Below are 461,373 nucleotides of genomic sequence, written 5' to 3'. Positions count from 1 at the left end.
GACGCCCGCCCACATCGGCGACGACGCCGACAGCGCCAACAGATGCGGATACCGCTGCAACAAAGCATTGATGATGGGGAACACACGATCCGCCGAGGACACACCGACATGGACGTGGACACCCCAGATCAACATCTGACGGCCCCACCACTGGGTGCGCTCGATCAGTTCGTCGTAATCGGGGGTGCGGGTGACCAACTGCGTCGACCACTGGGCGAAGGGATGCGTTCCGGCGCAGATCAGCTCGACGCCCAACGGATGGGCGGCCCGACGAAGAAGGTGCAGCGAACTGTCGAGATCGCTCATCGCCTCGCCGACTGTGCCGTGAATACCCGTCACCAACTCGACAGTGTTGCGCAGTAGCTCCTTGGTGATATGCGGCGTCTCGGAGCCTGCAAGCTCCTCGACAGCCGAGAACACCTCAGCTGCTGTATTGGAGAGATCTCTGGTCACACGATCGACCAGCGCGATCTCCCACTCCACGCCCAGTGTCGGACGCGGCGAACCCGGAAATGGAACTACCACGCAGAGAATCCAATCACAGTGTCCGTGAGAACACCCTGCTGGCTACTGCGTGGTAGTTGCCGAAGTGATGCAGAACTCAGAAGTGGAGTCAGCTCTTGCTGATGACACCGCAGGCAACGCGTCCACCGGCGTCACCGGTGTCGAGGGTCTGCTGATCCGGCGCCGCCGCGTAACGCGTCGGGATGTTGCCGAAATTGTCCGGGCCTGCGTGGATCATGACGGACGTACCTCCATTGGCCACCAGCTCCTCGACGGTGAACGCATCGGTGGTCGTGACGAGGGTTGCCGTGCCGTCCTCGAGAACCTGCACCGACGTCAAGTCGCCGCTGGCCGGATGGCCGGTGTGGCCGGCTGCCTGGAAGTGTCCGCCGGCCGAGAGGAAGTTACCCGGCTCGCCGCCACTGGGAGCAACCGAATTGGTCTCGCACTTGGCGATCTGGTGAACGTGGAAGCCGTGGAAGCCCGGGGTCAGACCCTTGGCATCCAGCGAAACCTTGACGTCACTACCGTCCTGAGTGAACGTGACCGTGCCGACCTTGGCACCGTCGGTTCCGTTCAGGCTGGCGGTGACCGTTTCCACGGAAGTACCGGCGTGGGCGGTCGACGTCGGAGTACCGTGACCGGCGCTCTCGTGCGCACTGGGATCAGCGGCACCCGTCCACACAGGAGGAGTCGTGCCGGGGACGCTGCTGGGCTCTTCGTTGTTGCTGCAGGCAGTCAAGCCGAAAGCGGCGAGTGCGACTACGGGGGCAACGACGCGCCAAGACATACGCCGGGTGCTGCTGGGGGCCATCGAACCGCTCCTTTGAGGTGGCGAGGAAGTGCATCTGATCATAACGGCGTGAGTAGTACACGAACCCGATGGGTCGCGCAGCGGCGCTTGTGTCGCCGGCGGCGCCTTCCGACGAGTCAGTTTGTCGTCACGATGACGATCACGCCGGGGGACGCATTGGCGATACCCGCGAATCGCGGCTCAGCCGTGACACCCAGCTCAGCGGCGATCTGCTGCGCAGCTGCCTTCTCCGTTGCGGAAGTCCCGTAGAACACCGTGGTGGTGCTCACCGTGCCTTCGCTGTAGTTACCCGTCTCCTCGACGTTCCAACCAGCGGCAGTCAGTTCTTCGGCAGTCCCGGCGGCCAGACCGGATACGGTGCTGTTGTTGAGTACCCGAACATTCACGGTCGACGGATCGATGCTCGTCGACGCGCTTGCCGACGTGCTTGTCGCGGTAGCGGACGGGCGTGTAGTGGTGGTTTTCTCGGAGTCCGTGTCGGTTGCTGCGGCCGGAGCCGTGGTCACGGGGGCAGCTGTGGTTGTCTTCACTGCGGCAGTGGACGTCTCGGTCTGCTCGGTCGCGGTGGTCTCGTCGGAATCGGATCCGCCGAGTGAAGCAGCACCGAGCCCGACGAACACGATCGCCAGAGCGATCAACACCATGGCAATAGCGCGTAGTGGTGGTCCGGACGGCTGCTCTTTCGGGGTACTCACGATGTCGACCCTATCGCCAGTGCGAGGTTAGACGGTTCAGGTGACGTCGAAACCGAGTCGACGAGCCGCCCGAGCCTTCTGCCGACTGGCCCTGAGCCTGCGCAAACGCTTGACCAGCATCGGATCGGCTGCCAATGATTCGGGGCGATCAACGAGCGCGTTCAGGACCTGGTAATACCGAGTTGCCGACATGTCGAACAACTCCTTGATGGCCTCTTCCTTCGCGCCGGCGTACTTCCACCATTGGCGCTCGAAGGAGAGGATGTCGTGTTCCCGCCGGGTCAGACCGTCGTTGCCGATCTCGTGAATCCCCGCTGCAGTGTCAGCACTGTCGACTCCAGCGCCTTCGGACTGGTCCCGACTACGCGCAATTGCGCCGTCCATGTCACTCCTCGACTTCTGTCCTCGCTTGGTGTTCCAACGCTCGGTGTTCAAACCGACGGCGAGACGAGCAAGTCCCCCCGGTAACCACTTTTCCCCTGGGCCGCAAGGGCCCGTCGACCAACGAATCACACCGTTGTTCTTCACCGACCATTGAACCATGACCTACAGGACGGGCCGCGAAAACCGCGAAGGCGCGCCGCACTATCCTTGTACCCATGGCTATCCTCCCCATCCGAATCGTCGGCGACCCTGTACTGCACGAGCCGACCAAACCTGTCACTCAATCTCCGGCGGAAATCGCCGAACTGATTGCGGACATGTACGAAACGATGGACGTCGCTAACGGTGTCGGCCTGGCAGCGAATCAGGTCGGTGTTTCGCTTCGCATATTCGTCTACGACTGCCCCGGTGATGATCGTACCGACACCCGCCGACGCGGAGTTGTCGTCAACCCGGTGCTCGAAACATCGGAAATTCCGCAGACGATGCCAGATCCGGAGGAAGATTTCGAAGGTTGCCTCTCCGTCCCGGGTGAGCAGTTCCCGACGGGCCGCGCCGACTGGGCCAAGGTCACGGGCACCGATGCCGACGGCAATCCCATCGAAATCGAAGGCACCGGCTTCTTTGCCCGCATGCTTCAGCATGAGGTCGGTCACCTCGACGGGTTCCTCTACACCGACGTCCTGATCGGCCGAAACGCGCGCGCCGCCAAGAAAGCCATCAAGCAGTCCGGCTGGGGCAAGCCCGGTCAGACCTGGACTCCGGGCAGCGTCGACGACCCGTTCGGTCACGACGATGACGACGAGTACGAAGACTAGAGATTGACCATTTCGATCGGTAGCCGGGTGGTGCTGCGATACAAGCTCCCACCCGGCTATTCGCATCCGATGACGGATGTGATCGGCGTGCTCGAATCGACCGACCCGATCACCGTGCGCCGCAGCGACGGGCGCGTCGTCACTGTTTCAGCCGATCAGGTGATTGCGCTCAAAGTGCTTGCTGCGCGCCCCATTCGAATCGGTGACATCCGCAACCTCGAAGTCGCCGCAGCCGCCGGTTCGCGGGGCGTCGAGCAGGCCCGAATCGACGGCTGGTTGCTGCGGGTGGGGCACTCCCCCGGTTCCACGGACTCGGCGATTCCACTCGGCGATCCTGGTAACACCGCATCGAGAACCGTCGAGACACTCACAAGTATTCGCACCTGGTTCGCCGATCGAGGACGTCCGACAACACTGCTGCTACCCGACCGCCTCGGAACTGCTCCCCCCACTTGGCTTTCCGGCGGCGAAGGCATCATGTTCGCTGCGGACCTCGACAATCTGGCGCCGACGCCGGGTTCTCCGACGACCACCCTCGACGTGACATCTGATCCGATAGCCGCCGTCGCCCACGGGGTTGTCGGAAGCGTCGACACGATGGTTCTGGCAACGGGGCGAGCGGCGGTCACCGATGCGCCGGACAACCGTCGCTGGGTCGGACTGACTGACATCGACGTAGCCGGCCAGCACCGCCGCCACGGAATCGGCGCTCTGATCTGCACGGATCTGATCGCGTGGGGACGCACGCTGGGCGCGACCCACGCGTATGTCGCGGTTCCGGAGAACAACGTCGCCGCCCTTGCGACGGCCCACGCCCTCGGCTTCGTCGAACATCATCGCTACCGGTACGCCACAGCGTCGGTCGGTGCCTGAAGAAAAGTCGGTGGCTGACGCTAGGCTTGCCGCGTGCGCATAGCTACCTGGAACGTCAACTCCGTCCGTGCCCGTACCGACCGGATCATCGATTGGCTCGAACGATCCGACGTCGATGTCCTGGCAATGCAGGAAACCAAGTGCAAGGACGCACAGTTTCCGTTCGAGCGTTTCAAGGAAATCGGTTACGAGGTCGCCCACGTCGGACTCAGTCAGTGGAACGGCGTCGCGATCGCGTCACGCGTCGGCCTCGAAGACGTGCAGATCGGCTTCGAAGATCAGCCGGGCTTCACCAAGGACCCCGAGGCGGAGCAGATACGCGAGGCTCGCGCTATCGGCGCGACGTGCGGCGGAGTTCGGGTGTGGAGCCTGTACGTCCCCAACGGACGTGAACTCGATGATCCGCACTACGAGTACAAGTTGAATTGGCTCGCGAAACTTCGTGACGACGCCGAAGGCTGGCTGAAGAAGAACCCGGACCAGCAGATCGCTCTCGTCGGCGACTGGAACGTCGCGCCCACCGACGAGGACATCTGGGATCCCGCCGTCTTCGAAGGCAAGACGCACACGTCGCCGGCCGAACGTGCGGCGTTCGACGCATTCATCACGTCCGGTTTCGCCGACGTCGTCCGACCCCACACACCGGGTCCCGGCGTGTACACGTACTGGGACTACACGCAGCTCCGCTTCCCCAAGAAGCAGGGAATGCGTATCGATTTCATTCTCGGTTCGCCGGCCTTCGCAGCGCGAGTCGAATCGGCTGAGATTGATCGAGAAGAGCGAAAAGGCAAGGGCGCCAGCGATCACGCTCCCGTGATCGTCACCCTCGGAGCTTAAGCAGCTCAGTCCTCGGCGAGCAGATCCAAATATTCGGGATGCTCGCCGAGGTACCGCTGCACGTAGGTGCAGACGGGACGCACCGACCACTCACGTTCACGGGCGCAGTCCATCGCGAACTGAACCAGTACCCCGGCCATGCCCTGGCCGCCGTATTCTTCCTTGACGACGGTGTGCATGTACGCAACCACGTCACCCGCGGCAGCGCCGCAACCCATGATCTCGTCTTCGTCGCGGTAACCGAGGATGCCGACGAGTTCGTCGCCCACGAGCAGTTCGAACCGTTCGTGTGAATCGTTGTCGACCAGCGTGAAGGCGGACGCCTGCTCGGTGCTGTTGTTCTGCACGGTGTCGTTCATGGCGGGAACCTCCACTGCGCTGCAAATGGTACTCAAACTGTGATCCATGCCACTCATAGAAACAGTTACCGACGACGCTGTCCTGGCTTCACCCAATTTTTGCACCGACAGAGACACGACCGCAATCGGAGCGAGACCTGATCGGTAGGCTCAGCACTGTGAAACTGCTGCCTCTGACACCCTCCGGACAGACTCCGATTCGTGCCCTCACCATTGCCGGAACCGATTCCGGCGGAGGCGCAGGAATTCAAGCCGACTCCCGGACCATGGCAATGTGCGGAGTTCACGCCTGCGTCGCCGTCGCGGCCGTCACCGTGCAGAATTCGGTGGGTGTGAGCGGATTCCACGAGATCCCCCCGCAGATCGTCGCCGACCAGGTTCGGACCGTCGTATCCGACATCGGTATCGGCGCCGCCAAGACCGGCATGCTGGCATCCACGGCAATCATCGAAGCCGTCGCCGCCGTCGCCGCCGAGGTCGGAATCGGGCGAGATCGGGCCATTCCCCTGGTTGTCGACCCGGTCTGCGCGTCGATGCACGGCGATCCACTCCTCCACGAGGAAGCACTGGATGCCGTCCGCAACATCCTCATTCCGGCGGCAACGGTCGTGACACCGAACCTCGACGAAATCCGCCTGATCACAGGAATCGAAGTGATCGACGACGCGACAGCCCGCCGCGCAGCCGAAGCCCTTCACGCCTTGGGCGCCCAGTGGTCAATCGTCAAGGGTGGACATCTGCGTACCTCCGAAGCCAGTACCGACTTGCTGTTCGACGGAGACACCTTCCTCGAATTCAGCAGCGCACGCATCAAGACCGGCAACGATCACGGTGGCGGCGACACCCTCGCGGCAGCCATCACTTGTGCACTGGCACATGGCTATTCGGTTCCCGACGCCGTCGCCTTCGGCAAGGAGTGGGTCACCAAATGCCTCGAAGCTTCCTACGATCTCGGAGCCGGACACGGCCCCGTGTCACCGCTGTGGAGACTTCAGGTCTAGTCGCGCCACACTCGCCAGATCCCCAGATCCTGGGGAACACCGTTGGGCGTCGTCGCAAAGAACCCACGGCGCCACGGCCGGATCGCCAGATCCAGTTCGTCGAGAGTTCCCGGTTCGAGTTCTTCGAGGGTGGCGGCGGACATCATGACATTGCCGTCGCCTCCCAGACCCATCATCCGGGCGGCGATGGTCACGTCCACTCCTAGCCAGTCGTCGCCCATCTGCCGCGGTGTGCCGGTGTGCAGGCCGACGCGCATGCGCGGCCGGTAACCGTTGAGGTTGACCTCGGCAAGAGCGTCCTGCGCTGCGAACACGGCAGCCAGAGCCGCATCGGGCCGGTTGAACACTGCCATCAACCCGTCGCCCATTCGTTTGACGACCTGACCGTAATTCTCGACGATCGGGGTTTCGACGGCCTTCGCAACGGTTCGCAGAAGGACGAGGGTCGCTTCGTCGCCCGCCTCGAGCGACCAGGTGGAGAAGCCGACGAGGTCTGTGAAGACGATGGTCAATTCCTGATCGCCACGTCCGCGGCCCATCTTTTCGAGGGCGGCCTGCCAAACCTGCAGGGCTCCCAAGCTCACTTCCCGGGTGGCGGCCGGTTTGTGATCGAGAAATCGGTCTGCGACGCGGGCGACCGCCCGTGCACCGCCGGGGCCGGACAACGAGAGTGGATCACCGAAGCCCGGGTCGCCCGGGAGCGCCCGCCGCAACCGTCGTAAGGCCTCGATGAGCTGCTGATGCCCGTTCAGATCCGACGCCGTGGCCAGCATCGTTCCGATCACCGAACTGACGCCGGGAGAAGCGGTATTCACCACTTCGCCTGGGGCCTCACTCGGGTTTCGGTCACTCATTACTCGAGAGTAACCCAGAGTTACAGGCAGCGCGTTGCAGCAAAGTGAACATCACTCGACGCTAGTTCGCACTGTTCTGCGCATACGTCGCCGTTCCGAACGCGACTGCTGAGGAGTTCACGGCGAGGGCGTCCCGATCGATATTGCCGAGCGTATCGAGGGCGGTGTGATAGTTCGGGTCGAACATCGCCTCGGCGTCCCCTCCCCATTGCTGTGCTTGCGCAACGGTTTTCCGTTCTTCTGCACCACTGAACACACCACCGGCCGGTATTCCGGCGTCGATGAACGGTCCGTAGTCGGACCGGCCGTCGAAGTCGGTTCCCTCGGCTGCAATTCCTCGGCTGGAAAAAAATTCAGCGAAGGTACGTTCGATACCGGCCGAACCTTCCGGACCGGGACCTTCGCCCACGTTGTCGGAGTTGTCACCGTCGTAAACCAGGTATCCGGGATTGGGTGAGCCGATCATGTCGAAGTTCAGATACAACGCGATGGCTGCGCGTTCCTGATCACTGAGACCCTCGACGTAGTCGGTCGATCCGACAAGTCCGAGTTCCTCGGCGCCCCAGAACGTGAACCGTACCGCGTTGGCAACATTCGGTGAACTACCCAGTTGCAGAGCAGTTTCCAGGACAGCAGCACTGCCACTTCCGTTGTCGTTGATTCCGGGCCCTTCCGGAACGCTGTCGAGATGCGCTCCGACCACCACGACGTTGTCGGCGGAACCGGTGGACGTTTGCGCAACGATGTTGCGCGAGGTGACCGTTGACATGAACGTATCGAGAGTCAGATTCACGATGCCGGCGATCGCCGCCAGCGCGTCGCCGGAGGATTTACTGATACCCGCCGTCGGAATCCGTGCAGTTTCCGGATCTCCCAGAGTCCCGCCCCCCAGCATGCCGTCCTCGTTGTTGACGATCAACAGGGCAGCGGCACCGCGATCCGCGGCCACATTCTGCTTCTCTCCGAATTGGCAGACTCCGCGAGCAACAAGCACGATAGCGCCGGCGACATCGAGTCCGTCGTAGTCGGAGGGATCACAACCCGGGGTCTCGTCGGCCGGAATATTCACTACCCGCGACGCAATCCCGGTTGGTCCGGTCGAGGCGGAATACGTCAGCGCTCGGACATCGATACTGCCTCCACCGGGAAGTGTCAGTGACTCCAACCCGGGATCGAACGAGGTGTATTCGAACTCCGGGGTCTCCACCTCGAAACCCTTTCCCTCGAGCAGGTTGACCACATAATCGACGCTGGCGTCGTATCCGGACGTGCCGGCGGCCCGGTTTCCGTTGTTGGTGGCCGCGATCTTCTCGAGTTGTTCGAGGTGCCCGGTCACGGCGTCGACGGTGACGGCTTCCGAGAACGCCGCTGGGTCGATCGGTGGAGTCTGCGCGCCGCCGGACGAGCATCCGCTGAGCATCAAGATCCCGGTCAGACCGATGGTCAACGCGGCGCGGTGTCTCATGCTCGGAGGATAGCCGCGAGGAAGCGACCGGAAACAAGTTCGAGCCCGGTGCAAGAAATTCGCACCGGGCTCGAACTTGTTTTTCAGACTCAGGCGTCGCGCTTGTTTACCAGGACAACGCTGACACCGAAGACCACCAGAGTGAAAGCTGCGAAGTAGAGCAGGCTTCCCCACGGTCCCCAGTGGAAGTCGATACTCGACGATCCGGAACTCATGAAGTGGTTCGCATTCACGAACGGCAGGAACGGGGTGATCTTTTCGCCGACACTGCCGAACAGACCGAACAGGCTCTCGATGAGCAGGGGCCACAGCAGGAGCAGGGCGATCGCGCCGGCCGACTGGCGAATGATCGCTCCGACTGCCACCGACAGAACCACACTGAAGAACGAGATGATCGCGAGGCCGTAAATGGCACGCCAGTCGTCACCGCTCGACAGGGTCAGTGCGGCGCCGGCGTCCGGTCCCGCGAGGACCTTGGCCATTGCGTAAGCGCCGAACGACAGGACGAAGGTCAGGAGAGCACCGAAGACACCGATCAAACCGGCTTTGGCAATGAGCACGGAAGCCCGGTTCGGAACCGCTTGGAATGTGGTGCGGATGGTCCCGAAACGGTACTCACTGGTGATCGCGAGGGCGGCCATGATCATCAGAACCATCATGCCGAAACCCGAGATGCCGGCGGTTGCGAGAGAGATGTCGAGGTCGGGCGGCCCCTGCATTTCCGTCGAGTTCAGAGCCGACTTCGACACCGTGCCCATGATGGCCGCAAATCCGAGGCCGAGGATGATGATGATGATCGTGCACCACAGGGGCGATTTGGTCGTGGTGATCTTGATTCGTTCAGCACTGAGAACAGCCATTACAGTGCACCTCCCATAACCTTCTGAGCGCCGTCGGCAACGGTCGCGTGATATTGGACATCGTCACCGGTCAACTTCATGAACGCTTCCTCCAACGATCCGCGCTGAGCAGCCAACTCGTGCAACACAATTCCCTGTGCACCGGCCAAGCTGCCCACGATTTCGGTGGTGGAATCGACAACGACCAACGCCGGAACAACACTCGAACCGTCTTCGCGCACAGTCAAACCCTGCGACGTCAGCACGCTGCGCAACGCATCGAGCTGAGGACTGCGCACGCGCACTGTCGACTCGGACGAGCGGTCCACGAACTCCGCGACAGTCGAATCCGAAATCAACCGGCCACGGCCGATGACAACCAATTGTTCTGCGGTCAAAGCCATTTCCGACAGAAGGTGGCTCGATACCAGAACCGTACGTCCCTCGGCAGCCAAACTCTGCATGAACTTACGGATCCAGACGATGCCCTCCGGATCGAGACCGTTGACCGGCTCGTCGAACAACAGCACCTTCGGGTCACCCAGCAACGCACCGGCCAGGCCGAGTCGCTGAGACATACCGAGCGAGAATCCGCCGGCCTTCTTTCCCGCTACCTCGGACAGTCCCACCAGGGCGAGAACCTCGTCGACGCGGGACATCGGGATCCCGTTCGACGCTGCCATCCACTGCAAGTGCGCACGGGCACTGCGATTGGGATGAACCCACTTCGCATCGAGCAAAGCCCCGACGGTACGCAGCGGATCCTTCAGATCGCGGTACTTCTTGCCGTCGATCAGAGCCTGCCCCGACGTCGGCTGATCCAATCCCAGGATCATCCGCATCGTGGTGGACTTGCCGGCACCGTTGGGTCCGAGGAACCCCGTGACGATGCCGGGACGGACGGTGAACGTCAGATCGTCCACCGCTTTTGTCGGACCGTAAACCTTGGTCAATCCCCTCAGTTCAATCATGGGGTGAACTATGCCCGATCCGATGCCGTCCGCGCATCGTCCACAGGTCTAGTCCGCAGTGGTACCCAGGTACGACACCGACCCTGGGGACCACCCTGACAAAACCCTCAGGAAGATGCCTGCGCCCAGAACCGTTTCGGGATACGCCCAGCGTGTCGGGCCTCGAAGCCGGCCACAACCGCGTGCCGCATCGCCGACGCCATCAGCGCGGGATTCTTGGCGCGGGTGACGGCGGTTGCCAGCAATACGGCGTCGCAACCCAGTTCCATCGCGAGTGTGGCGTCGCTGGCCGTTCCGATTCCGGCGTCGAGAATGACGGGTACACCGGCAGCTTCGACGATCATCTCGATGTTGTGGGGATTTGCGATACCGAGTCCGGTGCCGATGGGTGAGCCCAGGGGCATGACGGCCGCACACCCGATGTCTTCGAGCCTACGAGCCAACACCGGATCATCCGTGGTGTACGGCAGCACGATGAATCCGTCGTCCACCAATTGCTCTGCGGCAGAGACCAGTTCGATCGCGTCGGGGAGCAACGTGCGCTCGTCGGCGATGACTTCGAGTTTCACCCAGTTGGTCTCGAGCGCTTCACGCGCCAACTGCGCTGTCAGCACTGCTTCTGCCGCTCCGCGACATCCGGCAGTATTCGGTAGCGGTTCGATCCCGAGCTTGCGCAAAAGATCCAGAACACCGGTACCGCCGGCGGCATCAACGCGCCGCATCGCAACGGTTGTCAGTTCGGTACCGGAAGCAACCAAGGCTTCTTCGAGAACCGCAAGGTTGGCCGCGCCACCCGTGCCGGTGATGAGCCGCGAACCGAAGGTTCGGCCGGCGATTGTGAGAAGTTCCTGTTCAGCCACCCTGCACCGCCGTGAGGATTTCGATTTCCCAACCGCGCTCGACGGATTCGTCCCAGCGACCACGCGGGAACAGCGCACCATCGACGGCGACAGCGATTCCCTTGCTCGGCAACCCTCGATGCGTCAGAAGTTCGGTCACCGTGACGGCTCGATCGAACTCGAGATCTTCGCCGTTGACGGTGATCCCGATCGGGACCTGCTCACTCATGAAATTTCCTTACCGGTTCCGAACCGTTGAGGTTCGGTTCCTTTTACCTCGACCAAAGATGTGCCGTTCAGTAATGCGAGTGTTGCGTCTGCCGTGACCGGCGTCAGGAGTATTCCGTTGCGGCCGTGTCCGGTGGAGACGACGACACGCTCGGATACGCGTCCGATCAACGGCAGGTTGTCCGGCGTCATGGGACGCAAGCCTGCAGCACATTCGTACAGTTCGTATTCACCGATCGCCGGCATCAGCGCTTCGGCGTCGTTGATCAGATCGCGCACGCCCGCCATCGTCACCTGCGTGTCGTCGCCGGATTCGTATTGTGTTGCGCCGACCACGATTCCGTCGCCGCGGGGCACCAGGTACGCGGGCCGCCCGTGGACGCTTCCGCGGATGGTCCGGCTTGGCGCCGGCGTCACTCCGGGCCTACCGCGTAGACGCAGAATTTCGCCTTTGACCGGCCGAACCGGCAGTCCGGGCCAGAGCTTGGGTGAGGCGATCCCCGCCGTCAGGACAATCTGATCTGTGTCGAGTTCGGCAAGGTCGTGCACTTCACGTTCGATGAGTTCGACGCCGGATGCGATACAGGCCGCCTGCAATGCCGTCAGCAGTGCTCGGTTGTCGACGGCGGATTCACCGACAGCCATGAGTCCCGATCTGATTCCCCGGCCGAGCATGGGTTCGAGTTCGCGGATCTGGCTGCGGCTGAGGACCTGGAGTTCGTGCCCTTGTGCGCTTACCCATTCGGCGATGGTGTTCAAGTCCTGGGCGTCGGCGCTGTCCAACGCGACAGTGAGTGAAGTGTCGCCGGTGAACACCGACGGTCCGAACTTCTCGAGCCTCGCGCCGAACTCCGGCCACCGTGCAAGCGAAGCCGCCCCGATAGTCAGCGCTGTCTCTTCTCCGGGCCACCCTTCGGACAAAGGTGCCAGCATTCCACCAGCTACCCAGGAGGCGCCGGTTCCGACGGCGGGGTCGTACAGCTGCACTGCCCATCCGTCGCGCGCCGCGTGCCAGGCAATGGATAGTCCGATGACTCCCCCGCCGACCACCGCGACCGAGCGTGTCTGTGTGCTCATGTAACTCCACCTCCGCTTCCTGCGCCGGCATGATCCGGGTCAGGTCTGACGGTCGGGATCTACCGCGATCCCCTCTCAACCCCACGAACTTCGCCTGTCGCACCAAATGCGACAGCGCAGTTTCGGGACTCCCGTGTCGAACCTTGCTCCCTAGAGGCTACCGTTTGCTCCGTGCACCCCACACATCCCAGTAACGTCACCGACCGGCGCGAACGCCTGGCAGCAGCACGGCTGTACCTGTGCACCGATGCGCGTCGCGACAAAGGCGACCTCGCGCAGTTCGCGGAGGCCGCCCTGTCGGGTGGTGTCGACATCATTCAACTTCGGGACAAAGGTTCCGCGGGCGAGCGCGAATTCGGCCCGCTCGAGGCCAAGGACGAGCTGGTAGCGCTGGGGATTCTTGCTGCTGCCGCGAAGCGTCACGGGGCACTCCTGGCCGTCAACGACCGTGCTGACCTGGCTTTGGCCTCCGGCGCCGACGTCTTGCACCTCGGCCAGAACGATATCCCCGTCCCCTATGCGCGCACCGTTGTCGGCGACGACGTGATCATCGGCCGCTCCACCAGCTCGCGCGCGCAAGCCAGCTTGGCCGCGATCGAAGAGGGCGTCGACTATTTCTGTACGGGTCCGGTGTGGGCGACACCGACCAAGCCGAATCGCAGCGCGGCCGGGCTGGACCTGGTTCGATCCACTGCCGACGCGAACCCGTCACGTCCGTGGTTCGCGATCGGCGGCATCGACGAAGAGCGAGTCTCCGAGGTTCTGGCTGCTGGGGCGAGAAAGATCGTTGTTGTTCGGGCAATCACGGACGCGGCCGATCCACAGGCTGCTGCGCGTCGACTCTCCGACATGATGTCGATCTAGTTACCTTTCAGCTCTCAAACCGTTACCACCTGTTCATCTTGTAGCCAATTACAAGGAAACAACCGTTCATTTGTCCGATTCACGGTCCAAATAGTCCAAATATGTGATTTTTGCCACAGAATTGTCATTCGTGTCACGGTCGAATAACATCCTGATGTAGCTTATTCCTAGCTAACCATCTACCAAGGAGTTTCCATGGGATCCGAATCCTTCACCGGCTCACTCGGCTCGATCGACCCCCTCGACATCAAGACCCTCAACGATCTCTTCAAGCTCGGCGTCACCGCGATTTCCTTCATCACGGCGGCCAGCGCGCTCAGCTGAGCAACGTTTTGGCTCCCCAGCCAGAACTGTCACAGGAAAGGGTCGGACTCCACGAGTCCGACCCTTCTTGTCTGTGTCGGGCAATTGCGCCCTCGCCTGTGTCACGCAAGTGCACCCTCGCCTGTGTCAGGCAAGTGTGCCCCCGGAGAACTCCTAAGCCGGTGACACCCTCTGCTCACCGGTGCCCCAGCCGAACCCACCGTCCGGCAACAAGACAGTGCAGCCAGCGCCTTCACCCGCTTCCGGTGAAACGGCCGTAGTACGCAGCGCAGGCCAGGCCGACTGGAAGCCCGGATGCAGCGGCAACAAATCGACGTCTTCCTCTCGCACCCACCGCAACTCGGTGCTCTCACCATTCGCAACCGTGTCCAGCGGACGTTCGACGTCGGCGACCACCGTCGTATAGGTCCAGCCGCTCTCGGCGCGCATGGTCACGACCTCACCGCGCACCCGGACAGCAGCCTCGTCGATTCCAGCTTCTTCATGGGCCTCACGAACAGCGGCATGGGTAGTGCTCTCGTGTGAATCGCGTGCCCCACCGGGCAACGCCCACGTTCCGCCCTGATGACTCCACGCCGCGCGGTGCTGAAGCAGCACCATCGGTGTTCCGTCTAGATCAGGGGCACGCAACAACAAACCGGCGGCGCCGTGACGCCCCCAATGCCGAGTACCGTCCGCTCCGATCGACCAACCGTCACCGTCACCGTGCATCGACTGCCCTCGCCCTACCTACTCGGATAACTCTGCCTTCGACCCACACTAACCGGTTCAATCAGCCGCAGGTGTGGACCATACTTATATGCTCGCGAAGACGCCGAAATTCGCCGGTCCTTCACCAGTGAGCGCAGAGATAGAGAGGTGTTCGATGGTCAACCGAGTGACCCCGTCCCTCGAGCCTCGAACCACCGGCCCGACGCCCGACGTCGACGCGTCTGATCCCCGCACCTCACGACCGGTGTTGCGACACGAAATTCGTGAGTTCATGGCGTCGACGCCCGGACGCCTCACATCGCTGGGTGTGCTCCTGATCCTCCTCACCCTGGCTGCGGGATTGTTGGCCGCCGCCACCGTCGGGAACCGCCAAACGCACCTCGGCAACGTGCTGGAAGAAACCGAACCCCTCGCCAACTCGGCACAGAACCTGTACAGCGCACTCTCGCTGGCCGACGCCGCGGCATCTACCGCCTTCATCTGGGGAGGAATCGAGCCGTCAGCGGTCCGCAACCGGTACACCCAGTCGATCGGTGAAGCGTCAGCTGAGATCGTGACCGCAGCAGCCGGACTCGACAGTGCTGACGAGGTCGGCCACAACACCCTCACCACCATCTCCGCCGATCTGAGCGTCTACACCGGGTTGGTGGAAACAGCCCGCGCCAACAATCGGGTGGGCAATCCGGTGGGAGCCGCTTATCTCAGCGAAGCGTCACATCTGATGCAGACGTCGCTCCTTCCGATGGCTCAGCAGCTGCACTCGGCCCAGGAATCACAGGTAACCGGGGTCCAGAACGACTTTGCACGGCCACCCTGGTGGCCTGTCGCAGCATTTGCGCTCGCACTGTCCGCGTTGATCGCCACGCAGATTCGGCTTGCACAACACAGCCGACGACGGTTCAATCTCGGGTTGATCCTTGCCTCACTGTCCGTGGCTGCGGCTCTGATCTGGGTCCTCACCGTCGGGCTGATTTCGGCGTCGACCACGGCCCGGGCACTCGATGCCGGCGCCGGACCGTTGCATGAATTGACCGGGGCGCGCATTATGGCGCAACAGGCTCGGACCGTCGAAACACTGAGTCTGGCTCGGCGCGATTCCACCGAAGCCGACAACACCGTATTCATCGAGAAGGTGAACAACGTCGACACCATCCTTCGCAACTTGCAGAGTGACGAACGCTCCGAAGTCGACGCCGACGTACTTGCCACGGCACTCGATGCGCGCGATCAGTGGGTGTCAGCGCATCAGCGGATGACCGACAGTCTCGCCGTCGGCGATTTCACCGGCGCGGCGGGCATCACGGTCGGTGACGGAGAACAAGATTCCGCCGCCGAATACGGAGTGCTCGACAATGCTCTCTGGCAGGCAATTGTCGACGCCCGCGAGAACCTCCGCACCGACATCTCCCATGCTTCACGCGTCCTCTCGGCCTCGGCTCCGGGAGTGATGGCACTGGCCGCAGTTGCCGTCGCCGGCATCTGTATCGGTTTCTGGCCCAGATTGCGGGAGTACCAGTGAGCCCCCGTCCCCTGATGCACCGCCCCCTGGTCGCAGCATTGTGCGCCGTGGCAATTCTGCTCACCTCCTGCGGCGTCGACCGCGCCCCGGACGTCACTGCGCAGCCGACAAACGGGTACACGGAACCTCCACTTCCGGCCGAGGTGACCATCGCGCCCAGTCCCTCGCCCACAACCCCGCCCAATTGCGGCGACCCCACGGCCAGCCTTCGACCGGTACCCGCAAACGCCGATCCGCGGCCTCCGACGCCCAGCGTCGACGCGATCCGCGAACGTGGCCGACTGATCGTCGGACTCGACACCGGCAGCAATCTCATGAGCTTCCGAGATCCCGCAACGGGACAACTCGAAGGCTTCGACGTCGACATCGCCCGTGAAGTGGCCCGCGACATCTTCGGCGACCCCGACAAGATCGAGTACCGGATCCTGACGGCCGACGAACGAATTACGGCGCTACAGGAGTCCACCGTGGACATCGTCGTCAAAACATTGACCATCAACTGTGAGCGCCGCGAGAAAATCGAGTTCTCGAGTAAGTATTTCGAAGCACTCCAGCGGATACAGGTTCTGAAAGGTTCGCCGATTCACAGCCTCGACGACCTTGCCGGCAAACGAGTGTGTGCCGCACGCGGAACTACCTCGTTGATGCGTCTGCAACAAGTTCAGCCAGCCGCAACGGTCGTCACCGTCCCGATGTGGTCGGACTGCCTCGTAGTCCTGCAACAAGGTCAGGTGGACGCAATCAGCACGGACGATACGATCCTTGCCGGGCTCGCCACTCAGGATCCGTATCTCGACATCGTGGGAACTCCATTGGGCAGTGAACCGTACGGAATCGGTATCAACCTCGCCAACACCGATCTGGTGCGTTTCGTGAACGGGACCCTCGATCGCATCCGCACTGACGGTACGTGGAACGCCATTTACGATCGCTGGCTCTCCACTCTCGGACCGACGACCGGTCCCCCACCCTCCGTGTATCGAGATTGAGACGACGATGACGGACAAAGACGAACCGGAATACGAGTCGACACAAGCTGCGTCCCGCGTCGAACCCGATTTCACACAGGCCTCGCAGCGCCCCGAGCAGACGTCCGCGCAGATTCGGGAATCGACCCCAAGTACCGTATCCACCCCGACGGGTCGGTCCAATCGTTCGCGTCGTTCCCGTTCGACTCGCAAACTCCGTTTGGGCGGCGGACTGGTCGAGGTTCCGCCCGTTCCGCCGGTAGATCCGGCCTCGGCGGTCATGAGCGACCCGATGGTTCCCGAACGAAAACGGTTCTGTTGGAAATGCGGAGAACCTGTGGGCCGCAAAGCCGCTGGAACTTCCGCCCGGCAGAGCGGCGTGTGTCCCAAGTGTGGTTCGACCTTCGATTTCCGGCCGGTATTGGAAGTCGGCGACCTCGTTTCGGCCCAGTACGAAGTGCAGGGGCCGATAGCCTACGGCGGCCTCGGATGGATCTACCTTGCAATCGACCGCAATGTCAGCGATCGGTGGGTAGTTCTCAAGGGCCTCTTGCATTTCGGTGACTCCGAAGCACAAGCTGTTGCGGTGGCCGAGCGGCAGTTCCTGGCCGAGGTGGCACACCCGAGCATCGTCAAGATCTTCAACTTCGTTGAACATCCGCGCCCCGACGGTACCCTCATGGGCTACATCGTCATGGAGTACGTCGGCGGCCGATCATTGCGAGAGGTACTGGCCACCTTCCCGAATGCCAGTCACATGCCGATCGAGCAGGCAATCGGGTACGTGCTGGAAATTCTTCCCGCACTGAGCTATCTGCATTCCATCGGATTGGCGTACAACGATCTCAAACCTGAAAACGTCATGGTGACCGAAGATCAGTTGAAGCTGATCGACCTGGGCGCCGTCTCGGGGATCGAGGATTACGGATACCTTTACGGCACAGCCGGTTACCAGGCTCCCGAGATCATCGAAACCGGTCCGACCGTGGCATCCGACATCTTCACGGTGGGTCGCACCTTGGCCGTACTTACCCTTGAGATGCCCTCCAAGCACGGCCGCTACCTGGACGGCATCCCTTATCCCACCGACGAACCCGTGCTCCGCGAATTCGAGTTCTTTCATCGTTTGCTCCTGCGCGCAACCGATCCTGATCCTAAGAAGCGTTTCCAGTCCGCGGAGGAGATCAGTGGCCAATTGATCGGCGTTCTCCGTGAAGTCCTCGCCCAGCGGAGCGGCCAAGAAAATCCCGGGCTCTCGAACGTATTCAGCAGACAGAGAACATCTTTCGGAACCGATAACCTCGTGGCGCAAACGGATGTGTACGTCGACGGCATTCCTCGCGAGAGCAGTCTCGATCCACTCGAAGTTGCGCACGCGCTGCCCATCCCGTTGGTCGACCCAGCTGATCCGAGCGCACTGCTGCTTGCCGCCGCCGTGCACAGTGAACCCTTGCAAACCCTTGACGCCCTCCGGCGTGCCCGCGAAGACGGAATCGATCGGGTTGTCGGAACCTCCGACGTCGCGTTTTCCGGTGAATTCCGGTTGGCCGAAGCCAAAGCTCATTTGGACTTGGGTGATCCCGTCTCTGCGCAGGCAATCTTGGACGAACTACTCGCTGCGATCGGAGACCACTGGAAGATCGAGTGGTATCGCGGGCTTGCGGCGTTGCAACAGGGCGAGTTCGAATCCGCCTTCAGCAACTTCGAGTCGGTCCTGAACGCCCTCCCCGGCGAAATTGCACCCAAGCTCGCCCTAGCCGCAACAGCCGAATTGATACTGCAACAGTGGGATTCCGAAGATCCCGACCAATGGCGCCGCTATGCCGAAAAGTACTACCTCACCGTCTGGCGGACCGACCGCAACTACGTCAGCGCCGCATTTGGATTGGCACGCCAACTCGCCGACCTCGGCAACAAGACCGCTGCCATCACCGCACTCGACGAAGTTCCCACCAGCTCACGCCATTACAACGTTGCCCGCATGTCCAGCGTGCTGACCATGCTGTCCTGCGCGCCCATCGCAGAGCTCGACGAAGCAACCCTGCGCGAAGCTGCCCGACGCGTCCAAGCCTTACCAACCGACGAGAGCCGGAGCCTTCAGCTGCGAACTCTGGTGCTGGGCACCGCCCTCGATTGGATCAAAGCCGGTAACCGCGCGCACGACCCCAGCGAACCTATCCTCGATCGGCACTTCACCCAGCGAGGACTGCGCACGGGCGCCGAAGCCTGCCTACGGGCTCTGGCTCGCACAACGACGTCACGAACGCACCGCTACGCCTTGGTCGACCTCGCGAACAACTTCAGGCCGTACAGCACCTTTTAGGGGCCTTAGCCAAACACCAGGGCTTGTGCTGCGCGCGCTATCGCCAACTCCTCGTTGGTCGGAACAACCAGTACTGCGGTGGCCGACGACGCCGCCGAGATCCGTCGCTCGTCGCGACTCTTCGTCGTATTGAGAGCGTCGTCGACCTCGATGCCCAGACGCCCCAAGCCCGCGAGGCTGTCACGTCGCACGTCGATGTTGTTCTCCCCGACCCCGCCGGTGAAGGTGATGACGTCGACGCCGCCCAACGCAACAATGTAGGCGCCGGTGTACTTTCGCAGCCTGTGCACGTAGACGTCGTAGGCCAGCTTCGCGTCCTGATCCCCAGCTTCCACCAACTCGAGAAGCGCCCGGAAGTCGTTGACGCCGGACAGCCCTTTGAGCCCGGACCGGCGATTGAGCAGGTCGTCGATCTGGTCGACCTTCATTCCGGCGTTTCGATTGAGATGCAAAATGATGCCGGGGTCGATATCACCACTGCGGGTTCCCATGACCAGACCTTCGAGCGGTGTGAGGCCCATCGACGTATCGATTGCCTTACCGCCCTTGATCGCCGAGGCCGAAGCACCGTTTCCGAGGTGGAGAACGATCTGGTTCAGTTCGGCCGGATCCTTGCCGAGAAAGGCAGCGGCGCGTCCGGACACGTATTCGTGTGACGTGCCGTGAAATCCGTAGCGCCGAATCTGGTTAGCTTTCGCTACATCCCGGTCGATCGCGTACGTCGACGCGGCAGCCGGCAAAGTGTGGAAGAACGCGGTGTCGAACACAGCGACGTGGGGAACGTCGGGCAGTTCTTCGCGTGCCACCTCGATGCCAATCACGTTGGCCGGATTGTGAAGCGGCGCAAGGGTGGACAGATCTGCAATTGCCGCGACTACGGAGTCGTCGATCAACGTCGGTGCCGAGAAGACATTTCCGCCGTGCACAACCCGGTGGCCGACGGCGATCACGCCGGCTTCGCGCAGCGGTCGTCCCACCTCGGCGACTATGTCGAGAACCAACTTCAGGCCGTCGCGGTGATCGGCAATGGGAAGGTTGCGGTCCACTACCCCGGTGCTGTGGTTGTAGACGATGTGCCCGTCCGGTTCACCGATACGTTCAATGAGCCCGTGTGCCACCAGTTCCGCTGTATCCGGATGTACCAGTTGAAATTTGATGGATGACGATCCGGAATTGATGACCAGTACGGTGCCGCTCACGCCTGCGCTCCTTGTGCCTGAATAGCCGTGATGGCCACGGTGTTGACGATGTCCTGGACCAGCGCGCCACGCGAAAGGTCATTGACCGGCTTGTTCAATCCCTGCAGCACCGGGCCCACGGCCACGGCGCCGGCACTGCGTTGCACAGCCTTGTACGTGTTGTTACCGGTGTTGAGGTCGGGGAAGACGAACACGGTCGCTTTGCCGGCGACCAGAGAATCGGGCAGTTTCTTGTCCGCCACGCTCTGCTCGACAGCGGCGTCGTACTGAATCGGTCCTTCTACCAACAGATCCGGTCGACGCTCACGCACCAGTGCGGTTGCCGCACGGACCTTGTCCACGTCTGCACCGGTCCCTGAATCCCCGGTGGAGTACGACAACATTGCTATCAGCGGTTCGATCCCGAACTGACCCGCCGTCTGCGCGGACGAAATGGCGATGTCCGCCAACTGCTCCGCCGTCGGGTCGGGGACCACAGCGCAGTCTCCGTAGGCCAGCACCCGGTCGGCCAAGCACATCAGGAAGATGCTCGACACCGTCGACACACCCGGCGCGGTCTTGATGATCTCGAACGACGGCCGGATTGTGTGCGCGGTGGTGTGGGCGGCACCGGAGACCATACCGTCGGCAATTCCCAAGTGCACCATCATGGTTCCGAAATACGAGATGTCGGCGATTACTTCGCGGGCACGTTCGATCGTCATGCCCTTGTGCGCACGAATCGCGGTGTACTCCTGCGCAAATCGCTCCGTGTACTCGGACTGCGCGGGTGCCAGGATTCGAGCATCGCTGATGTCGACGCCCAATTCTGCGGCACGGCGTCGAATGCTCGCCTCGTCTCCGAGAATTGTCAGATCCGCAACCTGACGCTGCAGTACTCGGCCGGCAGCGCGCAGGATGCGGTCGTCCTCGCCTTCGGGCAAAACGATGTGCTTACGATCGCGCCGTGCGCGGTCGATCAACTTGTACTCGAACATCTGCGGTGTCATCACCGACGGAATCGGTAGCGCCATGCGGCCCAAAAGTGCCTCCGCGTCGACGTGTTGCTCCATCAAGCTCAACGCGGTATCGACCTTGCGCTGAGAGCCGACTCCCACTCGTCCGCGTGTTTGTGCTGCGGCACTAGCGGTGTCGAAGGTTCCGAGCGCCGTCGTCAGGATGGGAAGGCGCTGTTTGAGTCCGGCCATCAGCGCGGCGATCGCGGGATGCGGGATGATCCCACCGTTCATGATGATCCCGGCCAGCGACGGAAACCCTTCTGCTTCATGTGCATTCATCAACGCCAGCAGAACGTCCGAGCGATCACCCGGAGCGATGACAACCATTCCTTCGGTGAGTCGCTCGAGAATGTGTTCGGCTGTCATTCCGCCGACCATGACCTTCAGCGCTTCACGGTGCAGCAATTCCGCATCACCCGAATAGAATTCACCGTCCGTCGCTTCCATCAACTCGGCCATGGTCGGCGAGATGAGCAGCGGAATCTCGGGCAGGCTCCACGTCGGGACACCCAGCCCGGACAAAGCTTCGGTGACCTCGTCGAGCTTGTCCGGATCACAACGGTTGGCAACTACGGCAAAGAGGTGTGCGTGGTTGGCCGCGAGCTCACCGGCACACAACTGAGCAAGCTGAGCCAATTCGTCGACACTACGTCGTGCCCCGCGGACAGCCAGCAATACCGGGGAGCCCAGGTTGGCTGCGATACGGGCGTTGAAACTCAACTCACTCGGACTGGCGACGTCCGTGTAGTCGCTGCCCACGATCACAACGGCATCACACTGCTCGGCCACATTGTGATATTTCGCGACGATATCTGCCAGAGCCGCTTCGGGATCCGCGTGCACCTGCTCGTAGGTGACACCGAGAGCGTCGCTGTAGGAGAGATCGGCTGTGGTGTGGTCGAGCAGCAACTCGAGGATGTAGTCGGGGGTCTCGGTGGACCGGGCGATGGGACGGAAGACGCCGACACGGGCGACGCTCGCGCACAGCATCTGCATGACACCCAATGCAATGGTGGACTTCCCGGTATCACCTTCGGGGGAAGCGATGTAGACACTCGACACGGCTGCGGGCGCTGACGACATGCCCCACAGCCTAGTGGTGGCGCCCGTTCGATCCTGTCAGGGACGGATGGCACACCGACGGGAAAAGACGAACGGCGTCTGCCACGCGGTCAGTGGCAGACGCCGTTACGAGTCTTCGGCCTTCGGAGTGAATCAGCCCAACGCGCGCAACCGCGGAGCCAGGTCGCGCTCGAACAGATCGAGGAACCGTCGCTGATCGTGGCCCGGCGCATGGAACACCAGGTGATTCAATCCCGCGTCGACGTACGCCTTGACCTGCGCGACGGCGTCGTCCGGATCGGATGCCACGATCCAGCGCTTCGCGACCTGCTCGATGGGCAACGCGTCGGCTGCAGCTTCCATCTCGATGGGGTCTTCGATGCTGTGCTTTTGCTCCGGGGTGAGTGAAAGCGGGGCCCAGAAGCGGGTGTTCTCGAGAGCTGCTGCGGGATCGGTGTCGTAGCTGATCTTGATCTCGATCATCTTGTCGATCTCCGCGACATCGCGCTCCGCCTTCGCGGCGCCTTCGGCAACTGCCGGCAGCAACTTCTCGGTGTAGAGATCCATGCCCTTGCCGGAGGTGCAGATGAAGCCGTCACCGGCGCGGCCGGCGTAACGAGCGACAACCGGTCCACCGGCCGCGATGTACACGGGGATACCGCCCTCGGGAACGTCGTAGATCGACGCTCCGCGAGTGGTGAAGTATTCGCCCTCGAAATCGACGCGATCTCCGAGCCACAGCTCGCGCATCAACCGAACCGACTCACGCAACCGCGCAAAGCGCTCCTTGAACTCGGGCCATTCGCCCTGGAAGCCCGTCGCAATCTCGTTGAGCGCCTCACCGCTGCCGACGCCGAGCATGATGCGTCCCGGGTACAGGCAGCCCATGGTCGCGAACGCCTGCGCGATAACCGCCGGGTTGTACCGGAACGTCGGTGTCATCACGGAGGTGCCGATCTGCACGCGCTCGGTGCGCTCGCCCACCGCCGTCATCCACGCAAGTGAGAACGGTGCGTGGCCACCATTGTGGCGCCACGGCTGGAAATGGTCACTGACCGCAACCGAATCCATGCCGTGCTGTTCTGCGAGAACCGCCAGCTCCACCAGTTCCCGAGGCCCGAACTGCTCGGCCGAGGCCTTGTATCCGAGCTTGAGTTCCTGCGCCACTATCTGCTCCTCATCGTCGTTGCGTCGTTCATGACCGCGTCTGTGCATTTCCGGGACCGCGTCCCGTATCCGCCTACGCAGACCCTTCTTTGCAGACTAACCAGCGGGCCCGCGGACTTCTACGCGGATCTCACCGCGCGAGGCTCGTGACAACCGTCGCCACGCCGGCGGCGACGGCAACCCCGGCCAGTACCAGGGCAAACAGCCACAGCGCGTGGGGTTCCGGCATCGGGGCACCGTCTTCGAGAGCCTTCTTCACCTGCAACCACCGACGCATACCCACCAACGCCGACGCGGCCGCCATTGTGATCAGAATCAGTCCGAGGGTGGTGCGCACCCAACCCGTACTCCACTCCGGGACCAACTGAACTACCGCGATCCCACCGGCCAACAGTGCCAACGAACTTCGCATCCATGCCAGGAACGTGCGTTCGCTGGCAAGGGTGAATCGTTCGTCGGGGCGATTGGGCTCGGTCACGATTCCTCGACTCCGTGGGTGACGACAATGTCAGGATCCTGACTCCAGTCGTACACCACCGCCGTCCGAAGCACTATGTCCTGCAACGATCGTCGACGCTTGTCTACCGCCGCCCACAAAAGCCCGAAGGCGAACAGAGTGCACAGAACTGCGCGAATCAAAGCCAGCGGCCACCGAATCAGACGATGGCGGGACTTGACGACGCGTAATCCCATCACCAATGCGCCGACCGTCCGCCCGGTGGTGGCCCAGCACACCGTCAGATACGCGACCGATACCACAAGAAAAGCTGTGGTGGACAAGAAGATTCCCGGCTGGGTGAAAGTGAAGGTCTGCGGCGAGAACAGCAGCCTCACAAACGCAACCCCGGCATAACCTGAGCCCATCAGAATCAGTACGACGCCCAGGTCGATCGACCCGGCGATGCCGCGGGTGACAATTCCGGCGGGGCCGGAGTTCTGACTCGCCACCTACTTCCCGCTTTCTTCGGACGTGGAGTTATCGTCGGACTTGGCATTGTCTCGGTCGCTGTCTCGCCCGAACAACCGGCCGACAAACCCGGCGACGGCGTCGTCGGCCTGCATGCCTTGAACGCGCGCGCCCCGAACAGCTTCGGTGGACAGCGAACCGGTGGATTCGCGAATGATCTGCGGCAAGTCCACATCTTCGATGATCTCGTCGGCAAGCTTCACCAGATCGATGCGACTGATCTGCCGTTCCAGATCCACCGAATCCACGATGCCGTCGAGGTCGAGACGTTTGATCACAGCTTCGATGTCCAGGCGTCCGGCAATGTCGTCCACGTCGATACGGTCGATGATCGGTTCCAGAGAAACTCGTTCGGCAATCTTGTCGACGTCGATGGTTTGGGCAATCGTGTCGAGGTCGACGTTGTCGATGACGATCTTGGTGATGTCGACTTCAGCCAAGGCCGCTGCCACCACTGCCTTGATCACCGCACGCAGTGCGGTGTCCGCAAACTCGGCGGTCGACGCAATCGCATCGCTACCCAGTGCGCTCACCGACGCAATTGCGTGATCCAACGGTTCACCGATGATCGGGATTCGCGCCACCGATCCCAACGCGGCATCCGCAGTTCTGCGCGCCATGCCCAGCGTGATCGATGCCAGACCGAAGCCCAGACGGACCAGATCGGTCTCGGGTCGATCCGACTGCCCACTCATCAGTCCGCCTCCATCACTCACCCAACCACTTGTCGGACATTCACCGCTCTGATTCGCATTGTGCCACTGTTGGTATACACAATTCACCGAGACGAGTACCTGCTGCAGGGAGATACGCCAGTGAGAAGACGTGGGAAACAATTCGGTATCCATCTGACGATGGCAGTGGTCATGGTTGCGGGATTCCTCAGTCTGACCGCGCCGGCAGCATCTGCGCAGTCCACGGTCAGTCGATTCGACGTCTATTCGCCGTCGATGGACCGCTGGATCAGCAACGACGTCATCTCCCCAGCCGGCGGCGGACCCGCTCCGACCTTCTACCTGTTGACCGGAGTCGGCGGCGGCGAAGACGGAATCTCGTGGTTCAACAACACCGGTGTACGCGACTTCTTCGACGACAAACACGTCAATGTGGTGATGCCGGTCGGCGGCAAGTTCAGCATGTACACCGATTGGAATGCCGACGATCCTGCACTAGGCCGCAACAAATGGCAGACATATCTAACGAAGGAACTACCGGCCGCAGTGAACTCTCGGTACAACACCACCGGTGTGAATGCGCTCGGTGGGGTATCGATGGCGGGCGGACCGGTATTGGATCTTGCCATCCAAGCGCCAGGGGTCTATCGCGCGGTCGGTTCATACAGTGGCTGTGCCCGAACCGTCGATCTGATGGGTCAGGCCGCCGTGCGATCCATGGTCGAAGTTCTCGGACGCGGAAACGTCGCCAATATGTGGGGACCTCCGGGCAGCCCGCAATGGGCGGCTCACGATCCGATGATCAACGCCGAAAAACTCCGCGGCACAGCACTGTTCATTGCCACGGGCAACGGAATCCCGGGGCCGGTAGACGGAATCAATTCTCTAGTCAGTGCACTCGGAGTAATTCCGGGAAGCGCACTCGAATCCATCACGCAGATGTGTACCGCCGGATTGCAAGGGCGGTTCAATGAGCTCGGCATCCCGGCGACGTTCAACTTCCGCCCCGAAGGCACCCACACCTGGGGGCTCTTCGAAGCAGACATGCGCGCGTCCTGGCCGATGATTGCGGGCGCTATCGGAGCATGAAGGCCGGTGGGGAGCCGGCACCGCTTCTGCATAGTGAGCACCCCTTTCAGCGTGCAGAAAGGGGTGCTCACTTCACCGAGGGGGTGCTCACTCGACCGATCACGCGGCAAGCAATGCCGTCAGCCCCCACTCCCGGGCCAGCAACTCGTACGAGCGCACACGATCTTCGTGCCGATGGGTCACACCGGAGATCACCAATTCGTCAGCACCGGTCAGTTTCTGCAGACTGTCGAGCCGATCAGCAACAGTGCTGGGCGAGCCGACGAACTGGGTGATCAACCGGTCCTCGACTACCGCATGCTGCTGCGGAGTCAACGGCAGCGCCGTCGCCGGGTCCGGATACGGGATCGCCCCGTGCCCACTGCGAATACTGTGCGCCCAATGCCCGAAGGTGGACGCCAATTCCCGCGCAGTGGCGTCGTCCTCCGCCGCAACTACATCAGCCGAGACCACCACATAGGGCTTCGACAACGTCGACGACGGACGGAATGCGCCGCGGTATGCCTCCACCGCCTCGACGGTGCTGGATGGGGCGACGTGGTAGTTCGCGCCGAAGGGCAGGCCGAGCCTCCCGGCGAGTTCCGCACTGGGCCCGGCACTGCTTCCGAACACCCACAACTCGAGGTCTGCGCCTTCGCCCGGGCTCGCGTGCAGTTCGACGCCGTCACGACTGCGGAAAGTACCGCTGAGCAGCGACAGGATGTCATCGACTTGCTCGTCGAAATCAGGAACCTGAGCACCCGAAAATGCAAGAGCTTCGAACGACGCCTGCAGAAGCGGTGATGTCAGCAGCCCCGTCGGATCAAAGGGTGCCGGAATGACGACGCCCTCACGCACCACCGTATCCCGACGCACTCTTTCCGATGCGACCTTCTCGGATGCAACAGCTTTCAGCGCCTCGACGCGACGCTGCCCCGAGCGTCCAATTCCCAAATCGATACGTCCGGGATACAACGCTTCCACGGTCCCGAATGCCTCCACTACCTCGGCAGCGGTGTTGTTGCCCAGCAGCACCGCAGCCGATCCGACACGAATTGTGTTGGTAGCAGCGGCGATAAGCCCCACCAGAACAGCCGGCGACGAACTTGCCACACCGGCGAAGTGATGCTCGGCCACCCAGTACCGCCGGTAACCCCAGGCTTCGGCAGAGCGGGCAAGGTCCAACGAATTCCGCAGCGCTTGGCGGGCTGTGCCGCCCTCACTGATCGGTGCCAGGTCCAGAATTGACAGCGGAATGGTCATGACAGTGCCCTTCCTGCGCGGCCTTCCGGGGTCTTCTCGCCGGAATCCACCGCGAACGGCAGACGATTCTCGGCCGGCGCTACGGGGCAGGTTGCGTAGTCGGTGAAGGCGCAGGGCAGATTCGACGCCCGATTGAAATCGAGTACCACGCAGCCTCCCGGAGCCGGTGTGCTGACGTGCAACGAGCGAGAAGCCGGGTAGGTGGAAACACCACTGGTCGCATCCGTGAACAAGACGTGAAAACCATCGTCTCGACCCGCAAAAGCGATCAGTTCATGAGTTGAGCCGTCGTGCTCGAAGCTGATGATTCCCCGAGCGTCGTGGTGATGCTCGAGTCCGGGCACCACGGCACCTGTCGTCACTGTTCGGGTCTGCGGGAAGGCAGTGAAAACGCCCTCGACAACCCAATCAGGCCGCGGAGCGAAAGTCGGGATGCCGCTGAACTGCGCCAAGGCCGGCGCCGACGAATCATGAATCCGCAGAGCAACATCGCCCGTGCGACGGATGACTTCGACCAAACGTGGTCCGTGCTTCACGATGAGGCCCGGCGCGCCTTCGACCGGTGCGAGCTTCACTGAACCATCCACCGCGACCCCGTCGACCGAAAGGTCGTCCGACAGTTCGGCCGTGATGATCACGGCATCCTGGTCCGCTCGCCAGGCCCCCGGTAGGTCCGGAAACGTCGAATCAACATCTACCAGCCAGTGCAGCGCGGTCAGACTCAGCCAGCCCAGCGGTTCATTGAATGTTGTATCGCGCAACGCATGCCATGCATTCCAGTCGCTGACAAAGATGTCGGAGGGAATGTCGGTGTCGGTAACAGTCATGATGCGCGGACTCCTTCAGCCTGCTCGTGGGGATGGCGCAAACCCAGGTGGCTGCGCAGTGTGGTTCCGGCGTATTCGGTGCGGAAACTGCCGCGGTCCTGCAGTTCCGGCACCACGGTGTCGATGAACTCGTCGAGGCCTGCCGGCGTGAGGTGGGGAACGAGGATGAAGCCGTCACTGGCATCGCCCTGAACGTAGCTGTCGATCTCGGCTGCCACCTCGGCAGCACTGCCTACAAACTGTTGGCGGGCAGTCACTTCGATGATGAGTTCGCGAATGCTCAGGTTCTCTGCCTCCGCTTTTGCGCGCCACTGATCCGCCACAGCACGGGGGTCCTTGACGTGGCGGACGCGTCCACGCGTGATGTTGACGTCGTCCGTCGGATCTTCCTTCGGAAGCGGACCGTCGGCGTCGTACTGCGAAAGGTCTCTGCCCCAGACCTGCTCGAGGAAGGCGATGGCGGTCTGGGGACCGACCTGCTGCCTCCGGATCTCATACGCCTTCTCCTGTGCGTCGGCCGCGTTGTCACCGAGGACGAAGGTGGCGGCGGGGAGAATTTTGAGGTCGGCGTGCGTACGTCCGTACTTGGCGAGACGCCCCTTCACATCTGCGTAGAAGGCTTTGCCCGCGTCGAGGGTTCCGTGACCGGTGAAGATGGCGTCGGCCTTGGCGGCACCGAACTCTCGACCTTCGTCGGAATCGCCCGCCTGCAACAGAACTGGATGCCCTTGCGGACTGCGCGGCAGTTCGAAGCGCCCCGAGATGTCGAATTGCTCTCCGGTATGCGAGAACTGGCCGACCTGCTGATCTGTTGCGAAAATTCCGCGTTCACGATCGACCAGCGGTCGATCGGTACTCCAACTGTCCCACAGTGTCCGTACCGCATCTACCAATTCATTGGCACGGGCATAACGTTGGGAATGTTCCAAATACCCACCACGACGGAAGTTTTCACCGGTGAAGGCATCCGAGGATGTGACCAGGTTCCAGGCGGCACGACCGCCGGAGAGGTGGTCGAGTGTGGAGAACTGTTTGGCCAGCTCGTACGGTTCGTTGAAGGTGGTGTTGATCGTTCCGGCCACACCGAGGTGTGTGGTCACACCAGCTACTGCGTTGAGAATGCTGAAGGTATCGGGTCGACCGACAACATCGAGGTCATGGATCTTCCCCTGATGTTCGCGTAGTCGCAGCCCTTCTGCAAGGAAGAAGAAGTCGAATAATCCACGTTCGGCACTGCGCGCAAGGTGCTCGAACGAACTGAAGTCGATTTGACTCTTCGATGCCGGGTCGGTCCACACCGTGGTGTTGTTTACACCGGGAAAGTGTGCGCCTAGGTGAACTTGCTTACGAATCCTGTTCTGTATCATCAATTTTCCTTATTCTTTGCTCTCGCTACACAAACTGATTGGCGGGTAGATCAAAGCCCAGCCGCTCACGCAGGGTCGGGCCGGTTTTCGGTCGCGGGTTCAGTTCCGCCAACACGTCGGCGACAATCTTCTCCACTCCGGACGCCAAGGCCAGCGGTCGCAGGACCACACCGTCGAGCCCCGAATTTCCACGAATCTCACGAAGTAGAGCGGTGAGCCCGGCGGTATCACCGCGGTAGAACAGGGATTTCGGTACATAGGGCGCGGCGGCCCATTCTTCAAGTTCGGCCAACGCGTCGTCCGCCGCTCCCCGATCGGCGCCGAGCAGGACATCGACGTCGAGCAGAACTCGCACGCTCCGGTCGATCTTCGCAGCATGGTCGTGGACCAGCCGAGCGATAGCACTGGCCTCGTTGACGTCGGAGGCAGAGATTCGGATGAGATCGCCGCGCTGTACCGCCAACTCGCGTGTCTCGAGGCGGCTCGCGTCCACGGCGATCAGCGGCTGTCCCTGCGGCGAACGAGGGGTAATGGACGGCCCCTTGACCGAGAAGTTCTTTCCTTCGAAGTCGATGTAATGGAGCTTGTCCCGATCGACGAATCGACCGGTCGCGGCATCTCGGATCTCGGCATCGTCCTCCCAGCTGTCCCACAGCCGGCTGACCACCTCAATAGCTTCTGACGCTTCCTCCCACAGAGATTCGTTGCTCTGCCGAGCCTTCCGGCCGAACAGGGACACCTCCACGTCGGTGTCCGACACTTCGACCTGCCACCCGGCCCTACCGGAGGAAGAGAAGTCGATACTCGCAATCGCCTTGGAAATATGGAACGGCTCGGTGTGTGTGACAGTTGCGGTGGGAATCAATCCGATCCGCGATGTCACTGCGCTCAGCCGGGCCGCGGTCGCGACCGCTTCGAGCCGTCCACGCGTCGCCTGTCGGCCCTCTGCCTGCAGGGCAAACGAATCCGGGAAGAAGGCCAGATCTACTCCGCCGCGATCAGCGGCCGTCACAAGGTCTACCCAGTACGACGGCGTGAAGAGTTCTTCGGCCCGCGAATCCTCACGGCGCCATGAGTGGGGATGCACTCCGGTGCCCTCGAATTCGAGGCCGACCAGAAATGCTTCGGAATTACGCTCGAACATGTTCAGCCTTTCGTGTTGAATGATTCCGTCCAGGGATTGCTTCGAGCAGTGTTCGGGTGTACTCATGGCGGGGATTGTCGAATATTTCAGCAGTAGAGCCGATTTCAACCAGACGCCCAGACTGCATGACTCCGACGACGTCGCTGATTTCCCGAACCACGGCCAGGTCGTGGGAGATGAAGAGGTAGGTCAGTCCGAATTCTTGCTGCAACTGGTCGAGGAGCACCAGAATCTGCGCTTGCACCGAAACATCCAGCGCAGACACCGGTTCGTCGAGCACCAGGAGATCCGGTTTCAAAGCGAGGGCCCGCGCGATAGCCACACGTTGACGCTGCCCGCCCGATAACTCGGCCGGCTTGCGGTTCAAGAACTGCTCGGGCAGGGCTACCTGATCCAAGAGTTCTACTGCGCGGATCCCTTGTTCGTGTCGACTCCCAACTTTGAAAGCCCGCAACGGTTCCGCGACAATATCTTGCACGGACAACTTGGGATCGAGAGATGCAAACGGGTTCTGATAGACAAGTTGAACTCGTCGTCGCAGTTCGCGCAATTCCCCGCCCTTGGCCCCGGTGATGTCCTGACCGTCGAAAGTAATTGCACCCGCATCCGCCTGCTCCAACCTCACTGCAATGCGAGCGGTAGTCGATTTACCGGAGCCCGACTCTCCGACCAGTGAAACCGTCTGTCCGCGTGGAACTGTCAATGAGAGTTCGTCCACCGCAGTGATCGCACTCCCGCGGCCGACGTGGAAGCGTTTGGTGATTCCGGCCAAAGTCAACAGCGGAGTTGCGGTCGGACGGACCGGCCGGACTACCCGGCCCGACGACAGACTGGGTGCCGCTCCCAACAGTTTCTTGGTGTACTCGTGACGAGGGTTGTCCAGAATATCTGCAGCACTGCCGGATTCGACAATACGCCCACCCCGCATCACGAGGATTCGATCCGCGCAATCCGCAGCGACACCCAGATCGTGAGTGATCAGGAGAACTGCGGTACCGGATTCTGCGATCCGTTCGTCCAAGTGGTCGAGAATACGCCGCTGCACGGTGACATCCAGAGCACTGGTCGGTTCGTCCGCGATAACGAGCGCCGGATTGGCAACCAATGCAATGCCGATCAAGACTCGTTGCCGCATACCGCCGGAAAGCTCATGCGGGTACTGCCGTGCTCTGACCTCCGGTCGATCGATTCCGGCACGTTCGAGAACATCGACGGCATCCAGCCGCGCCGTCCTCTTATCAGCCAAGCCGTGAATGCGCAGAACCTCCGCAACCTGATCACCGATCCGCGTTACCGGATTCAGCGATGTCGTCGGGTCCTGCGGCACCAAACCGATTCGGGCACCTCGGATTCGCTGCCAAGCCCGATCCGAATAGGAGTCGATACGTTCACCCTCGAATTCAACGGTTCCGCCGGTGACGTGGCCGCTGCCGGAGAGCAGTCCCAGTACAGCGTGAGCGGTGGTGGATTTTCCGGAGCCGGATTCGCCCACCACCGCAACAACCTCACCCCGGCCGACTGTGAAACTCACGCCCCTGACCGCCGGACTGTCTCCGTACGCGATGTGCAGGTCGGTGACTTCGAGCAATGGATCAGTGCTCATCGCCGGTTGCTCCTTTCGATCTCATGGCCGATACGATGCGCGGAGATGACCACTGCCACGATCGCCAGACCGGGAAGTGTTGTCATCCACCAGGCATTCGCAAGAAAGTTTCGTCCCTCGGATACCAGCGATCCCCACTCCGGGGTCGGTGGAACCGCTCCGAAGCCCAGGAAGCTCAGCGCAGACACTGCGAGTACCGCTTGACCGAATTCGACTGCAGACAGAGCGATTACGGGAGCGTATGCATTGGGAAGGACATGTCGGCGCAAAACTCCGAGCCACTGCACACCCGAACCGAACGCGGCCTCCACGTACTGCGCACCCCGCACCCGCATCACCTCGGCGCGCATTACTCTGGCGAAGTTCGCGACCATCGCCACACCCACTGCAATAGCAACGTTGATGGTGCCGAATCCAAGCGCTGTGACCAGTGTCAGCGACAACAACAGCGCTGGAATCGACAGCAACACATCGACAATGCGCATCAGCACAGCGTCGACAGCGCCGCCGACGAACCCTGCGATCAAGCCGATCAACGATCCGACGAGCAGCGCTATACCCACCGCAACCAGCGTCGCGGTCAGCGACAACCCAGCGCCGTGCACAAATCGTGTGTAGAGGTCGCGCCCGAGGTTGTCGGTACCGAACCAGTGAGCCAGGCTGGGCCCTTGCAGTTTGTCCGCAGGCACGCCGGACAAAGGGTCGCCGCCGGCAAATACTCCCGGTGCCACGGCAAAACCTACGACCAGCGCCACGATCACGGCCGGAATCACAAGACCTGGCTTGGCGATCAACCTCTTCGCCAGGGACTTTCGACTACCCGCGACCGGCGCTTGGTCTTCGAGTGTGGGGTCGAGCAACAGCGGTTCGATCAGCGTGTCAGACATGCGCCGGCTCCAGATCGGTCGGGTTTTCGGAGTGTGACTTCGCTCGACTGCGCAGCGAGTCACCGTCGTAGTGCGACTGGATGATTCGCGGATCAATCAGGGGGTAGAAGAGGTCAACCGCAAGGTTGACCAGCACGAAGACCAAGGAGGCAAAGACGACAACGCCCTGAACCACCGGGATGTCCTGTGCCATAACCGAGGTCTGCGTCAGACGTCCGACGCCGGCCCGCGAGAACACGGTCTCGACGACTACGGAACCAGCCAGCAACGTTCCCACCAATACGCCCGCGATGGTGAACGCCGGAATGCTGGCGAGCCGCAACGCATGCCGCGTCTGCACACGCCAACGGCTTGCTCCCTTGGCGTACGCGGTCTCGACGTGCGGCGAACGGAGTGTGGCCTGCAAACTGGTGGTCAAAACCTGAGCGATCACTGCGCCGGTCGGAATGGCCAGAGTAATCGCCGGGAGAATGACCGTCGCAAATCCCCGATCGCCGAATGCCGGAAAGATGTGCAGCCGGAACGAGAAAAGTTGCAGAAGAATCAATCCTACCCAGAAGGTCGGTACCGCCACCCCGAGCGGAGGCAACGAGAACAGGAGATTCGCGAGCCAGCGCCTGCGGGTGTACGTCGCAAGGAATGCGATGGCCACCCCGAACAGTACTGCCAATACCAATCCCGTAATCGCAAGTGTCAACGTGCTCGGGAGCGCCGAGAAGATCGCATCCGTCACCGGTTGCCCGGTGGAGATCGACGTACCGAAATCGCCACGAAGTGCATTCGTCAGAGAAGTCCAGTACTGCACCCACACCGACTGGTCCAAGCCGTATCGTGCCCGAAGCTGTTCAAGTGCAGCTTGATCCAAGGCCACACCTTGCCCTGACGATTCTGCCGCCATGCTGACCGGATCGCTGGGTAGCAGAAACAGAATCACAAATGAGATGGTGAAGGCCGCCCAGAGGACCAGTGCGGCTTGGCCCAGTCGGGTGAGTACGTATCGAGTCATGACTACTTACCCGACAACCATGCGTCGTAGAACTGCAGACGCGAAGACGCTTCGAAGTTCAGATCCTGCACCGACGATCCGGCCCCCACGGCCTGCGATAGTTCGATGGTCGGAATCGAAAGTCCACGGTCGACGATCAGCTCCTGTGCTTCGCTGACCAATTCACCACGAGCGGCGCTGTCGATCGTTGCCAACTGCTCGGTCAGAACCTTGTCGAGTTCTGGATCTGCGGCCCGCTTGTTGAGATTTCGACCGTCGAGGCCGAAGCTTGCCCGGAGGATATCCGCATCCGCTCGAGTGGCGTTGTAGTAGACGGCATCGTAATCACCCGACGTCTGCTTCTCGGTCAGTTCCCCGTTGGACAGCAAGTTGAGCTTCAGATCGACACCCACCTTCCGCAACTGCTGCTGGACCAACTCGAGGATGGCTTGGTTGCCGGCGAACACCGGGCTGAAAGAAACCGCGAAAGTCAGCTTCTGGCCGTCTTTCTCACGAATCCCGTCGGCCGAGGTCTTCCAACCCGCTGCGTCGAGGAGGTTCCCGGCCTTGTCCGCGTCGTAGGTCACGACACCGGACTGATCTGCATAGAGCGGTGTGGTGTGGGCCAGCGGACTCGTCGCCGGGAAGAAGCTCGGATCCAGCACGGTGTCGACGAGTTCCTGCCGGTTGATAGCGGGAATGATCGCCTGACGTACCGCCTGATCAGCGAGAACACCACGGCTCACGTTGGGCTGGAAGAAGAACACGATTCCGGGGTTCGGACGAGTCAAGATCCGTCCACCCGCACCTTCGATCTGAGGAGCGTCCTGCGTCAACGCGTCACTGACCGCGTCGAGCTGACCGGAAGCAACGCTGCCCGCCCGAACTCCGGACTCCGGGACAACGATGAAGTCGACGCCGTCGAGATACGCCTCCCCCTGGTGCGCCACCGCATCCGAAGCCCAGTTGTACCCGGCTCGTTTCTTGATCGACACCGAACGATCCTGCTGCCAATCGGAGTAGACAAACGGGCCGGAACCGATCACGGAAGCACCGGCGCAACGCTGTTCCGTCGGCAGTGCCGTGGTCGAATCTGCCAAGATTCCGAGCTGTGGTGTCGAAGTTGCCTGCAGGAACTGAACGTTGGGTCCCGAGAAGCTCACCTTCGCGGTGTGCTCGTCGATGACCTCGGTGCCGGTATACGTGGACAGATAACTCTTTGCCAATGCGGCGTTCGGGCCGAGGTTCTTGACGACGTCGAAGTTCTTCTTGATCGACTCCGCGGTTACCCGCGTGCCGTCACTGAAGGTGGCGTCGTCACGCAGAGTGAACGTGAAGCTGGCGGCGTCCGGACTGATCTCCCAACTCTTGGCGAGCCACGGCGTGATCTCGCCGGTCTCCGGGCTCTGGTCCGTCAACGAGTCGACCACGCTGCGAGTGACATACACCGTCTGATTCGTGCCGGCCTGGGCTGGGTCTGCACAGGTTGGCGCCGTCGAGAGTCCGTAGCGAAGGATTCCGCCGGACTGGGCGGGACCTGCATCTGCACTGGTGTCGCCGCTACTGGTGCTGCAACCGGCAAGTACGGTGCCGAGGACCGAGATCGCGCCGATACCGGCGACGACGGTGACGCGTGAGCGTGCACCGATTGAGCGTGAAGACACCGAAAACTCCTAATGGGGCATGCGGAAGAGCGCGCTCGTCACCCGTGTAACGGGACAGAAGAGCACGAATCAGCTACGAAGAGAATGGAAAACAGGCTTGCCCAACTATGGGAGCCTCGAGATACTGACCAGGGTCGAACCGCGATGCGAACATCGCTGCCGCGGTCAGTATGTACAGACGAATCCTGCTGTGCGACACAGGTCTACGTGACGGCACGACCAGGCGGTATCGAAACCGCCGTCAACTAACTTCATTCCGTGTTCCTCCATCGATCCTGGCGGTAGCACCCTCACCCGATTACTCGGAGGGTTGCTGCGACTTCATAGAGCCAGGTCTCTCGGTCGCTCGAGATGGTATTTCGCAAGTCTACGAGATGCCGGGGCTTTGTCAACCTAGTCGGTAGGAATTGCAGTTCAGGCCATATTTTCCACTGCAGAACTGGCGTCATGCCGACACCCTTCTGTCGTAGTCGTGCCGGATCCGCAGTTCCTTCTCAAACGGGTGAATCCCCACGTCGAGGGGTGACAGCGTGGCGTCGTACAACGGCGTGTATCCGCAGGACAGATACAGCGCCACCGCTTCGGGTTGCCGAGGACCTGTCGTCAGGTACACCTTGCGGTAGCCACGACGCGCGATCTCCAATTCCAGTTCTCGGACGACAATCTTTCCGAGGCCTCGCCTCCGATAGTCCGACGACGTCCAGATCCTCTTCAATTCTGCAGTAACGGAGTCGAATTGACGAAATGCTCCACCGGCGATCGACCGACCATCGTGAACCAGAACCAACAATGCTCCGCGCGGCGACGCAAATTCTTCCGCCGGGTACGTCGTCAGATCCTCGAACACGGCTTCACGAGTTCCGCCGTATCTCGAACTGTATTCATCGGCGAGTTCCGCGATGAGCGGCGCAGCCAACGGGTCCTCTTGAGATACCGAACGGACCTCGACACCGCCGATTCCCGCGATTTCCAGAGTCACGGCGTTTCCTCCACTCCTCGAATCAAGCCTTTCGGTCATTTTCCTCGCTCCCCCAGTCGAAACAGGTCCGGAGGCAATGCTTTTCCGTCTACCAAATCCGATACGAGTTCGCCCAGCGCCGGCCCGAATTTGAATCCGTGTCCCGAGAACCCTGCGGCGACGGTGACCGCCCCGACGCGGTCGATCACGAAATTACTGTCCGGAGTGCTGGTGTACAGGCAGGTGACCGACTCCACCGATGTCGAATCCACACCTGGCAACCATGATTCGGCGTACTCCACCAACCGCTGCTCGCCAGCAGCATCGGCAATGTAGTTTCGCCTGTCCGGTGTCACGACCGGCCCCGTCGCATGCTCGCCGATCTTGATGCCATCATCGGATCCAAGTCCGTAGATCCCGGCAGTGGTCAACTCAGCCCCGGCGTGATGAACGAAGCTAGGCCAATGACCACCCGGATCGAGAGGAGCAAAATGTGCCGGCTGTTCCTGCGTCGTAACCAATGTCGGCAACTCGATCGCCGAACGGAACCCGCTCCGATCGATCAACTCTGCAGTCCACGCACCGGCCGCAATCACGACATGCCGAGCCCGCAGCGCCTCGCCGTCAGTGATGACGTCGACACCGTACGACGCTTCCACGACCGACAGCACGCGCGTGTTGTGGCGAACCTCGGCTCCCGCGAATGCCGCTCCCGCTTTCAGTGCAGTCACCGCCCGGTCGGCGTGCAGGCGTCCCGCATCGGGGTGATGCAGCACGGTGGTGTCGAATCGCAGTCCCGGCCAACGAGCGGATGCCTCGGCCGGAGTCAGGATCTCACCCTTGATCCCCGCCTCCACCAAAATCCGCGCCTTACTCAGAATCGCTTCGGGCAATCCATGGTCGACGGCCCCGGTCAGCTCGAGGAAACCGATATCAGTTGTGGTCTCCAGTTCCCGCCACAGCGGTAATGCCGCAGCAGCCAAGCCTGTGTACAGGTGATTGTCGTAGGCCTGCCGGTAGATGCGCGAGGTGCCGTGCGATGCACCATGTTTGTGCTTCGGACCGTACTGCTCCAGCTGAACGACGCTACGGTCTCGCTTGGCGAGTTGCCAGGCGGCGGAGGACCCGACGAGCCCTCCACCGATGACAATCACATCGACGATGTCACTCATTTCGTCGGCTCACTTGGTCTTCGGGAGACCGGGCGGATTGATCAGCGAGGTGTCCACAGCTTCGCTGGTGATATTCCAGCGTTCGAGGATCTGCTGGTACGTGCCGTTCTCGATCGTGTGGTTGATGGCGTCGTTGATTGCCTTGATCAGTCCGTTGTCCTTCTTCACCAACACTGCAATCTGACCTTGCAGAGTGTCACCGGCGCCGGAGAACTCCCCCACCACCTCGGTTTCACCCGACTGCTTGGCATGGAACTGTGAAGACGGGTTCGGACCGAAGTACGCGTCAATACGACCGGACTGCAAAGGCAGGTAGTAGTCAGTGGTGTTCTGGTAGTAGGAAATGTCGGTGGGCGCCAAGCCGGCCGCGACGTTCTGCTCACTCCATTTGACCAGCAGCGCCTCCTGATTGGTTCCGGATCCGACGGCTATCTCGAGTCCCGCGACATCCTTGGGGTCCTTGATGGAGATTCCCGATCCTTTCTTCGCTTCGAAGGCCAATGTGTCGAGACGATAGGTCGCGAAGTCGTACTTTTCCTTACGTTCTTCTGTGACAGTCACATTGGAGAGGAATGCGTCCGCCTCACCGGAATCGACGCGGACAAAATTCTGCGCCCAGTCGGCTGTCTGCAGGTCTACCTTCAACCCGAGAACATCACCGATCAGGTAGGCGAAGTCGGTTTCGGATCCGATCAGCGTCTTGTCGTCGTCGGCGTAGAACCGAAGCGGCGGAGCAGATCCGGCGCTACCGGTGACACGCAGCGTGCCGCGGTCACGAATATCTCGAGGTACCTCGGCTGCAATCGTATCCACTTTTTCGGTGGCAATGCGGTTCTGGTCTGCGGTGAGGTTGTAACCCGCTGCGGCATTGACGTTTCCGCCGTCGGGTTCGGCATCTGCACTGCTGCATGCAGCACTCAACAATCCGACGGTGGCGAGAGCCGAAATGAGGAAGGTGGCACGACGGGATGGGGAGAACATCAAGTTTTCCTTTCAGGAAACGGCTATGAGTACGTCAGAGGACGCGAGAGAGAAATGCTTGGGTGCGTTCGTGAATCGGATTGTCGATGACCTGCGGTGGAGGGCCCTGCTCGACGATCACCCCGCCGTCCATGAACACGACCGTATCGGCGACTTCGCGGGCAAACCCGACCTCGTGTGTGACGATGACCAGAGTGGCACCGTCACGGGCCAATTGGGCCAGTACCTCGAGAACTTCGCCGACCAGTTCGGGGTCGAGCGCCGACGTCGGTTCGTCGAAGAGAATCACTGCGGGCCGCAGTGCCAACGCTCGGGCGATAGCAACACGCTGTTGCTGGCCACCGGAAAGCTGCCGCGGATACTGGTCGGCTTTGTCGGCTACGCCCACCCTTTCGAGCAAAGCCCGCGCCTCTCGGTACACCTCGTCACGGTCGCGCTTCTGTGCCGACAGTGGCGCTTCCACGACGTTCTCGAGTGCGGTCAGATGTGGGAACAAGTTGAAGTTCTGGAACACGAACCCGATGTGCGAGCGCTGCTTCAGGATTTCACGGTCGCGGAGTTCGTGGAGCCGATTTCCCTTGCGCCGGTATCCGATCAGTTCTCCGTCGATCCGCACGGTGCCACGATCGACCTTCTCGAGATGATTGAGAGTGCGCAGCAGTGTGGACTTGCCGGAACCGGACGGCCCGAGGATGACCGTCACCTCGCCCTTGCGGACCAGGAGGTCGACTCCGGCAAGCACTTCCAAGGCACCGAACGATTTATGGATCCCACGCGCTTCAACGGCATACGCCGTATTGTCGATCAGTTCTGCAGTCATCGAGTCGCACCTCTCGGAATGTCGAGACGCGCATCGCGAATCTCTTCCAACTTGTTGCGCACCTTCTGCAAAGGCGTCAACGGGAGAGCACGAGCCGACCCGCGGGCGTAGTGCCGCTCGACGTAGTACTGGCCGATAGACAGCAGTGTGGTGAGAATGATGTACCAGATGGTCGCGACCATCAACAACGGCACCACGCGCCCGTTGCGCCCGAAGATGACCTGCACCTGATAGAACAGTTCGGCGATCGCCATGGTCGAGACGATGGATGTGCCCTTGAACAGTCCGATCACTTCGTTGGCGGCGTTGGGAAGTATCGCCCGCATCGCCTGCGGGAGAATGATTTTGAAGAACTGTCGACTACGAGGAATGCCGAGAGAATGGGCCGCTTCGATCTGTCCGTGATCTACCGAGATGATGCCGGATCGGATGATCTCCGCCGAGTACGCAGCCTGGTGTAGTGCCAAACCTATTACTGCTGCGGTGAATCCGCCGATCACACCACTGACCTGGAACGTGAAGAATTCCGGGCCGAACGGTATTCCGAGAGAAAGCGTCTGGTAGAGGTACGTGATGTTGAACCAGAAGAGCAACTGCACGATCAGGGGAATCGAGCGGAACGCCCAGATGTAGGTCCAGGCGATCACCTGCAGTACCGGATTCTTCGACAGCCGGCCGAGCGCCAGGAAGACACCGAGGCCGAACCCGAGGAACGTTCCCCACAATGTCAGCTTGATCGTCATCCACAGCGCAGCCAGCACCGATTTCGCGGTGAAGTACTGAGCGAATGTCGGCCAGTCCCAGCCCGGATTGACAACAAGTCCGTGAATGAACTGGGCAAGAAGAACGAGCACGATCGCGCTGATCATCCACCGAAACGGATGCCAGGTTCGAGCAACGACAAGTTCCGAATCCGGGAGTTTCTGCTCGGCCACCGACGCTTCGGGGCGGACATCGGTGGGTGCACTCACGGCGCACCACCTGACGGTGTGGACATCACAAATAGACCTTTCGGGAAGGGCGGGAACGCAACTGCGCGGGGGCGGAAAGTGAGCCGGAGTCAGCGACAGTGACACGAAGCCGTGCGGCACAGGTCGATGTGACGCCGACTGTGGGACGCGTGCGAAGTGGAACCCATGTGATGCCTTCCATCGGTCCTGGCGGTAGCACCCGCTCCCGAAGGTTCGGTGGGTTGCTGCGACGTCGACGAGCCAGGTCTCTCGGTCGCTCTGGATGGTGAGCAAAGACTAGACGCAGAATTCTCTGTCGTCAAATGTCGTATTTCCCTGCGTTGCAAGGGAAATGCTGTCGATCAGGGGTTGAATTCGCGCTGATTTCAACACTGTCCGAAGATCAAAACACGGTGTTGAATGGAAGAGCCGAAACTGCGGTACCGAGCCACCGAACGGTCCTCGATCAGCCCTGCCGTACCGTCTGCAACGTGAGTGGACTCGACGCATTTATCATTCTGCTGGCCGGCGTAGGCGCGGGCGCAATCAACGCCGTCGTGGGCAGCGGAACCCTGATCACCTTCCCGACGCTCGTCGCGTTCGGCATGCCTCCGGTGACGGCGACGATGTCCAATGCCGTCGGACTTGTTGCCGGCGGGGTGTCGGGAACCTGGGGGTATCGACGCGAACTCTCCGGGCAGTGGGATCGGCTTCGCTGGCAGATCCCGGCGTCGTTCGCGGGTGCTGTTCTGGGATCGTGGCTGCTTCTGCATCTCCCCGAGAAGCTGTTCGAAACAATTGTGCCGATCTTGCTCATTCTTGCCCTGGCGCTCGTGGTGCTTCAGCCTCGCATCCAGGCGTGGGCGAAGAAGCGCTCCACCACCGAAATGGAACTGTCTCCCACACGGTTGATGCTTCTGACCGGCGGAACGTTTGCGGTCGGTATCTACGGCGGCTATTTCACCGCCGCGCAGGGCATTCTGTTGATCGGGGTGATGGGTGCCATCCTCCCCGAAACCCTGCAGCGAATGAACGGCGCCAAAAACCTACTCGCACTGATCGTCAATATTGTCGCAGCCGTCATGTACACAACCCTGCGGTTCGATCAAATCAACTGGGCCGCTGCAGGATTGATTGCCGTGGGCTCGCTCGTCGGAGGTGTGCTCGGAGCCCGCTACGGTCGTCGACTCTCACCGACCGCGTTGCGCGGCACCATCGTCGTCGTCGGCTTGATCGGTCTGTGGCGTTTGCTCGCTTAACTGCCCACTTCGGTCGCCGTTCCCACATACTGGAGATATGACCAAGACCGCGGATCAAACCCAGTGGACTTACCTGATGGACATGGACGGAGTTCTTGTTCACGAAGAGCACTTGGTGCCCGGTGCGGATGTCTTCCTCGCGGAGTTGGCGTCAAACGAGATTCCGTACATGGTGCTCACCAACAATTCCATCCGGACACCGCGAGACCTGCGCGCCCGCTTGCTCAATTCCGGCCTCGACATCCCCGAGAAGTCGATCTGGACATCGGCACTTGCGACGGCCACATTCCTCGGCAACCAGCGACCTCACGGCAGTGCGTATGTCGTCGGCGAATCCGGTTTGACGACAGCCCTCCACGACATCGGATATGTCCTGACCGACAGCGATCCCGATTACGTCGTGCTGGGTGAGACGCGTACCTATTCGTTCGAGGCGATCACCACTGCCATCAGGCTGGTCGAGCGAGGTTCACGATTTATCGCCACCAATCCCGACGCCACCGGACCCTCACGCGACGGTTCCCTCCCGGCCACAGGTTCCGTCGCAGCCCTCATCACCAAGGCCACGGGACGCGAACCGTACTACGTCGGTAAGCCGAACGCCCTCATGATGCGGTCCGCACTGCGGGCAATCGGTGCCCATTCCGCCAATACCCTGATGATCGGCGACCGGATGGACACCGACATCGTGTGCGGTCTGGAAGCCGGACTGCAGACGATTCTTGTGATGACCGGGATTTCCACGCGAGCTTCCGTGGAACTTTTTCCGTACCGGCCCACCATCGTGCTGGAATCTGTGGCCGACCTCGTCGGAACTACGACGGATCCGTTCCGCGAGGCCACGAACAATTCCTGATCCTGGGGATCTTTGCCACCTCAGTTAGATGAACATTTGTCCAACAAATCGGATTTCAGCGTCTAGGGTCTTGAATGTCAATCCCCTACGCATCCGAGGTGGCTCGTGTCAGTTCCTCCCCGCAATGTCTCCCGTCGCGCCGTCCTGGCCGGCCTAGCCGCACTCGGTAGCGCCAGCTTGCTGCCCGCCACCGCGCACGCCACCCCCGTTCTGCGCCAGGCGCCGGACACTGTAGCGGGGTTGATCCGCAACCCTGAATTCGGCAACGGCGTCATGGCCGGCGTGCCCCGTACCGATGGCGCGACACTCTGGACGCGGGTCGGCGGTGCTTCCGGCACCGGCAGCGTGGGGAGCAGTTCCGGCAGCCTGGGAAGTAGTTCCGGCAGCTTGGGCAGTAGTTCCGGCAGCTTGGGCAGTAGTTCCGGCAGCTTGGGCAGCTTAGGCAGCAGCACCGGCAGCTTAGGCAGTGCCGGCAGTAGCGCAGCCGGCGGCGAACTTGCATTGATCGTGTCCACCCGTGAGGACCTGTCCAGCCCGGTACTCGCCGAGCGCGTGCAGGTTCGCGAAGATGCCGACGGCACAGTGCATTTCGACGCCAACGGGCTGACCCCGGGCGAGACCTACTACTACCAGTTCCGCGGCGACGGAAACGAGTCGCCGGTCGGTCGCTTCCGGACGCTGCGGCCCGCCGATTCCAACGAGCCGGTCCGCATCGGCTGGTTCACCTGCCAGGGCTATGAGACGGGTTACTACAGCGCGCACCGGCACCTCGCCGCGGAGGACCTCGACTTCGTCGTATGCCTCGGCGACTACGTGTACGAGTTCACCGGGGCGGGTGTTCGTGGCCTTGACACCAACCCGTTCCCGCAGAACCTCGAGGGTATGCGCGAGAAGTACCGCATGTACCGCACGGACTCGGACCTGCAGCTGATGCACAGCCAGCATGCCTTCATCCCGATCTGGGACGACCACGAGTTCCGCAATAACTACAGCCAGGACGGCTGGACCTTCCCGGTGATCGCACCGATCGATACCGCGCTCGGCTTCCAGCAGAAGAAGCAGTGGGCGTGGCAGTCGTGGTTCGAGCACATGCCGGTGCCGCGCTTCTCCGACGACCCACTGCGGACGTACCGCTCGCTGCGGGTAGGCAAGACGGTGGAACTGTTCGCGCCGGACAGTCGGCAGTACCGCGACGTGCAACCGGATGGCGACGTGGACCACACCGTCTCCCCGCACGCCGACGCTCCGGGCCGGACCATGTTGGGCGCGACGCAGAAGAGTTGGCTGATCAATGGCCTGGCCCAGTCCGACGCGCAGTGGAAGGTCATTGCGAACGCCAGCATGATGATGGGCATGGTGACCCAGGACGACGGCGCCCGCGGCTACTACGACACCTGGGACGGGTACGGCGCCGAGCGAACCGAGATCCTGTCTGCCGCCGCCCAGTCGGTCGAGAATCTGGTGCTGGTCACCGGCGACGACCATGACGGGTGGGCCGGCGAGCTCTGGGACACCGGGTTCGCGCCGGGCACGCTCAGCGGCGACCAGGGGAACCCGCCGGGGACCCAGCGTGCGGGCGTCGAGTTCGTCGTTCCGTCAGTCACTTCCCCGAATACCGGGGACGGCGGCGCGACCGGCAGTAGCAGCGGCGGCAACATCCCGGGTGCGCGTGCCGAGGAGATCAGCCGGCGGGCCAAGAACCCGCATGTCAAGCATGTCGACATGGTCAGCCACGGCTACGGCGTCCTCTCGTGTGACCAGAACGAGGCGCGAATGCAGTTCCGATCTGTCGACAAGTCGGACCCCAATGCGGGCGTGACGACGTCGAAGACAGTGCGGACGCCGACTGGTCAGTCAGTGATCGAAGACGTGTAATCGAAGCCGTGCAATCCGAAAAACTCCGCCCGCCCGAGAGAACTTCCCGGGCGGGCGAAGTTGTGAAATCTGGAAACTTATCCCAGAGCACGCTTCAGATCGGCAAGCAAATCCACCGTATCTTCGAGGCCCACGGACAGTCGTACAACACCGTCGGTAATACCCACTGCTGCACGGCCTTCCGGGCCCATAGCCCGGTGAGTGGTGGTGGCGGGGTGAGTGATCAGCGACTTGGAGTCACCCAGGTTGTTGGAGATGTCGATGACCCGTAGACCGTTGAGCACCTCGAACGCGCGCTTCTTGCCGTCACCGCCGGGAGCGTTGAGCTCGAACGTGACAACCGTTCCGCCGCCGCTCATTTGAGACTGCGCGAGCTCGTACTGCGGATGCGACTTCAAGTACGGGTACTTGACCCACTTGACGCCGGGGTGCGCTTCAAGCATTTCTGCGATCTCGAGGGCCGAGGCCACGGAGTGCCGCAAACGTACCGGCATGGTCTCGAGGCCCTTGAGCAACGTCCAGGCATTGAACGGACTGAGCGCAGGACCGGTGTGCCGCATCAATTCTCGGACAGGACCGCTGATGTATTCCTCGGTACCGAGAATCGCGCCACCGAGCACGCGGCCCTGACCGTCGATGTGCTTGGTGCCGGAGTACACAACGACGTCGGCACCCAATTCGAGGCTGCGCTGCAGGAGCGGCGTCGCGAAGACGTTGTCCAGCACCACCTTTGCACCGGCTGCATGCGCAAGTTCGGATACGCGTCGTACGTCCACCAAAGACTGCATGGGGTTGGACGGCGTTTCGAAGAACACCGCGGTAGTGGGCACGGACAGCGCTTCTTCCCACTGCGCGTTGTCTTCACCGTCGACAAAAACGACGTCGACGCCCCAACGCGGGAGGATTTCGTTGCACACCACGAAGCACGAGCCGAAGAGGCTGCGCGCGGCAACCAAACGGTCGCCGTTGGCCAGCAACGCGCCCAAAGCCGTGAATACGGCGGACATTCCGCTGGCTGTCGCAAAGCACGCTTCTGCACCTTCGATGAGACGCAAACGCTCTTCGAACATCTTGACCGTCGGATTGCCGTAGCGGGAGTAGACAAAATGGTCTACCTCACCGGTGAAGGCTTGTTCGGCGGCTTCTGCACTCTCGTAGACGAATCCGGAGTTGAGGAACAACGCTTCGGAGGTTTCCTCGAAGCCCGTTCGCATCAGTCCGCCGCGAACACCGAGCGTGCCGAGGCCTACATCGTCCGGCAACGCCCGCTGAAATGCGCCGCCCTGAGGAATTCCGCTCACTGCTGCCTCCACGGCAAGCCGAGGGCCCGCCAACCTACAACTCCGCGGTGTCCGTCGGCATCCAAGGCGCCTTCGAATCCGTCGAGCACGTTGTACGACGGACCGATGCCCGCCGCTGTCGCGATTTCTGCTGCGCCGATGGACCGCTGTCCGGATCGGCAGAGGAATATCACGGGATTGTCGGAACCGGAAACGATGCCGGATTCCTTCAACTGGTCGACAAAATTGTCGTTGCGTGTGCCGTTCGGGTAGCTCACCCATTCGATCATCACAGCCGACTTGCCGAGGGACGTGACATCGGGGATACCGACATACTTCCACTCCGCGTCGGTCCGCACGTCGACCAGCACTGCGTCGGGGTTTTCGCGGAGCAGCGCCCAGGCTTGCTCCGGCGTCAGATCGCCTGCGTAACTCACGTCGTCCATGTTTTCACAGCATCGCCATTTTCACCGCACCGCCCCGAGCACCACCGTGGACGGTCAGCTGCAGACGTCCCAACCTTCACCGTCGCGCGTGAATGTCCAGGCCTCGACCTTGTTTCCCAGCCCGCCGCCGGAGAGCCTGACATCGGCTTGGGCGCGGTCACCGGTCACTACGGGATTGTCGACGCCGGCCAGCTCGACCTCGCCGTTCGCAGCTGCGAGCGCGTCGCTCTGCTTGTCGAAGTTCGCGCAGGTCAGACTCTGCAGAGTCTTGGTGTCGTTCTTGTTGTGCGCGGCAACGTAGTCCGCGACGGTACGGGAGATCCGATCGGTTTCGGTGACGTTGTCCTCGGCCGGTGACATCGCGGACGCAACGAAGATGCCTCCGAGGATCAGCGCAACGATTGCCACTGCCAGGAGAAACGGTCCGGCTGAGGCTGTCTTGTTTTCGGAGTTGTCGGAATCGCGTAGCTGGTCACTCATGGAACCAATACTCCCCCACAACCACAGCTTGTGGCCTGCCAAGGAGCGGCCCCCTACCCTTCTGCTCCCTCACCGCGGAAGAATGGGAAGAAAGAAAAGGTTTACCCACGCCGCTTCGAGTGGGAGTGTGAACCGGTCGAGCCGCAATCACGACACTGCGCTTAGGTTCGGCTAAATTGATTTATTGTCGATACGTTGTCCGAACTTCGAAGAAGGTAGCTGTCTACAGATGACTGACTCCAATCGCCCACTCCGGGTCGCGATCGTCGGCGCCGGCCCCGCCGGCATCTACGCAGCCGACGCACTCATGAAGTCCGACACCGCAGTCTCCGGCCGCGGCGTCAGCATCGACCTCTTCGAGCGCATGCCCGCGCCCTTCGGACTCATCCGCTACGGCGTCGCCCCGGACCACCCGCGTATCAAGGGCATCATCACCGCCCTGCACAAGGTCCTCGACAAGCCGCAGGTCCGCCTCCTCGGCAACATCGACTACGGCACCGACATCACCCTCGATGACCTGCAGTCGTTCTACGACGCCGTCATCTTCTCCACCGGCGCCAACGCCGACCGCGCGCTCGGCATCCCCGGCATCGACCTCGACGGTAGCTACGGCGCCGCCGACTTCGTCTCCTGGTACGACGGCCACCCCGACGTCCCGCGTGAATGGCCGCTCGACGCCGAGAAGGTCGCAGTCCTCGGCGTCGGCAACGTCGCCCTCGACATCGCCCGAGTCCTCGCGAAGACCGGCGACGAACTTCTCCCCACCGAGATCCCCGCCAACGTCTACGAGGGCCTCAAGAACAACAAGGCCATCGAGGTCCACGTCTTCGGACGACGCGGCCCCGCCCAGGCGAAGTTCACACCCCTCGAACTGCGTGAACTCGATCATTCCCCCACCATCGAGGTCATCGTCGACCCCGAGGACATCGACTACGACGAGGGTTCCGAGCAGGCTCGCCGTAACTCCAAGCAGGTCGACATGGTTTCGAACACCTTGCAGGACTGGGCAATTCGTGACGTCGGAAACCGCCCGCACAAACTGTTCCTGCACTTCTTCGAATCTCCCACCGAGATTCTGGGCGAAGACGGCAAGGTCGTCGGCCTTCGCACCGAGCGCACCGCGCTCGACGGCACCGGAAACGTCAAGGGCACCGGCACCTACAAGGACTGGGATGTCCAGGCCGTCTACCGCGCTGTCGGTTACCTCTCGCAGAACGTCACGCAACTGCCGTTCGACGACCAGGCCGGCACCGTCCCCAATGACGCCGGACGCGTTGTTGCCGACGAAACCGCTGAGGGCGAGGCCCGGTTCATGCCGGCCACCTACGTCACCGGTTGGATCAAGCGCGGCCCCGTCGGCCTCATCGGCCACACCAAGGGTGACGCCAACGAGACCGTCGCCAACCTCCTCGAGGATTCGGCCAACTTCACCCCCGCCGCAAACCCCGACGAGAATGCCGTTGTCGAATTCCTCGAAGGCAAGCAGGTTCCGTACACGACGTGGCAGGGCTGGTACCGCCTCGACGCGCACGAGCGCAGCCTCGGCGAGCCCGAAGGCCGTGAGCGCATCAAGGTCGTCGAGCGTCACGACATGCTGAAAGCATCCGAGCCCGACAGGGCCTAATTGCCGGACCCCGACACCGCATAACAGCAGGTCAAACAGACCGATCGGCCCGATATGACGAAAATTCGCTCCAGAGCGACTCACGTCACATCGGGCCGATCTTCTGTGCAAGGTCATATCGGCAGCGTGCAAAATGGATGGTGTGTTTGATGCCCACGTTCACATCATCGATCCGCGCTTCCCGCTGGTCGAGAATCACGGGTACCTACCCCAACCCTTCACCGTCGCCGATTACCGGTCCAAAGTCGCTTCTCTCGACGGTCTCCGAGTAGACGGCGGAGCAGTCGTCACCGCGTCCTATCAGGGCACCGATCAGGAGTATCTGAAGGCCGCACTCGCCGAACTCGGCCCGGGATGGGTGGGCGTCACCGCACTCGGACACGACGCCACCGACGAGGAGATCGTTGCGCTCGACGCTGTCGGCGTTCGCGCAGTCCGATTCAATCTTCGGCGCGGAGCAACAGACCTGAGGGAACTCTCGGACCTGGCCAACCGAGCCTTCGATCTGGTCGGCTGGCACGCCGAGTTCTACGTCGACGCCACCCTCCTACTCTCTCTCGAACCGGTCTTCGGGAAACTGCCCGCCGTCGCCATCGACCACCTGGGCATGTCGACGCGGGGGCTCCCCTATCTACTCAACCTGGTCGACCGCGGTGTGAAGGTCAAAGCCACCGGCTTCGGCCGCACTACCATCTCCGATGTCGGCGACGTGCTCCGTCAGATCCACCGGGTCAATCCGCAAGCCTTGATGTTCGGGACGGATCTACCGGGAACCCGGGCCCGCCGCGCCTTCGAGAGCCACGACCTCGATGTGATTGCCGAGGCCGTCGGCGACGACCTCCCGGCAGTGATGGGTGGCAATGCCCGGGCCTGGTACCGGTGCGACTCCCGAGCCGACGCTCAGACCACAACGACTGCGCCCAGCCAGAGTCCGGCCGCAACCAACGCGCCGAACAGTTCCACCACCATGGACAACCCGACGGCCTTCACTGCGTGAAGCGTCGACGCCCACGCAATGTTGAAATTGCGTAGTCGTATCCATTCCGCGACATAAGTTCCCAGGACAAATCCGAGGAACAACCCCACGACGGGTACCACGAAGAATCCGATGATCCCGACAACACCGCCGATCATCACGGACAGGTTGGGAACTCCCCCGTCGCGCATCCGCTGGCCCGGCCACGTGTACTTCACGACGCCGGTGACCACCAAGGCGAGAGCCGCCAGTACGAAGACCGTCCACGCGGTAGCACCTCCGGTCATCAAGGCCCACAACAGTATTGCTGCCAAGATCAGCAGGGTTCCCGGAATGATCGGCACGACAACGCCGACCAGTCCGACCAGAATGACTAGTCCTACAACAACTTCGGCCGCTGAACTCATCCGACGGGACGAACCTTCGACGCGGCCTCCCGGGCGCGCGCACGGGCGGTCTCGACATCAACGGCCGTCGACACAGCGACACCCATCCGTCGACGCAGGAAGCTTTCCGGCTTTCCGAAGAGCCGGAGTTCGGTTTCGGGAACCGCGAGAGCCTCGGCTACACCGTCGAATCCGATGCCCTTCGCCTCGATACCGCCGTAGATGACGGCCGACGCACCCGGTGATGTGAGCGTTGTGTCGACCGGCAATCCGAGGATCGCACGCGCATGTAGTTCGAATTCCGAGAATCGCTGGGTACGCAGCGTCACCAGGCCGGTGTCATGTGGGCGCGGGCTGACTTCGGAGAAGTACACGTCGTCGCCCTTGACAAACAATTCGACGCCGAAGATTCCCCGACCGCCGAGCGCCGTGGTGACCTTTTCGGAAACCGCACGAGCCGCAGCGAGCGCAGCGTCGGACATACGCTGGGGCTGCCAGGACTCGATGTAGTCACCGGCCTGCTGCAGGTGCCCGATCGGTTCGCAGAACGACGTGACCACACTGCCGTCGGCGGATACGGACCGCACCGTCAATTGTGTTATCTCGTAATCGAAATCAACGAAACCCTCGACGATGACGCGACCGTGATTGACACGGCCGCCGGCCATCGCGTAATCCCACGCGGCACCGAGCTCGTCGGCGGAACGTACCGTCGACTGCCCCTTTCCCGAGGACGACATAACAGGTTTGATGACGCACGGAAATCCGATGCGCTCCGTCGCGATCTGTACTTCTTCGAGTGAATCCGCGAAGGCGTAGGGCGACGTGGGCAGCCCCAGTTCTTCGGCGGCGAGGCGCCGGATGCCTTCACGATTCATAGTCAACTGTGTTGCCCGCGCCGTGGGGATCACCACGGTCTCACCGCGTTCTTCGACGACGGCCAGCGCATCGGTGGCGATGGCCTCGATCTCGGGAACCACAAAATGCGGCTTTTCCAGTTCGATCACGGCAAGCAACGCCTCGGGATCACTCATGTCGACGGTGTGCGCCCGATGCGCAACCTGGTGACCCGGAGCGTCGGAGTATCGATCTACCGCAATCACTTCGACGCCCAACCGCTGCAACGCGATGATGACTTCCTTGCCCAGTTCACCGGAGCCCAGCATCATCACTCGAATCGCATTCTCGGTGAGTGGTGTACCGAAACGTAGGGGCAGAACGGACTGATGTGTGGGTGTCGAATCAAGCTGCATGGGTGCGACTATATGCCAATCCCGATGCAGGTCAGAGCTAGTGCGGATCAGCCAGGTGACAGGTTCAGGTCTACCCGGAGATATGACGCTTCGGCACCATACCGCTGACATCTCGCGCTTTGACGAGGTTTCGGCCACTCTCCTTGGCGTCGTACATCGCCTCGTCGGCCGCGATCATCAACGCAGCCAATCGCGGCGTCGGGTGATCTGCCCATGCAAGTCCGATACTGACGGTGCTTGCAACTCCGGAGGCTGTCGATTCCTCGACCTGCGCTGACCGGATCGCCTCCGCGACTTCCGAGGCACGGGCGAAACTGGAACCGGTGAGCAGGACTGCGAATTCCTCGCCGCCCAGTCTTCCGACCAGATCGGCGTCCGATACCCGATCGGCCGCGCGGGCAGCGAAGTCCGAGAGCACCGTATCGCCGGCCATGTGCCCGTGGGTGTCGTTGATGTTCTTGAAGTGGTCGAGATCGAGCATCAGCAAGCCGACGGGCAATTGTGTTTCCGATTCACGCCGAAGTTGTTCCTCGGCTTGCCGGAGGAAGGCTCCCCGCGAGAGAACTCCCGTGAGGTTGTCGTATTCGACGGCTCGAAACAGCTCACGCTCAGCTGCTCGACGCTCCTGCGTGGCACACGCCACCGCAATCGGCCCCAGCGCGATCAGCGTGACTGCAATCGACGTGATGACATCCTCCGACCAGTTTATGTGGCCCTGTTCGCCGACATCCAGACGCCCGGTGTCGGCCATCATGAGCGACCACACCGACCAGACCACTGAGACAAAGGCTGTGCTCGGAACCGAAATACGGGTGGCGCACCACAGCAACGCCGGAATGGGGAGGACAAGTGCGATCGGCCCCTCGATCCTGAGCGCGATCGGAACGCAGGCTGCGGTCGCGAGCAGCGGAACCAACATCGTTCCTATGGTCTGCAATGTCAGTTTTCTGCGAAGGTCCGCAAATCCGGAGGGAATAGTCACGGACAGAATCAGCGGCAGCACCAAGAGGTACGCCATGAACTCTGTGCTACCCCAGTGAACGAGTGTGTCGGTGAACGATTCCTCTCGAATCACCCGATCCAGTAGTCCTGCGGTCGAAGCAGTTGCGATGGCGCTTGCCGCGCCGATAATGACCATCCACATCAACGCATTCGAATCGACAAGCCGAAACGGTATGCGCTTCGTGCAGCGGAGCAAGAGCACACCGAATGTGACACCGACCAGATTTGCACCGTTCAGTTGCACTGCCATCGACAGGGCGCTGCCTGTCAGCAGATCAGCGCTCAAATAGCCGGCCATCGCAGCCATCCAGGTGGGCCATTCGATCAAGACGGGCCACCGCATCATCATTCCCAGCAACAGCGCATTTGCGCACCAGAAGGTTGCCAGGAGCCCGGGTGCCCGGGTGAGGATTCCGACGAGGGCTGCGGCCAGGACAACAACGAAGACAGTGAGTAACCGCATTGTGCGACTCATCCTTGCCATCGTTCACCTCACCCCGGATTTAGTACCTAGGCGCAGCGGAGGGGAGCCTCGAACTGTCCGATCGACCAATCCAGCTACATAACAGTTAACAGCCACTGGTCCATCGTACGCAACCAGGTCGACCGGACAACAGGCAAAGCGTAAAAACGAATTGCCCCCCACCCGAATAGACGGACAGGGGGCAATACGAAGCGATCAAACTACCGCAGTACCGAGCGCTCGGTGCGTGGGCCGCAGCTTAGCCGGATGAGCCGAGAAGTCCAGCGAGAGAGCCGGCTCCACCGGTTTCACTGGATCCGTCGGCCAACGAAGAGGTGTCGACAGACTTGAGGAAAACACCGAGTGCAGCGAGCAGAGGTCCGAGTGTGCTGAGCGATCCGAACATAGGAATTTCTCCTGTTATGTGAGGTGGTGTGAATGTTCAGCGCCGCTTCGGTCGCAGGCGGTGACCGAAGCAGCCCGGGAACCCCTGACACAGAGGGGCAGAAATTCTGTCGCCCCCTGCGACATCCCGAGCTGTGATGCAGCGCACGAAACTGCGCTGATTGCATTTATAGACGGCCCGATCTCGATTGTCTAGCTACCTGACCGCTAATTAGCGTTACTAGACCTAACATTTTTCGATAAATCTGCAGCTAGAGCCGATTATTTTAAGTAACGGAACAATAACAATGTGTTGTAGATCACGTCTATTTGTGGGCAAAATGGATTACTAGACAACTTTCAGACACATTTTGCCACATTCCGGTCGTAACCCCACATCTGCCGTCGCGACTCCACGTTCAATTCGGAATAACCTCAGCAATCGCACGAGTCGGTGCCCGCAAGGATGTGCATCTGTCATACCGTGTGCATGTGATCAATCCGGAACGCGTGGCAGCCCGAACGGGATCGCCGTGCTAGCAAAGCTGCTCAAGGCATACCTGCCTCCGTACCGTTGGCTCCTCGCAGGAGTGCTGGCACTACAACTGTTCGGCGCAATCGCGGCGCTCATCCTGCCCACCTTGAATGCCCGAATCATCGACGACGGCGTCGCTCGTGGTGACACCGGATTCATCATGTCGACCGGCGGAATCATGCTGCTGGTCTCCTTGGCGACGATCCTTGCCTCGGTCGCATCCACGTTCCTCGCCGCCAAGTCCTCGATGGGCTTCGGTCACGACGTCCGAGCAGCGGTCTACAAGGCCGTCGGCAGCTTCTCTGATCGCGAGTTCTCCGGTTTCGGGGCGCCCACATTGATCACCAGAAATACCAACGACGTACTGCAGATCCAAACCCTCGTGATGCTGACTGCGTCGATGCTCGTCAGTGCCCCGCTCATGTGCATCGGCGGAATCGTCATGGCGCTGCGGGAGAACCTGCAGATGTCGTGGCTCTTGACTATCTCGGTGCCGCTTCTGGGTATTACCGTCGCTGTAGTCATCGCCCGACTGATCCCGCACTTCCGCACCATGCAGACCCGGATCGACAACATCAACCGCTCACTTCGTGAGCAACTCACGGGTATGCGCGTCATCCGCGCGTTCGTCCGCGAACCCGACGAAACGATGCGTTTCGACAAAGCCAACAAGGAACTGACCGACACGGCCATGCTCATCGGCCGGTATCAAGCTGTACTCATGCCGACGATCATGCTGATCGCCAACATGTCCAGCGTCGCAGTCCTGTGGTTCGGTGCGCACCTCGTCGACACCGGCGACATGCAGATCGGACAGATCAGCGCATTCCTCGCCTACGTCATGCAGATCCTGATGTCCGTCCTGATGGCAACGATGCTGGCCGTCGTCATTCCGCGCGCCGCTGTCTGCGCCGACCGCATCACCGAAGTGATCGACACCGAGCCGTCGGTGCCGGCACCGACGCAGCCTCTACGCCCGACAAACCCGTACGGCGTCGTCGAGTTCGGTGGAGCCGGGTTCAGCTACCCCGGTGCCGAAACTCCCGTCCTGAGCGGTGTGTCGATGCGTTGCCTCCCCGGAACGTTCACAGCCATCGTCGGCAGTACCGGCAGCGGGAAGTCCACCCTCGTTTCACTCATCCCACGCCTCGTCGACGTCACAGCAGGAGCCGTCCTGATCGACGGCCTGGACGTCCGCGGCTGGGATCAGGACGAACTGTTCACCAACTTCGGTTACGTGCCGCAGAAGGCCTATCTGTTCGCCGGGACCATAGCCACCAACATCAGATACGGAAACCCGGCCGCGACCGACGCGGAAATCTGGGATGCGCTCACCATCGCGCAAGCCGACGGCTTCGTCGGTGAGCTTTCGCAAGGCCTGGACTCACCGATCTCCCAAGGCGGAACGAACCTCTCCGGTGGTCAGCGTCAACGACTGGCCATCGCCCGCGCCGTCGTCCGCAAGCCGCGGATCCTCGTGTTCGACGATTCTTTCTCGGCACTCGACATGCACACCGATGTAGCCGTCCGCGCCGCACTACGCGCAGTCACGACCTCGACAACAGTCATCGTCGTCGCGCAACGTATTTCTTCCATCGTCGACGCCGACCAGATCATGGTCCTCGACGACGGGTCGCCCGTCGGACTCGGTGACCACAACTTCCTCCTGGCCAACTGCCCCACGTACCAAGAGATCGTGGCGTCCCAGATTCCCGCGGAGCTGAGCGCATGACCAATCCGCAGGATCCCACCTTCGGCGCGGCACATCGCCAGTATTTCGACGACACCCCGACCGTCGTCTTCGCAAAGATCCCGGCAGAACCTGACGCCTCCGACAATGCCCCGTCCCCGGCCGATCCCCCACCGACCGGTCCCCCGCCAGGCGACGCTCCCAAGCCCGCGGGCGACGCCGAACCCAAACCGCCCCAGGCGTCGACCACGCCGGCCACAAAACCCAAGCAGTTCAAAGCCACGATGAAACGGCTTCTGGCACTGCTGAAGCCGCACAAGCTTGCCGTGTTCGTCGTACTTGTTGCGACGATCACCAGTATCGCGCTCTCGGTTGCGGTTCCCAAGATCCTGGGCCACGTCACCGACCTCATCTTCGCCGGATTCATCGGCAAGAGCCTGCCTGCTGGTCTCACTCGCGAACAGGCCGCGGAAGTCATTCGCGCATCGGGTAATTCGACGTTCGCGGATCTCGTCGCCAACTCGTCCGACGTCGTTCCGGGCGTCGGACTGGACTTCGACGCCATCGGCAAGGTCATCATGCTCGCCATCGGCGTGTACGTACTGGCATCGTTGCTGGCCTGGGTCGAAGCGTTCCTGCTCAACATCATCGTGCAGCGAACGATCTACAAGTTGCGTGCCGAAGTCGAAGCAAAAATTCACCGACTTCCGTTGCCCTACTTCGACAGAACACCACGCGGCGAAGTCCTCAGCCGTGTCACCAACGACATCGACAACGTGGCGTCTACCTTGTCTCAGACGTTGACCTCGCTGCTGACATCCGTGTTGACCGTCGTCGGCGTCCTCGTGATGATGTTCGTCATTTCGCCGATGCTCTCGCTGATCGCACTGATTGCCGTGCCCGTATCGGTACTGCTGGTAGCCCGCGTCGCAAAGCGAGCCCAGGTTCTCTTCAAAGCGCAGTGGGAAGAAACCGGCAAGATCAACGCGCAGATCGAGGAAACCTACAGTGGCCGCGATCTCGTTCGTGTCTACGGACACCAGGCCGAGGCCGAGCGCGAGTTCGCGGTACAGAACAAGAAACTGCTCGACGCATCGTTCGGTGCCCAGTTCCTGTCCAGCTTGATCATGCCGGTGATGAACTTCGTCGGAAACATCACTTACGTGCTGCTCGCAGTAGTGGGCGCGCTCAAAGTTGCCAGCGGCAACATGTCACTTGGCGACGTCCAGGCCTTCATCGTCTACTCGCGCCAGTTCAGCTCACCGCTCACCCAGATCGCATCGATGTCGTCCAGCCTGCAGTCCGGGGCGGCGTCGGCGGAACGCGTCTTCGAACTGCTCGACGAGCCCGAACAGTCCCCCGACATCGACGTTCCGCTCCTGCCCGAGCAGGCCGGCCGCCATCGCAGCGTCGGCACTGTCGTTTTCGACAACGTCTCGTTCCGTTACGACAAGGACAAGCCGCTCATCGAGAACGTCAGCCTCACTGCCGGATCCGGTCAGACCGTCGCCATCGTCGGACCCACCGGCGCCGGCAAGACAACCCTCGTCAACCTCCTCATGCGGTTCTACGAAGTTGATTCCGGCCGAATCACCATCGACGACATCGACATCGCGCACATGCGTCGCGCGGACCTCCGCAAGCATGTCGGCATGGTCCTGCAGGACACCTGGCTGTTCGGCGGCACCATTCGCGAGAACATCGCCTACGGCCGCATCGGTGCCAGCGAACACGACATCCAAGAAGCCGCCCGAGCAGCGTTCGTGGACCGTTTCATCCACACCTTGCCCGACGGCTACGACACCATGCTCGACGAGGAAGCGTCCAACATCAGTTCGGGCGAGAAGCAGCTCATCACGATCGCTCGAGCATTCCTCTCCGAGCCTTCGCTTCTGATCCTCGACGAGGCAACCAGCTCCGTCGACACCCGCACGGAGCAGCTTGTGCAGCACGCCATGTCCGCTCTGCGGACCGGGCGCACCAGCTTCATCATCGCGCACCGACTCTCCACCATCCGTAGTGCAGATCTGATCGTGGTGATGGAAGCCGGTCAAATCGTCGAACAAGGCACACACGATCAACTGATCGCCCACGGCGGCGCGTACTTCCGCCTCTACAACGCACAATTCGAGGGCGCCGCGGTCTGATTCACCGACCCCGGCGTGTGATCGCAGACTCCTGATACCGACATAGTGCCCCGGGGCACACCCTTCTGGCCCGACAGGTTACCGTCGGGCCAGAAGCAAATTCACCGTCGGAAATGGAGTTCGTGTGTCTGCAGAAACCGTGGAGAAAAAGGGCCCGCTCGCGGGTATTCGGATCGTCGAATTCGCCGGACTGGGACCAGGTCCGCACGCGGCAACACTGCTGGCCGACATGGGTGCCGACATCGTCATCGTGCAGCGCGCCGCCCCGATCCCGCAGGACGCCGGATCAACCGATCAGATCAAGCGCGGACGCCGCATCGTCGAAGCCAACCTCAAGGATCCGGCCGACGTCGCAAAGGTCCTGGACCTGATCGAGCGCGCCGACGTCGTCATCGAGGGCTTCCGTCCCGGCGTAATGGAACGCATGGGCCTGGGCCCCGACGTTGCCCTCGAGCGCAATCCTCGTCTGGTCTACGGCCGTATGACGGGCTGGGGCCAGGAAGGCCCGCTGGCCAGCGCAGCCGGTCACGACATCAACTACATCTCCCTCACCGGTGTCCTCAACGCCATCGGTCGCAAGGGTGAACGCCCCGTTCCGCCGCTCAACATGGTCGGCGATTTCGGCGGCGGTTCCATGTTCCTGATCTTCGGCATCCTGTCCGCCCTCGTCGAACGCTCCGTCTCCGGCAAGGGGCAGGTCGTCGACGCTGCCATGGTCGACGGCACCCTCGCGCTCTCACACATGATGTGGGCGTTCCGTGGCCGTGGCGTCTGGTCCGACGAGCGTGGCGTCAACCTCCTCGACACGGGCGCACCGTTCTACGACACCTACGAGACCTCCGACGGCAAGTACATGGCCGTCGGATCCATCGAACCGCAGTTCTACGCACTGCTTCTCGAGGGCCTCGAGATCGATCCCGCGTCGCTCCCCCACCAGATGGATTCGAGCAAGTGGGACGACACAAAGGTGCTCTTCACCGAGAAGTTCCTCTCGAAGACCCGCGACGAATGGGCCAAGATCTTCCTCGGCACCGACGCGTGCGTCTCGCCGGTCCTGACCTTCGCCGAAGCACCGTCCAACGAGCACATCGCCGCCCGCGGTTCGCTCATCGAAATCGACGGCGTCACCCAGCACGCTCCGGCCCCGCGCTTCTCGCGCACACCGGCTGCAGTCCCGTCCGCGCCGGCTCGTGAGGCGACGGATATCGAGACGGTCTGGAAGTAGTCCTTGCTGTGCGCCTTTATTAACCGCCGGCGGTTAATAAAGGCGCACAGGGCGCTAGCCCAATCGGTAGAACCGCAGGAACTCGTGCTCGATCGGCAGCACATCAACCCTCTCGAAACCTGCTGCCAAAGCGTAACTTTCGAGAGTCGACTTCCGCATCACCGTTCCCGTTCCGACGCTCCCCGGATGCGCGAGACTGTCCGGCAGGCAGCACGTCAACGAAAATCCGTAGAGCAGTTGCTCCACCTTCCCGGCCTCAGGATCAAAAGTATCCGCAGTCCGCTCGTCGACGACGATCACCGGTGCACCCGGCTGTCCAATCGACCGGGCGGTCGAGAGGAAACCCACCGGATCCGGCACGTCGTGCACACACTCGAAAGCAAAAACGGCGTCGTAGGTGCCCGTGTCCGCACGCCCCGGTTCATGCGCCTGGCCCGCGACGTCAACCAACGAGAAATGAACGCGGTCGTCGACGCCGTTGTCCCGGGCGTGACGCCGCGCCGCTGCCACCGAGGCCGCGTCCACGTCGAAGCCGTGAACCTCGACGTTCGGGTAGCCGAGCGCAAGCGCCACTGACGACCAGCCCTCGCCCATGCCGAGATCGGCGACCTTGGCGCCGCCGGTCAACGTCGCATGCAAATCCGCAATGGTCGGCAGAAATTCCTGACACAACTGCCGTAGATACATCGGCCGATTCATCAACGCCTGGCCTTCACGGGCGTCCGGACCCATCGATTCCCACGTGACCCCGCCGCCGTGGCGATACACGTCGAGCAACCGCGGCATCGACGTCGTCGTCGCAACGAACATGCGCGCCAACGGCGTCAGATACAGCAGGCTGTCACAATCGAGCAGCACGGCGGCATGCTCGACAGAGAGGCTGTATCGACGGTCGGAATCGGCATTGACGTCGAGATACCCCGACACAGCCTGATGCTCCAACCATTCGCGGGCATACCGCTCGACCGTTGCAGTCCGGTCGGCTAGTTCCGTCGACGTGAGCGGGCCATGATCGGCGAGTGCCCGGTACCAGCCGAGCCGATCACCGAGATACACCGCTTGGAGTTCGGCAGCACCGAGCGTGGCCTCGAACAGTCGTTCCGCCAAAGTCTCCGATGCGTTGTTTGCCTCAGTCGCTGTCATCGATGTCTCCTCAGGTCACCCCTCATTGCCAGTGTGTACCCATATAACCGATCAAAGCGAAGAACCGAGAAATATCAGACGACAACCATCCGCTGGTCGGCAGCGTCCCGATCGGTGGCAAGTGTGTCGTAGGCAGCGGCGATGGAAGCAACTCCGCGAACAAGGTCATCCGACGATCGTGCATACGGCACCCGGATGAACCGCTCGAAAGCACCTTCGACGCCAAATCTGGGGCCGGCTGCGAGCAGTACCCCGAAGTTGGGTGCCACCGCCGCCAACGCCGTGGACACGGGGGCAGACATGCGCATCCACACCGACATTCCGCCCGAGCCGATGGTGGGGGTCCAGTCCGGAAGTCGCTCGGCTACCGCGTCGAGCAGCACGGCTCGCTGCTGACGAAGTACTTCGCGACGCTCTTCGAGTATCAGTCTGTCATCGGCCAGGAGGTACGCTGCGGCAAGCTGATCCATGATCGGCGTACCGAGGTCGACGGCCGCTCGCGCTCCCACCAACTGCGTGATCAGTGCAGAATCCGCTCGAATCCAGCCCACGCGCAGCCCGCCCCACAGCGATTTCGCGGTGGATCCGAGTGTCACCACATCCGTTTTCGCAGATCCGCGACAGTGAGCGGCCACCGGCGCCGGCGGCGGACCGTCCAGCCACAGATCCACCATCGTCTCGTCGACAACAAGCGTCATTCGGGTTTCGTGGGCGATCTTCGCGAGTTCCGCGCGTCCGGCGGCATCCATGCACAGGCCCGTCGGGTTGTGAAAATCAGGAATGAGATAAGCCATGCGAGCTGCGGTTTGCCTTGCCGCACTACGAATTCCGTCAAGATCCCACGCTCCCGCCGCAGCAAACTCGGGACGAACCGGAACCGGAACCGGGCGTGCACCGTTTCGCCGAATCGCTTCCAGCGCATTGGGATACGTCGGGTGATCCACCAGCACTCGCTCGCCGGGCGAGGTAAGCACGGACAACAACAGTCGCAGGGCGTGCTGCGCGCCGGACGTCACCATGATCTGTTCGGGAGTGGTGGGCAACCCTCGGGCGGTGTAGCGCCGAGCGATGACGTCACGCAGATCACCGATACCGATCGGCTCCATACCGTGAGTGGGCAGAAACTCCGGAAGTGCCGCCAGCGCAGACGCATACGCGAGTTCTACTTGCGCCGCAGGAGCCGCCATCGCGGCGTAACTGAGGTCTACGACGGGACCGCTGGGGCCCGGTTGGTGCGAGCGGAACATCAACCCGTTGGGCCGCGCACCGGCCGGCAATGCGACAGTACTGCGCGAGCCTTGCTTGCTGATCAGATAGCCCTCGTCCCGCAGAACCGAGTACGACGACGTGATCGTGGTCCGGCTGAGTTCGAGCACCGTTGCCAGTTCACGCTCACTCGGCAGCGCCACTCCCAGCGGGATGCGGCCGTCGTGCACCAGCAGGCGGATACCGTCGGCCAATGCACGATAGGCGGGGCGTCGACCCGACTCTTCCTGCCACGACCCAAGATCACGGGCAAGTGAGCGGGCACCGAGAACTCGAGTCATCATGCGGTCCAGTATCGACAACTTGGCTATATATTTCAATACCAGTCGGCTCGATCATGAGTGCATGACTACCTTCGCGACCCTCATTGGCTTCGGAATCTTCGTGGCTGCCGTGTACTTTTTTGCACCCGCCGACGGCGAGGGAGCATTCATCCGCACGGAACAGTTTCGCCTGGCTGCACCCCTTGGCGGGGCCTTCCACACCAGGCCGGAAGCCGGCGCTGACAAACGTGTCGGTGCCCTGTGCGATTGTGATGAAGGGGAAGAAATCATCAATCTCAGTCCAGTTCCATAAAACTGGACTCTTTCTGCTTGACGAAAGGCTCCAATGCCCGATTCTAAGAAGATTCTCTACATCGACCTCGACAACACACTCGTCAACTTCCAGTCCGGTATCGATCGTCTCACCGACAACGTTCGCGAAAAGTTCAAAGACGACCTCGACGAAGCGCCGCACATCTTCTCACGGATGGACCCCGTCGACGGCGCCATCGAGGCGTACCACCAGCTCGCAGAGCAGTTCGACACCTACATCCTGTCGACAGCACCCTGGAAAAACGCAACAGCGTGGCACGACAAAGTTCTATGGGTTCAGGAATACCTCGGAATGGAGGAGGGCAGCGTCGCGTACAAGCGGTTGATTCTCTCGCACCACAAACATCTCAACCGCGGCGATTTCCTGGTCGACGACCGCGGCGCCAACGGAGCCGACAAGTTCGACGGCGACTGGATCAAGTTCGGCACCACCAAGTTTCCCAACTGGAAGACAGTCACCGACTACCTCGCGAAGCGCGCCTGAAACACGAAATCCCCGCTCCTGCAGCAGGAACGGGGATTTCGAAACACAAACTCTAGCGAATGATCTCGCGTCGGACGATGGTCTCGTCACGGCCCGGACCGACACCGATGCAGGACATGAATGCACCCGACAGTTCTTCGAGTCGAAGTACGTAGTTCTGCGCAGCCTGCGGAAGCTCCTCGAACGTACGAGCTGCCGTGATGTCCTCGGACCAACCCGGCATCTCTTCGTAGATCGGCTTGGCATGGTGAATGTCGCTCTGCGACATCGGCATTTCCTCGTGACGCACACCGTCGACGTCGTAAGCGACGCAAATCGGGATGGTCTCGAGGCTGCTGAGCACATCGAGCTTGGTCAGGAAGTAATCGGTGATGCCGTTGACGCGCGTTGCGTAGCGGGCGATCACGGCATCGAACCAGCCGGTACGACGGCCGCGACCGGTGGTGACACCGACCTCGCCGCCCTTGTCTGCCAGGTAAACACCGAACTCGTCGAACAGTTCCGTCGGGAACGGGCCCGAGCCGACACGCGTGGTGTAGGCCTTCAGGATGCCGAGCACCGTGGTGATCTTGGTGGGGCCGATGCCCGAACCAACCGCTGCGCCACCGGAAGTGGGGTTGGACGACGTCACGTACGGGTACGTTCCGTGGTCTACGTCGAGAAGCGTTCCCTGCGAGCCTTCGAGGAGAACGGTCTCGCCGCGCTCGAGTGCCCGGTTGAGTTCCAGGCGGGTGTCGGCGATGCGGTGCTTGAAGCCTTCAGCCTGCTCCAGAACCTCGTCGACAACCTGCTGCGGATCCAGCGCCTTGCGGTTGTAGATCTTGACCAGCACCTGGTTCTTGAATTCCAGTGCAGCCTCGACCTTCTGAGTGAGGATCTTCTCGTCCAGGACATCAGCGGCGCGGACGCCGACACGTGCGATCTTGTCCTGGTAGCACGGGCCGATACCGCGACCCGTGGTGCCAATCTTCTTGGCACCGAGGAAACGCTCGGTGACCTTGTCGATGGCCACGTGGTACGGCATGATCAGGTGCGCATCAGCCGAGAGCAACAACCGAGTGGTATCCACTCCGCGCGCTTCCAAGCCTGCAAGTTCTGTCAGCAACACTCCCGGATCAACCACGACACCGTTACCGATGACATTGGTGACGGCCGGAGTAAGGATTCCGGACGGGATGAGGTGCAGTGCGAATTTTTCACCGTTGGGCAGAACCACGGTGTGTCCGGCATTGTTGCCGCCCTGGTATCGCACGACCCACTGAAGCTGCTCGCCCAGTAGATCTGTAGCTTTGCCCTTACCTTCGTCGCCCCATTGGGCGCCGATCAGGACGATTGCCGGCATGACGTTGTCTCCTACGGTCGACGTGCAGCAGGTGTCCCGCCGCATTGGTACTGCAGGATTCCGCGCACATTGTGTGCAGCCGAGTTGTTGCAGTGACCGATGGAGAAGTCTAGCCCAGAGCGCGAGACCAGACCTTTCGGTACAGAACTAGGCTGGTCAGCATCTCGATTGACAGCCTCCGAGGGCTCCCGCACTAGCTCCATCGACTGCGTCCGCGGGCTCCCGCACTAGCTCCATCGACTGCGTCCGCGGGCTCCCGCACTAGGATCGTGGGCGGCGATTCCGACCGCTTGTTCCCAGGCCGTTTCGCTGGGTAGGTGGCGGATTCCCACTTTCCGAGAAGTCTTGTTCGAGCTAGGAGCGGCGTTGACCCCAGTGGTACTCAGATGTGGCGATTCACCGGTGCCTCTCCCGTTGGGTGAAGTCATGTCGTTCACGCTCCCGGATATTCCGGAGAAGAACGACTTCAACGACCTCATGTCGCAGCTGCAAGTCGTCTCCGATCCTCGTCTGATCGTCGTCGGGACGGACGCGGCGTTTGCTGCGACGCTGACACGATTGATGCGCCTCGAGCGGTTGGACATCGAACTCGCCTACGTCACCGAGAACCGATCGGACGCGACCGAGGCATACAGACTGTCCACCGGCGCAAAAGCTGCCCGTGCTGCGCTCAAGGGCGCCGTCCACGTGGTGCCGCTGATCCGCGACGACGCTGGAATCGCACTCGTCGGCGCTGTCACTATGACGGGGCCCGGCGGAACAGAGGAACTGGTCGGCGAAGCCTACGTCGACGACAACAAGTTGTTCTCCGGAACCGTGCCGGGCATCCGTATCGTTCCCAGCCCCAAGCTGCCTGGCATCAGGGCTTCTGTCGATCGTCGTAGCCGCTGGGGTGGCCGTCGATGGTTGGAAGGGCGAGCGATCCAATTGGGAGCGCCGGCAGCGCACCTGGTGCGGGACGGTGTCCCGAATCCTCGAGACCTCAAGCGCTCGACGTTCTATCGCCACGACCAGACTTGGCTGTTGGTCCGATGAGAACCAGCGCAGCCCGGTCGGCGGTGCGGCCAAGCCCGGTCTTCATCGGGGTTGTGGCCATCGCTGTTCTCGGCGGCGCGCTGGCGTGGCGATCCGAGTGGGGTTCGGTCTCGGGCCGTATCGGTGTCTTCGTTCTCGTCGTCGCAGGTTGGGTAGTCACCCTTTGTCTGCACGAGTTCGCGCACGCCTACTTGGCGTGGCGTCACGGCGATACGGATGTCGCTGCCCGCGGGTACTTGACGCTCAATCCTGTGAAGTACAGCCATCCGCTGCTCTCGATCGGGCTGCCCGTTCTGTTCATCGCACTAGGCGGCATCGGTTTACCCGGCGGCGCGGTGTACTTGCGCACGGGAATGTTCTCCCCCAAAGTTCAAGCCCGGATCTCCCTCGCCGGTCCACTGACAAACGCACTGGTCGCGGTAATCCTCCTGGTCGCCATACGTCTGTATGGAGTTGGGAGCGGCCACGAAACCTTCTGGACCGGTCTGAGCTTCCTGGCGTTTCTGCAGGTAATGGCGACCGTACTCAATCTGCTCCCAGTCCCCGGACTGGACGGGTACGGCGCTCTCGAGCCGTACCTGAAACCTACGACGCGTGCGCAACTCGACCAGTTCAAGCCCTATGGATTACTACTCCTGGTCGCGCTTCTCTTTGTCCCTCAGATCAACGTCGTGTTCTTCGACGCGATCTATTGGATCTTCCAACTCAGCGGCGTGCCCGAGACCTACGCGATGTACGGCAATGCCCTCATGCGTTTCTGGACGTGACCATTTCGCCCCCTTCCTATGAATGCCGAGCCCAGACGTGAGAACCTGACATTTCGGCTATTTAACTCTTTCCAGGAGTACCACTGATGATTTCGGCGTCGATTGACTGCGGCAACTCGGTTTACAGCATCCGAAGGGCAGAGCCTCGCGACGTCGGCATTCTGGTCGATCTCCTCGCCGACGACCCGATCGGTTCCACTCGGGAGACCACCAACCCCGATGCCCGGACGATCTACGACAACGCTTTCGCGAAAATCGACGCCGACGAGGCACAACTACTCGTAGTTGTCACTACTACCGAAGACGACGTGATCGGCACGATGCAACTCACTTTCATCCCGGGACTGAGCCGGATGGGCGCAACACGGATGCAAATCGAAGCGGTCCGGGTGCACGAGGACTTTCGGAGCAAAGGCATCGGCAGCGCAGTGCTTCGATGGGCATGCGAAGAAGGCGCCCGACGCGGAGCCTTTCTCGCGCAACTAACCTCGGATCAGACTCGGACCGAGGCCCACGAGTTCTACGAGCGGCTCGGATTTGTCGCGTCCCACATCGGATTCAAAAAGTCGCTGAGCTAGCGTCAATCCCATGGACAAGGTTCCCGGATTGACCGTCATCGACGGACTGAACTCCGCCAACTATCAAGAGGGGGAAACACCGAGGATCGAAAAGCTCACCGCTGCCACCGGATCCACCGTCATCCGAATCAGCTTCACTGCAGGCCAAGAGATGAAGGATCACCGGTCTCCGTTCCCGATCCTCGTTCACGGGGCCGTCGGTGAAGTCGACTTCACTGTCGACGACCACACCGTCTCACTGGTTCCCGGGACAGCTGTGCACGTCGAAGGCGGAGTGACACATCGACTATGTGCGAAGCAAGACTCCGTTGTCACACTGGTGGTTCTGCGCTGAACTGGTGAACGCCGCACGCACACCGAGGCATCGTTCTTCCCCGGTGTGCACGTCGCGTATTCGGTTGTTCAAGCTGCTGTCGGCGGACTGTTCCCCGGTATCGGAACCTGATACGGATCCACCGACATCGGCGGATAGAACCGGGTTTTCCGATCGTCCCCGATCTCGACACTCACTCGGCATGAGGCTGCCGAAATCTGTTGGGCCACAGCCTAAATCGCAGGCCAGCATGCGGGCACTGTCGAGGCTGACGGGGCCGGCCCAGTTGGTGATCGCATACCCCAACTCCTCCGTGGATGGGAGGAGACCTTTCAATGCCTGCAGGTCCGTGAGGTCTTTCGCGGTGGCCGTGATCGTCAGGTGCGGTTTGACGCCACCTTCAACGGGTCCGAGGCCGGCCATCTCAAAGCGGCGCAACATCTCACAGAAGCCGTCGGCCCGTCGAAGGGCCGGGGTGCGAGCATCTTTCACGCCGTCAATTTCGGGAGTCGGCTTCGCGAGTCCGGACAGTAGGGCGATCAACCGGGCACCGTTGACGGCCTCGAGATCACCTTTGACGCTGACACGGCCGTACAAACCTTTGGACGCGTAGAACTCGTTGCGCTCGGAATCCTCTCCAATGGGGATGCCATCGTCGCGGTTGCCGTATTTCTTTTCGATCCGCCGGATGGCCGCTCGGACTTCCGTCGCAGTCGGAAACTTTTTGCGAGGCCAGGTCCAGAAGGATGTCGCGGGCCTTCTCGATGTCCGCGATCTGCATGTTCTTGGGTGGACGCTGGCAGAACTGCGCCACCTGACGGGCTTTGAGGGCGTCGATGTGACCGTCGTGAAAGGACTGTGCGACTACAGGTTCGAGCATGAACAACCGCGCAAGTGAGACCAGTTGGCTGCATTCGCCGATCTCGAGGTTGGTGGATCGGTGCAACCATTGTGCGATAGCCCGGAAGCCGGTGTCGGGGAGTGTGTCACGGGTGAACATTTCGACAACGAGGTGGATCGTGCGCGATTGCATGTCATGGCGGGCGCGAACGAGGTCGAGGACCTCTGTTTTGAGCCCTTCGCCGTCCAGCTGCCATGCTTCCCGATTCCCCATGCGCCAATTCTAATCGAACAGAATTTCGATTCCTAGGGACATTTCGGACAGGATTTCGCGAATATTTGCTCGAGAGTCATTGACAAACAGCACATTAGACTTATCGGGCAATACACCACTAGGCGCGCGAACGCGCGCCGTTCACCGACACTCGCAACTCCCCCAGCGGAACTTCGCGCCCCGATTCGCTTCGCACCTCAACGTGCACCGGCTCACCCGTGGCATCATCTGCCACTGTCAGCGGGCCACCCCTTCCGTCGTGCAGATACTTGTCACCCCATTGCATGAGCGCGAGAACCGCCGGCAGTAGATCCCGCCCCATCTCGGTCAACACATACTCGTGCCGAGTCCGCTTCCCTGGTTCTTTGTAGGGCTGGCGCTCGAAGATGCCGGCCTCGGTCAGTTCTTTCAATCGCGCCGACGCCACCGCCTCGGTAATGCCGACGCGCGCCGCAAAATCATCGAAACGAGTTGTGCCGTAGTAGGCCTCACGAAGTATGAGCATCGCAGATCGAGTGCCGACTACTTCCATCGCCCGGCCGATCGAGCAGTGCGTGGCCTTCCACGCATCCCGATCTTCGAGCACTCCGGTCAGTCGCACTGCATCCATGCACCCAAGAATACGCCCTGACTTGCCATAGCCATAGTCAGGGTTTAGATTGCTGACTATGGTACTTAATAGTCAGCCCGTGCGAACAGGCCCACTTCTCGCGATACTGTCGGGTGCACCGTTTGTCGCCAGCCTGGATCTTTTTGTGGTCAACGTGGCTTTCGGAGACATCGCGAAGAGCTTTCCGGGACATTCACTCGGTGAATTCAGTTGGATTCTCAACGGCTACGCCATCGTGTACGCCGCATTGCTAATCCCCCTCGGACGCTGGGCCGATCGAATCGGCCCCAAACGCGCCTTCATCGCCGGTCTCGCACTGTTCACGTTGGCCAGTGCCGCCTGCGCATTCAGTCCGTCGCTCTGGATGCTCGTGGCATTTCGAATCGTCCAGGCAATCGGTGCCGCAGCCTTGACGCCGGCCAGTCTCGGACTCCTGATCAACGCCCTCCCATCAGCCAAACGCCAATCCGGTGTTCGCATCTGGGCTGCAGCCGGTGCTGCCGCAGCGGCATTCGGCCCTGTTGTCGGCGGCATCCTCGTCGAGGCATCGTGGCATTGGGTGTTTCTGATCAACCTCCCCATCGGAATTGTCTTGCTCTACTTCGCTGTTCGACTGGTTCCTGACACGACAGAAAAGGACCCGAATGCCGGCATCGACCTGGTCGGCGCCGCATTGCTCACCGTCGGCATCGGCGCTCTCGCTTTGTCTCTTGTCCAAGGACCGGACTGGGGATGGACGGATCCGCGCATCGTCGTCGCGTTCACTCTCGCCGCAATCACCCTGATTGCGTTCTGGTGGAGCAACTCCCGGCACTCCACACCCCTGATTGCCCCGGACCTGCTGAAGGTTCGCTCGTTCACCTGGTCCAATATCACCGCAATTCTGTTCAGCGCCACATTCGCCGCCGGACTGCTCGCGAATATTATGTGGTTACAAGAAGTTTGGGGCTATTCAGCCCTGCGAACCGGATTCGCCGTTGCCCCCGGGCCGATGATGGTCCCGTTGTTCGCCATTGCGGGTGGAGCACTGACTCGCAAGTACTCAGCCGGACGTGTCGCTGCACTCGGCAGCATGTTCTGGGCTGCTGGCACACTTCTCGTATTACTCTCTGTCGGAACAACTCCGAATTACGCCGTCGAACTTCTTCCCGGATGGATCATCTCCGGCATCGGAGTCGGCCTGGCACTACCCACCATCCTGTCGCAGGCAACCGCTGACCTACCTGTTGCTCGATCGGCTACCGGTAGCGCGGTTATCAGCATGAGCCGTCAGATCGGAACCGTGCTCGGCGTCAGTGTTTTGATCGCCGTTCTGGGCGCAGCAGTCGATTACGAGACATTCCGCCAGGCCTGGTGGATCATCTTCGCGATAGCGCTCGTCTCCTCAGTCGCATCGCTTGGAATGACACCTGCCCAGCCCAGCTTGACGCCCGGCGATACTCCGTCCGGCGTGATCGTGTCCGAAAAGCGCTAGTGACCTAGAGCTGTCCATTCGGGATCCGGTTTACGTGCGACTACGCGAAATACGACCCCGCCCCGTCCACTGCGGCGTACCTCGTCGATCAAAAAGCCCTCGTCCTCGAGGTATCCCACGGGATCGCGAGTGAGATGGTCGGCGCCGAAACGCACGAATAACGGTTCGACAATCTTCATCACGGCACGCGCAACGACATTGGTACTCGGCCCATGTTCGGCGAGGACAAATCGCCCACCGGGTACCAAGACCCGGAAGGCCTCGGCCGCAGCTCGGCCGGGGTCCGGGATCGTGCAGAACGAATAGGTGGACACGAGCGTATCGACACATTCGTCCGGAAGGTCTAGTTCCTGCGCGTCACCGTGACGAAGATCGACACTGATGTTCACACCCTCGGCAACCTTGATTCGAGCACGCTCGAGCATCGCATTCGAGATATCGACGCCGATGACGTAGTCGACGTCTTTCCCGTAGAGCGGCAAGTTCAGCCCAGTGCCCACCGCAATCTCGACAACGCGTCCACTCGCCTTGTCGACTGCCCATCTACGTGCGTCACCGAGCACAAAACGTTCGAAGCGCCCGATCTGCCTGTCGTAATGAGTCGCCATTGCGTCGAAGCTCTTGGCGACCTGCGCTGTGTCTGGTTCGCGCATGATGCCCCGTTCGGTCGGTCCCGTATGCAGTCTTTCACGCAAGAAGCGGGCCGGGAAGGTTTTGCGGTAACGATCCTCAGCGAACGTGGTCGGGTGTCCACTACTCGCGGGAACGGCACGCCGGTATCGTTCGAGGTGGCTTACTGCCACCTTCGACGTTCAGGGGACAGCAACTTCGTGCGATCACGCAACTGTGTTACCGGATCCATCCGGCCATACCTTTCCACTGATTCCACCGGAGGTTTGTGATGGCCGGCGGATTATTTGCATTGTTCGACGACGTCGCAGCGCTGGCTCGGATGGCCGCTGCGTCGATCGACGATATTGCTGCCGCAACAGGCAAGGCGACGGCCAAAGCAGCCGGCGTGGTCATCGACGATGCCGCGGTGACGCCGCAATACGTCCGTGGGCTGGCGGCCGAACGCGAACTCCCCATCATCAAGCGCATCGCCATCGGGTCGCTGCGCAACAAGATGCTGATCATTCTGCCGATCGCTCTGTTGCTCAGTCAGTTCCTCCCGGGACTGTTGACGCCCCTACTGATGGTGGGTGGCTGTTACCTCAGTTACGAGGCAGTGCACAAAATCTGGGGCGCAATTTTCGGCCACGGTGACCACCACGACACTGGTGACGAGAATCTTCGCGACGAGGAGGAAGTCGTCTCCGGCGCCGTGCGTACCGATCTGATTCTGTCGGCCGAGATCATGGTGATCGCACTCAACACCGTCGCCGACGAAAGTTTCTGGAATCGACTGATAATTCTTTCCGTCGTGGCTGTGGTCATCACTGTCATCGTCTACGGCGTCGTCGGACTGATCGTGAAGATGGACGACATCGGTTTGCGGATCGCGGAGTCTTCGTCAGGCCTTGCCAAGACCGTCGGTACCGGACTCGTTCGCGGCATGCCGCACGTGATGTCGGTGCTCTCCGTAGTCGGCACTGCCGCGATGTTGTGGGTGGGTGGCCACATCCTTCTGGTCGGCATCGACGAATTGGGCTTGCACCCCCTCTACGACGCCGTTCACCACGGCGAAGAAGCTGTCAAGGACATCGCCGGCGTCGGCGGGATACTGGCATGGATCGTCAACACTCTCGCGTCCGCTGCGCTGGGTTTGGTGGTAGGCGTCGTGATCGTCGCTGGGCAGTTGGGTATCACCCGTCTGCTGGCGAAGCGATCAGCCACCGCCTGACACCTGTTGCCTGTGGCGGAGCATTATCTGTTCCGCCACACCGCGCATGGCGCCGCGCAACAACAACGGTTCGAGGACTTCGACATCTGAACCCAGACCGATCATCTGCGAGAGCGCTACGTCGAAACTTTCCAACCTCAAATCGACGTCCATCCAACCGTCGGCATCGGCCTGGCCGGGCTCGATTCGAGACGCTTCGATGCCCACGACGTCGGGAAGCCTGCGCCAGCCCTCTGCTGACAATCGCACCCGGCAACCGAATCGCAGCAGCGATCGATCGAACTCCGCCATCGACGACGCCCACCACGTCGACAACTCGAATCTGTCAGGCCTGGTGAACGAATCTTCCAGTACCACGGGATCTTCGACGCGCCCCACTCGGAACGACAGCGTTCGATCATTCACGTTTGCGACCAGATACCAAACACCAGCCTTGATCACCAGTCCGAGTGGATCGACGGTACGTTCGCGGTCGCGATACACGAACTGCAGTCTCCGCGAATCCAATACAGCCGACGCGATGACCGGCAATCCCGAAATGTCGTCGCTGCCACCGAACCATCCGGGCACGTCTACCAGAATGCGGTCCTGCCACAGCCGTGCGCCCTCTCGAAGCGGCGCGGGCATCGTGTTCAGCAGCTTGGCGGCCGCGGATTCGGCAAAGTCCGTGCGGCCCAGATCGGCTGCGATGGACGGCACTCCCAACAGCATGAGCGCCGACGTCTCGTCGTCGGTCATGCCCGACAGCTTGGACTGCCAACCGTCGAGCAACCTGATGCCGCCACCCGGGCCGCTTTCCGTCCAGATTGGCACGCCCGTACCGGACAGCGAGGCCACATCGCGATAGACGGTGCGCACGGAAACTCCGAACTCGTCGGCCAGCTGCTGAGCGGTGGCACCGCGGCTGCCTTGTAGTCGGAGCATCAGTTGGAGAAGCCGTCCGGAACGCACATCGGAAACTCTATCCCGTATCACTGACAGAAGTTGTCAGGGTTACGGGTGCAGAATGACTGGCATGGTTACTTGGAAGCAGTTCTCCGAAGAAGCACCCACCCTCGCCGAAGCTGTCGAAGCACGCTTGAAGGCCCACAAGCATCACGTTCTCGCGACGCTACGCAAGGACGGATCACCTCGGGTCAGCGGAACCGAGGTCGAGTTGTTGAACGGACTGATGGTGCTCGGCTCAATGGTCGGGGCCCTCAAAGCCAAGGACCTGCAGCGCGACGGACGGTACGCGCTGCACAGCAATCCGGGGCATCACACGATGGAGGGTGGCGACGCAAAAATCGCGGGATCGGCGCGCGAGGTCTTCGACGAAGAAATGGACGCGATACTGGCGAGCTATTCGTATGAGGTGCCAAAACCCTTGCACCTCTTTGTTCTCGATATCAACGAGGTGGTTCACACAACCATCGACGGCGACCACATGCATGTCGATCTGTGGAAGCCGGGCAAGGAGATAGTCCGCTTCACCAAGTGACGTTCTTCTCGCAGTGCTCGCCGTTGGCGGACGTTTCGACCTGCACTGTCGCGTGCGACAGACCGTGACTTTCGAGTACGGTTCGTGCTGATTCGAGAACGTGTGAAGAATCTGCGTCACTGGTCAGATGCACTGTCGCAACATCCATTCCGGTGGTCAAGGTCCAGATATGGAGGTCGTGCACGCCTACCACGTTGGGCAGTGCGGCAAGATCCGCCTGGACAGCCTCGACGTCGACGTCTGCCGGAGATGCCTGGGTCAGAATGCGCAACGACGCGGCCGCCAACTTGAGTGCACGCGGCACCACCCACAGGGAGATGAGCACACCGACCACAACGTCAGCCCAGGTCCAATTGAACAGGAGGACAACACCACCCGCGATGAGGACGCCGACGCTACCGACCGCGTCGGCAAGCACTTCGAGGTAGGCCCCGCGCACCGCGAGGCTGTCCTTGGAATCCCCCCGCAGCATCAGCATGACAACGATGTTTGCCACGAGACCTGCTGCCGCAGTGATGATAAGTGCGCCACCGGGAATTTCGGGTTCGTCGCCGATCCGGCCGATCGCCTCGTACATCACCCAGGCGGCAACGGCCAAGAGCATGGCCGCATTGGCCATCGCGGTCAAGACCTCGGCGCGGTGCCAACCGAAAGTCCTTGCAGCAGTAGTACTCCCCTTTTTAGCGAGCAGGAGTGCCGTCAATCCCATAGCCATGCCGACGACATCGGTGAGCATATGACCGGCGTCGGCAAGCAGCGCGAGCGATCCGATAAGGAAGCCGACAGTCGCTTCCAAAACAAGGAACGCAACCAGGATCGCGAGGGCGATCACCATCTTCTTGATGCGTTTCGGTGAGGGGCCTACCCCGACCGAGCCTGCTGCCGAATGACCATGCGAATGACCGTGCCCTGAAGCCATGATACCGCTTACCTCCTGAGTTCAACCGATCATATGCATACATTCGCATATATGCAATTGGTTCGATCCGCATCAGGACGAAAGTCTGTGACTCAGTGCTCTGGTTCGTACGCGGGGTGCGGGACCGTCGGCGGCAACGTCGCGATCGCCGAGATCCTCTTCAGGCCTGCCACCTGCAGCAAATCGACCACAAGCGACCTGATCTGGGCAAACACGACCGTCGACGAAATTCCGGCATTCTCCACGATCGACGGCTTCAATTCCTTGGCCACCGACCGCAGCACTCGCGCCGCTTCAGCCTGGTCCGGCTGCTCCCCCGGCTCCGCCAGAATCATTTCTTTCAGGACGTCGACGGCCTTCCCCAACCGTTCCACCTGAGTCACCAACCGTGGGTCAAGAATTTCGTCGTCCCGCACCAAGGTCAGGGATCGACGCGAGAGAACCCGGATATTTCGCATCGCATTGTCGATGGGATCGGCAGTGGCCATCAACCGTTCGAGCCGCGGCCGACTGTTCCAGTACAGCGGCGAGATCCGACTGATCTCTTGCCCACCTTGAAGATTGGTACGCATACCGTCGATGGCTGCCTGGGTGGCGCGCGCTTTGCGCAGCGCTTTCACGATCGGCTCCGGATCGTTGGCGATCAGTCCGTCGGCAACCAACTCAAGCACGTCCGACGCTGTCGCAAGAATTGCGCCCGCATCCTTGCGGGCCCGACGCACCGGATGCGTCGGAATGATCGCGACCACGGCGATACCCACCAGACCACCGACAAGGGCGTCGATCATCCGATCAGGACCACCATTGCCGCCCGGTGGAATCAACGTCGCGACCAGCACCGCAGAACTGCCGGCCTGCATCGAGAAGATCGGGCCGCTGTTCAGAAGCACCGCCACCGACATTGCCAACGCTACGACCAGGGTTATCTGCCACGGTCCACTGCCGATGCCGGAAATGATCATATCCCCGATACCGATTCCGACCGTGACGCCCGCAACCAACTCGAACGAGCGTCGCAACCGTGCACCCAGAGACAATCCGAGTGACACCACTGCGGCAATCGGCGCAAAAAACGGCGCTTGGTGCCCGATCAGCGTGGTGGCAACCCACCACGCCAACCCGGCAGCCAGTGCGCATTGAAGAATCGGAAGCGCCGACGTTTGCAGTCGTCGAACCGACTTACGAACGCGGTCCTTGATGCTGGACGCGCTCGGACGGAAACTGCTAACCGACGCCAAGCGCTTCGGCAGCGTTGGGATCGCAGTCCTCGAGCAGATCAAGGCAGCGTGCGTACTCGTCGGCCTCGCCGATCGCCTTGGCGGACTTGGCCAAAACCGCTACACAACGAAGGAAACCGCGGTTGGGCTCATGGCTGTACGGCACGGGTCCGAAGCCCTTCCAGCCGTTGCGACGAAGCTGATCGAGCCCGCGGTGGTAGCCGGTACGGGCATAGGCATAGGCCGTGATGGTCTCGCCCTTGTCGAAAGAAGCCTCGGCGAGGTACGCCCACGCGATGGACGCGGTCGGATGATCCGCCGCTACCTGGGCCGGATCAGCGTGATTGAGCAGTGCCGATTCCGCGTCGTCGTCACCGGGAAGCAAAGTGGGTTTGGGTCCGAGCAGGTCACCGAATTGGGTCATGAGGCTATTGTGCCCGCTTCGATCCTCCAGCACCCGGCCGCCTCACCCGTGGTCGCGGTTACGTCCGAAATACGTCGGTCGCTACGCTGGCTGAGACCAACGATATTGCCTCAGACTGAAGGATTCCCGGTGCCGGACCCGAAAGACGACAACTCGAACAAGATTGAACAGGGTAAGAACTCGATCCCGACAGAACCGGCAACAGTCGTCATCCCCACAGTTGCTCCCTCTCTCCCCAAGCCCGCGCTCGCCAAACCTGAGCGCGCGAAGCCGCAACGAGTGGGTGCCGCTGCCGCAATCCCGTCGATGCAGCCCGGTCCCACCAGGATCGAACCGGCCAAAATTGAACCGGCCAGGGTTGGACCGACTGCACCCGAGCCGACCAAGCGCAGCGGGAAGGCCTGGTACATTGCTGCCGCGACGGCCACTGTTGCCATCGTCGCTGCAGTCGGTGTGGCGATCTATGTCTCGTCAGGAGACAACGCGGGCGGCAGTTCACCGCAAGCGCAGGTCCAAACCGCTATCAGCACATACGTCGACGCACTCAACTCCGGCGATCTGGCGACTCTGCGTACCGCAACCTGCGGATCCCTCGCCGACTACTACCGCACCATTCCGGACGACGCATTTGCGCAGGTCCATCTGAACGCGGTCGCCCAGAAGTCGATTCCCCAGGTCAGCGCCGTCGACGCCGTCCGAATCACCGACAACACTGCAATCGCGCAGGTACAGGCCAGCATTCCGGCGACGGGCGAACAGTCCTGGCGAACGTTCGACCTCGAACGCGCGGACGGAACCTGGAAGGTCTGCGACCCGAGCCAGACCACCGGGTAAGAACCCGAGAAAACGAAACAGTGCGCTTGCGGAGTCCTTCAGACTCTGCAAGCGCACTGTCGATCGAGCGATTAGCTTCCGGACACCGAGCGGCCGGCCGACTTCAGATCGTTGCACGCCTCGATGACACGAGCAGTCATGCCTGCTTCGGCCTTCTTGAGGTAGCTACGCGGGTCGTAGGCCTTCTTGTTTCCGACCTCGCCGTCGACCTTCAGGACGCCGTCGTAGTTGGTGAAGAAGTGACCGGCGATCGGACGCGAGAATGCGTACTGAGTGTCGGTGTCGACGTTCATCTTGATGACGCCGTACCGCAGCGACTCTTCGATGTCTTCGACCGAAGAACCCGAACCGCCGTGGAAGACGAAGTCGAACGGGTTCGATCCATCAGCCAAACCGAGCTTCTTTTCCGCAATGCGCTGGCCCTCGGCGAGGACGGCCGGCTTGAGCGTGACATTGCCCGGCTTGTAGACGCCGTGGACATTGCCGAAGGTGGCAGCAAGAAGGTACTTGCCCTGCTCGCCGAGGCCCAGAGCGTCGACCGTCTTCTCGAAGTCCTCAGCACTGGTGTAGAGCTTGTCGTTGATTTCGGCTTCGACGCCGTCTTCTTCGCCGCCGACAACACCGATCTCGACCTCGAGGATGATGCGCGCGGCCTTCGACAGTGCGAGCAGTTCCTTCGCAATGATCAGGTTCTCGTCGATCGGCACAGCCGAGCCGTCCCACATGTGCGACTGGAACAGCGGGTTCTGACCGTTGTTCACGCGCTCCTGCGAGATTGCGAGCAGCGGCCGAACGAAGGTGTCCAGCTTGTCCTTGGGGCAGTGGTCGGTATGCAGTGCGACGGTGATGTCGTACTTGGCAGCGATCACGTGAGCGAACTCGGCGAGTGCCACCGCACCGGTGACCATGTCCTTGACACCCAGGCCGGAACCGAACTCGGCGCCACCGGTCGAAAACTGGATGATGCCGTCACTGCCGGCGTCGGCGAAGCCCTTGATGGCTGCGTTGATGGATTCGGAGCCGACACAGTTGATGGCGGGAAAGGCAAAGGAATGCTCCTTGGCCCGACCAAGCATCTCGGCATAGACCTCGGGAGTTGCGATAGGCACGGCGGGAGTCCTCCATTTACGTGTCGTTCGGAGCGCTCGGTGATGTGAAAGCGCTTCGTGTGGTCTTAGCAGTATGGCAAGTCCTGATCGCCGCGTCTCTTTGCGGTCTCAGCGCACGCTGCCAACACTGCACCGACCTGCGTTGGAGACGCTGCACCTACAAGCGTCGGCGACGCTGCATCAACATGCGTCGGCGACGCTGCATCAACATGCGTCGGCGACGCGGTGACCTGCGATGGTGGGAAACACTCAGTTATGGCCGGTACTCTGGCCTCCGTGAATGTGCAGGCAGCAACTGAATCCGTGACGAACCTGGCCTTGCTGCCTGGCTTCCTCGATCCCGTAAACCTCTTGAATTCCTTCGGGACATGGGTCCTGGTGGGACTGCTTCTGGTGGTGTTCATCGAATCCGGCCTGCTGTTCCCCCTCCTGCCCGGTGATTCACTGCTCTTCACGGCAGGGTTGATCGCGGCCTCGAAGTCGACCGAGATCGAGCCGTTCGCCCCGTTGTGGGTGTTGTTGGTGACTATTCCGATTGCCGCGATCCTGGGTGATCAGGTTGGCTTCTTCATCGGCACCAAGGGCGGAACTGCCCTGTTCAAGAGCAACGACTCCAAGTTCTTCAAGAAGAAGTACATCGACGAATCGCATGCGTTCTTCGAAAAGCACGGCCCGATCACCATCATCTTGGCCCGCTTCGTGCCGATCGTCCGCACCTTCGCGCCGGTTGTTGCCGGTGCCTCGAAGATGAAGTACTCGCTCTTCCTCACGTACAACATCGTCGGCGGCATTCTCTGGGGTGCAGGCGTCACGTTGCTCGGCTACCTTCTGGGGCAAATCCAGTTCATCCGCGACAACGTCGACTACATCTTCATCGGCATCGTCCTGGTATCCGTCCTGCCGATCGTCTTCGAAATCGGCAAGCGCCTTCTGGCCTCACGACGCGGCGGAACGGCGGATACTTCGATTACGGACAACTCCGTGCCTGTGACCGAGGAACCCAAGCTCTGATCACCAGAACTGAGGCGAGAAACTGACCACCATGACGACCGCGTCCGGCAGTTTCTCGGCACTCGAAACTGCCGGTCCCCTGCTGGTCTGGATCATCGTCATCACGTTCGTCTTCGTCGAATGTGCCATCATCCTGGGTTTGTTCCTTCCCGGCGATTCCCTGCTGATCACGGCGGGAATCGTGCTGGCGGGCCACGAATCCGGCGCGGGTCACGTGTGGGCGCTGTCAGTGGGCGCGATGATCGCTGCGATCGCCGGGAACCAGGTCGGTTACGCCATCGGCCACCGCACCGGCAACCACATCAAAGCCCGCAAGGGCGGCAAGTACTTCACCGAGAAGAACTTGCACCGCGTCAACATCCTCTTGGAGAGGCACGGGTTCTGGGCTGTCCTCATCGCCCGCTGGATCCCGTGGGTGCGCACACTGTGCCCGATGGTCGCGGGCGCAGCGAAGATGAACCACACTCGATACACGATCGCGAGCACCATCGGCGCAATCATCTGGGCACCGGTGCTGCTGCTCATCGGGTTCTACGGCGGCTCATTTCTCGAACGAGTGCCGTGGCTCTTGCCTGGTGTCCTGATCGTGATGACCATCAGCTTGGTGGTCGGCACCGGTCTCGGAATCTGGCAGTACCGCAAGGAGATGGCACGTCCCGCCGAGGACGTGGAGGTCGAGGAAGTTCTCGACTGATGTCAGGAATTCTTGCGCGGATACCCGGCTGCCGAGACGACGTAGGCCGCCTCCATCAGCATCCAACCGCCCACCTGAACCGATAGATCCCGCTCGGGGACGCTCGACGAGCGAACGGTACCGCCGGCAAATGTGGCCAGTGAACCGGAGAGACTGGGCAAGGTCGCATCCGTAGTCCAGTCGTGACCGAACAGCGGCAATCCCTCGACCTGCAGGCGGTTCTTCCACGCTGCTTCCGCCGACGCCAAAACGATCTGCGCCGCGATCTCCTTCGCCCGAATATCCTCGTTGGTCTCCCATGACAGGTTGACCACGACGAAGGCCAGATACCGCGCCAGGATCGCGTTGAACAAACCACCGTCACCGCCTCCGCCGCCGGTGATCACGCCGCGATCGGTCATACCGTCGTACACGGCGTCGATCAGCGCATGAACACGCTCCCGATGCCGCGGCTCACCGAGCCTCGTCGACAATTCGGTTTCGAGGCCGAGGGTCACGCCTTGGCAGTACGAGTAGACGGCACGCTCGAGGGTGCCGTCGCGCCGGATACCGTCGAAGATCAGACCGGACTCGGGATCACGCAGAGTTTCGTCGATCCAATCGGCAGTTGCCTGTGCTCGCCACAGCTTTCCGGTGCGCGCAAGCATGATCCCGGCCGGGCCGTTGGCGGGTGTGTTGTAGAAATCGGAACCCTTGCACCACGGAATCCCGCCGCCGTCTTCCGGCGCCCAGGAATCGAAGAGTTGAGATTCGAGTGCCTGAACAGCGGTGCGGTGGTCAACCGAGAAGAGTCGTTGAGCGCGTTCGAGCGACAAGCCGAGCCACGCCATGTCGTCGTAGTAGTTGTTGGTCCACGCGCTGATATTCCGGACCCGGACGGCGCGCGCAACCTTCGCAACGCGGCGCCGACGCCGAGGCGTCGGATCGCGTTCGAGTGCGTCGACGGCAGTGTCGAGCAAGTGTGCCTGCCACCAGTAATGCCACGGCCGGAACATGCGCTCACGCCGCACAGCAGGCCAGGCGACGACGCCCAATGCTGTTCTGGGCATCCCCCACAACCGCCGCAGATGCCGACTGACTATTGCCCCTTCGGCCGCGTCTGCGCGCTCCGCCCACACTTCCTGCATAGGACACATCCTGGCCTGTCGGAGCCGCGTGCGCTAGCCGGTAACTGCTGCGGCGATGCTCAGGTCAACGAGAGTCGCGAAGGTCCGCGTGCTCGCGCACCCAGGCGTGCATCGCGATACCCGCTGCCACACCGGCATTGATGCTGCGCGTCGAGCCGAACTGCGCGATCGATACCGTCATGGACGCAACCTCTTTCGCGAGTTCCGTCACTCCGGGGCCTTCCTGCCCGAACAACAGGATGCAGTCTTTCGGAAGGCTTGCTGTTTCCAGCGGAACGGATCCGGGGGTGTTGTCGACGGCAACGATCGTGAGCGAATTCTCACGCGCGTATTCGACGAGTTCACCGATATCGGCATGGTGCACGATGTGCTGGTACCGGTCGGTGACCATCGCTCCACGGCGGTTCCACCGACGTCGGCCCACGATGTGTACTGCTGCCGCGGCAAAGGCGTTGGCAGTACGCACCACGGTGCCGATGTTGGCGTCGTGCGCAAAGTTTTCGATCGCGACATGCATGGGATGCCGCCGGGAATCGATGTCGGCGACTATCGCTTCTCGTGTCCAATACCGATACTCGTCCAACACATTTCGCCGGTCACCCTCCGCCAGGAGTTCCCGGTCGTACCGCTTGTCCGACGGGAGTTCCGTTCCGTGAAACACGGCCCACGGTCCGACACCGTTGGGGTTCTCGCCCCATTCGGTCGGGCCGACCTCGTCGGCCGGATCAACGCTCACGTCGGACATCAGAACACCTCGTTGGAATCGGCAGCCACGGTGAAGCCGTGGGTTGTCTGCTCATTGACACACGAGACATCCGTCGCCGTGGTAGTACATTGGAAACCCAGCTTAGCCAGTGGCGTTCCGGCCGGAAGCACCGGATCGGCGGCGGGTCCGCCAGAGGTGTACAGCTGGCCACCGGAGCACATGAATGCGCCCTCACCCTCATTTTCGACGCGAATTCCATTGCCCCAGTTGACCATACAATTTTCGGGACGAGGCGGAATCGGAGTGGTCGATCCCTCGCAACCCGCCTCGGTGCGCGTGGGCAGTTTGATGATGCCGCACTGGAAATTTCCGTCCGGACTGGTGAAGTAGTACGACTCGTTGCGCTCGAAGTGCACGTCGGTGAGCGTTGTCGTCGGGGCCACTGTGGTGGTAACGGGCACCGTCGTGGTGGTTGTTGTCGTGATAATCGGAACCGTCGTTGTCGTCGGGGCGACTGTCGGGACTGTTGAACTGGGCAGCGCCGCCACAGTCGGTTCCGATTCCGCCTCTCCGCCGCACCCGGTCAGCACCAGCACCGAACTCACGCCGACACACAGCAATCCCCAGCGAACACGAACCACTCGAACAACCTCCACGCACGTCTTTTTCTCGACCGACAGGTCGAAAGTGAACTATATCGCGAGACCTACTACGTGCTGGTCACACGCTTGTTGGTCAATCTCGACAGCCAGGCCGGCGAGAATCGAGACACCGCAAGAAACAGTTTTGCCTGCGCACCCACTGGATAGTGAACCTTGGGGATACGCCCGACGCCGCGGGTGGCGTCCCACAATTCCGCAGCGACATCGGTCGCAGTGAGCTTGATCCCGAGCGAACGAGTGGCGCCGGTATCCATTCCGGTGACCATCGCTGTTTGAACGAACAAGGGCCACAATGCAATTACCCGAATATCATGCGAAGCCCATTCAAGGTCGAGCGCCTCCGTGAGCCCTCTGATTGCAAACTTAGTGGCACCGTAGGTTGCAAGTTCCGGCTGTCCGTAGATGGCCGATGCCGAGCACAGGTTCACTACCTGAGCGCCCTCGGTGTCACGCAGATACGGAAACGCCGAATACGTGCCGTTGAGGGTTCCGGTGACATTGATGTCCACCATTCTCCGATGCGCGGCAAGGGAAATATCCTCGAACCGTCCGGAAGACAGAACGCCCGCATTGTTGACCAGGATGTCGAGACGACCCGATGCACCCGTGAAATCGGCCAACTGTTTCGCCCACTGATCCGAGTCGGTCACATCCAGCGCGCCGGTCACGACCGTGCCACCGAATCCTCCGATCTCGGCAGCCAACGTCGCCAGGCCGACCTCGTCGATGTCGTACGCACCCACGCGATACCCGTTGCGTGCGAACAACAACGCACTCTCACGTCCGATTCCCGCTGCCGCGCCGGTAATGAAGACACTCCGCTCGGCCATCCGTCAGACCTTCTTACGCCCGAGTGCGAGCATGCCCTCGACCAGCATCAACTGCGCGGCCGCATACGACGCCAAAATTACGCCCTCGGCGGCTGCTCGGCCTGCATTGCCGCGAATGAACAAGCGTCGGACCACGATCAGTCCGTCGGAAGCGGTGAACAGCACACCACCCAGACCGAGCCACGATCGCCGATCGCCGTTCGGCACCACCACGTCGAGCACCGACTTCGATTGCGGTGACAACCCGGGATCCGCCGACAGTGTCGAGGTTGTACCCAACATCAACCCGTATCCGGTCAACGGCGTCGACACCGACGGCGCCTTCGCGCGCAGCAGTCCAGAAGCCGTGGACCATCCACTGATTCGCGGTTTGAGCGCAGCCTTTGTCGGCCTCGCGCCCCGACGCAGCAACAGCGTCGAATAGCTCGCCTGCATCACCGCAAACGACGATGCGCCCTTCACCAGTCGGCCGTCATTGTCGGGGTCGATCATGAACACATCGCCGATGGTTGCCGCAGCAAGGCCGGCCAGAAGCAGAGCGGTGTCCGCAGTTTCCGTCTCGGATCGCTTGCGCAACACCCGCGCTGCGAGCGACGGCGCGATCAGCGGCTTGGCGATCTGCTGAACACGCTCGTTGCCGAGCACTGCTCCCGCTACGGTTGCCGCCGTCGCTGCCGCGAAAACTGCGTGCTCGATGCCCCATTTACCTGCCATGCCAAGTCCTCCTCGCTTTGCGGCACCAGAGTGAAAGACCGTCCGAGACGGAGGTGGTACCGCGTCCGAGTCGACCGTACTGGGTATTTCAGGCAGCATCGCGGGATTTGACGTCCGCGCCGTATTCGTCGACGTAGTCCTGACCGGAGAGGTCGCACAGAATTGCCATCAGTTCGTCTGTCGCGGCGCGCACCACGGCCTGATTGGCCCGCAGTTCGCGGTACCGCGAAAAATCGATAGGTTCCCCCACAACGATTCGAACCTTGCTGAATCGCCACATCTTGGTTCCGGGCGGATTCACAGCGTCACCACCGTGAACAACAACGGGAATGACCGGGACTCCGGTTTCCAGTGCAACGCGTACGACGCCCGTCTTACCCTTGTGCAAGCGTCCATCCGGCGAACGTGTCCCCTCGGGATAAATCCCCCACACCCCACCCGTGTCGAGGATTCCGATCGCGGTGTCGAGCGCAGCACGCGACGCGTCGGCCCCCGTGCGATCGATCGGAACCTGACCAGCTCCGCCGAAGAACCAACGTTGCAACGCACCCTTGATGCCGCTGCCCGTGAAGTACTCACTCTTGGCGACAAACGTAATCCGCCGACGCACCATCAGCACAAGAAAAAACGAGTCCACGACGGCTCGATGGTTGCCCGCGAGAATCACCGGGCCATGTTTCGGAATGTTGCTGCGGCCTTCTATCGTCGGCCGCCCGAACACCCAGAGAACCGGCCCGATCAATACATACTTGAATAGCCGATAGAGCACGCCGACATCCCCGTCCAGTTGCACAGCATCTACCTCACCGATAGTAGACACTGGGCGCCCGGCGTCATCGACGAGAAGTTTTACACACTCATTACCCTATGAAATGATACGGGCGTGCCAGACCAAGAACAGCGACTGCACGACCTACTGGTCGAGCTGGTGAGCAACACTCACCGCTTCACAAAAATGGCGACTTCGCTTGCCCCGGAACGCTATCCCCGAACGTGGCTGCGCGCACTGGCTCTGCTCGAAGAACACGGCGAAATGCGTGTCAGCGACTTCGCCCGTCTCGACCATTCATCACAACCGTCGGCGACCGCTGTCCTACGCACCCTCAGCGAACGCGGACTCGTCGAACGCAGCTCCGACCCTGACGATGCCCGAGCAGTCAGAGTCGCAATGACCGACGTCGGACAGAAGACTCTCGCCGACGGGCGAAACGCAATCGCCGACGCTCTGGTCCCACACTTCAGCCATCTCGAACCCGAGCAGATCGAGAGGCTGACGCAAGGACTCGCCGAACTGCGATCCATGATCAACGGGCGTTCCGCCCCGTGAGCCTTTTGGTAGCGCCCACTACCAAAAGGCGCACAAGCGTCAGCCTAGGTTGAGGTCTTCCAAGCCCAGCAATGAGCGGTACTCGACGCCTTCGGCTCCGATGACGGCGTCTGCGCCCGTCGCCCGGTCCACCACCGTTGCCACACCGACCACGATGGCGCCGGCGTCGCGAAGGGCTTTGACCGCCGTCAGCGGAGAATTGCCGGTCGTCGTGGTGTCCTCGACAACAAGAACGCGCTTGCCGACCACATCAGGACCCTCGATCTGGCGCTGCATTCCGTGAGCCTTGGCAGCCTTACGAACGACAAACGCGTCGATCGGACGACCGGGAGCGTGCATGATCGCCATCGCGACGGGGTCTGCGCCCATCGTCAAACCACCGACGGCGTCAAAATCCCAATCTGCAACCAGGTCACGCAGCAACGAGCCGATCAACGGCGCGGCCTTGTGGTGAAGCGTCGCGCGACGAAGATCTACGTAGTAGTCGGCTTCCTTGCCCGAGGACAACGTCACTTTTCCGTGTACAACAGCCAACTCGCGCACCAGCGCTGCCAAATCATCACGATCGCTCATGAGTGCTCAGCCTACCGACCGCGGCGCCGTGGCAATAATCATTGGACTCGACATTTACGTGCGACCCTGACCTCGGGCGACAAGTTTGGTCATCTTGCGAATCAGCCACTTGGGAATGAGACGACCGGCAGTAGTGAGCACCTTGTACTGGATTCCGGGAATGCTGATGACCTTGTTGTCTGCCAAGTCTTTCATCGATGCCGCGACCACCTGATCGACGCTCAACCACATCGCCTTCGGCATCGCGGACATCTCGAGCCCGGCCCGCTCGTGGAACTCGGTATGAATGAAACCTGGGCACAGAGCCTGGACCTGAACACCCGTTCCGGCTAATCCTCCGGACAACCCTTCGGTGAACGAGATCACGTAAGCCTTGCTGGCCGAGTACGCCGAACTGGTCCCGGGCAGCAACCCAGCCACACTCGCGACGTTGAGGATCGTTCCGTGCGCGGACGCGATCATGCTGGGCAATACGGCGCGGGTCAGACGCATCACGGCAGTGACATTGACATCGAGTTGAGATTGCAGGAGCGCAGGATCGGCAGTCCAGAATTCACCCGACGTACCGAACCCGGCGTTGTTGACCAGAACTTCGACGCCTTTGGCCAAGCGATCAGCGACGGCTTCTCGCCCCGGTTCCGTCGCAAGGTCGGCAACAAGAATTTCGGATTCGGTACTGAACATGGTGGACAGTTCCGACGCAAGATCGTGCAGTCTCACTTCATCGCGAGCAACAAGTACCAGGTCGTAACCGAGCGATGCATATTTTTTGGCGAATCCAGCACCGAGTCCTGAAGTGGGACCGGTGACCAGGGCTACAGGACGCACAGGGCGATCCGAGTTCGATGACGACATACGGGCCACGCTAGTGCGTCACGCCGCGAAAAGTGCGACTTAACCCTGTCTCAATCGACGGGGCGGACGGTTCCCGAACGTTGTGGTCCGGAACCTGGTTTCGGCGTGTCCGAGGGGGCTGGTGCGGGCGCGTTGCGACGCTGCGACTCCGGAGCCTCTCGACGCTGCGACTCCGGAGCCTCTCGACGCTGCGACTCCGGAGCCTCTCGGCGGGGTGCGTCTCGACGGGGTGCTTCGGGAGCCTCGCGGCGTGGCACATCCCGAACCGCTGACGGTAGGTCGCGCGCTACGGGCACATCGGAATCACTGACGGCCGGTGCACCGGAAACGTCTGGGCGGGGGCGCGGACGCGTCGGGTCGTGATCAACTTCGAGTTCGCTCGGATCGGTGACCGGAGGAAGTACATGCAGGATGCCGGACAACCGGGCAACAGCTTCGATAGCGGCGTCCCAATCGCGGCCGCTGCTCGATACCGGCAATGAACCCAGAGTCCAACGACCCTCACTCCACAGCATGCTCAGGGCCGGCGGTACTGATTCGGTGAACGCGACCATCCGCTGGTCACAGACTCGTCGGGCGATCTCGAGGTCCGTGGCAAATACAACACGCGGACCGATCGCACCCAGCAGATTGAGGTCGCCGTCCTTGGGCGGTGCCGTCGACTTCAAACGGAGATCGATATCGACGTCGGATCCGATCTCGCGTCGAACAGCCACGATAGTTGCGGTTTCTTCGAGGTCGAAGAGTACGAACTGCTCACCTCGACGAGTACCACGCACGACGTCCGTCGCAGTCAGGTAATCCTGATTGGCCATCGCTGCGCGATGCCATTCGCCTGCAAGCTGATCGTCACTGCCCGTGTACGTGTAGCCCTGCGCTTTTGCCCAGATCTGACGCACTCGGCCGGATTGATCGCGCCTCGTTCTGTCGACGTACAGAAGCGCACCCGCGCCGGCGAGTGCTATTACTGCGAGTCCGAACCACATTCCAGTCATCACTGCTCAGAGTAGCGACTTAAGACGACAACCTCCCGCGACACCCTGACGAATGTCCGGTGTGTCCTTGCCGACGTCGGCACGCTCTAGTTGCCGAACGACGGCAACGAGGCGTCGAGAATTGTTTTGGCAGTCATCGTGCCGTTTTCCAGCGGAGTGCCGTCGACGACGATGTTGTCCCCCGGTTGCAGATCTGCGACGGACGAGCGGTTGAAAGCGATCAACGTAGTTTCCGGCGTGGTGAGGATGGTGGTCTGAGATCCACCGATCGAGTTGATGACCAGGGTGGTGCCGTCGTTGGAGACGACTGTGCCGACGGCTCCGCCGGCTTTCCCGATCACGTCGCCGAGTCCGCCGGGCAGCTTGTCGAGGGGAGATGTCGTCGTGGGCGACGGCGCCGGTGTGGTGGTCTTGGGTTTTGGCGTTGTGGGCGCCGGCGCCGTGGTCGTCGGCGGAACAAATGCCGTCTGAGTTCCGGAATCATTCGACGAGCCGAACACCGACAGGCCGATGATCGCGATGACGGCAACAAGAACTCCGACGACGCCGGCTGCGATCCAGGTTCCGAATTTGCGGCGTTTTCCGCCGTCCGGCGATCCGTTGTCGATGAACGGTTGTTCGGGCGGAACGCTGCCACCGGCTCCCCCACCGGCCGCCGGATATTGGTCCGAGTACGGCGGGTAAGCCTGCGTCGCGCCTGGTGGCGGCGCCCCCGGATCGAGCTGCGGGTTGTAGGCCGGAAATGCCTGCGTCGGATTCGGCTGGTTCGGTGGGTATTGCTGACCCAGGTACTCGGTGTTCTGATCCGGCCCACCGTAGGGGTACTGCTGTTGCCCCGACTGCTGTTGACCTGGGTACTGCTGCTGCCCCTGATACTGCTGCGGAATCTCGAAGTGCTCGGTCGGCTGATCCGGGTTCGGGTTGCCGCCGGGGTTTCGCGGATCGTTCTGATCAGTCATGGCTAGCCCACCTTCAGTTCGGACATGCGAGTGCGGACGTACCTCCGCCGGTCGAGCATTCAGCCATCCAGCGTAGAACAAAATGCGAAAGCCCCGCCGATCCGAAGTGGATCGGCGGGGCAATCACGTTCACTGCATCAGGACAGAACCAACTGATCTGCATCCTCGCTGACACCGACGTGCACGGTGTCGCCGTCCTGGACCTTGCCGGCCAGGAGCAGCTTGGCGAGCTGGTCACCAATGGCCTGTTGGACCAACCGGCGCAGTGGCCGAGCGCCGTACAGCGGGTCGTAACCGCGTACCGCAAGCCACATCCGGGCGCTGCCGTTGACGTCGAGGGTGAGTCGACGCATCGCCAGACGCTTCTGCAACTGCTCGAGCTGGATGTCGACGATGTGCTCCAACTGCTCTTCGGACAGGGCATCGAAGATGACCACGTCGTCGAGACGGTTGATGAACTCGGGCTTGAACGCGCGTCGTACTGCGTCCATGACCTGTTCCTTGTTGCCACCCGATCCCAAGTTCGAGGTCAGGATCAAGATGGTGTTGCGGAAGTCCACCGTGCGGCCTTGACCGTCGGTGAGCCGTCCTTCGTCGAGCACTGCGAGCAGTACGTCGAAGACGTCGGGGTGAGCCTTCTCGACCTCGTCGAAGAGAACCACTGAGTACGGGCGTCGACGGACTGCTTCGGTGAGCTGACCGCCGGATTCGTAGCCGACGTATCCCGGAGGGGCACCGACGAGTCGGGCCACCGAGTGCTTCTCGCCGTATTCGCTCATGTCGATGCGAATCATTGCGCGCTCGTCGTCGAAGAGGAAGTCCGCCAAGCCTTTGGCGAGCTCCGTCTTACCGACGCCGGTCGGGCCGAGGAACAGGAACGAACCGGTGGGCCGATTGGGGTCGGCGACACCTGCACGTGCGCGTCGAACCGCGTCGGACACAGCTGTGACTGCATCCACCTGGCCGACTACACGCTTGGCGAGTTCGGATTCCATGCGAAGCAGCTTCTCTGTTTCGCCTTCCATCATCCGGCCGGCCGGAATACCGGTCCAGGCTGCGACTACGTCTGCGACGTCGTCGGGCCCGACCTCTTCCTTGAGCATGACATCACCGTCGGAAGCTGCGCCGGAAATCCGGGCTGCCTCTTCCAGTTCCTTCTCCAAAGCCGGGATGCGGCCGTATCGGAGTTCTGCTGCCTTGCCCAGATCGCCGTCACGCTCAGCGCGTTCGGACTCGCCTCGCAAGGTTTCGAGCTGTTCCTTGAGCCCACGCACCGAGTCGATGGCCTGCTTCTCGTTCTGCCAGCGAGTGCTGAGCTGATTGAGCTTTTCACGGTCGTCGGCAAGTTCCTGACGCAGCTTGTCCAGCCGCGCCTTGGATGCGTCGTCGGTTTCCTTCTCGAGTGCGACCTCTTCGATCTCGAGACGTCGAACAATGCGTTCGACCTCGTCGATCTCGACGGGGCGCGAGTCGATCTCCATGCGCAGACGCGACGCGGCCTCGTCGACGAGGTCGATGGCCTTGTCCGGAAGGAAGCGCGAGGTGATGTAGCGATCCGACAGTGAAGCCGCTGCTACCAGTGCGGAGTCCGTGATCCGGACACCGTGGTGCACCTCGTACCGTTCCTTGAGCCCACGCAGGATGCCGACGGTGTCCTCGACCGAGGGTTCACCGACGAGTACCTGCTGGAAACGACGCTCGAGTGCTGCGTCCTTCTCGATGTACTTGCGGTATTCCTCGAGTGTGGTGGCACCGACCAACCGCAGCTCACCGCGGGCGAGCATCGGCTTGATCATGTTGCCGGCGTCCATGGCCGATTCACCGGTGGCACCCGCGCCGACGATGGTGTGGAGTTCGTCGATGAAGGTGATGACCTGTCCGGCACTGTTCTTGATGTCGTCGAGGACAGCCTTGAGGCGTTCCTCGAATTCACCGCGGAACTTGGCGCCGGCGATCATGGACCCGAGGTCCAGGGATACGACGGTCTTGCCGCGCAGTGATTCGGGGACGTCGCCCGCGATGATGCGTTGGGCCAGGCCCTCCACGATCGCGGTCTTGCCGACGCCCGGCTCACCGATGAGTACCGGGTTGTTCTTGGTACGACGCGACAGCACCTGCACGACACGACGAATCTCGGTGTCGCGGCCGATCACCGGGTCGAGCTTGCCGCTGCGGGCGAGTTCGGTGAGATCGGTGGAGTACTTCTCCAGCGCTTGGTAGGTGCCTTCCGGCTCCGGGCTGGTCACTCGTGCGCTTCCGCGAACGGTGGCGAAGGCATCGCGCAGTGCAACGGGTGTCGCACCGTGATTCTTCAGCAATGTCGCGACATCGGAATCGCCATCAGCGAGGCCGTACAGAACGTGTTCGGTGGAGACGTACTCGTCGTCCATCTCGGTGGCGAGGTGCTGAGCAGACGTCAGCGCTGCGAGAGCTTCACGTCCCAGTTGTGGGGTGGAGCTTGCGCCGGTGGTCTTGGGCAGACGATCCACCAGGTTCTGAGCTTCGCGATGTACGACGGTGGGATCGACACCGACTGCCTTGAGCAGCGGGGCGGCGATGCCGTCGGTTTGGTCGAGGAGTGCGACCAGCAGGTGTGCCGGTCGAATGTCGGGGTTACCGGCCGACGACGCCGACTGCAGTGCAGCCGTCATCGCAGCCTGGGTCTTGGTTGTTGGTGTGAACGAGTCCACTTGTCACCTTTCTGGCCGGGCTCCGGTCGCCTCAAGCGCGTCGAAGTCAAAGTTTTTTCAGCCGCTCCGGGTTGGCACTGCGGCTGTGTCACTATCGTCAACGCGTACAAAATTGAGTCTATTCCGCTCAAGTTTGTTTTCGCTAGGCGCCCTCGTGCTGATTCGTCACTTTCCGCGCCGTACTAGAATTGAAACGAGTGTTGCTGCTGGGACGAAAGGGGTGCGGATTGGATCCGAAGGTGATCGCCCGCCTGCAATCCAGCCTCGATGCACTGACCGACGACGACGAGTCTCGCGCGCATTTTTCGGCACTGTTCTATACGGCTCTCTTTGCTGAACATCCTCTGTACCGCTCATTGTTCCCGGCAGCAATGGAATCACAAGGTCACAGGTTCTTCACCGCGATCCAATTCACGGTCAACAATCTCGCCCAGCATCGGCGTATTCGAAAATTTTTGACGCAGCTGGGCCTCGACCACCGTCGCTACGGCGTCGAGCGTGAGCACTACGAGGCTGCCGGTACGGCGCTGAAGCGGGCCGTGCGTTCCCTGTACGGGACCAGTTCGCACAGTCGCTACAAGTGGACGCCCGAACTCGACGAGGCTTGGACTGCGTTCGCCGATTTTGTCGTACAGACGATGTCCGAAGGCTCCGAGTCCGACACGACGCCGGCACTGTGGGGCGGCACAGTCGTCAGCCATGAGCGGGTGCTCGACGATCTGGCGATAGTGCGTCTCGAAACCGACCCACCCATTCCGTACGGCGCCGGTCAATACGTCGGAGTTCAGATTCCGCAGCGCCCTCGGATGTGGCGGTACTACTCCCCCGCCATCCCGGCCAATCCGTTCGGCCAACTCGAATTCCACATCCGCAAGGTGTCGGGCGGTTGGGTGAGTCCGGCGATCGTCAACGAGACACATGTCGGTGATCGTTGGGTCATGTCCACTCCACTCGGCGGTCTTGAGGTCGACTTCACCTCCGACCACGACGTTTTGATGATCGGCAGTGGGACGGGCATAGCACCCTTGCGCGCCCAGGTGATGGAAATGGCGCAGCGCTCGAACAATCCCCGGGTCCACCTCTTTGTCGGTGGCCGCTATCCGTGTGACCTCTACGATCTCGAGACGCTGTGGCACATTTCGCTCAGCAATCCGTGGCTGACTGTGGTTCCGGTGTCGGAGGAACCCGAAAATCCGTGGTGGCACAACGGCCCGGTACTCGAACCACCGTTCGGAATGCACTCTCGATTGACGGGACCCATCGGCAGGGTCGTGGCACAGTTCGGGTCGTGGGCGGACCGCCAGATCCAGATCTCGGGTTCACCGTCCATGATCAAGACCACCATCTATGCACTACGCGCCGGCGGCACCCCCCTCGACCAGATCCGGCACGATCCGCTCTACTGACAATCAGGAGAACACCCTCATGGCCCAGCGAACCTGGTCGAGCACCGTCGTCGAACATCACCGTCTCCGTGAGGATTTGGCTGTCGTTCGACTGATCGGCGATGTCGTACCGTTCCAGCCGGGCCAATATGTCGACGTCAGTGTGCCGCAGAATTCGCGACTGCTTCGCCGGCTGTCCCCAGCACTGCCGCCGTCACAGGACGGGAAGATGGAATTCCACGTCAAAACCGTCCCCGGTGGTTGGGTGAGCGGCAAGATCGTCAAAGACACCCAACCCGGTGACACGTGGCAGATTCTCGACCCCCGCGGAGATCTGTCGGTCGACGTGAACGGCCCTCCGGTCGTGATGATCGCGGGTGGAACAGGTTTGGCACCGATGCGCTCGATCATCCTCGATCTTGCACAGTCCCCGAACCCGCCCCTGGTGTACCTGTTCTTCGGTGGCCGAACCCTTCGCGACCTGTACGCCGCAGACATGCTGTGGTTGCTCGCTCACCAATTTCCTTGGCTCCAAACGATTCCCGTCGTCGAAGATCTCACCGACGCCGGCCCACCCGACGAGTGGTTCGAAAGACTCGGCGTAGACATCGGTTTCGGCGAGGACCATCTGGTGGAAGGGACCCTGGCCGACGTCGCCGCGTCGTACGGGGCTTTCACCGAGCATCAGGTGTTGCTATGCGGATCGGCCGCAATGGTGCGTTCGACGCGCGATCGTCTGATTGCGACGGGAACCCCCGCCGAGATCATCGCCTTCGATCCCTACTGAACTCCGTAGGTCGGGTCACTGCGCACAGTTGCCACGTCGATCCCGGCCGCCCGAAGTCGAAACTTGGTGCTGTTCACCATCGATTCGTTCCCGACCAGCTGAATGTCGTGACCCGGCCACGTGCCGTAGGACGTGACGACCTTGCCGACCTTGCCGGTGATGCGTTCGGGAAATCCCAGTGGCGGTAACGGTTCGGGATTGGTATGCCACCATGGGTTGGAGCCTTCTTCCGACACGGGAATGACAGTGAGCCAGGAATGCTTTTCGGCGAGCGTCCACAGAAACGGAAGGTCGTACAGGTCGCACGGGTACTGACCCGAGTAGAAAAGGTGAACTCTCCGGGTGTTTCCGCGACGGATCAGTTCGAGGATCTGCGCACGAAACGGCGCCAGACCCGTGCCGGACGCAATCATCAGCAGGTCGCGGATGTTATCCGGCAGACCGAGCGCACCGATCGGCGACCCGATCACCCAGGTGTCGCCGACGGCGGTCTGATTGACCATTGGCGGGCTCACCCAACCGCCGGACACCTGGCGAATATGAAATTCGACGATCCCCGACCCATCGACAGGGTTGGCTGGCGAGAGATACCGCCACATCCGCGGCCTTGCCGCTACCTGGACGCTGACGTACTGGCCTGGCCGATAGTCCATCGGCTGATCGAGTTGGAGGCGCACTATCGCAACTCCCTTGATGACGGCTCGACTTTCGACCACCGTGGCCGTCCACGCGCGTGGTCCGTCCGCAGCATTGGCCGCGCCCGTCATGGCGGCCGAGATCACGGACAGAGTGTTGCGCCAGGCACTGTCGACTTCATCGGTCCACATCTCGGCGCCGCCGAACATCTCGAATGCCTCGATCATCGAGTTTGCGACGTCGTTGTAGTGCTCGTCGGTCACACCGTATTTGCGATGATCCCGGCCCAACTGTGCGAGATACTCGAGCATCTCGTCTGACTCGTCGAGACTGTCGACGACGTAGCCGATGGCCGTGAACAGACGATCGCGCTGCACATCCATTGCGGCCGGAAAGAACTCTCGAGTTTCGGGCGATCGGGCGAAGAGAAGCGAGTAGAAGGTCCGGGCAAGCTGCTCCGGGCCGCCCTCTTCGGCGACGATGGATTTGAAGCTCGACCGGACCAGAGAAATTGCTTGCGAATCCACAGCTCGTCCTCGTCCCGATTTTTCGCGGCAGACCAGCCGCAAATATTTCGAATGCAGCTTATGTCACAACTGTCCAACTCGTAAATGAATGGCCGGATATGTCACACGTCACTATCAATTTTTCGGTACGACCGTCCCTTTTTCGATCAGGCGTGCAAAATAGGCATGGGATTCGCCACGCTCGACCGTTGAGCTACCGTCCAGCGAAATCCCAACCAGCCAAACAGGAGTCGTGCCGTGGATTTTGTTCGACAGGACGAGTTGCCAATAGGTAACGCGCCCGCTTCGTCACTCGTTTCATCTCCACCGGTACTGACCGACCTGCAACGACGAGAGCTCGAATGTGTGGAGTTCTTCGATTCACCGGAACTGAGTCACCTGCCGACATCTCGTCGGCGTGACGTGCTACGCGAGCTACACCGAACCGGCACGTACCGACACACCGCGGAGGAAATACTTGTCGGCGCAAAACTTGCGTGGCGGAATCATGCGCGATGCGTCGGACGCGCACATTGGCGCACTCTCAAACTGCTCGACGCCCGGGACGCTGTCACGGCAGCTGCTCTGGCCGAAGCATGTTGGGAGCACCTTCGGGTCTCGACAAACGGGGGCGCTCTGCAGTCGGTGGTCACTGTCGGCCCCCTGCCGCGCGAAGACGGCCAGGAATACCGCATCCTCAGTCCGCAACTGATCCGCTACGCCGGATACCTCCTTGACGACGGCACAATTCTGGGCGATCCGTGGCATGTCGACCTGACTGCTCAGGTCACCGCCATGGGATGGAAGGGTGCCGGAACACCGTTCGACGTTCTCCCCGTTCTGATTTCGGTCCCCGACGAGCCACTCCAGTACTTCGACGTACCCACTGACCTGGTTCTCGAAGTAGATATCGAGCATCCCGATTATCCGTGGTTCGCTGATCTGGGCCTGAAATGGCACGCCGTTCCCGCTGTAGCGGACATGGATCTCGACATCGGCGGAATCCGCTATCCGTGTACCCCCTTCAGCGGCTGGTACGTCAGTACCGAAGTGGGCGCCCGCAACTTCAGCGACACCGATCGCTACAACATGCTTCCTGCCGTCGCGAAGCATTTGGGGCTCGATATGAGCACGGACCGCACCCTGTGGAAGGACCGTGCGCTGGTCGAATTGAACCGCGCAGTTATTCACAGTTACCGCAAGGCCGGCGTCATCATGGTCGACCATCACACTGTCGCAAAACAATTCATCGATCACATCGCCCGCGAGAACAAAGCCGGCCGCACCTGCCCGACGGACTGGTCGTGGGTCAACCCACCGATGTCCAGCTCACTCACTCCGACGTTCCATCGGCTGTACGACGAGCCCGATCTCGACATCCGGCCCAACTTCGTGACCAAAGCGAAGAAGGGCGTGTGCCCGATCACCGGCTGAAGTGAGCACCCCTTCTATACAGTGAGCACCCCTTGCAGCAGGCTGCAAGGGGTGCTCACTTTCAGGAATGGGTGCTAGCTCGAACCCTTAGACGGCGCGGGCCTGGGCCTCCCAGTAATGCGCACGCAGTGCCTTCTTGTCGAGCTTGCCCAGCGGAGTGAGCGGCAGGCTGTCCACGAAGTCGATGCTCTTGGGTGCGTGAACGGAACCCTTCGCCGCCTTGACCCGTTCCACCAACTCTTCGGTCTCCACGGTCAGACCAGCGCGAAGCACGACGCACGCCTTGACCGCTTCGCCCCACTTCTCGTCGGGCACGCCGACTACGGCCACGGAGGCGACGGACGGGTGCGCCGAGATGACGTCTTCGATCTCGCGGGGGAAGACGTTGAATCCGCCGGTGACGATCATGTCCTTCTTGCGATCGACGATGGACATGAAGCCGTCCTTGTCCTTGCGCGCAATGTCACCCGTGTGCAGCCAACCGCCACGGAAAGCTTCGGCGGTCTCGGCGGGCTTCTTCCAGTACCCCTTCATGACGAGAGGACCACGAACGCAGATCTCACCGAGTTCACCCTGCGGCACCTCGTTGAGGTCGTCGTCGAGCAGTCGCACGTCGAGCCACGGCACCGCACGGCCACAGGTGGCCAGGCGCTCCGGATCGTCGACGAGGTGCTCTTCCTTGCGCAGCACCGAGATGGTCATGCCGCACTCGCTCTGGCCGTAGAACTGGAAGAAGATCTGACCGAACTTCTTGATGCCTTCCTGCAAGCGTGCCGGCGACATCGCAGAAGCACCGTAGAACATCGTCTGCAGGCTGGAGACGTCACGCTTTTCGAGATCCGGGTGATCCATAAGCATGTAGATCATGGTGGGCACCAACATGGTTGCGGTGATCTTGTACTTTTCGATCGCTTCCAGCACTGCACCGGGCTCGAAGGCCGGGAGGACGATCAGTGCGCCGCCGCGGAGGAGAGTGGGCGTGAAGAACGCTGCACCGGCATGCGACAGCGGAGTGCAGATGAGGAAACGATTTTCCTCGGGCCACTGCCATTCCGACATCTGGATCTGGTTGAGCGCCGCGCCTGAACGGAACGTTCCCATAACGCCTTTGGGCTTGCCCGTGGTGCCGCCGGTGTAGACCATGCTGCTGGGGCCTTCGGCGTCGACGTGCGCAGCCTTGAGCGGTGCGGGCTCGAAAGTCGCTGCCAGAGCGAGAATATCGATGCCTACTTCGGACGGGCCCATCGACAGGAACCGGGTGATCGAGGGCGACGACGCCTTCAGTTCGGCCGCACGATCTTCGAAGTTGGCGGCATCGAAGATAAGGGTTTCGATCTCGGCGTCGTCGACGATGTACGTGTGGTCGTCGAGCGAGCCCATCGGGTTGAGGGCAGTCGCCCGACAACCTGTGATCATGGTGGCACCCATGCTGATGAGAACCTCGGGGCGATTCTTGGACAGCATCGCGGTGCTGGTGCCCTGGGTGATCCCCAGAGATGCGAGCGCCTGGGCAAAGCAGCTGATCTGATCACGCATCTCGCCGCCCGTCAGCACGACGTCGCCGATATAGAGCGCAGGCTTGTCGTGGTTCATTTCCAAGGCAGTGATGAGCAGGTCCGGACCGTAAACCGGTCGGTGCAGGTCAGCGTACTCGTCTGTCATCTGGTTTCCTTCGGCTCGGCGCGTTGAGATGTGGTGCCAGTCACGCATATGGTAATCAGAATTGCACACAACTGGAACAGGTTCCACATGGCCCTACTGCACAGCGAATGCGACGCGGGCGCGGTCCGCCTCGGTTTCCCGCGCCGACACATCGTCGAGATCGACTCGCACGGATCGCACCGTGCCGACAAAGCGATCTGCGTTTGTGTAGTCGGAACTGATCGCAATGCCGTGGCATCGTCCGACCGTCAGCAGTCCGGTTCCACCGATGTAGAACGGTGTCGTCCGTTCGATTCGATCCGATCCGACGACATCGCCGTCCACCAGCAGCACGATTGCTGCTGCGGCCCCCAATCCATCGCCCTCGTAATGCAATTCCATTCGGAACGTGTGATGGCCAGGCTCGATCACCCGACTACTGCGAACATGTTGCACGTATAGGTCGGAAACGTTGTTGCAATAGGTCAGACGACCGTCGTGCAGGTACAGACTCCACCCGCCGTCCGCGCGCGCACCCTGCGCGACGATGACGCCGGTTCGCCCGGACTCCGTCAAGTCGACATCGGCCGTGATCGCGTGCGAACGGTTGAACAACTTGGGCGACGCGTCCGGCAGTAGCGGTGGCATCGACCCGGGATAGGTGACCGAGCTCCGTACCTTGACGTCGACGCCTTTTCGCATCCTTTTCATCCGAGTGTTGTCGAGTAGCACTTGATTGCGAGTTGCTTCCCCCTCGAACACTGCCTGCAGTTCGGCAAGCTTCTCCGGACGCGACCGAGCCAGATCGGCGGCTTCCGTCCAGTCCGTGTTCGTGTCGTACAGCTCCCACACATCGTCCTCGAACGGCCGGTCGCCGGTCGCCGGTTGCATCGGGACGCGGTGAGCCGTGCAGGCCACCCAACCTTCGTGATAGATGCCGCGGTTGCCGAATATCTCGAAGTACTGTGTGGTCCGACGGTCCGGCTCGGCGGCATCGTCGAAGCTGTAGCGCATCGACACACCGTCCATCGGCTGCTGCGTCACCCCGCCGACCATCTCGGGTTCGGGGATCCCGGCTGCATCCAGAACAGTTGGCACGATGTCGGAAACGAAGTGCCACTGTTCACGGATCTCGCCGCCCGATTCGATTCCCGACGGCCAGTGGACGATCAACGGATTGCGGGTACCGCCGTAGTGCGACGCAACCTGCTTCACCCACTGATACGGCGTATCCATCGCGAGCGCCCAACCGATCGGATACTGCGGGGCGGTAGTCGGTCCTCCCAATTCCGCACGCTTTTCGATGATGCGCGCCGACGTGTCCTGAAGTCCGTTGAAAAGGATCCCCTCGTTGGCGGTGCCGAGCATTCCCCCTTCACCGGCGGCGCCGTTGTCGCCGAGTATGTAGAACACCAGGGTGTCGTCGAGGGCGCCCATGTCCTCGAGAGCGTCGATCACACGGCCGACCTGAGCGTCGGTGTGCTCGGCGAAACCCGCGTACAACTCCATGAGAAGTTCGGCGGCGAGGCGATCTTCTTCACTCATCGAATCCCATTCCGGGATGAAGTCGAGCCAGGCTGTCATCTCGCCGCCTGTCGGGACGACGCCCAGTTCGTGCTGACGCGCCAAGGTGATGTCGCGCTGACGATTCCAGCCGTGCGCGAACTTCCCGGCATACTTGTCACGCCACCTCTGCGGAACTTGGAGCGGTGAATGCGTGGCTCCGAGAGCAAGATACGTGAAGAACGGCTTCTCCGGCGCCGCAGCCTGTTGGTGCCGCACCCAGTCGACGAGGCGATCTGCCAGGTCTTCGGAGAGGTGATAACTCTCGTCCGGCGTGCCGGGAGCATCGACGGGCGTGATGCCGTCGTAGAGGGCCGGATAGTACTGATCCGTCGAACCGCCGAGAAATCCGTAGAAGTGCTCGAATCCTTCGCCCGTCGGCCAGCGGTCGAACGGCCCCGCCGGCCCGGTCTCGACGCCAGGTGTCTGGTGCCATTTGCCGAAAGCAGCTGTGTTGTAACCATTCGCGCGTAGCGTCATCGCAAGTGTTGCCGCACTGTCGGGACGCACGCAGTTGTAGCCCGGATCGGTGCTCTCGAAGTTGGTGACCGTACCAAATCCCACGGCGTGAGGGTTACGGCCTGTCAGCAATGAGGCCCGGGTCGGCGAACACAGTGCGGTTGTGTGAAATCTGTTGTACTTCAACCCATTATCCGCCAGCCGTTGCGCCGTGGGCATGTCGATCGGACCGCCGAACGGAGAACTGGCTCCGAACCCCATGTCGTCAACCAACACGATTAGCACGTTCGGGGATTTACTCGTCATAGGAATACCTTTCAGTTCCGACCGTTGGATACTGCGTCGGGGCTCAGCAGTACATCGGCTCCATTTCCAGGCGACATTATTCGGTGTCCGTGCCCTGTCGACAGATAATCTCCCGGGTGGTGGAACACCGGATCGAACCGAACAACCGTCGTCGGCGCCGATGGCAACCCGGTCCCGCCTACTGAAACCGGCACGTCGTTCGACGCCTGGTCAGCGCGACATCCGCGCAGAATCCCCGCGTGAACTCCCAATCACCGGGAGCGGCCGATGCTACCGACGCCAGCCTCATTAGCGTTGTCCTTACCCACTCGAACGGCCGACTCCGGCCGTGGGAAACGGAGGTTATCGTGACTGCAATGCTTGTCGACGAGAATCCCTTGGCGCACTCGGTGCTGCCGACATTTTCGGCCCTCTACGACGCATCCGCCGGATTGAGCGACGCGTCGGTAGACGAACAGGACGTCGTGTTCTTCGGCCCGCCCAACCCCGCGGACACTGTTGTCGGCAATATCCGCGTCCTCGAACAACTCCCGGTGGCCGACAGCAGCACTTCGCGGATCGCCCGTACAACCGAGTACCGCGACATGTACGGACACCTGGTTGCCGAAGTATTCGTATCGGGAACCGTTGACGGCTCTGCGCCCAGGTCCGCCTCCGACAAAAACTCGTCAGCTCTGGCCGCCTACGCCGCAACCACGTTCGGCGCGGAGAGCATCAGACGGTTCCGGACCCGGATCTTCGTGCCGGAAGCCGACAGCACAAGCCTCACCTATGCCTGCACCCCGATAGCCGAGTATCAGAAGGACGCCGAGCGCGTTTCCGACGTCATTGTGACGGCAACCGATTGCAACGGGACTGTCGCCGCTCGGGCCTGGGCGACAGTGACTGAGCCGGCAGCGTAACCTGCCCCGGCTGGTATTCCACCAGCCGGGAAAATGCCTTCACCAGCCGGTACCTCGATGATTAAGTGTCGCCATGTCTGCGATCAAGTTCAGCATGTCCTCACAGTCGTCACCGATCACCGTCGCCGACTACCGAGAACGTGCGCGTCGTGCGCTTCCGGGAATGATCTGGGCATACGTCGACGGCGGCGCCGAAGACCACGTGACGATGCGAGCCAACGTCGACGATTTCGACAAGTGGGCACTTCGTTCACGGGTACTGACGGGAAATGACGGCCGGGGGCTCGCCGCCAAGGTCGGGAACACGACGCTGGACCTCCCAGTCTTTCTGTCCCCCACCGGAATGACCGGTCTCGTTCATTGGACCGGGGAACGCGCTGCAGCTCGGGCAGCGGAACGTGTGGGCACTCGTGCAGTCATCTCCACCGCGTCGAGTTACACCGTCGAGGAGATCGCGGACGCCACATCCGAAGATCATTTCTTCCAGCTCTACCCGTGGACCAATGCCGGCACCGGCGAGTCGTTGGCCAAGAAGTTCGTCGACCGCGCCGCCGCAGCCGGGTACAGCGCACTGTTCGTCACCGTGGATGTACCCGTACCCGGAAATCGGGAAGGGGAACGTAAGCGCGGCATGGGAATTCCACCCACACTCTCGCCGTCTCGGGTGCTCGACGCCGCCCGCAAACCACAGTGGGCCTACAACTTCCTGAAGCACCAGCGGATCTCGTCACGCATGCTCGTCGACGAACGGGGCGCAGCCGCCGCAGTGCGGTCGGCAAAAAAACAGGTGAGCCTTCTCCGTCCGGAACTCTGCTGGAGTGATCTCGAGAAAATCCGCGACCTCTGGGACGGTCCGATGTACGTCAAAGGCATTCTCGATCCCGACGACGCCGCAACTGCGGTTCGATTGGGCGCCGACGGCATCGTGGTGTCGAATCACGGTGGGCGACAACTCGACGGCGCGTTGTCGAGCATCGCAGCGCTGCCCGCAGTGGTCGATCGGGTGGGCGGCGCCAACGGAGTTCCGGTATACCTCGACGGTGGAATTCGGCGTGGCAGCGACGTCGTAAAAGCGCTGGCCCTGGGAGCGAGCGCCGTCGGCATCGGCCGCCCGTACGTCTACGGATTGGCAGCCGGAGGTGAAGACGGTGTCGCGCACGTTCTCGAGATCTTTCGGGAGGAGATCTCCCGGACTTTGACCCTCATGGGATTGAGTGACATCGCCGAACTCGACCGCTCACATGTTCTCCGACGCACCTGAAATACCGCACCAGAGCCCAATCGTTCCATCCAGCGGGAGAACCCGTATCCGCAGCTACGCCCTGACGCTTCTATGTGATGGATCACATTACTGAAGCGTCGTCAGGCGCGGCTCGGAGGAAGACATGTCACTCGGCACGGACTCACCCACGACAGCGGACGAAGAAATTCGAGAAATCGAAGCGGCCGCCGCCCCACAACGATTCGCGCGGGGGTGGCACTGCCTCGGGCTCAGTAAGACGTACCGCGACGGCAAGCCGCATCAGATCGAGGCCTTCGGCACCAGCCTGGTTGTGTTCGCGGACACGGCTGGGGATCTCAAGATCCTCGACGCCTACTGCCGCCACATGGGTGGCAACCTCGCACACGGCACCGTCAAGGGCGATTCGATCGCCTGCCCGTTCCATGACTGGCGCTGGGGCGGCAACGGAAAGTGCACGGCCATTCCGTACGCACGACGCGTCCCCCCGTTGGCGAAGACCCGTGCTTGGACGACGCTGGAAAAGAACGGTCAACTGTTCGTCTGGCACGATCCGCAGGGCAATCCCCCGCCTGCCGACGTGACGATTCCCGATATCGAAGCGTACGGCGATTCCGAATGGACTGACTGGACCTGGAATTCGGTTCTGATCGAGGGTTCCAACTGCCGCGAGATCATCGACAACGTCGTGGACATGGCGCACTTCTTCTACATCCACCTGAGTGTTCCGCGAGGATTCAAAAACGTCTTCGAGAACCATGTCGCCGCTCAGTACATGAACAGCACGCAGCGCGGCGACGTCGAGGTCGACCTCGATTTCGGCGAGGACAGCAAGTTGCGTTCCGAGGCAGCGTATTACGGACCGTCGTACATGATCGACAAGCTGTGGTCCGAAGCTAACGGCGCGATGGTCGAATCCGTTCTCATCAACTGCCACTACCCGGTCTCCCCCACGTCGTTCGTTCTCCAGTACGGCGTGATGGTCAAGAAACTGCCAGGTCTAAGCGATGAAGAAGCCGAGGGCATGGCACAAGCATTCGGCGCCGGCACCGAAGCGACGTTCGAGCAGGACATCGAGATCTGGAAGAACAAGGCACCCATCGACAACCCCCTACTGTGCGAGGAAGACGGCCCGGTATACCAGCTACGCCGCTGGTACCAGCAGTTCTACGTCGACGTCGAGGACGTCACAGACGACATGGTGCGCCGCTTCGAGTTCGAGATCGACCTGACCCGTTCCAACAAGAACTGGGACGAGGAGATGGCCGCGAACATTGCGGCCAAGAACGAGACTGCCGAACCGGAACGCGCAATTTCCACTCACTGACGTTCTTTCCTGCTGTTACCGAAAAACGCGAGGACCACACAATGGCGTACGAAGTACTCGAACAGATCAACCTGATGGCCGACGACCTCTTCGCGGAGGGCGTCGAGGCCGAGAAGTTGGGCCGCTTGGCGGACGACACTGCCAAGAAGATGAAGGCAGCCGGATCTATCCGCATGCTGCAGCCCAAGGAATACGGCGGAATGGAAGCACATCCGCGTGAGTTCGCCGAGACGGTGATGCGGACGGCATCACTAAATCCGTCGGCAGGATGGGTCCACGGAATCGTCGGAGTTCACCCGTGGCAGTTGGCATTTGCCGATCCGAAGGTGCAGCAGGAAATCTGGGGGTCCGATCCGGATACCTGGATGGCGTCGCCCTACATGCCCGGCGGATTGTGCATCCCCACCGACGGTGGCTACAAGTTCTCCGGCCGCTGGCAGTTCTCGTCCGGCACCGATCACTGTGACTGGGCATTCCTGGGCGCTATGGCCGCCGACAAGGACGGCAACATGGAGATGCCGCCCCGCATGCTGCACGTGATCATTCCGCGCACCGACTACCAGATCATCGAAGACTCGTGGGATGTCATGGGTCTGCGCGGCACGGGCTCGAAAGACCTTGTGGTCAAGGATGCTTACGTTCCCGACTACCGCGTGATGGATTGCGACGAGGTCATCGACGGTACGGCCGTCCGCAAGTACGGACGCACCGAAACCCTGTACCTGATGCCTTGGTCGAACATGTTCCCCCTCGGCATCACAGCCGCGACCATCGGCATCTGCGAGGGAATGCTGTTCCACGCCAACGAATACCAGGCTGATCGTATCAATGCCCAGGGCACCGCGATCAAGGATGACCCGTACACGCTGTTCGCTATCGGCCAGGCCACTGCCGATATCCGCGCTGCACGAGACACCTTGCTGGCCAATGTGGACCGCATGTGGGATCGCGTGGACGCCGGTAAGGAAGTGACGTTCGAGCAGCGCGCCGAAGGGCGCCAGACCCAGGTCCAGGCGGCCTGGCGCGCCATCAATGCCGTCGATCAGGTCTATCCCCGTTGCGGCGGAAACGCGCTGCGCATGGACAAGCCCTTGCAGCGCTTCTGGCGCGACGCCCATGCCGGCCAGCATCACGCAATTCACGTCCCCGGCACCGTATTCCACGCTGCCTCACTGAGCCGCCTCGGCGCCGACCCGCAGGGTCCGCTGCGGGCCATGATCTGACCAGGAGCAACAAACACGATGACACACAACGACATCAAGGGACTTGGTTACGTCAAGATCTCGACCAATGACATGGCGCGCTGGCGCACTTTCGCTTTCGACGTCCTGGGCTTCGCCAAGGGCAGTGGACCGGACGAGAACGCACTGTACTTGCGCCTCGACGAGCGCGCCGCCCGCATCGTGATCGTCGAGGGTGAGCGCGACGAGATCGTCAGCATCGGTTGGGAGGTCGCCGACCACGCGGCACTGCGACGCGTACAGGCTGCTCTGGAGAAGTTCGGCACTGCCGTCGAACAGCTTTCACTCGCAGAGGCCGATGCACGACGAGTCGAAGAGGTAATCACCTTCACCGATCCCGGCGGCGCCACCATCGAGATCTTCCATGGTGCAGTTCTCGACCACAGCCCCGTCGTGACGCCGTTCGGTGCTCGATTTGTCACCGGCGCACAGGGTCTCGGCCATGTGGTGCTTCCGGTCATGGACAGCGCCGCAAGCTTCGACTTCTACACCGAGGTTCTCGGCTTCTATCCGCGCGGCGCCTTCCGCATTCCCGCGCCGCCGGAATACGGTCCGATGCGTGTTCGTTTCATGGGCGTCAACGAGCGTCACCACAGTTTGGCGCTGTGCCCTGCCCCGCACGGCGGCGCACCGGGCTTGGTTCACATCATGGTCGAGGTCGATACCCTCGATGCCGTCGGCCAGGCGCTGGACAGAGTGGTCAAGGACGGCTTCTCGGTGTCCTCCACTCTGGGCCGACACACCAACGACAAGATGGTCTCGTTCTACGTTCGCGCTCCCGGCGGCTGGGACATCGAGTTCGGCACCGACGGCATGACGGTCGATCAGGATTCGTACTCCGCCGAGGAGATCACGGCAGACAGCTACTGGGGCCATGACTGGTCGGGCAGCGAACCGCTAGCTGCAATGTAGGCGTTCCGCAGTACAGAAAGGGCTTGCGCGAGAAATTCGCGCAAGCCCTTTCTGTGTTCGGCAGCCATCACATCTGAGGATTTTCGGTGATTCACTTCACAAACTGCGAACTCTATGACACTATTCCTAATTGAAATAGCCAGTTCGCTGGATTTCAATTCATGAGAAGTGAGGCACACGATGACGATGACGATGACACTGCAGTCCGTGGACGCGCCGGAGTGCGACTCTGCGCCAACGGCCGTTCTCGATCGCGTCTCGGTCGTCCTCGACGCCTTCGAGGGACCGGGCAGGTTGACCCTCGCCCAGATTGTTCGACGCACCGGACTACCTCGATCTTCTGCGCATCGCCTACTGGAGCGCCTTGTGTCGATGCGCTGGCTACGACGCGAAGGCCGCGACTACGAACTCGGGATGCGCTTGGTCGAACTGGGATCACTCGCGGTTCACCAGGATCGTCTCCACAGTGCCGCCATGCCCCTCCTCCACGAGCTGTATCGCGTCACAGGATTTGTCGTTCATCTCGGCATCCTCGACGGGTCCGATGTGGTGTATCTCGAGAAGATCGGTGGACGCCTCGGTGCCGCAGTCCCGACCCGCGTCGGCGAACGCCGTCCCGCAGCTCTGACCGCACTCGGGCAGGCATTGCTGGCATTCGAGTCCCCGCATCCCACACCCCAGAGCCACCGCGCCCGGATCCGCGATGCCGGCGTTGCCTTCGAAAGCGGAAGCGGGCTTGCCGGATTCAGCTGCCTGGCAGTGCCAATAGGCCCCGTCGGCCGCGCCGTCGCAGCCGTCTCGATCTGCGGCCCGTCGAAAGCTCTCCGCAATGATCACATCAGCGCCGCCCCGGTCCGCATGGCTGCCGCTGCCATCTGGCGTGCAATCGACGGCGGGGCCCTCACTGTCACACCGACTTTGCAGCGTCGTCAGATGCTGCGCAACCTGCCCACGGCAGCCGGAGCGTGAAATAACCAGCTACCGTGAGAAATTGGATGCCGTGGCGGTTTCAGATATCGCTACTGTTCTGAGCGAGTGCGCGAACGTGGGCCTCGACGTTCTTCCAGCGGCCAGGCGAGATCGGCAACGGCGACCCGAACTGGTCGTGATCGGCAACTTTCGCGAACTCCGCCGACGCATTGTCGATTTCGTCGAATAGTTCACGGGCAAGCTCGATTTCAGCACGGAAGTATCGCACCGACCACCTCAACGTCATGCGCGGAAACGACCACGCCGGTTCGTTGTCCGCGTGATCGGCGTGAAGTTCGGCCCGCCGGAGCTGCACTTCGACGTTGGCGATGTGAGCAGCGACAAGCGCCTTGAGCCGTTCCGGGTCATTGAGGTGCCCCATCCACAGACGCAGCATGACTCCGTGCTTGAGCACGGGAACCTCGACGGGCGCATCTCGCGACCACGTTCGAAGTGCGTCGGTTCCAGGTTCGGTGATCGCATAGAGGCGTCGTCCCCGCACACCGGGTTCGGATACGACTCGCGATTCCACGAAGCCGATGGCCTCGAGTTTCTTGAGCTCGGCATACACCTGGCTGATCGATGGACTCCAGTAGAAGAAGCCGACGCTCCAGTCGGCCCATTTCTTCAGGTCGTTTCCTGTCAGCTCTTCTCCGAACGCGAGCATCCCGAGGACCGCCCAGCTGGTTGCCGGTAGTCCTCTGGACACATCTTCGGGTTCGGACATGAGAGGAAGTCTAACAATCACCGCGCATTTGCCGAGGTCACTGGTACGAAAGTGCCCACTGAGCGGGAGCTTCGAACGGGAACAACAGGTATAAAGCCCCGAGCGCACCCGATCGGCGAGTAGACGTTCATCACTGCCAGTGAGTGGGACTGTCGCTGGATTACAACGATTACGCCCCACATCGTAGTGATCAACCGTTTGTAGAGCTTTGATCGAGGAGACAACATGTCCGTAGAAAATGCCGCACCCCCGGCGCTGGACGGGCGCACGATGCGCGACGTGATGAGCAACTTCTGCACCGGCGTCACGGTTATCACCGCCCATGACGGTCAGTCCCCGCTCGGGTTCACGTGCCAGTCCCTGGTCTCCGTTTCACTTGATCCCCCGCTGCTGTCCTTCTGCCCGGCCAAGACGTCGACGAGTTGGCCAAAGCTCCGCGAAGCCGGAACCATCTGCATCAACGTTCTCGCCCACGATCAGCAGGACATGTGCGCAGCTTTCGCTCGCGGCGGCAGTGACAAGTTCAGCGGCATCGAGTGGGAAGCCGGCATCAACGGTGCACCGGCACTGGCCGGCGCGCTTGCTCGCATCGAGGCCACCATCGAAAACGAGCACGATGCCGGCGATCACACCATCGTCGTCGCGCGCGTCACCGATCTCACCGTCATTCGACACGACGGACCGCTGCTCTTCTACCGTGGCGGATTCGGTCGCTTCGACGCGTAGTCCTCGCTTGTCCCGCTGCGTGGGAGATCAGGGCAATCGATCAGGTCGGTAGCGATAGCGTGCGGTGAAGTCGGTGCGAAACCGACTTCACCGGTACACAACTGATCGGATTACGTCGATGACCACTCTCGAACCTGACACCACCGCTGCGATCACCGCGACCGTGACCGCGTACCTCGACGCCGTTTCCCGCGGAGTGACTGCGGACATCGCTGCGCTGTATGCCGAGAACGGAACTCTCGAGGATCCGGTGGGTAGCGAACCTCGCAGCGGCAAGGCAGCCATCACCGAGTTCTACGGCGCACTCGAAGGCCGGACCCAGGAGATCGAACTGCTGACCCTGCGTGTCAGCGGTTCCAGCGCAGCCTTCCATTTCCGCGTTGTCACCCCCGTGGGTGACAAGATCTACGAAATCGCTCCGATCGACGTGATGACGTTCGACGAGGACGCGAAGATCACCAGCATGCGTGCATTCTGGGCGCCGTCCGACATGATCTCACGCTGATGCGCCAGGTCAGTTGCCGCAATTGCGGAAATCGGGTGCTTGTCGAGAAGTACAGCAATGAGCACACGAGTGTGCAGTGGCTCGAGGATTCCGCGCAGGTCTGCCCGGAACTCGCCCGCGCATCGGATCAACCCTTCACACAGCGGTCGTGCTCGGCGTTGCGTGACACCATCAACGATCTTGCCGACGCCGGAGCTGTCGAGATGAGTGAGCGCAGCTACCCGGTGCCCGGCATATTGTCCTGAACTACGTATCGGCCTGAACTACGCACCTGCAGCCACACGTCAAGCTTCGCGGCGGAGTATCCCCGACGCGAAGCTTGACACTGTCTGCAGTTTGATAAGAATTCGGTTCTGCCGCAACACAATTTATGTGCGCAGTACCGGACCCGGACGCAGGTTTGATCGCCGCGGCCGCTGCACCGGATCAATCCCCGCCGCCGGAATGAACCACGGCTTCCGATCCGACCCCATCTTGATTTCCCACTGCCCCGCAAAACCGGCCTTACGGTGGATCAGGGTGTGGTGCGCTCGGCAGAGCAGGGTGAGGTTGTCCATCACCGTCAATCCGCCCTGCGACCACGGCCGAATATGGTGCGCATCGCACCACGCCGGCACCGCATCACACGACGGGAACGCACATCCCTTGTCGCGGGCGATCAACGCCGTCCGCTGCGCCGCCGACACCAACCGTTTCAGTGGACTCACATCGAGCGGGGCACCGTTCTCATCCAGCAGCACCGTCGAAAGCATGCAATCACACGCCAACATCCGGGTGCGGGTGATACTCAGCGGACCCATCCACGGCATATGCCCGACATCGAGATCGTCGAGGTCGTCGAAGCTCCACACCGGTATACCTTCGACGTCAGTCTCGTCATCGGGAGAAGCCGAGCGAGAAGTTGCAGTACTGGCGCAGTCCCGATGCTCCGCAAGATCTTTCGCAGCCACATGCACATTCACATGCGGACGCTGACCACCGTCCACCCCGGTCGCCGCATTGTCGAGATACCGACGAATCAACTCCGTCAACGCATCCGCCGTCCGCTTGGCCGCCGACCGCGCATCCGGAGTCCCATCCGCGGCAGGGGTCGGCATCGACAACCCCGACAACGCCGACAACAGCATTTCGCCGGTCAACGCATCGAAATCACCTTTGATCACCACCCGACCGTTCAACGTCGGCGCGATGCGCAACTCATTCCGGTCGTCGTCCTCCCCGGCCGGGATGTCCTCGGATTCGAAGATCCGCTCGAGCACGGCGATGGCGTACCGCAGTTTCGTGGTGGTCGCCTCCACCCCGGAGGCTGCCGCGAGCAGAGTTTTCAGGCAATGCGGTAAGGCGCGGTCCGGCATCCCTTTCGGTGGGGACTCGCAGAACGCGGCGATCAGCGCGGCATGGTCGACGGTGAGGTCACCGGCATCGAACTGCGCCGCAATGGCGGGGAATGCTCGCAGGGCCACCCCGAGGGCGGCGATCCGGTTTCCGGCCGCATTCTGCAGCATCGTGTTCGCGGCCAGCCAGCGGCCGACACCACGGTAACACAGCACTTGTTCGTCCGGATGAAGGGCTAACGCGTCGACCGCGGCAACCCGGATCGCTTCCAGCCGTAGGATTTCCGCGGACACACTGATGGCGACTTCCCGCACGTCGCACGGACGTAGTTGCCACAGCATGCCGCGCACATTAATTGCAGAACCAGCCACAACATCGGCAACTACGGTATCGACACTCATCGGATCCCCCCATCCTTGCCCCCAATTGTACTCGAACATCCATTCGAGTCAAGGGCAATTTTGGGCCGTCAGTTCATCATGTCGCCACTCGAGGGTTGCACCCTCAGATGCTCAACGAGACGAACTCCCCGCGTCTACGGGCAAGGCGACGGACGTGATGTAGCGGGCCTCGTCGGACGAGAGGAAAAGCGTCGCGTTGGCGACATCCACAGGTTCGATCCAGGGAATGGGCAGCATGTTCATGGTCATCGCGGCAGCGGCAAACTCTTCCCGCGTCGGGTTTTCGAGGTCTGGGCGGAACTTACCTCGTACCATCTGGTTCTGAATCATCGGTGTGTCTACATTCGTGGGATGCACGGTGTTTACTCGAACGTTGTACGGCGCCAGTTCTTTTGCCAGTGAACGCATCAGACCCACGACGCCGTGTTTGGCGGCGGTGTAGTGCGCAACTCCGACGAGTCCGCGTAGTCCGGCAATGGAACTGGTCAACGTCATAGCTCCGCCGCCGCGTTCGATCAAGTGAGGCGCCGCAACAGAACACGTGTGCCAAACGCCAGTCAGGTTGACGTCGAGCATGGTCTGCCACATTGATTCCGACATCGTCATGGATGCGTCGGATGAAGTGATTCCAGCGGTGGCACAGACGATATCGAGACCACCGAGTGAACTCACCGCTGAATCAACGGCACTACGAAGCGCTTCCAGATCGCGGACGTCCACGACGGCCGTTTCGATTCGGCGCCCTTGTGCCCGAACCAGGGATGCGGTCTCGGTCAGGTCGTCGAAAGTAGACGGCGGTGTCACCGTCGTCTCGACGGCGCCGCAGACATCCACGGCGATGATGTCCGCGCCCTCCTCGGCGAATCGCACAGCCTGGGCCCGTCCGATTCCCCGAGCGGCACCGGTAACCAGCGCGATCTTTCCTTCCAGTCTCATCAGTTCACACCTTCTGGGTCAGGCCGGCGTCGATCACCAATTGGCAACCGGTCATGTATCGGGATTCGGATGATGCGAGGAACAGGACGGCATTGCTCACATCCACTGGATCCACCCACGGGATCGGAAGGAGGTTCCGTGAACTGAGCACTGCGGCCGCATCGGCTTCAGTGGGGTTCTCGATGCCCGGGCACAGGTTCGCGAAGACCTTCTCGTTGATAATCATCGGAGTCCGCACCGATCCGGGATGTACCGAGTTAACGCGAATATTCTGCGCCCCCAATTCATTGGCCAAGGTCCGCGACAAGCCGACCACAGCATGCTTCGCGGCACTGTAATGTCCCGCTCCCGCAATACCTTTGATTCCGGCAGTAGAACTCACGAGAATCACCGATCCGCCATCGCGGAAATGTGGAACACATGCCTTGACCGTGTGCCAGGCTCCGGTGAGGTTGACGTCGAGCGAACGATTCCAGATCGCCGGATCAATCGTCCAGGCGGGCCCGGGTGTGTCGTAGACGCCGGCATTGGCGACGACGACGTCGAGTCCGCCGACCGCCTTCACACAGTCCGCCACCACCGCGGCGAGAGTATCGAAATCCCTGATGTCCGCGCTGCCGGTAACCGCGACGACGCCGAGTTCCCGGACACCCTGCGCAGTCTCCTCGAGCGCATCGGCAGCTTCGGCCACGTCGAGTGCAATCACCGACGCGCCCTCCTGAGCCAACCTGATGCAGTGCGCACGGCCCATTCCGCCGGCCGCGCCCGTCACCAGGACGCGCTGACCGTCGAGTCGCCTCATGCTCGAACCGCGCTGGTTGTCTCGAATCCTCGATATCCGGCCGACGCTACGTCCGCACAAATATCGCTGTAAACGCCGAATCCGCCGATGAAGGGCATAAAGATCCTGGGTTTTCCGGGAATGTTGGCGCCCATATACCAAGAGTTGGCCGAGGGAAACAGAGTTGCCGACGCTCGGCGCGAGCATTCTTCGAGCCAACCTTCGACAGCCTCGGCGCTGGGTTCGATAGTGGTCAGTTCGTTCGCGTCGAGGTAGGCAATGGCGTCCGCAATCCAATCCACGTGTTGTTCCGCCGCCAGAATCATGTTCGACAGAACGCTGGGACTTCCCGGCCCAGTCACGATGAAGAGATTCGGGAAACCGTTGATCCCCAACCCGAGATAGGTTCTCGGACCGGCATTCCAGTTCTCCCGCAAGGATTCTGAGCCGCGTCCGCGAATATCGATGCGATCGAGCGCGCCGGTCATTGCGTCGAACCCCGTGGCGAATACCAGAGCGTCAAGCTCGTAATGGGCATCTGCGGTTCGGATTCCGGTGGCGTCGATCTCCTCGATCGGCGCCTTCTTCAGGTTCACCAGGCTGACGTTGTCTCGGTTGTAGCTTTGGTAGTAGTTCGTGTCCGTGACGATGCGCTTGGTGCCGATGGGGTGGTCGTTCGGGATCAGGAGATCAGCGACGGACTGATCCTCCACCACCGAACGGATCTTCGCCTCGGCGAACTGACGTGCCGTTTCGTTGGCTTCAAGACGGCTGGTCTGGTCGGCAAACGTCTTCGCGAAGAGCACTCCGCCGAGCTTCCACCGTTCCTCGTAGGCCGCAGTCCTCTCGGCTTCCGCTACCTCCAATGCACTTCGGGGGTCGGAGATGAACGGTGAACCGCCGCCGCTGCGTTTGCTGAGCGCGCGACGCTCGGCGTAGCCCGCCTTGATCTCGACGCGCCGGGCGTCGTCGAGCGGCGTGTTTCGGGCGGGCACACTGTAATTCGCTGATCGCTGGAAGACAAAGAGTTGCTCGGCCTGCTCGGCTATCAGTGGTACCGACTGAATTCCCGAAGATCCGGTTCCGATAACGCCCACTCGCTTTCCGGTGAAGTCGACGCCCTCGTGCGGCCAGAAGCCGGTATGAAAGACTTCGCCGGCAAAGGATTCCCGGCCCTCGATGTTCGGCATGTTCGCCGTCGACAGACTGCCCGTGGCGCACACCACGAATCGCGCGGAGACGTCCAGGCCGCTGTCGGTTCGTACGCGCCAGCGCGCCGACTCCTCGTCGAAATGTGCACTCTCTACCCGAGTATCGAAAGTGAAGCCGCTCCGCAGATCGAATCGCTCCGCTACGTGATCGAGGTAGGCAAGAATCTCCGGTTGCGCGGCGTACTTCTCACTCCAGTCCCAATGCTGTTGAAGCTCTTCGGAAAAGGAGTAGGAGTAGTCGAAACTCTCGACGTCGCAACGGGCGCCCGGATAACGATTGAAGTACCAGGTTCCGCCGACGCCGGATCCCGCTTCGAAGCCGTGGACGCTCAACCCCTGGGCACGGAGTCGGTGCATCGCATACAAACCGGCTACCCCGGCGCCGATGACTACGACGTCGAGTGGTGCGGTGGAGAAATCAGGATCGGTCATGGTTGCCACGCTACGATTCTGCGCACAGCATCCGGAACAGACCCTCCCGCTGGATGGACAATATCTGCCGTGTCCCCCGATCGGGGGACAACCCTCTCATCCCACACTCGGTCCGGTCAGCGGACAGACCTCCGGGCAAATAACGACCATAGTTGTGTCATCACCGAAAACGCCGGTCACCGAGACCGACACAACCGAGATATTTGGGAGCAAACATGATGAGCACCAACATACTTCGAAACAACACAGCCACTTCAGACACCACCACAGCGGTCACCACCGTCCTGATCTCGAACTCGAGCGGTGGGGCACTGTATCTGGTCAAGGAATCCAACCCGAACGGGCGTTGGATCGTACCGCCTGCCGATTACATTCTGCCGAACATGAACGTCCACGTCGTAGCCACCAGTACCGGACACTGCGAGTTCCCGATCGTTCTGACCTACCGAGCACAAGACGGCGCCGAGTTTGTCTTCGCTTCCGCCAACTCACGTGAGGATGCCGGCACACTCGGCACTTCCGCATCGCTGCCACACCGTGTCTCCACCACCATGACGTCGGGGTATCCGAGCCTGAACGTGGCCTACGTGCTCGCCTGACTCCCGATCACTCCAGCAGGCCCTGCCGCATCGCGGCAGCGACGGCAGCGCCGCGATCGTTGACTCCGAGTTTCTCGTAGAGGCGCTGCACGTGGGTTTTGACAGTGGACGGCGCGAGGAACAACTGCCCTGCAATTGCCGGGATGCTGGCACCCTGGGCGATCAACCCCAGCACCTCGCGTTCTCTGGCACTGAGCGTCGGCCCCGAAGGTTCGCTTCGCCGACGCACCTCCCCCACTAAACTCGCAGCCACACTGGGCGGCAAGACATCTCGACCCGCAGCGCAATCGAGTACCGCGCTCACAATCTCCGCCCGAGTAGATTCCTTGGGCAGAAACCCGCAAGCCCCCGCCTGCAATGCTTGATAGACAACCGACGCCTCGTCGTGAGCACTCAGTAGCAACACGCGGGTCGGGAGTTCGTCCCGAGTCACGGCCGCAGCAACCTGAGTTCCGTCGAGAATCGGCATTCGGAAATCAAGTAGCGCTACCTGAGGCTTCAGTTCCCGGATCAATGCCAGCGACGCCGCACCGTCGTCGGCCTCACCGACGACGTCGATGCTCTCGCTCCCGGAGAGGGCCCGGACAACGCCCTCACGAAACAGCGGGTGGTCGTCACCGACCACCACCGAAACCTTGCAGGCTTGCAGTTTTGAGCCTTCTCGCATTGCTCACTTTCCCACAAACAACGTCTTTTCCGACACCCTCAGGAGCAACCGTCATGCGTACCAACTCCACTCGCATTGCAGCAATCACCGCAATCGCCTTCGCAGTCGGCGGTTCCGCACTCGGAACCGCAACCATTGCCAACGCCGGCACCATGCCCACCGACGGCCCCACCGCCGCCATGACGATCACCAATAACACCGACAATCCCATGCTCCTGGACAGCGCATCCAACCCCTACGGCGAGTGGATCAACGGCCCCCGTTCGTACCTCGCGCCGCACACCACCGAAATTGTGACCGCGTACAGCAGCGATCCTCGGGGCATCGGCGTCGACGTCACCTACAACGTGGCCAACGGAGTACAAACCGTCATGGCTGCCAACAACTACGCCGGCCGCCCAACCCTCGACGGAACCCGCATCATCGGCGACCCCACCCACGTCATCCTCACGAACTACCTGTCCACCGGTTATCCGACGATGAACGCGTCGTACGACGTCTTCACTGCCAACTGAAACTTGCATCGCTACGGCCCACGGCCCGACATCCGATTGGATGCCGGGCCGTGGAAGTTGCAGCGCGCCTGGTAGAAACGGGTCAGACTCGGCCGAAGTACGCGTCCTTGAGCACTGCGAGATCGTCGATATCTTTGGCGTCGGCGTCCAGAACCACCTTGCCGATGTCGAGAACCGTCACGTGATCGGCGACGCTCATCGCTGCCTCGACGGCCTGTTCCACCAGCAGAACAGCGAGCCCCGTCTCCTTGAGTTGCTGCACACGATCCATCACCTCGCCGACGATCACGGGAGCCAGACCGCCCGAAGGCTCGTCCAACAGGAGGAGTCGTGGCTGCGCCATCAGGGCTGCACCGATCGCCAGCATCTGCTGCTGGCCACCGGACATGGAACCGGCCGGCAGAGCGCGCTTCTCCCCCAGGATCGGGAACATCTCGTACATGGACTCCACCGACTCCATGAGTTCCGCGCGTTTGACCTTGCGGGTGTACCCACCGAGCAGGAGATTCTGTTCGACGGTCTGCTTGTGGAAGACCCGCTTCCCTTCCTGGACATACGCCATTCCCTGACGCACCCGCTTATGTGGCGGTATGCCGGTGATGTCAGCTCCGTCCATCTCGACGGTTCCAGACGCCACCTTGTTGAGCCCGGACAGTGCACGCAAGGTACTGGTCTTACCGGCGCCGTTGCGGCCGAGCAGTGCGGTGACCTGCCCCGGATATACGTCGAAGGACACGTCCCAGACGACCCGGAGATCACCGTATCCGGTTTGCAGATTCCGGACCTTGAGAATCGGTTCCATCACTTCACCTCACTGATCTCTGCCACACCGATATCGCCGAGGAGAATATCCTCGTCGCCGGCCTTCACGCCGAGATACTCACTCAGAACGCGGGGATGACGCTCGATCGTCGCAGCATCACCGGTGGCAATGACCTGACCTTGAGCCAGAACCACAATCTCGTCCGCCAAAGAGAGAACAAGCCGGAAGTTGTGCTCTACCAACACCACTGTTGCGCCGGCGTCACGGAGAACTCTGATGAGATCGGCAAGACGTTCGAGTTCGTCCTCGTCCAGTCCCGATGCCACCTCGTCGAAGAGGACCACTCGGGGTTCGGCGACGATCGCTCGCGCAACTTCGAGCATACGACGCATACCCAGGGGCAGAGACGTCGCAATTTCGTTGCGCAGGTGCGACATTCCGACCAGTTCGAGAACTCGCTCGGCCTCGACGATGTCTGCCTTCGCTACCTTGCGGAAGCTGGGCAGCCGTAGAACAGCCGAGGCCATCGATGCCCGGTGGACCGAATATCGGCCTGATGCAACAGCTTCCAGAACCGTGATGTTCTCGGGAATCGTCGGAGTCTGGAAGGTACGCGCCACACCCACTCGCGCCACCTTGTGCGGAGACGATTGCGACACAACGGTGTCACCGATCCGGATGACTCCGGTATCGGCGGTATAGAACCCGCAGATCATGTTGAGCATCGTTGTCTTGCCCGAACCGTTGGGTCCGATCAGCGCGGTAACCTTGCCGGCTTCCGCCGTCAGAGTTGCCGCGTTCAGAGCCTGGTTTCCGCCGAATGCCTTGGACACATTGTCCACGACGAGGGTCGCACCCTTGATCGGCGCGAGTTCTGGTGTGGACCCTCCCTTTTCCTTCGCGATGACAACACCGAGCCCCGCTTTACGATCAAGCTTGGCCACTAACGTTCGACCGACCTTGGTCAAACCGCCCGAGAGTAGAACGCCACCCACGATGAGGAAACCGCCGTAGAAGATCAGCGAATACTCCTGAAACGCCGTCGACTGATTGGGTCCGAGCTGCATAATCGCAGCACCGACCACCGCGCCGTAGACACTCGCAGCACCGCCCAGGATCGAAGCAGCCAGAACTGCTGTGGCAAAGGTGAACCCGAAGGCTTCCGGCGAGATGAAGAGGTCGGTGTTTGCGAACAACGCACCCGCGAGACCGGCCGGGAACGCACCGATCGCGTACCCCAACAGCTTCATCCGGAACACCGAAACACCCTGCGACGACGCCAGAACCGGCGACTGCTTGAGCGTGCGGAACGCGATTCCGTGGCGCGACACCACCAGGTTCCGCATAACGACGAACCAGAGGATGGTCACGACGACAACAACGATGTAGTACTGCGCAGTGTCGAGTTCGGATCCGAACAGCGTCGGCGGTTCCATTCCGGTCAGGCCGTTACGCCCACCGGTCTTGCCGCCGAAAATTGCCAGCACGTCCGGCACGAGCAGCACCAGGAAGAACGACGTCATTGCCAATGACCAGTTGCCCAGTCGCAGACCGGGAACGCCGGTGAGGATGCCGACTGCCAGTGCCACCGCACCCGAAGCAGCAAGCTGCAACACGATATCGGTGTGACCGGCCTGCGACATCAAGCCCGCCGTGTAGGCGCCGGCTGCGTACATCGCAGCCTGGCCGAGTGCCAGTTCGCCGGCAAATCCGAGGCTGAGGTTCAGGCCGCTGACGACCAGCGCCAGGATGCAGGCCAACTGAATCTGACGGGACGTGGACAGGTCGAGTCCGAGAGTCGGCAGCAACATGATCACCACACCGAGTACCAGCGGGATGATCCAACTCGGAAGGGAACGGAAGTTCCGCCACAGTGTCACCATGTCACACCACCCGTTCTCGTACGTTGCCGAACAGTCCGGCAGGTTTGACCATCAGAACGATGATCAGGACCGTGAATACGGCAATGTTGCTGTACTGACTTCCGAGGTAAAGCGCGGTGAACGACTCGACGAGACCGACCGTGAGTCCGCCGATCAAAGCACCGGGGAGAGAACCGAATCCGCCGATCGCCAAGGCAACGAAACCCTTGAGCGCCAATGCGGCACCCAGCGTTGCGACGGCAAATGTCTTGGGCCCCACAAAGAGTCCTAGAACACCGGCCAGAGCACCGGAGAACGCGAAGGCACCCAACGCGAGTCGACGGACATTGACACCACGGAGCATCGCCGCTTCGCGATCCTCGGAAATACCGATCAATGCCAAGCCGGTCATGGTCTTCTTCGATACGTAGCTCAAACCGATGACCAGCGCGATCGCGGTAACCAGCAGGGCTATCTCGACCGGGTATGCACGTCCACCGAGCAGCGTGATCGGATCGTTCGACCCGAAGAACGGAACGGTCAGTGGCTCACTGCCCCAGATCAACTGAGTTGCACCGTTGAGGAGCGTCGCCACGCCCATTGTGGTGACCAACTGATTTTGATGATCGGCCACCGGCCTGATGGCAACGATCTCCTCGATCGAGGCCAGCAGCATCACCGTGACGGTTGCCATCACCGCCACCACGAGAACCGGCAGTTTCAGGGTGACCAAACCGGTGTAGGCAACAAACGTGCCCACCATCATCAGCTGAGCTTGAGCGAAGTTGAAGGTGTTGGAAGAAACGAAAACTATGTTGTACCCGATGGCGACCAGCACGTAGACCGCGCCGAGTGCCAGACCGGACCACAGAATGGTCATGAGGCGGCCGGGTTTCCGAACTGGCCGTTGAGGATCTTCGTCGGGCTGATGAACTTCAGCTCACTGGTGTTCGGGTTCGGGCCATGGCTGTCCGCGGTGAAGTTGTAACGCGAGAGGAATGCGGTCTTCGCGTTCTCCTGAACCTCGGGGGTCTCGAGCGCTTCGGCCAACTTCTTCGGATCTGTTGAGCTACCGACCTTTTCGGCAGCCGCCGCAACCAAGGGGAAGGCGTCGTAGTTGTCCGCGAGAATCAGCGTCGACGGGATCGAACCCAGCGAGGCCATCGTGTTCACCATCGTGTTGACGAGGTCGTTGTTCGGATCGAAAACGGTGCTCGTGAATACCTGCGTCACAAGGTTTTTGACCTGCGGCGTGCCGAGAACACCGGCCGGCGGTTCATTGGCGATCAGGTTGGTCGCAGATACCGAGGTGTTTCCGATCAGCGGCACGTCCCAGCCGAGACGTTCGAGACTCTGGAGCACGTACCCGAGAGGCGCACCATAGGCGTCCAGGGCAATAGCGTTGGCGCCCGAGTTCTTGAGCGCCTGCAACTGTGCCGTCATATCCAGTGCGGCGGCGTCGTACTCCTCGTTTCCGGCTGCCTTGACACCGACCTTTTCGAGTTCCTTGGTCATCTGGGCACCGAACAGCTCACCGTACGCCGTGCTGCCGTGCAGAACTCCGACGTTGCTGTAGCCCTTGGACTTTGCGTATTCGGAAATGCCGCGTGCAGTATCCGTCGCCCCGGGCGCCAAGTCGAAGTTGAGCGGGAACTTAGCCGGATCAGTCGAATCCGGAGCGGGTGACAAGCTCATCGACAAGATGTTGTTCTGCTTGAGAATCGGCAGAACAGCAGCAGCGATGGAGGACGGACCCGAGTTGAGGTAGAGATCAGGCTTCTTGCCGGAGTTGATGGCTTCGCGCAACTTGGTGACGGCGATAGTCGCGTCGCCCGCATCCTCGACCGTTGTCAGTTCGATCTGACGTCCACCGATACCACCGGCCGCGTTCTGCACCTGGACACCGGCTTTGGTTGCAAGCGACGCCGTCTGCGAGTTTGCAGCGAGGGCGCCCTGCGCGCTGAGACCACCGGTAAGCAGCACTCGATAGGGCGAGTCCGCTCCGGCTTCGGAGTCGGTACTGCCGCTACAACCGGTGAGGGCCAGAGCCGTGACTGCTACTGCTGCAAGCAGAATGGGCCGACGATTCATGTCAGTACTCCTAGAACACACGTATACACCGAACGTCAGGCAAATACCTGACGCGAGAATGGTTGACCGGTAGAGATACCGGATTTTTGTATCGACAAACCAAGCAAGCGCTCGAAGATCAATCAAGCGGTTGCTAGGTTTGGAGCATATTGTGTGATCTGGCTAACGTCAAACGGGCAACCGGCAGGCGCTAAACAGGACGATAAGTACAAATCAGGAGTGCCGAAATATCGCCGTCCACTACATGGAACATGTGCCGCAAAAGCGCACTACCGCCCCAATTTTCGGTGAAGATACTCGTAGCGCAACGCATTCATCACGGCATCGCGTAACAGCCGGCAATCCGATTGCGACAAACCAGCCAGTCCGTCTTCTTCGATGTGAAAAGAGAGCGCCCAATGGGTTCGATCGACATGATTTCAAAGCTCATTGCCGGAATTGGCAATGTTGTCAGCGTTTACGTGGAGTTTCTGCAGACGGGTAGCGATACTCCCGTCCTGGAGACGTCGTTCGGATCGTTTACCGCGATACCGGCACTGATTGCCAGCGGATCGCTCGCCTTCATCAACGGCATCTCCCACGGCTAGAACGCCTGGCATACAAAGACGGTCCGGTGCCCTTTCGAATCACAAGATTCGAAAGGGCACCGGACCGTTGTACGTTGAAGCGTTACCGCTGATTGCGAGGCTTCCACACCACCAGCGCATTGTTGCGTGGGATCGGGACGAGTTCACGGCGATAGCCGGCATGAACCTTGGCTATCTCTTCTGCCAGTTCTCGTACTCGATGCTGAAGTGCCTCAACCTGATTCGTCAGTTCGATGATCCGCTTGATACCGGCGAGATTGACGCCCTCGTCCTGAGAAAGTCGCTGCACCTCACGGAGAAGTGCAACATCTCGCGGCGAGTAACGGCGTCCGCCACCGGTAGTGCGATGCGGCGTCACCAAACCGAGGCGGTCGTAGTTGCGCAGAGTCTGCGCATGCATGCCCGCCAGTTCGGCTGCCACCGAAATCACGAAAATCTGAGCGTCAGGATCGAGCGATACGTCTCGTTGATTCTTCGGGCGTTCGGTCATCACACACCGGCCCACCCGGCCCGTGGATCAAATCCGCTCGCCTTCTCTGCTTCGAGATAAGTCTCGAGCGCTTCGATCGCGGCATCGTCAAGCTTCTGCGGAACCGACACCTTCACCGTGACCAGTAGATCGCCGGCGCCCTCGGGCCGCTTCGGAATACCCCGTCCCCGTACTCGCAGGACGCGTCCGTCGACCGTTCCGGCCGGAATCTTGACTCCGACACGGCCTTCCAAGGTCGGCACCGAGAGAGTAGTACCGAGAACCAGTTCGCCGTAGCTCACCGGAACCGTCACAGTCAGGTCGTCGCCGTTACGGCCGAATACCGAGTCGGGACGTACCCGGATGTTGACAAAGAGGTCGCCGGCCGGGGCGCCGCGGAGTCCCGCTTCACCCTTGCCCTTGAGCCTGATCTTCGACCCGTCGCTGACACCGGCCGGGACACGCACCGTGATGGTACGAGTGCGGTTGGTGACACCACTGCCATGGCAGTCGTCGCACGGCGAGTCGATGATCGACCCGGTACCCCGACAGTCGTCGCACGGCTCACTGAATCCGAAAGCGCCCTGGTTGCGGTTGATGACACCGGTTCCGTTGCAGTGCGGGCATACTCGCGGACTGGTGCCCGGCTTTGCGCCGCTACCGTGGCAGGTTATGCATGATGCGGGGCTGGTAATCCTCAGTGGAACCGTTTCGCCGAGTGCCGCTTCGCGGAACCCGAGGGTGGTTTCGGTTTCGAGGTCCTTGCCCCGGCGTGGACGGTTCGGCGAAGCGGTTCGCTGACCGCCACGATTGAACAGTCCGCCGAAGATGTCGCCGAGACCCGAATCCTGCCCACCTGCGCCGCCGCCGAACAGGTCACTGACGTCGAAGCCGCCGCCGCCGGAGTTGAATCCACCGCCGCCTTGCCCACGGGGGCCGAAACCACCACTGGCAAAGAGCCTTCGAGCTTCGTCGTATTCCTTGCGCTTCTCCGGATCCGACAGAATGGTGTTCGCTTCACTGACTGCCTTGAAGCGCTCTTCGGCCTTCGGATCGTCAGGGTTGGCGTCGGGATGCAGATCCCGGGCCAGCTTGCGATATGCCTTCTTGATCTCGTCGGCCGAAGCGGTGGACGAGACGCCCAGCTCCTTGTAGAAGTCCTTCTCGATCCACTCCCGTTGACTCACTGGGCGTCTCCTCCTCTCGCTGTTACTTTGATTCTTCTTCTGCGCCTGCGGCACTGCCGTCGGCGGGCTGCTCGCCCACTCGATCTGCAACGCCTACCATCGCGTGGCGCAGGACGCGGTCACCGAACTTGTAGCCCTTACGCATGACCACACTCAAGACCGGGTCCGATCCTTCACCTTCATGTTGCACGGCTTCGTGCAATTCCGGATCAAAAGCGTCACCCTCGACACCGAACACGGTCAAACCCAGACCGGTGAGGGTGTCGTTGAGCTTGTCTGCGACGGCCCGCAACGGTCCCTCGACGAGGTCTCCGTGTGAGCGAGCGCGATCCAGATCGTCGAGGATCGGGACGAGCGCACCCACGACGGATGCCTTCGCGGTCTCGATGTTGGCCTGCTTGTCGCGGTCGACGCGACGACGGTAGTTGGTGTACTCCGCCTGCAGCCGCTGCAGATCAGCAGTGCGCTCAGCCAATTGATCAGCAGCAGAAGCTTCTTCCACTATGACCTCCGCTTCCTGCACTACCCCTGTGTCTTCCGAGTCGAGCGGCGGCCGGCCTTCGCCGGCCACCTCTCCCTGTGCACCGGTCTCGGGGTCGACCGGGTTGTTCTCGGTGTTGTCCGAAGTCACTTCTTGTCCGAGTCTGTGGGCTCGTCCACGACCTCGGCGTCGACGACATCGTCGTCATTGCCTGCGCCGTCAGCGTTTCCGGCCTCGTTGGCAGCGGAAGACTCGTAGATTGCCTGGCCCAGAGCCTGTGACTCGGTGCCCAGCTTCTCCACAGCAGTCTTCACTGCCGAGATGTCGGCGCCGGCCAGGGCGTCGTTGACGTCCTTGATCGCTGCCTCGACCTTGGTCAGGATCTCCTCGGAGACCTTGCCTGCGTTTTCGCCGTCACGCTGTTCCTTGACGAACTTCTCCGTCTGGTGAACGAGCGACTCGGCCTGGTTGCGGACCTCTGCCTCTTCGCGACGGGCCTTGTCTTCCTCGGCGTGAACCTCGGCGTCCTTGACCATGCGCTCGATGTCTTCCTTGGACAGACCGGAGCCGTCCTGGATCTTGATCGTGTTTTCCTTGCCGGTGCCCTTGTCCTTCGCGGTCACATGCACGATGCCGTTGGCATCGATATCGAACGTGACCTCGATCTGCGGGACGCCACGCGGTGCCGGCGGCAGATCGGTGAGCTCGAAGGAGCCGAGAAGCTTGTTGTGCGAAGCGATCTCGCGCTCACCCTGGAACACCTGAATCTGCACCGAAGGCTGGTTGTCGTCAGCCGTGGTGAAGGTTTCGCTGCGCTTGGTCGGGATGGTGGTGTTGCGCTCGATGAGCTTGGTCATCACGCCGCCCTTGGTCTCGATACCGAGCGAGAGCGGTGTGACGTCGAGGAGCAGAACGTCCTTGACCTCACCCTTGAGCACGCCGGCCTGCAGTGCGGCGCCAACGGCCACAACCTCGTCCGGGTTGACGCCCTTGTTGGGCTCACGGCCACCGGTCATCTCACGAACCAGGTCGGAGACTGCCGGCATACGAGTGGAGCCACCGACGAGCACGACGTGGTCGATGTCCTTGACTGCGATGCCGCTGTCCTTGACCACTGCCTGGAACGGTGCGCGGGTGCGATCCAGCAGATCAGAGGTGATCTTCTGGAACTCGCTGCGCGTGAGCTGCTCATCGAGGAAGAGCGGGTTCTTGTCCGCGTCGACCGTGATGTACGGGAGGTTGATGGAGGTGCTCTGCGAGCTGGAGAGCTCGATCTTCGCCTTCTCCGCAGCCTCACGCAGACGCTGGAGCGCCATCTTGTCCTTGGTCAGATCGATGCCGTTCTGAGCCTTGAACTTGTCGACGAGCCAGGAAACGATGCGCTCGTCCCAGTCGTCGCCACCGAGGTGGTTGTCACCGGACGTTGCACGGACCTCGACGACGCCGTCGCCGATTTCCAGCAGGGAGACGTCGAAGGTGCCGCCGCCGAGGTCGAAGACCAGAATGGTCTGCTCGGTGTCACCCTTGTCCAGGCCGTAGGCCAGTGCAGCCGCGGTGGGCTCGTTGACGATACGGAGGACGTTGAGGCCGGCGATCTGGCCGGCTTCCTTGGTGGCCTGACGCTGTGCGTCTTCGAAGTATGCGGGGACGGTGATCACGGCATCCGTGATTTCCTCGCCGAGGTAAGCCTCTGCGTCACGCTTGAGCTTCATGAGCGTGCGAGCGCTGATTTCCTGCGGCGTGTACTTCTTGCCGTCGATTTCCACGTTCCAGTCAGTACCGATATGGCGCTTGACGGAGCGGAGGGTGCGATCGACGTTGGTGACCGCCTGGTTCTTCGCAGGCTGACCGACGAGGACCTCGCCGTTCTTTGCGAATGCGACAACAGACGGCGTGGTGCGTGAGCCTTCAGAGTTGGCGACCACTACGGGCTCGCCACCCTCCAGCACCGAAACTACCGAGTTGGTTGTACCGAGGTCGATACCTACTGCACGAGCCATAGTGTTCTACCTTTCGTTCTGCGGCCGCCCGGTTCGAGTGCTTGACCTCGAACCTGACCGCGAGTCTTTTCGCTTGGTGAGCGTCCTCCGCTCAAGTTTGCCTCCGACCGAGGCCGTGAGTCAACTTGAAGTTGAGCCGAGGGCGCTCAAGCTTGTCGAAATGGTCAACTACAGCCCACGTAAATTTGTTCCCACCTTCCCCGAAAAGCCGGAAAAGTGTGCCACATCACTCGAAAGCGCTCCGGATCGCTACGATCGGCCGGTGACCGATCCCGACATATCGCTGACCCCTCCGTCTCGCCCCGCGCCACCGCGGCCCGAGGTTGTGATCCGCCCCTTGCACACCGCTCCGAGCGATCAGACGCCGAGGGCAGTGCTCGTATCGGCGGCGGCCTGGACAGGTTCGTTTGTTGTGCTCGCCGGAATTGCCGGAGTCATCGTCTCGAGCCTGACCGACGTCCGCGCAACCCTCGAGGCTTCGACGGCCCAAGACAACCCGGGATACTCACCCACCGACATCGCCGACGCCGTCACCGTCGTGCTTGCCGGTAGCGGCGGCGGCGCACTCGTCCTGGCGCTACTAGCCCTCCTGAGCCTGCAACTCCTGCGCGCCCGAAAAAATGCCGGACGCGTCCTGACGGCAATCGTCGGCGTCGTCAGTATCGCGGCCGGACTCGGCTTCATGTCCTTGACGTCCGCCGCCGACGGCATCGGCGGCGGCGTATTGAAATGGGCACCCCTTCTCTACTGCGCCCTCGTTGCCGTCGCAGCAATTGCCCCCTTCGCCCCCAGCGTCAGCACCTGGCTGCGCGTGCGCCGATGAAGGTTCACGTTCAACTCGACTCCTCGCCCGGGGCCGGCGCGGCCCGCAGCCTCGAACTCGCCGAAACCGGCGCCGCCGGCCTGTTCACCTTCGAGGGCCAGCACGACGTGTTCTTCCCCCTCGTCGAAGCAGCCTCGTCGGTGGACCTCGATCTGATGACCAACGTCGCCATCGCATTTCCGCGCAGTCCCATGCACTTGGCCAATTCCGCAAACGATCTCCAGCTTCTCAGCCGTGGCCGATTCCGCCTCGGGCTCGGCTCACAGATCAAGCCGCACATCGAAAAGCGTTACAGCGCAACGTGGTCACGGCCCGCTGCACGAATGAAGGAAACAGTCTCCGCGATCAAGGCAATCCTTGATGCGTGGGAGAACACCACACCGTTGAACTTTCGCGGCGAGTTCTTCACCCACACGTTGATGCCGCCGACCTTCGATCCCGGCCCCAATCCCTACGGTCCACCACCGATTCTGATGGGCGCTCTCGGACCGATCATGACGCGCACCGCGGCGGAAGTAGCCGACGGACTACTGGTCATGCCATTCCACACCGAGCGACATTTCCTCGAACGAACACTCCCCGCCGTTGATGCGGGATTACGCGAATCCGGTCGGGCACGAAACGAATTCGCCATCATTCCGCAGATTATCGTCGGGGTTGGCCGTAGCGCCGACCAGCTCGACGCGGCAGCACGCGGTGTCCGGAGCCTGCTCTCCTTCTACGGTTCGACCCCCGCCTATCGGCCGGTACTCGACATCGAAGGCTGGGGTGATGTTCAAATCGAACTCAATGCACTCTCCAAACGAGGCGGCTACGCCGAAATGACTTCTCTCATAACGGATCCCATGCTGGCGACACTCGCCGTTGTCGGAACTCCCGAAGAGTGCGCTACCGAGATTCGTCGCAGGTTCGGCGAGCATGCCGACGAGGTATGTTGCTATTTCCCGGGTTACACTCAGGACCCGGCGGACGTGGCGGCGATGATCGCAGCTCTCGAGTGATTCAGGATTTCTTCTCCAGAAGGTCCGAGTCGGCAGCGTACTCCGCCATGAGTTCACGTTCCCTCTCTCGATGGGGATAGAAGAACGTCACCACCACAGCGCCGGCGCACACCACGATGATTGCGGCGATGTATGCCTTCGTATCACCGTCCAGGAAAGCATGTTTCGCGGCCGACATGATCTGCTCGGAATATTGCGGATATCGTTCCGCGAGAACTTCCGCGCTGGAGAACGACTTGGTCAGAGCCGACTGCGTCTCGGGGGTGATCTGCGAGGCGTCGGGGGACGACGCTATCGATGCTCCCAGCGATTTCGCGTAACCGGCGGTGAGGATTCCGCCGAGAATCGACTGCATGATCGCCCCACCCAGATCACGTTGAAGGTCAGAGGTTCCCGACGCCATACCGGCCCGGGAAACCGGAACTGATCCGGTGAGTGAACGCGATGCCGGGGTACCCGCCAGACCGACACCGATGCCGACCAGGGCATAGGCCAGCGCCACCTGCCAGTACTGTGTGCTCTCGTTCCACATGGTCAGCGCCACAACGAGTCCGAGAACAACGAACAGGTAGCCGGACAGCAGTGTTGCTCGCGCGCCATGTCTTTCGATCATCGTTGCCGACCGAGGCGCAACAATGACCATCGCGATGGCAGCGGGGATGATGGCTGCACCGGCAGCGAGCGTCGAGTAGCCGAGTACGTTCTGCAGGAACTGCTGACCGATGAACATCGCGCCCATCAGCGAACCGAAGACGACCAACCCGCCCACGGCTGCGACCCAGAACGTCGGGCGAGCAGCCACTGGTAGATCGAACAGTGGATTGACGGCTCGTTTCTGTTGCAGGAAGAACCCGATACCGGCGACCAGCGCAATGGCTCCCAAAACCAGTGCCAGAGTGCCGGAACCCTTGACCGGCGCGAAGTTGATAGACAAAATCAGTGCCCCGATGAAAACGATGGACACTATGCCACCGAGGTGATCGACAGGATCCGTCGTCTCGTTGACGTGCGCGGGCACCAACACCAGCGCGCAGACCAAAGCAAGAAGCGCCAACGGGAGCGTCACGAAGAAGACCGAACCCCAGTGAGATTTCTCGAGCAGAGCCCCCGACACGATCGGGCCCAATGCCGAAATCGCGCCACCGATCGCGGACCATAAGGCAATCGCTTTGGTCCGAGCCGGGCCTGCCCACAAGGCCGTGATTATCGCCAGCGTCGTCGGAAATGCGAGACCAGCAGAAATACCGCCCACGATTCGGGCTGCGAACAACACCTCGAAGCTGCCGGAGAATCCAGCGACCAGTGATGCCGGTATCGACAGCGCCATACCGGCGACCAGCAGCATCTTGCGCCCGTACCGGTCGCCGACAGCTCCGAGATAGAGCACCGTGCCGGCCAGACCCAGGGAATAGCCGACGGCAATCAAGTTCAGTTGCGTCTGACTCGCGTCGAATGCTCGTCCGATGTCGGGAAGTGCCACATTGGCGACCGAGAGGTTGAGGTTGGCTACCGCCGCAACCAGGATGAGTGTGCCCAGAACATACGTCGCTCGCTCCGGTGACTTCGACTTGATGTCATTCGCCATGCGGGTTCTCCCCTCGAGGCTGAATCCGAACCGGGGCGTTCTGTCCGGATCATTCCGGTCTCAACATAGAGCCGTCGGCAAGGTCGCGCAGGCTGAACGGCGATCTATTCGGCCACGATTTCAGCCAAAATCCCCTCGGCACTACGCGCCGCAACCAGACAAGCGCGGGCAGTGAAGCGATCGAAGAGCGGGTGCGTCGACAATTCACGCCAATGGCGCGCTGCACTGACGGCTTTCGCTCGCTGGTCCTCGACGCATCCATTCGGTTCGGAACCCAGGCGATCGTTCGCCCTGATTCCGTAGCCGCCGATCAGTCGCTGCAACTGCGCCAACTCTTCCGAGGGCAAGTCGGTATGCACAGAACGAAGCCGTCCCAGCAGTCGCAATTCGTGGAAACCGTGGACGTCGGCAAGCAAGCCCTGCGCCGCTTCCACAACCGAATCCGAACCCGCGACCGAATCCGAACCCGCGAGTGGATTGCTCTCGAGGATTCGCACCAGCGTCACCAAGGCCGTGTGTGCCTTGAGTTGATCGGCCCGTTGCCCGAACTGGACGTCGATCACCTGACGCAACTCCTCGAGCCCACTACGTTCGAGCAACTCTGCTGCCAAAGTCGGAGAGTCCTTGGCGCCCAACTTAATCGACGTCACCGCGAGCCGAATGCCGAACAGACCGAATCGATCTGCAAGTTGCGCCCGCATCGCGGCGTCGACGGGTAGCGGACTGTCCGCCTTGGCAAAGCGATCCGCGGACAGGAGCGCGAGACCGAGATCGTCGGCAGGGACCTCGGCAAGCGCAGAGAGTGCCGCGAACTCGCTCTGCCTCATTGTCCGCGCCGCCAGCGCCAGCAATCCCGCCACGGGCACAACCGACTGACACAATCCGGTGCGTTCGAGTTCCTCGGCGAACCGGGCAGCAACATCCTTGGCGGACGTCAATGCGTCCATCCGTCCGGCGCCCACCTCGTCGGCGCGAGACAGCACGCCGACCACTCCGAGCGGTCCGGATTCGCCCCCGACATGATCGGCGATCCGCCCGAGGAACTGCATGTCGCTCGCATTCAACGCCCGCAACAGATAAACGACGGCATCTGCGCCGGGTGCACCGCCTTCGGGTACAAGCATGTTCCAGGTTCGAGCCGACACCTCGGTCGACAACGACGACGTTCCCGGAGTGTCGATGATCGTCGTACGAACCAGGGCCGACGACGGCCAGTCGACATCGATGCGATCGACGGAGTCAGCCGTGCGTTCCCCCAGATCGAAGGTGAGTCTGCCTTCGCGCCGTGTCACCGGGACGTTGAAAGTGTCACCGTCTTCGGCCGTCGCCGTCACCTGTGGCGTGGTGCCGTTGCGATACCACGTGACAACACGAGTACATTCCGTCGCATCTGTGGGTGCGATATCTTGCCCGACAAGTGAATTGAGAAGAGTCGACTTGCCGGCCTTCAAAGAACCTGCCAATGCCACTCGCAGAGGCTCGTCAAGTCTGGCCGCACACACTTCCAGTTGACTGCGTGTCTGAGGTTGGTCCGCGTACAGTTCTCGGGCCTGCGAGATCAGAGTATGCACAGACTCCGCAGCAGTGAGTGCGTTCATGCTTCGACCGCCACGTTCTGTTTACCCGCATCTGTCAATGTTGCGGCAAGCGAATCTAATTCGGCTACGACGCGCATGTCTGTCTCCAATTGCCTGATTCGCGTGGCATGTTGACTCGATTCCAATTGGGTCGCTTCCTGCGTTGCCCGAAGCGATTCGTTGATCGATCGCAGTGCCTGCTCAGCGATATCGGTGAAGTGATCTCGCAGAAGTCGCTGCACCAATCGCAATCTGTCTTTCGATTCCTTGCCGACCTGAAAGCTGACGTCGTCGGCGAACCGGCGAATCGCATTTTTGGCCTCGGCCCGACGCTTGACCACCTGTGCCTGCTTGTCCTCACGATAAGCCTTGGTGCCCAACAGGACCCCAGCGCCGATCGAGATCGGATTGACCAGCGCCATGCCCATCATCGTGGTGATCAGACCGAACATCAGCACGCCGCCGTACGAGCCGCGCATGCCCACCAGCACCTTCTGCGTGATGCCGATGCGGCCCGACTCGAGATCGGACAACGCACCGACGGGCTCCAGAAATTCGTCCGTGTCGGCAACATCGAGGTGCGGGAGCGCCACTTCACCGGTATCGGCAAAGTGTTGCGCCACAACCTCTGCCAACCAGAGGGCCCGATCGTGAGCCCACACGAAGTTGTCCCCGATCGCAGTGGCGATCTCCTGTTCGAGCCACTCGCCCACCACGTCCCAGTCCTTGCCCGGGTCGCCCTCGTCCACCGTCTCTTCCGCCTGCCGTGTAACTCGGCGCAGACGATCCCGAAGATCGTGGTCGATATCTGCCGCAAGGTCGGCAATACCGTCGCCGAGGCTCTGCTGCCACAGTGACGTCTTTTTGTGGAGTTCCTCGGCTGCTGCCCTCGCTCGGTGAAGTCCGGCCACTGCTGCAGCGGCGGTAGCCGGATCCTTCAGTGCCGCAAGCTCACTGCCCATTTCCAATGACAGGTGCGCTGCAGCGGATCTCACATCCATTGCGACGGCGCGGCGGGTATTCGTTTCTGCCCGAGCAACCACGTTGTCGCGCAAGAACTTATAGAGATCCATGAATCCGGATTCTGCCTCCAGTTCCTTGTCCCCCAAGCGCAATGCGTGAGAGCGGAGAACCGACGAGATCGGGATGAGGGGCAGGTCGAGGCCCGCTCGCTGCAGGTGTCCGCGATCGGCGTCGAGAATCCGACGCCAATGCGGGTACAGGTCCGTCTTGCTGATCAAACCCGCAACAGCCGGGCACAGGTTCATCACCTGACGGATGAATCCCACTTCGGGCTCGGTGAACTCCTGGCTCGAATCCGAGAGAATCAGTACCGCGTCGGCGGCCGTGATCAGACCCAATGTTCCTGCAGCATGAGGATTTCCGTGACCACCCACACCGGGGGTGTCGATAAGGACCAGTCCATCCGCCAACAGCGGGCTGGGAACGCCGACCTCCACGCGAAGAACCTCGCGCCCTTCAGCTCTCACGGTGGCCGGCGTGATTCCCATCAGTTCGTCCAGTGGCAGCGGCACACGAATAGGCGCACCGCCGGGGTCGGCGAGGATCAGTTCGGCGCCCGCCGTTTCCGCGTACTGGACGACGGTGGCCACAGCAGTAGTCTCGTCGTCACCCACCGAGCACACGTCGATGCCGAGCAATGAATTGACGAACTGGCTCTTGCCCTGTTTGAGGGGGCCGACGACCACGATGCGAATACGCGGATCACTGACTCGCACTTGCGCATTCTCGAGTCGTCGCACTAGATCGGAGCGTCCGAAATCCTTTGCGACTGCCACTGTTCGATCGAGCAATGTCGCCGTCGCCGAAACGCCGCGCGCTTTCCGAATGCTTACCTGACCCGCTGAAGTACCCATGAGCTACGTTGACCCGCAATTCTTCCCGACTCGAATATTCGGCCCTGCACGCATAACGCGCGCAGGGCCGGATTTGTTACATCAGGTCGTATTGACCAACTATGTTCCCCGCTGATCAGGGCTGCAGATGATCGATGATCGCGACGGGGTCAATGTGCTCGACCGGTGCCGTGATCGAATCTCCGGCAAACAGCGAATGCGAAGAGTCGGCCCCCATCGAACTACTCGATCCCGTTCCGAACGCGTCGGCAGCATCAATCGACGTCCACGGGTTCAGGGCACCGCTCAACGAGCTGGTCAGACCGGACATTGCGCTGGCCGCACCGCTGAGAGATCCGCCCAAGTCAGCGGCGCTGCCCCCATCGACAGCGCCCCCGACCGAGCTACCCAGACCGGCCACCACGTGTGTCGCCGCGTCGAGTCCTGCTGTTGATGCCAATCCCGCGTCCGCGACTGTCGAGGCTCCCAGATCTCCGGTCACCGAACCGAAGCTCAGTCCGTCGACGCCGATGCTGCCGAAGTCCACGGACGGGAGATCAGCTGCGATCGAGCCCACGTTTACGGAGCCGAAATCGACGTTGGGCAGGTCTGCGCCAATGGAACCGGTGCCGATTCCACCGGTGTTCAGGGCTGCATCAAGCGCACCGCCCAGTGATCCCTGTGCACCGAGCATGGCGTCCAGCGACGTTCCGAGCGAGCCTGCACCTCCCAGCACAGCTCCGAGATCCGTGTCGATGGATCCGATCGAACCGAGGCTGCCGGTGCCGCCGAGCGCTGTATCCAGGGCACCGCCGAGCGCTGCGTCCAGCGCACCGCCGAACCCACCGGCGAGTCCGGCGTCGGCACCAAGTGCAGAGCCCAGAACACCTTCCAGTGCTGTCGACAGATTCGCTCCGCCGGCCAAGGCTGCGGTGAGGTCTGCGCCCAAACTTCCGTTGACGTCCAGCGAGCTGCCCAGCATCCCGCCGAGTGCGCCGCCCAGGTCCGTACCCACCGAACCACCCGCACCCAAAGCGCCAGACAGAGCGGCACTGAGTTGGGCACCGAGGTCTGCGCTGCCACCCAGAACTGCGTCCAGGTCGACACCGCCGCCGAGGCCGAGGGCCGTGTCGAGCGCACCGGCGAGGGTGGTTTCGAGGCTGCCACCAACCCCGAGGGCACTGCCGAGAGCGCCGCTCAGGGCTGCACTCAGATCAAGGCTGCCGGCAATGTCGGTCAGTGCGCTCACGTCGGTGAGAGCTCCGAGAACGCCGCCGAGCGACGCACCGAGGTCGGCTCCGATTGTTCCGCCGGCACTGAGCGCACCGGACAGTGCAGTGCTGAGATCAGCGGTCAGAGAGCCGGCTAGATCGAGACTGCCACCGAGTGCCACGGCAGATTCCAGGGCACCGGCCAGGTTCGCACCGAGCTCGCCGCCGATGGCAAGGAGTCCGTTCAGGTCTGCGCCGGCACCGAGGAGACCGCCGAGTGCCAGTCCCAGATCAGCGCCGAGGTCTCCGCCGATCGCAAAGACCGGCGCGAGAGCGCCACTGAGGCCCGCGCTCAAGTCCAAGCCGCCGGCTGCGTTGATTGCCGCATCGAGAGCGGCCCCCAACTCCGTAGTGAGTCCGCCGCTCACTCCCAGTGCTGCGCTGAGCGCAGTACCCAGATCCAGAGCTCCTGAAAGGTCGAGCGCGCCGCCCAGCCCCAGCCCTGCATCGATCACGGCACCGAATGCCGCTCCGAGATCTGCACTGATATCGCCGCCGATAGCGAGAGCCGCGCTGAGCGCGCCCGCAAAATCGCCGACGAAGTCGAACTGTCCGCCGAACGACCCGCCGACTCCCAATCCGGCGCCGGCGCCGAGACCCAGACTGCCGAGGCCTCCACCGAGACCACCGGCAAGTCCGCCGCCGATACCGAAACCGCCGCCGAGTGCTCCGGCAGCAGCGGAACCGGCATTGACGATCGTGGACAGGCCTGCGGCGCCGCCGACAAAGAGACCGGACTCGGCGACCAAGGGAGCAACGGCAACGATGTCTGCATGGCTCACATCGCACAAGCCTGCAGCGTTGAGCGCAGCAGACGGGTTTGCGCAGTAGTTGGCGGCGGCCTCGTCGTCACGAAGAAGCCCGAGGATGAATTCGAGTACGGCGTTTGTTGCCATGACATTTCTCCTGAAAGTTCGGCGACTGGTGCGCTGATAGGTGGAGCGATTGGAATCAACGCTACGAACTTCCGATCACGGGGCCAACGGGGTGCATCCCCCTCCTTCCGAGGGGCCGGCGGGGATATCCCCCATAGTCAATCGTCGGCCGCGTTAGGGGATTCGGCCCGGTTAGGGGATCCGCCCCCTACTTCGTGAAAACACCGCCAACCCGGTAACAAAATTGGTCACGAAACCGACATCGCAGACAACCGCGACAGTTCATCTGTCTAATCTGTCGCCCGCGATCAGGGGAGTTCGTTCATGGACCACGACCAGGCGAGTTCACTTACGACGGCAGGACTCGGCATCGGCATCGGTTCTGCCACTCTGGTAGCGGTCACCGCGGATTCGGCCGGAAACACACGCGAACCGGTGCACTGCTCAAGTGCAGTAGACACAGCCGACGGCGCAATGATTACCGGATTTGTCGACCGTGTCGGCGACTCGGTCGCCATTCTTGCCGCCGACGGCAGTGAGCACCGCGGCGAGGACCTCACAGCGTCAGCGATCAGCCGCCTTGTCGACTCCGCTGGAGGTGACGGCGAAGCCTTCGAAAGCGTTGTCGTTGCCCATCCCGTGAGTTGGAATCGCCACACGACCCTCACGCTGGAATCGGCGTTGGACGCCAAAGGCATCCGCGGAGCGAGTTTTGTCTCCGAACCCGAAGCCGTTATGACATGGCTTCGCAATTCCGGAAATGCAGTACCGGACGGACTCACCGTGATCTACGACCTCGGCGGTTGTTCGCTCGACGTCACCATGATGTCCACTGCTGACGGACGAAGCACCGTCTTCGGTAAGCCTCTCCGCAGCGCAGACATCGGTGGAGACGAATTCGACCACGCCGTCACCGTGCACCTCCTCGGCGCAGTCGCCGACCATTTCCGAACACTCGACCCCTTTGCCCCCCAAACAATCTCAGCTCTCGAGGTTTTGCGCACGCGGGCACGTCAGGCAAAGGAACAGCTGTCGACGGATACCGAAACCGTTGTCCACGTAGAGCTTCCCGGAAAATCCCAGGATATTCGCCTGGTCCGATCGGAACTCGAGGATTTGATCCGGCCCGCGCTCACTGAATCAGTGGCACTGGTGAGGGAGAGCCTGCGCTGCGCCGGCGTCGAGTCGAGCGACATCAATCACGTCGTACTGACCGGCGGAAGCTCGGCCATTCCCCTTGTCGCCGAACTATTGTCATCGGAATTGCGTGTTCCGGTAATCGCCGCCGCAGATCCGGGATCATGCGCGTCCGTGGGCGCCGCGATCATCGCTGTCGAACGTCTCTCAGCCACGAAGACCGCCGCAACACTGGTCTCACTCCTCCCTGTTCGCACACCGGCTCCGGTTCCCGCCTTTTCGACGCCGTTGATCACCGCACCCATTGCGGAAAATTCGACCACCCGCCGTTCTTCACGTGTCGGTGTCGTCGCTGCGGTCGTGGGCGCGTTCATCGTTCTGGCTGCCGGCGGACTCGGCATCGGAACGGCCATGGACAAGATCAATGTTCCATCCAGTTCCGCAGACACGACGAGCGAAATGCCTGCGCCAACCGGTTCGACGGTATCCGATCTTCCCCCTGGTGAACGCCTCGGTAACAGTGTGATCGGCAGTTCCGACGCCGTTGGGTCCGGCGGCAACGCTCAGGTCAGACAAGCTGGATCATCGGCCTCGCAGCCCGGCGTGACAACGGGCGGCGGAGTCACTGCTCCCCCGGCACCCGCGCCCGCACCCGGAGCGCCCGAAGTTTCCGCACCGGCACCCGGCGCTCCCGTCGGAGTACCGGCGCCAGTTCCCGCACCCGTTCCGGCTCCAGCTCCAGCTCCGGCTCCGGCTCCGGCCCCGGCCCCAGGCGGTCAGACCGGCGGTGCGGGGAATGCTGTCGGCGACGCTGCGACCGGCATCGGCAACGGCCTGGGCGCGGTAGTCGGCGGCACCGGCAATGCGGTCGGCGGAGTACTCGGAGGTGTCGGCGGCCTCGTCGGCGGCGTTGTCGGCGCTGTCACACCGAACCGCTGATCGGGGCCGGTATGCCGAACCAGCGCCAGGAAATCGAACCTTCTTATGTCACTGACCTTCTCCGACGGGTCGACGTTCTCGACCAATCCCTGCGCTTGTTCGTCGTCGGCAACGATGCAACGGCTCGACCTCACCTGACAGCAGCCTTGGCCAACCGAATCACTGCTTGTGGCAGAACTGTCATCACGTCGCTGACGGGACTCGCCCCGCCGAATTCTCCTCCAAGCAATTGCGTCGTACTGATCAACGACGCCCAGACCTTGTCTCCTATCGAACTGCAGGATCTGGTAAATCTGCTGCACTGCAAAGACATCGGGATGGTGATCACGTCCGGCCGCATCACTCCAGCCCTCGGCCCCATCCACTCCGATATTTCGACAACCGGGACGGTCCTGCACCTGACCCCGGCACATCGTTCGGACATCCGAAAACTTGCTGCCGAGCGTGGTGTCGCCATCGACGACACGACTCTGATCCAGCTTGAACTGTTGTCCGCCGGTTCATTCGGAGCGCTGGAAGCGTACTTCCAATCGATACCGGCGAACGGCCGGGATATGACCGAGGTGTTGCGAGCCCATTTTCTCCACCAGGTGACCGCGGTCCCCCCACTTGAACGCGACATCGTGAGAATCTCACTCGCCGTATCGGACGTCGACGTGCATGAGCTCCATTTCGATCAGGAAAGAGACAGTCTCACAGTCGCATTCGACAGAGCTGTGGGCACCGGACTATTCGCGTCACAGTCACCGATCGTCGCCGATGTACTCGCAGAATCGACGAATGCCGGGCGAATACGCACAGAGATGATGAAGGTCGTCGATCTGCGCATCAAAGCCGGGACTCTCGACTTAGACACTGCGACACGACTGTTCGATTCAGGTGTGCGACACAAGGGCCTCACCAACTACTTCCGCGAAAACATCGACAACTCCCCAGCTGGGACTGCCGCCGACTTGTTTCGCCGCGTGCAGTCGGTCGAGGATCTGAGCATCGCAGACACACTGCGATACGCACAGGTTGCGGCGCGCAGCGGAAACCTCGATAGCGCCTGCCGCCTGGCAGATTCCGTCCTCACTGATGCCCCTACCGATTTAGAAGGCACCACCGCGTCATTGGCTGGAGCAGTGCGGATCCGTGCTGGTGCATCAGCAGCTTGCGGCCAACTCCGAGCTGCCGCTGATCTGTATTCCTGGCTCGGTCCCGACCGCCTCGGAGCCGAGTCTGCCTTCGCCGCTATCACTTTCCTCGGAACCGGACAGCTGGACGAGGCGACCGCTGCACTCGCCAACGGCACGGGATCGCCGTCGAGCATCACCGTCGGCGCAACCACACTGGCCGGCGGACTGATGCAGTCGATCACCGGAGTTGCACCGATCGCTCTCAACACGATGTCGCGCGCTCTGGCCTTGCCGGGAGGAACCGACAGCTCTGTATTCCAACCTGATTCAGCTCCGGCCCTCGTCACGTTGGCGCTACTACACAACGGCGCGCTCGAGAGTGCTGCGGCCGTCATCAATGCAGCGATCGCGATCGACGACGCCAACAGCCACACCTGGGCACGTCATCACATCCTCAGCGCATGGATCGCCATGCTGAGCGGTCAGGACAAAGTCCTCGAGACGTTGCCGAATGAGATACTGACCAGCCCACTGCGCGAACGTGACGCCCTTTTCCTGCAGGCATTGATTGTGGGCGCCGCCCGACGGTCCGGCGACCTCGCGCAACTACGCCGTGCCTGGTCCAGCGCAGCGCACACCTTGTCTGCTTGCAATGTCGATCTCTTCACTTTGATGCAGATCGGTGAACTATGGCTCGCGGCAGTACGTCTCGACGAATTCGAGCATATCGAGCACCTCGTCGACGATGCCCGCTCACTGCTCCGCACCCTCGGTGAGCCTCCGCTGTGGTCTTCGCCGTTCCACTGGTACGGCGTCCAAGCCGCGATCCTTTCGCAGTCCCCCGCAGACCTTCTTCCCCACGCTCGCACCCTGGCCGAATCAGCCAAAACCCACACGTACGCAGCCGGATTGGCGAACGCCGGCAGTCAATGGCTATTCCTCATGCAGGGAACCGTCGATGCCGACGACGTCGAGTCTGCTGCCCGAGGGTTGAAGCGAATCGGCCTGCCGTGGGACGCCGCGCGTCTGGCCGGCGAAGCGGCGCTGCGCGCACCGGACACAAAATCGGCCACTGCGCTGCTCCACGTAGCCCGCTCACTGCTCGTCGGATCGCCTGTCGACCGGACCGACGCGCTCGAATCCCCCGGCACACTCGCACCACCGTCGATGTTGACCGAGCGCGAGCAGGAGGTTGCCGAACTTGTCATCCTCGGCCTCACTTACCGGGAGATCGGCGAACGTCTCTACATTTCCGCGAAGACCGTCGAACACCACGTTGCCCGGATCAAACGGAAGGTCGGCGCACAGTCACGGTCAGACCTGATGCTCATCCTTCGAACCCTGATTACTTCACGTTCGCCTATTAGCTGAGATATTGCCGATCTCGACCAGCAACACCCCGATAATGGTAGTTTCCTCAGCAAGGGCGGAATTTTTCGCGGTTTCGAATCGGTAGCTAAGGGATGAATAGTTGTGAACTGGGGAGTCGGACTCTACGTCGGCAACACATATTGCACTGCGGTTATCGCAATGCCCGACGCCGCACCGGTAGTCATCGAACATGAATCCGTGCTGCATCATGCACCCGACGGCACCGTCCAGTTGGGCGAAGTCGAGACCAATTCGCCGGGCGTACGACGGTTCCTCGACAAGGTTCCCTCAGACAGTGACACCACAACCCCTTCTCATCGGACCCGCGGCGAAGAGTTGGTCGCCACTGCCGTGTACTGCCTGGTCCAGGAAGTATACGAGTTCACCGACCAACCGCTCTCCGTCATTGCCGCAATTCCACGGAATTTCACACCCGCATCGGTCGAGTTACTGCGGATCGCGCTCGACAACATGGATCTCGACCATGTCGAACTGATCCACCAATCCGATGCCCTTGATGCATGCGATTCGGATCCGTACACAAGTACGGGTGAGAGTGTCGCGCGCGGAGCTGCAATCTTGGCCGTACCCGTGGCAGACATTCCCCATTCAGACGTAGCTGATTCAGACGCGGCCAATTCAAACGTAACAGGGCCCGATGAACAGCTTTCCGATATTCCGATCGAAGCCGGACCGGTCGAGCTTGCCGAGGCACCCTCGAGTCGACGGCCGCTCTTCATCGCCACGTCCGTTGCCGGTCTACTCACCGCGGCGGGGTGCGCGGTAGCCATTTTCATCGGATACACCCCGGCAACACAGATCCCGGAAATTCATGACGGCACAGTGGCCGTACGCACCGAAGCAATCGACGAGGCGAACATTTCCGTCACTCCGCGCGAAGTCCCGATTCAATTCCCGACCGGTGCCGGGGCCACTACGGTTCCACCGATCATCAAACCCGCCGAACGTCAATGGACCGCCACACCGGACAGCTATCCGGTCGACGAGTTCGAACAAGTCCCGACGGTAGAGAGCAGCACTCAGGTTGTGAAGCCTGAGTTGCCGATACGAGGAGATTTCGGCGCGGGCCACAACCCTTCGGACCTGATCTATCCCGGCACCGTCATTCCCGGCACCGTCATTCCCGGCGACACGATTCCCAGCGGCACCATTCCCGACGCCACGAACCCGGGTGGAACCCCCGACACCCCCGATCCGGATCCCACACCACCGCCGACCGACGACAACCCTCGCCCGCAGCTACCCGATGACGAGCCTGCCCCTCGCCCCGATATGCCCAACTAGCTGCGCGTATTACGAACTACCTTCTAGGTCGCCTCCCTCCGTGTCTGCACTTTCACCTATGGTAGGGCGGTACCATCCGGCTCCACGGCCGGAGACTCGAAGGGAATTCATGCGTAACTCGTCGGCGATCCGTACTGCCTTGGTCGGCGCCTCGGCACTTCTGCTCGCAACAACGTTTTCGGCTACAGCGTCAGCGGAGCCGAATCCTGATTCGCGCGTCGAGCAGCTCTCTGCAGATCAGCTACCCGCAGAACTGGTCGAAGCCATCACCCGCGATCTGAAGATCTCCCCTCAGGAGTATCTCGATCGCGCTGCCAAGGCTCAGGAGCTCGGAGCGTATGCAGCAAGCTTCAAATCCGAACGACCAGGCGACTACGCCGGCTCGTGGATGAGCCTCGACGGTCAGCCTGTTGTGGCGGTCACCACAACCGAAGCAGCGCGCGTGGCAGCATCGGATGGTTTTCGTACGCATGTAGCGCCCGTATCCGCCGACAGTCTCGAAAAGGCCCTGGCGGACGCGAATGGGTGGATAGCGGCACTGCCCGGCGACATCGCGATGGCGATCAACTCCGCGTCGATCGACGTACTGAACAACCGGGTAGTCATCGACGTCGCCAACAGTCCCGTCGGCAAGGCACTCGACCTGCCCACTTTGCTCGAGAACACCAAGATCAGACTCAGTCCGGACGGCGGCGGTGCAGTCGATTCGCGCCCACTCGGTGGCGACACCTACATCACGTCGACGGGCCCGATCCGCGAGACTGCGACCGATAACATCTCGGTGTGCTCCTTCGGGTTCAACGCCGTCGACAATCAGAACAATGCACTCAATATCAGTGCAGGACACTGCAATCCGGCACAGGGAGCACCCTCGCCCGTTTATCTCCCCAACCGGGCGAACGTCGACGACAGCGTCCAGGTGGGCAATTTCGCCCAGTCCTCGGTAGGCCGGGACGCTGCAGCCCTCGACTATTCCGTCATCAAGTTCAACAAGGCGGGTGTCGACGCCGGGCTCAATCGCCCGTCCGTACGCGGTGCCAGCGGCACTACCCTCGAAATCACGGGAACGGCACGCCCCGTGGTCGGTGCGCCCATCTGCAAGTCCGGTCAGACCTCGTCGTTCACCTGCGGAATTGTCTCGGCCGATCACGTCGAATCCCAACTCGTTGTTGCCGACGGCGATTCACGGACAGTTCGCGGATTTTACGGAACAGCATGCACCCTTGCCGGTGACAGTGGCGGCGCCATCGTCACCGGAACCCTGGCGCTCGGCATCACCAGTGGTTCCAACAGCAGCGGCGTCCCTAGCTGCAACGAAGCGAATCTTGTACTCGCGACATCAGGTGGAACCTCCAACCTCGGAATCCCGGTCGACGACATCACGAAGGCCGCCGACGCAGCTTCCGGTGGCGGCGTCGGATCCGGAATCCGGGTCCGCACGGTCAACTGATCCACGTAAACCCACCCGGTGAAACGGGTGGGATTCGTGGCGACGAACCCATATAGTCATGGACGACTGCGATACGGCTCGCCACTCCGGCGGGCCGTATCCGCGTACTGCCAGGGGGTTGGTGCGCGGTCAATGAAGCGGAAAGGCCCTCATGCGAAGCTCCATCGCACGTCGCGCCGCAGTGTTCGGCTCGGCCGCGCTGCTGCTCCTCGGACCGATTACCGCCGTTGCGAATGCCGAACCGATTGCGTCCGGCGTATCCGATCAGGCTGCACGTCTGCCGGTCGAACTCGCCGAGGCACTCCAACACGATCTGGCGCTGACACCGGCCGAGTACGTGTCGCGGTCCGAACTGGCACAGAAACTCGCCGAGTTCGCCACAATCGCGCGAGTCCAGTTCCCCGATGCATTCGGTGGGGTCTGGCTCAATGACGTCGGAGCTGCCATAGTCGCATTGGCCGACGGACCGGACAAGGCCGCTGCGCGAGCAGTCGCCGAGAAGGCGGGCTTCACGGTCCAGGATGTGGCGCAAAGTGAAACGTCGTTGCGCACCGAAATATCGGCACTCAATGACTGGCTGGACTCGCAGCCCGCCGGCGTGGCCGATCTTGTTCGCGGAATCGCTATCGACGTAGTCGGAAACGGCATCGCACTTACTGCCGACACCACCGCCGGACTGGCGCTGCCGGACTTCCTGAAGTCGACAGTCGTCCATACCGCGGCCCCGATCACGGTTCCGCCGATCCTCGCCGACCTGATCCCCGCCACCGGATCCGCAACCGGAGACGCTGCACTCGGCGGCGACGGCTACAACGCAATGTCCGGCTACTCCGGATACAAGTGCTCCTTCGGATTCAACGGAACCGACGCATCCGGCCGCACAGTCAACATCAGCGCCGGGCACTGCGACCCCAACCGTGCCGGTACCGGAACCCAATCGGCCGGCGAAGTCTTCCCTCTCGTCAACAACCAACCCGGACCACGGGTCGGCTACTTCGCGAAGAGTCGGTTCGACCAGCAGGACTACTCGATCATCAATATCGATGACAACGCGAAATATCGTTTCGACAACAACAGCATCCGCGTTCCGTTCAACCGGTCGGTCAACATCGACGGCGTGGCCGACCCCGTCGTCGGCGCACCGGCATGCAAGGCCGGCTCAACCACGGGGTACAGCTGCGGCATCGTCACGAGCGTCGACCGGATAGCTCGTGTCGAAGACAAGCAACTGGTCAACCTGTTCACCACCGACATCTGTGTTCTCCAGGGAGACAGCGGCGGCCCGATCGTGACCGGGACCCGAGCACTGGGCATCACCAGCGCCTCCAACGTCGCCACCTCGTCGCTGTGCGAGGTAGCCCGGGCTGCGACATTGTTCGGACAGGCGCCGCCGACGCAGTACGCAACACCGATCAAGGACATCCTCGCCGCCAATCCCGGCTTGAAGGTTCGCGACTACTGAGTTCCGTCGCATCTGCTGTGGCCCCACCTCGGGAGGTGGGGCCACAGTTGTATTTCCATCCCCACCCGGTGCGCCCGGTCTGTCCAAATCAGGTCCAGACCAACGAATACGTGAGGTTAGGGCGCCCTGATTGGTGGGGGTGAGAGTTGCACCACCTAACGTGACGGTAGATATGTCTGCGTGACGGCCCAGCCCGTCGTCGCGCGGATGTTTGATCCCGCCAGGCCAAGCGTGGTTACCCGTCGGTACACATGCTCGACACTCATAGTTACTGGCAGGTAACATATGGCAGGTTACTATCAGTGGGCTGTTCCGCAGGTGGCCGACGTGTCGCCCTGAAATGAAAGGCCGCGACATGAATGCCCTGACGATCACGTTGGGCACCATCGGTGTGCTGCTGAGCCTCGTATGTTGGTATTCCTTCATCGGCGGCGCGCTCAAGATGGTCAAGACCGTCCAGATCGGTCAATCGGCACCGGATCGCTGGCGCCCGTTCTTTCCGCGCTTCAAGCAGATGGTCATCGAGTTCATCGCCCACACACGAATGGCGAAATTCCGTACCGTCGGCTGGGCTCACTGGCTTGTCATGGTCGGATTCCTACTCGGTGCCATCGTCTGGTTCGAGGCATACGGTCAGACCTTCAATCCTGAGTTCCACTGGCCGATTTTCGGAAACTGGGCCATCTACCACCTGGTCGACGAAATTCTGGGCTTGGGCACCGTCATCGGCATCACGACGCTGATCGTCATTCGCCAACTCAACCACCCGCGGATCCCCACTCGACTCTCCCGCTTCGGCGGATCGGATTTCAAGGCCGCCTACTTCGTCGAAACTGTCGTCCTCATCGAGGGCCTCGGCATGATCTTCGTTAAGGCCGGCAAGATCGCCACGTACGGACACTCCAACCCGTGGACCGACTTCTTCACGATGAACCTGGCCAAGTTGCTCCCCGCCAGCGCCACCATGGTCGCCATCTTCGCGTTCATCAAGCTGATGTCCGGCATGATCTGGCTGTACATGGTCGGCCGCAACATCACCTGGGGTGTCGCATGGCACCGTTTCTCCGCGTTCTTCAACATCTACTTCAAGCGTGAGGACGACGGAACCGTCGCACTCGGCGCAGCAAAGCCGATGATGAGCAAGGGCGTCGCCCTGACCATGGACAACGTCGATCCCGACACCGACACCCTGGGCGCCGGTCAGATCGAGGACTTCTCCTGGAAGGGCTGGCTGGACTTCACGACCTGCACCGAGTGCGGTCGTTGCCAGTCCCAGTGCCCCGCCTGGAACACCGGAAAGCCGCTCTCCCCCAAACTCCTCATCATGTCGCTGCGTGACCACGGTTACGCCAAGGCTCCGTACCTGCTGGCCGGCGGCCGCAAGGATATGGGTGGCGACGAGGTAGGCCTGGTCGACGCCGAAGGCAACGTCAACGAAGCTGCCCTCGCCGCAATTCCCGAAGCTGCCCGCCGCGAAGCCGAGCGCAAGCTCGTCGGCGAAACCGTCGAAGGCGAGATGGCCCCGGTCATCGACGCCGAGACCCTGTGGAGCTGCACCAACTGTGGCGCCTGTGTCGAGCAGTGCCCCGTCGACATCGAGCACGTCGACCACATCATCGACATGCGTCGCTACCAGGTTCTGATCGAATCGGAGTTCCCCTCCGAGCTCGCCGGCCTGTTCAAGAACCTCGAGAACAAGGGCAACCCCTGGGGCCAGAACTCCAAGGACCGTCTCAACTGGATCAACGAGATGGACTTCGAGATCCCGGTCTACGGCCAGGACGCCGACACCTTCGAGGACTACGAGTACCTCTTCTGGGTCGGTTGCGCCGGCGCCTACGAGGACCGCGCCAAGAAGACAACGAAGGCCGTCGCCGAACTGCTCGCCACCGCGGGCGTCAAGTTCATGGTCCTCGGTGCCGACGAAACCTGCACCGGTGACTCCGCTCGCCGCGCCGGCAACGAGTTCCTGTTCCAGCAGCTCGCGATGCAGAACATCGAGATGCTGAACTCGGTCTTCGAAGGCGTCGAGCAGAAGAAGCGCAAGATCGTCGTCACCTGTGCGCACTGCTTCAACGCCCTCGGCAACGAGTACCCCGAGGTGGGCGGCGACTACGAGGTCGTGCACCACACCCAGTTGCTCAACCGCCTGGTTCGCCAGAAGAAGCTGATCCCCGTCGCGTCCGTGAGCGAAGACATCACGTACCACGACCCGTGCTTCCTCGGCCGCCACAACAAGGTGTACGACGCTCCCCGTGAACTCATGGAAGCATCCGGCGCCAAGCTGATCGAAATGCCGCGTCACGGCGAACGTTCCATGTGCTGTGGTGCCGGTGGCGCCCGCATGTGGATGGAAGAGAACATCGGCAAGCGCATCAACGTCGACCGCGTCGACGAGGCACTCTCGACCAACCCCAAGAAGATCGCCACGGGTTGCCCGTTCTGCCGCGTCATGCTTACCGACGGCGTCACCGCTCGTCAAGAAGAAGGCAAGGGTGAAGGCGTCGAGGTTGTGGACGTCGCTCAGCTGATGCTCAACTCCGTAACCCGCCTCGAATCCGCACAGCTCACCGAGAACATCAAGGTGATCCCGCGGGAGAAGGCACCGGTTGCTGCTGCACCGGCGCCTGTCGTGGAGGAAGCCGCACCGGTAGTCGAAGAGACCGCTGCTCCGGCTGCCGCTGCTGCGCCAGCTGCCGGCAAGGGTCTCGCGATGAAGGGTCTGGCCAAGGCTCCCGGCGCGAAGGCTCCCGGTAAGGGACTCGGAATGGCCGGCGGAGCAAAGGCTCCGGGTGCCAAGAAGGCTGCCGCTCCGGCTGCATCCGCCGACGCTGCTGCTCCGGCTGAGGAAGCTGCTGCGCCGGCTGCCCCCGCCGCAAAGCCCAAGGGCCTCGGCCTGGCCGGCGGAGCAAAGGCTCCGGGCGGTAAGGGTCTGCAGATGAAGGGCGCTGCCAAGGCTCCGGGTGCAAAGGCTGCTCCGGCAGCCTCTGCACCGGCACCGGCTGCAGAGGCTGCTCCCGAAGCTGCGGCTCCCGCTGCCAAGCCGAAGGGTCTGGGGCTGGCATCCGGCGCGAAGGCTCCCGGTGGCAAGGGTCTGCAGATGAAGGGTGGGGCAAAGGCTCCGGGCGCAAAGGCTGCTCCGGCCGCCGCTGCACCCGCTGAAGCACCTGCCGCTGCTCCTGTCGTCGAAGCACCCGCTGCTGAGGCACCTGTTGCCGAGGCACCCAAGGCAGCTCCGGTTGCCAAGGCCGGCGGGCTCGGATTCAAGTCCGGCGCAAAAGCTCCCGGCGCGCGTAAGGCAGCTCCGGCTGCTGCACCCGTCGCGGAAACACCGGCTGTAGAAGCACCGGCAGTCGCGGAAACACCGGCCGTCGAAGCACCGGCAGTCGCGGAAACACCGGCCGTCGAAGCACCGGCCGCTGAGGCACCCAAGGCTGCTGCTGCCGAGACTCCGGCTCCCCCGGCCGCCAAGCCCGGTGGACTCGGATTCAAGTCCGGCGCAAAGGCTCCCGGCCGCAAGAAGTAACCGCTCCACACCCGAACGCCCCCGCTTCCGAGCGGGGGCGTTCGTGTTTCCCGGGACCGGCCCCGGCGAGTGAGCACCCCTTCTGCACAGTGAGCATCCTCTCCCGCTTGCTGAAAGCAGTGCTCACTATGCACAGACGGTGCTCACTCCCCCCGTTTCGAATCCTGGCGCGGCTTTTGCACCTACGACGAGCGCGTGTACCCCATGCAGCATGAAGACCGCAGTTTCACCATTCCGCTGCGTTCGAAGCCAAGCGCAGCGCCGCCTACCGAGGATTCGAGAAATTGGTCACGAAGGCGAAAGCGACAGGGCGGTTGCGCGAAGAGTTCACATCACGGGATGTGGTGTTACTCCTGTGGGGTGCATGATCGACGCCTTCGACCGAGAGAATAGCTACACACTCCCACCGGCTCCCAGCACCGAGGAGATGGTTCAAGCGATGCAGAACGGCTCATGCTCAGGAGTCTGAAACAGTCCACAGTTTCAGCTTCGGAATACCCGGCGGCGTGAATCCCATAACCTGGCCGTAGAAGGACAATTCCGCGTTCCGGGCACTGATGATCGTGGACAGTTGACGGAAGCCATGCGACTCACCGGCAAACTCCAGATAGGCGTGCGGAATACCCTTGGATACCAGCGCATCTCGGAAGCGTTCGGCTTGCGAGGGCGGAACAATGGGATCGTCGAGGCCCTGGAGCAATAAGACCGGGCAGTTCAGTCCGCCGACGTTGTTCAGCGGCGCACGTTCGGCATACAGTGCTGCAGATTCCGGCAGTGGGCCGATCAGTCCGTCGATGTACCGTGATTCGAAATCGTGGGTTTCCTTGACAAATCCGTCAAGCTCCGCGACTCCGTAATAGGAAGTGCCACAAACAAAGACCTCAGAAGTTGTCAGTGCCGCCAAAACGGTCCATCCGCCGGCAGAGCCACCTTCGATCGCCAGACGGTTCGCGTCGGCAAGGCCTTGTTCAGCCAGTCCGGTCACCGCGGTGATCACATCTTGAACGTCGACGACGCCCCACTGTCCCCGAAGGCGATTGCGGTACTCGCGGCCGTAGCCGGTGGATCCGCCGTAATTGACGTCCACCACACCGATTCCGCGACTGGTGAAGTACGCGTACACCAGGTTGAGCACCGGCGCCACGTGCGCGGTGGGCCCGCCGTGAACAAATGCGACGTACGGCGGCAGCTCCCCGTCGAGGCCGACATATCGGGGGTTTCGCGGCGGATACGCAACCGCATGAACCTCACGGTCGTGACCGTGCGCAACAACCGTCCGCGCTTCCGGAAGATAGGCGTCGTCAGGCAACGATTCGACGGACAGCCGAATAATTCTGGGATCACCTGTCCTTGAATCGAATTCGCGCAATCCGGTAGCGACCTTGGCGCCACCGCACTTGAGCAGGAGACGATCCCCCCGAACCTGCAGGATGCTGATGCTCGTGACTCCGGGAATTTCGAGGTCCCGCAATTTCCCGGACTCCGGGTCGAGCACGGCAAGGGCGTCGGTGCCGACGGTCCGAACCGTCAAAAGTTTCCCGTCGTCGAGCAACTCGTACCAGCGAGCGCCGAACTGCCACAACGGTCCCCCGAAATCGGCGTCCACGGCACAGAGTGCCGTAACCTCGACCCCGACCCGATAGATGTTCCACCAGCCACTGCGGTCACTGACTACGTACAGTTCGTCTTCGGTAATCCATTCCGGTTGCAGCACAGACTCTTCGACGCCACCGAGGAGAATCCGAGACGGGCCCGCTACCCCGTCGACAAGATCCGCGACTCGCAGTTCCGTTCCGTCCCAGGGCATCTGTGGATGGTTCCAGGCGATCCAGGCGATTTTGGTTCCGCCCGGCGAGAGTCGCGGGTACGCCAGGAAATCCGAACCTCCGACTATCGAGCGAATATCACCGCTACCGTCGAGCGGGATGGCGCAGATATCTCGCGTTATCGAACCGTCCGCCGCATGTGACTCCCGCACGGCCCACACTTCGTCGCCAATGATCGACAGGTCCGCGTAGCGCAACGCTGCGGGCGCAGTGGGCTCCGGCGTCAAGGCCCGTGGGGTGAAGCCTTCAAGGACGTACACCCGCTGGTCCGAGAATTCGCTGAACACGAGTTGTCCGGCATCCGTGGCTGTCCACGCACCGCCGCCGTATTCGTGAACCCGTGTTCGGGCGTTCCACGGCGCGGGCAGGACGTCGATGGGCAGGCCGTCTACTGCGATGCGACGGACGGCCACGCGTCCGCCCTCTGTCGGCCGCAACTCCGACCACCAGACGTCGCCACCTACGTAGCGGCCACCTTCGACGGGATGTCCACCAGCGGCAAGATCTGCTGCGCTGATGGGAGAAGTCCACGATCCGTACGGTGCTGCGATCACGTCGGTCTGCGTCATCTTGTCGAGGATAGGACACGTCGGCCGTGCCCCGAACAATCCACTTGCGCAGAAGTGGAATCATGTAAGTCGTGAGCACACCAGAACCCGTCCGCCATCGTCAGCCGCCTCGCGAGCTGGAGCAGTCGTCGAAGCTCCAGAACGTCCTGTACGAAATCCGTGGACCGGTGCACGCGCATGCCGCCCGGTTGGAGGCGGAAGGGCACCGGATCCTCAAGCTCAACATCGGCAACCCTGCACCGTTCGGTTTTGATGCCCCGGACGTGATCATGCGCGACATGATTGCAGCCCTTCCCTATGCACAGGGGTATTCGGAGTCCAAGGGAATTTTGTCGGCCAGGCGCGCGATCGTGACGCGTTACGAATTGGTACCGGGATTCCCCGAGCTCGATGTCGATGACATCTACCTCGGTAACGGCGTGTCCGAGTTGATCACGATGACCATGCAGGCATTGCTCAACAACGGCGACGAGGTGCTGATCCCAGCTCCCGACTACCCGCTGTGGACTGCCATGACCAGCCTGTCCGGTGGCACCCCGGTCCACTACCTGTGCGACGAGGGCAATGATTGGAATCCCGATATCGCGGATATCGAATCCAAGATCACCGACAAGACCAAGGCGCTGCTGGTCATCAACCCGAATAACCCCACGGGTGCGGTGTACTCGATGGAAATTCTCCAGCAATTGGTCGATCTGGCACGCAAACATCAACTGCTGCTGCTGGCAGACGAGATTTACGACAAGATCCTTTACGACGACGCGAAGCACATCTCACTCGCGACGCTGGCTCCCGATCTGTTGTGCCTGACGTTCAACGGTCTCTCGAAGGCGTACCGCGTTGCCGGCTACCGTTCGGGCTGGGTTGCCATCACCGGTCCGAAGGACCATGCGGCCGGATTCCTCGAGGGTCTAGACCTCCTGGCGTCGACGCGCTTGTGCCCGAATGTTCCGGGGCAGCACGCCATCCAGGTCGCACTGGGCGGCCATCAAAGCATTGAGGACCTGATTCTCCCGGGAGGGCGTCTACTCGAACAGCGCGATGTCGCCTGGGAGCGTCTGAACATGATTCCGGGCGTCTCATGCGTGAAGCCGCGTGGTGCGCTGTACGCGTTCCCTCGTCTGGATCCGAATGTGCACGAAATTCACAACGACGAGAAGTTGGTTCAGGATCTTCTTCTTCAGGAAAAGATCCTCATGGTCCAGGGAACCGGTTTCAATTGGCCCAATCATGACCATCTACGCATTGTGACTTTGCCGTGGGCTCGAGACCTCGCGGTGGCCATCGAACGATTCGGCAACTTCCTCACCAGCTACAAGCAGTAAAAATCGGACAAATCTCTTGATGTACAAATGCCCCGCAAACGTAAAGTTGCGGGGCATTTGTGCGACCTTCGTCACACATTTGGCAAACCGCTCGGTTTGGTTGAGCATTTAACTAATTAGTGACCTGCCACGATGACAAAAAGGTCCAATCGGTCTGCGTGATCGTTGCCAAATTGGTAGTTGGACAATGCACCACATCCGTTTGGAATTGGGTACATTGGTTAAAGCACTTCGGTGCCGCGAGCACCTGGTATCCCTCCCCCCCCTGTGGATACCAGGTTGGTGGCGGGGACAACCCCCCCTGTTCCCCGCCACCCAGCTCGAAAACTTTCGCGAAGCTGACCATCCGCTGCCGCATCACCGCTTCAACAGGCCGATTCACCGCGACAACCGCTAGCATTGCAGCGGTGCAAATCCACAGTCCGACACACAGTTTCCGATGAGCCACGGTCACGGCCACAATCACGACGGCCCACTTCACATCGGGACGGCGGCATCCCGGATTGTCATAGGCATTCTCGCCGTCGTCGGACTGGCGGTGGTAATCGGCCTGATTGCACTGTGGCCTGACAAATCCGCCACTGCAATTCCATTGCCGTTTCAGAATGCCGACGGCGGATCCGTGGTGACAGAAGCCGGTACCGTGACAAACCAGAACATCGGTGCTTGCGGAAGTCTCTCGGCTGGAAGACCATTCGTCGGCGAGCCCGCGCCCCCAGCCAACACGAGTTATCAATGTCAACGCAGCATCGTCGATATCGAATCGGGGCCGAATTCCGGGACTCAGACTCTCCTGGAGATCATTCCCGGCCCGGGCCAGCCCGATCTACGCGTCGGCGATCACATTCGACTGGTCCGTCAGACCGATCCGACCGGCGCGACACAATATTCATTCGAGGACTACTCCCGAGGGTTGCCGCTGGCGCTGATCGTCACGATGTTCGCAGTGGTAGTCATCGCGGTAGCCCGGTGGCGCGGATTGCGGGCTCTACTCGGATTGGTGGTTGCCTTCGGTGTTGTGGTCGGGTTCCTTCTGCCCGCACTGCTGGACGGGAAACCTGCGATACCGCTTGCGCTGGTGTCCGGCGCAGTCATCTTGTATGCCGTCCTTTACCTGGCGCACGGAGTCTCACTGCGAACAAGTTCCGCGCTCCTCGGAACGCTCGCCGCAATGGTCCTCGCCGCGCTGCTGTCGTATCTGGCAATTCAACTGACGCACCTCACCGGGCTCTCCGAAGAGCAGAACACCAACGTGCAGACCTACATTCAGCACGTCGACATCACCGGGCTACTGCTCGCCGGATTCATCATCGGCTCACTCGGTGTGCTCAACGACGTCACGATCACTCAGGCGTCGTCGGCGTTCGAACTAGCGGAACTCGACAAAATTGCCACCCGGCGCCAGATCTTCGCCAGTTCGATGCGCGTCGGTCGCGATCACATCGCCAGCACCGTCTACACCCTTGTACTGGCATATGCGGGCGGCGCCTTACCGCTACTTCTGCTCTTCAGCGTCAGCGGACGACCGCTCGGCGACGTACTAGTCGGCGACGCCGTGGCAATCGAAATCGTGCGATCGGCCGTCGGCGGTATCGCTCTTGCGTTGTCAGTGCCCCTCACAACCGCCATTGCCGTCCTTCTGGCCCGGCCACCGGGAGCGTCGACGGCATCCACCGCCGCCGGGGGCCGGCATTCCAAGCGCTGAACGGCTCAGAACCCTGGGATGGACGGCAACACGGGCAGCAGAATCGGCGGTAGCCCGGGGATGTACAACGCCGGTGGTGGCGGCGGTGGTGGTGGCACATAGGGCTCTATGTACGGCGCCTGGGTCGCCGGCGCTTCTTCCACAACCGGCGGCGGAGGTTCGACTGTCGTTGTCGACGGGGGAACCGTGGTCGTGGTTGGCGGAACGGTAGTCGAGGGCGCGACGGTGGTAGTCACCTCGGTCACGACGGGATTGGCTTCACCCGAATCTCCGAAAACTTTTCCGCCATATCCCATTCCCAGTCCGACAATGGCAATTGCAGCCACTACGCCGGCACCCAGCCCGGCGAAACGAAACGGCTTTCGGGAATCTTCGGTCGATGTTTCCTCACGGATGGTCGATGCCACCCACGACGGTTGCCCCCCGCTGACATCCGAGGTCATCGACTCCGCAGGCATAGCAGAGTAAGCGGGCGCGTCGACCATCACCGATTCGACTTCGACGGGCGCCTGTCCTGCATGTTCGTCGACGGCTCCGTGGAGAGGCGCGACGGCCAGGACTGGGGATTCCGTTTCGGCTACGGAGGTCACTTCGACAACAGCGGACGCATCGAGCACTGAAGGAACCTCCGTCCCGACACTCGGCCGCCGATGGTGTGTGTTCACGCGACCGGTCGTCGGTAGTCCACCGTGGGCGAATGCTTCGACGGGTTCGGGCACAGCCGCCGGAGTGTGTATCGGATACGGCGCAAAGATCGGTGCGACGGCCGACGCCGCAACGGTTTGCGTACCCGGTGCCGCGGCAACTGTCCGGTCCGTCGGCCCTTCGGCGAGCAAGGCTGCACCTTGGGCGGCCAACAGGTCAGGCTGTTCCGGCGCGATGACCGGGACTTCGAGCCACATTTCCAGGACGGTGCGGACGATCGGAATTCTTGCGCCGCCGCCGATCAGTACAACTGCGTCCGGGTGCCTGCCGGACGTCGCGATAACCTCACGGACCTCACGGGCTAGTGCCTCGACGAAGGGTGCCACCAAGGAATCGAATACTTCACGGGAGAGCAGAAGCAATCCGCCCGGTCCGGGCAGGCAGACTGCGCTGCGTGTCGAAAGCTGTTCCTTGGCGAGCCTGCACCGGGACTGAAGTTCAGCGATGCTCTCCGGTTCGGTCGGGGGCACGATCCGACGTCGTTCGGTCTGATCGCGGTAGACGAGCGCGTCGAATCGGTCTCCGGCGACCTGGTTCGATCGCGCCGTGACCACTGTCGAACCGCTCGCCCGATCAATCACGTCCACAGTTGATCCGGTGCTGCCCAAGTCGACGATGACCAGAGTGTTCTGCGTCCCGAGTGTTCCCGGTTCCTCGAGCATCCGCAGTATCGCGGTCGATTCGGGAACAAGTTGGTAGTGGTCGATCAGGCCGCGATCGAGCGCATTGGTCAATGCCCCGGCCTGATTCTGATCGCGGTAGACGACTGCGACGACGTTGTCCTGGCCGGTGAACTCCGCGAGAGCCACACGAATGGAGTCGGCCGCTATGTCTTCAGGTATCTCGCGTCCGCGCTCGATCGCTCGCGAACGGAACACCGGACCACCGTTGTCGGGCGTACCCGGGCGTGCCAAGCGGACAGCACTCGCCCCCACTGTTACACCCAGCACCAAGTTCATGAGCCACCTTCGTCGACCGCAGACAAATCCATGATCAGATTCGTCACTCCCCGGCGCGAAGTCTACCCATTCGATTGCATCGAGGAGATGTGTCGAGTCACGCCGAACCAACTTACCTGGCAATCTATCAGCTAATGACAGCTTAACTATCGTCGACCCAGTCCGTGATAGATCCATCCCGCCGACCGCCAGACCGAGGGATCGAGACAATTTCGCCCGTCGACAATCACCCGAGCCCGAACTGCCGAGTCGAGTTCGACGGGATCCAGAGCGACAAACTCCGCCCATTCTGTTGCAACAAGCACGGCATCAGCATTCTTACAGGCTCCCGACGTCGAAGTTGCGTACTCGAGGGTGGGAAAGAGATTGCGCGAATTCGCCATCGCCTTCGGGTCGTAGACCGACACTGCAGCACCGTGCAGTTGCATCATGCCCGCGACATTCAGCGCGGGCGAATCACGAACATCGTCCGATTCCGGCTTGAATGCCGCACCCAGTACAGCTACGTTCATTCCCAGCAAACTTCCACCACAAGCCTCGGCAACAAGTTCAACGACCTTTGTGCGCCTTCGCATATTGATGCTGTCGACCTCCCGCAGAAATGACAGCGCCTGATCCACACCCAACTCCCCGGCCCGGGCCGCGAACGCACGAATGTCCTTCGGCAGGCAACCGCCTCCGAACCCCAACCCTGCGTTGAGGAAGCTGCGACCGATACGCGCGTCATAGCCGAGCGCGTCGGCAAGTACAGTTACATCGGCTCCGGTGGCCTCACAAATTTCGGCAATCGCATTGATGAAGGAAATCTTGGTGGCCAGAAAGGCATTGGCAGAGCTCTTGACCAGTTCCGACGTCGCCAGATCGGTGACAACAAGCGGGACACCTTGGGTCAGGAGCGATGTATAGACATCCCGGAGCGCCCCTTCAGCGCTCCCCGGCCGATCACGCTCGATTCCGAACACCAGCCGATCCGGACGCAAGGTGTCCGCTACAGCAAATCCCTCACGCAGGAATTCCGGATTCCACGCAACTTCGACGCCTTCGCCCGCCGGAGCAGCGCCGCGAACTCGGACTGTCAACCGCGCTGCCGTACCCACGGGGACGGTCGATTTTCCGACGATCACTGCCGGCCTCGTCAATAGTGGCGCCAACGTGTCGACGACAGCGTCGACATGGCTCAGATCCGCCGCATTCTCGCCCCGCTTCTGCGGGGTGCCCACACACAAGAAATGAAGGTCGGCGAATTCCGCAGCATCTGCGTACGACGTACTGAAACGCAGGCGTCCCGATTCGAGGTTCTTAAGCAAGAGGTGCTCCAGCCCGGGTTCATAGAACGGAACCCGACCTTCCCCCAACATCTCGATCTTCGCGGCGTCGATGTCGATACCCAGAACTTCGTGTCCGAGTTCCGCCAGACACACAGCATGAGTCACACCCAGATACCCGGTTCCGAACACGGTTAGTCGCATGAACACTTGTTACATCTCGTACGCAGACGAAACAGAAACCCCGAGTAGGTAACTGGCGAACAGCTCGAGTCGAGTCCGTGCCGCCTATGATTGCTCCATGCACGTCCTCTTCGTATGTACCGGAAACATCTGCCGATCCCCTACCGCCGAACGACTGGCCCTTGCCTTTGCCCGTGAAGCGCGCATCCCCGATTTCAGCGCATCGAGCGCCGGAACCAGAGCCGTTGTCGGGTACCCGATCGAGCCGACTGCCGTCGACGTATTGGAGGGGTTAGGGGGCGATTCAACAAATTTCCAAGCTCGCATGCTGACGAAAGTGATTGCAAGCGAGGCAGATCTGATCCTGACGATGACCGAGCGTCATCGAGAGAAGGTATTGACGATCGCACCGTCCCAGTTCAAGCGGACGTTTACATTGCGCGAGGCAGCGCGCTTGTCCACGGCTGCGGATGCAAGGACCGTCGCGGATCTCGCTGTGGCCCGTCCGCTCCACCGAACCACCGACATCGAGGATGTCATCGATCCGATCGGTAAGGACGCAAACACTTTCCACGCGGTAGGAACCGAAATTGCAATGCTACTAGGACCATTCATACGCCGAATCTCAGCCCACTGAACCACAACAGCCCCCTCACTCCGGGGAAAGAGTGCGGGGGCTGTTTCGCAAACAAAGAATGCGGAGAACTATCAGCTCAGAGAGAACAGAGCACCAACGACGATACGTGCGAACTCGAACAGTTGGTCCACAGACGGCACGCCCGCTGCTTCACTGATTGGCATGAGGGAACCCAGCATTCTTTCCTCCAAAGTATTCGATCTCAATGGCTCACTGCCACTGAGTAAATGGTAGTTTTCGACACTGACTACGTCACCATATTTCAGCAAAATCGGGACAATTCCAGACCAAGGTCCCACCCCTCGCGCATACAACAGCCCCTGTCAATCGTCCAATTGACAGGGGCTGTTGCCCAGCCGTGATCAGCTGAGACTGAAGAGGTCTCTGAAAACTGAGCTGACAGCTACCTATTTCGACTCGACGGTAACGACCGATGAGGCAGGGACAACCGAGGCGGCACTGCCGGATGACAATGATGCGACATTAACGGCCATCCGAGGTACCGATTTGTCGGTCTCGTAGTAGTACTGGTAGTCGTAACCGCTCCGCTTGTTTGCGGGCGTCATCGTGATCACGGTGCCCAGAATTCTTGCGCCGACGCTGTGAAGGTTGCCAACCGCCCGCGCCAACTGATCTCTCTTGGTGGAAGCATGCCGGGCAATCACCAACGCACCGTCGGACATTGCGGTCAGGACTGCCGCATCTGTGACCGGCAGCAAGGGCGGTGCGTCGATGATGACGTAGTCGAATCGAGCGCGGAGCTCAGCCAGCGCCTGCCGGGCGTGGTCGGTGCCGAGCAATTCGCTCGGGTTCGGCGGAATCGGACCGGAGGCAAGGACAGTCAACCCGCCGTGCTCGGTATGTTGAAGTACGTCGTCGAGTGTCGCTTGACCCGAAAGCACCGAGCTGAGCCCGACATTGCCGATCAAACCGAGATACTTTGACACACGCGGCTTTCGCAGGTCACCTTCCACCAGGCAGACCGACTTTCCTGCCTCTGCGAGAACGAGAGCAATGTTGACTGCAGTCGTCGTCTTGCCTTCGGCAGACAGTGAGCTGGTAATGACGATGACGCGTGGCGGGTTGTCCACCTCGAGGAACTGAAGGTTGGTGCGCAGTTCGCGGTACGCCTCAGCACTCGCAGAGTTGCCCTCGTTGAAATCAATCGTGTGGTGGGTTTGCATATTCTTGTCATACGGAACGGTTCCGACCAACGCAGAGCCGGCGACGGCTTCCACGGCCTGACGGTCCTTTACCGTATTGTCCAGGCGATCACGCAATACGGCGAGCGCGATACCCAGAAGCAAACCCACAGCGGCGCCGAGTGCGATGTTGCGCTTGGTATTCGGAGATACCGGTGTAGTCGGCGTTTGCGCCTGCTGTTCGACGACAACACGAGCGGGCGGATTTCCGCCATTCTCCGGAGTTTCCAATTCCTTTGCCATTACGACAAATTCATCGGAGAGAGCGTTCGCGATATCGCGAGCACGCTCCGGCGACGGGTCCTGAACCCCCACGTCGATCAGAACTGTGTCCGGTGCAGACGTCGCGGTTACCTTGCCGGAGAGTGCCTTCGATGATATTCCGCCGAGAGCGGCCGGACCGAGCTTGTCGATGGTGCGCTGCGCGAGCGTTTGTCCGGTCAACAGTTTGGTGTACGACGTAACCCGTTGCTGCGACAGCAGGTTTCCCTGGTAAGCCTCGTTGACGGAGCCACCCAACGAGGTTGACACGAATAGCCTGGTCGACGCTTGATAGATCGGTGTCGAGATCAACGAAGCTCCCAGCGCACCGAGAATCGCGACCACAGTGACGACAGCGATGATCTTCCAGCGCGCCTGCAAAATCTTCAGGTAGTCCTGTACTTCCATCTTCAAATCCCTTTCGGCTCACGCGCTGTGCTGCGCGTCTGAGCGATGATCACAAGTCTTACGTTTCGGCCTTGTGACGTTTGTCAGTTCTCTGACGTTGGATCGAACACAAATCCATGACCACTATTTCTACGTCGAATCGAAACCCTCCCCATATCGCAACAGACGTAAGACTTCCGAGAGAACGGATGGTGTCAGCATCTCGGCATGAGCAGCATCGACAGGGTGCTCCCGAACCGTCGCTACACGATTCGACCACCTGTCTGCCACATTGTGATTCCGACCGGTGTCTCTCAGCGCAACAACGAGATCCACGGTTCCCCGATATCTTCTCGGCTCATGGTCACTCACCATTCTGGCAAGCTTCTCCACTCTTGTCGTCGCAGCCTCGAGCATCTCTGCGGTGACGAAGTTCAACTGCGTTCTGCCACGAATCTCGACTGCCGCCTGCCCGAAAGTCAGTAATCGACTTGCGGTATCGGGTACGGACATCCCGAGCTCAGCGAGCAGTTCGCCAGCTGTGGGTGCAGCTTGGCTCGCCGGTATCATCTCTGGAGGCAGAGAATCGAGCATCACAACAGATCCAACCTCCGCTCCGGAATCCACAAGCTGCACAGCCATTTCCTGCGCCACGGTTCCACCGAGCGACCAGCCGAGCAGGTTGTATGCGCCCTCGGGTTGGACGATCCGCACTGCCTCCACGTACCGTTCCGCCAACGCGGCAACTGTTCCGGGTAGCTCGCCAGGGCCGGTTGCTTGCACACCGTAAACCCGACGGCCACCGAGATGTTGCGCCACACCGGCGTAGCACCAAGCCAAGCCGCTTACGGGGTGAATACAGAAGAGGGGTGGGCGCAGATCCTGCGGATCTCCACCCAACGCGATAACGGTATCCATAGGGTCGCCTTTGCCGCCGACTTCGATGCGTTTCGCCAGTTCGGAGACGCTCGGATCAGTAAAAATCCACTGGACCTGCACGTCACGGTCAAGTCGCGCTCGCAGCGCCGATGCAACGTCTACGGCTCCCATGGATGTACCGCCCAGTTCGAAGAAATTGTCGTGACGACTCACCCTCTCGGTTGCGGTGTTGCGTGCGAAGGCCTCTGCGACAAACACTTCCAATTGTGACTGGAATGATTCGTCCACAGCGCCCACGCGACGGTCGGGAGTCGGCAGCGCTGACCGGTCGAGCTTGCCCGACGGCAGCAACGGCACAGTCGTCATCACGGTGACGGTAGTAGGTATCAGATGACTTGGCAGAGTTGCGGACACGAACTTTCGTAGACAGTCAGCATCAACCGCAACATCGTCGACAGTCACGTACGAGCATAATTCCGTAGTTCCTGCCGTTGCCGACGCAACTGTCACAGCGAACGCTACAGCCGGATGCCTTCGCAATCCAGCATCGACTTCAGCGGGTTCGACACGAATTCCACGGATCTTCACCTGGTGATCGTTGCGACTCACGAATTCGAGCGCTCCGTCGCGTCTCCGCCGTCGAACGAGATCTCCGGTGCGATACATACGTTCGCCCTGGCTGTACGGATCGGCAACAAACCGTTCGGCCGTGAGTGACGACGCCTGGATGTATCCGCGAGCAAGATTATGGCCGGCGATGTACAGCTCACCCGTTACACCGTCCGGAACCGGGTTCAGCCTGGTGTCGAGCACCAGTGCCGTCGCTCCGTGAACCGGTGTACCGATGGATGTATCCGCACCAACAATCTGCGGCGATGTCACTGCCCCGATGGTCGTCTCGCTCGGACCGTACCCGTTGAAGATCCGATGCCTGGTAGACCACTGCTCGGCAAGCTCGACGCTCAGTGGCTCACCTACAGATTCCACCGTGACTGACTGAATCTCGTCGGGGTCCAAAGTCGAGAGAACGGTAGGTGTCACGATGAGATGGGTGATCGCGCGACTAACGACAAAGTCTGTCAGTTCACGTCCGGCGAAGACAAAATCCGGTGGCAGTACCAGCGTGCCGACAGTTGAGGCCGCGATCAAGAGTTCGAGAACCGAAGCGTCAAAGGTAGGTGAAGCACCCTGCAGTACACGCATGGGCGTTCCGGTGTCGAACATTTCAATGTGGGAGGCACAGACATTCGTCAACCCGCGATGGGAAACCGCAACACCCTTAGGCAGTCCGGTGGACCCTGATGTGTAGATGACGTAGGCGAGGTTGTCCGGGCTTGCGGCTCGTGCACCCGTCAATTCCGTTCCCGCTCGCACAGTCGAGTCGACAGGCATCCATTCCAGTTCCGAGGGAAGGTGAGTGCTGTTGCCTTCCAACGTCAGTCCGAGTTTCGCACCGCTGTCGGCGACGATCCGATCCAGCCGGTCTCGCGGCTGAGCCAGATCTAGTGCAACCCAAGCGGCACCGGACCTCGCCACAGCCCAGACTGCGACGACCCACAGGTATCCACGGCCCGTCGCAATCGCGATCACGTCGTCGGGTCCGATGCCTCGGTTCACCAGTTCCTGGGCCCAGTACGTCGATTGATCGAACAGTTCGCGGTAGCTCCAGCGCCTGCGGTCGACCTCGAGCGCGACAGACTCAGGAGCAACCGCAGCAGCGTTCTCCAGTACCTCCGCCAAGGTTCGAGGTGGTAGGTCACTTCGACTCTGCCGTAACAGGTTCAACCGTTCGACGTCGCCAAGAACATCGATGTCTCCGATGACGATCTGCGGTTGCGCCACTACCTCCGTCAAAATCCGCACAAATCGCTGAACAAGCAGTTCAGCGGTCGACGGATCGAAAAGATCTGTCGCATAGAGCAGTCGGAGTCGGAGATCTCTGCCCTGGTCAGTGAGATTCCACGTCAGATCGTAGTCGGCAGCACCGGGCGCCTCCCCCGTTTGACCTACACCGGGCGCTCGAAGTGGTTCTATCCCAGGTATTTCGGGCAAATCATTCGAGCGTTGATACGCAAGCATCACGGTGAACAGAGGATGTTCATTCGGGGTGCGCGACGGCGCAATACGTGCAACCACGTCGTCGAAGGACACGTCGGCATTGGCCATCGCACCCAGATCGACACGTCTCACCTGATCTAGAAGTTCCGAAAACTGTTCTTCCAGTTCAATAGTTGTCCGCAATGCGACTGTGCCGACCATCATTCCGACCATCGGCAACAGATCCGGATCGTTGCGCAGACTGACGGCAGTTCCGATCACCACATCCTCGGTAGAGCTTTCCCTCGCAAGCAAAACTGCGACAACACCGTGCAGGAGCATGAAAACTGTGACGCCGTGCGCGCGGGCCAGTGCCGAAAGCCCCTCATATAGCTCGCCGTCAATCGTGACAGACACCAAAGAGCCACGTTTTGACGCCACGGCTGGTCGAGCACGATCTACGGGGAGTGCGAGAACACCGTCCATACCGCGGAGAACGGTTGCCCAGTAGTCCAATTGACGGTAAGCCAGCCCCGCTGGGTCGTCCTTACGGCCGAGCACTTCTCTCATCCACGTACTGTAATCCTGGTAATCGATCGCCAGCGTATTCCAATTCGTTTGATGCCCTTCCGCTCTCGCAGAAAGTGCAGTGCCAAAATCTGCGAGCACAGTTCCCATGGAGCCACCGTCGAGTGCAATGTGGTGCACCACTGCGACCAATACCTGGGTGCCCGCGGCGTCGACCATCAGCTGCGCTCGCACCGGCGTCTCGAGTTCCAATCGAAACGGCACCGAAGCAAAAACTACTGTGCTCTGATACAAGTCGTCCACGAAAACCGGATCGAGATCAACCGTCACCGAATCGGTGACCACCTGATGCGGCCCATCGAAATCGGAGGGAAACACGGTTCGAAGAGCACTGTGCCGTGCCAGCACATCCGAGGACGCCGCGGCCAACGAGACGAGATCAATTTCCGGGCCGATGGTGGCCACGAATACCAAGTTGTATGCCGATGATTCGGGCTCGAGCTGCGATGTCAACCACATGCGCTGCTGAGCTGGAGCCAACGGCACACGGCAATCGACAGGCCTGCGCACGAGAGGTGGCCGAACAACCACATCTTCAGCCGAATCGAGCCAGCGAGCCAAGGCGCGCGGCGACGGATTCTCGAACACCGCCCGAACGGATACCTCGCGGCCGAAAGCTGCAGACAGTCGACCGGCCACGGTCGTAGCCGAGAGCGAATCTCCGCCCGATTCGAAGAAATCGTGGAGCACGCCGAATCCGCCCATCGAATGGTGCGCCATCACCGTGGTCACCAGTTCTTCCGTGGACGTAAGGGGCTGCACCTGCGGTGTCTCGTCACCGATGTGTGTGTGTAGTGCTGCGACATCCACTTTGCCGTTGCGTGTGAGGGGCAACGATTCCAGCGCGACTATGCGTCCAGGCACGAGGTGCACAGGCAGTTGCCGAACCAACTCGCGCCTGACTGCGTGTTCACCGTCCTCCGCGCCCACGACAAATGCGGTAATCACATCGTCAACCAAAATCACGGCCACAGCGCTCACTCCGGGAATTGAACGCAGCACCGCCTCAATCTCGGCCGGTTCAATACGCACGCCGCGCACTTTGATCTGGCGGTCGTTTCGGCCCATGAACCCGAGGCCACCACCTGACCTTCGATGTACCAGATCACCAGTACGGTAACGTCGTTCACCGCCCGGGGCCGCCACGAAGGCGCTGGCAGTAGTGGCCGGGTCGCCGAGGTATCCCATCGCCAGTCCGGGGCCGCCCAGATACAACTCGCCTACTCCACCGAACGGGACTCGGCGTAGCGCGGAATCCAGCACCTCGGCTCCGGTGCCGTTGATAGGCTCGCCGATCCCAACTGCACCTTCAGAGTCAGAACTGGAGTCGATCTCCACCACAGTCGCAACCACACTGCTTTCCGTCGGACCGTAGGCATTGAGCATCCGCGTTCTACGACTCCAGGCATGCGCAGTCGCGGGCGAGAGTACGTCACCACCGACAGCAACAACCTCGAGTAGCGGCAGTTCTCGCGGGTCCATCGTGTCGAGCACACCGGGGGTGGACAGTAAGTGCGTGATGCGATTCTCGGCAACGAACCTTTCGAGTTCACCGCCACCGTAAACATCGGGGGGCGCGATCACCAGAGTTGCTCCCGAACCGAACGCGAGCAACATCTCGAGCAGGGCAGCGTCAAAACTTGGATTATATCCTTGCAGAACAACAGAATTCGGGTGAACTCGATACCGTTCGACTGCTTCGCCGGTGAGTGGACCGAGACCACGATGTGTGACGGCTACCGCTTTAGGATCGCCAGTCGAGCCAGAAGTGTGAATCACGTAGGCAACGGCGCCTCGAATCAGCCTTCCCGGAACCGGGCTGACGGGTAGAAGCACCGAGCGCAACTGCTGAAGGCGTGCGTCAGGAAAATCGGGGTCGATGGGAGCGAAGGCCGCGCCGGTCTTGGTAATTCCCCAGAGACGGACGATGTAGTCGATCGAGCGCACGGCGCTTAACTCGAGCACTGCTCCCGGCCCCGCGCCGGCGGCTACCAGTTCTTGTGCCACTACGTCAGAGGCCTCGTCGAGTTGACGATAGGTGAGGGACCGACTTCCTTCGCGTAGTGCAACATTGTGCGGAAATTTCGCTGCAGTCTCTGCGAAAACGTCAGTCAGAAGCCGTGACGAATCAACAGGAGCCGCTACCCAACCGGGAGCAGCGATTGCCGTCGCTTCCGCCACCACAGTCGACGGATCTGCAAGCGTCCGGTCCACAGCATCGACAAACAACTCTGATACCGACTGGGCCGTCGCGGCGTCGAACAATTCGCGTGAGTACGTCACGAGACCGTCGGTGTGCCCGTCCGGCCTCTCGGTCAATGAGATCTGCATCTCGAATTTTACGGCGCCTGTGTCGATTTCGTCAGCGCTGGCGGTCAGACCGGAGAAGTCGAAAGCAGGAACGGTGAAGTTCTGCAACGCAAGCGCCACCTGCGGCATCCGGCCACCAAGCATCGCCGCAAGAGTTTCGACGGGCACTGCGCTGTGCTCGAACGCCGCAACGTCTGCAGCGCGTGCCTGTTCCACGAGTTGTTGCATCGTCATGTCTCGTCGGATCTGCAACCGCAACGGCACGGTGTCGACGAACATTCCGATCAGCCCATCGAGCGCCGGCGAGTTGCGACCGTCTACGGCTGTGGCAATCACTACATCCGCATTGCCACTGAGCCGGAAGAGAACTGCCGCCAGCACAGAATGAAAAACCATGAAGGAAGTTGCTTGCGCCCGGCTCGCCAATTCGGACACACCGGAGGTTGTTCGGGCGTCTAGTGAGAATGCAATGCGGCCTGCAGTCGCACCCCTGCGCTTCGGGTGGCGATCCGGTACGAGTGGCATCACCGAGGTGACATCGGCCAGCGCGGATTGCCAGTGCTTCGCGGATTCCACGGAAGTTCCGAATTCCTGTTCCCACAGTGCATAATCCGCGTATTGGATCGGCAACGGCACCCATTCCGGAACGATTCCGGAGCAACGGGCGGTGTACGCCGCCAATAGATCGTGAACGATCGGCACGAGTGAGCCGCCATCCGCGGCAATGTGATGCAGGTTGACGGCGAGCACGTGATGCGTCGACGAAAGCCTGAACAGTTGGACGCGAATCGGAAGTTGCGCGCTGACATCGAAGCCTTGGGACGCAAACGCATACAGCTCGGCATTCAGGGCATCGTCGGTGACACAACGGGGTTCGAGGGTCAGCGCCGCGGCCGCATGGATCAGCTGCACCGGCGGCCGCTGGGGATACGTGGTTCTCAGGATCTCGTGCCGGCTCATCACATCACCGACTGCGTCCCCGAGCGCAACGGCGTCGAGGTCACCGCGCAGGTCCACCGAGACAGGAAGGTTGTAGGCATTGCTCTCGACATCAAGCGTGTTGAGGACCCACATCCGTTGCTGATTACGCGAGAGCGGAATGTCTTCGGGACGTGGCCCGGCAACAATCGCAGCGATGCTATGTCCGGCAGAGGATTCTTCATCCACTGCCGCAGCGAGTTCCGCGACGGTGGGATGTGCAAAGAGCAGTCGCAGCGGGACGTTCCTCGTCAGTGCCCGACCCAAAAGTGATGTCACGCGGGTAGCAAGCAACGAGTTTCCGCCGTGGTCGAAAAAGTGCGTCCTCCGCCCGATTTCGTTGCCTCCGAGTACTGTCTCGAAGACTTCCGCGACGGCACGCTCGGTGCTGGTGCGCGGGGATTCGAATGGCAGCGCAGCTACCTCAGGAGCAGGCAGCGCTCGAACGTCCAGCTTTCCGTTCACAACTGGCGGGTCACCGTCGAAAACAATGACCGCGCTGGGAACCATGTACGAGGGAAGCGCGTCCGCGAGCCTTCTGCGCAGATCGGCGCCGCTAAGGTGTGCACCACGTCGCGGGCGCACGTACGTCACCAACATCGGGGTGTCCGCAGTATTGCTTCTGAGCGTCGTTGCACAAAAGTCGACGTCCGCGATTGCTGCGATGGCCGATTCGATCTCGGCAGGTTCGATGCGCACGCCGTTGATCTTCAACTGGGCGTCGTTACGTCCGAGGTAATGGAGTTGATAGCCGCTATCTGTTTGCTTCCACATCACCAGATCACCGGTGCGGTACATCCTGGTACCGCCTGCAGCGGCCACGAAGCGCTCGGCTGTCCACGCCGGGTGGCCTGCGTATCCACGTGAGAGGGCAGTGCCCGCAAGATAGAGCTCGCCCGCCACGCCAGGTGGCACGGGCTCCAGGAAGTCGTCGAGGACGATAGCTTCGACGCCGGGCACTGGGTACCCGATAGGGATATCTCGGCGCAGAGCACCGAGTGGTTCGGTAGCCACGGAGTACATGGTTGCTTCAGCCGGACCGTAACCGTTGACCAACCTGCGTCCCGGTGACCACCGTTCGACGAGGTCTGCGGTCAAGCGCTCGCCACCGAGCATCAACATTTCGAGATGCGGCAGATCGGTGTCGTCAACGGTCGCCATCGCAGTGGGTGTGATGCACAGATGTGTGATCTGTTCGCGCCGAAGCAGTTCGGTGAGCGCGGGGCCTGCAAACTCGGCGTCCGAAGCGAGTACAAGGGTTGCTCCGCTGGAGCCTGCAACAAGCACTTCCAAGAGTGTCATGTCGAATCCTGGTGCACCGCGGTGAAGTACGCGTGAACCAGGAACAGCGCCGTAGCGGGCCGCGATATCTGACTCTAGCGCTCCAAGACCCTCATGGGTGACCACTACGGCTTTCGGTGTGCCAGAGGTTCCCGATGTGAAGACGACATACGCAGCGGCAGTTTCGGGGATCGTCATGGGGATACCGACAGTCGGGGCGAACGCTCCGACGCCGACTGAATTGAGAGCGTCCAGCATGCGCGAGGAAGGTTGCAAAGGGTCGATCAGGGCAGGTGCGGCGCCGGTCTTCGCAATTGCCCACAGCTGGACGATGGACTCCACAGTCCGCTCTGCGTTCCACGGGATCACCCGTTCCGGACCGGCACCGTCAGTTCGCATTTCGGCTGCAACATCGTCAGAGCGACGATCGAGTTCGCGATAGGTCAGTGCGACACCGCTGCCGCTGACTGCGAGCGCATCCGGGTCGGTATGAGCACCACGTGTAAGCATCGACGCCAACGTAGTTCTCGCCGTATGACCAATTCCTCGTGCCGGCACGAGGGCTGAGCGTTCGGAGGCATCGAGAAGATCGATACGACCGAGAATCACGGAAGAATCGGCGGAGACTCCTTCGAGCAACCGCACATATCGCTGCGCGAAACGGATTACCGTCTCGGCTTCGAACAGATCTGCATTGTAAGCGAATTCCAATCGCATCGGCCGCTCCCCAGCAGCGTCCGTCACGTTCAGTTGGAGATCGAAGTTCGCGTGTTCGAATTCAGCGGCCAATGGGGTGAGGGTCAGACCCGGCAATTCCCAACTCGTCGGACGTGCAGATTGGAAGGACAGCGCAACCTGGAACAACGGGTGATGAGATGGTGATCGAGCCGGATTGAGGAGCTCGACCAGCGCCTCGAAAGGCATGTCTGCATATGTATATGCGGCAATATCTTGCTGGTGAACATGATCGAGCAACTCCGCAAAGGAGACAGTTCGATCGATAGTGGTTCTCAAGACCAATGTTCCTGCGAACATTCCCACGAGATCGTCCAGCATCGGGTCGGAGCGGCCGGCAACCACCGTCCCGATCGGGACGTCATCACTGCCGCTGTATCGCGAAACGAGCGCGGCAAGCGCGGCGTGCATCACCATGAACATCGTGGCGTTGTGTGATCGAGCAAGAGTATCGAGCGTTGCGCGCAGGGAGTCATCGAGATCGATGTGATGCGACCTACCGCGACCCGAAGGGGTTAGCGGTCGAGGGTGGTCGATTGGCAGGGTCACCTGTTCAGGCAAACCACTCAGGTTCTCGACCCAGTAGCGGGACGCCTGATCGGAAACTCCCGAATCACTTTGCCACACACTGTAATCAGTGTATCGGATCGGTAAAGGCGACCATGTCGGCGCGGCGCCCTCAACTCGGGCGGCATATGCGGTGACGGTATCTCGAATCAAGGCATCCATTGACCAAGCGTCAGCTGCAATGTGGTGAATTACCAGCGCCAGGACATGGGTGTGATCGTCGATGCGCAGCAACTCGCCACGGACCGGCGGATCCACGGTGACGTCGAAGCCCGTTCCCGCAAGTTCAGCCACCCTCTCCATGACCGATTCGACGCCGATCGGCACAGGCACAAGTGTCGGAGCGACCGACTCTGCATCGAGCACCAACTGACGTGCACCGTCTACCCCGACCGGATATACGGTCCGGAGGGTCTGATGCCGCGCAATAACATCTACTGCGGCTTGACGAAGCGTCGCAGCATCGACCTCGCCGTCGAGACGCAGGATCACGGGAATGTTGTATCCGGCTGCCGTGGTGTCGAACTGGTTGAGTATCCACATTCGATGTTGCGCCGGTGACAGGATCAGTTCCGCATCGCTCTGCGCCGGTGCGAGTGCGACACGACTACGACCGATTCCGATCCGTGCACCGATCCCGGCGGACAATTCACTCACTGTCGGTCGCTCGAACACTTCACGCACGTCGATATCAGTGTCGAAGACTGCACTCAACCGGGTTGAGAGTCGAGTAGCGATCAGCGAGTTTCCACCCTGGTCAAAGAAACTTCTTGTGACATCAACGGTTTCGAGGTGCAGGAGTTCAGCGAATACGGCTGCGACGGTTTCTTCCATCGGGTCACGCGGAAGCCGACCTCGTGGCCGGTTCGAATCCGGTTCGGGCAAACCTGATCGATCAAGTTTGCCGTGCGCGGTGATCGGCAACGTGGGCAATGGCACGATCAGTGAAGGAACCAGGTGAGTGGGCAACTGGTTACGCAGATCGGCTACCACTGCATCCAGATCTGTATCGAGGTCAGGCGCGATGTAGCCGACGAGTGCGGGCCCTGTGGACAACTCACGCAAAACTACTGCGGCCTGGTTGATCTCGGGTCGACGCAGCAACACTGCCTCGATCTCGCCGGGTTCGATTCGATATCCGCGCAGCTCTACCTGGCTGTCGCCGCGACCCATGTAGCTCATCTCGCCACGTTTGACGCGCACCAGGTCGCCACTGCGATACATCACCGATCCGACGAAGCCCGGTTCAGGAATGAATCTGGTTGCCGTCAACGCCGGCTTACCGAAGTATCCAGTCGAAACTTGTGGGCCGGCAACGTACAGTTCGCCGATGGTGCCCGGTGGCACCTGCCTCAACGAAGCGTCCAACACGTAGGTGCGCAACCCTGGAAGTGCCGAGCCGATCACTGATTCGGCGGCTGCACCGCGATCTCCGAACTCACTGCAACCGCGAACATTGAATGCTGTTACATGCACAGTTGTTTCGGTAATTCCGAACATGTTTACCGCGTGAATGCGACGGTGATGTTCGAGCCACCTACGGACCGGACCGAGATCGAGGGGTTCACCGCCGAAAATCAGGAGACGTACCGGCAATTCGGTGGTTTCGGTGAGCTCTGCGAGAGCTTGGAACGCCGAAGGTGTTTGGTTGAGAACGGTCACCCCTTCGGCCACCAACAGCTCGACAAACTGCGCCGTGGACCGGGCGACAAATGCATCGACCGGGACCAACCGTCCACCGGTTGTCAACGCGCCCCACATCTCCCAGACCGAGAAGTCGAATGCGTTCGAGTGGAACATTGTCCACACGTCATCTGTTCCGACGTCGAGAACCTTATCGGTTGCCGCCAGCAACGAAACGACGTTGGCATGTGACACGACAACACCTTTCGGAGCGCCGGTGGAGCCGGAGGTGTAGATCAAGTATGCCTCTTGCGTCGGTGCCACAACTCGGCGCCGGGCAGTGTCCGGATCGCCCACGGCACCGACGTCGATCAGATCGGAGCCGAAGCCCTTCAACCGTTTGACAGCGGATTCACTACACAGAACCTGCGTCGGTGCGGCGTCCCTCAGCAGATAGTCGATACGTGCATCGGGGTAATCGAGATCGACCGGAACGTACACGCCACCTGATCGGACTACCGCGAGCACCGCAATCACGAACTCCGCCGAGCGCGGTACCGCAATGGCTACTCGATCACCGACTCGCACGCCGCGCTCGATCAATGCTCCGGCGAGCTCTGCGGAGCGCTGCTCGAGCTGGGCATACGTGATTCGATATTCGCCGAAACCTATGGCGACTGCGTCGCCGCATGCAGCCACCTGCTCCAGAAACAGTTCGCCCAACGATTGTGTTGAACTGAGAGGTGCTAATTCGACATACGTATTCGCGTCGTTCTCACTGCTGCTCAGCACGTCGATGGCTCGAAGGGTGGTGCTCGGTTCGGCCGTGACCGCTTGGGATACACGCAGCAACCGTTCAATCCAGGCCGACACTGTCTCCGCGTCGAAAAGATCGCCGGCATAAGTAACCGCCCCTACGATTCCTCCAGGAGAACCATCAGGAAGGCGTGTTTCGCGAACCGCAACCTCGACGTCGAACCGAGGATGTTCGGGTGCAATAGCGAAACCCTGAGCTTTCGCCGAACCGAATACCGATTCAGCGTCGGAACCGAACGTGTCGAGCGCGAGGACCACACGGAAAAGCGGATTGCTGTTCTCACGGCGATCGTGTGCCACACGATCAACTACCCAATCGAATGGCACATCCGCATGTGACATTGCGGCTAGGTCGATATCCCGCACCTGTTCGAGAAACTCCACAAAGCTATCGCCTGGCCGAGCCTGGGTGCGGAGAGCAACCGTGCCGACGAACATGCCGACGGTAGAATCGAACGCTGGGTGAGTACGCCCGGAGGTTGGTGTCCCAATCGCAAAATCTTCGGCACCGGTGATCTTGTGAAGCATGATCGCGAGCACTGCGTGCAATGCCATGAAGATGGTCGCGTTCTGCTTACGAGCAATCGCTGTCAGTTTCGCGTGAATGTCTGCCGGCAGCTCGAACGATATGGACTTTGCCGAAGGTTCCGTGCCGGTGGCGCGTCGTCCGTCGGTGGGCAGATCCAGGTTTGCCGGCAATCCTCGAAGTGCTTCTTCCCAAAATGCAAGCTGCTCGTGGGCGAGAGTTCCCGGCTGGGCAGGGTCGCCGAGCACGACTCGCTGCCACACCGAATAGTCGCGATAGTCGAAATGCTGCGCCGACCAGTTCGGGCTTCGCCCCTGCGCGCGATCATCGTATGCACTGGACAAGTCACCGACCAGTGTGGAAAAGGAAAGTCCGTCCACTGCAATGTGATGGGCAACGACGGTCAAGCGATGGTCGAACTCGCCGAATGAACCGAGAACCAATCTGAGCGGAAGATCCGACGTGACATCGAACCCACGTCGAGCCGCGTCCGCGGCTACCGTGCCGTACTCGTCGATCGGAACTGAAACCAAGCTCGTCGTGCGTTCTGCCAGTATCTGCTCCGGCGTGCCTGCGCGTCCGATGGGATACACGGTTCGCAAGACTCGATGACGATGTTGAATGTCCGAGAACGCCTGCTCGAGTGCGGCGACATCTAGCACTCCGTCGAGTGCCACCTCGAAGGCGACGTTGTATGCCGATGATTCCGGAGCGATCCGTGACAGTAGCCAGATGCGCTGTTGTGCCAGTGAAGGTTCCACCACTACCCCGCCGGGGACGGGTGCAGGTTCTGGCAGCGCCGATCCAGCGGCGTACTGACGGATATGATGTGCCAGTCGGCTCGCAGTGGGCGCATCGAACACATCGCGGACGCCTACCCTCGTATGCAATGCCTCGGCAAGCCTGTTGGCGACAAAGACTGCTGCAAGCGAGTTACCCCCTGCTGCAAAGAAATCGGCGTCTGCCGGCATAGCATTGACGCCGAGTACGTCTGCCATCACGGTGGCAACCAGATCATCGTGATGATCGGACGATTGCCGAGCACCATCTGATCTCCGTTGCGGCGAGGGCAGCGCCTCACGGTCTATCTTGCCGTGCGCGGTCAGTGGCCATTCCGACAGCACAGTTATCGAAGACGGCATCATCGCATTCGTCAGGATATGTGTCAGATGCTCAGTAATGAAGGAGGTATCGGCGCTCGCGGAACTGTGGTTCGAACTGAGTACGTCTGAATTGAGAACGACGTAGGCGCCAATTTCACCTTCGCGAGCAACTGCAAGCGCAGACGCGACGTTCGCGACGGAAGCGAGCGCAGCTTCCACCTCACCCAATTCGACACGGACACCACGAATTTTGACCTGGCTGTCTGCGCGCCCGACAAACTCGAGTTGTCTGTCGGCCGACCATCGCACCAGGTCTCCGGTTCGGTACATGCGAGTCGACGGGCTTCCGAATGGCGCTGCAACAAACCGCTCAGCGGTGAGAGCGGCCCTACGAACGTATCCGCGCGCCAATCCTGCACCCATCAAGTACAACTCGCCGGTTGCTCCGATGGGTGTCGGCAGCAGACGAGCATCGAGAACGACGGCGGATACACCGTCGATCGGCAGTCCTATGGTCGGTCGCTGAGCAGAGCTGAGCGGTTCACTCATGAATGCGGCGACGGTCGTCTCGGTGGGCCCGTATGAATTGACGACACCGACGTGCTGCGACCACCGCTCGATCAGATCGGGTGATGGCGATTCGCCCCCGACGTTGAGTATGCGTAGGTCCGGCAGCGAACTCGGATCCATCGACGACGGGACAGCCGGCGTCGAGAGAAGGTGAGTGACGCGTTCTTTGCGCAAGTAGTCGGCTAGGTCTATCCCACCGATCAATCCTGGCGGCACGACCACTGCTGTCGCGCCAGTCCCGTGGGCTAAAAGTAGTTCCACGACGGCGACATCGAAAGAGGTCGATGCGAAGTGAGCCACACGGGCTGACGCGTCGACTGCCAGGTGCCGGGAATGAGAACGCAGCAGTGAGGTTGCGCCGCGATGAGTGACCGCAACGCCTTTCGGCTTTCCCGTCGAACCCGATGTGTATACAACGTATGCCACGTCGTCGACCGCCGGAGCTCGCACTGCGCGCGTTTCGTGGGGTTCGGCAGCCTCGAACTCAGAGGTTTCCAGGTCCACATGCACGACACCGGTGGGCACTGCCGATGATTGCGGAGCGATGGCGACGATCACACCGGCGTCTTCCAGCATGAAAGCGATACGCTCGGCTGGATACTCGGGATCGACGAACATGAAGGCCGCGCCTGATCGGACTACCGCATGGAATGCGATCACCGAATCTGCCGAACGCGGGGCAATGATCGCCACCACGTCACCTGCGCCCATACCATGGCCGATCAGCCTGTTGCACAGGAAAGTCGAGCGCAAGCGCAACTCTTCGTAAGTTACCGCCAGACCACCGAATCGGATAGCCGTTGTTGCACTGCCACCGGATCCTGCGAACAAAACCGCTTGGAGCGTCTGCGCAGCGATAGCCGGCAATCCCCTGCTGGGCACGAGCATTCGGACGTCATCCGAGATCAGCACACCCAGCTGGCCTACAGCCCTATCCGCTGACGCGTCGACGAACTCACTGAGTACATGCATGAACTGCTGGTAGTGAACCCCGAGGTCAGCCTCACTGTAGACATGCGGGTTCGCTTCGAATCCCAGTCGAATATCGCCGCCGGCGGCCGCTGGGTAGATACTGAAGAACAGATCGTCGATCGGACCCGACGTGAGAACGTGAAACTCTCCGACGACTCCGCCGAGCCGAATTGCGTTGTGGAACATCATGATATTGACAGCGGGTCCGGCTGAGTCTCGGGTTCCGCCATGAAAGTCCTGATCGGGCATGTCCTCGTAGCGGAATCGTTGATGGCGCAACGCACCTGTCAGCTGAATGGACAGCTGATTCACGATTTCGATTGGGGTCGATTCCGGGCGGACCGAGACGCGCAGAGGCACAATGTTGGCGAGCATGCCGCCGGAGCGCTGCATTGCTGCGGTCGTTCGGCCGGATATCGGCAGACTCAGGGTAACTTCGGTGGCTCCGGCTGTCCGCGCAAGGTAAACGGCATAAGCACCGGCAATGATCGGAACCTCACTGGACCTCCACAACTTCGACACTTCCGTAATACGCACAGCCAGAGCAGCATCCAACGTACGAGTCAACATTCGTTGCGGCATTGACGTTGCTGCGCGACGTTCACTCAACCGAACAGGTTCATGCATGCCGGCAGTGAGTTCAGACCAGTATCGCCGATCGGATTCGAAGCGGGTAGACGAACGATACGACGCGTCCAACTCGTACAACGATTGCAATCCGAGTGGGCGCAGCGGAGGCACCTCTGCACCTTCCAGCAAATGCGTGTACCGAGACGCAATCCTGTTCATGAGCGTCATTGCCCCGTACCCGTCGAGCACGAGATGGTGAGCCTGCGAGTACCAAAGATAGTGATTCTCTGCGACGTGCAACAAAGTCGAGGTCATCAGACGATCGACCATCACATCGATTGGGCGCGAATACCGCTGTGCCATCCAACGATGTGCCTGGTCGATCGAATTCTTGCTACCTCGCAGGTCTACGTACCCGAGCGCATTGGTAGTTGAGTGGTCGACCACCTGAAGCGGCGTCGCGTCCGTCTCGATCAGACGTACCAGGGCCGATTCCATCTCACGGCACGCACGATCCGTCGCTTCGATCAACGCAGCCAGATCAATGAAACCACGAAGCTCGACGTACTGAGCCACAACAAACGGTGTCGAAGGATTGAATTGCTGCGCCAGCCAAAGCGCTTGTTGCGCACGGGACAGCGGGAAAGAGTTCATCCCCGCCACCTCACCTTCATCAGTCCGATAGCGTCCGAAAAATTGCCGGCTGATCAGGTGAATCCATTAAGCGCACATCACGAACGGCCGAGTTGAACTTTACTGCGCGATGTATGTTTTCACCACCTTGGGAAGACCTTGACGCGCCGCGGTAGCCTCTCACCACCCCGAATTTCAGGAGTGTTTCGAAATGCCAAGCCCCACACCGGGACCAAAGTCCCGCGATGAATCTGAACGAACGGAATCGGCGCCCACAATCGACACATTGGTGCGTAAAAGGCGTCGCGTCAAAACATCCAATCGCCGGCGCAATATCGCGGCCGGATTGGGCATATCAGCCCTGGTTGTCACCGCTTTTTCAGTATGGTTGGGATACACCGCGTTCGAGGTGAGAAACAATCTCGAATCGGCTCGCGATCACGCACAATCAACCAAGAAGGCACTGCTCTCCGGGGACACAGTGGGAGCGGAGCGCTCTGCAACTGACGCTGACAAGTATGCGACCTTGGCATATTCAGACACTCGCTCAATTCCGTGGAGCATCGCTTCAGCCATACCGTTTATCGGCAGCCCATTCCAGACCACGAAGCAGATGACCGACGTCGTTCACGGCCTGACGAAGGATGTTCTTATCCCGGCCGTAGATGCCGGAACATCGCTTGCTCCAAATGAATTGATACAGCCTGGTGGCCGAGTCGCTCTCGGACCGTTGAGGGATGCCGCGCCCGTCCTCGAGAAGACAGCAACCGCCGCAAAAGAATTGGCTGTTCAGGCAGAGGCTGTTCAGGAAGCAAGTTTCGTCGGAGCTGTGAATGCAGCCCGCACTTCGCTTGTGGACCAAACCGCTGAGCTGACAAATCTACTGGGCAACACGGCAATCGCTTCACGCCTTGCACCGTCGATGCTCGGAACGGAAGGTCCGCGCAACTACTTCATCGGGTTCCAAACCAACGCCGAGGCTCGCGGAACTGGTGGGCTGCTGGGCGGCTATGGCATCGTTCGAGTAGACAATGGAACTGCCCGGGTCGATACATTGGGCCGCAACTCCGAACTAGGACTGGACAATCGACCAATTGACCTTGGTCCTGACTTTGCAAACCTCTACGGTCCTAGCCGACCGACCACCGACTTTCGCAACAGCAACCTCAGTTCTCACTTCCCCTACGCCGCACAAATCTGGCAATCCCTGTGGATGCAGGAATCGAATGGCGAGGTGGTTGACGGAGCCATCGCGATCGACCCGATTGCACTGAGCTACATACTCAAGGTCGTGGGACCCATCACAATGCCGGACGGCGAGGCGGTTTCCGCTGACAACGTCGTAGAACTCACCGAGTCAACTGCGTACACACGGTTCGCTGACGACAACAACGCACGCAAGCAGTACCTGCAAACTATTGCTTCTCGTGTCGTAGAGAAGATGACCGGCAAAATCAGCTCTGCCAGTGCACTTCTTGATGCGCTAGGCCGCGGAGTGTCCGAAGGCCGCATCGCGGTATGGAGCTCGCATCCCGCGGAGCAGGAAGCGCTTGCCTCAACACCTTTGGGACATACGGTTCCCACAGATGAGGCACCCTACGCGGGTGTGGTGATCAACAATCAGGCCGGCAACAAGCTGGACTACTACCTAACACGTTCGATCCACTATTCCGCCGAGAGTTGCGATACGGATACGCGGAGTTCAAAGGTTACCGTCAGGCTCACCAATAACGCTCCGGCAGGCGATCTCCCGGACTACGTAGACGGCATGGTAGCGAACCCGAGAAGCCTTGCGCAGGGCACCAATATGGCGGCTGTTTCTCTGCTGACAACCCAGGGTGCGAAGCTAAACAGCATTGAGGTGGGCGGCAAGATGTCGTTCGCGCGGGCCGGAAATGAGTTGGGCCGACCAGTTTTCATGGCGCTAGCCCAAGTGCCACAGGGTAAAACAGTGGAGGTTGTTTTCAATCTCACTGAACCGACTGCAGCAGGTCAGGCACGAGTCCCTGTACAGCCGTTGGTAGACGATCCCAAGATCACGGTGAACGTACCCACCTGCTGACAGGTAGACGAATGGGCACCCAACCCCGGTTGGGTGCCCATCGAGTGGCATAACGTGAAAGAACTAGGGCCGCCCCAAACCTCGATACGTCCAGCCGGCCTCGCGCCAATCTTCCGGCCTCAGGCAATTGCGGCCGTCCACGAGAGATTTCGTGCGAACAACACCTTCCAGATCAGCCGGTAGCAGCTTGCGGAATTCCGCCCACTCCGTCAGCACCAGAACAACATCGGCCCCGGCGCAAGCCTCGAGTGCGTTCGCGGAGTAGGTCAGTGTCGGAAACAGCGCCTTTGAATTTGCCATGGCCTTGGGGTCGTAGACGTTGACCGTGGCACCTTGAAGTTGAATCTGCCCCGCAACATTTAGTGCAGGCGAATCACGAACGTCGTCGGAGTCGGGCTTGAACGCTGCGCCGAGAATCGCAACACGCGCGCCCAACAACGATCCACACGCCTCACGTGCCAACTCCACCATGCGGGTTCTGCGCCTCATGTTGATGTTGTCGACTTCGCGTAGGAATGTCAGGGCCTGATCGGCGCCCAACTCACCGGCTCGGGCCATGAAAGCCCGGATATCCTTCGGTAGGCAGCCGCCGCCGAAACCGATGCCCGCGTTGAGGAAACGACGCCCGATCCGCTCGTCGTGTCCGATTGCATCCGCCAGGACTGTGACGTCGGCCCCTGATGCTTCGCACACTTCGGAGATTGCGTTGATGAACGAGATCTTGGTAGCCAGGAATGCGTTTGCCGAAGCCTTGACAAGTTCTGCGGTCGCAAGGTCGGTCCGGACAAACGGTATCCCCTCGTCAAGGAGTTGAGCATAGACTTCCCGCGCTAGTGCTTCGGCTCGCCCCGGCCGGTCTCGGTCAACCCCGAGCACCAGCCTGTCCGGATGCAGAGTGTCCTTGACCGCAAAGCCTTCTCGCAGAAACTCCGGGTTCCAGGCAACCTCGACACCATCTCCCGCCGGAGCGATTTCGCGAGCGCGCGCCCCCAGACGTTCGGCGGTTCCGACCGGAACGGTCGACTTTCCGAAGATCACGGCCGGTTCGGTCAAGAGCGGCGCGAGGCTCTCGATAACCGAATCGACATATCGCATATCCGCCGCGAATTCGCCCTTCTTCTGAGGTGTGCCGACACCAAGGAAGTGAATATCGGCGAATTTCGCAGCTTCCTCGTACGACGAACTGAATCGCAACCGCCCCGACGCGAGGTTGCGCTGGAGGACTTCCTCGAGACCCGGTTCGTAGAACGGAACTTCGCCGGCCTCCAATCTCGCCAGCTTGGACGGATCGACGTCCACTCCGAGCACCTCGTGACCCAACTCCGCCATACATGCCGCATGTGTCGCACCGAGATATCCGGTTCCCAGCACGGTGATTCTAGACAAGTTACTGCACCCCTTTAGTTTTCACGATTCATCTGGTTTCAAGTACGGAGGTCGGTTCGAGCTGACCGAGACCGAGTTTTGCGAGATTTCGAACATCGTTCAGCAAGGGAGACTCACGATCGAATGTTTGATTCACTGCGAGCATTTCATCCCAAATATCAGTGATTTTTGTGCCGAAATCAGCGTTCGGTTCGATACACAGGTTCTCGCAGGCGAGCATCCGGTAAAGCCCTTCGACCTTGCCCTGAGTTGCCAAAGTTATCGGAATGATGCCGCTGAGCACAGACAACACGGCCAGGTGCATTCTTCCGGTTACGACCACATCCACTTGCGACACGAGCGAGAAGATCGCGTCCGGCGACAGCAGTCGTTCGATGACGAGTCTGTGTTCACCACTTCCGTGTACAACCTCACGGATCAACGCCAGATCATCATTTCCTGGCCGGATCACGTGTGGTACAAAGACAATCGACCAGGAGTTCGCCTCCAACCAGTCGACGAGGTATCGGTACTGAGCCAACTTCGTCGCATCGCTTCCGATGAGACCGCTGCAGTTCACGACTGCAACGTTGCGGCCGCCCTCGCGCTGACTCTCGATCCAGACGGACGCTTCGCTGTCCGCCGCCACCGTGCAGTCCCGAGCGAAGACTATGTCGGCACACAGGCGCACACCGACGGCGCCATCACTGGCCAATCGCTCGAGCGACACCGGATCACGGGCCCACAGTTCGACAGTGCTTGTACAACGCCGAGCCCACCATGCCGCAGAAGCGGTTGCATGATCGTTCCAACTGAAGCCGAGTACGCGTGTCTGCGCACCCATCGCGGCGGCACCGTAGACCGCAGAGTAACGAGTGACGGATGCCAGAGCGTTGTACGCGCCATCCATGGTGTCGGCCCCGATCAGCCACACCTTCTTCGCTGACCGAGCGTGCGCGAGGAAACGCAGATAGTCGACGGCTCTCCGAACCGGGTCGCCGTACAGCAGGTGCCGAGACTCGGCCACTGTCACACGATCTCGGTAGCGGGGCGGCAGTGTGAAGTCCTCGTTGTCCTTGACCAGAACGAGGACGCTTCCGGTGGAATTGTCGAGCGCCGCTTCGAGAAGTGCCTGATCACCGATGTTTCCTCGTCCCGGCGCAGCGATGACGAGTGTCTCGACGGGACGTAGCTGCCCGGCGTTTCGCGCCGTCCAGCGGGCGAGCCGAATGAGGACGCCATCTGCCAAAAACAGTGCCCGGCCGGCTGGTGCAGTCTCCAGAAACCTGGAAATTCGCGACTTACTCCATTTGATCACAACACACCCCTCGTCGAGTCGAGTTGCGATTTCATTCGCCTGTTCATCAGAATCCAAATCCCTACTGCTCGAACGAATGACACGGCGGCCAGTCCGATCTGGGCGCCGATCGCGCCCAGATAGACGCAGCCGATGACCACCGCACCGATTGTCGGTACGACCAACATGCACTTCAGTAAAAACGCGTCCCTTACCCGCCCGAGCGCGCGTAATACCAGGCCGGGGCCGACCGCGACCGATACGACGCAGGTTGCCAGTGCCACGAAGGGAAGTAACGTGGCTGCGCCCGTTGCTGATTCACCGAGCAAATCTCCCAATAAGCCGCCCGGAAGGATGCTGACCGTACCGACAATTGCCGCGGCGCAGGTAATGATCGCGCCGGCGTAGAGATAGGGCACCGACTTCAGTCGACGGAACTGCGAATGTGCGGCCATCCGAGCAACTTCAGGTGACAACGCGAATGTCAGCCCGAGCGTCAGAATGGACAGCGGCATCAGCAGCATCTGCGCCGCCCGGTACTCTCCTGCCGCATCGAGGCCAGCAAAGGCTGCGATCAAGAACGTAACAAGTTGCGCGATTCCACCGCCGACCAGAAAGTCGGAGGAGTAAACAAAACCGATCCGATAGCTTTTCGATATCCATGACGTGGCGTCCCGCAGCGAGAATACCCAACGGATGCAAAGCATTCCGTATACAGCACTGCACAGAGCACCGACGGTCCATGACGCAACCAACCAATCGAGCGACTTCTTGTCGTACACGAGCCAGATCAACGGCAACTGGACTGCGATCCAAACACATTCGAGCACAAAGGCTTGTCGGGAACGTCCGGTGGACACCAGGATGAATCGGATCGCGTCTTGAATGCCCATGACACATCCGGCCGCGCAGAAGATCAGTGCCAACAGCCAGTTGCCTGTTGCAATTCCCACGACCGGGAGTAGCAACATGGATATACAGACCGAAAGTACAGCCGACGACCCGACGACGGCGTTGTGTCGACGTGCGCCTTCGTAACTCGATACGGAGGACTCACCAAAGATCATCGGCTCGGCGGAGAATCCGCGAAGGACACCGATCGCAAGGCCGTTCACGGCCATCAAGATCGCGAAGATGCCTAGCTCGGCGGTGGTGACGGACCGGGCAATCAGCATGGTCAGAACAAAGTTCGAACCGTTCGATGCGATCTGCGCCGACATCGACCAGCCTACTCGTCGCAGCCCTGACCGTACCGCCACCGCACTCTTCATCGGACGGGCGCGAGTCTGGAGTTCGGTACTGCGCTGTTCGAGCGATGCCTCGACGTTCCAGCGACGGCGGCACAACGACCGATCACCAACCCACCGAGCATGACCAATGCTTGTGATATGCCTGCATCGTTCATGTACGGGTGGATGAACATGAGGATCAGAAGTCCAGGCACCACAACGAGCAGTGCTGCGCTCACACTGGACCCGATCAGGTCACCAGTTTCCCTGAAGTGTGACTGCGCGTTACGAAGGGAGAGAAACAGCGCAAAAATGACGACGAGAAACGTGATCAGCGCGGGAAGCCCGGCAACCACCAGGAGGTAGACGTACATCGACTCGAAGAAGGAGAAGACGCGGTCGGTCGATCGAACGGGACCGTAGCCTATCAGCAAGTTCTCTTGAACCAGCGGAATGTAGTCGCGCAGCCAGACATTGATTCTAAACGAAATTGTCTGCGGCAGAAGACTGTTCGACGCAGTTGCCGCTTCTTGTAAGGCGACGCGTTGATCGAAGTAGGAAGACACCGGACTGAACTTCACGATGACAAAAATGAACGCTGCTGCCGAGAACAACGCCGTGCGGGCTCGACTGCGAATAACAAAGAACGAGAATCCGATCAGACCGAAGGAGATCATCCCGAACGTCAAACTCGACAGAAGTCCCCCGGTGATGAGGGCCGTCGCCAGCAGCATAGTAGACGGACGCTTGAATATCTTCACGTCGTTCGCAATACACGCGCCGGCGACAATCAAACAGAGGGCCCCGTAGCCCGCATATGCGTGCCAGGAGTTGAAGACCCCGACACTGCGGGGAACTTTCCAGTCAATCGGATTCGCGATCGTCAGGTTTCCCGTTAGTGCCGTACCGATTTCTCTCGCGAACTGCAGGCCGAACGCCTGCATCAGTCCGATCGATCCCATGACGGCGCCGAAGGTGAGGAGATATTTCACCGTCAGCTCCAGTATCCCGGGAAGAGCACCTGCAGCATAAGCTCCGACGTAGATCGAGAAAAAGATTGTCGGCCCGAGACCATAGTTCATGAAGTCCGCTACGCCGAGAGCACTCGAGGAAATGATGTGATAGAAGCAGATAGCAGCGATCGTTGCCGCGTAAGCCAGCAGAGCCCAGAAAACTGCTCCCCCGATCCTCATACGCCGGTGAAACTTCACGAGCATGAGAACGACTAGCGCTACGGCAACAACCTCCGAAAGTCGGAATCCGGGAAACACCAAACCTCGGGCCGTGCCTGCGAGCGTCGGAATCAGCGCGAAGCACAGTGCTATGGCGCGAACACTTCGATCCTTCTCCGGCACTGCACCAACGTCATGAGTTCCTACAGTCATTTCCGAACCCGACCCGGCGATTCAAGCGGCAGTGGGTCCGAAGACAGGATGACGCGATTCAGTGGGCGCTTCTGCGAGATGGTCGCCTTGGCATCCGGAACGGCGAAGCCGACAGCAATCATCATGATGACTGCTTCACCGTCTTCGATCGATACCAGCCGACGGATCTTCGCATCGTGAACCGACGTCGTGCTCCAGTTCAAGCAGCACGTCGATACCCCCTGATCCTGCAATGCATAGACGATGCTCATTGCGAACATCCCGCCATCGACAAATGGTTGATTTCGTTCGCCGGCGGATACAAATGCAGTCAGGTCGGAGGTCACGACCAGGATGTGACTCGCAGTGTGCCCGAATCCCCGATTCCCGTTCTGCAAGGCCAAGATCGAATCCGCGATCTCACCGCGAGGATAGATCCGGACCCGCGACGACTGCCGATTGCAGACGCTCGGTGTCTTCTGCGCGATGACGACCGCACGCTCGATGGCACCGGAGTCCACCAGCTCCGAAGAGAAGTTGCGAATACTGCTCCGATTCTCCGCGAGTTGCTCGAAACTCCAAGGGTTTTGCGAATTCAGCGATCGAGGGTCCAGGTTCGTCTTGATCCCACCGTAGTGCGCTTCCGCAGAGCTGAGTTGGGCTTCCATTTCAGACACAACGCCGGAAAGACTTGTCCACCAGTCGATCGGATCGCGCTCGAATGTCCGTCCGTAGGTCAGTAGCGCCCCTACTGCCGCCGCGGCAATCGCGACGTCGTACTCATCCCCGGAAACATACGACCGAGTATTCGACACCAAGCGCGACACAACTTCCCGACCGAACCACGGTTTGGGTAGAGGAAGACTGAGCCCCTTCTCGACTCGGTGATAGTCCATGGTGATTTCGGCTTCGAGCACCTCACGACGCTCGGAGAAAACAACCCCGGATCTCACGCTGTAGCGTCGCGCGTCCGATACGTACGACACTGCGAGTTGGGTAACCGATCTTGCCGTTCGAACCCCGGGACTGCTCTTGAGGCTGTCCACGAGCCGATTCTTGATATTACGCACCTGCTCCGCTCCCGCATCAGTGAAGATAATTTGTCGAATCGACTGGTCAGCGCGTAACCGACTTCAACTCTTCGATGGCTCGTGATTGCTCTCGAATTCGATCGTTCAGAACGCCGACAGCGGTACGCGATTGGTTCGAACTGTCCTGGGAGATCGCCCGCAGAGCGTCAGCGATCTCCCCCGATCGGTACGGGTCGACGTAGTGCGCTGCTTCGCCCAGAAACTCCCGCAGGACAACAAAATTCGACGTCACCTGAGGCTTGCCGTACATCAGCGCCTCATACCCGGCGCGCTGCATCGTCAAGTCCCGGGTGGTCAGTGCGACAACCGCGCTGGATTGATTCAGAAGGTCGAGGTAGTCCTCGGTCTTGACAAATCCGGTGAAGTGGACGTTTTTCGGGGCTTGATCTCGGACTGCCTGCGGCGCCTTGCCGGTGAAGACGAACTTCAGGTCCGGGCACTGCCGGGCTGCCTGCAGCAGTTGATCTACCGGTTCATCGTTTGCGTAGCTGAGTGGGCAGAGCACCAGATCCGAACCGTCTGGACGCTGCGCCACAGGGTCTTTCGTTCGGTCTTCCAATATGTCATGAAGGACTATCGAGCGAACTCCCGCCGCTTCGCATTTGGCGCGCAAGCCTTCGTTGGTGACCAGCGCTACCGAGTTCCGCAACAATCTCAACCCCAGTGGAGTGAACCATTTCCATTTGGAGTCCAGGAAGAAGCCCGTATGCAGGTCCGCGACGAGCATACGATTGCGGCCCTTGAACAACAGGACTGTCAACAGAGCCGGCGCTGGGGGCAGCATCAAGTAGACGCTGTTGCTGTCTGTTGCGCGCAAGGTCGAAATAGTCCAGCGGATTGCCGAAGCGTAACGACGGATCAGGTTCCTGCGGGTATCGGCCGGTTCCAGAAACTGTGCATCGACACCGAGTTTCTCGGCCAACTCCTGGCTGCGGCCGTGGTAATTGATCCAACTGATGAACATGGGATTACCACTCCGCCTGATCGATGATTCTGCTACTGGCCCAATGAATGTCGTCAATACTCAACTGCTCGGATTCGACGGAAACTGCCAGCCCTGCGTCGCTGACCCACTTCGCGATCTGAGTCTGATGGTCGTCGACGTGCTCGTTCCGATACTTTCTTCGGGACACGACAACTGGACTCTTTCCGCATTCGAGAGCCCGCATGATGGTGCCTACTCCGCTGTGAGTGATCACGACGTCGCTGTCGCGGATCGCCGACTCGAACGCAGAGTCCGGCATCGATGCCACCACCGATCCGGGCAGATTCGTCCGATCGGAACACCCCACTTGCCAGATGGTTTCCTCGGTCGCGAGCCCGGTGGCGAGCACGGCGTCGATCATGGAATCGAAGCGGTACGGTGCAATCGTTCCCAGGGTCACGAAGAGTCGCAGCGGGCGATCTGGAGGCGTCGACTCCGATGCACGATAAGAGCCGAGCACGTTGCCTTCGAACTTCCAGCGGTTGGTCGCCCAACTCTCGTGTTGGGTTCGCAATGTCGTCATTCTCGACGCGGCAAGAATATTGCCGGTCAGAGACGGTCCGTCCGTGCGCGAGACACTTTCGATGTATCTTGCGGGGATTCGCGCCGATCGCGCGGCCGGCAGCGCTGCCAATGCCAGTGCAGCCCCGGTACTGACCGCCTCGTCGAAGGTTTCACCACTGCCTCGAAGGGCCTTCCGGATCTGCTTGAACGCTCCGAAAACACCCTTGTAGTCTCGTGGCGCTATATATGGGACGAAGAGGGTGCGGCGACCTGCCAGAAGTGACCGACTCTGCTCTGTATCGAACGTGATCCACAGCGAATCGTTCGAGGCGTTGAGTTGCGGAGCCAATCGCGCGAGCTGCGAGAGGTGTCCACCGGTGGATGCAGCAAGCACGAGTTTACGACGCGCTGGTGCCAAACTCTCTCGTTCGCCGAGATTCTGTGTCCCTTTGTGCTGCATGGTGTTAACTCCGGTCTTCGTTCTAGTACGCGCCGTCGCTACCGACGACAGCCTTCAGCGTCTTGGCGACGATCAGGACGTCGCCCATCATGGACCAGTTGTCGACGTAAGAAAGATCAAGTCGCACAGTCTCTTCCCACGAGAGGTCGGATCGTCCACTGACCTGCCACAGCCCGGTGATTCCGGGCTTGACCAACAGGCGCCGCTTCACGGTGCCGTCGTAGGCTTCTACTTCGCGTCGCAGCGGCGGCCTCGGTCCGACCACGCTCATCTCGCGCCGCAGGACATTGACGAACTGTGGAAGCTCGTCGATGGAATACCGGCGAATAATCTTCCCCACCTTGGTCACTCGGGGGTCTTCACGCATCTTGAACAGAACGCCGGCGCCTTCGTTGTTTTTCATCAGCGCGTCGACGCGCTTATCCGCATCCTGAACCATCGACCGGAACTTGAGCATGGAGAACGGCTGTCCGTCGAGGCCCATACGTTCCGACTTGTAGAAGATCGGACCGCTACTGGTCACCTTGACTGCGATAGCCGTAGCAAGGAGCACCGGGCTGATGGCAAGCAGTATGAGCGATGCGAAAAGAAAGTCGAACGACGTCTTCGCAATCCGCTGTGCGCCATGATAGCGGGGGCGCTCGACGTGAATGAGTGGCAGACCTGCTACGGGCCGCATCGACAGGCGCGGGCCAGCCACATCCAGGATACTCGGTGCAACAACAAGATCCACATCTTTGGTCTCGAGATCCCAGGCAAGTTTCCGCATACCGTCACACCCGAGTCGTTCCGTCGCGGTCACCGCAACAGTGTCGGCCCGGACCAGATCGAGGGCACCGATGACGTCGTGCTCATCGCCGAGGATCGGTATCTCCCGGCCACCGACGGTAATGACCTTATCTTTGGCTCCGATATGCCCGGGGACACAAACTCCGACAACACGAAAACCGTCGGCAGTTCCGCGTTCGAAGTTTTCCGCCAGATTCAATACCGCGCTCCGACTTCCGACCACAAGCACCGACGTCTGAAACTCTCCGCGAGCGCGCTTGCGCGCAATCAGCTTTCGACTGACCAGGCGACTGATCATCAGTGCAGACAGGCCGAGAGGGAAAGCGAAGGCCAGGTAGAGGCGTGCGATGTCAAGCTGGAACAGGAGGCTCACAATTGCAATCAGCCCGAAAAGTCTCACTGTCGCAATGAATATCCGGCGATACTCCTCGGGTCCACTTCCAATTACCCGAATCGAACGGGTCCGGAAGATGCCGAGAGAAGCCAGCCACATACCGGCCAGAGTCATGGACACACCGGTGTAGTTGAGGTGGCCAAGCGCTCCTGAGGTCATCGCAGTTACGTCACCACCGAATCGGAACCATTGCGCGAGGAACACTGCAGCAAGAACTATCACCACGTCACCACACACCAACCGGCGGCGATAAACGGCCTCCCACTGATTTCGAGGCGCCGAGTCATGAGTCGGATCTGGTACCGCTCGAGGTCGCCTGTGCTCAGAGTTGTGCAGCGTGGATACGTCGAGCGCCGTCACGGATCAGTCCCTTCTTCATCATGGCCCCAGGGTTGGGGCGACTCGTAGCGAACTGTTCCCGGCACGCGATCAATACGGATGGGAGCAAACTGTTCGCATCCCGTATTCGCCAAGGGAATTCAGATCGATCGAGTCGCACATGCAAGTCGAATGGACTTCATTTCAACACTGTCACGGCGAAGGATCAAACGTAACGATCACGCAGTTCAGACCCACTGAGGGTTCTTGTTGCACAAAGTTGAACCCAGTCACACTTCGCCGGACTTGTCCAGTTTTCGCAGACCCACTGAATATTCAACTATCTCGATCCAACGGATGGTGTCTAGCAATTTATTCGTTAATCAGGCCCGCAACCTCGGATCGACGGGACGTTACCGGCAAGTACGCGATAACTCGGCCGGACCGACGTCACCGAATCCGCAGTACAAGTGGCAGATCGGCAACGTAACTGCGCCACAGCCTTTTTCGTGGGACGACGGCCACGAGGAACGGGGACCTACGTCCCACGCAGGGAATTTGGTCCCGGAACCCGCAACTTGAAGGCGAATCGCGCTCAGGCACTTCATAATCCGGCGCACGCCAGCAAATCAATCTGGTCAGCCGTCCAGGTGATCACCGAAATTGCGGTCAAAAAAAGTTTGCGGTAATCCCACCATGTGGAACACGACGGGTTTCGTCGCGCGAGTGCGCACGGATCGATCTTCCGGTCCGCATCTCGCCGCAGGCAGCGGGCCACAATGTCGGTTACACAACCTTCCCGCGCTTTTACGCTCCTAATATCGGAAACGCCGGCAATGCCACCCTAAGTAGGGGCCCCTCGTCAGTTTCCGGCATTGGCGTCGTTCATCCCCGGCACGACTGTGGCGCCCCACGGGCAGACAGCGGCGCCCCACGGGCAACGGTGCCGTACGGACAACGACTGCACACGAATCTGATCGGATGCATAAGCGCGCCCGGATAGCGGGCGCTGATGAGAATCGCGCAACCCAGGACTCGTAGCCATTGTTTCGCAATCCCCCGTATCGGGAATAGACATCCCATGGACTCGGCAACTGATGACCTGCAGTGACTAACCCTTGGGTGAAATGCTCCGATAAGTCGCAGTCGCTTTGTAACTGCAGCGATGCGCGAAACGTACAAAAAGATTGCCGCAATGTGACGGAAGCGACAATATTTCGGACAACACCGACATGTCAAACTGGCATACACGGGCATACTCAGGCAATATGGCCGTTATGAGTGGTTTCTCCGAATGGGTCAAGAGTCAACTGGAACTTCGCCCGTACGGGGATATCCAGGATGCTGCACGTGCGCTGAAGATCCGACCGTCCGAATTGAGTCGATGGCTTGCATCCAAACGTCCGCCGACTCAAGACACCATGCGCACTGCCAGCCGCATCTTCGATGTCCCGATCCTGGAGATCCTCATCGCCGCCGAGTACTTGACGGCGGAAGAGGCTGGAGTGGACCCGCGCACCGACCCCACCTCGACACCCCACGCACAAGATTTCAGCAGTCAAAAGCTGACGAACGAACTGTCTCGACGGAAGGATTTACAACCGGGCGGCACGTTCCCCGTCGTCAGCACCGGTATCGCCGCCGACTGACACGAACCTTCAGGTCACAACCCGCCGACGGATCCGACAAATAGTTGCGCATGCGGGCCGTCTGCCGCGACGCTCAGATCACTCTCGCCGGCCGGAACCCAGATTGCCTCACCGCTGCCGATTCTGCGTGTCTTCGGCCCACTCCGGATTGTCGCTCGCCCCGACGTGCACAGCACTATCGAGGGTCCGGGGCTTTTCAACTCACGCTCGGCACTGTCGCCGAACTCCCACCGCGTGAGCGTGAATTCACGAGCGGGAGTGGGATAAGTGAATTCCGTCGCGGCGGGATGCGGCCGAAGAACATCGGCCGAGATCGGATTGAAATCGAGAATTTTCGACAGCTCGGCGACATCGACGTGTTTGGTGGTCAACCCGCCGCGGAGCACGTTGTCGGAATTGGCCATGATCTCGACAGCAGTGCCGCTCAGATATGCGTGCAGGTTGCCGGCTGGGAGATACAGACCTTCTCCGGGAGCGAGGGTAACTCGATTGAGCAGCAAGGATATCAAGACCCCACCGTCGCCGCGATAGTTTCGCGCAAGCTCCGACGCAGTCGACAGCTCGGTGCGATACCGATCCACGACGCTCCCCCCGGAAGCTAGCAGAGCAGTGATTCGCTCCAGGACCACGTCGCTCGCGCGCACATGATGTTCACTCGACATGCCCATCCAACGGGCAACCACCTGTTCCAACTGTTTCGGCGTCGGCGAGGATGCGAGAGCCGCAGCATCTTCCGCCAGATCCGGAACGTCGATCGCGGTCAGGAAATCCACAGTATCCGGTATATTGCGAAACCCTGCCAGAACCTCGAATTGCTCCAGGGCAACAACTAATTCCGGCTTGTGGCGATCATCTCGATAGTTGCGATGCGCTGCATCCAGCGGAATTCCAGCACGGTTCTCAGCGTCGAATCCGGCACGTGCCTGCTCTTCCGTGGGATGCGCTTGAAGTGAAAGGGGTTTCTGCGCTGCAAGAACTTTAAGTAGAAACGGAAGCTTCCCACCGAACGCATCACTGCATTCCTCACCCAGACCTGCCGCGGGATCAACTCCGATCCGGCCGAACAGCGTAGCAGGATCGGAACTCTCCAGCAGCGGCGACGGCGCTGATTCATGTGCACCGAACCACATTTCGGCTTCGGTGTTCACTGACGGAACCATCCGACCGGTGAGCTCGGCCAGCGCCGTACGTGAACCCCAATCGTACGATTTGATGACCCCGGCGATCAGTTCCACAGCAGCGCCCGATCAGTAGGTAAGTTGCGGATCAGGTTGACGCAGACGCTCTTCCAACCACACCCGCAAGGCCGGGCCGTATTCGTCGCGACCAAGCGCATGATCCAACGACGCCCGAATGAAGCCGCCGGGATTCCCGAGATCGTGTCGTGTGCCGTGGTGAACGACCACGTGAACCGGGTGCCCTTCGGCAATCATGAGGGCGATGGCGTCCGTCAACTGCAACTCCCCACCCTTGCCCGGTTCGATCCGGCGCAGTGCATCGAAGATCTCACGATCGAGGAGATAGCGACCGACGGCCGCCAATGTGGAAGGAGCGGAAGATGTTTCCGGCTTCTCGACCATACCGACAACCTTCAACACGTCCCGGTCACTGCTGCCGTGGGCGGGTACCACGTCGAAAATTCCGTAGGCGCTGACCTCGTCAGGTGCAACGTCGAAGGCGCACAGGACCGATCCACCGTATTCGGCCCTGACCTTCGCCATCCGGTCCAAGACGCCACTGGGATGAACTAGATCATCCGGCAGCAAGACTGCAAAGGCATCCTCGTCGTCACCGAGAACAGTTTCGGCGAGCCCCACCGCATGCCCAAGTCCCAAGGGCGACTCCTGCACCACTGATTCCACCGAAATTAACGCCGGTGCCTTGCGGACCTTCTCGAGCAGATGCAGCTTGCCCGACTCCTGCAGCTTCCCTTCGAGGACAAGATCTTCGAGAAAATGCCCGGTCACCCCAGCTTTACCCGGCGCCGTGACGATCACCAGACGGCTCGCACCCGCACGCGCGGCTTCACCGGCTACCAGCTCGATGCCGGGTGTATCCACCACGGGCAGTAGCTCTTTGGGAACGGTCTTGGTTGCGGGAAGAAAACGCGTGCCGAGCCCTGCGGCCGGTACGACGGCAGTCTTGACCGAGCACCTGTAAGTCGAAGTCATCAATCACCTTTCAGGGCAGCACTACGCACAGTCCTACTGCGTACCGCGACCGAAACAGCGTGTGGATTCCCGCCATTCGCACGTTGTGTGCGAGCCGGCCGCAAAATGTTGCCGCCTGGAGAAGCACTAGACCGCGAACCTACCGCACACACACCGATCCTCGCGAGAGCAGCAACCACACTCGCGCACTACGTCCACTCCACACACAGACGTAGGTCCCGGGCCCTTCTACTCACCGAAACCCTGGGTCCTCGACCATTTTCCGGGCGTACTGCGTCAGTGACATTCCCTGTGCCTTCGCGGCCGCGGCCATCGTGCCCATCGCGGAACCGATATCAATATCGTCGAGTTCGGCGATCATTCCCGCTGCCAGTTCGATCGTCGATCGAGACAACAGAATTTGTTGCGCAGCCACCGTCGCCGCCTCGGTCCGGTTGTCTATCCCCCGTAAGGAGAGCGCAATCGCCGCCAAATCAGCCATCGATTGTCCGTACGAGTTGCTTCTCTCCCGAGAAGTCCACGGGTCGACGGTGAATACTGCCAACGACCCCAGCGTCGCCTGCGCCAGTCTCAATGGAAATACACGGCATCCCCCGAGTCCGTGGAGCGTGGCGCTCTCCGCGAACGCTGCCCATCGCGGACTCGCGATATCGAAATCGTCGATCATCACAACCGATCCGTTGAGCGCGCTCAGTGCAACCGGAACACGATGAACCAGGTCGCGGGGCGGTTCGAAACTCGAATCGGTGGACTCGCACACGAGCTCGATTCCAGGCGCATCAACCGATTTCAGTACGAGCACACACCACGTTGCACCGAAGGCACGACGGGTTCGCTCGGTGATGATCGAAAGAAGATTCTGGGAGTCGAAATCGGTAGTCAGCAGATGAGTGATCTCGGCTATCGCTACCTGTGCCAAGGGCGTGTTCATCGGCATACTTCCTCCCTCGTCGCTGTTCGCCATACTTGCACTTCGCTGGGTCGATTCGTCACTCGCCCTCACCTCCGCGGTCGGAAAAGCGGATACGCCGATGAACAACGTCGGCGGCCACCTCCCAAATCGGCTGGCCGGTTGAAAATGCAGTTGCTCGCAACCTCGACAATGCTTCGGCCACAGAAACTTTCAGCTGGACCGCGATCATTCCCACCGCCTGATTGACTTCCGGACGGTGAAAAGCGTTGGTCACTCCCCCACTCTCCGGATGATCATCGAGCAACAACTCGTCCAACAGCGCTGCCGCAATGGCCTCCGAGGACACCACCGCCACCGTCATCTGACTGTCAGTCAGCGTGCCGGGAACTCGCCGGTACAGTTCCAGCACTCCGAAGACTCTTCGCCCACCACGCAGAGGAAACGCATACACCCCGCCGACGCCGGCGCGTTCAGCTTCGTTGGAGAATCCGGGCCACGCAGCAACAGACGGGGCATCCGAAGTGTCGTTGCACAGAACCGGTCGACCGGAAGTAAAGGCGTCGACGCACGGCCCATCGCCACTAGTGAACTGAAGTTCGTCGAGATGTTGGGCAAGTGCATCGGTCGCGTACATCAATTCCCGCGCTGAAGAACTACTCAGCACCGTGACTGCTGCTCCGTCGACAGAAGTAAGCGAAACACACTTCTTGCACAGATCCGCGGTCACCGGGAGTTCGACGGCCGCTCGTGCACTTCGGCTGAAAGTCGAGTTCGAGGCGTCATCCCCGTACGATTCCGGACTACCTTGCCCATTGCCGCGAGAATGCGTGTCCACGGGTTCACCTCCTCGCGCATCCGACGTCGAAATTTCAGTTCACCATGACCACATTGCGTGCACTATCAAGGTGACTTCGTCACGAGGCCCGCGACGACGCCGAACAAGCGTACTGTCGAGGTTACCGAATATCGGGACATCTCCGGCGCGCGACCGGGTTGGACGTGTCGATGCCACAGAACAATTGGGTGGCGGTCATCTGGCGCGCAGATCGTGAACCGATACCAATGGTCATCTCCCGTGAGCCTCGCTCGTCTCCAGACAGGTCCGATTCATTTCGACGTGCTCACTTCTTGGACCCGATCGGCATGGACCGGCTCCAGAACCACCTGAATATCTCCGCGGACACCCCGGATCGTGTGATCGAGCTGATGACTCGATGCACCGAAGCCGCCGTCGACCTTCTTTCCGGCGTTCACCACGCCGGTGTGACGGCAACCCTGGACACGACACCTTTTACCGTCGCGCCGACAGATCCCTTGGTCGAGGCCTTCGACCGCGCCCAATACTCCTTCGACGAAGGACCCTGCCTGACCGCATCAAGATCAGGCAACTCCGTGCGTATGTCCGTCGACGACCTCGAAGAACGTTGGCCCGTGCTGGGAATGACCGCCCGGGCCGCACAGCTCACCGATTTTATGGCAGTACCGCTCTTTGCCGAACGCTCACCGGTGGGTTCACTCAACCTCTACTCGCAGGACAGTATCGACCACTCCACTCGCGACCGTGACCTGGTGAACGTACTAGCCGACTATCTGGGACAGGCACTCGAAGTTGCGTCGCAGGATCAGCGGCGGGATCAGGCCGCTGCCACTTTGCGCCATGCCGTCCAGGCGCGGGTCGACATCGAGCGTGCAGTCGGCGTTTTGATGTACCGCCACGATTGTGATGCGGCAACCGCATTTCGCGAACTCGAAGCACTTTCCGATCTAAAATCGGACAATATACTTGAGGTAGCCCGCAAGATCCTCGGAGCGACCGAGGATGACCCCGTCTGAGAGAACACACGTGCGAGGTAGCCATGACCGAACGAACTGAAGTCGAACTTCTCGATACCGACTACGGCAACGTGCTCCGCGGCAACAAGGTCAACAAGGTCAACAAGGTCAACAGCACGGTAGTCGACCAACTCGATGCACTGGCACGTGCGTTGTCCGATATCGCAGCGGAACTAGGCAGCAATGTCATGACCGATGAACTTCTGCATCGCGTCTGTGCCCTCATCGTCGATACGATCCCCGGCGCCGACATGGCCGGCGTAACTCGCCTCTCCGAAACTGGTTCTCCTCGTACTGCGGCAAGCACCGACAGCGCCGTGATCGAGGTCGATTTCGATCAGTACGCCTCCCGCGAAGGGCCAGGTCTCGAGGCCGCCCGAACACGGTCCGTCGTGAGTGCCACCGTCCTCGAATCCGAATCGCGCTGGCCAACTTTCACTGCACATCTCAGCGATGTCGGAGTACAGAGTTTCCTTTCTGCACCGTTATGGGTCGACGAGCGACATGCGGGCGCCCTCAATATCTACGGTCGCCGCCCCCACGGATTCAGTGAACTAGACGCATTGATCGTGCGTGTCTACACAACGTCGATCGAAGGCTTGCTTCGTGTCGCGCGCGAAGTCGAGTTCGCCCGGAACGAGATCGCCGGCCTCAACACCGCTATGAAATCCCGGGCGACGATCGAGCAGGCCAAAGGGATACTGATGGCAATACGCGGATTCGATTCCGAATCGGCGTTTCGGGTCCTTGTGGAGGAGTCTCAACGATCGCAACAGAAGTTGAGTGTGATCGCCGAGCAGATCCTGAAGCGCACTGAAACGGCACGCTAAATTAAGACAAAACAAGTATTTGTCATTAAACGGACTGATAGTCCGTCTTTCGCCATTTTTCATAACCATCGGTTTACCCCGAGTCTCGACGGGGTACTGCTGAGCCGTAGGGGTCGGCCGACACTGGCCCGACACCCTGCGGACACCTAACCGCCAGCCGACTCATCAAGAGGTTGGACCCCGAAAAACTCGACTCAGGAGACCAATGCCCGTGACCATCTTCCCGACCGAAGTGGACGCAGGATCTTCAATCCCCACAATCGCAACTGTTCGCGTACGCGCAGCAGCGGAACAATTGAGCACCCTGCGCGGATTTACCGGCACTATCGCCCTCAACCACGGTTTCGACGTCGATGCCGTCGCCGATCTCGAACTCGCCATCGACGAAACCGCCGGCATGTTGATGCCCCTGGCAACGCCGGGCACCGATATTGTCTGCACTTTCGAAGCCCCTGTCGACGCACTCCGGATAGTCATGTCCGTGACTGCCAGTTCCAGCGTGGCTTCTTCTCAACACTCATTCGGATGGTTTGTACTCGAGGCGCTCACTGACAGCGCGGTACTCGAACAATCTCCCCTCGACAAGAGTCGATCAGGTGACGCAAGTAACAGCTCGACGGTGACAGTGACACTGCTGAAGAACCTTCTTCAACGAGGCGAATAACACAGACGTCCGCCACTTTCTACTTGATCGAAGGCCTTCGATAACTCGTCGGGAGCAAAAAATCTTTACCGACACCTTGCCAGCACTACACACCAAAAAGCATCGTTGTTGCAGGTCAGATGCAATATTTCGGGGGTGGGACTCCACCACCAAAGTCCCGAATGTCCATACTCGTTGGGGTTTAGTGCAAGTTATCGAAGACAGAGAAAGAAGAGCATGGCAGGATCAAGGGTGAGACCGAACTCTCGATGGGAGGGCTCGGCTCGATGGATCCAGGAGAATTTGGTTATGGCTCAGGGCAGTGTCAAGTGGTTCAACGGTGAAAAGGGCTTCGGATTCATCGAGCAGGAAGGTGGCGGACCGGATGTGTTCGTTCACTACTCGGAGATCCAGGGCAGCGGCTACAAGTCCCTCGACGAGGGCCAGAAGGTCGAGTTCGAAATCGGACAGGGCCAGAAGGGCCCCCAGGCTCAGAACGTTCGCGCCATCTGAGTTCGATCCCCGTCTGACTTCAGACTGAAAAGGCTGGACGCTCGCACCAAGTGCAAGCATCCAGCCTTTTCTCATGTCTCATGTCTCGAGGGTTCTTTTATCTACGGCTCTGGCTCAGCGGCTCTTCGGGGTCGAGTGCGAGGTCGCTACCGGACTGCAGTTCACCGACTTCGGTTTTGAGGATCCGCATCGACCTGCCCAATCCCCGGGCTGCGTCGGGCAACTTCTTGGAGCCGAACAACACCAGCAGCACAACTGCGACGATTGCCCAGTGGGCTGGGCTGAGCGCACCCATCAGGCGGGTTCCTTACCTTCGGGGTACACAGCGTCGACCTCGACCTCGACGAGCCACCCCGCTACCGGTAGTCCGGCAACTTCGAGCGCGAAGCGAGTGGGGCGCGCACTGTTACGTTCGATCGGTGCAATCGGTGCCGCCGTCCCCATCGGAACCAACTCCGTATCCCCGGTATCGAGGTTCGTGTTGGCGAAGAACTGCCGGTAGGCGCGATTCCAGCCGGCGTAGTCCGCCTTGTCCGAACCCGGCGCATTGTCGAGGAATACTCGCATTGTTACGACGTCTTCAAGAGTCAGACCTTGGGCTTCGAGATTGTCGCGAATCTTCTTGAGTACGTTGATGCCTTGCGCCTCGGTGGTGCTCACTCCAGCCGGCAGAACTCCGCCGGAGAACTGCGAGTCGATGTAGGACTCAGGAGTGCCTTCGGGTGCAGTCTTGTTTCCGGCCGACGGTCCGATACCACTGGTCTTGTAGATCGCGGTGTCACCACCGATGGCCACGCCCTGCGCGATCACCGGATTGGCTTGTCCGGCTTCGAGTACCGACTTCGAGATGAAGGAACTTTTGGCGGTGTCTGCTTCAGCTGTTTCCGTCGTGCAGGCAGTGGCCGTGCCGAGCACGACTGAGGCAGCGAATGCGGCAGCGACAATTTTGGTGGTGCGAGATTTCATGGTGTCTCCTCGAGAAGTGGTGGAGGGTAGGCCGGTCCGCGCTATGCGCCTTGCGCGGTCCGCGCTATGCGCCTTGCGCAACCCGCTGATGGAGGTGGGTGACGACGTCCTGTGCGGACGTGAAAGCTCCGTGCTGCCAAGCGATTGCGTTCGAGAGGTGATCGCCGGCGAAGTAGATTCGATCGACTGGCTCGAGCAATTTCGTGTATTCGGGAGTTGCCATGCCGCCATGGGAATCTCCGGCACCGGCCCAGGATGCCCAGGCCGACTCCGAGTACTTGGTACGACGCCAGCTGCCCGAGAAGGAAGAAGAAATATCGCGGGTGTACTTCTCGCCGTGGATCTCGGAGCCTTCGGCAATGGCCTTGGCGAGGCGCTGCTTGTGAGTGAGGGATTCAAAGGCTTGTTGACGTCTACCCGAACTGTAGTAGGCGACAACGATTCCCCGGTCAGAGTTGTAGTGGTCGTAGGGGAACATGATCTGAGAAATGTCGCGGTCGGTGTTGGACGCACCGCCGTAGATACGGTCCTCCGTCTCCCACCAACGACGCGAGTATTCGATGCCGAGCTTGCCCGACGAACTCGGCTTGGCTGCATCCAACGCCAATAGAATTTCGGTGGGCAGATTGTTGTCCAGCCGCTTGATCAGGTGCGGCGGAATGGTGCAGATTGCGTACTCGGCCGTGATCGATTTGGCCTTGCCGTCTACGACGTAGTTGACGGTAACTCCCTCGGGCACGTTCTTCATTCCGCTGACCTCGGCACCGAATTCGATGTTCTCCATACCGATTGCATCTTGAAACTTGTAGTAGATCCGGTCCATACCCCCGACGGGGGTCATCATTGTCATGGCCTGGTCGTAACCGAACTCGAAGGAGAACGCGCGTCCGATACCGCCCTGGATGACGTCGCTCATGCCAAAAGGTTCGATCTCGGTACCGAAGTTCAGACCTGCTCCCGGCTCCACCGAATGTCCACGACGCGAGGACCCAACGTAACGTCCGTCGCTGGACAGATCACCGAAGTCTTTGAGGAACGATGACAGAGCTTCCTTGTCCTCCTTGGTCAGTTCCTCGTCGAGGGCTCCCTTGTTGGTGGCCTTCTGTAACAGTTCCGACATGTAGCCGTACGTGTCGGCTTTAGCGGCACGGTAGGTGATCGACTGGTTGGCGAGCGGCTTGGTGCCGGTGTAGTTGACCATCGTGTTGGCGTTCTGGTTGCCGAACATCTGCAGTTCGACACCCAATTCACGGCAGTAGTCGATGGTGTTGTGGTTCTGCGGGATGCGGGTAGCACCGAGGTTGTAGAAATGCCCCTCAGAAAACGTGCAGGTCTGGGTCTCGCCGTTGAGATCCGTCTCCGTCGTTCCATTGCGAATCGAATAGACTCGACCACCCGGACGCTGACGCGCCTCGAGGACAGTGACCTTGTATCCGGCCTTCTGCAATTCATATGCCGAACACAGTCCCGCCGGACCACCGCCGAGGATCACGACAGAGTGACCGCCCTTGACCTGTCCGATCAGATCACCGGCCGCTGGTGCCTGAAAACGCCGCGGAGTTGCCGACGCGACCGGCGCCAAACCAATGGAGGACATTGCCCCGAATGCCAGGCCTGCGCCGCCGGTGATTCCCAGACTGCGCATGAAAGATCTACGTGTGTACGACAATTCAAGCTCCCAAGTGTGCGCCCGGCGACCCGGGTGGTTGGTTCGAAACCCAGCATGGTCGAACGATGGGTCGAGAAGTTGTCGCGCAGGAAACAGTCCGTGAGAGTCGAGTGAGAATACTTCTGCTTTCGTTGCCACTCCGTCTCAGGCGAGTGCGATCAGCGGAAGCATGTTCGAAATATCGCCGTTACAGAGCCCGACTAGCGTGACGCGACATGTCCGCTCTCACCGAAGCCATCGCGAAGTCCTTCGCGGCGCGCGCCAAGCAGCCACCGGCTCGCTCGCCGCTGCGCGCCCTTGGGCGTCGGCAACTCTCGGGTGCCGAAGTACTGGCGCAATCGGTGGCAACGACGGCGCCCGCGGTCTCGATGGTCGTCCTACCCGTCACCATGCTGACACATGGACACCTGCTCGGCGGAATGATCACGATCATCGTCGCAACAGTTCTGGTGACTCTGATCGCGTTCTGCGTATCTCAATTCACCAAGCGGATGGCAGCGTCGGGCGGACTTCACAGTTTCGTATTCCGAGGACTCGGTACCCGAGCCGCCCTCACAACTGGCGTAGCCATGCTGGTCAAGTACCTCGGCAGCGCGGTTATGACCTTGTATCACGGTGGACAAGCAGCCATTGCGCTACTCGGGTTTGGCGGCGTACACCTGCACAACACATTTCAGGTGACCGCTCTGTATGCAGGCATCTCCGCGCTGATACTAGGCGCCCTGGTCCGCAGCGTCAGATTTGCGGCCTGGGCAATCCTGATCGTCGAGGCCTGTTCACTGCTCTTCATCATCGCGCTCATGCTGATCGGCGGGTCGGGAAGTCAACAAGCACAGATTGTTCCGCCGACATCGAGTCACGGACTGTTGCTCACGGCGTTGGCTGCCGTATTTGCACTCGCCGGCTTCGAGAGCGCCGCATTCTTCGGCCCCGAAGCCCGACGACCTCTGGTGACCGTCACGCGCACAGTACTTCTCACGCCATTGATCTGTGGTGGACTGTTCGTTTTTGCCGGCTGGGCAGCGTGGTCCGGACGCAGCGATACTCTGGTCAACGCCTATCTTCACGGCACCGCAACCGGCATCAGCCCGGCAGTGGTGATCGCGCTCAATATCGGGTTGGGGTGCTCCTGGCTGGCTTCGTCGATGGCATCGTCGAATGCTGCTTCGCGCCTGATCTATTCGTTCGGGATCGAGCGTCTTATCCCCCGCCGATTCGCTTCCGTGCACAGCGTCTTCCGCACTCCGCACGTCGCACTGAGTGCTGTCAGTACCGCAGTCCTGCTGGGTGGCGGCGCATTTGCGGTTCTCGGACGAGGTGAGATTTTCGACGATCTGCGTCTGACGGTGCGCGGCGCAGTCATCCTCGCCTACACACTCACGGCAATCGCGTCCCTCGTATTCCTCACACGCATCACCGAACACACTCCCGGAATTCTTGCCGCTGCGTCGTGCGGCAGCGGCGCCGGCGGCGTGACTCTCGGCTATCTGGTGTATGTCAACATGATCGACCATTCCTACGTCACGCCCATCGCCGTGCTGTCGATCCTGATGTCGGGCACACTCTGGCAGCTCTATCTTGCTCAGCGCAGCCCGAAAAGCCTTCTCCACGTCGGAGCCTTCGACAGACCTGAGACCGAGGACGTACTCCCGGGTGCGGGGGCATTCGCCACCGATGCAGCCGGAAACATAGTGCTGGTTGGCGAACCGGCCGTCGGCGAATCGGTGACGGGTGCCCGCTGATGGTCGGTGGACCTCGTGATCTGGGTGGCCATGAACCGAGAGCCGTCCAGCGTGCGCTGGCACTCCTGGAATCAGTTGCCCGCTTGGGATCCGGCGCACGAGCCAAAGACATTGCCGCACTTGCCGACATTCCACCGGCAACCGCATATCGGCTGCTCAACATCCTCGTCGCCGATGGTTACCTGGTTCGGATCGCGGATCTTTCGGGATTTGCACTCGGCCGACGCACCCGCGAATTAGCTGGAGCAGCAGGCGAACCCACGGCCGTGGACAACTCATTGATCCTCGACGAACTCCGGGAGCAACTCCGCTACGGGATCTACCTCGTGTCGTACACCGACGGAAAGATCAGACTCGTCGACCGCGATCCTGATCATGAACTCAGCGGTGAGCGCACTCTGGTCAGCGTGCTGCATGCGTCTGCCATCGGCAAGCTTTTGCTTGCTTCGCTGACCGAACCGGCAGTTCTTCCGCTTCGGAAAGTTACCGCATACACCATCATTGATGCGGATCACCTCGAATTGGAGCTCTCGCGGATCAGACGCGGGGAGCCGGCTCGTGAAGTGGACGAAATTCGAGTGGGCCGGTCAGCCGTCGCCGTACCGATTCACGATGCGCAACACAGCGTCGTCGGAGCGCTCGCGGCGATCGGACCGACCGGTAGACTATCTACCGAGGACACCGAACTGTCAGGTTTGCTCCGTGAATACGCCGACAAAATGGTATCCCCGGAACTCTCCCGTGCAAGCTGAGCGTCACAGCCCGAATATTCGTTTGAGAAGACCGAGATGTTCGTCGGCCCAGCCGATGAGCCCGAGAGTGTCGTCGAGATTCTGCGGCGGGGTCCGAACCAGTGTGTCCCGTCTGACCAGACGATCGAAATCCACAGTCTCGGAATCGAATTGCACCCCCGCAAGCGACATGATCTTCACCAGTTCCTGTGCCAGGACTCCGTACGCCACCGTGGTCGGGTGCACTCCGTCCAGCGAGAACAGGCCGCCGGACGCTCGACCTCCCCTCCCATCAGCGGACAGAAACCGTGAATCCGGTACCGGCGCAAGATCAGTGATCGCCTTGGGCATTGGATAGGGCGTCCACCACGACGGCCGCGCGTTGACGTCGGCGATGTACCTTCGCGATGCCACGCGCTCGAGAAGTCCCGCGATATCGAAGAGGTGCCAGTCTTTGCCCACTCGTCGCGCACTCGCCACGGCCTGCTCGATCCCCTTGTTGTACAGGTCGATCGCCGTGTCGACTGCCCAGGCCTGCGCTCCGGTGATGTGCTGATCGCGTCGGGGATCAAAGTCTTCGTCACGCACCCAAGGCCGGGCGTAGAACGGGAAGTACCGCGAACCGGTTTCAACCTTGCCGCCCAGACCGCGCGCAATCGGGGCAATCGTGACGTGCGGAACCGTACAAAGGATCACGTGCTGTGCACTGATTCTCCGAATCGCAGTGAGTACGTCGGCGTACTCCGAAGCGAAATGACTCGGCTGCCACACCGTGTAGTCACGCTTGGCGTCTTGGTCACGAAAGTTATTGCCGCTCCACTGCACCCGAAGCTCTGTCACCGTCCGAAGCGCATTGTTCGCGCCGAGAAAGACAATCAGAGTTTCGATCCCCTCCTTGCCCAGTTCTGCTGCCGCGTCGAATGCCGTCATATGTTTCTCGGCATCCGTACCTCGCGGGAGTACCCGCAGTGCGGCGCGCTCGCCGTTGTTCTCGACGATCTGACTGAGCACATCGTCGTGAGGTTGATGCATCGCCGCTTCGCAGGATGCTGCGGTTTTTGTCAGCGCATCCCGCAAATCCCAACCGTACACCGAGAGATTGTGATTGATCGCGGAGAATGTGGGAGCGAAACTGCCCGGGCCACGCTCCCAATGGTCCTCGACCTGATCCATGAATCCGCGTGCCGCGAACAGCGCCAGCGGAATCTCCCACAAGTCGGTCGTTGTACCGAAACGCTCTTCCAACGTTCGTAGCAGCAGTTCGATGTTGAGCGGAAGCCCACCCGGACCGCCGTATCGAGGGAATCGAAATTGGTCGAACCAGCCCAGTTGATACGCGATGATCGCCGGATACGACAGATCGGTGTTGAACACCGCCCCGCTCTGAAATCCCTGGCTCAGGGAGTCCCCGATTGCCACCAACCGATGGCGGGCGGAGCCGACAGACGGGGCGACGGAGATTCCGAGTGTGGAATCGAATTGTGGCACACGCGGCCCGGCAGCTGCTGCGGCCACGACGTCGGCCGGAGTATCAGAAGGCAGTTCCATGCACGTTCACCTCCAACGAGGTCCCGCAATGTCAGCCGATCAGCGGTGGATTACGACGATCATTTTGCGGACGTTCGGATGATGCATCCGATTCGAACGATGCGACAGTCCGATCCGCCCACGCTTGATTGCGGCTTTCGAATTCGGCACGGTCACGCTTCGCAATGGCTCGACCGAAAAGAATGGCGATCGGAATGGCACACACCACCCACACGAGCAGTACGCCGCCCACAATCCACCACATAACACGCCATTATGCCCGAATAGTGGAGAAGATCCCGCCAGCTATCCCCTGAGTCCACAACGTGACATCTGAGATGCCACTCATCAGTCGACCGAATTGTTGGATTCTCTGCGGCTACGGACCCGAATCCATCCTCTGACTGCAATGCCGAATGCCACAAAACCCAACAAATCAGACACTGTTAGTCCGTGCTGCAGGTTGAGCGACCACAACACCTGCCCCTCGAGTGGTCCGTTGAACAGCAGCCACGCCACTGCTGCAACTCCAGTGGCCACAGCACTGCCCGTCGAAGGCTTGAGCAGACACACAGCACTGGTGACAAACAGCAAGTTCATGAAGACCAGGCCGTAGAACAAGCTGATCGTCACCGCACGCCGTCCATCAGCCGCGGTTGAAGTTCAGGTATGCCTTCGACGGTGTAGGTCCACGCTGGCCCTGGTACTTGGAACCCGCCTCGGAACTTCCGTACGGGAACTCGGCGGCGCTCGACAGCCGCAGCAGGCACAGCTGACCGATCTTCATTCCCGGCCACAAGATGATCGGGAGATTCGCGACGTTCGACAGCTCCAGCGTGATGTGGCCGCTGAAGCCCGGATCGATGAAACCTGCGGTGGAGTGCGTCAGCAGGCCCAGACGCCCCAAGCTGGACTTACCTTCGAGGCGTCCCGCCAAATCGTCGGGCAGCGAGCACACCTCGAGCGTCGAACCGAGGACAAACTCTCCAGGGTGCAGAACGAACGGCTCGCCCTCCGCCCGCTCGACGAGGCTGGTCAGTTCGTCCTGACGCTGTGCCGGGTCGATGTGCGTGTATCGCGTGTTGTTGAAGACCCGAAACAGACCGTCTAGTCGCACGTCGACACTGGACGGCTGAACCATCGTGTCGTCGAAGGGGTCGATGCCCAGGCGTCCAACGGAAATTTCGGCACGGAGGTCACGATCGGAGAGCAGCACACGTAGAGGTTACCGGTTCAGGCCCTCCGAGCCGACCAATCGTCACAGCCGTAGGGGTCAGGGCCATCACACCGTGACGTGCCGCACCGCCCTGGTCTGGTAGGCCGAGAGGTCGAAGCGTGCGAGCTTACGACGCAAGTTGCTCATCGACCCCGGCCACGGCAGCGCCACCCGGCCGTTGTCTGCGAGGTAGTAACTCGCGCATCGTCCCAGCGCGAAGGTCGATGATTTCATCGTCTTGTCCACGGCCTCGACAAAAGCCTGCTGCTCTTCCTCCCGAACCTCAATGCTGGTCAGTCCGTGCGATCGTAAGGATTCGAGCGCCCCGAGAATGTAGTCGGTTTGCGCCTCCGCCATCACGAAACCCGACAGGGTTCCCGCGTTGGGTCCGAACATGATGTACGCGTTGGGGAATCCCGCCATAGTGGTTCCCATGTAGGCCGTCGGGTTGCCGTCCCACACGTCGGCGAGGCTCCGGCCGTCTTTGCCGTGAATGCGTTCGGCTACCGGATGATTTTGGAGAGTATGAAATCCGGTGCCCAGAACGATGGCATCGGCGACCGCTTCTCGGCCGTCCGCCGTAATGACGGAGTTCTCGGTTATCCGAGCTGCCGGGGACGTCCAGAGGTCGACGTTGTCGCTCGCCAACGCCGGATAGAAGTCGTTGGAGAATCCCAATCGCTTGCAGGCCGGCGCATAGTTGGGAGTGAGATCGGAAATCATCTGCGGGTCGGTAATCGACTTCCGGATGTGCGCCTTCGCCACAGTCGACATCGCACGCGCGAAACGCGGAAACTTCGTCGCGAGAACAAAGAAGATGTCCATCGGAATCCAGATTCCCAATCGCATGGCCTGCATCAAGGCCGGGAACCGGCGCAGCATTCGACGCTCGAATGCTGTTGTCTTCCAATTCGGTTTGGCCATCACCCACGACGGAGTTCGCTGCAGGACCGTCATCTGCTTCACCGCTGGTTGGATGGCCGGTACAAACTGAATTGCCGACGCGCCCGTGCCGATGACTACGACGTTCTTGCCCGTCGGATCGAAGTCTTTCGGCCAGTTCGACGAGTGGAAGACTTCACCTGCGAAATCCTCCAGGCCAGGCAACGACGGGATGATCGGCTCGTGGAGCGGACCTGCGGCAGTGATGAACGAACGAGCTTGGTAGACAACTTGATTCGTGGTAATTTGCCACCGCTGCAGGCTGTCGTGCCACGTCGCGTCGAGCACTTCGGTTCCAAGTTCGAATTTCTGTGCCAACTGGTACTTCTCGCACACACGATTCAGGTAGCTCTCGACTTCACCCTGGGGTGAGAATCCGGCGCTCCAATCAGGATTGAGCTCGAATGAAAATGAATAGACATGCGACGGAATGTCAACGGCGCAACCGGGATACGTGTTGTGATGCCAGGTCCCGCCGACACTGTGCGCTCGTTCGACGATCACGATGTCATCGATCCCTTTTCGCAGGCAACCGATTGCGGCCGAGATGCCGCAGAGTCCCCCGCCCAGAATCAGCACGTCAACGACGCGCTCGCCTTGCCCTTCGCCAGTGGGAGTCGCCTCCGCGATTCTCAGGTCCTGTGTAGGCATATGTTCACCTTCCCGATCGGCCGAAACTAGCCATTGAAGTGACGCACACCACACGTTAGTCAGTAACCATTTACTTGTCTAGAGTCAATGTGGGCACGTCAGAACCCTTGACAAGAGCTTCGAAAGAGATAAGTATGCAAACACTTACTTGAGATCAGGGGTTACGTTCGACCAAACCGTCGATCACGATCGCGGTGATCTGTTCCGCCAGGGTCACCCGATCACGCGAGCGCTGATTGAGCTGATCCGCGACAGCGAGAAACCATGCCGCTCCGAAGATCATCTGAACAACCAGCTCGGCATCAAATTTCTTGTGCGCCCAGGCTTTCAGATTAATTTCGACGACTTCTTGAATCTTGTCCAGCGACGGCATGATTCGAGTTCGAAAATAGTCGGTCGACGCTTCCGACTGACCGAACAGCATCACACCCAGCAGGGGCGCAACCTCCCCCATCACCTCGAGGAGTTCGGCAATGAATGCGGATGTACGACCGCGCATGACCTCGGCAGTCACGTCGAATTCTTCGGGCGGGGCACCAGAGGCTGCCACCAACCGCAGGACCGCAGTCTCGAGGGGCGCTGCCACCGCCGCCTCGAACAACTCTTCCTTGGATGCGAAGTGCCGGTACAGCAACGCCTCGTTGACGCCGGCTTCCACAGCGATATCGCGGGTTCGGGCCCCGGCGAGTCCGGTGCGAGAGAAGACAGTTCGAGCAGAACGAACGATTTGTTCCCGACGGTCGTCGGCGCTCAGACGCTTGCGCGGCGCGGTCACCGTTCACACTCCCATCGCACTGCCACTGTTCTAGTCCGGTTCTGCACCATCCGACCTTACCGCCCGTCTCCCAGAAAGAAATCCGATGAAACTACGAATGCCTCCCGCGATCCTCCGAATGGGACTTCGCACTGCCCGTCCGCTCTTCACCTCGTCTCGCCTACCGATTTCAACCAAACGCACACTCGTCGACCTGCTGTCGCAAGGTGCGCGGCCACCGCGGGGAACCCGAATCCAAGGCACCGATCACATCGGCGGCGTCGAAGTCGAGCGGGTCCTACCGCCCAATTCTTCAGACTCCCACACACTCCTGTACCTGCACGGCGGTGGCTACGCCCTGGGAACTGCCCGCGGCTACACCGGATTTGCGGCCAACCTAGGAGCTGCAGCGGGCATGAATGTCGTCCTGGTCGAGTACAGACGTGCCCCCGAACATCCGTTTCCGCACGCCCTCGATGACGCACTGGCCGTGTACCGGGCACTCGTCTCCAGCGCGGAAGATGCTTCGAAGGTGGTCATCGCCGGGGATTCCGCCGGCGGCGGCCTAACCCTGGCACTCGCGATGGCCTTGCGTGACAACGGAGATCACCTACCCGCGGCCCTCGGATTAATCTGCCCGTGGGCCGACCTGGCTGCCGACGTCGAACACCGTCGGGAAGCCGGAACCGATCCCCTGATCATCCCTTCACTCATCTCCGATTGGGCGCCCGCCTACGTCGGGAGTGCCGACGCGGCCGATCCTTTGATCTCCCCCGTATACGGCGACCTGCGCGGCCTACCGCCCGTCGTACTTCATTCAGCTGGGCAAGATCCGATCTCAGTAGATGCCCATCTGCTCGAAAAATTGTTCCGCGACAACAACTCCGGCGCCATTGTCGAGCACTTTCACAACCCGCGCCGGTGGCACGTCTATCACCTGCAAGTCGGATTTCTCCGTGACGCGGATGATGCCGTCATCCATTTGGGTCAACGACTGGCTGCGTATGCAAAACACCCGCGGCAACAACGCCAGTCAGGCTTGACACACAATGGGCAGGTCGTCTGATAATGTTCGCAACGCAGGGTGTCAAGTGGGATGTGAACGTCCCCGATCCCTGGTTATGCCGGTGTGGTGAAGTGGTATCACGTGACCTTCCCAAGGTCGAGTTGCGGGTTCGATTCCCGTCACCGGCTCCATCGACTGTTCCCCCATCAAGGCCTGTTGAGTTCACCTTTTTGGATGCGCAGGCAGTTTCAGCGGCCCATTTCTCCTCATTCGGTCCGATTGAAATAGCTTCTACGGCGCTCCCACTGCCGGGTCGGGTTGTTCGGGGCGGCGGCAGCGACGAATTCGTTGCTCACGCCGGACGGACCAATCGCGGAGGATGAGAATGTTCCCACGCGGTTGCGCGCACTCTCTACGACAACATGCCCTGACGACGTCACCACCACCCTCGTCGGCTGACCGCAACACCCGAAACGCCCCGCCTACCCTAAGTTAAGGCCTGCCAACGCTCGAGACTTGTACGATCGCCAGACAATGCCGTCGCGGTAGCACCCACAACGCTCGTTGCCGTATTACCTTCGGCAGTAACCCGACCGCTCAAGCTGACCAGAGGAGTCCGAGGGCCATGGCCCGACCGTCAAAGCCGTTGATCAGCCGCGCCGCCGCCGTTGCCGCGGCAATTGAGATCATCGACGACGAGGGCCTAGAGGCATTCAGCCTGCCGCGGCTCGCGCGGGCGCTCGGCGTCAAGGCCCCGTCGCTCTACCACCACTTCGCCGACAAGTCGGAGATCCTGTGCGAGGTCGCGAAAGCCATCGTCTATGAGACCCGCATCCCCCGCGACCGGCCCTCGGACCAATGGCAGGACTGGCTCATCGCCTACAACTTGAACTTTCGAGACGTGATTCTGCGCCACCGGAACGCGGCCCCGGTGCTGTTGCAGTTCCTACCCCGCGACATGGTTACCGATGTCTGGGAGCAGGCTGCCGTCTATCTGGAAGAGTCCGGGGTCCCGATCCAGCTGCATGTCCCAATCCTCGACGGCACGGAAAAGCTGACGATGGGTATCACGCTCACCGAGGCGATGCGGCCGGAGTCCAAGCGCGCAGTGGTCTTCGCCAACGTCAAGGCCACCGCGCACCCGGTCCTCAGCGCGGCAGAGGCAGCGCATACGGCCACACCACGGCAGCGCCACGAGAAGTTGCTGCGCAGTTTTCTCTACGGCGTGACGCACGAGGACCGGGACGAGATAGCTCACTGACTAGACGTCCGCGAGCTCCTTGGTCGCGGCGCCGGTCGTCCGACTGTTGCGGATCTGTGCGTAGGCGATCCCGAGCGCTGCGAGCAGAGCCGGGAGGACAAACGTGAAGAATATCGAACTGGTCGGCCAGCCGAGGTCCACCATCGCGCCCACGATCATCGGGGTCGCAATGCTGCCAACTCGGCCGAGACCTGCGGCGATGCCCATGGCCGAGACTCGGGCCTCCGGACGGAACAGGATGGGCACCATGACGTACAGGCCGGTGAAGGTCGCCATCAGGCAGACACCGAGCAGTGCGGTGGAGACCAGAACCGGGTTGAGTTGGGTCGAGATGATCGACATGAAGCCGAACAGCACCGCACCTCCGAGGGCGAAACCACAGGTCACCCACATTGCGGAGAATCGAATTGCGAGCGCAGCGAAAATCAGCGTTCCGATCACGCCTCCGAGGGAGAACAGCAGCCCGCCGCTGATCCCCTCGTTCTGGGACATGCCCGCGAGCGTCAGGAGCTTGGGCGTCCACGAGTTCCCGAAGAAGTAGACAGAGTTGACCAGGAAGAACACCACGCACGTGATGACGAGCGCCCAGGACTTCAGCGCCGCGTTGCCGGAACCGGCGGCGACCTTGGGAACGACGCCCGCGGTCTCGACGACAGTGGCGGGCTTCAAGTTCATCTTCCGGACCAACTCGTCGAGCTTCTTACGCGCGGCGGCAGTTCCCCGGGACTCGAGGTAATCCGGCGATTCGGGGATGGCCAAGTAGGCAACGAGCGCGATGACACCGGTCATAACCGCACCGAGCCAGAACGCGGACCGCCAGCTGAAGTGGTTCATCAACACGGCCGCGACGGCCCCACCCAGTAGCCCGCCGAGCGGGATGCCGATGGCGAACAGCGCAATTAGTGTCGGACGCTTGCGTGCCGGCGCGTACTCGCCCACGATCACCGGCAAGCTGGGGATGATGCCGCCCATGCCGAGCCCTGTGAGCAGGCGGAGCAGCGCGAGCTGGGTGACGTCCCCGGCTATCGCCGAAAGTGCCATGCCGAGGGTAATGATGAGCAGCGAGGCCACCAACAGCGGCCGGCGACCATAGCGGTCGCCCACCGGGCCTAGCGCGATGGAACCCACCGCCATACCCACCAGGCCGGCGCTGAACAGCAGCCCGGATTCGGTGCCGGTGATACCCCAGTCATCGGTGATCGGCAGCACCGCGAGCGAGATGGAAATGATGTCGTAACCCTCAGCCATCGCGGCAAGTCCGCAGAGGAGGATCACCCGGATCTGGAGTTTGCTGATCGACGAGGAGTCGATCAGTTCGCGTGCTGTGAGCATCGAATTCCTTACGTGAGACTGGGATCGTGAGACTGGGATCGGGGGCCAGGCCTAGTGCGCGAACGCGTCCGGGCTGCCTCATTTGGAACGTGATGAGGGCTGCGGCGGCACGGCCTGTTCAGGCTGCACACCGGCGCGACACAGCAGCAGAAATACGGCCGCCTGTGCCTTGAATCACATCGAAAACCTAACCCATGTCGGTTAATTGGTCAATCGATAAATTGACTGGAACTGCTACTTCAGGGTCGCTTGTGATGTCTCGCACATGATGATTTAATCTAACGTCGTACGGTTTAACGTGAATAGTGACGGTCGGCGATACCCGACGAACTACAGCGCCGCCGGGCGTCAATTGCCTCCCCGGACCGTAAGAACCACGTCCTGGATTTGCCACAGTGGACACGATGGAAAGGACGACCCCTTGGCTTTGTCTGATTTCTTCGATCAGGGTTGGAACATCAATCCGAAGGCCGTCGCCTACCGCCACGGCGATACCACCTGGACCTTCGACGAAGCGGGCGAACTGTCCTGCCGAGTCTCCAATGCACTGCTCCGCGACGGCATCGCGCTCGAGACGAAGATCGCGGTGCTCTCGCCGAACGACCCGGCCGCGTGGCTGTGCGTCATCGGCGCCTGGCGCGCCGGTGGGGCCTGGGTGCCCTTGAACCCCAACAGCCCGGTCAGTGACAGCATCGGCTTCGTCCAGCGCTTCGACTGTGAAGTGCTGTTCTACCACCCGTCCAAGACCGCCGCCGTCGACGAGATCCACGCGGCAGTGGGCGACGCCGTCAGGTATGTCTGTCTGGACGGGGACAGCGCCGGACACCGCCCGTACGCCACCCCGCTGCAGGAATGGCTGGGCGCCGTACCAGCCACCCGCCCCCGCGTGGACATCCCGCAGGACTCCCTTGCGATCATCTCGCCCACCGGCGGCACCACGGGCCTGCCCAAGGGCGTCATGAACACCCACCGGAGCTTCGGCATGTGCATCACCCAGCTGATGATGGCCATGCCGTACCGGGCCGACGAGCCCGTGGTGAACCTGGCCGCGGCCCCCATGACCCACTCTGCGGGCATCCTCACCCTGCCGGCCAGTGCCCGCGGCGGCAGCGTCGTCGTGCTGGCCCGCCCCGACCCGGCCTCCCTGCTCGACGCCATCGACCGGCACCACGTCACCGACGTGTTCCTGCCGCCCACGGTGATCTACCGCCTCATCGAGACCCCCGATCTCGGCGACTACGACTTGAGTTCGCTGCGGTACTTCCTCTACGGCTCGGCGCCCATGTCCGTGGAGAAGTTGCGCCAGGCCATCGGCCTGTTCGGCCCCGTCATGATCGAGTGCTTCGGCCAGACCGAGGCCCCCGGCTCCATCGCGTTCCTGCGCCCCGAGGAGCACTTCGTCGACGGCGAGATCGCCGACGACAAGCGCCTGCTCAGCTGCGGACGCCCGTTCCCGCTGGTCAAAATCGAGATCCGCGACGACGAGGACAACCCGGTGCCCGCAGGCACGCACGGCGAGATCTGTGTGCGCGGCGACCTCGTGATGAGGGGCTACTACAACAACCCCGAGGCCACGGCCGAGGCGGTGCGCGAGGGATGGCTGTACACCGGCGACATCGGTTTCCTCGACGACCGCGGATTCCTGACTCTGACCGACCGCAAGAAGGACATGATCATCTCGGGGGGCTTCAACGTCTTCCCTGCCGAGGTCGAACAGATCATCTGGTCCCACCCCGCCGTCCAGGACTGCGCCGTCATCGGCGTGCCCGACGCGACATGGGGCGAGGCGGTCACCGCCGTCGTCGAGCTCAAGCCCGACGCGGACATCGACATCACCGAGTTGCTCGAGCTCTGCCGGGAAAAGCTCGGCTCGGTGCGCACCCCGAAGCGGGTCGACATCATCGAGCGCCTGCCCCGCAGCGTCAACGGCAAGGTACTGAAGAAGGACCTCCGCGAGCTGTACTGGACCAACGAAGACCGGCGTGTCTAGCCCCGAATCGACTGTCCTTCAACCGAACTAGTAAGAATTGGACACCGTGAGCCACCCCTCCTTTGACAACGCCGCACTGCGCGTGGACGACGACGGCGTCACGCTCCGCGGCGCCCGCTGCTCCCGCTGTGACACCGTGAGCTTCCCCTCCCGCGGGCGTTGCGCGAGCTGCTACGCCCCTGCCAACCTCATCGACCTCGCCGGAACCGGGACCGTCGTATCCCACTCCACCGCGATGTTCGCCATCGCCGGCGCGCAGCCACCCGTCACCATTGCGCAAGTCAGCCTTGAGAACAGCGGCGTCGAGCTGCTCGGAGTCAGCGACGGTCCGGTGCACATCGGCGACCGGGTCGCCGTGATCCCCCGCGTCGTGGGCGCCGACGACAACCTGTTCACCACCTACGGCTTCGGCAAGGAGTCCTCCGATGCGTGAAACCTACATCGCGGGGGTCGGGATGACTCCCATCGTCTCGCGCACCACGACCCCCGCCCCTGTTCAGGGCGGGCAGGCGCTGACGATCGCGCTCACCGATTCGGGTCTCGACTGGGGCGAGGTCGGCGTGCTCGTCGTCGGCGCCATCGGCACCGACATGTCGGCCGCACCCTCGGTACTCCATGAGATGGGCTGGACCGGAATCCCGACTTATGCCGTCGAAAATGCCTCTGCCACAGGAACTGCCGCGTTCGAGCAGGCGCGCTTTGCTGTCGCCTCCGGCATGGTCGAGACCGCGGCGGTGGTCGGCATCGGCAGCCTCGGCGCCCTCCTGATGAGTCGCGCAGCAGAGGAGGAACGGCCCCCGGACCTGATCTCCGTGTCCGGAATGTCCGTTCCCGCAGTGCCGTTCGCGCTGATGAAGCAGGCCCGCATGCACCGGTACGGCGAGTCCGCCGACGCCAGCCTGCTCGTGGTGGAGAAGAACCTCTACAACGCCAGCCGCAACCCGATGGCCCAGCGCAACAAGGCCCTCACCATGGACGAACTCAAGGCCGCCCCCATGCTGGTGGACCCGCTGCGGCGCGTCGAGTCCTGCCCGATCGGCGACGGCGCCGCCGCCGCGATCATCACCAGTCGCAAGCCGTCGAACGGCGCCCGCGCAGTTCGGATCGCCGCCGCGGTCGCGGAGAGCGACAAGTGGCACAAGGCCGGCGCATTCATGCCGGACCTCACGGTCACCCGGAGGACCTCGTCGAAGGCCTTCGCGCAGTCCGGCATCACGCCGGAGCAGCTCGACATTGTGGAGGTGCACGAGGCGTTCAGCGTCGAGGAGCTGCAGTACATCGAGGACCTGGGGCTAGCCCCCGAGGGCAAGGCGTCCGTCGCGATGGCCGATGGGGACTTCCACATCGGCGGCCGCGTCGCTGTAAGCCCCAGCGGCGGGCTCATCGGCCGCGGACACCCTGGCGGCGCGACCGGTATGTCGCAGTTTGTCGAGATCGTCCAGCAGCTGCGCGGGCAGTCCGGCGTCCGCCAGCAGCTGGGCGCCCGCATCGGCTTCGCACACATGATCGGGGCCGGCGGTGTGAACTACGCGCACATCATGGTGGGCGAGGACTAGCCAGTCCACCGTCCTCAACCCCGACAAACGGAGAATTACCGATGACTGTCCCTGACCGCGTGTTCGTCAACGGATCAATCCAGACTATGTCCGAAGAAAGGACAACCACTCTGCCGACCGCGATGGCTTGCGCGGCAGGGAAATTCACGGCAGTCGGCTCCGACACGGAAGTCCTGGCGCTGGCCGGACCGGCCACCGAGGTCGTGGACCTCGGTGGAGCCGCCGTCGTACCAGGGTTCATCGAGACTCACCTGCACCCACTGATGTGGGGCCTGATGCTGGCCGGCGTCGACGCGACGACGAATGCCTGCCCGACTACCGAATCGGTCGTCGAGGCCCTGGCGGCGCGAGCCGCACAGACTCCCGAGGGCACACTCGTCGAGGCTTGGGGGTTCGACGACTCGCTGGTCGCGGAGGACCGAGGACTGACCGTCAACGACCTCGACCGAGCCTCCACCCTGCATCCGATCATGGTGCGGCACACTTCCAACCACGGGATCTACCTCAACTCGGTGGCACTGGCAGAGGCCGGGATCAATGAGGACACGCCGGAACCGGATGGCGGCATCATCGTCCGCTTCCCGGATGGCACGCCCACCGGCGAACTCCGCGAGATCCCGGCGATGGCGATGTTCAGCGGTCTGATGCCCGCGGCTGACCTCGACGCCGCTCGCCGCGCGATGCTCCGTGCACAGGACGAGATGGCCCGGGTCGGCGTGACGAGCTTCCACGACCTACTGGTCCCCGCGAACCTGTACGCCGCCTACCGACAAATGGACCAGGACGGCGATCTGCGACTGCGCGCCCGCCTGTACCTCCGCAGCGATGCACCCGATCAGCTTGGTGAAATACCTTGCGCCACTGATTATCTCGAGGTCGGTGGAGTGAAAATCGTCTCCGACGGGTCAATCCAACTACACACCGCGGCGCTGACGGAGCCGTACCACGACCTCGGCGGCTGCCACTGCGGCGAGATGGCTATCCCGACCGGCAATCTCGCACAACTCGTCGCCGAGAATCACGCCGCCGGTCGTTCGGTCGCGATCCACACCAACGGCGACAGAGCCATCGACCTCTCTCTCGACGCCATCGATAAGGCCCAAGCCGCATACCCGGAACAGGATGTCGCGCACCGCCTCGAGCACGTGCAGACCCTGCGCGACGACCAGATCCGGCGTATGACCGAACTCGGCGTGTTCGCCTCGATCTTCGTCAATCACGTTTACTACTGGGGCGATCGGCACCGCGACCGCTACCTCGGTCCCGGCCGTGGCGAGCGCATCAGCCCTGTCGCGTCGGTCGCTGCTGCCGGCCTGCCGTACGCGCTGCACTGCGATTGCCCCGTGACTCCCGTCGACCCCCTGTTCACAATGAACACAGCGGTACACCGCATCACCCGCGACGGCCATGTACTGGGGCCGCAAGAACGCGCCAGCACCCGCCAGGCGCTGGCCGGCTACACCAGCGAGGCCGCCCGCGTCACCCGCGAGGACAACGTCAAAGGGCGGATCGAGCCGGGACTGTGGGCAGACTTCGTTGTGCTCGACGCGGACCCCCTCGCCGACGAGACCCACTCCGAGGGGCCTGCTGACCTGTCCACACTGGGCGTCCGGCGGACAGTTGTGGGCGGCGAGACGGTCTACCAAGCCTGACGGTATCGAATCATTCGAAGTACGACGCATAGTCGCTGAAAGGAACCTGGCCGGTAGGACTCGACTTTATGGCGTCAGCAACCGCCGACGGGATGGGAGCCCAGTGCGCCGGCATCGCGGCGGCCAGGGAGGGCTTCACAATGTAGAGCAACGCGAAGTTCACTATCCAGAGCGGCGGGGCCATCGACATGCCCACCTCCGAACTCACATCGCCCTTGGTGTTCGTCACCAGTTGAGCGTTTCCCGAAATCTGTTGCGATGCAATACCAAAGGGCAGCTGCACCGTGTAGGCCGACCGATAGAGCGCTATCAGCGTTTCTGTCGCGTCGTTGTTCCGCAGCCAGGTGCCGACATACCCGCCGGGAGCAATCAGAGCGTTCACCTGCCGGGTAGGCGCATCCGCGTTGGCCGGACTTTGCAACATCCCCTGGGTATTCACGTAGAGCCCATAGCTGGCCAGAACCGACGGCGTAAGGTGACCGTCAGCGTTGGAAAAGAATGGACGGCCGTTCGTATTGGTGAGAATGAGGATGCTTTCCTCGATCATCTTGGCAGCGTCGCGGTCGCCGCCGACTCCACCTCCGGTGATGAGATCTCGATACTGCTGATCCGATAGTGCGTCAGCCGGATTGAGCCCGATCTGACTGGCGATCTGATCCGCCGCTTGCTGACCGAGTGTCGCGTTGAGCTGATCCGGACTGGTCATCTGCGTCGGCCCCAGACGCTCGTAGCCGGGCGCCCCCACAAAGGGCATCACGAACCCGGTGTCGCCCGTCATTGCTACTGATCCTGCGCTGGCCGCCTGGGGAACCGCCAGGGCAAGAAGGCACGCTCCCACCAAGGTCAGTACCGAGACGGCCCTGCGGTGGGGTACTCCGCGTCGATCTACCGAACCCGCAAACCCTATGTCGCGCATACGTCAACCTCCCAGAACACAGTGGGGCGATTCAACACAAGCAAGAACATCAGTCAAACGCCGCGACTGATACCGTGTCAAGACCTGGCGTTGACCCGCACACTATCCGTGGGCGGGACAAGGCAATCGATTCCGGAACTGCCACAGCGGAAATGAACGATGCTCGAACCAGAATAGATACCCATTTACGAACTCTCTTACATTGTTCCCCAACAGAATTTGTTGAAATATCACCGTAAACGATTCGTGCAGTGCATCTTTCGATTACCCATCGAGCACGACCTGTCCGGAGCACGTTTCCAGTCGGAGAGGACCGTGCAACGGAAATTCGTAGCGCGAGCTCCAAGACCAGTCGCACCGCTGCACTTTTCGCGCAACGTGACAGCGCCCGCGATACTGCGTACGTAGTAGATGACTGTCGCCAATGCCCACTGGACTCCTATAACTCAGGCCGAACCAACTCCAAGGCCACAGTATTCATGTCCACAGGATTCCATCTGGAGATCTGGCAGTAGTCATGGCCGTCACGGACAGTTCACGGCACTCAAGGATGCTCGGCCGTGACTAGCCAGGCCGGGGCGAGGAGTCGGTTGTTCGAGTCGAAGCCAAGACCGTCAACAATTGCAGCCAAGGGCGAATTCGGCTGACCCGCAAGATCATCCCGCGTGAATGCGGTGGTATATGTGACCCTTTCCAGCCGTCGAACTATCCATCCCGCGTCGCCTAGCGTGCGACGGAGGTTTTCCTCGCTGATGCGGTATGGACCCGGAAACTGTTCGGGAACTTGGTCCGAAAAACACACCAGGTAGAGACTGGCCTGAGGTCGGCAGGCCTGCAGCACCGACTCGGCATAACGCTGACGCTGGTCCTCCGGGAAGCAGTGGTAGAGGGCGCTGTCGATGACGGTGGAGAACCTGCCGGCGTAACCAGACAGGTCGGTGGCATCGGCGACGCCGAAGTCGACGGCTTTTCCCAGCCCACGCCGGCGGGCACGTTCGCGGGCGATGTCGATTGCGGTGGGCGAAGCGTCGAGTCCGCACACCTCGTACCCGCGGCGAGCAAGGAGCAGTGCGTTTTCGCCTAGCCCACAACCGATGTCGAGCACCTCGCTGCTGAATTGACCGTCAGCCTCCAGGTCGCGGACCACCGGCTGGGCTTCGCCGATATCCCAGGGCACTCGGTCGAACTCGAATCCGGCGGGCTCGGCGGCGTCAGGAAGTTCGACGTTGCGCCTGAAAGCGTCGAAATCGCCGCGATAGAGGGCATCGAAGTCAGCGGGGCGCGGCTGGCCTGGCGGTTGAGGTTGTGTGTCGTCCGTGGTCACGAGTCACTCCTTCAGGATGACGCGGATTTCGAATCTTGCGTAAGGCTCGGCGTGCGGGCTCGTACGGTGAGCATGTTGCACTGCTGCCGGCTGTAGATCACCGCGAACCATCTCCTTCGTTGCCTGGCCGATGCGCCAGTGTCCCGAGAGGCTCCGATCAAGACTGATGGATCGACTGGACATGACTATGCCGTCGGCGTTGTAGACCAAGTCGAATGGGTAGCCAGTAGCAATTGCCCCTAAACCCGGCCGGAACGATCCTGATGCTCGGCGGCAATCCCACGTCAAGCTTCGCGGCGGAGTATCCCCGACGCGAAGCTTGACACTGTGTGAAGTTGTGGTGCAACAATTCTCACGTGCGTAGCACCGGACCCGGACGCAGGTTTGATCGCCGCGGCCGCTGCACCGGATCAATCCCCGCCGCCGGAATAAACCACGGCCTACGATCCGACCCCATCTTGATCTCCCACTGCCCCGCAAAACCGGCCTTACGGTGAATCAGAGTGTGATGCGCTCGGCACAGCAAGGTGAGGTTGTCCATCACCGTCAACCCGCCCTGCGACCACGGCCGAATATGGTGCGCATCGCACCACGCCGGCACCGCATCACACGACGGGAACGCACACCCCTTGTCGCGGACGATCAACGCCGTCCGCTGCGCCGCCGACACCAACCGTTTCAGAGGACTCACATCGAGCGGGGCACCGTTCTCATCCAGCAGCACCGTCGAGAGCATGCAATCACACGCGAGCATCCGGGTGCGGGTGATGCTCAGCGGACCCATCCACGGCATGTGCCCGACATCAAGATCGTCGAGGTCCTCCAGATCGTCGAAGCTCCACACCGGCGCATCCTCGCTGGCAATGTCTTCGAAGTCACTGGCTCCGACATTTGAACCGGCAGCAGTCGCTCGAGTCGAGGCGCAGTCCCGATGCTCCGCAAGATCTTTCGCAGCCACATGCACATTCACATGCGGACGCTGACCACCGTCCACCCCGGTCGCCGCATTGTCGAGATACCGACGAATCAACTCCGTCAACGCATCCGCCGTCCGCTTGGCCGCCGACCGCACATCCGGTGTCCCGTCCGCGGCGGGGGTCGGCATCGACAACCCCGACAACGCCGAGAGAAGCATTTCGCCGGTCAACGCATCGAAGTCACCTTTGATCACTACCCGACCGTTCAACGTCGGCGCGATGCGCAACTCATTGCGGTCGTCGTCCTCCCCGGGCGGGATGTCCTCGGATTCGAAGATCCGCTCGAGCACGGCGATGGCGTAGCGCAGTTTCGTGGTGGTGGCCTCCACCCCGGAAGTTGCCGCGAGCAAGGTTTTGATGCAATGCGGTAGGGCGCGGTCCGGCATCCCTTTCGGGGGAGACTCGCAGAACGCGGCGATCAGCGCGGCATGGTCGACGGTGAGGTCACCGGCATCGAACTGCGCCGCAATGGCGGGGAATGCTCGCAGGGCCACCCCGAGGGCGGCGATCTTGTTTCCGGCCGCATTCTGCAGCATCGTGTTCGCGGCCAGCCAGCGACCGACGCCGCGATAACACAGCACTTGTTCGTCCGGATGAAGGGCCAATTCGTCGACCGCGGCAACCCGGATCGCTTCCAGCCGTAGGATTTCCGCCGATGCGGCGACTGCGACTTCCCGCACGTCGCACGGCCGCAGTTTCCACAGCATGCCGCGCACATTAATTGCAGAACCAGCTACAACATCGGCAACTACGGTATCGACGCTCATCGGATCCCCCCATCCTTGCCCCCAATTATACTCGAACATCCATTCGAGTCAAGGGAAAGTTTCAGATAGGAAAATCTCCACAGCGCATCGAATGCCTTTGCAGCAACCAACTTTCAGACTTCTACGACAGAAAAGCAGACTCTCCCCGTTATCGCGTAACCGGTGCACACCAGAGACCTACGAGCGCATCGACAAGATCCGTTGAAAAATCATTCCACCCGGAGACCTCGAACCCCTCCCCGTCGGCAAGCATCCTTTCCCGTTCCGCACACATGTGCACCATCACCTGCCGTGCCATCTCGGCGCGGGCATGCCGGACATCAGCCGGCATGTCAGGCAGGCATGCAGCAAGCGAGACAAGCGTCTCCTGCAGCGACGGCGACGTCAGCGCCTCGTTGTACACGACGGAACGAAGAGTCGGATCGGTCAGAACCTGGGCACTGAAACGCGCGTACCAGGTAGGAGTCCCCAAATCTCGGTAGTAGTCGGTGGACGCCCGAACCAGGCATGTGATCCAGTCACGAGCGTCGGCTGATCCTTTGATCTCTGCCAACAGTGCCATGCGATTCCGCTCGATCTGCGTGGCGTGTTTGGCCACGATCGCCCGCACCAAATCGGTTTTTGTACCGAAGTGATACCCGACCGCAGCATTGTTACCCTGCCCGGCAGCCTCGCTCACCTGCCGATTCGATACCGCGAAGACGCCATGCTCTGCGAACAACCGCTCGGCAGCATCGAGTATCCGTTCACGGGTCGCAACGGACCGAGCGGCATTCGCCGGAGCGTTCCGAATGCTCGCTACGTCTTCAGATTTTGTCGTCACTTCTACCGTCACAGTCGCTAGCCCAGCGCAGTCCTGCGCCCGAGATCTTGGTCACCATCAACATCGCACCCTTGCATCAAGTCAGTCAACTGCTTTAACTTTAGTTCAAGCAATTGACTTAATTCACGAAATCTCCCCTTTTCTCCGATGGAGCCTCCTCAATGTCGATACCTACTGCTGCACCCGTAGGGACCAAGCCACCGTCCACCACCGCTGTAGTTGCAGTTCTGGCGTTCGCCGGCATCGTCGTCTCCCTGATGCAAACACTTGTCATCCCGATCATTCCGCATCTGCCCGAATACTTGAACGCACCCGCGTCGGACACCGTGTGGGCCGTGACGGCCACATTGTTGGCCGCGTCCGTAGCTGTCCCGACAATGGGCCGGTTGGGCGACATGTTCGGCAAACGCCGACTACTTCTGATCAGCCTGGCTCTTCTCGTAGCCGGCTCGGTTATCGGAGCGCTGAGTTCGAGCCTGGTACCGCTTATCTTCGGACGCGTATTGCAGGGACTGGCCGCCGGTGTCATCCCACTGGGCATCAGCATCATGCGCGACGTGCTTCCCCCGAAGAAGCTTGCGGGCGCGGTCGCAGCGATGGGTGCATCAATGGGAGTCGGTGGCGCACTTGGTCTCCCACTTGCAGCTCTTATTGCCGAATACGCCAACTGGCATGTTCTGTTCTGGACATCGGCTGCCCTCGGCATCCTCGTGACAGCGTTGGTCGTCGTGAATGTTCCCGAATCCACGGTTCGGACCGGCGGCAAGTTCGACTTCGTCGGCGCCGTATCACTCTCTGCCGCTCTGATCGCCCTCCTCCTGGCGATATCCAAGGGCAACTCCTGGGGTTGGACAAGCACCCAGACTCTCACCATGCTCGGTTTCTCGCTGGTCGCGTTTGTCATCTGGGGATGGTGGGAACTGCGAACCCCTCAGCCGCTGATCAACCTGCGGGTGTCCGTACGTCCACAGGTGCTGTTCACTAACCTCGCATCCATCGTCTTCGGGTTTGCGATGTTCGCCCTGAGTATGGTTTTCCCGCAGGTTGTTCAACTGCCCGAAGCCACCGGCTTCGGACTCGGCGGATCCATGCTTACCGCGGGCCTGGTTATGGCTCCGTCCGGCATCGTCATGATGTTGATCGCGCCCGTCTCCTCCCGCATCACCAACTTGTACGGTGCCAAAATCACCCTCATGATCGGTGCCGTTGTAGTCGCGGTCGGTTACGCAATCGGCATCTTCGCTATGCATTCGATCTGGCAGCTGATCATGATCGCGATCATCACCGGTGCCGGTACCGGAATGGCCTACGGCGCAATGCCTGCCCTCATCATGGGCGCCGTCCCACTGTCGGAAACCGGCGCAGCCAACAGTTTCAACACACTGATGCGCTCACTGGGAACGTCCTTCGCCAGCGCCATTGCCGGTGTTGTCATCGCCCAGATGACGATGTCGCTCGGCGGCGCAACGCTGCCTTCCGAAAACGCTTTCCGGGTGATCATGGCCCTGGCCGCCGGATCCGCGATTATCGCGCTCATCCTGACCTCGTTCATTCCCAAGTTCCAAAAACCGAACTCCACCACGGAAAATCACGGCAACTCGGCCGTGAGGGAACCTGCCAACGCGAACTGAATTCCAACCGCGCACAGCCCCTCCCGGCATTTCCGGACATTGGGAGGGACTGTGCGCCATGTTGATTGAGCATCAAGTCGCATCGAGTCTGGGGAACAGAATCGCCCTCGCCAGCAGGAGGAGTCCCGCTGCGATCGGAATCGCCGGAAAAGCTCCGACAATCCCCTTGACTTCCTCTCGGCCGTGAACCGACCGAGATTCCGACTTATATGGAATGTACCGGCACGATCCAAGAGGTTGCAGCCATATCGTGTCGTAGTAGACGAGAGGGAATGACTCGCGAGATTCCTGTCACCCGCAGTTTGGGTTGACTCCAGCGGGGTGTGTCACCCCCTCCGGTCTGCGTTCGCGGCGTGACTCGAGAGAGGCGTGACCACAAGCTGCTGTGAGAGGTACTTGAAGTCGGAATGTCCGCCGCGGATCCCAATCCATCGAGCGAAAAGGAACCGAACTCCATGATCGTCATCGGTATCGATCCGCACAAGTCCACCCACACCGCGACAGCACTCGACTCCACCACCAACACCGACCTGGGATCGATACGGATCGATGCCTCCATCACGGATTACAAACGACTGATCGCCTGGGCCAAAGCCTGGCCGGACCGCCGCTGGGCTATCGAGAACGCAGACGGACTCGGACACCACCTCGCATTGTGGCTACTCGCACTCGGTGAGCTCGTCTTCGACATCCCGACCACCGCCACCGCTCGTGTTCGTGAACTATCCCGAGGTGGCCGACGCAAGAACGATCGCATCGATGCGGCCGCAGCAGCGAGCGTCGCAGCCCTGCAAGGTGATGCACGACAAATTCACCCCGAGTCCATCAACGATGCACTGGAAATCCTCGACGAACGACGAGTCAACCTGTCTCACAGTCGAACCCGAACCGTCAACCAACTACACGCACTGCTGCGAGAGTTGATGGCCGGAGGTGCACCGTCCTCGCTGACACCGAAGAAAGCTGCCGCCGCCCTCCGTGGATTCCGGGCCAAAACCGAACCCGACAAAGTCCGACTCCAACTCGCGAAGGAACTTATCGCAGACGTCGAACGATTCGACGAACAACTCACCGTCAACAGCAAGAAGACCACCGCACTCCTCGATCAGCACGACACACGACTACGTGAGATCGACGGCGTCGGGCCCGTTCTCGCGGCTCGACTTCTCGGCCGCAGCGGACACGCCGGCCGGTTTCCGACCGCCGCCGCCTACGCTAACTACACCGGCACCGCACCCGTCCAGATCGCCAGCGCCGACTCTTCTCGGCACCGACTGTCACGATACGGAGATCGGCAACTCAACTCGGCGATCTACACGATCGCCATGATCCAGATACGCATGCCCGACAGCGCCGGCCGAACGTTCTACGACAAGAAAATCGCCGAAGGAAAACCACCTCGCACCGCAGCACGTGCACTCAAACGACACCTCGCCGGATACCTCTGGCGAATCATGCTCGCCGATGAAAAGCGGAGTGCACGAGCACCTTCGAAAACGCTCGCCAAGGCTTCTTGACCAATAGAGAGGCACCCCACAGGGCTCACACCCCATGTTGCCCCTCAAACTCACATCCCAGGGTTCCTACTTCACAGACAGTCGCCTCCCCTCGCTTACACGAGAAGAGGACTCACACCATCTCCACAGGCCGACACCGCCAGCCCGACGGCCAAAATATTGATCGCAGCATTGATATCCCGATCGTGATGCGCTCCGCACCGGCACGTCCACACCCGCACATCCAACGGCAACGACTCCACCACAACACCACACACCGAGCAGGTTTTCGACGACGGATAAAACCGGTCGATCGTCACCACCCGCCGCCCGTACCAACCCGCTTTGTACTCGAGCATCGACCGGAACTCCGACCACGCCGCATCCGAAATCGCCCGCGACAAACTGCGATTCTTCAGCATGTTCCGCACACTCAACGTCTCGACGGCGATCACTTGGTTTTCGCGCACCAGCCGAGTGGAGAGTTGGTGCAAATGGTCGCGTCGCCGATCAGCAACACGCCCATAGATTTTCGCTACCTTCAACCGGGCCTTCGCCCGGTTAGCCGATCCCTTCTGTTTTTTCGCCAGCGCCGGTTGCGCTTTCGCCAACCGCACCCGATCCTTCGCCTCATGACGCGGGTTGTCGATCTTCTCCCCCGTCGAGAGCGTGAACAGGCTCGTGATCCCGGCATCGACGCCGACAACGTGGTCCGTCGGCGTCAGTGCAGCGATCTCGGTCTCGACGAGAATCGAAATATGGTACTGCCCAAATTACGGGACATCGTCACCTGAGAAGGCACCACATCGTCGGGCAATCCCCGGTAGGTGAAGCAGTTCGCAAAATACGTTGCCGAATCCTTCGAAACACCCCTTTTTTGAACGTCGGATACCGGTTCTGCCCCCGCCAGAACTTGTCGAACGCACCCTGCAACTGCCGTAACGATTCCTGCAGTGGGCCTTTCGACGGCTCCGCCAAGCTGCTCAGCTTGCCCGCACGTCGGATAGAAACGGTACTTGTATGCCCGCTTCACCACCCCCGTAGCCATACCCGAGACACTAACGGCAGGTACCGACAGGTTCGGCTGTCCCGGCCCTGAACGACCGAGTTTGCGCCGAAAGATCATTGATCAAACGAAGTGCAACGAAGAATCCGACCGTCGCCAATGCCGTTGGTACCGAGACTGTCAGCGAAACCAACGCAACGATCACTCCGGCAAGAGTGGAACCGACGACAGGGATGAGATCGAGCAGGGCAACGAGAAGAGCGAGGACCAGCAGGTAGGGCACATCGAAAAGCAGCAGCCATCCGAATGTGCACCCCGCTGTGATAGCGGAGATCAACAGGTTGCCGAGTACGTAACTTCCGCCGCCGGCCAGTATCTGATCTCCGATCACGATTGCTCGGGGTCGACGCGAATGCGGTACCAGGCGATACAGATTCGTCCAAAATAGGCACAAAATCCAGCGAGACAGTGAATACCCCTACCAGGGTGCTTCAACCGTCGGCAGCTTTCACTGCACGCAAATAGTCCTCAACTCGAGACAACTTCGCGCCATGTCAGTATTGTCGCCCGATATGCCGTATTTGGAGCGCGACGAAAATGTCTTCATCCTGAACTTCGGAAACACCGGAGAACGCGATACACCGAATCCGTTTCATCCGGACTGGCTCGATACCGTCAACGCTCTACTCGACGAGGTCGAGGCCCACACCGGCCCATGTGCCTTGGTCACGACTGCCACCGGAAAGTTCTATTCCACCGGACTGGACACCGCCTGGATCCTCCAGAACACCGACCAGGCGAATCAGTACATCGATCATGTGGAGACGCTGTTCGAACGGTTGTTGATCTTCCCGATGTCGACAACCGCCGCCGTCGTCGGACATGCATTCGGCGGCGGCGCAATCCTGGCAGCAGCACACGATCACATCGTGATTCGTGAAGATCGCGGATACTTCTGTCTACCCGGTATCACCATCGGGGCAAGTTACACGCCCGGCAGCATTGCGTTGCTCGCGTCGCGGCTACCTACGCGCACACTGCACTTGCCACCGGTCGACGATACGGCGGAATCGATGCGCTGACAGCAGGACTCGTCGATGAAATTGCCTCCGAAGCTGAAGTTCTGGCCAAGGCAGTCGAACGCGCTCGCACACTGACCACCACCCGGGGCCACACTCTCGGAGAAATCAAGAAACAGTTGTATGCCGCTCCCCTTGCACTGCTACGCAGGCCGGCGGCAGGCATCGCCGATCAGAAGATCCTGCAAGAGAGTTGAATGCACCGTCACCAGCTATTCGCGCGACAGCATGGCGACGGCCTCACGTTCCAGATCAACATACGGTTCACCGCTGACATCGACGGCCACCCGGTTGAGCGTCCCACCTGTGAATGCCCATGGAGACGTCCCCGAGTAGTCGTCGGTGACGGGCTCACCGCTGTCTCGGCCCGCGTTGAGTCCTTCCCCGCCTCCGATACTGAATTTGCCTGGCTGAGTTCGGATCCGGCCCTCACCGACCTTCCTGTCTCCGTAGTAGAGGCTCAGCAGACCGTGGGCAGTTCCTGGCGGGTCCTCACCCTCCTTGTCGAAAGAAGCTGCCAGTAAAAGGTTTTCACCGATCGGAAGATCCTCGTTGGCGTCGATTTTCTCCTGTTCGCTACCGAGGAAGTTGTACACATAGTGCAGGCGGTTGTCCTTGACATACAGGGAGTGCCCACCGAACCTCCCACCGTGCGAGAACAGAACTCCTTCCGCGCCCGGTTCCGGTAGATCTACGACGGCACCGATCGAGAAGGAGCGGTTGCGAAGGTTGACCGCGACGGCCTCTGGCACTTCAGCTCCACCGGGTCGGTAGACGTAGCGGTTGCGGGGAGGCGCTAGTTGGGGCCGTGGCGTGGTGAGAAGTTCGACGCCGGAGCGATCATCCAGCGGCAGAGCCTGATTGGCACCTGCTTCGTGAAACCACAACCCGACGAGTTCGGCGAGCCGACCGGGTTCGTCTGCTGCTCTGTCGTGGAGTTCAGCCCGGTCCACCTCGGTATGGTAAAGCTCCCAGGTATCTTCCGAGAAGTGACCCTATCCGCTCAGCGTCGGGTGTGTCGTGACGGCCTTCCAACCGTCGTGCCAGATTCCGCGACCTCCGAGCATCGAGTAGAACTGAGTGTGCTTGGCCGTCGGAATGTTTCCGGCGTCGAAGCTGTAGCGCATACTCACGCCCTGGATCGGATGCTGGGTATATCCCTTCACTGTGTCGGGGAGTTCCAGACCGACACAGTCGAGCAATGTCGGGACTACATCGATGGCGTGGTGGTACTGGTCCCGAATTTCACCACGAGCCGCGATTCCCTCGGGCCACGAAATGACGCACGGGTCGCAGGTGCCGCCGTTGAACGAGTACCGCTTCCACATCTTGAACGGGGCGTTGAAAGCCATAGCCCACCCGTTCGGGTAATGGTTGTAGGTCTCGGTGCTGCCCAACTGGTCCAACTTTGCCAGGTTCTCGGCCAGATCGTCCGGCACTCCGTTAGCGATCTTGTTCTCGTTGACCGAGCCGTTGGGCCCACCCTCGCCGCTGGCACCGTTGTCGGAGACCACCACGATGATGGTGTTGTCGAGTTGTTCGATCTCCTCGAGGTAGGCGAGGAGTCGTCCGATCTGATCGTCGCAGTGTGAGAGAAAGCCCGCGTACACCTCGGCCATCCGAGCGAATAATCGCTGCTCGTCCGCCGAGAGAGTGTCCCAGGGACGCGTGAAATCCAACGGCGGAAACTGCTCGCCGCCGGGTCCTGTTCTCGTCTCCGGGGTTCCGATCGGGTTGAGCGACGGCAGCACGGTGTTCGGTGGGACCAGGCCCATCGCCTTCTGCCTAGCTAAAATTTCGTCCCTCATCGCTTCGTAGCCTGCGTCGAATCTGCCGGCGTACCGATCAGCCCATTCGCGCGGCGCGTGATGCGGGGCGTGCGCACACCCTGGTGCGTAGTACAGGAATACCGGCCGCTCCGGAGCGATCGCCTTCACATCCCCGATGTACTCGAGGGCCCTGTCGGTGATGTCGACGCTGAAGTGATACCCCTCTTCCGGCGTCGACGGTTGTTCGACGGGGTGGTTGTCGTGAACCAAATCTGGATACCACTGGTTTGTCTCGGCGCCGAGGAATCCGTAGAGGCGCTCGAAACCTCGACCGACCGGCCAATTCCGTTTAGTGGAGGCAAGATTCATCTCGTCCTCAGCGCACAGGTGCCATTTTCCGACCATCGCGGTACTGAACCCCTGCCCGACCAGAACCTCGGCGAGTGTGGCGCATTCCGGAGGGATGTGACCGTTTCCGCCGGGAAAGCCGACTGCACACTCGCTGATACAGGCCATGCCGTTTGTGGTGTGGTTGCGGCCGGTCAGCAAGCACGATCGCGTCGGGGAACACAGCGCAGTGGTGTGCCATTGGCCGTACCGCAATCCGTTCGCCGCGATTCGGTCGATGTTGGGAGTCTCGATCGGCCCGCCGTAACAGCCGAGTGCGCCGAAGCCAATGTCGTCGAGCACGATGTAGAGAATATTCGGTGTCCCGGGCGCCGCTTTCGGTTGCTCGTAAGGCCCCCAGTCGGGGACCGAGTCACGAATATCGAGATTGACGACGCCGTTGAATGTTTTGGCCATGACCTGGCTCCTTGTGTGTGGTCTCACTTCCAGCCTCTGCGGCCGCATAGTCGGTGGCATCCCCCGAAACGGGTGACCGAAACCCAGCTCGCCCGAAACGGGCGATGTCATATCCGCCGCCGGATCAGATGATGAGATGGCTGGGCGTCACGACCCGTTCAGTAGGAAGCCGACATCATGAGCAATCCTCTCGGTGGTGACGCGAACTCGGATGCGCACGATCCCCTCCTGACCTGGCAAGCCGGCGAGAGTAAGCGAGCCATTGTGGACTTCGTCGAGCGGGTGACCACCCGAGGCGATCCTGACGAAGTCCCAGCGGAAGACCGCATCGCGGTTTTCGACAACGACGGCACCTTGTGGTGTGAGAAGCCGATGCCGATCCAACTCGACTTCATCCTGCGCCGTCTGGTGGAGATGGCCGAACACGACCCGCAGCTCCGTACCCGCCAACCCTGGCGGGCCGCGTACACCCGGGACTATGTGTGGTTGAACGACGTGATCACCGCGCACTACCGCGGCGACGACACAGCCTTGAAGGTCCTTGCTGCCGGTGTGTTGACGGGGTTCGCCGAAGTCACCGTCGAGGAATTCGAGGCCCAGGCCGACACATTTCTACGTGCCGCCCGTCATCCCACCCTTGACCGCAGCTACTTGACGTGCAGCTACACCCCAATGGTCGAGTTGCTGAAATACCTGAGAGACAACGGTTTCCGAAACTACATCGTCTCCGGCGGCGGACGCGACTTCATGCGGCCTATCAGCGAAGAGGTGTACGGGTATCCCGCGACAGCGAGTCATTGGCAGCGGCGTGTCACTGGACTGGCGGGACGACGGCACCAGCGGCAGTATCTGGCGCAAGCCAGCGGTAGATGTAGTCGACGACGGTCCGGAAAAGCCGATTCGGATCTGGAACAGAACCGGCCGACGGCCTCTCATGGCAGCCGCCAACAGCAACGGCGACATTCCCATGCTGAAGTTTTCCGAGCAACCGAATCGCCCCGCTCTGCGTCTTCTAGTACTCCATGACGATCCCGACCGTGAGTTCGACTATGTGACGGGCGCCGAAGAAGCACTCCAACTAGCCCTCGACAACAACTGGACGGTGGTCAGTGTCAAAGACGACTGGACCACAGTGTTCTAGCTGCGTCCAGATTCACGCTGAGTTGAGTCGACCGGAAACCAGTATCGAGGGCGATGGCACGGGAACACGGAAGCCGCAGACGCCTATCGGTGCCGACGGCTTCCGTATACCGCGGCACGGCAACATCCCGAAGGCGTCAACGAGCCGAAATCTAACGTACGCAATCTTGCTGAGAATTCTCTGAGTGCTAACGATCCGCGATACGGCGATCGAGCGCCTCGTCGATCACCGAATCTTCGGTGTACAAGAACCCCGGCATCGTTTCGCCGGTATCGGCGAGGGTCACAACCAACTGTGTCAGCCGCAAGTCGGGGTTTGCGCGCCAGAGGGCGCCGAGCTTGGTCAGTATCGGGTCGATCCGGTCCGGGCTTCTCATCAATGTTCTCCTGGCGTAACGATTCTCGAAGGTGCATCGAAGTATGCAATGCGACCCGATGGTCCGGCCAACGAATTTCGGCGAAACGCTCGCAGCTACCATGCACTCGCCATCGGATACCTCGCCGCATTCGTATTGCTCAGTCTTGCCCTGAGCGGCGGCATGGGCTTGGGCGTTGCCTACGAAATCTGGACGGCATGCAGTGTCGCGTTGACTGCCGTCGCCTCCCGCGTCCTGTCTCCGAGCCTCTGACCAGATCAGGTGTGGCGGCTTGGCCTTGATCCTCGTCGGCGTTCTGTTCATCGAACTCGGTGGCGCAGAATGGCGGTTCGCCGGCGGTCGCCGACTACGAAAGCGTGTAAACCTACCCGCCAGGTGTGACCACTGTCAGCGGAAGCCGGCCTCCGAACAACGAAATCCCGTGGCAATAGCCGGTTATCACGGCCGCTAGCCTCCGCGGAAAACATCAAGCGTTCGTAGTGCCCGATGGTGGGCCAGCAGCACTGGCAAGTCCCTGACAATATTGATCCTCCTCTAAAGATATTGCACAACAACAATTTCAGACTCGACCACCCACTCGCCGAATCCGCGGACCTGCCCTGGTTTCGCCACGAGCGTAGGATCGAGAATGGTCGGATGGCAAGAGCAGATGTGCACCCACAACACTCGTGCACCGAAAAAACGTGCACCAAAATCGGGAGGAAACTCAACGATGCGCACAGATGGAGATACTTGGGACATAGTCAGCAGCGTCGGCCTGACTGCATTGGGAGTGGCAACATTTCGAGCGATCGAATCACTGCGCCCCAATGCGCTGATCGAGGATTCGTACGCGCCCTGGTTCGTAGAGTCCGCTGGTGAACCACATTTCACTGCGTTGCTGGCCAGCCCGACCTCGTTGGACGACTTACCCTTCTCCGGCTTCATGGGGATGGGCATGGGTATCAGGACCAAATTTTTCGACGACTTTTTCCTGGCTGCTGCCCGATCCGGAGTGTCGCAATCGACGATCCTGGCGTCCGGTTTGGATGCGCGGGCCTACCGACTGGATTGGCCTACCGGCACTACGGTTTTCGAGGTCGATCAACCAAAGGTGTTGGAATTCAAGGAGCGGGTACTCACCGAGCACAGCGCAGAACCGAAAGCACACCGCCGCACTGTCGCAGTCGATCTACGAGATGACTGGCCCACGGCGCTCAAAGCTGCGGGGTTCGAACCGAGCGCATCCTCCGCGTGGTCTGCGGAGGGGCTCTTGGCCTACCTCCCTGGCCCCGCACACGACGCACTGTTCGAAAGAATCGACAACCTGTCGTCGTCCGATAGCCGACTTGCATTGAACTACTTCCCATCCGGAATGGATGCGCAACGATTCGCAGACATACGGGCAAAGTATTTCAGCAAGGACCCGTTCGGAGACATCGACATGGCTGCGCTCTTCTACGAGGACGAGCGCGCCGATCCGATGCAGTGGTTGACCGAGCACGACTGGTCAGTCGAGTGCCTTAATTCCATTGAATTGGCCAACATGTACGGCGAACCGATCCCGGATCTCCCACCGGAACTCGCCGACCTGTCCGAACAATCGGGATACCTCACGGCGATCAAGACTGCAAACTAGCTCGAATCCCCAGATCCTCCATCACGATCAATGCCGGCCGGGGATATCGATTACGCGCGCACGCGTCGTCGAGAAGGTCATCGAAGACTCTCGACAATGTGTCTTCGTCTCGGACCTGTACAAGTAGGTCCGGCGTTGCCTGTGAAACGGTCTCGATAATCAACTCCGACATCAGGATTCGATATTCACGATAGACTCGTTCCATCAACCCGACGGTGCTGTCAGCGGCCCTACGCAGGTCGACCTCGTCACGATGACCGACGCCCAGATCGACGCACAGTCCGATCAATTTCAGATGCGGCCGCGCAATCATCGATTCCAGCACCGCGTAGGTTTCCGCCGATTCGATCTCGCTCAACTCGACGCCGGCCAGGACGCATCGCGTCGTTGCACGTTCCGAAGCGAGGAAATGAAGAATAGTCATGACCGACCTTTCATGGCCTCCGGAGCAGTGAGTACACCGGTACTTCAGCTCCTCTTTCAGGACTACCCCGACAACGTTGATTCGTACGGCCCACTGACGTCGTCTTGATACCCAAAGGCCCATCCTGACGCGGCGTTTACGCCTACGGCGTTCAGAGCGTCTTGACCAATCCTCCGTCGATCACAAAATCTGCACCGGTCACATTCGCCGCCCTATCCCCAGCGAGAAACAGCACCAGATCCGCGACTTCCTCGGGAAGCGTGAACCGACCCGTCTCCGAACCCGCTGCCGCACTGTCCACCACTTCCTGCTCGCTGACACCGCCGACCTCGGCAAGCGTCGACGCAACTCCGCCCTCTGCCAGCCACAGGGCGGTTCGAACCGGACCCGGACTGACGGTATTCACACGAATCCCCTTCGAAGCCAACTCTTTCGACAAAGATTTGCACAGGTTGGTCAGTGCAGCCTTTGCCGCGCTGTAGTCGATAACCGCTGGGTCGGGAAGGAATGCGTTTACCGAACTGACCGTGACAATGCTTCCGCCACCGCGACGCTCCATCTCAGGTAACGCTGCCCTGATTGTCCGTACCGCGGACATGAAGGTCAGATTCAGTGATGACTCCCAGTCAGTATCCGCAACACTGACAAATCCACCCGTCCGCGGCGTCACGGCACCGACGTTGTTGATCAGTACGTCGATTCCGCCACGTTCTGCCGCAACCGCGACAAGCGCCGCCGCCCCCTTCTCACTGGACAGATCAACCCCGACGAATGTGACGTTGCCATCGGCCTCGAGTACCTCGATGTCTGCTGTACGAGTCCGCGAACCCGCAATCACGTAGGCGCCTTCTTCGGCCAACGCCTGAGTTATCGCAAGCCCGATTCCTTTGCCTGCGCCTGTCACGACGGCAGTCTTACCTTTCAGATGCAGATCCATCGAACCTCCCATTCACCCGATCGAATCGCTGTCCATCCGTTACCAACGCTAAGCAGGATCTCAAAGGATGAATTCTAGGGTGATATCTCTGTAAATCGCCGGTAAACCGGCACTGTCCGTCGTAGTCTCGTTGACGCGCGCTTCGGTGTGCTCGGACTCGTTGACGCTCTAGGAGATGTTGGCAAGACCGATCGAAGACGGGCCCCGCACTCCCATGGGGCGCGGGGTCTGTCCTCGATCCGGTACTGCAGTAGGCGCACCAGACACATCAGTAATAGTGTCGCCTCCCACCAACGGCTCGTCCCGTCGAACCCAGCACGAACAGAATCAATCCGATCACCAAGAGAACAACGCCGATGGTCCACAGAATCGGAATGTTCACCAGGAATCCGATAATCAGCAAGATAATTCCGAGAATAATCATGGCGGTCCTTGTCAGCCGATTGGCCAGTTACGTGCGCTCGAAACGAAGGCACTGCACTCCGAGTACCCGAACTATTGTCCTTCCATACTTGCTCTGACCGGCTATTTTCTCCCGAACGGCACACAAGGGAACCACAACACTCAATGTTTCAAACCAACTAGTCGTTAGTCTGGAGGTGATTCGACAACACCGAAGCGAGGCGCACGTGACTACAGCACCAGACCGCACCAGAATCGAGTTTCCCGATATCAGTTCCCGCGCTTGGGAGCATCCGGCAGACCGCGCAGCCTTGGTCACGCTCCGCACCCTTCGCGGATTCGACACGGTACTGCGGACACTGTCGGGACTACTCCAAGAGCGCCAACACCGGCTGATGTATCTGGCCACCGCTGTCCGCGTGGACGAACGTCAATTCCGCGATCTGCACGACCTACGACGCGATTGTGTCGACATCTTGGGAGCGGACGAAACTCCTGAACTCTTTGTTCTGCAGACGCCGATGGTCAATGCCTTCACCATCGGCATGGACCGGCCGTTCATGGTGGTGACAACTGGCCTTCTCGACGTAATGAATTACGAGGAACAGCGATTCGTCATCGGACACGAACTCGGACACGCGTTGTCCGGTCACGCCGTCTATCGCACCATCCTGATGCATCTGATGCGTTTGGCCGGGACCATCGGTTGGCTACCGGTCGGAGGCTGGGCGTTACGTGCGATCATCGCCGCATTGTTGGAATGGCAACGCAAATCCGAACTTTCGGGCGATCGTGCCGGTCTCCTGTGCGGCCAGGACGTTCACGCCGCCATTCGAGTACAGATGAAGTTGGCCGGCGGGTCGCGAGTGAGTGAGATCGACATCGAAGCCTTCCTGGACCAGGCCGCCGAGTACGACTCCAGCGGAGACCTCCGGGACGGCGTACTCAAACTCCTCAACATCGAACTACTGACACACCCATTTTCGGTACTGCGCGCCGCCGAGCTGAAGAAGTGGGTGGACAGTGGGGCGTACTCCGACGTTCTGCGCGGCAACTACCCACGCCGCGTCGACGATGACGACGCAAAGATCAGCGACGAGTTCAAGAACGCGGCCAAGACGTACAAGCACAACTTCGACGAATCCGACGATCCACTGATCCGGATGGTCCGCGACATCGGCAGCGGACTCGGTGGCGCTGTCGGGGCCGTAGGCAATGGCGTCGGCGACGTCGCATCCGATATCAAGGAACGCTTCACGCACTGGCGTCGGAGTTCGGAAACCAAGAATGACGAATCCAACAACGAGAACTGAACGCTGAATCCTGTAAATCGGTGCCCGACGTAAATCGGTGCCTGACACTGAAGGCAGTCAGCGTCAGGCACCAGATTTTGGTGTGCGGGTGGTGCAGGCTTCCCTCTGCACCACCCTCACGATCACCGACACTAGCAACTATCGAACAAATGTGCGACTCGAACGGGAAACCTACTCCGGGCCACCGTAATCTGAGGCTGCCAAACCCAGGCTGAACAGCATCAATACCATCAGAAACCAACCCGCGCCCTGCCAGATCGGCCAAGTGCCGCCGCGTCGCCAGACCCGATACGTCTGAACGAAGGCAGCCAATCCTCCGATCAGAAAGACCGCCGACGGCGCAAATGCGAGAATGCCGATGCCGGATATTCCAGATTCACTACCTCCGGATTCACTGCCTCCGGACTGCCGGCCTACCGCGAGCGCGTCGAGCAACAGGACTACAAGCGCCGTGCCGACCACCACGATCGTGAAAATTGCGGCCCGACGGAACTCTTCAGGGTCCGACCACCGCTTCTCGGTATCCGATCCGTTGCGCCGCCCAGCAGACATCGTGCACTCCCTTCACCAATCAGATTGAGTACCCCATCCTCGTGTCGGATCAACCTCGAGCGGGTACGCCTGGCAAGACAACTACAGATACGACGACAAGAGAGGAGTCGCCATGCATGCTGGGCGACTGAAGAAGGTCGGTTCGAGCGAAGGACCATTTGCCTCCGTGTACTTCGAGGACGTCAGAAACCGTGAAGATTCACGTGAGCGTTTCGAGCAGGAATGGCGGTCGATGCGAAGCCAACTGTCCAAGCAGGAGGCTCCAGCGTCCTTGATCGAACAGTTCGACAGCGTGAAAGACAACCACCACGGAATTTCGGGTCGCGCCGGCCGAGCAATCATCGTGACACCTGACGCTGTTCTGGTCGACGACATCCTGCTCGAGCCCACGACGTCGACCATCGTGACTGTCGGGTCACTGCCCTATCTGATTCCGCTGATTGCGCACGGTTACGACACAGAACCGTTCATCATCGCGAAGGTCGATCACACCGGAGCTGATCTGTGTGTCCGCGATGCACGCGGTCGAGACGTGTACGGGGAATCCGTGAACGGCGACGCTGTTCCCGTCCACAAGGCACGGGTAGGCGGGCCGGATCGCTACATCGACACTCAGTCCTTGGTGCAGGAGAACGTCCGCAAGAACCTGACCCAGGCCTCGACGCGAACCGTGGCCCTGGCACGCGAACACAAGGTGCAGTTGGTGGTGATCATCGGAGAAGTTCAGTCCCGCAATGCGTTTGCGCAGCACCTACCGCCATCGCTGCGGGCAGTGGAAATCGAAAGAGGTTCTCGCGCAGCAGGTTCCTCACCCACGGAGGTGGCCAAGGAAATTCGTGAACTCATCGATACCGAGCGGCTGCGCCGGATGGACGCGGAGACCGAACGCTTCAGTGCCGGCCAGGGGCGAGACATCGAACTGTCGGTCGACGGCACTGCCCGCGTGCTCGATGCCCTCGAACAGGGAAAGGTGGAGACGCTCCTGTTCACCGATCCCGACGACAAGGAAGTCTCCAGCGATTCACTCTTTGCGCCAGCCGACCGCCTACTCCCCTACTTGGCTATCCGGACCGGGGCAGAAATGGTGCAGATTGACGAACGCCTCACCCTCGCAGACGGATACGGGGCAATACTGAGACATCCCTAGCAGTCATCGGGACGCGTGCCTACCCGGAGTGTCCGGGAAACCGTCAGCGATGGCGGCAACCAATTCGAGGTAGGCGCGCGATGTGCGTTTGTTCAACAACTTCAAATCGATCGGGCCGCCTTCGCCGAGGTGATCGTCGTACGGCAACGTGCGTACCGCCCGAACTCCTCGCTGCGAGAACACATCCTCGAGTTGATCAAGATCGAGCGAAGAAGACCCGGGACGGGTCGAGTTGATCGCAACCACCGATCGACTCACCAAATCGCCGTACCCGTGCTTGGTCAGCCAACTCAAAGTGGCTGCGGCGCTGCGCGCACCGTCCTGCGCCGTCGGACTGACGACAACCAAAGCGTCTGCCTCATCGAGGATTCCGTACATTGCCGAGTGCATGATGCCGGTTCCGCAGTCGGTGATGACGATGTTGTAGTGCACCTCGAGGATGCGGAGGGTATCGAGATAGTCCTGCTCGTTGAACGACTCCGACGTTTCCGGATCCGCTTCGCTGGCAAGGATTTCCAGCCGACTGTCCCCTTGCGAAGTGTAATACCGCACGTCACTGTAGGTGCGAATATTTCCGTCGGCCAACAGATCACGGACGGTCAGATGATGTTCGCGTTGTTCCCGATCAGCCAGAGTACCCAGATCCGGATTGGCGTCGATCGCGACAATCCGATCGCCTCGAATCGACGCGAACGTGGAGCCGACAGTCTTGGCTGCTGTCGTCTTCCCCACTCCGCCCTTGAGCGAGATGAACGCGATCTTGTAGACACCGCGTACCGTCTGATTGGCGCGACGAACCAACGCTTGATGTTCGAGTTCGGCCGCCGACTGCCCGGTGTTGATCCGTCCGCCGGAGAGCTTGAACAACACACTGCCCAAACCTCGTTCGGGAGGACGCTTCGCGCGCTTGATGATGTCCAAATCGTCGACAGATGTCATTTCCGCAGGTGTTGCGGTCCGGAAATCGGTCGGTTCTTCGCGCCGTGTCTGCCGCATTCTCTGACTGGGCAAAGGCCTTGGAGGAACCTCGTCGAACTGCGGAGTGAAGGTGACCGTTCGAATCGTATTGGTATTGGAATCGTCAGTACCAACTGATCCTGAACCGCTCCGTAGAAATCCACCATTCGAGCCGTTGTTATCGCTGCGCACCGTTTTCCCAGTTCGAGTTCGGATTCATTCGGACATAATGCCCCGGACGCTATCACTCTGCGGCCTTGTGGCTCTGCTGTCGATACCGTGATCGAGCGCCAGTCCGTTACACCCGCGATTCGGTGACTTTGGTCCCGCAGCCTGTTACATGTCTCAGCAATTCGAGAACTCGAACCGTCTGCTGCACTTATCCGTTCGTGCGGCACGGAAATTCTTCTTCCGCAATCACTAAGCAAATTTGTTGCCCCCGAACGACATAACGCGGCGGAAGGAATCCGAGTTCCTCCCGCCGCGCGCTGTCACGCTCAGCTTAGACAGAATTCCGAGCTACCGAGGCTGCCGAAAATACTGCCGAACATGCTTCCCAGACTTCCGGTCCCACAGTCGCGAGTGAGAGCAAAATCGACGCCTTCGACATTGTCGGCGCTCAGATTCACCGGAAGGGAGAGCGAATCCGATCCGCATCCTGCGCCCGGCACGATCTCGACCGTGTAGCCGTCCTTGGCCGGCTTGTATTGGAAGAAATAGTCACCGAAATTATCGGTGGTCGTCGACGCGATCTGGTTTCCGCCGTCGAGTAGGTTGACCGTCACATCCGGCGTCCCGACGCCTTCGCCTTCAGGGCAACCCGTCACCTGACCGAAGATGCTGAAGACCTTGACCATCTCGAAGTCGATGCCGGTGGCATCGGCGGACGTCAAGTCCACCGGAGCACTGTTGGGTACCGACCCACATCCAGCCGGGGCATACGGACTGACGGTATAGGAACCTGGCGGCACTCCGGTAATGGTGTAGACCCCACCGGGTCCGGTTGTCGTGGACGCAATCTGATTCGCTCCGTTCCACACAACCATCCACACCCCGACCGGGTTGCCGAGTGGATCGCAAGTGTTGGTGAGCGTCCCGGATACCGAATGTGTCACGGGATCAGCCGACGACACCGAAGGCAGAAAAAGACCGAGTGAAGCAACGAGAGCGAATACCGCAAAGATTCCACGCCTCATGATTTCTCCTTGGTTGGGATATTCCGAGTTGGACCTTCCTGGTTGATCGCCACCCTCATTGACGACACGCCGGTAGATTAACACCCGTTTTGTACCGACTTTCCCGTTTTGTCCAGATATGTTTGAAGGTTTCCGATCAGGACAAACGTCCAAAAATCCACACACCTACTAAGAGTCGTAGTAGATACCGGTATCCTGTGGTCCATGACCCCAGGGCCCGCAGACGTCGCGCAGTTGCGCGGGGCCTTTGTGGGCGGCACATCCGGCGCCGTCAGTATCGCTGCCCACGCAATCGGCGGCGGCGGTATGGCCCCCTCGGAAAGCGCAGTGGCCTTGTTGCTGTTCGCCTGCGCGAGCGTCGGAGCGGTTGTGTCGTCCATCGACATCCGTCGCTCCCCAGCAATCGCACTAGCACTCATGCTTGCCGCGGGCCAGGCAATCGGCCACATAACGCTGACCATCGCCTCCGAACATCCGCACGGCCTGCACCCGACCTTCCCGATGCTCGCAGCGCACATTGCCGCCATCGGCGTCTGTGCATTGCTGATTCGCGCAGCAGAACACGGATACGTTGTCGCCGCGTCGACAGTAGCGGCCATCGTTGCCGTCCTCCTGCGTCCTGCTACCCCCGAACCTGCATCCACCTCGATGCGCACGCGCTACCGCGCCAAAGTTGTTCTGCGACAACTTGTCACTTCAGGCACCGGCACTCGCGGTCCACCGGCAATCGCGTAACTCACCTCTTCCCTTCTTACTTCACGCACGAAAACCCGTGCGCTACTTTGCTGTGCGCCTTTATTAACCCTGGGCGGTTAACAAAGGCGCACGGCGGGATCGAGTACACGCATGTCCGCACCCGAAATGGAACGCGCACCCGAACGCGCTTCCAACGACAGTTCTCCCCCGAAGAAAAAACCTCGCTCCGCCAGGCCCTTGATCCTGCGTCTGCACTTCTACGCCGGCATCCTGATCGGCCCCTTCATCCTCATCGCAGCATTGAGCGGTGGCCTCTATGCAATCGCACCCAGTATCGAGAAAATCGTCTACAACGACTACCTCCAGACCGACAGCACGGGACAGATCGCGTCGTTGAACAACCAGATCCGTTCGGCTCAGCAGTACCGCCCAGACCTCACGGTGTCGGCGGTACGCCCCGCCGCTGAACCCGGAGAGACAACTCGGGTCCTGTTCACAGATCCGTCACTCGGCGAATCCGAAAGACTCGCAGTCTTTGTCGACCCGGTCCTGGCCAAGCCTGTCGGCGAGTTGGCTGTGTACGGAAGCAGCAGTTCGCTGCCGGTCCGCACGTGGATTTCACAACTTCATCGCAATCTTCATCTCGGCGAACCCGGTCGCCTCTACAGCGAGTTGGCTGCGTCATGGATGTGGGTCGTCGCCCTCGGCGGTGCCTATCTCTGGTTCCGTCGGTACCGCACCGCCCGCCACGCGCGACTCCTCACAATGGATCGAACGTCCACCGGGCGTAGACGAACCTTGAACTGGCATGGCGTCGTCGGCATCTGGATAACAGCTGCCCTGGTTTTCCTCTCGGCAACCGGTCTCACGTGGTCGACCTATGCCGGTGAAAATGTGAGTAGCCTACGGACTGCCCTGAGCTGGACCACACCATCGGTGGTCAAGACACTGGGCGACGCTCCCCCACCGGCTACGGGTGGGCACGAAGGCCACGGCACCGCCCCCACTGCCGCCGGAATGATGACCGATACCAACGTCGGTCGCGTCGACACCGTTCTCGGTATCGCGAGATACCACGGCATCACGGGCCCAGTCGAAGTGTCGATCCCCGCCAACGCAGAGACTGCATTCACCGTCGCCCAAACTCGTCAGCCTTGGGTGTTCAGCAACAACACCATCGCAATCGACGGGGCAACTCAGAAGGTCACCGACGAACTGTGGTTCTCGGATTGGCCTCTGGCAGCAAAACTCTCGGCCTGGGGCATTCAACTACACATGGGGCTGCTGTTCGGCCTCGCCAACCAAATCGCTTTGGCTGCACTAGCTCTCGCGCTGGTGAGCGTCGCGATTCGGGGTTACGTGATGTGGTGGCGCCGACGCCCCACCCGCGGGTCCGAGTGGGCAGTGGGTAGCGCACCCGCTCGCGGCGGTATCCGCAACCTGTCGCCGATCAGCGTTATTGCCCTGACGGCGCTCACCGCACTGATCGGCTGGTTCATCCCATTACTCGGTATCAGCCTGCTGACCTTCCTGTTGATCGACACATCCATTGCGGCGTTCAAGCGCCGCGCATCCATCTGACCCTTCCTGAAAGTACGGAGATACACATGTCTGTTCGAACCAAAATTTTCACAGCCACCGCGTTGGCAACGGCCCTGACGTTAACCGGATGCTCTTCCAACGAGACTGCCACCGAAGCAGCACAATCCATCACAGTCCAGGAACAATGGATCAAGGCCGCACCCGAGAAGATGAGTTCCGGATTTGCAGAACTCGCCAATACCGGCGACACCGACGTCCGACTGGTTGCGGCAACCAGTCCGGCATCCGCCCGCGTGGAACTCCACGAAGTGGTTTCCGGGGACGGCGGAACGATGACCATGCGCCCCAAGGACGGTGGACTCCTGATCCCCGCCCACGGCTCTGCCTCGCTGGCACCCGGCGCAGACCACCTGATGTTCATGGAACTTGCCGCGCCACTGTTGCCCGGCACTGAAACCGACGTCACTTTGGTCTTCGACGACGGTTCGAGCACCACATTCAATGCCCAGATCCGCGATTTCTCCGGTAACCAGGAGAACTACGACCCCAATCACGGTGGCTGAGAACAGTAACCTGCGACTGAGCCGGCGGCGCCTTCTCGGAGGAGGCGCCGCCGCGCTCGCTGTCGCGGGAACCACTTGGGGTGCAACGTCACTGGCGCGGGCGGAGGAACCGTCGGCCGGCAAGAGGACCGTTCCGTTCCACAGCGACCATCAAGCTGGGATCGCCACATCACCGCAGGCGCACGCCACCTTCATCGGCTTCGATCTGCGACCGGGTGTGGAACGCAGCACTGTTGTCGGCATCATGAAAATGTGGTCGGCAGACGCGTCCCGTCTCACTGCCGGGGCACCCGCCCTGGCCGATACAGAGAAGGAACTGGCGCTCGATCCCGCCGGATTGACGGTCACCGTCGGCTATGGTCCCGGCCTGTTCAGCAAGCTGGGATTACAAGAGCGGCAACCGGACTGGTTTGCTCCCCTACCGTCGTACTCGATCGACCGACTCGAAGATCGTTGGGGCGGCACCGATCTTCTACTCCAAATCTGCGCCGACGATCCGGTGACCATCGCGCACGCTGTGCGAGTACTGACAAAGAATGTGCGCTCGTTGACCACAATTCGATGGACCCAGAAGGGGTTTCGCAACGCGCGGGGAACCACGCCGGAGGGAACGACCATGCGCAATCTCATGGGCCAAGTGGACGGAACGGTCAATCCGGCGCCCGAAACCACGGATTTTAATTCCCTTGTGTGGGATAACGGCGCCGATCAACCCTGGCTAGCGGGCGGAACATCGTTGGTACTGCGCAGAATTCACATGGAGATGGATACTTGGGACGAACTTGATCGACAAGGGCGCGAACTGACGATGGGTCGAGCGTTGTCCAACGGCGCTCCCTTGACCGGCACCGACGAGTTCGACGAGGCCGATTTCACCGCGACCGACAAGTTCGGTATCCCGGTGATTCCGCCAGGATCACACATTGCCCGAGCCCACCACACTCACGAGAAGGAGCAGTTCTTCCGTCGTGCGTACAACTACGACGATCCACCCGAAGGCGAGCAGACTTCCAACTCGGGACTGATCTTCGCGGCATTCCAGCGGGACATCGGTGCGCAGTATCTGCCGGTGCAGCAGCGGTTGAGCGACTTCGACGCGCTCAACGAATGGACTACGCCGATCGGTTCCGCCGTCTATCTGATTCCGCCCGGCTGCGAGAAGGGCGACTACCTCGGCAGTGGATTGCTGAAGTAAAAAGGTGGGCTTCGGAAAGGACAACTCCGGAGCCCACCTAGATACCTGCGTCTTACTTCTTGCGCGGTCCCGGCATTGCTGCGCCCGGACGGGCGGTGGTCAAGCGGGTAACCCAACCGCTGACCGGCCACTTCTTGAGTCCGACGTTGTGCGGGGTGATTTCGGTGCCGACATACTTTGCCGCGAGATCCTCGTCGACGTCGCCGCTCCAGCGCCACAACATACTGCCGTCGGCGTTACGCGTGGACACCTCCCACGACTTCGCCCGGAAGGCGCCACGAATGATGCTGTCCGCGAACACCAGTACCGGAATTCCGGCCTCGGCCCGCACTGCTGCGCCGGCTGCCCATTCTTGCCGCGCGAGTTCGTAGATCTCTTCTGCAGTGGCTCCGGCGCGAGCCGAACCCGGAACGTGCAGGACAACACTGGGCGTCGGCAATTCGGGTGCCGGATCGGCGGAGTAACGCAAAGCCAACTCTTCGACGCGTGTTGCCCGCAGATCCTTGTCGATAGCGTCGCCGGCAAGATTGGTCAATCCCCCGCCGACCTCGCTGATCCGCAGGGCCTCGATGATGGCGTGAACAGCGGTATCCGCCGTGCCCGACGTTCCCAGTGCACGCACGAGAACGTAGTGCTCGACTGCGGACCCCGCATCATAGATCTCACGGATCCGCGCGATCTTGGCTGCGGTTACAGCCGGATTCGCTTCGGCGGGACCGTCGGCACCTTCCAGGTTCTCGAGCTCACCGAGCGCCTCGAAGACCGAAGCGAAGACCTGGTTTCCGGTGCCGTGACCGACGTGGAATACGTGATCGTTGCGCGGGTCACGCAATGCAAATACATACTCTCCCAAACGCTTTCCGACCTTCTCGGAGAACGGATGCGGCGCGGGCTTGCGGACGATCACTTCGGTGGACAGAGTCCGCATCACTGCGAGACGGAGGGCGTCGGGCACACTCGCCGAACCTGCCGCGCCGGAGAAGATAGCTGCCGATGCCGCGCTGATCGACGTGAATGTACGACCCACCTGCTTCTCGAGCGAAGCGCAGATGGTGCCGACAGCGCTCAGTCGTGCGTCGAGAGTGCCTTCGCCCTCGGCGAGAAACTCCTTGATCAACGGGGCAACGAGCAGAGTGGGGCTGATACCGCGCGGAACTGTCCAGACAATAGCCATTCCACGAGACTAGGCGATCGGGGCCGGGCCCGAGGTCAGTCGCGCTTCAAAGTGGACAATTCCAGCCAGCGAGACACACGAACACTCGAGCGCCGGATCACACACAGAATCGAAGCATGAGCAGATTCACAGGAAAAGTTGCCATCGTCACCGGCGGTTCACAGGGCATGGGCGAGTCGACCGCACGTCTGTTGGCGTCGGAAGGCGCGACGGTCATCATCGGTGACGTTCTCGACGAAAAGGGCGCCGCTGTAGCTGCCGAGATCGGCGGCGTCTTCCACCATCTCGATGTCAGTAGCGAATCCGACTGGGCGAACCTCGTCGATGCGACAGTCTCCCAGTTCGGCACTGTCGACGTCCTGATCAACAACGCGGGCATGCTCGCGTTTGCCGCCGTCGAGGACATCGACGTCGCTCAGGTGGAAAAGTTGTTCTCCGTCAACATCATCGGCGCGATGCTGGGCGCCAAGACCGTGGTTCCCGTCATGAAGAAGGCTGCCCGCGGCGTGATCGTCAACATCTCGTCCGTCGACGGTCTGCGCGGCGTGAACGGACTGAGTGCGTACACCGCGAGTAAATGGGCTGTTCGCGGGCTCACCAAGACGCAGGCTCTCGAACTCGGACCCTCGGGCATCCGCGTGTGCTCGGTACATCCCGGCGGAGTGGACACGGCGTTGGGCAACGCGGCCGGCAAGACGGGTGACGAACTCCAGAAGCCGTATGGCCAGGTTCCGCTGCGCCGCATCGGACTACCCGACGAGGTTGCACGCGTGACCGCCTTCGTAGCCAGCGACGACGCAAGTTATATGTCCGGAGCTGAGATTGCCGTCGACGGCGGTTGGTCGGCCGGAACCTACTACCCCGGGTTGCCCGGCAGCTGACGCACTAGAATCGGTGGTTCCCCCACACTCGATCGAAGGAACCGGCACCTCACATCATGACATTGCTCGTGCGCGGTATCGAATGGTCTGATCCGGCGGCCCCACGCATCCGCGTCGTCGACGACGGTACTGGCGAAACCACCTTCTTCACACACACGTCGGTGCTGCGTTTCTCGGTGGACGAACGTCGTGGACGCCGGTGCCTCGGATGGCGCGATATGACGGCCGACGGCCCCGGCCACTCTCCGTGTGATCGAAACGCGAAGGTGACCAACGGGCGTCAGTGCGATCGTTGCCGAAATCGTGAGGGCTTCACCACCGTGCACCAAGCCCATGTGAATGGTGCGCACATACATCCGAATGTGCGCACCTACCTCACGCAGCCGCAATGGCTTTACATCGACATCTTCGCCGGCGGCCGAATGAAGGTAGGGACGGCGTCGCAGTTCCGCAAGTATCCACGCGTCGCTGAACAAGGGGCCGCGGCAGCGGTGTACGTTGCCGGCTCCACTGACGGCTACAGCATTCGCACCCTCGAAGCTGAAGTGTCCCAGCAGTTTCATCTCAGCCAGGCCGTCCGTACGTCGCGCAAACTCGACGCGTTGACCAACCGTGTCGATACCGTCTCGCTACGCGACGAGCTGGCACAGTTCGTCTTGTCGAACCGAGAAGAGTTGGCCCACATCGGATCCGGAGTGGACGGTATCGAGATTTTCGAGCAACCCGAAACGTGGACGCCGCCATCCTGCTCGCAGATGGTTTTCGACGCCACACCGGCAATGGTCTATCCCCACACCTTCGAGACGGGCGAGCATTCCCTCTACCTCGAAGGGTTGACCGGGCCGGTGGCACTCTTCCGCACCGACTCCGCCCCGGAATCCCCTCGCTTCGTCGCAGACATCTCAGCCTTGGTCGGACGCACGATTACCGTGGGCAAATTCGACTCACCCGGCGTCGCGATCCAAGAATCGCTGTTCTGACAAGACTCTCAGCAGCTACCGGCAGCCGCCGCGCTGATTCCGCGAGTTACCTCGGCCTGCTCGTCAGTGGACATCTGGGCCCACTCCGGGTACGCCTCGATCGATGTCTGAAGTTCGGCCGCAACCGATTCTCGAGTCGTCCCACTGGTGTCACCGGACTCTTCGAGGGATTTCTCGTATCCGTCGAGAAACACGAGAACGTCGGCACAAGACTTCTCGTAAGTACGCGGAAGCGGTGCGCCGCCTTCGGGATTCGCGGAACCGTCGCTCGGGGCGGGCTCGTCTGCCGTGGCGCTCTGCTCGGCTGCCGCAGATGACGTCACCGATGCAATCGACGTAGGCTCACCGCCGTCGGATCCACAAGCGACCAACGCCAACAGTGAGAATGCTCCGATTATCCCGGTGATTGTCTTCTTCATCAGACCAGCATGCCAGATCCGATTCGGTGCATTTTCCACCCACGCTATCGGAATTTCGGTACCCTGTTACATATCATGGCCAAATGTAACGATGTGACCTCGACTACAGCGCAAATTTCCGTCACCACTGCATCTGCGATGGAGTTGGCTAGATCGATTCGCACCGGTGTTGTCACGTCGCGGCACGTCGTCGATGCCCACATTGCCGTTCTTCGCGCAGGTCACGACCTCGGATCCATCGTGGCCGACCGTTTTACCCAAGCGCAGGACGAGGCCGATGCAGCAGACCGCTTGATCGCTGCGAGTTCTGCCGACGACGATCTACCCCCACTACTGGGCGTCCCCTTCACTGTGAAGGAAGCCCTTCCTGTTGCCGGCATGCCGTTCACTGCCGGTATGGAGACCCGACGGGGGACCATCTCCACCACGGATGCTCGCGCCGTCGATCGACTCAAAGGCGCGGGCGCGATTGTCGTGGGAGTAACGAACACGTCAGAGTTGTGCCTCGGAATCGAGAGTTACAACAGCGTGTACGGACGCACTCGCAACCCGTACGACCCACGCCGAACCGCCGGAGGGTCGTCCGGCGGAGAAGGTGCAGCCGTCGGATCTGGCGGTACCCCCTTCGGACTCGGGGCCGATACCGGCGGGTCGATCAGACTGCCGGCATTGTTCTGCGGCGTCTTCGGCCACAAACCGTCGCCGGGCCTGGTACCCAGCTCCGAGCAGATCCCCTCACTCACTGCGTACGCGGGAACTGAGGTGGACGCAATGGAGTCCCTCGGCCCGCTTGCACGTCGAGCCGAGGACCTGATGCCATTGCTCCGCATCCTGTCCGAAAGCGATTTGCCCACAACAGAATCCGTAAACCTCGAGGGCCTTTCCGTCATCATCCCCGAAGGAACTACCTATTTTCGACCGCTGTCTCCGGAAATGAAGGCGGCGCAAGATGCAGCAGCGCAAGCACTCTCGGAGGCGGGCGCGAATGTGCAGCGAGTTCAACTGACAGCTCTGCGTCGCTCCGCACAGTTCTATCTGATCGCTCTCCGCGAGCATGCGGGCACATCGGTATCCAACCTGTTCGACTTCTTCGGAGAAGCCCCGGCACCATCGCCGTGGCCGGCGTGGTCCCGCGCCGGCAGCCTCCAGATGACGTTGACCATCATCGGCGACAAACTTCCCGGACTACTCCCTGCGTCGGCGCGTCGCAAGATCACCGACGCCGGCGAGGCACTCGCCGCTGAAGTCCACGGCACAATGGGCGACGGCGTGATCCTGCACCCCGCCTTTCCTCGTACAGCACCACGCCACAACGGAACTCTTGGGCGGCCTTGGCTTTTCGGAGGTGCCGCAATCTTCAATCTGCTCGGCCTGCCGGTGACGCAAGTTCCACTCGGGCTGGACACACGCGGATTGCCTTTGGGAATTCAGGTTGCCAGTGCTGCCGGAAATGATCACGTGACAATTCGCGTGGCCCTCGAACTCGAACGCGCAATGGGCGGATGGCGCCCACCCGGCCAGGCCTGAGAGTTCACCGCCGATTCAGTCGGGTTTGCCGCAAATGACATACTTGTGGTTCATCTCGGATGGAAATGGACTCTCGCACATGGCAAGCACGGCAATCAGCAGGCGCAGCGTAGCTGCTGTATCGATCGGCTTCGCCGCCGCACTGGTCCTCGGAGGCTGCTCCACGTCGGTGGCTTCCGAACCCGAAACAACCAGCGCTGGTTCAGGTATCGGCTCCGGCATCACGACGACGCCAGCTGCGCAACCGAACGGTGATCTCGCTGCCACGTCAACGGCCCTGACGCGATTAGCTCAAATTCCGATCAAGGGACGTGCCCCCAAAACCGGGTACGACCGCGCGTTGTTCGGCGTCGCGTGGACGGACGACGTCGACGTCGAGTTCGGCCGCAATGGCTGCGACACACGCAATGACATCTTGCGCCGCGACCTCACCGACCTCACTTTCAAGGACGGCAACAACCGCTGCACAGTCCAGACCGGAACGCTGGATGACCCGTATACGAACACGGTCATCAGCTTCACTCGCGGCCAGGACACGTCGTCGGCGGTCCAGATCGACCACGTCGTAGCACTGTCGGACGCTTGGCAGAAGGGTGCTCAGCAACTCGACACCCAGACCCGCACTAATTTTGCCAACGATCCGCGCAATCTCCTGGCCTCCGACGGTCCCGCTAACCAGCAGAAATCCGATTCCGACGCCGCGTCGTGGTTGCCGCCCAACAAGAGCTACCGTTGCCAGTACGTCACGGCGCAGGTAGAGGTGAAAGCTACTTACGGACTGTGGGTGACGCAGGCCGAGCACGACGCCATCGCGGGAGTCCTCCAGGATTGTGGTGGAACTGCACCGACCCAGCAGCCGGTCGCTACGTCTGCTCCCATCGCGACTTCCCGGCCCGTCATGACGTCCAAGCCTGTGGTCACGTCTGCTCCGGCGCCGGTGTCGGCACCGTTCAAGAACTGCGCGGCGGCAAAGGCTGCGGGTGCAGCGCCGGTTCGAATCGGCGATCCGGGCTACGGACCGCACCTCGACGGTGACGGAGACGGTGTCGCCTGCGAGAAGTAGACACCTCAGGCGGGACTGTCCTCGATCGTCCACTGAGGATGTTCCCGCCCCGGTGTCACGCTGATCGCGCGATAGGAGTAACCGTCCTGCTCCACTGATTCCCAGGTAAAGTCGACGCCCTCACCGACGATCAGCTCCCGGTAACCACCCCTGATCGTCCGGGAATGCCCCGGCTTCAACTCCGGTAACGCATCGGCCCAGATATGGCTGTAGAAGGCCCAGCATCCGCCGGGAGTATCGGCGGATTCGATGACGCCCCAACCTTCTTCGCCATGCCAGATCGAGACAGTTCCAGTGCTCATCGTCCGATGCTCGCATAGTGACCAGGGATCTCACCACCAAATTCGAACCCTACCCTTACGGGAGGGTAGGGTTTGGTCGATCTCGTGAGGACGGAACTCTGATGGCCACAGGCACGCTCGACCACACCAGCGTGCTTGCCGCGCTACGTTCGCCCCGACTTCTGAAGACCGAAGTGCTGGGCGGTCTCGTCGTTGCCTTGGCGCTGATCCCCGAGGCAATCTCGTTCTCGATCATCGCCGGAGTGGATCCTCGGGTGGGATTGTTCGCGTCTTTCACGATGGCAGTTACCATCGCGATCGTCGGTGGCCGCCCAGCCATGATCTCGGCAGCAACTGGCGCAGTCGCACTGGTCGTTGCACCGTTGACCCGCGACTACGGCATCGATTACCTGATCGCCACCGTTCTACTCGCCGGTGTTCTGCAGATCGTATTGAGCTTGCTCGGTGTGGCAAAACTGATGAGGTTCATCCCGCGGAGTGTGATGGTGGGATTCGTCAACGCACTGGCCATCATGATCTTCATAACCCAGCTCCCCCATCTGATCGACGTGCCATGGATGGTCTATCCCCTACTGGTCGTGTCACTGCTGATTCTCGTGTTGCTACCGAAGTTGACGTCCGCCGTCCCGGCACCGCTCGTCGCCATCGTCTTGCTGACCGCGGCAACGATCGTGTTCTCTCTCGATGTACCGAATGTCGGTGACGAGGGCGAACTTCCGTCAAGCCTGCCGAGTTTAATGTTCCCCGACGTCCCCCTCAACATGCACACCCTGTCGATCATTGCGCCCTTCGCGTTGGCGATGGCTTTGGTCGGACTTCTCGAATCACTGATGACCGCAAAGCTTGTCGACGACATCACCGACACGCACTCGAACAAAACTCGCGAAGGCTGGGGCCAGGGCGTCGCGAATCTCGTCACCGGATTCTTCGGCGGCATGGGCGGTTGCGCCATGATCGGCCAGACGATGATCAACGTCAAGGTCTCGGGAGCGCGTACCCGCATCTCCACCTTCCTGGCCGGAGTTTTCTTGCTGATCCTGGTTGTCGGCCTCGGCGGGCTCGTCGCCAAAATCCCGATGGCCGTGCTGGTCGCAGTCATGATCATGGTGTCCGTCGGAACACTGGATTGGCACAGCATCAACCCGAAAACCTTGCGTCGCATGCCACTCGGCGAGACGATGGTCATGCTCGTGACCATTGTCGTCACCGTGACGACACATAACTTGGCCTACGGTGTCATTGTCGGAGTTATCACCGCGATGGTCGTCTTCGCCCGTCGCGTCGCGCATCTGACCGAAGTGGTCGACATTGCGCATCCCGACGAGAACACCCGCGTCTATGCGGTGCGCGGTGAACTGTTCTTCGCGTCGAGCAACGATCTGATCTACCAATTCGACTACGCCGGCGATCCGGAGAACGTGATTGTCGATCTCTCCGACGCTCATATCTGGGATGCCTCGACCGTGGCAACTCTGGACGCGATCACCACGAAGTACGCCGCCCGAGGCAAAAACGTCGAGATCATCGGCCTGGACAAGGCGTCCGCCGAACGCCACGTCCGACTGTCCGGCCGAATGGGAGCGGGTAGCTGACATGCCGAATGACCACATGCAGATCGGTCAGGTAGCCGAACGCACCGAGTTGTCGATCAAAACCATTCGTCACTACGACGAGGTAGGACTGGTGACACCGTCGGCGCGCAGCACCGGCGGGTTCCGCCTCTACACCGAATCCGATATCAGTCGACTTCTGGTGATCCGGCGGATGAAACCGCTGGGATTCACTCTCGAAGAGATGAAGAAACTCCTCGATTCCCTCGAAATCCTAGCCGACGACGCCTCCGACGCCTCATCGCGAACGGCCGCAACCGAATTCATCGCCGACTGCCACACCCGCGCCGAGGACAGCTGCCAACACCTGCGCATGCAACTCGAGTACGCCGAAGAGCTGACCGCACTACTCGCTGATCACGCCCGTCGCCCGTAGCTAAACTGTGGTCCATTCCTGAACTAGGCTTGGACTATGGCCCGATACTTCGACGTACACCCCGAGAACCCGCAGCCCCGTGCGATCAGTCAGATCGTGGAGATGTTGCGGAACGACGCGGTCATCGCCTACCCCACAGATTCCTGCTACGCCCTGGGTTCCCGGATGGAAAACCACTCGGGGACAGACCGGATTCGCGATATCCGGCACCTGAAATCGGACCACCATTTCACGTTGGTGTGTGCGGATTTTGCGCAGCTCGGACACTTCGTGCATGTCAGCAACTCGGCATTTCGCGCCGTGAAGGCCGCCACCCCCGGGCAGTACACGTTCATCCTTCCGGCCACGAAGGAAGTTCCCCGTCGCCTCGCGCATGCCAAGAAGAAGACTGTCGGCGTGCGTATCCCCAGCCACCCCGTTGTCCGAGCTCTGCTGCAGGAGTTGGGTGAACCGATCCTGTCGAGCACCCTGTTGCTGCCGGGCGCCGAAGAACCGATGACGGACGGCTGGTCCATCAAGGAAGAACTCGACAACCAGCTCGACGCCGTCATCGACTCGGGTGACTGCGGTACCGAGCCGACCACCGTCGTCGACTATTCCTCGGGTGTACCGGAAGTGGTTCGCATCGGCGCCGGAGACCCTTCGCGTTTCGAGTGAGCCGTTCCGGGTGACGATCTCGAACCAAAGATCGAAGTCCTCGAATCTCGATCATGGCCCAGCCTGTCGATCGCAGTTTTGTCGAGCATCTCCGACTCGATCGTCCTGCCCGCGCTGCTCTATCCCCGAACTGTCAGGACGAACCAGCCGGATCACGCGCCAACACTGCGGTAACGAACTCCCGCACCAACGCGCGCTCGTCCTTCTCGTCGGCGCCGGGCACCATGAGAAGCGACAGGATCACCCGGACGATCCACCTTGCCCGCGCGACACTGGCACCGTCGACATCCCCGAGCATCGCCGTACCCAACCCGTTGATGACGTCGGATGAATTAGCCAGCTCACCAGCCAGACTCGCGTCCCCGGGCGCAAACCACGCTGCCAGCGTCGGGGTACTTCGCACTATCGATACCGATGACAAAATTGCAGTTTCGAGCCGCTCTCGCGGATCACTGATCGCCGCAACCGATTCCGCGATGGCCGCACCCAGCGTGCGAGCTTCACGGTGAACAAACGCAATGTGTAGTGCTTGCCGGTTCTCGAAGTACCGATACAGGGTGGCGCGCGAACATCCTGCAGCAGAAGCTATTTCCGACATCCCGACGGCATTGACGCCCTTCTCCACAAACAGTTGCGCCGCACTGTCGAGAATCTTCTCGGCTGCCGCCAACGCACGGCCGTCGCCGAGCCAATCACCACTCACGGCCGGCTCACCGTCATCGGAGCGCTCAGCGGACGACGCACGTAGTTTCCGGGCGCCCACGCCATGGCATCGGCGTCGACATGAAAGTCGGGAATACGAGCCAGCAACTCCTCCAACGCAACTCGCGCCTGCATACGCGCAGCCGACGCACCCAGACAGTGATGAGCACCATGACTGAACGTCAGGATCTTCTGGGGATTGCGCAATACATCCAACTCGTTGGCATCCGGACCGTACTTTTCGGGATCACGATTGGCGGCGCCGTACATCAGCCGCACCTTTCGTCCGGCTGGAATAACCTTGCCCCCCAAGGACACATCTCGCGTGGTGGTGCGCGCCAAACCTTGAACCGGCGATGTGAGACGCAGCAGTTCGTCGATCGCATCCGTAATCAGTTCCGGATCGTCGAGGAGAAGCTGGCGCTGATCCGGACTCTCGGTCAACATCGCCACCGAGCCGCCCAACATCCCGGTAGTGGTGTCGTTTCCGCCGGCCACCATGGTGAACGCAAAACCGAGAATCGACAACAGCCCAGTCATGTCTCCTTCTTCGCCGAGACCAGCGGCAAGAAGGTGGGAGATCGTATCGTCGCCCGGCTCCACCTTGCGACGCTCGATCAGCGAAGCAAAATACATCATCAGCTGGCCCGTGGCCTCCTGCGCTGTCGTGGCAGCCGCGGCCACACCACCGGCTGAGCTCGCGGACACGATCGCGTCGGTCCAGCCGTCGAACTGATCACGATCCGACTCCGGCACACCGAGATAATGCGCAACAACCATCGACGGCAGCGGCTTGAACAGTTCGACGACGATGTCGCCACTACCGCGCGCCTTCAATGCCTCGAGGCGCTCGACGACAAACTCCCGGACCATCGGTTCGACCGCAGATACCTGACGCGGAGTGAATCCCTTGGACACCATGCGACGGAACTCCGACTGCACTGGCGGATCCTGCATCACGAACGGCGGATTGTCCTGCATCCCGATCTGTTCCAACTCGCCGTAGACGGTGGTCAGTCCCTTGGCCGACGAGTAGGTCTCGTAATCGCGGGCGGCGTTGTATACGTCCTCATGGCGCGTCAGGACCCAGTAGTCGTCGCCCGGCGCCTCCTCCGGCACCACACGATGTACGGGATCGTGCTCGCGCAACGCGTCGTACATTGCCCAGGGCGAGCGCCACGACTCCCCCGACGATGGGACAAACACTGGCGAATGTGACACAGATGCAGTCATGGCTCGACTATGAGACAAAAGTGCCAATGTGTCAATGGTTCACGGGGACGTCGGCACTACCCTGTGTCGAATGACCGCGGATCCGAACGTGCCGGCAGGAAAACGCACTGTAGTCGCTGTACTACTCCCCCGGGAACATCTCCCCTTCATCCGAGACTGGTGCTTGCACCACATCGAGCAGGGCTGGGAAATTGCGCTCTACGACAACACCGGGTCGGTCGGGTCAACTCGGGAAACCAGCACTTTCAGCCTTGCTCGCTGGCACGGCCGCAACGAGGACAAGCGGGGCAATTCTTACGGCACATTTACCGAGGCGCTGTCCGATCACGACGTTCAAGACGCCTTACGCCACGAACTAAGAGACCTACCGGTCACGATTTTCGAATGGCAACCCCGCGACCCCGAGGGCCGCGTCGTACACGGACAAGTCGAGGCCTACGTCGACTACATCACCAAATTCCGCGACACCGCCACTTGGACAGCTTTCATCGACGCCGACGAATACCTTCAGTGCGCACCGGGACTGGACTGGGACGAACTACTGCACCGAGCAGCGGAACAGGACTGCCACCGCATCCTCCTCGACGCACTCGCCTACGAGCCGCGCTGGACCAAGGACGGCCAGCCCCGCGATGTCGGGACACTCAATTGCCTTGGGCTGCAGAAAAATGGAAGCAAGAACATCCTCCAGTTGCCATACGCACTGAAGGCAGACATTCACTGGAACTGGAAAACCACGGGCACAGACACCCTGATCAGGCCTGATCGCGCGCTGTACTCGTTTCGGCACCACGGCGGCGACGGCGGTGCAATCGACTACACACCGCGTCAAAATTTCGGGCCACCGGATCTAGACGAGTGCTTCGACATTCCACCGCAGGCAACCGCGATACGAATGTGAATGTGTCTTCAAGACACAGATATTTAGGGTCTTGATAGACCTCCGGCCCGCATCCTCAGCAATTGAATGCGAGAACGCGGGCCGGAGAAACTACTGAACGCGAAAGCGAATCAGGAGCCGGTGCCAGCGTTGATCAGGCCAACGACACCCAAGATGGCGCCAATGCCACCGATGAGGCCCGCGATGGGCGAAGCGTACTTCGCCAAGTCGCCGAGCAACTTTGCCGTAGGGGCGTCAATGCTTCCGGTGGTTCCCATGTCTATCTCCTCATCATGGAATGTGTGCGCGTGCCTCGCGCCGGGTATGTAACGGCGCTCACATTATCTGTAAGACAGCCATTTTTAAAAATGGTTCCACTGAGTGGGATGGAAATCACATCCCGCCCAACAGGACGCCGAGACCGATACTTCACGTAGCGGACAACCATTTGGCAACCATTAAATGACGAGCAGGAGAACAGCAATGGGCAAATTGGACAAGAAGGTGGCGCTCATCACAGGTGCTGGCCAAGGAGTCGGACAGGGAGTCGCATTTGCCCTGGCCAAGGAAGGTGCGTCCATTGCTGTCGTCGGACGCACGGAGTCAAAACTCGTCGACACCTGTAAAGAAATCACTGATCGTGGAGGCCGCGCCGAGGCCGTACTCGCCGATATCAGTGATGACGAGTCCATCACTGCGGCGGTAGCACGAACCATTGAACTGTTCGGCGGAATTGACATTCTGGTCAATAACGCCAGTCTCAACCCTCTCGGAAACATTGTGGATTTGACTCCTGAACGTTTGTCCGAGGGTCTCGAATCCGGTCCGGTGGCAACCCTGCGCACGATGCAAGCGTGCTATCCGTCGATGAAGGCTCGCGGCGGCGGCGCGATCATCAACATGGTCAGCTCCGTAGCTGTCCGGTGGGACGCCAGCGGCTACGGCGGCTATGCAGCCGTCAAGGAGAGCGTCCGGTCACTCACCCGCGCGGCCGCCTGCGAGTGGGGCGTCGACGGCATTCGTGTTCTCTCTGTCGCCCCGCACGCATCGTCGCCCGCTTTGCAGCGATGGGCTGAGTCGCGCCCCGAAGAAGCAGCAGAGTTCGTGGCCGGCATTCCGCTGCGCCGCATCGGTGATTGCGAAACGGATATCGGCGCGGCCGTGGCGTTCCTCGTCGGACCCGATGCCGGTTACCTGACCGGTGCCACCATTCCGCTGGACGGCGGACAGTCACGCTGGGGGTGACAGTGTCGATGTAGGGATACCGCCTACGTAGGAATGCTTGTGTGCGGACCTGGGCCTATTTCCGGCTCAGGTCCGTTCCATCGCTGCGCTCACCCAACAAAGTCCTGTCCTCTGCCGTCGATCGGCGGAAAACAAATGCCACCAATGCGGACGATAGGCCCAGGGCAGCCAGAATGATTAGTCCGACCATCCACCACATGGCCTCCAGTATGCCGGAACTCTCAACTATTTCGGCACGCATCAACTCACAACCGGAAATTCCGGACAACTACGAAACAGTCTCTGCCACAGTTCAACTGACTCTTGCTGTCCCCCACTCCCGAACCTGCCACGTGATCGAGGGCACATTAGGCTCACCGATCAGTGCGATTCCGTGCATCCTTGAGGGATGGAGTCTCCTCGTGCCCTTCTCGAATCAGCCGGTAGCTCACTCAGCGCACCCTGGGGTGGAACCAGCAATATCGCTGATCTCGACGGAGACGTGCACTGGGTCAATTTCGGAGGACCTGCAGATTCGACACCGATCGTTCTGGTTCACGGACTCGGTGGTTCACATCTGAATTGGGTGCGGGTAGCACCACTGCTCGCGCAGCACACACGCGTCTACGCCCTGGATCTGGCCGGTTTCGGGCTTACTCAGGCCAATGGCCGCCACACGGGCATTCCCGCAAATACCGCGCTGCTGAACGCGTTTATCGACACGGTTGTGGGAAGACCGGTGATCCTGTTCGGTAATTCGATGGGCGGGATGGTGTCGGCGCTCGCCACGCACGCACGGCCCGATTCGGTAGCCGGACTGGTGTTAGTCGACCCCGCACTGCCGCTACCGATTCGAATCCCGGATCCGGTTGTCGCCGCACAGTTCCTCGTCTACTCACTGCCTTACCTCGGCGAACAGGCACTGGGTCTAGGCCGACGCGCTATGACGGATCAGCAACTGTCCGAACAGATGACAAACCTCTGCTTCTCCGATCCCACCCGAGCCGATACCGACGTCCTGACCGCCGGCGCCGCACTGTCGGCGATTCGACGTAACTTTCCCGGTCAGGATTCGGAGTTCCTGCAAGCCGCGCGTTCTTTGCTCACCACCCTGGCCCGCCCGCGGGAATACCGAAAAGCTCTACGTAACATCACAGTTCCTACTCTTCTGATGCACGGAGAACGTGACCGACTGGTGTCCGTTGCAGCAGCACACTCGGCCGCCTCTACCCATCCGCATTGGACCACGATCATTCTCGGCGATGCCGGGCACACCCCTCAGCTCGAGATTCCGGACGAGTTCAACCGTCACGTGTTGGCCTGGCTTTCGCATACGGATCTGATCAAGAGCTGAAGCAGACGGGAATCACAGATACCGAACGCCCGTACCGATCAAGCAAGTGCCCCATCAATTTCGGTGTATCCAGGACAATGCGTCGATCTACGACGCGCATCGTCGGTGCCCGCACGGACACCTCCGATTCGAGCACCGCGATATCGGACAGCGATCGGAACCAACCTGAGAAGAACAGGTTTTCCGGGCCGGCCACTGTCGCCACAAGACGAATCTCCGGTAGTGCCCGCAAGATTCGTGCCGCATTGTCGACGTCCCGCACTGGACTCTGCGCGAAGAACAGCACCCGAATCGGCCTTCCGGTTGCGAATCTTGCGAGTTCACAACGCAACAGGGTGTGATGCGAGAGAGCCTTACCGAGCCGTCGACGTGCTGCTGTGACACTGATTCCGAGTTCGTGTGCCAATTCCGTGTACGAGATACGCGGCGCACGGCCGAGGACGTCAATCACGGCAGCCGTATTCGAGTCCAGCGGATTCCGGCGGCCCAACGGAGGTGGGACCACCCCGGATTCACGCAACGTCCGAACACCCGCCGGTTCGAGAGTTCCCAGCCGCCAACGACTTCCCTCGGTGAATACCCTGGCGACAGGATGCACGCCGATGTCGATCACCCCATCGAGCAAGTGGACCTCGTCGAGCACATACCGAGCCAACGCGTCGAGGCCGGCAAACAGTGCCTCGGCCATTACAGAGGAGCCACCGGAGTGAATGTTCAGGCTCATCACGTGCGCCTGCGCCGACAGATGCGCGACGATGTTTGCCCTCGCCCGAGGTTCACATCGGATATCGAGGAACGCCAGCACTGATGCTGCGTCGGCGGCCGGATACGCGGCAATCCATGCTGCGCCGGAGTCGGTCAACGCTTTCCATCGACGCGCGGCAGTAACCGGATCAACTCCGACGACGCTGCCGATCAACGCCCACGAGGCACGTGGCTGGACCTGCATGGCGTGGACGATTCGCAGATCGATCTCGTCCAGGGGTGTCGATTCCTGCATAGATCAATAAATTACGGCATGAATACTGCATTCTGCGTCGACAATCTCATTGAGAACGCACCCTCGATGAATGACCACGAAGGAACGCGCTGCCAAGCATCTCGACACCATTTCCGACGCTGCCCTCGCACTGAGCCACCAGATCCACGAGGACCCCGAACTGGCGTTTGCCGAGCACAATGCGTCGGCTGCTGTCGCTGACATGCTCGAAGGCGCAGGGTTCAGCGTCGAGCGCGGTGTCGCCGGCCTACCGACCGCGCTCAGCGCTACCTACGGCACCGGCGACCTGGTAATCGGACTGTTTGCCGAGTACGACGCGTTACCCGACATCGGACATGCCTGCGGCCACAACATCATTGCGTCGGCAGCTGTGACGGCGGGACTCCTCCTCGCACCGTTGGCCGACGAGCTCGGGATCACCGTGGCGGTCTTCGGCACCCCGGCGGAAGAAGGCGGCGGCGGAAAGGTCCTGATGCTCGACGAGGGCATCTTCGATTCGCTGCACTGCGCCATGATGGTTCATCCCGGTGCCGGAGATCTGCGATCACCCAACATGCTTGCCATCTCACACCTCGACGTCGCGTACACCGGAGTGTCCTCGCATGCGTCGTTCGCCGTGGGCGCCGTCAACGCCGCAGACGCTTTCACCGTAGCGCAGGTGGGCATCGGCCTACTGCGGCAACATCTTCCGAAGGATGTTCAGGTACACGGCTACGTCAGCAACGCGGGAATCGCTCCCAACGTCATTCCCGGCAGCTCGCACGGAGAGTATGCCGTTCGAGCCGAAACCCTCGACGGCGTTGTCGCGGCCAAACCCAAAGTGGAACAGTGCTTCACCGCCGGTGCGATTGCCACGGGCTGCGACATCGTGATGACCTCGCCGTCTCCCGCCTACGCGGAATCACGTTGGGACGCGCAGCTGAGCGTTCTGTACCAGGAGAACGTCGAGGCGCTCGGTCGCACGTTCTTCGAGTTCGGCGGCCCGGCCGCGGGTTCCACAGATATGGGTAACGTCTCGCATCGCATCCCGACGATCCACCCCATCATCGGGCTCGAATGTAACGGCACCGGCAATCACCAAGCCGAGTTCACTCGCTACTGCCGTTCCGAGACCGGAGACAAGGCCGTGCTGGACGGCGCTTTGGGAATGGCCTGGACTGCCATCGACTGTGCGAGCGATTCCGATCTCCGTGCCCGCCTGCTGGGTCGCCCCTGACAGCAGAGAATGTGTCGGCGGTCATGCGTAGGTTGGAGCCGTGCCATCAGCACCCGAGGCACTGACCGGTTACATCTGCAGGAGGAGAGTTTCAGATGCCCGCACGCACCCCGCTCGACGGAGCACCCTGTTGGATCGACCTCACCAGTTCCGACACCGAAGCCGCCAAGAGTTTCTACACCAACGTGTTCGGCTGGCAGGCCGACACCAATGACGATCCGCAGTACGGCGGGTATGCCATCTTCAGCAAGGACGGGCAGCCCATCGCCGGTCTCGGTCCGCAGCAAGAAGGAAATCCCTACGGCAACGTCTGGACCACGTACCTCTCCGCCCCCGACGCGGCTGCATCCGCAGCCAAAGCCGAAGCTGCGGGCGGCATGATCATGATGCCGTCGATGCAGGTCGGACCACAGGGCAGCATGGCAATCGTCGGAGATCCCGCCGGCGCTGTCATCGGCATCTGGCAGGCAGATCAGCATCAGGGATTCGGACTGGTCGGCGAAGCTGATGTACCCGTCTGGCACGAGACCATGTCCAAGAACTACGGCGCCGTGTTGCCGTTCTACTCGGACGTGTTCGGCTGGGAGTTCCAGGCGATGGGCGACACCGACGAGTTCCGCTATTCGCAGGCCAAACTCGGCGAGACCGTCGTTGCCGGGATCATGGACGCCAGTTCATTCCTGCCGGCCGAGGTTCCGTCGTTCTGGCAGGTGTATTTCGGGGCAGATGACACCGATGCCACGGTCGCCAAGATCGTCGAATTCGGTGGCAGCGTCCTGCGAGCTCCGGAGGACACCCCGTTCGGTCGTCTGGCATCGGTCGCAGATCCCTTAGGCGCGACCTTCCAGATATCGACAATTATGGAGTGAATATTCGCCGACGGACAGCATCTGAACTGTGCTCAGGTGCTGTCCGTCGGCTCCCACCAGCTGAACGCTCGCCCAGAAGGTGTGCAGTTTCGGCCTTCTACAGCCTAATCTCATGGGATGCCCGCCCCCGCACCTCTCCTCGACGTGTACTCGCAGCCGACTCTGTCGACCCTTGCGCCGTCAGTTCTAGCATCGCTGGGGGTAGCCGGCGAAGCCAATCGACTGAACCTGCCCCCCAGCAAACGAACAGTGATCCTGCTGGTGGACGGCATGGGGGCGAACCTACTCACACGCAACGTGGAGCACGCGCCGTATCTGAACTCATTGGTCGGCTCCCCCATTCGCGCCGGTTTTCCCACCACAACAGCCACCAGCATCGTGTCCTTGGGGACAGGCCTACCGTCGGGCGCGCACGGAATCACCGGCTACCAGTCGTACGTCGAAGAAGCCGATTCGGTGTTCAACTGGCTCGGCTGGCACCCCAGCGGCAAGAAGGATTCGTACGCCGATTCGATAATCCCTGAGGTCCTCCAACCTCAGCCCACCACTTTCGATCGGGCGCAAGCCGCCGGTATCACGGCAACCACGGTTGTTCCGTCCAAGTTCGACGGCAGCGGACTCACCCGCGCCGGTATGCGCGGAGCCAATTTTGCCGGCATCCAGGCGTACGGCGATCTCCTCGCTCACACGGTTGCAGCCTCGAAGTCCGCCGAGCGCACATTCACGTACTGCTACGTCAGTGAGATCGACGCCCTCGGGCATGTGTACGGACCCGAATCCGAGCCGTGGCTTCATCAACTCGCGCTGGTCGATCGTCTTGTGGAACAACTCGCGACCGCACTCGGACCGGATGTGACGCTGATTGTGACCGCCGACCACGGGATGGTCGAAATCGCCGATGCCAACAAGATCGACTACGACGACTCGGCAATTCTGTCCGAGGACGTCGTGGCTCTCGCCGGCGAACCGCGGTGCCGGCACATCCACACCCGCAACGGCGCCGCACCCGACGTGGCCGAGCGGTGGCGCGCCGAACTCGGCGACCGGATGTGGATCGGCACCAGAGCCGAGGGCATTGTGGCCGGATTGTTCGGCCCCTCAGTGCATTCCGCCTACCAAGGGCGAATCGGCGATGTGATCGCCATTGCCACCGACGACATCGCGGTAGTTCGTCGAACAGTGGAATCGGGCTTGTCCGGCCTGCCCGGCCAGCACGGTGCACTCACGCTGGACGAACTGATGGTTCCATTGCTCTCGTCACAGCCGCAATAGTGTGCGAGCGTGCCGGATCTCCGGCACGCCCACCACCTTGCATGCCGTCAGCAGTATCACGGCGCCCATCGTCAGGCCGGCCGTAAGCGCAACAGCAGCAGCCACTCTCGGATCCTCGACGCTACCTTGGACCACCAACACCGCAGCCAATGCGCACCCACCGGCGAATACCGCCGCTGCTGTAATTCTCCCGAATGTTTCGACAACATGATGAAAACCCAAGAGCCCATATCGTTTCCGCAGCAATACATGCCCCAGAACTGCGCCGCTCACGTATGACACCGAACCGGCAACACACAATGCCAGGATCACCGATTCGCTACCCATCGTGGCAGTAGCCAGAACGACAACAGTCACCTTCGTCACCACCATGACTATGTTTATCAACGCCGGTGTTCGAGTATCGTTGTCCGCATAGAACACTCGCAACTGCAACATCACGATCGCGAACGGCACCAGACCGAACGCGCTGACCGCGAGAGCAGTCCCGATCAACCGCCCGCTGGCGGCATCCACCTGCCCGAAGAAGATCAAGGTCGTCAGTGACGGCCCGAGCACCATCAGCGCCACCGTCACCGGAATCAGCGCCACCACCGAATATCGAGCTCCGCGACCGAGATCCGACACGACACCGGCGTCATCACCAACCGCCACCGACCGTGCGATCTTCGGCATCAACACCGTCAGCAACGACACTCCGAGAATGCCGTACGCCACCTGGAACAACAGATCCACATTGGTGTACATCGCATAAACGTTGTGCGAGAGCGCGACGCGCATCGTGACCCACACGCCGACCTGACCAGCAACGACGTAGACCAGAACCCAGCCGAGTAACGGCACACCGGTACGCACCGGACGCCAAGTGTACGGGACGAGCCGAACATGCAAATTCCACCGAAACCCGTTGCGGTGCAATGCCACGGCCACCACAGTCGTCTGCGCAACGATGCCGAAGAGGGTGCCGACCCCGATCACCAGAATCTGCGTCGTCGTCATCGTCTCCGGCGTCAACGTCACGGGTCCGGGCACACACACGAAGACGGCAACCGTCACGAGCAGAACCACATTGTTGATCACGGGCGCCCACGCCGGGGCTCCGAAGACTGATCGAACGTTGAGCACTGCCGTCATCATTGCAGTGACGCCGTAGAAGAAGATCTCCGGCAACAGCAAGTAAGCAAAGAGGGTCGCAAGTTCTTGTTGGCCAGGGTCCTTGATCAGTGGAGCAACAATCCGTGGAGCCAGCAGGACCGCGGCCACGGTAACGAGGGCCGAGGCAATCGCGCCAACGGTGAGCACTCGCTGCGTCTGTTCCAGTTCGAGCACTCGGCCACGTGTGCGCTGCCTCGTCAGATACGGCAACAAGACGCTTGCCAGGATCCCGCCGAGCAGAAGTTGAAAGACCATGTTCGGGAAACTGTTGGCGGCGTTGTATGCATCGCTGACCAGCGCAACACCCAGCACAGCGGTGAGGGCGATTGTGCGCGCGAAGCCGGTAATCCGGCTGACCGTACTGGCCAGCGCAATCTGACCGCCAGTCCGCGCCACGCTGCCGTCCGAGGTTTCGACCATCTCGCCAGAGTGCCACAGAACGAACGAAGGCCCGCGAACGTGAAAAGTTCGCGGGCCTTCGTCTCGAGAAGAAATCAGACTGCTGCGGCTGTTCCCAGCGGCGGAAGGATGACAACCTGACCGGCAAAGGACAGGCCCGCACCGAAGGCAAGAAGCAAAGCCATGTCACCAGGCTTGACCTGGCCGTCACGGAGCATCTGCTCCATGGCCAGCGGAACCGACGCTGCGGACGTATTGCCAGTCTCTACGATGTCGTTGGAAACCGGGAAGCCCTCGGGCAGCTTCATGCTGCGCGCGATGACCTCGTTGATGCGCTGGTTGGCCTGGTGCGGCACAAACGCATCGATGTCATCGATGGTCAGGCCCGACTTTTCGAGCGTACGAGTGGCAACCTTGCCCATTTCGAAGGCAGCCCAACGGAATACGGCCGTGCCTGCCATCTTGATCCAGGGACGCGCGCCTTCGGGCTTCTCGATGAACTCGAGCCAACTCGGCTCCTGCTTGATAGCGTCAGACTGACTGCCATCCGAACCCCACTCCACCGGGCCGATACCCACGGTGTCACTGACACCGACGATGACGGCGCCGGCGCCGTCGCCAAAGATGAAGCGAACACTGCGATCGGTGGGCTCGGTGGTATCACTCATGCGATCAACACCAACAACCAGTGCGTAATCGACGGTTCCGCCGCGGATCAGATCGTTGGCCACACCGAGCGCCGTACTGAATCCGGCACAACCAGCGGCCAAGTCGAATGCTGCCGGGCCCTTCATGCCGAGCTCGTGGGCAATCACCGATGCGGCCTGCGGGGTCTGCATGTCGTAGGTAGAGGTCGCAATGATGACTGCGCCGACCTGCTCGGGGGCAATGCCACTGGCTGCCAGAGCGCCACGCGCCGCGCCGAGAGACATCGCGACGACACCTTCACCGTCAGCGGCGAAGCGGCGCGACTTGATACCCGTACGCGTCTGGATCCACTCATCGGTGGAATCGATCGTCTCGCAGATCTCGTCGTTGGTCACAACCCGCTCGGGGCGGTGAACGCCGAGCCCGAGAAGGACGGACTGCCGACCTCCGGCCACACTGGCAATCGGCTTACCCATTGATCGATCTCCTCGTTGTTTCTGGTGATGACTCGTATCCGACATCACACGTTACGTAGCGGACATAGGTCCTCGCCTCTCAGGTCACCGTTCGGTCACGACAACAACATGAGGCTGGCTCACATTACGCTCCGGTTAGGTCATTCGTCCAGATGCAATCTCATGCCCCGCAAATAAGCTAGAACTGCGAGAACACGACGATGCCCGGCATCGGACGCCGACAGGCCGAGTTTCGCGAAGATATTTCCTATGTGTTTGCTCACAGCTGTGTCACTGACTACGAGTTTTTGTGCGATTTCCTGATTACCCAAGCCTTCTGCCATCAATCCCAACACCTCCGACTCGCGCGGAGTCAGTGTCCGAATCGGATCATCGGCGCGCCGACGGCTCATCAGTTGAGACACCACTTCGGGATCCATGACCGTCCCTCCGTCGATCACGCGGTTCAACGCGTCGATGAATTCGGCAACCTTGCCGACTCGCTCCTTGAGGAGATACCCGACGCCTCCCGCGCCGCCGGCCAGGAGTTCACCCGCGTAGCGATCCTCCACATACGCCGAAAGCACCAGGACGGGGAAGCCAGGGCGTATTTTGCGGACCTCTATCGCGGCCTTGAGTCCCTCGTTGGTGAACGTGGGCGGCATCCGTACGTCGAGAACCGCCACGTCCGGTGCTACGTCCTCGAATCTCGCGAGGAATTCGTCAGCGTCCGCGACCGCGACAACCTCGAAACCTTCGCTACCAAGCAATAACGCCAGCCCCTCACGCAGCAACGCGTCGTCCTCGGCAATCAGAATCCGCACGGGAGTTCCACCTTCATAGTTGTCGGCCCAGCGACTGGACTGTCCAGCATGACAGTTCCCTCGAACGCCGAGGTTCGACGCCGGATACCGGCGATACCACCGCCCGGGCGCGAGGTGGCTCCACCGCGGCCGTTGTCGAGAACTTCGATCACCATGGTCTCAGGGTCGGATTCCGTCCACACTCGGACGGTGACAGTGTGAGCGCCGCTGTGTTTCGCGACGTTGGTCAGCGCCTCGGCAACGACGAAGTAGGCCGCGGCTTCCACTGCTGCGGGGGCGCGGCGTAGTTTCTCGACGTCGAGTACGCAGGGCACGACGGAACGCCCGGCCAACGCCGATACCGCTCCCTCGAGACCGAGCTCGTCCAGAATCGGCGGATAGATGTCGTGGACCAAGGTTCGCAGTTCACTCAGTGCTTCTGTGGCGGCGTCCTGCGCCCGACGCAATTGTGGGAGTGCCTGATCCGGATTGTTTTGCAGTGCGCGCTCCGCCATCCCCAGCATCATCACCACGGCAACCAGGCGATTCTGTGCACCGTCGTGCAGATCCCGCTCGATGCGTTTGAGTTCTGCCGAGTGCGCGTCCAACGCTGCAGCACGACTCGCGGTGAGTGCGGTGACCCGCCGCGAAAGGTCCGAACGTGCATCCGGCGCAAGCAGAGTCGATGCCAGCGCACTGAGCCACCGCGCCATCGCCGGAATCAACCACCATGCCAGCAGTAGATACATCAAGCCGACAACCGGCATGCCTGCCGCGCCCCACCACGATGTCACGGGGTACAGATTGCTCACCGGCTCACCATCGGGCATGGCCTGCCAATAAAACGGAACCACAAAGGAATTGAGAGCCCCGAGTGGCAACGCGAACGTCAGGATCCCTGCCACGAGTGCTGCGAACGAATGGATCGCCACCCAGGCGCAGTCACGTCGCATCGACTGATCTGTGAGCAGCCGACGAAGGTCCCCCAACGTCGGATTGTCAGGCAACGGCGGATACCGCTGCGGAACGGGGCGATCCGTGTATTCGGCTGCACGACGACGAGCCAGCCCCGCCCACCACCGAAGCGCTCTCACATACGCCGGCACCAGCGCCCAGCCCACCACCAGAATCGACAGGGAGATCAACAGCAGTCCCGCGATCACCACAGCAAGTGACACCACGGCTGCGCAACCCTCGACTAATACGTAGCGCGCGGCCCGAAATCTCTGCTTCACCGTCCCAGCATGCCGCACCCGACGCCCCGATCCACTACAGCTAGATACACCTTCAGTTCGGGAGTCTGCTGGATGTTGCCCGGCGCCGGCGATCCATAGCGTTCATTCCATGAAGAATGAATACTCGGTACTCGCTCCTCCAGCGGTTCGGGCCGCCGTGCGACTCGAAAACGTCACCAAGGTCTACGGCAACGGCCGCCGTGCCGTCACTGCCCTCGACAACGTCAGCCTCACTCTGCCGCGCAGCACCTTCACCGCCGTGATGGGCCCCTCCGGATCCGGCAAGAGCACCTTCCTGCACTGCGCGGCTGGTCTCGACCAGCCGAGCAGCGGATCCGTCCATCTGGGGGATACCGACATCTCGCGACTGAAGCCGAAGGCCCGCAGCATTTTCCGGCGCGATCACATCGGATTCGTATTTCAGGCGTACAACCTACTCGGCGCGCTCACCGTCGAACAGAACGTGACGCTCCCCTTGCTGCTTGCCGGCCACCGCGCCGACGACCAGTATCTGACCTTTGTGCTCGAGGCCGTCGGCTTGGGGTCTCATCGAAAACGCAAACCCTCCGAACTCTCTGGTGGACAACAACAACGCGTGGCCATTGCCCGCGCCCTCATCACCCGACCCGACGCACTCTTTGCCGACGAACCGACCGGCGCACTCGACTCCCGCAGCGCCAAGCAGGTTTTGGAACTGCTCCGGCGCACCTCCGCCGAGTTCGATCAGACCGTTGTCATGGTCACCCACGACCCGGTGGCTGCGTCGTACGCGGATCGGGTGCTGTTCCTCGCCGACGGAAAACTGGTCGGGCATCTGGATCGCCCCACACCAGCGCAGGTTGCCGACCGCATGACACACCTCGGGGACTGGTGAACATGAAGGCGCACACAATTGCTCATCTGAAAGCGCACCGATCCGGCTTTGTCGCGGTGTTCATCTCCGTGTTCTGCGCTGCCCTACTCACCTGTTCATTGGGGATCCTGTTGGAGTCGGGGGTCCGAGGCGGAGTGGCCCCCCACCTCTACGCCGGTGCCGACGCCGTCGTGAGTGGGCCGCAATCATTGGCGATCGTTGAAGACGCCGATCAGCCGTTTGCAGAACGGGTTACTCTCACCCTCGACGTTACCGAGCGACTGAGTTCGCTGCGCGGCGTCACTGCGGTTCCGGATTTCTCAGTGCCTCTGAGTACCTCGAACGGCACAGTCCTGGATGCGCATCCTTGGAGCACAGCACAACTGGCTCCCTACACTCTCACCGAAGGACGTGCACCGCACAATCTCGACGAAGTGGTGTCCACTATGGGCGGCACCATCGGGGAACGAATTACACTGGCATACGGCGGAATAGACAGCTCATACACGGTTGTCGGAATGGTCGATACCGCCGTTGAACCATCACCCGAACGACCCGCCACCCTATTTTTGAGCGACCAGCGGGCACGGCAGTTGTGGCCGCACCAGGACTCCGTGACCGCAATCGGATTGATCGCCGCTGACGGCGTAGATGCCGCGGCACTTGCCCGGCAGGCACTCTCCGGAACCGATTCCGAGATCTCTACCGGGACCGCACGCGGCAGCGTCGAATTCCTCGACGCCGGAGCAGCGCGCATTCAGTTGATCGTGCTCTGCGCGTCCTTTGCCGGCCTGGCGTTGATGGTCAGCATGTTCGTCGTGTCCAGTACGTTGTCGCTGTCGATCAACTCACGTCGACGAGAGTTTGCCCTGCTGAGAGCAATTGGCGCCACCACACGCCAGGTTCACACGATGATCGGCCGCGAGGTTGTCCTCGTGGCAGCCGCGGCAGCTGCCCTCGGACTGGTTCCCGGATTCCTGCTCGCCCGCGTTCTGGTCGCGCAGTTCGCCGACGCGGGCGTAATGCCTACCGACTTCGCCTTGGTGTACAGCCCAATTCCCGCTCTCGCCGCGTTCGTTATCTGTCTCCTGACTGCGCGAGGTGCCGCAGCGATTGCCGCGCGCCGGCCAGCGAAGCTCGATCCCATCGAGGCACTCCGCGAATCCGAGAGCGGCCCGGCCGCATTGAGCCGCGGCCGAATCATTACGGGCGTCTCGCTGGGAGTCACCGGGCTGGCCATGTCCATTATTCCGGCGTTTCTGCCGAGCGAAATAGCTGCTGCCGGCGCCGGCGGCAGCGCACTGCTGCTCATCTTTTCGGTTGCACTGATCGGACCCATGCTGGTGCGCAACATCATTCGCATCCTCGGCGGGCCTTTGCGGCGCAGCCGATCCGCGCCGAAAGTTCTTGCTGCCGCAAATGCCGAATCCCAGTCCCGGCGGCTCTCTGCTGCCATTGTGCCGCTCGCCCTGGCCATCGCGTTGGGATCGGTGCAGTTCTTCAGCCAGAGCACCGTCGCCACCGAAGCGGAAAGCCAGTCGGTCGAGGGTGTCACCGCTGATCTGGTTGTCGGCGCTCCCGCCGGCATCGCTCCGGCACTCCTCGAGACTATCGCGGCTGTTCCCGGAGTAAGGGCAGCGAATCCCGTCGTACGTAGTTCGGTACTGCCCGTACCGGCTGGGGAAGAAAGCACTGTCACACCGATCTCCGCTCAAGGCATCGACGCCACGCTCACGCCCTCCACTCTCGATCTCGATGTCACCGAAGGTGATCTGACAGCGTTGACCGGCGACACCGTTGCCGTCAGCGCCGACGGAGCCTTCACGCTCGGCGCGAAGGTCGGTCGACGAATCGACCTCCATCTCGGCGACGGCACACTGATACATCCGTTGGTCGTCGCAAAATACAGCCGCGGTCTCGGATTCGGTGACGTGACCCTGCCCATCGACACCATGCGCAAGCATTCCACCGATGGACTGATCGACACAGTTCTCGTGAGCACCGAACCCGGCCGGTCTGCCGAAGTGCAGCAGTCCCTGCGCTCCGTCGCTTCTGTATCTGCCATGAACCAGGATCAGTTCGGGGCCGCCGGCGCGGATGAGCGTCGTACGCAATCCTGGGTCAGCATCCTCGCGGTGCTCATCCTCCTCGGGTACCTGGCAGTCGCCGTCGTCAACACCTTGGTAGCGGCTACCGCCGAACGCTCGCGAGAATTTGCACTCCTTCAACTCGTGGGTGCACGGACAAAGCAAGTCCGCGCGATGATGCGCATCGAATCCGTCATGGTGGTCGGTATCGCCGTGGTTGTCGGAACACTGATCGCACTACCGCCGCTGATGGGGATCGCCATGGCTGTCTCCGGCGTGCCCGTACCGACCGTCTCGCCGCTGATCTACGGATCGATCATTGCCGTCACCGCTGTCCTCGGATTTTTCTCGATCACCATTCCGACACGGGCCGGACTACGAAAGAACCCGATGGACGGAGTGCGCGACAACTGAGTGACGCTAGCGTTCCTTCTTATGGACGCCGCCGACTGGGACAAGAAATACGAACAAACGGAACTCGCCCGGGGCGTTCCTCCCAACGAACTTCTGGTGGAATACGCGACGGCCCTCCCCCATGGCCAGGCTCTGGACCTGGCGTGCGGAGAGGGCCGCAATGCGCTGTGGCTGGCAACGCGCGGCTGGACAGTGACAGGCATCGACTTCTCGTCCGTTGCTATCGAGCAGGCACGGGCGATCGCGGCCCGATCGCCACGCGCAGTTGTCGAGCGCCTCGACTACCGATGCGGTGATGTCAGAACGGTTGAGTACGGCTCCGAATACGACCTCGCACTCGTTCTATACCTCCATCTCCCCGCTCCGGAGCTCATTTCGGTTGTGAACCGTGCCATAAATTCCCTGAAACCTGATGGAATCCTCATGATTTTGGGTCACGACCGAAGTAACGTCGACTACGGCGTCGGCGGACCCATGGAACCTGAAATCCTTTACACCCCAGAGGATTTGATGCGAGAGTTCGGCCCGAGACTCAGGTTCGAGATCGCCGGAAACCCTCACCGGCACACCGAAACGGGAATCGCGATCGATGCACTTGTCATCGGCCGGAAATTAGATGTTGGCAGTTGAAAGAACGACTAGTAACATGTATTAAGTTACCGACGAGTAATAAACTTCGGGCGGTACTAGGAGTGCTGGACCGCACCACCTCACTGGGAGAAGCAGAAGACATGGGCCATTACAAGAGCAACGTTCGAGACCTCGAGTTCAACCTCTTCGAGGTGCTCGGACTGGAAAAGCTACTGGGCGAAGGCGCTTGGAGCGATCTAGATGCCGACACCGTCCGCAACATGCTGGCCGAGGTCGCCCGTCTGGCCGAGGGACCCCTAGGCGAGGCATTTGCCGACGCCGACCGCAACCCTCCTGTCTTCGATCCTGAGACCCACGAGGCGACTCTGCCCGAGTCGTTCAAGAAGTCCTTCAAAGCCATGTGGGACGCCGAATGGTTCCGCATGGGTCTGAGCGAAGAGATCGGCGGCGTACCCGTCCCCCGCACGGTCGTCTGGGCCATCGCAGAAATGATGCTCGGTGCACAGCCTGCAGCCTTCATGTACCAGGCCGGCCCCTCCTTCGCCGACGTGATGTTCAACAACGGCACCGAAGAGCAGAAGAAGTGGGCAGCCACCGCCGTCGAACGCGGATGGGGCGCCACCATGGTCCTCACCGAGCCCGACGCCGGCTCCGACGTCGGCGCCGGCCGCACCAAGGCCATCGCGCAGGACGACGGCTCCTGGCACATCGAGGGCGTGAAGCGCTTCATCACCTCTGCAACCTCTGACGACCTGTTCGAGAACATCTTCCACCTCGTTCTCGCTCGCCCCGAAGGCGCCGGACCGGGCACCAAGGGCCTGAGCCTCTTCTTCGTCCCGAAGACGCACTTCGACTTCGAGACCGACACGCTCGGCGAGCGCAACGGCGTTTTTGTCACCAACGTCGAGCACAAGATGGGCCTCAAAGCGTCCACCACCTGTGAGCTCACCTTCGGTGGCCACGGAATCCCCGCACAGGGTTGGCTGGTGGGCGACGTCCACAACGGCATCGCGCAGATGTTCGACGTCATCGAGCACGCTCGAATGATGGTGGGCACCAAGGCGATCTCCACGCTCTCCACCGGTTACCTCAACGCACTCGACTACGCCAAGCAGCGCGTCCAGGGCGCCGATCTCACCCAGATGAGCAACAAGGCCGCACCGCGCGTCACGATCACGCACCACCCCGACGTGCGTCGTAGCCTCGCAATGCAGAAGGCATACTCCGAAGGCCTGCGCGCTGTATACCTCTACACCGCAGCACACCAGGACGAGGTTGTCGCCCAGCACGTCTCAGGCGCTGACAAGGACACCGCGTTCCGCGTCAACGACCTGTTGCTCCCCATCGTCAAGGGCGTCGGCTCCGAGCGTGCGTACCAGTACCTGACGGACAGCCTGCAGACCCTCGGCGGATCCGGCTTCCTGCAGGACTACCCGATCGAGCAGTACATCCGCGACTCCAAGATCGACTCGCTGTACGAAGGCACCACCGCCATCCAGGCGCAGGACTTCTTCTTCCGCAAGATCGCCCGTGACCGCGGCGTCGCACTCGCGCACGTTGCCGGACAGGTCAAGACCTTCATCGACAGCGAAGCCGGCAACGGTCGTCTCAAGACGGAGCGAGCACTGCTCGCTACCGCTCTCGAAGACGTCCAGGCCATGGCTGCCACGCTCACCGGGTTCCTCATGGGCGCCCAAGAGCAGCCGTCCGAGCTGTACAAGGTCGGCCTCGGCTCCGTGCGCTTCCTGATGGCCGTCGGCGACCTGATCATCGGCTGGCAGCTGCTCCGCCAGTCGGAGGTCGCACTGGCCGCGCTCGATAACGGGGCATCCGACAAGGACAAGGCGTTCTACGAGGGCAAGGTCGCCATCGCGTCCTTCTTCGCCAAGAACGTCTTGCCCGAACTCACCGCGTCACGCGAGATCATCGCGAACACGGACAACGACATCATGGAAATCGACGAAGCTGCGTTCTGATTTCTTCTGAAGTGGGTCCGGCCGCCGAGGTGAACCTCGGCGGCCGGACCCATTTCCGTCTCCTGATCGTGAAGGAGTTTCGCTCACTGAGCGAGTGAAATCCTTCACGATCCGCGCGTTTGTCGCTGGTTGTGGTTGGCTGAACCGAAGTTGCCGAATCCGACAGACGAGGTGAACGCTGTGACCGCTCCAGGCTTGGCACTAGTGGCACGAGACTTGACGCTGGACGGCCCCTGGGGCCCGGTGTTCGGTCCGATCAATCTCGATACCGCGGCGGGCGGAGTCACCGTCATCGAAGGGTCGAGCGGATCGGGACGCACCTCACTGCTCCTTGCACTCAGCGGCAGGTTGAAGCCAAGTTCCGGTTCGCTCAACGTATTCGGACGCACCCACCCTCGTGACATCTTCAAGATCTGCTCCATCGCCGGCTTCGAGGGCATCGACGAATTGGCGGAATCCGTCACCGTTCGCGACCTCATCACCGAGCAGATCCGTTGGGACGCACCCTGGTACAAGCTGATCGGCCGCGCCGGCAAGCCTGAACTCTCCGCAGTGTGCACTCCGGTGTTCGGCGATCACCCTTTGCCCCGCCTCGGCCAGTACGTCAGCGATCTCGGCGAACTCGAAGCCACCCTGCTGCGCATCGCCGTCGCGAACACCAAGAAACCGGCGGTACTCGTCATCGACGACCTCGAACAGGTCCGACGCGATTCCGAGCGCGCCTATCTGGTGGAGCGCCTCGCCGACTTGGGGCGGCACCAGACCATCATCTGCTCCACCGTGAACCCGCTTCCCGACGGATCACCCGCCGAATCCGTCACGCTGCTCGAAGATGTCACCAATCCCGAACAAGAAGGGGCGAGGTAACCGCGATGCTTGCAGGAATGTCACTCGGAACCGAACTCAAGCGGTTCTCCCGGGGAGCCATGCCCCGAATCGCACTCGTCACCATCATTCTGATGCCGCTTCTCTACGGCGCAATGTACTTGTGGGCGTTCTGGAATCCGTTTGGTGAGGTCAACAAGGTCCCAGTCGCCTTGGTGAACATCGACCGCGGCGCCATGGTCCAAGGTCAGAAACTCAACGCCGGCGACGAGGTAAGCCAGGCGCTCATGGACTCCGGCGAACTCGACTTACATCTCGTCTCACCGACGGAAGCAGCAGACGGCGTTTCTGACGGCACCTTCTACTTCTCTCTGACCCTCCCCGAGAACTTCAGCGAAGCCGTAGGGTCTCCGACTTCCGCGAATCCGCATAAAGCCCAGTTGCAGTTCGCATTCAACGACGTGAACAACTATCTCGGCACCATCATCGGCCAAAATGCTGCCCAGCAGATTCTCAATCAGGTAGGCGCCACGATTGGCGCCCAGTCTGTCGAAACGGTACTTCTCGGACTCACCGACGCCGGTGCCGGGTTGAAACAGGCAGCCGACGGAGCCCAGCAACTCTCGACCGGAATGACGACGGCCAATGACGGAGCAGGCCAACTTGCCAGTGGCTCCAAGACTTTGGCCGACAACATGGTGACCGCCCGCGACGGCGCCGCCACCCTGGCCGGTGGCACCGCTCAACTCTCGACGGGAATCGATACCGCCACCGGAGGAATCCTCGCCCTGACAGACGGATTGGGTCAGCTCAATCTCGGAGCCGGCCAACTGGGCGACGGTGCAACACAACTCAGCGGTGGTGTCACCCAGGTTGTCGATCAGCTCAGCGTTCTGGGCAACACACAAGCTCAGGCGACCCAGTTGGTGAACCAAGCGGTGGCCGCTCTACGAATGAACCCCGATCCGCTATCACAGCAGATCGCCAATGCCCTGGCTCCCGCGCAGGACATCCTCCGCAACCAAGGTTTCGGCGAGGCCACGATGGGCCAACTGGCCGAACTAAAAGGAGGCGCACAGCAACTCGCCTACCAACTCGGCGATCCGTCGAGCACCTTCCGCGCCGGTTTGAACGCCGCAGTGGGCGGCGGCGGAGAACTACGCAATGGCCTCGTCCAACTCCGCGACGGTGGCCAAGAAGTCAATGCCGGAGCTCAAACTCTCAGCAGCGGCCTGGTTCAACTCACCGACGGCAGCATCGAACTCTCTACCGGCGCAGCCACACTCGCAGGCGGCACACAACAGTTGCAAGCCGGTTCCGCCGAACTGGCAAGCAAGCTGACCGAAGGCGCCGGACAAATCCCCAGTTGGACCGACCAGCAGCGAACCGCCACAGCCCAAACACTCTCCAGCCCCGTCGAATTACAGGAAACCTACGAAAACCGAGCCAGCACATTCGGTACGGGCTTTGCCCCGTTCTTCCTACCCCTCGCACTATTCGTCGGCGGCATCATCACCTGGATGCTCCTCAAACCGCTGCAGAACCGACCCATCGCCAACGGGTTGGGCGCGCTGCGCGTCGTCCTCGCGTCGTACTGGCCGGCACTGTTGATCGGCATCTGCCAGGTGCTCGTCATGTACGTGGTGGTGCACTTCGGGGTGGGGTTACACCCCACACACACCGCGGGTACCGTCGGCTTCCTGATCCTCATCACCGCCACCTACATGGCCTTGATCCAAGCATTCAACGCGATCTTCGGGGTGTCCGTCGGACGCGTCGTCACCCTGGCATTCCTGATGCTGCAACTCGTTTCGGCGGGCGGCATCTATCCGGTAGAAACAACCGCAAAACCGTTCCAGATAATCCACCCCTTCGATCCGATGACCTACGCCGTCAACGGATTGCGACAACTCACCGTCGGCGGCATCGACTCGAGGCTCTGGGTGTCCATAGCGGTACTAGGTGGACTGCTGGTTGCGTCCCTGGCAGCCAGTTCCCTTGCCGCTCGGCGCAATCGGCAGTGGACGATGGACAGATTGCACCCGCCGATCGAGGTTTAAGAGTTCCGATTGTGAAGGATTTCGTCTGCTCAGCGAGCGAAATCCTTCACAATCACGCCGCCTTGACAAAAGATGACAAGTAAACTTTACTTTTTCCATGCCTGGAAAAGCCGGAGACAACCGAGTGCGCGAGCACCGACGCCTTGTCGGACTCACGCAAGCGCAGCTCGCCACGGCCGGGCAGGTGAGTCGGCAAAGCATTGTCTCCGTCGAACGTGGCGACTACGCACCCAGCGTCTACCTGGCACTTCGCCTGGCTGCCGCGCTGGGCACAACCGTCGAAACACTCTTTCCGCTACCGGAACATGTCGAGGAGTCAGCATGAGCACCATGATGAAGGCAATGCGATTCGTCGGAGATTTGGATGACGAGTTCTATAGCGACGAACGGCAGCGCGATGTGTGGAACGAAGCATCCGCGGTGGCGCTGCAAAGCATCCTCTGGGCTGCGTTTGTGAGCGCCGCGATTCTCCCCTGGGTTGCGGGCCGGACCGGAGCCTGGATTTCACTGGCACTGTTGATCGTCGCCCTACTGGGCTCGGTAATCACGATTGCCTACGCGAACCGTCGCGACGTCGATGTATATCTACTGTCCAACTACAACCGCCCACGAGTCGTGATCAGCATCGCCCTGTATCTCGTAGCCGCAGTCGGCATCATTGCACGGCTGAAGTTCGATTCCTACCAAGAATCATCAACCTGGGTCGGTGCGCTGATCGGTGGGATCGTCGGCGGCGGCCTGGCAATCGCAGGCGTCAAGCTTCACCAGCAACGTGGAAAGCGACGCGAAGAGGCCGAAGAACTTCTCTGACCGCCGAAGTTTGCCCGGCACAACAGAATCCATAGAGTTGGTAAAGTCGTGCCAGGTCACGGGATCGCGAGTACCGTCGAACCGGTGAGCACACGCCTCGGATACCAGATGCCCAACTTCAGCTACGGCGGCCCGGTCAAGGACCTGTTCCCCACCGTCATAGCGCAGGCCCGCGAAGCCGAAGCCGCAGGTTTCGACACCGCCTTCGTCATGGATCACTTCTACCAACTCCCCGGAATCGGTGCCCCCGACGCCCCGATGCTCGAGGCCTACTCAGCCCTCTCCGCATTGGCGACGGCTACCGACACGATTCAGCTGTCCGCGCTGGTCACGGGCAATACCTACCGAAACCCGCCGATGCTCGCGAAAACGGTGACCACTCTCGACGTGGTGAGCGGCGGGCGTGCAATTCTCGGCATCGGCGCGGGCTGGTTCGAACTCGAGCACAACTCCTTCGGCTACGAATTCGGCACCTTTACCGAACGCTTCCAGAAACTCGATGAAGCCCTCCAGATCATTCAACCGATGCTCCGCGGACAACGCCCCACCTTCGACGGCAAGTGGTACCACGTCGAGGAAGCAATCAACGAGCCACGGGTGCGCGACGACCTACCGATTATGCTCGGCGGCGGCGGTGAGAAGAAGACGTTCGGTCTGGCTGCGCGCTTCGCAGACCACCTCAACATCATCTGCGATCCGTCCGAGTTGCCCCGCAAGATGGAAGCGCTCGCAGCGCGATGTGACGAGGCGGGACGCGACCGCGCCACCCTCGAAACCAGCTTCCTGACCTTCATGATGATCGACGAGGACGGCGACAAGGCCCGCGCGCAGCAGGCTGCATTCATGGCCGAGCGCGGACTCGACATCACCACCGCGCCGGCGGACGTAGTCGCCAAGGCCACCGAACGCCACTTCGTCGGCAGCCCTGACGACGTTGCCGAGCAGGTTCAGACGCGCATCCTCGACCACGGCATCGACGGAATCGTCATCAACCTCATCACCAATGGCGACGAGCCGGGCATCGTGGACCTCGCGGGCCGCACGCTCGGGCCGCTAGTGGGTAAGTAGCAGTTTCCTACTCGCACTTCACGATCGGAACCGGATCGTATTTGACGGTGCGAGTGTTGCGGGAAATCTCTGCGCCGGTGGCGTGATCGGTGATCACACGGGTATCGCTCGTGGTGAATCCGGGCGCGCCACTGGACGGCACACACCCCGGCCCCTTGGGCAACACCACGGTGCTCGGTGACGTGGGTGACGTACGCGGACCGGTAATCGACTCCACGTCGACGGTCTTGGTTCCCCAGATCCGAACCGTCACTTGCGAAGACGTCGTGACGGTTTCGATCATCACGCCAGTCTTCGAAGGATTGCGGAACTGCAGGTCGATGGCTCCGTCGAAGATCGTCGCCTCACGCGCCGCCGGGTACCGCGAGATGTAGTAGCTGTGCTCGGTGTGGGCGATGTCGTCCATCCCGGCAAAATAGGTGGCGTTGTAGAGCGTCGTCGCCAGCTGGCTGATACCACCGCCGACAGCCTTGTCCGGGCGACCGTTGTTGATGATGCCCGATTCCACATATCCCTGGGCTGCTCCGCGCGGACCCGTGAATTCGTTGAACGAGAAAGTCTCGCCTGGCTTGACGATCGCGCCGTTGATGGCCGATGCGGCCAGCGCGATGTTCACGCCGGACGCATATTCGAAGCCGCCGGTGGTGTATTCGCTGATGACTTCCTTGATACCGAGATCCTCCGCAGCCTCGGTGGTGAGAGCCGGCGGAACCTGCTCGTACACCGCCGGAGTTGCCCGAGAAGCTGTACTACTCAGAAGAACCGGAAGGTCCTTGACGGTTTCGGGCCAGTTGATCAGATCACCGACAACTCCCGGGACAACGGCGGGCTTACCGCCGGCGAGAGTGATCGATGCATTCTTAGGCTGAACTTCTGTCGACACCAGTTGCGGCGCCAGGATCTTGATCGCCGCGTCCGTGTTGTACTGCGGCGACAAGCCTCCCGAGCCGTCAGGAGTGAACGTCAGGATCTCGCCGATCTGCGCGACGCCGATGGTCGCTTCCTTGCCGTCGCGTCCGTTGACCACGATCTCGCCGGAGACTGCCGGCTGAGCAACATCTTTGAGGGCGCTGTCAACTCCGGCCTGCGTCACGGTTACCGGAATGTCGTCGACCGGCAAGACGACAATATTGCCGTCGGACCATTCCCTCGTGAAAGTCGACGCAGCACCGGGAAGATCAAGTGCGCGACCCACCACCGGCGACACGCCCGACGCCTGTCCATCGGCGATGACAATCGCACCTTCGATCGGAGCCCGGTCACTGTTCGCCGCAACAACAGCCATCGACGCGTCCAAGGCCGCCTCGTCAACCGTCGAAACTACCGGCACCTCACGCGAGGTGAAGAACGACGTGATTCGAGTGATCGGATTGAGCGGTTGCGCATTCACGCCCGCCAACGTCGCCGACCAGTCCACGTCGATTCCGGCCGACGCCGGGATGATCTGGGAATCGGAACCGTCGGCACTGACCGCGACCGGTTCAACGAGTCGTGGACCGAGCTCGGACCGCAGGACGATCTCGGCATCAGCCGGCGAGAGGTTACCGATATCGATGCCGGCGACCTGAGTTCCCCGGGGCGTATTTCCGGAAGACGTGAACACGTCCACCCCGTAAGCAAGCACACCGACCGCGAAGATTCCGGCAACGATCAGTGCCGGTTTGACCCAGGGTCGTGAGGGCGCCGTCGGCGTTTCGGGAACGGACTCCGGTTCTCGAACCACAGGCTCGAACTGCGGGGTCGGCTCGAACTGCTGAGTCGGCTCGAACTGCTGAACATAGGCCGGCACCGCGGGGATGACCGTCGTGATCTCGTTGGCCGATTCATCCGAGACGATCGCGGAGTCCGCGGTTGAGTCCGCGGTTGAGTCCGCGGTTGAGTCCGCGGTTGAGTCCGCGGTTGAGTCCGCGGTTGAGTCCGCGGTTGAGTCCGCGGTTGAGTCAGAGCCTGTTTCAGATCCGTCCACACTGTCTGTTTCTTCGGGTGGCGAACCGTCTGCGTCACTCACTCGTTGACTCCTCGCTGCATCGACCGGGCTGCGGCGCATACCGACAACTGCCTTACAGACTATCTGGACATACGAGAGCCCCGCGTTGCTGCCAGGTCGGGGGTCAGGCAGCAGCACGGGGCTGTCTTGATTATCGGTAGCTATCCGTCAGCGTTACATCTGCGAAAAAAATATTTGTGAAAGATTGCGGGGATCCGACCACCCCTCGCCGCCGGATCCCCGAAATCTACGCCACTGGCGATGATCACTGCAGGTGAGCACAGTTTTCAACGCCCAAGCTTTACCGCTCGATGATCGCGGTGACACCCTGTCCGCCGGCTGCGCAGATCGAGATGAGGCCGCGGCCTGAACCCTTCTCCGCGAGCATCTTTGCGAGTGACGCCACAATCCGTCCACCCGTCGCAGCAAACGGATGACCTGCAGCCAACGACGAACCGTTGACGTTGAGTTTGCTGCGATCGATCGAACCGAGAGCGCCGTCGAGACCCAGACGCTCCTTGCAGTACTCGTCCGATTCGAAGGCCTGCAACGTTGCGAGAACTACCGATGCAAATGCTTCGTGGATCTCGTAGTAATCGAAGTCCTGCAGTGTGAGCCCGTTGCGCGCCAGCAAACGCGGGATCGCGTACGTCGGCGCCATCAACAGACCGTCCTTGCCGTGGACGTAATCGACGGCTGCGGTCTCGGAATCGACCAGGTGAGCGAGGACCGGAAGATTACGTTCCGCGGCCCACTCGTCCGTCGAGAGCAGTACCGCCGACGCACCGTCGGTGAGCGGCGTCGAGTTGCCGGCCGTCATGGTGGCGTCGCCGAGCTTGGTGCCGAATACCGGCTTGAGGGTGGAGAGCTTCTCCACCGTGGAACCGGGACGCAAGTTGTCGTCGCGGGTCAGGCCCAGGAACGGCGTGACGAGGTCGTCGAAGAATCCGCGGTCGTAGGCAGCGGCCATGTTCTTGTGGCTCGCGGCGGCCATTTCATCCTGGTCTTCGCGCTTGACACCGAATTCCTTGGCCGTGATGGCAGCGTGATCGCCCATCGACTTGCCGGTGCGAGGCTCGCCGTTGCGCGGAATCTCGAGGCCGAGCATGCCCGCACGGACGTTGCCGAGGAGCTTGATGCGATCGCCCGTCGACTTTGCCCGGTTGAGGGAGAGCAGGAACTCGCGAGCCTGGTCGTTGACGCCGATGGGGGCGTCCGACGTGGTGTCGGTACCGCCGCCGATACCGGAATCGATGCGACCCGCCGAAATGGCGTCGCCGACGGCGATGATCGACTGCAAGCCGGTTCCGCAGGCCTGCTGGAGGTCGTAGGCCGGCGTGTACGGGCTCAGCGCGCTACCGAGAACTGACTCGCGGATGAGATTGAAATCACGACTGTGCTTGAGAACGGCGCCGCCGACGACCAGGCCGAGCTGCTCGTCCTGCAAGTTGAAACGACTCACCAGACCGTCGAGCGTGGCCGTGAACATATCTTGGTTGGACGCCTGCGCGTATGCCCTGTCCGAGCGGGCAAAAGGAATGCGATTGCCACCGACGATGGCGACGCGGCGGCGCTGACCTGCAGACTTGGCAGCAGTTGCGGCAGGCGTGGCGGTTGTGGCGCCAGTCGCGCGGGGCTTTGCGTTTGAACGGGCTTTGCTGGTCACTTGCGTCTCCAAGGATGGTGCGATTACCTGTTGAAGACTATTCTTACTCAGTAGTAAGTTACTTGTCTATCGCCGCGTTCAATTCGAACGCCCGGTGCCCGACATGCCGAAACACAACAGAAGGTAGGACCGTGGCAGCCAGCAAGGGAGCTCCCGACCTCTATTCACAGTTCCTCTCGTCCGCCCCCGGCGCGTTCATCGCGTCGAAGGCCGGCCTTCCCAGGCCCGAGAACCTGCGCCGTTACAAGGCCGGCGAACCCCCGCTCGCCGGACCGGTCCTCATCGGCGGCAAGGGTCGACTCGCAGAACCGTTGCGCGTCCTGCTCTCCGACTACCCCGCCGCACAGGCACATGACACCAGCTTCGGCGGACTGGTATTCGACGCCACCGGAATCACACAGGTTACCGAACTCGAGCAACTGTTCGAGTTCTTCCAGCCCGTGATCCGCAACCTCGCACCGTCCGCTCGCGTCGTCGTTCTCGGCACGACACCTGAAGAGACGTCCAGCGTCGACGAACACGTCGCGCAGCGCGCTCTCGAAGGTTTCACTCGCAGCGTCGGCAAGGAAATCAAGCGCGGCTCCACGGCTCAGCTCGTCTACGTCTCCCCCAAGGCTTCCACCGGCCTCTCGGGCGTCGAATCGACTCTGCGCTTTCTTCTTTCGGCCAAGTCAGCATTTGTCGACGGCCAGGTCATCGTCGTCGGAGCGCAAGATTCAGTCGCCCCGGCCAACTGGGACAAGCCGCTCGACGGCAAGGTCGCCGTTGTCACCGGCGCAGCCCGCGGTATCGGCGCCACCATCGCCGAGGTTCTCGCCCGCGACGGCGCACACGTGATCTGCGCCGACATTCCCTCTTCGGGAGCAGAACTTTCGGCCACGGCCAACAAGGTCGGTGGCACGTCGTTGGCTCTCGACGTCACCGCAGCCGACGCAGCCGAGGTTCTCGCTGCACACCTGCTCGAGCGTCACGGCGGAGCAGACATCATCGTCCACAACGCCGGCATCACCCGTGACAAGACCCTCGCCAACATGGACGAAGGCCGCTGGAACATGGTCATGAACGTCAATCTTCTTGCACCGCAGAAGATCACCGAGTACCTCGTCGAGAAGGGCGCCCTCAAGGATGGTGGCCGCGTCGTCGACGTGTCCTCCATCGCCGGCATCGCGGGTAACCGCGGCCAGACCAACTACGGCACATCCAAGGCCGGCGTCATCGGCCTTGTCCACGCCGAAGCTCCTGTCCTGGCGAAAAAGAACATCACCATCAACGCAGTCGCACCGGGCTTCATCGAAACCGCCATGACTGCAGCCATTCCCTTCGCCACCCGCGAAGCCGGCCGTCGCATGAGCTCCCTCCTGCAGGGAGGCCAGACCGTCGACGTCGCGGAAACAGTCGCCTACTTCGCCAGCCCGGCCTCCAATGCTGTTACGGCGCAGGTTGTTCGCGTCTGCGGCCAGAGCCTGCTGGGCGCATGATGGCAACCAAAACCGTTGCCCTGACCGAGCAGCCCAAGACCGCCGACATCTACTCCCGAGCTGTACTGGGACTGATGCCGTGGAACAAATCCGACTCACGCTCAGTACCGTCGACCGTCTACACCCTCACCGGACTGAAGGTAGACACCGACAACCTGGCTGCATACTGCCGTGTCACGGGCCTGCGATTCGGCGACGCCCTGCCGATCACCTACCCCTTCACGCTGGCATTCCCGACCGTGATGAAACTGATGGTGTCGAAGGAATTTCCCTTCCCCGCAGTCGGTTCCGTACACGCCGAGAACGTCATCGAATCACTGCGCCCGATCTCGGTCAGCGAACCGCTGGACCTCTCGGTTCACGCCCAGAACCTACGTGAGCATCGCAAGGGCCTGCTGATCGACGTCGTCACCGAAATTCGGGTCGGACGTGAACTGGTGTGGCGACAGACGTCGTCGTTCCTCAACCAGCAGAAGACCTCGCTGTCGGGCGAGGCTCGACCGGAGCCCAAGGCCGACGAGGTTCCGCCGATGCCGATGAGCACCATCCGCGTCGACCAGACCATGATCAGCAAGTACGCCGCCGTCTCCGGCGACCGCAACCCGATCCACGTTTCATCCTTGGGCGCCAAGGCTTTCGGATTTCCGAAGACCATCGCTCACGGAATGTGGAGCGCCGCAGCACTCTTGCGGACAGTGGAAGGTTCCATTGCCGACAAGGTCACGTACAGCGTGCGCTTCGGCAAGCCGATTCTCTTGCCGGCAACACTGAACGCCTACGCAGATCGCGTCGACAACGGCTGGGATCTGGCTCTGCGCCACCCGAAGAAGGGGTACCCGCACGTCACTGCGACGCTGCGCTGAGCTGGTTTCCCCCCCACTCTGGACCGCGTGAACGTATCGCTCCCCCTATCCAACAAGGGGAGCGATACGTTCACCCCGGAGAAGGGGTGGGACTATTCGGGCTTTTTCTTGCCCGACAGACCGCGCCACGCCAGGGATTCGAGCAGATCCGCCGCCTCGTCCACTTCGATTTCGCCACCGGCAACGCGGTCGGCAACAGCCTCACCGGCCCCGACGAGTGCAATTGCGATGATCCCGTAGTCGTGGGCAGCATCCGGATCCTTGGTGCTGGACTCGAGCAGATGCGCGGTCAGTTCGATCAACCGGTCGCGACTGGACTGCACGGTTCCCGCAAAAGCCTGCTGCCCGACGGCCTGACGGTAGAGCACCATCCACGATTTGCGGTTTGCCCCGACGAATCCGAGAAACCCTTCGAGGGCAGCACGCAATTGCTCGCGAGGTGTCAGATTGGGTGCGCCGGCCGGGGCAAGTGCCTCGAGGAACCGCAGACCCTCACGGTGGATGCATGCGGCAAAGAGCTCTTCTTTGGAGCCGTAGTACAGATACAGCATCGGCTTCGAAATCTCAGCTTTGGCCGCAATGGCGTCCATCGATGTTTCGTGAAATCCCCTGTCCGAGAACACGTCCACGGCCGCGTCGAGCATCTGCTGCTCACGCACCGCGCGTGGCAGTCGCTTTGTGCCGCCGGCCATGCTTCCTCCAACCACAGGGGTAAATGTCGATCTTACTCTACGGTAAGATATACCGTCGACTCAGCAGGTGACTGCGCCCTTGGTCTGCGCCACCGTCACCACTGCCTGGTCGACACGAGACTGCGTCAGAGCACCCGACGCAACAGCGTCTTCGAGATGATCGAGCACGCGCGGTACGTCCGTGGTTGTCAGCCACAAAGCCTGGTCCACGCCCGCCACCAGCGCGGCCTGTACGGCGTCGGCAATATCGTATCGGTCGGTGATGGCCTGCATGCCGCTGAGGTCATCGGTGAAGACCGGACCTGTGAACGGCGCTGCACCGTAACCGGTTCCGTCGCGTAAGAATGCAACTGCAGCCGGGCTGATACTTGCCGGGACACCGGGTTCGGTAAGACCCGGAACCTCCAGATGACCCAGCATCACGCCGACTCCGGTGTTTGCCAACTCGCGAAAGGGAATGAGGTCCGACGCGATGAGATCCTCGATTGGTGGCGTCGTGACAGCGCCGGTGTGCGAATCTCCGGATGCACTGCCGTGGCCCGGGAAGTGTTTGATCACCGGGAAAATACCGGCGTCACGCATACCCTGCGCGTAGGCGCCGGCATAGGCGACAACGGTCGCGGGATCGTCCGAGTACGAGCGATCGCCGATCACCGAATCGGCAGGCTGAGAACTCACGTCGACGTCGGGTGCGTAGTTGACCGTGATTCCCAGGTCCTTCAGTCCGCGACCACGCTCGAGCGCCATCTGGTACGTCTGTTCCACCGTCATCGTCTCGGCAGTTTCCCGCGCCGACGGATCAGGCCCGAGGATGCCGGCGACCCGAGAAACTCGTCCGCCCTCCTCGTCGATTGTGACCATCAACGGCAGCTTCGATGCCGAAGTCACTTGCGGTACTTCACGGTTGGTCAACATCGACTGATCGGTCCAACTGCCGACGAAGATGCCGCCAATCTGCTCACTCTCCACAATTGCCAAGGCGTCGTCAGTTCCGGTGACACCGACGTTGAGAAGTTGCGCAAGCTTCTGCCGCAGCGACAAGGACGCGAGAAGATCGCTGCCACACGTGGCCGGCGCCGGCGCCGCACTGGAAGTCACCGGCGTCGACGCAATCTCGGATGTAGCGGTCGTCGAGGTAGAGGATGCCGATGTTGCCGGTGCTGCGACGTCTCCGCCGTCCATCGAGCATCCCGCTACCAACCCTCCACAGAGCGCAAGGGTTGTCGCCGTTTTTGCAAACTTGATCCGCATACTCCGACCGTAACGGACCCGATGCCCATACACTCCCTCACGGGCACCTTGGGACGGTAGCCTGGACGTGAACCGATTCCCCGCCAACGAGGAGGTCGTGATGCCACAAGGATTGATGCTCATCGCGTACGACGGTTCCGACAACGCTCGACGCGCTATCACCTACGCGGGGCGTTTTCTTGCCGCTAATCGCGCAATTCTTGTCACCGCGTGGGAGCCGATGGTTCGCCAAGCGGCCCGCATGTCCGGCCTCTCGGGCGTGATGCAACCCGAGTGGATACCGGACGACGACGTCGAGGACATCGCGTACACAGATGCCAAGAGCACGCTGGCAGAGGGCGTCGCATTGGCTGAGGCAGTCGGCTTGACTGTGGAAGGTCGCAGCGCGGAATGCACGTCGGCCATCTGGTCCGCGATAGTCGAAACTGCTGACGAGTTGGATGTCGACATCATCGTCACGGGCACACGCGGCACCACCGGTTTGCGGTCGTTGTTGCAGAGCAGCGTCGCGGATCATGTTCTGCGTCACAGTCATCGACCGGTGTTGATCGTCCCTCCAGGTAAGTAACCCGTCCGGGTGGCCGACTAATGTGTTAGCCACCATGGACGGTTTTGTTCTCTCACGGCCCGATCACAGTGTGCTCACTCGCGGCGTACGACGCAGCTTCGACGGCGCACGCGCAGCGGCCGACGCGTTGTCGGACGGTTCTGCGCGTCTGATCGTCGGGGCACTGCCCTTCGACCCGTCGGCACCTACTGCCCTGTACGAACCCGCCCAGGCCACCGTCACCAACGGTCCGTGGAGTCCGACTGCCGGCGGCGACTTGCCGGTCACGCGGGCGGTTCGTGAAATCCCGTCGTCGGCGGAGCACCTTCTGCGGGTGGAAAAACTGATCAATCGCCTACGCAACCGTGAACTCGACAAGGTGGTCTCGGCCCGGACCGTCGAACTTCTTGCCGAATCTTCCATCTCTCCAACAGCACTCGCTGCCCGGATGTCTGCACTCAATCCCGCCGCCACCACTTTCGCCGTTGATCTCAGCGCCGCGGGAGCCGATTTTGTGGGACACAGCCTGGTGGGTGCCACCCCCGAAGTGTTGGTGAGCCGGCGGGGAACAGTCGTGACATGCCGCCCCCTCGCGGGGACTGCCCGCAGAGGCACCTCACCCGAGGCTGATCGCGACGCCGGCACAAGCCTTCTGCATTCCACGAAGAACCTGGCTGAGCATGCCTTTGTCACAGCGTGGATTCGGGAAATTCTGGAACCGCTGTGCACCGACCTTTCGGTGCCGACGACGCCCGAACTGACCAGCACCCACGAGGTCTGGCACCTCGCCAGCCCGATTCGCGGCATACTGACGGACCCCACCACCTCCGCACTCGACCTTGCGATCGCCCTCCATCCGACGCCCGCGCTCTGCGGAACGCCCACCGATGCCGCCTTGGACGTCATCCGGGACATCGAAGAGCCGAGACGGTTCTACGGCGGCGCTGTCGGGTGGTGCGACGGCGACGGCGACGGCGATTGGGTGGTTGCGATTCGCTGCGCCGAGATCAGTGCCGACGGGTTCACTGCCTGGGCTAGTGCAGGCGGCGGAATCGTCGCTGAATCGGACCCACAGGACGAATTGGACGAGACAACCACGAAATTGCGAACCTTACTCACCGCACTGGGTGTTCGAAAAACAAACTAATCCACACGTACTGGGGCCAATCGTCCGAATTCTCGAGAACGGGTGATACCTTGACCCGAACAGTTCGTACGGACCGGTAAGTTCCGGCCGACCGACCCACGACCTATTGGGAGATCCGCGATGACGAAGTTCCTTGTCCCCGGCGTGGTTAGCGCTGTCGCCGGCGTCGTTCTGGGTGCCGCCGCCATATTCGGCGCAACGGCCGCAGCTTCGGACAACACTCGTCCCGAGATCGACCGCAGCGGAAACGCAAATTCTTCCATCCTGAACCAGGTTGAGTACGGCAGCCGCTGAGAGCGCAAGCCTCGCGAGTTCCCGTTCTTCCGCCGACGCAGTGCCGTCGGCGGAGCCTCTGTCCAAGCGGTGGCTGTTCGGCGCCTCCGTTGTAGCGTTTCTTCTCACTTTTCTTCAGGCACCCGGGCTGATCACAGCCGACACCAAGTACGACCTGACGCAGAATCCGTTCGGCTTCCTCGAACGTGCTTCACATCAGTGGAGTAGCCAGGCTCCACTTGGCCAAGTTCAGAACCAGGCCTACGGGTACTTCTTCCCGCACGGCCCGTTCTTTGCGTTGGGCGAACTCGCACACATACCGCCCTGGATGACACAGCGCATCTGGTGGGCGCTACTGCTGATCGCCGGATTCTGGGGCATCATCCGCGTCGCCGAAGCACTGGGCGTCGGTAGCCGGAGTTCTCGTCTTATCGCGGCAGTGGCGTTTGTCCTGTCCCCGCGCGTACTCACGACTCTCGGCTCGATTTCGTCGGAAACCTTGCCGATGATGTTGGCGCCGTGGGTGTTGTTGCCGGTAATTGTGGCGTTCCGCCCTGTGCGCCTTTCTGATAGCGCCGACTACCAAAAAGGTGCACAGGGCCGAAGGCCCTATTGGAAATTGGCTGCACAATCCGGCCTTGCCATTGCCCTCATGGGCTCGATCAACGCCGTTGCTACCGCCGCCGCCTGCCTCGTCGCTGTTATCTGGTGGCTCTCGTACAAACCGAACCGCGCGTGGCTGACGTTCACCGCGTGGTGGGCACTGTTCGTCGCTCTCGGCACGCTCTGGTGGATCGTTCCGCTGATCCTCCTCGGCAAGGTCAGCCCACCGTTCCTCGACTACATCGAATCCGCCGGCGTCACGACGCAGTGGACGTCGCTGGCTGAAATCCTCCGGGGCACGGACAGTTGGACACCGTTCGTATCGCCGGAACGTATTGCCGGAGCTGTTCTCGTCACTCAACCGGCGGCAGTGGTCGCGACGGGACTGGTTGCGGCGGCCGGACTCGCCGGACTCGCCATGCGGTCCATGCCTGCCCGCGGTCGACTGACGCTCATCCTCTTTGTCGGCATTACGGGTTTGGCTGCCGGGTACGTCGGTGAGCTCAGTTCGCCGATCTCCGATCAAGTTCGCCTGTTCCTCGACTCCGCTGGTGCACCCCTGCGCAATGTCCACAAGCTCGAGCCACTGGTTCGCCTGCCGCTGGTACTCGGACTCGCCCATCTGCTGGCGAAGGTCCCGCTGCCGGGCTCTGTTCCGAATGCGCGTTGGCGACGCGCATTCATCCACCCCGAACGCGAACCGATGGTTGCGTTGACCTCCCTGATCCTGGTCGCGCTCACTCTCTCGACGGCATTAGCGTGGACCGGCAAGCTGGCGCCCCGCGGCGCGTACCCCGAGGTACCGTCGTACTGGAACGACGCCGCACAATGGCTGGAAGACAACACCTCTCCCGGCTCCGAAGCCGAACGTGCCCTGATAGTGCCGGGAGCGCCCTTCGGCAGCCAGGTGTGGGGACTGACCCGCGACGAACCCCTTCAAGCATTGGCTACGACGCCGTGGGCGGTCCGAGACTCCGTCCCGTTGACCCCGCCCGGCGCGATTCGTGCCCTCGACTCCGTGCAACGCCTGATCGCCGACGGCCGTCCCTCCGACGGACTCGCGCAAACGCTTCTCGGCCAAGGCATTCACTTCCTCGTCATGCGCAACGATCTGGATGCGGATACCTCTCGCTCGGCTCGGCCGATCCTGGTCCATCAGGCGATCGAAGGCTCCCCCGGCATCAACAAGGTCGCCGAGTTCGGCGACGACGCCTCACCGAAGCCGATCGAAGGCCTTGTCGCCGACAGTGATCTGCGCCCCGGCTACTCGCCGATCGAAATCTTCCAGGTCACCCCACCCGACGGCAGTGACGCTGTCAGCGGCCCGTATTCGGTAGATCTCGATACAGTCCCGCGCGTTCAAGGCGGGCCGGAAGCCGTTGCACGCCTCCATGAAAGCGGCACGCTCCCCGGTACCGGTCCCGTCGTATTCGCCGCCGACGCAGCAGCTGCCGGATTGCCTGTCGATGCCGTCACCGTGACCGACACTCCCCGTGATCGTGAAACCGATTTCGGTCAGGTAGACAATCACAGCTCCGCGCTGCGGACACCCGAGAGTCAGCGACGTACGTACAACTTGGTTCCCGACTACCCCGTCACCGATACCCGACTGGGAGAAGGGCCGTCGCTGGTAGAAGGGCAGTGGAGCGGCGCGTCGATCACGGTCTCGAGCTCGGCGTCCGACGCCACCCAACTGGGTGGAACGTCGCCGTCGAGCAGTCCCGCCGCGACGGTCGACGGCGATCCGGGTACCGGCTGGTTCAGCAACGGAATCGAACGTGCCCTCGGACAGTGGTTGCAGATCGACTTCGACACTCCCATTTCGAGTGGCCTGCTCCATCTGACTACCAGCGCCGCCGCAATCGGGGCACCCGTCAAATGGCTCGAGGTGTCCACACCGAACGGAAGCACCGCGGTCAAGGTCGATCGGCCGGGCGAGCCCGTTACCGTCTCCATCCCGGCCGGTACCACGCCGTGGCTCCGGGTGACGGCAACGCATACCGAAAATGGCTCGGTCGGAACGCAGTTCGGTATCAGCGAACTCGTCGTCGAGGACTTCGCCGATCGCAGTGCGCCGAAGCCGGTTCCCATCCGCTTCGACACGGTACTACCGGCAACACCGAACAACTCTTCCGTATCTTCCTGGAATCTGACCCAGGAGTTCCCGGGCCGAAATTCCTGCGCGAACAGCACTGAACGAGTGCGATGCAGCAACGCATTCATGGCGATCCCCGAGGAACCTAGCCGTTTCAGCCGCACCCTGAATGTCCCCGAAAATACTTCTGTCACAGCCGCTCTGACGGTTCGAGCACGCCAGGGCCACGCATTGGAAGAGCTCCTACGCGTTCCCGGCCGAATCACGGCCTCCGGTTCGAGCGATATCGGCGACACCCGCGGATCAGCATTTGCCGCCGTTGACGGCGATCCACGGACCACCTGGTCCGCGTCCCAGAGCACCGCAGAGCCCAGTGGCCCGAAACCGACTCTCACCCTGACGCTTCCGGAACCGACCCTGGTCACTGCCCTCGACATCACGCCCAGTCTCGGCGTCTTGCCGTCGCTGCCGACCAGCGTTGCCGTCAATCTCGGGAACGGGCCTCAGGTGCGCAGACTTGACGATGGAAATCGAGTGTTGCTGTCCCCCTTCGTCACCGACAAGATCGTTCTGAGTATCGCGGACTGGGATCCGGTTCTCGATCAGAACGCCCTCGGCTTTGCTCAGGTGCAGCCGACGGGTCTGGCCGAAGTAGGTGTGATCGGTAGCGACGGTACGGCTGTTGCGGGTTCCGGCGCGCAATCCGACAACGCCCTCGACGGTCGGCAGATCAACGTACCCTGCGGCACCGGACCGACGATCACGATTGCGGGACAACAGTTCCCCACAACAATCGACACTACGGCCGGGAAACTCCGCACCGGGGCGCCGATCGAGGCGATAATCTGCGGAACCACCGGGACTGCACTCCTTCCTACCGGTCAACCGGAGGTGTTGGTCGAACCCGGACCGGCATTCTCGGTCGACATCCTCGACCTCACCACTGTCGGTTCCGATCCGCTGACTGCGCTGAAGCAAATCGCGCTGGCGTCTTCGGCTTGGACAGCGAATCACCGCGAACTCATCGTCGACGATTCCGCGACCGATCAGTTGATCGTCAACCCGGAAAGCACGAGTACCGGCTGGATCGCCACCGCGCCAGACGGTTCCGAATTGGCACCTGTCGTAGTGAACGGCTGGCAGCAAGGCTGGATCGTGCCCGCCGGCACCTCCGGGACCATCACTCTCGATTTCCCCGGTGACCGCTGGTACCGACTCGGAATCTTCGGCGGTTTGGTGCTGCTGATTCCGTTACTGCTAGCTGCTCTTCTCCCGACTCGACGCGCCCCGAGGTGCCCGACACCGCCGCGGCCCTGGCATAGCGTCTCTGTGGGCTGGCTAGGCGTCTTGGCAGCAGCCACGGTAATCGGCGGCGGAGTCGGAGCGGCCATCGTCGTCGCCTGCTCCGCGATTGGTCTGGCGTTGATGCGGAAGATCGGGCCCGTCCGCACCGCCCGCATCCTGGTCGGCACTGCCGGCGTCGCCGCGATGGTCGGCATCACGATGCTCTCCACCGGACCCTGGCGGGCACCCGGCGGATACGTCGGAGATTCGTTCCCGATTCAGTTCTCGATGTTGGTGGCGTTGGTCGTGACCGGGCTGGCCGCGTTGCCCTTTGCAGGTTCGCCGATGTGGCGACGCTTTTCCCAACGGGTCACGAAAACACGCGCCGGTTCCTCCACCAGCGCGTAACTTGCCGACGCCACAGCCACACTCAGAACGAACGTCAACGCCAGAACGTAGAAGAAGCTGCCCTGGAACGGCACAATTCCGAACACCGGGAACACCGCGTTGAGTACCGCCAAATGCCAGATGAAGAGTCCGTACGACCAGCGGCCGATCGCCAACGCCATCGGACCCGCCAGAAACCGGTGCTCCGCCAGAAACCGGTGCTCCGCCAAATCCCGCAGCACCAACGGAGCGATCAGCGCAAAGCTGATGATCGCGCCCAGCAGGATCTTCATCGAGAACTGCCAAGGCTCCGGACGCACCATCCCCTCAGGTCCCGCCAGATCAGTGCACGACAAAACAAATGCAACGAGCGCCACACCCGCCAACAACAACCGGTGATGAGCCAGACGGTGCATCCACGTCGACGGGCCGACAGCCAACTCCGCCAGCACCATGCCCACCCCGAACCACGGCAGATACCCCGGCAACCAATTGTCATGATGAATGAAATCGGGGGCAGGGACCGGCAGGAACGACCACGTCAACGCCAACCCCGAAACCCCGAGCAGCAACGGAATCCGCCACCGCGCCGCACCTCCCCGAAGACGCACCAACAAAAACGCAAAAAGAGGGAGCAACAGATAGAACGCCACCTCCACCGAGAGGCTCCACATCTGGGTGAGACCCTCGGTGAGCGTCAAAGGTACGAAGACTTGCACCAAACTGAGATTCGCGAGCCACACCTTGTATCCGCCGCCGGCTCCGGGCAGGAAAAGAAGTATGAGCGTCACTGCCACCCAGTACGCGGGGAGAATACGTGTCGCTCGCGAGATCCAATACTTCACGGGTTCTTGTGGTCGACCGATTCCGCGGGCCGCAGCGGCATGCGGACGCCACAACAGAAATCCGGACAGTGCAAAGAACACTGCCACGGCAAGATCAAGGCGACCGAAAGCTCGTCCGATCGCCCCGGACTGCGCTTCGCCGGTCTGGAACGCAACGTGAGTGACTAGAACGCCGAGTGCCGCCAAACCTCGCATACCGTCCAATGCGGGAATGAAGCCCCGGGCCTGCGGCGGGACGGTTCGAGAAGATTTCACGGGACTCATCATCACGGATAATTGTGCACTCCAGGCCCATTGTCCGAAACCGCCAGGCACTTCAAAGAAAATGCCAGGCCAATTCATGACCTCATGCGACAAACCGGGCCGGTGGACTGTTAGTGTTCTGCCACACAGGGTGTCTACGGTGACCCCATACGACCTGCGCAGCTCATATCGTGCAGGTTTCCGAACCTCAAAACTACTAACGGGTAGGAGTCACAGCATGGCGGAACGCTCAGGGCCGAGCCGGATACTTCCTTGCATTCTGGTGGGCCTTGGAGCCTTCCTCTTGGCCATCGCCGTCCTCATTCCTACCTACATGGTGGGAAAGTTGGAGAAGACGCCGCTCGACCTCGAGGTGACCACCATCGCGACGGGCAACGGCAGTGTCCTCAACTCCGCGGCACTGCTCGCCGGTAAGGCACAGGTCGACAAGAACGTACCGATCGTCGCTCAGCGCTACGTCACGACGCAGGATCCTTCCAACGCCGACGACATCACGGTCCAAGCCGGCCAGACCGTCATCCGCACCGACAAGCAGGGCGACAGCGGACTCTTGACTGCATCCGTCGACACCGTCACGCTCGATCGCGTCAGCTCCATGCCGACCAACGACCCGGTCGGAACCATTCAGACCGACCCCGGTCAGCCTGCACAGGAACTCTCCCGCGACGGATTGCAGTACAAGTTCCCGTTCAACACGGAGAAGAAGACCTACCCGTACTTCGATCTCAATGCTCGCGCGACTCAGGACATCGACTTCGTCGAAGAGACCGAGATCAACGGCATGAAGGTCTACCACTTCACACAGACGGTCGAACCTGTCGATCTGTCGAAGGTCGTCAACTCCCCCACGAACAAGCTGACGCTGCCTGCCGACACCTGGGGCGTACCGGGTGGCGAAACCCCCATCACGATGACGCGTTGGTACACCAACGTTCGTGACCTGTGGGTCGAGCCCAAGACCGGTGTCATCGTCAAGGGCCAGGAGCAGCTGCATCAGTACTACGGCCGCAACAAGAACTCGGTCGACGTCGACGTCCTGAACGTCACGCTTCCCTTCGACGAAGCAACCATCGAGTACCAGATCGGGCAGGCCAAGGACGGCATGGATCTGCTCAACCTCGTCGGTCGTACCGTTCCGATCATCGCCGGCATCCTCGGCCTGATCGCACTGGCCGCCGGTATCTTCCTCGGTGTGCGCGGCGGCAAGGGTGGAACCCCGGCGGCAGCACACGCCGGCGGAGGCCAGGCTCCGAGCGGACAGCGTCCCGCCAGCCCCGCTCCCGGCGAGCACGACTGGACCTCCGACGACACTCAGGTGATCCCGCGTCCGGATCTTCGCAAGGACTGATGAGTTTCGCCAGTGAAGCTGGCACCCGTTGTATGAAGTAGGCACCCCTTCCCGCACGTCGGAAGGGGTGCCTACTTCATTGAGAAGGTGCTAGCTCGCGCTGACACTCGCACGGTCCGCACTCCGTACTGCAGCAGTCGCCACGGCAACCGCCGTCACCGACGCGATTACCACCGCAGTCCCGATCAACTCCCCGGGCGTCTCGGCCCACACCAGCATCACTGTGCCTTCGACGAGAAGCCCGATCCACGCGAGTACAGCGACCCTCGTGCGTTCCGACGCGATTGCCGCGAGCAGAGCGCACTGCAACACCGCCAGCACCGCACCGTGCAGAGCAAAAGCCCACAGCATCGACGCCACGGGGGCGTAATCGTCGCCCACCAGCACCGGCACCAACGGACCCGCAATTGCCGCGCCCAGCACCAAAGTTGCGCCGATCCCGACGAGCACAGCCAACGCAGTCCGCACAGCGCGAGCCGACTGCGCAGGATTCGCCATCTTCGGATACAGGACGACCCCGACCGCTTGGGGCAGCCAGAACGCCGCTTTGGTTGCCACCGCGCCCAGTGCGTAGATACCGGCGTCGTATTCGCTCAGCACCACGCGGACGATCAGCAGGTCCAGCGACGACAAGGCGATCAGTGCAAGTTGAACCTGCGAGGCCGCGAGCACGGATGCAACACCGATACGGACGGGCTGATGCGCACTCGGCACTGCGGTTCGGTCGAGAATCCGAACTGCCGCCACCAACAACGCCGTTCCGGCCGCACCCGCGACCAGCGCCCCGGAGGCTGCGCCGCCGAAAGCCAGAACTAACACTGCCGGAACAACTTTCATTACTCCCGCGCCCGCAAGCACGGCACTGAGTGCACCGAACCGGCCACGCCCCTGCAACAATCCCTGTTCCGTGGCCAGCAAAACCAGCATCGGAGCTGTCACCAAAGCAGAAAACGCTGCCACGATTCCGGTATCGAGAAGCCAGGCCATCGCGGGAGTGAGCACCACGGCGAGAACGGCAACGATCGCCGCGCATCGATAACCCAACGACCGCAAGGCTTCTGTGCTCTTGCCTCGTACGGCCTCACGGGCGACCACTGTCTGCAACGCCAGGGCCGGGACTGCCAGCACCAACTGTGCGGCCAGCAGACTCGCGAATTCGCCGTACCCGGCAGGGCCCAACCATCGACTCGCCAACCACGCAAGCAGGTACGCAGCCACATTCGCAGTCATGGAACCGGCCATCACCATGCTGACCCCGGCGGCAGTCGCGGCGTAGTGCGTGTCCTCGGTGCCAGCAGAACGGTCGAGGGGTTGGCGCGCCATGCGACCAATGATGCACCACGTATCGTGCGCGTCATGACAGTGCAGCCGAAACGCGACAGCTTCGTAGCGGCGGTGTACAGCCTGGCACTGTCGGCCTTGATCCTCGGTCCACTGTTCGGCTCCGGCTACCTTTTGCTGCGCGACGCCGTCAGCACCCCCCGGTCATACCTCACGGACTCCGCTCTCGGACTCACCGACGCAGCCGCACGTGCTGTTCCTCAGGACGCTCTCATTGCAGCACTGAGCACAGTCGTCGACGGCGGACTGGTAGTGAAAGGCCTGTTGCTCGCCGCACTCTGGCTGGCCGGCTGGGGCGCGGCACGCCTGGTCGCGGTACTCCTGCCGAGCGCCGGACTGGGACCACAATTGGTGGCGTCGACGGTCATGTTGTGGAACCCGTACGTCGCCGAGCGTCTGCTGCAAGGACATTGGAGCCTGCTGGCGGGTTACGGCGCGTTGCCGTGGATTGTGTGCGCCGGTATCGGGGTACGACGCCGGATTCCCGGTTCCTGGTGGGGCCTGGCAGCAGCTTTGGCATTTGCGGGTCTGACGCCTACCGGCGCACTCCTGGGATTGACGACGGCATTGGTGGTGGTTGGGTCACCCGGCGGGCAATCGCCGGTGCTGCGACGCCTGAGCGGTGTGGGCGCACTCTTCCTGATCGCGGCGTCGCCGTGGCTGACTGCAACGCTCCTCGCCGACGGCGTCGGCGACGGCTCCGACCCTGCCGGGGTGGCAGCGTTTGCCGCCCGCGCGGAACCCGGGCTCGGAACTCTGGGCAGCCTCGCTGGTTTGGGTGGCGTCTGGAATTCAGCCGCCGTTCCGGCCACGCGCGCAACGCTCTTCGCCGTAGTCGGGACGGTTCTGCTCCTCATCCTGGTTCTCAGCGGCATCCCGGCGCTGTGGCGGCGGCGTCGTAATCCGGTTATTGCCGCTCTGGGAATCCTGGCCCTCGCCGCCGTGCTCGCTCCGGCTTTGGGTGCGACGCCGTGGGGCCTCGACGTGGGCCGCTGGTCCGTCGAATCCTTTTCGGGCGCAGGACTGCTCCGCGACTCACAGAAGTGGGTGGCTCTGGCGGCGCCCTTCTACGCATTGTCCGCAGCTGCCGCCGTGATGTGGGCGCAACAGCGCTTTCCCCTGCCCAGACCGACGTGGTCGATCGCTGCCGTGGTCGTCACGATCCTGGCACTGCCCGATCTGGTCTGGGGCGTCGGCGGGGCCCTGAAACCTGTAACCTACCCGCAGGCCTGGACCACAGTATCCGAGCAGCTGAGAGGCGAATCCGGTGATGTGGCAATACTTCCCGCCGGAATGTTCCGCGCTTTCACGTACAGCGGAGACGCCCCGGTTCTCGATCCGGCGCCGCGTTTCCTCCCCCTCGACGTCCTGCAAACAGGGCAACTGATAGTCGCCGGTGGAGCCGTCGGTGGAGAAGGAACTCGCGCCGGCCAGGTCGAGGATCTCTTGCTTTCCGGCGGCGGAAACGCCGAATTGGCCGCACTCGGCGTCGGATGGGTATTGGTGGAACGGGATACGCCAGGCCAATTCGACGAGTCTTCACTCCGCGATCTGGAGAAGGTATTCGCCGACAACTATCTCGAACTCTATCGAGTCCCCGGAAAACCTGCCGTGCACCAAGCTTCGAGCATCGCGCGCGCCTCCGTCATCATTGCGCACCTGGCCTGGGTTCTGATGGGGACAGTTGCGCTGCTGTCAGTCGGATTGCACAAGAACAGAGTTCGACTCGCGCGGCGCAACCAAACCTGAAACCCTTCGCCCGTCCGCCGTGGCGGTCAATACTTCGAACACCCCGGTTCCGGTTTGCTCCCAAGAGAATTCGCCGGACCATACCCGCGCCTTCTCACCGAGAACCGTTCGAAGTTCGTGATCGCGCAACAGAATTCCGGCTGCCTCGGTCAGTTCTGCCACGTCGGCGTCACCGACGCTTTCGCCGCCCACCAGAAGGCCGGTCACACCGTCGACGATCGAATCCGTCAAACCTTTGGAGCTGCGGTATCCGATGGTCGGCACACCGTGCTGCGCGGCTTCGATGACAGCCAACCCCCATCCTTCTTTGCGCGAAGGCATGAGGTGGATCCACGACTGCGCCAACAGTTCATGCTTGCGCGCCTCGTCGACATGCCCGTAGAACGTCACCGCGTCGTCGATACCCAACTCGGCAGCACGATCACGCAGGTTCTGCTCCCACCAGCCGCCACCGATGACGTCCAGATGGACATCCGGAACCGAAGGTCGAAGTACCGCAACAGCTTCGAGAGCATCCTCAATCTGCTTGTGCGGCACCAGACGCGAGAGCACCGACATGGTAGGGCGGGTGGCCCGGGTGATCGAACCACCCGCGTCGACGCCGACCGGAAGTCGATCAGCCCCGTTGCGCACCACGGCAATTCGGTTGCGATCCACTCCCAGATCCGCCAACTCTTCGGCCGAAGGCAGTGACACGGTCAGATACTGACTGCTCCGATGCGTCCGCGGGGACAACCGGGATTCCACCCACCAACCGATCCGGCCGACGAGCTTGCCCGCAACCGGCCACTGTTCGCGATGGCAGTGATGAACCAGCAGAGTGACCGGTGCACCGGTCACCATCTTCGAGAAAAATGGGATCCCGTTCTGCGTGTCGATGACGGCGTCGGGACGAATACCCTTGAGCGAACCGAATCCGAGTCGGCCGGCGGCAATCGCAGCCAGTGCCCGCGGGTACACGCTGAAGCGTCCACCGGAGCGACTGATGGTGATGCCGTCGCGGTTCTCGGACGCTGGAGCACCGGGATACGACGCGGTCCGCAACGTCACCTGGATTCCGCGCGCGGCCAACTGGGTTCCGACTTGCTCGAGGTACCGCTCGCTTCCGCCGCCCTGCGGGTGCCCGGTGTCGCGCCAACAGAGCAACAGAACCTCACGCACGTGCGTTACTCCTACGAGTTCGTCCTTGTGACCGCAGCGGGTGCGTGTGGTCTTGCGGGGGATGCCCACCATGACCGGTCGGTAACCCTGCGGAACACCCTAACTGCTTCTGCGTCCGTATTGACTCACTCGGCAGACACTGGAATCGACGGTATTCGTGGACTGAGCACACCAGTCGCTAAAGTTGCTTTCCGTGACCAAGCCCGCAGTGACCCGCATTTTCGGCCGACGGGCAACCCTCAAACGATCCGTCGCGTTGCTCAGCGACTTCCGCCACGAGCAAAGCGCGCCCGACATCTTCTACGGCGCACTGGCCCGCGACTCGGTCGAATTGATCTCGGACCTGCACGAAGGTCACACCGGTCAATCCTTGGACGGGTTGACGGTCCTCGACGTCGGCGGCGGTCCCGGCTACTTCGCGGAGGTATTCCAAGCCGCCGGCGCCCGCTACATTCCGGTCGAACCCGATCCGTCGGAAATGCACGCGGCCGGCCTGACCGTCGGCGGCGCTGTACGCGGATCCGGCCTGGCCTTGCCGTTTCGGGACTCGTCCGTGGACATCTGCTTCTCGTCGAATGTGGCCGAGCACGTGAGCGAACCGTGGCTGATGGCCGAGGAAATGTTGCGCGTCACCAAACCCGGCGGGCTGATGGTCCTCTCGTACACCCTGTGGTGGGGGCCGTTCGGTGGCCACGAAACCGGGCCGTGGCACGCCTTCGGCGGCGAGTACGCGGCCCGGCGTTATCTCCGCACCACCGGCCGCGAACCCAAGAACAAATTCGGCACGTCATTGTTCAAAGTCGGCGCCACCGACGGCTTACGCTGGGCCCGTGGAACACAGCAGGGCGAACTACTCGCCGCAATCCCCCGCTATCACCCATCGTGGGCTTGGTGGATGGTCCGTGTTCCGGGCCTTCGGGAGTTTCTGGTGAGCAACCTCGTCGTGGTTCTCGAAAAGAAATAACGTGCGCCTCGCACTCGACATCGGTGGCACCAAGATGGCTGCCGGCGTAGTACGGGAGGACGGCAGAGTCCCCGATGTCGAGACCGTGCCAACCCCTGATGCAGACACCTGGGCCACCTGCGCGGCATTACTTCGGCGAGTTGCCGACGGCAGAAGCATCCACGCTGTCGGGATCGCCTGCGCCGGCCCGGTCGATACCGTCGGCGGCGTCGTAGCACCCATAAACATCAGCGAGTGGGCCCGAGGGTTCCCGCTGATCGAAGCCATAGAAGCGCTTTTTCCGGGTGCCCGAACAGCGCTTGCGATGGACGGCGCTGCCGCGGCACTGGCCGAACATCATCACGGCGCCGGACGCGGAATCCCGAACCTTCTGAGCCTGGTCGTGTCCACCGGAATCGGCGGCGGCGTTGTCCTCGGCGGACGCATTGCTACCGGTCGCACCGGCAACGCCGGCCACATCGGGCACATGGCTGTCTCCGGCACCAGCTCTGTCCCTGGCGCCGACGAACCCTGCAGTTGCGGTGGCGTCGGCTGCCTCGAGACCGTCGCGAGCGGTCCGTCGGCGGCCCGATGGGCGAGAACTCAGGGTTGGGCGGGCAGCACCGGACTCGAACTCGCCGACGCCGCACGCGGTGGTGATCCCATAGCAACCGCGGCGCTTGCGCGGGCAGGCCACGCCTTGGGGATTGCGATCGCGTCCGCCGCGGCTCTCCTGGATGTGAACCTCGCCGTCTTGGGCGGCGGATTCTCCCAGGCCGGCCCACCGCTGTGGGAACCGCTACTCGAAGCGGCTGCCCGACATGCCCGATTGTCATTCATCTCGGACCTGAGCATCCTGCCCGCTCAACTCGGGACTGCCGGAACTTTGACGGGCGCCGGACTTCTGTCCCTCGACGTCGATATCTGACACGGGTTCTTTCCCAATTCATGCACCGCAAGTCCCAGTAAACGGCTGCCATCTGGTACTTATTTCTGTAACGTGTTTTAGTGGTCTGACTCACACATCGCAGGCTTGGCACACGACAACAGTGGAAGGAGGTGACCATGAGTTCCGACGTTGTCTCAGCAGACGAAGCTGAACATCTCGCTCAGGTCGCCCGACCGAGCAGTTCCCAGCGTGACACCGAAGACCTGCGTGAGCGCCTCGAGCGGTGGATGGCGGCCAAAGTACCGGCCGGATCCAGCGTGACCGTCGGCGACGTCACCTTGCCTGCCGCCAACGGCATGTCCAGCGAAACCATCCTCTTCGACGCGACGTGGGACGGCGAACACCACCCGATGGTCGCGCGCGTTGCACCGGCGGCGACCACCATGCCGATCTTTCCGACCTACGACCTCGAAGCCCAGTTCCGAACGATGGCGCAGGTCCGCGAGCATTCCGACGTTCCGGTCCCGTCCGTCTACTGGTCCGAATCGGGTTCCGACGCTCTCGGCGCACCGTTTTTCGTGATGGAACGCATCTCCGGCCAGGTTCCGCCAGACGTCATGCCCTACACCTTCGGATCCTGGGTAACTGAGGCAACACCCGAGCAGCGCCTGACACTTCAGAACAGTTCCGTGAAGATTCTCGCCCACCTGCACGCCATCGAGAAGCCGCTCGAGCGATTCGACTTCCTCCAACTCCCGGGATCGGGTTCGACTGCCCGAGAAGCACTCTCCGCTCACATCGCCGATCAGCGTCGATTCTACGAGTGGACTGTCGCGGACGGAGCACGGTCACCGCTCATCGAACGTTGCCTCGATTGGGCCGAAGCCAACAACCCCGCCGACGACTCCCCCGCAGTACTCAGCTGGGGCGATTCCCGAATCGGGAACGTCATGTACCAGGACTTCGAACCCGCTGCGGTGCTCGACTGGGAAATGGCGACGCTCGGCCCGCGCGAGCTGGATCTTGGCTGGATGGTGTTCCAGCACAGATTCTTCGAAGACTTTGCCGGCCTTGCAAACTTGCCTGGCCTGCCCGATTTCCTTCGGCTCCAGGACGTAGCCGACACCTATGCCGATCTCACCGGATACACGCCGACCGATCTGGAGTTCTACACCACCTACGCAGCCATCCGGCACGCCACGGTCATGTATCGCGTCCAAGCCCGCGCCATAGCGTTCGGCCAAGCCGAGACGCCGGCGGACCCGGACGACATGATCATGCACCGAGCAACCGTCACCACGATGCTCGACGGCACCTACTGGGAAGGGGTGAAGTGAGCATGTTGTCACCGATGGACGATTACCCCATTCACCAGATCGCCGAGCCTGTCCGCCACGTTGCCACCTCGGACCGAAACTTCTACGACCGCTACTACTTCAACTGCTATCCCACCGACAGCGACGACACCTTCCTGATCGTCGGCTTGGGCCAGTACCCCAATCTCGGTGTCATGGACGGTTTTGCGGTCCTCCGCCACGGTGACCATCACATCGTGGCTCGGATGTCGAAAGCTCTCGGTGCCGACCGCACCGACACCACGGTCGGACCACTGCGCATCGAGGTCCTCGAAGGCCTGCAGAAACTTCGTGTTGTCCTCGAACCGAGCAGTGAATACGATCTCTCCTTCGACATCACCTTCGACGCCACCATCCCGGCGGCCTTGGAACCTAAGCAGTTTCGTCGTCAACTCGAACGAGTAACCTTCGAAACGTCCCGCTTCTTGCAAACGGGAACGTGGACAGGAAATCTCACCGTCGACGGTGAAGAGATCGCGATCGACCCGACAACGTGGCGCGGCAACCGTGATCGTTCGTGGGGCGTGCGTCCGGTCGGCGAGGCCGAACCTCCCGGCCGCCGCGCCGTCGATGATATCCAGAACTTCTTCTGGGTTTACTCCGTCATGCAATTCGACGATTTCACCATCTCCGTCATCATGCAGGAAGACGCGCAGGGCCGACGCATCATCGAGGAAGCGATGCGGGTGTGGCCGGAGCCTGGCCGCGACACGGAATGGCTCGGCCGACCCGAGCACAACCTGATCTTCTGCCCCGCCACCCGCGACGTCACCGGCGCCACCCTCACCTTTCACCGCCCCAACGGTGAGGTACTGACCGTCGACTGTGAACTGTTGCTGGCCAACCACATCGGCATCGGCACCGGCTACGGCCTCGAGCAGGACTGGCGTCACGGAATGTGGCAAGGCGAACTCGTCGTGCAAGGCCTGCGACACAAAGTCCACGAATTCGAACCCATGCAGCGCATGTTCTCCCCCGTGGACAACCTCAGCAAATTCCATCTCACCGAGGGTGGTCAAACCTTCGACGGCACGGGACTTTTCGAAGTCGCGGCCATCGGACCCCACGAGCGTTACGGCTTCACCAGTTTCACCGATATGGCCCCAGAACCTCAGACCGACAACACCGAGGAATGATTGTGATGACAAAGTACGACAAGCTCTACATCGGCGGCGAGTGGGTCGCCCCCGCCACCGACCAGGTTCTCGAAGTGTTCTCCCCGGCAACGGAAGAGCTCGTCGGAAGCTGCCCCGTCGCCACCCCCGCAGACATCGATGCCGCAGTCGCCGCTGCCCGCAACGCTTTCGACAACGGACCCTGGGGTAAGACGACGCCCGCCGAGCGCGGCGCGATCCTCGCGAAGGCCGCCAAGCTCCTCGAAGAGGGCAGCGCAGAACTCAACCAGCTCATCTCCAACGAGATGGGCCAGCCGCCGTCAATGGTCGGCATGATGCAGCAGACCCCGTCGATGGCGACGCTCGGCTTCTACTCCGAACTCGCTGACAAATTTGCCTGGGAAGAGAAGCGCACCGGCGTCTTCGGCCAGACCAAGGTCACCCGTGAGCCCGTCGGCGTCGTCGCTGCCGTTCTCGCCTGGAACGTTCCACTGTTCCTCGCGATCAACAAGCTCGCTCCCGCCCTGCTCGCAGGCTGCGCCGTCCTACTCAAGCCGGCACCCGAGTCGCCGCTCTCCGTCCATGTGGTTGCCGAAATCTTTGCCGAGGCAGGCGTTCCCGCCGGCGTCATCTCCGTACTCCCCGGTGGCGCCGAGACCGGCGAATACCTGGTCTCACATCCCGACATCGACAAGATCACCTTCACCGGCTCCAGCGCCGTCGGCCGCAAGATCGGCGCCATCGCCGCTCAGAACCTCAAGCGCTGCTCCCTCGAACTCGGCGGCAAGTCCGCTGCGATCATCCTCGAGGACGCCGACATTGCTGCCGGTATGCCGATGCTCGTCATGTCCGGCCTGATGAACACCGGCCAGGCCTGTGTTGCACAGACCCGAATCCTCGCTCCCCGTTCACGTTATGACGAGGTCATCGAGGGAATGAAGACCGCTGCCGGTTACATGACCGTCGGCGATCCTTCGGATCCGGCAGCCCAGCTCGGCCCCTTGATCTCCGAGAAGCAGCGTGAGCGCGTCGAGGGTTACATCGCCAAGGGTCTGGAAGAGGGCGCTCGTCTCGTTCTCGGCGGCGGCCGTCCCGCCGGCCTGGACAAGGGCTGGTACGTCGAGCCCACCATCTTCGCCGACGTAGACAACTCCATGACCATCGCCCGCGAAGAGATCTTCGGACCCGTCCTCTCAGTGATTCCGTACGACTCCGAGGACGAGGCCATCAAGATCGCCAACGACTCCGACTACGGCCTCGCCGGCTCCGTGTGGACCACCGACATCGAGCACGGCCTCGAAATTGCCGCGCAGATCCGCACCGGAACCTACGGAATCAACTGGTACGCCTTCGACGCCGGCTCACCGTTCGGTGGCTACAAGAACTCCGGAATCGGACGCGAGAACGGACCGGAAGGCCTCGAAGCCTTCTGTGAGAGCAAGTCCGTGCTCATGCCCCCCGGCTACACGAGCTGATCTTGACTTGAGCTAGCACCCTTTGTGCACAGTGAGCACCCCTTCCCGCACTACGGAAGGGGTGCTCACTTCATGAAAAGGGTGCTCACTCCCTGCGCAAAACCGCCAGCCCCCGCCTAGCCTGAGAATCGTGAGCACCGAAACCGAGACAAAGGCATCACAAGACGAAAGCACCGCCACCGTCGTACTGGCATTTGCCGCAAACGCTTTGATCGCCGCGGCAAAAACAGCTGCCGCGATCATCACCGGATCGGCGTCGATGGTCGCCGAAGCCACCCACTCGTGGGCCGATACCGGCAACGAGGTGCTGCTCCTCATCGCCAACAAGCGATCGAAGCGAGTCCCGGACCGCGAACATCCACTCGGATACGGCCGCGAGGCCTACATCTGGTCGATGTTCGCGGCCCTCGGACTCTTCGCCCTCGGCGCCGGAGTGTCGATCACCCACGGAATCCAAGAACTGTTCCATTCTGAGCCGGCCACCGACTTCGGTGTTGCCTACGCAGTTCTCGGGGTCTCGTTCATCCTCGAGGGCATCTCGTTCCGTCAGGCGTACAAACAACTCCGCGGTGAAGCGGCAGCCGTCAACCGCGATGTCCTTGCTCAGGCACTCAACACATCCGACCCCACGACGCGGGCCGTGTTTGCCGAAGACGCTGCGGCACTGATCGGTTTGATCATCGCGTTTGTCGGCGTGCTGCTGCACCAGATCACTGGCTCACCGATTCCCGACGCCCTCGGATCCATCTGCGTCGGCATCCTGCTGGGCGTGATCGCGGTGATCCTGATCGATCGCAATCGCCGGTTCCTGGTCGGCGAAGAAGCATCGCCGACGCTCCGCGCAGCCGGCATTGAAGCACTCACCGCGCTTCCCGACATCAACCGAATCACGTTCCTGCGCATGGAATACCTCGGTCCGCGGCAGGTGTATCTGGTTGCCAGTGTCGACCTGGTGGGCGACTACGCAGAATCACGAGTCGCCCACACCTTGCGCGAACTCGAGCGCACACTCGAGCAGAGCCCACGCGTCGTACGGGCGATCCTGACGCTTTCGACGCCGGAAGAACCGTCCATCGCGGCCTGAGCGAGCACCCTTTGTGCACAGTGGGCACCCCTTCCAGCAAGACGGAAGGGGTGCCCACTTCATGAAAAGGGTGCCCACTCACAGCAATTGTCCCGAACCTGTCCGAGTCTGAACAGACGCCGATGGCCGCCCCACCGTCGAAACGAGGGGCGGCCACCGGCAAACTCGCTCAGATATACATCGCCGGATCGATGTAACTGTTCGGATCCACCAACTTCTCCGTGGTGGTGCGCGGACGCGCCACTGCGGGAATTCCTGTTGCAATGGAATCAGCCGGAACATCCCGTGTCACAACAGCATTGGCGCCGATAGCACTGCCTTCGCCGATGACGACGGGGCCGAGGATCTTGGCACCCGCACCGACGGTGACGCGGTCTTCGAGTGTCGGGTGACGCTTGACCTGCTCGAGTGAACGACCACCGAGGGTGACCCCGTGATAGAGCATGACGTCGTTGCCGACCTCAGCAGTTTCCCCGATCACAACGCCCATGCCGTGGTCGATGAAGAACCGTCGGCCGATGGTGGCGCCGGGATGAATCTCGATGCCGGTGGCAAAACGTGTCAGCTGCGACAGCACCCGGGCGGGGCCGCGCAGTGCTGGCACTGCCCACATCCTGTGCGCAACTCGATGCGACCAGATGGCGTGCAGCCCTGAGTAAACGAGCGCGTTCTCCGCATTGCTGCGCGCGGCAGGATCCTGACCGCGCGCAGCCTGCAGGTCCTCGCGAATGGTGCCGAGGATACTCACGAACCTCAGTCCCGGATGTGTTCGAACAGCGGGGTGGAGATGTAACGCTCACCGAAGTCGCAGACCACAGCCACGATCAACTTGCCGGCGTTCTCGGGACGCTTGGCCAGTTCGAGGGCAGCCCAAACGATGGCGCCGGATGAGATGCCACCGAGGATGCCTTCCTGGGTACCGAGCGCACGGGCGATCTCGATGGAGTCCGGGAACGTGACGTCGATGATCTCGTCGTAGATCTCGCGATCGAGGATCTCGGGAACGAAGTTGGCGCCGATGCCCTGAATCTTGTGGGGTCCGGGCGCTCCACCGTTGAGGATCGGGGAGTCGAGGGGTTCGACGCCCACGATCTTGACCTCGGGCTTGTACTTCTTGAGTGTGCGTCCGACGCCGGTGATGGTGCCGCCGGTTCCGATACCTGCCACAAAGATGTCGACGGCACCGTCGGTGTCCGCCCAAACCTCTTCACCTGTGGTGACCTCGTGGATGGCCGGGTTCGCTGGGTTCGCGAACTGGCTTGCCGAGACGGCATTTTCGGTCTGCTCGACAATTTCCTTGGCCTTGGCCACAGCACCGGCCATACCCTCGGAACCCGGCGTCAGCACGATCTCAGCGCCGTAGGCGCGCAGCATGACGCGACGCTCGGTGGACATGGTCTCAGGCATCGTCAGGATGACCTTGTAGCCGCGTGCAGCGCCGACCATGGCGAGGGCGATACCGGTGTTACCACTGGTGCCTTCGACGATGGTGCCGCCGGGCTTGAGTTCACCGGACTTCTCGGCGGCGTCGATGATCGCAACGCCGATACGGTCCTTGACACTGTTTGCCGGGTTGTAGAACTCGAGCTTCACTACAACCTGTGCGCCGAGACCCTCGGTAAGACGGTTGAGTCGCACCAGCGGGGTGCGCCCGACCAACTCGGTGACGTCGTTGTAAATTCCGGCCATTTCCGTACCTCCATGCGGTCGCAGTGTCGACCGGATCGTTTCGCTGACAACGTATTGCATCATTCGATGTGGCCTATGCCTCAACCGGGCCGGTTAAATTACCAGAAGCGACCCGAATCAGCACGAAAATGCCCTCAAACGCCGAATACCGCATCAATTCGCTTAGATCGAATCGATGCGGCATCGGGTCACGCAGAAGAACTAAAACGCAATGGACTTCAGCCCAGACGCTGCTTCAGAGCCTCGAACTCGTCGCGAATGCCGGTAGGCAGCTTCTCGCCGACGAAATCGAACCACTCCTCGATGAGCGGGATCTCGGCCTTCCACTCGTCGATGTTGACCGCGAGAGCCTCGGTGATGTCGGCAGCCGACACATCCAGGCCGTCGATATCGAGAGCCTCACCGGTGGGAACGACGCCGATCGGGGTGTCGATGCCCGCAGCCTTGTGCTCGATACGCTCGACGATCCACTTCAGGACGCGAGAGTTCTCACCGAAGCCTGGCCACAGGAAACGTCCGTCGTCGCCGCGGCGGAACCAGTTGACGTAGAAGACCTTGGGCAGCTTGGACTCGTCGGCAGCCTTGCCGAGGTCGATCCAATGCTGGAAGTAGTCGCCCACGTTGTAGCCGAGGAACGGCAGCATTGCCATCGGGTCGCGGCGAACCGTGCCGACTGTGCCTTCTGCGGCTGCGGTCTGCTCGGAGCCGACCGTGGCGCCCATGAAGACGCCGTGCTGCCAGTCACGAGCCTCGGTGACCAGCGGAACCGTGGTCTTGCGACGTCCGCCGAAGAGGATTGCCGAGATCGGCACGCCATTCGGGTCGTCCCACTCGGGAGCCATGATCGGGCACTGCGACATCGGGGTGCAGTAACGCGAGTTGGGATGAGCAGCCTGGTTGCCGGATTCGGGCGTCCACTCGTTGCCCTTCCAGTCGATCAGGTGCTGCGGGTCGCCTTCGAGGCCTTCCCACCAGACGTCGCCGTCGTCGGTCAGTGCAACGTTGGTGAAGACCGTGTTGCCCTGGTCGATGGTGCGCATGGCGTTGGGGTTCGAGGACCAGTTGGTGCCGGGTGCCACGCCGAAGAAACCGAATTCCGGGTTGACGGCGTAGAGCTGTCCGTCGTCACCGAAACGCATCCAGGCGATGTCGTCACCGAGGGTCTCGGCACGCCATCCGGGGATGGTGGGCTGGATCATCGCAAGGTTGGTCTTGCCACAGGCGGACGGGAATGCCGCCGCAATGTAGTAAGCCTTGTCCTCCGGAGAGATGAGCTTGAGGATGAGCATGTGCTCGGCCAGCCAGCCCTCGTCGTGCGCCATTGCCGAAGCGATGCGCAGCGAGAAGCACTTCTTGCCCAGGAGAGCGTTTCCGCCGTAGCCGGAACCGAAGCTCCAGATCTCACGATCCTCGGGGAAGTGGGTGATGTACTTGGTGTCGTTGCACGGCCACGCGACGTCAGCTTGGCCTTCGGCCAGCGGAGCGCCCAACGAATGCAGTGCCTTGACGAAGAATCCGTCGGTGCCGAGCTTCTCGAGAACCTGGGCACCCATGCGAGTCATGACGCGCATGGAGACGACGACGTACTCGGAGTCCGTGAGCTCGACGCCCAGCTTGGGATCCTCGGCGCCGAGGGGACCCATGCAGAACGGCACGACGTACATGGTGCGTCCGCGCATGCAACCGCGGTACAAGTCACCCATGAGGGTGCGCATCTCCGACGGGTCCATCCAGTTATTGGTGGGGCCTGCGTCGATTTCTTCCTTCGAGCAGATGTAGGTGCGCGATTCGACGCGTGCCACATCGGAAGGATCGGAATTGCCGAGGAACGAGTTCGGCTTCTTCTCGTCGTTGAGGCGTGTGAAGGTGCCTGCCTCGACCAGCTTGTTGGTCAGCCGGTCCCACTCTTCGTCCGAGCCGTCTGCAAAGACGACGCGAGCCGGCTGGGTGAGTTCGGCAACCTCTTGGACCCACGCAAGGAGTTCCTTGTGCTGCGTGGGGGGCGTGCCGTCAGTTCCATTGAGACCGGGAATGGTCGCTGAGGTCATCAAACTCTCCTGGGGTGAGCCGGAACCGGGTTCTCCTGACACACGACGCACCTTCACAGGTAGCGCCCCGATACCAGTTGATCCCGGTGTCCCCCTCTCGACGGGGTCCAGCCGCGTCATCCACTCACGTGAATTCCACGGACGCCGGGTGTCCTATGTAGTGAGGTTAACGCTGGCTGTTCACCTGCAGGTAATCGGGTGTGGTCAGAATTGTCACAGAAACGATTCAGATGGTGTATTCAGGCGGCGTACCCGGCCGGTGAAGGCGTCAAACGGCCACTTTTGCTCCAAAAGTCCCGGGATTTTCACTCATAAGGTCCCGGCGTCGATGCGGTCCCAGACCAACAGTCCTTCGTCGTCGCGGTGGCATTCCCACGCCGAGTAGTCGCCATCGGCTTCGACCATCGTCACGCGGTCCGCGCCGCCGTCGTGATCGAAATCCGAGACGACGACAAGCGCATCGTCGGAATGGACGACGCGACTGTCGACGATTCCGTCTCCGTCCAGATCGAAGGCGTCGAGATTTACCGTCAGGTCTCCGACGTCGACGGCGCCCGATCCCGGTCCGAACGTTGCCGGGTCGATGCCCTCGGCCGGCAGATGCGCGACGGGCAGGTGACAGACGTCGAACCGACCGGTGTCGACGTTGTCTGCCGTGATCAGAAAGCTGTCCATGGTTCCCCCTGTAGTTGGTACCTGCGCCTCGCTACGGCAACCCCTACCGAATGACGAGACTCATCAGTATTACCAGATTTCGGCAGCTCCTCCCTCTCGAAAGTTTGTTCCTGTGGACAACCTGCTCAGGTTCCGGATCCGTTCAGAATCGCAAGGTCTCGTTCACACGCCGCCAATTGTCCGGTATGAGCCTGGCCCAGCGTCCGGAGTTCGGCATCGATCTCCACGATTCGCGCCTGCACCGACGCAATCAATTCACGACTCTCCGCCATGATCGCGTTGGCGAGGTCCACTTCCGCGTCGAGAAGTCCGTTCAGTACGCGTTGCTCCCATTGCGCTCGCACGGTAGACATCGTTTCGACCAACCAGGCGCGAGCGTGCGCTCGTTCTGCGGCAACGCTTCTCGCGCGGCTCAACCACCACGCTGCTGCCGCGCCGAGTGCGAGGGTCACCGGAATGCTTGCAATGTCCAGTGCCGGGATCATCTCCAACGGAGTGACTGCGATCCGACCCAATCCGAGTCCAGCCGATGCCCCGACCAACACGGTGATTCGCTCTTCGTTCCCCTGGGTCCGCACGGCCGGTCCGTCGGGAAAACGCGGCACGGGAAGCTGGCCGCCATCCTCCCCTGCTCCGACCGCCGTGGACATCGCGGCATCGAAAATGATTGTGTTGCTAGCAACTTCGTGTTCGATACGCGCCGGCAAGCTCAGGAGTTCAGCTCGGGTGGACTCGTCGATCCAGATGCGTGCCGACGCCACCGTCATACGGGCGGTGTCCGCAATCTGCTGTGTGAGATCAGCGCGTGCCCGTTGGAGCCGGCTTCGCATCTGTGCAAGGCGTTCACTGCGTCGACCATCACGATCGGTCAGCAATTGCGCTCGCTCCGAACGTAATTCGCTACCGGGAGCATTCTCGCGGAGGTTTCGGATCTCGAAGTCGATCATTCTTCGGGTTTCGGCGATCACTCCGCCGCCTGGCTGGGATACAGCACGTAATCGGACGCCGTCTACAACGGCGAACAACGACGCCGACCCGCCGTGCTCGGACAACTCGACGACGGTGGCAGCGCCGTAGACATCACGATGCGCAGCAAGAATGCCCAGGCCACGAGCACACACGGATTCCCAGTCCTCATAGACGTCCACACCGGTCAGCACTACCGCAAACGGCAAGCCACCAACCCCCGCCTCGTCGAGCAACTCCAGTTCTTCACTTCCGATCACGCTCGCGGCGTCGATGACCAATAACACGATTATCGCGTCGGCCGCGCACTCGACAGTGACATATCCAGCGCTCGACCGAAGTAGTCGCTCCACGTCTTCGCGCCCACACCGAGGCGGACCGATGACAAGAACCTTTGCAGCACTGTTAAATTCACCTTCTTCGACGTCCCCCGACACCCCGGCCGGATTCCATCGCTCCACCACCGGCCCCATAGCGGCGGACGCTACCGTCGGACTGTCAGTCACGGAGCGACCTCGGGTCGGTCGGGTCTGCCACCGAGCGACGCCCACCTTCTGACGTAGGCACGCTGAACGAGTGAAATCGCGTCCGGCCACGCAGGGTGCTCGCGTTGCGCCTGCCCTCCCCACCACGTTGCACACCGCAGTGCTTCGTCGACCGTATTCGGTCGAGCAGGCGCTGCGGCGACAAACGCCTGCAACTCCGGACGCACCAGCACGGCAGTCGCGGCAAAGATCACCCCGCCCTCGTCGGCCAAGTACCGCTCGACTTCGTCCTGCGCGCCGGCCTCGTCTGCGTCGGCGACGGCGGCAAGCCTGTCGAGTACTGATCGCATTCCGTCGACTCTGCGCCACCACGCGGTCTCGAGTATCCGGGCGAGGACGTCGAAAACGGCGCCACCGCCTTCTCCGGTCAACGCCACCAGGGGAACCGTGACAGTCCCGACCTCATCCGCAATCTCGGCGGCGCGTCCGACCGCAGCTTCCCAGCCGTCGCCCACGCGGTCGGCCTTGTTCACGACGACAAACCCGCGATCGGACAACCGCCGTGCGGCACGCCGATCCACATCTCGGACTCCGTCGACAACCACGTACACGACGCAGTGGTGGGTCAGGTCCGGATCACTTGCCCCCGGCACATCGAACGCTCGCGTCTCCGTCGGTATTACTGGAGCACCGCCGACGCGACGCGTCGCTCTGTCGTCACTTTCGAGCAACCGGACCACTGCAGAGCGCCCCACTCCGCTTCGTCCGGCAACTAGCACCTGCAACGGCGCTGTCAGCGATCCGACAATCGAATGCACGGCTTCTGCGGCGCGCTGGTCGATCGGCATCAGCCGGTACGCGAGCCGCCTCAGCTCGTCCATCGGTTCCGCGGTCGCGTCCTCCATCGACCCCACGGCCATCAATCGAGCCCCTGTTCTCATCCTCACTCCACGCTCCCCTCGTGCTGGCCAGATTCTGTCAGGTCCACTTCGCGGGAGCTGTTCCCGGCGGGTCATCCGGTGTTCGACTACACAGATTTCCTGTCCTGTTTTCCGCGCTTTTCACAGAAAGCCTCAAGTCGAACTTCAGACCCGTCTGCGATATATGGCGCTCATGCGTGACAATGGACGCGTGAACGAAGCCGATCAGCATGCACTGCCAACCCCGAACGCTGGCGAGACGGAAGAATCCAAGGGTTCCCGTCTCCATCCGCGCGTGACAAGTTTCCGCTCGCGCCGGGGTGCGCTGACCGACGCACAGCAGAAGTCGTGGGACCGTCAGTGGCCGCTCATCGGCGCCGACGTGTCCGATACCCCCCTCGACGCGAACGCCTGGTTCGGACGCGACGCACCCCTGATCATCGAGATCGGATCGGGCACCGGTACCGCCACCGCAGCAATGGCCAAGGCAGAGCCGCACGTCAATCTGGTCGCTATCGAGGTCTATCGCCCCGGGCTCGCGCAGCTGCTCCAGCAGGTAGAACGCGAAGAAATCCCGAATATTCGTGTTCTCCGCGGCGACGCGATGGACGTTCTGGAAAACATGATCGCCCCCGAATCACTGACGGGTGTTCGCGTGTTCTTCCCGGACCCGTGGCCCAAGGCTCGGCACCACAAGCGTCGCCTGCTGCAGGCTCCGACCTTCGCGCTGATCGCCAACCGCCTCAAGCCTGGCGGAGTTCTTCACGTCGCCACAGACCATGCCGACTACGCCGAATGGATCGATGAAATCGGTAACCAGGAGCCTCTGCTGACGGCACTCGATTGGGAGTCCCCGATGACCCATGAGCGGCCTGTCACGAAGTTCGAGGACAAGGCCCATCAAGTCGGAAGTGCAATCAACGAGTTCATATGGGGGAAGATCAGAGCATGAGTGTCAGCGAACAGCTATCTGAGGACGTCACGTCGTCAGGATCTCCCCTCGACCTCGGTCGTGACTCCCGCCACCCCAAGCGGGTACTTCTCGTCTGGGACGCCCCCAACCTGGACATGGGCCTCGGTGCGATCCTCGGTGGACGCCCGACGGCCGCCTACCGGCCACGATTCGACGCTCTCGGTCGTTGGCTACTCTCGCGCACCGCTGAACTGTCCACTCGGGAAAATGGCACTCTCGAGCCCGAAGCGACAGTCTTCACGAACATTGCGACCGGCAGCGCCGACGTTGTACGCCCCTGGGTCGAAGCGTTGCGTAATGTGGGTTTTGCGGTGTTCGCCAAGCCGAAGGTCGATGAGGACAGCGATGTCGATTCAGACATGCTCGAGCACATCGCTCTGCGGTACGGCGAGGGCTTGGCCGGAATTATGGTCGCGTCCGCCGACGGGCAAGCATTCCGCGAACCGTTGGAGAACATCGCAGCAACCGGCATTCCGGTTCAAGTACTCGGATTCCGCGAGCACGCCAGCTGGGCTGTGTCGTCCGACATCTTGGACTTCGTCGATCTCGAGGATATCCCCGGTGTGTTCCGCGAGCCTCTGCCGCGGGTAAGCCTGGATACTCTGCCCGACGAGGGCGCCTGGTTGCAGCCGTTCCGACCGCTTTCCGCCCTGCTCATCGGGCGAAAAAGTGTTGCCGAATAGGAGTTGATCAGTGTTCGCCAGCTGGGGAAGCATCGTCTACCGTGCCCGCTTCACCGTCATCGCCGTCATGGTGGCGGGTCTTCTTGGGCTCGCCGCTTACGGTCTGAGCCTGCAAGATCACCTCAGCCAGAGCGGCTGGGACGATCCGGGATCGCAATCGGTCGAGGCTGCCAAACTCGCTGACGGCACATTCGGGCGGAGCACAACGGGCGACGTCTTGGCGCTGTATACAGCGCCGGAAGGCAAGACCGTCGACGATCCCGAGTTCCAGGCGAAAGTCATCGACAGCCTGCAACGGCTCGTCGCCGAGCACCCCGACCAGATCATGAAGATCAACGGTTCGTACTTCAAGGTCGGCGACGGACTCTCCGTCGCCGCCTTGGCCGACCCGACGAAGCAAAACGCGGTCGCCAGCATCGCCATCGCGGGCGACAACGACACAGCTGTATCCAACAACTTCCGCGACGTCGAGAGCGCTTTCTACATCGACGGCGTCGACGTTCAGTTGGCCGGTCTGCAGCCGGTGGCGAACTCGCTGAACGACACGATGGCCAATGACATCAAGCGCATGGAAATGCTCGCGATTCCGGCCGTCGGGGTCTTGTTGTTCTTCGTCTTCGGTGGCGTGGTCGCTGCGGCACTGCCTCTGATCATCGGTGGACTCACCGTCATCGGCGCCAACGGCATCATCCGCCTGATCACCAATTTCACCGAGGTCAACGCATTTGTTGCGCCGGTGGTCTCACTGGTCGGACTGGGTCTTGCCATCGACTACGGACTGTTCATCGTCAGTCGCTTCCGCGAAGAGATAGCCGAGGGGTACGACACCCCGTCCGCAGTTCGCAGAACCGTCATGACGGCCGGTCGAACAGTCATGTTCTCGGCCACGATGGTCGCGGTCAGCCTCGGCGGGCTTCTGCTCTTCCCCCAGGGATTCCTGAAATCCGTCGCCTACGGCGCCATCGCAGCCGTCATGCTCGCAGCGATTTCGTCCATCACGATCCTTCCCGCCATCCTGGGAATTCTCGGCAAGCGGATCGACGCGCTCACGTTCCAGCGACTGCGTCAGACCAAGACCAATGAAGAAATCGAGAACGGCTTCTGGGGCAAGCTCACCTCGTTCGTGATGCGACATCCACTCAAAGTCGCGATCCCGATCATCGTCGCTTTGCTCCTGATGATCATTCCGCTCAGCGGCATAAAGTTCGGCGGTATCAACGAGACCTATCTGCCGCCCAACAGCCCCACCCGCGTGGCGCAAGCCGAGTTCGACGAACTCTTCCCGGGTAACCGCACCGAGCCCATCCGGCTGGTCATCGAGGGCGCAGACAATGCAGCTCTCGGCCAGATCATGAAGACTGCCAACGACGCTCCGGGACTCGTCGAGAAGTTCACTCCCGAGCAGGCGACAAAGAACGGCGTCAACGTCCTCAAGGCCGGTCTGACCGAGCGCAACGAGGCACGTCCCACCGTCGACTACCTCCGATCCGCTGAATGGCCTGAAGGTACGGCGGTCCTCGTCGGCGGCACCCCTGCCATCGAGCAGGACAGCGTCGACGCACTCCTCGACCGACTGCCGCTGATGGTCGTCACAGTCCTGGTGCTCACGACGCTGCTCATGTTCCTTACCTTCGGATCGTTGGTCCTACCGATCAAGGCAGCGCTGATGAGTGCCCTCGGATTGGGAGCGACACTCGGAATCCTGACGTGGATCTTCATCGACGGGCACGGCTCCGAGATGCTCAACTTCACGCCCGGCCCCATCATGTCGCCCGTTCTGGTCCTGATCATCGCGATCGTCTACGGACTCTCCACCGATTACGAAGTGTTCCTGCTCTCCCGGATGGTGGAAGCCCGCGCCCAAGGGGCAAGCACTACCGAATCCATCCGCATCGGAACGGCGCATACCGGCCGAATCATTACAGCGGCTGCACTGATCCTCATCGTGGTGACCGGCGCGTTCGGCCTGTCTGAACTCGTGATGATGAAGTACATCTCGTACGGCATGATCGCGGCCCTCGTCATCGACGCCACACTCATCCGAATGTTCCTCGTGCCCGCCACGATGAAACTGCTCGGCGACGACTGCTGGTGGGCTCCTGCCTGGATGAAACGGATCCAGGAAAAGATCGGTCTGGGCGAGCCGATTCTGGACAGTGAGCTTGCACTCGCCAACATCCCGCAGCTCGTACCTGTCGGCGCGATCGCCGGACCCGGCTTCGCCAAGACCACGGCATCGCGGGTGCAGCCTCCCATCACGCCGGCTTCTGGCAAACGTGAACCAGACCCCCTCACCGAACCCATCCCCCTCGGTGAAATGTCCGTCAAGGCCCCGACGGTCAAGCCTGACGAGACACCGCGGCGCCGCAGCACTGACCGGCCACTGGTCACTGCTCCGCAAGACCTGATCGAAGCGCCGGTTCCCAACCCGACGTACAAGGCGGTAAAACCTGCGCCGGCATCTCCCCCCGCCCCCGAAGTACGTCCGATCGAAAGCTGGTTGTCGGATCTTCGCACCTCGGAGGCGACGCCGCCCGCGTCGAGGCCACTTCCGGGCGTCCGAGCAACCGTCGCGACCAACGGAAATGCAAGCAACGGGGCTGCAAGCAACGGGGCCGTCCAACCTGCCACCGAAGCGCCTGTCAACGGAAGCACTGCAGTCAACGGAAGCACTGCCGAGGACGTAGCGACTGGACGCCACCGCCCTGACGACAACAATGCTGTCAGTGTCAGCGAACTCATCGCGAGGCAGAAGAAGCAGCGTTGACCTGTTCCTGCTTGCCGAATGCGCGTGCGTAGCGCGTCCCGACAAGCAGGAGCAGCAGTCCGACGATCAGGAATGCAACGCCACGCACCAGTCCGCTGAGTGTTGCGAGATCGAACAGGAAGAGCTTGGCGAGGGCGGCGCCGGTGAGAGCAAGCCCGGTGCCCAGCATCACGTGAGCCTGTCGGCGGTTGTTCAAGCCGTACACCAGGGCAGATGTGGCTGCCAGCATCCACACCACGGTCGCGGCGCTGTGGCCGAACACAAATCCTGTCGCGCCCCAGATCTCGATGCCCGAAGCCACCAGTGCACACGTCAATCCGTAGAGGCCGCCCAGGCCGGCGAGGGCCCAAATCGTGGCAATGTTGTTCTCGTCTACCAACTTCAGCTGTCGGATCGTCCACGCACCGGCGACGAGTACGCCAATTGCAACGAGGCCTGTCAATGCCGAGATCGCGTCGAGGTGCGCCGACGCGGCCCGAGCCGTCATCAGTGCCGAAGGCGGAACCGACACCAGGAACCCGATCAGCCCGGCTGCGGCAAAGATCGATCCCAAGGCGAACACGAATCGCGATCCGGCCGAGAATGCAACACCGAAGAAGATCATCGCAACCACGAGAAGAACTGCGGCGATCAATGATTCAGGAGATCCTGCAGCGCAGCAGAGCAGCAGAGCCAATGCTCCGGTGCCGGCAACGGACATTCGAAGGTGGACCGATAGAGCCCCACCCACTGCAGCGCCTGACAGGAGAAGCACAGCCATGACGCCGTACAGCACGGCTGCCATCTGACGATCGAGGAGCAGTCCGACGGCGATGAGAGGGAGTGTTGCGACAACGAAGGTTGCACTCGACCATCCGCCCGCAACACCGCCGCGTGACGGCGAACCGACGCGTTGCACAAGTGACGAGGAGGCCAAGCCGATCACAGCGACAAGAATGGCGCAGACAACCAATTGAGCTGCTTCACTGTCGGTTACGCCGAACATCAGCCCCGAAGCAACAGCGACGACAAGTGCGAGTACCGCCGGCACTGTTCGTGCCAAGCCCAGGTACTTCCATTCCCGACCGAGCTGAGCGGAGAATGCCGCCAATTGGATGGCTACGAGAAAACCGATGAGCGTCAACGTTATTGCACCCGTCAGCACCGGCGCCAACAGTGCAGCGCCGAGCACGATCAGCAGTGTAAGCGGTTCGGAATCCCATTTCACTGCCACGGCAATTCCGGCAGCGGCAATTCCGAATGCAACCACCATCGCCACCGGCACAACGAGCCAGCCGTACAGAACCGAAGCGGCCATGACGTCGAGGTAGAAGCCGGCAAACCCGGTGGCCACCAGAGCAATTGCACCTACCCTGCCGCCGGGGCGTCCGTACACCCGAAATCCGGCGAAGATTAGTCCACCGGACAGCGCGGCGCCACCGATGACGCGGAGCGGTGGCCCGAAGAATCCGGACTGAGCCGCCAGCACCAGAAGCATGACAACCCCGATCAAAGTGACCGAGACGCCGGCAATCGCCAGTAGCCGGCTGATCACCCCGTCGCGCTGCCACCACGGCTCACGACGGTCGTACGGCGCACCGACATACTGCTGCGGAGCGTATTGCTGTTGCGGCGGCGGCGGCGGCGGCGGCGGAGCGTATTGCTGTTGCGGCGGCGGAGCGTATTGCTGTTGCGGCGGCGGAACATGAAGCGGAGGTGCCGGGGGCGAAAACCGCACGGGCATCTGCGCAGGCACACTCACCAACTGCGACTGCAGGATCGATAGGTTCTGCCCCAGGTGGTGCAACGCTCGACCGATGCTCTCGCATTCGGTCGACAGGGCCGTCACGAGTCGCGGATCAACAGCCGGAGAACTTGGTGTGGTCATACTCCGAGCCTGCTATCGGAGACTCGGATTCAGATGAGTAGAACTACTCGATTGCCCTGGGTGCTTCTCGGATCAGGAACCCAGCATCCTTCGGATGGTGGTCCCGAAAGGATGTTTGGCGGTGACGCTGCCGAAGCGGACCTTGCCGTGCACCACGAGATGCAACGGACCCATGTGCGGCCCGCTGCGCACCTTGTTGGAGGCGCTGCCTCCGATGGCTTCGACGTCGTTCATGTCGACGGTGGCTTCCTCGGGAACGATCAGTGCAATCGAACTCGCATAGTCGTTGATCGAGACGTGCACTATCTGTGTCTGCATGACTGCGCGGGTGAAATCGATTGTGACACTGGACATTCGAGTGTCAATCACCACCGACGGCGGAACAATCCAGGCCCCGTTGCGGGTCACCGTCGACATACGTCCACGAACGATCGCAGCGTTGGCCGCGCCGTACGGCCCGGTTGCAGGAACACCGACCTGTGGTTGGTGTGGCTGGGGGTACCGGATCTGTTGGGGATACTGAGCCTGCTGAGGTTGCGGGTGCTGGGCTTGCGGATACGGATAGCCAGGCTGACCTGTGGGATACGCCGGCGGTTCGTAATCCGAGATCAAGGTGATGCCGGGAAGATCTGCCAGCACGACGTTCAGTTCACCGCGAGTCTTCGCGGCCAATGCGGTGTCCATCCGTTCGGTGAACTCACCGAGCGAGAGCATTCCCTGCCCGACTGCTTTCTGCAGCAATTCGCCGACGTGCTCTCGCTCTGCATCCGATACTCGTAGATTCCTGGCCTCCATGCCTCCAGGATAAGCGCTAGTCGAGCCCTTGCTCGATTGCGTAGCGCGTCAATTCCACCCGGTTGGCCAACTGCAGTTTGCGGAGCGTGGCCTGTACATGGTTTTCGACGGTTCGATGACTCAGGGAAAGTCGCGTCGCAATCTGCTTGGCACTGAGCCCCTTTGCAACCAGTCGCAGCACCTCCGTCTCACGTTCGGTGAGCCTGGGAACTTCCGGTGCGCGGTCGTCAGCCGGGGCACTGGACATGCGTCGGTACTCGCCGAGAACCAGTCCGGCGAGGCCCGGGGTGAATACTGCCTGCCCGTTGTAAGTGGCTCGTACGGCGTCGAGTAGTTCGGCGACGGAAGCACTTTTGACCAGGTAGCCGGATGCTCCGGCTTTGATCGCGTCGAGAACATCGTCGCGTTCCGATGACGCCGAGAGCACCAGGATCTTGCTGTTCGGCGAGACCTCGAGCACTGCTGTGGTGGCATCGGCTCCGTTTCCGTCGGTCAGATGCATGTCCATGAGCACGACGTCCGGCCTGACAGCGGCGGCGCGACTGCGGGCGCGCTCGACACCGTCAGCGGTGGCTGTGACGGTGAACCCGGCTGATTCCAGGTCACGGGACACTCCGTCTCGCCACATCGGGTGATCGTCGACGACCATCACCGATACGCCGGCCGCAGTTTGTTCTTCAGTCACTGCCACTACTTCCCTTCGGAACGCTGATCTCCCATTCGGTGCCCTCCCCGGGGCCGGTGTGCAGGGTCGCGGTGCCTCCAAGCGCCGCGACACGACCGAGAATCGACTTCGATACTCCCATGCGGCCTTCGGCTTCGGCGGCGGCCAATCGACCTTCCGGTATGCCGACGCCGTCGTCGCGGATACTGACGATGACTTCGCCTGGTAGATCCTCGAGGAGTACGTATGCCTTAGCGCCGGGTCCGGCATGGATCGCCGTGTTGGACAGGGCGTTGTCGACGATTGCGGCCAGTTCGATTGCGCAATCGCGGCCGAGAACTACGGGGTGGGCGGGAGTGGACACGGAAACGGTTGTGCTTGCCTGAGTGGTCAGCAGCGGAGCGAGGTCCACTCTCTGGCCGCCGACGTCGGCGGTGACGCCGGAACTCTGCTCGGAGATGAGCATCCGCAACGCGACTTCCTGTTCCCCGGCCAGTTCGGCGAGTTCTGCTGCTTCGCCGCCGAGTTCCGCACCTCGCCTTCGAACCATCGCCAGAACTTGCAGAACTCCGTCGTGAACTTCTCGGGCGAGCCGTTCGCGTTCTTCGGTAACAGCGATCAGACGCACGGCTTGTTCGAGTTGTCGATGGGCGCGTCTGGCTGTCGTGGTGGCGAGGCCCAGAGCCAAGCCCACCGAAACCAGGACCGGGGCTGTGGCATCGCGCCACAGATCGAGATTGATCTGGTCTCGAATGATCGCGCTTGCCGAGGAGATGAGAACTCCCGACGCGATTCCGAGCCAGGGGCCACCGAGAATTGCCGCAGAAATCACCGCATTGGTCGCCCACAGTGTGGTGGGTAAGGTCTGGTGATTTTGGTACCACTCGTGGTCGGAGACGAGTCTCGTCGACGCCATCAACGCAATGACGACCGCTTGATCGGTGAGCACGATGTAGGTGCGTAGGCGACGTCCCCGCTTGATCTGATGTTGGAGCTTGCCGGCATGCGGAACCGTTCCGCCGGCGAGCATCACCGCGGAGACTCCGGACCACACCGCCATAAGCGCAACAAAAAACCAGCTGAGACGTGAATTGGTGTAGTTCGACACCGACGCGAATTGATAGCTGATCGCGTAGATCAGAGTGACCAGTCGAAATGCCTGCGCAGCCCGCCACAGCGGTGCATCCGGATCGGTGTCTACTCCGGACGCTGCGCGAACGGTGGGTCGGTAGTGCAATCTCCGTCGGCTGGAAGATTCAGTCATCAGGGGTGACATCGCTCGGTGCGATCGGATTCTCGGTTCGCGGTTCGGTTCGTACTTCGTCGGGTTGCGCTGGGTAGAGGGGTGTCTCCGGATCTTCGACGTGCAGTTGCTCGTACACAGCCTCGGGGTCGTCGGCGAGCAACGAGCGAATTGCCGTGTTGAGGACGGCGACGATGGGTACCGCGAGGAGTCCACCGACTATCCCGGCGAGGACGATGCCTGTGGTAATCGCGAGAACAACTGCCAATGGATGCAGTCGAACCGCTCGTCCGAGCAGCAATGGCTGCATGACGTGCGCTTCGAGTTGCATCACGCCGATGATGATTCCGAGCACGATCAGGGCGGTCAGGAGTCCCTTCGTGACCAGTGCAACGAGAACGGCGAGAAAGCCTGTGAGGAAGGCGCCGATAATCGGGATGAACGCGCCGACAAACACCAGTGATGCCAAGGGCATGGCCAGCGGAACACCGAGGATGACGAGGCCTAAACCGATTCCAATGGCGTCCGCAGCGGCGACTGCCACTGTCGCTCGTACGTATCCGATGAGCGAGCCGAAGCCGGCGGACCCGGCGATCCGTACTCGGCGTCTGGAATCACGCGGAACGATCCTCGTGACGAATCCCCAGATCTGATCGCCGCCGTACAGGAAGAAGATGAGAGTGAAGAGGGTCAGGAATGCACCGGTGAAGATCTCACCGATGACGGTTGCCGTGGTCAGGGCGCCGCTGGTCAGTTCTTCACGATTGGACTGCACCGACTTCACGACGGAATCGCCGGCCTGCCGAATCTGATCTTCACTGAAATGGAGCGGGCCGCTGGTCAACCAGTTCTGGATCTGGGTGACGCTGGCGGCAAATTGGTCGGTGAGCTGTGGCAGTCCGTCGATGAACTGCTCGACGACAAAGGCCAAGATTCCGGCGACGATTCCGATCGCGCCGAGAAGTACCAGGATTACCGCCGCGGATCGCGGTACACCCCACGCCTGCAAGCGGTCCACCAACGGCACCAGCAGCGCCGACGCCAGGAGCGCCAGTCCCACCGGGATGAGTACTGTCTCGAGGCGCAACACGATGTAGGCGAGGACGGCCAAGCCCGCGAAGATCATGATGAGGCGCCACGACCATTCGGCGGCGATGCGCACGCCGGGATGCACTGCCTGGGCGTCGGCGCTGATGGGCTTTCTCATACCCGCTCGAACTCGCTCATACCGAAATCCCCGTCCGCATTCCCCACGTTTGCGTTCACATCGGGAGCCTAACTGTCTATGCCGACAAGCGAGGGCGGACGCAAAATCGGACGTGCATACCAACGGTTCGACCCCCGCCAGCTAAATTGAACGCTGTGCGGGCCTCATACAGAGCGATAGCGGTGACGATCCGCAGTCGATGGCCCATCTATATGGTTTCGATGCTTGCGGCCAATTTGCTCGGTGCAGTACTGGTTTTTGCCTTCGTCCGGTACGGCGTGCCCATCGAGGAGTCCGACTCGATCGTTGCCGATCATGTCCGCAACTTCGCGATATTCGGGATCTACCTCGCGTTTGCCGGAGTTGTCAGTCTGACTGCGGCGGCGATGATGCTCCGCAAGGTCATTCGGTGGCGATTACGCGGCGGTCCGCCGACACGCAGTGAGCAGATGGCAGCGCTGCATGCCCCGCTCCGGCAGGCGATCGTCCACCTTGTTCTCTGGGTCCTCGGCGGCGTCATCTTCGTGCTGCTGACGATCAACGAGGTACCCGGGTTGGCTATCGCGGTGGTCGTCACCGTGTGCATGGCTGCGACCACGACCTTCGGATTCACCTACATGCTCGGCGAGCGGATCCTGCGACCCGTCGCTGCCCAAGCCCTCAGTGAAGGCGAGTTCGACCGGACGATGGCTCCGGGCGTCGGCACCCGCTTGATGATGACGTGGGGTCTGGGCACCCTGATGCCCGTCGCCGGCATCATCCTGCTCTGCGCCACTCAGCTGAGCAGCGACTTCGATTTCGCGCCCGACTCGTTGGCCTGGACAATCCTGTTGATCTCCATCATGGCTATCGTGCAGGCGTTCGCGCTGTCCATGTTGACTTCAAGTCAGATCTCCGACCCCATCCGCCAGCTTCGACGAGCCATCGAGCGGGTGCAGCGCGGTGCCACCGACGTTCGTGTGGAGGTGTTCGACGGCAGCGAGATCGGGCGTCTGCAGGTCGGGTTCAACCGGATGATGAAGGAATCCGACGAGCGTCGACTGCTCCGGCAATTGTTCGGTCAGCATGTCGGTGAAGACGTTGCTCGACGCGCTTTGCAGTTCGGTACCGAACTCGGCGGCGAAACACGATTTGTTGCAGTCCTCTTTGTCGACATGGTCGGATCGACGGGTGCTGCGGCCGAGCGTCCGCCTGGCGAGGTCGTCGAATTGCTCAACGAGTTCTTCCGGGTTGTCGTCGACGTCATCGACCGTCACAACGGATTCGTGAACAAGTTCATGGGAGATGCGGCGCTCGCCATCTTCGGCGCTCCCCTCGACCGCCCGGATGCGCCTACCGCAGCACTTGCCGCGGCCCGCGAACTACGCTTCAAGCTCGATGAGATCACCGGCCTGGACGTGGGGATCGGTGTGAGTGCGGGGTTGGCCGTCGCTGGAAATATCGGTGCGGCGGAACGTTTCGAGTACACGGTTATCGGTGATCCGGTGAACGAGGCTTCGCGTCTGACGGAGCTTGCGAAGTTCCGTCCCAGTCGAGTCCTCGCGTCGACGAGCGCACTGTACTTCGCGGACGAGGAAGAACAGGCCCAGTGGGAACTGGGCGAGCAGGTTCAGCTTCGCGGGCGCCGGCGGCTCACCCATCTGGCCTGGCCCGAAAAGTATCCTGAGGTCGATCCGGAACCGATTGGCTAGTCTGAATCAATGGCTCAGCCTGGAAATACCCCGCCCAAGGCCGCATCCGGCCGGGTCAGAGGGCGCTTCTGGTGGCTGAAAATCGTCCTCGGGTTTGCCTTGGTCGCACTGCTGATCGTCGAGGGAACCATCCTGTGGCCCCGTCTCAACGAGTACTGGCAGGCCCTTACCGAGATCCATTGGGGATGGGTGGCCGCGTGTCTGGCAGCACAGGCTGTTTCGCTGAGCGGCTACGCCTCGGTTCAACAACGCCTTCTGAACGCTGCAGGTGTGGTCGCCGGTCATGTCAAGAACCTGTCAGTCATCTATGCGAGTACCGCAATGGCATTGACGTTGCCTGCGGGCCAAGTGTTCTCCACCGCTTTCACCTACAAGCAAACACGTAAGTGGGGTGCGACGCCGGTGGTCGCGTCGTGGCAGCTTGCGATGTGTGGTGTGATCGCCGCCGCCACACTCGCGATCCTCGGTGCTACCGGCGCAGTCGCATTCGGCACCAAGGTGAGCCCGGTGACGCTCACGATATCGATCGTCGGTATGGCAGCATTATTCCTCGGGCTGCGATACATTGCTCAGAACCCCGGCAGTATCGAGCGTATCGGCCACCGAGTTCTAGCCCGATACAACAACTTTCGCGATAACTCAGCAGACCGTGGAGTAGCGCGTTGGTCCGAGATTCTGAAGCAACTAGACGCCGTAGAGCTCAGTCGTACCGACACGGCAATCGCGTTCGGATGGTCGACTGTTCACCGAGTAGCCGACGTCCTGTGTCTGGGCTTCGCGTGTTGGGCGGTCGGGGCCGACCCGAGTTTCGCCGGCCTTCTCATAGCTTTCACAGCGGCAAAAGCCGTGGGCAGTATCCCTCTCATGCCTGGTGGACTCGGAGTTGTGGAGCCCGTCCTTGTCACGGCTCTCATCATGGCAGGCTCTTCGTGGGCACAGGCTGCCGCAGCGGTATTCGTTTATCGGATAGTCAGTCTCGTTCTCGTCGTGTTGGCCGGCTGGCTGGTTTTCCTGGTCTCCTTCCGCGCAACTCACCACGACGATTTGGACATAGACGTCGAGTTCGAGCGCCGCGAGCAGCCGGGCGTCTAGCTCTCCAATGCAGCGGCCATGTCGTCGAGGTGTGCGCGGCTGATTCGTACTGCTTCTTCGGCATCACCAGCTTCGATTGCATCGACCAACATTCGGTGTTCGTCAGCGTCGGGCTGACTCTGTGGATGCAGATCGAGCACTCCGATCAATTCGATCAGTGCGGTACGTAGCCGCGGAACAAATGTCTCGAAGAGTTCCGACAACACGGGATTGTGCGCGGCTTCGACCACGGCTCGGTGGACTGCGATGTCTGCGTCCACGAAGGTTGCGTCATCCGAGCCGGCGGCCGCTGCTCTCCCCGCGAGAGCCCGCCGCAGCGCTTCGATATCCGAGTCATCACGCCTCCGTGCCGCGAGTCGGGCTGCTTCGACCTCGACTGCATTGCGCACCTCGACGACGTGCAGGATGGCTTCCGCTTCGAGGACTCGTGGCCATTGATCGGGCGGGGTCGTGCTGCGCAAAAACACGCCGGCTCCTTGCCGCGATTCGAGCATTCCGAGACCGGCGAGAGTCCTGACCGCTTCCCTGATGGTGGATCGTCCGATACCCAATTCGGCTGCAAGAGTGGTCTCACCAGGAAGTTTGGCGCCAACTTCCCATTCACCGCCGACGATCCGCTCACGAAGCAGCTCGGCAGCTTGATCGGTGAGCAATCGACGTTCGACTATCGGTGACACTAAAACTCCTCAGGTTGTCTGATAAGTGATTTCGTTCTAGTGTAACCCGCATGGCTGAAAGTGGACTTCTTCTCGACTGCCGCGGCGGGGCCTGAAAGACCGGCACCCCTCCGCGGGGTTTCGCCGTGGCCGGTCATTCAACTTCGACCAGCACGGAGAAATCCCATGAGCATCACCTGGAACAACCAGAAACCTTCCCCCATGCCGTCCGAGCGCTACCGCGCCGCCTGGGATCGCGTCGAGATTCCGACTTTCGAACGAACCTGGCCGAGCAATCGGACCACCGAGGCCCCCTTGTGGGTACCCGTGGATCTGCGCGACGGCAACCAAGCCCTCGCTGAACCGATGGACCCCGCACGCAAACGCCGGATGTTCGAACTGATGATTGCCGTCGGATACAAGGAAATCGAGGTCGGCTACCCCTCGGCCAGCCAGACCGATTTCGATTTCGTTCGCGACCTGGTGAGATTCGATCTTGTTCCCAATGATGTCACCATCGTCGTATTCACCGCTGCCCGAAAAGATTTGATCAACCGGACGTACGAATCGATCCAGGGTTTACCTAACGCCGTTGTTCACATGTACACCGCGACAGCCCCGACGTGGCGCAACGTCGTCCTGGGCAAAGAGCGAGAAGAACTGCACGGCCTGATTTTTCGTGCCGCCGAGGACGTTGCCCGTGGCGGCGAAGGACAGAATGGTTGGCGTTTCGAGTTTTCTCCCGAAGTTTTCAATCTGACCGAACCCGACTATGTGCTGCAGGTCTGCAACAGTCTCACCGAACTCTGGGACGCAAGCCCGGACCGCCCGGTCATCCATAACCTGCCTGCCACAGTCGAAATCGCCACTCCCAACATCTATGCCGACCAAATCGAGTACATGCACAGCAATCTGGGACGACGCGATTCGGTGATCCTGTCTATACATCCACACAATGATCGCGGGACCGGGGTTGCGTGCGCCGAACTCGCAGTACTGGCCGGCGCTCAACGCGTCGAGGGTTGCCTCTTCGGCAACGGCGAACGCACCGGCAACGTCGACCTGGTGACGCTGGGACTGAATCTGCATGCACAGGGGGTGGACCCGAAGATTGACTTCCGGGATATCGACAACATCCGCCGAACTGTGGAGTACTGCAACAGAATTCCGGTTCACGAACGACACCCCTACGGCGGCGACCTGGTCTACACCGCATTCTCCGGCACACACCAGGACGCGATCAAGAAGGGCTTCGCCCATCACTACGCAACCGCAGACGCCGCCGGCATCGATCCGTCGCACGCGCCGTGGGCGGTGCCCTACCTACCAATCGACCCCGCCGACCTCGGCCGTGACTACCAAGCGGTGATCCGAGTCAACAGCCAGTCCGGAAAGGGTGGGATCGCTTACCTGCTGGCGTCCGAATACGGCGTCGAACTTCCCCGGCGCCTGCAAATCGACTTCGCGTCACGCGTACAACGCGAAACCGACGGTTCCGGCTCGGAAATGACCGCTGACCAGCTGTGGAACCTACTGCTGCGAGAGTACGGGTACAACGGAGGAATGCGCCGATACTCGGTGGAGCACACTACGGACGGAGACAACCTGTTCGTCGTTCTGGATCGCGACGGCCATGAGGTCACCGCCGAGTCCTGCGCGTCCGGACCGATCGAGTCACTGTGCAAGATCTTGACCGAACAGGGATCGGCCGTTGAAGTTCTCTCCCTCACGCAGCATTCACTGCCTGGCAATCCGGCGTCGTCCGGCACTGCACATTCCACTATGACGATCACCGAGTGCGTGGTCAACGGGGTTCAGCGGTGGGGAGTGGCTTTCCATCAATCCGTCACGGCGTCGGCACTTCACGCGGTCTACGCAACGACCCGAATGATGTGATGCAGACCACTTCGGGTTGCGGAAGAAATCTCTAGGGTCCATAGTTGAACCTACAAGCAATTGAACATTCAACTACTTATCAAGGAGTTTCGATGACCACCGCCACCACCTTGCCCGCATTGACCGCCGGAACCTGGGTCATCGACCCCACCCACTCGGCCGTCGCCTTCTCCGTTCGCCACCTCGTTGTCTCCAAGGTCCGCGGCACGTTCGACGAGTTCTCCGGCACCATCACCGTCGGCGAGGACGGCACCGCTTCGGTCGAGGCCGAGATCTCCGTCGACTCCATCAACACCAAGAACGAGCAGCGCGACGGCCACATCAAGTCCGCTGACTTCTTCGACGTCGAGAAGTTCCCGAAGGCCACCTTCAAGTCCACGGAGATTCGCGCCAAGGGCAGCGACTTCGTACTCGTCGGCGACTTCTCGCTGCACGGTGTGACGCGTCCGATCGAGCTCAACCTCGAGTTCAACGGCGTCAACCCGGGCATGGGCCACGGTCCGGTTGCCGGCTTCGAAGCCACCACCGTCATCAACCGCCGTGACTTCGACATCTCCATCGACATGCCCCTCGAAGGCGGCGGCGCAGTTGTCGGCGACAAGATCACCCTCACCATCGAGATCGAGGCCGGCCTGCAGGCCTAAGGCCTTCGCCCCTGTGCGCCTTTATTAACCGCCCGCGGTTAATAAAGGCGCACAGTCGTATGGTTGACGGCGTGAAGAAGCACACGCTCCCCCTCCTGATCGACGCCGTAATCGTGATCGTGTTCTGCGCAATCGGCCGCCGAACCCATGACGAAGCGAACGCCCTCTCCGGGTTGATGATGACTGTCTGGCCCTTCCTTACCGGCTTGGTCATCGGTTGGTCCGGCACGCTCGCGCTCTACCGCGACAAGTTCGACGCCACTCTCCTGATCCCCACCGGCGTCGTCGTGTGGCTCTCCACCGTCATCTTCGGCATGGTGCTGCGAGTGCTCAGCGGTCAGGGCACCGAGTTCAGTTTCATCGTGGTCGCCACGCTCTTCCTCGGCGCATTCATTCTCGGCTGGCGCGCGCTGCTGCCGGTGGTCGCAAAAATTCGCGCCAGGTCGTAACCGTGTCGACGGTCCCGAACTACCCGAAATGTCCGTAGAAGTAGGACACTTTTCGGATGAGCAACACTACGGAGCCCGTCGAACGTAGCGAAAAAGAAGACCGAGGGTTCTTCGGACAGCCATTTGCGCTGGCCAACCTCTTCGGTGTGGAGATGTGGGAGAGATTCTCCTTCTACGGGATGCAAGGCATCCTGATCTACTACTTGTACTACAGCGTCAGCGACGGCGGCCTCGGCATCAGCCAGGCCGCCGCGACCAGCATTGTCGGCGCCTACGGCGGCACCGTCTATCTGTCTACGATTCTGGGTGCCTGGGTTGCAGACCGCCTGCTCGGCTCCGAACGGACGTTGTTCTACAGTGCTTCGCTGATCATGGCCGGCCACATTGCGCTAGCGGTGTTCCCCGGTTTGTGGGGTGTGGGCATCGGCTTGGTCATGGTCGCATTCGGCAGTGGCGGGCTCAAGGCAAACGCGACGTCACTGGTCGGAGATCTGTATTCCGAAAACGACGATCGCCGCGACGCCGGATTCTCCATTTTCTACATGGGCATCAACATCGGCGGGTTGGTCGGTCCGCTACTGACCGGTGCGGTGCAGAAGGAATGGGGATTCCACGCCGGGTTCGCCCTCGCCGCCGTCGGTATGGCACTGGGTCTGATCCAGTACACGTTGGGCCGCAAGCACCTTCGCGGGATCGGTGAAGTCCCAGGCAATCCACTCCCCCCGGAGAAGCGTTCGGTCTATATCGGCATCGGCATCGTTGCGATCATTGTGGTGGCCATCGCGTCGATCACCGGGCTGATCCGAGCGGACAACATGTCCGACATCGTGGTCGGCTTGACCATCATTGCTTCGGTCGGGTACTTCCTGCTCATGCTGACCAGCAAGAACATCACGAAGGTCGAACGCAGTCGAGTATTCGCGTTCATTCCGATGTTCATTGCCAGCGCGGCCTTCTGGTCGCTGTTCCAGCAACAGTTCACCACGGTGCCTGTCATCTCGGACAAATTGTTGGACCGCAACCTCTTCGGTTGGGATTTTCCGCCGACCTGGGTGCAATCCATCAACCCGGTGTTCATCATCATCTTCGCCGGTGTCTTTGCAGCGATGTGGACCAAACTCGGGCCACGCCAACCGTCGTCGCCCATCAAGTTCGCAATCGGTACCGGCATCATGGGCCTGGCATTTCTGGCCTTCATCCCTATCACCGGCGGTGGACCGAACAGCGCGCCACTCCTCGGACTGGCGGGAGTGCTTCTGCTGTTCACCTTCGCGGAACTGTTCCTCTCCCCCGTTGGTCTTTCTCTCGCAACCAAACTCGCGCCGGAGCATTTCCACACCCAGATGGTCGCGTTGTTCTTCCTGTCCGTTGCGTTGGGCACTTCGATGGCGGGAACTTTGGCGGGTTACTTCGACATCGACAACAGCAAGCCGTTCTTCCTGGTCATCGGATTCACGTCGATCGGAATCGGAGTCATTCTCGCGGTCGTGTCGCCGTGGATCAAGAAACTGATGCAGGGCGTGCAGTAGCTATTTGACCCACAGCCACAGCGCCAGAGCGAATCCCGCCATTGCCACTGCCACGCGCAGTACCGATGGCGGGATTTTCTTGACGACGGGAGGTCCGCACCAACCACCGGCCAACGCGCCGAGAGCCATTGCCAGCGCAGCCACCCAGTGCACCTGTCCGGAGAACGCAAAGATGAGCGCTGCAACCAGATTCGCGATACCGAGGAAGAAGCTCTTCAGGATCGTTGCACGCCACACTGATTCGGACGTGAGGATCAGCGTTGCCGCCAGAAAGATCACGCCTGCGCCGGCACCGAAGTAACCGCCGTAGACGGCGACGGCAAACAGTGCCGCGGAGTAGATTCCCGGACGCTCTCCTCCACCGGAAAGCTCACGAATTTTCGGCTGCAGTAGCAATGCGAGTGCCGCGAAAGCAACCATCGCCGGTACGACGGATTCGAAGGATCCTTCCGGCGCAAGAATGAGAATCAGTGCCCCGACAACACCGCCGAGTGCCGAATAGACACCCCACCGAACAAGTTTGGGCCCGGTGTCGGCAACCTCACGGGAGGAGTTCGCCAACGCTCCGACACCGACGGCAACCAGCGCAACAGTATTGGTCATGTTGGCACTGACGGGTGACAACCCGACACTGAGTAACGCGGGATACGAAACGATGGATGCCAGTCCGGTGACAAATCCGACGAGTCCACTGAAAAATCCCGCTACGACGAGGAATCCGAAATCGAGCAGGTTCACGAATCATGAACCTACCCGGTGCCGGTACCTACTTGTCGGCAGGCTTGGCAAGCTCCTGAAAGAGCTTCTCCGTCATCTGCTGCGCCCGGTCGTTGCCGTCCGCATCAGCGACGAGCACTGCAAATGCCAGATCACCACGGGATCCGAAGAACCAGCGATCGTCGCCGCTCGCAGCCCCTGCCGCCATGAGATCGGGGTACCCCACCAGCCCACCGGCGCCGCGCATGGAGTCACGCAGACGGTTGTTCACGTCGGCCGGCAATGGGGATCCGACGGCGTCAGCGGTGGCCGGCTGACCGAACACCATCATCGGCGTCGGAGCACTGCCGCGTGCGATAGATGCTGCGAGCATTGCCATTCCGAACGGAGTGACCTGCGGATCGCCGGTGCCCGCTGTCTTGTTCGACGCCAGAATGTTGCTCACGGACTGATTGCTACCCGGGCGGTCGGACGCAAACACAGCCGTCTGCTGTTCCAAGCCGGGGATGTTGAATCCGTTGCCCAGGCCCAGTTGATGCGCGGCATCGGTCAGTTGTTCCGGGGACACTGCGCTGGGGTCGACGCCGTTCTGGATGGAGGCGGCAAGCCGGACGAGGTCGAGGGCGCCCCCGGCCGGACGTAGCCCGGTAAATGCGATCGGACCCTGTTCGATTGCCTGATTGTTTTGTGCTGCAGCAAGAATCGCGCCGTCAGAGGGTCGGATCGCGACGATTGCTGCGGGGGTTCCGGCACTGACGACAGCCTCGATGGCTGCGAGTTGCGTGTGGGAGTCCAAAGTTGCGGCTACATCAGGACCGGGAGGCCCTTGGACGCCGGCTTGCTTGGTCGGCACACCGCCCGAATCAACGAGGTTGACGGCCCATCCTGCGGTGGCGTCGCGGTTTGCCTGCCACACAGTGCGGAGCGGATCCAGGAGCGGCGAGCCGATCCGCCGGTCCGACGCGATCAACTTGGGCGTCTTGACGACCACAACGCCCGGGATGGCGAAATCGCTTTCGAGATAGGCATAGTCGGGGTCGCGTAGCAGTACTGCGGTGACCGGCTTGCCGGGGTTCGCCGCGAGGTCGGCGAGCATCGATTCCGACGTCACGAGCGGAGCGACGGGTTCGATGACTTTCGCGAGTCGCGTGGTGGTGTCGACGGGATCGGGCATTGTTGCCGGGTCGAGGGTGATGGCGTTGATGGTCTGTTCGTTCATGAGCAGAGTGCCGCCGGCGTCGACGACTTTGGGCGGCGCCGCATCGGTCCGGGTGTAGGAGACTGTGCGTCCATTGCCGAGCCCGGGGACGATGACGGCCGGATCCCAGGACAAGCGCCAACCGACGGAGAGGTCGCGGACTTCGCCTTGCGACTGGTAGGTCCAGTCTTTGCCTTCGCCGAAGTTCCAGGCGGCATCGAGTGTGAAGAATGCGGAGTCGCTACCGAGGTCCATAACCTGTGCGACGTCGAAATCCGACGACTTCGCGTCGAGGCCGTCAAACATCTGCGCGATCGACGCGCGGGCGGCGTTGGGGTACGAGGTGAGGTCGGCGGCGGCGTCGATGTCACGATTATTGAGGGCATTGACAAAGTCTTCGACCACCGAAGCGGCGTCGGTCTTCTTGTCGCCCCCGACGACGCACGATGCGAGCGCCACTGTCATAACGACAGCAGCTATCGAAGCGATGACGTATTTCCCACGACGGCTTATCTGTGATCCGGTCCCCATTGAAGCAACTCTTCACTCCAGTCACACCGGTAACAAGCACGGGATGCCTACGAACGTGTCACGGTTGAGCCACGGAGGCGTCATCGAACTGCAACCGCAATGACGTTTCAGCGCAGAAAAGTACCGGCTACCTGCACAGCAGGTGTGGAACTATCGGCACCCGCAATGAACACCGCAAATGCCAGATCACCCTTGATCCCGACAAACCATCCGTGGGCGGATCCCCCGTCCACTTCCGCCGTTCCGGTCTTGCCCAACAGTCCGTCGATGTCCGCGAGCGAGGTAGCCGTTCCGCCCGTGACGGTCTCTCGCATCATCGCCTGCAACTGTTCGGTCACCGCCGACGGAGCGGGCGCAACCGTCTGATCGGCGACGCCTGGTTGCCCCTTCACAAGCATCGGAACCGGTGTCGCACCATTCGCAATCGAAGACGCGACCAACGCCATCCCGAACGGCGTGGCCGTAACTGCGCCCTGCCCGATCGCGGACTCGACACGCTCGGCCGGAGTGTTCGCGTCGGGAACCTTTCCGGTCACCGTCGTCAGGCCCGGGGTGACATAGTCGACGCCCAATCCGAATTGCAGGGCCGCGTTATGCAGAGCGTCCGCGGGCAGTCCGACTGCGAGCCGCGCCATCGTGGTGTTGCACGACTTCGCAAATGCGGTGTGCAGCGGAACCGAGCCGAGGTCGAACTCGTCGTCGTTGGGAATCTGCCGACCCTCGATGTTCTCGGTCCCGGGGCACGGCAGGATCGTGTCAGGAGTCGCGACACCGGCTTGCAGTGCGGCCGACGTCGTCACGGTCTTGAAGGTCGATCCCGGCGGGTACAGACCGGTCAAAGCAATCGGCCCCTGGGCATCTGCAGCCGAATTCTGCGCCACTGCCAGAACTGCACCGGACGACGGTTGCAATGCAACGATCACTCCCGGCTGCGTGACCCCGGCAAGTGCGTTTTCGGCGGCCAACTGAAGGTTTCGATCGATCGTGGTTGCAATGTTCGGGGCGACCGGCCCGTCCTGCCCGGCGAGAGTTGTTGCGGCGCCGTTCTCTTTCACCAGTTGCACCGCCCAGCCGGCAGATTTGTCCTGACCTTGCTGCCACAGATCCGCAAGCCCACTGAATGTCGGTGACGAAAGAGCCTTGTCGACGGAAAGCAGCCGTGCTTGCGGCGCCAGCGTCACACCAGGTACGGCAACCAGTCGATCTTCAATGGGTGCAAGGTCTTCCGCGCGAAGGGTGACGGCGGTGACAGGTTTGCCGGCGGCACTGGCCAAGTCACTGCGCAAGGAATCGGCAGTGATCGTCGGGGCGATCGGCGACAGAAGTGCCGCTACGGCAGCGGTATCCGCGGTGGGATCGAGATTCACCAGGGTCACGACCTGCTGTTCCATGATGGGTTGGCGGGCGGAATCGAGAACGACGGGCGGTGCGCCCGTCGTGGGCGTGTATCGAAGGGTTGTCGATGCCGTCAGATCCGGGGCGAGCAACGTCGGGTCCCATTGAATCAACCAGTTGTCGCCGCTTGCCGATGCGCTCCCGTGCGTCGAGTACGACCAGTCCTGTCCTTCGGCGAATTTCCAGAATGCGTCGAGGGTGAAGGTGCCGGCGTTGTCGTTGTCGTTGGATTCTTCGGCATCCGAGACCGTGAACGTGCCCTCGTCCTTCCCCAGCCCGTCGATCATGGCTGTGATCGCTATAGATGCAGCAGCAGGATCCGTAGTGAGGTTGGCGGCCGTCTGAACATCATCTGCCGTGAGCGCCGATGCAAACTGCTCGGCCACTGATCGCGGCTGGTCGGGGCCACTACTGCAGGCGACAACGCTGCCTGCGACAGCTGCTCCCAGCGCCACCGACGCTAGGGCTCGTCGGATCAATCTGCGGTGGGTATCGACTCTTGACTGGCGCACATTCTCGATCATGCCCGAATTTGTGGCGAAGCTTCGAATATCGGTGTAATCATGTAATCAGTGCAATAAGCCCTGCAGACGACTTCTCAGGAGAACGTCATGAAAAATTCACACGGCCCCGGCGAGCGCGGATTCGGTCGCCCGGGTGGTTGGCAACAAGCATCCGTTCCCGACGCCGGTGACGCGGCCGACTGGTTTGCCGGCCGACTCCCCGACACCTGGTTCACTGGCCCGGCCGATGTTCAGGTGGACCGCGAGGAAATTGTTGTCATCGGAGAACTACCGCCTGTCGACGGCGGAGACGCAGCTGCCGAGGGGCGAGTCTCTCGCTTCCGTGAAACCACTCGCGCCGATCGCATGCGTATCGCCGACGAGGCGGAAGCTCGATACGGACGCAAGGTCGCTTGGGGAGTGAAACTCGACGAAAAGACCGTCCTGTTCACACATCTCGCAGTTCCGGTAATGACGAGGTTGCGGCAACCCGAGCGCAAGGTTCTCGACACATTGGTCGACGCGGGTGTCGCTCGATCACGTGCTGACGCCCTCAAATGGACGGTTCGCTTGGCAGGCCAACACAGCGAACAGTGGCTCGCGGAACTCCGGGACGCGATGTCAAAGGTGGAAGACCTGCGAGCGGAAGGCCCAAGAATCTGAGAGGAGATCCACGCAACAATTCAATTGCCGCGCACGACGGTCATCGAGTACGGTTGACAGCGAACCATTCCCAGCAGAACAGGAAACGGGCCGTTGCTCATCTAGAGGTTAATTACGCGAAGGCATCCACACCCATCAGCCGCGGCTGAGCCGGGTGGTTCCCCGCACCCTCTGGAGTACGCATGACCCATTCTCATTCATACCTGTCGCTGTCCGATCTCACCTTCACCTGGCCTGACGGCGAGCAGGTTTTCACCGGCCTCAACCTCGTGTTTCCCAGCGGCCGAGTCGGTCTGGTGGGACTGAACGGATCCGGAAAGTCGACACTGTTGCGCCTGATTGCAGGCCAACTGACACCGGATGCCGGCTCCGTCAATGCCTCCGGCGAGATCGGGTATTTGCGCCAAGACATCACATTGGATCCTGACGTCCGAGTCGATGACATTCTGGGCATTCACGATCTGCGAAAGGCTTTGCACCGCATAGAAACCGGCGACGGTACGGAGTCCGATTTCTCCCGGGTCGACAACAACTGGGATATCGAGGAACGTGCGATCTCGACTCTGCATCGCCTTGGCCTCGAGCGCGTTGTACCCGACACCCAAGCCTTGGGACGCACGGTGGGAACTCTCTCCGGCGGCGAGACAGTACTACTCGGCCTCACTGCGGCACTACTGAAAAATCCGCAGGTGCTGCTATTGGACGAGCCGACCAACAACCTGGACCGCGAGGCCCGTGGCAGGGTTCACGATGCAGTGCAACAGTTTCCGGGCACTGTCGTGGTTGTGAGCCACGACCGGGAATTGCTGAACAGCATGGAGTTCACGGTCGAATTGCGGCGCGGCAATCTCCGAGTGTTCGGCGGCAACTACTCGATGTACCAAGAAATAGTTGCTGCCGAACAGGAAAACGCCCAGGCCGCTGTTCGAGATGCCAAGACCGATCTGGCAAAACAGAGCCGCGAACTGATCGAGACACGTATCAAGCTGGACCGCCGAAAGCGGTACGGACAGAAGATGCTCGACGAAAAGCGTCTGCCACCCATTCTGGCGCAGACGCGCAAGCGTAAGGCCGAAGTTTCCGCCGGCAAACTCGCGGTCAGCCACACTGGAAAGGTCGACGACGCCAAGTCTGCACTCACCGATGCCGAGGAATTGCTTCGGGACGACCGCGAAATTCGGCTGAATCTGCCTGCCACCGAGGTATTTCCAGGTCAGCAGGTGGCTGCACTGGACGAGGTGACCCTGCGTAGCGGCCAACAAATCTCACTGCAGATCACCGGACCCGAACGCATTGCGATAGTGGGAAGCAACGGAATCGGTAAGACGACACTGCTCGACGCAGTCGTGGCGTCTGCCCCGTTCGTTCCCTGCCACGCCCTGCCTCAGAGGCTGGACGTATTCGACAATGACCTGTCGGTCGCCGACAACGTCGCGTTGGCTGCCCCGCATGCAACCAGTGAGGAAATTCGCGGACAGCTCGCTCGATTCCTTTTCCGCGGAACAGATTCCGATGTGTTGGCGTCAGCCCTGTCCGGCGGCGAACGCCTTCGCGCGGCGCTGGCCACCATCCTTTTGGCGCAGCCGGCACCAAAACTCCTGCTACTCGACGAACCGACCAACAACCTGGATCTGCCGAGCCTCGCCCACTTGACGCAAGCCCTACAAGATTTCCGGGGCGCACTTGTAGTTGTCAGTCACGATCTCCCCTTCCTGCGGGACATCGGAATCACCCGCTGGATCAGTATGGATGAGAACGGAATTCAAGAAATCGACCCCGAGTAGCCCGCCGCCCCGTTCACGTCCATACTGAATCGGTGATGCAGGACGTGAGGAACCCGGTCGACGGCACCCGTATCGCGTACCAGGTTGTGGGCACGGGCACTCCCCTGCTGATGGTGCACGGCACGGCCCTGTCCCACTCGATCTGGAGGGGATTCGGCTACGTCAAAGCCCTGCAAGCGCAGTATCGACTGATCCTGGTCGACATGCGTGGTCATGGTCGCAGCGACAAGCCACACGATTCCGATTCTTATGCAATGGATCTGGTGGTCGCGGATCTGCTCGAAATCCTCGATACCGAATCGCCGTTCGAACCCGCGCATGTCTTGGGGTACTCGTTCGGTGGTCGAGCCGTACTGTCGCTGGCAATCGAACATTCCGAGCGGATCCGGTCGCTGACCGTCGGCGGCGGCAGTAGTCGACCCATGACCGGGGCGTTCGACGCTCTGTTCTTCCCGGGCTGCGTCGACGCTCTCGAGCGGACCGGTATGGACGGCTTCCTCGAAGGCTGGGGCATCAGGCGCGGTAGGCCCGTCGATCCGCAGACTGCTGCGGCGTTCCGTCGCAATGATGCGCTGGCCTTGGCTGCGTACATGCGACGGTCGGATGTCGAACCCGGGATCGACGACGCCGTTCTTCGCGCCATGACCACCCCGACGTCGATGTTTGTCGGCTCGAAAGACCGGGAGCGGCGCCCCGATACCGAGTACGCCGCATCCCTGATCCCTGATTGTTCGTTGACCGTTATCGAGGGCACTGATCATGCCAGTGCCGTCGCAGCCTCCGAAGCTGTTCTGGCGTCGCTAATTCCGTTTCTGAACCAGAACTAGCCCAGTAGACCCTTCGCAATGTGGGTGACCTGGATTTCGTTGCTGCCGGCGTAGATCATGAGCGACTTCGCGTCGCGCGCAAGCTGCTCGACGCGGTACTCAGCCATATAACCGTTGCCGCCGAACAACTGGACGGCTTCCATTGCAACCTCGGTTGCCGCGCGGGATGAGTAGAGCTTCATCGCCGATGCCTCTGCCAGGGTCACCTTGTCGCCGGCTGCGGTGCGCTCGATTGCATTGAAGACCATGTTCTGCACGTTGATTCGAGCAATTTCCATCTCGGCGAGCTTGAGCTGGATGAGCTGGAACTGCCCGATTTCGCGGCCCCACAGCTTGCGAGACTTTGCGTAGTCGATGCTCAACCGGTGGCATTCGTTGATGATGCCCAATGCCAGGGATGCGATGCCGATTCGCTCGGCAGCAAAACTTTCCTTGGCACTGGATTTTCCGTCGGACTTTCCGCTGTCTTCGGTTTCGCCGAGTAGGCGGTCCTTGGAGATCCGCACGTTGTCGAAGAACAACTCGCCGGTGGGCGAGGAGTTCATGCCCATCTTCTTGAAGGGAGTGCCCTGCGTGAAGCCTTCCATGCCCTTGTCGAGGATGAATGCGAGAACCTTGCGGTCGCGGCGGTCGACGGACGCGTCGCCTTCGTCGAGCTTGGCGTAGACGATGGTGACGTCGGCGTACGGACCGTTGGTGATGAAGGTCTTGTTGCCGTTGAGGATGTAATCGTCACCGTCGCGTCGTACGTAGGACTTCATGCCGCCGAAGGCGTCCGATCCGGAGTCGGGTTCGGTGATGGCCCACGCGCCGACGGTGTCGAACGTGACCAGCCCGGGCAGCCAGCGTTCCTTCTGCGCCAGGGTGCCGCGGCTGCGGATGGTGCCGGCGGTCAATCCGAGGCTCACACCCATGGTGGCGACGAGGCCGAGGGTGACGCCGGCCAGTTCACTGTTGAGTACAACGCCCATGCTGCCGGCGCCGCTGAAGGCGCTGGACTTCTCACCGTCACCGGCGGGGGCGTCGCCACGCTCACGGGCGAGCGACTTCTCGAGGCCTTCACGTGCCATGTCGGCCAGTCCGAAGGTCTCGTACAGCTTGCGGATGATGTCGAAGGGAGGCAGTTCACCACTTTCGAGCTTGTCGACGTGCGGGCGCACCTCCTTGTCGATGAAGCCCCGCAAGGCGTCGCGGAACATCAGGTCGGTGTCGGACCACTCGTACATGTGCCTGCACTCCAGTCAGTGAACGATCAGGGACGACTGCCGGGGAGCAGTCATATACCGAATATAGAACACGTTCCAATTACAGGGAAAGGAACTCAGCTGATCAGCCCCATACGCTGCGACAACCAGGTCAGTTCCTTCTGGAGGGCGGCCGACCACACGACAAAGCTGTGGCCTCCGGGCAGTTCGAGGTACTTCACATCCATCCCCGCAACTTTGGCCGCGTCGTAGATCTTCTGCTGACCGGGCTTGAACTCGTTGTCGTCGGAACCGACCACGACGATTCCGCCCGAATCCGGGAACTTCCGTCCCGCCAGAATGTCCATCGGGTTGACCTTCTTGAACGCCCCTTCGTTGCCACCGAATATCTGCTCGACGGTGCGCGCGCGGTCGCCGAGCGAAGGCTCGAGCTGACCGGAGAGGTCGAAGAAGGTCGGGTAGACGTCGGGAAAGTTGGTCGCCATCTGCAGCGAGCACGTTCCGCCGTAAGAGAGTCCGCCGATGGCCCAGGCCTTCGGATTCGTATCGACCTGGAACGCTGCGGTCACTGCCGCCGGTAGATCCTTGGCCAGGTACGTCGCGACATTGCCGGCGGGGGAATCGGTACACAGCGGATTTGCGAATTGAGTACCGGTGGCGTCGGCCAGAACGACGATCGGCGCCAACCCGTCATGTTGGTGCGCAAAGGAATCCATTGTGGCGGTGAGCTTCCCACCCTGTAGCCAGTCTTGCGGACTCCCGGGTTGCCCCGCCATCAACACCAGTACCGGAAGCAGCGGACGCGGATCCGTGAAGTACGACGGCGGTAGGTACACCTCCGCATCTCGAGCGACAAATCCTGAAACCGTACCGGGGACAGGCAAAGTCGCGACCCGACCGCGAGTCGTCATGCCTTCCGGCGCTTTCCACACGGTGTCCGTGGGATTTCCGGTGATGACCGGGGTTGTCGGTCCGGGTACATCGATGAGAGCGATTCGATCGAAATCGTCGTGGCCCAGCACAATTCCGATTGTCGGATAGGCCGAGAACTCCAGATTGATCTGCGTCGCAGCTGCAAGAACAACTAGCAACGCTGCCACCACGGAGGCAGCGGCGCTTCGAATGCTCCCACCCGCCTTGATGCGTGGGCCGAGAAGCAGCAGCGCGTACACGCCCATCCCGATCCACACGTAAATCGACATCGCGATCGGATCGGGGAAAGGCACGACCACCTTTTCCACCAGGATCCACGCGGCCACCATGATCAGAAGCGCAACGAAGCCGCAGACGGGGATCGCGTAGCGGTAAAACCACCGTGTCTTCCCACTCAGGAGCCACAATCCACCGAGCACACCCAGCGCCGTCAGGATCACAGGCAACGGCCCCGAGATCACACTCGTTTGATAGAGCCAGTCCACGTCGAGCCTCTCGCGCGAAGGAATGTCGCTCGCTCGAGACTAGTACTCTGAACCAGGTGACATTCATCAAGGTCTGTGGACTTCGCGACGCCGATACCGTCGATCTAGCTGTGCGACTGGGCGTCGACGCCATCGGTTTTGTGTTCGCCGAGAGCGTCCGCAAAGTCGATCCCGCACTGGCGGCAGATCTCATTTCACGGGTACCTGACGGCATCAGAGCGGTCGGCGTATTTCTGGGCAATCCCCTCGATCAGATCCTCGACATCGCCCGGGCCACCGGACTGAAGTACGTCCAGATCCATGATCTCGATTCCGCCGAGCAAGTCCAGAGTCTGCACGACGCCGGACTCCTCGTGATTCGTGCCGTTGTATCCGGCAAGGTGCGCGATGGGTACAACCTCGATCTGGGTGAGGACGAACTCCTGATCGACGGCGCTGACGCCGGGTCCGGAGTGCCGTGGGACTGGGCGCAGCAGCAATCGCGCCCGCAGGGGCAGTGGATTCTGGCCGGCGGACTCAACCCCGACAACGTCCGCGCCGCGTTGGACGCCACCGGAGCCTGGGGCGTCGACGTGTCCAGTGGCGTCGAATCTTCGCGCGGAGTGAAGGATCACGCGTTGATCGAAAACTTTGTCGCAGCAGTGCGCAACTGACTTCGTGAACACCATCACGCCAGACATCGACGCCGCTCAACGGCGAACCCTTCGCGTACTAGTAGCAGCCCAGATCCTCAGCGGAGCAGGGTTGGCCGCCGGCATCACCGTCGGAGCGCTCCTAGCGCAGGACATGCTCGATTCGACGGGCCTCGCCGGCCTCCCCAGTGCCCTCTTCACCATCGGATCAGCTGCTGCGGCAGCCACCGTCGGCAGGCTGTCGCAGCGACTCGGGCGTCGCGCCGGACTCGCGAGCGGATATGCCGTCGGCGCGCTCGGCAGTCTCGGCGTCGTTGCTGCTGCCGCCTTGGACAACATTCCACTGTTGTTCATTGCGCTCTTCGTCTACGGGGCCGGAACGGCAACCAACCTCCAAGCCCGTTATGCCGGCGCCGATCTCGCAGCCCCCGCTCACCGGGGACGAGCCGTCAGTACCGTCCTGGTCGCAACCACCGTCGGCGCAGTGATCGGCCCCAACCTCGTGACCGTCCTCGGCGATCTCGCCGAAGCGATGTCGATTCCTCGCCTCGCTGGGCCGTTCATGCTCGCTGCACTCGCCTACGGCGCCGCCGGACTTGTTCTCTGGGTGCTCTTGCGTCCCGACCCACTGATCCTGGCGAGGACACTTGCCGACGACACCGAGGGCGACGACGTTCCCTCACTCACTTCGGCTCCGACATCGATGTGGAACAGTGCCGTGGCCCTCGGCACGACGATCATGGTCCTGTCCCAGTTGGTCATGGTCGCGATCATGACAATGACGCCGATCCACATGCAGCATCATGGGCATGGGGTCGGCGCCACCGGCATCGTGATCGCTGTGCATGTCGCCGCGATGTATCTCCCCTCACCGCTGTCGGGGTTCCTGGTCGACCGCTTCGGACCTCGCATCGTCGCAGTCGCATCAGCGGTGACACTTCTTGCTGCCGGAATCACCGCCGCGGTTGCGCCCACCGATTCGGTATTCAGCCTCGCCTTGGCACTCGGTCTACTCGGCCTCGGCTGGAGTTTCGGGTTGGTAAGTGGAACCACCATCATCACCGGAGCCGTCCCCCTGAGTGCGCGCGCTAAAACTCAAGGCACGGTCGATGTCTCTATCGCCATCGCCGGTGCCGGCGGCGGACTGGCATCCGGATTCATGATGGCGTCAACCAGCTACGCCGCTCTCGCGATTGCGGGTGGTGCGATCGCCCTGGCCATCATCCCGGCAATCGCCTTTTTCACAAGGCTTCCCACGCACTCAGCACGGTCCGAATCCCCGTCACCAACTGCAAAGGCTGATCGATCATGACGTGATGGCCGGCGTCAGGAATCTCGGCGATGATGGCTTCGGGCCCGAGCAGCGTGCAGATATGACTCATCAACTCTTCGGAAACAATCCCGTTCTCCGCACGGAAATATGCTGTGCGACAACGAGTACCTTCACCCAGCGCTTCCTCCTCCCCTACCCGCAGGAAGAAGTTCGGATCGAATTTCCACGACCATCCGCCGTCCACGGCCACCATCGAGGTTTCCGCCACATGGTCACGGATACAAGGCAATCCGGCATCCTGTGACGGAACAAAACGAAAGCGCGACTTCGCATCTTCGCGGGTCGGATAGACCTTCTTCGGCCCGAACGCGTTCTGACGTCGGGCAGCTTCTTCCTCTGGTGTCCTCGCACGCAAGGGAGAATCGATGATGACAACGCCGCCGAGATCTTTGCCGTACAGGTTCGAGGCCACAAACGAGACGATGCCACCCATACTGTGTCCCACCAGGGTCGGCTTTCCTTCGATCCCACCGGCGCGGCCGGCAGCGATCACTTCGCGCGCCCACTGAGACATCGAATAGGTTTCGCGGGTGTCACTGTCCCCGTGCCCGGTCATATCGAGAGCGACAACTCGGGTTCCGGCAGCGAACTGCGGTCCGATGTGATCCCACCACTGACTGTGCGCAGCGCCGCCGTGAACCAGGACGATTCCCGGCCCGACCGGACCCCAGGCACGGAACCGGATGGTCGCACCCTCAACCTCCAAGGCACCTGTCTCGACCGGCGCTGACAATGCCGTGGTGAACCAGTCGGGCGCTGCAAGCACTTCTTCGATGTTTGTGTTGCTCATCGATCGAACATACCCATACGACGCGAACCGTCCGGAACCCTTCCCCAGTTACCACCCGATCACCTATATTGAATCCGGCCTCAAGTTCAACTGACCTGCCGAGAGGGACACATGCCCAACCGCCAAGTACGCCTCGCCGCCCGACCAACGGGACTTCCCGATGCCTCCACCTGGGACTACGTGGACGGTGACATTCCGGTAGCCGGACCCGGCGAGTTTGTCGTCAAGGTCGAATACCTCTCCCTCGACCCCGCAATGCGCGGTTGGCTCAACGACGTCAAGTCGTATGTTCCGCCCGTAAAACTAGGTTCCGTCATGCGCGCCCACGGCGTCGGGCATATCACCGAATCTCAGCACCCTGACTACAAGGTCGGAGACGTTGTCGCCGGATCGTTCGGCGCCTCCGAGTACGGAATTTCCGACGGCGCCGACGTCACGCGTGTCGACGAGTCGATCGCTCCCCTGCCCACCTGGCTCGGAGCACTCGGATTCCCGGGCGTGACAGCCTATTTCGGACTGCTCGACGTCGGAAAGCTGAAGGATGGCGACACCGTTGTCGTATCCGGTGCCGCCGGCGCCGTGGGCAGCCTCGTCGGCCAGATCGCAAAGATCCATGGCTGCACCGTGATCGGTATCGCCGGTGGGCCGGAGAAATGCGCTTGGCTCACCGACGAACTCGGTTTCGACGTCGCCATCGACTACAAGAACGACTCCGTCTACAAGGGTCTGCGCGCAGCAGCACCCGACGGAATTGACGTGTACTTCGACAACGTCGGCGGCGAGATCCTCGACGCTGCACTCTCCCGTCTGCGCTTGCATGCCCGCGTGGTCATCTGCGGTGCAATTGCCGGATACAACGCCACCGAACCACAACCCGGCCCCTCGCACTACCTTTCGCTGCTGGTAAACCGGGCAACGATGACAGGATTTGTAGTGTTCGATTACCTCGATCGATACTCCGAGGCGCAGAAACAGATCGGAAAGTGGATCAAGAGTGGCCAATTGACTGCTCGTGAACACATTGTCGACGGCGGCATCGATGCTTTCGGAGACAGCCTCAATCTCCTGTTTGCGGGTGCTAACACCGGAAAGCTTGTCCTGAAGATATAGCCGAGTCCTCCCCCAGCCTCGGCGGCGCCGTCCGATACGTCGCCGGCGTGACGCTCAGACCGATCGGGTTGGCCACCTGCCTGATCGGGTCTGGGCGACGCGGATCATCGATATTCACAACAGGATTCAGGTTCAACCGCTCGGCCAAGTCAACTGCCTCGGCAATGTTGTTGAGCGGCCCACAGGGAACCCCTCGTTGGGTGAGCTTCTCGAACCAGTAGTCTGCACTTCCGTCCGCGAGTGCCGCGGTCAGGGCGTCGAAGAGTTCTTCTCGATGCGCGACGCGTAAGCCGTTGGACAAGAATCGCACGTCAACAGCCAACTCCGGGATACCCAGAACCTCGACCAACGAACCGAATTGGCGATCGTTGCCCACCGCCAGCACCAACGGTCGGTCCGCAGTCTGGAATACCTCGTACGGCGCCACGCTGGGATGCCGATTACCCATGGCTTGCGGAACTACCCCGGCCGCAACGTATCCGGATGACTGATTGGCAAGTGCCGACAGCAACGACGACAACAGGTTGACTTCTACATGCTGCCCTTCGCCCGCCTTATCCCGATGACGCAGCGCCGCAAGAATTCCCACACTCGCATGCAGGCCGGTGATGACATCGACCAGAGCGACGCCAGCCTTGGTCGGAGTCTGCGGATCCGGCCCGGTGATACTCATCAGCCCGCCGACCGCCTGGATCAACAGGTCGTATCCCGGTAGCGAATTGTTGCCACCGAAGCCACTGATCGAGCAGTAGACAACACCCGGATTCATTTCTCGCACAGCGTCGTAACCGAGCCCGAGCCGATCCATGGTCCCGGGCAGGAAGTTCTGCACAACGACGTCCGCCGTGCGCACCAGGTCTTGTGCGATCGACAGATCATGTTCGTCACGCAGGTCCAACGTCACGGACTTCTTGTTGCGGTTCACCGAGAGAAAGTAACTTGATTCGTCCCCAACCCACGGTGGTCCCCACGTGCGGGTGTCATCACCGACGCCGGGGCGTTCGATCTTGATCACCTCGGCACCCAGATCCGCGAGAAGCATTGTGGCGTAGGGCCCGGCGAGCACGCGCCCGAAGTCTGCGATGACCAGGTCGCCCAGTGCGGATGTCACCGGAATGCTTCTTCTCCGGTCAGTGCGCGGCCGATCACCAATTGGTGCACCTCGGACGTGCCTTCGTAGGTGAGAACGGATTCCAGATTGTTGGCATGGCGAATGATCGGGTACTCGAGAGTGATGCCGTTGGCGCCCAAGATGGTTCGACATTCGCGAGCGATCTTGATTGCTTCACGCACGTTGTTCAGCTTGCCCGTGCTGACCTGCTCGGGTCGCACCGTGCCGGCATCCTTGAGACGTCCGAGATGGATGGCAAGCAACTGCCCTTTACCCAATTCGACTGCCATGTCGGCAATTTTGGCCTGCGTGAGCTGGTAGGCGGCCAACGACTTGTCGAAGACCTTCCGATCACGCGCATACGAGATCGCCGTCTCCAGGCAGTCTCGGGCCGCGCCCATCGAACCGAAAATGATGCCGAAGCGTGCCTCGTTGAGGCAGCCCAACGGACCGGACAGGCCACGGGCCTTGGGCAGCATCGCCGACGACGGCAGACGCACGTCTTCGAGGACAAGTTCGGAAGTAACCGAGGCCCGAAGCGACATCTTGTTCTTGATCTCGGGGGCCGAGAAGCCGGGAGTGTTTGTCGGAACGACAAAGCCGCGCACACCGTCGTCCGTTCGCGCCCACACCACAGCCACGTCCGCGATGGAACCGTTGGTGATCCACATCTTGGTGCCGTTCAGAATCCAGTCGTCGCCATCTCGCTTGGCATTGGTGAGCATACCGCCGGGGTTCGATCCGAAGTCAGGTTCCGTCAAACCGAAGCAACCGATGGCTTCACCGGTCGCCATGCGAGGCAGCCATTCATTCTTCTGCTCTTCGCTGCCGTTGTGATGAATCGCGAACATCGCCAACGACCCCTGCACTGACACCAGACTGCGAATTCCCGAGTCGACGGCTTCGAGTTCCTGGCACGCCAACCCGTAGGCAGTGGCGCTCATCCCGGCGCAGCCATAGCCGTCCAGGTGCATGCCCAGCACGCCCAAAGATCCCAGTTCCAGTGCCAACTCCCGTGCCGGCAGGGCGGCGTCCTCGAACCACTGTCCGATGTGCGGACGGATGCGACTATCCACCATCTTCCGAACGGTGTCGCGAATCGCGATTTCCTCGGCGTCGAGCAGGGTGTCGATGGCAAAGAGTTCTGACAGGGACTGCGGCGTGGTCACGGGGCCTCCAAGGGGGATGTGGAACCTGCTTGCAATGGTGCAAGAACGATTGTGCAATCGTTTGCATCACCTAGAGTAGGGACCGAACAGCCACCACGTCAATCCCCGAATTCGTACCAGGAGTCCCACCGTTGATGTCGCCTCATCCGTCTGACCGCAGTAGTGGACGTCCGCCCACACTGCGCGAAATCGCAGACAGGGCCGGGGTCCACATCTCGACAGCGTCGCGCGTTCTACGGCAAGCCGAACCCGTCGACGGGTGGTCCGACTCGGCTCGGCGCGTGCGCCAAGTTGCCGAAGACCTTGGCTACCAACCTAATCTGTGGGCGGCCAGCCTGCGAACACGCAAAACCACGACGATCGGCGTGGTCATGCCGAGACTCACCGACGGCGTCGTCGCCACCATGTTCGAAGGCATCGAAGAGGCAGCGACTGCCGCCGGCTATTCGGTTCTGCTCTCCAGCCCACCCGATGCCGTGGATGCACAACGCAAAGCCGTCGAGTTCCTGATCAGCCGCCAGGTCGACGGCCTCATGCTCAGCAGTATCCACCTGCCGGGCACCGATTTTGTCGAGTCTCTCCTGGCTCGGTCGCTCCCGGTTCTGCTCCTCAACCGACACGTCGACGTCGGACTCCCCTATGTCAGCGGCGATGATCGCCGCGGTGGGTATCTCGCCGGAAAACACCTGCTCGACTGCGGTTATCGAGACCTCGGGATAATTGCCGGACCCGACCATGCCAGCACTTCCCGCGAGCGCGTCGCCGGATTCCGGGATGCACTCACCGAAGCCGGGCTGGAACTGCCGGCGAGCCGGATTGTTGCATCGGACTTCGAGGTGGACGGCGGTGTGCGCGCCGCAGCCAGATTGCTCGGCGGCACAACGCGTCCCGACGCGATCTTCACAGTCAGTGACACCATCGCCATCGGTGTTCTCGGCGTTGCCCGCGACCTTGGCCTGAGCATTCCCGACGACCTTGCGCTGGTGGGCTACAACGACATTCCTGTCGTCTCGCAACTACCCGTCCCGCTCACGACGGTACGGTCACCCGCCCGCAAGATCGGTGCGACCGGAGTCGGTCACCTGCTATTCCTCATCGGAGGAAAGAGCGTCGAATCGGTGAGACTGCCGGTCGAACTAATCGTGCGGGCGTCGACCCGGACTCGTTGAGCTCTACCAAACTTCGGATTCGCTGATTCCCAACTGACGCGCGTAACGCGCGTTCAAATCATCCCACCCGTAGTCACGCGCCTTGGCTCCCACGACGGGACCGAACGGCGAACCGGCGAGCAGTGCGTCCAGCACGTCGAAGCACAGATGCCAGCCTGCCGCCAAGGCCGAAGCCATGCCCTCGGCCCGCGAACGCTGCGTCAGCACAACGTGCGTACCGCCCTCGACGGAGGTGAGTTCCCAGATCAATTCGTCTGGGCCCCATTCATGTTCGAGTCGGCGAGCCTCTTCTGCCACCCGCACGGACACCGGCAATGACATGTCCGGGGTTCCGTCTTCCGAAAGCATGATGATGACTGCTTCGCCGACACTGCTCAGATCACGATCAGCCGTGTACGGCGACCATTGCGCCAACATTTCCGGATCGGTTACCGCCGCCCACACCTGGTCCACGGGGTACAGCAACGTTCGGGGGAAGGTAACGACGGTGTCGTCGCCGTCGACGCTCACCGTGACGTCGGACAGGCCACTGGGCTGATATTGCTGAGCACTCATAGTTCGATCTCACCAGGTACTATCGACAGGAGCAACCGACCACTACTTTGAGGCACGCTCCCGCATCACCAGCGTTTGAATTGTTCGCTGGTTCCAATACTTACACCAGCTAAAGACCGAACAGTTCGAATGCCTCCCGGATTGTCTGTTCCACGACGGGAAATTTCGCCACAGCCAGATCGTGTCTGGCACCTTCGAAGTCCACCAGTCTCGTCTCCGCCGGGATCAGAGTCAGTGCCGACCGCATTTCGTCGGTGGTGGCAAATTCGTCCTTCGAACCGTGAACCACCACAACCGGTGTGCTCAACAGTGGAAGGTGCTCGATACGCAGCTTGTCGGGCTTCTTCGGCGGATGCAACGGATAGGACAGCAATATCAACCCGTCCACCACACCGGGATTCTCGGACACAAGCATCGACGCCTGGCGTCCACCGTACGAATGGCCCCCGAGAAGTAGCGGACCCTCCGTGGCGTAGTCACTACGCAGCGTTGCAACAACTTCCGCAATCCCGGCCCGATCTTCGGCAGCACGCGACGGGTGCGGCGGACCTTTCGGCCGGCGTACCCGGAATGCCAGATCGAACCGAAGAACCTGCACTCCGGCTTCGGCAAAGCCTTCGGCCGCGGCCTTGAGCAACACTGTGTCGCAGTTACTTCCAGCGCCGTGGGTGAGAGCCAACGTCGCGATCGGATCGCTGTCAGGCCGATGGAGAAATCCTTGCAGTTCACCACGATCAACCGTTTCGAGGGTACTCATGGCCTCATTCTCGTCCGGCCGTCGCGGGCCTGCTCCACCGCTGTTGTCATGCTTCCCTCGTACGCCGGTCCGTGTCCGGGAAACAGAACGCCGGCAGGTGCTGACGCAATGTTGCCCAGAGCCTCGTCCGTCGCGGTCCGGTCGTGGTTGAAGGGGCACACCAGAAACTGCGGTCCCGCCACCCGCGATGTCGCGTGGCCCGTCACCAGAGCGTCGCCCGACGCGATCACTCCCGCGCCTGGAACCAGGTACGCACTGTGCCCGTCAGTGTGTCCATGCGTCGGGATGGGGATGATGCCGCCCGGAACATCCAGGACACAGCCTTCCTTAAATGCTTGTGCCTGAGGTAGTTCCGCACCCTTCAAGGCGCCGGCGCCGATCACGTCGAACAGCCATTTCGGTGCGCCGCGGCGCCACAACAGCAACGGGGTCTTGGCCGGACCAAGTTGCTGCAGATACTCGCGCCTGGCATGAGCCACCTCCAACGGGTCCATCAGCACCGGTATGTCGCAACGGGTCAGGATGTCCGCGATGCCACCGATGTGATCGATATGGGCGTGAGTGACGAGTACTGACCGAACATCCTCGATGACGTGGCCGATCTGCTCGATCGACCGTTCCACGTCACCGCCATTGGCCGGATACCCGCCGTCGATCAGCGTCAGATCGGAACCCTCTTCTACAAGAACCCAATTGGCGTGTCCACACCGAACCAGATAGGTGTTCTCGACACGGGTGATGGACAGTTCGCGGAGCGACGGCATGCCCTACCCTACGAGTTTATTCAGCAACGCTGCAACGGCCTGCGGGGGCAGTTCGAGCATTCGCACTTGCCCCGGCACGCCATCGACGATCATTGACGGCATGGAGAGCACGCGCGCCCAATCGGGCGACACAGTCCGCGAGGCATACTCGGCCAGATCCCAGGAGTACTCGGATCTCTTTGGCTGCATGACTTCGACACACCCGTCCGACCGCTCCCTGGTAAGCAGTTGGGCCGCCACCCTGATATCTCCCGTGCTCGACGCCGGGTGTGGTCCGGGGCAGTGGACCGACTTCTTGGCCGAGTCCGGACTAGCTGTGAGCGGGATTGATCTTGTTCCCAAGTTCGTCGAACGAGCTCGTCTGCAGTATCCAGACATTTCCTTCGAGGTCGGCAGCTTCGAGGTATTGGATGCGGCGACAGAATCATTGGGCGGTGTGCTTTCCTGGTACTCGCTCATTCACCACAGTCCACAAGACATCAAGGCGCCTCTCGCCGAGTTCGCGCGCGTAATTCGGCCTGGCGGAGGTTTGTTGGTGGGCTTCTTCGAAGGAGCAACCGTAGGTCCTTTCGACCATGCCGCAACCACTGCTTTTCGATGGCCAGTGGCTGAACTCGGCCAGGAGTTGGTGACGGCAGGCTTCGAGGTGATCGAGACACATACACGAACGGGGATCGGGTACAGGCCTCACGGAGCAATCACCGCACGCCGGCAGAGCACCCCGTGACTGCGCGCGCCGTGACGGAATCCACGACAAGCGTCAGTCGCCTCAGCGTTCGAGATCGAGCCCAAGCGCTCTTCGTCTCAACCGCGTTCGCGTTGCCCCTGACAATCCGGCGCCGGATCACCGGCCCGCCAGTGCACAGGGACGGGCTCACACTCCACCCCGACGCTCACCTGCTCTTGACGTTGTCCAAGGCCCGCCCGCGACCTGCACTCTCATCCGAAGATCATGTGCTTGCGGCAGCCCGCGCCGAACTGACGAGAACAGCCAAAATGATGGCCGGTAAGCCCATCTCCATTCACACCGACGACATTCTTGTCCGGGGCGCCGACGGGCCACTACGCGCACGTCTCTACATTCCGACCCACGAGTCCGGTGCGCTTCTGGTGTTCTTTCACGGCGGAGGCTGGGTACAAGGGGGTATCGAATCACATGACGCTCCGTGTCGATTGTTGGCGGAAACGTCGGGTGCCCGCATAGTCTCGGTCGAATATCGTCTCGCCCCCGAATTCCCTTTCCCCACACCAGTCGACGATGCCTATGCCGCATATCAGGACATCATGTCGCGCGCTACGGAATTGGGTGCGGATCCTGCTCGCATTGCAGTGGGCGGTGACAGTGCGGGAGCGCATCTCGCTGCTGTCGTCGCACTCCGCGCGCGCGACGACGGCCTCACGTTGCCGGCAGCTCAACTCTTGATCTATCCGGCTACCGACTTTCACGAGAAGGCGCCGTCGCGAGCAGCATTCGCCGAGGGATTCTTCCTCACGACTGAAAACATCAACTTCTACGAGAGAACCTTTCTCGGCGTGAATGCAGATCCACTGAACCCCTGGGTATCACCGCTGCGCGCACCGAACCTGAGCGGCCTTCCGCCGACAATCGTCGTGACCGCAGGATTCGACCCACTTCGCGACGAAGGCGAGTCGTACGCACAGAAGTTGCAGGACAACGGAGTTCGTGTGATGAGCCGCCGTTACCCGGGCTTCATCCACGGGTTTGTCAACATAGTCGGCCCCAGTGCCGCGGCACGCACCGCGGTTGTGGAGATCGGCGGAATGCTGCGGGCACTGCTGAACGAAACCGCTGCCGAGACCAGCTTTCGCAATGTGCCATGATTCAGATGAGTCACTCGTCCACTACCGCGGCAACAGGAATTCCCGCACAGTGTCGACCAACGGATCAACCGAAAGCTCCGGGCTGATAGCCCGCTGGAGTCCCAAACCGATTCCGACACTCAGTATCCGAAGCGCCGCGACATCCGGATCGATTGACGGCTTCACAACGTTCGCTTCTGCCAGGTGCCGGACGACTCCTGCGATCAGGACTCGCACCTGCTCGGCACCGGACGCGATTTTCTCGCGGATCTCGTCGCTGTGACGCGAGCGGACCGAGTACTCCACTTCGAGGAGAGTCCACCGCTGGTCACCGATGGTGCGTTCGGCCCACACCGCAAACTCGCTGATGGCGTCGTCGACGCTCGATTCCGCTCCAAGTTGTTCGGTGATCTCACCGACCTTCGTCAGCCTGATTCGGCCGAGAACCTCAGCGCATAGTTCGTCTTTGTTCTTGAAGTTCGAGTAGACGGCGCCTTTGAAATATCCCGTGTCTTCGGCAATTTGATCGAGTGATGCGGCTGCATATCCACAACGCACGGCGCAGTGGGTGTTGCCCAAGCCCGACCTCAATGCCCAGGTTCAAGATGCACTGGGAACTACCGTGTACAACGCGGGCGGTTGCGAAAGCTACTTCTTCGATGTCAACGGCCGCAACAGTTTCAACTGGCCGTGGTCGTCCGGAGCCATGCGTCGACGCCTACATGATTTCGACCCGAATGCCTACAACAACACCATCACCGCGGAGCGAACCTCATGAGGATCTTCGGCAACAACTATCCGGCAATCGATCTCGCCGGCAGCGTAGTCGTCATTTCCGGCGGCGGACGCGGAATCGGCAGAGCCACAGCGCAATTGTTTGTATCTCAGGGTGCACACGTTTGCGTCGGAGACATCGAAGAGGTCACCGCTGTTGACACGGCAACGACTTTCGGCGGGCGCGGCTACGCACTCGACGTCACCTCACGGTCGTCGCGGGAAACCTTCACGGCCAAGGTGATCGAAGAGTTCGGGCACATCGACATCCTGGTCAACAATGCCGGCGTCATGCCGATCGGCGCATTTCTCGATGAGTCCGACGCCGTCAGCTGGGTCACGCTCGATGTCAACGTCTGGGGTCCGATTCACGGAATGCGCTCTATCCTAACGGGAATGGATGATCGCCGACGCGGTCACGTCGTGAATGTGGCGTCCATGGCCGGTAAGCTTCCCGTCCCGGGAATGGCCGTGTACAACGCCAGCAAGTTCGGTACTGTCGGCCTATCCGCCTCGGCGCGGGTCGAATTCGCCGATTCCGGGGTCAGCGTCAGTGCAACCCTGCCGAGCGCTGTCCGGACCGGACTGTCGTCCGGAGTCCCACTGGGCAAGGGGATGCCGACAGTCGAACCCGAGGTGGTTGCGCAGGCCGTCGTAGATTCGGTTGGCCATCGCCGAGCCGAAACTGCCGTTCCGCGTTACCTTGCCGGTTGGGACGTCATCGATGCTCTGGTTCCCGAGTGGGTGATCAATATCGGACGCCGCGTCATCGATGATCGTCGCGCCCTCACATCCGTCGATCCAGTCGGCCGCGCCGACTACGAACAGCGCGTTGCGCGGCAAGCAGAAAACGGGAAGCGCGAGAGGCCCTGAGCCGGGTAGATTTCCAACCATGTATGTCCGCCGAGAGACTCCGTCCGACCGCGAAGCCATCTATGCACTGCTGGGGGCCGCATTCGCGGATCAGGCACCGCCGGGCGAAACCCCGTACGAGATCGAACTGACGCGCCAACTCTTCGCTTCGGACGAGTACCTGCCCAAGTTGTCCTTGGTTGCCGAAGTCGCCGGCGAGATCGTCGGCTTCGTACTCGGAACCCGGGGTTGGGTCGACGGGGTAGACGCGGTGGGCTTGGGCCCGCTGGCCGTGACGCCGGGAAACCAGCGCGCGGGAGTCGGGTCGGCGTTGATGCACACGGTGATCGGCGCCGCCGACGCTCTGGACGTACCGATACTAGCGCTACTCGGCAGCACCGAGTACTACCCGCGTTTCGGTTTTGTCACCAGCACCGCGGTAGGCATCGAGTCTCCGGAAGCCGAGTGGGGTGCGCACTTTCAGATCCGCACCCTCACCACCCATCAGCCGGATCAGACGGGCACCTTCAGATACGCCGCACCGTTCGACGCTGCTTGACCGTCAGTCGAACAGTGTCGGTGATGTGCCGTCGTCGGAAGCGCTTTCGGCGGAGGCGATTTTCTTCCCACCACCCTTACGTACAACGGTCAGGGATGTCGTCCGAAGGGACAGCCTGTGCCCGTCACCGTGTTCGAGCAAGGCCATGCCCTGACGAACCTCGACTACCGTCCACGGACCCGCATGGTCGGCTGCCTGCACGAGGTCACCGGACTCCACTTCAGTTGCCATGACCCACTCCTTGTTCGTCGTGTCCTGCACGTTCTCCTTCACATTATCGACGCAACCCCGTAGCACTCGACGCGCAGGGTCGCTACGCTGCTGCCGCAACCTTCACGGCGTGACCGACTTCGGCTCGGATCGCCGCATATTCGGACGACCCCCGGAGTTCGTCGGGATCAACTCCTGTTCGAGGGAGGTCAATTTTCAGATCGAGTGCAACCTTGCCCGGCCGGCTAGTCAGAACCACAACACGCGAACCGAGAAATGCTGCCTCGTCAGCACTATGGGTAACAAAGACGCTGGTCCGCCCGGATTCGACACTGACGTTGCGAAGGTCTTCCTGGAGTCGTTCTCGGGTAAGTGCGTCCAGCGCCGCAAACGGTTCGTCCAACAGCAACAACGACGTGTCCGCCGCCAGCGCCCGCGCAATCGCTACCCTCTGCTGCTGGCCGCCGGAGATCTCCCAGATTCTGCGGTCTTCGGTTCCGTCCAATCCGACGCGGTGGAGTAGTTCTGCTCGTCGCCGCTCGCGGACGGGCTTGGCGATACCCGCGTATTTGAGTGCCAAGTCGATGTTGCCGCCCACCGACTTCCACGGAAAGAGTCGCGGTTGCTGGAACACGACTCCCGCGCTCACCCCCGGGACGGGATCCGATCCGGATACCTGAATCCTTCCACTGGAAGGATTCTCGAATCCCGCAATCAGCCGCAGCAGCGTGCTTTTACCGCACCCAGATGCGCCGACCAGAACCACGAACTCACCCGGCGGGATGTCGATGGAGACGGGCCCCACGGCAGCAACGGATTCCCTGCCGTGGCTGTATTCGTGTGACACCGTGTCAATTCGGATTGCACCCGGAAGTCCGGCCGCGAATTCCCCCTCGACTTGCCGTGGTGTCGAGTTACTGAGCAAGGACATCGGGCAGACCTCTCACATAGAGAGCGTTCTGGAAGACAGTCGGTTCGGGCACGCTCTCGATTTGTTTCTGCTCGGCCAGGAACTGCGCCGCACTCCGCAGATTCACCGCCAAGTTCCCCGGAGCACCTTCCGTGCCGAGCCATTCCGGCGAGGTGATCTGCGCCAGCGTGAGGAACACTCCCTGCTTCAATTGAGAGGCTGCGTCTTCTTTGGTGGTACCCAATTGCGCTGCAACAGCTTCCGCGGCGGCATCCGGATCGGCGACAATCGTCTCGAGCGCGCGAGCTTGAACCTGACGCCAGGAGTCCACGATCTCGGGATGATCGTTCGCAAATGACGTCGCGACTACTCCCAGGTCCAACGTCGGCTTTCCTGCAGCCGCGAGTTCGCGACTGGTGATCAATTGTGTTCCGTCCTTCCGAAGTTCGTCCAGTGTCGGCAGCCAGGTGTAGACGGCGTCGATATCGCCGCGCTGCCAAGCGGCAAGGGATGCTTGCGGTTGTAGGTCCACCAACTGAACGTCATCGACACTCAATCCAACCTGATTCAACGCGGCCAGCAGACTGTAGTGCGCAGTCGAGGCGAAGGCCGTGGCTATCTTCTTTCCACGCAGATCAGCAACGGTCTTGATGCCGGTTGCGTTACGCGCAACCAGAGCCTCGTTGTCGCCGGCCACATCGAGAACAAAGGCGACCTGATACGGAATGTTCAGCGGTGCCGAGAGTCCACGCGCGACCGAGCTCGAACCGATTGCGCCGAAGTCGATTTCACCGGCGATGAAAGCGGTGTTGACATCAGCTCCCGAATCGAATTTGGTCCATTTCACGTTGTACTCAGGCAGTGCGTCTTCGAGCCATCGATTGTTCTTGACTATCAGGTCACCACTCGGAAAGGACTGGTATGCAATGCGTATCGTCGGCTTGGACGAATCCTGACCTGATTGATCGATAGAGCACGCGCCCAATACGAGGGTGATAACTCCGATCAGTACGGCAATCGCGGTCCGGGAACCTTTGTGCCCATGTTTCTTCCGAATATTCGTCATACTTTTCCCCTCCAGGGAACGGCGCGGCGCTCTGCGGCACGCAGTAGTCCGTCGATGATTAATCCGGAGAATCCGATGGAAAAGATCCCCACCAGCACTACCGGAGTGTTGTTGTAATTGCTTGCGTCCTTGACCATTCCACCGATTCCGGGAATACCGTTGAATAGTTCCGCTGCGACCACCGATGAATACGCCATACCCACCGACAATCGAATACCGGTGAAAGTTTCGGGCAGCGCCGACGGTATGACAACATCGCGGATCACTTGCGTCCGAGACGCACCCAATGCCCTTGCTGCCTCGACCAGTCCGATCGGCGCAGCGACAACGGCGGCGGTGGTCGCCACTGCCGTCGGAGGGAGTGCGGCCAGCGCCAGCAACGTGATCTTGGGGGCTTCGTCGATACCGAGCCAGATCACGAGCAGGAAGAAGTACGCCAGCGGTGGCAATGCGCGCAGAAACGTCAGCCATGGTTCGAGCAGGCTCCGCAGCCATGTCACCGATCCCATGGCCAACCCGAGAATCACGCCGAGTCCGACGCCGATGATCACGCCGACCAACACGCGGCGCAGTGTCATGTACAGGTGCTCCCACAGCAGATAGCCCTGGTAGCCGCGCACACCGTCGTGCGTGGTCACCGAGTTCACGAACGCACGCCACACTGTGCTCGGAAACGGAACGAAGATCTCACTCCATGTGCCGCTCGCTGCAGCGACCTGCCATAACGCCAGAAAAACGATCACGGACAGCACCGGCAACCCGACGGTTGCCCACCCCGAAGTCCATGATCGAGTTGGACCACGATCCACTACCCGGACAGGTACCGGTTCTACTGTTTCGACAGAAGTCGACATCGCCATTTCTTCCTTGACGTACTGAGATTCCGGCACACATGCAGAAATGCATGAGATGCATGTGCAATAACAGGCGCGCACAGAAGGCGCCATTCTCACTTACGGAGATCGGAAAGGAATCAACGGCAACAGCAGTTGGCACCAAGACGGCACAGATCGACGGCGATGCGTCGTGTCAGTGGCGTCGTGGGCATGGGCTAAGTAGTACCGGTATCGGCAATTACCCGCAAATGCGAGGGAAATAGGTTCCCCCAGAAAAATGGCTTCTCGAGCGAAATGCGCGCAGAACCTATCCGAACAAACCTGCAACAAGTTACAGTTTCGACGACGGACCACCTAAGGAGAACCCTGTGCGTTACGGACTCAGCTTGTTCACCAGCGACCGGGGCATTCGCCCTGCCGATGCCGCTGTCGCGGCCGAAGCCAGCGGGTTCGACGCCTTCTACGTCCCCGAGCACACCCACATTCCGGTGTCGCGGGATTCCGATCATCCCGGAACCCAATCCGCGGCACTGCCGGATGACCGCTACCTGCGCACCCTTGACCCGTGGGTAGCACTCGGCACTGCTGCATCGGTCACCAGCACCATTCGTTTGGGCACTTCGGTGGCCTTGCCCCTCGAACATGATCCGATCACCCTCGCGAAGACCATTGCGTCACTCGATCACCTGTCCGACGGCCGCGTCGTTTTCGGAGTCGGATTCGGTTGGAATGCAGAGGAACTCGCCGATCACGGCGTTCCGCCGAACAAGCGTCGCACCGCATTGCGGGAGTACCTCGAAGCCATGGGCGAACTGTGGTCGAAGGACGAGGCCTCGTACGAGGGCCAGTTCGTGAAATACGGCGCAAGCTGGGCCTGGCCCAAGCCGGTCCAGAAGCCGCGCCCGCCCATCCTCCTCGGCGCTGGAGCCAGCGAGAAGACATTCAAGTGGATCGCCAAGTCTGCCGACGGCTGGATCACGACCCCGATTCAGCAGGAAATCGAAGAGAACGTCACGCTACTGCGCAAGATCTGGGCGGAGGCCGGTCGCAGCGGTGAACCCGAAATCACTGTTCTTGCCGGAAAGCCGGACCCCGAGAAGCTCGCTCACTGGGAGAGCATCGGAGTAACCGAGGCGATGTTCGGAACTCCGGATAAGACGCCTGAAGAAGTTGTGGAGTACATCAAACGATTGGCCGGCAAGCTGGGCGGGTGAGGTCCCCCACATCATCTTGACCTCAAGTGCACTCGAGATCTTAACGTCGGTACAGCACACACAAAGTGCATCGACAGCAACAATCGAGTAGCGAAGGGCAGGATCCCCGTGACGACGGAACTGGTTGGACCGCAATCCGATTCAAGACCAGCGATGTCGATCCGTACCTCATTTGTCGACGCGTTCCGCAATCACCCGGCCGGCGTCGCCGTCATCACAGCCACCGGCGATGACGGCCCGGTCGGGATCACGTCGTCGTCGGTGATCTCGATCAGCGCCGATCCCGCAGTACTCGCGTTCTCGCTGCAATCTCTACGTGGATCTGCCGCCGCAATTGCGACTGCCACCAGTTTCCTTGTTCACCTTGCCCATTCCGGAAATGCGCAGCTGGCTTCGACATTTGCGACGCGCGGCGCCGTCCGGTTCGGCGACGACATGGAGTGGTCATTCCTCGAGACTGGTGAACCACTTCTACACGGCACCGGACATGCCCTGCGGGCGGTCCCGCTCAGCACAACCGCTTGCGGGTCCGCGCTCATCGTCACTGCCGAGGTTGTCGACGTCGTGACCCCGGCGCGAATTCGCTCACCCCTCGTCTATCACGACCGAGCGTATCGACACCTCGCTCCTACCCAGCCCCCTCAACCGAAAGGTGCTCAACCATGACCGAATACGTTTTGCCCCAGCTTGATTACGACTATGCAGCCCTCGAGCCGCACATTTCCGGCGAGATCATGGAACTGCATCACAGCAAGCACCATGCCACTTATGTCGCGGGCGCAAACAGTGCGATCGAGCAGTTGGCTGCGGCCCGTGAAGACGGCACCATTGCGGCCAAGGCCCCGTTGCTCAGCAAGAACCTCGCCTTCCACCTGGGTGGGCACACCAATCACTCCATCTTCTGGAAGAACCTCTCCCCCAACGGCGGTGAGCGCCCCGAGGGTGAACTGGCCGCCGCGATCGACGAGCATTTCGGTTCGTTCGACGCGTTTGTCACCCACTTCTCCGCCGTTGCAACCACTTTGCAGGGTTCGGGCTGGGCTGTGCTGGCGTACGACACGATCGGGCAGCGCCTGATCATCGAACAGCTCACCGACCAGCAGGGCAACATCAGCATCGGAATCGTGCCGCTGCTCATGCTCGACATGTGGGAGCATGCCTTCTACTTGCAGTACAAGAACGTGAAGGCCGACTATGTGAAGGCGTACTGGAACATCATCAACTGGGCAGACGTGGCGCAGCGTTATGCCGACGCCACCGCGGTCTCCCTTCTGGGCTCCGGCAAATAAGTCGAGATTGATACGGCGGTATCCGGATCAGATCCGCCGCATCACCGAAACGACCTTGCCCAGAATGGCTGCACCGTCGCCGTCGATGACCGAATAGGCGGCGTTGCGGGGCTCGAGGTAGACGTGGCCGTTGCGGCGACGGAGCACCTTCACCGTTGCCTCGCCGTCGATCATCGCGGCGACGATCTCTCCGGAATGCGCCTCCTCCTGGCGGCGCACGACAACAACATCGCCGTCGCAGATCGCGGCATCAATCATCGACTCGCCGCGCACTCGCAGCCCGAACACCGTGCCGGAGCCGACGAGTTCCCGAGGGAGTGCCAGCACCTCGTCGGCATGCTCGTCGGCGAGAATCGGTGTGCCGGCGGCAATATCGCCGACTACCGGCACCCTCACGTTGTTGTCGGACGAATGCCCCGACGTTCCGCCGGAGAGGAACGGGCGCACGTCCAACTGCCGTGTCATGGCCGTACCGCGGCGGAGGAAACCCTTTTCCTCGAGACCCTTCAGATGCTTCGACACCGACGACGTCGAGCGCAGTCCTACGGCGTCGCCAATCTGCCGGGTACTCGGCGCGCATCCGTTGGCGGCCACCCAATCTCGGATGGTCACCAGAATCCGCTGCTGGCGCGGCGGCAGGGTGGAGGCGTCGAGGCCACCGAACATGTCAATGTCGTCGTAATCGGTCACCCACGAATCGTAGTGGGATGGTGGCAACCCTTTGGTGCATGTTATCTCAGGTAACATGCACCAAAGGTGGCCGAACCGACGGCTGCGGCTCGAGCCCAAGGGGATAGCAGTGCGAGATATCAGCGGTTTGATCGCGACCTGGCGCCCCACGCTGGGCGACGCAGCACGAAACGCCTGGGGACTGTCATTCGGCGACGGCGTCGAACAACCCCAGCGCACTCCGAGCACGTTGATCAGCAGTGGCCCACATCGCGATCTGTACCGCTTCGGCGACGCCGCAGGCGCACCCGTCCTCCTCGTGCCGCCGCTGGCCGTCACCGCACACTGCTACGACCTGCGTCCGGGCCAGAGCCTCGCCGCACACCTCAGCAGCGGAGGCCATACGCCTTACGTCGTCGATTACGGCACGATGCGATATGCCGACCGCGACCTGGGATTCGAAGCCTGGGTCGACGACATACTTCCCGAAGCGATCCGGACGGTCTCCGAATTACATGACGGTGCAGCCGTTTCCGTCATCGGCTGGAGTCTCGGCGGAACCATGACCCTACTGACTGCGTCGGCGCATCCCGAACTGCCGATTGCGTCGATCACGACCATCGGCACGCCCATCGACTATACCAAAATCCCGGCCATCAGCCCACTTCGGCTGATCGGAAAGTTCACCGGCGAGCGCCCACTGACCACCGTCACCGACCTGGTGGGCGGCCTTCCCGCTCCCATCGTGCAGGCAAGCTACCGAGTGACCGCGCCGCAACGCGAGTTACTCAAACCGTGGTTTATCGCCAAAAATCTGCACAACACCGAAACGCTGGCCCGGATGGAATCGATCGACAACTTCATGGCGGAGATGCCCGGATATCCGGGCAAGGCCTTCCAACAGATCTGTGAACAGCTCATCCTGGGTAACGGCCTGCTCAATGACTCGGTCACACTGGCAGGCCGAAACATCAAGCTGGCCAACCTGAATGCACCGGTACTGTCGATCTCCGGAGCGTCGGATGTCATCGCACCGATTGCATCGGCGGTGGCGATCACGTCGGTCCTGACCGGATCGCCGTCCGTCCGATTCGAAACGGCGCCGGGCAGCCACCTCGGTCTGGTGGCCGGCCCGACGGCAAAGAACTCCACGTGGGCTTACATCGACAGCTTCTTGGAAGAAACTACGCGACAGGTTGTTTCAGCTAACTAACCGCCGATCACGGTGCCATGTCGAGCCAGCCCACAAATCCCGACGGGTCGTGGCGACCCATCACTGCATGCTCGAACATGCCCCACCCCTCGGCACCGTTGCAGGTTGCGCGCGCGATGTGGTCGATGGTGCCGTAGGGAAGCTTTCCGGTGATCGCAGGGTCGGTGAGGTCGTAGACCGACGACGAACTCCAGTTACGTCCACGCCATTCTCCGTGCGTCCAATCCGAGTCACCGCCGTAGCCGGCACCGACGTTGAGTGCGACAAAACCCAGGGTCTCGATGTCGACAACCAACGGTTCACCCGACGGTGTAGTCAGGTGTAGACGCGCGCTCTCCGGATGCCGGGTGCCGGAGCGGTACTTGATTTCCGTACGCGGCCAACCCAATTGCTCGACGCGGCCGTCACGGAAAGTTCGTGTTGCATGGCTCAGCGTCCGGTAGCCGTCCGGGCTTTCCTGCACGATCACCATGAGGGCAAAGTCGTCGAAGCGCAGCGGTACATAGGTCCACCAGTGGCCGCCGGTCGGAGTTTCGGCCATGCGACCAGCCGGATCCGGCTCGCCGACAGGCCTGATCCCCCACGAGCGGTCCCGCGTTCCCGTCCACACTGCCGGATCGACAACCAGGTCTTTGCCGCCGACATTCATTGTTCCGGACCAGCTTCCGACCTGTGCGAAGCGAGTGGCGTCGAGGATCGCGCGCGGGCCGGCCATGAGTGTGTGATGCTCCTCGAGCACCGAATCGAAGGCGCCGTTCCAGGTCATGTCGAAGGCGAGATCATCGTGTTCACAAATGACGCGGATGGTCTGCAGCGGCTTGACTACCTCGATTCGGTACCCACCCACCTCCGCCTTGGTCGACGTTTCCTCGTGCGCATCGGAAAAGCGAATAGCTACTTGGGTGTCTCCGGTACGGACCGTCGCAAATGCATCGACAACTCCGAGGTTGGGGTAAACCCCGAGTCCGGTCACCAGAAAGACGTCACCCGTACGATCGTGTGCGTTGAAGTAGCAGCGATCGTAGAAGTTTCGGTCGGTCGACGTCATGCGTGCCATCGACAACGGTGCCTGATGCACCGGGTATTCGTCGAGATCGATCGGCTTCATTTCTTCTCCCATTCGTAGGTTCCGTCAATAAGTCCGGCGAGCATCGCGTGATGCATCACGTACTCGTCGAGATTCTCCGGAGGCTGCTTCTCCCCGAAGTGGATTCGCCGTCGTTCGATCTGCGACATGACGATCCCGTGCCGCAGTGCGGCGTAGACCAGATAGAAGTCCAAGTCGCGGACGGTAACTCCCGTAGCATTTTCGTATTCCGCCACTACATCGTTGCGCCGGAACATGTCCGGTAAACCTGGCATCGAGAACTGCTCGGCCAAGTCCTGGAACTGGCGGTGAAAGAAGATGAACCAACCCAGATCCAACTCGCGCGGCGCCAACGTCGCAGATTCCCAGTCGAGCACGGCAACCGGATCTGTTCCCTGGAACATGATGTTGCCGATGCGGGCATCACCCCAGCACAGGACGTCTTCGCTGGGGTCGCTCGGCCAGTGCTCTTCGAGCCAGTCGAATGCGCTTTCCAGCACCGGAATTCGCAATCCGTCATGGCGACGGGTCCATTCGTAGTACGCGCGTTCACCCTCGAAGTGTCGACGCAGGCCCGAACTGTCGCTCAAAGTGGGCAAGTCTGCATCGATGCCGTGAATTCGCGCCAGAATGTCGACGCTGTTCGACTGAACACGCGTCCGGTCTGCGACGGCGGATTCTTGAAGCCACCCGCCGAAGACGTAGGGCGGATTGTCGACGGGGACGGCCCCCGTGACGCGGTCCATCACCAGGAACGGAGTCCCCAGGGCGTCAGCGGAGTTCTCGACCCAGCGGACGCGCGGTACCGACACGTCACTGCGCTGACGAACCGCAGTCAGGACGTCGAACTGGGCTTGGAGGTCGTAGCGGGGGAAAACCGGAAACGCCGTAGCTTCGGGCGCCAGGCGCGCCACCAACTGCGCCGTCGTCGCGACACCGTCTTCGGTCCAGTCCAAGTCGAATAATACTGAGACACTGGACATTCCCGAGTGAGTCGGACGGCTCAGGTTGTAGACGCGAACGTCGGTAGCAGTATCCAGTGTTGCGCTGAGCCAGCGCTCCAACGCAGTAGCTACAACCTCCAGATCGGTCTCGGTCGTAGTGATCGACGCTTCCGCTTCCTGCGGCATACTCGTTGTCACGATAGTGAGCTCTCCTTCGCGCTACGTACCTTCGACTGGGTCAAATTCTTGTACTGCGGGCCAAATATAGACTTGAGTTCAGCTTTATGGAAGGGTTTGGAGAAATTGGAAGTGGAGAGTCGATGTCAACGAATCAACCGATCGCCCTCAGTCGCCGTGAGCGCAACAAATACGAGACGCGTCAGCGCCTGTTGAGCGCAGCTCGAACACTCTTCGCCGAGAAGGGCGTGACAGGGACAACAATCGACGACATCGCCGAAATGGCAGATGTCTCGCGGGCAACTTTCTTCAACTACTTCCAGACCAAGGATTCACTCGTCTCCGCGTTGCACGACGGGCACATGCAGAAGTTGGCCGTCTTGATCGACGGCCTGCTCGACCAGGACCTGACAACAGCGCAGCGGGTTCGACACGTCTTCGAAGACGTCACCGATGCAACACGCCGATTCCGCATCTATCTACGCGGAGTGACCGGTGAACTCGAACGGGATCTGGCAAGCAACCAGATCAGTCAGGAAAGAACCGAACAGTTCAACGATCAAATTTTGCGAGTGCTTGAACCCGGAATCGCTGCCGGAGAAGTTCGAACGGATTTTCCGATCGAATTTCTCGCTCAGACTGTTGCAGCCGTGTATATTTCGTCGGTCCGCTACTGGCACCAGGACTCCGACTACGACATCGCCGACGGCTTCGACACCACCATGCGATTCATCGCCGAATCGATCGGACCACGCAGCGCTACCTCGTAACTCCCGCAGCCACAGCAGCCTTGTACCAATCCGGAAACTCGCTCAACAATCGTGAATAGAGTTCGGCATCGGAAACGGTATCGATGTCGTCGAGCGCAAAGAACCCCGCGTTGTCGACAATCCTGCCGTCCATGTCGTCGAGTTTCTCGAGTACGCCGTAGTTCGCTTTTCCGATTCCCACGAACTGCCAGAACGCGGGCAGCGCCGACGCCGCGCGCATGAGTTTCGCGATCTCCCGACGCTCGGAAAACCCACCGTCGGTGAAGAAGAGGACCAGCGTGGGGGTGGCGCCCGGGTTCAGACCCGACACGATCTCTGTCATGATCGGAATTTCACGATTGACTGCGCCGATCGCGTCGTAGTTGAACCCGCCGTGCTTCCCGCGCAGATGCAGATAGGTCTCGGACCAGGATTCTGCCTCGTGCACCGAGATCTCCGGAAGTTTATGGAAGCCAACCGCATACAGGTACGGCTCGAGCTTTCCGTCGTCGTCGAGCTGTATCGCGACAGGAATCATGCGCTCGACGACGCGATGCACCACCTTGGTTTTGTACTGCTTGTTCATGCTGCCGGTTTTGTCGATCACCAGGATGACTCGGGCTCTGATCCCGTTGCCGCCCTTGGTCAACAGCACCTTCGCGACTTCGCGCTTGCGGAGGTCGAGTTTTTCTCGTTTCACCATCGACAGCTTGGCTTCATCGGGGACGGTGCGAATTCCGTCGGCAGCAACCGGCGCCGGTTCTTCGTCCACTGATACACCGAAAGCTGTAACCAGGTCGGCCAGTCCTCCGTCCCAACCGGCCGAGACATTGCGGATCTTCCACGAATCGCCGCGCCGATAGATCTCGATGAGCACCGCAGCGCGTTCGGTGGTGAGACCCAATGCGGGAGCAGAAATCGGCGTACCGCCGACGGTTTGGATGGACGCACCCAGATTCGCCACAGCAGCGAGCGCTCCGGCCACATTCTGATCGAGCGATACCGCGACACTGAGCATCGTGATGTCGGCGGGCACACTCGCGACGTTGATATCGACCACTCCACCGTCACCGATACGCACGGCACCTTCCGGGGAGACCGGCTGGTTGAAGAAGATGAAGTCGGCGTCGCTGCGAACCTTGTTGCCTGCTCCGAGCTGAAAAACCATCAGATCGACACTCCCGGGAGTAGCGCCCGTGACCGCCACTCGTAGCGAGTTTCCTTCGACGACCGTGTTCGCCCCACGCACCAATTCCATGAGCAAACCCTATCGAGAACCGGTCCGGGAATAGATTCCGCCCGCTGGATGTAATACTTGTGTAAGCAATACTTGCGAGCGCAAATAAACGAGGAGAGTGACCGAGGATGAACACCGACGAACCGGTACGCAGCCGAACCTGGCGCAACCTGGTGGTCGCGCACAGCATCATCCTCGGCAAGATGGAGGCTGATCTTCGCTCCGCTACCGGACTCACGCTCGGTCAATACGACGTACTCCTGCGCTTGCACGAGGCGCCCGGTAACTCCCTACGGATGGGTGACCTCGCCGAACAAGTACTGGTCACCACCAGCGGAGTCACCCGAGTCGCGGATCGCCTGGCAGAAGCCGGGCTGGTCGAACGGATCCGCCCGGACAACGACCGTCGCGTCGTCACCATCTCACTCACCCCGGCCGGCAAGAAGACCTTGCGCGCCGCCTCTGACATCCATCGGCGAGGGATAGCGGAATACTTCGCCGATCTCATCGAACCGGAAGAACTCCCGGTCCTCGACAAGTTCTTCGGCCGCCTCGCGGCGCACCACACCAACACGGGAGATGCCTGCGACTTAGGTGTCCGGCAACTCCCCATCACCCCCACGAATCGATAGAGAGAAAAGACATGGCATTCGAACTCGGCATCTACCACTTCGGCGAGCTCACCCCCGATCCCACAACCGGCAAGATGATGAATCCCGGTGTCCACCTTCGCCATCTGGTGGAGCAGGCAACCGTCGCCGATCAGGTCGGCCTCGACGTCTTCGGCGTTGGCGAGCATCACCGGACGGACTTCGCAGTCTCGTCGCCCGCGGTAGTGCTGGCCGCGATGGCTCAGGCCACCACCTCCATCAAGCTTTCCAGCGCCGTCACGGTCCTCAGTTCCGACGATCCGGTCCGCGTGTTCCAGCAGTTCTCCACGGTCGATCTCCTCTCGGAAGGTCGCGCCGAAATCATCGCCGGCCGAGGCTCGTACACCGAGTCCTTCCCACTGTTCGGCTACGACCTGTCCCAGTACAACGAGCTCTTTACCGAGAAGCTCGATCTGCTTCTGAAGCTGCGTGACGAGAATCCGATCAACTGGGAAGGGAACCTCCGCCCCAGCCTGGTCGACGGTGACGTGACGCCGCGTCCGGATCGCCAGATCCCCGTGTGGATCGCCGTCGGCGGCACTCCCGCTTCGGTGGTTCGCGCCGCCAAGCTCGGACTCCCGTTGTCGCTGGCCATCATCGGCGGCAGCTACCAACAGTTCGAGCCCTTTGTGGACCTGTATCGCCGGGCGGCCGCCGATTTCGGCCATGACCCGAAGAACCTGAAGGTCTCGATCGCGTCGCCCGGCTTTGTCGACACCTCGAAGCAGGCTGCACTCGATACGTCGTACCCGTACTTCCAGGCCGGCTGGATGCAGAACCACCACCAGCGCGGAAACGGAGTTCCCATGCCGCGCCGGGCATACGAAGCTCAAGCCACGACGGCCGGTGCATTCTTCCTGGGCGGTCCGCAGGAGATCATCGACAAGACGATGGCGCAGTACGAACTGTTCCGTCATGACCGCATCATGATCCAGATGGGATTCGGCAACGTCCCCCAGAAGGACATGCTGCGCGCCATCGAAATCCTGGGCACCGAGGTCGCTCCCGTCGTCCGCAAGGAGATCGAATCCCTGAAAGCATCCGAGAAGTAGGACTCCACTCATGACCACTCCACTCAAAGTTGTTGCCGTCGTGGGCAACCTGCAGAAACCGTCGAAAACTCGTGCGCTGGCCGATCTCATCGTCGACACACTCGGCGATTCCGAGCAGATCGACGCCACCTTCATCGAAATCGTCGATCTGTTACCCGATTTGGCGGGCACACTCGATCGCGATCAGGTAGATCCGGCCACCGCCGACGCACTGGCTGCCGTCGAGAATGCAGACATCGTCATTGCTGCGGCGCCGGTTTTCCGGGGGTCGTATCCGGGATTGTTCAAGCATTTTTTCGATCTGGTGGATCAGTACGCGCTGGCAAACACTCCGGTGATTCTTGCTGCGACCGGCGGCAGTGATCGACACGCGCTTGTTCTCGATCACGCGTTACGCCCACTGTTCGCGTTCTTCCAAGCGTGGACGGCTCCGGTCGGAATCTATCTCAGCGCAGGCGATTTCGATGGCACCACTATTCTCAACCCCGAGGTGTTCGAACGTATCGAGATGGCTGCCCGAGACGTCCTGCCTGTCGCCCGAATGCTGGCGGATCGCGCATCGGTACCCGCATGACAACTCGATCGACGCCCGCCGGCCGACGCATGGTCGAGCAACTGAGACAGGTCCACGAACCACTGCGGGCCGATGTCGAGGTTCTCGAGCAGGCGCTGGTACTGCTGGCCGACGAAACAGCCGACCGTTCATCGATTCCGGACATGATTTCCGGACTCACCATCGCCGATTTTGTGTGGCAACTGCGTGTCAACTGCGATTTCTACTGCAATACCTTGACGCTTCATCACACGATCGAAGATCAACGGATGTTCCCCGTCATGACGCGGAATTTTCCCGAACTCGCACCGGCAGTCGAGCGGTTGCAATCCGAGCACAAGGCTGTCGGCGAGATCGTCTCGGAGGCAAAGAGAGCGTCACTGCAGTTGAGCACCGATCCGACAACTGTCGAGCGTGCCCGTGCTGCCTTCACCGAACTGGCCGATCACATGCAGTCCCATCTCGATTTCGAGGAGGCAACACTGTTTCCGTACTTCCGGAAGATGGATCACGATTGGCACTACGGCTGACCTCGCAAAGCCTCAATGAATCTTCGGGACAATCGCAGTAGCGTCGAGTAGGAACCCCCTTGTCAGGAGATCCTCATGACCAGTTCGGAACAACCTATCCAGCCTGCCATCCCCCGGAACCCCGAACGTCCACCCGTTAATGCCGGGTGGGCAGTGGCGTCTCTGCTCTTCTTCTGGCCGCTGGCCTTCGCGGCATTCACACATGCCTTCAACGTCTATCCGTTGTGGGCCGACGGCGATGTGGCGGGCTCGCGCTACGCGTCGGATCGAGTGAAACGACTGGGGCAGATATCGCTGATCATCGCCGGTGCACTGCTTCTGCTCGTGTGCATTCTCTACGCGATTGCTGCAATCGTGTGGGTCGCAAACGGCGACGACTCCATGATGTATCACCGCAGATACATGGGTTAACGCATCACCCGATCCGTGAACTCCATCGTCTGGTCGATCGATGCCATCAACGATCGACTGTGGGAGACGCCGTCAATTTGCTGATATTCGAATTGTGTTCCGCGGATACGCAAATCGGCGATCTGCGCCCAGGTGAGCGGAATGGGTACCGTCGTGTCGGACGTGGATTGAACGATACGCAAGGGCCGGTCATACCCGTCGACGGGCACTTGCAGCATGGAACGCAGGAGGTCGTGCATGCGTGGCGTCCATAGTGATTGAGCAAACAGCGACCCCAATTGAATGCGTTCGGCGGCAACTGCGCGCCCCAGATCAGCGGCACAGACCGTCGCCGCCTTCTCCATCCACGAAACTCCGAGTGGCGAAAGGTACTGGCGAACATTCTCTTCCGGCCGTTGATCGTCGATGCCGGCGAGAACGTACAGCGCATACCCTACAAGGCCCGTAATACCCAGATCGGGAAACAGCGGACCCCCGAGCGGGAAGAGCCCTTCCATGTGGGTGGGTCCGGCAACAACAACAGTTCCACGGAAGTCCAATTCCGTTGCGCGAGAGCTTGCTTCGTGGCCGGCGAAATACGCCGCGTGTCCTCCTTGTGAGAAGCCCGCCACCATCCAGCGGTCGTCGAGAACGTCTCCGTACACCTCGTGCGCGGCTCGAACAATGTCGACGGCATTGGCGCCCGCGGCGTGACCGTCAAGGTAAGCAAGGGTTCCTTCGGTTCCCATCCCGGAGTAGTCGGTGGCAACAACCGCGTAGCCCGCGGCCAGCCATCGTTCGATGGGTTCGCGTTCCACCACATCGAAACCCGTTGCCGAAGGCGCGCAGGGATCTGCGATGCCTACTGTTCCGTGTGCGTACGAAATCACCGGCCAACCGCCCGGCGGCGGCGTCCCTTCGGGAAGAAATATCGAACCTGACGAGATCCCGGGACGATCCGCTGTGCGCAGCGTTCGGTAGACAACCCGTTCCGAGACGGCGGCTCCGGCCGGTAGGACGCTCGGCTCGAGAGGCGCGCGCGAGATGACCGATCCGGCAATCGGCTCATCTGCGGTGGCAACTCCCAGGTTGACCAACAACATCGTGCACACGACGGCCAAACCTCCGGCTAACCGACTGGAACGGACCATATTGATTTCTCCTCGACGTGTCGCCGCCCGTACGAACCTTCATCATCGACCAACCGTCGACTGAAAATGCCGGTTTTTCTCGGATAACTCCGATCTCGCAGTACTGAGCGTCACTCAGTAGTGTGGGTTTAGACCACCCTTCGACCAATGACGGCGCACTCGATACGGAGTCCGAACAGATGAGCATCGAACACCTCGACGTAGTGATTGTCGGCGCCGGACTGTCCGGCATCGGTGCGGCCTATCGCCTCCAGACCGAGCTTCCCGGAAAATCCTACGCAATTCTCGAAGCCCGCTCGAACAGCGGCGGAACCTGGGATCTGTTCAAGTACCCCGGCATTCGCTCGGACTCCGACATGTTCACCCTCGGCTATCCGTTCCGTCCGTGGACGGACGCCAAGGCAATTGCCGACGGTCCGTCGATCCTTCGATACGTCCGCGACACCGCCCGGGAGAACGGTATCGATCAAAAAATCCGGTACAACCAGAAGGTGGTAGCGGCGTCGTGGTCCTCCGAGACCGCGACCTGGACGGCCACCATCTCCAGCGGCGATCGTATTCACGTTCTGACCTGCAATTTTCTGTATCTCTGCAGTGGGTACTACAGCTATGACTCCGGGTACACACCAGACTTCCCGGGACTCGAGACGTTTGGCGGGACGGTTGTCCATCCGCAGTTCTGGCCGAAGGATCTCGATTACGCCGACAAGAAGGTTGTTGTCATCGGAAGTGGCGCTACCGCAGTCACTTTGGTTCCGACGATGTCGCGCACAGCCGAACACGTCACGATGCTGCAGCGGTCCCCGTCGTACATCCTGTCTCTTCCGTCGAGCGACAAGATTGCTGATTCCGTCCGCAAGATCTTGCCGGCCAAGCTGGCACACAGCATAGTTCGATGGAAAAGCGTTCTGATCAATCTCGGGTTCTACCAACTGTGTCGCCGCAGCCCGGCACGTGCCAAGAAGATCCTCAGCTTGGCAGCCAAGAGGCAACTCCCCCAGGATGTTCCGCTCGATCCACATTTCACGCCGACGTACGATCCGTGGGATCAGCGCCTGTGCGTCGTCCCCGACGGGGATCTGTTCAAGGCCCTTCGATCCGGTAAGGCGTCCATCGCGACGGATACCATCGACACCTTCACCGAGACTGGAATAAGACTCGCGTCAGGCACCGAACTGGAGGCCGACATCATCGTCACGGCAACAGGTTTGAAGATGGAAGCCTGCGGCGGCATGACCATCGAGGTGGACGGCGAGGCGGTGACGTTGGGCGAGCGGTACGTGTACAAGGGCATGATGATCAGCGGAGTTCCGAACTTTGCCCTGTGCGTCGGATATACCAACGCGTCGTGGACGTTACGGGCAGATCTGACATCGATGTACGTGTGTCGGCTACTGTCGGAGATGAAGAAGCGCGATCATACGACGTGCATTCCCCAGGTGAACGAGGAGATGGATCAGCGGCCCATTCTTGATCTTGCATCCGGATACGTGATGCGCGCCGTCGATCAGTTTCCGAAGCAGGGTTCGCAATCGCCGTGGAACATGCGTCAGAATTACATTCTGGACCGGCTTCACTCCACCTTGGGGGACCTGGGCGACCATATGGAGTTCTCGGGTCCGGCGTCTCCCGCCCTCACAGCAGTCACCGAACCGTTCGGTAGGGTTACCGGATAATTCCACGGCTGGGGGGCATTGAAATGAAGGTTGTTATTTTCGGGGCGACGGGGATGGTGGGCAACAGCGTTCTGTGCGAATGCCTGGATGATCCACGAATCGACACTGTTGTCACCGTCGGCCGCAACGCGTCCATCACTACCGACGCGAAGGTCATCGGCGTCGTTCATCGCGATCTGCTCAATCTGACGGCCGTCGAAGCGGACCTGGCTGGATCCGACGCCTGCTTCTTCTGCCTCGGTGTCTCCTCCGCGGGAATGGACGAACCTGATTACACCAGAGTCACCCGTGACATCACGCTCTCGGCCGCAACAACGCTCTCACGCTTGAATGCTCAGACGGTGTTCGTCTACGTGTCCGGCGAGAGCGCCGACTCCACCGAGACCAGCCGGACAATGTGGAAACGTGTACGCGGCGGAGTCGAGAATGCGCTGCTCATGCTCCCCCTCAACGTCTACATCTTCAGACCTGGATTCATCCGTCCGCGCCCGGGATCACCGTCGAAAACCTGGTGGTACAAAGCCTTCTATAAAATGTCCGTGCCGCTCTATCCGTTGCTGAAAAGGATGCTGCCGGGCAGTGTCACCACCAGTGAGAACATCGGCAAAGCCATGATCACCCTCGCCGTGAACACCCCTGATCTTCCCGATCGTGTCCTACACAGCGACGGGATCAACGCACTCGCCTCGGCCTGACAGCCCGGTTTCGATAGACAAATCCACGCGCCACCAATTCCAACGCCACTGCCACCGAGCAGGTTTGAGCCAGCAGTAATCCTGCCAACACGAGGATTTGTACGGCGCCGGCTTGTACTGCCGAACCCGTGGCAAGCAGTACACCGACAAACGCACCGGGCAATGTCACCAGACCGACGGTTCGGGTTTGATCCAGCCCGGGCAGCAAGGCGTCGGCGCCCCCGGTTCGTGCCACTTCCCAGCGTGCATCCCGCTGTGAAAAGCCAAGACTGAGAGCGGCTTCCACTTCTCCGTACCGTCCGTCGATGGCGTCGAGACCACGCTTGGCGGCCAACGACGTTGCCGTCATGGCGCCGCCCATCACGATTCCACCGATCGGCACCAGCGCCACGCCTTCGAAGGGCACGACTCCGGAAACAAGCATCAGGGGAAGGACAACACCGACTCCCGATGCCACCGCAACGCTCAACCAAGCACCGGAGATTCCGGCCAGGGATCGTCGTGCCGCGGTAAATGATGCGGCACCGAACATTCCGATGAGAACGAGTACCGCTGACCAGATGTGTGCGAGGGCTGCGGCCAGGATCAAGGAAATCGCAGCGAGCTGCAATGCTCCGCGCACCACCGCGCCGGGAACGGTGCGGACGCTACCGAGGCGAGTGAAGCGATATACCACGGCCGCCAGTACGGCCATTACGAGACAGAGCAAACCCAACCGGATACCGGAGTCGGCTATCGAAATGCTCATGGGTCTCAGTGTTCCCCACGTCGCGAGCAAGTTCGGTCAGAACACCCAACCGCGAAGGGCGACAAAGCGCAGGCCTCCGACGAGGGCGCTGACTCCGATCACGAGTGCAGCCTGAAGTACGCCACTCGCTCCGGGAAGGAGGACACCGAGGGCGCTGATCGCGGCCGAACTGGCCGCCAATCCGATCAGTGCCAGTCCGCCGCCTTCCCACTGTGCAGTGAACCAATGGACACGATCAGCAGCGTGGAAGGTGAGCCGGCGGTGAAGTTCGTTGGCCAGGATGGTGCTCAGCACTGCGCCCACAGTATTGGCGACAAGGACACCGTCGCCGTGAAGCGCAAGGAAGGCACCGAAGTAGAGGATGTTGCTGATTCCGCCGACAAGGGCGAATCGAATGAGCTGAACGAATGCGCGATCGCCGGTGAGGAGTCCGATCAATCTCGCCGAGATGCCGCTCTTTTGCCTACCTACCACCGAGGTCGGATTGCTCCCGACCCAGATGTCAGACGTGCTCATATGTAGCTTCTCTCGTGAAATTAATCGGAACCATACGTTCCGCTTAGCAATATAGCACTAGCGGAACCGATCATTCCGCTTAGTGTCGTAGACTGTGAGGATGCCGACAACACACCCCGACGCGCCGCGTGCGGGAATCTCGGCCGACTGCACGCCACCGCGCCTGCGCGCCGACGCAAAAGCCAACCTCGAGCGCATCCTGTATTCCGCTCGAGCAGTCTTCGGCGCCCAAGGCCTCGATGCCACCCTGGCCGACGTCGCGCGCCATGCCGGCGTGGGAGTCGGAACCGTCTACCGACGGTTCGCCAGCAAAGACGAACTGATCCAGGCGCTGTTCGACACCCGCTGCGCCGAGATCGAATCCCTCGCGACCATCTCCCTCGAGGCGCCCGACGCTTGGGCCGGTCTCGTCCACTATCTCGAAGAAATTTCACTGCGCATGTCCGACAACCGCGGTTTCGGCGACCTCCTCATGGACAGCCGCTTCGAGTCCGACGCGTTTTCCAAGGCTCGCGCGAGCATCACTCGCAGCACCGCCGCCCTCGTCAATCGCGCCAAAGCGCAGGGAACGCTGCGCAGCGATTTCGAGATCAATGACGTCCCCCTCCTGATGCAGACAATCAAGATGGCACAGAACTTCGGGGGCGACGAAGCTCCTCAGGCGTACCGACGAGTGCTCGGGTTCATGATCGACGGACTGTGCAGCTCACGGTCCGCCCCCCGCGAGCTTCCGGTTCCTGCGCTCACCACCGATCAACTCGATCATGTCCTGCATCGCTGCCGATCAGCTTCCGACGGCGGCTGCTGATCAGATACTCAGCGCCGACATCGTCTCGCTGAATGCACCTTCGCGCCCCGGCAAGATAACCTTCTGAAACAGTGTCAGCACGCACTCGTCGAGTTCGTCCGTCGCGGCAAAACTCTTGCGCGACACCTCGATTGCACGAAGACCGTGTGCACGCACGTACCGGGCCAACGTGGTTCCGTCACGCAGTGCCGTTGCCTTACGCCCCGACGAATGTTCGAACCGATACTGACGTCCGGCTACCGAAACTTCGCAGAACTTGTTCCGGCGCCGCATCGCGCCCAGTTTTCCGTCTGACACGCTCACGGCGCCCACACCCGGCAACTGTAAGGTCGCAGGCTTGCCTTTGATCAGGGCCGGACCGTATCGATCGATACGTTCAGCCGTGGATTCCCGCTTCCAACTGCCGAAATGACCTGTGAACTCGCTATCCGAAGCCGGAAAGAGTTCACCGCGCAGCACACCGGCCGGATCGAAAATAGCCACTAAGGAGAGGTCTGCCGCGATTTGCACAGACCAGCCGGTGTCGGTCGGACTTTTCCACTTCATGCTCAGCAGTATTCCGCACCGGCCGGGGCCACCGTTCACACGGCGGTGACCCCAGCACGTTCGTCAGTGCGCGAGGACCAATTCACCCTCAGGTGCCGACGGCAGCAGACCACTGCGGATGACCAGCCCCGTCAACACTGCGCCGACAACGAAAATGGCTGCGGCCCAATAGAACGTCGTCGTGTAACTTTCGACGGCTGCCTGCGCTTGTGTCAGCGGATTCATCTCGCGGCCGACCAGATACTTGGTGGACGCCGATGCTGCGATAGTGCTGAGCAGTGCGGTACCGATGGAACCGCCTACCTGCTGCATCGTATTGACCGTCGCCGAGGCAACTCCGGCGTCCTCGTATCGAACTCCCGAGGTGGCGCCCTGCATCGACGGCGCAAAGATGGTGCCCATGCCGAGGCCCGTCACGATAAGTCCGGGCATGATGTGGACGGCGTAAGTGCTGTCAACGGAAATCTGCGCCAGAATGGTCATTCCGATTGCGGCGATGACCATTCCACTCGTGATCAAGATGCGAGGGCCGAACCGGGGCAGGAGAACTGCCGTTGAAAGCGTTGCTGCAGTGACGATTCCGAACACCATCGGCATGAAAGCCAGCCCGGTCATGATCGGCGAGTAGCCGAGGATCAGCTGCATGTAATAGGTCAGGAACAAGAAGACCGCAAACATACCTGCACCGGAAAGGAAGATAGCCAGATACGAGCCGGCCCGAATGCGATCAGTGACAACTCGCAGCGGGAGTAGAGGATGGTCGGACTTGGTCTGCCAGTAGATGAATGCGGCCATAAAGACGACGCCCGTACTCAGCCACGCGATGGTGGCGCCTGAACTCCAGCCGTCGGACTCTGCCTTGGAGAATCCGAAGACGATGCTGAACAAGCTGATCGCAACCAGGATTGTTCCGGGGATGTCGAGTTTCGGCCTGTCGCTGGTCGCGACGTGCGGCGCGAAGAGCATGACCGCTCCGACCAATGCGATTGCCGCGAAGAAGAGATTCACGAAGAGGCACCAGCGCCAGTCGACCCATTCGGTGAGCGCACCGCCGAGCAGTAGTCCGACAGCGCCACCGGCGCCGGCAACGGCACCGAAGATTCCGAAGGCCTTTGCGCGTTCCGCCGGGTCGGTGAAGGTCACCGTCAGCAAGGACAGCGCCGCCGGCGCAAGGAGCGCACCGAAGACACCTTGACCGGCGCGTGCGGCGACAAGCATCTCGAAGTTGACGGCGGCACCACCGATTGCGGAGGTAACCGCAAAACCGATCAGGCCGACAATGAAGGTGCGTCGGCGACCGAACAGGTCGCTCAGCCGACCGCCGAGCAGCAGCAAGCTGCCAAAGGCCAAGGCGTAGGCCGTGATGATCCACTGACGATCGGAATCCCCGAACTCCAGTGAGCGCTGCGCAGCCGGCAGCGCGATGTTGACGATGGTGGCATCCAAGACCACCATGAGCTGCGCAATTCCCAGAACCGCGAGAATCAGCCACCGTTTTGCGTGGTTGTCCCCTGAAGGCGCCGGGGACTGCTCGGTTTCAGTCCACTCAGCAATGTCTGACATGTTCCCTCGCCCAACCTATGCGGAGATGGCTTCTCCGGTTAGCGAAAACGGTACACCCAAACGGAGATGCTGTCTCCACTTGGCGAGTAAACTGGACATCATGAGTACCGCAATGGAACGCCCGCTTCGCGCCGACGCCGCACGCAATCGGCAGTTGATCATCGATGCCGCACGCGAGTTGTTCGCCGAAGAAGGTATCGACGTCACGCTTGACGACGTCGCTCGCCGCGCGCGCGTCGGCGTCGGAACGGTGTACCGACGATTCTCCAACAAGGAAGAGTTGATCGACGGCGTCTTCCAGCAGAATTTTGCCGATATGGCTGCCGCCACCGAAGCATCTCTCGCCAATCCCGACCCCTGGGACGCGCTGGTCACTTTTGCCGAATTCGCTTGTGGCCGTATGTCGGTCAACCGTGGACTCAAAGACGTTCTCAACGGAACCGACGAAGGGTGCGAGCAGGTCGCAGGCCAGCGATCCATTATCGAACCGGCTGTCGAAGAAATATTCAAACGCGCACAAGACGCCGGAATGCTGCGCCCCGACGCAGTGCCCACCGACCTCTTCGGCCTCATCTTCATGGTCGGTGCCGTCACCGAGTTTGCCCAACCCGTCAATCCGACGGTCTGGCGTCGATACATGTCGGTAATGCTCGACGGACTCCGCGCCGAAGGCCTGCACCGTGACCCACTCCCCCTGCCACCCTTGTCATCCGACGAACTGCACGAGGCCAAGCAGCTACTGAAGACGCGGAAGAGATAAGCCACTACCCGCCCATGAAACTGCAACATGTTCTAGTATTGCCGAATGGACGTGAGCTACGAGGGAACCAAGCGGGAAGTAGCGACAGACAAGGGGATCTTGCGCTATCACGAGGCCGGCGACGGCCCACCGCTGATCCTGCTGCACGGCTCCGGAATCGGAGTCAGCGGATGGCGAAATTACCGCGGAAACCTCGAGGTCTTCGCCGAGCACTTCCATTGCTACATACTGGAGTTCCAGGTTTCGGTATCAGTGACCCCGTCGACGGACACCCGGTTATCACTGCCAGTTCGGCAGTTATCCGATTCATGGACGCACTCGACATTTCGTCGGCGGCGATGATCGGCAATTCGATGGGCGGTGTCGTCGGGGTCAACGTGGCCATGCGACATCCCGAGCGGGTAAGCAAACTGGTCACCATCGGCGGGGTGGGCCCAAATATCTTCAGCCAAAACCCCAGCGAGGGAACGCGTCTACTACAGCAGTTCGCTGACGCCCCCAGCCGCGAAGGACTGGTTCGCTGGCTCGAATGCATGGTGTTCGACCCCAGCGTCATCACCGAGGAACGGATCGAGGAACGCTGGGAAACCGCGAACGATCCGGCCTCACACCAGAGCCTGGAGGCGATGTACGGCTCCAAAGCATTTGCAGCGCAACAGCAGATGATGTCCAAGTCTGATGTGCCGCCGTACTGGTCGATGATGCACAAGGTGCAGTGCCCGACTCTGCTCACCTGGGGTCTCGACGACAGGCGGTGCCCGCCGGATATGCCGATGATCCCGCTGCGGCTCATCCCCAACGCCGAGCTGCACATCTTTCCCAATTGTGGTCACTGGGTGATGGTGGAAGCCAAGGAAGCCTTCGAACGAGTCACGACCGAGTTCCTCCTCCGAGGAAGCATTGAGCGATAGCAGTCTTTCACCGCGGATACAGTCGGCGCAGGTGCCGGGGAACTACAAACGGACTCCACACGTCTGATGCTTGCGCGAGCCTGTCCGCTACTGCCCACAGCGCGGTGGGGTTATGCGTCAGCCCGATGTGACTACCGTGCACCGCAACACTTTCCGAGCGATCCGTCGGAAAGTCGCGGCACACCTGCCACGGAACCACGCCGTCATGTTTTGAGTAGAGCGCCGTCGATGGAACGGGCAGAGGCTGCCCCTGTTCCCAGTCGATACCGTCGACCGGCGGGAGAACCGCATGGTTGCCCGACATTCTCGAATACAGCGCACCGGCCCACGTCTGCCCAAGGCTGCTCAGCCCGAACGGGCTGCCCAAGGTCACTACTTGACGCACTGACTCAGGCAACTCTCGCGCGAGTTGTCGGGCATAGATTCCGCCGAGACTCCAACCGACCACGGACACCGGCTCTTCGTAACGATCCCCCAATTCCGTGAGCACCCGGGGCAGTCCGTCGACAACCGCCGGTGTCGGCCCAGTGTTGAAACCAAGATTCCAGCCGTGGACTCGATATCCGAGAAATCGCAGGTACGCGCGCATCACAATCGTCGACGCATCCGAAGCCAACAGTCCAGGCAAGACCAAGGCGGGATGGCCGTCACCGCGTGGCGATCGAAGTAGCCAGGGCGCGGCCAGCAGCAACGACGCGATATCGGCCAGGCCTCGCGGCGGCTCCGTCAAGCACATTGCCAAGGAGGGTGGACCGGGAAGGAACGCATCTAATTCGGAACATCGGGTGGGCTCTTCGGCCCAATCGAGTTCACCTGACGTTTCCACCGCGACGGACACCGGGACTCCTGTCGGCCGGTGCCGGGTGGTTCGCCCCTCCCGAGTGGAGGAACGGCTCCGCGAGCTGTGGTCTCAACCCACGGAGCCTTGTCCACAATCGCCACCGGTTGCGACCCTGGACCGTGCACCTTGTTCGATCGCGAATCAACGCGAATCACCGCGAACTCGATGTGATCCAGAACACTAATCAAAGGGAGGTTGCAACTACGTTGCGACTTCGTCCGACGCCGTCACGACGCTGGACAGTCCGCCGCAGGCAGGTTCTCGGTAGCCCACGTCGTCAGCTCGTTCAAGGCCGGCAACAATGCATGCCCCGACGCTGTGAGCTGGTATTCCACCGCGATGGGAGGCCCGGCGTCGACACTGCGAACCACCAGTCCCGCGCCCGCCAATTCCGTCAACCGCTCGGAGAGCACCGAGTCACTGATCCCGCCGACAGCCCGCTTGAGCTCGGCAAACCCAGCCGGCCCGCTCAGCAGCGTGCCGAGAATGACACCGTTCCAGCGTTTGCCCAGAAAGCTGAAGGCACGTGCCAGCGCGCCGTCGCAGGCGCGGGGCTGGTGCTCTGTCTCGCTCTTGCTCGCCATGCCACCACCCTACCGGTAGTGCTACCGTATCCATAGTCACTTTGTTTTTACTAGCAACTCGCTTTACCGGATCCTTCCGGCAGGGCGTCACGGAACGGATACGACCTATGTCGCTCGACGCAGCCACACCCTTCACCGCGCAGCAGCTCGACGCAGCCGGCCGCGAACTGCTCTTCACCGAGGCCCGCACCGCAAATTCCTTCTCCAACGAGCCGGTCACCGATGACGAACTCACCGCCATCTGGGAGCTCGTGAAGTGGGCACCCACTGCGGCCAACACCAACCCACTGCGCGTTCTGTTCGTCCGCACCGAAGAGGGCAAGGCTCGCCTCGTAGAACACATGGCCGACGGCAACAAGGCCAAGACCGCGTCGGCACCCGCCGTTGCCGTTCTGGCCGTCGACACCAAGTTCTACGAACACATCCCGGTTCTGTTCCCGATCCGTCCGGAAATGAAGGACCACTTCGCGTCGAACGAAGCCGCCAGCACGGCGACCAGCCAGTTCAACGCTGCAATCCAGGCCGGATACCTGATTCTTGCTATCCGCGCACAGGGTCTGGTTGCCGGCCCGATGGCCGGTTTCGACGCTGCCGGCATCGACGGAGAGTTCTTCGCCGACGGCCGCTTCAAGACCAGCCTCGTCGTGAACATCGGCCACCCCGGCGAGAACCCGTGGTTCGATCGCCTGCCGCGTTTGGCTAACGAGGACGCACTCAGCTGGGCTTGAGTCCACAATTTTTGCTGCGGGAGGGTTCGTTTCTCGAACCCTCCCGTTTCTCTATCTCGAGGCTACTTTTTGCGCACTTGCCTTTACTCTGAGTGCGCCGATAAGTCCGAGCAGCAGGAACGCCGCTGACACGTACAGCGAGTAGCGCGTGGCCTCGGCAAATCCGTCCGACAGCAAGCGCACTACATCCGGAGCGGCTTCGCCCAATTTCCCGTGTGTGCCTTGATCTCTCAGCACTCCGATAGCGCTGCCGGCAGATTCGCGGGTGGCGTCGGAAAGTTGGTTGGCCTCCGCCGCGGGCACTCCACCTGCTTCGAGGGTGCCGGGCATATTTCTCGACAATCCGAATGCCAATACTGCTCCCACGAGGGCACTTCCGATTGCCGAACCCAATTGACGGACCGTGCTCTGCGTTGCGGAACCTTGGCCGGACTCTTCGGGCGGTATGTCTGCCAGGGTGGTTCCGGTGAGCTGAGCTGATGCCAGACCGAGCCCCGTTCCGTAGATCACCAAAAGTAGGGCCAAAAGCCACGGTGCCACAGTCGAACTCACGAATACCGCAACAACGATAACGCCGACAACTTCCAGAAGCAGTCCGAGTATCACCGTTCCGGGGGCACCGATCAGTGCTGTGAGATGCCGTGCGAGAGAACCGGATATGAACGCGCCGCCGGCCATCGCGGCGAGCACGAATCCGGCGCCCATCGTGGAGAGCCCGAGTGCATTGACGAGGTAGAGGGGCAGCACGAACAGCAGTCCGAACTCTGCGATCGCCACCATCATGGCGGTCACGTTGCCCCAACTGAACGTAGGTGTGAAGAACAGGTTCATGTCCAGGATTGCGGAGCGGTGAATCCGTCCGCGATGCCGCTCCCAGAACGCAAATCCGATCAGCAGCATGATTCCGATCGCACCGATCGTGGGAACCGCGGGCAGTGGCGCATCAGCCGACCAGGTAATCCCCAGAACATTCAGATCCGCTTTCTGCGTCCACCAACCGAGACTGTCGCCTTCGATGAGCGCAAAGATCACTGCTCCGAAACCGAAGGCACTCAATAGAAGACCCGGAATATCGAGTCCGGGATCGATGACTCCCGCCCGAGTTTCCGGGACGACCACGTAGGCGGCAATCAGCAAAACGATGCCGATGGGAACGTTGATGACAAAAATCCAGGGCCAGGTGAAGTAGGTGGTAATCCAACCGCCGAGCAGCGGACCGATGGCCGCAACGCCGGCGATGACGGCGCCCCACACACCGAAGGCCATGGCTCTGTCCTTGCCCCGGAAGATGGAGTTCATCGAGGACAACGTGGCCGGAAGAACGCAGGCTCCGCCGACGCCTTGGATAGCGCGAGCGAGGATCAGGGTGGTCGCGCTGTCTGCCATCGACGCCATGAGACTGCCGATCACGAAGATGGCGATGCCCACCATGTACAGGCGTCGGCGGCCCAATCGATCACCGAGGCGACCCGAGGTGAGTAGCAGCGCCGCAAAGATCACCGAGTACAGACTGTTGATCCACTGGGCGTCGTTGAAGTCCAAGTCCAGGTCGTCAACCAAGACCGGCAATGCAACTCCGACGATGGTGCCGTCGATGACGATCATCGCCAGTCCACCAACCAGAACTATCAGCGCTGCCCACTTCTTCGTGGGTACTGCACTCGCCGGTTCAGCCGTGGTCTCACTCGTCGGCTTGTCCATCTCACACTCCCAAAACAGGCGAATTGGTCGATTTACTCTATGCCCGTTTCCTCAGATTCGCAGCGAAGTCTCCGGGAAAATCCCTCATCCAGAACAACATCCGACACGCTGCCTTCGGAATTAGTTGCAGTCCTGAGATTTTAGGACGAAAGTCGACGGAAACCCCTTGCGCTCCGAACACGGCTTGTGTACCGGATGTGTGCGAGGGGGTACGCCTTCGAGCGAGCAGATGTCCGAAAGAAAGTGGGTTCGGAAATATGGGCGCACTGTGGGATTTTGTCGTCGAACGACGACAACAGCTATTGACCGACTCCTATCTCCACGTTTCAGCCGTTATCCAGTCGGTGATCATCGCAACGATTGCTGCGGTTCTCATCGGAATTCTTGTGTACCGCAGCCCTGCTGGTTCGTCACTGGCGACAGCACTGGCCAGCACGATTTTGACCGTTCCTTCGTTTGCACTTCTCGGACTTCTCATTCCGATTCTCGGGCTGGGTGTCCCGCCCACCATCACTGCGTTGATTCTCTATGCGCTGCTTCCGATCATCAGAAACACGATCATCGGACTCGCCGCGGTCAACCCGGCGATCACCGACGCAGCGCGTGGCGTCGGTATGAACCGACTCCGAGTTCTGAGTCGTATCGAACTACCCATCGCCTGGCCGTCGATACTGACCGGAATGCGCGTCAGCACCCAGATGCTGATGGGCATCCTCGCTATCGCCGCGTACGCCAAAGGCCCCGGACTGGGCAACTTGATCTTCTCCGGACTGTCCCGCGTCGGCAGCCCCAATGCGGTTCCCCAGGCCCTGACCGGCACCGTTCTCATCGTCATTCTGGCCCTGATTCTCGACGGTATCTACGTCATCATCGGCCGTCTCACTACTTCGAGGGGTCTTTCATGACTGAAACCATCCCGTCCGGTATCTCCGCAGATCAGAAGGTTTCCGGCGTTGAGATCGTCTTGGAATCCGTGACCAAGCGGTATCCGGGACAGAAGGACGCCGCCGTCGACAACGTGTCGCTGACGATTCCGGCGGGTGAAATCGTCGTCTTCGTCGGACCGTCCGGTTGCGGCAAGACAACAACAATGCGCATGATCAACCGCCTCATCGAGCCCACCTCCGGCAAAATCACCATCGACGGCAAAGACGCATTGTCCATCGACCCGGACAAGCTACGACGCGGTATCGGCTACTCGATTCAGCAGGCCGGCCTGTTTCCGCACTTCACGATCGCCAAGAACGTGGCCACCGTTCCCGGCCTCATCGGCTGGGACAAAAAACGGATCACAGCTCGTGTCGACGAAATGCTCGATCTTGTCGGCCTTGATCCCGATACCTACCGTGACCGTTACCCGCGACAACTTTCCGGCGGTCAGCAGCAACGCGTCGGGGTTGCGAGAGCACTTGCTGCCGATCCCCCGGTTCTGTTGATGGACGAACCTTTCGGCGCCGTGGATCCGATCACGCGCGGGCTCCTGCAGGACGAATTGATGCGTCTGCAATCGGAACTCGGGAAGACCATCGTGTTTGTCACCCACGATTTCAACGAGGCCGTCAAACTCGGCGATCGGATTGCCGTGCTGGGCAACCAATCCAGCATCATGCAGTACGACACCCCCGAGGCTATTCTCGCCAACCCCGCCAACGACATGGTCGCCGGATTTGTCGGCGCCGACGCTTCACTCAAACAGTTGACCTTGACTCGTGTGCGTCAGATCAAGCTCAAGCAGTGCGTCACAGCCCGTGAGACCGACTCGGTCGAAGGTTTGAGAAGTAAACTCGCAGATCGTAAATGGAAGTGGGCGCTGGTCCTGGACCAGCGCGACCGCCCCCTCCGCTGGGTATCGCCGATGCACCTCGCTCACGCGACGTCGCTGCGTGGTATCGGCAACGAACTCGGCGAGGCCGTCTCGATTCAATCGACCTTGCAGGACGCACTCGAAGCCCTTCTCGCCGAGAGCAACGCATCCACGGTTGTCACCGGCCTACGCGGCGAATACGTCGGACTCATCACCATCGACTCACTGGTCAGCCATCTTTCGGCGATGCGCGCAGAACATGAACATGATCACGACGAGGACGCGGAGTGAGCGCGTCAACGGCAGACCTCGCCGCTGCAACCGTCGATCTGGGCGCCGCTGAAAATGCGTCAACGCGTCGAGCGGAGCGGGCGCGACTGCTCGTTCAGCCGATCATCGTCCTGATTCTTGTAGTCGGCGTGCTGATCTGGGCATTCACCCGAGATCTGACCGCCACCCAGAAGGCCAGTATCAACGCAACAAACATCGCGACATTGACGTGGCAGCACATCATGCTCACCGCCGCGGTCGTCATCATCGTGGTTGCGCTGGCAGTCCCACTCGGCACCCTGTTGACGCGGCCCCGGTTCACCCGGCTGGCCCCGATTATTGTGGGAATAGCCAACATCGGCGCGGCCGCACCGGCAGTAGGCTTGCTGGTCCTGTTTTATCTGGCCACCCGAACCACCGGCTTCTGGATCGGCGTGTTTCCCATCGCGTTCTATTCGTTGCTTCCGGTGCTACGCAATACAATTCTGGGCTATCAGCAGGTAGACAAGACTCTGATCGACGCGGGACGTGGTCAGGGTATGTCGTCGTTCACCATCCTGCGACATCTCGAGTTCCCCATGGCTGTCCCCTATATCCTTGCCGGCCTTCGCACTTCGCTGGTACTGGCCGTGGGAACAGCGACGCTCTGCTTCCTCGTCAGCGCCGGCGGCCTGGGAATCATGATCGACACCGGCTACAAACTTCGCGACAACGTCACGCTGGTAGTAGGTGCGGTACTTGCCGTATCACTGGCCTTGTTGCTGGACTGGTTGGGCGCGTTGGCCGAACAGTTCCTCGGCCCCAAGGGATTACGATGATGTCGAAGAAGAAGCGCGGCTGGAAGTTCGTCGCAGTTGCACTTGGTCTCACACTCGTTACGTCGTGTGGTCTCGAATCCGGTGGCGCGGTTCCCCTGGCAGTAGGCCCGGGCAGCATCCAGCCGGTTCCGGAACTCGAGGGTGTCAAGATGACCGTCGGATCCAAGGACTTCACCGAACAGATAATCCTGGGATACATGATCGAATTCGCCATGGTCGCAGCCGGCGCCGACGTTCGTGACCTCACCAACATTCAGGGCAGCAACAGTACCCGGGACGCCCAACTGAACGGGCAGATCGATCTCACCTACGAATACACGGGTACTGGTTGGATCAACCACCTCGGCAACGAGATACCGCTGCCCGACCCGCAGGCACAGTTCGATGCCGTGCGAGATGAGGATCTTGCCAAGAACGACATGGTCTGGATCGATCCGGCACCGATGAACAACACCTACGCCTTGGCGATGAACAAGGAAACGGCCGAAAAGACCGGCGTCAAAACGATTTCGGACTACGCACGACTGGTCGAATCAGATCCGGGAGCTGCGGTGACCTGTGTGGAAACCGAATTCAACGTACGCCAGGACGGATTCCCCGGACTGGCAGCCAAATACGGATTCGATGCAAGCCGTGCGCAGCGACAGATTCTGCAGGGCGGCATCATCTATCAGGCAACCGCCGACGGAAATCAGTGCAAGTTCGGCGAGGTCTTCACCACTGACGGCCGCATCATCGCCCTCGACCTTGTACTGCTCGACGACGATCTGTCCTTCTTCCCGAAATACAATCCGGCACTGGTGATGAAGAAGAGTTTTGCCGATGCCCATCCGCAGGTAGCCGAGATCATGGCACCAATTTCGGAGCGTCTCACCAACGAGGTGATGACGGAGCTGAACCGACAGGTTGATGTCGAGGGCAAGGAACCTGCCGAGGTTGCGCGCGACTGGATGGTCTCGGAAGGCTTCGTGACAGTCGGTTAGTCAGCGTTTTCTGCCCACACAGAAGACCCGGCGGAACGGGAAGAGCGTGCCCGCCGAGGTTGCCGGGTAGGCCTCACCCAACAGCTCGGAGTACTGCTGTTCGAACTCGAAACCGTCGACCTCACCCAAGGCCTCGAGCACCGGACGCAGACCCGTTCCCCGTACCCATCCCAGAACTGGATCTTCGCCGGCCAACACATGAACGTATGTCGTTTCCCAGGCGTCGACCTCAAACCCGTGTGCGTGGAGTCGGGCGGCGTAGTCAACCGGGTTGTCAACACCTTCAGGTCCGCGCAGCACCCCGCCCACCCGGTCACGCCAGGTCGAGGACTCAGCGAGGTCGCGCATCAGCACATGCGATGGAGCATCGAAGTTTCCGGGAACCTGCCAGGCGAGCCATGACCCCGATGCCAGGGAATCCGCCCACTTGTCGATCAAATCGCGATGGTTCGGAACCCATTGCAAAGCAGCATTACTCACGACGACGTCGCAATCTGTCGCGTCGAAGTCGTTGATGTCCTCCAGCGCAATGGTGACGTTGCTCGGCAGGTCCATCGGCGCCTGCGCAAGCATCTCGGGTGACGAATCGGTGCCCACAACATCAGCGTCAGGCCAACGCTCACCCAGCATTGCAGTCAATGCGCCGGAACCGCAGCCCAAGTCCGCGATGTGGGAGGGCTCGTCTGCAGCGACGCGTGAGATCAGTTCGACATACGGCCGCGAGCGCTCATCGGCGTATCGACCGTAGATTTCGGGGTTCCACGTGAGAGTTGCCATGTACCCCATACTGCCTGTCCTGCGCCGTTCTTGTCGGGACCGAACCCTCAAGCCGCCGCTCCCGCCGATGTGCGCCCGAACGTCCGATGAGATGACCCAAAGCACGGTGGTGCACAGACGCCGCTACAACCGTGCCTGAGCGCACACAACTTCCGCCGACGCACGGGAACCCGCACACAAAACCAACTAGTGGACGAAAATACCCGCACACCCTCACACAAAAGCCCGGCCCGTCGCGTTGTGGACCGACTCTCCGTCGACGGCGTCGCGGGATAGTTCTCAGCGGCGCGGAATCACGGTGGCAAGCACACTCGGAAGTTTCGACCAATCCGAGGTGATGTAACTGGCATGGTCGCCGGCCAGTCGATCAAGTCGGTCCTGTGCCTCGCCTTCCGACGCGTGTGTCCCGTCGATTGCGGGCGTCACGTTCTGAGCGTCCGTCATGATCAGCAGATAGCCACGTTCGTGGTACCAACTGGGATCGATTGCGCCGCCGACGTATTCGGCTGCGTCCCCGTCGAAGAGAACAAACCACGGTCGCACCGACGGGTCCGCGTACCGGGCAATGCGCGGATCACCCGGCGACGCACGATGCACCGCCGGGAACGCCGACGCTTCCTCGAGCCGATTCAGGGCCGCAAGATCGCGCAGGTGCGTTGCGTATTCGACATCCGTCCACCACGTATCGAGCGGATTCTTTTCTTCGACGGTTCCGGGAATCAACTCGAAGATGAACTTACCGGCCATCGCGTTTTCCGACGGCCAACCTCGCTGGGTAACTGCCTCGTCCGGCGTCGAAAACTGATCGCCCACCAGATCAGCCGGCGTGAAGACGGCGTCGCCCAGCGTGCCGAGAATCAACGCGTCGAGGTCGGCCGGGCCCCGCCCGTACCCGGTTGTGAATCCGTCTTTGAGTTCGAGTTTGACCATCACCGGCGGATGTTCCGGATTGACGTCACTCCACGCCCGCATGTCGGCCAAGCAGCCCGCGAAGCCTTGATCTCGAAAACCGCTACGTAGCCCCGCTGCATTCTGCGCGCCGACGCAGTTACTGTTACTGCCAAAAGGATTCTCGTGCGAAACCCGCCAGTCCGTGCCCGCGACGTTGGTCCACAGATCCAATTCGATGAGAGCTGCGCCTGAGTCGAGAGCGTCGGCAAAATACGGGAAGGTCGACTTCTCGTAAGAATTGTGGACGCCGACGGACGTCGTATCGCCGAACGACGTGGCTCCGGGCGCCGCCCCGGCCACCCCGAATCCCGCCAGAGGGAGAACGAGGGCACCGAGCAACACCACACCTAATCTGCGCACCCGAGCACTCTCGCACGTCAGCGGCCATCAGGTGGCCGGTTTGCGCAGTTCACTGTGATCCTGGAAGCAGGGCATTCCGAGCTGATGCGATGATTCTGGAGTAGTTCGTTCACAGTTCCGGAGGACAGTCGTGTTTCTGACCCAGTTCATTCATCGCGCCTTGCGCGAATCACCGGGACGTCCCATGACCGTCTTCGGAGATCGAACCTTCACGACGGCCGAGTCCGTTGATCGTGTGGCGCGGTTGGCGAGCGGACTCGGCAGCGGTCAGGGCGACTGCATATCGCTTCTTGCATTGAACTCGGACCGTTGTCACGAGACAATTTTGGCCGGCTGGTGGTCCGGAGCCACGGTCAGCCCGCTCAACTCTCGATGGTCTGCCGCGGAAATAGCTTATGCCCTCAATGATTCGGGATCGACCACCCTGATCGTCGACGAGAACTCAGCCCCGTTGGTACCGGAACTACGCGAACTCAGCCCCGATCTGGGCCGCGTCGTGTTCTGCGGTTCCGGAACGGTTCCGACGGGAATGATCGACTACGACAAGCTCATTGCCGAATCCGAGCCTGTCCCAGACCTCCGGATCGGCGACGACGCCGTTGCCCTTCTGCTCTACACCGGCGGAACAACCGGGCGCTCCAAAGGCGTGATGGTCAGCCACACGGGATTGATGACGTCGACGCTGGGAACACTGGCCGCCGGCAAGCCTGCCATCGCCGACGGCGTCAATCTGCTTGCCAATCCGCTGTTCCATATCGCCGGCATCGCGAGCTGGATGGCGCAGAACATGATGGGCGGCACTCAGGTCTTCCTGCCGGTGTTCTCTCCGCAGGCCATGCTCGAGGCTATCGACCGGCACCGGCCCACCACGGTGGGCGTTGTACCGACCATGCTTCACATGTTGTTTACCACAACGGATCTCGACGCTTACGACCGCTCAAGTGTTCAGGTGGTTCGGTACGGTGCCTCCCCCATTTCACCGGCTCTCCTGGAACGTTCGATGAAGGCATTCCCGCGTAGTGGTTTCACACAGGGTTATGGAATGACCGAGACCGCACACATCACTGTGCTGAGCGCCGCCGATCACCTCAATGGTGGCGATCTGCTTCGATCAGCAGGCCGCGCACTCCCCCATTGCGAAGTGCAGATCCTCGACCCCGCCGGAAACGAAGTGCCGTCTGGAACTGTCGGCGAAATCGTCACGCGCGGCGACCATCTGATGCTCGGCTACCGCAACCTCCCGGAGGAAACAGCGGCAGCCTTCGCCGGCGGTTGGATGCACACCGGCGATGCCGGGTATCTCGACGAGCGCGGGTATCTCTTCATCGTCGATCGAATCAAGGACATGATCATCACCGGAGGCGAGAACGTCTACTCCACCGAGGTCGAGAACGCCTTGTCACAACATCCGGCGGTAGCCGCCTGTTCCGTTGTGGGCGTGAAAGATCCGAAGTGGGGCGAGCGGGTACATGCCGTTATCGTTCTGCGCCCCGGCGCCCAGACAGACTTCGACGAGCTTCGCGCCCACGCGAAATCCCTTGTCTCCGGCTACAAAGCACCGCGATCGATCCAGTTCGTTGACGCACTGCCACTTTCGGCTGCCGGCAAGGTACTCAAGCGTGACTTACGTATCGCCGCCGAGGCCGCGGACGCAGGTGACGTCACGCAATAAACGATTCGACCATCCGTCTTTCGGATTCTTCATCGGCCTACTTCACACCATCTGACAAGGATTTATGAGACTTTGCCGGAGCCCTGGGGGTTTGCCCGGGTGAGACGATTCCCAACTCGTAAGCGCGCACTACGAGCTGCGCCCGGTCTCGGGCAACGAGTTTGGTCATCGCCCGGTTCACGTGTGTTTTGGCGGTGAGCACGGTGATCCCCAGCGTGCGCGCGATCTCGTCGTTGGCGGCTCCGCCCGCCACCTGAACCACCACCTCACGCTCGCGAGGGGTCAGATCGTGCAGCAGGCTGTCGCCGCGAATCGCCGACCCGACGGGCCGCGCCAGGAACTCGTCCACCAGCAACCTTGTGGCCGTAGGCGAGAGCGGTATGGTCCCGCGCGCCACCGAGCGGACGGCGTCGAGTAACTCCGCCGGCCGCGCATCCTTGCCCAAGAATCCAGCTGCGCCCGCGCGCAGTGCCTTGGCAACGTTCTCGTCGAACTCGAATGTCGTCAGGATCAGCACGCGTGTTCGGGCCAGCAGCGGATCGTTCACGACCGCTCTGGTCGCCTCGATGCCGTCGAGGTTCGGCATGCGAATGTCGAGGATCGCCACATCGGGCACCGTCCGACGCGTCGCGCGGACAGCTTCGGCGCCGTCGCGTGCTTCGGCGACTACCTCCATGTCTCGTTCGGAATCGACGAGCAGACGCAATGTACTGCGAAAGAGTGCTTGGTCGTCGGCGATGACCACTCGTATCGTCATCGGCTCCGCACCTCGTAGGCGGCGGCGAGCGGGAGTTCGACTGCGACCACGAACCGGCCGCCGCCGCCGTCGTCGGCGTCCAGGTGTCCACCCGCGGCACGCACTCGCTCACTCATTCCGGCGAGCCCGAAGCCTCCTCCCGTCTTGCGCCTGCCCGCCGCGGCGATCCGGTTTCCGACCTCGATGGTCAGCGTCGACAACCGGTACGTCATGGTCAGCGTCACGGGTTCGCCGGGGGCGTGCTTGGCGGCGTTGGTGAGCGCCTCTTGAATTACCCGGTAGGCAGCCAGTTCCACATCGGGGGCGGCCGGGCGGACACTGCCGGCGACGATTGTCCGCACGTCGAGGCCGGACGCGAGGGCCGCGTCGACGAGGGCATCGACATCGCTCAGCCCGGGCACCGGCCCTCGCGGCTCGTCATCCGCGGCACGAAGCATTCCGACGAGCCCCTTGATCTCGCGGAGGGCGGCTTCGGAGTTCTCGTGCATGCCGGCCAGTGCCTGCGCCGCGAGTTCGGGGCGGTCGAGCACATGGCGCGCGGTCCCGATCTGCAAGTTGAGGGCGGCCAGGTGATGGGCGACCACGTCGTGGATGTCGCGGCTGATGCGCAGTCGTTCCTCGGTGACCCGACGCTCCGCTTCGTATTCGTAGAGTGCCGCCGACACCTGCGCGCGTGTCTCCACCGCGGTCACGTAACGGTTGCGGGCTCGTGTCACGCCGCCGATGGACGCGCCCAACAGCGGCCAGCCGATCAGACCGACGCGTTCCACGAGCAGCCACTGCGGGCCGAGTATCGCAGCAACACAGGTTAATCCGACGCACACCGCGGCTGTCGCCGCTATCGCGGTCCGCGCTTCGAACCGTGAAGCGACGGTGCACAGACAGACGCTGAGGGGCAAGGTGGCGGCCGCGTTGAACTGGCCCGAGTAGGCGATGTAGGCGACAGTGCCCGCTGTGGTGATCGCGAGTGCCCACCACGGGTGGGTGCGTTTGACCGTGAGTGCGGCCGCAGTCGACGCGACGATCAGTGCCGCGATCGTCGACGTGTCACCCGGGCGTCCGCCGCGCTGCTCGAATCGCAGTGCGATGACCCCGCAGGCCCCGACGAACACCGCGACTACCCCTGCCGTCAGCACCGGCCGTCGATACGACAGCTGCACCCACCGTTCCACCACATCCATGGAGAGAAGGATAGGAGTCAAGTGGGCATTTGCGACAGTCATCTACTGCGGACGCGGTACGCCGGAAGACGAGAGAATTCGCGGAGCGCGAGGCTCGAAACGTGGGAAATGCTGCGTGTCGATCGCCGCGACGGCCCCGACCGCCTGTGATTGCGGATCGGGAGATCGCGAATACCGATACCTGCCGTGACCAGGGATTCGATGATTTGTCGAGCCCGCCGTCGCGGCACCGTCAGCAGATCGACGAGACGCTACCGGGACCGTCATCTCGTTGCGGCACAACCTGAATCGGCGCTCGAAGGAGTTCGGGGCAAGTTCGCTGCTGACCTCAGATTGAGCCCAATTTGTCCGTTACAGTCACACGCAATTCCGGGCCGCCGCCAGTTGACACCCCGAACCCTCCACCCCGTAGTCAAGGAGCCCCTGCATGTCCACCCCACTACTCGACCGCCTACCACGTACCCGCGGCAGATCCCGACTCCTGCGCGCCGTCCTGACCGGGCTGGCGGCGACCGGCATCGCCGCCGCGCTCGCAGTCCCTGCCGTCGCCGCGCCGGTCGGGGTCCCGGTTTCACCCAGCGGCCACGCCGTCGGCTGGGGAAACAACGACGACGAGCAGGCCACGGTGCCCGCCCCGCCCGTCGGGCAGACCTACACCGCTGTTGCTGCCGGCGACGCTCATTCCCTCGCGCTGACGTCCGACGGGCACGTCATCTCCTGGGGATCCAACGACTACGGGCAGCTCACGGGCACGCCGACCGACGGCGGCTACATTGCTCTCGCCGCCGGCGATTACCATTCCCTCGCGTTGAGCGCCGACGGCCACATCACTGCTTGGGGATCCAACAACTATGGGCAGCTCAACAACACGCCGACCGGCGGCGGCTACACCGCCATCGCGGCCGGCATCTACCATTCCCTCGCCATAGACGCCTCGACCGCGCCGACTCTGACCGGCGCACCGCCCGCCGCCACCGCCGGCCAGCCCTACAGCCACACCTTCACCCTCACAGGCTTCCCCACACCCACGGTCGCAGTGACCACCGGTGAACTCCCCGCAGGTCTGACCCTGAGTGAGAAGGGTGCGCTGTCCGGTACCGCCACCACTGCCGGGAAGTACACGTTCACGGTGACCGCCACCAATGACATAGATCCGGCAGCGACCTTGGAGGTCACCGTCACCGTCGCCGAAGCCACGACCACCACGCCGTCGACCGGGTCTCTCGGCATACTCGGCACGATCTTCGGGTCCTGACCTCGACGCCCTGACCCGACGCTCCAGAAACCCGCCCCGAAAGGCACGCCACCATGGCACTACACAATCACCCCCACCGACCACGCCGAAGCAGACTCCTGCGAGGGCTGGCTGCTCTAGTAACCTCCGGAGCCCTGGTCCTGGCGGTCGCGACCGCTGCCGCGGCCGCACCGGTCGGTGTGCCGGTCGCATCTCCCAATACCATCGCGGCCTGGGGATACAACTACTTCGGGCAGGCCACCGCCCCGGCTGGTAGCGCTTTCACCGCCGTCGCCGGCGGCGACAGCCATTCGTTGGCGCTCAAAGCCGACGGCACCATCACAGCCTGGGGACACAACGCCTACGGGCAGGCCACCGCCCCGACCGGTAACGACTACACCGCCATCGCCGCCGGCGGCACCCATTCGTTGGCGCTCAAAGCCAACGGCACCATCACAGCCTGGGGAAACAACAACCACGGGCAGGCAACGGCCCCGGCCGGTAACGACTACACCGCCATCGCCGCCAGCACCAACCATTCGTTGGCGCTCAAAGCCGACGGCACCATCACAGCCTGGGGACGCAACAACTACGGGCAGGCAACGGCCCCGGCCGGTTCCGGCCACATTGCCATCGCCGCCGGCGGTGCCCATTCGGTGGCGTTGACCTCAAACGGCACCATCAAAGCCTGGGGAAACAACAGCTTCGGGCAGCTCAACATCCCGGCCGGTTCCGGCTACAAAGCTATCGCCGCCGGCACCAACCATTCGTTGGCGCTCAAAGCCGACGGCACCATCACAACCTGGGGATACAACGGCGACGGGCAGAGCGCCGTCCCTGGCGGTAGCGGCTACACCGCCATCGCCGCGGGCACCCATTCGTTGGCGCTGAACGCTGCCGGCACCATCAAAGCCTGGGGATACAACGGCGACGGGCAGACTACCGCCCCGACCAGTTCCGGCTACACCGCCATCGCTGCCGGCCTCTCCCATTCGTTGGCGCTGAAACCGCCGGCCCCTGCCGCCCCGGCATTCGTCGACGCCGGCCCGGTCACCGTGAACGGTATCGCCGGAACCGAACTCACCCACACCTTCGCCGTCACCGGAAACCCGACCCCGACCGTCACCGCCACCGGACTACCGACCGGACTCACTCTCAGCCCCGCCGGTGTCCTGACCGGAACACCCACTACCACAGGAACATTCCCCGTCACCGTCACCGCGACCAACGGTGTCGGCACCCCCGCCACCTTGACCGTCACCCTCACCATTACCGCAGCGCCAGCAGCCCCCGCGTTCACGGACACCGCACCTGTTGCATTGGATGCTGTAGTCGGCACAGCGTTGACCCGAGAATTCCCGGTCACCGGCAACCCCACCCCCACCGTCACGGTGATCGACCCGGCGAAGCTGCCCACCGGCATGACCTTCACCAACGGTGCGCTGTCCGGAACACCCACCACAGCAGGCACTTACACGTTCATCCTTCAAGCGACCAACGGTGTCGGCACTCCTACCACCTTGACCGTCACCCTCACCATTGCCGCAGCGCCAGCAGCCCCCGCGTTCACGGACACCGCACCTGTTGCATTGGATGCTGTAGTCGGCACAGCGTTGACCCGAGAATTCCCGGTCACCGGTAACCCCACCCCCACCGTCACGGTAATCGACCCGGCGACACTGCCGGCAGGGATGACGTTCACCGACGGCACCCTCACCGGGGCACCCACCACGTCCGGGGTCTACCCATTCACCCTCAAAGCCGCCAGTAGTACCAGCCCTGATGCCGCCCTCGAGGTGACCGTTACAGTCGCCGCAGCACCTGCTGCTCCGGCATTTGTTGATGCTGGCCCCGTGACCGTGAACGGTATCGCCGGAACCGAACTGACCCACACCTTCGCCGTCACCGGAAACCCGACACCAACCGTCACCGCCACCGGACTACCCACCGGACTCACCCTCAGCCCCGCCGGTGTCCTGACCGGAACACCCACCACCGCAGGATCGTTCCCGTTCACCGTTACCGCAGACAACGGTGCCGGAAGCCCGGCCACCTTGACTGTCACCCTCACTATTGCCGCAGCTCCCGCGGCGCCGATGTTCACCGACGCCGGACCCGTTACCCTCAATGCTGTAGTCGGAAAAGCACTTTCGCGCGAATTCACGGTCACCGGCAACCCCAGCCCGACCGTCACGGTGGTCGACCCGGCGACGTTGCCCACCGGCATGACGTTTACCAACGGCATGCTGTCCGGAACACCCACCGTTGCAGGTACTTACACGTTCATCCTCAATGCGACCAACGGTGTCAATCCTGATCTGACACTCACCGTGACCGTCGATGTGACGGATGCTCCGAGCACCCCGGGGGGCAACCTGTTCGGATCGCTCGAGCAGATCTTCGGCTTCGGAAGCTGACTTTTCTCCCCGTATCGACACACTGACGACGTTGCCTCCGCCCCATTTCCGGGGGGCGGAGGCAACGACGCGTTGATCAACGCGATGCTGCGGCTACAGGTGACGTCACGCAAAAAACGATTCCACCATCCGTCTTTCGGATTCTTCATCAGCCAGCGGCCAAGCCAGTAGCGCCAACACAATCCGGACCACCCATTGCGAGGTTTCATCTCCGGCATCCAGACCCGCAAGTTCGATTGCGTTGTCGCCAAGCAACTTCGATGATGCCACGTAGTTGTCCATCCCGGTTGCCCGAGCCGCAGTAAGGCCGTCACTGACTGCGGCGTCGGCGCGAATCGCGCGCACCGAAACAAGAATGGCTTCGACAACCCGCGACTTGCCTGCCAACGATGCCACGGCGGCCGAGACTTCCCGCGCTACGGCTGCGGCACTCCGCGCCATCACCCCGTCACGGATGGCGGCCTTACCGCCCACGTAGCGGTACAGCGTGGCCCGTGAGCACCCGGCGCGCTCGGCTACGTCGTCGACGCTGATGGAGTCAAATCCGCGATCACGGATCAACTCTGCCGCCACGCGATAGATGCGTTCTATGGCAAGTTCGCGACGGTTCCCACCGGCCAGCCAATCCGTTGCATCTGATTCACTTCGTCTCACCATGAGACAAGACTAGCCAGAATTCTCAATTCTTGATCTGCGATCACCGCTGTGACCAGCACTGAATACCGCAACTCGCGGCGCCGTGAGAATTTACTGAAATTGCAGGTCATCCAGCATTTTCATCGGTTGACAAGCCTGGATTGGACCTGAATTCTGAACCGGTGACCGCCTCAATCGACATCGATCCCTTTGCTCCCGACAACATCGAGAACCCCTATCCACTGTATGCGGCACTGCGGCAGGATCATCCCGTGTACCGGATTCCCGATACCGACTTCTACCTCGTTTCGAGTTGGGAACTTGTCACCGAGGCCCTCGGCCGTACTGCGGATTTCTCGTCCAATCTCACCGGCGTCCTGGTTTACTCGGCCGACGGATCACCGACTACCTTCGACATGGACGGCGGCGGGCAAGCCATCCATGTTCTTGCCACCGGCGACGATCCCAGCCACCAGCAGCATCGCAAATTGGTTCTCCCCACGCTTGCCGGCAAACGCATCCGGGCAATGGAGCCGTTGATCGCCGATTACGCAGAAGGGTTGTGGAACAACCATTTTGACGGCCGCAACATCGAATGGGTATCTGCAGTTGCAGATCAACTGCCGCTACAGATGGTCGCCCACCTGATCGGATTACCGGAATCCGATGTACCGCAACTACTTACGTGGTCTTACAACAGCACTGAACTGCTCAGCGGGATTGTCACACAGGATCGCCTGCCCGAGGTTGTCACGGCCGCGACCCAACTCACCGGCTATCTGTACGGAAAATTAGCCGACGCCCAGACCTCCCCCGGCGAGAATCTTCTCGGCGATTTGGTGCGCGCGTGCAACAGCGGCGAGGTCGATACAACAGTGGCCGTCCTCATGCTGGTGCAACTGGTGGGCGCCGGCGGCGAATCCACCGCCGGGTTGATTGCCAACGCTGCGAGGATTCTTGCCGAGAAACCTGAACTGCAACAACAACTTCGAGACGATTCTACTTTGATCACCCCCTTTCTCGAAGAGGCCCTGCGACTTGAGCCGCCATTCCGCGGACACCACCGACACGTCAACGTGGATACCACGCTGGGCGGTATCGAACTGCCAGCCGGTAGTCATCTAATTCTCTTGTGGGGCTCCGCAAATCGCGATCCGGCAGCCTTCGAGAACCCGAATGATCTCAACCTCGGCCGCACCAATCTTCGGTCTCATCTCGCCTTCGGGAAAGGTGTGCACTTCTGTGTGGGCGCCGCCCTTGCCCGCCTGGAAGCAAAGATCGCCCTGACAATGCTGCTCGAGAAGAGTGAGCACGTATCGCTGACTGAATCTGCGCCGCCGGAGTGGGTACCGAGCCTATTTGTGCGACGCCATCAGAGCCTAAATCTGACGGTCCGACACACGACTGTGCCCCCGGGTCCGGAGACTCGGGGGCACAGTTGAGTGGTCTAGCGGTTAGCTGCTACTCGAAGTCAGGCATGTTCTGCCCGCTGTCGGTGTAGAACTTCCACTTGCCGTCCTGCGGTGATTCCATGATGCGGTAGACCTCGGTGGCCCCGACAATCCACAGCTGGCCGTTGTTCCAGTGCAGGGTCGAGCCCGATTCGACGCGGCCGCTGGCCAACTCCTTGCCGTCAGCATCGACTACCGCGACTTTGTTACCGCCCGCGGTCCAACCTGCGGTGAGACCGCCACTCTCGACAGTGCCCGTCAGCACCAGCTTCGGGTTCTCCGTCGGAGTGGTCTCCGGCGAGGTAGTCGCGTCCGGAGTAGTCGTGCCGGGAGTAGTCGTGCCGGGAGTAGCGGTAGAGCTGGTGGGAGGCTCGGTCGTGGTCGAGGCAGGAGCCGTCGTCGTCGTCGTCGGGTCCGGGGTGGCGGTCTCCCCGGCCGTCGTTTCGTCCGTCACGTCCTGATCGGAATCCATCTCCATCGCCTCGGGTGCCACCCCCCGTGCTGCGGAGCCATTGGGGTCCGGCGTTGCCGGATCCCAGACGTGGGTATCCTCCCATGTCTGGTTGGCACTATAGGAAGGGTTGTTCGTGCACCACGTGTCAACGCCGGTTGCACTCTGAATCCCAATGCCTCGCCAACCTGATGATTCAACGCCATTATTGATCGTATACACGCGCGCATAGGCGCCCTTGTACGACGAGATTCGAAAATCAGTTCGCGAAAGCTGGCTGGCGGGGTACACATCGTTCGCCAACACCTCATTGGGGTTGTTGTCCCTGACGATCTTCAAGCGGTATTGCGTCGCGCCCTGCACTGCACCCCAAGAAACGGTTACGCGCTTAATTCCAGCGGTTCCAAGTTCTTTGCAGGTGACCTGGGGGGTGATCAGTGTCGGATAGAAGTTGCCCGTCGCCAACTGTGACCCCGTGGTACTGACGGCATCCGTGGGGTTAGCCATCGTCCCCGTGGCCTGCGCCAGTCCGAAGGTCGCTGCGGCAACACCGGCAACAGCGATCAAGGATCGCACGGACAGCTTGCCGGCGCGAGCACGTCGCAGATCAAACATTGTGAGCCTCCTGAAGGTCCCCGCGGGTTTCGTGAGAGTCGACGGGGGCGTCGTTCGTAGTGCCGGCACCGGAAGGGGCCAAGCGTCGGTCTTTCGATTTTCCGAATGCAATGACAAGCACAGCGCCTACCAGACCGCCGCCGAGAAAGATGGCAAGCGGGCTGGACAGCCAAGCCACGACGTAACCGAGACCACCGACATGAAAGAAGACACGGTCCGCTTCGGTGATCACGTAGGGCAGGCGGTCGGGACCATTGTTGGCATCACCCTTGAGGGTGGCGATCACCTCGACCCCACCAGTCAATTCGAGACTGTCCACGCGATGGGTGATCCGCACGCCCTGGTCGTTGTTGACGCTGACCACATCCCCGACGGTCAGTTCTGTCGCAGGGACGGTCTTGGCCAGAGCCAGTGCGCCGGTAGAGATCTCCGGCGACATCGAGCCCGAGCGAAACACCAGGGGCTTGATGCCGAACAACATCGAGGCGAGAGTGGCGATGATGCAGATCAGCCCGGCGACCGCGGCAACATTGAGCGCGATCTCCTTGCCTCGGCTGCGGCCGGGCGCAGCCGGCCCATCGGTGGTGACTGTCATGGCGTAGGTACAACGCCTTCGGCGGTGAAGTTGAAGCCGAGTTGGGCGATCTTGAACCGCGCATTGATGCCGGCATCCGAAGCAAGCTTGACCTGGATGCACACTGTTTCCTCGGCTCCGGCCGCGAGAGTACCGCCAGCTCCGCTGATCACGGCTCCCGTGCAGGCACCGCCACTGTTGGCACCGGTCTTGTGCACGCTCATAGTCAGCTTGTCGACCAGGTCCGCAGGTCCGGTAAACGCCTTGGCCACAACCCAATTGAAGTTGATCGTGCCCGTGTTCTGGACCTTGACCTGACCCGCCGTGCTCTCACCAAGCCGCATGCTGGACTTGGCGAGCGCCGCGTAGACGGCAGTGGGCCGCTGGTCATTCACCTTCATCTGGACCGACGAGGTACTGAAGACCCCGGTGGTCGCGGTAGCGCTGTCGGACCACGCCGCCATCGTTCCGACCCCGCCGAGACCCAAGACCATGCCGAGAGAGAGAACGGCCCGAGCACGGGTCCAGCCGGTTTCGCCTAAACGGCCGCGCATCCCCGACCCGAAGCGCGCGTTGTCGCGCGATTGCTGGTTGTTAGACATTCTCGTGACCTATTTTCGTTTCAGTGGTTGATACCGGCATGGCATGAGCCTGCAAGTCGTCTGCGTCGGAACCCTGTTCGTCGGCCGGTCCCCCGTCCACACCGTTCTCACGGCGCTTGTCGAGCAGTCCGCTGATCACCATCCACACCGCGTATCCACCCAAGGCCACCGCAACGCCGGTGATGAGAATCGATCGCGACTGGCCGTTGATCACCGTGTTCACCCGACCGAGATATGGCACCGAGTAGATGACCCGACCCCGGATCTGTTCGGGCACCAGCGACCACGAGTCTGCGATGGGGTTGTTGTCGCCGCGGGTGTGGATGCGACGCTCACCTTCCCCGGTGTAGTAGATGCCCTCGATGCGGTGGGTCACCACCCCGGGCTCGCCGGAGACGGGCTGGAACGTGATCACGTCCCCTGTGTTCAGGTCCTCATTCGGGGTCCGCTTGACGACGATGAGCGTGCCCGGAGGCATCGTCGGTTCCATCGAGCCGGTGAGCACCGTGTACGCGGTCGAGCCGGTGAGCCGGGGAATAACGACCATCACCGCGAGAAGCCCGACCATCAGCAGCAGCAGCACCCACGAGACGATGGTGCGAGTCCACCACCAGATCGTGGTCTTCTCGTCCCTATCGTCAGCAGGATGCTGGTGCTGATCCGGTACTCGTGCGGGGGCTGCATGCCGAGGAGATCCCTCGGTATGGTCGCCCGCGCGGCGACTTCTCGCGGTGATTGTCATTGCTGGCTAACCGAGCTTGCAGCGAAGGTGAACGTGGCGTTGGACTCCTGAGCCGCTGCCGCGCCCGGATCCAGGGTGGCCCGCAGGCACAGCACCTGCATCTGACCGGCCGGGACAAGTTGGGACTGAGCAAAGGCCGCGCCGTCCATGGCACCGCTGTAGAGCACGTCAGTGCCCCCATCGCTGATTGCGGTGCAGGCCGCCTCATTGGCCACCTTCGTCACACGCAGGGTGAGTGGCGGAGGTGTGGCGCCGTTGAGCACCACATCGGACAGCGTGTAGCTCATCTGCACGTTGCCGGAGTTGATCACCGGCAGGGGCATCTGAATGCTGTCGCCCGGGCCCTTGTTCTCCAGCTTGAACCCGTCGAGGTTGAACTGCTTGACCCCGTCGGTGCCTGCGGAGATGTCGAGCAAACCGGCTGTGATGGTGCCGCCGCCGGTCGCTTCTACTGAATCGCGCCACAGCGCACCGGTCTGCTGCACCGAGACGAACCCGATGAGCAGAACCGACGACGCTGCGATCGCCCATTTGTACTGGGTTTTCACGTGACCTTCTTCTGGTTACGGATTACTAGGAGAGCTTCTGCTCGAGGGTGACCGCGCCGCCGGAGAGGGTGACGGACTGACCCTGAGCGGAGTTATCGAACGTGCCATCCTTCGGGTCGAAGGTGATGCTGGTGGTGATCGTCCGGGTACCAGATGCGGTGACCACCTCATCCGCACCGTTCGCATTGGCGACGGTGAGCTGCGCCTGCAGCGCATTGGCAGTCCCGGTGAGACCACTGAGCGACGGCTTCAGCGTGGCCTTGAGGTTGGTGCCGACGAGGGTGTAGTTGTAGGTAGCGCTGTAGGTAACAACGTCACCGGGAACAATCTTTTGGGTGGCCGGGTCGAACGCTGCAGTGCCGAGCTTCCACACACCCGTGCCCGGAGCTTCGCTGATCGACAAAGAGCCAGCGGTGACGGTCGCTGCTCCGCTGGTGCCAGTCGATGCGTTCCACGCAGCCATCGTGCCCGCGCCGCCGGTGAGGAGCAGTGCAGCAGCGCCAGCAGCGATAGCGCCCTTGGTGGTCTTCTTCATCTGATGTGTCCTTTTTCTTGAACAACCAACGCCAGTGCGGGAGTGCACTGTCGGCAGATCGAAAGGTCCGGCCTCGATTCGGCCATCCCTCGTGGTCCAACCCGATGGCTCGGGTCGAGTCAGCTGTGCAATACGCCGGAGCGCATCAGCTGAAGTTTTTTGTGGGGCAGGGACTCTCGCCCCTGCCCAGGGGCATTACTGAATGTCCGGCGAGTCGCGAACGACTAGCTGCCGAGGCTGCCGAAAATGTCCAGGCTGCCGAGGGAACCGCTGCTGCTGCCGAGGCTCCCGAGACTGCCGGTGCCTGGATCGGTGGTTTCTGCCGTGACCTTCACCGTGACTGCAGTCGAGGCCTGGCTGGTGCCGCCGGCATTGCTCGCGGTAGCGGTGATCGGATGGCTACCGACCTCGGTAATCGTCAGCTGGCAACTGAAGTTGCCGTTCGTGTCCGCTGTGGCGGTGCAGCTCTTGCCGCCGCCGGTCACGGTGACGGTGCTGCCGGACTCGGCCGTACCGGAAACCGTGACCGGAGTACCCGTCTCGACCTCGGCCGCGTCGAGGGTCAGGCCGGTGGGCGCAGCGGGTGCCACCACCACGACGGGCTCGTCCTCGATGAGCTCGAGATTCCAACCGCCATTGATCTCGTTGCCCTGCACAACCTCACCACCGGGAATGCCCAGGATGAACCCGATCTGCACGCCGACATTCGTCGTGACAGGTTTCTTCGCCAACTCAATGCGAGTTGCCGAGTTCACACCGGGACCGATCTGAACCTGCTGCCCCTTCTGGCTGCCGATCTGGCCCTGCACGGTCGCAGTGCCGCCGTCGGTAACCGACCAGCCCTGGCTGAAGAGGGTGAGGGTCGCGGGTACGTCGCAGGTGTTGCGAACATCGAAGGTCAGCACTGTGCCGGAGTCCCCGGGGACCGGAACGTAGTCCGTACCGACGGGGCCGAAGGTGCTCGGAGCAAACCAGGCCCCGCCGTTCTGGGACATCTCCAGGCACGAGTCGGTGATGTCGTCACCCGGAGCGGCTGAGGCAATGCTGGGTGCGAGTAATGCACCCGAGGCCGCGAGGAGCAGTGCAGCCGGCAGCGCGGTGAACACCGCCGCGGTGCGCCGAGGAAGACGGGCTACGCGTCCGTCCCCGACCGGAAAGAATCGAGACATGTGAAGACTCATTTCGTCTATCCCGTTACCGGGCGTGTGGATTGAAAGACGCCAGATCCAGTTCACGTACGCCCCGGAGCGGGGGTAGAGAACAGGCGCCTGTCGTTAGTGCCAAACATGTTGCGGAAAGCTTTCGCGCCGAACCACTATCCCTGTATGCCCTCGCTCATACATAGCCAGCAATTTGCATCGGATCAATTTCTACCACACGTATCAACTTATGTGTCAGTTTTTCTGGGCAGATGTTCAGTTGCCCTGCAAATGACCGATGCGGGGAGTTTCAGTCCGGTAACCAGGAAGGTAAGAAATAGTTAGCTATGCGTCATAACTAATTCACCCGAAGAAAGAAAGATCGGTAACGGACCGAGTTACCGTTCCGCTTGACGCAATCGAACAGTCAACAAACTTTTGGTTTGTTTCACTGTCATGGTTCGTACTTGAATCCCGAGCGTGGCGACATTTCAGCAAACACCCAGACCGTCGAACTGACGCCTACCAGGGCACCTCTGCCGACCGGCACTACCTACGCGTCTTCGCTGTCACAGCACGCTGCCGCGTAGCAGCAGCGGCCCAAGGCCTCCGGCAGACGACTACCGGCAACACTCGGAACTCAATTGCATGCGGCCATGATTCACGATCGAAGAATTACCCTGACTCCAATTATCCTGAAGATAAACGCAATTTAGCGAACGTCATTCGACCAATAGCCAATTCCATTGAGCATCAGATTCAATGGCCAGATCGAATCAACCGGTCTCACCGTCGAAATACATCGCCACGTACGGAAAATTCGAGCTTATCGACGGAGAAGTGTCGACGTCCAGGCTGGGATCGCCCACCACCGGCGACGCGCAATGACAATGCACAAAGGACGATTGCAGGAATCCTCCTTACGGAATCTGCACTCCACCAACAGATTTGTCCGAAGTGTCAACACTCGGCCATTTGCCACGATTGTCCATCTCGGGCCAAAATACGGCCATCGCCGCCGAGACCTTCTCCTCGGGCGCGGCAATTCTCACGCCCGAGGAGAACGGCGAGGAACTACGCCTCGAAGATCGTGTCGCCGCCGACAACAGTACGAAGGACCTTCAGTGTCGAAAGGTCACCTTCATTACCGTCCAACGGATCTCCTTCGAGCACAACAAAATCCGCCAAAAGTCCTACGACTATCCGACCTTTGTCGGTTGCCTCACCCGTAATACGCGCGGCGGAACTTGTGTAGCCGGACAACGCAACGTACGCGCTCACCCGCTGATCGGCGCCCAGAACGTGGCCCTCACGGGTCACACGATGCACGGCAGTATTCATGGTGAAGAGTGGATTGACCGGAGTAACCGGGCAATCGCAATGCAGGCCAAAGGGAAGACCGGCAGCAACAACAGATGCCACGGGACTGATCCGCTCGCCGCGCCCCGGACCCAGGAAACGATCACGATGGCGATCGCCCCAGTAGTAGACGTGATTGACAAAAATCGATGCCACGACGCCCAATTCGACCATCCGAGAAATCTGATCGTCACGCAGTGTTTGCACGTGTTCGAGGCGATGCGCCACATCGATTTCCGGGTGAGCCGTCTTCGCCAAAGCGATTGCGTCCAGCGCAAAGTCGATGGCCTGATCGCCGTTCGTATGAATAGCGACCTGCCGTCCGGCAGCATGATGCTCGTCGACCAGCGCATTGAGTGAGCCCGACGGAATAGCCATTCCTCCGCAATGGCAACCACCCAGATCGTGGTACGGCTCGGTCAATGCCGCGGTGTGCAACTGGATGGATCCATCCGAAATCAGCTTCACACCACCCACACTCACCAGAGCAGTCGGCTCCGGTGCCCCACCCAACTGATCGTGCACGCCATGACCGAGATACAGCCGCGCGCGCAGACGCAGTTCGCCAGTCTCTTCGAGTTCGCGGTAGGTGTCGTACATTTCGGCCGTGACGTACATGTCGTGGAAGCTCGTCACACCCACCGACGCCATAACTTCCTGGGCACGCAGTACCGCGACCTTGGACGCATCACTGTCCATATCCGGGGTAAGGCTGTGTACCAGGGACATTGCCGGAATTTCGCGCAGTTCGCCGGTCGGAACTCCGTCTGCGTCGCGGACGATGACACCGCCCTCCGGATCGACCGTCGCCGCATCGATACCGGCCATCTCCAAGGCAAGGGAATTGACGTAAATTCCGTGGGCTGACAAGTGTCGCACCAGGATCGGATGCTGCGGCGACGCCCGGTCCAGGTCAGCTGTTGTCAGCCCCCGGTCTTCGGCCACCAGGCTGTCGTCGAATCCCCACGCCTGGATGACCTCGCCGGCCGGGGTGATCGCTGCGCGCGCACTCAACGCGTCGATGAGCACCTCGATCGAGGGGCACGCACCCGTCGTCGCCTCGACGTTACCGAGATTCATCCCCCACATGATCGGATGCAGATGCGTTTCGATGAATCCGGGAACAACAACTGCCCCAGCCAAATCCACCACAACTGCGTCAGGTCCGGCCAAAGCTGTGATCTCGGCGTCGGAGCCGACGGCAACGAACCTGCCGTCCTTGGTAGCCATAGCCGTCGGCGCACCCGCGACTGCGTCGTCCATGGTCTTGATGTCACCGTTGATGTAGATACGATCGGCCACCAGTGTCATGCCTTTATCTCCGTTCGTTTTCCGACAGTAGGCGTCGGCGATTTCACTGCAGGCTGCCGCGTCGCGACAACCACTCCGGCAAGAATCAACACCGCACCCACAATCTGCACGATGCTGGGGATTTGAGAAAGAAGGACGGCACCGAACAGCAATGCCGACGCCGATTGCAACACCAGGCTGGCAGCGATATTTCCTGCCGGCAACCGCTGGCTGGCACTGGCCACCAACAGCCAGCCCACTACCTGCGATACCAAGGCCAACAAAATGAGCCAACCTTGCGCCGCCAAAGGTGGTGCAAGATCAAGAGTTCCGGTGACCACACCGAACAATCCGGCCGTCACACCAGTTGCGGCTGTGGAGACCAGCATCGGCAGCCCGGTCCGACCGGCAGCACGCGTCGCCAAGCCCATCATGAAGATGTACACGGCATAGGCTCCCGCTGCAATGATCGCGAAGGAAGCACCGACAGCCGGGTTCGCTCCCGTCAGCGAGGTACTCATTCCCGCGACAAGTGCCACGCCGACAAAGAGCAGAGGCATGCTCGTCAGCAGTTCCCGAGTGATGCGCTGACGCAAAACCACATACCCGAGGATAGCCACGAACAGCACCTGCAGGTTCAGCAGAACCGTCGACAAACCTGCGCCGATCGAGTGAATTGCCTCGTGCCAGAGCACCAAGTCGATACCCAAGAACACTCCGGCGACGACGGCCTTGGCAACCCAACGTCCGCGGGACGGATGTGCCGACGGGCGACGTCGTTGGACGAGGACCACGATCACGAGCGGAATCAAGGCGTAGAGACACCGAAAGAAGGCGCCGGTCACGGGCGACGTGCCGGACAAGTCGTAGAGGATCGATGTCATCCCCAGGATGCACGCGCCGGTGACAACCACCTGCAGATCCCGACGCCGTTGAGAATCGCCAGTTCCAGCGGAAACGGCCCCCGAAGATACATCATCACTCATGGTGATAGGTTATCACCAGATGGCGTTGTCCTCACAAGGGAAGATGTTGACATGAGAATCCCGGTCACCCGCGAACGCATCATCACGGCCGCCGCCGAGCTCGTGGACAGTCGCGGACCCGACGCTCTGGTTCTCAGCCAACTCGCCGAAACCCTCGATGTTCGTCAGTCAGCTCTGTACAAGCATGTAGACGGAGTCGACGACGTCCAACATCAACTCAGCCTGCTCGCGCGTCACTTGCTCGCCGAGCACCTCCGCACCGCCGCCGTCGGACTGGCCAAGGACGACGCTGTTTTTGCGCTAGCCGACGCCTGGCGCAGTTTCGTCCGAACACACCCCGGTCTGTATGCCATCACCGACCGCTACCCCACCGCCCCGCATGCAGATCTTGTCGCTGCGGTGGGCGAGGTAGTCGACGTCATCAACCGCGTCATCGCCGGCTACGGACTGAGCGAAGACGACTCCGAGCAAGCAGCATGGTCCTTGCGTAGCGCCCTGCACGGCTTCTGTGTATTGGAAGCGCAAGAAGGACATCCGGCCGGCGCCGACCCCGACCGCGTCTACCGGCGCCTGATCGAACTGTTGTGCGCCGGTATCGGACGAATGTGACCACCTCTTCGTCCCTGATTTGCGGGGGTCGCGGTCCCTACTTCATAGGGTCTTCGTCCCCCTCCTGTCGCATCGTCTAGTCCTGGGTAATTCCTCGAGCTACCGTCGCGAGGAACCCAAAGCTGCACTCCAGCTTACAAAGTGACGACAGACGGCTTTCGAACGTCAGAAACCGCGCCATGACACCGCCAGTGTCACGCGCTCTCTTCGTGTGCGCGTTTCACATTCAGGAGAACCGAAATTGACCCCGATATCGATGTGATGGACAGCCACACACCCGCTGCAGCGCTTCGTTGACATTCAACATGGCGTCGCACACAATCACCCCCAGATCAAATACTTGGTCTGATTCACCGAAAAATCTTACGTATCAATCGAATTCAGAATCAAGGAATTCGCACGATCGTAGGCATCTTTCATGCTGGTTCCAGCGTCCATCTGCTACATCTCACCATTGGGGTTCTTTCATGCGTTCAATAACTCGCACCACACTCGTTGTGGGCTTCTCCGTGGCAGTCGCCGCAGGTTTGGCAATGCCTGCCTCGGCTGCCGACACGATCACGACAGTCGAGGTGGCTGCCACCGGCGGTATCGCCATCACCGCGCCCGCCAATGCCGACGCTCTCGAGGTCACCCCGGGATTCGATGCCGAAGCAGGTATTCTCGGCGTCGAGGTGACCGACAACCGCTCCGCCAAAGTTGACTGGGCAGCCTCCATCGCCCTGACCGACTTTGTCGGCGGCGCAACGGCGGCCGTTATCCCGGCGTCCGCCGCCGAGTACACCCCCACCACGGCCGTCGTAGTCGGAACGGCGACTGTGGCATCTTCCACCGCAACCAATCCTGTTGAGGTCCGCACTGTTCAGACCGCGACCGGAGTTTCCGGCAACAACACCGCAACCTGGGATGCGGCCCTGACCATTCCGGTCCCGGCAAGCGCGTTGGCTGACACGTACGTCGCAACACTGACACACTCCGTTCTCTGACCCACCGAGAACAGCTGCGGGGGCGTCCATCTCGCCCCCGCAGTCCTCTCGATTGATGATTGTGTTCACCTCAACGGGTGAACTCCGATAACCCTGGGAGTCCCCGGATCGTGCGTACTGTCCTCACCGCCCTGTGTGTGCTCGTCCTGACAATGCTGTCCTCGACGGACGGGACAGCGCAAACCCTCCCTGGCCAGCCGGGAATCGAAGTGCAACTACTCGATATTCCCACTGCCACACAACAAGATCCCCGCGCACGCGCCTACATCGTGGACCACCTTCCACCAGGCACAGTCATTAACCGTCGCATCCAGATCCGTAACAATTCGGACTCCCCCCAATCGGTGCGCATCTACACTGGCGCCGCTCACATCGACAACGGCATCTTCGTCGGTGACAACGACCCATCGATGAACGAGCTGACAACATGGACCTCGGTTGATCAGTCGACTATCGACCTGCCTCCCCGCGGCGCAGCCGAGGCTGTCGTGACCATCGACGTTCCCAAGGACGCCGCCGAAGGCGAGCAGTACGGAGCCGTGTGGGCCGAAATCCGCAGTGCGGCAGCGCAAGGATCGAACATCGTGCAGGCCAGCAGAGCCGGCATCCGCATCTATCTCTCCGTGGGAGCCGGCAACGGAACACCCGCAGACTTCGCCATCACGTCCCTCACTACGTCACGTGATGATCACGGCAAACCCCAGGTCTCCGCCCTCGTCACCAACATCGGTGGACGGGCCGTCGACATCACCGGCGAACTCACACTCACCAAAGGACCCGGCGGATTGTCTGCCGGACCATTCACTCCGCAGCAAGGCGCAACAATTGCACCGGGAGGTACCGGAACCATTGTCACCACGATGGCCCGCGAACTGCCCAACGGTCCCTGGACGGCTCAGCTGCGTCTGAAAAGTGGTCTCCTCGAACGCAGTACGGAAGCCCCCATCACGTTCCCGGATGCAGGCATGGGAGAGACCGTCGAACCTCACAAGTCCAACGTCCTGAAGATCGCTCTCGGCACCGCCGCGCTCCTAGTCATCGCTGCGGCAGTGCTGTGGTGGCTGCGTCGCCGCACCAAGCAACAGTCATAGCTCAGTCGAAAACCACGAAGTTGGGAATGTGGATGCTCAGACGTAACTTTCGCGCCGTCTCAATTATCGGCGCACTCGTTCTCACCGCACTGTCAACCGGCCCGGCAATGGCCGACGAAACCCCCGTTACGTTCGTCGTCACCGGTGGATCATTGACCATCTCCGCGCCGACCGCAGTCACACATCTCGGTACGCACTCCTCGAACGGTGTCGTATCCGGCCCCCTCGGCGAGGTCCACGTCAACGATGCTCGCGGCAGCGCCGCGACTTCGGGCTGGGTCGCCAGCGTCGTCTCGACCGACTTCACCACCGCATCAGGTCCTCCGATCCCAGCAAGCGCAGTCAGCTACAGCGCCGGAGCCATATCCCGAACAGGCACCTCGACAGTCGTATCCAATGATCCCGGTGATCTCAGCAGCCTTACCGCAGCGGTCACCGCTACGTCCGTCACGGGCAACAACTCGGCCACCTGGACCCCGACCATATCGGTAACTGTGCCCGTCGACGCGGTCGCGGGTGCCTACAGTGCGACCATTACCCATTCCGTTGCGTAATCACGGACGTGAACTCCGGTGTCTGCTCACCGTCCTCGGAGCACTGACTCTCGTCGCCGCGCTTGGTTGGTTCACCAACGTTGCCGCCCAACCCCCAATCCCCCTCCCCGACGGCGGAATCGGCGTTCGGTTGCTCGACGCGTCGACAGCCGGACGTGAGGATCCACGCGCCGCGATCTACATCGTCGACCACGTCACCCCAGGCACGACGATTCAACGCCACGTGGAAGTCTCCAACACGACAAGTTCACCGGCCCTTGTCAGCTTGTACGCGGCAGCAGCCGATATCCACGACGGCACGTTTGTCCTCGCCGACGGACGTACCCCGAACGAATTGTCCGTGTCCACGACGCTCGACCCTTCCGCCCCCGATATCGGTGCCGGCGAACAGGTCACAACAACCGTGACGATCTCCGTTCCCTCCGATGCGGCCCCCGGTGAGCAGTACGGCGTGATCTGGGCGGAGGTACGCTCGGATCCATCCGCGACCGGCGGTGTCACACAGGTCAGCCGGGTGGGCATCCGCATCTACTTGTCGATCGGTACCGGAAATCCGCCGCGGACCGACTTCGAGGTCGAATCTCTCACTCCGGGACGCACTTCCGATGGCGGACCCGAGCTGGCCGCCACAGTGCACAACCGTGGGGGCCGAGCCGTGGACCTGAGTGGGACGCTGACATTGACCGGTGGTCCCGGTGGCCTCAGCGCCGGACCCTTCCCGATTACTCTGGGAACCACACTCGCTCCGGGCGGAAGCTCTTCCGTCACTATCGCTCTCGACGACCAGGTGCCGGCCGGTCCCTGGAACGCCGAGATCGCGATGAAGAGTGGGCTGATCGAGCGCAAAGCCAACGCAGCAATCACGTTTCCCGATCAGGGGACCGCAGCGAACGTAGAGGTTACAGCGACGACCCCCGATGGCCGCACCAGATGGTTCACCGCCGCTCTCATTGCTCTACTCGCCGCAGTTGTGGTCATCACGGGGCGTCAAATCCGCTCGCGAAAGTCCAACCCGAACGTAACGTTGCCTTCCACGTCCACGTCATAGATTTCCACGCCTTCGTCAACGTGGGGTGCATCCGAACCGAATGCGACAGCCACCTTCGATATTGCGTTCCTGGTCATGTCCAACACAAGTTCGACGGCCTCAGCCGGCGAAAAATGCTCACGCACTGCATCAATCACGTCGACGGGAATGAATCCGGGTTGCCACACCATCTCGTCGGCCAACGCGAGTGCCGCCTTGTGGCGAGGCGACATGTCACTGCTCTCGTAGTTGTCCACCTTGCCGAAGAGCGCTTCGTCCGCGCCGGCCTCCAACGCCGTATTCATCCTCAGCGACTTACACAACCGGCAATTATGTTGGCGCGCTTGACGGAGCCGCACCAGTTCCGTCGTCACAGGATCGAGAATCCTGAGCCGGGCCACGTTGCGAGCAAACAGCGCGCTCTCCACCGAAAGCTCGAACTCACCCCACGCCGGCACTGTCTCCCACTGCGTTTTCGACGGCCCGAATAACAGCTCCAGGATGTGCAACAAGCGCGGAATCCAGTCGGCGACATACACCCCGAATACGAATTCCTTGGCGCCGCTGCCCATCTCATTCAGCAGCGCGGTGCGCAGACCAACGTCGACACTCGATACGTCGATGCTGAACTGCTCCGCAAAGTCGAGTGCAATCGAATCCGAGATCTCCTCGACCTGCGGCAGCACCGGCAACGCCGACAACGACAGAGCATCTGCACACGTTTTCCGCGCCAGACCACCCAGAACCCCAGGATTGGTGAAGATCATTCGAAGAAGGACCTCCGACGCCTCGGGTGCATAGCGAAGAAGCGCTTCTTCATCACTCCACCCCGTGGGCACGTCATACGCGGCCATAAATCGCTCCCATCCATACCCCGACAAGTGCTTGCTTCGACGCTTCCACATCTACAGCATGGTGGTCGCCAATCCAATAGCGATTACCGATCCGCTCAATGGCCTCCATCAGAATCAATGCAAGCATGCCGGCGTCGGCACCCTCCGGTGCGCGACCGGCACTGCGCTCCGAGTTTATGACTGCGGCAACAGGTTCGATGAAACTCTCGAGCCCGCGATCCCAGAGATCCTCAACCCCCGGATCTGAAGACCGGGCGTCACGCATTGCCCGAAGCAAATGCGGGTGCCTCATCCAGGTGCCCTGTACTGCGGTGATCATCTCCTCGATCAACTTTGCAGGATCGCCGTCTCCGTCGCAGTAGATGGCAGAGGCAACGGCAACTTCCTCGTCGACTTCTTTGGTGAGTTCACGAACTGCGACGGACTTGTTGTCGAAGTAGAAATAGAAGGCCGAGCGAGTCACACCAGCCGCCTGCGAAATGTCGCGAACGTTCAGATCATTGAGAGTTGTTGTCTCGAGAAGGTTTTCCAAGGCACGCAAGATCGACTCGCGTCGAAACTCGCCCTTGTCCGACAACTCGTTCCACCTCTCATCTCGACGCATTTGTGAGCCAGGCCACATCGTAGGCAGATTTTTGACACGTGTCAATAGTGCTGAATTCCACCCGGAAATCCTTAGTCCCACTCACCGGGAATACCCATGTCGCACTCGCAACGAATACGGTTCTGTCTCCAGCATTCGCCTTCGCGAAGTTGCAATTCTTCACTGCAACTAGAGATTTCGAGTCGTCTTCGCTGCAGATCCAGCCATTCCCTCCACGGCAACAGGAGCATCACGTCATGATCGACTACACCGGAAAAACCGTTGTCCTCACAGGTTGCTCGTCCGGCATCGGAGCGCAGGCCGCCACCAAACTTGCCGCACTCGGCGCAACCGTCATCGGCATCGACCGCGTCCCTTCCACGAGCGATTCCGTCTCCCAGATGATTGTCGGCGACCTCTCGACCCAAGCCGGAGTCGAGGCAATCGCCGCCCAGATCGAAGGCCCGATCGACGTACTGATCAACAACGCCGGCGTCGCCGCTACTCTGCCGTGGCGCACCGTCATGTCGATCAACGCACTCGCCCCTCGCGACCTCACTCGGTTGCTGCTGCCCAAGTTCACCGCCGACCCGGCCGTCGTCACCACCGCATCGCAAGCCGGATTCTTGTGGCAGCAGAACTTTGCCCGCCTCAATGCTTTTCTGGCCATTGATAACTGGGAAGAGGCGCTGCATTCGCTCGCAGACTTCCCCAACATCGACGAGGTCTGCTACAACGTCTCCAAGGAAGCCGCCATCATCAACGCCGGCAACCTTGCCGTCGACGGCAAGCACATCGGCCTGCGCTCCAACTCCGTCTCCCCCGGCACCGTCGGGACACCGCTGCTGAAGGATTTCACGGCCACCATGGGTGACGCCGCAATCTCCGGTGCCGTCACCTGGGCCGGACGCCATGCGCAGCCCGGCGAGATTGCCGACGCCATCATCTTCCTCGCCTCGTCGGACGCTGCCTGGATCAGTGGAGCCGACATCCCGATCGACGGCGGATTCAGCGCCATGATCTTCCGCTCGTACATCGCGCCTGCCATGGCCGCAATGGCCACCGCCACAGCCTAGTCAGGAGTTTTCCCATGAGCATCGACAACGTACTGATCTCGATCAACCCCGCCACCCTCGAAGAGGTCGGGCGCACATCCATCACGACACCCGCCGAGCTTGACGCGAAAGCTGTTGCTGCGCAAGCTGCATTTGCGAACTGGCGCACCTCGCGGAGCACACGGCAGGGCCTGCTCGCCGCGTGTTCCTACGAACTCATGCGCCAGACCCCCACGATCTCCGCCCTACTCACCGCCGAGCAAGGAAAATCTCTCAGCGACTCGAGCGGTGAAGTCTGGATCTCGGCGCGCTGCCTTGCGCACTTCGCCCGTCTCGATTGGGCCGACGAATCCGAAGCACCCGCATCACCGATTCGAGAAGCGCGAATTCAGCACCGCCCCTTGGGCGTTGTGGCAGCCATCGTGCCGTGGAACTTCCCGATCTTCCTCATGATGGCGAAGATTGCACCCGCGCTCGCTGCCGGCAACACCGTTCTGGTCAAGCCCGCCGAATCTGTTTCGCTGGTCGTCGGTGAGGTTGTCCGCATCCTGCAGTCCATCCTCCCGGAAGGTGTCCTCGATATCGTCTACGGCGGACCGGATACCGGCAAGGCCTTGATCGAGCACTCCGCGGTGCGCAAGGTGTCGTTCACCGGTTCCACGAGCGTCGGCAAGGCGATCATGAAGCAGGCCGCCGACACCATCACGCCGGTTACTCTCGAACTCGGCGGCAATGACCCCGCGATCATTCTCGACACTGCGGATATCAATTACGCTGCAGGCTTTTTGGCCAATGCTGCGTTCTTCAACAGTGGCCAGATGTGCATCGCGCCCAAGCGCGCCTACGTTCCCGCAGATAAGGTCGACGCGTTCTGCGCCGCCTTCGAAGCTGCGATGTCCACCGTGGTGGTGGGCGACGGATCGACGCCCGGAACAACAGCCGGGCCGCTGCACAATTCCGCTCAGCTCGAGTACGTGCAGGGACTGCTCGACAAGGCCCGTGCCGACGGCGCCGACATCGTCGGCGGCAACCGAGTCACCACACTCCCCGGCTACTTCATGGAGCCGGCACTGGTACGCGGGGTGGACGACAACAGCGACATCGTCAAGTTCGAACAGTTCGGTTTGGCATTCCCCGTCGTGGCCTACACCGACGTCGATGCAGTGGTCTCCACATTGAACAGCCAGGAATTCGGACTGGGCGCTTCGGTCTGGGGAGAGCAAGCTGCTGCCGTCGCGGTAGCCGAACAGATCGACGCCGGCCAGGTCTGGGTGAACACTCACAACGCACTCGAAGTGGAACTCCCCTTCGGCGGCATGAAGAGCAGTGGCTTCGGCCGTGAAGGCGGAGAAGCCGGTGTCCATGACTTCCTGGAGACCCGGGTGCTGAGCATCAAGAACTGATTCTGTTTGTGAAGGATTTCGTTCGCTGAGCGAGCGAAATCCTTCACGATCAGCCCGGGAATATCTCCGACTCGACATTGTTGACTCCTCATGAGATAGTTGAACAATCAACTACTTGAGTACGAGGAGAACGACATGCCTGCTGTGACAGTCGAGAACATCTTGTCCCTGCCCCGCCTCGACGAGCCGGCTTCGTCTGCCGTCAACCGCCCGGTCAAGAGCATCACCACCGCACCGATCGGATACGAAGGCGAAGGATTCCCCGTCCACCGAGCATTCGCCGGCATCGACCTCTCCGCGCTCGACCCCTTCATTCACATGGACCAGATGGGCGAGGTCAACTACGCGCCCGGTGAGCCCAAGGGCACCCCCTGGCATCCGCACCGCGGCTTCGAGACCGTCACCTACATGATCGACGGCATCATGGAACACCAGGACTCCAACGGCGGCGGCGGCGTGATCAGCGGCGGCGACACCCAGTGGATGACAGCCGGCGGCGGCATCCTCCATATCGAAACTCCCCCGGAGCACCTCGTTGTCAGCGGCGGCCTCTTCCACGGCGTCCAACTATGGGTGAACCTGCCCCGCAACAACAAGATGGCAGCACCGCGCTACCAGGACATCACCGGCAACAAGGTTGCACTGGTTTCCTCCCCCGACGGCGGCGCCTTGGTTCGCGTTATCGCCGGAGAGATCGCCGGCCACGCTGGCCCCGGATCGACGTACACACCAATCGCACTGTCTCACACAACCATTGCCCCCGGCGCCAGCGTCACATTGCCATGGAACCCGGACTTCAACGCCCTCGTCTACGTTCTTGCCGGTGAGGGAACCGTCGGCGCCGAGCGTCGGCCCGTTCGCGCCGGACAGACAACGGTCTTCGGGCGCGGCGACACCATCACCATCGCAGCATCCGATCGCCAAGATTCACGGACCGAATCGCTCGAGGTCTTCATCCTCGGCGGCAAGCCGATCCGCGAACCCATCGCCATGGCCGGTCCGTTTGTCATGAACACCAAGTCCGAGGTCATGCAGGCCTTCGAGGACTTCCAGGCCGGACGCCTCGGATCCATCCCCGCAGCTCACGAAACACTGAGCTGACACCTCGTAGTCTGAAAGAATCCGGACCGAAGGAGAACCTCATGCTGGCTTCACATATCGACGTACACCGATCCGGCGACCGCTTGAAATCCCGCATCTCCTGGCTGGATTCAAAGCACTCCTTCTCCTTCGGTCAGCACTACGATCCCGACAACACCCACCACGGGCTTCTCCTCGTCAACAACGACGACACCGTGCTTGCCGGAAGCGGATTCGACACGCACCCACACCAAGACATGGAAATCGTCACGTGGGTGCTCCGGGGTTCACTGGTCCACCAGGATTCCATCGGCCACTCCGGCGTCATCTATCCCGGACTCGCACAACGGATGAGCGCCGGCAGCGGCATCATGCACAGCGAGAAAAACGATTCCTGGCGCCTCGGCGGCCAACAGCATTCCGATCCTGTGCATTTCGTCCAGATGTGGGTGGTCCCCGACGAGGCCGGCCTCACGCCCGGATACGAACAACTCGAAATCGACGACGAGCTCCTGCGCGGCGGCCTGATCCCCGTCGCTTCGGGAATGCCGCAGTACAAGGATCATTCGGCCATACGCATCAACAACAAACATGCGGCTCTGCACGTCGCCCGCTTGCACCCCGGTAAAGCTGTGAACCTTCCGAGCGCACCGTTCCTGCACGTGTTCGTCGCCGACGGCACAGTAGAAATGGAAGGCGTCGGGACGTTGCATCAAGGTGACGCAGTGCGCCTGACCTCGTCCGGTGGACAACAACTGACTTCCGAAGCCGGAGCAGAAGTCCTCGTCTGGGAAATGCACGCCCGTATCGGTGGTTGAGACCCGGTCTCCGGCACGCCCGGTGCCCCCGGTAATACTCGAGGCATGAGCATCGATTACTCCGCCGCGCCCGTCAAGAAGCTTGATCCTCTCAACACTCTGATGGATATTCGCGCGGTTGCGGTAGCGCCCGGCAGTCTCACCTTTGCCCAGGAAACCGGCGAACGCTTTCAGGATCATCGTGGCCGCACCGTGCTCGGATCTATCGGCGTCATGCTCGACGGAGTCACCGGCGGAGCCGTGTATTCCGGACTCACCTCCGACCATCAGTCGGTGCTCGCACAGATCACCGTCAGCACTGCTGCCGATTTCCCGCGGGCCGGAAGTGTCGGAGCCGTAGGCACACTCGTGCATCTCGACGACGGCGTCGGACTGGCGTCCGGTGAACTACGCGACGGCAACAACACCCTCCTCGCCGTGATGGCCGGCCGCGCCATGATCGTCACACGGCCACCCGTCGTAGGCATCGACGACTACATGGAAGCCCAGCCCTTCGAGGTGCCGATCCCGGAGGGTGTCAGCGATCTGACCGGACGCAGTGGATCCGACGTCGTCGAGGGAATCCTCGCCGGAACAATCAAGCGCGGACCGCTCGCCGGACTCCTCGACCTCACCGTGTCCGAGGTGACACCCGGCTCCGTCGTCGGTGAAGTTGCGCCGGTCGAGTGGATGGCAAACCCCCTCGGAGCAGTACAGGGCGGCGTCCTCATCTCGGTCGTCGACGTCATCACCGGCCTTGCCGCCCAGACCCTGACCATCACCGAACAGGACTACCGCGTTCTCGACCACAAAATCGACTTCTTGCGCTCCCCCAGCATCGACGGGCCCGTGATGCGCGCCGAAGCCGACGTGATCCGCGCCGGTCGCAGGCTTGCACTGATCGAATCCCGCATCGTCGACAACACGGGCCAGGTCTACGTCCGCGCCACCTCCAGCATCCAGATGCTCTCCCAGCAAGTTCACAGCGAGTAGCCAGCCCCGCGCCAGGTCGCCCATCCACCATTGAGCCAACAGCCACAGTGGAGGTAGACGCGTGAACAAAGACATCGAAATCAGTCGGCAACGAGTGAGCCGCAGGCGGGCTCTGGCGCTCGGCGGAACCATCAGCTTGGGCGGACTCATCGCCGCCTGCGGCGGCAACAGTGGCACCACCACGTCGGCCACTGCGGTGGCATCGACAACCACCACCGCCACCCCGGGTGACGCCGTCACCGCGCTGCTCGCCAAGGCACCCCAGTGCGTCATGAGTAAGGAAGAAACTCAGGGCCCCTACTGGTTCGACGTCGATTCCATCCGCAGCGACATCCGCGAAGATCGCCCCGGCACCACCCTGCAGGTTGCCATGCGGGTGCAGGACAACAGCCAGTGCAACGTCGACGGCAGCATCGGCGCCGTCAACAATGCCGTCGTCGAGATCTGGCACTGCGACGCCGGCGGTGTGTACTCCGGCTTCGAATCCGGTTCAGTGAGCGCCAACGGTGGCGGAGGAGGCGGAACTCCGCCGGCCGGCGGAATGGGCGAACCCCCGTCAGGCGGTGGGATGGGTCAGCCCCCAGCAGGAGGCGGTGGCGGAATGGGCGGCTCCGGCGAAACCTCCGACGGCTCCTACAGCGTCGGCGACAGCGAAGCCACCACCACAGACGACGGCACCTATTTGCGCGGCGCCCAGACCACGGACACCAACGGCATCGCCCAGTTCACCACCATCTTCCCCGGCTGGTACATGGGCCGCACCACGCACATTCACGTCAAGGTGCACATCGACAAGAAGACTGTCCTCACCACGCAGACCTTCTTCGACGAGTCCCTCCTCAACGCGGTGTATGCCACCAGTCCGTACAGCGAACACACCGGCCGCGAGAGCAACACCACCAACGCCAGCGACGGGATCTTCGACGAGACCGGCATCATGACCGTCGAAAAGCAGTCGGACGGCACCTACCTCGCAGTCATCAACCTTGGCATCGATACCTGACCTGATTGTGAAAGATTTCGTTCGCTGAGCGAGTGAAATCCTTCACAATCAGAGGGCTCCACAAAATTAGACCGACTGGTCCGATAATGTTCGCAAGTCAAGTTTGCGAGCATTGGGAGAATTAGTGAAGAAGAAGTTTGTCGGGGCACTGTTGTGCGCTGCATCGGCCGTCGGTTTGGCACTCGCGGGTGGCGGTGTCGCCAACGCAGGCACCTATATTCCCGGCGGCACCGATGGCGTCTACCGTGTCGGAGGTGGGGAAGGCCAGATGTTGCCCGGCCTGTGGAGCACTTCCGGTGGCCGGACCTGCTACTGGGAGCGAACGGGATCCGGTCGCACCATCATCGAAAACAGCTTCGGCGACGGCGCCCAAACAATCCAAGTGATGTGGGGCGACACAAGCTTCACCTCCAACCGCTGTGGAGCTTGGGAGCGTCACGCGCCGGTTCCCAATCCGATCCCGGGACTGCCGCCGATCGAGGCTGTTGACTACCAGAACATGATGTCCGTACTCCTTCCGCTCGGCATGGGGTCGGCGGTCGTGGGTTCATCGATGGGTTCATCGTTGCTCCCCGCGCTCGTCTACGGAAGCTGACCTGATTGTGAAGGGTTTCGTTCGCTGAGCGAGCGAAACCCTTCACGATCAGCACGGCAGCGGAACCTCCAGCGTGCGCCGCGTCCAAGTGGACATGAGCACGAACAAAATCATGGCGGCACAGGATGGACAGAACTGCATCAAACAACACAGAACAGTCCTCATTGACCAACTGTTCGCAACCCTGCAGCGCCATACGTCGCCGAGCTCACTCGAGGCAGCACACCGACGCAACCTCGGCCGCACGGGAAGCGCCGTCGCAGCCCGATTACTGAAGGCCGCCGGTGACGGCGGTGAATCCGAAGCAGAACGGACCCTGCACCAGCTATTGCGGCTTCACCGGATTTCGGGTTGGACTCCCCAGTACCGCAGTTGCGGCTACGTTATCGACGTGGCATTTGTCGCTCACGCCCTGGCAATCGAGGTTGACGGCTGGGCCTGGCACGGCAACGTGGATCGGTTCAACTCCGACGCGCACCGCCAGAACATTCTGGTGAACGCGGGCTGGCACGTCCTGCGCTTCACGTGGCATCAGTTGACGCTCACCCCCGAGATAGTGGTGACTCAGATCGCGCAAGCCCTGAGCGGGTCGCGGTAGTGAGACTGAGCGGAATGTGATGATCGTGTAAGGATGGAGAAATGACCACGGCTCATCGCTCAGGCATCGACCTCACCCACCTCGACAGCGACACCCGCGCGCAAGACGATCTGTTCGTCCATGTAAACGGGAAATGGCTCGCCGAATACGAGATTCCGGCGGACCGCGCCGTCGACGGCGCCTTCCGCACGCTGTACGACAAGGCTGAGGAAGACGTTCAGACCATCATCACCGAGGCCTCGCAGTCTTCACCGGAGGCCGGAACCGATGCGCAGCGCATCGGCGACCTGTACTCCAGTTTCATGGATGCCGACGCGATCGAAGCTGCCGGTCTTTCCCCGATCGACGACGAACTGGACGCCATCGCGGACGCTCCGGATCGCTCGTCCCTCGCTACGGTGATCGGACGTCATCAGCGGACCGGTGTGGGCGGGGCTATCTCCCACTACGTCGACACCGATGCCAAGAATTCCGAGCGCTATCTCATTCACTTCAGTCAAGCGGGCATCAGCCTGCCTGATGAGTCGTACTACCGCGAAGACAACTACGCCGAGATCCGCGAAAAGTTTGTCGCGCATGTCGAGAAGATGTTCAACCTTGCCGGCCTCGGCTACGAGGCGCAGCGTGTGTTCGATCTCGAGAAGAAGATCGCGGCAGGGCACTGGGATGTGGTGAAGCGTCGTGACGCCGAGCTGAGTTACAACTTGATGGGCTTCGAGGAACTGACCGAGCAGAATCCCGGATTGGATTGGGCTGCTTGGCTGTCCGGCCTGGGAACGACTTCCGAGAAGTTCGCGGAGATCGTTGTTCGCCAGCCCGATTTCCTGCATAACTTCACAGCACTGTGGGCGTCGGAAGATCTCGACGACTGGAAGGCCTGGGCTGCCTGGAAAGTCATCCATTCACGCGCCCCGTACTTGCATTCGTCATTGGTGGACGAGAACTTCGCGTTCTACGGCACCACCCTGTCCGGTACCGAAGAGAACCGTGAGCGCTGGAAGCGCGGAGTCGGCATGGTCCAGGATCTGCTCGGCGAGGCCGTCGGCAAGATCTACGTGGAGCGCCACTTCCCGGCCGAGGCCAAGGTTCGCATGCTGGAGTTGGTCGGCAATCTCCAGGAAGCCTACCGCCGCAACATCTCCGACCTCGAGTGGATGAGTCCCGATACCCGCAAGGCCGCACTGGCCAAGCTCGACAAGTTCACTCCCAAGATCGGCTACCCCGACAAGTGGCGCGACTACTCCGGCCTGGAGATTTCAGCGACCGATGTCGTCGGAAACTACCGCGCCGGATACGCCGCGGAATACGATCGCGACCTCGCCAAGTTGGGTGGTCCCGTCGACCGCGACGAGTGGTTCATGACCCCCCAGACCGTTAACGCGTACTACAACCCGGGAATGAACGAAATCGTTTTCCCCGCAGCGATTTTGCAGCCCCCGTTCTTCGACGCAGCCGCTGACGACGCCGCCAACTACGGCGGAATCGGTGCGGTCATCGGCCACGAGATCGGGCACGGTTTCGATGACCAGGGCGCCAAGTACGACGGCGACGGCAACATGGTCGACTGGTGGACCGACGACGATCGGACCGAATTCGGCAAGCGCACAAAGGCTTTGATCGAGCAATACAACGAGTTCGAGCCCAAGGAACTGCCGGGCCACACCGTCAACGGCGAGTTCACGATCGGTGAGAACATCGGCGATCTGGGCGGGCTCTCCATCGCTATCGCGGCGTACAAGATTGCAACCGAAGGCACCGAACCGCCCGTCATCGACGGCCTCACCGGTTTGCAGCGCGTGTTCTTCGGGTGGGCTCAGGTGTGGCGGACAAAGGCTCGTGAAGCCGAGGCATTGCGCCGGCTCGCCGTCGATCCGCATTCACCGCCGGAATTCCGCTGCAACGGCGTAGTCCGCAACCTCGACATCTTCCACGAGGAATTCGACGTCAAGCCAGGCGATGCACTGTATTTGGAGCCGGAAAAGCGCGTAAAGATCTGGTAGGGGGCAAGCCCCCTGTGCGCCTTTATTAACCGCGGGCGGTTAATAAAGGCGCACAGCAACCCTTTACGCTCCGTACACCGGCGTCGGGGTCTCGGCCTTCTCCAGCAGCGAAGCAATGACGGGTCCGATTTCCTTCGGATCCCAGCGATCGCCCTTGTCTTCGCTCGGTCCGTGACGCCATCCTTCGGCGACGGTGATCTTTCCGCCCTCGATCTCGAAGACGCGGCCCGTGACGTCCTTGGACTCGGCGCTACCGAGCCAGACGACGAGCGGTGAGACGTTCTCCGGCGCCATGGCGTCGAAGCCCTCTTCCGGAGCTGCCATCATCTCCGCCATAGCGCCACCGGCACCGACCGTCATGCGGGTACGCGCAGAAGGCGCGATCGCGTTGACGCTGACGCCGTAGTTCTTGAACTCGGCTGCTGCCTGGATGGTCATCTCGGCGATGCCGGCCTTGGCGGCGGCGTAGTTGCCCTGGCCGATGGAGCCCTGCAGGCCTGCGCCCGAGCTGGTGTTGATGATGCGGGCATCAATGACGTTGCCGGCCTTGGCCTGCGCGCGCCAGTAAGCGGCGGCATGGCGCAGGGGCGCGAAGTGGCCCTTGAGGTGAACGCGCGTGACGGCGTCCCATTCAGCTTCACTCATGCCGACGAGCATGCGGTCACGCAGGAAGCCTGCGTTGTTGACCAGCACGTCGAGGCGACCGAAGTTGTCGATGGCGGTCTTGATGAGGTTCTCGGCGCCGGCCCAGTCTGCGACGTCGTCGCCGTTGACGACAGCTTCGCCGCCGGCTGCGATGATCTCGGCAACAACCTGCTCGGCCGGGCTTTCACCGGTCGCGGAGCCGTCGGCACCCGCACCGATGTCGTTGACCACGACCTTGGCACCCTCGGCAGCAAATGCCAGTGCGTGCGCGCGTCCGATACCGCGGCCTGCCCCGGTGATGATGACTACGCGTCCGTCGACCAATCCACTCATTTTTATCTCCTATTGCACTCTGCTCGGGCTTGTCGGCTCCGCTTGTGTGCTAACTTACCAAGCAATCGCTTGGTTTGGTACACAGACGTAAGGAAACCCGATATGGGCATCAGCACCTCCTCCGACGGAACCGGCATCACCACGGTCACCATCGACTACGCGCCGGTCAACGCAATCCCGTCACAGGGATGGTTCGACCTGGCCGACGCGATCCTCGACGCGGGCAAGGACCTCAACACCCACGTCGTGATCCTGCGTGCCGAAGGCCGCGGATTCAACGCCGGCGTCGACATCAAGGAGATGCAGGCCACCGACGGTTACGACGCACTTGTTGCCGCCAACCGCGGTTGCGCTGCTGCATTTGCCGCGGTCTACGACTGCGCTGTTCCGGTCGTCGTGGCAGTCAACGGCTTCTGCGTCGGCGGCGGCATCGGCCTGGTCGGCAACGCTGACGTCATCGTCGCTTCCGACGACGCGATCTTCTCTCTCCCCGAGGTCGACCGCGGCGCACTCGGCGCAGCCACCCACCTCGCTCGCCTGGTACCGCAGCACATGATGCGCGCGCTGTACTACACGGCTCAGAGCGTCGACGCCCACACCCTCAAGCAGTTCGGCAGCGTCTACGACGTTGTCCCGCGCGAGAAGCTCGACGACTGTGCCCGCGAGATCGCATCCAAGATCGCTGCCAAGGACACGCGCATCATCCGTTGCGCCAAGGAAGCCATCAACGGCATCGACCCCGTCGACGTCAAGAGCAGCTACCGCCTCGAGCAGGGCTACACCTTCGAGCTCAACCTGCTCGGTGTATCCGACGAGCATCGCGACGAGTTCGTCGCAACCGGCAAGCCGCGTGAGAACGCAACCCAGAAGGAAGGCTGAGACATCATGGCTAGCAAGCGTGACAAGACAATGTCGCTCGACGAGGTTGTCGGCGAGCTCCGTAGTGGAATGACAATCGGATTGGGCGGCTGGGGATCTCGCCGCAAGCCGATGGCTTTCGTGCGCGCAATCCTGCGCTCGGACATCAAGGACCTGACCGTCGTCACGTACGGCGGACCGGACCTCGGCCTGCTGTGCTCGGCCGGCAAGGTCAAGAAGGCGTACTACGGCTTCGTGTCCCTGGACTCCGCTCCGTTTTACGATCCGTGGTTCGCCAAGGCTCGCACCAACGGTGAGATCGAATCCCGCGAAATGGACGAGGGCATGGTCAAGTGCGGCCTCGAAGCCGCCGCTGCCCGTCTCCCCTTCCTGCCGATCCGCGCAGGCCTGGGTTCCGACGTCCGCAACTTCTGGGGCGACGAGCTCAAGACCGTCACCTCCCCGTACCCCGAGGCCGACGGCCGCTCCGAGACGCTGATCGCGATGCCCGCGCTCAACCTCGACGCGTCGTTCGTTCACCTCAATCTCGGTGACAAGCACGGCAACGCCGCCTACAACGGCGTCGACCCGTACTTCGACGACCTGTACTGCATGGCAGCAGAGAAGCGTTACGTCTCCGTCGAGAAGATCGTCGAGACCGAGGAACTGGTCAAAACCGTTCCCCTGCAGAACCTTCTGCTCAACCGCATGATGGTCGACGGCGTCGTCGAGGCCCCGAACGGTGCTCACTTCACGCTGGCCGGCGAAAGCTACGGCCGCGACGAGAAGTTCCAGCGCCACTACGCCGAGGCAGCCAAGACCCCCGAGTCGTGGCAGGCATTTGTCGATACCTTCCTCTCCGGCAGCGAAGAGGACTACCAGGCAGCAGTGAAGAAGTTCGCAGAGGAGCAGGCGTCATGAGTGAATCAACCGTCACCCGCGCAGAGTACGTCGTCATCGCATGCGCCGAAATCTTTTCCGGTGCAGGCGAAATCATGGCCAGCCCGATGTCGACGTCGTCGACCATCGGTGCTCGCCTGGCTCGGTTGACCACCGAACCTGACCTTCTGATCACCGACGGTGAAGCCCTCATTTTCGAGGACACCCCGGGCGTCGGAGCGAAGGGCCCCATCGAAGGATGGATGCCTTTCCGCAAGGTGTTCGACGTGGTTGCTTCCGGTCGTCGCCACGTTGTCATGGGCGCCAACCAGCTCGATCGCCACGGCAACCAGAACCTCTCCGCTTTCGGCCCGCTTCAGCAGCCGTCGCGTCAGATGTTCGGTGTGCGCGGCGCGCCGGGTAACACGATCAACCACGCCACCAGCTACTTCGTCCCCAAGCACTCCAAGCGAGTGTTCGTGGACAAGGTCGACGTGGTGTGCGGTGTCGGCTACGACCAGATCGATCCCGAGAACCCGGCATACAAGTACCTCAACATCCCCCGCGTTGTCACCAACCTGGGCGTCTTCGACTTCGGTGGACCGGGAAACACGTTCCGCGCGTTGACCCTTCACCCCGGCGTCACGGCTGAAGAGGTTGCCGAGAACACGTCGTTCGAGGTTGCCGGACTCGCCGAGGCCGGCGTCACCCGCGAGCCCACCGTCGAGGAAATCCACCTCATTCGCGAGACCCTCGATCCGCGTAACCTGCGTGACCGTGAGGTCAGCGCGTGAGCACACCGGTCGAGCGGAGCGAGGGTAATGCAACACCGTCGATCAAGACTGCGCTGACCGAACTGGTCGGCGTCGACTACCCGATCGTTCAGACGGGCATGGGCTGGGTTTCCGGTCCCGCTCTCACGTCGGCGACGGCTAACGCAGGAGGACTCGGCATCCTCGCTTCGGCAACGATGACGTACGACGAGCTCGAGAACGCAATCAAGAAGACGAAGGTTCTCACGGACAAGCCGTTCGGTGTCAACATGCGCGCCGACGCCACGGACGCAAAAGAGCGCATCGACCTTCTGATCCGCGAAGGCGTCAAGGTTGCGTCATTTGCCTTGGCCCCCAAGAAGGATCTGATCTCCAGGCTCAAGGACAACGGCATTGTCGTCGTTCCCTCGATCGGTGCTGCGAAGCATGCGGTCAAGGTCGCTTCCTGGGGCGCGGACGCTGTCGTCGTCCAGGGCGGCGAAGGTGGCGGTCACACCGGCGGTGTGGCAACGACGCTTCTGCTCCCCTCGGTTCTCGACGCCGTTGACATCCCGGTTATCGCCGGTGGTGGCTTCTTCGACGGTCGCGGCCTCGCTGCGGCACTCGCGTACGGCGCTGCCGGCGTCGCCATGGGCACTCGCTTCCTGCTCACCAGCGATTCCTCGGTACCGGATTCCGTCAAGCAGGAATACCTCAAGCGCGGCCTGACGGATACCACCGTCTCGCGCAAGGTCGACGGCATGCCGCACCGCGTGCTCAACACCGAACTGGTGAACAGCCTCGAAGGTTCCAGCTACGCCCGTGGCCTGGTCGCCGCAGGCAAGAACGCCCTGAAGTTCAAGGCGATGACGGGCATGAAGTGGTCGACCCTCGCCAAGGACGGCCTCGCAATGAAGCGTTCCGGCGACCGCACCGTCATGCAGATCATCATGGCTGCCAACACCCCGATGCTGCTTAAAGCCGGTCTGGTGGAGGGCAATACCGAAGCCGGCGTGCTCGCTTCGGGCCAGGTTGTCGGCATGATCAACGACCTGCCCAGCTGCAAGGAACTGATCGAAAGCATCATGGAGGATGCGGCCAAGCGTATCGACGCGCTTACTGCACTTCGCTGATTCACCCATGTGGAAACACTGAGTGCGTCTCCCCTACTTGGGGAGGCGCACTCAGTGCGTTGACGGATCAACCCGAGTGTCTCAAGAGGTTACGACTGGTTGAGCCGCGTCATTCGTCGTCCGCATCGATACCGCGGTGATACCGGCGCCGACCACTGCGATGACAGCCGCACCGAGGAAGACTGCGGAGAATCCGTTGGTCAACTCGGTCAGGTCACCGAGCTGATCAGCGCCGAACACCGCTGCGATCGCAGTCATCACGGCCAGCCCGACGGCCGAGCCAACCTGGTAGCTGACATTGACTATGCCGGACGCCAATCCACCCTCTTCCGGGCGCGCCGCCGAAATCGCCGTTCCCAGTGAGGGAATGAACGCCAGCGTCATGCCCGCCGCTGCCACGAGCGACGCCGGCAGCACATCAACCCAGAAGTTGCCGGTAGGCCGGATCAACGACATCCACCCCAAACCGATTCCGAGTACCAGCAAACCTGCCACGATCATTGTCTTGGCACCGAACCGTTGCATGGCCCGCGGCGCGACAACGATCATGCCGAGCATGACAAATATTGTCATCGGCAGTAGTGCCGCACCGGCGGGGAAGGCACTGTATCCGAGCACTTGCTGCAGGTACAGGTTCAGGAAGAACCACATCGGGATCCAGGCTGCACCGAGGACCAACTGCGCGATGTTTGCGGCGGCAAGGTTGGGTGCCTTGAAGATTCCGAGCCGTACCAGTGGTTCCCGACGCTTGGACTGAATCAACACAAACGAAGCCAGCAGCGCGGCTGCGACGGCGAGCGTAAGCCACGTCTGCCCGGATCCCCAGCCGACGTCAGGTGCTCGAACGATGCCGAAGACTCCGACTGCGAGGCCTGCAGTGACCGCAAGAGCACCGAGGAAGTCGATCGATCCGGTGCGCGCCGGTGCGTTCGGCATCAGGAAGGGAGTGGCGATCAATGCGATGATCGCGATGGGGATGTTGAGATAGAAAACCCAAGGCCAGCTCGCATATTCGGTGATGACACCGCCGAGGAACACGCCGGCGGTACCGCCGGCCGGGGCTGCGGCACCATAGATGGACAGTGCTTTGGTCATCTCTTTTTGCGTGCTGCCGAACAGCATCATCAGCAAGGTGAGTGCCGACGGCGCGATCAGTGCAGCGCCGGCCCCTTGGACTGCGCGGCCGGCAAGTTCGACGGCGACATTACCGGCGGCACCGGCAACAACGGAACCGGCCAGCAAAACTATCCAGCCGGTGGAGAACACCCGGCGTGCGCCGAACAAATCGGAAAGGCGCCCACCGAGTAGGAGCAGCCCACCGAATGCGATGACGTAGGCATTGAACACCCACGTCAGGTTCTCTTGGGAGAAGCCGAGATCGCTCTGCATTTGAGGAAGAGCGACACCGATGATGGAGGTGTCCATGATGACCATGAACTGAGCGGCGGCGATCAACGCCAACGCCCACCACTTTCTCGTGGATTGTGCCGGTGTGGACATGTTGTTTGTTCCTTACCTGTACGGGGTAGAGGTGATGCGAGGTGAGCGGTGGCGACTACCCAGCGTGGCCGCTCCGTCACACGTCCAGATAGACGCGAAATATCTTGCCAGAAAGTAGGTTTCACATCTCATTGACCGGCGCCCGCCATGCGTGGACATCCGGTCTCCCCTGCCGGGGCCAGAGCGATTTCGCTCCTTCATTGGATACCATAGGGGGGTATGGTACAAATTGCAATGCGTTCGACACTTCGTACGCAACCCGACACCACACCGGCACTCGCAACTACGAAATGAGAACTCCATGAGCACCTCAACCGTCACCGTCTCCGGAATGACCTGCGGCCCCTGCGCCTCCTCGGTCCGAAAAGCTGTCGGCGGTATCGCCGGCGTCATCTCCGTCGATGTCGATCTGTCCACCGGTCAGGTCACCATCGACAGCAGCGACCCCATCGATGCGAATTCGATCAAAAATGCAGTCGAAGGAGCCGGTTTCCAGATGAACATCTAACTACACACGCCAACAACGCTTCTCGGCCGATCCCTGGAGATCGGCCGAGAACCCTCAACTAAGAAAGTGAAGGGCAGCATGCCATCGATAGCCAGGCGAACCTGGGCGATAGCGATGCATCCCACTGTTCGCGCAGCAGTGCTCTGCGCGGCTAGGTGCACGCTAATATCACTGCAGGACAACGGAAGACAAATGGAATCTACACACCGAGCCAGAAGTGAGAATCATTGCAATCCCACACCCTGACGGACGCAAAGACCCAACACCGCTCGTCCCCTTCGAGGGCTACCGGTATCTAGTTCGCGCGCATATCTCCGAAGAGAACGACCGTCATCAACTGCTGAACCTTACCCATGCCTTCAGGTTCGGGACCGAACCCGAGAATCCGTCCCACATCCGGGACTACGTTCAGAGCCGCATGAACAACGAATTCGGCTTCCACCATTGACAGTTCGGGCCGGACCTCACACAATAAGCCCGCCCACTGAGCGACGTACAGCTTCTGCCGGTTCCGCAGATCACTACGGTGGGCGGGCATCAAATTGTTCATCTCCGTGAAGTACACGGACATCAAATCATGCTGCGCAAACGAGAGGTTCACGTACATCGAGGACAACGCGTCGAGACCTTCATCAGCCGACCGCACGGAAGCCAGCACTGCTGCCGTCGCAAGGTCCAAGCGATCGGCTGCCCGGTAGAACACCGCGGCCAGGAGGTCAGCTTTGCTGGGAAAGTATCGATACATTCCCGACGCATTGAAGCCTGCTGCTACAGCAATGTCCTCGATACTGACCTCGTGATATCCCCGAGAATTGAAGAGCCTCACAGCTTCCTGCATGAGGAGTTCCCGCTTATTGGTTGTCGGAAGCTGTGGCGATGACAACTGATCAGGCAGCTCCACTGCCGAACCGAGGATGACACGATCGATCGAGAGACACGATTCGAGAAGGATTTTCTCGATTCCACGCTGAGACAAAGCCCGATTGTGCGCAGTGATACTGCCGATTGCGCTGAACATTGCCGCAACCACAATCTTTCTGTCCAGCAGAGTGATCCCAACTTCGTTCGCTGAGAGATGCATCCCGACCCGGCGGTTGGCTTCCCGCGTCTGATCTCGGATGACAGCCCGGTCCTCAGGGCCCAGGAACCTGCTTTCCCACCGATAGATTCCAGCGGTGCGCCGATTCCGAATCGTCGTTCGGAGCACGGCCAACAGATCAGCCCGCAACCGATCATGATCGGTTGCCACCGGGTCGACCTCAACCGAATCGAGAGCAATTTTCAGCGACTCCGTCAATGCCAGAGCCGAATGCAGAAACAGCGCATACTTGTTCGGAAAGTGCCGATACAGGGCGGAACCTGAAATCCCGACCGACGACGCGATATCGTCCACGCTTACTGCGTGATATCCACGTTCACTGAACGCGATTGCCGCAGCTGCCGCAATGTGTTCGCGACGATCCTTCGGCCGCTTCCGGACGACCCCCGGCCGAGGTTGAACGCTGACGCCCACCGGCGACGAGATGGATGACTCGCCCTGGTCCACCGTCTTCCCCGTTCTCCGATGCGGAACCGTCTGTGAGAATCAGCCTAAGCATAAATGGGAATCAGCGCACACGTTTTCCACCAGCTCACATCACTTGCGCACTGTTTTCGCAGATAGAGCGCGCACTGAAGGATTGCCGGCCCAAATTTCGTGGTGCATGTTGTTCGTCCGAAATCAGAATATCCGTTCACATAATGCTTGCCGCACACATATATGTGTGAGATGCTTCACTCGCAGTTAGCTCGACCGACAGCTCCCGGACAGTTCGATGCCCATGCTGAACAACGTTGACCTGCAAAGGAACCCATAGATGACGTACGAGTTCCCTGCGCCGAAAGGCCCGGTCAAGGACGTCGCGCTACAGGGTGGCTACCTCATCGGATTCTCGGTTCAGGCAGTGTTCGGCTTGTTCACTGCCATTGCACGCCGACGGCTCTCGTTGCACGAGACAATCACTCAGACATTGTTCATCGGCCGTGTCAGCACCGGTCCGTCATTACTCCTCATGATTCCGATCGGCGTCTTCATTGCCGTATCGGTTGGCGAACTCGCCGGCCGGATCGGCGCGGGCGGGTATTCCGGCGCGGTTGTCGCATTCATCATCGTCGGCCAGGCAGCTGCGCTCGTCTGTGCGTTGATGATGGCCGGCGTTGCGGGGTCCGCGATCTGCACAGACCTCGGTTCCCGGAAGATCCGCGAAGAAATCGATGCAATGGAAGTGATGGGCATCGACGTAATCGAGCGCCTGGTGGCTCCCAGATTAGTTGCTGCAGTAGTTGTTTCCCTCGCGTTGTGTTCGATGGTGACGTTTGGCGGCGTGATCGCCTGCTACCTCTACCATATTTACGTCCAGCACCTACCTGCCGGAACATTCATGGCCACGTTCAGTCAGTACGGGCGATTGTCCGACTTCGTCATGGCCCTCGTCAAAGCCTCGATCTTCGGCCTCACGTCGACGTTGGTCGCTACGTTCAAGGGCCTGCACGCCAAGGGTGGACCCCGCGGAGTGGCCGACGCGGTCAATGAAGCAGTTGTCATGGCATTTGCGCTGGTCTTCATCGCCAATACCGTGTTGTCCGCGCTCTATACGGTCATAGTTCCGGCCGTGGGTGAATTCTGATGCCCCTCGTCGATTTTCGAATTCGTGCACACCGAGCCGCCCGACCCGTCCGCAACGTCGGCGACAACCTCGTGTCGCTCGGTCAACACGTCACGTTCTACGTGCGTACCATCGCCTCAATTCCGTTTGCCCTCACCAAATACCGCAAGCATGTACTCGGACAGATCAGCGAGGTCAGCTTCGGAACCAATTCTCTACTGTCCGGCGGCGGGACCATCGGAATTGTCTTCGCCATGTCCCTGGCCGCGGCCATGATGCTCGGCGTCGAAACCCACCGCGGACTCGAACTTGTCGGAATGACATCTCTTTCAGGAATGCTGTCGGCGGTTGCCAATACACGCGAGTTGGCGCCCGTCGTCGTCGCAATTGCCTTGGCCGCCAAGGTCGGAACCGGATTCACAGCGCAAATCGGCGCCATGCGTATTTCCGACGAGATCGACGCACTCGACTCCATGGCCATCCGGTCCATTCCCTTTCTTGCCGGCACCCGCGTGATCGCCGCTATGATCTGTGTCATCCCGATCTACATGATCGGACTGCTCGCGAGTTACCTCTCCACCCGGCTGGTGGTGGTTTTCTTCAACGGCGCATCCGCCGGGACATACGACTACTTTTTCCATCTCGCGATTTCTCCGCAGGATCTGCTGTACTCGGGGTTGAAGGCAATCGTGTTCGCCGCCGTTGTCGCTCTTGTTCACTGCGCCTACGGGTTCTACGCCTCCGGCGGACCGGCGGGAGTCGGGCAGGCAGCCGGCCGGGCACTCCGTACCGCAATCCTTGCGATCGGAATTTTGGACGTACTGATGACCTTCGGCCTCTGGGGCCTCGTTCCCGAAATACCGGGAATGGGGGTCTGACGGCATGGACAAACTCACGACCAGAAACAAACTCGTCTACGCACTCCGTGGCGCGCTCGCAATCGCGCTCGCAATCGCTGCGTCCGTCACCATGGTTCTACGCGGCTCCGGTACCCTCGAGCAGACCACCGACGTCTTTGTCTCCGTTCCCGCAACTGCCGGACTGATCAGCGGCGAAGCTCCCGTGAGATATCACGGGGTCAACATCGGCAGGATCGGTGAAATACATTCCGGTACAACTGAATCAGTAGTGCAGTTGCAGATCGATGAAGCAAACGCATCGGAGATCCCCGCCGACGTCTTTGCGCGGGTAGTCCCCCGGACGTTCTTCGGAGACATCTACATGCAGTTGGTCGACAGCCCGACCCCTTCCGGGACTGCAACGCTGACAAGTGGTGACCAGATACTCCTGGACAGTGGCCCCGAAGCTGTTGCGCTGTACGACGTGTACACCAAGCTCGTCGGATTACTCACAGCGATGCAACCCGAAAAGCTACACACTGCCCTCACAGCACTCAGCCAAGCGCTGGACGGCAAGGGCGAGAACATCGCCGCGATGATCGACGATCTCAGTGAGGCATCAGTGGTTCTGACCCCGGCCGCACAGCAATTCCTCGATTCGACACCGGAATTCAAATCCGTCGTTGATGCGCTCAATCGCGCTACGCCCGACATCCTCGACACTTTGGCGTCGGCAACGTCCGTCTCGAATTCCCTGGTGGAAAACAAGACCGACCTCGAGACATCGATCGGTGCGTCAACGGTCTTCGCCGCAACGGTCAACAACTTCGTTGCCGAGAACAATCGAAACATCATCACGGTGTTGGACAGTGCTGGAAAGATTCTCGCGACGACGGCAGCCAATCCCGACGGCCTACGTTCCACTCTCGCCAATGCCGGAGCCTTCGGCGCGGCCGGTGCCCGCGTCTTCTCGACCGGAAAGTTCAACATCACCGCCGTTCCCACATTCGCGGATCCACTGCCCTACACGGCCGAAGATTGCCCGCAGTACGGAACTGAGCGCGGCGCAAAATGTTTCGGCTCCAACCAGGAAGCTTCCCTTGCATCGGCCAATCTCCCCGTGGTCGGCGGCCGCGACGAAGCATCCGCGCTCGGATACCTCGAGGATCAACTTCTCGGCAGAGCACCCGGTCCATCGGCCTCCCCCAACGTTGCCACCACGTTGATGCTCGGGCCCTTGGTCAGAGGTAGCGAGGTGACTGTTCCGTGAAAGTTCTACCGTCCCAGGTGGTTCGCCTGGCCGTCTATTGCACTGCCGGGCTCGCTTGCGCGTCATTCGTCGCGAATACCCTCTCAGTTCCGGTTCGTGGAAGCACCGAAACGTATAAGTTCGAGTTCTCCGACGTCGAGGGCCTCAACCCGGGAAATCCCGTGACACTGTCCGGAGTACGAATCGGGCGCGTCGACGCCGTCGAATTTGCCGACAACGGAGGCGGAACCAGCAAGGCGATAGTCGACGTCGAGATCGAATCACAGTACTCCCTGGCTGAGGACGTACATGCTGCCGTTCGCTACGGAGACATGCTCGGTGCCCGCTACCTCGCGCTGACCCAGAACCCCGGAACCGGTTCGAGCGTTGAGCCCGGCGGAACCGTCCCACTGTCTCAAACCACCCCGCCCATCAATCTAACGGCGTTGATGAACGGATTCAAACCGCTGTTCGCTGCACTGGAAACCAACGAGGTCAATAGTCTGACACGCAGTTTCGTCGAAACGTTCAACGGGCAGGGCGGGGCGCTGACCACACTGCTCGATCAGATCGCCTCCCTGAGTTCCGGACTGACAGAGCGCAAGGACGTGTTCGCTCAACTGCTCACGAATCTGAACACGCTGCTGACATCCGTCGACAATCGGCAACCGGAGTTGATCGGCCTCCTCGATGGATTGAGCCAACTCAGCACATCTGTTGTCGGCGAAAACGATCAACTTGCGACGCTCCTCGATCAGGGAAACAGCACCGTTGCGTCACTGGCCCACATCATCTCCAGCACAAACGACACGTTCGGCACGGCAGTGCAGCAACTCGAAAGTGTCACGGCCAGTTGGATAGCCAGTACCGACGAGTTCAACCGATTGGTGACAAATCTTCCCAAGTTTGCCGATGCTGCCAATCGCATCGGCAGTTACGGAAGCTTCGTCAGCCTGTACCTGTGCAATTTCACCTTGAAAGCAGGAGACGTGGAAGCCAACATTTTCGGTACAACACATTCGCCGGTGTGCTCATGATGTTCCTGGCCAAAGGCGACCGTCGGCGCAGCGGGGACAGCACAGCGTTGACGCTGGGCAGCATCGGAATCTTCCTCATTGTTGTGGGACTCGCTACTGCGCTGGGAATTCCGAAGTTTTGGTACAACGTCCGCACATCCGCATTCACTGCAGAATTTGCCAACGCCAGTGGACTGTCGGACACCGATCCAGTCTACGTAGCCGGCGTACCGGCTGGGCGTGTCGATTCAATCGTGCTTGCAGGTGACCATGTGGTCGTCAGCTTCCGCCTGGACAAGGACCAGCCGCTGGGCAATCAGACCACCGCGTCGGTCCGGCTCAAAACTGTTCTGGGCAAGCGATACCTCGATATAGTTCCGTCGGGCATCATCGATGCGTCTGACGGAAACGTCATACCCCGCTCTCGAACTACTGCCCCTTACAGCCTCGATGATGTCAGCAATGATGCCACCGACATAGCAGCAAACGTCGACCTGAAGTCCATGGAATCGATGATGAACACTCTGGCACAGGTAATTCCGACTGATCCCGACCAAGTCGGCAGAACCCTCGCCGGGATCAGCGGCGCATCCGCAGCCTTCGCCCAAAACGGTGAGCAGATCGACCAGATCCTCACTATGTCCCGCAGATTGTCGGACATGGCTGTGCAACAGAGTGATTCGATCGTCAATACCGCAGCCAATGCACAAACCATCATCCGCACGCTCTCCGTCCGCAAGCAAGCACTGACACAACTCGTGGACAACCTCACAGTGATCATCTCCAAACTCTCGTCCACGCTGGTCGATCATCGCGAGGAATTCGGGGCGATGACGGACAACCTCGTCCAGGTCACCGCAACACTGAAGAACAACGCAGATCAGATCGACTTACTGATGGCGCGCCTGCCGTCTGCACTGCGCTCGGTTACCAATGCCACAGGCACCGGCAACTGGACCGACGTCAACGCTCCGGCAGCTGTCATTCCCGACAACTTGCTCTGCGCACTGGGCATCATGGAGGGCTGCAAGTGAATACACGAAAGGCTGTCACCGCACTCCTCGTGGTGGCGCTCGCGATCGCTCTCCCTGGTTGGTACATCTTCGGACGCACCGATCAGTCCAAGACCGTCTATGCCGACTTCAGCTACGTCGGTGGCATCTTCGAGGGCAGCAAGGTTACCGTCTTGGGCGTCGGAGTGGGAACAGTTACTTCGCTTGAACCTCGGGGAACGTCGGTTCGAGTTGCCCTGTCCATGCCGAAATCCGTCGAACTACCGTCGAATGCTTCTGCCTACGTTCTCAATCCGTCGGTAATCAGCGACCGTCATGTCGAACTCGGCCCAGCCTATACCGGGGGCGCCACGCTGGAAGACGGCGCGATCATTCCGATCGAGCGCGCTCATGCCCCCATCGACTTCGACGGACTGATGGGCAGCGTCAGCACTTTGGCAAGTGCCTTCGGTTCCGACGGCGGAAATCTCGGGCAATTGGTGGCAAGCAGTGCGACCGGTTGGAAAGGTCAGGGCGATCAGTTCAACACTGCCATCCGCAATCTCAGTACCGCCACCGGAGTTGTCGGTGCCCGGTCCGAAGACATCGGCGCACTCGTCGACAACCTGAACTCGTTGATGGGAGCGTTGGATTCACGGCAAGTCAGCCTCGACGACCTGGTGAGCGGTCTCGGAGAGTTGGGCGATCAGTGGTCGAGCCAGAACATGGACATCTCCGAGCCTCTTCAGGATCTGCAGGTCGTGTTCGATCAGCTGAATACCTTCATGACCGACCATGGCGACGACGTCGGCACCATCGCGGACAATGTTCGGATCCTGGGTGATACCCTCGCCGCCGAACAACCCGGCCTCGCAGAGTTCATGGACCTCGTTCCCCTGATGATGCAGAATCTCTCGAATACCATCGGTCCGGACGGGCGCGGACGCATTCGTCTCAACGTCTCGACGGCCCTCACGCAGTTCGCCGTCGCCGAGTCGCTGTGCGAGACATACAAGTTGCCGATCTGCACGGGCGCCGGATTCACGAATCCGATTTCCTTCCCGCTCAGTGCATCCGACCCACTGGGCCTCGCTTCGACACTGGGCGGCAACTGATGAAACTGCCGGTTCGAATGGTGTCCGGTGTCGTTGCAGTCGGTGTCGGTGTCGCCGCGCTCATGGCATTCGGCGGCTGTACCGCCGGGATTCAGGACCTTCCGCTGGGACGGTCGGCCGACGGCGACGCCTACACCGTGGACGTACAACTCGCGGGTGCCGACGGTCTGGTTCTGGGAGCCGACGTCCGGAGCGGGCAGAAGGTAATCGGACGGGTGTCGGAGCTGTCCACCGACGTCGCCGGAGCCAGGGTCACGCTGAGTTTGGATACCGCGACGCAGTTGCCGGACAACGTCGAAGCCGCAGTCGAACTCCCTTCGGGACTGGGCAACCCGTTCATTCGGCTTCGAGTCCCGGAGACGCCGTCGAGCACAAGGTTGAGCGACGGTCAGACGATCCCCGAGTCTCGCACCGAGATTGGACCGCAGGTCGAGAGTGCACTCGCCACACTCGGCACCGTGATCACCGGCAGCGGTATCGACCAACTCGATACCGTTGTACGCGAACTGAACATCGCCTTCTCCGGCAAGTCAGCGGAAGTGCGCTCGCTCACCGACACTCTCACCTCGTTGACGGCTACGGCAAGTACCCATCAGGACGAGTTCAACGAAGCCGTCGACCTCGCTGCGCGGGTTTCGTCTCAGATGGCAGGGCAGCGAGAAGTCATCGACAACTACTTGGATTCCGTGCCTGAGGTCGTCTCGATACTCGTGGGGCAGAAGGACCAGATTTCGAATCTGTTGAACTCGACCGCCCAGCTTGCCACCAATGCCAACAGGATTCTCGACTCGTCTCCGCAAGGACTCGACAGCACATTTCGAGATGCGGCTACGGTTGTGAGAACACTGGATTCGTTCAACTCCGAAATCGGTACGACACTGACCAACATGAACGGGATGCTCGAAAATTTCACGCGGTCGGTCCGCGGTGACTACCTGGTTTTCGACGGCGCGCTCGATATTCCGGGAAGCATCGACAAACTCCTGACCGGTGGCATCGTGGGGCACGATGCCAGCACGGGTCCGGTCGGAACTCTCACTGATCTGCTCCAGGGAGGCATCCGATGAAACGACTCGCTCTCGTCCAACTCGTCTTGTTCGCTCTCACCGCTATCGTGGTGATCCCTTTCGGCATCGTCTACGTTGTGGGCCCACAGGGACTGGGCGATCATATCCGCCTGCACGCCAACATGTCCGACGCTTTCGGGCTGACCAAGGGAACCGGCGTCACGTATCGCGGCATCCAGGTGGGAAAGGTCAGTGACGTCGCGCTCGCTCCCAGTACGCGCTCAGCTCGTATCGAGCTTTCGTTGGGCAGCGACACCGAGATACCCAGCGACAGCATCGCCAAAGTGACAATGGGAAGTGCCGCCGGAATCCAGAACGTCGACATCTATCCACAGACCGATCACGGACCGTATCTCGAAGACGGCGACGAGATTCCCATGCCGGCGGATCAGCAACCAGTCCAGATGAGTCAGTTGATGCTTCAGGCGTCAAACGTACTCGAGGGAATCGACCCACAGGCGATCAGTGATATCGGAACTGAATTGGGCAACTCGTTCAACGGACTCGGCCCCAGCCTGCGCACCATGATCGACAACGGTGGAACACTCTCCGCACAGTTGAACGATCAGTCCACCGAATTGGCGGCACTGCTCTCGCGCACCTCCACCCTGGCGGATTCCATGGCGGGGCAATCGGATTCGTTTGTTCGCGGAATGTCAGCTGCCAAGAATTTCACCCAGCAACTCGATTCCAACGCCCCGGTGCTGATCTACCTCACCGATCACTCACCAGCAGCCCTCACTAGCGCCCAGCAACTCTTCGACAAGTACCACAACACCTTTGGTTCGGTGTTGACCAACGTCGTCAGCGTCGCACCGATCATCTCCGATCGAACCGACGCTCTCGAAACCGGCCTTGTGACCTTCCCGGAAGGCCTCGCCAAGCTGGCATCAATAGTCAACGGAGATCGCGCCGACTTTGCGTTGGTCGCGACGCAGGGCCCCGTCTGCAATTACGACACTCCGAGGCGCGAGGTCGGCGATCTCAGGCCCACCAGTCCGAATCTCGCAATGTACTGTCCGCCAGACAATGATCTGGTCCAACGCGGAGCGCAGAATGCACCACGGCCCGACAACTTGGGATTGCAGAACTCGACCATCCCCGGCACCCCGATCGGACCGCCGATCGTGCCCGATCCGATTCTGATTCCGACCGGTGTCGACGCGCTGAACTACTGGAGAATGATGTTGGAAGGACTGGGAAATGGGCCCCGTTGATACTACACAGATCGAGATCGTCGACATCAAGGCTACCGAGAAGCCACGCCGACCGTCCTTCCTGACTGCGATCCTGGCAATCGGGCTCGTCGGAGCCCTCGCGGCCCTGGCGTTTCAGATATTCTCGGCTCGCGCCGAAAGCTCATTGCGAACCGAAGCAATGGATACCGCACGTGAGTACTCGATCATTATGTCCTCCTTCGACTATCAGAATCTGGACGCCAACAAGGACACGATTGCGTCCATGTCCACGGAGGCGTTTGCCGGCACCTACAAGACGATGGTGGACTCACTTCGCGACGTCGTTGCCGGCGGCCAGGGTCAGGCGACCGCAACAGCGACAAACGTCGGCATCGAAAGCGTCGACTCGGATTCAGCAACAGTTCTCGTGTTCGTCGACCAAGAAGCCAAGAATGTTGCTACGCCGCAGGGAAACTCCCAGAAGTATCGAATGGTCCTCAGTCTTGTCCGCTCGGATAACCAGTGGCTTGTGGACAACGTCGTAACCAAATAGCCCACCGACTCCGGAGGACCGATGCCCGCGAAGTACCTGGATTCGGCGCAGACCGAATCATCTCTGTCGACGGATCAGACGCGCATAACCATTACAACGCAACGCAAGCGGTGGACCAGGACCCCCGCGAACATCACCGATGCACTCGACTTCTGGTCCTTCGCAGGCGCTGCTGCCAACGTCGTGCAGCAACTCGGATGGCCCGAAGTTGCGTACGGCGTGATGGAGAGCAAAGTCGAGTCGGGTGCTTTGATGGTCCATCCCTGGAAGCGTGCCCGCTCCACCACGCAGTATCTGAGTGTTGCCATTCTCGGCACCGAGGCCGAGCGAATCGCCTACCGAAAGGCTGTGGACTCCGTCCATCGTCATGTTCATTCCGACGAAAACAGCGCGGTGCAGTACAACGCGTTCAATCGCGAGCTCCAGATGTGGGTCGCCGCTTGCCTGTTCATTGGATTCGAGGACAGCCATCAACTGCTGCACGGCAAGATGAGCGAAGAACAGGCCGAAGCTTTCTATCAGTCGGCATCAACGCTGGGGACCACCCTTCAGGTGACCGAAGAGATGTGGCCGGCGACGCGCGCAGATTTCGAGCGCTACTGGAACATCGGCTGCGAACGAGTTGTGATGGACGAGAGGACAAAACAGTTCCTCAACGACCTCATAGGCCTGCGCATGATTGCATGGCCTCTACGACTTCCGTTCCGAAATCTACTGCGCTTCCTGACAATCGGATTTCTTCCGCCGATCTATCGCAATCAACTCCAACTCGACTGGACCGAAGACGATCGGCGCCGATTCGAGAACCTGTTCATCTTCGTCTCGTTTGCCAACCGGTTCATTCCCAGGTTCATTCGTCACGGTGGCAATACGATGCTGATGCGCGACATTCGTCGTCGAATCAAGGGAAGCAAGAATCTCGTGTAGGCAGCCCAACACCTATTCATTCCGACAAAAATGTTGCGGTGCAGTACAACGCGTTCAATCGCGTACTTCAGGTTCCTAACCGTCACCGGAGGGAGAAAGCGCGAGCGCACGGAGAAGGGCATGCACCTCCGCACTGCGATAGCGACGATGTCCACCGATGGTGGTTGTGAATCGAATCTTTCCGGTCCTCGCCCACCGACCGACAGTCTTGGAGTTGACGTGAAAGAGAACTGCGACTTCTTTCGGAGTGAGAAATTCCTCGTCGATCGGTCGACTGGTTACAGCCGCTGCTTCCGGCAACGCCGCATCGACCGTCATCTCTTCAACCCCACTGACGACTTCCCTCGCACCGAGATCAATTCGCATGGTTATGACAACTCCCCATCGCTGCTAAAGCACAGTACTTAGTAATTTTTGGATAATCGAGCAATCTCAGCGACGGCTCGACACACGCAAAAGTCAGATTCTGATCAATCTCACGTACGCCGAGCCGTAAACCACTGATGCCTAGCCGCCCTTGCCAATTGCCTAGCGTGGCAAGGGCGTCACATTGTCAAGCGACAAACCGCCGGCTATGAACCCGCTGGGGTTACCGTGACAGTCGCGGTAGGTGCGCCAGTTGCCGTCCGGACGGTCAGCAATCGGCTGTCGCGATCCCAGTTCACGACGTCAGCACCCTCAACCTTGACGCCACCGGGGAACCCACTCTCGGGCAAGTAGATCTCAGTCGGTGCCGTGACTGCGGGGTCCGGAGTCAACGTCAACTGAAGGCGGTCGACAGTCGACGACCATTCGGTGGGCGTGCCCGCCACCGCGCGGGGGTACGGCTTGTTCAGAGAGTCGACGAGCAGCGTCTGTGATCCGTCAGGCAGGTACGGACCCCAGGGGCCGGGATCACTGGACCAGTACGCGACACCTGCGCCCATCTCTCGAGCGTTCGTGTACACACGATCGATGTAGTCAGTGGCTCCGGGCAGTGTGGTGTCGAGCCCGATCTCTCCGATGATGATCGGTACGCCGCCGAGTACGTCGCCGGCGACGTGTTCGATGTCGGCGCGCCAGGCGGTGATAGTCGCGTCGGTGAGGGTGCGTGACAAACCCGAGTACCCGTCACCGAGGTCAAGGGGAAGCGGGTAGAGGTGCGGGCAGTAGGCGATTCGCTGCTCGCCGGCACGCGGGTCGTTGATCTTGGTGAGCCCGCTGGAAAGTCCCTGGTTGACACCGATAGCCTGCGGGGCGACACATACCCAGCTGTCCTGGTCGACCTGACGAATCGCGTTGGTGGTCCGCTGATACATCGCTGCGAGCGGTCCGGCCTCGAACGACGGACCCTGCATGGAACCGCCGAAGGGCTCGTTCATCAAGTCGTACGCCACAACGGTGTCATTGCCTGCAAAACGCTCGGCGACTGCCTGCCAGGCGTTCGCGTAGTGCTCGACCAACTCGGGGTGCTTGCCGGTGGTGTTCCAGAAGTTGTCGAACGCGCGCATCACGCCGGGCTGGATGTAGTACAGCTCCCAGCGGGGCTGAGGTTTCACCGCGAGGCCGTCCATAAACGTCGCCCAGGCCGGTGCACCGTTGCCAATGTTGCCGGCACCGTTGCCGCCGTCGCCCGCCGGAGTAATTGCACCGGAGTACACGTCCTGGTGCATGTCGAGCATCACCTTGTAGCCGCGCTCGGCGTACCAGCTGACCCGATCCTCGACGCGGTCCAGATATGCCTGGTCGTACTGTCCTGGTGCGGGTTCCACGGAGCGCCAGGAGATCAGGAAACGCACGAAGTTCGTTCCCATGTCGGCTTGTTCGCGGTCGAGGTCCGCCTCGGTGAAGTCCGGCATGCCATCCGGTGCGCTCTTGGCGCTGGAGGCGGTGTTGAACCCTCGCAGGATCAGGGAACGGCCGTCGTCGTCCGTAATGTAGGACGGCGCAACGTCACTTCCACCTGATGACGCCAAACTGCCTTGTGCCGCAGCAACACCGGCACCGAGGGCGAGCGAACCCGCCATGATAAGTGATACGAACTGTATTCGACGCACAGAACCTCCTACTAAACGATCTGATTGATCAACCTGTCCCACTAGGGATTTAGATCTGGACTTGATTACTCGTCGCCACATCATGCCTGTTGGCTGACGCTGCTGGTGCCGTTCTCGATATGTCCGACGAGCCGGCGGCGGAAGTCCGGGTCCTCGCCGACGGTCACGTCAGCCTCATACCAGCCGTCCACCGACAGCACCGTCCACGACGCGCTACCGCCTGCCGCGATCAGACGACTCTGTCCGCCGATCACGACGGTCAGTTCGCGGGAACCTGGATTAGCCACAGTCACATCGACTACTCCCCCCGACGCGTCGACCCGGGTGGACACGTCGAGCGCAGCTGCCGCGCCGTCGATCGACCCGGCAAATTCGCGTCTGAAACCGTTGGGGCCCAACAGGGTCAGGCTGTATTGCGAACCCTCGAGGGCTACGGTGTCGTCAGCCTCCCCGAGGACGTCGTAGTGCCGCGGTAGGTCGAACTCCCCCGCGTAGGGATACAAGGCCAGGTGCGCCGACTCGGCACCGCCGTTGACAAGGTGCACCGTCAGAGAATGCGCACCGGAGTCCACGGTCGCATACGCGTCCGGCTGATACGGCAATGCCCGAGCGGGACGGGTACCGCTCTCCTGCACCGGCATGTGCTGCAAGGCCGGTGGGGTCGGGGTCCACCTCGGCTCGAGCGGCGGGGTGGGCTGCGGGCGGACGAGGTTGGGCCGGCTTCGCGGGTTCGCAAAGTCGAAGGCCGACGTCAGGTCCCCGCTGACCGTCCTCCGCCACGGATCGATCTCCGGCTGGGTGATCCCGAATCGCCTCTCCAGGAACTGATTCACCGACGTGTGGTCGAAGACCTGCGAGCACACGAATCCGCCGACGGTCCACGGCGAGATGATCGTCATCGGCACCCGGGGACCGAGCCCGAGCGGCTGACCCCCCACCCACTCCGAACCGACCGAGAACGGCGGACGAGGCGGCGGCACATGGTCGAAGAAGCCATCGTTCTCGTCGAAGTTGACGATCACGGCCGTCTTCGCCCAGAGCGCCGGATCGGAAGCGATCGCGTCGAGCACCTGGTACAGCAGCGTCGCACTCGCCGCCGGCGACGATCCGGATGGATGCTCCGAATCAACCTCGGACGGAACGAGATAGCTGACCTGTGGCAGTGTGCCCGACTCGGCATCCCTACGGAACTCGGCGGCAAGCGTGCCCGGCCGTGATCGATACAGCGCGCGGTCGTACAACTCGCGGTCGGCGGGAGACAGTCCGTCCGCCGCATTCGCGAGGGCTCGCACCGCCGTGTCCTGTGCCGCAGCAGGCAACTCGGGCAGCGCCAGGTAGAGCCCGGCCAGTGTCTGCACTTGGAAGGGGATCACGCTGAGTAGCTGAGCCGCCACCTTCTTGAAGGTGGTGAAGTACTCCAGGTTGTTGTCCTGAAAGTTGTCCCACTCCTGGTACGTCTTCCAACTGATGCCGGCGGCCTGCAGCCGCTCCGGAACGGTGGTCCACCCGTAGCCGGCATGCCAGGGGTTGTACGCGGCGTTAGTGACGGCGCGACCCCCGGGACCTCCGGATTCCGACGACCCGGCCGAACCCAACGAATCCATCGAACCCAACGGATTCAGGCCGGCGGGTTCGAATCCCGTGTACCCGGACACCCAATAGTTGCGGTTCGGACTGGTCGACGTCGGCACCGAGCAGTGATAGGCGTCGCAGATCGTGAACGCATCCGCGAGCTCGTAGTGGAACGGCATGTCGCGGCGGTCGTAGTAGGCCATCGTTGAGGCCGTCTTGGCCTCGATCCAGCCGTCGTGCCAGCCGTCCGCCAGGGCCTTGTGGCCGCCGTCCCAGCTGTGGTCGAGGCCGGTGACGTTCTGGGTGTCCATCTGCTGCGCGGCGGCAGAGTCCCGGATCGGGAACGGAAGCACCGGACCGTTCGGTCCAGGCTGCTCCAACGCGGAGCCCCCGCCCCGCAACGTCAACGCGTTGGGGTCACCGAATCCTCTTACGCCGCGCAGCATTCCGTAGTAGTGGTCGAACGAGCGGTTCTCCTGCATGACCAGGACTACGTGCTCGATGGAGTCGAGTCCTCCCGGAGGTACCGGCGAAGCCATTGCGCGCTGCAGCGACGGCGGCAGCATCGAGGTGGCAGCGACAGCTGCCGCGCCGGCGCCGGCGGTCAAGAACATTCGTCGAGAAAGAGAATTCAAAGGCACGTGGGCTCCATCGCCGGATCAATACAGTGCAGGACTTCTAATTTCGGAACTGTAGACCAATCGTCCAGTTGGAGTGGCGAAATCGCCATTTTCACTGTGCTCCTCGGAGGCACTGTCAAGTTGTTGAGATCGCACGATCTGCGGTGTCGTCGAGGTACAGGCTCCGCCGGTTCGGGCCCAATTTCGCCCGTCGGTCGTGCCCGTATCAGCCGACGACCGGTGACAAAAAGGGCGCTGACCAGCAACCATCCGTCTAGCTATTCTTTCGCACAACCAATTCTCTGGCTGACAGTCATGAACCGGCAGTTGAATTTTTAGAATAGTCGACTGCGAGCGCCCACCGTCACCGATAGCCTGAACACTGCTCCATCGACCCCCTGGGACCTGAAAACAGTTGCACTCCAAACAACTTGACAGCAAATAAGTTGACACCCTGCTCCGATCTCGCGACCGAATCTGCCACCCGAGACGTCCGGCCGCATGAATGAATGCACTGCCCAGCTCTCCCAATTGCCGTAATTATCGCGATTCTCCCTAATTGCTGGTCGATTGCGCTACTTTGAGCCGGATCGATTAACTGGACGCTCGTCTAGGCGCTCGTTTCAGGGCTGTTACCTGGACGCCCAAAGAAAGGGAAAACGATGCAGAGCAACACTCTTCGCGCGGTCGGAGGCCTGAGCGCATTTGCTGTGGCCGCTGGATTCGCGGTCTCAATCGGCGGTGGAGTCGCAAATGCGGGACCGCTAACGACTGGCTGGGCCGACGGCAACACCAACTTGAGCCGCACCATCAGCAACGTAACCCCGGTCGAGGGTGAGATCATCACCTCCTCGACCACCTTCAAGCGGGCCCAATTCAAGGAAGCCGAACTGCTCTGGATGGTCAAGGACTTCCACCCGACGTGTCTGACCTACGTCCCTAATTCCGCCAAGCTCAACGGCAACGCGATCGCCTCGACGTCGGAGGCAGGCTTCGCAATGGTCGGCAGCCCCACGGCCACCACGACCTTGGCGAGGGTGGTCGACAACTTCGCGAACGGCGGCACCACGCCGGCCACGTTCGTGTTCTCGTACAAGGTCGGTGCCGACTGCGCCCGTGGTGTCCCGCTGGTTACGGGGATGGATTACAACGGCGATCTCGGTTTCAGTACCTTCGCCACCAAAGGCCCGTCGGTCTCGGTGAGCAAGAACGTTTCGACAACAGCGCTCGCACCGGTCACCGGCGCAAAGGTTGGCCAGTCGACGGCACTGAGTGCGACCGTGACCGGCGGAGCCGACGGAAATCCCGTCGAATTCTACGACGGCACAACCAAGCTCGGCGAAGGCACCCTCGCCGCCGGTACTGCCACCTTCGCGTGGACCCCAGCCGCGGAAGGCGCACGCAGCCTGACCGCGAAGTTCCTGGGAACGACAAAAGCCAACGAGTCGACCTCGGCAGCGCAAAACGTGTCGGTGTCTGCGGCTGACGTCGTGACCACTACCGCTGTGACCGGCCCAGCCACCGCAGTCGCCGGTGCGGACGTGGTTCTCGACGTGCAGGTTTCCCCCGTCCCGGTCGGCGGCACCGTCCAGTTCAAGAACGGCACTTCTGATGTCGGTACCGCCGTCGCCCTCGACGCTGACGGCAAGGGCTCCATCACCCAGCAGTTCACCACCGGCGCACAGAGCATCACCGCCGTGTACTCCGGTGCAACCGGATTCGTCACCTCGACCTCGGATGCACACAACATCACGGTTTCTCCCGCGAACGTCGCCACTACCACCACCGTCACCGGTGACACCACCGGCGTCGTCGGCACCGATGTCGCACTGACCGTCAACGTTTCACCCGCCCCCGCCGCCGGCTCCACCGTCCAGTTCAAGAACGGCACCGAAAACCTCGGCGCACCGGTCGAACTCGACGCCCAAGGCAACGCCACCACCACAGCACCACTGGCAGCCGGAACCCACTCCATCACCGCAGTATTCGCCGGCGCCGCAGAATTCCAGCCCTCCACCTCCACCCCACACACCGTCGCCGTCACCCCGGCCAACGTCGCAACCACCACCACTGTCGGCGGTGACACCACCGGCGTCGTCGGCACCGATATCGCACTGAACGTGAACGTCTCACCCACCCCGGCCGCCGGCTCCACCGTCCAGTTCAAGAACGGCACCGAAAACCTCGGCGCACCGGTCGAACTCGACGCCCAAGGCAACGCCACCACCACAGCACCACTGGCAGCCGGAACCCACTCCATCACCGCCGTATTCGCCGGCGCCGCAGAATTCCAGCCCTCCACCTCCACCCCGCACACCGTCGCGGTGACCGCAGCCGACGTCGCCACCACCACGGTGCTGACGGCCCCGGCCACCGCAGTCTCCGGCACAGACGTAGTTCTGGGAGTACAGGTTTCACCAGTACCGACCGGTGGAACCGTCCAGTTCAAGAACGGCACCGAAGACCTCGGCGCACCGGTCGCCCTTGACTCCGAAGGCAATGCCTCCATCACCGAGCAGTTCACCGTCGGCGCCCAGAACATCACCGCCGTCTACTCCGGTGCAACCGGATTCGTCACCTCCACCTCGGGTGTACACACCATCACGGTGACGGCACCCACCGCCACCGACGTAGCCACCACTACGGTGCTGACCCTGCTCCCCACCGCAACAACAGGTCTCGCCGTGGATCTGGTCGCCACGATCTCCCCCACCCCGGCCGGTGGCACCGTCCAGTTCAAGGACGGCGACACACTGATCGGTGATCCGGTCGCACTGGTCAACGGCAAGGCCACGCTCTCGCACATCTTCCTGACTGCCGGCACCAGCCACATCACCGCGGTCTTCAGCGGCACCCCGGGCCACCTCGGCTCTTCGACCACAGAGCAAAGCACCGTTGTAGTCACCGACGCCCCCGGCAACGGCGGCGGCCTGTTCGGATCACTGGGCAACATCTTCGGATCCTGAGGGTTCGTCCCCCTGAAATTAGCAATATGAGTGTGGCCCCCACCGGAAATCTCGGCGGGGGCCATACCCGTCTGCACAGCAAGGGATTTCGGTGCGGCCGGGATCATCCGAATCTCGCCCACCAACAAGGGTCAAGAGTTCGGAGCACCCGAACCCGAACCGACAGACGGCTGTGCCCCCGAGCCCGGGGGGACTCGGGGGCACAGCAGAGAGGGCTAGCGGTTAACTGTTAACCGAAGTCCGGCATGTTCTGCCCGCTATCCTTGTAGAACTTCCACTTGCCGTCCTGCGGCGACTCCATGATGCGGTACACCTGGGTACTTCCGACGATCCACAGCTGGCCATCGAACCAGTGCAGGGTCGAGCCGGATTCGGCGCGGCCGCTTGCCAACTCGTTGCCGTCAGCGTCGACAACTGCAACCTTGTTCCCGCCCACGGTCCAGCCTGCGGTGAGACCGCCACTTTCGACAGTGTCCGTCAGCACCAGCTTCGGATCCTCGGTCGGAGTGGTCTCCGGTGAGGTGGTCGGAGCCGGAGTAGTCGTCGAGCTAGAAGGAGCCTCAGTTGTCGTGGTCGAGTCCGGAGCCTCGGTCGTAGTGGTCGGGGCCGGTGTGGTGGTTCCGTAAGCCGTGGGGGCCTCGATTGGCGGCTCGATTAGCTCCTGCGGTGAATCAATCGACATCACCTCCGGTGCCATCCCCCGTGCTGCGGTGCCATTGGGGTCCGGTGTTGCCGGATCCCATTCGTAGGTGTCCTCCCACAGCTGGTTGGCAACTTGACGGTAATTTCCACTGCACTTCGAGAAATTACCCACCCCAGACCAGCTGTATTCCCACGTCATACCTGCAGCTTTGTACCCTGACGAGACGGCAGGACCATTCAAGGTGCGAATCCTCGCCCATCTGTCTGCCTCGAAATCGATTCCCGTCACTCTGGGCACAATTACTGTCTGGGCAGGCACACCACTCGGATTGCTGTTGGTCGAATCGTAGAATTCGACTCGATAGCCAGTCGCTCCTGGCACCGCAGTCCATTCCAGCGTCACTGTTTGATTCTTTCCGGAACCTTTTGTGTAGCAGAACTGATTCTCCGGGATGAGCGGCGTCGGAAATAAGTTGCCCGTCGCCAACTGTGACCCCGTGGTACTGACGGCATCCGTGGGGTTAGCCATCGTCCCCGTAGTCTGCGCCATCCCGAAGGTCGCTGCGGCAACACCGGCAACAGCGATCAAGGATCGCACTGACAGCTTGCCGGCGCGAGCACGTCGCAGATCAAACATTGTGAGCCTCCTGAAGGTCCCCGCGGGTTTCGTGAGAGTCGACGGGGGCGTCGTTCGTAGTGCCGGCACCGGAAGGGGCCAAGCGTCGGTCTTTCGATTTTCCGAATGCAATGACAAGCACAGCGCCTACCAGACCGCCGCCGAGAAAGATGGCAAGCGGGCTGGACAGCCAAGCAACGACGTAACCGAGACCACCGACATGAAAGAAGACATGGTCCGCTTCGGTGATCATGTACGGCAGGCGGTCGGGCGCGTTGTTGGCGTCTCCCTTGAGCGTGGCGATCACCACTTCCCCGCCAGTCGACTCGAGACTGTCCACGCGGTGGGTGATCCGCACACCCTGGTCGTTGTTGACACTGACCACATCCCCGACGACCAGTTCTGTCGCAGGGACGGTCTTGGCCAAAGCCATTGCGCCGGTAGATATCTCCGGCGACATTGAACCCGAGCGGAACACCAGGGGCTTGATCCCGAACAACATCGAGGCGAGAGTGGCGATGATGCAGATCAGCCCGGCGATCGCGGCAACATTGAGCGCGATCTCCTTGCCTCTGCTGTGGCCCGGTGCAGCCGACTCATCGGTGGCTGTCATGGCGTGGGTACAACGCCTTCGGCGGTGAAGTTGAAGCCGAGGTCGGCGATCTTGAACCGCGCGTTGATCCCGGCATCCGAAGCAAGCTTGACCTGGAGGCACACTGTTTCCTCGGCTCCGGCCGCGAGAATACGGTCGACTTCGGTGATCACTGGCCCCGTGCAGGTGCTGCCACTGTTGGCGCCGGTCTTGTGCACGCTCATAGTCAGCTTGTCGACCAGGTCCGCAGGTCCGGTAAACGCCTTGGCCACAGCCCATTTGAAGTTGATCGTGCCCGTGTTCTGGACATCGATCTCACCGGCCGTGCTCTCACCCAACCGCATGCTGGACTTGGTGAGCGCAACATAGGCAACGGTGGGCCGCTGGTCTTCGATCTTCATCTGGACCGACGAGGTACTGAACATGCCGGTGGTCGCGGTAGCGCTGTCGGACCACGCCGCCATCGTGCCGACCGCACCGAGACCCAAGACCATGCCGAGAGAGAGGACGGCACGCGCACGGGTCCAGCCGGTTTCGCCCAAACTGCCGCGCATCCCCGACCCGAAGCGCGCATTGTCGCGCGATTGCTGGTTGTTAGACATTCTCGTGTCCTATTTTCGTTTCAGTGGTTGATACCGGCAAGGTATGAGCCTGCAAGTCGTCTGCATCAGAACCCTGTTCGTCGACCGGTTCCCCGTCCGCGCCGTTCTCCCGGCGTTTGTCGAGCAACCCGCTGATCACCATCCACACCGCATATCCACCCAAGGCCGCCGCAACGCCCGTGATGAGAATCGACCGCGATTGACCGTTGATCACCGTGTTCACCCGCCCCAGATATGGCACCGAGTAGATGACTCGACCCCGAATCTGTTCCGGCACAAGCGACCACGAGTCTGCGATGGGGTTGTTGTCGCCGCGGGTGTGGATGCGACGCTCCCCTTCCCCGGTGTAATAGATTCCCTCGATACGGTGAGTGACCACTGCCGGATCGCCGGAAACCGGCTGGAACGTGATCACATCCCCGGTCGCCAGGTCCTCGTTAGGGGTCGGCTTGACGACGATGAGCGTGCCCGGAGGCATCGTCGGTTCCATCGAGCCGGTGAGCACCGTGTACGCGGTCGAGCCAGTGAGCCGGGGAATAACGACCATCACCGCGAGAAAACCGACCATCAACAGCAACAGCACCCACGAGACGATGGTGCGAGTCCACCACCAGACGGTAGTCTTGTCGCCTCCACCGTTCCCGGAATCAGGTTGCCGCTTCGACGTTTCCGCGTGTGCAGTGCGACGAGGTTGATGCTCGGCACGCTCGCTCACGCGCTGGCTTCTCGCGGTGATCGTCATTACTGGCTAACCGAGCTTGCAGCGAAGGTGAACGTGGCGTTGGTCGTCTGGGCGGCTGCCGCAGCTGAGCCCAGCGTTGCCCGCAAGCACAGCACCTGCATCTGCCCGGGCTGGACCAGCTGCGCTCCGAACCCCGCCCCATCCATGTCATCGTCGTAGAGTTCGGTGCCTACATCACCGGTTGCCGTGCAGGCAGCCTCGCTGGCCACCGTGGCCACCCGCAGTTTCATCGGCGGCGGGGTGGCCCCGCCCAGGGTGACATCCTCCAGCAAATAGCTCATCTTCACATTGCCGGAGTTGATCACCGGCAAGGGCATCTGAATACTGTCGCCCGGGCCCTTGTTCTCCAACTTGAACCCGTCGAGGTTGAACTGCTTGACCCCGGCGGTACCAGCGGAGATATCGAGCAAACCGGCTGTGATGGTGCCGCCGGGTGATTCAACTGAATCGCGCCACAGCGCGCCGGTCTGCTGCACCGAGACAAACCCGATGAGCAGAACCGACGACGCTGCGATCGCCCATTTGTACTGGGTTTTCACGTGACCTTCTTCTGGTTACGGATTACTAGGAGAGCGTCTGCTCGAGGGTGACCGCGCCGCCGGAGAGGCTGGCGGTCTTCGTCTGGCCGGTGTTATCAATCCCCGTGTTGTTGAACGTGATCTCGGTGGTGAACGTGGCCACCTGGTTCAGGCCCGCGCTGTACACCGTCTGGGTGCTGCTGGAGGCGGCCGTCGTGAGCTGGCTCGCCAGGTCTCCGGAGACGCCCGAAAGTGACGGCGTCAGCGTGGCCTTCAGGTTCGTGCCGACGAGGTCGATCTTGTAGGTGGCGGTGTACTTGACGACGTCGCCAGGCACGATCTTGTCCGAAGCGGGGTTGAACGTTCCGCCAGTTCCCCACGTCCAGGTGCCGGTACCGGTCTGCTCGACCGCCATCGAACCGGCCGTGACTGTCTGTGCCGCACCTGCATTGGTGGATGCGTTCCACGAGGCCATGGTGCCCGCGCCGCCGGCGAGGAGCAGTGCGGCCGCACCGGCAGCGATGGCGCCCTTGGTGGTCTTCTTCATCTGGTATTCCTCCTGTGCTGTCGCGTCGGGACATCCGACGCGCTTGATTGAGCCCGAGCGGCGCAGAAGCGCAGTCCGGTGGATCAGCCCCGGAAAGGGGCGTGGGGATTCAGCCGCCGAACGAAATCGGTAGCCGAGAAGTCAGCGATGCGCAGGGCTGGTCGATACCGTCCCCCGCGCATCGCGAGGATTGTGTGGCCGAATTGGCCGGGCGCTAGCTACCGAGGCTGCCGAAAATGTCCAGGCTGCCGAGGGAACCGCTGCTACTGCCACCGGGATCGGTGGTTTCTGCCGTGACCTTCACCGTGACTGCAGTTGAGGCCGGGCTGGTGCCGCCGGCATTCGCCGCGGTAGCGGTGATCGAGTGATCGCCGACCGTGGCGATCGTCAGGTCGCAACTGAAGTTGCCGTTCGTGTCCGCAGTAGCGGTGCAGCTCGCGCCGCCGCCCGTGACCGTGACGGCGCTGCCCGGCTGCGCCTTGCCGGAAACCTTGACCGGTGTACCCGCCTCTACCTCGGTTGCGCCGAGAGTCAGGCCGGTGGGAGCAGCGGGTGCAACCACTGCAGCGGCCTCGTCCTCCACCAAGGCCAGGCCCCAACCGCCATTGATCTCGTTGCCCTGCACAACCTCACCACCGGGAATGCCGAGGATGAACCCGATCTCCACACCAATGTTCGTCGTGACAGCCTTCTTCGCCAACTCAATGCGAGTTGCCGAGTCCTTACCGGGACCGATCTGAACCTGCTGACCCTTCTGGCTGCCGATCTGGCCCTGCACTGTCGCGGTACCGCCATCGGCAACCGACCACTTCTCGCTGAAAAGGGTGAGGGTCGCGGGCACGGCACAGGTGTTGCGCACATCGAAGGTCAGCACCGTGCCGGAGTCACCGGGGATCGGGACATAGCCGGTACCGCTGGGCTCGAAGACTGCCGGCGACACCCACGGACCATTGTTCTGGGACATCTCCAGGCACGAGTCGGTGATGTCGTCGCCCGGAGCGGCCGAGGCGATGCTGGGAGCGAGCAGCGCACCCGAGGCCGCGAGGAGCAGTGCGGCCGGCAGAGTCGCGAAGACCGCAGCGCTGCGCCGAGGGAAACGAGTAACACGATCGTTCAGATGCATGCCGGTCATCATCTAGGTTGGACAACCGTCCTGTCCGGAGATTCGACGAAGTTGACACTGTCAAGTTATTTGGGGTGCAACATCTTTCGTCCGAATGCCTGCTCCGCTGCGCGGCCTGTTGCAGTTCTCGCATTCCGCCGCAAACCAGACGAGGGTCTAGTAGAAAGGGTGATGCCATGCTCGCGCGTTCCGAACCATTTCGACGGCGCTCACTCCCCCAGCCCAACTGCACGGGCATTCGGAACGCACCTGCAATCCTGATGAATCGAATGGAGCCCTAGAATGTCTCGTCCCTCAATGCGCCAGGCTGTAGCCACAACTGCGTCCTTGGCTCTCATTGCCGCCGGCGTCACCGTCGGAATCGGCACCGGAATTTCCTCCGCCGCCCCCGCCTGCCAGCAGACCTCGAATGCGAGCAAGAACAATCCCTCCACCGTGTGGATCACGCACAACTACAGCAAGACTGTCACCGAAAAAGAGGTAGCTGCGGGCACCGAAGTGACCTACAAGACGGTTGTCGGCACCACCTCAATCGGCAATCCGTACGTCAACACAATCACCGATTACCCGCCTGCCGGATTCGGTGCACCGGTCAGCGCCAGCGTGACCGCTTACCACGCTATTGGTGGCCAGAAATCCGAGGCGGTCACGCCGGTAGCCAACGGAACCGGCTACTCAGTCCGAAGCACCGGATGGTTTGTCAACTCCGGCAATCCGGTAACACTTGACATCACATACAAGGTCCCCGCCGGTGTTAAGGTCGGCGATACGATGACAAGTGGCGGCATCGGTGTCGCAGGCACCGTAGGTATCGAAGAGTGGCTCCCGAACCTGAACTCGTGCTTCACTGTTCGCGCCAAGAATGCCGGCGAATCGGCCACCGGAAGCCTCGACGGAGCCGGTCTCGGATCCTCCGACGGTCAGATGTCCTCAACCGGGTCTATCAGCGATGTCCTCGGCGACACCATCTCCCGCATCTTGGAAAACGGCAGCTAGTTCGTAAGAAGTCGGCCGAACGCTACTGCCCCCTACCCCGATCGGAGTAGGGGGCAGTAGCGTTCGAATCGATTGAATCAGGAACCGAACAGGCCACCCAATGAACCGTTGCCGTCTGTTCCGCCATCTCCCGGCGTCGACGACACACTCACGATCGATTCGTCCGACGTCGACTGCGTAAACCCAGCACGCCCGTTGAATACAGCCGTGATCCGATGATCGCCGATCGAGGTGAACGTGTGCGTCATACGAGCTACGCCATCTGCCCCGACGACGACGGATTCTCCGATGAGCTGGTCACCGTCGTAGAACTGGACGGAGCCCCCACCCGGGTTCGGTGCGACCGTCACCGACAGTTCAACCGCGGCAGCCTGTTTCGCCGACCCTGGAACATTCAGCGAAGTCGAAGTGGTGACGTCCGACGGTGCCGGATCCGACACGATGACCGATTGTGCTGGTGCTATCGACGGCTTGAATCCTGTTGCGCCGGAGTAATAGGCCGACACAGCGTGTGTTCCCGCCGAGGTGAAGACGTGTTCGAGGGTTGCGCTTCCGTCGGCACTCACCGTAATCGGATCACCGATATTTGCAGCGCCGTCCTTGAATTGGAGGGTGCCGGCGGCGGGTAGCGGTGATACCTGTGCCTTCAGAGTCACCGACGTACCTGTCTTGGCATCGCCAGGCACCGTCACTACCGTATCGGTTTGCTTGACTACCGGTGCCGCGGTCACCGTCACCGTCGCCTCTGTAGAGCTGGAGCTCAGAAATCCGTTTACTCCCTGAAATGCAGCGGACACTTGTGCTGTTCCGGCTGTGTAGAACGTATGGGGTAGCCGCGCAACACCATCGGGGCCGGGAGCAACCGGTGAGCCAATGTCAGCACCATTAATTCGGAACTGCACATTGCCCCTTACCGGCGCCGGACCGACATTCGCGACGAGTTCGGTCGGTGCACTCGCCTGCACCGACTCCGGCATCTGCATCGTCGTCGTGGTCGGCTGACTGACGTAAATCGTAGTGAGCGCTTTACCACCGGCATTGAGGCTGGACGAACTATTGTCGCGAGGCGAGCAGTTGTAACGCTCCCAGTAATTCACCCCGAAAACGTCCTTCTCACGTTGAACGAAGGTGAGAGCGTTCTTGTCGTTATCGTAATTTGCAGAACCCGAATCGGAGACGCGCACCGAAGGGTTGATCTCGGTCCCGGCAGCACCGGCCTTGACCGTCACATCGATCGCCGGCAGCCGGAACTTGGTGTTTGCGCCGACGATGATTCCGTCGCTGGATCGAACGGCGGAGTTCGGCCCGTTCCCGGTCGTTCGATTCAGACCGGAAATACGCAGATGTGTACCGGCCGCGGACAGGTTTCCGCTGTCGTCGATCTGGGTGACAGTCGGAGTGGCACTGTCGGATCCGAGACCGTACGCACTATTTGCCACGAGTTCGGACTTCACGAATTCCACCCCCGCCGGGATATCGAAGTCATATTTGATCCTCGCCCAATGAACAACGTTGCGGCTGGCGTGGCCGCCGCTGTTCGCCTTCATCTCATTCGGCTGCAGACGATAGGTAAGGGTTTCTCCCGGGGTAGCCGTTGCGGGCGCGGTGACAGTAACCCCCGATCCGAGGGTCTCGTTGAACGTGATCGGGCTTGCGGCACCGTCCATCTCGCGGACATGGCATGCGGTTGTGAAGCCCACGTTCTTAACTTCGGGAGCAGCAGAAGCAGTCGCACCCCCGGCGACCATGAACAAGCCACCGGCCAACGCAGATGCGGCGGTGAGCGCGCTGCCGCGACGGAACACTGTTTTCATCGACGAATCCTGTTCTCTCTTCACAATTTTCACGACCCGAATCCGAGGCTACCGAGACTGCCGGGTTCGGGGACAACTGGTTCGGTGACATTGACCGTGACGGCTCCGGACATGGATTCCATGAATCCCGCAGTACCGGCGTAGTACGCCGATATGTTGCGGTCGCCCGCCGTGTCCATCGTGCGGTTCGCCTTCGCAACGCCGTTGACGACAGGTACCGGAGCGCCGAGATCGGTACCGCCGTCACGGAACTGCACTGTTCCGCCCGACGGCATGGGAGTCACCGTCGCCGTCAACTCGATCGAATCCCCGACGACCGCACTTGCCGGTGCGCTGATTCGCGTTTCCGTCTGGGCCAGGCTCGAATCGACGCTGATTGTTGTCAGCGGCTGACCGCCCGAGTTCAGTCCAGCGGATCGGTTGTCGCGCGGTGAGCAATTGGTAGTCAGCCAGTACCTCACCCCACCGAGCAACGTTTCCTGCTGCAAGAAGGTCAGGTAATTGTTCGCGCTGTCGTACGAACCGGAGTTGGTATCGGTCACACGCAGCATCGGCTTGATCTGGGTACCGACTACCCCAGAAACTACGGTGACATCAACGGCGGGGAGTTGGAATGTCTGCCCGGCACCGACCTCGATACCGCCGCCGCTGTTGTCATCGGTGTTCGGCCCGTTGCCGGCGGTGACGTTGCTGCCGGCAATTCGGAGATGTGCACCGTTGGAGTCGGGAGAACCGTTGTCGTTGATCCGAAGAACCGAGGGTGCCACGCCGCCCAGGTTCGAACCGGTACCGGAAACGATCTGCGCCCCCACATACGTGGTGCCGACGGGGATATCGAAATCGAATTTCAGGCGCGTCCAGTTCACGACGTTTCTGAGGTCGTAGCCACTGCTGGGTACCGTCATCGGCTTGGGTGCGATGCGATACGTGAAAGTCGAATTCGGCGGAACGGCTGCCGGTGCCGTGATCGTGACTCCGGAGTCACGCGTCTCGTTGTGAGTGATCGGCCCGGGATACTGCCAGCCGTGGCACGATGCGGTGAACGGACGATCCACTCCTGCTGCGGACGCGATACCGCTGCCGCCCACTGCGAGGGCAATGCAACCGGTCAAGGACACGGCGGCTACCAGCCCTTTGCGAACCAACGTCGATGCCATTCAATTTCTCCTTGGTCAGCTCGAAAATTCGAGCTCTCGAAACGAACGCCGTACGCCGAGACCACGGAGTTGGCCGACGTGGCGCTCAAACCTCCCGAGCAGTAGATCACAGGGGATTGTCAAGTTGTTTGGGATGCAGCAATTTTCGGGTGCAGCTGGGACTTGGGCCCGACAGGGCGCGCCACCGAAACAATGTCGGTGGCGCGCCTTTCGTTTATCGTCTTACAACTCGAATCTTACGATCCGAAGATGCTTGACAAGCTACCGAAGGGGCCGCCCGGGCCCGGATCGGTGTCGGCGGGAACCGTCAGTGCCTGCGGAGCAGAGGCCGAGTCGATAAACCCTGCAGCGCCGATGAATTCAGCGGTGATGCTGAACTCACCCGAAGCTGCGAACGTGGTGGGCAAGCTCGCAACACCGTTCACCACGGAGACGGGAGCGCCGAGATTGACGTCACCCATCTTGAACTGGACCTTGCCGTTGGCGGTGGTCGGATCGACCGTTGCCCTCAGCGTGACCGAGCTGCCCTTGGTGATCGTGCCGACCGGGGCGAGCGTTGTGCTGGTCTGAACATCCGCCGCCGGAGCGGTGGTGACGCTGACCGGGAACATCGGTGCGACAGAACCCCCGACGCCCTGGGTGCCGGAGTAGCGCGCGAGGACGCGGTGAGTGCCGGTGGTGGTGAACTTGTACGGCGCGACCGCGACACCGTCGGTGCCGACCGTGCCGGTCACCTTGTCACCGCCGTCAACGGTGAACTCCACCGTGCCACCCTGGACTGCCGGGGTGACCTGTGCGTGCAGGTTGACGTCCTGGTCGACGAAGGCCAGTTCCGGGCTGGTCATCGCGAGCGTGGTGACGGTGTCGTCGGTGCTCACGTTGATGGTCTTGACCGCGGAGGTCGAGGTGATGAAGCCGGTGGTTCCGGAGAACGCGGCGGTGATCTCGTGGTTGCCGTCGGTGGTGAAGGTGTGCGTGATCGCGGCGGTGCCGTTCGCTACGTCCACCGGTGCGCCGAGAGAGGTTGCGCCGTCGAAGAACTCGACGGTGCCGCCCGGTGCGGCCGGGGCGACGTTCGCGGTCAAGGTGACCTCGGCGCCGTTCTTGACTGCGCCGGGAGCGACGACGGTGGTGGTGGTTTGCTTGTCGGCTTCGATGATGTTGGTCGAGGCGAGCGGGCCGGCGCCGTTGTTGAGCGCTGCGGTTTCACTGTCACGTGGGGTGCAACGGGTGGGGGCCCACGCGGTGCCGACGATCGGTGCGCTGGCCTTCGGCAGAAAGGTCAGGAAGTTCTTGTCGTGGTTCCACTTCGCTGCGTCCCCGGCGGTGCGAAGCTTCATCTCGACGGCGCCGGACGGGCCGGCCTTCAGGCGTGCCTTGACCTGCGGCAACTGGAAGGTGGTGTTCGCGCCGCTGGCGGCGTTGGCGACGATACCGGCCTGGTTGCTGGTGCTCGAGTTGGGACTGTTGCCGATCGTGGCGTTGTCACCCGAGAGGCGGATGATCGTCCCGTTGGGGTCGGTATTGCCGGCTTCGTTGACACGCAGCACATTTGGTGCCGTGCCACTGAGTCCTGAGGAGGTGCCGACCACGATCTCCGCGCCGAGGAACTCGGCGTTCGAGGGGATCGCTACGTCGATCTTGATGCGCGAGACGTTCTGCACGTTCGCGACAGACACCTTGTTCGGGTAGGTGATCGGCGGCGGCACGATGGTGACCTCGAACTCCTCGCCGGCGTTGACCGACTCGGGTGCGTCGACATTGACGGTGGCGTTCTGGGCTTCGGTGGTCGGACCGGCCACTGCCGAGGGCGTGGCCAGGCAGGCCGCGATGAACGTGGTGCTGGTGGTCGCGGCCTGCGCCGGAACACCGCCCAGCATGGTGACGCAGGCGAGCGCTCCCACACCGATCGGTGTGACGAGCCGTTGAATCCTTTTCTTCTGCACGAATTCTCCTAAGGATGAATGGCTGCGGGAGTGGAATTAGCTACCGAAAATGCCGGAGAGTGAGCCCAGGCTTCCGGTCGGATCACCGGGGGTGGTGGCGGTGGTGATGCCCACGACGGTGGGGCCGGAGACGGAGTCGTTCCAGCCGTCGCCGCCGACGAAGACTGCCGTGACGGTGTAGGTGCCTTCGGCGTCGAAGATGTGTGTGCCGGTGGCGACACCGTTGACGACGGCGACGGGTGCGCCGATGAGTGTGTTACCGACCTTGAACTGGATCGTTCCGTTGGCGGTCGACGGAGCGACGGTTGCCGTGAACGTCATCGAGGTGCCGACGTTGGAGGCGCCGGTGACACCGAGGGTGGTGGTGGTGTCTTCGCGGTTAGGTTCGGCTGCCTTGACGGTGACCGAGCGCGAAACCGAGGTGGAATCCGTGAATCCGGGGGTTCTGAGGAACTTCGCGACCACGTTGGAGGTGCCGACGGTGGTGAAGGTGTGCGGAAGAACTGCGACTCCGTCACCGGTGCCCACGTTGACCTTACCGACGGAGATGTCGTCGACGATGAATTCGACCTCACCGGCGCTCGGGAACGGCATCACGGTGGCCGAGAGGTTGGTCTCGACGTCGACGGTTGCGGTTACCGGCTCGAGAACCGTTGTAGTGGTGCCGAAGTCGGCGTCGGTGATATTCAGTGCGGATGCTTCCGAGTCGGAATTGAGACTGCCGCCGGAGCTGACGAAGTGCGCGGTGATGCTATGCGTACCGGCCTCCGGGAACTGGCGGGTGATCGAGGCGCTTCCGTCGACCACGGCAACGGGCTCGCCGACGTTGATGTCGCCGTCCTTGAACTGCACCTGGCCGGTTGCGGTGGCCGGGGTGATGGCAGCAGTGAAGGTGACGTTCGCGCCGACGTCGGCGGTGGCCGGGACGGTCAACGTGGTCGACGTCTCGACATCAGCGGGAATCACCTGGACGTTCTGCGGCGCCGAGGTCGACTCGATGGCCGCGGCCGTCCCCAGGAACTTCGCGGTCAGGCTGTGCTGACCATCCGTGACTGGGATCCACGCCAGCGTGGCTGTGCCAGCACTGAGGGTACCTTCGCCGAGCTTTGTGATGCCGTCGTAGAACTCGACGATGTTGCCGTCGGCGCCGCCGGTGACCGGTGCGCTCAGTGTCGTCGACTGGCCAACCTTTGCACCGGTGACCGGTGCGAGCGCCGTCGTCGAAACGTTCTTGCTCACCGAGACCGACGGGCCTTTGGTGGCGAAGGTACTGAAACCGAGATCGCCGTTGTAATCCATCCCCGTAACCAGCGGGACACCACGGGCGCAGTCGGCACCGACCGTGTACGAGAACACGAACGTGGCCGGCGTGGTACCGCCGTTGAAGAGGTTGTCGACCACCCTAGCCAAGGTCGTGGTGGCCGTGGGGCTGCCGACCATGGCGAAGCCTGCCTCCGACGTCGAGGCGATCGGGTTGCCGTTGAGCGTGGCGGAACCCTCCACGTAGGTCAGACACGTCGGGTGGAAGTCCTTGACCATCCAGAGTAGTTCGGCCTCTTTGAATTGAGCCCGCTTGAAGGTGGTCGAGGAGGTGATGACCTCGCCCTCGATCGGGGTTACATTGCTGATGGTGCGGCTCAAGTTGGTGTTGCCGTCGGCCCAGCTCAGCGATCCCGGTGCAGCACTTGCGATTCCGCCGCCTATCGTGACCGCGAATCCGGCGGCCACAGCTAATACGCTCAGGCCTCCGACCGCACGAAGGGTGTTGCTCTGCATCATGATTCCCTTTCTTTGGGGCGTCTCGGCAACCGCCCTGAAACGAGCGCCTAGACGAGCGTCCAGTTACATCGATCCGGCTCAAGGTAGCGCAATCGATCAGCAATTAGGGCAAATCACGAAAATTACGGTAATTAGGCGATCGGGCATTGTGATAGCTCATACGGACCGGACGTCTCGAGCGGTCGATGCAGTCGCGAAATCGAAGCCGGATTGTCAAGTTAAACACTGTCAAGTTATTTGTAGTGCAACTCTTTTCGCTACAACTAAGAATCAGACAAGCGCAGTTCCGGATGCCGGCAACCTCGGGAGTTCTCAGCCGATCATTCGAATAGTTCGACTTCTGGAGCCCAACCGTCGACATTGCAATTTGGTTTGCCCAGAGATAGCTGCAATGCATGTCGATGATCAGCCACTCGATCCCGTAGAACGAGAGGGCGAACCGCTAGGTTTCCCAAAATGACTCTTGCCCAGACACTTTGATCTTGCATGGACAGTATGACCATTAGCGCCCCCGTCAAAGTTACCCAGTAACGTCGAACCTCGGGCCACACCGACACCATGACTGTCACGTCGTCGAATTTCACGCTGGGACCCACAATCGTAGACTTCGGCGGTTGGCCGATTTCCGGGTCGCGACGACGTCTGTCAAGTTGAGTGGAGTGCAGCAGTTTTCAGACACAGAAGAACATCACCGAGGGCAGAGGCGGCCTGTTTGGTGACGGGACCCATACCGGGAATCGGATGACCACTTCGGTGCAGTGACGAGTGGCGATCATCCGGATCCGCGGCGGCCGGAAGCATGGAGACGTCCGGCGAGGGTGCGCGAGACACCGGACTATCCGTCACCGCGATCGAGAGGAGTTGATCGCGGCCAGCCCACTGGGGATGCCCTGGTTGACACCGATCGCCGGCAGGACGGCAGAAGCTAGTCCCATCCACCGCCTGGAATGACATTCACCCGACAACCCCGACATAGAATCCCGCTATGGAACTCCACACGCGTCAACTACGCTACTTCGTCGCGGTGGCAGAAGAGTTGAGCTTCACGCGCGCCGCTCAAGGACTGCACATCGCGCAGCAGGCACTGAGCGTGCAGATCAAGCAGTTGGAACGGACCCTCGGCGTAGCGCTACTGACCCGGACCACGCGCAGCATAACCCTGACCGCGGCCGGTGCCGCGTTCCTCGAGGACACCAGCGCGATACTGGCCGCGCTCGACGCCGCCGCCGAGCGTGCCCGCGCAGCGCAGCGCAGCGAACACGAGCGGTTGGTACTGGGATTCCTCGAGGGAGCAGCCCTGATGCTGACCGAGCCGATCCTGTCCGCCTTCCGCGATCGCCAGCCCGGCGTGACAGTGGAGATGCGCCAGTTCAACTATGACGATCCGTCAGCCGGATTGGCCGACCGCTCGGTGGATGTGGCGTTCCTGCGTCGTCCGCTCACGACGGAGGGCGTCGAGTTCGAGCCGCTGTTCACCGAACCCCTCGTGGTGATGCTCCGCACCGACCATCCCCTCGCCGACCGCACCTCGGTCGCTGCCGCCGAACTGATCGAGGAGCCGTTTCTCGGAGCGGCCAACACCGACCCGACGTGGAATGCGTACTGGGAACTCGATGCCCATCGCGACGGAGTGCCGGCGAAGGTGATGTCCCGCTCCACCACGGTGCTCGAGGAGTACCAGAAGGTGGCTGCCGGCGTCGGCGTCGTGGTGACGGGGGCGTGTGCTCGCTGGATCCCCTATCCGGGAGTGAAGGTTGTGCCGATCGCGGACGCCGCACCGAATGAGGTCGCCGTGGCGTGGCACTCCGACAACAACTCAGTGTTGGTGCGCTCGTTCGTCGACGCGGCACGGTCGGTGCGCAACGCGCGGCCGGATCTGGTCGCGATGCTCGGGGAACCGGACTTCGACGATTTGATGGTTCCCGACTTGATCATGCCCGACACGATCCCCCGCTGACGACGGAACCTCGCCTAATCCACCACGCCATGATGTGACGTCGTACGGGTGTAATCCCTCCGGGAATCTCGGGGATCACACCCGTATTTGTTGTTAATGCCGTCGAATTCGTTGTTAATGACCCATCCTTATTGTTATTGGCGTCATGTTTGTTGTCAATGACGTCGCATTTGTTGTTAATGAGATTGAGAATTCGAAAAACCGCTGGATGGTCGAGAATTTACTGCGCAGGAACATGGAGCGCGATCCGGGAATTGTTCGTCCGACCCCCTTCCTTTTCTGGCAACAACCTGACTAATATGTCAATGATGCAGGCCAGGATGATTTTCTAGACCGCGAGTCGTATGGTCGCCCGATAATCATACGTGTCAGTCGGTTGAATTATTCGTCGATATTCTTTATGGTAAATCCGCCGTGAATGCCTGGGCTGCGTTACCTTGATCCGAATTGCATAAGTTGGACGGTCATCCTTGACTTAGTCCAGTCGGACGGTTGCCTAGCGACTGTCCCAGACAGGAGATAAATGATTCAGGTCAGTACACGAGCCGACTGCGCGTACGAAGAAATCCTGGACACCATCGCCGTACGCGACGAGGAAAACCGGCCGCTCCCGCGGTCGTACCTCTACGTCCCGGGGACCGCACCGGAACGATTCGACAAGGCCATCGCATCGGGCGCCGACGCAGTCATCCTCGATTTGGAAGACGCAGTGCCCCTCGCAGCCAAAGCTCGAGCGCGCCAGAATGTTGTCGACTTCCTGAGCCAACACAGGGCCGACACCGGCGTCGAACTATGGGTACGAATCAACCCCGGCCACCTCGGCGAAGAAGACCTGTCGTCCCTCGGCACCGGCTACTCACTCACCGGAATCGTCCTGGCCAAGGCCAGCCTGACCGACCTCGAGAGAGTTGCCGACACGCAGTTGAACAACTCTCTACTGGTTTCCCCGTTGATCGAGACACCGGAAGCGGTACGTCGGATCGATGACCTGCTCAGCATTCCCCGTGTAGCGCGAGTGCAACTGGGTGAATACGACCTCTGTGCTGCAGTGGGTCTGGACCCCGGCCCGGACGAGTCGGAGACTGCGTGGGCGCGCAACCAGATCGTATTCGCCTGTGCCGGAGCCGGATCGACGCCTCCCGTCGCGCCGGTATCGATCAACACTCACGACCTCGACACTCTACAGGTGTCCACCGAACGAGCGCGGCGACAAGGGTTCTTCGGCCGGGCCTGTATTCACCCGAGCCAGGTTGCCCTGGTACACAAGGTGTTTACGCCGTCCGTTAGAGCGATCGACGAGGCACATCAGATGCTCGAACGCTTCGAAGCCGGTGTGGCAGCTGGTCGCGGTGCCATCGTAGACAAGTCCGGCCGGATGATCGACGAGGCCGTCGTGCGCTCAGCCCGGCGCACCGTGTCCACCAGCCGGCAGCCGACAACGGACATGTACAAGCACGAAAAGAAGATGCACTCTCAACTTGGTGAGATTGCTTCGGCCGGAACGGATTCGATGATGTCGTCGACATACAAGGGCTACCGGTTTCCCCGGGAGATCATCGCCCATTGTGTGTGGTTATATCACCGGTTCCCACTGTCCTACCGCGAGGTCGAGGTGCTCATGCGCGCTCGCGGCGTCGACGTGTCGTACGAGACGATCCGGACATGGTGCGCGGCGTTCGGGCCTGAATACGCCGCCGCCTTACGCCGACGTGCACCCCGGCCGGACGACAGATGGCACCTCGACGAGGTGTCCCTGAAGATCAACGGGAAACGTCAGTACCTGTGGCGGGCCATCGATCAGCACGGCAACGTTCTCGACATCCTCCTGCAGAACAACCGGGACGAAAAGGCCGCAACCAGGTTCTTTGCCAGTCGTTGAAGAAACAGCGCGCAGATGCGCGGTGCAGTAGCCACGACACGTGTTCAGGCCAGTACGGCCCGTTCCGGTAGTCCGGCAATGACGACGGCCAGGTTGTAGCCGGTCATTCTCAGCTCTCCGTTGTCTCCGGTTCTGGCATATTCGGCATGACCGAATGCACGCTCACGATAGATCCCGTCCGGACTGTAACCACTTCTGGTGGAAAGACATTGAAAGGACCAATCGGACGGATCACCGCCGAAGCGACCGAAGCCGGCGATGGCGTCGCCCTCTGCCTTCATGACGTAGACGTGACCGACCGCGACTTCGAGCTGCGATTCTTCACGCGCCCGTACCCCCGGCGAGCCGTAGAACACCACGTCCGCGACTCCCACATACCCATTCCGTTGCAAGGCAAGGGAAGTGGCGAGCGATCCGTATGAGTGTCCGAGAGCAGTGAAGTGCGGATTGTCCTTCACCGACGATGCGCGCAGCCCGTGGAAGAAGCTACTGAGTGCGTCGGCGGCGATCCGTGCCTTGGTGCCTCGGCTGACGTCGAGGCTGGCGCGGCCCACGTCGAACTTGCCAGGGCCAGTCATCTGCGGGGCGTCGTAGCCAATCCAGGCGATGGTGCACACCTTTTCGTGTCCACGCCCCGCCGTGTGGAGTTGGCGCCCGGCCTCGTCCCGGAGCCGACGCGCCTCGAGTGCCATACCGCGCATGGAATCCTTGACGTTGGTATTGAGGCCCGGCACTGTCACCGAAAGATGATCTGCGGTACCAGGATCACCCACGGCAACTGCCGCGAAGCCTCGTTCGCCGGAACGCATGTCCATCATGACCAACATGAAGTCGGCATCTTCGCGCAGTAACTCCTCGAGTGCGTCCAGATCTTCCAGTTTGCGCTGGGCGTACCACAATCCGGCGCCGGTATTGCTGAGACGTCCGCCGAAGAACTCTCGTTGCAATTCCTGTTGAATGCGGATCGAGTCATCTTGCAGCCGACGACGTTCCGTGTCGATTCGCGCACGATTCGCGACATCGCGCACCGCAGCGGGGATACCGTCCAGGTTAGCGATCAGCTCCGGAGCATTCTTGACGATTTCTGCTTGACCGTCTGCACAGAGATTGCGCCAATCCTTGTTGACCCGAGTGACATTATCGCGAAAATCGGCACTCACCGGCGCGGTCACCGACGCGCGGGCATGGTCGAATTCTGCCCCGACCAGAACTGCTTCGGCTATCAACTCGGACACCTGCGCCGACAGTTCAGAAATCTGCCTCTGCAGCGGATGCCCGTCGGCGACGGCCACTGCTGCTCGCACCTCGCCGTCGGCACGCACTTGCAGTTCGTCGTCTCGAGCAGCAACGCGTAGTGCTGCCAACCGGTGTTGCAGGTCGCGGACGCGATGGGCGACCAGCATCCCTTCGAGCCCACCGGCAAGGTCCGCTAGGGAATCGGCGTCCCAGGCGTCGATATCGGTCAGGTCCACCGGACTAGGTAGCGCGTGCCGCGATCCGCGCCACTACCTCCGGCCGACGCAGCGGCGGAACAGTCTGCGGCGGTTGCTTACGTGGCGGGAGCTCACTGAGCAGGCGCGTCGTAGTCGCGGTGACCTCACGGACAGCCTGCTCGAAGGCATCGCGGTTCGCGTCGGAGACTTTGGCGATTCCACTCACCTTACGTATGTATTGGCGAGATGCTGCCTCGATCTCCTCCGGTGTGGCCGGCGGTTCGAGTCCACGGAGTTCGGTGATGTTTCGGCACATAGTTCGACGATAACCGTGCCCGGGCACTCCGTCACGGCCCGATACACCAATGTATCCAAATGGCCACGCAGAATCGGGCATCGCGGTAGTTTCAGTAAAATTCTCCCCAAGTAACTGGAAGAAGCCATTACCCATGGACTCAGCTCTCACGTCGGTCGGCTTGCCGGTCGCGCTCGCCATCATCATGTTCGGCCTCGGACTCTCACTGACCGTCGGTGATTTTGCCCGCGTTGCGAAGGCACCCAAAGCTGTGTCCATCGCTCTCGTCTGCCAACTGATATTGCTGCCCGCCGCCGCCTTCGGGCTGGTCACCCTCTTCGATCTCGATCCACTGTTGGCAGTCGGCATGATGCTCCTCGCCGCGTCACCGGGCGGAACCACAGCCAATCTCTTCAGTCATCTCTTCCGGGGCGATGTCGCGCTCAATGTGACGCTCACAGCGGTCAATTCAGTGATCGCCGTCGTCACCCTGCCGCTGATCACCAACTTCGCGCTCAGTTACTTCGAACCTGACGATGCCGACGGCACCCTCGGCCTCCAGTTCACGAAGGTCCTTCAAGTTTTTGCCGTCGTCCTGATCCCCGTAGCTATCGGCATGTGGGTTCGCTTGCGCTCGAGTGCCTTTGCCGAGCGTATGGACAAGCCGGTTCGCATCGGATCTGCCGCCGT

General features: G+C 61.3%; 411 protein-coding genes, 1 tRNA gene, 8 pseudogenes and 3 riboswitches (2 of these 423 running past the window's edge). Of the genes and pseudogenes, 200 read left to right on the top strand and 220 right to left on the bottom strand.

Translation table 11 applies throughout. The features are described from left to right. From MTX36_RS02340 to MTX36_RS02325, 4 genes are all read right to left on the bottom strand, one after another. On the bottom strand, positions 1-525 hold the start of the coding sequence (locus MTX36_RS02340; protein ID WP_243618135.1) for a glutamate--cysteine ligase. It extends 600 nt beyond the left edge of the window; only the first 525 of its 1,125 coding nucleotides appear in the window; the start codon lies at positions 523-525; its stop codon lies off the left edge, out of view. Between the two features lie 88 nt (positions 526-613). Continuing rightward, a complete protein-coding gene (locus tag MTX36_RS02335; protein ID WP_243618134.1) occupies positions 614-1,318 on the bottom strand; it encodes a superoxide dismutase family protein in 705 nt (234 codons plus the stop codon). Positions 1,319-1,434: 116 nt separating this feature from the next. Next, on the bottom strand, positions 1,435-2,013 hold the full coding sequence (locus tag MTX36_RS02330) for a LytR C-terminal domain-containing protein (protein ID WP_243618133.1): 579 nt from the start codon (positions 2,011-2,013) through the stop codon (positions 1,435-1,437). Positions 2,014-2,049: 36 nt separating this feature from the next. After that, complete coding sequence (locus tag MTX36_RS02325) at positions 2,050-2,397, bottom strand: DUF3263 domain-containing protein (RefSeq protein WP_243618132.1); 348 nt, start codon at positions 2,395-2,397, stop codon at positions 2,050-2,052. Between the two features lie 215 nt (positions 2,398-2,612). Here MTX36_RS02325 and MTX36_RS02320 point away from each other — a divergent pair, with 215 nt between their 5' ends. The 3 genes from MTX36_RS02320 (at position 2,613) to MTX36_RS02310 (ending at position 4,925) form a co-directional block, all read left to right on the top strand. Next, positions 2,613-3,215 carry a peptide deformylase gene (locus MTX36_RS02320; protein ID WP_243618131.1) on the top strand — a complete coding sequence of 201 codons (603 nt, stop codon included), beginning with the start codon at positions 2,613-2,615 and terminating at the stop codon, positions 3,213-3,215. Between the two features lie 69 nt (positions 3,216-3,284). Beyond that, on the top strand, positions 3,285-4,088 hold the full coding sequence (locus MTX36_RS02315) for a GNAT family N-acetyltransferase (protein ID WP_374230413.1): 804 nt from the start codon (positions 3,285-3,287) through the stop codon (positions 4,086-4,088). Between the two features lie 33 nt (positions 4,089-4,121). Beyond that, positions 4,122-4,925: an exodeoxyribonuclease III gene (locus tag MTX36_RS02310; protein WP_243618129.1), complete on the top strand. Its 804-nt coding sequence runs from the start codon at positions 4,122-4,124 to the stop codon at positions 4,923-4,925. A 5-nt stretch (positions 4,926-4,930) separates the two neighbouring features. Here the strand turns inward: MTX36_RS02310 and MTX36_RS02305 are convergent, their stop codons facing one another. Next, positions 4,931-5,284 carry a GNAT family N-acetyltransferase gene (locus MTX36_RS02305; RefSeq protein ID WP_243618128.1) on the bottom strand — a complete coding sequence of 118 codons (354 nt, stop codon included), beginning with the start codon at positions 5,282-5,284 and terminating at the stop codon, positions 4,931-4,933. A gap of 158 nt (positions 5,285-5,442) precedes the next feature. Here MTX36_RS02305 and thiD point away from each other — a divergent pair, with 158 nt between their 5' ends. Beyond that, positions 5,443-6,285 (top strand): bifunctional hydroxymethylpyrimidine kinase/phosphomethylpyrimidine kinase, encoded by an 843-nt coding sequence (thiD, locus tag MTX36_RS02300; protein WP_094271609.1) that lies wholly within the window; start codon positions 5,443-5,445, stop codon positions 6,283-6,285. Here the strand turns inward: thiD and MTX36_RS02295 are convergent. The 7 genes from MTX36_RS02295 to thiO form a co-directional block, all read right to left on the bottom strand. After that, complete coding sequence (locus tag MTX36_RS02295) at positions 6,282-7,058, bottom strand: adenylate/guanylate cyclase domain-containing protein (protein WP_243618242.1); 777 nt, start codon at positions 7,056-7,058, stop codon at positions 6,282-6,284. The two genes, thiD and MTX36_RS02295, sit on opposite strands and share 4 nt — an antisense overlap. Positions 7,059-7,200: 142 nt before the next feature. Then, positions 7,201-8,604, bottom strand: coding sequence for a M28 family metallopeptidase (locus MTX36_RS02290; RefSeq protein ID WP_243618127.1), 1,404 nt, complete (start codon positions 8,602-8,604; stop codon positions 7,201-7,203). 89 nt (positions 8,605-8,693) lie between these two features. Beyond that, complete coding sequence (locus MTX36_RS02285) at positions 8,694-9,464, bottom strand: ABC transporter permease (protein ID WP_243618126.1); 771 nt, start codon at positions 9,462-9,464, stop codon at positions 8,694-8,696. Continuing rightward, positions 9,464-10,414, bottom strand: coding sequence for an ABC transporter ATP-binding protein (locus MTX36_RS02280; RefSeq protein ID WP_094275357.1), 951 nt, complete (start codon positions 10,412-10,414; stop codon positions 9,464-9,466). Before MTX36_RS02280 ends, MTX36_RS02285 begins: the two co-directional genes overlap by 1 nt. 107 nt (positions 10,415-10,521) lie before the next feature. Further along, on the bottom strand, positions 10,522-11,274 hold the full coding sequence (locus MTX36_RS02275) for a thiazole synthase (RefSeq protein ID WP_243618125.1): 753 nt from the start codon (positions 11,272-11,274) through the stop codon (positions 10,522-10,524). Then, on the bottom strand, positions 11,267-11,482 hold the full coding sequence (gene thiS, locus MTX36_RS02270; protein ID WP_243618124.1) for a sulfur carrier protein ThiS: 216 nt from the start codon (positions 11,480-11,482) through the stop codon (positions 11,267-11,269). The genes MTX36_RS02275 and thiS overlap by 8 nt, the downstream gene beginning before the upstream one ends. Beyond that, a complete protein-coding gene (gene thiO / locus MTX36_RS02265; protein ID WP_243618123.1) occupies positions 11,479-12,558 on the bottom strand; it encodes a glycine oxidase ThiO in 1,080 nt (359 codons plus the stop codon). The genes thiS and thiO overlap by 4 nt, the downstream gene beginning before the upstream one ends. Next, a riboswitch (TPP riboswitch) is annotated at positions 12,558-12,703 on the bottom strand. (Overlaps the previous gene by 1 nt.) Positions 12,704-12,729: 26 nt before the next feature. Here thiO and thiE point away from each other — a divergent pair. Next, the gene (gene thiE / locus MTX36_RS02260) at positions 12,730-13,422 is read left to right on the top strand and encodes a thiamine phosphate synthase (RefSeq protein ID WP_243618122.1); all 693 of its coding nucleotides are present in this window, start codon (positions 12,730-12,732) and stop codon (positions 13,420-13,422) included. Positions 13,423-13,617: 195 nt separating this feature from the next. Beyond that, complete coding sequence (locus tag MTX36_RS29735) at positions 13,618-13,746, top strand: hypothetical protein (RefSeq protein WP_279394079.1); 129 nt, start codon at positions 13,618-13,620, stop codon at positions 13,744-13,746. A 255-nt stretch (positions 13,747-14,001) separates the two neighbouring features. Here the strand turns inward: MTX36_RS29735 and MTX36_RS02255 are convergent. Next, positions 14,002-14,457, bottom strand: a pseudogene (locus MTX36_RS02255) (NUDIX domain-containing protein); the annotation flags it as partial. A gap of 154 nt (positions 14,458-14,611) precedes the next feature. On the opposite strand from MTX36_RS02255, the gene MTX36_RS02250 reads away from it, so the two are divergent. From MTX36_RS02250 to MTX36_RS02240, 3 genes are read left to right on the top strand one after another with little or no spacing between them, the layout of a single operon-like run. Next, positions 14,612-15,976 (top strand): hypothetical protein, encoded by a 1,365-nt coding sequence (locus tag MTX36_RS02250; protein ID WP_243618120.1) that lies wholly within the window; start codon positions 14,612-14,614, stop codon positions 15,974-15,976. A 14-nt stretch (positions 15,977-15,990) separates the two neighbouring features. Continuing rightward, positions 15,991-16,965 (top strand): glutamate ABC transporter substrate-binding protein, encoded by a 975-nt coding sequence (locus MTX36_RS02245; protein ID WP_243618241.1) that lies wholly within the window; start codon positions 15,991-15,993, stop codon positions 16,963-16,965. Positions 16,966-16,972: 7 nt separating this feature from the next. After that, complete coding sequence (locus tag MTX36_RS02240; RefSeq protein WP_243618119.1) at positions 16,973-19,267, top strand: serine/threonine-protein kinase; 2,295 nt, start codon at positions 16,973-16,975, stop codon at positions 19,265-19,267. 5 nt (positions 19,268-19,272) lie between these two features. Here MTX36_RS02240 and MTX36_RS02235 read toward each other — a convergent pair whose 3' ends face one another. From MTX36_RS02235 to MTX36_RS02210, 6 genes are all read right to left on the bottom strand, one after another. After that, positions 19,273-20,466, bottom strand: coding sequence for an acetate kinase (locus MTX36_RS02235; RefSeq protein ID WP_243618118.1), 1,194 nt, complete (start codon positions 20,464-20,466; stop codon positions 19,273-19,275). Next, the gene (pta, locus tag MTX36_RS02230; RefSeq protein WP_243618117.1) at positions 20,463-22,547 is read right to left on the bottom strand and encodes a phosphate acetyltransferase; all 2,085 of its coding nucleotides are present in this window, start codon (positions 22,545-22,547) and stop codon (positions 20,463-20,465) included. The genes MTX36_RS02235 and pta overlap by 4 nt, the downstream gene beginning before the upstream one ends. Positions 22,548-22,679: 132 nt before the next feature. Further along, on the bottom strand, positions 22,680-23,693 hold the full coding sequence (fgd, locus tag MTX36_RS02225; RefSeq protein WP_243618240.1) for a glucose-6-phosphate dehydrogenase (coenzyme-F420): 1,014 nt from the start codon (positions 23,691-23,693) through the stop codon (positions 22,680-22,682). 130 nt (positions 23,694-23,823) lie between these two features. Further along, positions 23,824-24,171, bottom strand: coding sequence for a YidH family protein (locus MTX36_RS02220; protein WP_243618116.1), 348 nt, complete (start codon positions 24,169-24,171; stop codon positions 23,824-23,826). Then, positions 24,168-24,641 (bottom strand): RDD family protein, encoded by a 474-nt coding sequence (locus tag MTX36_RS02215; RefSeq protein WP_243618115.1) that lies wholly within the window; start codon positions 24,639-24,641, stop codon positions 24,168-24,170. Before MTX36_RS02215 ends, MTX36_RS02220 begins: the two co-directional genes overlap by 4 nt. Beyond that, positions 24,642-25,355, bottom strand: a complete 714-nt coding sequence (locus MTX36_RS02210) for a hypothetical protein (RefSeq protein WP_243618114.1) — start codon at positions 25,353-25,355, stop codon at positions 24,642-24,644. 159 nt (positions 25,356-25,514) lie between these two features. Here MTX36_RS02210 and MTX36_RS02205 point away from each other — a divergent pair, with 159 nt between their 5' ends. Next, on the top strand, positions 25,515-26,423 hold the full coding sequence (locus MTX36_RS02205) for an alpha/beta hydrolase (RefSeq protein WP_374230412.1): 909 nt from the start codon (positions 25,515-25,517) through the stop codon (positions 26,421-26,423). Between the two features lie 99 nt (positions 26,424-26,522). On the opposite strand, the gene MTX36_RS02200 is transcribed toward MTX36_RS02205, so the two are convergent. From MTX36_RS02200 to MTX36_RS02140, 13 genes are all read right to left on the bottom strand, one after another. Continuing rightward, on the bottom strand, positions 26,523-27,665 hold the full coding sequence (locus MTX36_RS02200) for an LLM class flavin-dependent oxidoreductase (protein ID WP_243618113.1): 1,143 nt from the start codon (positions 27,663-27,665) through the stop codon (positions 26,523-26,525). Beyond that, complete coding sequence (locus MTX36_RS02195; protein ID WP_243618112.1) at positions 27,662-28,492, bottom strand: DUF1684 domain-containing protein; 831 nt, start codon at positions 28,490-28,492, stop codon at positions 27,662-27,664. Before MTX36_RS02195 ends, MTX36_RS02200 begins: the two co-directional genes overlap by 4 nt. Next, positions 28,489-29,859: an NtaA/DmoA family FMN-dependent monooxygenase gene (locus MTX36_RS02190; protein ID WP_243618111.1), complete on the bottom strand. Its 1,371-nt coding sequence runs from the start codon at positions 29,857-29,859 to the stop codon at positions 28,489-28,491. Before MTX36_RS02190 ends, MTX36_RS02195 begins: the two co-directional genes overlap by 4 nt. 25 nt (positions 29,860-29,884) lie before the next feature. Continuing rightward, complete coding sequence (locus tag MTX36_RS02185; protein ID WP_243618238.1) at positions 29,885-31,003, bottom strand: LLM class flavin-dependent oxidoreductase; 1,119 nt, start codon at positions 31,001-31,003, stop codon at positions 29,885-29,887. Further along, a complete protein-coding gene (locus MTX36_RS02180) occupies positions 30,990-32,606 on the bottom strand; it encodes an ABC transporter ATP-binding protein (protein ID WP_243618110.1) in 1,617 nt (538 codons plus the stop codon). The genes MTX36_RS02185 and MTX36_RS02180 overlap by 14 nt, the downstream gene beginning before the upstream one ends. Continuing rightward, complete coding sequence (locus tag MTX36_RS02175) at positions 32,603-33,493, bottom strand: ABC transporter permease (protein ID WP_243618109.1); 891 nt, start codon at positions 33,491-33,493, stop codon at positions 32,603-32,605. Before MTX36_RS02175 ends, MTX36_RS02180 begins: the two co-directional genes overlap by 4 nt. Next, positions 33,486-34,499: an ABC transporter permease gene (locus tag MTX36_RS02170; RefSeq protein WP_243618108.1), complete on the bottom strand. Its 1,014-nt coding sequence runs from the start codon at positions 34,497-34,499 to the stop codon at positions 33,486-33,488. The genes MTX36_RS02175 and MTX36_RS02170 overlap by 8 nt, the downstream gene beginning before the upstream one ends. Before the next feature lie 2 nt (positions 34,500-34,501). After that, positions 34,502-36,142 (bottom strand): ABC transporter substrate-binding protein, encoded by a 1,641-nt coding sequence (locus MTX36_RS02165; RefSeq protein ID WP_243618107.1) that lies wholly within the window; start codon positions 36,140-36,142, stop codon positions 34,502-34,504. Positions 36,143-36,405: 263 nt separating this feature from the next. Further along, a riboswitch (SAM riboswitch) is annotated at positions 36,406-36,500 on the bottom strand. 87 nt (positions 36,501-36,587) lie between these two features. Further along, the gene (locus MTX36_RS02160) at positions 36,588-37,160 is read right to left on the bottom strand and encodes a GNAT family N-acetyltransferase (RefSeq protein WP_374230406.1); all 573 of its coding nucleotides are present in this window, start codon (positions 37,158-37,160) and stop codon (positions 36,588-36,590) included. Further along, entirely contained in the window at positions 37,157-38,272 is a 1,116-nt protein-coding gene (locus MTX36_RS02155) for an FAD-dependent oxidoreductase (RefSeq protein ID WP_243618105.1), read from the bottom strand. The genes MTX36_RS02160 and MTX36_RS02155 overlap by 4 nt, the downstream gene beginning before the upstream one ends. Positions 38,273-38,281: 9 nt before the next feature. Beyond that, the gene (locus MTX36_RS02150; RefSeq protein ID WP_243618104.1) at positions 38,282-39,253 is read right to left on the bottom strand and encodes an ABC transporter substrate-binding protein; all 972 of its coding nucleotides are present in this window, start codon (positions 39,251-39,253) and stop codon (positions 38,282-38,284) included. Between the two features lie 34 nt (positions 39,254-39,287). Further along, positions 39,288-40,073 (bottom strand): amino acid ABC transporter ATP-binding protein, encoded by a 786-nt coding sequence (locus MTX36_RS02145; protein ID WP_243618103.1) that lies wholly within the window; start codon positions 40,071-40,073, stop codon positions 39,288-39,290. After that, complete coding sequence (locus tag MTX36_RS02140; protein WP_243618102.1) at positions 40,070-41,044, bottom strand: amino acid ABC transporter permease; 975 nt, start codon at positions 41,042-41,044, stop codon at positions 40,070-40,072. The genes MTX36_RS02145 and MTX36_RS02140 overlap by 4 nt, the downstream gene beginning before the upstream one ends. A 174-nt stretch (positions 41,045-41,218) precedes the next feature. Beyond that, positions 41,219-41,313, bottom strand: a riboswitch (SAM riboswitch). A 201-nt stretch (positions 41,314-41,514) separates the two neighbouring features. On the opposite strand from MTX36_RS02140, the gene MTX36_RS02135 reads away from it, so the two are divergent. The 3 genes from MTX36_RS02135 (at position 41,515) to MTX36_RS02125 (ending at position 45,013) form a co-directional block, all read left to right on the top strand. After that, the gene (locus MTX36_RS02135) at positions 41,515-42,282 is read left to right on the top strand and encodes a sulfite exporter TauE/SafE family protein (protein ID WP_243618101.1); all 768 of its coding nucleotides are present in this window, start codon (positions 41,515-41,517) and stop codon (positions 42,280-42,282) included. A 37-nt stretch (positions 42,283-42,319) separates the two neighbouring features. Beyond that, the gene (locus tag MTX36_RS02130; protein ID WP_243618100.1) at positions 42,320-43,138 is read left to right on the top strand and encodes an HAD-IIA family hydrolase; all 819 of its coding nucleotides are present in this window, start codon (positions 42,320-42,322) and stop codon (positions 43,136-43,138) included. A 105-nt stretch (positions 43,139-43,243) separates the two neighbouring features. Continuing rightward, positions 43,244-45,013 carry an alkaline phosphatase gene (locus tag MTX36_RS02125; protein WP_243618099.1) on the top strand — a complete coding sequence of 590 codons (1,770 nt, stop codon included), beginning with the start codon at positions 43,244-43,246 and terminating at the stop codon, positions 45,011-45,013. A 77-nt stretch (positions 45,014-45,090) separates the two neighbouring features. Here the strand turns inward: MTX36_RS02125 and MTX36_RS02120 are convergent, their stop codons facing one another. The 3 genes from MTX36_RS02120 to MTX36_RS02110 form a co-directional block, all read right to left on the bottom strand. Continuing rightward, complete coding sequence (locus tag MTX36_RS02120; protein WP_243618098.1) at positions 45,091-46,314, bottom strand: O-succinylhomoserine sulfhydrylase; 1,224 nt, start codon at positions 46,312-46,314, stop codon at positions 45,091-45,093. Next, positions 46,311-46,730 (bottom strand): rhodanese-like domain-containing protein, encoded by a 420-nt coding sequence (locus tag MTX36_RS02115; RefSeq protein ID WP_243618237.1) that lies wholly within the window; start codon positions 46,728-46,730, stop codon positions 46,311-46,313. Before MTX36_RS02115 ends, MTX36_RS02120 begins: the two co-directional genes overlap by 4 nt. Before the next feature lie 63 nt (positions 46,731-46,793). Continuing rightward, on the bottom strand, positions 46,794-47,219 hold the full coding sequence (locus MTX36_RS02110; RefSeq protein WP_243618097.1) for a hypothetical protein: 426 nt from the start codon (positions 47,217-47,219) through the stop codon (positions 46,794-46,796). Between the two features lie 229 nt (positions 47,220-47,448). On the opposite strand from MTX36_RS02110, the gene MTX36_RS02105 reads away from it, so the two are divergent. After that, positions 47,449-48,843 (top strand): FAD-dependent oxidoreductase, encoded by a 1,395-nt coding sequence (locus tag MTX36_RS02105; RefSeq protein WP_243618096.1) that lies wholly within the window; start codon positions 47,449-47,451, stop codon positions 48,841-48,843. 142 nt (positions 48,844-48,985) lie between these two features. After that, positions 48,986-49,840 (top strand): amidohydrolase family protein, encoded by an 855-nt coding sequence (locus MTX36_RS02100; RefSeq protein WP_243618095.1) that lies wholly within the window; start codon positions 48,986-48,988, stop codon positions 49,838-49,840. Here the strand turns inward: MTX36_RS02100 and MTX36_RS02095 are convergent. The 4 genes from MTX36_RS02095 to MTX36_RS02080 all read right to left on the bottom strand — a co-directional run bounded on the left by MTX36_RS02095 (position 49,744) and on the right by MTX36_RS02080 (position 53,329). After that, positions 49,744-50,226 (bottom strand): DUF456 domain-containing protein, encoded by a 483-nt coding sequence (locus MTX36_RS02095; RefSeq protein WP_243618094.1) that lies wholly within the window; start codon positions 50,224-50,226, stop codon positions 49,744-49,746. The two genes, MTX36_RS02100 and MTX36_RS02095, sit on opposite strands and share 97 nt — an antisense overlap. Beyond that, complete coding sequence (gene purT, locus MTX36_RS02090) at positions 50,223-51,458, bottom strand: formate-dependent phosphoribosylglycinamide formyltransferase (protein WP_243618093.1); 1,236 nt, start codon at positions 51,456-51,458, stop codon at positions 50,223-50,225. Before purT ends, MTX36_RS02095 begins: the two co-directional genes overlap by 4 nt. A gap of 70 nt (positions 51,459-51,528) precedes the next feature. Continuing rightward, the gene (locus MTX36_RS02085; protein WP_243618092.1) at positions 51,529-52,935 is read right to left on the bottom strand and encodes a diguanylate cyclase; all 1,407 of its coding nucleotides are present in this window, start codon (positions 52,933-52,935) and stop codon (positions 51,529-51,531) included. Between the two features lie 247 nt (positions 52,936-53,182). Beyond that, positions 53,183-53,329, bottom strand: a complete 147-nt coding sequence (locus tag MTX36_RS02080; protein WP_243618091.1) for a hypothetical protein — start codon at positions 53,327-53,329, stop codon at positions 53,183-53,185. A gap of 511 nt (positions 53,330-53,840) precedes the next feature. On the opposite strand from MTX36_RS02080, the gene MTX36_RS02075 reads away from it, so the two are divergent. The 3 genes from MTX36_RS02075 to MTX36_RS02065 all read left to right on the top strand — a co-directional run bounded on the left by MTX36_RS02075 (position 53,841) and on the right by MTX36_RS02065 (position 58,904). Further along, positions 53,841-55,574, top strand: a complete 1,734-nt coding sequence (locus MTX36_RS02075) for an ABC transporter ATP-binding protein (protein WP_243618090.1) — start codon at positions 53,841-53,843, stop codon at positions 55,572-55,574. Continuing rightward, entirely contained in the window at positions 55,571-57,679 is a 2,109-nt protein-coding gene (locus MTX36_RS02070; RefSeq protein WP_243618089.1) for an ABC transporter ATP-binding protein, read from the top strand. Before MTX36_RS02075 ends, MTX36_RS02070 begins: the two co-directional genes overlap by 4 nt. 124 nt (positions 57,680-57,803) lie before the next feature. Then, positions 57,804-58,904 carry a CaiB/BaiF CoA-transferase family protein gene (locus tag MTX36_RS02065; protein ID WP_243618088.1) on the top strand — a complete coding sequence of 367 codons (1,101 nt, stop codon included), beginning with the start codon at positions 57,804-57,806 and terminating at the stop codon, positions 58,902-58,904. Positions 58,905-58,958: 54 nt separating this feature from the next. Here MTX36_RS02065 and MTX36_RS02060 read toward each other — a convergent pair whose 3' ends face one another. Together MTX36_RS02060 and MTX36_RS02055 are read right to left on the bottom strand one after the other, a co-directional pair. Next, on the bottom strand, positions 58,959-60,047 hold the full coding sequence (locus tag MTX36_RS02060) for a methyltransferase domain-containing protein (protein ID WP_243618087.1): 1,089 nt from the start codon (positions 60,045-60,047) through the stop codon (positions 58,959-58,961). Positions 60,048-60,121: 74 nt separating this feature from the next. Beyond that, on the bottom strand, positions 60,122-61,597 hold the full coding sequence (locus MTX36_RS02055; RefSeq protein WP_243618086.1) for a PLP-dependent aminotransferase family protein: 1,476 nt from the start codon (positions 61,595-61,597) through the stop codon (positions 60,122-60,124). A 61-nt stretch (positions 61,598-61,658) separates the two neighbouring features. Between MTX36_RS02055 and MTX36_RS02050 the strand changes: the two genes are divergently transcribed. Then, positions 61,659-61,889, top strand: coding sequence for a hypothetical protein (locus MTX36_RS02050; protein WP_243618085.1), 231 nt, complete (start codon positions 61,659-61,661; stop codon positions 61,887-61,889). 33 nt (positions 61,890-61,922) lie between these two features. Next, a complete protein-coding gene (locus tag MTX36_RS02045) occupies positions 61,923-62,393 on the top strand; it encodes a hypothetical protein (protein ID WP_243618084.1) in 471 nt (156 codons plus the stop codon). 52 nt (positions 62,394-62,445) lie between these two features. Here the strand turns inward: MTX36_RS02045 and MTX36_RS02040 are convergent, their stop codons facing one another. Continuing rightward, entirely contained in the window at positions 62,446-63,735 is a 1,290-nt protein-coding gene (locus MTX36_RS02040) for an adenylosuccinate synthase (protein WP_094271565.1), read from the bottom strand. A gap of 426 nt (positions 63,736-64,161) precedes the next feature. On the opposite strand from MTX36_RS02040, the gene MTX36_RS02035 reads away from it, so the two are divergent. The 4 genes from MTX36_RS02035 to MTX36_RS02020 all read left to right on the top strand — a co-directional run bounded on the left by MTX36_RS02035 (position 64,162) and on the right by MTX36_RS02020 (position 66,449). Then, complete coding sequence (locus tag MTX36_RS02035; RefSeq protein ID WP_243618083.1) at positions 64,162-64,770, top strand: hypothetical protein; 609 nt, start codon at positions 64,162-64,164, stop codon at positions 64,768-64,770. Then, positions 64,767-65,537 carry a site-2 protease family protein gene (locus MTX36_RS02030; protein WP_243618082.1) on the top strand — a complete coding sequence of 257 codons (771 nt, stop codon included), beginning with the start codon at positions 64,767-64,769 and terminating at the stop codon, positions 65,535-65,537. Before MTX36_RS02035 ends, MTX36_RS02030 begins: the two co-directional genes overlap by 4 nt. Positions 65,538-65,623: 86 nt before the next feature. Beyond that, positions 65,624-66,115, top strand: a complete 492-nt coding sequence (locus MTX36_RS02025) for a GNAT family N-acetyltransferase (protein ID WP_243618081.1) — start codon at positions 65,624-65,626, stop codon at positions 66,113-66,115. Between the two features lie 10 nt (positions 66,116-66,125). After that, positions 66,126-66,449, top strand: coding sequence for a cupin (locus tag MTX36_RS02020; protein WP_243618080.1), 324 nt, complete (start codon positions 66,126-66,128; stop codon positions 66,447-66,449). On the opposite strand, the gene MTX36_RS02015 is transcribed toward MTX36_RS02020, so the two are convergent. From MTX36_RS02015 to MTX36_RS02005, 3 genes are all read right to left on the bottom strand, one after another. Further along, entirely contained in the window at positions 66,402-67,025 is a 624-nt protein-coding gene (locus tag MTX36_RS02015) for a DUF222 domain-containing protein (protein WP_243618079.1), read from the bottom strand. The genes MTX36_RS02020 and MTX36_RS02015 overlap by 48 nt on opposite strands. Continuing rightward, positions 66,997-67,542, bottom strand: coding sequence for a hypothetical protein (locus tag MTX36_RS02010; protein WP_243618078.1), 546 nt, complete (start codon positions 67,540-67,542; stop codon positions 66,997-66,999). Before MTX36_RS02010 ends, MTX36_RS02015 begins: the two co-directional genes overlap by 29 nt. A gap of 118 nt (positions 67,543-67,660) precedes the next feature. After that, positions 67,661-68,152, bottom strand: a complete 492-nt coding sequence (locus tag MTX36_RS02005; RefSeq protein WP_243618077.1) for a helix-turn-helix domain-containing protein — start codon at positions 68,150-68,152, stop codon at positions 67,661-67,663. Between the two features lie 58 nt (positions 68,153-68,210). On the opposite strand from MTX36_RS02005, the gene MTX36_RS02000 reads away from it, so the two are divergent. Continuing rightward, complete coding sequence (locus MTX36_RS02000) at positions 68,211-69,626, top strand: MFS transporter (RefSeq protein ID WP_243618076.1); 1,416 nt, start codon at positions 68,211-68,213, stop codon at positions 69,624-69,626. On the opposite strand, the gene MTX36_RS01995 is transcribed toward MTX36_RS02000, so the two are convergent. Then, a complete protein-coding gene (locus MTX36_RS01995) occupies positions 69,623-70,279 on the bottom strand; it encodes a class I SAM-dependent methyltransferase (RefSeq protein WP_243618075.1) in 657 nt (218 codons plus the stop codon). The two genes, MTX36_RS02000 and MTX36_RS01995, sit on opposite strands and share 4 nt — an antisense overlap. A gap of 248 nt (positions 70,280-70,527) precedes the next feature. Between MTX36_RS01995 and MTX36_RS01990 the strand changes: the two genes are divergently transcribed. Continuing rightward, on the top strand, positions 70,528-71,469 hold the full coding sequence (locus MTX36_RS01990; protein WP_243618074.1) for a DUF808 domain-containing protein: 942 nt from the start codon (positions 70,528-70,530) through the stop codon (positions 71,467-71,469). Here MTX36_RS01990 and MTX36_RS01985 read toward each other — a convergent pair. Continuing rightward, positions 71,455-72,420: a YafY family protein gene (locus tag MTX36_RS01985; protein ID WP_243618073.1), complete on the bottom strand. Its 966-nt coding sequence runs from the start codon at positions 72,418-72,420 to the stop codon at positions 71,455-71,457. The two genes, MTX36_RS01990 and MTX36_RS01985, sit on opposite strands and share 15 nt — an antisense overlap. Before the next feature lie 64 nt (positions 72,421-72,484). Here MTX36_RS01985 and MTX36_RS01980 point away from each other — a divergent pair, with 64 nt between their 5' ends. Then, complete coding sequence (locus tag MTX36_RS01980; RefSeq protein ID WP_243618072.1) at positions 72,485-72,949, top strand: pyridoxamine 5'-phosphate oxidase family protein; 465 nt, start codon at positions 72,485-72,487, stop codon at positions 72,947-72,949. On the opposite strand, the gene MTX36_RS01975 is transcribed toward MTX36_RS01980, so the two are convergent. From MTX36_RS01975 to MTX36_RS01965, 3 genes are all read right to left on the bottom strand, one after another. Continuing rightward, positions 72,939-73,868 carry a cation diffusion facilitator family transporter gene (locus MTX36_RS01975; RefSeq protein WP_243618071.1) on the bottom strand — a complete coding sequence of 310 codons (930 nt, stop codon included), beginning with the start codon at positions 73,866-73,868 and terminating at the stop codon, positions 72,939-72,941. The genes MTX36_RS01980 and MTX36_RS01975 overlap by 11 nt on opposite strands. 92 nt (positions 73,869-73,960) lie before the next feature. Beyond that, positions 73,961-75,106, bottom strand: a complete 1,146-nt coding sequence (locus tag MTX36_RS01970) for an aromatic acid exporter family protein (RefSeq protein WP_243618070.1) — start codon at positions 75,104-75,106, stop codon at positions 73,961-73,963. Continuing rightward, positions 75,093-75,509, bottom strand: a complete 417-nt coding sequence (locus MTX36_RS01965) for a DUF3151 domain-containing protein (protein WP_094271551.1) — start codon at positions 75,507-75,509, stop codon at positions 75,093-75,095. The genes MTX36_RS01970 and MTX36_RS01965 overlap by 14 nt, the downstream gene beginning before the upstream one ends. 129 nt (positions 75,510-75,638) lie before the next feature. Between MTX36_RS01965 and MTX36_RS01960 the strand changes: the two genes are divergently transcribed. After that, positions 75,639-76,343: a nuclear transport factor 2 family protein gene (locus tag MTX36_RS01960; protein WP_243618069.1), complete on the top strand. Its 705-nt coding sequence runs from the start codon at positions 75,639-75,641 to the stop codon at positions 76,341-76,343. Positions 76,344-76,414: 71 nt separating this feature from the next. Here the strand turns inward: MTX36_RS01960 and fbaA are convergent, their stop codons facing one another. Further along, positions 76,415-77,452: a class II fructose-bisphosphate aldolase gene (gene fbaA, locus MTX36_RS01955; RefSeq protein ID WP_094271550.1), complete on the bottom strand. Its 1,038-nt coding sequence runs from the start codon at positions 77,450-77,452 to the stop codon at positions 76,415-76,417. Between the two features lie 255 nt (positions 77,453-77,707). Between fbaA and MTX36_RS01950 the strand changes: the two genes are divergently transcribed. Further along, on the top strand, positions 77,708-78,463 hold the full coding sequence (locus MTX36_RS01950) for a VTT domain-containing protein (protein ID WP_243618068.1): 756 nt from the start codon (positions 77,708-77,710) through the stop codon (positions 78,461-78,463). A gap of 31 nt (positions 78,464-78,494) precedes the next feature. Beyond that, positions 78,495-79,157, top strand: coding sequence for a DedA family protein (locus tag MTX36_RS01945; protein ID WP_243618067.1), 663 nt, complete (start codon positions 78,495-78,497; stop codon positions 79,155-79,157). A 2-nt stretch (positions 79,158-79,159) separates the two neighbouring features. On the opposite strand, the gene MTX36_RS01940 is transcribed toward MTX36_RS01945, so the two are convergent. The 6 genes from MTX36_RS01940 to MTX36_RS01915 all read right to left on the bottom strand — a co-directional run bounded on the left by MTX36_RS01940 (position 79,160) and on the right by MTX36_RS01915 (position 83,965). Further along, a complete protein-coding gene (locus MTX36_RS01940) occupies positions 79,160-80,284 on the bottom strand; it encodes a glycoside hydrolase family 76 protein (RefSeq protein WP_243618066.1) in 1,125 nt (374 codons plus the stop codon). A gap of 64 nt (positions 80,285-80,348) precedes the next feature. Continuing rightward, a complete protein-coding gene (locus MTX36_RS01935; protein WP_243618065.1) occupies positions 80,349-81,029 on the bottom strand; it encodes a TrmH family RNA methyltransferase in 681 nt (226 codons plus the stop codon). Continuing rightward, positions 81,029-81,631 carry a DUF6636 domain-containing protein gene (locus tag MTX36_RS01930; RefSeq protein WP_243618064.1) on the bottom strand — a complete coding sequence of 201 codons (603 nt, stop codon included), beginning with the start codon at positions 81,629-81,631 and terminating at the stop codon, positions 81,029-81,031. Before MTX36_RS01930 ends, MTX36_RS01935 begins: the two co-directional genes overlap by 1 nt. A 68-nt stretch (positions 81,632-81,699) precedes the next feature. Continuing rightward, positions 81,700-82,482, bottom strand: coding sequence for an SDR family oxidoreductase (locus MTX36_RS01925; protein ID WP_243618063.1), 783 nt, complete (start codon positions 82,480-82,482; stop codon positions 81,700-81,702). Between the two features lie 3 nt (positions 82,483-82,485). Next, positions 82,486-83,196, bottom strand: a complete 711-nt coding sequence (locus tag MTX36_RS01920; RefSeq protein ID WP_243618062.1) for a lysoplasmalogenase — start codon at positions 83,194-83,196, stop codon at positions 82,486-82,488. 88 nt (positions 83,197-83,284) lie between these two features. Continuing rightward, complete coding sequence (locus tag MTX36_RS01915) at positions 83,285-83,965, bottom strand: 1-acyl-sn-glycerol-3-phosphate acyltransferase (protein WP_243618236.1); 681 nt, start codon at positions 83,963-83,965, stop codon at positions 83,285-83,287. 114 nt (positions 83,966-84,079) lie between these two features. Between MTX36_RS01915 and MTX36_RS01910 the strand changes: the two genes are divergently transcribed. Further along, positions 84,080-84,523, top strand: a complete 444-nt coding sequence (locus MTX36_RS01910; RefSeq protein WP_243618061.1) for a MarR family transcriptional regulator — start codon at positions 84,080-84,082, stop codon at positions 84,521-84,523. 39 nt (positions 84,524-84,562) lie between these two features. Here MTX36_RS01910 and pyrE read toward each other — a convergent pair whose 3' ends face one another. From pyrE to clpB, 5 genes are all read right to left on the bottom strand, one after another. Next, the gene (gene pyrE / locus MTX36_RS01905; RefSeq protein WP_243618060.1) at positions 84,563-85,096 is read right to left on the bottom strand and encodes an orotate phosphoribosyltransferase; all 534 of its coding nucleotides are present in this window, start codon (positions 85,094-85,096) and stop codon (positions 84,563-84,565) included. A gap of 54 nt (positions 85,097-85,150) precedes the next feature. Continuing rightward, a complete protein-coding gene (locus MTX36_RS01900) occupies positions 85,151-85,951 on the bottom strand; it encodes an SDR family oxidoreductase (RefSeq protein ID WP_243618059.1) in 801 nt (266 codons plus the stop codon). Between the two features lie 50 nt (positions 85,952-86,001). Further along, positions 86,002-86,937, bottom strand: coding sequence for a hypothetical protein (locus MTX36_RS01895; RefSeq protein WP_243618235.1), 936 nt, complete (start codon positions 86,935-86,937; stop codon positions 86,002-86,004). Positions 86,938-87,032: 95 nt separating this feature from the next. After that, positions 87,033-87,905, bottom strand: a complete 873-nt coding sequence (locus tag MTX36_RS01890; protein WP_243618058.1) for a DUF5666 domain-containing protein — start codon at positions 87,903-87,905, stop codon at positions 87,033-87,035. Between the two features lie 137 nt (positions 87,906-88,042). Further along, on the bottom strand, positions 88,043-90,595 hold the full coding sequence (clpB, locus tag MTX36_RS01885; protein ID WP_243618057.1) for an ATP-dependent chaperone ClpB: 2,553 nt from the start codon (positions 90,593-90,595) through the stop codon (positions 88,043-88,045). A 227-nt stretch (positions 90,596-90,822) separates the two neighbouring features. On the opposite strand from clpB, the gene MTX36_RS01880 reads away from it, so the two are divergent. Both MTX36_RS01880 and MTX36_RS01875 read left to right on the top strand, forming a co-directional pair. Then, positions 90,823-92,001, top strand: a complete 1,179-nt coding sequence (locus MTX36_RS01880; RefSeq protein ID WP_374230411.1) for an FAD-binding oxidoreductase — start codon at positions 90,823-90,825, stop codon at positions 91,999-92,001. 19 nt (positions 92,002-92,020) lie between these two features. After that, positions 92,021-92,767 carry an FAD-binding oxidoreductase gene (locus MTX36_RS01875; RefSeq protein WP_243618056.1) on the top strand — a complete coding sequence of 249 codons (747 nt, stop codon included), beginning with the start codon at positions 92,021-92,023 and terminating at the stop codon, positions 92,765-92,767. Here the strand turns inward: MTX36_RS01875 and MTX36_RS01870 are convergent. After that, on the bottom strand, positions 92,761-93,930 hold the full coding sequence (locus tag MTX36_RS01870; protein WP_243618055.1) for a globin domain-containing protein: 1,170 nt from the start codon (positions 93,928-93,930) through the stop codon (positions 92,761-92,763). The genes MTX36_RS01875 and MTX36_RS01870 overlap by 7 nt on opposite strands. Positions 93,931-94,167: 237 nt before the next feature. Here MTX36_RS01870 and MTX36_RS01865 point away from each other — a divergent pair, with 237 nt between their 5' ends. Next, entirely contained in the window at positions 94,168-95,343 is a 1,176-nt protein-coding gene (locus tag MTX36_RS01865) for a nitric oxide synthase oxygenase (protein ID WP_243618054.1), read from the top strand. 87 nt (positions 95,344-95,430) lie between these two features. On the opposite strand, the gene MTX36_RS01860 is transcribed toward MTX36_RS01865, so the two are convergent. Then, complete coding sequence (locus MTX36_RS01860; RefSeq protein WP_243618053.1) at positions 95,431-97,005, bottom strand: AMP-binding protein; 1,575 nt, start codon at positions 97,003-97,005, stop codon at positions 95,431-95,433. 93 nt (positions 97,006-97,098) lie between these two features. Beyond that, on the bottom strand, positions 97,099-99,312 hold the full coding sequence (locus tag MTX36_RS01855; RefSeq protein WP_243618052.1) for an arylsulfatase: 2,214 nt from the start codon (positions 99,310-99,312) through the stop codon (positions 97,099-97,101). A 347-nt stretch (positions 99,313-99,659) separates the two neighbouring features. Between MTX36_RS01855 and MTX36_RS01850 the strand changes: the two genes are divergently transcribed. From MTX36_RS01850 to MTX36_RS01825, 6 genes are all read left to right on the top strand, one after another. After that, complete coding sequence (locus MTX36_RS01850; protein ID WP_243618051.1) at positions 99,660-100,214, top strand: hypothetical protein; 555 nt, start codon at positions 99,660-99,662, stop codon at positions 100,212-100,214. Positions 100,215-100,287: 73 nt separating this feature from the next. After that, positions 100,288-101,475: an alpha-hydroxy acid oxidase gene (locus MTX36_RS01845; RefSeq protein ID WP_243618050.1), complete on the top strand. Its 1,188-nt coding sequence runs from the start codon at positions 100,288-100,290 to the stop codon at positions 101,473-101,475. Between the two features lie 124 nt (positions 101,476-101,599). Beyond that, positions 101,600-102,781, top strand: coding sequence for a Rieske 2Fe-2S domain-containing protein (locus MTX36_RS01840; RefSeq protein ID WP_243618049.1), 1,182 nt, complete (start codon positions 101,600-101,602; stop codon positions 102,779-102,781). Positions 102,782-102,822: 41 nt separating this feature from the next. Next, positions 102,823-104,004: an acyl-CoA dehydrogenase family protein gene (locus MTX36_RS01835; protein WP_243618048.1), complete on the top strand. Its 1,182-nt coding sequence runs from the start codon at positions 102,823-102,825 to the stop codon at positions 104,002-104,004. A gap of 18 nt (positions 104,005-104,022) precedes the next feature. Next, positions 104,023-104,934 carry a biphenyl-2,3-diol 1,2-dioxygenase gene (bphC, locus tag MTX36_RS01830; protein ID WP_243618047.1) on the top strand — a complete coding sequence of 304 codons (912 nt, stop codon included), beginning with the start codon at positions 104,023-104,025 and terminating at the stop codon, positions 104,932-104,934. Between the two features lie 180 nt (positions 104,935-105,114). Then, positions 105,115-105,903: an IclR family transcriptional regulator gene (locus MTX36_RS01825; protein ID WP_243618046.1), complete on the top strand. Its 789-nt coding sequence runs from the start codon at positions 105,115-105,117 to the stop codon at positions 105,901-105,903. Between the two features lie 40 nt (positions 105,904-105,943). On the opposite strand, the gene MTX36_RS01820 is transcribed toward MTX36_RS01825, so the two are convergent. Further along, the gene (locus tag MTX36_RS01820) at positions 105,944-106,630 is read right to left on the bottom strand and encodes a PadR family transcriptional regulator (protein ID WP_243618045.1); all 687 of its coding nucleotides are present in this window, start codon (positions 106,628-106,630) and stop codon (positions 105,944-105,946) included. Positions 106,631-106,855: 225 nt separating this feature from the next. On the opposite strand from MTX36_RS01820, the gene MTX36_RS01815 reads away from it, so the two are divergent. The 3 genes from MTX36_RS01815 (at position 106,856) to MTX36_RS01805 (ending at position 108,106) form a co-directional block, all read left to right on the top strand. Beyond that, positions 106,856-107,356, top strand: coding sequence for a flavin reductase family protein (locus MTX36_RS01815; protein WP_094271528.1), 501 nt, complete (start codon positions 106,856-106,858; stop codon positions 107,354-107,356). A 118-nt stretch (positions 107,357-107,474) separates the two neighbouring features. Then, positions 107,475-107,861, top strand: a complete 387-nt coding sequence (locus MTX36_RS01810; protein WP_169636438.1) for a nuclear transport factor 2 family protein — start codon at positions 107,475-107,477, stop codon at positions 107,859-107,861. Next, positions 107,861-108,106, top strand: a complete 246-nt coding sequence (locus MTX36_RS01805) for a hypothetical protein (RefSeq protein ID WP_243618044.1) — start codon at positions 107,861-107,863, stop codon at positions 108,104-108,106. Before MTX36_RS01810 ends, MTX36_RS01805 begins: the two co-directional genes overlap by 1 nt. A gap of 123 nt (positions 108,107-108,229) precedes the next feature. Here MTX36_RS01805 and MTX36_RS01800 read toward each other — a convergent pair whose 3' ends face one another. From MTX36_RS01800 to MTX36_RS01785, 4 genes are all read right to left on the bottom strand, one after another. Continuing rightward, on the bottom strand, positions 108,230-109,597 hold the full coding sequence (locus tag MTX36_RS01800) for an HNH endonuclease signature motif containing protein (RefSeq protein ID WP_243618043.1): 1,368 nt from the start codon (positions 109,595-109,597) through the stop codon (positions 108,230-108,232). Between the two features lie 111 nt (positions 109,598-109,708). Next, positions 109,709-110,533, bottom strand: a complete 825-nt coding sequence (locus MTX36_RS01795) for a mycofactocin-coupled SDR family oxidoreductase (protein WP_243618042.1) — start codon at positions 110,531-110,533, stop codon at positions 109,709-109,711. A gap of 4 nt (positions 110,534-110,537) precedes the next feature. Further along, on the bottom strand, positions 110,538-111,335 hold the full coding sequence (locus MTX36_RS01790) for a mycofactocin-coupled SDR family oxidoreductase (protein ID WP_243618041.1): 798 nt from the start codon (positions 111,333-111,335) through the stop codon (positions 110,538-110,540). Next, entirely contained in the window at positions 111,332-112,957 is a 1,626-nt protein-coding gene (locus MTX36_RS01785) for an NAD(P)/FAD-dependent oxidoreductase (RefSeq protein WP_243618040.1), read from the bottom strand. Before MTX36_RS01785 ends, MTX36_RS01790 begins: the two co-directional genes overlap by 4 nt. Positions 112,958-113,172: 215 nt before the next feature. Here MTX36_RS01785 and MTX36_RS01780 point away from each other — a divergent pair, with 215 nt between their 5' ends. Further along, positions 113,173-113,556, top strand: a complete 384-nt coding sequence (locus MTX36_RS01780) for a hypothetical protein (RefSeq protein WP_243618039.1) — start codon at positions 113,173-113,175, stop codon at positions 113,554-113,556. A 7-nt stretch (positions 113,557-113,563) separates the two neighbouring features. Here MTX36_RS01780 and MTX36_RS01775 read toward each other — a convergent pair whose 3' ends face one another. Then, positions 113,564-114,223 carry a response regulator transcription factor gene (locus MTX36_RS01775; RefSeq protein ID WP_243618038.1) on the bottom strand — a complete coding sequence of 220 codons (660 nt, stop codon included), beginning with the start codon at positions 114,221-114,223 and terminating at the stop codon, positions 113,564-113,566. 53 nt (positions 114,224-114,276) lie between these two features. Between MTX36_RS01775 and MTX36_RS01770 the strand changes: the two genes are divergently transcribed. Further along, on the top strand, positions 114,277-114,738 hold the full coding sequence (locus MTX36_RS01770) for a hypothetical protein (protein WP_243618037.1): 462 nt from the start codon (positions 114,277-114,279) through the stop codon (positions 114,736-114,738). Positions 114,739-114,820: 82 nt separating this feature from the next. On the opposite strand, the gene MTX36_RS01765 is transcribed toward MTX36_RS01770, so the two are convergent. From MTX36_RS01765 to MTX36_RS01750, 4 genes are read right to left on the bottom strand one after another with little or no spacing between them, the layout of a single operon-like run. Beyond that, a complete protein-coding gene (locus MTX36_RS01765; RefSeq protein WP_094274466.1) occupies positions 114,821-115,540 on the bottom strand; it encodes an ABC transporter ATP-binding protein in 720 nt (239 codons plus the stop codon). Beyond that, positions 115,540-117,384 (bottom strand): ATP-binding cassette domain-containing protein, encoded by a 1,845-nt coding sequence (locus MTX36_RS01760; protein ID WP_243618036.1) that lies wholly within the window; start codon positions 117,382-117,384, stop codon positions 115,540-115,542. The genes MTX36_RS01765 and MTX36_RS01760 overlap by 1 nt, the downstream gene beginning before the upstream one ends. A 1-nt stretch (position 117,385) precedes the next feature. After that, positions 117,386-118,243 carry a branched-chain amino acid ABC transporter permease gene (locus tag MTX36_RS01755; protein ID WP_094274468.1) on the bottom strand — a complete coding sequence of 286 codons (858 nt, stop codon included), beginning with the start codon at positions 118,241-118,243 and terminating at the stop codon, positions 117,386-117,388. Continuing rightward, the gene (locus tag MTX36_RS01750; RefSeq protein WP_243618035.1) at positions 118,240-119,454 is read right to left on the bottom strand and encodes an ABC transporter substrate-binding protein; all 1,215 of its coding nucleotides are present in this window, start codon (positions 119,452-119,454) and stop codon (positions 118,240-118,242) included. Before MTX36_RS01750 ends, MTX36_RS01755 begins: the two co-directional genes overlap by 4 nt. 398 nt (positions 119,455-119,852) lie before the next feature. Here MTX36_RS01750 and MTX36_RS01745 point away from each other — a divergent pair, with 398 nt between their 5' ends. Further along, positions 119,853-120,041 carry a hypothetical protein gene (locus MTX36_RS01745; protein ID WP_243618034.1) on the top strand — a complete coding sequence of 63 codons (189 nt, stop codon included), beginning with the start codon at positions 119,853-119,855 and terminating at the stop codon, positions 120,039-120,041. A gap of 82 nt (positions 120,042-120,123) precedes the next feature. Here the strand turns inward: MTX36_RS01745 and MTX36_RS01740 are convergent, their stop codons facing one another. Genes MTX36_RS01740 through dnaK form a run of 4 tightly spaced genes read right to left on the bottom strand, consistent with a single transcriptional unit; the run spans position 120,124 to position 124,178 of the window. Beyond that, on the bottom strand, positions 120,124-120,531 hold the full coding sequence (locus MTX36_RS01740) for a heat shock protein transcriptional repressor HspR (protein ID WP_243618033.1): 408 nt from the start codon (positions 120,529-120,531) through the stop codon (positions 120,124-120,126). Beyond that, positions 120,531-121,697: a molecular chaperone DnaJ gene (gene dnaJ, locus MTX36_RS01735; RefSeq protein WP_243618032.1), complete on the bottom strand. Its 1,167-nt coding sequence runs from the start codon at positions 121,695-121,697 to the stop codon at positions 120,531-120,533. Before dnaJ ends, MTX36_RS01740 begins: the two co-directional genes overlap by 1 nt. Positions 121,698-121,719: 22 nt before the next feature. Continuing rightward, positions 121,720-122,328 carry a nucleotide exchange factor GrpE gene (gene grpE / locus MTX36_RS01730; RefSeq protein ID WP_243618031.1) on the bottom strand — a complete coding sequence of 203 codons (609 nt, stop codon included), beginning with the start codon at positions 122,326-122,328 and terminating at the stop codon, positions 121,720-121,722. Further along, complete coding sequence (gene dnaK, locus MTX36_RS01725; protein WP_243618030.1) at positions 122,325-124,178, bottom strand: molecular chaperone DnaK; 1,854 nt, start codon at positions 124,176-124,178, stop codon at positions 122,325-122,327. Before dnaK ends, grpE begins: the two co-directional genes overlap by 4 nt. A gap of 115 nt (positions 124,179-124,293) precedes the next feature. Between dnaK and MTX36_RS01720 the strand changes: the two genes are divergently transcribed. Both MTX36_RS01720 and MTX36_RS01715 read left to right on the top strand, forming a co-directional pair. Then, complete coding sequence (locus tag MTX36_RS01720; RefSeq protein WP_243618029.1) at positions 124,294-125,001, top strand: hypothetical protein; 708 nt, start codon at positions 124,294-124,296, stop codon at positions 124,999-125,001. Beyond that, on the top strand, positions 124,998-126,002 hold the full coding sequence (locus MTX36_RS01715) for a TIGR03617 family F420-dependent LLM class oxidoreductase (RefSeq protein ID WP_243618028.1): 1,005 nt from the start codon (positions 124,998-125,000) through the stop codon (positions 126,000-126,002). Before MTX36_RS01720 ends, MTX36_RS01715 begins: the two co-directional genes overlap by 4 nt. Position 126,003: 1 nt before the next feature. Here MTX36_RS01715 and MTX36_RS01710 read toward each other — a convergent pair whose 3' ends face one another. From MTX36_RS01710 to MTX36_RS01695, 4 genes are all read right to left on the bottom strand, one after another. Next, positions 126,004-127,587 carry an MFS transporter gene (locus MTX36_RS01710; RefSeq protein WP_243618027.1) on the bottom strand — a complete coding sequence of 528 codons (1,584 nt, stop codon included), beginning with the start codon at positions 127,585-127,587 and terminating at the stop codon, positions 126,004-126,006. A gap of 104 nt (positions 127,588-127,691) precedes the next feature. Beyond that, positions 127,692-129,185, bottom strand: coding sequence for a dynamin family protein (locus MTX36_RS01705; protein WP_243618026.1), 1,494 nt, complete (start codon positions 129,183-129,185; stop codon positions 127,692-127,694). Beyond that, entirely contained in the window at positions 129,182-131,041 is a 1,860-nt protein-coding gene (locus tag MTX36_RS01700) for a dynamin family protein (protein WP_243618025.1), read from the bottom strand. Before MTX36_RS01700 ends, MTX36_RS01705 begins: the two co-directional genes overlap by 4 nt. Positions 131,042-131,156: 115 nt before the next feature. After that, positions 131,157-133,187 carry an IniB N-terminal domain-containing protein gene (locus MTX36_RS01695; protein ID WP_243618024.1) on the bottom strand — a complete coding sequence of 677 codons (2,031 nt, stop codon included), beginning with the start codon at positions 133,185-133,187 and terminating at the stop codon, positions 131,157-131,159. A 303-nt stretch (positions 133,188-133,490) separates the two neighbouring features. Here MTX36_RS01695 and MTX36_RS01690 point away from each other — a divergent pair, with 303 nt between their 5' ends. The 6 genes from MTX36_RS01690 to MTX36_RS01665 all read left to right on the top strand — a co-directional run bounded on the left by MTX36_RS01690 (position 133,491) and on the right by MTX36_RS01665 (position 145,474). Then, positions 133,491-135,242, top strand: a complete 1,752-nt coding sequence (locus tag MTX36_RS01690) for an Hsp70 family protein (RefSeq protein WP_243618023.1) — start codon at positions 133,491-133,493, stop codon at positions 135,240-135,242. Between the two features lie 11 nt (positions 135,243-135,253). Continuing rightward, the gene (locus tag MTX36_RS01685) at positions 135,254-137,731 is read left to right on the top strand and encodes a helix-turn-helix transcriptional regulator (RefSeq protein ID WP_243618022.1); all 2,478 of its coding nucleotides are present in this window, start codon (positions 135,254-135,256) and stop codon (positions 137,729-137,731) included. A 102-nt stretch (positions 137,732-137,833) separates the two neighbouring features. Next, the gene (locus MTX36_RS01680) at positions 137,834-139,036 is read left to right on the top strand and encodes a hypothetical protein (protein ID WP_243618021.1); all 1,203 of its coding nucleotides are present in this window, start codon (positions 137,834-137,836) and stop codon (positions 139,034-139,036) included. Between the two features lie 109 nt (positions 139,037-139,145). After that, the gene (locus MTX36_RS01675) at positions 139,146-140,486 is read left to right on the top strand and encodes a S1 family peptidase (protein ID WP_243618020.1); all 1,341 of its coding nucleotides are present in this window, start codon (positions 139,146-139,148) and stop codon (positions 140,484-140,486) included. Positions 140,487-140,637: 151 nt separating this feature from the next. Beyond that, complete coding sequence (locus tag MTX36_RS01670) at positions 140,638-141,948, top strand: S1 family peptidase (protein WP_243618019.1); 1,311 nt, start codon at positions 140,638-140,640, stop codon at positions 141,946-141,948. 355 nt (positions 141,949-142,303) lie between these two features. Then, the gene (locus MTX36_RS01665) at positions 142,304-145,474 is read left to right on the top strand and encodes a (Fe-S)-binding protein (protein ID WP_243618018.1); all 3,171 of its coding nucleotides are present in this window, start codon (positions 142,304-142,306) and stop codon (positions 145,472-145,474) included. Positions 145,475-145,931: 457 nt separating this feature from the next. On the opposite strand, the gene MTX36_RS01660 is transcribed toward MTX36_RS01665, so the two are convergent. Beyond that, the gene (locus tag MTX36_RS01660; protein WP_243618017.1) at positions 145,932-147,869 is read right to left on the bottom strand and encodes a prolyl oligopeptidase family serine peptidase; all 1,938 of its coding nucleotides are present in this window, start codon (positions 147,867-147,869) and stop codon (positions 145,932-145,934) included. Positions 147,870-147,940: 71 nt separating this feature from the next. On the opposite strand from MTX36_RS01660, the gene MTX36_RS01655 reads away from it, so the two are divergent. Both MTX36_RS01655 and MTX36_RS01650 read left to right on the top strand, forming a co-directional pair. Next, positions 147,941-149,194 carry a pyridoxal phosphate-dependent aminotransferase gene (locus tag MTX36_RS01655; protein WP_094274484.1) on the top strand — a complete coding sequence of 418 codons (1,254 nt, stop codon included), beginning with the start codon at positions 147,941-147,943 and terminating at the stop codon, positions 149,192-149,194. A 439-nt stretch (positions 149,195-149,633) separates the two neighbouring features. Beyond that, positions 149,634-150,899 (top strand): YibE/F family protein, encoded by a 1,266-nt coding sequence (locus tag MTX36_RS01650; protein ID WP_243618016.1) that lies wholly within the window; start codon positions 149,634-149,636, stop codon positions 150,897-150,899. A 5-nt stretch (positions 150,900-150,904) separates the two neighbouring features. On the opposite strand, the gene MTX36_RS01645 is transcribed toward MTX36_RS01650, so the two are convergent. Then, complete coding sequence (locus tag MTX36_RS01645) at positions 150,905-152,563, bottom strand: Hsp70 family protein (protein ID WP_243618015.1); 1,659 nt, start codon at positions 152,561-152,563, stop codon at positions 150,905-150,907. Positions 152,564-152,709: 146 nt separating this feature from the next. Then, complete coding sequence (locus tag MTX36_RS01640) at positions 152,710-154,032, bottom strand: UDP-glucose/GDP-mannose dehydrogenase family protein (RefSeq protein WP_243618014.1); 1,323 nt, start codon at positions 154,030-154,032, stop codon at positions 152,710-152,712. Positions 154,033-154,129: 97 nt separating this feature from the next. Between MTX36_RS01640 and MTX36_RS01635 the strand changes: the two genes are divergently transcribed. Continuing rightward, positions 154,130-154,648, top strand: coding sequence for a low molecular weight phosphatase family protein (locus MTX36_RS01635; protein WP_243618013.1), 519 nt, complete (start codon positions 154,130-154,132; stop codon positions 154,646-154,648). Between the two features lie 407 nt (positions 154,649-155,055). Here MTX36_RS01635 and MTX36_RS01630 read toward each other — a convergent pair whose 3' ends face one another. Both MTX36_RS01630 and MTX36_RS01625 read right to left on the bottom strand, forming a co-directional pair. After that, entirely contained in the window at positions 155,056-156,519 is a 1,464-nt protein-coding gene (locus MTX36_RS01630) for a polysaccharide biosynthesis tyrosine autokinase (protein ID WP_243618012.1), read from the bottom strand. Between the two features lie 129 nt (positions 156,520-156,648). Next, positions 156,649-172,707: a non-ribosomal peptide synthetase gene (locus MTX36_RS01625; RefSeq protein ID WP_243618011.1), complete on the bottom strand. Its 16,059-nt coding sequence runs from the start codon at positions 172,705-172,707 to the stop codon at positions 156,649-156,651. 190 nt (positions 172,708-172,897) lie between these two features. Between MTX36_RS01625 and MTX36_RS01620 the strand changes: the two genes are divergently transcribed. Then, the gene (locus MTX36_RS01620; protein WP_243618010.1) at positions 172,898-174,748 is read left to right on the top strand and encodes a DUF4012 domain-containing protein; all 1,851 of its coding nucleotides are present in this window, start codon (positions 172,898-172,900) and stop codon (positions 174,746-174,748) included. Positions 174,749-174,811: 63 nt separating this feature from the next. On the opposite strand, the gene MTX36_RS01615 is transcribed toward MTX36_RS01620, so the two are convergent. From MTX36_RS01615 to MTX36_RS01575, 9 genes are all read right to left on the bottom strand, one after another. Continuing rightward, on the bottom strand, positions 174,812-176,134 hold the full coding sequence (locus MTX36_RS01615; protein ID WP_279394074.1) for a UDP-glucose/GDP-mannose dehydrogenase family protein: 1,323 nt from the start codon (positions 176,132-176,134) through the stop codon (positions 174,812-174,814). A gap of 28 nt (positions 176,135-176,162) precedes the next feature. Next, positions 176,163-177,431, bottom strand: coding sequence for a polysaccharide pyruvyl transferase family protein (locus MTX36_RS01610; RefSeq protein WP_243618009.1), 1,269 nt, complete (start codon positions 177,429-177,431; stop codon positions 176,163-176,165). Continuing rightward, the gene (locus MTX36_RS01605; protein WP_279394073.1) at positions 177,428-178,681 is read right to left on the bottom strand and encodes an oligosaccharide flippase family protein; all 1,254 of its coding nucleotides are present in this window, start codon (positions 178,679-178,681) and stop codon (positions 177,428-177,430) included. The genes MTX36_RS01610 and MTX36_RS01605 overlap by 4 nt, the downstream gene beginning before the upstream one ends. Then, positions 178,678-180,024, bottom strand: a complete 1,347-nt coding sequence (locus tag MTX36_RS01600) for a hypothetical protein (protein WP_243618007.1) — start codon at positions 180,022-180,024, stop codon at positions 178,678-178,680. Before MTX36_RS01600 ends, MTX36_RS01605 begins: the two co-directional genes overlap by 4 nt. After that, on the bottom strand, positions 180,021-181,073 hold the full coding sequence (locus tag MTX36_RS30160; RefSeq protein ID WP_243618006.1) for a nitroreductase family protein: 1,053 nt from the start codon (positions 181,071-181,073) through the stop codon (positions 180,021-180,023). The genes MTX36_RS01600 and MTX36_RS30160 overlap by 4 nt, the downstream gene beginning before the upstream one ends. A 46-nt stretch (positions 181,074-181,119) precedes the next feature. Then, a complete protein-coding gene (locus MTX36_RS01590; RefSeq protein ID WP_243618005.1) occupies positions 181,120-182,058 on the bottom strand; it encodes a glycosyltransferase in 939 nt (312 codons plus the stop codon). A gap of 4 nt (positions 182,059-182,062) precedes the next feature. Next, positions 182,063-183,043 (bottom strand): glycosyltransferase, encoded by a 981-nt coding sequence (locus MTX36_RS01585; RefSeq protein ID WP_243618004.1) that lies wholly within the window; start codon positions 183,041-183,043, stop codon positions 182,063-182,065. A 22-nt stretch (positions 183,044-183,065) separates the two neighbouring features. After that, positions 183,066-184,586, bottom strand: a complete 1,521-nt coding sequence (locus MTX36_RS01580) for a sugar transferase (RefSeq protein ID WP_243618003.1) — start codon at positions 184,584-184,586, stop codon at positions 183,066-183,068. An 820-nt stretch (positions 184,587-185,406) separates the two neighbouring features. Further along, positions 185,407-185,589: a hypothetical protein gene (locus tag MTX36_RS01575; protein WP_243618002.1), complete on the bottom strand. Its 183-nt coding sequence runs from the start codon at positions 185,587-185,589 to the stop codon at positions 185,407-185,409. Between the two features lie 223 nt (positions 185,590-185,812). Here MTX36_RS01575 and MTX36_RS01570 point away from each other — a divergent pair, with 223 nt between their 5' ends. Further along, on the top strand, positions 185,813-186,193 hold the full coding sequence (locus tag MTX36_RS01570; RefSeq protein ID WP_243618001.1) for a helix-turn-helix transcriptional regulator: 381 nt from the start codon (positions 185,813-185,815) through the stop codon (positions 186,191-186,193). Between the two features lie 14 nt (positions 186,194-186,207). Here the strand turns inward: MTX36_RS01570 and manA are convergent, their stop codons facing one another. The 4 genes from manA to MTX36_RS01550 form a co-directional block, all read right to left on the bottom strand. Further along, on the bottom strand, positions 186,208-187,428 hold the full coding sequence (gene manA / locus MTX36_RS01565; protein WP_243618000.1) for a mannose-6-phosphate isomerase, class I: 1,221 nt from the start codon (positions 187,426-187,428) through the stop codon (positions 186,208-186,210). A 12-nt stretch (positions 187,429-187,440) separates the two neighbouring features. Further along, positions 187,441-188,364, bottom strand: coding sequence for a UTP--glucose-1-phosphate uridylyltransferase (locus MTX36_RS01560; RefSeq protein ID WP_243617999.1), 924 nt, complete (start codon positions 188,362-188,364; stop codon positions 187,441-187,443). Between the two features lie 232 nt (positions 188,365-188,596). Further along, on the bottom strand, positions 188,597-189,295 hold the full coding sequence (locus MTX36_RS01555; protein WP_243617998.1) for a GAF domain-containing protein: 699 nt from the start codon (positions 189,293-189,295) through the stop codon (positions 188,597-188,599). 58 nt (positions 189,296-189,353) lie between these two features. Beyond that, the gene (locus MTX36_RS01550; protein ID WP_243617997.1) at positions 189,354-190,112 is read right to left on the bottom strand and encodes a GAF and ANTAR domain-containing protein; all 759 of its coding nucleotides are present in this window, start codon (positions 190,110-190,112) and stop codon (positions 189,354-189,356) included. Between the two features lie 170 nt (positions 190,113-190,282). On the opposite strand from MTX36_RS01550, the gene MTX36_RS01545 reads away from it, so the two are divergent. From MTX36_RS01545 to MTX36_RS01530, 4 genes are all read left to right on the top strand, one after another. After that, positions 190,283-191,110, top strand: a complete 828-nt coding sequence (locus MTX36_RS01545) for a GAF and ANTAR domain-containing protein (protein ID WP_243617996.1) — start codon at positions 190,283-190,285, stop codon at positions 191,108-191,110. A gap of 23 nt (positions 191,111-191,133) precedes the next feature. Then, positions 191,134-191,940 carry an ANTAR domain-containing response regulator gene (locus MTX36_RS01540; RefSeq protein ID WP_243617995.1) on the top strand — a complete coding sequence of 269 codons (807 nt, stop codon included), beginning with the start codon at positions 191,134-191,136 and terminating at the stop codon, positions 191,938-191,940. Positions 191,941-192,151: 211 nt separating this feature from the next. Next, on the top strand, positions 192,152-192,604 hold the full coding sequence (locus tag MTX36_RS01535) for an ATP-binding protein (RefSeq protein WP_243617994.1): 453 nt from the start codon (positions 192,152-192,154) through the stop codon (positions 192,602-192,604). Positions 192,605-192,892: 288 nt separating this feature from the next. Continuing rightward, complete coding sequence (locus MTX36_RS01530) at positions 192,893-193,096, top strand: cold-shock protein (RefSeq protein ID WP_003943666.1); 204 nt, start codon at positions 192,893-192,895, stop codon at positions 193,094-193,096. Between the two features lie 97 nt (positions 193,097-193,193). Here MTX36_RS01530 and tatA read toward each other — a convergent pair whose 3' ends face one another. The 3 genes from tatA to MTX36_RS01515 form a co-directional block, all read right to left on the bottom strand. Further along, on the bottom strand, positions 193,194-193,391 hold the full coding sequence (gene tatA, locus MTX36_RS01525; protein ID WP_243617993.1) for a Sec-independent protein translocase subunit TatA: 198 nt from the start codon (positions 193,389-193,391) through the stop codon (positions 193,194-193,196). Beyond that, positions 193,391-194,062, bottom strand: a complete 672-nt coding sequence (locus MTX36_RS01520; protein ID WP_243617992.1) for a Rid family hydrolase — start codon at positions 194,060-194,062, stop codon at positions 193,391-193,393. The genes tatA and MTX36_RS01520 overlap by 1 nt, the downstream gene beginning before the upstream one ends. Positions 194,063-194,126: 64 nt before the next feature. Then, positions 194,127-195,707 (bottom strand): FAD-dependent oxidoreductase, encoded by a 1,581-nt coding sequence (locus tag MTX36_RS01515; RefSeq protein WP_243617991.1) that lies wholly within the window; start codon positions 195,705-195,707, stop codon positions 194,127-194,129. 239 nt (positions 195,708-195,946) lie between these two features. Here MTX36_RS01515 and MTX36_RS01510 point away from each other — a divergent pair, with 239 nt between their 5' ends. Together MTX36_RS01510 and MTX36_RS01505 are read left to right on the top strand one after the other, a co-directional pair. After that, positions 195,947-197,473 carry an APC family permease gene (locus tag MTX36_RS01510; RefSeq protein WP_243617990.1) on the top strand — a complete coding sequence of 509 codons (1,527 nt, stop codon included), beginning with the start codon at positions 195,947-195,949 and terminating at the stop codon, positions 197,471-197,473. Continuing rightward, positions 197,473-198,225, top strand: coding sequence for an IclR family transcriptional regulator (locus tag MTX36_RS01505; RefSeq protein ID WP_243617989.1), 753 nt, complete (start codon positions 197,473-197,475; stop codon positions 198,223-198,225). The genes MTX36_RS01510 and MTX36_RS01505 overlap by 1 nt, the downstream gene beginning before the upstream one ends. Before the next feature lie 3 nt (positions 198,226-198,228). On the opposite strand, the gene MTX36_RS01500 is transcribed toward MTX36_RS01505, so the two are convergent. The 6 genes from MTX36_RS01500 to MTX36_RS01475 all read right to left on the bottom strand — a co-directional run bounded on the left by MTX36_RS01500 (position 198,229) and on the right by MTX36_RS01475 (position 203,315). After that, positions 198,229-199,752, bottom strand: a complete 1,524-nt coding sequence (locus MTX36_RS01500; protein WP_243617988.1) for a hypothetical protein — start codon at positions 199,750-199,752, stop codon at positions 198,229-198,231. A 31-nt stretch (positions 199,753-199,783) separates the two neighbouring features. After that, complete coding sequence (locus MTX36_RS01495; protein ID WP_243617987.1) at positions 199,784-199,996, bottom strand: hypothetical protein; 213 nt, start codon at positions 199,994-199,996, stop codon at positions 199,784-199,786. A gap of 83 nt (positions 199,997-200,079) precedes the next feature. Continuing rightward, positions 200,080-200,331, bottom strand: a complete 252-nt coding sequence (locus MTX36_RS01490) for a hypothetical protein (RefSeq protein ID WP_279394127.1) — start codon at positions 200,329-200,331, stop codon at positions 200,080-200,082. A 46-nt stretch (positions 200,332-200,377) separates the two neighbouring features. Beyond that, positions 200,378-200,947, bottom strand: a complete 570-nt coding sequence (dcd, locus tag MTX36_RS01485; protein ID WP_094274513.1) for a dCTP deaminase — start codon at positions 200,945-200,947, stop codon at positions 200,378-200,380. A gap of 66 nt (positions 200,948-201,013) precedes the next feature. After that, positions 201,014-202,540 carry an NAD(P)/FAD-dependent oxidoreductase gene (locus MTX36_RS01480; protein WP_243617986.1) on the bottom strand — a complete coding sequence of 509 codons (1,527 nt, stop codon included), beginning with the start codon at positions 202,538-202,540 and terminating at the stop codon, positions 201,014-201,016. 154 nt (positions 202,541-202,694) lie between these two features. Next, positions 202,695-203,315: a TetR/AcrR family transcriptional regulator gene (locus MTX36_RS01475; protein WP_243617985.1), complete on the bottom strand. Its 621-nt coding sequence runs from the start codon at positions 203,313-203,315 to the stop codon at positions 202,695-202,697. An 85-nt stretch (positions 203,316-203,400) separates the two neighbouring features. Here MTX36_RS01475 and MTX36_RS01470 point away from each other — a divergent pair, with 85 nt between their 5' ends. From MTX36_RS01470 to MTX36_RS01460, 3 genes are all read left to right on the top strand, one after another. Beyond that, positions 203,401-204,360: an alpha/beta hydrolase gene (locus MTX36_RS01470; RefSeq protein ID WP_243617984.1), complete on the top strand. Its 960-nt coding sequence runs from the start codon at positions 203,401-203,403 to the stop codon at positions 204,358-204,360. A gap of 57 nt (positions 204,361-204,417) precedes the next feature. Further along, a tRNA-Gly gene (locus MTX36_RS01465) sits at positions 204,418-204,491 on the top strand. A gap of 434 nt (positions 204,492-204,925) precedes the next feature. Continuing rightward, on the top strand, positions 204,926-205,561 hold the full coding sequence (locus MTX36_RS01460; RefSeq protein WP_243617983.1) for a TetR family transcriptional regulator: 636 nt from the start codon (positions 204,926-204,928) through the stop codon (positions 205,559-205,561). On the opposite strand, the gene MTX36_RS01455 is transcribed toward MTX36_RS01460, so the two are convergent. Next, positions 205,562-206,893 (bottom strand): MFS transporter, encoded by a 1,332-nt coding sequence (locus MTX36_RS01455; protein ID WP_243617982.1) that lies wholly within the window; start codon positions 206,891-206,893, stop codon positions 205,562-205,564. 421 nt (positions 206,894-207,314) lie between these two features. Here MTX36_RS01455 and MTX36_RS01450 point away from each other — a divergent pair, with 421 nt between their 5' ends. From MTX36_RS01450 to MTX36_RS01435, 4 genes are read left to right on the top strand one after another with little or no spacing between them, the layout of a single operon-like run. Further along, the gene (locus MTX36_RS01450; RefSeq protein WP_243617981.1) at positions 207,315-208,883 is read left to right on the top strand and encodes an AMP-binding protein; all 1,569 of its coding nucleotides are present in this window, start codon (positions 207,315-207,317) and stop codon (positions 208,881-208,883) included. Between the two features lie 46 nt (positions 208,884-208,929). Then, positions 208,930-209,316: an OB-fold domain-containing protein gene (locus MTX36_RS01445; RefSeq protein ID WP_243617980.1), complete on the top strand. Its 387-nt coding sequence runs from the start codon at positions 208,930-208,932 to the stop codon at positions 209,314-209,316. Next, on the top strand, positions 209,309-210,439 hold the full coding sequence (locus MTX36_RS01440) for a thiolase family protein (protein WP_243617979.1): 1,131 nt from the start codon (positions 209,309-209,311) through the stop codon (positions 210,437-210,439). The genes MTX36_RS01445 and MTX36_RS01440 overlap by 8 nt, the downstream gene beginning before the upstream one ends. Before the next feature lie 41 nt (positions 210,440-210,480). After that, on the top strand, positions 210,481-212,091 hold the full coding sequence (locus MTX36_RS01435) for an amidohydrolase (protein ID WP_243617978.1): 1,611 nt from the start codon (positions 210,481-210,483) through the stop codon (positions 212,089-212,091). A 10-nt stretch (positions 212,092-212,101) separates the two neighbouring features. Here MTX36_RS01435 and MTX36_RS01430 read toward each other — a convergent pair whose 3' ends face one another. The 4 genes from MTX36_RS01430 to MTX36_RS01415 form a co-directional block, all read right to left on the bottom strand. After that, entirely contained in the window at positions 212,102-213,007 is a 906-nt protein-coding gene (locus tag MTX36_RS01430) for a hypothetical protein (RefSeq protein WP_243617977.1), read from the bottom strand. 544 nt (positions 213,008-213,551) lie between these two features. Beyond that, positions 213,552-214,331 carry a class I SAM-dependent methyltransferase gene (locus MTX36_RS01425; RefSeq protein WP_243617976.1) on the bottom strand — a complete coding sequence of 260 codons (780 nt, stop codon included), beginning with the start codon at positions 214,329-214,331 and terminating at the stop codon, positions 213,552-213,554. Positions 214,332-214,683: 352 nt separating this feature from the next. After that, positions 214,684-216,075, bottom strand: coding sequence for an HNH endonuclease signature motif containing protein (locus tag MTX36_RS01420; RefSeq protein WP_243617975.1), 1,392 nt, complete (start codon positions 216,073-216,075; stop codon positions 214,684-214,686). Positions 216,076-216,223: 148 nt separating this feature from the next. Next, positions 216,224-216,898, bottom strand: coding sequence for a TetR family transcriptional regulator (locus tag MTX36_RS01415; protein ID WP_243617974.1), 675 nt, complete (start codon positions 216,896-216,898; stop codon positions 216,224-216,226). 161 nt (positions 216,899-217,059) lie between these two features. Between MTX36_RS01415 and MTX36_RS01410 the strand changes: the two genes are divergently transcribed. Continuing rightward, on the top strand, positions 217,060-218,529 hold the full coding sequence (locus MTX36_RS01410) for an MFS transporter (protein ID WP_243617973.1): 1,470 nt from the start codon (positions 217,060-217,062) through the stop codon (positions 218,527-218,529). Positions 218,530-218,984: 455 nt separating this feature from the next. Beyond that, positions 218,985-220,046: an IS110 family transposase gene (locus MTX36_RS01405; RefSeq protein ID WP_308198178.1), complete on the top strand. Its 1,062-nt coding sequence runs from the start codon at positions 218,985-218,987 to the stop codon at positions 220,044-220,046. A 95-nt stretch (positions 220,047-220,141) separates the two neighbouring features. On the opposite strand, the gene MTX36_RS01400 is transcribed toward MTX36_RS01405, so the two are convergent. From MTX36_RS01400 to MTX36_RS01390, 3 genes and pseudogenes are all read right to left on the bottom strand, one after another. Further along, entirely contained in the window at positions 220,142-220,750 is a 609-nt protein-coding gene (locus tag MTX36_RS01400) for a transposase (protein WP_243618231.1), read from the bottom strand. After that, a complete protein-coding gene (locus MTX36_RS30460; protein WP_243618230.1) occupies positions 220,747-221,073 on the bottom strand; it encodes a helix-turn-helix domain-containing protein in 327 nt (108 codons plus the stop codon). Before MTX36_RS30460 ends, MTX36_RS01400 begins: the two co-directional genes overlap by 4 nt. A 73-nt stretch (positions 221,074-221,146) precedes the next feature. Then, a pseudogene (locus MTX36_RS01390) lies at positions 221,147-221,470 on the bottom strand (AI-2E family transporter); the annotation flags it as partial. Between the two features lie 133 nt (positions 221,471-221,603). On the opposite strand from MTX36_RS01390, the pseudogene MTX36_RS01385 reads away from it, so the two are divergent. Further along, positions 221,604-222,307: pseudogene (locus tag MTX36_RS01385) on the top strand (enoyl-CoA hydratase/isomerase family protein). A 15-nt stretch (positions 222,308-222,322) separates the two neighbouring features. Here MTX36_RS01385 and MTX36_RS01380 read toward each other — a convergent pair. Further along, a pseudogene (locus MTX36_RS01380) lies at positions 222,323-224,683 on the bottom strand (arylsulfatase). Between the two features lie 177 nt (positions 224,684-224,860). On the opposite strand from MTX36_RS01380, the pseudogene MTX36_RS01375 reads away from it, so the two are divergent. Then, positions 224,861-225,824: pseudogene (locus tag MTX36_RS01375) on the top strand (HAD family hydrolase). Positions 225,825-226,011: 187 nt separating this feature from the next. Here the strand turns inward: MTX36_RS01375 and MTX36_RS01370 are convergent. Further along, positions 226,012-226,200, bottom strand: coding sequence for a hypothetical protein (locus MTX36_RS01370; RefSeq protein ID WP_243617971.1), 189 nt, complete (start codon positions 226,198-226,200; stop codon positions 226,012-226,014). A 48-nt stretch (positions 226,201-226,248) separates the two neighbouring features. On the opposite strand from MTX36_RS01370, the gene MTX36_RS01365 reads away from it, so the two are divergent. Next, a complete protein-coding gene (locus tag MTX36_RS01365) occupies positions 226,249-226,452 on the top strand; it encodes an SMR family transporter (protein WP_243617970.1) in 204 nt (67 codons plus the stop codon). A gap of 460 nt (positions 226,453-226,912) precedes the next feature. After that, positions 226,913-227,818 (top strand): class I SAM-dependent methyltransferase, encoded by a 906-nt coding sequence (locus tag MTX36_RS01360; RefSeq protein WP_243617969.1) that lies wholly within the window; start codon positions 226,913-226,915, stop codon positions 227,816-227,818. Here MTX36_RS01360 and MTX36_RS01355 read toward each other — a convergent pair. The 3 genes from MTX36_RS01355 to MTX36_RS01345 all read right to left on the bottom strand — a co-directional run bounded on the left by MTX36_RS01355 (position 227,802) and on the right by MTX36_RS01345 (position 229,603). Beyond that, a complete protein-coding gene (locus tag MTX36_RS01355; protein ID WP_243617968.1) occupies positions 227,802-228,242 on the bottom strand; it encodes a hypothetical protein in 441 nt (146 codons plus the stop codon). The two genes, MTX36_RS01360 and MTX36_RS01355, sit on opposite strands and share 17 nt — an antisense overlap. A 151-nt stretch (positions 228,243-228,393) precedes the next feature. Continuing rightward, positions 228,394-229,179 (bottom strand): oxidoreductase, encoded by a 786-nt coding sequence (locus tag MTX36_RS01350; protein ID WP_243617967.1) that lies wholly within the window; start codon positions 229,177-229,179, stop codon positions 228,394-228,396. Positions 229,180-229,447: 268 nt separating this feature from the next. Further along, positions 229,448-229,603 (bottom strand): DUF6131 family protein, encoded by a 156-nt coding sequence (locus tag MTX36_RS01345; RefSeq protein WP_243617966.1) that lies wholly within the window; start codon positions 229,601-229,603, stop codon positions 229,448-229,450. Between the two features lie 205 nt (positions 229,604-229,808). Between MTX36_RS01345 and MTX36_RS01340 the strand changes: the two genes are divergently transcribed. Then, positions 229,809-230,894 (top strand): M48 family metallopeptidase, encoded by a 1,086-nt coding sequence (locus MTX36_RS01340; protein ID WP_243617965.1) that lies wholly within the window; start codon positions 229,809-229,811, stop codon positions 230,892-230,894. A gap of 171 nt (positions 230,895-231,065) precedes the next feature. On the opposite strand, the gene MTX36_RS01335 is transcribed toward MTX36_RS01340, so the two are convergent. Next, positions 231,066-231,446: a hypothetical protein gene (locus tag MTX36_RS01335; RefSeq protein ID WP_243617964.1), complete on the bottom strand. Its 381-nt coding sequence runs from the start codon at positions 231,444-231,446 to the stop codon at positions 231,066-231,068. Positions 231,447-231,558: 112 nt separating this feature from the next. Between MTX36_RS01335 and MTX36_RS01330 the strand changes: the two genes are divergently transcribed. Next, positions 231,559-232,593 (top strand): hypothetical protein, encoded by a 1,035-nt coding sequence (locus MTX36_RS01330; protein ID WP_243617963.1) that lies wholly within the window; start codon positions 231,559-231,561, stop codon positions 232,591-232,593. Between the two features lie 3 nt (positions 232,594-232,596). On the opposite strand, the gene MTX36_RS01325 is transcribed toward MTX36_RS01330, so the two are convergent. Together MTX36_RS01325 and MTX36_RS01320 are read right to left on the bottom strand one after the other, a co-directional pair. Beyond that, on the bottom strand, positions 232,597-233,532 hold the full coding sequence (locus MTX36_RS01325) for a MinD/ParA family protein (protein WP_243617962.1): 936 nt from the start codon (positions 233,530-233,532) through the stop codon (positions 232,597-232,599). Positions 233,533-234,047: 515 nt separating this feature from the next. Further along, the gene (locus MTX36_RS01320) at positions 234,048-234,746 is read right to left on the bottom strand and encodes a carboxypeptidase-like regulatory domain-containing protein (protein ID WP_243617961.1); all 699 of its coding nucleotides are present in this window, start codon (positions 234,744-234,746) and stop codon (positions 234,048-234,050) included. A gap of 204 nt (positions 234,747-234,950) precedes the next feature. Here MTX36_RS01320 and MTX36_RS01315 point away from each other — a divergent pair, with 204 nt between their 5' ends. The 4 genes from MTX36_RS01315 (at position 234,951) to MTX36_RS01300 (ending at position 238,742) form a co-directional block, all read left to right on the top strand. Further along, positions 234,951-235,481: a hypothetical protein gene (locus MTX36_RS01315; protein WP_243617960.1), complete on the top strand. Its 531-nt coding sequence runs from the start codon at positions 234,951-234,953 to the stop codon at positions 235,479-235,481. Between the two features lie 111 nt (positions 235,482-235,592). Then, on the top strand, positions 235,593-237,023 hold the full coding sequence (locus tag MTX36_RS01310) for a PepSY domain-containing protein (RefSeq protein WP_243617959.1): 1,431 nt from the start codon (positions 235,593-235,595) through the stop codon (positions 237,021-237,023). Positions 237,024-237,049: 26 nt separating this feature from the next. After that, positions 237,050-237,547 (top strand): copper chaperone PCu(A)C, encoded by a 498-nt coding sequence (locus tag MTX36_RS01305; protein ID WP_243617958.1) that lies wholly within the window; start codon positions 237,050-237,052, stop codon positions 237,545-237,547. Then, on the top strand, positions 237,540-238,742 hold the full coding sequence (locus MTX36_RS01300) for a Dyp-type peroxidase (protein WP_243617957.1): 1,203 nt from the start codon (positions 237,540-237,542) through the stop codon (positions 238,740-238,742). The genes MTX36_RS01305 and MTX36_RS01300 overlap by 8 nt, the downstream gene beginning before the upstream one ends. Before the next feature lie 52 nt (positions 238,743-238,794). Here the strand turns inward: MTX36_RS01300 and MTX36_RS01295 are convergent, their stop codons facing one another. Beyond that, positions 238,795-239,916 (bottom strand): GIY-YIG nuclease family protein, encoded by a 1,122-nt coding sequence (locus MTX36_RS01295; protein WP_243617956.1) that lies wholly within the window; start codon positions 239,914-239,916, stop codon positions 238,795-238,797. Between the two features lie 116 nt (positions 239,917-240,032). On the opposite strand from MTX36_RS01295, the gene MTX36_RS01290 reads away from it, so the two are divergent. Then, positions 240,033-240,797 (top strand): SDR family NAD(P)-dependent oxidoreductase, encoded by a 765-nt coding sequence (locus MTX36_RS01290; RefSeq protein ID WP_243617955.1) that lies wholly within the window; start codon positions 240,033-240,035, stop codon positions 240,795-240,797. Positions 240,798-240,853: 56 nt separating this feature from the next. Then, positions 240,854-241,777 carry a DUF2797 domain-containing protein gene (locus tag MTX36_RS01285; protein WP_243617954.1) on the top strand — a complete coding sequence of 308 codons (924 nt, stop codon included), beginning with the start codon at positions 240,854-240,856 and terminating at the stop codon, positions 241,775-241,777. A gap of 8 nt (positions 241,778-241,785) precedes the next feature. On the opposite strand, the gene MTX36_RS01280 is transcribed toward MTX36_RS01285, so the two are convergent. Then, positions 241,786-242,196, bottom strand: coding sequence for a hypothetical protein (locus tag MTX36_RS01280; RefSeq protein WP_243617953.1), 411 nt, complete (start codon positions 242,194-242,196; stop codon positions 241,786-241,788). Between the two features lie 93 nt (positions 242,197-242,289). On the opposite strand from MTX36_RS01280, the gene MTX36_RS01275 reads away from it, so the two are divergent. Both MTX36_RS01275 and MTX36_RS01270 read left to right on the top strand, forming a co-directional pair. Beyond that, a complete protein-coding gene (locus tag MTX36_RS01275) occupies positions 242,290-243,723 on the top strand; it encodes an amidase (RefSeq protein WP_243617952.1) in 1,434 nt (477 codons plus the stop codon). Positions 243,724-243,802: 79 nt separating this feature from the next. Then, entirely contained in the window at positions 243,803-244,786 is a 984-nt protein-coding gene (locus MTX36_RS01270) for a DUF1524 domain-containing protein (RefSeq protein WP_243617951.1), read from the top strand. A gap of 5 nt (positions 244,787-244,791) precedes the next feature. On the opposite strand, the gene MTX36_RS01265 is transcribed toward MTX36_RS01270, so the two are convergent. Further along, the gene (locus tag MTX36_RS01265) at positions 244,792-245,088 is read right to left on the bottom strand and encodes a hypothetical protein (RefSeq protein ID WP_243617950.1); all 297 of its coding nucleotides are present in this window, start codon (positions 245,086-245,088) and stop codon (positions 244,792-244,794) included. 101 nt (positions 245,089-245,189) lie between these two features. On the opposite strand from MTX36_RS01265, the gene MTX36_RS01260 reads away from it, so the two are divergent. Genes MTX36_RS01260 through MTX36_RS01250 form a run of 3 tightly spaced genes read left to right on the top strand, consistent with a single transcriptional unit; the run spans position 245,190 to position 247,731 of the window. Further along, the gene (locus MTX36_RS01260) at positions 245,190-246,680 is read left to right on the top strand and encodes a SulP family inorganic anion transporter (RefSeq protein ID WP_243617949.1); all 1,491 of its coding nucleotides are present in this window, start codon (positions 245,190-245,192) and stop codon (positions 246,678-246,680) included. A gap of 16 nt (positions 246,681-246,696) precedes the next feature. Then, complete coding sequence (locus tag MTX36_RS01255; protein ID WP_374230410.1) at positions 246,697-247,074, top strand: MerR family transcriptional regulator; 378 nt, start codon at positions 246,697-246,699, stop codon at positions 247,072-247,074. A 36-nt stretch (positions 247,075-247,110) separates the two neighbouring features. Beyond that, positions 247,111-247,731: an L-threonylcarbamoyladenylate synthase gene (locus MTX36_RS01250; RefSeq protein WP_243617947.1), complete on the top strand. Its 621-nt coding sequence runs from the start codon at positions 247,111-247,113 to the stop codon at positions 247,729-247,731. A 133-nt stretch (positions 247,732-247,864) separates the two neighbouring features. On the opposite strand, the gene MTX36_RS01245 is transcribed toward MTX36_RS01250, so the two are convergent. Both MTX36_RS01245 and MTX36_RS01240 read right to left on the bottom strand, forming a co-directional pair. After that, entirely contained in the window at positions 247,865-248,434 is a 570-nt protein-coding gene (locus MTX36_RS01245) for a TetR/AcrR family transcriptional regulator (RefSeq protein ID WP_243617946.1), read from the bottom strand. Continuing rightward, positions 248,431-249,666: a cytochrome P450 gene (locus tag MTX36_RS01240; protein WP_243617945.1), complete on the bottom strand. Its 1,236-nt coding sequence runs from the start codon at positions 249,664-249,666 to the stop codon at positions 248,431-248,433. The genes MTX36_RS01245 and MTX36_RS01240 overlap by 4 nt, the downstream gene beginning before the upstream one ends. Before the next feature lie 70 nt (positions 249,667-249,736). Between MTX36_RS01240 and MTX36_RS01235 the strand changes: the two genes are divergently transcribed. Beyond that, the gene (locus tag MTX36_RS01235; protein WP_243617944.1) at positions 249,737-250,567 is read left to right on the top strand and encodes a glycosyltransferase family 92 protein; all 831 of its coding nucleotides are present in this window, start codon (positions 249,737-249,739) and stop codon (positions 250,565-250,567) included. A gap of 110 nt (positions 250,568-250,677) precedes the next feature. Here the strand turns inward: MTX36_RS01235 and MTX36_RS01230 are convergent, their stop codons facing one another. After that, positions 250,678-250,824 carry a hypothetical protein gene (locus MTX36_RS01230; RefSeq protein WP_243617943.1) on the bottom strand — a complete coding sequence of 49 codons (147 nt, stop codon included), beginning with the start codon at positions 250,822-250,824 and terminating at the stop codon, positions 250,678-250,680. A gap of 205 nt (positions 250,825-251,029) precedes the next feature. Between MTX36_RS01230 and MTX36_RS01225 the strand changes: the two genes are divergently transcribed. Together MTX36_RS01225 and MTX36_RS01220 are read left to right on the top strand one after the other, a co-directional pair. Beyond that, positions 251,030-251,791, top strand: coding sequence for an SDR family NAD(P)-dependent oxidoreductase (locus MTX36_RS01225; protein WP_243617942.1), 762 nt, complete (start codon positions 251,030-251,032; stop codon positions 251,789-251,791). Between the two features lie 388 nt (positions 251,792-252,179). Further along, a complete protein-coding gene (locus MTX36_RS01220) occupies positions 252,180-253,124 on the top strand; it encodes an alpha/beta fold hydrolase (RefSeq protein ID WP_243617941.1) in 945 nt (314 codons plus the stop codon). Here MTX36_RS01220 and MTX36_RS01215 read toward each other — a convergent pair. Continuing rightward, positions 253,114-254,124 (bottom strand): Lrp/AsnC family transcriptional regulator, encoded by a 1,011-nt coding sequence (locus tag MTX36_RS01215; RefSeq protein ID WP_243617940.1) that lies wholly within the window; start codon positions 254,122-254,124, stop codon positions 253,114-253,116. The two genes, MTX36_RS01220 and MTX36_RS01215, sit on opposite strands and share 11 nt — an antisense overlap. Before the next feature lie 70 nt (positions 254,125-254,194). On the opposite strand from MTX36_RS01215, the gene MTX36_RS01210 reads away from it, so the two are divergent. The 3 genes from MTX36_RS01210 (at position 254,195) to MTX36_RS01200 (ending at position 257,481) form a co-directional block, all read left to right on the top strand. Further along, entirely contained in the window at positions 254,195-255,340 is a 1,146-nt protein-coding gene (locus MTX36_RS01210; RefSeq protein ID WP_243617939.1) for a M20 family metallopeptidase, read from the top strand. A gap of 95 nt (positions 255,341-255,435) precedes the next feature. Beyond that, positions 255,436-256,209 carry a VOC family protein gene (locus MTX36_RS01205; protein ID WP_243617938.1) on the top strand — a complete coding sequence of 258 codons (774 nt, stop codon included), beginning with the start codon at positions 255,436-255,438 and terminating at the stop codon, positions 256,207-256,209. 117 nt (positions 256,210-256,326) lie between these two features. After that, on the top strand, positions 256,327-257,481 hold the full coding sequence (locus MTX36_RS01200; protein ID WP_243617937.1) for an alkaline phosphatase family protein: 1,155 nt from the start codon (positions 256,327-256,329) through the stop codon (positions 257,479-257,481). Here MTX36_RS01200 and murJ read toward each other — a convergent pair. From murJ to MTX36_RS30155, 4 genes are all read right to left on the bottom strand, one after another. Continuing rightward, positions 257,467-259,056 (bottom strand): murein biosynthesis integral membrane protein MurJ, encoded by a 1,590-nt coding sequence (murJ, locus tag MTX36_RS01195; RefSeq protein ID WP_243617936.1) that lies wholly within the window; start codon positions 259,054-259,056, stop codon positions 257,467-257,469. The genes MTX36_RS01200 and murJ overlap by 15 nt on opposite strands. A gap of 74 nt (positions 259,057-259,130) precedes the next feature. Further along, entirely contained in the window at positions 259,131-260,159 is a 1,029-nt protein-coding gene (locus MTX36_RS01190) for a beta-ketoacyl-ACP synthase III (protein ID WP_243617935.1), read from the bottom strand. Between the two features lie 140 nt (positions 260,160-260,299). Next, entirely contained in the window at positions 260,300-260,962 is a 663-nt protein-coding gene (locus MTX36_RS01185) for a response regulator transcription factor (protein WP_243617934.1), read from the bottom strand. Then, positions 260,950-262,176 carry a sensor histidine kinase gene (locus tag MTX36_RS30155; RefSeq protein ID WP_243617933.1) on the bottom strand — a complete coding sequence of 409 codons (1,227 nt, stop codon included), beginning with the start codon at positions 262,174-262,176 and terminating at the stop codon, positions 260,950-260,952. Before MTX36_RS30155 ends, MTX36_RS01185 begins: the two co-directional genes overlap by 13 nt. Positions 262,177-262,285: 109 nt before the next feature. Here MTX36_RS30155 and MTX36_RS01175 point away from each other — a divergent pair, with 109 nt between their 5' ends. The 9 genes from MTX36_RS01175 (at position 262,286) to MTX36_RS01135 (ending at position 272,860) form a co-directional block, all read left to right on the top strand. After that, positions 262,286-263,050 (top strand): ABC transporter ATP-binding protein, encoded by a 765-nt coding sequence (locus MTX36_RS01175; protein WP_243617932.1) that lies wholly within the window; start codon positions 262,286-262,288, stop codon positions 263,048-263,050. A gap of 2 nt (positions 263,051-263,052) precedes the next feature. Then, a complete protein-coding gene (locus MTX36_RS01170; protein ID WP_243617931.1) occupies positions 263,053-265,530 on the top strand; it encodes an ABC transporter permease in 2,478 nt (825 codons plus the stop codon). A gap of 21 nt (positions 265,531-265,551) precedes the next feature. Then, on the top strand, positions 265,552-266,160 hold the full coding sequence (locus MTX36_RS01165) for a bifunctional 2-polyprenyl-6-hydroxyphenol methylase/3-demethylubiquinol 3-O-methyltransferase UbiG (protein WP_243617930.1): 609 nt from the start codon (positions 265,552-265,554) through the stop codon (positions 266,158-266,160). A gap of 101 nt (positions 266,161-266,261) precedes the next feature. Continuing rightward, positions 266,262-268,097, top strand: coding sequence for an acyl-CoA dehydrogenase (locus tag MTX36_RS01160; protein WP_243617929.1), 1,836 nt, complete (start codon positions 266,262-266,264; stop codon positions 268,095-268,097). Positions 268,098-268,277: 180 nt separating this feature from the next. After that, positions 268,278-268,964, top strand: a complete 687-nt coding sequence (locus MTX36_RS01155; protein WP_243617928.1) for an ATP-binding cassette domain-containing protein — start codon at positions 268,278-268,280, stop codon at positions 268,962-268,964. A 5-nt stretch (positions 268,965-268,969) separates the two neighbouring features. Continuing rightward, a complete protein-coding gene (locus MTX36_RS01150) occupies positions 268,970-270,982 on the top strand; it encodes a YhgE/Pip domain-containing protein (protein WP_243617927.1) in 2,013 nt (670 codons plus the stop codon). Positions 270,983-271,079: 97 nt separating this feature from the next. Next, positions 271,080-271,307: a helix-turn-helix transcriptional regulator gene (locus MTX36_RS01145; RefSeq protein WP_243617926.1), complete on the top strand. Its 228-nt coding sequence runs from the start codon at positions 271,080-271,082 to the stop codon at positions 271,305-271,307. Continuing rightward, on the top strand, positions 271,304-271,792 hold the full coding sequence (locus MTX36_RS01140) for a hypothetical protein (protein WP_243617925.1): 489 nt from the start codon (positions 271,304-271,306) through the stop codon (positions 271,790-271,792). The genes MTX36_RS01145 and MTX36_RS01140 overlap by 4 nt, the downstream gene beginning before the upstream one ends. Before the next feature lie 84 nt (positions 271,793-271,876). Continuing rightward, positions 271,877-272,860 carry an LLM class F420-dependent oxidoreductase gene (locus MTX36_RS01135; protein ID WP_243617924.1) on the top strand — a complete coding sequence of 328 codons (984 nt, stop codon included), beginning with the start codon at positions 271,877-271,879 and terminating at the stop codon, positions 272,858-272,860. A 7-nt stretch (positions 272,861-272,867) separates the two neighbouring features. Here the strand turns inward: MTX36_RS01135 and MTX36_RS01130 are convergent, their stop codons facing one another. Both MTX36_RS01130 and MTX36_RS01125 read right to left on the bottom strand, forming a co-directional pair. Then, the gene (locus tag MTX36_RS01130) at positions 272,868-274,868 is read right to left on the bottom strand and encodes a VanW family protein (RefSeq protein ID WP_243617923.1); all 2,001 of its coding nucleotides are present in this window, start codon (positions 274,866-274,868) and stop codon (positions 272,868-272,870) included. A 280-nt stretch (positions 274,869-275,148) separates the two neighbouring features. Beyond that, positions 275,149-276,513 (bottom strand): acetyl-CoA C-acetyltransferase, encoded by a 1,365-nt coding sequence (locus MTX36_RS01125; RefSeq protein WP_308198176.1) that lies wholly within the window; start codon positions 276,511-276,513, stop codon positions 275,149-275,151. 131 nt (positions 276,514-276,644) lie between these two features. Between MTX36_RS01125 and MTX36_RS01120 the strand changes: the two genes are divergently transcribed. After that, on the top strand, positions 276,645-277,991 hold the full coding sequence (locus MTX36_RS01120; RefSeq protein WP_243617922.1) for a 3-oxoacyl-ACP reductase: 1,347 nt from the start codon (positions 276,645-276,647) through the stop codon (positions 277,989-277,991). Continuing rightward, positions 277,991-278,854, top strand: a complete 864-nt coding sequence (locus tag MTX36_RS01115) for a MaoC/PaaZ C-terminal domain-containing protein (RefSeq protein ID WP_243618228.1) — start codon at positions 277,991-277,993, stop codon at positions 278,852-278,854. Before MTX36_RS01120 ends, MTX36_RS01115 begins: the two co-directional genes overlap by 1 nt. A 92-nt stretch (positions 278,855-278,946) precedes the next feature. Here the strand turns inward: MTX36_RS01115 and MTX36_RS01110 are convergent, their stop codons facing one another. Both MTX36_RS01110 and MTX36_RS01105 read right to left on the bottom strand, forming a co-directional pair. Continuing rightward, the gene (locus MTX36_RS01110; RefSeq protein WP_094269880.1) at positions 278,947-279,546 is read right to left on the bottom strand and encodes a TetR/AcrR family transcriptional regulator; all 600 of its coding nucleotides are present in this window, start codon (positions 279,544-279,546) and stop codon (positions 278,947-278,949) included. Positions 279,547-279,606: 60 nt separating this feature from the next. Beyond that, a complete protein-coding gene (locus tag MTX36_RS01105) occupies positions 279,607-280,797 on the bottom strand; it encodes a glycoside hydrolase family 3 N-terminal domain-containing protein (RefSeq protein WP_243617921.1) in 1,191 nt (396 codons plus the stop codon). 100 nt (positions 280,798-280,897) lie between these two features. Between MTX36_RS01105 and MTX36_RS01100 the strand changes: the two genes are divergently transcribed. The 4 genes from MTX36_RS01100 to MTX36_RS30150 all read left to right on the top strand — a co-directional run bounded on the left by MTX36_RS01100 (position 280,898) and on the right by MTX36_RS30150 (position 287,154). After that, positions 280,898-281,365 (top strand): universal stress protein, encoded by a 468-nt coding sequence (locus MTX36_RS01100; RefSeq protein ID WP_243617920.1) that lies wholly within the window; start codon positions 280,898-280,900, stop codon positions 281,363-281,365. Positions 281,366-281,399: 34 nt separating this feature from the next. After that, positions 281,400-282,491, top strand: a complete 1,092-nt coding sequence (locus tag MTX36_RS01095; protein ID WP_243618227.1) for an isochorismate synthase MenF — start codon at positions 281,400-281,402, stop codon at positions 282,489-282,491. A 120-nt stretch (positions 282,492-282,611) separates the two neighbouring features. Then, positions 282,612-282,785 (top strand): DUF2613 domain-containing protein, encoded by a 174-nt coding sequence (locus MTX36_RS01090; protein WP_094269883.1) that lies wholly within the window; start codon positions 282,612-282,614, stop codon positions 282,783-282,785. Positions 282,786-282,825: 40 nt separating this feature from the next. Next, positions 282,826-287,154, top strand: coding sequence for an alpha-(1->3)-arabinofuranosyltransferase (locus MTX36_RS30150; protein WP_308198177.1), 4,329 nt, complete (start codon positions 282,826-282,828; stop codon positions 287,152-287,154). 20 nt (positions 287,155-287,174) lie between these two features. Here the strand turns inward: MTX36_RS30150 and MTX36_RS01080 are convergent. After that, a pseudogene (locus MTX36_RS01080) lies at positions 287,175-288,242 on the bottom strand (acyltransferase family protein); the annotation flags it as partial. A 217-nt stretch (positions 288,243-288,459) separates the two neighbouring features. Here MTX36_RS01080 and MTX36_RS01075 point away from each other — a divergent pair. Next, positions 288,460-289,590 carry a DUF3068 domain-containing protein gene (locus MTX36_RS01075; protein ID WP_243617919.1) on the top strand — a complete coding sequence of 377 codons (1,131 nt, stop codon included), beginning with the start codon at positions 288,460-288,462 and terminating at the stop codon, positions 289,588-289,590. A 90-nt stretch (positions 289,591-289,680) separates the two neighbouring features. Here MTX36_RS01075 and MTX36_RS01070 read toward each other — a convergent pair whose 3' ends face one another. Further along, entirely contained in the window at positions 289,681-290,913 is a 1,233-nt protein-coding gene (locus tag MTX36_RS01070; RefSeq protein ID WP_243617918.1) for a lipopolysaccharide biosynthesis protein, read from the bottom strand. Positions 290,914-290,946: 33 nt separating this feature from the next. Here MTX36_RS01070 and MTX36_RS01065 point away from each other — a divergent pair, with 33 nt between their 5' ends. Further along, the gene (locus MTX36_RS01065) at positions 290,947-292,680 is read left to right on the top strand and encodes a hypothetical protein (RefSeq protein WP_243617917.1); all 1,734 of its coding nucleotides are present in this window, start codon (positions 290,947-290,949) and stop codon (positions 292,678-292,680) included. On the opposite strand, the gene MTX36_RS01060 is transcribed toward MTX36_RS01065, so the two are convergent. Next, complete coding sequence (locus MTX36_RS01060; protein WP_243618225.1) at positions 292,627-293,841, bottom strand: glycosyltransferase family 4 protein; 1,215 nt, start codon at positions 293,839-293,841, stop codon at positions 292,627-292,629. The genes MTX36_RS01065 and MTX36_RS01060 overlap by 54 nt on opposite strands. A gap of 193 nt (positions 293,842-294,034) precedes the next feature. Here MTX36_RS01060 and MTX36_RS01055 point away from each other — a divergent pair, with 193 nt between their 5' ends. From MTX36_RS01055 to MTX36_RS01030, 6 genes are all read left to right on the top strand, one after another. After that, on the top strand, positions 294,035-294,805 hold the full coding sequence (locus MTX36_RS01055; RefSeq protein WP_094274560.1) for a class I SAM-dependent methyltransferase: 771 nt from the start codon (positions 294,035-294,037) through the stop codon (positions 294,803-294,805). 1 nt (position 294,806) lies between these two features. After that, positions 294,807-295,712, top strand: a complete 906-nt coding sequence (locus MTX36_RS01050; RefSeq protein ID WP_308198175.1) for an ROK family protein — start codon at positions 294,807-294,809, stop codon at positions 295,710-295,712. Between the two features lie 131 nt (positions 295,713-295,843). Next, positions 295,844-297,010 carry a phosphotransferase family protein gene (locus MTX36_RS01045; protein WP_374230405.1) on the top strand — a complete coding sequence of 389 codons (1,167 nt, stop codon included), beginning with the start codon at positions 295,844-295,846 and terminating at the stop codon, positions 297,008-297,010. Positions 297,011-297,012: 2 nt separating this feature from the next. Next, positions 297,013-298,164, top strand: coding sequence for a hypothetical protein (locus MTX36_RS01040; RefSeq protein WP_243618223.1), 1,152 nt, complete (start codon positions 297,013-297,015; stop codon positions 298,162-298,164). A 5-nt stretch (positions 298,165-298,169) separates the two neighbouring features. After that, positions 298,170-299,618 carry an aldehyde dehydrogenase gene (locus tag MTX36_RS01035; RefSeq protein ID WP_243617915.1) on the top strand — a complete coding sequence of 483 codons (1,449 nt, stop codon included), beginning with the start codon at positions 298,170-298,172 and terminating at the stop codon, positions 299,616-299,618. Positions 299,619-299,748: 130 nt separating this feature from the next. After that, positions 299,749-300,702 (top strand): cation diffusion facilitator family transporter, encoded by a 954-nt coding sequence (locus MTX36_RS01030; protein ID WP_308198174.1) that lies wholly within the window; start codon positions 299,749-299,751, stop codon positions 300,700-300,702. Between the two features lie 169 nt (positions 300,703-300,871). On the opposite strand, the gene epsC is transcribed toward MTX36_RS01030, so the two are convergent. The 6 genes from epsC to MTX36_RS01000 all read right to left on the bottom strand — a co-directional run bounded on the left by epsC (position 300,872) and on the right by MTX36_RS01000 (position 307,506). Next, positions 300,872-301,450, bottom strand: a complete 579-nt coding sequence (gene epsC, locus MTX36_RS01025; RefSeq protein ID WP_243617914.1) for a serine O-acetyltransferase EpsC — start codon at positions 301,448-301,450, stop codon at positions 300,872-300,874. A gap of 5 nt (positions 301,451-301,455) precedes the next feature. After that, entirely contained in the window at positions 301,456-302,391 is a 936-nt protein-coding gene (gene cysK / locus MTX36_RS01020) for a cysteine synthase A (protein WP_243617913.1), read from the bottom strand. A gap of 218 nt (positions 302,392-302,609) precedes the next feature. Continuing rightward, positions 302,610-304,439, bottom strand: a complete 1,830-nt coding sequence (locus MTX36_RS01015) for a phosphoenolpyruvate carboxykinase (GTP) (protein WP_243617912.1) — start codon at positions 304,437-304,439, stop codon at positions 302,610-302,612. 309 nt (positions 304,440-304,748) lie between these two features. Continuing rightward, positions 304,749-305,114 (bottom strand): DUF6802 family protein, encoded by a 366-nt coding sequence (locus MTX36_RS01010; protein WP_243617911.1) that lies wholly within the window; start codon positions 305,112-305,114, stop codon positions 304,749-304,751. A 125-nt stretch (positions 305,115-305,239) separates the two neighbouring features. Next, positions 305,240-306,586 carry a hypothetical protein gene (locus tag MTX36_RS01005; protein WP_243617910.1) on the bottom strand — a complete coding sequence of 449 codons (1,347 nt, stop codon included), beginning with the start codon at positions 306,584-306,586 and terminating at the stop codon, positions 305,240-305,242. Further along, positions 306,583-307,506 carry a hypothetical protein gene (locus MTX36_RS01000; protein WP_243617909.1) on the bottom strand — a complete coding sequence of 308 codons (924 nt, stop codon included), beginning with the start codon at positions 307,504-307,506 and terminating at the stop codon, positions 306,583-306,585. Before MTX36_RS01000 ends, MTX36_RS01005 begins: the two co-directional genes overlap by 4 nt. Before the next feature lie 172 nt (positions 307,507-307,678). Here MTX36_RS01000 and trmB point away from each other — a divergent pair, with 172 nt between their 5' ends. The 3 genes from trmB to MTX36_RS00985 are packed head-to-tail and all read left to right on the top strand — an operon-like array spanning position 307,679 to position 311,908. Further along, positions 307,679-308,437, top strand: coding sequence for a tRNA (guanosine(46)-N7)-methyltransferase TrmB (gene trmB / locus MTX36_RS00995; RefSeq protein ID WP_169632979.1), 759 nt, complete (start codon positions 307,679-307,681; stop codon positions 308,435-308,437). After that, entirely contained in the window at positions 308,434-309,141 is a 708-nt protein-coding gene (locus MTX36_RS00990; protein ID WP_243617908.1) for an NYN domain-containing protein, read from the top strand. Before trmB ends, MTX36_RS00990 begins: the two co-directional genes overlap by 4 nt. A 10-nt stretch (positions 309,142-309,151) precedes the next feature. Then, positions 309,152-311,908, top strand: coding sequence for an MMPL family transporter (locus MTX36_RS00985; protein WP_243617907.1), 2,757 nt, complete (start codon positions 309,152-309,154; stop codon positions 311,906-311,908). Here the strand turns inward: MTX36_RS00985 and MTX36_RS00980 are convergent. The 5 genes from MTX36_RS00980 to MTX36_RS00960 form a co-directional block, all read right to left on the bottom strand. Then, positions 311,880-313,775: a DUF2339 domain-containing protein gene (locus MTX36_RS00980; RefSeq protein ID WP_243617906.1), complete on the bottom strand. Its 1,896-nt coding sequence runs from the start codon at positions 313,773-313,775 to the stop codon at positions 311,880-311,882. The genes MTX36_RS00985 and MTX36_RS00980 overlap by 29 nt on opposite strands. Positions 313,776-313,847: 72 nt before the next feature. After that, positions 313,848-314,570: a DUF1707 domain-containing protein gene (locus tag MTX36_RS00975; RefSeq protein WP_243617905.1), complete on the bottom strand. Its 723-nt coding sequence runs from the start codon at positions 314,568-314,570 to the stop codon at positions 313,848-313,850. Between the two features lie 16 nt (positions 314,571-314,586). Next, positions 314,587-315,219: a response regulator transcription factor gene (locus MTX36_RS00970; protein WP_243618221.1), complete on the bottom strand. Its 633-nt coding sequence runs from the start codon at positions 315,217-315,219 to the stop codon at positions 314,587-314,589. 28 nt (positions 315,220-315,247) lie between these two features. Next, entirely contained in the window at positions 315,248-316,498 is a 1,251-nt protein-coding gene (gene macS / locus MTX36_RS00965; protein WP_243617904.1) for a MacS family sensor histidine kinase, read from the bottom strand. Beyond that, entirely contained in the window at positions 316,491-317,684 is a 1,194-nt protein-coding gene (locus MTX36_RS00960; RefSeq protein WP_243617903.1) for an AI-2E family transporter, read from the bottom strand. The genes macS and MTX36_RS00960 overlap by 8 nt, the downstream gene beginning before the upstream one ends. Positions 317,685-317,896: 212 nt before the next feature. Between MTX36_RS00960 and MTX36_RS00955 the strand changes: the two genes are divergently transcribed. After that, positions 317,897-319,375, top strand: a complete 1,479-nt coding sequence (locus tag MTX36_RS00955; protein ID WP_243618220.1) for an adenylate/guanylate cyclase domain-containing protein — start codon at positions 317,897-317,899, stop codon at positions 319,373-319,375. Between the two features lie 9 nt (positions 319,376-319,384). Next, a complete protein-coding gene (locus MTX36_RS00950) occupies positions 319,385-320,467 on the top strand; it encodes a YbhN family protein (protein WP_243617902.1) in 1,083 nt (360 codons plus the stop codon). On the opposite strand, the gene MTX36_RS00945 is transcribed toward MTX36_RS00950, so the two are convergent. Beyond that, positions 320,464-321,144 carry a FadR/GntR family transcriptional regulator gene (locus tag MTX36_RS00945; protein ID WP_243617901.1) on the bottom strand — a complete coding sequence of 227 codons (681 nt, stop codon included), beginning with the start codon at positions 321,142-321,144 and terminating at the stop codon, positions 320,464-320,466. The genes MTX36_RS00950 and MTX36_RS00945 overlap by 4 nt on opposite strands. Before the next feature lie 165 nt (positions 321,145-321,309). Here MTX36_RS00945 and MTX36_RS00940 point away from each other — a divergent pair, with 165 nt between their 5' ends. The 4 genes from MTX36_RS00940 (at position 321,310) to MTX36_RS00925 (ending at position 325,641) form a co-directional block, all read left to right on the top strand. After that, positions 321,310-323,019, top strand: a complete 1,710-nt coding sequence (locus MTX36_RS00940) for a 2-isopropylmalate synthase (RefSeq protein WP_243617900.1) — start codon at positions 321,310-321,312, stop codon at positions 323,017-323,019. A 92-nt stretch (positions 323,020-323,111) separates the two neighbouring features. Further along, positions 323,112-323,663, top strand: a complete 552-nt coding sequence (locus MTX36_RS00935; RefSeq protein WP_243617899.1) for a YceI family protein — start codon at positions 323,112-323,114, stop codon at positions 323,661-323,663. A gap of 71 nt (positions 323,664-323,734) precedes the next feature. After that, positions 323,735-324,112, top strand: a complete 378-nt coding sequence (locus MTX36_RS00930; protein ID WP_243617898.1) for a DUF3054 domain-containing protein — start codon at positions 323,735-323,737, stop codon at positions 324,110-324,112. A gap of 56 nt (positions 324,113-324,168) precedes the next feature. Next, entirely contained in the window at positions 324,169-325,641 is a 1,473-nt protein-coding gene (locus MTX36_RS00925; RefSeq protein WP_243617897.1) for a peptide MFS transporter, read from the top strand. On the opposite strand, the gene MTX36_RS00920 is transcribed toward MTX36_RS00925, so the two are convergent. The 3 genes from MTX36_RS00920 to MTX36_RS00910 form a co-directional block, all read right to left on the bottom strand. Next, positions 325,642-326,379 carry a sulfite exporter TauE/SafE family protein gene (locus MTX36_RS00920; RefSeq protein ID WP_243617896.1) on the bottom strand — a complete coding sequence of 246 codons (738 nt, stop codon included), beginning with the start codon at positions 326,377-326,379 and terminating at the stop codon, positions 325,642-325,644. It lies immediately after the preceding gene. A gap of 28 nt (positions 326,380-326,407) precedes the next feature. Then, positions 326,408-328,087, bottom strand: a complete 1,680-nt coding sequence (locus tag MTX36_RS00915) for an NTF2-like N-terminal transpeptidase domain-containing protein (protein ID WP_243617895.1) — start codon at positions 328,085-328,087, stop codon at positions 326,408-326,410. A gap of 107 nt (positions 328,088-328,194) precedes the next feature. After that, positions 328,195-330,006 carry a penicillin-binding transpeptidase domain-containing protein gene (locus MTX36_RS00910; protein WP_243617894.1) on the bottom strand — a complete coding sequence of 604 codons (1,812 nt, stop codon included), beginning with the start codon at positions 330,004-330,006 and terminating at the stop codon, positions 328,195-328,197. A gap of 87 nt (positions 330,007-330,093) precedes the next feature. Between MTX36_RS00910 and MTX36_RS00905 the strand changes: the two genes are divergently transcribed. From MTX36_RS00905 to MTX36_RS00895, 3 genes are all read left to right on the top strand, one after another. Next, entirely contained in the window at positions 330,094-330,648 is a 555-nt protein-coding gene (locus MTX36_RS00905; RefSeq protein ID WP_243617893.1) for a hypothetical protein, read from the top strand. 182 nt (positions 330,649-330,830) lie between these two features. Then, positions 330,831-332,432, top strand: coding sequence for an ABC-F family ATP-binding cassette domain-containing protein (locus tag MTX36_RS00900; RefSeq protein WP_243617892.1), 1,602 nt, complete (start codon positions 330,831-330,833; stop codon positions 332,430-332,432). A 35-nt stretch (positions 332,433-332,467) separates the two neighbouring features. Beyond that, positions 332,468-333,259 carry an alpha/beta fold hydrolase gene (locus tag MTX36_RS00895; protein ID WP_243617891.1) on the top strand — a complete coding sequence of 264 codons (792 nt, stop codon included), beginning with the start codon at positions 332,468-332,470 and terminating at the stop codon, positions 333,257-333,259. Here MTX36_RS00895 and MTX36_RS00890 read toward each other — a convergent pair. After that, on the bottom strand, positions 333,256-334,485 hold the full coding sequence (locus MTX36_RS00890; RefSeq protein ID WP_243617890.1) for an acyl-CoA dehydrogenase family protein: 1,230 nt from the start codon (positions 334,483-334,485) through the stop codon (positions 333,256-333,258). The genes MTX36_RS00895 and MTX36_RS00890 overlap by 4 nt on opposite strands. 95 nt (positions 334,486-334,580) lie before the next feature. Further along, positions 334,581-335,882 carry an esterase family protein gene (locus tag MTX36_RS00885; RefSeq protein WP_243617889.1) on the bottom strand — a complete coding sequence of 434 codons (1,302 nt, stop codon included), beginning with the start codon at positions 335,880-335,882 and terminating at the stop codon, positions 334,581-334,583. Between the two features lie 56 nt (positions 335,883-335,938). On the opposite strand from MTX36_RS00885, the gene MTX36_RS00880 reads away from it, so the two are divergent. Together MTX36_RS00880 and MTX36_RS00875 are read left to right on the top strand one after the other, a co-directional pair. Next, positions 335,939-336,535: a phosphoribosylanthranilate isomerase gene (locus MTX36_RS00880; RefSeq protein ID WP_243617888.1), complete on the top strand. Its 597-nt coding sequence runs from the start codon at positions 335,939-335,941 to the stop codon at positions 336,533-336,535. Positions 336,536-336,539: 4 nt separating this feature from the next. Beyond that, positions 336,540-337,826 carry an MFS transporter gene (locus tag MTX36_RS00875; protein WP_243617887.1) on the top strand — a complete coding sequence of 429 codons (1,287 nt, stop codon included), beginning with the start codon at positions 336,540-336,542 and terminating at the stop codon, positions 337,824-337,826. Here MTX36_RS00875 and MTX36_RS00870 read toward each other — a convergent pair. Then, positions 337,756-338,637: an alpha/beta fold hydrolase gene (locus tag MTX36_RS00870; RefSeq protein ID WP_243617886.1), complete on the bottom strand. Its 882-nt coding sequence runs from the start codon at positions 338,635-338,637 to the stop codon at positions 337,756-337,758. The genes MTX36_RS00875 and MTX36_RS00870 overlap by 71 nt on opposite strands. Positions 338,638-338,748: 111 nt before the next feature. Between MTX36_RS00870 and MTX36_RS00865 the strand changes: the two genes are divergently transcribed. Then, positions 338,749-339,747 carry an NADP-dependent oxidoreductase gene (locus MTX36_RS00865; protein WP_243617885.1) on the top strand — a complete coding sequence of 333 codons (999 nt, stop codon included), beginning with the start codon at positions 338,749-338,751 and terminating at the stop codon, positions 339,745-339,747. Here the strand turns inward: MTX36_RS00865 and MTX36_RS00860 are convergent. Further along, positions 339,716-340,858 (bottom strand): CaiB/BaiF CoA-transferase family protein, encoded by a 1,143-nt coding sequence (locus MTX36_RS00860; protein ID WP_243617884.1) that lies wholly within the window; start codon positions 340,856-340,858, stop codon positions 339,716-339,718. The two genes, MTX36_RS00865 and MTX36_RS00860, sit on opposite strands and share 32 nt — an antisense overlap. Beyond that, on the bottom strand, positions 340,855-342,027 hold the full coding sequence (locus MTX36_RS00855) for an acyl-CoA dehydrogenase family protein (protein WP_243617883.1): 1,173 nt from the start codon (positions 342,025-342,027) through the stop codon (positions 340,855-340,857). The genes MTX36_RS00860 and MTX36_RS00855 overlap by 4 nt, the downstream gene beginning before the upstream one ends. Before the next feature lie 134 nt (positions 342,028-342,161). On the opposite strand from MTX36_RS00855, the gene MTX36_RS00850 reads away from it, so the two are divergent. Then, positions 342,162-343,196, top strand: coding sequence for a LacI family DNA-binding transcriptional regulator (locus tag MTX36_RS00850; RefSeq protein ID WP_243617882.1), 1,035 nt, complete (start codon positions 342,162-342,164; stop codon positions 343,194-343,196). Positions 343,197-343,199: 3 nt separating this feature from the next. On the opposite strand, the gene MTX36_RS00845 is transcribed toward MTX36_RS00850, so the two are convergent. The 3 genes from MTX36_RS00845 to MTX36_RS00835 form a co-directional block, all read right to left on the bottom strand. After that, positions 343,200-343,751, bottom strand: a complete 552-nt coding sequence (locus MTX36_RS00845; protein WP_243617881.1) for an SRPBCC family protein — start codon at positions 343,749-343,751, stop codon at positions 343,200-343,202. 109 nt (positions 343,752-343,860) lie between these two features. Then, positions 343,861-344,508 (bottom strand): alpha/beta family hydrolase, encoded by a 648-nt coding sequence (locus tag MTX36_RS00840; RefSeq protein WP_243617880.1) that lies wholly within the window; start codon positions 344,506-344,508, stop codon positions 343,861-343,863. After that, positions 344,505-345,272 (bottom strand): MBL fold metallo-hydrolase, encoded by a 768-nt coding sequence (locus MTX36_RS00835; RefSeq protein WP_243617879.1) that lies wholly within the window; start codon positions 345,270-345,272, stop codon positions 344,505-344,507. Before MTX36_RS00835 ends, MTX36_RS00840 begins: the two co-directional genes overlap by 4 nt. 100 nt (positions 345,273-345,372) lie before the next feature. Here MTX36_RS00835 and MTX36_RS00830 point away from each other — a divergent pair, with 100 nt between their 5' ends. Continuing rightward, entirely contained in the window at positions 345,373-345,999 is a 627-nt protein-coding gene (locus MTX36_RS00830) for a class I SAM-dependent methyltransferase (RefSeq protein WP_243617878.1), read from the top strand. Further along, entirely contained in the window at positions 345,996-347,114 is a 1,119-nt protein-coding gene (locus MTX36_RS00825; protein ID WP_243617877.1) for an alpha/beta hydrolase, read from the top strand. Before MTX36_RS00830 ends, MTX36_RS00825 begins: the two co-directional genes overlap by 4 nt. 21 nt (positions 347,115-347,135) lie before the next feature. Here MTX36_RS00825 and MTX36_RS00820 read toward each other — a convergent pair whose 3' ends face one another. Continuing rightward, positions 347,136-347,672: a TetR/AcrR family transcriptional regulator gene (locus MTX36_RS00820; protein ID WP_243617876.1), complete on the bottom strand. Its 537-nt coding sequence runs from the start codon at positions 347,670-347,672 to the stop codon at positions 347,136-347,138. Positions 347,673-347,682: 10 nt separating this feature from the next. Here MTX36_RS00820 and MTX36_RS00815 point away from each other — a divergent pair. The 3 genes and pseudogenes from MTX36_RS00815 to MTX36_RS00805 form a co-directional block, all read left to right on the top strand. Beyond that, positions 347,683-347,871 (top strand): annotated as a pseudogene (locus MTX36_RS00815) (cyclohexanone monooxygenase); the annotation flags it as partial. Next, positions 347,868-348,740: an SDR family oxidoreductase gene (locus MTX36_RS00810; protein WP_243617875.1), complete on the top strand. Its 873-nt coding sequence runs from the start codon at positions 347,868-347,870 to the stop codon at positions 348,738-348,740. The pseudogene MTX36_RS00815 and the gene MTX36_RS00810, both read left to right, overlap by 4 nt. Before the next feature lie 19 nt (positions 348,741-348,759). Further along, positions 348,760-349,278: a GNAT family N-acetyltransferase gene (locus MTX36_RS00805; RefSeq protein WP_243617874.1), complete on the top strand. Its 519-nt coding sequence runs from the start codon at positions 348,760-348,762 to the stop codon at positions 349,276-349,278. Positions 349,279-349,281: 3 nt separating this feature from the next. On the opposite strand, the gene MTX36_RS00800 is transcribed toward MTX36_RS00805, so the two are convergent. From MTX36_RS00800 to MTX36_RS00785, 4 genes are all read right to left on the bottom strand, one after another. After that, a complete protein-coding gene (locus MTX36_RS00800; protein ID WP_243617873.1) occupies positions 349,282-349,509 on the bottom strand; it encodes a hypothetical protein in 228 nt (75 codons plus the stop codon). 82 nt (positions 349,510-349,591) lie between these two features. Beyond that, positions 349,592-350,419, bottom strand: coding sequence for an ABC transporter ATP-binding protein (locus MTX36_RS00795; RefSeq protein WP_243617872.1), 828 nt, complete (start codon positions 350,417-350,419; stop codon positions 349,592-349,594). Then, on the bottom strand, positions 350,403-351,464 hold the full coding sequence (locus MTX36_RS00790; protein ID WP_243617871.1) for an ABC transporter substrate-binding protein: 1,062 nt from the start codon (positions 351,462-351,464) through the stop codon (positions 350,403-350,405). The genes MTX36_RS00795 and MTX36_RS00790 overlap by 17 nt, the downstream gene beginning before the upstream one ends. Continuing rightward, positions 351,461-352,318, bottom strand: coding sequence for an ABC transporter permease (locus MTX36_RS00785; RefSeq protein WP_243617870.1), 858 nt, complete (start codon positions 352,316-352,318; stop codon positions 351,461-351,463). Before MTX36_RS00785 ends, MTX36_RS00790 begins: the two co-directional genes overlap by 4 nt. 350 nt (positions 352,319-352,668) lie before the next feature. Here MTX36_RS00785 and MTX36_RS00780 point away from each other — a divergent pair, with 350 nt between their 5' ends. The 3 genes from MTX36_RS00780 (at position 352,669) to MTX36_RS00770 (ending at position 354,803) form a co-directional block, all read left to right on the top strand. Next, positions 352,669-353,514: an LLM class F420-dependent oxidoreductase gene (locus MTX36_RS00780; protein ID WP_243617869.1), complete on the top strand. Its 846-nt coding sequence runs from the start codon at positions 352,669-352,671 to the stop codon at positions 353,512-353,514. 153 nt (positions 353,515-353,667) lie between these two features. Further along, complete coding sequence (locus tag MTX36_RS00775; protein WP_243617868.1) at positions 353,668-354,180, top strand: flavin reductase; 513 nt, start codon at positions 353,668-353,670, stop codon at positions 354,178-354,180. Continuing rightward, a complete protein-coding gene (locus MTX36_RS00770; protein WP_243617867.1) occupies positions 354,177-354,803 on the top strand; it encodes a superoxide dismutase in 627 nt (208 codons plus the stop codon). The genes MTX36_RS00775 and MTX36_RS00770 overlap by 4 nt, the downstream gene beginning before the upstream one ends. A 27-nt stretch (positions 354,804-354,830) precedes the next feature. Here MTX36_RS00770 and lexA read toward each other — a convergent pair whose 3' ends face one another. Continuing rightward, positions 354,831-355,493, bottom strand: a complete 663-nt coding sequence (lexA, locus tag MTX36_RS00765; protein WP_094269931.1) for a transcriptional repressor LexA — start codon at positions 355,491-355,493, stop codon at positions 354,831-354,833. A 109-nt stretch (positions 355,494-355,602) separates the two neighbouring features. Between lexA and MTX36_RS00760 the strand changes: the two genes are divergently transcribed. Further along, positions 355,603-356,685 (top strand): alpha/beta hydrolase, encoded by a 1,083-nt coding sequence (locus tag MTX36_RS00760; RefSeq protein ID WP_243617865.1) that lies wholly within the window; start codon positions 355,603-355,605, stop codon positions 356,683-356,685. A gap of 7 nt (positions 356,686-356,692) precedes the next feature. Here MTX36_RS00760 and MTX36_RS00755 read toward each other — a convergent pair whose 3' ends face one another. Both MTX36_RS00755 and MTX36_RS00750 read right to left on the bottom strand, forming a co-directional pair. Further along, the gene (locus MTX36_RS00755; RefSeq protein WP_243617864.1) at positions 356,693-357,793 is read right to left on the bottom strand and encodes a hypothetical protein; all 1,101 of its coding nucleotides are present in this window, start codon (positions 357,791-357,793) and stop codon (positions 356,693-356,695) included. Continuing rightward, positions 357,790-358,914, bottom strand: a complete 1,125-nt coding sequence (locus MTX36_RS00750; protein WP_243617863.1) for a phosphotransferase family protein — start codon at positions 358,912-358,914, stop codon at positions 357,790-357,792. Before MTX36_RS00750 ends, MTX36_RS00755 begins: the two co-directional genes overlap by 4 nt. A gap of 122 nt (positions 358,915-359,036) precedes the next feature. On the opposite strand from MTX36_RS00750, the gene MTX36_RS00745 reads away from it, so the two are divergent. After that, positions 359,037-359,663, top strand: coding sequence for a TetR/AcrR family transcriptional regulator (locus MTX36_RS00745; RefSeq protein ID WP_243617862.1), 627 nt, complete (start codon positions 359,037-359,039; stop codon positions 359,661-359,663). On the opposite strand, the gene MTX36_RS00740 is transcribed toward MTX36_RS00745, so the two are convergent. Further along, positions 359,653-360,900 carry a VWA domain-containing protein gene (locus MTX36_RS00740; RefSeq protein ID WP_243617861.1) on the bottom strand — a complete coding sequence of 416 codons (1,248 nt, stop codon included), beginning with the start codon at positions 360,898-360,900 and terminating at the stop codon, positions 359,653-359,655. The two genes, MTX36_RS00745 and MTX36_RS00740, sit on opposite strands and share 11 nt — an antisense overlap. Before the next feature lie 107 nt (positions 360,901-361,007). On the opposite strand from MTX36_RS00740, the gene MTX36_RS00735 reads away from it, so the two are divergent. The 5 genes from MTX36_RS00735 to MTX36_RS00715 all read left to right on the top strand — a co-directional run bounded on the left by MTX36_RS00735 (position 361,008) and on the right by MTX36_RS00715 (position 364,075). Next, positions 361,008-361,511, top strand: coding sequence for a MarR family winged helix-turn-helix transcriptional regulator (locus tag MTX36_RS00735; RefSeq protein WP_169632940.1), 504 nt, complete (start codon positions 361,008-361,010; stop codon positions 361,509-361,511). An 11-nt stretch (positions 361,512-361,522) separates the two neighbouring features. After that, positions 361,523-362,581: an LLM class flavin-dependent oxidoreductase gene (locus tag MTX36_RS00730; protein WP_243617860.1), complete on the top strand. Its 1,059-nt coding sequence runs from the start codon at positions 361,523-361,525 to the stop codon at positions 362,579-362,581. 10 nt (positions 362,582-362,591) lie between these two features. After that, on the top strand, positions 362,592-363,155 hold the full coding sequence (msuE, locus tag MTX36_RS00725) for an FMN reductase (RefSeq protein WP_243617859.1): 564 nt from the start codon (positions 362,592-362,594) through the stop codon (positions 363,153-363,155). Continuing rightward, complete coding sequence (locus tag MTX36_RS00720; protein WP_243617858.1) at positions 363,152-363,664, top strand: hemerythrin domain-containing protein; 513 nt, start codon at positions 363,152-363,154, stop codon at positions 363,662-363,664. The genes msuE and MTX36_RS00720 overlap by 4 nt, the downstream gene beginning before the upstream one ends. A gap of 75 nt (positions 363,665-363,739) precedes the next feature. Beyond that, a complete protein-coding gene (locus tag MTX36_RS00715) occupies positions 363,740-364,075 on the top strand; it encodes a CD225/dispanin family protein (RefSeq protein WP_243617857.1) in 336 nt (111 codons plus the stop codon). On the opposite strand, the gene MTX36_RS00710 is transcribed toward MTX36_RS00715, so the two are convergent. Further along, on the bottom strand, positions 364,072-365,205 hold the full coding sequence (locus MTX36_RS00710) for a lipase family protein (RefSeq protein ID WP_243617856.1): 1,134 nt from the start codon (positions 365,203-365,205) through the stop codon (positions 364,072-364,074). The two genes, MTX36_RS00715 and MTX36_RS00710, sit on opposite strands and share 4 nt — an antisense overlap. 179 nt (positions 365,206-365,384) lie before the next feature. On the opposite strand from MTX36_RS00710, the gene MTX36_RS00705 reads away from it, so the two are divergent. Both MTX36_RS00705 and MTX36_RS00700 read left to right on the top strand, forming a co-directional pair. Further along, entirely contained in the window at positions 365,385-366,881 is a 1,497-nt protein-coding gene (locus MTX36_RS00705) for an NAD(P)/FAD-dependent oxidoreductase (protein WP_243617855.1), read from the top strand. 23 nt (positions 366,882-366,904) lie between these two features. Next, complete coding sequence (locus tag MTX36_RS00700) at positions 366,905-367,576, top strand: NAD(P)H-binding protein (protein ID WP_243617854.1); 672 nt, start codon at positions 366,905-366,907, stop codon at positions 367,574-367,576. On the opposite strand, the gene MTX36_RS00695 is transcribed toward MTX36_RS00700, so the two are convergent. Both MTX36_RS00695 and MTX36_RS00690 read right to left on the bottom strand, forming a co-directional pair. After that, entirely contained in the window at positions 367,554-368,324 is a 771-nt protein-coding gene (locus tag MTX36_RS00695; RefSeq protein WP_243617853.1) for an ABC transporter permease, read from the bottom strand. The two genes, MTX36_RS00700 and MTX36_RS00695, sit on opposite strands and share 23 nt — an antisense overlap. A 36-nt stretch (positions 368,325-368,360) precedes the next feature. Further along, positions 368,361-368,840 carry a GtrA family protein gene (locus tag MTX36_RS00690; RefSeq protein WP_243617852.1) on the bottom strand — a complete coding sequence of 160 codons (480 nt, stop codon included), beginning with the start codon at positions 368,838-368,840 and terminating at the stop codon, positions 368,361-368,363. A 100-nt stretch (positions 368,841-368,940) separates the two neighbouring features. Here MTX36_RS00690 and MTX36_RS00685 point away from each other — a divergent pair, with 100 nt between their 5' ends. Continuing rightward, positions 368,941-369,648 (top strand): TetR/AcrR family transcriptional regulator, encoded by a 708-nt coding sequence (locus MTX36_RS00685; protein ID WP_243617851.1) that lies wholly within the window; start codon positions 368,941-368,943, stop codon positions 369,646-369,648. Here MTX36_RS00685 and MTX36_RS00680 read toward each other — a convergent pair whose 3' ends face one another. Together MTX36_RS00680 and MTX36_RS00675 are read right to left on the bottom strand one after the other, a co-directional pair. Continuing rightward, a complete protein-coding gene (locus MTX36_RS00680) occupies positions 369,649-370,194 on the bottom strand; it encodes a hypothetical protein (protein WP_243617850.1) in 546 nt (181 codons plus the stop codon). A gap of 63 nt (positions 370,195-370,257) precedes the next feature. After that, positions 370,258-371,757 (bottom strand): MFS transporter, encoded by a 1,500-nt coding sequence (locus tag MTX36_RS00675; RefSeq protein ID WP_243617849.1) that lies wholly within the window; start codon positions 371,755-371,757, stop codon positions 370,258-370,260. Between the two features lie 100 nt (positions 371,758-371,857). Between MTX36_RS00675 and MTX36_RS00670 the strand changes: the two genes are divergently transcribed. After that, entirely contained in the window at positions 371,858-372,517 is a 660-nt protein-coding gene (locus tag MTX36_RS00670) for a TetR/AcrR family transcriptional regulator (protein ID WP_243617848.1), read from the top strand. Between the two features lie 45 nt (positions 372,518-372,562). Further along, positions 372,563-373,428, top strand: a pseudogene (locus tag MTX36_RS00665) (alpha/beta fold hydrolase). 7 nt (positions 373,429-373,435) lie between these two features. On the opposite strand, the gene MTX36_RS00660 reads toward MTX36_RS00665, so the two are convergent. Further along, complete coding sequence (locus MTX36_RS00660) at positions 373,436-374,266, bottom strand: triacylglycerol lipase (protein WP_243617847.1); 831 nt, start codon at positions 374,264-374,266, stop codon at positions 373,436-373,438. 230 nt (positions 374,267-374,496) lie between these two features. Further along, complete coding sequence (locus MTX36_RS00655; protein ID WP_243617846.1) at positions 374,497-374,853, bottom strand: helix-turn-helix domain-containing protein; 357 nt, start codon at positions 374,851-374,853, stop codon at positions 374,497-374,499. A 107-nt stretch (positions 374,854-374,960) separates the two neighbouring features. Here MTX36_RS00655 and MTX36_RS00650 point away from each other — a divergent pair, with 107 nt between their 5' ends. After that, positions 374,961-375,581, top strand: a complete 621-nt coding sequence (locus MTX36_RS00650; RefSeq protein WP_243617845.1) for a malonic semialdehyde reductase — start codon at positions 374,961-374,963, stop codon at positions 375,579-375,581. Positions 375,582-375,632: 51 nt separating this feature from the next. On the opposite strand, the gene MTX36_RS00645 is transcribed toward MTX36_RS00650, so the two are convergent. After that, positions 375,633-377,282: an MFS transporter gene (locus MTX36_RS00645; RefSeq protein WP_243617844.1), complete on the bottom strand. Its 1,650-nt coding sequence runs from the start codon at positions 377,280-377,282 to the stop codon at positions 375,633-375,635. Positions 377,283-377,539: 257 nt separating this feature from the next. On the opposite strand from MTX36_RS00645, the gene MTX36_RS00640 reads away from it, so the two are divergent. Genes MTX36_RS00640 through MTX36_RS00625 form a run of 4 tightly spaced genes read left to right on the top strand, consistent with a single transcriptional unit; the run spans position 377,540 to position 381,157 of the window. Continuing rightward, a complete protein-coding gene (locus tag MTX36_RS00640; protein WP_243617843.1) occupies positions 377,540-378,187 on the top strand; it encodes an ABC transporter permease in 648 nt (215 codons plus the stop codon). Beyond that, positions 378,184-379,377: an ABC transporter ATP-binding protein gene (locus MTX36_RS00635; protein WP_243617842.1), complete on the top strand. Its 1,194-nt coding sequence runs from the start codon at positions 378,184-378,186 to the stop codon at positions 379,375-379,377. The genes MTX36_RS00640 and MTX36_RS00635 overlap by 4 nt, the downstream gene beginning before the upstream one ends. Positions 379,378-379,415: 38 nt before the next feature. Then, a complete protein-coding gene (locus MTX36_RS00630) occupies positions 379,416-380,174 on the top strand; it encodes an ABC transporter permease (RefSeq protein ID WP_243618219.1) in 759 nt (252 codons plus the stop codon). Further along, the gene (locus MTX36_RS00625) at positions 380,174-381,157 is read left to right on the top strand and encodes a glycine betaine ABC transporter substrate-binding protein (RefSeq protein ID WP_243618218.1); all 984 of its coding nucleotides are present in this window, start codon (positions 380,174-380,176) and stop codon (positions 381,155-381,157) included. Before MTX36_RS00630 ends, MTX36_RS00625 begins: the two co-directional genes overlap by 1 nt. Here MTX36_RS00625 and MTX36_RS00620 read toward each other — a convergent pair whose 3' ends face one another. Both MTX36_RS00620 and MTX36_RS00615 read right to left on the bottom strand, forming a co-directional pair. Beyond that, the gene (locus MTX36_RS00620) at positions 381,158-381,934 is read right to left on the bottom strand and encodes a trans-aconitate 2-methyltransferase (protein ID WP_243617841.1); all 777 of its coding nucleotides are present in this window, start codon (positions 381,932-381,934) and stop codon (positions 381,158-381,160) included. Between the two features lie 279 nt (positions 381,935-382,213). Continuing rightward, positions 382,214-383,245, bottom strand: a complete 1,032-nt coding sequence (locus MTX36_RS00615) for a phosphatidylinositol-specific phospholipase C domain-containing protein (protein WP_243617840.1) — start codon at positions 383,243-383,245, stop codon at positions 382,214-382,216. 130 nt (positions 383,246-383,375) lie between these two features. Between MTX36_RS00615 and MTX36_RS00610 the strand changes: the two genes are divergently transcribed. Further along, positions 383,376-384,917 (top strand): AMP-binding protein, encoded by a 1,542-nt coding sequence (locus MTX36_RS00610; RefSeq protein WP_243617839.1) that lies wholly within the window; start codon positions 383,376-383,378, stop codon positions 384,915-384,917. A gap of 37 nt (positions 384,918-384,954) precedes the next feature. On the opposite strand, the gene MTX36_RS00605 is transcribed toward MTX36_RS00610, so the two are convergent. Both MTX36_RS00605 and MTX36_RS00600 read right to left on the bottom strand, forming a co-directional pair. Continuing rightward, positions 384,955-385,674, bottom strand: a complete 720-nt coding sequence (locus MTX36_RS00605) for a response regulator transcription factor (protein WP_243617838.1) — start codon at positions 385,672-385,674, stop codon at positions 384,955-384,957. After that, on the bottom strand, positions 385,671-386,855 hold the full coding sequence (locus MTX36_RS00600) for a sensor histidine kinase (protein ID WP_243617837.1): 1,185 nt from the start codon (positions 386,853-386,855) through the stop codon (positions 385,671-385,673). Before MTX36_RS00600 ends, MTX36_RS00605 begins: the two co-directional genes overlap by 4 nt. A gap of 427 nt (positions 386,856-387,282) precedes the next feature. Here MTX36_RS00600 and MTX36_RS00595 point away from each other — a divergent pair, with 427 nt between their 5' ends. Together MTX36_RS00595 and MTX36_RS00590 are read left to right on the top strand one after the other, a co-directional pair. Further along, positions 387,283-388,110: an Ig domain-containing protein gene (locus tag MTX36_RS00595; RefSeq protein ID WP_243617836.1), complete on the top strand. Its 828-nt coding sequence runs from the start codon at positions 387,283-387,285 to the stop codon at positions 388,108-388,110. Positions 388,111-388,163: 53 nt separating this feature from the next. After that, positions 388,164-390,506 (top strand): putative Ig domain-containing protein, encoded by a 2,343-nt coding sequence (locus MTX36_RS00590; RefSeq protein WP_243617835.1) that lies wholly within the window; start codon positions 388,164-388,166, stop codon positions 390,504-390,506. 105 nt (positions 390,507-390,611) lie between these two features. On the opposite strand, the gene MTX36_RS00585 is transcribed toward MTX36_RS00590, so the two are convergent. Next, entirely contained in the window at positions 390,612-391,163 is a 552-nt protein-coding gene (locus tag MTX36_RS00585) for a TetR/AcrR family transcriptional regulator (protein WP_243617834.1), read from the bottom strand. A 161-nt stretch (positions 391,164-391,324) separates the two neighbouring features. Here MTX36_RS00585 and MTX36_RS00580 point away from each other — a divergent pair, with 161 nt between their 5' ends. Continuing rightward, entirely contained in the window at positions 391,325-392,584 is a 1,260-nt protein-coding gene (locus MTX36_RS00580) for a cytochrome P450 (protein ID WP_243617833.1), read from the top strand. Between the two features lie 19 nt (positions 392,585-392,603). On the opposite strand, the gene MTX36_RS00575 is transcribed toward MTX36_RS00580, so the two are convergent. The 7 genes from MTX36_RS00575 to MTX36_RS00545 form a co-directional block, all read right to left on the bottom strand. Beyond that, a complete protein-coding gene (locus tag MTX36_RS00575; RefSeq protein ID WP_243617832.1) occupies positions 392,604-393,659 on the bottom strand; it encodes a hypothetical protein in 1,056 nt (351 codons plus the stop codon). Further along, the gene (locus MTX36_RS00570) at positions 393,652-394,254 is read right to left on the bottom strand and encodes a signal peptidase I (protein WP_243617831.1); all 603 of its coding nucleotides are present in this window, start codon (positions 394,252-394,254) and stop codon (positions 393,652-393,654) included. The genes MTX36_RS00575 and MTX36_RS00570 overlap by 8 nt, the downstream gene beginning before the upstream one ends. After that, entirely contained in the window at positions 394,251-394,835 is a 585-nt protein-coding gene (locus MTX36_RS00565; RefSeq protein WP_243617830.1) for a SipW-dependent-type signal peptide-containing protein, read from the bottom strand. The genes MTX36_RS00570 and MTX36_RS00565 overlap by 4 nt, the downstream gene beginning before the upstream one ends. Next, complete coding sequence (locus tag MTX36_RS00560; RefSeq protein ID WP_243617829.1) at positions 394,828-395,577, bottom strand: signal peptidase I; 750 nt, start codon at positions 395,575-395,577, stop codon at positions 394,828-394,830. The genes MTX36_RS00565 and MTX36_RS00560 overlap by 8 nt, the downstream gene beginning before the upstream one ends. Beyond that, positions 395,574-396,125: a hypothetical protein gene (locus MTX36_RS00555; protein WP_243617828.1), complete on the bottom strand. Its 552-nt coding sequence runs from the start codon at positions 396,123-396,125 to the stop codon at positions 395,574-395,576. Before MTX36_RS00555 ends, MTX36_RS00560 begins: the two co-directional genes overlap by 4 nt. A 25-nt stretch (positions 396,126-396,150) precedes the next feature. Next, positions 396,151-396,660, bottom strand: a complete 510-nt coding sequence (locus MTX36_RS00550) for an alternate-type signal peptide domain-containing protein (protein WP_243617827.1) — start codon at positions 396,658-396,660, stop codon at positions 396,151-396,153. Positions 396,661-396,884: 224 nt separating this feature from the next. Next, a complete protein-coding gene (locus tag MTX36_RS00545) occupies positions 396,885-397,829 on the bottom strand; it encodes an Ig-like domain-containing protein (protein WP_243617826.1) in 945 nt (314 codons plus the stop codon). Positions 397,830-398,561: 732 nt separating this feature from the next. Here MTX36_RS00545 and MTX36_RS29715 point away from each other — a divergent pair. Next, positions 398,562-398,687, top strand: a complete 126-nt coding sequence (locus MTX36_RS29715; RefSeq protein WP_279394067.1) for a hypothetical protein — start codon at positions 398,562-398,564, stop codon at positions 398,685-398,687. A 186-nt stretch (positions 398,688-398,873) separates the two neighbouring features. Here the strand turns inward: MTX36_RS29715 and MTX36_RS00540 are convergent, their stop codons facing one another. Next, positions 398,874-400,469 carry an amidohydrolase gene (locus MTX36_RS00540; protein WP_243617825.1) on the bottom strand — a complete coding sequence of 532 codons (1,596 nt, stop codon included), beginning with the start codon at positions 400,467-400,469 and terminating at the stop codon, positions 398,874-398,876. Further along, positions 400,466-401,434: a DMT family transporter gene (locus MTX36_RS00535; RefSeq protein ID WP_243617824.1), complete on the bottom strand. Its 969-nt coding sequence runs from the start codon at positions 401,432-401,434 to the stop codon at positions 400,466-400,468. Before MTX36_RS00535 ends, MTX36_RS00540 begins: the two co-directional genes overlap by 4 nt. A 51-nt stretch (positions 401,435-401,485) precedes the next feature. Here MTX36_RS00535 and MTX36_RS00530 point away from each other — a divergent pair, with 51 nt between their 5' ends. From MTX36_RS00530 to MTX36_RS00510, 5 genes are all read left to right on the top strand, one after another. Beyond that, positions 401,486-402,043, top strand: a complete 558-nt coding sequence (locus MTX36_RS00530; RefSeq protein WP_169632897.1) for a TetR/AcrR family transcriptional regulator — start codon at positions 401,486-401,488, stop codon at positions 402,041-402,043. 467 nt (positions 402,044-402,510) lie between these two features. Continuing rightward, a complete protein-coding gene (locus tag MTX36_RS00525; protein ID WP_243617823.1) occupies positions 402,511-403,029 on the top strand; it encodes a hypothetical protein in 519 nt (172 codons plus the stop codon). Between the two features lie 110 nt (positions 403,030-403,139). Next, on the top strand, positions 403,140-404,120 hold the full coding sequence (locus tag MTX36_RS00520) for a DUF916 domain-containing protein (protein WP_243617822.1): 981 nt from the start codon (positions 403,140-403,142) through the stop codon (positions 404,118-404,120). A gap of 32 nt (positions 404,121-404,152) precedes the next feature. Beyond that, positions 404,153-404,674 carry a hypothetical protein gene (locus MTX36_RS00515; protein WP_243617821.1) on the top strand — a complete coding sequence of 174 codons (522 nt, stop codon included), beginning with the start codon at positions 404,153-404,155 and terminating at the stop codon, positions 404,672-404,674. After that, on the top strand, positions 404,646-405,722 hold the full coding sequence (locus MTX36_RS00510; protein ID WP_243617820.1) for a peptidase: 1,077 nt from the start codon (positions 404,646-404,648) through the stop codon (positions 405,720-405,722). The genes MTX36_RS00515 and MTX36_RS00510 overlap by 29 nt, the downstream gene beginning before the upstream one ends. On the opposite strand, the gene MTX36_RS00505 is transcribed toward MTX36_RS00510, so the two are convergent. Both MTX36_RS00505 and MTX36_RS00500 read right to left on the bottom strand, forming a co-directional pair. Next, positions 405,662-406,555 carry a carboxymuconolactone decarboxylase family protein gene (locus MTX36_RS00505; protein ID WP_243617819.1) on the bottom strand — a complete coding sequence of 298 codons (894 nt, stop codon included), beginning with the start codon at positions 406,553-406,555 and terminating at the stop codon, positions 405,662-405,664. The genes MTX36_RS00510 and MTX36_RS00505 overlap by 61 nt on opposite strands. Next, positions 406,542-407,132, bottom strand: coding sequence for a TetR/AcrR family transcriptional regulator (locus MTX36_RS00500; protein WP_243617818.1), 591 nt, complete (start codon positions 407,130-407,132; stop codon positions 406,542-406,544). The genes MTX36_RS00505 and MTX36_RS00500 overlap by 14 nt, the downstream gene beginning before the upstream one ends. Before the next feature lie 263 nt (positions 407,133-407,395). Between MTX36_RS00500 and MTX36_RS00495 the strand changes: the two genes are divergently transcribed. From MTX36_RS00495 to MTX36_RS00455, 9 genes are all read left to right on the top strand, one after another. After that, positions 407,396-408,214 (top strand): SDR family oxidoreductase, encoded by an 819-nt coding sequence (locus MTX36_RS00495; protein WP_243617817.1) that lies wholly within the window; start codon positions 407,396-407,398, stop codon positions 408,212-408,214. Between the two features lie 14 nt (positions 408,215-408,228). Next, the gene (locus MTX36_RS00490) at positions 408,229-409,596 is read left to right on the top strand and encodes an aldehyde dehydrogenase family protein (protein WP_243617816.1); all 1,368 of its coding nucleotides are present in this window, start codon (positions 408,229-408,231) and stop codon (positions 409,594-409,596) included. A 135-nt stretch (positions 409,597-409,731) separates the two neighbouring features. Further along, positions 409,732-410,697: a pirin family protein gene (locus MTX36_RS00485; protein ID WP_243617815.1), complete on the top strand. Its 966-nt coding sequence runs from the start codon at positions 409,732-409,734 to the stop codon at positions 410,695-410,697. A gap of 41 nt (positions 410,698-410,738) precedes the next feature. Continuing rightward, positions 410,739-411,494, top strand: coding sequence for a pirin-like bicupin family protein (locus MTX36_RS00480; RefSeq protein ID WP_243617814.1), 756 nt, complete (start codon positions 410,739-410,741; stop codon positions 411,492-411,494). Positions 411,495-411,539: 45 nt separating this feature from the next. Then, positions 411,540-412,466 carry a PaaI family thioesterase gene (locus tag MTX36_RS00475; RefSeq protein WP_243617813.1) on the top strand — a complete coding sequence of 309 codons (927 nt, stop codon included), beginning with the start codon at positions 411,540-411,542 and terminating at the stop codon, positions 412,464-412,466. A gap of 61 nt (positions 412,467-412,527) precedes the next feature. Beyond that, positions 412,528-413,469: a protocatechuate dioxygenase gene (locus MTX36_RS00470; protein ID WP_243617812.1), complete on the top strand. Its 942-nt coding sequence runs from the start codon at positions 412,528-412,530 to the stop codon at positions 413,467-413,469. Positions 413,470-413,593: 124 nt separating this feature from the next. Beyond that, a complete protein-coding gene (locus MTX36_RS00465; protein WP_243617811.1) occupies positions 413,594-414,064 on the top strand; it encodes a hypothetical protein in 471 nt (156 codons plus the stop codon). A gap of 94 nt (positions 414,065-414,158) precedes the next feature. Further along, positions 414,159-414,662 (top strand): endonuclease domain-containing protein, encoded by a 504-nt coding sequence (locus tag MTX36_RS00460; protein ID WP_243617810.1) that lies wholly within the window; start codon positions 414,159-414,161, stop codon positions 414,660-414,662. Between the two features lie 41 nt (positions 414,663-414,703). Further along, a complete protein-coding gene (locus tag MTX36_RS00455; protein WP_243617809.1) occupies positions 414,704-416,662 on the top strand; it encodes a M13 family metallopeptidase in 1,959 nt (652 codons plus the stop codon). A 63-nt stretch (positions 416,663-416,725) separates the two neighbouring features. Here the strand turns inward: MTX36_RS00455 and MTX36_RS00450 are convergent, their stop codons facing one another. Next, the gene (locus MTX36_RS00450; RefSeq protein WP_243617808.1) at positions 416,726-417,640 is read right to left on the bottom strand and encodes an SDR family oxidoreductase; all 915 of its coding nucleotides are present in this window, start codon (positions 417,638-417,640) and stop codon (positions 416,726-416,728) included. A gap of 102 nt (positions 417,641-417,742) precedes the next feature. Here MTX36_RS00450 and echA20 point away from each other — a divergent pair, with 102 nt between their 5' ends. Genes echA20 through MTX36_RS00430 form a run of 4 tightly spaced genes read left to right on the top strand, consistent with a single transcriptional unit; the run spans position 417,743 to position 421,262 of the window. After that, on the top strand, positions 417,743-418,519 hold the full coding sequence (gene echA20, locus MTX36_RS00445; RefSeq protein WP_243617807.1) for a (7aS)-7a-methyl-1,5-dioxo-2,3,5,6,7,7a-hexahydro-1H-indene-carboxyl-CoA hydrolase: 777 nt from the start codon (positions 417,743-417,745) through the stop codon (positions 418,517-418,519). A 6-nt stretch (positions 418,520-418,525) separates the two neighbouring features. Further along, entirely contained in the window at positions 418,526-419,419 is an 894-nt protein-coding gene (gene ipdA, locus MTX36_RS00440; RefSeq protein ID WP_094270028.1) for a cholesterol ring-cleaving hydrolase subunit IpdA, read from the top strand. Next, complete coding sequence (locus tag MTX36_RS00435) at positions 419,416-420,171, top strand: CoA-transferase subunit beta (protein WP_094270029.1); 756 nt, start codon at positions 419,416-419,418, stop codon at positions 420,169-420,171. Before ipdA ends, MTX36_RS00435 begins: the two co-directional genes overlap by 4 nt. Continuing rightward, complete coding sequence (locus MTX36_RS00430; RefSeq protein WP_243617806.1) at positions 420,168-421,262, top strand: nitronate monooxygenase family protein; 1,095 nt, start codon at positions 420,168-420,170, stop codon at positions 421,260-421,262. Before MTX36_RS00435 ends, MTX36_RS00430 begins: the two co-directional genes overlap by 4 nt. A gap of 81 nt (positions 421,263-421,343) precedes the next feature. Here MTX36_RS00430 and MTX36_RS00425 read toward each other — a convergent pair whose 3' ends face one another. Next, a complete protein-coding gene (locus tag MTX36_RS00425; RefSeq protein ID WP_243617805.1) occupies positions 421,344-422,762 on the bottom strand; it encodes an MFS transporter in 1,419 nt (472 codons plus the stop codon). Positions 422,763-423,063: 301 nt separating this feature from the next. On the opposite strand from MTX36_RS00425, the gene MTX36_RS00420 reads away from it, so the two are divergent. After that, entirely contained in the window at positions 423,064-423,270 is a 207-nt protein-coding gene (locus MTX36_RS00420) for a heavy-metal-associated domain-containing protein (RefSeq protein WP_243617804.1), read from the top strand. 295 nt (positions 423,271-423,565) lie between these two features. On the opposite strand, the gene MTX36_RS30145 is transcribed toward MTX36_RS00420, so the two are convergent. Continuing rightward, the gene (locus tag MTX36_RS30145) at positions 423,566-424,816 is read right to left on the bottom strand and encodes a TetR/AcrR family transcriptional regulator (protein ID WP_243617803.1); all 1,251 of its coding nucleotides are present in this window, start codon (positions 424,814-424,816) and stop codon (positions 423,566-423,568) included. Between the two features lie 310 nt (positions 424,817-425,126). Between MTX36_RS30145 and MTX36_RS00410 the strand changes: the two genes are divergently transcribed. From MTX36_RS00410 to MTX36_RS00365, 10 genes are read left to right on the top strand one after another with little or no spacing between them, the layout of a single operon-like run. Then, positions 425,127-425,936, top strand: a complete 810-nt coding sequence (locus tag MTX36_RS00410; RefSeq protein ID WP_243617802.1) for an ABC transporter permease — start codon at positions 425,127-425,129, stop codon at positions 425,934-425,936. Further along, complete coding sequence (locus MTX36_RS00405; RefSeq protein WP_243617801.1) at positions 425,936-426,793, top strand: ABC transporter permease; 858 nt, start codon at positions 425,936-425,938, stop codon at positions 426,791-426,793. The genes MTX36_RS00410 and MTX36_RS00405 overlap by 1 nt, the downstream gene beginning before the upstream one ends. A 4-nt stretch (positions 426,794-426,797) precedes the next feature. Further along, positions 426,798-428,024, top strand: coding sequence for an MCE family protein (locus MTX36_RS00400; RefSeq protein WP_243617800.1), 1,227 nt, complete (start codon positions 426,798-426,800; stop codon positions 428,022-428,024). Next, complete coding sequence (locus tag MTX36_RS00395) at positions 428,021-429,040, top strand: MCE family protein (RefSeq protein ID WP_243617799.1); 1,020 nt, start codon at positions 428,021-428,023, stop codon at positions 429,038-429,040. Before MTX36_RS00400 ends, MTX36_RS00395 begins: the two co-directional genes overlap by 4 nt. After that, a complete protein-coding gene (locus MTX36_RS00390; protein ID WP_243618217.1) occupies positions 429,037-430,053 on the top strand; it encodes an MCE family protein in 1,017 nt (338 codons plus the stop codon). The genes MTX36_RS00395 and MTX36_RS00390 overlap by 4 nt, the downstream gene beginning before the upstream one ends. Further along, positions 430,050-431,126 (top strand): MCE family protein, encoded by a 1,077-nt coding sequence (locus tag MTX36_RS00385; RefSeq protein ID WP_243617798.1) that lies wholly within the window; start codon positions 430,050-430,052, stop codon positions 431,124-431,126. Before MTX36_RS00390 ends, MTX36_RS00385 begins: the two co-directional genes overlap by 4 nt. Then, complete coding sequence (locus tag MTX36_RS00380) at positions 431,126-432,193, top strand: MCE family protein (RefSeq protein WP_243617797.1); 1,068 nt, start codon at positions 431,126-431,128, stop codon at positions 432,191-432,193. Before MTX36_RS00385 ends, MTX36_RS00380 begins: the two co-directional genes overlap by 1 nt. Then, the gene (locus MTX36_RS00375; protein ID WP_243617796.1) at positions 432,190-433,410 is read left to right on the top strand and encodes an MlaD family protein; all 1,221 of its coding nucleotides are present in this window, start codon (positions 432,190-432,192) and stop codon (positions 433,408-433,410) included. Before MTX36_RS00380 ends, MTX36_RS00375 begins: the two co-directional genes overlap by 4 nt. Next, on the top strand, positions 433,397-433,924 hold the full coding sequence (locus tag MTX36_RS00370) for a mce associated protein mas1a (protein ID WP_243617795.1): 528 nt from the start codon (positions 433,397-433,399) through the stop codon (positions 433,922-433,924). The genes MTX36_RS00375 and MTX36_RS00370 overlap by 14 nt, the downstream gene beginning before the upstream one ends. A 21-nt stretch (positions 433,925-433,945) precedes the next feature. Next, on the top strand, positions 433,946-434,851 hold the full coding sequence (locus MTX36_RS00365) for an oxygenase MpaB family protein (RefSeq protein ID WP_243617794.1): 906 nt from the start codon (positions 433,946-433,948) through the stop codon (positions 434,849-434,851). Between the two features lie 75 nt (positions 434,852-434,926). Here the strand turns inward: MTX36_RS00365 and MTX36_RS00360 are convergent, their stop codons facing one another. From MTX36_RS00360 to MTX36_RS00350, 3 genes are all read right to left on the bottom strand, one after another. Next, a complete protein-coding gene (locus tag MTX36_RS00360; protein WP_374230404.1) occupies positions 434,927-435,217 on the bottom strand; it encodes a BldC family transcriptional regulator in 291 nt (96 codons plus the stop codon). Positions 435,218-435,423: 206 nt separating this feature from the next. After that, positions 435,424-436,857, bottom strand: a complete 1,434-nt coding sequence (locus tag MTX36_RS00355; RefSeq protein ID WP_243617793.1) for a cellulase family glycosylhydrolase — start codon at positions 436,855-436,857, stop codon at positions 435,424-435,426. A gap of 110 nt (positions 436,858-436,967) precedes the next feature. After that, positions 436,968-439,100: a phosphocholine-specific phospholipase C gene (locus MTX36_RS00350; protein ID WP_243617792.1), complete on the bottom strand. Its 2,133-nt coding sequence runs from the start codon at positions 439,098-439,100 to the stop codon at positions 436,968-436,970. Positions 439,101-439,741: 641 nt separating this feature from the next. Between MTX36_RS00350 and MTX36_RS29700 the strand changes: the two genes are divergently transcribed. Further along, the gene (locus tag MTX36_RS29700) at positions 439,742-442,045 is read left to right on the top strand and encodes an Ig-like domain-containing protein (RefSeq protein ID WP_279394065.1); all 2,304 of its coding nucleotides are present in this window, start codon (positions 439,742-439,744) and stop codon (positions 442,043-442,045) included. 229 nt (positions 442,046-442,274) lie between these two features. Here the strand turns inward: MTX36_RS29700 and MTX36_RS00330 are convergent, their stop codons facing one another. From MTX36_RS00330 to MTX36_RS00300, 7 genes are all read right to left on the bottom strand, one after another. Beyond that, the gene (locus MTX36_RS00330; RefSeq protein WP_243617791.1) at positions 442,275-443,324 is read right to left on the bottom strand and encodes a hypothetical protein; all 1,050 of its coding nucleotides are present in this window, start codon (positions 443,322-443,324) and stop codon (positions 442,275-442,277) included. Further along, complete coding sequence (locus MTX36_RS00325; RefSeq protein WP_243617790.1) at positions 443,317-443,916, bottom strand: signal peptidase I; 600 nt, start codon at positions 443,914-443,916, stop codon at positions 443,317-443,319. The genes MTX36_RS00330 and MTX36_RS00325 overlap by 8 nt, the downstream gene beginning before the upstream one ends. After that, positions 443,913-444,497: a SipW-dependent-type signal peptide-containing protein gene (locus MTX36_RS00320; protein ID WP_243617789.1), complete on the bottom strand. Its 585-nt coding sequence runs from the start codon at positions 444,495-444,497 to the stop codon at positions 443,913-443,915. The genes MTX36_RS00325 and MTX36_RS00320 overlap by 4 nt, the downstream gene beginning before the upstream one ends. Next, positions 444,490-445,212, bottom strand: a complete 723-nt coding sequence (locus MTX36_RS00315) for a signal peptidase I (protein ID WP_243617788.1) — start codon at positions 445,210-445,212, stop codon at positions 444,490-444,492. The genes MTX36_RS00320 and MTX36_RS00315 overlap by 8 nt, the downstream gene beginning before the upstream one ends. 26 nt (positions 445,213-445,238) lie before the next feature. Further along, on the bottom strand, positions 445,239-445,778 hold the full coding sequence (locus tag MTX36_RS00310) for a hypothetical protein (RefSeq protein WP_243617787.1): 540 nt from the start codon (positions 445,776-445,778) through the stop codon (positions 445,239-445,241). A 25-nt stretch (positions 445,779-445,803) separates the two neighbouring features. Then, positions 445,804-446,304, bottom strand: a complete 501-nt coding sequence (locus tag MTX36_RS00305) for an alternate-type signal peptide domain-containing protein (RefSeq protein WP_243617786.1) — start codon at positions 446,302-446,304, stop codon at positions 445,804-445,806. Positions 446,305-446,518: 214 nt separating this feature from the next. Continuing rightward, on the bottom strand, positions 446,519-447,427 hold the full coding sequence (locus MTX36_RS00300) for an Ig-like domain-containing protein (RefSeq protein ID WP_243617785.1): 909 nt from the start codon (positions 447,425-447,427) through the stop codon (positions 446,519-446,521). 282 nt (positions 447,428-447,709) lie between these two features. On the opposite strand from MTX36_RS00300, the gene MTX36_RS00295 reads away from it, so the two are divergent. After that, the gene (locus MTX36_RS00295; protein ID WP_243617784.1) at positions 447,710-448,423 is read left to right on the top strand and encodes a hypothetical protein; all 714 of its coding nucleotides are present in this window, start codon (positions 447,710-447,712) and stop codon (positions 448,421-448,423) included. Positions 448,424-448,500: 77 nt separating this feature from the next. On the opposite strand, the gene MTX36_RS00290 is transcribed toward MTX36_RS00295, so the two are convergent. From MTX36_RS00290 to MTX36_RS00270, 5 genes are all read right to left on the bottom strand, one after another. Continuing rightward, the gene (locus MTX36_RS00290) at positions 448,501-450,237 is read right to left on the bottom strand and encodes an Ig-like domain-containing protein (protein WP_243617783.1); all 1,737 of its coding nucleotides are present in this window, start codon (positions 450,235-450,237) and stop codon (positions 448,501-448,503) included. Positions 450,238-450,266: 29 nt separating this feature from the next. After that, positions 450,267-451,394 (bottom strand): Ig-like domain-containing protein, encoded by a 1,128-nt coding sequence (locus MTX36_RS00285; protein ID WP_243617782.1) that lies wholly within the window; start codon positions 451,392-451,394, stop codon positions 450,267-450,269. A gap of 236 nt (positions 451,395-451,630) precedes the next feature. Continuing rightward, positions 451,631-453,340, bottom strand: a complete 1,710-nt coding sequence (locus tag MTX36_RS30140; protein ID WP_243617781.1) for an Ig-like domain-containing protein — start codon at positions 453,338-453,340, stop codon at positions 451,631-451,633. 36 nt (positions 453,341-453,376) lie between these two features. Beyond that, positions 453,377-455,119, bottom strand: a complete 1,743-nt coding sequence (locus MTX36_RS00275; RefSeq protein WP_243617780.1) for an Ig-like domain-containing protein — start codon at positions 455,117-455,119, stop codon at positions 453,377-453,379. A 645-nt stretch (positions 455,120-455,764) separates the two neighbouring features. Continuing rightward, positions 455,765-455,950: a hypothetical protein gene (locus tag MTX36_RS00270; protein ID WP_243617779.1), complete on the bottom strand. Its 186-nt coding sequence runs from the start codon at positions 455,948-455,950 to the stop codon at positions 455,765-455,767. Between the two features lie 154 nt (positions 455,951-456,104). Between MTX36_RS00270 and MTX36_RS00265 the strand changes: the two genes are divergently transcribed. Next, positions 456,105-457,076 carry a LysR substrate-binding domain-containing protein gene (locus MTX36_RS00265; RefSeq protein ID WP_243617778.1) on the top strand — a complete coding sequence of 324 codons (972 nt, stop codon included), beginning with the start codon at positions 456,105-456,107 and terminating at the stop codon, positions 457,074-457,076. Between the two features lie 523 nt (positions 457,077-457,599). Next, entirely contained in the window at positions 457,600-458,955 is a 1,356-nt protein-coding gene (locus MTX36_RS30135; RefSeq protein WP_308198172.1) for an IS6 family transposase, read from the top strand. Positions 458,956-458,999: 44 nt separating this feature from the next. On the opposite strand, the gene MTX36_RS00250 is transcribed toward MTX36_RS30135, so the two are convergent. Continuing rightward, the gene (locus MTX36_RS00250; protein ID WP_243617777.1) at positions 459,000-460,427 is read right to left on the bottom strand and encodes an alpha/beta hydrolase; all 1,428 of its coding nucleotides are present in this window, start codon (positions 460,425-460,427) and stop codon (positions 459,000-459,002) included. A gap of 4 nt (positions 460,428-460,431) precedes the next feature. Next, complete coding sequence (locus tag MTX36_RS00245; protein WP_169634659.1) at positions 460,432-460,704, bottom strand: DUF2277 domain-containing protein; 273 nt, start codon at positions 460,702-460,704, stop codon at positions 460,432-460,434. 133 nt (positions 460,705-460,837) lie between these two features. Here MTX36_RS00245 and MTX36_RS00240 point away from each other — a divergent pair, with 133 nt between their 5' ends. Then, positions 460,838-461,373, top strand: partial view of a bile acid:sodium symporter family protein gene (locus MTX36_RS00240; protein WP_243617776.1) — the 5' portion only. It continues 343 nt past the right edge of the window; the window shows 536 of its 879 coding nt (coding positions 1-536); the start codon lies at positions 460,838-460,840; the stop codon falls past the right edge of the window.

The organism is Rhodococcus sp. ARC_M6, from assembly GCF_022810305.1.
Taxonomy (GTDB): domain Bacteria; phylum Actinomycetota; class Actinomycetes; order Mycobacteriales; family Mycobacteriaceae; genus Rhodococcus_F.
This window is presented reverse-complemented; position numbering and strand designations above follow the sequence as displayed.

What these genes read in the sequence shown, in the direction of transcription:
- MTX36_RS01410 (WP_243617973.1), top strand. Translation starts at nt 217,060, where the DNA reads ATGTCGATACCTACTGCTGCACCCGTAGGGACCAAGCCACCGTCCACC.
- MTX36_RS00505 (WP_243617819.1), bottom strand. Translation starts at nt 406,555, where the DNA reads ATGGCCGCGTATGACGTGCCCACGGGGTGGAGTGATGAAGAAGCGCTT.
- MTX36_RS01575 (WP_243618002.1), bottom strand. Translation starts at nt 185,589, where the DNA reads ATGGCTACGAGTCCTGGGTTGCGCGATTCTCATCAGCGCCCGCTATCC.
- MTX36_RS01835 (WP_243618048.1), top strand. Translation starts at nt 102,823, where the DNA reads ATGGCGTACGAAGTACTCGAACAGATCAACCTGATGGCCGACGACCTC.
- murJ (WP_243617936.1), bottom strand. Translation starts at nt 259,056, where the DNA reads ATGGTCGAAACCTCGGACGGCAGCGTGGCGCGGACTGGCGGTCAGATT.
- MTX36_RS00790 (WP_243617871.1), bottom strand. Translation starts at nt 351,464, where the DNA reads ATGACGAATATTCGGAAGAAACATGGGCACAAAGGTTCCCGGACCGCG.
- MTX36_RS01430 (WP_243617977.1), bottom strand. Translation starts at nt 213,007, where the DNA reads ATGCGCGACATAGGGTTTGCGGGTTCGGTAGATCGACGCGGAGTACCC.
- MTX36_RS01760 (WP_243618036.1), bottom strand. Translation starts at nt 117,384, where the DNA reads ATGGTGACACTGTGGCGGAACTTCCGTTCCCTTCCGAGTTGGATCATC.
- MTX36_RS00905 (WP_243617893.1), top strand. Translation starts at nt 330,094, where the DNA reads ATGAAAAATTCACACGGCCCCGGCGAGCGCGGATTCGGTCGCCCGGGT.
- MTX36_RS01745 (WP_243618034.1), top strand. Translation starts at nt 119,853, where the DNA reads ATGGGTTCGATCGACATGATTTCAAAGCTCATTGCCGGAATTGGCAAT.
- MTX36_RS02040 (WP_094271565.1), bottom strand. Translation starts at nt 63,735, where the DNA reads ATGCCGGCAATCGTCCTGATCGGCGCCCAATGGGGCGACGAAGGTAAG.
- MTX36_RS00265 (WP_243617778.1), top strand. Translation starts at nt 456,105, where the DNA reads ATGGAACTCCACACGCGTCAACTACGCTACTTCGTCGCGGTGGCAGAA.
- MTX36_RS01530 (WP_003943666.1), top strand. Translation starts at nt 192,893, where the DNA reads ATGGCTCAGGGCAGTGTCAAGTGGTTCAACGGTGAAAAGGGCTTCGGA.
- MTX36_RS00935 (WP_243617899.1), top strand. Translation starts at nt 323,112, where the DNA reads ATGACCACCGCCACCACCTTGCCCGCATTGACCGCCGGAACCTGGGTC.
- MTX36_RS02030 (WP_243618082.1), top strand. Translation starts at nt 64,767, where the DNA reads ATGAGAACCAGCGCAGCCCGGTCGGCGGTGCGGCCAAGCCCGGTCTTC.
- MTX36_RS02080 (WP_243618091.1), bottom strand. Translation starts at nt 53,329, where the DNA reads ATGTTCGGATCGCTCAGCACACTCGGACCTCTGCTCGCTGCACTCGGT.
- MTX36_RS01305 (WP_243617958.1), top strand. Translation starts at nt 237,050, where the DNA reads ATGTCTGTTCGAACCAAAATTTTCACAGCCACCGCGTTGGCAACGGCC.
- MTX36_RS01265 (WP_243617950.1), bottom strand. Translation starts at nt 245,088, where the DNA reads ATGAGCACTGGAACTGTCTCGATCTGGCATGGCGAAGAAGGTTGGGGC.
- MTX36_RS00435 (WP_094270029.1), top strand. Translation starts at nt 419,416, where the DNA reads ATGAGTGAATCAACCGTCACCCGCGCAGAGTACGTCGTCATCGCATGC.
- MTX36_RS01810 (WP_169636438.1), top strand. Translation starts at nt 107,475, where the DNA reads ATGACCACTCTCGAACCTGACACCACCGCTGCGATCACCGCGACCGTG.
- MTX36_RS01785 (WP_243618040.1), bottom strand. Translation starts at nt 112,957, where the DNA reads ATGACCGATCCTGATTTCTCCACCGCACCACTCGACGTCGTAGTCATC.
- MTX36_RS00590 (WP_243617835.1), top strand. Translation starts at nt 388,164, where the DNA reads ATGGCACTACACAATCACCCCCACCGACCACGCCGAAGCAGACTCCTG.
- MTX36_RS02175 (WP_243618109.1), bottom strand. Translation starts at nt 33,493, where the DNA reads ATGTCTGACACGCTGATCGAACCGCTGTTGCTCGACCCCACACTCGAA.
- MTX36_RS00680 (WP_243617850.1), bottom strand. Translation starts at nt 370,194, where the DNA reads ATGAAGTGGAAAAGTCCGACCGACACCGGCTGGTCTGTGCAAATCGCG.
- MTX36_RS00375 (WP_243617796.1), top strand. Translation starts at nt 432,190, where the DNA reads ATGAAACGACTCGCTCTCGTCCAACTCGTCTTGTTCGCTCTCACCGCT.
- MTX36_RS01980 (WP_243618072.1), top strand. Translation starts at nt 72,485, where the DNA reads ATGGTTACTTGGAAGCAGTTCTCCGAAGAAGCACCCACCCTCGCCGAA.
- MTX36_RS01540 (WP_243617995.1), top strand. Translation starts at nt 191,134, where the DNA reads ATGACCGAACGAACTGAAGTCGAACTTCTCGATACCGACTACGGCAAC.
- MTX36_RS01070 (WP_243617918.1), bottom strand. Translation starts at nt 290,913, where the DNA reads ATGGCGCGCCAACCCCTCGACCGTTCTGCTGGCACCGAGGACACGCAC.
- MTX36_RS00405 (WP_243617801.1), top strand. Translation starts at nt 425,936, where the DNA reads ATGCCCCTCGTCGATTTTCGAATTCGTGCACACCGAGCCGCCCGACCC.
- MTX36_RS00475 (WP_243617813.1), top strand. Translation starts at nt 411,540, where the DNA reads ATGAGCATCGATTACTCCGCCGCGCCCGTCAAGAAGCTTGATCCTCTC.
- MTX36_RS01160 (WP_243617929.1), top strand. Translation starts at nt 266,262, where the DNA reads ATGGGCCATTACAAGAGCAACGTTCGAGACCTCGAGTTCAACCTCTTC.
- MTX36_RS02295 (WP_243618242.1), bottom strand. Translation starts at nt 7,058, where the DNA reads ATGCTGGCCACGGCGTCGGATCTGAACGGGCATCAGCAGCTCATCGAG.
- MTX36_RS01645 (WP_243618015.1), bottom strand. Translation starts at nt 152,563, where the DNA reads ATGAACTTGGTGCTGGGTGTAACAGTGGGGGCGAGTGCTGTCCGCTTG.
- MTX36_RS00390 (WP_243618217.1), top strand. Translation starts at nt 429,037, where the DNA reads ATGATGTTCCTGGCCAAAGGCGACCGTCGGCGCAGCGGGGACAGCACA.
- MTX36_RS01950 (WP_243618068.1), top strand. Translation starts at nt 77,708, where the DNA reads ATGGCCGGTACTCTGGCCTCCGTGAATGTGCAGGCAGCAACTGAATCC.
- MTX36_RS00400 (WP_243617800.1), top strand. Translation starts at nt 426,798, where the DNA reads ATGGACAAACTCACGACCAGAAACAAACTCGTCTACGCACTCCGTGGC.
- MTX36_RS01460 (WP_243617983.1), top strand. Translation starts at nt 204,926, where the DNA reads ATGGCCCGACCGTCAAAGCCGTTGATCAGCCGCGCCGCCGCCGTTGCC.
- MTX36_RS01290 (WP_243617955.1), top strand. Translation starts at nt 240,033, where the DNA reads ATGAGCAGATTCACAGGAAAAGTTGCCATCGTCACCGGCGGTTCACAG.
- MTX36_RS01175 (WP_243617932.1), top strand. Translation starts at nt 262,286, where the DNA reads ATGAAGAATGAATACTCGGTACTCGCTCCTCCAGCGGTTCGGGCCGCC.
- MTX36_RS02045 (WP_243618084.1), top strand. Translation starts at nt 61,923, where the DNA reads ATGCCCGATTCTAAGAAGATTCTCTACATCGACCTCGACAACACACTC.
- MTX36_RS01470 (WP_243617984.1), top strand. Translation starts at nt 203,401, where the DNA reads ATGAAACTACGAATGCCTCCCGCGATCCTCCGAATGGGACTTCGCACT.
- MTX36_RS01000 (WP_243617909.1), bottom strand. Translation starts at nt 307,506, where the DNA reads ATGAGAACAGGGGCTCGATTGATGGCCGTGGGGTCGATGGAGGACGCG.
- MTX36_RS01520 (WP_243617992.1), bottom strand. Translation starts at nt 194,062, where the DNA reads ATGAAATCTCGCACCACCAAAATTGTCGCTGCCGCATTCGCTGCCTCA.
- MTX36_RS01230 (WP_243617943.1), bottom strand. Translation starts at nt 250,824, where the DNA reads ATGGGAACCACCGGAAGCATTGACGCCCCTACGGCAAAGTTGCTCGGC.
- MTX36_RS01360 (WP_243617969.1), top strand. Translation starts at nt 226,913, where the DNA reads ATGCGCACAGATGGAGATACTTGGGACATAGTCAGCAGCGTCGGCCTG.
- MTX36_RS00980 (WP_243617906.1), bottom strand. Translation starts at nt 313,775, where the DNA reads ATGACCACACCAAGTTCTCCGGCTGTTGATCCGCGACTCGTGACGGCC.
- MTX36_RS02110 (WP_243618097.1), bottom strand. Translation starts at nt 47,219, where the DNA reads ATGAGTGACCAGCTACGCGATTCCGACAACTCCGAAAACAAGACAGCC.
- MTX36_RS01480 (WP_243617986.1), bottom strand. Translation starts at nt 202,540, where the DNA reads ATGCCTACACAGGACCTGAGAATCGCGGAGGCGACTCCCACTGGCGAA.
- MTX36_RS01605 (WP_279394073.1), bottom strand. Translation starts at nt 178,681, where the DNA reads ATGAAGAGTGCGGTGGCGGTACGGTCAGGGCTGCGACGAGTAGGCTGG.
- MTX36_RS01515 (WP_243617991.1), bottom strand. Translation starts at nt 195,707, where the DNA reads ATGCGCAGTCTGGGAATCACCGGCGGCGCAGGCCTGGCATTCGGGGCA.
- MTX36_RS01355 (WP_243617968.1), bottom strand. Translation starts at nt 228,242, where the DNA reads ATGACTATTCTTCATTTCCTCGCTTCGGAACGTGCAACGACGCGATGC.
- MTX36_RS01945 (WP_243618067.1), top strand. Translation starts at nt 78,495, where the DNA reads ATGACGACCGCGTCCGGCAGTTTCTCGGCACTCGAAACTGCCGGTCCC.
- MTX36_RS00540 (WP_243617825.1), bottom strand. Translation starts at nt 400,469, where the DNA reads ATGACACTGGTGGCCGATCGTATCTACATCAACGGTGACATCAAGACC.
- MTX36_RS00300 (WP_243617785.1), bottom strand. Translation starts at nt 447,427, where the DNA reads ATGCATCTGAACGATCGTGTTACTCGTTTCCCTCGGCGCAGCGCTGCG.
- thiO (WP_243618123.1), bottom strand. Translation starts at nt 12,558, where the DNA reads ATGAGCACACAGACACGCTCGGTCGCGGTGGTCGGCGGGGGAGTCATC.
- MTX36_RS02020 (WP_243618080.1), top strand. Translation starts at nt 66,126, where the DNA reads ATGGACAAGGTTCCCGGATTGACCGTCATCGACGGACTGAACTCCGCC.
- MTX36_RS01940 (WP_243618066.1), bottom strand. Translation starts at nt 80,284, where the DNA reads ATGCAGGAAGTGTGGGCGGAGCGCGCAGACGCGGCCGAAGGGGCAATA.
- MTX36_RS00720 (WP_243617858.1), top strand. Translation starts at nt 363,152, where the DNA reads ATGACAACTCGATCGACGCCCGCCGGCCGACGCATGGTCGAGCAACTG.
- MTX36_RS02025 (WP_243618081.1), top strand. Translation starts at nt 65,624, where the DNA reads ATGATTTCGGCGTCGATTGACTGCGGCAACTCGGTTTACAGCATCCGA.
- MTX36_RS01505 (WP_243617989.1), top strand. Translation starts at nt 197,473, where the DNA reads ATGGTCGGTGGACCTCGTGATCTGGGTGGCCATGAACCGAGAGCCGTC.
- MTX36_RS02185 (WP_243618238.1), bottom strand. Translation starts at nt 31,003, where the DNA reads ATGTTCGAGCGTAATTCCGAAGCATTTCTGGTCGGCCTCGAATTCGAG.
- MTX36_RS01255 (WP_374230410.1), top strand. Translation starts at nt 246,697, where the DNA reads ATGCAGATCGGTCAGGTAGCCGAACGCACCGAGTTGTCGATCAAAACC.
- MTX36_RS00495 (WP_243617817.1), top strand. Translation starts at nt 407,396, where the DNA reads ATGATCGACTACACCGGAAAAACCGTTGTCCTCACAGGTTGCTCGTCC.
- MTX36_RS01345 (WP_243617966.1), bottom strand. Translation starts at nt 229,603, where the DNA reads ATGATTATTCTCGGAATTATCTTGCTGATTATCGGATTCCTGGTGAAC.
- MTX36_RS00320 (WP_243617789.1), bottom strand. Translation starts at nt 444,497, where the DNA reads ATGTCTAACAACCAGCAATCGCGCGACAATGCGCGCTTCGGGTCGGGG.
- MTX36_RS00295 (WP_243617784.1), top strand. Translation starts at nt 447,710, where the DNA reads ATGTCTCGTCCCTCAATGCGCCAGGCTGTAGCCACAACTGCGTCCTTG.
- MTX36_RS01115 (WP_243618228.1), top strand. Translation starts at nt 277,991, where the DNA reads ATGGCAACCAAAACCGTTGCCCTGACCGAGCAGCCCAAGACCGCCGAC.
- macS (WP_243617904.1), bottom strand. Translation starts at nt 316,498, where the DNA reads ATGACTGAATCTTCCAGCCGACGGAGATTGCACTACCGACCCACCGTT.
- MTX36_RS00570 (WP_243617831.1), bottom strand. Translation starts at nt 394,254, where the DNA reads ATGACAGTCACCACCGATGGGCCGGCTGCGCCCGGCCGCAGCCGAGGC.
- MTX36_RS01365 (WP_243617970.1), top strand. Translation starts at nt 226,249, where the DNA reads ATGCGACCCGATGGTCCGGCCAACGAATTTCGGCGAAACGCTCGCAGC.
- tatA (WP_243617993.1), bottom strand. Translation starts at nt 193,391, where the DNA reads ATGGGTGCGCTCAGCCCAGCCCACTGGGCAATCGTCGCAGTTGTGCTG.
- MTX36_RS00275 (WP_243617780.1), bottom strand. Translation starts at nt 455,119, where the DNA reads ATGATGCAGAGCAACACCCTTCGTGCGGTCGGAGGCCTGAGCGTATTA.
- MTX36_RS01240 (WP_243617945.1), bottom strand. Translation starts at nt 249,666, where the DNA reads ATGACTGCATCTGTGTCACATTCGCCAGTGTTTGTCCCATCGTCGGGG.
- MTX36_RS00960 (WP_243617903.1), bottom strand. Translation starts at nt 317,684, where the DNA reads ATGAGAAAGCCCATCAGCGCCGACGCCCAGGCAGTGCATCCCGGCGTG.
- MTX36_RS00685 (WP_243617851.1), top strand. Translation starts at nt 368,941, where the DNA reads ATGCCGACAACACACCCCGACGCGCCGCGTGCGGGAATCTCGGCCGAC.
- MTX36_RS00635 (WP_243617842.1), top strand. Translation starts at nt 378,184, where the DNA reads ATGACTGAAACCATCCCGTCCGGTATCTCCGCAGATCAGAAGGTTTCC.
- MTX36_RS02285 (WP_243618126.1), bottom strand. Translation starts at nt 9,464, where the DNA reads ATGGCTGTTCTCAGTGCTGAACGAATCAAGATCACCACGACCAAATCG.
- MTX36_RS01075 (WP_243617919.1), top strand. Translation starts at nt 288,460, where the DNA reads ATGGCGGAACGCTCAGGGCCGAGCCGGATACTTCCTTGCATTCTGGTG.
- MTX36_RS00730 (WP_243617860.1), top strand. Translation starts at nt 361,523, where the DNA reads ATGGCATTCGAACTCGGCATCTACCACTTCGGCGAGCTCACCCCCGAT.
- MTX36_RS00910 (WP_243617894.1), bottom strand. Translation starts at nt 330,006, where the DNA reads ATGATCGAGAATGTGCGCCAGTCAAGAGTCGATACCCACCGCAGATTG.
- msuE (WP_243617859.1), top strand. Translation starts at nt 362,592, where the DNA reads ATGACCACTCCACTCAAAGTTGTTGCCGTCGTGGGCAACCTGCAGAAA.
- MTX36_RS00925 (WP_243617897.1), top strand. Translation starts at nt 324,169, where the DNA reads ATGAGCAACACTACGGAGCCCGTCGAACGTAGCGAAAAAGAAGACCGA.
- MTX36_RS01320 (WP_243617961.1), bottom strand. Translation starts at nt 234,746, where the DNA reads ATGAGGCGTGGAATCTTTGCGGTATTCGCTCTCGTTGCTTCACTCGGT.
- MTX36_RS01890 (WP_243618058.1), bottom strand. Translation starts at nt 87,905, where the DNA reads ATGACTGATCAGAACGATCCGCGAAACCCCGGCGGCAACCCGAACCCG.
- MTX36_RS02150 (WP_243618104.1), bottom strand. Translation starts at nt 39,253, where the DNA reads ATGTTCTCCCCATCCCGTCGTGCCACCTTCCTCATTTCGGCTCTCGCC.
- MTX36_RS01620 (WP_243618010.1), top strand. Translation starts at nt 172,898, where the DNA reads ATGCCAAGCCCCACACCGGGACCAAAGTCCCGCGATGAATCTGAACGA.
- MTX36_RS00745 (WP_243617862.1), top strand. Translation starts at nt 359,037, where the DNA reads ATGTCAACGAATCAACCGATCGCCCTCAGTCGCCGTGAGCGCAACAAA.
- MTX36_RS02050 (WP_243618085.1), top strand. Translation starts at nt 61,659, where the DNA reads ATGACTACCTTCGCGACCCTCATTGGCTTCGGAATCTTCGTGGCTGCC.
- dnaK (WP_243618030.1), bottom strand. Translation starts at nt 124,178, where the DNA reads ATGGCTCGTGCAGTAGGTATCGACCTCGGTACAACCAACTCGGTAGTT.
- MTX36_RS01630 (WP_243618012.1), bottom strand. Translation starts at nt 156,519, where the DNA reads ATGGAAGTACAGGACTACCTGAAGATTTTGCAGGCGCGCTGGAAGATC.
- MTX36_RS01200 (WP_243617937.1), top strand. Translation starts at nt 256,327, where the DNA reads ATGCCCGCCCCCGCACCTCTCCTCGACGTGTACTCGCAGCCGACTCTG.
- MTX36_RS01350 (WP_243617967.1), bottom strand. Translation starts at nt 229,179, where the DNA reads ATGGATCTGCATCTGAAAGGTAAGACTGCCGTCGTGACAGGCGCAGGC.
- MTX36_RS00625 (WP_243618218.1), top strand. Translation starts at nt 380,174, where the DNA reads ATGTCGAAGAAGAAGCGCGGCTGGAAGTTCGTCGCAGTTGCACTTGGT.
- MTX36_RS01105 (WP_243617921.1), bottom strand. Translation starts at nt 280,797, where the DNA reads ATGCGGATCAAGTTTGCAAAAACGGCGACAACCCTTGCGCTCTGTGGA.
- MTX36_RS00940 (WP_243617900.1), top strand. Translation starts at nt 321,310, where the DNA reads ATGAGCATCACCTGGAACAACCAGAAACCTTCCCCCATGCCGTCCGAG.
- MTX36_RS01670 (WP_243618019.1), top strand. Translation starts at nt 140,638, where the DNA reads ATGCGAAGCTCCATCGCACGTCGCGCCGCAGTGTTCGGCTCGGCCGCG.
- MTX36_RS01250 (WP_243617947.1), top strand. Translation starts at nt 247,111, where the DNA reads ATGGCCCGATACTTCGACGTACACCCCGAGAACCCGCAGCCCCGTGCG.
- MTX36_RS00595 (WP_243617836.1), top strand. Translation starts at nt 387,283, where the DNA reads ATGTCCACCCCACTACTCGACCGCCTACCACGTACCCGCGGCAGATCC.
- MTX36_RS00605 (WP_243617838.1), bottom strand. Translation starts at nt 385,674, where the DNA reads ATGACGATACGAGTGGTCATCGCCGACGACCAAGCACTCTTTCGCAGT.
- MTX36_RS00805 (WP_243617874.1), top strand. Translation starts at nt 348,760, where the DNA reads ATGTATGTCCGCCGAGAGACTCCGTCCGACCGCGAAGCCATCTATGCA.
- MTX36_RS01805 (WP_243618044.1), top strand. Translation starts at nt 107,861, where the DNA reads ATGCGCCAGGTCAGTTGCCGCAATTGCGGAAATCGGGTGCTTGTCGAG.
- MTX36_RS01675 (WP_243618020.1), top strand. Translation starts at nt 139,146, where the DNA reads ATGCGTAACTCGTCGGCGATCCGTACTGCCTTGGTCGGCGCCTCGGCA.
- MTX36_RS02095 (WP_243618094.1), bottom strand. Translation starts at nt 50,226, where the DNA reads ATGAGTTCAGCGGCCGAAGTTGTTGTAGGACTAGTCATTCTGGTCGGA.
- MTX36_RS00380 (WP_243617797.1), top strand. Translation starts at nt 431,126, where the DNA reads ATGAAACTGCCGGTTCGAATGGTGTCCGGTGTCGTTGCAGTCGGTGTC.
- MTX36_RS00710 (WP_243617856.1), bottom strand. Translation starts at nt 365,205, where the DNA reads ATGGTCCGTTCCAGTCGGTTAGCCGGAGGTTTGGCCGTCGTGTGCACG.
- MTX36_RS02240 (WP_243618119.1), top strand. Translation starts at nt 16,973, where the DNA reads ATGACGGACAAAGACGAACCGGAATACGAGTCGACACAAGCTGCGTCC.
- MTX36_RS00560 (WP_243617829.1), bottom strand. Translation starts at nt 395,577, where the DNA reads ATGACAATCACCGCGAGAAGTCGCCGCGCGGGCGACCATACCGAGGGA.
- MTX36_RS02105 (WP_243618096.1), top strand. Translation starts at nt 47,449, where the DNA reads ATGACTGACTCCAATCGCCCACTCCGGGTCGCGATCGTCGGCGCCGGC.
- MTX36_RS01040 (WP_243618223.1), top strand. Translation starts at nt 297,013, where the DNA reads ATGTTGTCACCGATGGACGATTACCCCATTCACCAGATCGCCGAGCCT.
- MTX36_RS00970 (WP_243618221.1), bottom strand. Translation starts at nt 315,219, where the DNA reads ATGGTCGTCGACGATCACCCGATGTGGCGAGACGGAGTGTCCCGTGAC.
- MTX36_RS01260 (WP_243617949.1), top strand. Translation starts at nt 245,190, where the DNA reads ATGGCCACAGGCACGCTCGACCACACCAGCGTGCTTGCCGCGCTACGT.
- MTX36_RS00890 (WP_243617890.1), bottom strand. Translation starts at nt 334,485, where the DNA reads ATGTACGAGTGGTCCGACACCGACCTGATGTTCCGCGACGCCTTGCGG.
- MTX36_RS01900 (WP_243618059.1), bottom strand. Translation starts at nt 85,951, where the DNA reads ATGTCGTCATCGAACTCGGATCGCCCTGTGCGTCCTGTAGCCCTGGTC.
- MTX36_RS01800 (WP_243618043.1), bottom strand. Translation starts at nt 109,597, where the DNA reads ATGAGTGTCGATACCGTAGTTGCCGATGTTGTGGCTGGTTCTGCAATT.
- MTX36_RS01190 (WP_243617935.1), bottom strand. Translation starts at nt 260,159, where the DNA reads ATGGGTAAGCCGATTGCCAGTGTGGCCGGAGGTCGGCAGTCCGTCCTT.
- MTX36_RS00455 (WP_243617809.1), top strand. Translation starts at nt 414,704, where the DNA reads ATGACCACGGCTCATCGCTCAGGCATCGACCTCACCCACCTCGACAGC.
- MTX36_RS01845 (WP_243618050.1), top strand. Translation starts at nt 100,288, where the DNA reads ATGTCTGCGATCAAGTTCAGCATGTCCTCACAGTCGTCACCGATCACC.
- MTX36_RS02305 (WP_243618128.1), bottom strand. Translation starts at nt 5,284, where the DNA reads ATGAACGACACCGTGCAGAACAACAGCACCGAGCAGGCGTCCGCCTTC.
- MTX36_RS01405 (WP_308198178.1), top strand. Translation starts at nt 218,985, where the DNA reads ATGATCGTCATCGGTATCGATCCGCACAAGTCCACCCACACCGCGACA.
- MTX36_RS00740 (WP_243617861.1), bottom strand. Translation starts at nt 360,900, where the DNA reads ATGGAATTGGTGCGTGGGGCGAACACGGTCGTCGAAGGAAACTCGCTA.
- MTX36_RS00900 (WP_243617892.1), top strand. Translation starts at nt 330,831, where the DNA reads ATGACCCATTCTCATTCATACCTGTCGCTGTCCGATCTCACCTTCACC.
- MTX36_RS30460 (WP_243618230.1), bottom strand. Translation starts at nt 221,073, where the DNA reads ATGGCTACGGGGGTGGTGAAGCGGGCATACAAGTACCGTTTCTATCCG.
- MTX36_RS01010 (WP_243617911.1), bottom strand. Translation starts at nt 305,114, where the DNA reads ATGGACAGCTTTCTGATCACGGCAGACAACGTCGACACCGGTCGGTTC.
- MTX36_RS00640 (WP_243617843.1), top strand. Translation starts at nt 377,540, where the DNA reads ATGGGCGCACTGTGGGATTTTGTCGTCGAACGACGACAACAGCTATTG.
- MTX36_RS00835 (WP_243617879.1), bottom strand. Translation starts at nt 345,272, where the DNA reads ATGCCGTCGCTCCGCGAACTGTCCATCACCCGTGTCGAGAACACCTAT.
- MTX36_RS01065 (WP_243617917.1), top strand. Translation starts at nt 290,947, where the DNA reads ATGACAGTGCAGCCGAAACGCGACAGCTTCGTAGCGGCGGTGTACAGC.
- MTX36_RS01750 (WP_243618035.1), bottom strand. Translation starts at nt 119,454, where the DNA reads ATGAATCGTCGGCCCATTCTGCTTGCAGCAGTAGCAGTCACGGCTCTG.
- MTX36_RS02160 (WP_374230406.1), bottom strand. Translation starts at nt 37,160, where the DNA reads ATGACCGAAAGGCTTGATTCGAGGAGTGGAGGAAACGCCGTGACTCTG.
- MTX36_RS01710 (WP_243618027.1), bottom strand. Translation starts at nt 127,587, where the DNA reads ATGGCGAATGACATCAAGTCGAAGTCACCGGAGCGAGCGACGTATGTT.
- MTX36_RS29735 (WP_279394079.1), top strand. Translation starts at nt 13,618, where the DNA reads ATGGGATCCGAATCCTTCACCGGCTCACTCGGCTCGATCGACCCCCTC.
- MTX36_RS01635 (WP_243618013.1), top strand. Translation starts at nt 154,130, where the DNA reads ATGCACGTCCTCTTCGTATGTACCGGAAACATCTGCCGATCCCCTACC.
- MTX36_RS02010 (WP_243618078.1), bottom strand. Translation starts at nt 67,542, where the DNA reads ATGGGGAATCGGGAAGCATGGCAGCTGGACGGCGAAGGGCTCAAAACA.
- MTX36_RS00490 (WP_243617816.1), top strand. Translation starts at nt 408,229, where the DNA reads ATGAGCATCGACAACGTACTGATCTCGATCAACCCCGCCACCCTCGAA.
- MTX36_RS01315 (WP_243617960.1), top strand. Translation starts at nt 234,951, where the DNA reads ATGACCCCAGGGCCCGCAGACGTCGCGCAGTTGCGCGGGGCCTTTGTG.
- MTX36_RS02210 (WP_243618114.1), bottom strand. Translation starts at nt 25,355, where the DNA reads ATGAGTGGGCAGTCGGATCGACCCGAGACCGATCTGGTCCGTCTGGGC.
- MTX36_RS00525 (WP_243617823.1), top strand. Translation starts at nt 402,511, where the DNA reads ATGCGTTCAATAACTCGCACCACACTCGTTGTGGGCTTCTCCGTGGCA.
- MTX36_RS01740 (WP_243618033.1), bottom strand. Translation starts at nt 120,531, where the DNA reads ATGACCGAACGCCCGAAGAATCAACGAGACGTATCGCTCGATCCTGAC.
- bphC (WP_243618047.1), top strand. Translation starts at nt 104,023, where the DNA reads ATGACACACAACGACATCAAGGGACTTGGTTACGTCAAGATCTCGACC.
- MTX36_RS01510 (WP_243617990.1), top strand. Translation starts at nt 195,947, where the DNA reads ATGTCCGCTCTCACCGAAGCCATCGCGAAGTCCTTCGCGGCGCGCGCC.
- MTX36_RS00355 (WP_243617793.1), bottom strand. Translation starts at nt 436,857, where the DNA reads ATGGCGGGTTCGCTCGCCCTCGGTGCCGGTGTTGCTGCGGCACAAGGC.
- MTX36_RS01295 (WP_243617956.1), bottom strand. Translation starts at nt 239,916, where the DNA reads ATGGCTATTGTCTGGACAGTTCCGCGCGGTATCAGCCCCACTCTGCTC.
- MTX36_RS02280 (WP_094275357.1), bottom strand. Translation starts at nt 10,414, where the DNA reads ATGATTGAACTGAGGGGATTGACCAAGGTTTACGGTCCGACAAAAGCG.
- MTX36_RS01790 (WP_243618041.1), bottom strand. Translation starts at nt 111,335, where the DNA reads ATGAGGCGACTCGACGGTCAGCGCGTCCTGGTGACGGGCGCGGCCGGC.
- MTX36_RS00485 (WP_243617815.1), top strand. Translation starts at nt 409,732, where the DNA reads ATGCCTGCTGTGACAGTCGAGAACATCTTGTCCCTGCCCCGCCTCGAC.
- MTX36_RS01325 (WP_243617962.1), bottom strand. Translation starts at nt 233,532, where the DNA reads ATGACATCTGTCGACGATTTGGACATCATCAAGCGCGCGAAGCGTCCT.
- MTX36_RS01665 (WP_243618018.1), top strand. Translation starts at nt 142,304, where the DNA reads ATGAATGCCCTGACGATCACGTTGGGCACCATCGGTGTGCTGCTGAGC.
- MTX36_RS02195 (WP_243618112.1), bottom strand. Translation starts at nt 28,492, where the DNA reads ATGACTGTTACCGACACCGACATTCCCTCCGACATCTTTGTCAGCGAC.
- MTX36_RS00425 (WP_243617805.1), bottom strand. Translation starts at nt 422,762, where the DNA reads ATGTCCACACCGGCACAATCCACGAGAAAGTGGTGGGCGTTGGCGTTG.
- MTX36_RS00670 (WP_243617848.1), top strand. Translation starts at nt 371,858, where the DNA reads ATGAGTACCGCAATGGAACGCCCGCTTCGCGCCGACGCCGCACGCAAT.
- MTX36_RS00775 (WP_243617868.1), top strand. Translation starts at nt 353,668, where the DNA reads ATGTCGATCCGTACCTCATTTGTCGACGCGTTCCGCAATCACCCGGCC.
- MTX36_RS02000 (WP_243618076.1), top strand. Translation starts at nt 68,211, where the DNA reads ATGGTACTTAATAGTCAGCCCGTGCGAACAGGCCCACTTCTCGCGATA.
- MTX36_RS00705 (WP_243617855.1), top strand. Translation starts at nt 365,385, where the DNA reads ATGAGCATCGAACACCTCGACGTAGTGATTGTCGGCGCCGGACTGTCC.
- MTX36_RS00645 (WP_243617844.1), bottom strand. Translation starts at nt 377,282, where the DNA reads ATGGACAAGCCGACGAGTGAGACCACGGCTGAACCGGCGAGTGCAGTA.
- MTX36_RS01215 (WP_243617940.1), bottom strand. Translation starts at nt 254,124, where the DNA reads ATGCAGGAATCGACACCCCTGGACGAGATCGATCTGCGAATCGTCCAC.
- MTX36_RS02205 (WP_374230412.1), top strand. Translation starts at nt 25,515, where the DNA reads ATGGCAGTGGTCATGGTTGCGGGATTCCTCAGTCTGACCGCGCCGGCA.
- MTX36_RS00550 (WP_243617827.1), bottom strand. Translation starts at nt 396,660, where the DNA reads ATGAAGAAGACCACCAAGGGCGCTATCGCTGCTGGCGCTGCTGCACTG.
- MTX36_RS01775 (WP_243618038.1), bottom strand. Translation starts at nt 114,223, where the DNA reads ATGCGAGAAGGCTCAAAACTGCAAGCCTGCAAGGTTTCGGTGGTGGTC.
- MTX36_RS00325 (WP_243617790.1), bottom strand. Translation starts at nt 443,916, where the DNA reads ATGACAGCCACCGATGAGTCGGCTGCACCGGGCCACAGCAGAGGCAAG.
- MTX36_RS02055 (WP_243618086.1), bottom strand. Translation starts at nt 61,597, where the DNA reads ATGATGACTCGAGTTCTCGGTGCCCGCTCACTTGCCCGTGATCTTGGG.
- MTX36_RS01100 (WP_243617920.1), top strand. Translation starts at nt 280,898, where the DNA reads ATGCCACAAGGATTGATGCTCATCGCGTACGACGGTTCCGACAACGCT.
- MTX36_RS01280 (WP_243617953.1), bottom strand. Translation starts at nt 242,196, where the DNA reads ATGAAGAAGACAATCACCGGGATAATCGGAGCATTCTCACTGTTGGCG.
- MTX36_RS01660 (WP_243618017.1), bottom strand. Translation starts at nt 147,869, where the DNA reads ATGACGCAGACCGACGTGATCGCAGCACCGTACGGATCGTGGACTTCT.
- MTX36_RS02180 (WP_243618110.1), bottom strand. Translation starts at nt 32,606, where the DNA reads ATGAGCACTGATCCATTGCTCGAAGTCACCGACCTGCACATCGCGTAC.
- MTX36_RS01490 (WP_279394127.1), bottom strand. Translation starts at nt 200,331, where the DNA reads ATGAACTTGCTGTTTGTCACCAGTGCTGTGTGTCTGCTCAAGCCTTCG.
- MTX36_RS01555 (WP_243617998.1), bottom strand. Translation starts at nt 189,295, where the DNA reads ATGAACACGCCCTTGGCACAGGTAGCGATAGCCGAGATCACTCATCTG.
- MTX36_RS01780 (WP_243618039.1), top strand. Translation starts at nt 113,173, where the DNA reads ATGATGAGCACCAACATACTTCGAAACAACACAGCCACTTCAGACACC.
- MTX36_RS01700 (WP_243618025.1), bottom strand. Translation starts at nt 131,041, where the DNA reads ATGGGTACTTCAGCGGGTCAGGTAAGCATTCGGAAAGCGCGCGGCGTT.
- MTX36_RS01110 (WP_094269880.1), bottom strand. Translation starts at nt 279,546, where the DNA reads ATGGCCGGCGGCACAAAGCGACTGCCACGCGCGGTGCGTGAGCAGCAG.
- MTX36_RS00715 (WP_243617857.1), top strand. Translation starts at nt 363,740, where the DNA reads ATGACCAGTTCGGAACAACCTATCCAGCCTGCCATCCCCCGGAACCCC.
- MTX36_RS01755 (WP_094274468.1), bottom strand. Translation starts at nt 118,243, where the DNA reads ATGACCATTCTGTGGTCCGGTCTGGCACTCGGCGCGGTCTACGTGCTG.
- MTX36_RS02290 (WP_243618127.1), bottom strand. Translation starts at nt 8,604, where the DNA reads ATGAGACACCGCGCCGCGTTGACCATCGGTCTGACCGGGATCTTGATG.
- MTX36_RS02320 (WP_243618131.1), top strand. Translation starts at nt 2,613, where the DNA reads ATGGCTATCCTCCCCATCCGAATCGTCGGCGACCCTGTACTGCACGAG.
- MTX36_RS02170 (WP_243618108.1), bottom strand. Translation starts at nt 34,499, where the DNA reads ATGACTCGATACGTACTCACCCGACTGGGCCAAGCCGCACTGGTCCTC.
- MTX36_RS01090 (WP_094269883.1), top strand. Translation starts at nt 282,612, where the DNA reads ATGACGAAGTTCCTTGTCCCCGGCGTGGTTAGCGCTGTCGCCGGCGTC.
- MTX36_RS02325 (WP_243618132.1), bottom strand. Translation starts at nt 2,397, where the DNA reads ATGGACGGCGCAATTGCGCGTAGTCGGGACCAGTCCGAAGGCGCTGGA.
- MTX36_RS01455 (WP_243617982.1), bottom strand. Translation starts at nt 206,893, where the DNA reads ATGCTCACAGCACGCGAACTGATCGACTCCTCGTCGATCAGCAAACTC.
- MTX36_RS01035 (WP_243617915.1), top strand. Translation starts at nt 298,170, where the DNA reads ATGACAAAGTACGACAAGCTCTACATCGGCGGCGAGTGGGTCGCCCCC.
- ipdA (WP_094270028.1), top strand. Translation starts at nt 418,526, where the DNA reads ATGGCTAGCAAGCGTGACAAGACAATGTCGCTCGACGAGGTTGTCGGC.
- MTX36_RS00795 (WP_243617872.1), bottom strand. Translation starts at nt 350,419, where the DNA reads ATGTCCTTGCTCAGTAACTCGACACCACGGCAAGTCGAGGGGGAATTC.
- MTX36_RS00585 (WP_243617834.1), bottom strand. Translation starts at nt 391,163, where the DNA reads ATGGTGAGACGAAGTGAATCAGATGCAACGGATTGGCTGGCCGGTGGG.
- MTX36_RS00845 (WP_243617881.1), bottom strand. Translation starts at nt 343,751, where the DNA reads ATGAGTGCTCAGCAATATCAGCCCAGTGGCCTGTCCGACGTCACGGTG.
- MTX36_RS01205 (WP_243617938.1), top strand. Translation starts at nt 255,436, where the DNA reads ATGCCCGCACGCACCCCGCTCGACGGAGCACCCTGTTGGATCGACCTC.
- MTX36_RS01855 (WP_243618052.1), bottom strand. Translation starts at nt 99,312, where the DNA reads ATGACGAGTAAATCCCCGAACGTGCTAATCGTGTTGGTTGACGACATG.
- MTX36_RS01545 (WP_243617996.1), top strand. Translation starts at nt 190,283, where the DNA reads ATGCCACAGAACAATTGGGTGGCGGTCATCTGGCGCGCAGATCGTGAA.
- MTX36_RS01285 (WP_243617954.1), top strand. Translation starts at nt 240,854, where the DNA reads ATGACATTGCTCGTGCGCGGTATCGAATGGTCTGATCCGGCGGCCCCA.
- MTX36_RS01795 (WP_243618042.1), bottom strand. Translation starts at nt 110,533, where the DNA reads ATGAGACTGGAAGGAAAGATCGCGCTGGTTACCGGTGCCGCTCGGGGA.
- MTX36_RS01875 (WP_243618056.1), top strand. Translation starts at nt 92,021, where the DNA reads ATGGCCCAGCGAACCTGGTCGAGCACCGTCGTCGAACATCACCGTCTC.
- MTX36_RS02245 (WP_243618241.1), top strand. Translation starts at nt 15,991, where the DNA reads ATGCACCGCCCCCTGGTCGCAGCATTGTGCGCCGTGGCAATTCTGCTC.
- MTX36_RS00675 (WP_243617849.1), bottom strand. Translation starts at nt 371,757, where the DNA reads ATGTCAGACATTGCTGAGTGGACTGAAACCGAGCAGTCCCCGGCGCCT.
- MTX36_RS01570 (WP_243618001.1), top strand. Translation starts at nt 185,813, where the DNA reads ATGGCCGTTATGAGTGGTTTCTCCGAATGGGTCAAGAGTCAACTGGAA.
- MTX36_RS01715 (WP_243618028.1), top strand. Translation starts at nt 124,998, where the DNA reads ATGAAGGTTCACGTTCAACTCGACTCCTCGCCCGGGGCCGGCGCGGCC.
- MTX36_RS02145 (WP_243618103.1), bottom strand. Translation starts at nt 40,073, where the DNA reads ATGACTGCAGAACTGATCGACAATACGGCGTATGCCGTTGAAGCGCGT.
- MTX36_RS00915 (WP_243617895.1), bottom strand. Translation starts at nt 328,087, where the DNA reads ATGGGGACCGGATCACAGATAAGCCGTCGTGGGAAATACGTCATCGCT.
- MTX36_RS02315 (WP_374230413.1), top strand. Translation starts at nt 3,285, where the DNA reads ATGACGGATGTGATCGGCGTGCTCGAATCGACCGACCCGATCACCGTG.
- MTX36_RS01330 (WP_243617963.1), top strand. Translation starts at nt 231,559, where the DNA reads ATGCATGCTGGGCGACTGAAGAAGGTCGGTTCGAGCGAAGGACCATTT.
- MTX36_RS01225 (WP_243617942.1), top strand. Translation starts at nt 251,030, where the DNA reads ATGGGCAAATTGGACAAGAAGGTGGCGCTCATCACAGGTGCTGGCCAA.
- MTX36_RS01765 (WP_094274466.1), bottom strand. Translation starts at nt 115,540, where the DNA reads ATGGAACCGATTCTCAAGGTCCGGAATCTGCAAACCGGATACGGTGAT.
- MTX36_RS01310 (WP_243617959.1), top strand. Translation starts at nt 235,593, where the DNA reads ATGTCCGCACCCGAAATGGAACGCGCACCCGAACGCGCTTCCAACGAC.
- purT (WP_243618093.1), bottom strand. Translation starts at nt 51,458, where the DNA reads ATGCAGCTTGATTCGACACCCACACATCAGTCCGTTCTGCCCCTACGT.
- MTX36_RS00530 (WP_169632897.1), top strand. Translation starts at nt 401,486, where the DNA reads ATGAGAATCCCGGTCACCCGCGAACGCATCATCACGGCCGCCGCCGAG.
- MTX36_RS00365 (WP_243617794.1), top strand. Translation starts at nt 433,946, where the DNA reads ATGCCCGCGAAGTACCTGGATTCGGCGCAGACCGAATCATCTCTGTCG.
- MTX36_RS01500 (WP_243617988.1), bottom strand. Translation starts at nt 199,752, where the DNA reads ATGGAACTGCCTTCTGATACTCCGGCCGACGTCGTGGCCGCAGCAGCT.
- MTX36_RS00565 (WP_243617830.1), bottom strand. Translation starts at nt 394,835, where the DNA reads ATGTCTAACAACCAGCAATCGCGCGACAACGCGCGCTTCGGGTCGGGG.
- MTX36_RS01820 (WP_243618045.1), bottom strand. Translation starts at nt 106,630, where the DNA reads ATGTCCGAACCCGAAGATGTGTCCAGAGGACTACCGGCAACCAGCTGG.
- MTX36_RS01165 (WP_243617930.1), top strand. Translation starts at nt 265,552, where the DNA reads ATGGACGCCGCCGACTGGGACAAGAAATACGAACAAACGGAACTCGCC.
- MTX36_RS00535 (WP_243617824.1), bottom strand. Translation starts at nt 401,434, where the DNA reads ATGAGTGATGATGTATCTTCGGGGGCCGTTTCCGCTGGAACTGGCGAT.
- MTX36_RS02060 (WP_243618087.1), bottom strand. Translation starts at nt 60,047, where the DNA reads ATGACAGCGACTGAGGCAAACAACGCATCGGAGACTTTGGCGGAACGA.
- MTX36_RS01270 (WP_243617951.1), top strand. Translation starts at nt 243,803, where the DNA reads ATGGCAAGCACGGCAATCAGCAGGCGCAGCGTAGCTGCTGTATCGATC.
- MTX36_RS00600 (WP_243617837.1), bottom strand. Translation starts at nt 386,855, where the DNA reads ATGGATGTGGTGGAACGGTGGGTGCAGCTGTCGTATCGACGGCCGGTG.
- MTX36_RS01965 (WP_094271551.1), bottom strand. Translation starts at nt 75,509, where the DNA reads ATGACCCAATTCGGTGACCTGCTCGGACCCAAACCCACTTTGCTTCCC.
- MTX36_RS01650 (WP_243618016.1), top strand. Translation starts at nt 149,634, where the DNA reads ATGAGCCACGGTCACGGCCACAATCACGACGGCCCACTTCACATCGGG.
- MTX36_RS01920 (WP_243618062.1), bottom strand. Translation starts at nt 83,196, where the DNA reads ATGGCAGGTAAATGGGGCATCGAGCACGCAGTTTTCGCGGCAGCGACG.
- MTX36_RS02190 (WP_243618111.1), bottom strand. Translation starts at nt 29,859, where the DNA reads ATGATACAGAACAGGATTCGTAAGCAAGTTCACCTAGGCGCACACTTT.
- MTX36_RS30135 (WP_308198172.1), top strand. Translation starts at nt 457,600, where the DNA reads ATGATTCAGGTCAGTACACGAGCCGACTGCGCGTACGAAGAAATCCTG.
- MTX36_RS29700 (WP_279394065.1), top strand. Translation starts at nt 439,742, where the DNA reads ATGCAGAGCAACACTCTTCGCGCGGTCGGAGGCCTGAGCGCATTTGCT.
- MTX36_RS01705 (WP_243618026.1), bottom strand. Translation starts at nt 129,185, where the DNA reads ATGAACGCACTCACTGCTGCGGAGTCTGTGCATACTCTGATCTCGCAG.
- MTX36_RS02200 (WP_243618113.1), bottom strand. Translation starts at nt 27,665, where the DNA reads ATGACCATTCCGCTGTCAATTCTGGACCTGGCACCGATCAGTGAGGGC.
- MTX36_RS01770 (WP_243618037.1), top strand. Translation starts at nt 114,277, where the DNA reads ATGCGTACCAACTCCACTCGCATTGCAGCAATCACCGCAATCGCCTTC.
- pyrE (WP_243618060.1), bottom strand. Translation starts at nt 85,096, where the DNA reads ATGAGCGATCGTGATGATTTGGCAGCGCTGGTGCGCGAGTTGGCTGTT.
- MTX36_RS01600 (WP_243618007.1), bottom strand. Translation starts at nt 180,024, where the DNA reads ATGACTGTAGGAACTCATGACGTTGGTGCAGTGCCGGAGAAGGATCGA.
- MTX36_RS00410 (WP_243617802.1), top strand. Translation starts at nt 425,127, where the DNA reads ATGACGTACGAGTTCCCTGCGCCGAAAGGCCCGGTCAAGGACGTCGCG.
- MTX36_RS00865 (WP_243617885.1), top strand. Translation starts at nt 338,749, where the DNA reads ATGCCCAACCGCCAAGTACGCCTCGCCGCCCGACCAACGGGACTTCCC.
- MTX36_RS01695 (WP_243618024.1), bottom strand. Translation starts at nt 133,187, where the DNA reads ATGGCAACAAACGCCGTACTCGAATTCATCCTCGGGCTTCTTCGTGAC.
- MTX36_RS01560 (WP_243617999.1), bottom strand. Translation starts at nt 188,364, where the DNA reads ATGACTTCGACTTACAGGTGCTCGGTCAAGACTGCCGTCGTACCGGCC.
- pta (WP_243618117.1), bottom strand. Translation starts at nt 22,547, where the DNA reads ATGTCGTCAGCGCCCGCAGCCGTGTCGAGTGTCTACATCGCTTCCCCC.
- MTX36_RS01685 (WP_243618022.1), top strand. Translation starts at nt 135,254, where the DNA reads ATGCCGAACCAGCGCCAGGAAATCGAACCTTCTTATGTCACTGACCTT.
- MTX36_RS00575 (WP_243617832.1), bottom strand. Translation starts at nt 393,659, where the DNA reads ATGTTTGATCTGCGACGTGCTCGCGCCGGCAAGCTGTCCGTGCGATCC.
- MTX36_RS00785 (WP_243617870.1), bottom strand. Translation starts at nt 352,318, where the DNA reads ATGTCGACTTCTGTCGAAACAGTAGAACCGGTACCTGTCCGGGTAGTG.
- MTX36_RS00895 (WP_243617891.1), top strand. Translation starts at nt 332,468, where the DNA reads ATGCAGGACGTGAGGAACCCGGTCGACGGCACCCGTATCGCGTACCAG.
- MTX36_RS01625 (WP_243618011.1), bottom strand. Translation starts at nt 172,707, where the DNA reads ATGAACTCTTTCCCGCTGTCCCGTGCGCAACAAGCGCTTTGGCTGGCG.
- MTX36_RS00285 (WP_243617782.1), bottom strand. Translation starts at nt 451,394, where the DNA reads ATGGCATCGACGTTGGTTCGCAAAGGGCTGGTAGCCGCCGTGTCCTTG.
- MTX36_RS00305 (WP_243617786.1), bottom strand. Translation starts at nt 446,304, where the DNA reads ATGAAGAAGACCACCAAGGGCGCCATCGCTGCCGGTGCGGCCGCACTG.
- MTX36_RS00770 (WP_243617867.1), top strand. Translation starts at nt 354,177, where the DNA reads ATGACCGAATACGTTTTGCCCCAGCTTGATTACGACTATGCAGCCCTC.
- MTX36_RS00755 (WP_243617864.1), bottom strand. Translation starts at nt 357,793, where the DNA reads ATGAAGCCGATCGATCTCGACGAATACCCGGTGCATCAGGCACCGTTG.
- MTX36_RS01335 (WP_243617964.1), bottom strand. Translation starts at nt 231,446, where the DNA reads ATGTCTGCTGGGCGGCGCAACGGATCGGATACCGAGAAGCGGTGGTCG.
- MTX36_RS01210 (WP_243617939.1), top strand. Translation starts at nt 254,195, where the DNA reads ATGACCACGAAGGAACGCGCTGCCAAGCATCTCGACACCATTTCCGAC.
- MTX36_RS01825 (WP_243618046.1), top strand. Translation starts at nt 105,115, where the DNA reads ATGACGATGACGATGACACTGCAGTCCGTGGACGCGCCGGAGTGCGAC.
- MTX36_RS00420 (WP_243617804.1), top strand. Translation starts at nt 423,064, where the DNA reads ATGAGCACCTCAACCGTCACCGTCTCCGGAATGACCTGCGGCCCCTGC.
- MTX36_RS00870 (WP_243617886.1), bottom strand. Translation starts at nt 338,637, where the DNA reads ATGAGCAACACAAACATCGAAGAAGTGCTTGCAGCGCCCGACTGGTTC.
- MTX36_RS00810 (WP_243617875.1), top strand. Translation starts at nt 347,868, where the DNA reads ATGAGGATCTTCGGCAACAACTATCCGGCAATCGATCTCGCCGGCAGC.
- MTX36_RS01140 (WP_243617925.1), top strand. Translation starts at nt 271,304, where the DNA reads ATGAGCACCATGATGAAGGCAATGCGATTCGTCGGAGATTTGGATGAC.
- MTX36_RS01235 (WP_243617944.1), top strand. Translation starts at nt 249,737, where the DNA reads ATGACCGCGGATCCGAACGTGCCGGCAGGAAAACGCACTGTAGTCGCT.
- thiS (WP_243618124.1), bottom strand. Translation starts at nt 11,482, where the DNA reads ATGAGTGAGCAGGTCCCGATCGGGATCACCGTCAACGGCGAAGATCTC.
- MTX36_RS01440 (WP_243617979.1), top strand. Translation starts at nt 209,309, where the DNA reads ATGCGTGAAACCTACATCGCGGGGGTCGGGATGACTCCCATCGTCTCG.
- MTX36_RS01170 (WP_243617931.1), top strand. Translation starts at nt 263,053, where the DNA reads ATGAAGGCGCACACAATTGCTCATCTGAAAGCGCACCGATCCGGCTTT.
- MTX36_RS00545 (WP_243617826.1), bottom strand. Translation starts at nt 397,829, where the DNA reads ATGTCTCGATTCTTTCCGGTCGGGGACGGACGCGTAGCCCGTCTTCCT.
- MTX36_RS00370 (WP_243617795.1), top strand. Translation starts at nt 433,397, where the DNA reads ATGGGCCCCGTTGATACTACACAGATCGAGATCGTCGACATCAAGGCT.
- MTX36_RS02070 (WP_243618089.1), top strand. Translation starts at nt 55,571, where the DNA reads ATGACCAATCCGCAGGATCCCACCTTCGGCGCGGCACATCGCCAGTAT.
- cysK (WP_243617913.1), bottom strand. Translation starts at nt 302,391, where the DNA reads ATGGCCGGAATTTACAACGACGTCACCGAGTTGGTCGGGCGCACCCCG.
- MTX36_RS00840 (WP_243617880.1), bottom strand. Translation starts at nt 344,508, where the DNA reads ATGAGTACCCTCGAAACGGTTGATCGTGGTGAACTGCAAGGATTTCTC.
- echA20 (WP_243617807.1), top strand. Translation starts at nt 417,743, where the DNA reads ATGGGCATCAGCACCTCCTCCGACGGAACCGGCATCACCACGGTCACC.
- MTX36_RS00460 (WP_243617810.1), top strand. Translation starts at nt 414,159, where the DNA reads ATGAGCACGAACAAAATCATGGCGGCACAGGATGGACAGAACTGCATC.
- MTX36_RS01895 (WP_243618235.1), bottom strand. Translation starts at nt 86,937, where the DNA reads ATGTGGTTCGGACTCGCAGTAATAGCACTCGCCGGCGCGGGTGCGCTT.
- MTX36_RS01095 (WP_243618227.1), top strand. Translation starts at nt 281,400, where the DNA reads ATGGACGGTTTTGTTCTCTCACGGCCCGATCACAGTGTGCTCACTCGC.
- MTX36_RS01015 (WP_243617912.1), bottom strand. Translation starts at nt 304,439, where the DNA reads ATGACCTCAGCGACCATTCCCGGTCTCAATGGAACTGACGGCACGCCC.
- MTX36_RS00950 (WP_243617902.1), top strand. Translation starts at nt 319,385, where the DNA reads ATGGCTCAGCCTGGAAATACCCCGCCCAAGGCCGCATCCGGCCGGGTC.
- MTX36_RS02250 (WP_243618120.1), top strand. Translation starts at nt 14,612, where the DNA reads ATGGTCAACCGAGTGACCCCGTCCCTCGAGCCTCGAACCACCGGCCCG.
- MTX36_RS01925 (WP_243618063.1), bottom strand. Translation starts at nt 82,482, where the DNA reads ATGGCCGAGCGGAGTGTCTTCATTACCGGCGCGGCAGCGGGAATCGGA.
- MTX36_RS00290 (WP_243617783.1), bottom strand. Translation starts at nt 450,237, where the DNA reads ATGAAAACAGTGTTCCGTCGCGGCAGCGCGCTCACCGCCGCATCTGCG.
- MTX36_RS00735 (WP_169632940.1), top strand. Translation starts at nt 361,008, where the DNA reads ATGAACACCGACGAACCGGTACGCAGCCGAACCTGGCGCAACCTGGTG.
- MTX36_RS01220 (WP_243617941.1), top strand. Translation starts at nt 252,180, where the DNA reads ATGGAGTCTCCTCGTGCCCTTCTCGAATCAGCCGGTAGCTCACTCAGC.
- trmB (WP_169632979.1), top strand. Translation starts at nt 307,679, where the DNA reads ATGCGTGACAATGGACGCGTGAACGAAGCCGATCAGCATGCACTGCCA.
- MTX36_RS01995 (WP_243618075.1), bottom strand. Translation starts at nt 70,279, where the DNA reads ATGCGCGAACCAGACACAGCGCAGGTCGCCAAGAGCTTCGACGCAATG.
- MTX36_RS01975 (WP_243618071.1), bottom strand. Translation starts at nt 73,868, where the DNA reads ATGGCTTCAGGGCACGGTCATTCGCATGGTCATTCGGCAGCAGGCTCG.
- MTX36_RS01860 (WP_243618053.1), bottom strand. Translation starts at nt 97,005, where the DNA reads ATGACAGACGAGTACGCTGACCTGCACCGACCGGTTTACGGTCCGGAC.
- MTX36_RS02035 (WP_243618083.1), top strand. Translation starts at nt 64,162, where the DNA reads ATGTCGTTCACGCTCCCGGATATTCCGGAGAAGAACGACTTCAACGAC.
- MTX36_RS02085 (WP_243618092.1), bottom strand. Translation starts at nt 52,935, where the DNA reads ATGAGTCGCACAATGCGGTTACTCACTGTCTTCGTTGTTGTCCTGGCC.
- MTX36_RS00245 (WP_169634659.1), bottom strand. Translation starts at nt 460,704, where the DNA reads ATGTGCCGAAACATCACCGAACTCCGTGGACTCGAACCGCCGGCCACA.
- MTX36_RS01150 (WP_243617927.1), top strand. Translation starts at nt 268,970, where the DNA reads ATGCTTGCAGGAATGTCACTCGGAACCGAACTCAAGCGGTTCTCCCGG.
- MTX36_RS02155 (WP_243618105.1), bottom strand. Translation starts at nt 38,272, where the DNA reads ATGAGTGACATCGTCGATGTGATTGTCATCGGTGGAGGGCTCGTCGGG.
- MTX36_RS00330 (WP_243617791.1), bottom strand. Translation starts at nt 443,324, where the DNA reads ATGTTTGATCTGCGACGTGCTCGCGCCGGCAAGCTGTCAGTGCGATCC.
- MTX36_RS00480 (WP_243617814.1), top strand. Translation starts at nt 410,739, where the DNA reads ATGCTGGCTTCACATATCGACGTACACCGATCCGGCGACCGCTTGAAA.
- MTX36_RS01935 (WP_243618065.1), bottom strand. Translation starts at nt 81,029, where the DNA reads ATGTCCGACGTGAGCGTTGATCCGGCCGACGAGGTCGGCCCGACCGAA.
- MTX36_RS02335 (WP_243618134.1), bottom strand. Translation starts at nt 1,318, where the DNA reads ATGGCCCCCAGCAGCACCCGGCGTATGTCTTGGCGCGTCGTTGCCCCC.
- MTX36_RS00955 (WP_243618220.1), top strand. Translation starts at nt 317,897, where the DNA reads ATGGTTTCGATGCTTGCGGCCAATTTGCTCGGTGCAGTACTGGTTTTT.
- MTX36_RS00620 (WP_243617841.1), bottom strand. Translation starts at nt 381,934, where the DNA reads ATGGCAACTCTCACGTGGAACCCCGAAATCTACGGTCGATACGCCGAT.
- MTX36_RS02130 (WP_243618100.1), top strand. Translation starts at nt 42,320, where the DNA reads ATGACCAAGACCGCGGATCAAACCCAGTGGACTTACCTGATGGACATG.
- MTX36_RS00700 (WP_243617854.1), top strand. Translation starts at nt 366,905, where the DNA reads ATGAAGGTTGTTATTTTCGGGGCGACGGGGATGGTGGGCAACAGCGTT.
- MTX36_RS01840 (WP_243618049.1), top strand. Translation starts at nt 101,600, where the DNA reads ATGTCACTCGGCACGGACTCACCCACGACAGCGGACGAAGAAATTCGA.
- MTX36_RS01370 (WP_243617971.1), bottom strand. Translation starts at nt 226,200, where the DNA reads ATGAGAAGCCCGGACCGGATCGACCCGATACTGACCAAGCTCGGCGCC.
- MTX36_RS01815 (WP_094271528.1), top strand. Translation starts at nt 106,856, where the DNA reads ATGTCCGTAGAAAATGCCGCACCCCCGGCGCTGGACGGGCGCACGATG.
- MTX36_RS02005 (WP_243618077.1), bottom strand. Translation starts at nt 68,152, where the DNA reads ATGGATGCAGTGCGACTGACCGGAGTGCTCGAAGATCGGGATGCGTGG.
- MTX36_RS01145 (WP_243617926.1), top strand. Translation starts at nt 271,080, where the DNA reads ATGCCTGGAAAAGCCGGAGACAACCGAGTGCGCGAGCACCGACGCCTT.
- MTX36_RS01435 (WP_243617978.1), top strand. Translation starts at nt 210,481, where the DNA reads ATGACTGTCCCTGACCGCGTGTTCGTCAACGGATCAATCCAGACTATG.
- MTX36_RS01420 (WP_243617975.1), bottom strand. Translation starts at nt 216,075, where the DNA reads ATGAGCGTCGATACCGTAGTTGCCGATGTTGTAGCTGGTTCTGCAATT.
- MTX36_RS00975 (WP_243617905.1), bottom strand. Translation starts at nt 314,570, where the DNA reads ATGGAGGCCAGGAATCTACGAGTATCGGATGCAGAGCGAGAGCACGTC.
- MTX36_RS00800 (WP_243617873.1), bottom strand. Translation starts at nt 349,509, where the DNA reads ATGGCAACTGAAGTGGAGTCCGGTGACCTCGTGCAGGCAGCCGACCAT.
- MTX36_RS01590 (WP_243618005.1), bottom strand. Translation starts at nt 182,058, where the DNA reads ATGTTCATCAGTTGGATCAATTACCACGGCCGCAGCCAGGAGTTGGCC.
- MTX36_RS00695 (WP_243617853.1), bottom strand. Translation starts at nt 368,324, where the DNA reads ATGAGCATTTCGATAGCCGACTCCGGTATCCGGTTGGGTTTGCTCTGT.
- MTX36_RS01585 (WP_243618004.1), bottom strand. Translation starts at nt 183,043, where the DNA reads ATGCAGCACAAAGGGACACAGAATCTCGGCGAACGAGAGAGTTTGGCA.
- MTX36_RS00830 (WP_243617878.1), top strand. Translation starts at nt 345,373, where the DNA reads ATGGAGAGCACGCGCGCCCAATCGGGCGACACAGTCCGCGAGGCATAC.
- MTX36_RS00655 (WP_243617846.1), bottom strand. Translation starts at nt 374,853, where the DNA reads ATGGCGAGCAAGAGCGAGACAGAGCACCAGCCCCGCGCCTGCGACGGC.
- MTX36_RS00850 (WP_243617882.1), top strand. Translation starts at nt 342,162, where the DNA reads ATGTCGCCTCATCCGTCTGACCGCAGTAGTGGACGTCCGCCCACACTG.
- MTX36_RS00650 (WP_243617845.1), top strand. Translation starts at nt 374,961, where the DNA reads ATGTCGCTCGACGCAGCCACACCCTTCACCGCGCAGCAGCTCGACGCA.
- MTX36_RS01990 (WP_243618074.1), top strand. Translation starts at nt 70,528, where the DNA reads ATGGCCGGCGGATTATTTGCATTGTTCGACGACGTCGCAGCGCTGGCT.
- MTX36_RS00690 (WP_243617852.1), bottom strand. Translation starts at nt 368,840, where the DNA reads ATGAGCACGTCTGACATCTGGGTCGGGAGCAATCCGACCTCGGTGGTA.
- MTX36_RS01690 (WP_243618023.1), top strand. Translation starts at nt 133,491, where the DNA reads ATGGACCACGACCAGGCGAGTTCACTTACGACGGCAGGACTCGGCATC.
- MTX36_RS29715 (WP_279394067.1), top strand. Translation starts at nt 398,562, where the DNA reads ATGGCCAGATCGAATCAACCGGTCTCACCGTCGAAATACATCGCCACG.
- MTX36_RS00450 (WP_243617808.1), bottom strand. Translation starts at nt 417,640, where the DNA reads ATGAGTGGATTGGTCGACGGACGCGTAGTCATCATCACCGGGGCAGGC.
- MTX36_RS00990 (WP_243617908.1), top strand. Translation starts at nt 308,434, where the DNA reads ATGAGTGTCAGCGAACAGCTATCTGAGGACGTCACGTCGTCAGGATCT.
- MTX36_RS00360 (WP_374230404.1), bottom strand. Translation starts at nt 435,217, where the DNA reads ATGCGAATTGATCTCGGTGCGAGGGAAGTCGTCAGTGGGGTTGAAGAG.
- MTX36_RS01640 (WP_243618014.1), bottom strand. Translation starts at nt 154,032, where the DNA reads ATGCGACTAACCGTGTTCGGAACCGGGTATCTGGGTGTGACTCATGCT.
- MTX36_RS00515 (WP_243617821.1), top strand. Translation starts at nt 404,153, where the DNA reads ATGCTCAGACGTAACTTTCGCGCCGTCTCAATTATCGGCGCACTCGTT.
- MTX36_RS01495 (WP_243617987.1), bottom strand. Translation starts at nt 199,996, where the DNA reads ATGTGGTGGATTGTGGGCGGCGTACTGCTCGTGTGGGTGGTGTGTGCC.